This is a genomic window from Janthinobacterium sp. Mn2066 (assembly GCF_049319705.1).
Classification (GTDB): Bacteria; Pseudomonadota; Gammaproteobacteria; order Burkholderiales; family Burkholderiaceae_D; genus Janthinobacterium.
Map to the genome: position 1 here is coordinate 1 of NZ_JBMOUF010000006.1, position 444,402 is coordinate 444,402.

A 444,402-nucleotide genomic window follows, 5' to 3' on the forward strand; every position below is an offset into this window, starting at 1 on the left:
TGCATGTGTAAGGCATGCCGCCAGCGTTCAATCTGAGCCAGGATCAAACTCTTCAGTTTAATCTCTGTTACTTTGCCGTTTTACCGGCACCGTTATTGCTAACGGGTCGCTCACTCAAAAAACTGACAGGCCACTACTTTCGTAGCGTCCTATTTCATTATTTCTTGTGAACATTTGATATTTTAAGTATGACGTTACCGAAGTAACGCTGCACTTTCATCAAATATCCACACTTATCGACTGTTAATTGTTAAAGAACTCAATTCGGTTACTGCTTTCGCGCTATCGACAAAGCGTTGTGTTTGTCAGCTGCGAAGAAGGAAGAGTATGAAGCGTTTAGTTCGTTTCGTCAACCTTCTTTTTTCTCCCTCTTGTCTCGCAAACGAGTGCGTTTCATCGGGGAGGCGAATCATATCAAAGACCATCGAAGTTTGGCAAGCGCTTTTCCAGGAAAGCGTGCATGCCTTCTTTCTGGGCCGGCGTACCGAAGGCGGCCTGGAATAAACGGCGCTCATAGGCGACGCCATCGGTCAGGGTGGTTTCGAAAGCACGGTTGACGCAATCCTTGATCATCATCGCCACCGAGACCGGCATGGCGGCGATGGTCCTGGCGGCGGCCAGGGTTTCTTCCAGCAGCTTATCGGCCGGCACCACGCGTGACACCAGGCCGATGCGTTCAGCTTCCGCCGCATCGATGGTGCGCGCCGTCAGCAGCAAATCCATGGCCTTGGCCTTGCCGATCGCGCGCGGCAAGCGCTGGGTGCCGCCCGCGCCTGGCGTGACGCCGACCTTGATTTCAGGCTGGCCGAATTTGGCGCTGTCGGCGGCGATCAGGAAATCGCACATCATGGCCAGTTCGCAGCCGCCACCGAGCGCATAACCGGCGACCGCACCGACCACAGGTTTGCGCACGCGCAGGATATGTTCCCAGTTACGGCTGATATAGCCGCTGGTAAAAGTGTCGGGGTAGGTGTAATCAGCCATGGCGGCGATATCCGCACCCGCAGCAAAGGCTTTTTCGCTACCGGTCAGCACGATGCAGCCGATCTTCTCATCGGCGTCGAATTTGAGTAAAGCATCGCCCAGTTCGTTCATCATGTTTTCGTTCAGCGCATTGAGCGCCTTCGGGCGGTTCAGGCGGATAACGGCGACGCGGTCCTGGATGTCGATGATCAAGTCTTCATATTGCATGGTGTCTCCTCTCGATAGTTGGTGATCAACTGGTGATGTCGATTGTAGCGGCTGCACTGCTTGCGGCACACTGATATTATTGTCTACTCCCCTATCTTATATAGCGTGCCGTATTTACTCTTCCCTGTTCCAGTATTGCGCCCGCCGCCTGCGCGGTGACGGCAGCGCCGCCACCATCAACTTTCGCCGGCTGTGGTTCAGCAATGGGCTTAATTGCTTCGGCGCCCAGATCACCTCGCTGGCCCTGCCCCTGTGCGCGGTGCTGCTCTTGCACGCGACGCCAGAACAGATGGGGCTGCTGGTCGCCCTGCAAGCCTTGCCGTTTGCCCTGTTCGGCTTGCCGGTAGGCGTGTTGCTGGACCGGCGCAGCAAGCACCCGATCATGCTGTTCAGTGAAAGCATGTCGGGCCTGGCGCTGGCCAGCGTGGCGATTGCGTATTGGTGCGGCCTGCTGTCGATGCCCTGGTTATATGTCGTGGGCTTTATGATCGGCACCGGCTTCGTGGTCGGTGGCGGCGCGGAACAAGTCTTCCTGACATTCCTGGTCGGCAGGGAGGGATTGATCGATGCCCAATCGAAATTTGCCGCCACGGAATCGGCCTCGCGCCTGATCGGCCCCGGCCTGGCGGGCGTACTGGTGCAAGTGTTGTCGGCCCCCGCCGCCGTTTTTTGCACGGCCTGCGGCTATTTGATTTCCGTCATGAACTTGCGGGCCATGAGTACGCGCGATCCGCGTCCTGCCCCGTCAAGCAAGCATGCACTGCGCGATATCGCCGATGGCCTGGTATTCGTGTGGCGCCAGCCACTGCTGCGCGCGCTGGCCTGGGGCGCCGGTATCTGGCATTTCCTGTTTTATGCCAGCATGGCGCTGACCATCTTGTTTGCCACCCATAACCTGGGCATGAGTCCTGGCGTACTGGGCATGGCACAGATGCTGGGCGGCGCCGGCATGTTGCTGAGCGCCATCATCGTCAAACCGTTGACACGCCGCTACGGCACCGGCCCCACCATCCTGATCGGCCTGGCCTCGACTTCGCTGTGTTTTGCCCTGACACCGGCCATCCCCGCCGCGCTGTTCGGCAGCGCGCATGCCAGCGCGGCCGCCTATGCCGTGCTGATGTTCTTTTTCGATTGCGGCGTGATGCTGTTCTTCATTCCATATATGGGCTTGCGGCAAAAAGTCACGCCGGACCCCATGCTGGGGCGCATGACCTCGACCATGCGCTTCCTGACGGTAGCCACGGCGCCGCTCGGTGCGCTGGCCGCCGGCTGGATCGCCGAGCACTTCGGCGTGCGCAATGGCATGGCTTGCATCGCCGCCGGCAGTGTCTTACTGACCATCGCCATGACCTGGGGCACGCCGCTGCGTGGCGTACGCACCTGATCCGTAGATCAGGCATACACTGTCATATCGTTAAGTCAAAGCCTGACAGATTTGATGTACATCAATGTTTTGCTTGGGGGAAATCCATAAGCTAACGACATCACTTGAGGAGCATGCCATGTTTAACACCATCTTATTTCCTACCGACGGCTCGCCGCTGTCCGACAAGGCCGCCGAAACGGCGCTGGCCTTCGCGCAATTGAACAAGGCCAAGCTGGTCGCCATCAGTGTAGTCCAGCCTTTCCCGTTTTCGCCGATGGCCGACGGTGGCGTGGTGCTCGATGCGGGGCTATATGAAGAACAGATGCATACGGCTGCGCAACACGCCGTCGACAAGCTGGGCCAGGCAGCGCAGGCGGCCGGCCTCGCCTTCGAAGGCCTGGTGACCATCTCCCCCAGCCCGTACGAAGAAATCGTCAACGCGGCGGCAAACTACCATTGCGACATCATTTTGATGGCCTCGCATGGCCGCAAGGGCTTGAACAAGTTATTCGTGGGCAGCGAAACGCAAAAGGTGCTGGGCCACACCCAGGTGCCCGTGCTGGTCCTGCGCTGACAGGACCAGTCTTGACGCTGGTGCCTTAGCGCGCTGGCACTTGCTTCGGCAACAACACCCACACCTGGCCGCTCTGCTTCATGCGGCCAGCGTTCTCCGCCGCTTCGGCGCCAAAACCAAAGAAATAATCGACACGGATGGGGCCGCGGATGGCGCCGCCCGTATCTTGCGCCATCACCAGGCGTTGCATGGGGATATCGCTATTGGCTTGCGTGGTCGCCAAAAACAACGGCGCGCCCAGCGGCACGAAACGCGAGTCGATGGCGACCGAGCGCTGCGGCGTCAACGGCACGCCCAGCGCGCCCTTCGGCCCCACTTTCGGGTCAGGCAAGCGCTCTTCCTTGAAGAACACATAGCTGGGGTTGGCGTTGAACAGCTCGTCCTTGCGCGTAGGGTGTCCGGCGATCCACGCCTTGATGCCCTGCGCCGACGCCTGGCTCATGGTCAGCTCGCCCTTGTCGACCAGGTAGCGGCCGATCGATTTATACGGATAACCATTCTGGTCGGCATACGCCACGCGCACGGTTTCCTGCGTATCGGTCAGTTGCACGCGGCCGCTGCCCTGCACTTGCAGGAAGAACGCTTCGACTTCGTCATCGACCCACATCAGCTCCTTGCCCACCACCGAGGTGGCACGCTCGATGTCGGCGCGGGTGGCATAAGGCACGACTTTCTTGCCTACCAGCTTGCCCCGCAAACGCATGTTTTTCAATTCCGGATACACGCTGGACAAATCCACCGTCACCAGGTCATCGGGCACCTTGTACAGCGGCGTCTGGTAAGGACCGCCACGCTTGCGCGCGCCATGCAGCAAAGGTTCGTAATAACCGGTAACCAGGCCTGTGCTGGCGCCATCGGGAGCGACGATTTGATTGGGCACAAAGAACGCTTCAAAGAACTGGCGGATGGCCTTGTCGCTATCGGCATTCACCTGGCGCGCGATGGTGCACGACTCTTTCCAGTCGGGCCGCTTGGCCAGCACATTGCACGACGCCATGAACGCTGGCCAGGCGGCGCGCATATCGTCGCGGCCCCAGCCCGGCAAGGCGGAAAAGCTCACGGGGGTAAACGTGGGTGCCTGCGCATCCTTGCCATCCTTGGTCTCGGTGGCTGCCGGCTTGGCCGGCACAGGCTTGCTGACCGGTGGTGTCGGGCCGGTAGCAACATTGGTCGGCGCGGGCGGCGTGGTACAGGCCGACAAGATGAACGCGACGGAAACCAGGGGAACGAGTAGACTGGAACGTGCAAATAAGTTACGTTTAAATAAGCTGCGTGTCAATAACATAGGAGTGCGTATGTGGGTCTTGATGATAGAGGCGCTGGTGGCGTTTTTCCTGCTGGTATTCATAGTCTGGTGGACCATGTATCAGGGCAAGGGCAAAAGCGCAGGGAAACAGCCCGCGCCGCCAGCACAGAAACAGGTCGGCGCGGAAGAACAGCAGACCGACAAGCTGAAATAGCGCGATAGTTTAGTGCAGGGTGCGCGGCAGCGACAACACGAACTCCGGTATAGCCGCTTCGAACTGATGGCCGTCTTCGGCCACGCAGAAATATTCGCCGCGCATGGAACCTTGCGGCGTGGCCAGCACGGTGCCGCTCGTATATTCGAACTGTTCGCCCGGCTGCAGCAGCGGCTGATGGCCGACGGCGCCCAGCCCCCGCACTTCTTCCACCTTGTTATTGGCGTCCGTGATGACCCAGTGGCGCGCAATCAGCTGTGCACCGGCAGTGCCCGTGTTCTTCACATTGATGGTATAGCTGAACACATGGCGGCCCTGCTCCGGCGCCGACTGCTCGGGCAAAAACTGCGTCTTGACCGTTACCGTAAATTCATAAGTCGCCATCATTATCCTTATCTGTTCGTCACTGTTCTGTATTTCAAAAGGGCATGGCAGCGGTGGCAAGCGTAAAATAGCGGCAATCGCAATTTCTACACTCTAGCCCACTCGCCATGACTACATTCCGTATCGCTCCCAGCATCCTGTCCGCCGACTTTGCCCGTTTGGGCGAAGAAGTTCGCAACGTCGTCACCGCTGGCGCCGACATCATCCACTTCGACGTGATGGATAATCACTATGTGCCCAACCTGACGATCGGCCCGCTGGTCTGCGAAGCGATACGCCCGCATGTACAAGTGCCCATCGACGTGCACCTGATGGTCAAGCCAGTCGATCGCATTATCCCGGATTTCGCCAAGGCCGGCGCAAACATCATCACCTTTCACCCGGAAGCATCGGACCACCTGGACCGCTCCTTGCAACTGATACGCGACAATGGCTGCAAATCCGGCCTGGTGTTCAACCCCGGCACGCCGCTGCACTACCTGGAACACGTGATGGACAAGATCGACATGATTTTGATCATGTCCGTCAATCCAGGCTTCGGCGGCCAGTCCTTCATCCCGCATGCGCTGAAAAAAATCGCCGAAGCGCGCCGCATGATCGATGAGTCGGGTCGCGACATCATGCTGGAAGTGGACGGCGGGATCAAGATCGACAATATCGCTGCTGCCGCCGCTGCCGGCGCCGACACCTTTGTTGCCGGCTCGGCCATCTTCGGCAAGCCTGACTACAAGGCCGTGATCGACGCCATGCGGACCGAACTGGCCAAGGTAGCCGCCTGATGAGCGCGGGCACAGTGAAGAGCGGCGTCCTGGCCGGCGTGCGCGCGGCCATCATCGACCTCGATGGCACGATGCTCGACACCGTGCCCGATTTTCATGTCGCCATCAACGGCATGCGCAGCGAGTTTGACCTGGCGCCCATCAGCGAAAACGCCATCAAGAACATGGTGGGCAAGGGCTCGGAAAACCTGATCCGCAGCGTGCTGGCCCTCGATTTCGATACCGACGGCGTGGAACAGCGCTTCGAGCAGGCGATGGATGCCTATCAGCGCCATTACCTGGCCATCAATGGCGACTTCAGCACCTTGTACGCGGATGTGGTCCAGGGCCTGGAAGCGATGAAAGCGGCCGGCCTGCGCCTGGCCTGCGTCACCAACAAGCCGGTCGCCTTCGCCCTGCCCCTGCTGCAGCAGAAAAATCTGGCTGGCTATTTCGAGATTATTTACGGTGGCGATTCGCTGGCGAAGAAAAAACCCGACCCCTTGCCGCTGTTGCAAGTATGTGCGGATTTCGACCTGGCGCCAGCCACAGTGGTAGCCATCGGCGACTCCTCGAATGACGCGCAAGCGGCCCGGGCTGCGGGCTGCCCCGTGTTGACCGTGCCATATGGATACAATCACGGACACTCTATACACGATACCGATTCCGATGGTATAGTAAATACGCTGCTCGAAGCAGCCCATTTCATTCGCATGCAAAATTTGACTTCACACTGATACGCATACTGACTGACCAAACACCATCGTGAACCCGTTTCTCATCAAAAAACACAATGTCACCCAAACCGGCTCGATTGAGGCCTGGCTTTGGCGACGCTGGCAATCCTGGCAGGCTTAAGGCCGAGCCGTGTAACGATTGCTGTCGGCTGCCCGTGCGCATCCGGCAGGTTTTTTGATCAACCTCCGCCAGAGTGCAGTATCGCGTAATTGCATACTTGCGTGCCCTGGCGGCATGGAGAGAAACATGACCGAACTCGAATTCAAATCGCTGGCCCAGCAAGGCTATAACCGTATCCCCCTGGTCTCGGAAGCCTTCGCCGACCTGGAAACCCCGCTCACGCTGTACCTGAAACTGGCGCAAACCCAGCAGGGCGGCAAGAATACCTTCTTGTTGGAATCCGTGGTCGGCGGCGAACGCTTTGGCCGCTATTCCTTCATCGGTTTGCCCGCCACCACCGTGCTGCGCAGCCATGGCAGCCGCACCGAGATCGTCAAGAATGGCGAAGTGATCGAAACTCACGAAGGCAATCCGCTCGATTTCATCGAACAGTACCAGGCTCGCTTCAAGGTCGCACTGCGCCCTGGCATGCCGCGCTTCTGCGGCGGCCTGGCCGGCTACTTCGGTTACGATACGGTGCGCCATATCGAGAAAAAACTGGCTGGCGGTGCGCCGAAAGATGACCTGGGCCTGCCCGACATCCAGTTGATGGTGACGGAAGAACTGGCCGTGATCGACAACCTGTCCGGCAAACTGTATCTGATCGTCTATGCCGACACGACCCAGCCCGAATCGTTCTCGAAAGCGCGGCAACGCCTGAAAGACTTGCGCATGATGCTGCGCCGCGGCCTCGACGCCCCGGTCACCAGCGCCTCGGTGCGCACGGAAACCATCCGCGACTTTCCGAAAGAAGACTACCTGAAGGCCGTCGCCCGCGCCCATGAATACGTGATGGCCGGCGACCTGATGCAGGTGCAGATCGGCCAGCGCATCCGCAAACCGTATGTTGATTCGCCCTTGAGCCTGTACCGCGCCTTGCGCTCGCTCAATCCATCGCCGTATATGTATTTCTATAATTTCGGCGACATGCAGATCATTGGCGCCTCGCCCGAGATTTTGGTGCGTAACGAAACGACAGCGGACGGCGGCAAAAAAGTCACCCTGCGCCCGATCGCCGGCACCCGTCCGCGCGGCGCCACGCCAGAGCGCGACGCAGAACTGTCGGCTGAACTGCTGGCCGATCCGAAAGAAATCGCCGAACACGTGATGCTGATCGACCTGGCCCGCAATGACATCGGCCGCATCGCCGAAACCGGCAGCGTGCAAGTGACCGACCGCATGGTCATCGAAAAATACTCGCATGTGCAACACATCGTCTCGAACGTGGAAGGCACTTTGAAACCCGGCCTGTCCAACCTGGACGTGCTGCGCGCCACCTTCCCCGCCGGCACCCTGACCGGCGCGCCGAAAGTGCGTGCCATGGAGGTGATCGACGAACTGGAAATCAGCAAGCGCGGCATCTATGGCGGCGCCTGCGGCTACCTGTCGTTTGGCGGCGAAATGGATGTGGCGATCGCCATCCGCACGGGTGTCGTCAAGGACGGCATGCTGTACGTGCAGGCTGCGGCCGGCATCGTGGCCGACTCGATCGCCGAAATGGAATGGCAGGAAACCGAAAACAAGGCGCGCGCCGTACTGCGCGCCGCCGAACAAGTACAAGATGGACTGGATGGGGAGCTCTGAGATGCTGCTAATGATCGACAACTACGACTCCTTCACCTACAACATCGTGCAGTATTTCGGCGAACTGGGCGAAGACGTGCGGGTCTACCGCAACGATGAAATCAGCATTGCTGACATCGAAGCGCTGAACCCGGACCGCATCTGCATCTCGCCCGGCCCGAAAGCGCCGGCGCAGGCAGGCATTTCGGTGGCAGTGCTCAAGCACTTCGCCGGCAAGAAGCCGATACTGGGCGTCTGCCTGGGCCACCAGGCCATCGGCGAAGCATTTGGCGGCAAGGTGATCCGCGCCAAGCAAGTCATGCATGGCAAAACTTCAGTCATCGCGCATACGGGCGTGGGTGTTTTCAAAAACCTGCCCAGCCCCTTCACAGTGATCCGCTACCACTCTTTGGCGATCGAACGCGCCTCGCTGCCTTCCTGCCTGGAAGTGACCGCGTGGACGGACGACGGCGAAATCATGGGCGTGCGCCACCGGGAATACGATATCGAGGGTGTGCAGTTTCACCCTGAATCGATCCTGTCGGAGCACGGCCACGCCCTGCTGAAGAATTTTCTCGAGCGCTGATTCCAGAGTGCGCGCCTGACTGCGCGCGCCATCAGCGTCCTCCTGCGCCATCATTGAAGAAGGAAGCATCATGCCGATCACCCCACAAGAAGCCCTGCTGCGCTGTATCGAACACCGTGAAATCTTTCACGACGAAATGCTGTACCTGTTCCGCCAGATCATGTCCGGCGAAATGTCGCCCACCATGATCGCTGCCCTGACCATGGGCCTGCGCGTAAAAAAGGAAACCATCGGCGAAATCGCCGCCGCCGCGCAAGTCATGCGCGAGTTTTCCACCAAGGTGCCGATGGCCGACACCACCCGTTTGCTCGACATCGTCGGCACGGGCGGCGACGGCGCGCACACGTTTAACATTTCCACGGCGTCGATGTTCGTGGCCGCCGCTGCCGGTGCCCGCGTGGCCAAGCATGGCGGGCGCAGCGTATCGTCCTCGTCCGGCAGCGCCGACGTGCTCGACTCGCTGGGCGCCAACATCAACCTGCAGCCCGAACAGATCGCCCAGTCGATCGCGCAAACGGGCATCGGCTTCATGTATGCACCGAATCACCACGCCGCCATGAAACACGCGGCGCCCGTGCGCAAGGAGCTGGGCGTGCGCACCATCTTTAACATCCTGGGGCCACTGACCAATCCGGCCGGCGCGCCGAATATCCTGATGGGCGTGTTCCACGCCGACCTGGTGGGTATCCAGGTACGCGTGCTGCAGCGCCTGGGCGCGCAGCATGCCATCGTGGTGTATGGCCGCGACAATATGGATGAAGTCTCGCTGGGCGCTGGTACCATGGTCGGTGAATTGATCAATGGCGAAATCCGCGAATATGAGATTCACCCGGAAGATTTTGGCTTGTCGATGATCGCCAGCCGCAACCTGAAAGTGGCCGACGCCGCCGAATCGAAGGCAAAAATGCTGGAAGCGCTGCGCGGCGAGCCGGGTGCCGCTTCCGACATCGTGGCCCTGAACGCAGGCACGGCGCTGTACGCGGCCGGCGTGGCCAGCTCGATCGAAGATGGCCTGGCCCGTGCGCGCCTGGCCGTCAGCTCGGGCGCCGCGCTGGCGAAACTCGATCAGTTCGTGCAAGTGACGCAGCAGCTGGGCCGCCCGGCGCAAGCGTAAACTATCCACAACCCTCTCTGGAACAGCGACCATCATGTCCGACATACTCGATAAAATCCTGGCCGTGAAGGCCGACGAAGTCGCCAGGGCGAAGGCTCACCGCAGCCTGGCCAGCCTGCGCGGCGAGGTGGAAAACGACAGCGCCCTGCGCGCCAACCTGCGCGGCTTTGAAGCGAGCCTGCGCCAGCATATCGCCAGCGGCAAACCTGGCATCATCGCCGAAGTCAAAAAAGCCTCGCCATCAAAAGGCGTGATCCGTGCCGATTTTCGCCCGGCGGAGATTGCCGCCAGTTATGCGGCCCACGGCGCGGCCTGTCTGTCCGTGCTGACGGACGAACAATTCTTCCAGGGCTCGGTCGACTACCTGCAACAGGCGCGCGCCGCCTGCGACATTCCTGTGCTGCGCAAGGATTTCATGGTCGATATGTACCAGATCTATGAAGCGCGGGCCATGGGCGCCGACTGCATCCTGCTGATCGTGGCGGCGCTGGACCATGGCTTGATGGCCGAGATGGAAGCCTGCGCCCACGAACTGGGCATGGGCGTGCTGATCGAAAGCCATGATGGCGCAGAACTCGATGCGGCCTTAAAACTCAAGAGCGCGCTGATCGGCATCAACAACCGCAATCTGCGCACCTTTGAAACTTCGCTCGATACCACCATCAATCTGCTGCCGCGCATCCCGCAAGACAGATTGGTGATCACCGAATCGGGCATTGCCGGCAACGCCGACGTGCAGCGCATGCGTGCGGCCGATGTACACAGCTTCCTGGTGGGCGAAGCCTTCATGCGCGCGCCAGATCCCGGCGTGGAACTGGAACGCCTGTTCAGCTGATGCCTATTACGCGGGCAGCCATACCGTTTGCCATCGTAATGGCGCTGGCTGCTTGCCAAAAGGCGCCGGAACCAGCTGCTCCGGCGCCGGCAAGCGCCCCCGCAACACCCTCTCCCCCCGTCGCGGCCCCGGAGCCGGAGCCGCCGGCAGACACCATCGCCGCCTACAAACTGCTGGTGGCGCGGCAAATCGTGGCGGCCAATCCGGACAGCACTTTTGATGGCCCGCTGCCGGCCATGCTGCCGGCCATCGTGGTGCTCGATCTCAGCATCGGCCGCGATGGAACACTGAAAAAAGTGCGCGTGCACCGCTCGCGCGACAGCGAGGCCTCGGCAGTGGCGCTGGCCGCCGTGCACCGCGTGACGGAAGCGTTTCCACCCACGGCGCAACTGATGCGCAAGCGCGACAAGACACTGGATTTTTCCGAAACATTCCTCTTCAACGAGCGTTATCAGTTCCAGCTGCGGACCTTGTCCGGTCCGCAGTAGGGCCGCTGGCGTCAAGCTCGATGCGGTCTCGGCCATTCGCCTTGGCCAGATACAGCGCGGCGTCGGCGCGCGACAGCAACTGCTCCAGCTCTTCTTCCGTCGAGGCCTGGCATGCCACGCCGATACTCACCGTGCAGGGGGGCAGCCCCACATCGGCAGGTTCGCGCAGCAGGCTGCGGATGCGCTCGGCCACGCCCAGCGCATTATGCGGCGACATGTCCGGCATCAGCACGACAAATTCCTCGCCGCCGAAACGGGCCACGCAATCCGATTCGCGCAGGGCGCGGCCGATGATGCCAGCCACGTGCGCCAGCACCTGGTCGCCCACCATATGCCCATAGCGGTCATTGATGGTCTTGAAATAATCGAGATCGATACTGAGCAAGGTAAGCGGCTGGCGGTGGCGCGAAAAATTCGCCTTTTCGCGCGCATAGACGTCGCCGAAACCGCGCCGGTTCAGCACCTGCGTCAGCGGATCATGGGTAGAGCGGCGTTCCAGTATCGCTTGCAGGCGGCGCGTGGCCACTGTCATGAAAGCGACCGTCAGCAGCAAGGCCATGAAATTGGCGACGGCCAGGTAAATGCTGGCCTGGGTACTGGAAGTCATCAGATTGACGCTGGCGCCGTCATTGAGCAGCGCCGATACGCCGCGCGCCAGCACCACGCAAGCCTGCAGCGCCATCAGCGCGCCAAAGAATATGCTGGAAAAATGCCACTCGCCGTGGCGCACCACCAGCTGCACCTGGCGTGCATAGAAAATAAAGACCAGGAATGAGAAGACGGCCACCCGCCGGGGGAAATCGGGATACACTACCAGCCACCAGGCGATGCCGGCCATGCCCAGGCAAACCACCAGCCAGTACAGGCGCAGGCTGGGAGGCTGTCCATAAAATTTCTCGGTGCCCAGCATGGACAAGCCGATACCTGCCATCAGGGCGACATTCATCCCCACCAGCACCAGTGCATCGTGCAGCACGCCGCGCGCGCCAAACACCATCGCGGCCAGCACCAGCAGCAACAAGCCGGCCGACCAGTGGCCGAGGCCATGGACTTCGTGCCGGAAGCTGCGATACACCGAAAACATGACAATACTCATCGCCCCGCACATCAGGGTAGTCATGAACACGATGGTGCGGGGATCGAGGGTTTCCACGGTCAGCCTGGAGAATCAAACATGCTTGCAATTCTAGTGCAGTTATCGCCCACTGGGTCTGCCATCATGGACCAATGAGCCATGTTTATCGCCTGTCACGCTCAGGCATGCCAGGCTTAAGCCACCGCAGGATCGTCTTCGCCCGTCTCGATGCGGTCGCGGCCTGCCTGCTTTGCGCGGTACAGGGCCCGGTCGGAACGCAGCAACATGGCGTCCAATGGCTCGCCGCTGCCATGCTGGCAGGCGATGCCGATACTGACCGTATAGCGCGGCAGGTGCATGGCGCCAGAGGGGCGCGGCTGATGCAGCACTTGCCGGATGCGCTGCGCGATCAGGATGGCGCGTTCCTGGTCCGTATCGGGCAGCAGCACGACGAATTCCTCGCCGCCGAAACGGGCGACAAAATCACCCGCGCGCAATGCTGCCGTAATCACGCCCGCCACGTCGACCAGCACCAGGTCCCCCACGGCATGGCCGTGCGCATCATTGATGGCCTTGAAAAAATCCAGGTCGATGCTCATCACGGCCAGCGGCAAGCCGCTGCGCTGCAGGCGCGCGCTTTCCCTGGCATGCGCGTCGGCGAAGCCGCGCCGGTTCAGCACGGACGTCAGCGGATCAAGATTGGAGCGCTGCTCGAGCAGCAGTTGCAAGCGCCGCGTGGCCACCGTCATGAAACCGACCGGCAGCAGCAGGGTCAAGAAGGCCATTACCGTCAGATACAGCTCGTGATACTGGCCGCCCTGTACCAGGTCTGCACCGGCACCACCCTGCAAGGCGGTGATGCCGCGATGCAATACAGACAATACCTGCAGCAAGCCCAGGGCCGCAAAGAAGCTGGTCGACAGGTGGCGCTCGCCATGGCGCACAATCACCAGCAATTGCGCCAGGTTCAGGGCCAGCACCAGAAAAGACATCAGCGCCACGCGCATGGCGAAGTTTGGCCGCCAATACAGCCAGCACGCCATCACCAGCAAGCCCAGCAGCCAGGCCGCATGAAACAGCCGCCAGCTGGGCCGCACGCCATAGAATTTCTGCGTGCCGATCAAGACCAGTCCCATTCCCCACAGAAACACGGTATTCGCCAGAGGCAGCAGGATTTCCGGCATCACCAGGCCGCGCAGGGCGAACAAGGCACTCGACGCCACCAGGGTCAGCATGCCGCGGCCCCACTCGCGCAAGCCTTGTATATGGGGAGGAAAGCTGCGCTGCGCTGCAAACATGACCACGGACATGGCTACCGTCATCAGGGTCGACATCAAGATGACAGTAGCAGGATCAATTCTCACGGAGGAAACGGTACGGTGGGCGGATAGCCCTGAGGCATGCCAGCAAGCACGGAAAGTTGCGTTGCGGAAATTGTACCGTGAAAAAACAGCGCAGTGCGCCTGACGGGTCAAATTCTCGCCCCGCCAGGCTGGCCGTGTGGCTAAACGGCCGTGCTCTTACTGCGCTGCGCTGGGACGCTTCAGCCCTGCCGCTTTTTTCGGCGCCGGCAATACCGTCATGCTGACACCCGGTACGCGGTCGCCTTGCAGGGTAGCAGTAAATGTCATCAGCTCATCGCGGCGGAAAGCGTGGATGGCCACCTTGGCGCCCACCGCGTAACGGCCCAGCAAGGTATCGAGGTTGGCCGGGCTGCCCGTCACGCGCAAGCCATCGACGGCCACCAGCACGTCGCCCGCCGACAGGCCGGCCAGGTGGGCGGCGCCGCCCTGGTGTACCTGTGCCAGCTTGGCGTCATTGCCATCGCGGCCCAGGTTCGCATCCAGGCTCGCTTTTTCCGTCTTGCGCGCATCGCTGTACTTGACGCCGAACGGCGCCAGCAGACGCGCCAGCGGCACATCGTCGGTGCCGCGGATGTAGCGCTCGAAGAAGGGCTTCATGCGCGTGCCGGAAATCTCGTCGAACAGGGCTTCGACTTCGGCCGGCGTCACGCCGCGCGCCTTGCCTTTATAGAAATCGCGGCCATAACGCTGCCACAGCGCGTGCATCACGTCGTCCAGCGATTTGGCGCCATCGGTCTTGCTGCGCAAGGTCAGGTCGAAAGCCAGCGCGATCAGCGAGCCCTTGGTGTAGTAGCTGACGATGGCGTTCGGCGCGTTTTCGTCCTGGCGATAGTATTTGCCCCAGGCGTCGAAACTGGAATCGGCCACGCTTTGCTTGGTGCGGCCGCTGCCGCGCAAGACGCTGTTCGCAGTTTTAGACAGCAGCTTGAAGTAGGCTGCCTCGTCGATCAGGCCTGCACGCACCAGCATCAGGTCATCGTAGTAGCTGGTGAAGCCTTCGAATAACCACAGCAGCGGCGAATAGCTTTCCGCCTGCAGCTGATATGGCGCAAAGGCGGCCGGCTTGATGCGTTTCACATTCCAGGTATGGAAGTACTCATGGCTGCACAGGCCCAGGAATTTCAGGTAGCCGTCGCCGATCTCGCTGCTGCTCGATGCCGTGGTCGGCAAGTCGGCGCGCGCACAGATCAGCGCCGTCGAGGCGCGGTGTTCCAGGCCCCCATAACCGTCGCCGACAGCCATGGTCATGAACACGTAGCGGTCCATCGGCGCTTTTTTGGTCTTCGGTTCAAAAAAGGCGATCTGCGTTTCGCAGATGGCTTTCAAGTCGCGGCACAGGCGGTCCAGGTCCAGGTTAGGCACCTTGCCCGTGACGACGATATCGTGCGGCACGCCATGCGCCTTGAAAGTGGCCAGCGCGAAGTCGCCCATTTCCACCGGATGATCGATCAATTCATCGTAGTTGGCGGCCTGGTAGCTGCCGAAGCCATAACGCCTGGCCTTCAGTTCCGGCAGGGTGGTGGCCACGCGCCAGGTTTTGCAGGCGGCGTCTTTCGGCTGCACGATATTGACTTCATGCGGCTCGGACTCCTGGCCCAGCACACTGAGGAACACGCTGGTGCCGTTAAAGAAACCGTGGTTCTGGTCCAGGTGGGCGGCGCGCACCGACAAGTCCCAGGCGTAGACATCGTATTCCACCGTCAGCGGCCCCTGGCAAGGCGCCGCTTGCCACGAGTGTTTATCCAGCTTGGTCAGGGCGACCGGCTTGCCTTCGGAGGTGGCGCCGATGCTGACGATATTGCGCGAAAATTCGCGGATCATGTAGCTGCCCGGTATCCAGGCTGGCAGGGAGAACACCTGGCCGATGGCGGCCGGCGACTTGACGGTCAAGCTGACCTTGAACATATGGCCAGCCAGGTCGGCAGCGGCGATGGTGTAGACGATGCCGGCGGCGGGGCTCTTGGCAACTGGTTTGGCCGGGACTTTTTTAACTGCTGTTTTTTTCATGGTTTCCTCGTATCTGGCAAGTCTTCCCGGGAGCGCCACTGCCCCGCATGGATCATCTTCAAGCTACTACTATCGCACAGGATATCGATTGTAGCCGCTCCAGCACCCGCCGAAAAAAAAGCGCGCCTGCTGAGGGCGCGCTGTTTTATGCATCCGGCGATAGGATGGATTATTTAATGGTCGAGAACTTCTGTTCCAGCGCCTTCGTGTCGACGGCGCCCGGAATCCGGCTGCCATCGGCAAAGAAGATGGTCGGCGTGCCCGACACGCGCAGCTGCTGGCCCAGGGCCAGGATTTTCTCGTGCGGATTGGCGCAATTGGCGGCCACGGTGGCCGGCACTTTACCGTTCAGCATCCAGTCATCCCAGGCCTTGTTGCGGTCTGGCGAGCACCAGATATTGCGCGACTTGACGATCGAATCGGGCGACAGGATGTTGTACATGAAGGTGTAGACGGTAACGTTGTCGATTTCCTTCAGGGTAGTCTGGCGGAAGCGCTTGCAGTAGCCGCAGTTCGGATCTTCGAACACGGCGATCACGCGCTTGCCATTGCCCTTGACGACCTTCATCGCCGAATCGAGCGGCAAGTCCGAGAACTTGATGCGGTTCACTTCGTCCAGGCGTTCCTTGGTCAAGTCTTGCGAAGTCTTGGCGTCGAAGACGTGGCCGACGAACAGGTATTGCGCATTCTTGTCGGTGTACAGGATGTCGCCGCCCGTGCGCACTTCGTACAGGCCGCCATACGGCGTTTCCTTGACCGAATCGACCTTGACGCCTTCACCGAGGCGCGGTTCGATGAGCTTCTTGATATTGACCTCGGTCGGCGTTTCCGCGCCGGCGCACGACATCATCAGGCCCGAAGCCACCAGTAATGCGATTCTGCTCATTTTTATCACTATCACTTCTCCACTTGAAACGCCTTGCAGCCTGCCCAGACTAGCGGCGCCGTTACGTCTTTAACAAAACAATCGCCGCAGACCAGCTGCGGCGACCTTGAATTTTCACCAATTATCCAGCACTAACTTAAGATAGACTGATGCAGATTTACTGGCTGCCCAGGGCATGCGAAATCATTTTTCGCTTCAGGCCAGGTAATTTATCCAGCAAGTTTAATCCCAAATTGCGCACCACGCGCAACGGTTCCAGGTCGGCGCCAAACAAACGGGCCAAACCATCGGTGGCCAGCTGCATCAGCAGCACGTCTTCCTTGCGCGCGCGCGCATAGCGGGCCAGCACGCGCTCGTCGCCGATGCCACGATGCGTTTCGCGTTCGGCGATGGTTTTCACCAGTTGCGCCACGTCGGCAAAGCCCAGGTTCATGCCGTGGCCAGCCATCGGATGAACCACATGGGCGGCGTCGCCCACCAGGGCCACGCGCGGCGCCACCATGGCGTGCGGACGCATCAAAGTGAGGGGGAAGGCGCGCACCAGTTCCGGCTGCAGCGGTGTCAACGCGCCCAGCTTGTCATGGCTCCAGGCGGCCAGGCGCGCGGCCAGCTGTTCCGCCGATTCGGACAACAGGGTATCGGCCAGCGCATCGGGCGCCGACCAGACCAGCGAGACGCGCTCGCCCGGCAGCGGCAGCAGCGCGATGATGCCTTCGCTGCCCGTGAACCACTGGTGGGCTGCGCCATGGTGCGGCTTTTCGCAGGCGAAGTTGCTGACCACGCCGCGCTGTCCATAAGAGCGGTAATCGAGGCCGATATCGCACTGGCCGCGTACCCACGATTGCGCGCCATCGGCGCCAACCACCAGTGCGGAAGTGATGGTGTCGCCGCCTTCCAGGTGCACCACGGCGGCATCGGCCGTCCATTCCAGACGGCTGGCACGGCCCTGCACCAGGTTGACGTTTTGCGCAAATTTCAGGGCCGCGTCCAGCGCCTGCCCCAGGTTGCGGTCTTCGACGATCCAGGCCAGCGCACCGACATGGGCGCCGTAGGCGTCAAAACCCAGGCCGCCGGCCTGCGCCCCATCGCCGTTGACCAGCATGGCGTCCACCGGCGCCACCCTATCTGCCGCCAGCGCGCCCCATACCTTCAGGGACGACAGCAACTGGTGCGCCGTGTGATTGAGCGCATACACGCGCACATCCCAGCTGGCCTCGGCTTCACGCTTGCCGTTCGCCGGCGCCGACGCAGGGCTGAGCAGGGTGACGCTTTGCCCGGACTGGGCCAGCGCCAGCGCCGTGGTTTTCGCGATGGCGCCATTGCCAACGATGCAAACGTCGCTGTGGCTATGCATGAAGCGCCGCATGGTGGGGGAAGATGGACTGTTCATGCAGCCATTATAGCGTTTGCTGCCCCTGTTTCAGCATCTGGCCTCGCCAGCAAAACAGGGGCGAATGCGAAGATTTTACTTATTCTTGATCCTGGCGCAGAAAATCCTGCGCCCGCTCCAGTACTTCGTCGCGCCCGGTGCGCAAACCGGCCACGGTAGGTGCGACCACGATATGCGGCTGCACACCCACTCTTTGCAACTGGCGCCCGTCCCCATGGCGCACTTCCAGTCCGGAATAGGACACACGGACATTGCCTGGAAGCACTATGAAGCGCAAATTTCCGTCCGCGCCCGCGCTCGGCGTACCGATGAAGGTGACGGGCGTGACCGCCTCTATCATCAGCGCCGTGTGTTCAGCCTGGCTTTGCGCATATTCGTTGATCAACATGACGACCTTGCCGCGATAGAGCGGCCCTGCAACTGGAAACAAGCGCTCTGTTTGCGCGAACTGCACCCCACTCGCCACCTCCTGCGGCAACGCCAATTGCTGGTAGGTTGTGCTATAGCTGGTGGCATGGCGCAGATTGAGCCGCCCGGCGATAGCACGCCCCGTTCTGTTCGGATAACCACGCATATCGAGTATCAGAGCGCGGCTATTCCTGATGGTCTTGAACATGGCATCGACTTCGCCAGGCATCAGGCGGGCCAGGTCCACGTAGGCGATGCCCTGCTCCACTGCCACCACCGGCCGCTCATGGCGCAGCGGCAGTTCATCTTCCCACGGCGTGGAAGGCACGGTCACATTGCGCTTTGCGCCATCGGCGCCTGCTACCAGCAAATTGACGCTGCTACCCGCAGGCACGATCAGCATCTCATCCATGGCATTGCGCCAGCGCCCCGCCTCGGTCGAGGCGGAAATCATGGCACCCAGACGCGCCAGGCGCACGGCGACGTCCTCGCCATCGATGCTGAGGATCTCGTCACCCGGGTGCAGCAGGCCGGAATGCTCGAGCGAAGACGCGCGTAGTGTAGCGACGACGACATGACCATCTATCCGGGCAAGCCGCACGCCGATAAACGCCGTCAGATCGTTGAAACCCAGCGCCCGGCTATACACTCCCACATGGCTATCGTCGAGGTTTGCTGCCATCGCTTGCAGCGCCAAACCATATTCGCGCGCATCCTGCACGTCTTCCATACGCCGCAAACAGGTGCGCAAGGCGCCATCCCATGACGCATCCATCAAGCGTTTGGCGGGGAAGTATTTATCCATGTTCGCCCACAGCTTGATGGCCGCCAGCAAACGCCATTCGCGCTGCGGAAAAGACATCTCGCGATAGCGCTCATCATCATGCCGCACAGGATACATGGCCACTTGCGAGGCAGCAGACTTGCCAGCTGCCCGCGCCGGAATTGCCAGCTGCGCCAGCTGTGCCAGCGCCGCCGTGACTGCAGCGCTGCCCTGCCCTGTGGCCCGGTCCTCGGGCAAGGTCACATCGGCATGCAGGCTGGCGACACTGCTATCGGGCCAGACCAGCTGGCCGGCCGCAAACTCCACCGGCAAGCCGTTCTTCAGCCACAGCGTCTGCAGCGGGCCCGCGCGGCTATGCCAGCGTCCTTCTTCAGTCACGATGCGCGCGCGCCCTGCTTTTTGCAAGGCCAGCACGATGTCAGGAACCCGCTGCGTATCGTTGACGATCACGACGATAGGCAAGGCGCGTGCACGCGCTGCAGGCAACAATCGCGGTACTTCCATCTGCATGAAGCCAGGCGTAAAACCATCCCATTCTGCAGGATTTTGCTCATGGGGACCGGTGGAAAAGCGGTAACGTTTCGCCGGCGGTAGCAACGGTGCACTGATCAACTGCGACAACACGGCCAGCAACTGCGTGGGCGGCTGCTCCAGTACGGGCGGAGTGTCAACAGGACGCAAATCGAGGATGACCCGTTTGGCGCGGGCTGGCAGCACAAACGGCGCCACACTGGCCTGCATGCCAAAGTGCAGATGCAGCAGTGCGGTGTCCCTGGCCAGCCATTCCAGCACGGGACCATCGGCCGGCCAGCGCACGAACGTGGCATCGTCTTCGGCGATGCGCAAGCTGCTGTCGTGCAGCGGCGCCATCAGGGTCGCGGCGGCACGGCGCAAACTGGCATCGCTGTCGGCACCCTGCAATGCCGGCAAGGCATCGACCAGCGCGCGGTCCCAGTCGATACTGCCATCGGCCAGGGCCGGATGAATGGCGCGCACCTCACTCCACAAACGCGCCAGAGCCAGCACGTCGCCCTCGCCGGCATGCGCTGGCGCGACGCAGACCGGCAACAGCGCCAGCAACACTATCCTTAACAGCTTCAATCCAGACTCCCTGCCAGCGCCATTTTTATAAAAACGTCAGCCATTAAAAAAGCTGGCTTGCGCCAGCTTTCACAGCGTTGATCAACCTCATTGATTGTAATTATCAGGCAATGCTATTCGACAAACAAGTGGTTGCTGCCTCAATCCCAGGCCGGTGCGATGCCATCCGGGTTGGCCAGGCGTTCGCCGCGCTCCAGGGTGGCGATCTGCGCCATCTCTTCCGGCGTCAGGCTGATGCGCGGGAAGTGCAGGTTCGCTTCCAGGTTGGCCCGTTTTGTCGATGAGGGAATCACGGCAAAACCCTGCTGCAGCGACCAGTTCAGGGCCACTTGCGCCGGCGTCACGCCATGCCTGGCGGCGATGTCAGTAATGACCGGGTCGGTGACAACCTTGCCGTAAGCGAGCGGCATATAAGCCGTGATGTGGATGCCCTGGCTGCGCACGAAATCGATCACCTTGCGGTTTTGCAGGAAGGGGTGGATCTCGATCTGCTGGGTGGCAATTTCCGCCGCGCCGACCGTATCGATCGCCTGCTGCAGCTGCGCGTTGGTGAAGTTCGACACGCCGATGGTGCGTGTCAGTCCTTGCGCCTTCGCTTCGGCCAGCGCCGCCATGTACTCGGCAACGGGAATCGCATCGTTCGGCGACGGCCAGTGGATCAGGGTCAGGTCCAGCTGTTCCAGCTGCAGCTTGTGCAGGCTCTCTTTCAGGCTGGGGAGCAGTTTGTCGCGCTGCAGGCTGTCGATCCAGATCTTGGTGGTGACGAACAAGTCCTCGCGCGCCACGCCGCTGGCAGCAATCGCCTGCCCCACTTCGGCTTCATTGCCATAGATTTGCGCCGTATCGATATGGCGGTAGCCCACTTCCAGGCCGGTGGTGACGGAATCGATCACGACCTGGCCTTGCAGGCGGAACGTGCCCAAGCCAATCTCAGGGATAGCAGGGATGGCGGATTGAATGGTGTTCATGCGGTATTCCTCTCGATGGTAAGTCAGACGGGGCGGACATCCAGCTAGGCGCCGCCGATCAGCACACTATGCGCCCGTTCTTTGTTGAGAAAAATACCTGCACGGTCAAATAATATTTGATTCGGGCGCAAGTAAAAACACCGGCAGGATCAGTCTTGAGCACGCCATGCATAGGCTTAAAACAAAAAAATCGCAGTTGACCCTTGTAATCGTCTTTTGGTCTGCTATAATCCGCCACCTTGGCCTGGTAGCTCAGTCGGTAGAGCAGAGGATTGAAAATCCTTGTGTCGGTGGTTCGATTCCGCCCCGGGCCACCAAGAATTCAGTAGCACATATAAAAACGCCAACCTTCGGGTTGGCGTTTTTGTTTTTGCCCAGCCATTTTTGGACAGCCAATCTCATCTTCCCCTCAGCGCCCCAGCGACTTGCTGGCCGCCATCGACACCACCCGGCTGCGCTTGCCTGGCATGCCACGGCTGCCAGAGCGCCATTTCGCCCGGGTTTGCTGGCCAGGTAATGACGCAATACGCTGCGGCGCCTTGAGCGCGCCATCTCCAGAGATGGGCAAGGGTGCCGGCCGGACCTTGAACAGTTCGGCCTGCAGATCGACGCCCGCCTCATGCACGGACGCCAGGTAATTGCCAGGCAGCGCCTGGTGCACGGTGCGTTCGGCCAGCTGATGCACATCGGCTACCTCCTGCCCGATGCCGTCCCTGATACCGTCACCGAGCTTGCGCAGTTCATCGAGCTGCATTTGCTGCGCGACTTCCTGCTGCACGCTGCTGAGGTAGCGCTGGGCGCGTCCCAGCAGCGTGCCCAGCGTGCGCGCGACATGCGGCAACCGTTCCGGGCCCAGCACCACCAGCGCCACCGTGCCGATCACGGCGATTTTGGAAATATCCAAACCTAACATGTTCCCCTCCCCTCTCACTAGATGATGGCGGCATCGCCATGCATCATTGTTTCGGCGTCGCCTGCGTCTCCTGCGTATCGCGCAAGGCCACCGCAGGGGCTTTCTCCGCCTCCGATACCGGCTCCGCTTCCGCTTCCCGTATCCCATCCTTGAAACCCTTGATCGCGCTGCCCAGGTCCGAGCCGAACGAGCCGAGCTTTTTAGTGCCGAAAACCAGCGCCACAATGACCAGGACGATCAGCCAATGCATCGTGCTAAAGCTACCCATGTTATCTCCCTTGCATCCATGAAGTGACCCGCTTGGCAAACATGCACGCCGGGCCATGCGACGATCTTAATGCGCCTGGCCGGCGCCATGTATCAGACATTTTTATGAGTTCCCCAAAGAAATATTGAATATTTGTTTATGCCATCCCGGCCTACGATGCATGCCATGGAACCGCTGCCATACGCCGGTTTCTGCCATGCCATCGCCATCAGGGATTCCCCTGGCAAGCGAGGACTTTCGTCATACCCGCAAGACCATCAAGGAGAAAAAGCATGACTGATATGAAACGTCGCCGTGTACTGGCCGGAGCGGCTGCCGGCGCTGCAGCCATCGGCGCCACCGTGGTCGCCAAGGCCGCAGAATTCGGCAATCCGGACCGTCCTGCGCAAGGCGCGATCAACTCGAGCGCCATCGCCAATGCGGAACCAGGCCCGCAAAACCCGCAACTGCGCGACGTGCTGCCATCGTTTAACAATCCGCCGCCCACCGACGTCGGCGGCATGCCGATTCCCTGGGCGTCGTTCAACCTGGCGCACAAGCGCATCCAGGATGGCGGCTGGGCACGCGAAGTGACCACCAAGGCATTCCCGATTTCGAAGGATATCGCCGGCGTCAACATGCGTCTGGGGCCTGGCGGCGTGCGTGAACTGCATTGGCACCAGCAGGCCGAATGGGCCATGATGGTCAGTGGCGAAGTGCGCATCACCACCATCGACAGCAAGGGCCGCGCCGAGGTGTCGGACGTGCAGGCCGGGGATATCTGGTACTTCCCGCCTGGCTTGCCGCACTCGCTGCAGGGCCTGGGCGCGAATGGCGGCGAATTCGTGCTGGCCTTCGACAATGGCGCGGCGGGCGAATTCAATACGCTGATGGTGTCGGACTGGCTGGCGCATACGCCGCCGGACATCCTGGCGCAAAACTTTGGCGTGCCGGCCGACAAGTTCAAGAATATCCCGCTCGACCAGCTGTGGATTTACCAGGGCGCCAATGCCGGCCCGCTGGCGGCGCAGCAGGCGTACGTCGCCTCGAAGGATGGCCGCCCCGACCATCCTTTCATTTTCCGCATGGGTTCGATGACGCCCACGCTGGCCCAGCCGGGCGGCGAAGTGCGCATCGTCGACAGCAGCAATTTCCCGATTTCCAAGACCGTGGCGGCCGCGATGGTGACCTTGCGCCCGGGCGGCTTGCGCGAAATGCACTGGCATCCGGATGCCGACGAATGGCAGTACTTCATCCAGGGCACCGGCCGCATGACGGTGTTCAACAGCGGTCCGGCGGCGCAAACGGTGGACTTCAGCCCCGGCGACGTCGGTTACGTGGAAAAGAACCTGGGCCACTACATCAAGAACACGGGCAGCACCGACCTGGTGTTCCTGGAACTGTTCAAGTCGGACCACTTCTCGGAAGTGACGCTGTCGCAGTGGCTGGCCAACACGCCGCGCCAGCTGGTGCGCGAGCACCTGCGCGTCGACGACGCCACGCTCGACGTGATCCATAAATTGAAGAACCGCCGCGACGTGATCGCCTGAGCGTAGCAGCACGCATGGCGCGCCGCGTGCAAGCCTGCACTCGGCGCCCTCTTCACGCAACCTACAGACACTGGCAGTAGAAGGAACCCCCACCATGTTTGCAACCATCAAACGCGGCGCCGTCTACGCGCTGTCCGAGAACGCCACCAGCGACACCGTCGCGGTCATGCGCGACGCGCTCGACAACCAGCGCGGCAGCCTGCGCTCCTTGCTGTCGTTTGCCGGTCCGGCGGTCGTGGCCTCGGTCGCTTACATGGACCCCGGCAATTTCGCCACCAATATCCAGGCCGGCTCGACCTACGGCTATGAACTGCTGTGGGTCGTGCTGCTGGCGAGCCTGGTGGCCATGCTGTTCCAGGCCATGTCAGCCAAGCTGGGTATCGTTACCGGCCGCAACCTGGCGGAAATCTGCCGCGACGAGTTTCCCCGCCCGCTGGTGATCATCATGTGGATAGCCTCGGAAATCGCCGCGATTGCCACCGACCTGGCCGAATTCATGGGCGGCGCGATCGGCATTTCGCTGCTGTTCGGCCTGGCGATCGGCTGGGGCCTGCTGCTCACCGGCGTCCTCACCTTCGCCATCCTGTCGCTCGACAAGCAAGGCTTTCGGCCGCTGGAAATCGTGATCGCGGCGCTGGTCGCCGTGATCGGCCTGTGCTACCTGGCCGAGCTGCTGATCGCGCCGCCGGACTGGCACGCCGCCATTTTCCATACCTTCGTGCCGCACCTGCATGACGGCGACGCGCTGATGCTGGCCGTCAGCATCGTCGGCGCCACCATCATGCCGCACTCGATTTACCTGCATTCGGGCCTGACCCAGCACCGCGCAACGGCGCGCAACAACCGGCAGCGCCGCAAGCTGGTGCGGTTTTCGAACCGCGAAGTGGTGATTGCGCTGGGCCTGGCCGCCCTGGTCAATATGGCGATGGTGGCCATGTCCGCCTCGGTATTCAGCAAGCACGCGCCGGGCATCGCCGATATCGCCACGGCCTATCACACGCTGGCGCCGGCGCTCGGCGCGGGCGCGGCCGCCGTGTTTCTCATTTCGCTGCTGGCGTCGGGCATTTCCAGCTCCGTGGTCGGCACCATGGCCGGTCAAAACATCATGCAGGGCTTTGTCGGCTTCAAGATCCCCGTGCTGCTGCGCCGCCTGATCACGATGGTGCCGGCGGTGCTGATCTGCATGATGAGCAATCCGATGAAGGCCATGGTCGACAGCCAGATCATCCTCAGCATCATCCTGCCGATGCCGCTGATCGCACTGGTGGTGCTGTCGTCGCGCCGCTCGGTGATGGGCCATTTCACCGCCTGCCGCAAACTCACCGGCGCGGCGGTGCTCGCGACCGGTGCGATCGTGGCCCTGAACCTGGCGCTGATCTGGCAGGCGCTAGCTGCCTGAAGGCGGCCGCAATCCAATCTCGGGCATCGCATGCATGGCGCCATCGATGCTGATGTGCGCCGCGCTCAGGTCATCATAATCAGGCAGCGCAGTGTCCACGCCCATGGCAATACCGTCGAGACACGAAAAATGCTGCAGCCAGGCGCCGGCCTCGGTCAGCAGGAATTGCCGGAAGTCGCGCGCCGCCGGCGGCAAGGGGCGGTCGGTCCGATGCACCACATTCCAGTGGCGCGTCAAGGGAAAACCCTGCACATCGAGCATCTTGAGCAACCCGGCGCGCACTTCGGGCTGTACCTCCTGCACCGCCAGCAGGCTGATGCCCATGCCGGCAATCACCGATTGCTTGATCGCCTCGGCGCAGCCCAGTTCCATGAAACGGGGCGATGCTTCCTGGCTGCGAAAGGTTTCGTCGGCCACGCCGCGGGTATCGGTGCCGCCTTCGCGCACGATCAGGCATTCGGAGGCAATCCGCGCATATGGAATATTCTGTTCGAAGGCCAGCGGGTGCGAGGCGGAAGACACCAGTACGAAGGGATTGGCGCCGAACGGCCTGGCGACGATGTGGGGCGACTCCGGCGCATGCACCATCACGGCCAGATCGATCTGCTCGTCGCGCAGCATGGCAAGCAGCTGGTCGCGGCTGCGCACCTTCATGTCGAGCTCCACGGTGGACTTGCCCTGCATGAAAGAGTGGATCAGGTGCGGAAAAAAATGGCTGCCCGAGGTGATCATCCCTACCCGCAGCCGCTGGATACCGCCGGTCATCAGCTTGGCTAATGATTGCTCTGCCGCATTCAAATCCGCAAGAATCACCCGGCAATGCTGCAACACCAGGCTGCCGCCCTCGGTCAGCGTGATGCGCTTGCCCTGATGCTGGAACAGCGGCAAGCCAGCCTGCCCTTCCATCTGCTTGATCTGCATCGATACCGCCGGCTGCGTCAGGTGCAGGTCCTCGGCAGCGCGGGAAAAACTCAGGTTGCGCGCCACACTTTCAAAAATCTTAATCTGGCGAATGGTTACGTGTCTCATATGAAGCACTATCTCCCTTGACGAATCCAACAACGTCGACGAAAAGTTGCAGCTCTACAACAGCCCAGCTGAATGGTGGAGGCATGCACTCCACCGTTCCATTCGATAACAATCGTCCTCGGACACACGCCATCACAGGGCTGTCGCCATCGTTTGCCGGCCCTGGCTACCCGGCACCACTTGATCATATACGCATTAGGTAATTCATTCCTGCCACTTATTTTGCGATCAACTATTACATTGAAATAAGAGCATCAAGTGCGGTGACCGCCAGCTCGATGATGGGCGATTGCGCAAAAAATTCCTTGAATATAGTCTTATATGCGCCTATATTTGACGGCAATGGATACCACGACACAAGCGATCGCCGCCGAACCGACCGGCCGCTGCAACAATACGGCCGTGCGCAAGGCGGCGCGCCACCTGACACGCTTTTACGATGCCCACTTGTCGCGCGTGGGCTTGCGCGGCACCCAATATGCGATCCTGAACTTGCTGGCCCAGCATGGCCCCACCACCATGGCCGCGCTGGCGGCGCGCCTGACGATGGACCGCGCCACCATGGGCCACAATCTGCGTCCGCTGGAACGCGATGGCCTGATCACGATCCGCGTAGGCCAGGTAGACCGCCGCGAACGCGAAGTGGGATTGTCTGAACTGGGCGAGCAGCGCGAACGCGAAGGCCGCACCGAATGGAATGCTGCGCAAATCCTGTTTGAAGCAGAATTCGGCGTGGAAGATGCGCTGGCCATGCGCCGCATCATGGGCCGCATCACGCGCCTGGAGATCCCTGAGCTATAAATCAACTCTGCGGCCAACTGCATGGCCTCATCAATACGGGCATATAATCCTATTTTTCAGAAAGACATCATGACGACTTTTTTCAGGCAACTGAGTTGGATCGTTCTTTTCGCGGGCGCGGCCCTGGGCAATGCCTCGGCCGCCACGCCCCCGCTTGACGCCAGCGACGTGCAGGAAATACGCAGCCTGTTCCTGCGCCAGGCGGCGGGCGCCACCGCGCATGATATCGGCGTGATCGACAGCATCTTGGTCCAGGCCGCGCCGGGCCAGCCCGACCCCGTCAGTTTTATTGCCCGCGCCTACCAGTTCTGGGGCCGCGACGCCGTGCTCGAGCATTTTCGCGCCATCTTCAAGGGCACCTGGGTATTCGAACCTCAACCGGACGCCATCCGCATCTTGCCGCTGGGCCCCGATGCCGCGCAAATCTACGCGCCCACCCGCATCACCCTGGGTCCCGCCGGCCAGCCTGCCAGGCAAGAAACTTTTTTGATGTATGAAACGGCCATCCGCACGCCGCAAGGCTGGCGCATTGCCACCATGGTGCCAGTCCCGGCCCAATAAGCTTTTTTTCCTGCAAGGTGCTCCATGAAACGTCGTGATGTGATGAAACGGGCCTCGCTGGCCATGCTGCCTGTGCTGCCTGGCCTGTCCACGGCGGCCGATAAAAACGATACAGATTTGCAATATAAAGTGCTGACCGTCAAACGGCCCGGCCTCAGCCGTGATGTACCGCCAGGCAAAGAGTCACTGAACTGGGTGGCCAATTCCTCGACCCTGATCTATGGCCAGCGCGAAGCGGTGCTGGTCGATACCTTTTTGACGGTGGAACAGACCCAGGGCCTGGCCGACGCGATTGTCGCCAGCGGCAAGACCTTGAACACCATCTATATTACCCACGCCCATGGCGACCATTTCTTTGGCTTGAAAATCCTGCAAGACAGCTTCCCGAATGTGAAAGCGGTGGCCACGCCCGCAGTGGCCGCCAAAATGCTGCAGCAAATCACGCCCGATAAATTGAACAGCCGCTGGCGCAAGCTGTTTCCGAACCAGATACCCGACATCATCACCACGGCGGAAGCCATGCAGGGCAATCAGCTGACGCTCGAAGGCCATCCTTTGATCGTCGTCAATGTCGGCCATACCGATACGGATGACAGCACCTGTTTGCACGTGCCGTCGATCGGCCTAGTGGTGGCGGGCGACGCCGTGTATAACGGCATCCATCCGTTCCTGAATGAATCGAACCGGCAAACCCGGCTCGAATGGCTGGCCGCGCTGGACAAGATCGATGCCTTGCAAGCACGGGCCGTGGTGGCCGGGCACAAAATTCCCGGCAATGATGACAACCCGAAAATTGTCGATGAAACACGGCAATACCTGCGCGACTTCATCCGCCTGAACGACAGTACCCGTACCGCGCGCGAACTGTACGACCAGATGCTGGCCCTGTACCCGGACCGCGCCAACCCCGGCTCGCTGTGGAGCGCCGCCAATACGGCCAAGTCGCAAGCCTAGGCTGGTGCACGGGGGCTAGCCGACCGTTTTCCCATCTGCTATAATCGGCCGCCTTGGCCTGGTAGCTCAGTCGGTAGAGCAGAGGATTGAAAATCCTTGTGTCGGTGGTTCGATTCCGCCCCGGGCCACCACGAATTCAGTTGTACGCATAAAAACGCCACCTTCGGGTGGCGTTTTTGTTTCTGAACCGTTATCCCAAAAACGGTTTCAGCCCCTTGGCCGGCAGCAAGTCCTGCACCGCCTGGGCAAATGCCAGCGGCGCTTCCTGCGGCAGATTGTGGCCCGCGCCCAGCACGATTCTTCAGTGCCAGGCGCCGCAGCGTCAGGCAAAACGATTGCGCAGCGAACCGATGCCGTCGATCACCACCGAGACGCTGTCGCCCGGCTGCAGGAAGCGCGGCGGCACCATGCCGATGCCGACGCCGGCCGGCGTGCCGGTGGAAATCACGTCGCCCGGCTTCAAGGCCATGCCGGCCGAGATCGTGCTGACCAGTTCCGGAATGCTGAACAACAGGTCGGCCGTATGACCGTCCTGGCGCAACTCGCCATTGACCCAGGTCTGCACGCGCAGCTGATCGGCTTGCAGCTCGTCGGCCGTCACGATCCATGGCCCCATCGGGCAAAAGGTATCGAGACCCTTGCCGAGAAACCACTGGCGATGGTTTTTTTGCCGGTCGCGGGCCGTCACGTCATTGATGATGGTGTAGCCCCATACATGCGCCATGGCATGGTCCAGCGCGATATTGCGGCCGGGTTTGCCAATGACGACGGCCAGCTCGCCCTCGTAATCGACTTCCGAGGTGATTCCCGCATGCAGATCGACCACGGCATCAGGCCCGACCACGCTGCTGGCGGGCTTGGTAAATACGGCGGGATAGGCATCGATTTCCGCCCCGGCGACCGCTCCCGCCTCATATCCGCTGCGCGAAAATTCCTGCGCATGGGCACGGTAATTCTTGCCTACGCAAAAGATATTGCGTTCGGGCCGGGGCAGTGGCGCCAGCAGCTGCACGTCGCCAAGAGCAATACCGGCGCCATTGTCGCTGGCCGCGCTGCCATGGGCGGGATAACGGGCGATCACATCGAGCATGTCCCGCGCAGCCAGGGGATGGACGCGTCCGGCGTCCAGGTCAACCACGCCGACCTGCTCGACGCCGGCGTGGATAAAGGTAGCAAATTTCATGGGGATTCCGGCATCGTGCAGGGATTAAACCGGTGCAAATGGCATGTCGCCATTGCCGAACGACCAGTTTTCGCGCTGGACTTCCACCAGGTTGATGATGATGTCTTCCTTGCGCAAGCCGGTCCTGGCATGGATGCCGTCGGCGATGGCGCGGTAAAACGCCTTTTTGACTTCCGTGCTGCGGCCCGCATTCCAGGTAATCTGGATAAAGACGATGTTGTCGCTGTAGCTCACGCCAAGAAATCCTTGCTCGGGGTACACCAGCTCTCCCTTGGCATGGCGGCTGAGGATCTGGAACTTGTCATTCGCCGGCACGTTGGCCACCGTGACCATCGCCTCGTAGACGGTCTCGCTGATGGCGCGCAAGGCTTCGGCTGTGGTGTCCTGGGAAACACTGATTCGGGCTAAAGGCATAAGAAAATCTCCTGATATGGATCAACATCGTGGGGAACCGTCAGCGCCGGAGGTAGCAATCACGCGGCAAGGTTCAATACGATCCATATTAGGTCTATACTATAAATGATACAAACGCATAATTTTCATAACTAATATGAGTAGTCAGCATGCTATTTGAAGACTTGAGGGCCTTTATTGCCGTCATCGACCACAATTCCCTGACCCGCGCCGCTGACGTGCTGTCGCTGACCCAGTCGGCCGTGTCGCGCCGGATACAGCACCTGGAAGAAGTCATGGGCGTGGAATTATTCGATCGCAACAGCAGGCCGCCGCTGCCGACAGCCCTGGCGCACCGGGTCTACGAGCAGGCACTGCCACTGGTGCTGGGGGCAAGACGGCTGCTCGAGATGGCACGCGACGACATGGCGCCCACCGGCACGTTACGGGTAGGCATGACGCAGGCCGTAGGAGAAATGGTGCTGTTCGATGCGGTGCAGCGCCTGCGTGCCAGCTTTCCGGCGCTGGACTTGAAATTGCATACGGAATGGGGCGCAGCGTTGCAGCAACAACTGCTGCACGGAAGCCTGGATGCGGTGGCAATGATGCTGCCCTCCCCCAGTACCTTGCCCGCGCGCATGGATGGGCGCCTGATGGGCACGCTGCCAGTGGTCGTGGTGCAAAGCAGGCAAAAACCCTTGGTGGAGGGCAAGGCCGACATCCTCGCTCTGGCGCAGCAGGAATGGATACTCAACCCGATCGGCTGCGGCTACCGTGCCGCGCTGGAACGGGCCATGGGCGGCGCCGGCCAGGCACTCAAACTGCGGGTCGATACCATCGGCACCGACCTGCAGCTGCAACTGGTTGCCGCTGGCGCAGGACTGGGTCTGGTGCCGCGCAGTATCTTGCAGCGCAGCGCAGTGGCCGGACAGTTGATGGTGGTCGATACACCGGGCTTTTCCATGCAGCTCGATGTCTGGCTGGTGCACGCGCTGCAGATGGGCAACCTGAAGCGCGCGGTGGAGGTGCTCGGCGAGGCGGTGACGGATAGCCTGGCAAGCCAGGCTGCGCCGTCGCCAATGATTTAGCGCAACTGGGCGCCGATCGCCTCGACAAACGGCACCAGGTCGGTCGGTGCGCGCGACGTGATGATCTTGCCATCCACCACCACCGCCTGATCGACAAAGGTCGCGCCGGCGTTGGTCACATCGTTTTTCATGGCCCACCAGGCCGTGGCGCGGCGGCCCTTCAGCAAGCCGGCGTCGGCCAGTATCCAGGGGCCGTGGCAAATCGAGGCAACGATTTTTTGGTTTTCCGCAACCGCGCGCACGAAGGCAAGCACCAGCGGATCGGCGCGCAGGGCATCGGGATTCCAGGCGCCGCCCGGAATAATCACGGCATCGTAGTTTTTTGCATCGGCGTCATCGATTAACTTGTCGAACTGAATCCAGCCAGCCGTCTCGATATAATGAATCGTCAAGATATGCGTTTCCCGGATGGCAGGAATCTGCAAGCCGAACATGGACGGATACGATGGCTTCCTGGGCGAGATCAGGTCGACGCTGGCGCCGCGCGTACGGAAAAAATGCAGCACCGTCGTCAGCTCGATTTCTTCCACGCCATCGGTCGCCACGACGGCAATACGGCGGTTCCTGTAGACGGCGGGATCGGCGGGTGCTTGCGTCCACAGCTCGTAAAGCGCGTGGTTTTCCGGCGCGTTGAACATCTCTGCCGCAGAAATACGGGGGACTGCCGCGGAGGTTTCGGTACTCAGTAATGCACGAAAATCGCTGGAAATGCTGTTCATGGCCTGCTCCTGAAATTAACTTTATCAACGTCAACCGGATGGTGACTTCAGACAACAGGATGAGCGTTTCTTGCAGCCGGAAACAGTAGGCAGCGGTATATGCAGTTTTCATTTTCGATTAAAAGCGGCTGGCGTTGGAACAGCATGGGAATTTTCAACATGGCATTTTTAGCCCCCGTAAGATCAAGGCACAGCATGAAACCCGTCCGATTTGAAGATCTTGAGATTTTTGTGCAGGCAGTCAATGCACGCAGTTTTTCCGGCGCCGCCCGTCTGCTGGGCATTTCACCGGTGGTGGCCAGCAATGCCGTCAAGCGGCTGGAAGACGCCCTCGGTGCGCGCCTGTTCGAGCGCACGACCAGAAGCCTGCGCGTGACGGAAAATGGCGTGAAATACGCGATACACGCCCAGGCGGCGCTGCGTGCGATGAAAGATGGCGAGACAGTGTTGTCTGCATCGACAGCGGCATTCAGCGGCAGCTTGCGCCTGTCCCTGCCTTCCGATCTGGGCCGCAATCATGTGCTGGGCTGGATCGAGCAGCATCTGGCCGGGCATCGCCTGGATATCGACATCACCATCGGCGACACCCTGTCCGACCTGCACGCCCAGCCGGTCGACCTGACGATACGCTATGGCGTGGCCAAGGACAGCAGCCTGATCAGCCTGCCGATTGCTCCCGATAACCGACGAATATTGTGCGCCTCTCCCGCCTACCTGGACAAGCATGGTCCGATTACGCGGCTGGAACAGTTGGCCCAGCATAATTGCCTGAGATTCAAATTGAATGGCCTCGCCCATAGCCGCTGGAACTTTGGCTCCGGGGACGATCGCATTTTCATGGTGGTGGACGGCAACCGCGTCAGCGACGACGCCGAACTGGTGCGGCGCTGGGCGATAGATGGCCTGGGCATCGCCTGTAAATCGGAACTTGATGTCGCCGCCGACGTGCAGGCGGGGCGCCTGATCCGCCTGCTGCCCGAGGTTCCAGGAGAAGCGGCTCCGTTATCGATGTATGTGGTTCACCGCTCCCAGCTCACGCCGGCGGTGCATGCCCTGGCCCGTTACCTGAAAGAATGCTGCCACAGGCATTTATCGGGCCAGACGCCAATATAGAACCGCAAAAGCTGTCTTACCACATCAAATCATCGGGAATCTGGAACGCCGCATATGGATCATCCTCGTCCACTTCAGTGCTGGCCTGTTTGACGCGTACGACGATGGCGGGGTCGCGTTCGGCGATCTTGTCGGCGATGATGCGCGGCACCAGTTCCACGGCGCCGCCCAGGCAGACGATCACCAGGCGGCCGGCCACCAGATGGGCCTGCACGGCGGCGGTGACGTAGATGCGCTCGATCTTGTTATTAAACGTGAAGTTATACGGCACCTCGCCGTTGTTGCCCTTGCTCTGGCGGTTTTTTTGCACCATTTGCGCGATTTGCGCGACGATGGCTTTCTGGTTGGCGGCGGCGTCGCGCTGGGCATTCAGTTCGCGGGCCCGCTCGGCGTTCTTGCGCTGCGTTTCCAGCGCGGCGATGCGCACTTCATCGACGCTTTGCGTGCCGCTCTTGCGCTCATCCTTCTTTTGCTTGCTCTTGTCCTGGTTGGCCAGTTTGACTTTCTTCTTGTCGACCAGGCCGGCCTTTAAAAACTGCTCTTGCAACGAGACCATAACTACTCCGTATAAGGGTGCGCCGGCCAAGGCTGCGGCATCGGCCGGTGGAAAGACGCTAGCATAGCAAAAAACCGTGGCCGGTCCACAGGAATAGCGCCCTGCTCCATGGGCAGACCACCGTTGGCGGCAAGCGACAGATTAGTAACAGAAAGACACAAAATATCCGCGCGCGCGCGACATGAAGTTTGATAAATGTCATATAGTTAGTTACGTATTGCATATAAGTGCTTACGACTAACTCCACTCACCGGTCCCACCGCCGCCATAAAGGATATGCCATGAAACAACTGATCGCCGCCTGCATCGCCGCCATGCTGGCCAGCGCTGCATTTGCCGCAGCCCCGGACGCGGCGCCGGCCGCCAAGACCGCCCAGCAAACCAAGATGACGACCTGTAATGCCGACGCCGCCGGCAAGAAAGGCGATGAACGCAAGGCCTTCATGAAGGAATGCCTGAGCGCCAAACCTGCGCCAGCCGTCGCCATGACGCAGCAAGACAAGATGAAAGCATGCAATGCCGACGCCGCCGGCAAGAAAGGCGATGAGCGCAAGGCCTTCATGAAATCCTGCCTGAGCGCACCCAAGAAATAAATACAGTCAGCCCTCACACCACGCCAGCCACCGAGCTGGCGTTTTTTATTCCTGCACCGCCACTTCTGGTTAACACTGGCCTTTTCAGCGCCAGCCGGGCTTAGCTTTCCGGCATTTCCGCCGCGAAACTCCTACGCTAGAATAGTCCGCTTCTGGCCCTGCCACCTACGCCACCCTCTCCTTTTTAAAGCGATTTTCCATGCGTCTGGCTCTTCCTGCTCGTCCACTGCTGCTGATCCTGCTGGCAGCCTTTCTTCCCGCCGTCCATGCAGCACCGTCCGCTTCTACTTCTGCCTCTGCGCCCACACCGATCACCCTGGATCAGGCGATGGCCAATCCCGACTGGATCGGTACGCCCGTCGAGGCGGCATGGTGGGGCTGGAATAGCCAGATTTACTACAAGCAAAAACGCCTGGGCTCGCCGCTGCGCGACACCGTGCAAATCGCGGGCGCCAACGCCAAGCTCAATAGCGGCAAGAAGGTGGAAGATAGCCAGCTGGCCAATCTGGACGGTCCGCAAATGGTGTACAACCGGGCCGGCACGCGCGCCATCCTGCTGCGCAATGGCGACCTATTTGAACGCGACCTGAAAAGCGGTGCATTGACACAAATCACGCGCGGCGTATTTGGCGTCAGCGACCCGCAATATTCCGCCGATGGCAGCGCCGTGCAATACCGCAGCGGCACCGACTGGTTCAGCTGGAGCCGCGCCGAGCGCCTGAGTGCCCCCGTCGCCTTGCTGCGCGCCGTCAAGGACCCGGACGCCAAGCCGGACGCCGATAGCCAGCGCGATCTGCAACTGCGTTTGATCGTCAACCTGGCGCGCCAGAAGGAAGACCGCGACACCAGCCGCGACCGCCGCCAGGAAGAACGCCGCGCCGACGCCACCCGCGCGCCTGCGCCGATCTACCTGGGCGACAAAGTGACCATTTCCGGCAGCGCTTTATCACCGGACGGCCGCTGGCTGCTGTTCGTCACGCAAGACAAGAGCGCCGACAAGGGCAAGGTCGGCAAACTGGCCCGCTATGTCACGGAAACGGGCTACCCGGAAGTCGACGACGAGCGCACCCGCGTGGGCCGCAACATGCCGATCGCGCAAACCCTGCATCTGGCCGACCTGCGTACCGGCACTGTGCGCGAGATCGCTTTCGACAGCCTGCCCGGCATCGCCACCGATCCGCTGGCCGCTTTGCGCGTAGAACAAAAACTGCCTGCGCTGAAAGGCAACCGCCCGGTCACGGTCGATGCCCAGCGCGACGGCATCGCCTGGACCGACGATGGCAGCAAGGTAGCCGTGCTGGTCCGCGCCATCGACAACAAGGACCGCTGGATCTCTACCGTCGACCTGGCCAATGGCACGCTGGTGCCGGCGCACCGCATCAGCGACGTGGCCTGGGTCAACCGCCGCGCCGACGAATTCGGCTGGCTGCCCGACAATGCCACCCTGTGGTATCTGTCCGAGGAAACCGGCTACGCCCACCTGTACACGAAAACGGGCGCCGCCCCGGCGCGCGCACTGACCCACGGCAACTGGGAAGTGAGCAACGTGGAATGGAGTCGCGATGGCAAGCACGCTTATTTCGTCTGCAACCCGCAAGCGCCCGGCACCTATGAAGTGTGCGCCACCACGGCCAAAGACGGCGGCGAGCGCGAAGTGACGTCATTAAAAGGCGTGGAAAACTTTGGCTTGTCGCCCGACAACAGCAAGCTGCTGGTACGTTATTCGAGCAGCTACGTGCCGCCGCAACTGGCCACCGTATCTGTTACGGGCGGCAAGGCAAATATCCTGACCGACACGCGCAGCGAGGCCTTCAAGGCGCGCAACTGGATCATGCCGCAACTGGTGCAAGTCCCCTCCACGCATGGCGCAGCGCCGATCTGGGCCAAGCTGTATCGCCCGGCCCAGCTGGAAGCCGGCAAGCAATACCCGATCGTGATGTTCGCCCACGGCGCCGGCTACCTGCAAAACGTCACCGAACGCTACCCGGTCTACTTCCGCGAACAGATGTTCCACAACCTGCTGGTGGAACAAGGCTTTATCGTGCTCGACGTCGATTACCGCGCCTCGCTCGGTTATGGCAGCGCCTGGCGCACGGCCATCTACCGCCAGATGGGCCACCCTGAACTGGAAGACTTCGTCGACGGCGCGCACTGGCTGGCAGCGACGCAGCAAGGCGACCTCAAGAACGTGGGCATCTATGGCGGCAGCTATGGCGGCTTCATGAGCCTGATGGCGCTGATGCGCGCACCGGACGTGTTCAAGTCCGGCGCCGCGCTGCGCCCCGTGACCGACTGGACCACCTACAACCACGAATACACGGCCAATATCCTGAACACGCCGGAACTCGACCCGCAAGCGTATAAAACCTCGTCGCCGATCGAATACGCGGACAAGCTGACGGGCAACCTGCTGATCGCGCACGGCATGATCGACGACAACGTGTTTTACCAGGATTCCGTCCGCCTGTCGCAGCGCCTGATCGAGCTGAAGAAGGATAAATGGGAAATGGCCAGCTACCCGATGGAACGCCACGGCTTCGTGCAGCCGGAAGCGTGGTACGACGAATACCGCCGCATTGACGAATTGTTCCAGCGTACCTTGAAGTAATTCTCTCCTAACAACAATGCCCGCCGTGTGCGGGCATTTTCTTGCGCCGCGCAGCATGCAGCGGAGCCATCATGGCGCAGATCCGGCAGCGCAATCAGTTCTCGTCATGCCCAACAGAACAGGCGCAGATCGACAAAGGCGGCTGCGGACCTTTTTTCCCTCCCTGCAACCAGTCGATCTTTGCATGGAGAAAGGCCGTCATGGCTTTCAGCTCTGCTTCCTTGGTTTCCAGGCGTTCAAGCTGCCGCTGCATGATCTCGATGCGGCGGCTTCCATCGATTCCCTTCTCTCTGCGCTCAATGAGCAGCTCCGACACTTCTTTCAAGGTCATGCCCAAGGACTGTGCAACACGGATGATCTCTGCCACCTGCGCATCCGCCAGGGTAAAGACTTGATAAGGGTTACGCCCCCCTTTGTCCGTCCGGGCAGGCGTCAGTAGTCCCAGGCGGACATAAAACCGGACCGTGTCCCGGCTCAATCCCGTTATGTTTGCGAATTCAGAAATTAACATCATCAGACCCTTGACCATGGAGTGCACTCCGCAGTTAGAGTATATCTCATCATTAATTCACCTGGAATTTATCATGTCAAAAGTATCATTTGATTGGAACTCGACAGCGGATGAGGTGCTGGCCGGAATCGACCTCGAAGGCAAGCGCGTGCTGATCACCGGTGTCTCGGCCGGCCTGGGAATCGAGACTGCACGCTCTCTTGTGGCACGGGGCGCCGAAGTCGTCGGTACGGCGCGGGATGTCGCCAAAGCCGAAGCAGCGACTGCCGGAGTGCGTGCGGTGGCCAGCAACGGCCATGGACGATTCGACATCGTTGAGATGGACCTGGCTGCCCTGGCAAGCGTGCGGCGCTGCGCGCATGAACTCATTGCAGCGGGAAAATCTTTCGATCTGGTGATTGCCAATGCAGGTGTCATGGCAACGCCGTTTGGGCGGACGGCGGACGGGTTCGAGATGCAATTCGGCACGAACCACCTTGGGCATTTCGTACTGGTCAACCGGATCGCCACGCTCATGCCGCCGGGTGCCCGACTGGTGGTGCTTGCATCATCGTCGCATCGGCTGGCCGACGTCGATCTGCTGGACCCCAACTTCGAGCAGAAACCCTATTCTGAGAATCTGGCCTACTCACAGTCGAAGACGGCCAATGTGCTGTTCGCCGTCGAATTTGACCGGCGCCACAAGGCCAGAGGCGTGCGTGCTACGGCAGTTCACCCCGGCACCATTCAAACGGAACTGGGGCGTCACGCCGACCCAGTTGCAATGCAAAAGAAAATTGATGCGCTCAATGTCATGCTGGCAGCGGAAGGAAAAACGACCATACGCTGGAAAACTATCCCTCAAGGTGCCGCCACGTCGGTCTGGGCTGGCGTCACCGCATCGGCAGAAGAGGTGGGCGGTCGATATTGCGAGAATTGCCATGTCGTCGAGCCGTCCATGGATGGTGGTTTCGTTAATGGCGCCAGCCCCCATGCATTTGACCCGGAAACGGCACAGGCACTCTGGGCCAGAAGCGAAGAACTAGTGGGCGAAAACTTCTGATTTTATCCGTGATACCAAGGGCGAACCGGTGTTTCTATTGTTGAGAAGCACCGCAACGGGCAGCCGGCCTGTCTAACGATGCGAATCGTGCTTGCCATTTGCATAAGCATGGCACATGATGAGGGCATGAAAACACCTATCTTTCCTGCCCTGCTGCGCGCCGTCTGCGTCGGCGCCTTGCTGCTGGCCACCAGCGCCTGCAACGCCCTCACGCAGGACGCCCCGGACCCTGCCACGCCGGCGCCGCCCCCGGCGGCCCTGCAGCAACAGATCCAGGCGGAAATAGGCAACGCCGCCTGCGATTCCACCGAGCAATGCCAGACCATCGCCATCGGCGCCAAGGCCTGCGGCGGCCCGGAAAGCTACCTGGCCTGGTCCAGCAAGAACAATGACGGCAAGAAACTCAAGGCCCTGGCCTACGCGCAGGCGGAAGCGCAGCGCAGGCAACAGCAAAACGACGGCATGTTGTCGACCTGCTCCATCATCACCGACCCGGGCGCCAGCTGCGTGGCGGGACGCTGCGAAGTGCAAAAGCCAAGCTTGAATCGCGGTTCGGCCTTATAAGCATGCCAAAATAGCATGTTTTAGCTATCTGTTGCATTTGAACACAAGATCCTCTGGTCAGGCCTGCAGTCTTTCTGTTATAATTCGCCGCCTTGGCCTGGTAGCTCAGTCGGTAGAGCAGAGGATTGAAAATCCTTGTGTCGGTGGTTCGATTCCGCCCCGGGCCACCAAGAATTCTGCAGCACATATCAAAACGCCAACCTTCGGGTTGGCGTTTTTGTTTTCGCCCGCCTTTTATTTCCCCTCATCAGCACCTCTCCCGACTTTTTGTCACCCAGCAAGACAACCAATTGTTGCCGTCCATGCAAGGTAGAATGCAGCCGCAGTCTGCAATCTGTACGACCAGCGGCTGGCCACAAGCCGGCCGCTTGCCTTACGTGGCGCAACCATCGCGCGCCATGACACACACTCTTTGCCTGAGGGAATTGAATGCCTCCTGTTACCACTGCTTTGATCACCAATGATGCTGTCGTCCTCGGTTTGCTGGCCATCACCTTGGGCGCCGTCTTCTGGACGTCGTCGAGAACCACCGGTTTCTGGTCCAGGTTTTACACCTATATCCCCTCCCTGCTGATGTGTTATCTGATCCCGGCCCTGTTGAACACGGCCGGCATCATCGATGGCAATGCCTCGGCCCTGTATGGCGTGGCGCGCGATTATCTGCTGCCGAGCGCCCTGGTGCTACTGTGCATCGCCATCGATTTCGGCGCCCTGATGCGTTTGGGCCCCAAGGCCATCATCATGTTCCTGACCGGCACTGTCGGCGTGATGCTGGGCGCCGTCGTCTCGTTCGAAGCCTTGCGCCTGATCCATCCGGAAACCGTGGCCGGCGAAACCTGGCGCGGCATGACCACCGTGGCCGGTTCCTGGATAGGCGGCGGCGCCAACCAGGCGGCAATGAAGGAAGTGTTTGAAGTCGACGCCACCCTGTTTGGCCAGTTCGTCGCCGTCGACGTGCTGGTCGCCAACGTCTGGATGGCCGTGCTGCTGTTTCTGGCCAGCCGGGCCCAGGCCTTCGACCGCTGGACGGGCGCCGACCTGTCGGCCATCAATGCACTGAAGGACCGCATCGAATCGTATAAAGCCCAGCATGCGCGCATTCCTGGCCTGAGCGACGTGATGATGATCCTGGCCGTCGGCCTGGGTGCCACCGGCCTGTCGCACTTTTTGGCAGCCCCGACGGTGGCATGGATCGCTACCTTGCCGGCCGAATGGCGCTTGCAGGATTACAGCCTGACCTCCGGCTTTTTCTGGATCGTGGTACTGGCCACCACCATCGGCCTGCTGCTGAGCTTTACCAGGGCGCGCAGCCTGGAAGGCGCAGGCGCTTCCACCATCGGTTCGGCCATGCTGTATGTGCTGGTCGCCACCATCGGCATGCACATGGATCTCAAGGCGCTGTTCGACAAGCCTTTCCTGTTCCTGCTGGGGCTGATCTGGATTGCCGTGCATGGCGGCCTGATGTTGCTGGTGGCAAAGCTGATACGCGCGCCGCTGTTCTTCATGGCCGTCGGCTCGCAAGCCAATATCGGCGGCGCGGCTTCGGCCCCGGTGGTCGCCAGCGCCTTCCATCCAGCCCTGGCGCCAGTCGGCGTGCTGCTGGCCGTGCTCGGTTATGCGCTGGGTACCTATGGCGCTTACATCACGGGCTTGCTGCTGCGCTCGATGGCAAGTTAATAACGAGCCAGGCGGCGTTGCCGAAGACGCCGCCTATGCGCTTTACCGCACAGAAAGCCCGGCCGCATCGGCCTACCCTGTCCTTATTCAAACAGGGAGACGCTCATGCTGACGATATTTCTGATGGCGGTCGTGCTGATTGTGCTTTGCCTGATTGCACTGTTTACTGTCCCTCCCCTGCGCCGCGCACTGATCACGCCACATATACTCGCGCTGTTCAAGCGCATCCTGCCCAGCATGTCCGCTACCGAACGCGACGCGCTCGAGGCCGGCACCACCTGGTGGGATGCAGACCTGTTTTCCGGCCAGCCGGACTGGCCAAAATTGCTGGCGCACACCGGCCCCAGCCTCACTGCCGAAGAGCGCCACTTCCTCGACCATGATGTCGACCGGCTGTGCGAGCTGGTCAGCGACTGGAATACCCAGCAGGGGCTGGACTTGCCACCCGAAGCCTGGGCCTATATCAAGCAGCAGGGCTTTCTCGGCATGATCATCCCGAAGCAATATGGCGGCAAGCAGTTTTCCGCGTATATGCATTCACAAGTGGTGATGAAACTGTCGACGCGCTGCTCGGCGCTGGCCGTGACGGTGATGGTGCCCAATTCGCTGGGGCCGGCCGAACTGCTGCTGCACTATGGCACCGATGAACAGAAAAACCATTATCTGCCGCGATTGGCGGCCGGCTTGGAAATTCCCTGCTTTGCGCTGACCAGCCCGTATGCGGGTTCCGATGCGGCGGCGATTCCCGATCACGGCGTAGTCTGCATGGGCGAGCATGAAGGACGCGCTACCGTGGGCATCCGCCTGACCTGGAACAAGCGCTACATTACCCTGGCGCCCGTGGCCACCTTGCTGGGACTGGCATTCAATACCAGCGACCCTGACCGCCTGTTGTCCGATGACGCAGCGCCTGGCATCACGTGCGCGCTGATCCCCGCCAATCACAACGGCGTGGTGATCGGCCGCCGCCATCATCCCCTGAACGCCGTGTTCCAGAATGGCCCCACTTCCGGCAAGGATGTGTTTATTCCGATCGACTGGGTGATCGGCGGCAAGGCGCAAGTGGGCAAGGGCTGGCGCATGCTGATGGAATGCCTGGCGGCCGGGCGCGCCATTTCCCTGCCCTCGTCCAGCGTGGGCATGGCCAAGATGGCCGTGCGCGGCACCAGCGCGTATGCGGCAGTGCGGCGCCAGTTCAACATGCCTATCGGCAAGTTCGAAGGGGTGCAGGAAGCAATGGCGCGCATGGGCGCCAATCTGTACCTGATGGATGCGGCGCGCAGGCTGTCGGCGCGGGCCGTCGACCTCGGCGAAAAGCCGGCCGTGATTTCCGCCATCGTCAAATACCACGTCACGGAACGGGGACGCGCACTGGTCAACGACGGCATGGATATATTAGGCGGCAAGGGCATCTGCATCGGTCCCAATAATTTCCTGGCCAATGCTTACCAGCAAATCCCGATCGCCATCACGGTCGAAGGCGCCAACATACTCACCCGCAGCCTGATCATCTTTGGCCAGGGCGCCATCCGCGCCCACCCATATGTGCTCAAGGAAATGGCCGCCGTCCAGGAAACTGACCATCGCAAAGCCATCCTCGACTTCGACCAGGCATTCTTTGGCCATGTCGGCTTTGTGTTTGGCAACATCGCACGGGGACTCTGGTACGGCCTGGGCGGCTGGCGGCTGGCCGCCGTGCCCACTACCGGCGCGGCCGAACTGGCCCCCTACTACCGCGCCATTACCCGCCTGTCGACCGCCTTCGCCGTGATGACCGATATGTCGATGTTCGTGCTCGGCGGCGAACTCAAGCGGCGCGAACGGATTTCCGCCCGCCTCGGTGATGTGCTGTCGCAACTGTACCTGGGCTCGGCCGTGCTGAAACGCTATGAAGATGAGGGACGCCCCCAGGCCGACCTGCCCTATGTGCACTGGGCGCTGCAAGATACGCTGTGCAAGGCGCAACAGGGCTTGAGTGGCGTGCTGGACAATTTCCCCGCGCGGGGACTAGCAGTATTGCTGCGGATCTGGCTGTTTCCTTTCGGCCTTTCGCATCGCCCACCTTCCGATGCACTGGGCAGCGAAGTAACGCAAGCCATGCAAACGCCGGGGACCGACCGCGAACGCCTGCTGGCCGACTGCTACGTGGCCAGTGACGCGCACGATCCGCTGGCCCGTGGCGAAAGGGCGCTGGACTTGCTGGCGCAGGTGGTGGCCATCAAAAAACGCCTGAAGGATACGCCGCAAGGCGCGGCCCTGCGGCACTTGCCGCAAAGCGTGACCGCCATGCAGGAGTGGCTGAGCGCGGCGGCCGCGTCCGGCTCCATCAGCTGCCAGGAGCACAATACCTTGCTGGAATTCACGCGTTTGGTCGACGCGGCGATCCAGGTCGATGATTTTCCACCGCAGCCATCGCAGCAGGTACAGGGCGCCAACCTACTCAAACCTGTTCTTGAGGACCAGCGTCTTGCTGGCGAAAGGCAGGGCGTCGAAGCTTGATCAGGCGGACAGCTCATCGACCAGGAAATCGATAAAACGCCGCACCCGCGGCTCCAGCAGCCGCCGGGTCGGATAGATGGTAACGACTTTCACTTCGTCGAGCGGCAAGTCCGGCAACACTTGCTGCAAGCGCCCCGCCTGCAAGTCGCCGGCGACCAGGAAGTCGGGCAGCAGCGCGATGCCGTCGCCGGCAACGGCCGCATCGCGGATGGCGTCGCCGCTATCGAGGCGCAAACGGCTGCGCCCCGGCAACTTCCCGGCGCTATCGTCGCCGAAGATCCGCCAGGGCTGGCGCCGGTGGCGACTGCTGAAAATCAGGCAGTCGTGCGTGGCCAGCGCATCGCTGTCGAGCGGCAGGCCCCGTTCGGCCAGGTAAGCGGGCGACGCGCACAGCACGGCCTGGTGGCGGGCCAGCACGCGCGACACCAGCCGCGTATCGGGCGGCGCTTCGCCGATGCGTATCGCCAGGTCAAATCCTTCTTCGACGATATCGGCCTGGCGGTCCGTAAAACTGACCTCGGCCTGTAGTTCGGGCCAGGCGGCCAGATAGCGGCGCAGCAGCGGCAGGATCACCAGGCGGCCATAGGCGTCGGGCAAGGTCAGCCGCAGGACGCCGCGCGGCGTGCCCCCTCCCGCCCCCACGGCCACGCTGGACTCGGCTTCATCGACGGCGGAAAGAATCTGCAAACCCCGTTCATAAAACACACGGCCTTCATCGGTCAGGCTCAGGGCACGCGTAGTCCTGTGCAGCAGGCGCACACCCAGCCGTTCTTCCAGCCGGTTCACGGCCTTGCCCGCCGCCGAACGGCTCAAGCCCATGGCTGTGCCACCGGCAATAAAACTGCCTTCATCGACCACGGCCATGAAGACCAGGATCTCGTTCAGGTTCGCGCGCAGCATAGGTTCACTCTTCTTTCTCCAGCGCCAGGCCAGCCACTATAGCAACCCCAATGGGGATGGTTGCTCCCCTCTGTGCCGCCCTCCGTTCGCCGATCATCTGGCTATACTTTTCCCACTTCACCGATCTTCGGCAGAGCACGACAATAAAGGGAAAACAGCATGACACAAACAGCCAGCACCTACAATCACGGCGTTTCCTGGGAAGAACAATTCGGCGTCACCCAGGGTTACAGCATCAACGGCACCATCTATATTTCCGGCCAGTTTTCACATGACATGCAGGGTGCTTTCGTCGGCGAACACGACTTCGATCTGCAGGCCCGCACCACCCTGGAAAACCTCGACCGCGTGCTGGCCGGCTTCAATGTTGGACGTACGCAAATCGCAGAAATGGTGATCTACCTCAGCAACCCATCCGAACATTTCCAGCCCTGCGTGCAACTGTTCAAGCAATACGTGGGCGACCACCGTCCGGCCGCCACCCTGATCGGCGTATCGGGCCTGGCCTTTCCCCACCAATTGATCGAGATACGCGCCGTGGCGCATGCTGGCTAGCAACTAGGCAGGTGCCTGCATCTACCCTTCTTCATCTTGCGCTCTCGCAACATAGAAGATTTCAGGTAAGCAAGAATTTGCTTGATGATTTCCTGTGGCATGGCTATCCATGCCACAGGGCCGCTCAATCAAGGATCTTTTATGCGCCGCCTGTCTCTCTTCGTGATTCTCATCCTGGCTGTTGGCGGCATGGTCGTTGCACATGCAGTACAAGGCTGGACCTTTTCCTACCACCCATTCCAGGGTCGCTACGCGATCTACGGTGGCGGACTTGGCGACCCGCTTGCGCCCTCCAGCAAAGACAAGCGCATCGCCTTCTGGATCGATGGCAAGGTAGCAAGGCAAATGTTTGATGCCATGGGGCCGGACTTGCGTAATGTGTGCGGCGCGGAAGGTGGCCAACGCATCCGGCAACGGGCCCAGCTAAGTTGCTCCTACCATCCCCGCGACGGCTACCGTTGTAACTTTGGTTTTGACCTGGTGACGGGTCTGAGCATTGGAGGCTCCCTATGCTGAGGCGCATGCTCGCGCTGTTTGCAGTAACGGTGTCCATGCTGCTGGCGCAACATGCCTCCGCTGTCTGGCAATACGTCCACAAGGATTTCTCTGGACGCTATGCCATGTACGGCGGCTATCCTGGCGAGACGACGCCCCCGGTTGCAGGCGATACCAAGGCTGCATTCACTCTGACAGGCACGGCGGCGCGGGACATGTTCAACGCCATCGGCCCGGATCTGAAGGACGCTTGTCCAGACTCATCAGTGCGGGTACGCAACCGCGAAACGCTGTCCTGCCCCTATCACCCTGCCGATGGCTATTACTGCGATTTCGGTTTTGATCTGTCAACCGGACTCAGCATAGCCGGATCGACTAGCGCTGCCATTTGCACCGCATCCACAGCATCGAAGGATGGCAGAAAGTAATTGCTGGTCCACCGTATTGCGTCTGCCGACAAGATGGATGCAAGAGTCTGCTTCTCGCCGACACGCCATGCACAACGCCAACCTCCGCTGGCGTTGTGTTTTTTAGTCGTTATTTGCACCAGACCAATCCTGTTTTCCTGCGAAAAATATTCCTGCAGTACTGCACCGCAAAACAGCAGAAAACCGTCTAAACCAAATTTTCGCACCATTTTTGTGCAAAATCTGAGAAGATATATGCTCAAATAACCAATTAACTCCATGGAATTCTGATGAAATACGCCTCTGCTCACGAGTATGTCCAGCATGTCGCCGCGCGCAATCCAGGTCAGCCCGAGTTTCTGCAAGCCGTCACCGAAGTCATGGAGAGCTTGTGGCCATTCCTGGAACGGCATCCGAAATATGCGGAGCACGGTTTGCTGGAACGCCTGGTCGAGCCAGAACGCGTGGTGATGTTCCGCGTGTCGTGGGTGGACGATCATGGCCAGGTGCAAGTCAATCGCGGTTACCGCATCCAGCACAGCATGGCCATCGGGCCGTACAAGGGCGGTATCCGGTTTCACCCGTCCGTGACCCTGTCGGTGCTGAAGTTCCTGGCTTTCGAGCAAACCTTCAAGAATGCGCTGACGACATTACCGATGGGCGGCGGCAAGGGTGGTTCGGACTTCGATCCCAAGGGCAAGAGCCAGGGCGAGGTGATGCGCTTTTGCCAGGCCTTCGTCAGCGAACTGTTCCGCCATGTGGGGGCCGACACGGACGTGCCGGCCGGCGATATCGGCGTGGGCGGGCGCGAAGTGGGCTATATGGCGGGCATGATGAAAAAACTCAGCAACCGCGCCGATTGCGTGTTTACCGGCAAGGGCGCCAGCTTCGGCGGTTCCCTGATGCGGCCGGAAGCGACCGGTTACGGCACCGTCTATTTTGCGCAGGAAATGTTGAAGACGCGGGGCCGCTCGTTCGAAGGCACGCGCGTGTCCATCTCCGGCTCGGGCAACGTGGCGCAATATGCGGTGGAAAAAGCCATGGCCATGGGCGCGCGCGTGGTGACTCTGTCCGACTCCAGCGGCACCATCATCGACGAAGAAGGTTTTACGCCGGAAAAGCTGGCCATTTTGATGGAGATCAAAAATCATCTGTATGGCCGTGTCAGCGATTACGCCGAACGCACCGGCGTGCGCTTCGAAGCCGGTGTCTCGCCATGGCATGTGCCGGTCGATATCGCCCTGCCCTGCGCCACGCAGAATGAATTGACCATCGATGACGCGCGCAGCCTGATCGCCAACGGCGTCGTGTGCGTGGCCGAAGGCGCCAACATGCCCACCACCATCGAAGCGGCCAAGGCCTTCGAGGCAGCCGGCGTGCTGTATGCGCCAGGCAAGGCCAGCAACGCGGGCGGCGTCGCCACTTCGGGCCTGGAAATGAGCCAGAACGCAGCCCGCATCGCCTGGCCCCGCGAAGAAGTCGATGCGCGCCTGCTGCAAATCATGCAGGGCATCCATGCCGCCTGCAAACAATACGGCACGCGCGCCGATGGCACGGTCAGCTATGTCGATGGGGCCAATATTGCGGGCTTCGTCAAAGTAGCCGATGCCATGCTGGCGCAGGGTGTGATTTAACGCAACCAATTAAGCCCAACAATCCCAACGGCAAAGACCGGGGTCGGCCCCTCAGGGTCCGCCCCCAGCCCTTGCGTTTGGGTTTAACTTATCTCAGGCTTCATCAGGCTCTTGCGGCTGATGGTACGGCCCGACACCATGAACTCGCCATTGCCCCGGTAATGCAGGGTTTCGGGCAGCTTGGGCGAGGTGGCCACGTGGGCTTTCACGCATTCGAGGATAAAAAAGCCGCCACGCGGGTTGCCGGCCACCTGCGCCAGCTTGCATTCGAAGTTGGCGTAGCATTCGGCGATCAGCGGTGCGCTGACCTGTTCGGCCGGCTGCGCCGTCAGGCCGAAGGCGGCGAATTTATCCGTGTCTTCCCCGCTGCAATTTCCTATCGCTACCACCTGGTCGACCATGTCCGCCGTCGGCAGGTTGATCACGCACTCCATGCTGCGCTTGATCATTTCATGGCTGTGGTTCGCGTCGGAAATAAAGCAGCCCAGTAACGATGGCGTGAATTCCATCAGCATGTGCCAGCCCATGGTCATGATGTCGCTCTCGCCCTTCCAGCGTGAACTGACCAGCACCACGGGGCCAGGCTCCAGGAAGCGCCGGATATCGGCGACGGGATAATCTTCTTTGTGGTAATTTTTCATGCCGTCTCCGTGGACTCTGTACGCCATAGCATAGACCAATGGCGGCGTGCCGGGCGCGCGGATGGCCTTGACCTGCCGACCGTCCATGTTGCGATTTGTGCAGTTCGTCGCAAATTTCTTCCACGTGAAGAAGTTGCACCCTAGAATACACTTATCAACAACTCAAGGAAACCGCCATGCGCCGTCTAGCCCTGTTTGCCGCCTTGTCCCTTGCTGCCCTCACCCCTGCGCATGCCGCCGAGCAGACGCGCACGGTAGCCGCCTTCAATGCCATCGATATCCGTGGCCCGATCAGCATCGAAGTCGAGTCGGGCAAGGAGCAGAGCCTGATTCTGCGCGGCGACCAGAAATTTCTCAGCGGCGTGATCACGGAAGTGGTCGATGGCGAACTGAAAATTTCGATGAAGGACAAGGACATCAAGAAGACCGATGGCGACCCGCGCGTCATCGTCACCATGCCGGCCTTGCGCAAGCTGATCGCCGAAGGCGCAGGCGAGAAAATCCTGACCCGGCTCAGTGGCCCCAGGGTCGATATCAGCTACAAGGGCGCCGGGCGGCTCTCCGCCGATGGCCAGGTGGACTGGCTGCGCCTGAAGGCGCAAGGCGTGGGCGAAGTCGATACCAAGGCTTTATTGGCGAAAAACGTCGACGTCAATTTCGACGGCATCGGTTCCGTGAAAGTGTATTCCTCGGGCGAATTGAATGCCGTGGTGCGCGGCATGGGCGAGCTGGTGTATTACGGCAAGCCGAAGGTCGTGCATAAATCGGTTTCCGGCATCGGCAGCGTCAACGCTGCCAAATAATATGCCAGATACCGAAGCACTGGTGCTGCGCGAAGACGACGGTGGCCTCGTCACCTTGCGCCTGAACCGCCCTGCGCAGTTCAATGCCCTGTCAACCGCCATGCTGGCGGCGCTGCAGGCCGAACTCGATGCCATCGCGCTGCAAACCCATGTGCGCTGCGTCGTACTGGCCGCAGAGGGCAAGGCTTTTTGCGCCGGCCACGATCTGCGCGAAATGCAAGCCACGCGCCGCCTTGAGCACTATCAAGCCCTGTTTGGACAATGCTCGCGCGTGATGCAATCTATACAGGCGCTGCCCGTGCCCGTGATCGCCAGGGTACACGGCATCGCCACGGCGGCCGGTTGCCAGCTGGTGGCCAGCTGCGACCTGGCGGTGGCGGGCGAGGCGGCCCGCTTTGCCGTGTCCGGCATCAACGTGGGATTATTTTGTGCCACGCCCTCGGTGGCCCTGTCGCGCAATGTATCGCCCAAACGCGCTTTCGAAATGCTGGTGACGGGCCGCTTCATCGACGCCGCCACGGCCGCCGACTGGGGCCTGATCAACAGCGCCGTGGCCGACGCTGCGCTCGACGAGGCAGTCGCGCAACTGGCCGCCAGCATCGCGGAAAAAAGCCCGGCCGCCGTACGCCACGGCAAGGCCATGTTTTACCGCCAGCGGCAAATGGCCCTGGGCGACGCCTACGCCTATGCGGGCGATGTCATGGCGCACAATATGATGGAAGAAGACGCCGATGAAGGCATCAACGCGTTTCTGGAAAAGCGCCCGCCGGCCTGGCGGCAGGGCTGAACACAGCAGCTATCGCACCAGCACCGGCTTGCTATCGCGGGCATTGCGCAGCAAGGGCACGGGATCGGTGGTATCGACCTCGATCACCGTCAGCCCCTGCAGCACGCCCGCCACCTGATACGCCAGCGCGCCCAGGTAGCGCTGGCCCGGCGCCAGGCCGGACCAGGACAGCGCGACGGACGCCGTGCCGCCGATGTAGGCGGTGCCTGGCATCAGCGCCTTGAAATTGCCGCCGCTCAGACCCGGCGCCAGCACCCACGACGACAGGGTGTAGTCGGCGCGGCCGTCCTGCGGCGCGTAGCCGATCACGCAGACGCGGTAGACGCCTGCTGGCGGCAAGCGCAATTCCACTTGCTCGTTCGAGCCTTCATTGCCGCTGCTGCCCACCAGCACGCCGGCGGCGTTGTACACCTCCATGTCGATGTCCGTGTTTGCGCCGCCCGTGGTGTCGTCGTAGGTGGCAAACCGCGCCGCCAGGGTGCCGTCCGGTATCCGCACCTGATGCACGTTCACGCCCACCGCACCGCCCGTGGTGCAGCTGGCGGAAGCCGTATTGTTGTCGGCCTGGCCGATCGAACGCCCCTCGCGGACCGCCGCCAGCAAGCCCGATTTGACGGCGACCAGCTGCCCTGAAAAACCCGTGCCCAGGGTCAGCACCTTGCTGCCCGTGAGCGCTACGCTGGCGACCAGCGGCGAGACAGCCAGCACGCTGGCGCGCGCCGTAAGCGGACTGCGCACGGTATGCACGCCATCGCTCCAGTTCAATGCCCCATACACCCAGGTATCGACCGGCGCCGTGGTGCGCGTCAGCCTGAGCTGAAATTGCGCGCTCTCGCCGGGCGCCAGCGACAAGCTGGCCGGCGTGACTTGCACGCTAAAACCCGGCAAGCTGGCCGAAGCGTTGTAGACGGCGCTGCCAGTACCCACATTGGTCACCGTGCGCTGCAAGCTTAGCGCGCCCAGCACGTCGGCTGCCGTCAGCGACGCCAGGTTCAGGTTGTAGGGTGCGATGAAGCCAGTGGCGCTGCAATCGGCGGAATACGGCGTGCGGATATTCAAGCCGCACAGGAAACGCGCGTAATCGGCCAGCCCCGCGTCATACACCAGACCGGGATCGCTGGCGCCATTGGGCGCGATATGACCTGCGCCCTGCCCCCATGGCAGCTGGCCCGCATTCTTCGCCGTGGCATCCCATGGCAGGCTGCCGTTCAAGCCGTCAGCATAAGTGCCGTACGCGGTCGTCATCAACGCCGACTTGATGGCCGCCGGCGACCAGTCCGGGTGCTGCTGGTGCAGCAGCGCCGCCACGCCAGCCACGTGCGGGCTGGCCATCGAGGTGCCCGTATAAAAATCCCACTCCACCACGGGCGCCACGCCACTGGCCGCCACCGCATCGCGCTGGGCTTGCGTCAGGTCGGCCGACACGGCCGCCAGGATATTCGTGCCGGGCGCCGACATATCGGGCTTGAGGATATTCGGGTTGGCCACGTTCGGCCCACGCGAAGAACTGCCGTTCACAATCGGCGCCAGAACGCTGGTATCGGCAACCGCATGCACTTCGCCCAGGGCAGCCGTCGCCGCAGGCGCCGCGTCCATATAGACCTTCAGGGTCTCGGCCTGGGCCAGCGCCAGCTGCACCGTCGACAAGGCATACGATTGGTTCACGAGATTGGTGGCGCCGCCCGCCACATTGGCGATGACCACGCCGACGGCGCCAGCCGTGTTGGCATTTGCGCTCTTGTTGATCAGAATATTCGCGCCCCGGTCGCAAACCAGCACCTTGCCCGCCACCTTGGCCGGATCGAGATACGCCGGGCTGCCATCGGCTACACCAAAACAGTGTAGCAGCTTGATGTCGGTAGGCAGAACGCCGGGCAAGCCCGCATCGCGCGCGCGTATCAGCGGCGAGAACGGCGTATTCGCATTGCTCGATGCGCCTTCCAGCCGACGGCCATCGCCAAGGATGACGTTGCCCGCATACAGGCGGTTATGGCTGGAATTGGCCATGGTCGCCAGCCAGGGGCTGATATGCGATACGGGCGCCTGCATGTCGGGCGGCAGCGTGGCAGGGCCGGAATTGCCACCCGACGTCGCCACGAACACGCCCGCGCTGGCCGCGCCCAGGAAGGCCTGTTCGGTCGGTTCATCGAAGGCGCCGCCGCCCGCGTTCGGACCGATGGAAAAGTTGATGACGTTGACGCCATCCTTGACGGCCTGGTCGATGGCGGCCACGCTGTCGGCCGTGGCGCAGCCATTGCGGCCCGTCGACGCCGCCGTCCAGCAGACTTTATACACGGCCAGGCGCGCACGCGGCGCCATGCCGGAGACAGCCCCCAGCGACACGCCGTCGATGCCGGCGGCCACGCCATGATTGCCGCCCGCGGTGGACGTCGTATGCGAGCCATGGCCGCCGTGCCCCGTCGCACCGCCCACGGAATCGCGCGGCGAACGGAACTCGGTCCAGTGCAGGGCCGCGCTGGAAGCGCGGTAGTAGCGCGCACCGATCAGCTTGTTGTTGCAGTTGGCCATACTAAAACCTTCGCCCTCCTGGCAGCTACCCTGCCAGTTGCTGGGCGGCGGGCCATACACGAGATGGCTGCCAGCGTGGCTGGGCACGCCATGGTCATCGAGGCGGTCGGCAAAGGAAGGGTTCTCGGGCCAGATGCCCGTATCGACGATGCCGATGATGATGTCGTCGCCCGCATGCGCCGTGCCGCCCAGCTGGTCCCACAAGCCGCCCGGCTGGGTCAAGCCCAGGAAGGTCGGCGTGTAGCTGGTATCGGCCTGCAGGATATGGTCGGCACTGATGCTGGCCACGCCGCCGTTTTTCTTCAGGGCCCGCACTTCATCGTCCGTCAGCAACGCAGAAAAGCCGTTGAAGACCACGTTGTAGCGGTGCGTGATCTGCGCGGCCGGCACGCTGGCGGCCACCAGGGATTGGCGTCGATGCAGATAAGCGATATACACCTGCACATCGGCGGCGCCCACGTCGATGCGCGCACCCGGCGCGGGTTTGGTGGCGGCCAGGCCAGTGAGCTGGCCCGCATAGCTGGCGGCCGGTTTGTCGATCAGTTGCACGATGTAAGAGCGGCGCTCCTGCGCCTGTGCAGGTTGTGCAAGGCTGGCGGCCAGCAGCAAGGCAAGCAGCGAGATAAGGTGGCGTTTCATCTCAGGCTCCTTGCAGGCGGTGCGCCTGGCGGCGGCGCGACAGCATGCCGATGGCGGCCAGGCCGGCCAGCATCAGCATTGAGGTAGACGGTTCCACCACCGCATTGATGCTGATGTTATCGAGGCCGAATTGCGCCTGGTTGAAGGCAGGGAAAAACAGTGAATTGCTGCAGATGCCAAGCGCATTGAAAATGCAGGCATTGAAGGTCAGGCCCAGAAAAACCTGGCTGCCGAAAGCGGCCGGCAGCAAGGCAGGCTGGAAGTGATAATTGCCATCGCTGCCCTGCCCCGCAAAATCCAGCGTAGCCGTCATCATCGCGCCATCGCGCAGCATGCCGCTCAGTTGCAGCTGGCCCCAATGCTGGTCGATGCCGCCCGCGACAGGGGCGATGAAGGAATAATCGAAACCGGCCAGCATGAATCCCCGCGCATGCGACAGCCTGATCCCGCCATCGTTGAGAATCGCCAGGTAATTGCCGCTGGCGCCACTGGGACAGGCGAGGATATCGCAGGAAGAATCCGTGCTGCCATCGAGCAGCGCGCCCACGCCGCTGGACCAGCCATTGGCGGCCGAGGTGGGATCGGCCAAAAAGAGAAACTGGTAGCCCGCGGTCTGCAGCACCTCGCCGCTGCTGTAAATATCGGGCGCGATATCATCGAAATGGATCAGCGCCGCCATGACGGGTGCGGTGCAAAACAAGATGAGGGCGGCGACCAGCCAGCGCCCCAGGTGCGATAAGCGATTCATTCTGCGCCCCCTGAAGATGAGGTGGAATCGATGGCGCGGCAAGCAAGCGCGCCATCACGGGTTACGCAAAACGAATAACATATGCACAACAATTTCTGTTTATTTTTACTCATCCTCCCGGCATTCAGCCTGCTTTTCTCGACGCACCCTGCGCAGGCTCAACGCTGCAGCGGCAGATAACTTTGCTTTAGTTGCCGCAAGACAAAGCTCGATTTGCTGTGGCGGATGCCGGGGATCTTGTACAGGCGCTCGCGCAGCAAACGCTCGTAGTCGCGCGTGTCGCTGACGGCGATGCGCAGGTAATAGTCATAGTCGCCCGACACCAGAAAGGCTTCCAGCACTTCCGGGATCATCGCCAGCGCGTGGCCGAACTCGAACAGGGCCTGGTCCGAATGGTCGTCCAGCGTCACTTGCACGATGACGGTATCGGCCAGCCCCACCTTGGCCGCATTCACGTTCACCGTATAGCCCTCGATCACGCCATCGTCTTCCATGCGCTTGATGCGCGCCCAGCACGGCGATGAGGTCAGTCCCACCTTGGCGCTCAGGTCGTGCAGGCTGATACGGGCATCCTGCTGCAGCGCCGTCAGGATGGCAAGGTCAAATTTATCCAGCTTCATGCTGAGCTTCCTTCACTTTACAGAAAATTTTGCTGAAATACCGATTTTATACGATAAATCCAGCAGCCTTTTCTGGCCAGACAGATAGACAATAAAGGCATGAAACCTGACCACGCCACCCTGCTCGCACCCGCCCCTGACCTCCCCTTGCGCAATGGCGCCAGCGTGCTGATTGATACCCTGCTGTCGCTGGGCGTGGACACCGTGTTCGGCTACCCGGGGGGCGCCGTGCTGCCCCTGTACGATGCACTGCATGCGCAGCCGCGCCTGCGCCACGTGCTGGTGCGCCACGAACAGGCGGCAGTCCACGCGGCCGAAGGTTATGCGCGCAGCACCGGCCGGCCTGGCGTAGTGTTCGTCACTTCCGGCCCCGGCATGAGCAACACCACCACCGGCCTGCTCGACGCGCTGTGCGATTCGATTCCCGTGATCTGCGTCAGCGGCCAGGTGGCCACAACATCCATCGGCACCAGCGCCTTCCAGGAATGCGATGCGCTGGGCATCTCGCGCCCCGTCACCAAATGGAACCGGCAAATCGGCAACGCCGAAGAAGTCGCAACCGTGGTGCAAGCCGCGTTCGCGCAAGCCACGCAAGGCCGGCCCGGTCCCGTGCTGATCGATTTTCCCAAGGACCTGCAACTGGCGCCCGTGCATGGCGCCCCACCTGTGCCAGCAGCGCCAGAGGTCCCACGCCTGCCCGCACAAGCCGATATCGAGCGCGCCGCCCGCCTGATCGCCGGCGCGCGCCAGCCCGTGTTTTATGGCGGCGGCGGCTTGGTCAACTCGGGCGGCCCCGCCAGCGCCCTGTTCCAGGCGCTGGCAGCCATGGCCGGCGCGCCCTGCACCTTGACCTTGCTGGGCCTGGGCGCCTTCCCCGCTTCACACCCGGCCTTCCTGGGCATGCTGGGCATGCACGGCACCCTGGAAGCGAACCTGGCCATGCACCACGCCGACCTGATCGTCTGCGTGGGCGCCCGCTTCGACGACCGGGTCACGGGCAAGCTGGAGGCCTTCAGCCCCCACGCCAAAGTGATCCACGTCGATATCGATCCCGCCTCGATCAATAAAGTCATACGCGCCGAGGTAGCCTTGCGCGGCGATTGCGCCCCCGTGCTGGCGGCGCTGGTGGAGGCGCTGCAAAGCCAGGCCCGCCAGGATTTATCCGCCTGGTGGTCGCGCATCGATGGCTGGCGCGCGCAGAACAGCCTGGCGTTCGACGACACGCCGGACGTGATCGCGCCGCAAGCCCTGATGCAGCGCCTGCAGGCGGCGCTCGATGGTCACGACGCCATCGTCGCCACCGATGTAGGCCAGCACCAGATGTGGGCGGCCCAGCATTTGCGCTTCGAGCGGCCTGGCCGCTGGCTCACTTCGGGCGGCGCGGGCACCATGGGGTATGGCCTGCCGGCCGCCATCGGCGCGCAAGTCGCCCATCCCGATAAAACGGTGGTGTGCATCAGCGGCGATGCCTCGATCCTGATGAATATCCAGGAACTGGCCACCGCCGCGCAGCACCGCTTGCCGGTGAAGGTGGTGTTGTCGAACAATGGCTACATGGGCATGGTGCGCCAGTGGCAGGAACTGCACCACGGCGGGCGCTACAGCCACAGCTACACGGAAGCGCTACCCGATTTCGTGGCCCTGGCGCGCGCCTTCGGCTGGCAGGCGCGCATGGTGGAACAGCGCGCGGACCTCGACGCGGCGCTGGCCGAATGCCTGGCGGCCGACGGCCCGTATTTCCTCGACGTGCGCGTGCATGGCGCAGAAAACTGCTTTCCCATGATGGCGCCCGGCGCGGGACACCATGAGATGTCCCTATCAAAGGGAAAAGTGTACAGCGAACAGTAGGTCGGATTAGCGGGGCAAGGCCGCGCGTAATCCGACCTACGCCCAGATCCTGTAGATCCAGTAGCTTTCATCTTCGCGCATGGCGCGCGTCAGTTCGGTCGGCGTCAGGCCCGTGATTTCACGCGTCTCGCGGCAGAAATGGGCCTGGTCGGCATAACCGCCGCTGGCGGCCACCTCGGACCATGACACTTTGCCCTGCAAGATCGCTTCGCGCTCGTCGAGGAATACCTGTTCTGCGCGGCGCATGCGGCGCAGGGTGCGCATGGGCTGGCCGGCCCAGGCCTTGATGCGGCGCTCGATATTGCGCGCACCGCTGGCCAATCCAGTCGATGCCGCCTGCACGCCCAGGCGGCGCACCCAGTCCTGCATGGCGCCGGCCGAATGATCGCTGCCCTTGCGCGCAAGCTTCCAGCGCGGCACCAGAAAAGCGTCCAATAAGCGGATGCGGGTCTCGTCGTCGGGCGCAGCCAGCACGGCGTCGGACAAGCGCTGCCAGTCTGCGTCAAAGACAGTGTCGAGCGGACGAAACTGGTCCAGCAAGCCATCCATGGACACGCCCGTCAGTGCATGCAGGGCGGCCGGATAAAACATCACGATAAACGAGTGCACGGGACCGGGGTTGTAGCTGACCAGCGGATACGAACGGGGGCCGCCGACCAGCACGGGAAGCATGCGCACATCGGCCAGCGACAGTCCTGGTGCGGCGGCCTCCAGTTCACCCTTGATGGTCCAGACGATGCAGCACATGGGCACGGCGGGAAAGCGGTTCAGGCGCTGCGCGGGCGGCAAGGGCGCGCTGCCCGTGGTGTCGCGCACGACGATGGCGCGCACGCAGGACGCCAGCGCCAGGCGTGGCGCAATCAGGCGCGTAATGGGAGCAGCAAGGGGGGCAGCAAGGGTTCTCGGCGGCGTCGACATGCGGCTCATTCTACAGTGAGTGGCATAATTTGCAACGCGACGGCAATACCGGTGGCGATGTCGTAAACGTTCAATACGCGGCGCGGCCGGGCGCGTACAGTGGTGCCATCCTTAACACGCATCTTCAACATTCAGCAGGAGCACGCCATGCCGCCACTCGATCACACTGCCACGCCATCGAATAGTCGTCCGCTACGCCAGATCCGCCAATTGCCGGGGCCTCGGGCCCTGCCCCTGATCGGTAACAGCCTGCAAGTCAAACTGCCGCGCATCCACCTCGATATGGAAGGCTGGGCACGGCGCTACGGTCCCTTCGTGCGCGCCTGGTTTGGTCCGCAATTGATGCTGGTGGTCTCCGATAGCGAGGCGATTGCCGCCATCCTGCGCGACCGCCCCGATGGTTTTCGGCGGCCACTCAGCAGCGTCATCGTGGCCGAAGAAATGGGTAGCCAGCCCGGCGTGTTCCTGGCCGAAGGCGCCGCCTGGCGCAACCAGCGCCGCATGGTCATGGCCGGCATGGCGCCCGGTGCGATCAAGGCGTATTTCCCCTCGCTGGTGACGGTGGCGCAGCGCCTGCAGCGGCGCTGGGCGGGCGCCGCCGCACGCGGCCAGGCCATCAATCTCGATGACGATTTAAAGCGCTATACGGTCGATATCATCGCCGGCCTGGCCTTCGGCACCAAGGTCAATACCCTGGAAGCGGGCGACGACGTGATCCAGCGCCATCTGGATGCGATTTTGCCGGCCGTGGCGCGGCGCAGCCTGTCGCTTGTTCCCTACTGGCGCTACGTCAAGCTGCCGCGCGACCACCGCCTGGACCGCGACATGGCGGCCCTGAAGCTGGCGATCGCCGATCTGATAGCACAGGCAAGGGCCCGCATGGCGCAAGACCCGTCGCGCCGCGAGCGCCCGCCCAATCTGCTTGAAGCGATGATCGTCGCCGCCGATGAAAAAGACAGCGGCGTCAACGACGGCAATGTGGCGGGCAATGTGCTGACCATCTTGCTGGCAGGTGAAGACACGACGGCCAACACGATTTCATGGATGCTGTATCTGTTGCAGCGCAATCCGCAGGCGCTGGCCAAGGCGCGCGAAGAAGTGCGGCGGCTGGCGCCCGACGTCTCTGCATTCACGATCGAGCAAATGGATAGCCTCGACTATCTGGGCGCCTGCGCCAGCGAAGCGATGCGCTTGAAACCGGTGGCGCCATATATTCCACTCGAAGCGCTGCGCGATACCGTCATCGCCGACATCGCCATCCCGGCCGGCACCATGATCTGCTGCCTGATGCGCCACGATACGGTGTCCGATACGCATTTTGCCGATGCGCAAGCGTTCAAGCCCGAGCGCTGGCTGGCCGAGGGCGAGCAGGAGGTCAACAATAAGCGGGCCGCCATGCCTTTCGGTTCAGGCTTGCGCACCTGCCCCGGCCGTTATCTGGCCTTGCTGGAAATCAAGATCGCCATGGCCATGCTGCTGGGCAGTTTCGATATCGCCGGCATCGATACGCCCGACGGCGGCGAAGCGCAGGAACTGATGGGATTCGTGATGTCGCCGATCGGCCTGTCGATGCGTTTGAACAAGCAGGAGTGATACCATGGAGAAATCACACTTTATGTACTTTCCCCATGCAAATTCACTTTGAATCGCCACAACAAGCCGATGTGCTGGCCCTGATCGCCGAGCTCGACGCCTATCAGCAAAGCCTGTATCCGTCTGACAGCGTGTACTCGCTGGACCTGGCCTCGCTGCCGCCGGACACTTTGCTGTTTGCCGTCGCCCGCGATGATCAAGACGTGGCGCGCGCCTGCGGCGCCATCGTCGTCACGCCCGAATTTGGCGAGGTCAAGCGCATGTATGTGCACCCGGACAGCCGCGGCCTGGGCCTGGCCAAGCGCTTGCTGGCCTTGCTGGAAGCACAGGCGCTGGTGCGTGGCTGCCGCCTGCTGACACTGGAAACGGGCATCCATCAACCGGAAGCCATCGCCCTGTATGCGCGCCACGGCTATCAGCGGCGTGGCCCCTATGGCGACTACCCGGACGATCCATTCAGCGTCTTCATGGAAAAACCGTTGGCGCTGGCGGCATGAGCGCGCCGCTGCTTCCTGACAGCCTGCTCGACATCCGCGCACGCCTGCGCGATTTTGCCGACGAGCGCGACTGGGACCAGTTCCATACGCCGAAAAACCTGGCCATGGCCCTGTCGGTGGAAGTGGCGGAACTGGTGGAACACTACCAGTGGCTGCCGACCGGCGCAGACGCCGAACTGGACGAGGCAAAACGCACGGGCATCCGCCACGAACTGGCCGATGTGCTGATGTACCTGGTGCGCCTGGCCGACAAGAGCGGCGTGGATTTGCACGCGGCCGTGCTGGAAAAGATGGCACTCAATGACCTGAAATACCCGGCGGAACAGGTGCGCGGCGATGCGCGCAAATCGACCGAATACTGAGCTGCCGACATCATTCGTGCGTGAGCCTTAGGCGAAACGGCGTAGCATGGCGCCATGCGTGCCTTTCTTCCACTGCTATTTGGCTTAATGCTCCAGGGCACGATTGCGCTGGCGCAAACCGCATCCGTGCCGCAAGTCAAAGTGGACGCCACGCGCGACCCGGTCGATAAATCCTACCGCAAGATGATGTTGGGCGTGGACCGCTTCGAGCGCGACCATGCACTGGCGCCGCAGGCCAGCCTGCGTTTTCGGCTGCTGCCGCGCCAGCCCGGCGTGGACATGACGGGCGTGCAGCTGCGCATCGCCGGCGACACCGTCAGCGTGCCGCTGCCCCTGGCTGCCGACAACAGTTTTGCCCCCGTGCGCAATCAACAGGCCTTGCGCGAAGACGCCGTGCTGATCGCCAACCGCAAGGCCACCACCATGAGCTGGCGCGCGCAAGTGATCACGCCCGGCTTGCCGCCCGATACGCGGCGCCTGGGCGACTTGCGCCTGGAATGCCGGGCCGGCATGGATTCCGGCCTGATCTCGAATGACCCGCAAATCATCGCCTGGCTGTCCAGCATGCTGTACAGCACCGACAAGGTCTGCAGCCAGCCCGATGGCAACTACCTGTTTTTCACGGACCGGCCCCTGTTCGGCGTTACCCTGGTGCACGGCAACCGCCGGCTCGCGCTACCGTTCAAAATGCTGTACGCGGGTGGAGAACAGACGCCCGCCTCTCTGCCCTATTGCGATTGCCAGGTCTTGCTGGACCGCAGCTATTACGCGCCCCTGTGGGACGCCAGCTGGCCCGACGACACCTTGCTGGAATTGCGCTATATGGACGAGGTGGCGCCATGAAGTGGTTGAGTCTCTTGCTGTTAGTCACGCTGACGGCCTGCTCGGGCACCCGCGCCTTGCAAGCGAGCAAGAGTGTAGCCTATGCCACCCTGGAGCAAACCGTGCAGATCGGCGCCAGCAAGCAGCAAGTGCGCGCGGCGCTGGGCGACAGCACGGCCATCCGTTTCGACAGCGGTGATGAAGTGTGGATGTACACCTACCCGACCGCGTCCGGTGCGCAGGGGGAATATGTGATTTTGTTCGGGGAAGATGGGGTGGTAAAGCAGGTGCGCAGCGGGGAAGTGTATCGAGCGGGGAAATAGCTGTGGGGTCAGACCCGCCGGGTCTGACCCCTGCACTCTACCTCGCCTTGAGCAAAGCCCGCGCCCCCACACCACGTCCCACACCCACGCTCTTGCGCTTGGGTGACGATTTCAATTTAAAAATGCCGATCGACTTGGCCACGCTGTCCGTGCGCTGCGCCAGGTTGGTGGCCGCCGCCGCTGCTTCTTCCACCAGCGCCGCGTTTTGCTGGGTGATGCCATCCATGTGGATCACGGCCTGGTTGACCTGGCCGATGCCCTGGTTCTGCTCACGCGTGGTCGAGGAAATCTCGTCCATGACTTCCGTCACGCGGGCCACGGAAGCGATCACTTCCGTCATCGTGGCGCCCGCATTGCTGGTCAGCTCGGTACCTGCATTGACGGTGGCGATCGAATGGTCGATCAGGTGCTTGACTTCCTTGGCGGCCGTGGCCGAGCGCTGGGCCAGGCTGCGCACTTCGCCCGCCACCACCGCGAAGCCGCGGCCGTGTTCACCGGCGCGCGCCGCTTCGACGGCGGCGTTCAAGGCCAGGATATTGGTCTGGAAAGCAATGCCATCGATCAAGCCGATGATGTCCAGAATCTTGCGCGAGGAACTGCTGATCTCATCCATGGTGGTCACCACTTCCGTCACGATGGTGCCGCCCTTGGCCGCGATGCCCGATGCTTGTTGCGCCAGGTCATTGGCCATGGCCACGTGCTCGGCGCTGTTTTGCACGGTCGAGGTCAGCTGCTCCATGCTGGCCGCCGTCTGTTCCAGGCTGGATGCCTGCGACTCCGTACGGCTGGACAGGTCCATATTGCCGGTGGCAATTTCTGCCGTGGTGATGCGGATATCTTCGAAATTGGCGCGCACGTCGCCGATGATGCTGTGCAAATTGATATTGGTCTGGCGCAAGGCCGCCATTAATTGCCCCATGTCATCCTCGCGCACATGCTCGATGGTGCCCGTCAAGTCGCCACCAGCCATCTTGCGCGCCACCGTGATGGCGTCGTTCAAGGGCGCGGCCAGCGAATTGTGCAGATGCGACCAGAAATACAGGGCCAGCGCCACGCCCACGGCGGCTGCACCGCTGAGCCAGCTACGCGTGGCCGTACTGGTGTCGCCATCGATATTCCATACGGCGCAGCCGAGCACGACCAGGATCAGGCCAAACAGTATGCAGTGCAGGGCGATATCCTGCGGCAAGCTCAGCTTGCGCCATTCCGCCAGCCTGGCGGCCCAGCCCTGGCGCGCGATCCGGCCATTGCGGATCGCCAGATTGGCCGTATTGCCCTCTTTAAATCCTTTGTACAGGGCCGCCGCCTCGTTGATCTGCTCGCGCGTGGGCTTGGTGCGCACCGACATGTAGCCGATCGGACGGCCGTTTTCAATCACCGGCGTGATATTCGCCAGCACCCAGTAGAAATCGCCATTCTTGCAGCGGTTCTTGACCATGCCCGTCCACGGCATGCCATTCTTGATGGTTTGCCACAGGTCGGCAAACGCCTCGACCGGCATATCGGGGTGGCGCAGGATATTTTGTGGCGCCCCCAGTAATTCCATTTCTGAAAAACCGCTGACTTCGATGAAATACTGATTCGCGTAATTGATGTTTCCCTGTAAATCGGTCGTGGAAACAATCGTCATGCCCTCATTTAATATGTATTCATTTTGCGTAATAGGCGTGTTGACCCGCATTGTCGCTCCTCTATTTTTCTCAACTAGCATAACAAAAAGATAAAAACAATATACCACATCAAGCACCTGCCAGATGTGGAGTCAGCGGACATGACGCCTGTCAAACAATATAATAAAAGTCAACCATCCTATCTTTTAATATTTACTTTAATTCAATTTAATTGACTTTATTAAAATGAAAATAAATGACCAGGTTTACGCATGCAGATTAATAAAATATTATTCATCATCCAAGTCACTGTTAAATCAAGGAAAAGCGCAGCATAAAATACCGTGCATGCCGATGCACGCGGAACCGGTGTGCCGCGGCCTTCCGCAATGGTATCGGAAGAGGGAGAAGTGTTTCTTGCGGGAAAATAAATACCTGGCGTGAACACGCCAGGTAGGGAGTTGTCTCGAATCCGAGACACCGGCGCCGGGGAGGCGCCTGTCCGGTGCTTTACTTGAACTTGCGCGGCGCCTTGTGACGCGGTGGCTCAGGCTTGCGCTCCGTGGTGCCGTCATCGAGGCTGATACGCAGCTTCTGGCCCGACACGACGACCGTTTTCAGGTGGTCGAGGATCTCCGGTGGCATGCCTTCCGGCATGTCCAGGATGCTGAAGTTGTCAAAGATATCGATACGGCCGATCAGCTTGGCTTCCAGGTTCGCTTCGTTGGCGATGGCGCCCACGATGTTGCTTGGCGTGACAGCGTGTTGACGGCCCACTTCGATGCGGTACGCCGTCACGCCCGGACGTGCACGTTCCTTCTTCGGCGCCTTGGGTGCCGCGTCAAAACCGGCGTCAAAGCCGGCAGCTGGCGCAGCCTTGGCGGCCTTGCGCGGGTTCGCTGGCGCCAGGTCCGGTGCATCGCCGTCACGGCTGATGCGCAATTGCTGACCTGCAACCCAGACGGATTTCAGCTGGTCCAGCAATTCTTTCGGCATGCTGTCCGGCAAATCGAGGACGCTGTAATCGTCATAGATTTCGATGCGGCCGATGTTTTTCGAATCGATGCCCGCTTCGTTGGCGATGGCGCCCACGATATTGCCAGGCTTCACGCCATGCTGATGGCCCACTTCGATGCGGAACGTTTGCATGCCGGCGTCGGCTGGACGCAAGATGCGTTCCTTTTTCGGGAAGGCCGGGCGTTCGCTGCGTTCGCCACGCTCGAAGCGGTCGTTGCGCTCAAAGCGGTCGCCACGTTCCGGACGGTCATTGCGTTCAAAGCGGTCCTGGCGCACTGGACGGTCATCTTGCCAGGTGCTTTGCTCGCGCTGCTTGTTCTTGTCGAGCAGCAATGGCACATTGCCACGGGCCATCTTCGCCAGGGCGGCGGCGATCTCGATGGCGGGAATGTTTTGCTCGCGCTCGTAGTCTTCGATCAGCGACTGGAATTGTTCCAGCTCACCCAAGGCCAGGGTTTCCGTGATCTGTTCCTTGAACTTGGCGATACGCACGTCATTGACAGCCTGGATGGTGGGCAATTCCAGCATGCCGATCGGCTGGCGCGTGGCGCGTTCTATGGATTTGAGCAAGTTCTTTTCACGCGGGGTGATGAACAGGATCGCTTCGCCGCTGCGGCCGGCGCGGCCGGTGCGGCCGATACGGTGGGTGTAGCTTTCCGGATCGTGCGGCACGTCATAGTTGACCACGTGGCTGATGCGCTCCACGTCCAGGCCACGGGCGGCCACGTCGGTCGCCACCAGGATGTCGATCTTGCCGTCTTTCAACTGCTGGATCGTGCGCTCGCGCTGGGCTTGCTGGATATCGCCATTGATGGCGGCGGCCGAGAAACCGCGCGCCTGCAGCTTGCCGGCCAGCTCTTCCGTACCCAGCTTGGTGCGGGCAAAGATGATCATGCCGTCGAACGCTTCCGCTTCCAGGATGCGGGTCAGTGCGTCGAGCTTGTGCATGCCCGACACCAGCCAGTAGCGCTGGCGGATATTGTCGGCCGTCCCCGTCTTGGCAGCCACGGTGACTTCGGCCGGCTGGTTCAGGTAAGTGGTGGCGATGCGTTTGATGACGGACGGCATGGTAGCCGAGAACAGCGCCGTTTGATGGCCTTCCGGCGTTTCTTGCAAGATGCGTTCGACATCGTCGATAAAGCCCATGCGCAGCATTTCATCGGCTTCGTCCAGCACCAGGGTTTTCAGCTTGGACAGGTCCAGCGACCCTTTGTCCAGGTGATCGATGACGCGGCCTGGGGTACCGACCACGACGTGCACGCCACGGCGCAGCGCCGACAGTTGCGGGCCATAGCTTTGGCCGCCGTAGATCGGCAGCACGTGGAAACCAGGAATGTGGGCGGCGTAGACCTGGAACGCTTCAGCGACCTGGATCGCCAGTTCGCGCGTCGGGGCCAGCACCAGGGCTTGCGGTGAGCTTTGTTTCAGATCGATGCGCGACAGGATAGGCAAGGCGAAGGCGGCGGTTTTACCGGTGCCCGTTTGTGCCTGTCCCAAGACGTCGCGGTTGGCGAGCAATAATGGAATCGTGGCCGCCTGGATAGGCGACGGTGTTTCGTAACCGACATCCTTGAGCGCGCGGACCAGCGGCTCGCTCAGGTTAAGGTCGGAAAATAAGGAAATTGGTGTATCAGACATGAAATCACTCACAAGTTCGCTCGAATCGCCCAATGCGAAAGAGTGTATCCTCTAGTTTACTCTTTACTGGACGATACCGGGTGGATGCCAGCCGGATAACGCCGTTTTTTGCGTCCTAAAACGCAGAAAAATCGGCGATCCGCACGTAATTGGTGCAATTTAGTGTCAACATTGAATCTTTTGCAAGAGATGTGACGCCCCCGCTGGCCTGGACACGACGCCGCTCCAGAGCTGGAAGAAAATCACGCAAGCCCTGCTTCTAGCGATCCTTGCGCGCCATCGCCATGGCTGCCCGCCTGCATTGTGGCCCGGATGGTTGCAGCCGCGCCGCACGCCTCGCGCCGCCGCTTGCGGTAGAGTAAGATTGCCGCTGATGCCAGACCCTGATCCCGGCATCGCCTTCCCGTTTTCACTTTTGGAGTCTTCATGCGTTCTTCCCTTGCCTTCGCTGCCGGCATTGCCTTGCTCAGCAGCCATGCCCATGCCCAGCCCCTGCCCGTCGTCGCCGAAGCGCCGCTGCGCGCCCATTTATCGTTCCTGGCCGACGACTTGCTGGAAGGGCGTGGCACGGGCCAGCGCGGCGGCGACCTGGCCGTGCGCTACCTGGAAACGCAGGCAGCCATCATCGGTTTGCAGCCATTAAAAGATGGCACCTACCGCCAGGGCTTGAAGATCGTCGGCAGCAAGGCCTTGCCTGACAGCACCGTCAGCTTCACGGCCGGCGGCAAGACGTTCTCGCCCGTGGTAGGCAAGGGCATCGTGTATGGCGCCTCGAACGGCCAGGAAAAGGTCGCCTTCGACGCGCCGGTGGTGTTCGTCGGCTACGGCATCCGCGCGCCGGAAGAGCAATGGGATGATTTCAAGGGACTCGACGTCAAGGGCAAGCTGCTGGTGATGATGGTCAACGACCCGCAGCCGACGGCGGCCGAACCAAACCGCTTTGCCGGCAAGTCGCTCACGTATTATGGCCGCTGGGTCTACAAGTACGAGGAAGCGCTGCGCCAGGGCGCCGCCGGCGTGCTGCTGATCCACACCACGGAATCGGCGTCGTACCCATGGAGCGTGCCTGCCAACGGCTTCAGCCATGAACGCTTCAGCCTGGCGGGCGCCGGCAATGCCTTCGAAGGCTGGCTGCAGGAAGACACGGCCCGCGAACTGTTCCAGGCAGCGGGCCAGGACCTGGACGCCCTGCGCGCCAAGGCGGAAACGCGCGACTTCCAGCCGGTGGCCCTGAACGCCACCGTGCAGGTCAAGCTCGACAGCAAGATCCGCAGCATCGAACAATTCAACGTGGCCGGCATCGTGCCGGGCACCGATCCGAAGCTGAAAGACGAAGCGGTGATTTATTCGGCCCACTGGGATCACCTGGGCATCGATGACGGCGGCCAGGCGCGCAGCGACAAGACCGATCATATTTATAACGGCGCGGTCGATAACGCCTCGGGCGCGGCAGCCTTGCTGGCCATGGCGCAAGTGGCCGTGAAGCAACCGGCACGCCGCACGCAGATCTTCCTGTGGCCGGCCGGAGAAGAAACCGGCATGCTGGGCAGCACGGCCTGGGTCCGCTCGCCACTGTGGCCGCTGGACAAGACCGCCGCCGACCTGAACCTGGACAGCATGAACTTCGTTGGCAAGACGCGCGACATCGGCGTGGCGGGCGCCGAGCGCAGCAGCCTGTACGCCAGCGCCGGCAAGGTGGCCAAGCGCATGGGCTTGCGCCTGGCGCCGGCGATTCCCGACCTGTCGGGCGCCTTTTTCCGCGCCGACCATTTCAGTTTTGCCAAGGCTGGCGTGCCCGCCTTCAACGTGGGCTCGGCCGTGTTTTCCGGCGACGGTTCCTTTGATTTCGTGAAAGATCCGCAAGCATCGAGCGCACGCCTGGTGGCCTTCAAGAAGGTGTATCACCAGGTGACCGATGAATACAATCCTGCCTGGGATTTGTCGGGCATGGTGCAGCAGGCGCAATTTACCCTGAACCTCGGTTATGAAGTGGCCAACGACAAGACCATGCCGACCTGGAACAAGGGGGAAGCGTTTGGGAAAGTGAAGCGCTAAAACAAGAAGGGCAGCCCCAAAGGCTGCCCTTGCTTTTAGATGGCCATGATGCGTTTCAGGTCGACGAACGCCGTTTCATACAAATGTTGAAACGCGGCGATCATGACGTCTTCCACGCCTTCGGCCGCGTCAAATTCGCTCGACCATTCAGCCACGCAAGACGTCGCACCCGGTTCGCCGATAACGCGCAGGGTGGAGCGGTAATTCTTGACGGGAATCGGTCCCGAGACGATGGTGTAGCTATAACTCTTGTCTGCTTCGCTGAAACTTTGCAGACGTTCGGCGATGATGGCGCCGTCCGTGGTCTTCAGGCGGCGCACCCGGCCGCCCTGCTCCGCCAAACTGGTCTTGATCGAGCTTGACCATTCAGCCAGCGACTGGAAGCCGCCGATAAAATCCCACACTCTTTCGGCGCTTGCCGCCAATGTCACAGAAACAATTACTTGGGCCATCTTTAATTCAACATCCTAGTCTGGGTTTGCGGGGCGCTTTTACGTAGCGCCGTGCCCGCCTGCCGGAAAAGGCCCGGCACAGGCGCTATTGTAGCGCCCGTGCGGCTTTGCTGCTGAGCAGGCCGTGACGGCCAGCCTGCTTTTCAGCCCGTATTTACAGGTTTTCCGACAGGAAGATCAGCGAATTGCCATGCGCCTGGGTGGCTGCGCGCTGATGGTAGCTGCCGCGGTGGGTGCAGTTGAAACCGTGCTCCGCGCCCGGATAGATATGGATTTCCACCTCTTCACGGTCTTCAAAGCGCTGGGCGATCTGTTGCACGGCTTCTGGCGGAATATGGCTGTCCTGGCCGCCGAAATGCATCAGCAGCGGCACCTTGATCTGGTCTGCCAGGCCCAGCTGGTTCTGGATGCCGCCGCCGTAGTAGGCGATCGCTGCATCGACCAGGCCCGCTGCAGCCGTGCGGTAAGACAAACGGCCGCCGAAGCAATAACCGATCGAGGCGATCTTGCCTTCCACTTCAGGACGCGCGCGCAGGGCGGCGACGGTGGCGGTGATGTCTTCCAGCGCGTGCTCATTGTCGGTCGCCTGCATCAGTTCAACCGCGCGTTTCCAGCCCGCTTCCTCGTAGCCCAGCTCGATGTGCGCGCCTTCGCGCCAGAACAGGTCCGGCACCAGCACCACGTAGCCATCGGCTGCGTACTGGTCAGCCACGGCGCGGATATGCTCGTTGACGCCAAAAATTTCCTGCAACAGGATGATGCCGGGGCCTTTGCCGATATGCGGCACGGCCAGGTAAGCCTGGAAGCTGCCATTCGGGCTGGCGATGTCGATCCACTGCGAAGTTGTGCTCATAGGGTGTCCAATCAGGTGAGGGAAGAATGCATAACGCGGAAAGCATGTTACTGCGTTTTTTCCAAGTCTGCGTCGGCCACGCCTTTACCTTAATGGCTTGTTAATACAGCTCGCGCAGATAGATCACCGGCCCCGATTTGTAGACCCCAAAAACGGCGCGCCCGATGGTGCTGGGCAGATAAGGAAAGCCGCCCACCGACACATCGACGCTGCCCGCCAGTCCAGGCGCCAGCAGCACCAGTTGTCCATTCGGCAGCGGCAAGACGCCCGTGCTGACGGTGTACGTGCCCTGCGCCGCCTTGACCGCGCCATTGCACGCATTGCCACTGGACGCCAAACCTTTGCTGCAATTGGCCAGGATCACTGCCGCCTGGGTAAAACTGCTGACGCTGTCCGAGGTAGTGGTTTTCCAGCCGCCATCCCAGTACTGCACCTGCACCGGCAAGCGTATCGGCAAGCGCTCGGAACCATAGCTGTTGGGCACCATGATGCGGCCCGTCAACACCGTCAGCTTTGCTTCCACACCGCCCCCGCCCGAGGGAAACGCAGGGGCTGAAACCGATGCGGAACTGACCCCCATGCCATTCGGATAGGTGGTGGTGGCGCGAAACAGCACGCCGGTCGGCGGCGCCAGCGCCGTGGCGCCAGCGGGCACGGCATAGGCGCCAGGGAAACGGTAGGCGATGGAAGCAATGCCAACGCCAGCCTTGAAGCTGGCCGGGCTCATCCCCGTCACCACGTTTTGCGCGGCGCTGCCATCGGTCAGCTGGCTGCCACTGGGATTGCTTGGTGGAAAAGCCGTCGTGCCGCTGGCCGCATCATAGCCTTGCAGATTCACCTTGGCGCTCAAGCTGCTGTCGCGTCCATCGTAATTGGCGGTGGTGGCATTGGCGGCATTTTGCGCCGTCACCCGCAAATTGAAGGGTTGGCCGGAATACACAAAACTCGCTGGCGAACCGGCGCAGTTCAAGGACGAGAGGCAAGGCATGGGCGGCGTACCACTCGTTTCCGTGATGAAATGATGGGGAACAAACTGCACGTTGGCGCTATTGCCCGTGGCCGGCAAGACTGCACCCTGGTACGTGGGCAAGCTGGCAGTGAACTGAATGGTGCCCGTTTCCGGCCAGCTCAGGCCGCTAGCCGTCCCTACGCCATTGCCGTTGCCCGCAAAACTCAGATTGCCCACCACTTCAGGATCGTTATTGCCCGAGAAAACCGGCGCCACCAGCAAATGTTTCAGGCTCACCGCCTGCGCGACCGATTCGCGGCCAAAATTGGCCGTCACCTTGCCCTGCGCATTCAGGGCCGACACTCCAATTGCGGTCGCCGGCGACACGGGCGTCACGGCCAGTCCGGAGCGCTGCGGCGTGCTGATGGGGCTAAAGATAAAGCTTTTCGGCGCCACGATCACATTGCCGCTGCCCGTCATCGTCAAGCCACTGTCGCTGCCGCTGGTGGAGGCATAGGTGGCGCTCAGGCCCAGGGTACCCACGTCCGCATACAGCATCGATGGCGTAGCGACGCCATTGGCGTTGAATGCCAGGCTGACCGGCGCACCGGCCCCGCTGCAGGCGCTGCCGGCATTGACGCCGAGCGGTATCAGATTGCCATTCGCATCCCTGATGCGCGCAGGCAAGGTTCCCGAAGACGGGTCGGCATAACTGCACTTCACGGTGATCGTCTTGGTCTGTCCGGCAAACAGGGGCACGCAGGCATTCGGATTCGACGACGACGCCTGCAAGGCGCTGATGCTGATGGCGGCCGTATTGTCATCCTGTTCCGCATAACGGGGCGCGCCGCTGACCTGCAAGGCGCTGCTGACAAATGCCATCTGACAATTCGTCGTACTGTTGTCGACGCTGCTCTTGCACACCAGCGCGCCGGTAGTGGCCGGCGTGCTGCTCAAGCCGATCAAGACATTGCTGGCTGGCGTGGTCTGCGACACGCTGGACGTCGCGATGCCCGTGGCTGGCGTACTGGCATTGATTTGCGCCGTGGCGCCGCCAGGCGTCAGGGTGACTTGCGCGGCGCCCGTGTAGACGGTGCTGCACGCGGCATCGGCGCACGCCGTCACCGTGACGGGGGCCGGCGAGCACGTCAGTGCCGCAGGCGGATGGGTGATCTGGAAGTGGTCGGGGCCAGCCTGGGTGCCGGCGCCGCATTTCGGCCCCAGCGGATCGGTGTAGGCATAACCGCTGTTATTGGTCACGCAACTGCAAGGGTTGGCTGGCGTATAAGCCTTGCAGGTGATGGTTTGCTGTACCCGGCCCTGCCAGCCCAGGGTGATATGGTCGACCAGCGCATTGCCGGTGATATAAGCGTTCGAGTCGTTGAGGGTCACATTGCCGCCCTCCACATTGCCCTTGATGTTGTTGCCAGAAGCAATCGTCAAGGAATTCAAGGCCTTCACATTACCGGTGACGGACAGATTCGATGCCTGCAGGTTGACGGTGGGCGCGGTCAGGTTGCCCTTGACCTGGCTGCCCGAACCGACGATGATCGCCGTGACCGCCGTGATATCGCCCGTGATCTGGCTATTGGCCGCCAGGATGTTGACAGTGTCGCCGCTGATCGGCCCCTTGATGGTGGAGCCGGAAGCGATGCTCACCTGGCCGGTGGCGCTGATGCTGCCCGTCACATTGACATTGTTCGAGCCCATGCTGATGGTCGCTGCAGAAATATTCGCGCTGATGGTCTGCGCCTGCGCCCCCATGCTGAAGGTGTAGCCCGGCGCCGCCAGGCTGCCGCCCGATATCCTCAGGTTATTGGGATTGACATTGCTCATGTCAAAATTGCCCTTCACCGTCAGGGCGGCGCTGCCGTTCATCGTCAAGCCCTGGTTATAGGTGATCGTCAAGGCACTGTTGACGGTGACCGCCGCGCCGCTGGCAATCACGATGGCGTCGGTATCGGCCAGTGATAGCGAGTTACAGGTGTATTGCGAGCCGCTGCGGCTGCAGCCGGCCACATCGGCGCCATTGAAGTTGAGGGTGGCAGCCTGGACCAGGCCAGCCCACAGCATGAAGGACAAGCCGGCAAGAAAAGTGTATATGCGCACGGTATCGGGAAATCTGATGAGTGGGAAGGCAAACTGCCTGTGGATTATTCCATGCTAATCTACGGCATCGCTGTTGTTGCATTATGGCAGTATTTTTTACCCTCGCGCATATCGCATGATCAAGCAAAGCCCTACTGACACGCCATTGCGCACCGTCGACCTCATCGTGTATCCCGGCTTCAAGGCGCTCGAAGCCATCGGCGCCATGAAGGTGTTTGACTACGCCAACACCCATCTACGCCTGCGCCAATTGCCTGGCGGCTACGACGTGCGCATCGTGTCCACCGCCGTTGGGCCGGTCGAGTCCGACACCTTGATGTCATTGCACGCCAGCAAGGCGCTCGACAGTACACGCCTGCCCGACCTGGCCGTGATCGTCGGCTGCCACAACGTGGAAGAGGTGCTGCAAGAGCTGCCCGCCATCGCGGCCTGGGTGGCCGAGGCGGCGCCCCGCATCCCGACCCTGGCCGCCTTGTGCACAGGCTGCTTCTTCCTGGCCGAAGCCGGCATTCTGGACGGCAAGAGCGCCGCCACGCACTGGAGCGCGGTGGACAGCCTGCGCCAGCGCTACCCGCAGGTCAACGTGAATGCCGATGCGATTTTCGTGCGCGAAGGAAACTTATGGACCTCGGCTGGCGTGACGGCCGGCATCGACCTGGCCTTGGCGCTGGTGGAAGACCATTTCAGCCGCGACATCGCGCTGGAAGTGGCGCGCGACCTGGTGGTGTATCTGAAACGGCCCGGCGGCCAGTCGCAGTTTTCCGTGCACCTGGCCAGCCAGATGACGACCCATCCGGGCATGCGCCAGTTGCAAGGCTGGATCATGGAACATTTGGCCCAACCGTTGACGATCCCGCTGCTGGCGGCCAGGCTGGCCATGAGCGAGCGCAATTTTACGCGCGTGTTCCAGCGTGAAACTGGCGCCAGCCCCACGGAATTCATCGACACGGCACGCTTCGAAGTGGCGCGCCGCCTGCTGGAAGACAATGTAAGTTCACTGAAACAGGTGGCCGCACAGGCAGGCTTGCATAGCGAAGAACGCTTGCGCCGCCTGTTCCACAAGAAACTCGGCATTACGCCACGCGATTACCGCGAACGCTTTTCCAGTACCCGGCGCGAATAAGCGCCGTGTTCAGCGCAGTTTTTTTAGCGTAACTTTTTGCTGCGGACCTGGCGCGTCGCCAATTGCCGGCGATGCAAGGCCAGCGGCGTAAACATCAGCGCCGACAGCAGGAAAGTGGCCAGCAGCGCCAGCCAGATGGCCGGGGTCGCCAGGATGGCGGCGCCGCTGAACCAGAAGGCGATCAGGGAACCGGCAGCAGCGGCCGCGAAGATGGGCAGCATGCGGCGCAAGGTGGAAAGATAGGCAGTGGCAAACATCGTAGACTCCTGCGGCAACGTTCACAATATGAAAACAATGCCTTGACAGTAGCAGGGGCGGCCGCCGAAGTACAGCACGCCGCCCCGCATGGCCGCACAAGTGTTGCGCAGCGAGTACAGAGAGTTAGTACAGAGGGAGTTAGTACAGCACCACCGAACGGATAGACTCGCCGCTCTTCATCAGGTCAAACCCTTCATTGATGCGCTCCAGCGGCAAGCGGTGGGTGATCAGGTCATCGATGTTGAGCTTGCCTTCCATATACCAATCGACGATTTTCGGCACGTCCGTGCGTCCCCGTGCGCCGCCAAAGGCCGAACCGTGCCATTCGCGGCCCGTCACCAGCTGGAATGGGCGCGTGGAAATTTCCTGGCCGGCCGCTGCCACGCCAATGATGAACGACTTGCCCCAGCCCTTGTGCGTGCACTCGAGCGCCTGGCGCATCAGGGTCGTGTTGCCCACGCATTCGAACGAGTAATCGGCGCCGCCATCGGTCAGTTGCACGATGGCGTCGACGACATTCTCCACTTCGTTCGGATTAATAAAATGCGTCATGCCGAACTTGCGGGCGATGGCCTGGCGCGCCGGGTTGATGTCGATGCCGATGATCTTGTCGGCTCCCACCATTTTGGCCGCCTGGATCACGTTCAGGCCGATGCCGCCCAGGCCGAACACGGCCACATTGGCGCCCGCCTCGACCTTGGCCGAAAACAGCACGGCGCCCACGCCCGTGGTCACGCCGCAACCGATGTAGCAGACTTTATCGAACGGCGCGTCGGAGCGGATCTTCGCCAGCGCGATTTCCGGCACCACGATGTAATTCGAAAAGGTCGAGGTGCCCATGTAGTGGAACAGCGGCTTGCCGTCCAGCGAAAAGCGGCTGGAGGCATCCGGCATCAAACCGCGGCCTTGCGTGGAGCGGATCGCCTGGCACAAATTGGTTTTTTGCGACAGGCAGAATTTGCACTGGCGGCATTCCGGCGTGTACAGCGGGATGACGTGGTCATCCTTTTTCAGGCTCGTCACGCCCGGCCCCACGTCCACCACCACGCCGGCGCCTTCATGGCCCAGGATGGCAGGAAACAAGCCTTCCGGATCGGCGCCCGACAAGGTGTAGTAATCAGTGTGGCAAATGCCGGTGGCTTTCAGCTCGACCAGCACTTCGCCCGCGCGCGGGCCGGCCAGGTCCACTTCCTCGATGGTCAGGGGCGCGCCCGCCTTCCAGGCCACGGCTGCTTTGGTTTTCATCTACAACTCCTGCTCGGTTTCGAAAGCCGCCATTATCGGCCCCCTGCCCGCCCTGCGCAGGCACCGGCGCGACGATTGTCTGAAAACGCGGCGCAGTTGTCCGATGCTGCGCGAGTTCATTTGCGCTGGCTCAATCCCATCCAGGCAAGCAAGCGCATGCTCAATGCTACTGCGTCCCTGCTGCAGGAGACTGAGATGCGCAAGCAATTTTTCTGGACCTCCCCAAGCTGGCGTCGCCTGCTGCTGGTTTGCTGCCTGGGCTTGCTGGCCGCCTGCGGCGGTAGCCATCACGACCACCATCCAGGCACGACACCCACACCCACGCCACTGGCGCTGGCACTGCAACCGGTTGCCAGCGGACTGAGCTCTCCCATCTTCCTCACGGCGCCGCCCGGCGACAGCCGGCTGTTCATCGTCGAACGTCCGGGCCGCATCCGCATCGTCGCCAACGGCGCCCTGCTGGCTGCGCCCTTCCTCGATATCAGCGGGTTGACCACCAATGATGGCGAGCGGGGGCTGCTGTCGATGGCGTTTCACCCGCAATACGCCAGCAATGGCTATTTCTTCCTCTATTACACGAACCTGGCCGGCGATATCGTCATCGAGCGGCGCCAGGTGTCAGCCGGCAACGCCAATCTGGCCGATCCCCTGTCCGTACTGACCATCCTCACCATCGCCCACCCCACGTTCAGCAACCACTATGGCGGCCAGCTCAGCTTTGGCCCGGACGGCTATCTGTATGCAGGCACGGGCGATGGCGGCAGCGCTGGCGATCCACCTGGGAATGCGCAAAATACGCATGTGCTGCTGGGAAAACTGCTGCGCCTCGATGTCAACGCCAGCAGCGTGGCCCAGCCCTACGCCATTCCAGCTGGCAACCCCTTCGCCGGAGTGGCTGGCCAGCGTGGCGAAATCTGGGCCTACGGCTTGCGCAATCCATGGCGCTACGCCTTCGACGTGCCGGCCCAGCTGCTGTATATCGCCGACGTGGGACAAGCCAGGGTGGAAGAAGTCGATGTCAGCCCGGCCGGGCAATCCGGCAACACCTATGGCTGGAACATCATGGAGGGCAACGTGTGCTACAACAGCAGCAGTTGCAGCCAGGCGGGGCTGGTGTTGCCCGCGATCACCTATGGCCACGACAGCGCGGGCGGCTGCTCGATCACGGGCGGCTACGTGTACCGCGGCACGGCCTTGCCGGAATTGGCGGGGCAATACCTGTATTCCGACTACTGCAGCGGCTGGCTAAAAAGCTTCAGCTACAGCAATGGCACGGCATCGGCTGTCACGGACTGGGGCATCATGAATGTCGGCAACATACTCTCGTTTGGGCAGGATGCGCAGAACGAGCTGTATATGCTGAGTATGCTGAGCGGAACGGGTACCGTGTACCGTATCGTGCGCAAGTGAATGGCGCACGCCAGGGCCAGTTTTTCGACAGGGTGCGGCGAAGCGGCTAAAATTAGCTTTTCCGCCACGCCCTGCGCACCAGCTCAAGAGAACACTATGGCCCGTTTGAAACTTGAATTTCCCGAAGACCAATACTGCTATTCCTCGCAATTGACGGTACGCACGACGGACATCAATGCCGGTAATCATCTCGGCAATGACTCCATGATTTCCATGATTTCCGAAGCCCGTGCGCGCTTCCTGTTCGAATATGGCGTGCGCGATATCGAGGCAGACGGCACCGGCATCATCGTCACCGACCTGGCCACCACCTACCGTGCCGAAGCCCATGCGCGCGACCAGCTGCTGTTCGAAGTGGGTGTCATGGATTTCAATAAATATGGCGGCGACATCACCTTCCGCATCACGCGCCCGCGCGACGCGACCCTGATCGCCATGGCCAAGTCCGGCTTCGTGTTTTTCAACTATAAGCTCAGCCAGGTCGTCCCCATGCCGGAAGATTTCGGTAGCAAGTTTCCGCAAGTGAACTGGGTCGATTGACAGAGCGTGGCAAGCAAGATCTGGCGGCTGAACCAGCGCAGGGCTTACCTCGTGAGCTCCACCTTGACACCGAAGGTGCTGGCGAACCAGTCATCGAGCATCAGTTTTTCATAGCGTAACGCGTCATCATTGGCATAACGGTTGATGCGGCTCAGGTATGACATGTCGGACAGGGCCGCATCGCCGCTGTTGATCACCTTGCCATCTGGCTGCGACAGTACATAATGCAGCCGCATGCGTGGCCAGTCGACACGGCCATTCATGATGCGCAAATCGTTGATGCCGCGCAATCTGGGCTCTTCACGGCCCGCCAGGTCGATATCGGTGACATTGATTTGCAGGTTTTGTCCGGATGGCAGGCTCTGTCCCAGTTTTTCAAAATGGGCCGTCAAGTCTTTCAGTACGGTGTCACGCTTGGTCTGGTCAAAAGGCAAGTCCGTGAAGTCGTCCGGCTTGTCATATTTCACCTGAGTCTCGGCCCAGGCAGCGCTACTGGCCAGCAAGACCATGCCCGCGAACAGGGCGCGCGTCAACTTCTTGTTCATGATGATCCCTTTCAAGGAATGCGGTGGCCTCCAGGCCACGTCCGTTCTTTCAGCTACGCTTTACTATAAACGCATCTCCTGCAGTTTTTTGCAAAATTCATACCTTGTTACGATCTTTTTGCTGAGGCTACATTATCCTGGCATGCGCCTTGTTTTTACAGTTTCATTGGCAATATTGATTAAAACAAAGTATTGTCTTGAAAATATAGTTGCCTAAGCGATAAAATAAATATGCTAGAGATTTAGCATTTTTGATACGATGGCTACATGAAATACGACAATCATTCTTGCTTGTTGTTAATACTTAGCTGTCAGTCTACAATCGACAAAATGCGCCCGAAAAACGCGCAACGCCGGTAGTGGCGCACAGGAATTCCTGGCGCAGGGCGTCTTGCATTGCGTCAGTTATGCCTTTTAGCGGAACTCGCCCTCATGTCATTTTTGTCTTCAGCATCGCCCAAGTTAGCGCCCTGGAAAGTCCTGCTCGTCGATGACGAACCCGATATCCACGACATCACCGAACTGACACTGAGCCGCTTCCGCCTGGAAGGCCGCGCCCTCAGCTTTCTGCACGCCTACAGCGGCGCGGAAGCCAAGCAGGTGCTGGCGCGCGAAGCAGACATTGCGCTGGTGTTTCTCGACGTGGTGATGGAGCGCGAAGACAGCGGCCTGGAAGTGGCGCGCTGGATGCGCGAAGAATTAAATAACCGCTTTACACGCATCGTGCTGCGCACCGGCCAGCCCGGCCAAGCCCCCGAGGAGCGCGTGATCGTCAATTACGACATCAACGACTACAAGGAAAAAACCGAGCTCGACCGCACCAAGCTGTTCACCACCACCTTTGCCGCCCTGCGCGCCTACCGCGACATCATGAAAGTCGAGGAAGCGCGCCTGGCCCAGCTCAATTACCGCGAAGGCCTGGAGCGCGTCATCGCCGCTTCCGCCCATATCTTCAAGCAACGCAACCTGCGCGACTTCGCCAGCGGCCTGCTGCAGCAAGTGGTCGCCCTGTTGCGCCTGGAAACGAGCATGCTGCTGCGCTTGCGCGGCGCCAGTGCGATTACGGGCGAGCAAGACTATGAAATCCTGGCGCAGATCGGCGACACGGACGACGGCATCCTCAGCCCCTCGCTGCTGTCGCAACTGGACGACGCCAAGAGCAACAAGATCTCGCGCCTGCAAGGCGATACCTATGTCGGCTACTTTCCCAACAGCAGCGGCAAGGCCTCCTTGCTGGTATTAAAAGGCGTGGAAGAAATTTCCGAACTCGATGCGCAATTGCTGGAAGTGTTTTGCTCGGGCGTGGCGATTGCCTTCGACAATATCCTGTTGACCCAGGAAATCACCGATACCCAGGCCGAACTGATCCTGCGCCTGGGCGACGTGGTCGAATCGCGTTCCCACGAAGGCGGCAACCATGTGCGCCGCATGGCCGAAGTGTGCCAGTTGCTGGCGCAGGCGTCCGGCATGTCCGACGAAGAAACCATGGTGCTGCGCCACGCGGCGCCCATGCACGACATCGGCAAGATTTCCACGCCCGACGCCGTGCTGTTAAAACCGGGCAAGCTCGACGCGGCCGAATGGGAAATCATGAAGCAGCACCCCACGGTGGGCATGTCCATCCTCGACGGCTCGCAGCGCCCGCTGTTGAAGGCCGCGGCCGTGATCGCCCACCAGCACCATGAAAAATTCGACGGCAGCGGCTACCCGCAAGGGCTGTCTGGCGAGCACATCCACAAATACGCGCGCATCGCCGCCGTCGCCGACGTGTTCGATGCCCTGATGCACAAACGTTGCTACAAGGAAGCCTGGCCCCTGGAAAGAGTCGTCAGCTACCTGCGCGAAGTCAGCGGCAGCCATCTGGACCCGCAATATGTGGAATTGCTGATTGCAAATCTGGATGAGGCGCTGGCGCTGAACCAGCGTTTCCCGGACTAGCCGGGACTGCCCGGATACGTAAGCCAGGCGCAGCACGGGCAATGCAGCCACGGCCGTTTTTGTCACACACATTCAGTAAGTGACTGCGGCTGATCTCGTCACGCACTGCGTGCAAAAGTGGGGGAATCGGTGAAGGTCGGCAATCGGCCAAAAGCAGCCATCGCCACCTACGAAAGCGTTTTGATGAAAAGAATTGTTTTAGTAGTGGTATTGGCAGCGTTGGCATGGAAGGGCTATGAAAAATACAGCTCAAGTGTAAAGATGCCTACTGAACCGATGGCATTAGCTTCTGATGCGCCGCTAGAAACTGTATCGGCACCAAAGATTCTGATGGAAAGTGAGACGTCTTTTGCATGTGACGGCCGTACTTATTGCAGTCAAATGAAGTCATGCGAAGAGGCTACGTATTTTTTGCAGCACTGCCCTAACGTCAAGATGGATGGCAATAATGACGGTATTCCATGTGAGAAGCAATGGTGCAAGTAAATGGCTTTTTGATAGACGGCCTTCGGCCAAGAACGGTCACTCGAAAAATTTCATTACTTAGTAAATGCTGCGATATCTACTTAGACGATTTTCTGCGAAACAGGTCATCCCTGAACCTGCGATCCTTAGGACATCAGACTTTCTTGTTCGCTTGTTTGAGGGCCACGATATCGAATGTACGACCCACAACGATTGGGTTCTTCCAAATTCTGAACTTCCGGCCTTAAGAGCGACGTGGTTTCCCGGTTCATCAAACGGGCGGTTAGATGTACAAGCATTTGTCAGAGAGGGTGTTACGATTGAGGAGTGCTTTGCAGGCATCGGCGAAGACGAAGTTGGTCTAAACGATGCCTTGACGAACTTCACAGTTAACTCCTTTCATGTCCTGCTTGCTGCACTTTGGAATCAGAACGATAAAACCCAAGTAACCACGGAAGATTGGGGTATTGGTGGGAGGCGATATACTGCATTTATAGGAAACTTCGGGACTCGTGGCTCAGAAGGAGTCACAGCGGACATACCGGCTGACTTATTCGCTCAAGTAGAGAACGTCATCAAACTTGATTCTCTGATGGGTGAACTGCACTGGTTTCGATTCTTCTTCTGCAACGTCGCTGGACAACGCACATTTGAAGCATTAAAGGACAATGAAACTTGGGAATCAGGAATCCGCTGTCTTGAGGGCATTCAATGGGCGGACAGTATGGGCTACTACAGCGTGCGATTGTTTGTGGTTCTCCGCTCCAGTTAGCTGATACCCGTTGTCGGGCAACCGGGTTATCCCGTTGCATTTTGAATGGTGAACTTCCGCTAAGGGGCAACTCCCGCCGGGGTGACAATTGGTGAATTTTTCACATGGGCAAGATGCTATCCTGAGTACCGTCGGCCGGGTTCGGCCAACAGCAGACGGTCAACCATTAACATCATCATCTTTTTTTCACGATAAGATACCGCATGAAGCTCATACAGTGGACACTATTCATCGATATGCTGGGATACCGAGATATTAACGGCAGCATAGATTCTGACGCTTCGGCGCAGGAATTCGTAAGTTTCATGGAAGGCAATCAAGCTCTCCTAGAGCTCACCGATGCCCCTCACGTCAAAGAACAGTATCGAAATAATAAAGAATTTAATCTATATGAGCACTATGATATCAATAATTGCTTTGTCTCTGACTCTCTGATTATCACTTATAAGCCAAAAGAAACTTCAGAACCTTATAATGAGAAAAAGCAACTTATGCACTCGGCGAACGCTCTTTTCATTATTGCGATGAGGCTCCAAACCTTTATCTTCAAATGCTATCTTGAAAAGGGACTATTCTTACGCGGCGGAGTTTCGAATAAGTATTGCTACGTGAAGGATAGATTCGCTGTCGGCGAAGGACTGATTGAAGCCTATCAGACTGAGAGCTCAATCGCAAAGTATCCTCGAATCGTCATTCATCCGGCAGTTGAGGAAAATTCTGGACTAATGAAAATGATCGATTTTCTTAGCGATAATATGTATGGTGGAAACAGCATACTGCAACGTGATGATGTAGACGGTCAACTTTTTATCGACCATATTGGATATGCAATTGCTACCGTAAACAAAAGGATACCGATGATCAAGGCCGCTGCGGACCGGAACCTCGACATGTATCTTATCCACCTCGACTCTGTTAAAAATCAAATTCAAAGACACGCAGAGCAGATAGAGAAGAAGCTTTTGGAATTGCATACTCGCATTGAAGCTTCTGGTAACGATCAAGCTAGCCGCAGTGTACTTGAGTCGGTTGTTAAAAAATTTGAATGGCTTAAGAAATACCACAATACGAAAGTACAAGCCAATCCTTGGCTTAAAGGCCGTTTAGTCGCCTAAGAGAAAATGTCTGGTTGTTATCATTATTCTTTGCAGATAATAAATCAATTATCCGGTTCAACTTCCGCTTAGGGGCGACATCAGCCACTCATCAATTAGCCAAGTGCCCCTGACCGATACGCATACCAGCAAAACATGCTTCGGCCCAAGACGTCAAGCTGGGTGCTCCGGGCCAAGCGGGCCTGAAAAATGTCGAGGGCAAGGCGCGGCGACGCAGACAGTACGCATGTACGGCAAGGAAGCCGCAACGCCACCATCGGCATTTTCTCAGGCCCGCGTCTCCGGCCCGCTGTTCAAGTCCCAACCTTTCAAGCACTCTTGGGTTCTAAAGGAAAACGTATCTTGTAGTGCAAGCCCATACCGGGCGCACTGGCCACTTTCACCGTGCCGCCCAGCGGGCCCGTCACCAGGTTATACAGAATATGCGCTCCCAGGCCGCTGCCGCCGGAACCGCGCTTGGTCGTGAAGAAGGGGTCGAACAGCTGGCCCAGGGTGGCGCTATCCATGCCCATTCCATCGTCGCTGTAATCGAGCGCCAGCATCGCGCCCTCGCTCCTGGCGCTGAGCGTGATCTTGCCCGGTTCGCCCTCCGCAAAGCCATGCACCAGCGAATTGACCACCATATTCGTGACGATTTGCGAGACGGCGCCCGGATAGCTGCGCAAGTGCAAATCTGGTGCGCAATCGATCTCCACCTTCACCGGCTTGCCTTTCAGCTTGGGCTGCAGCGACAGCAGCACTTCATCGAGGTATTTGCGCAAGTTAAAACTGCGCAGTTCATCCGACGACTGGTCCACCGCCACCTGCTTGAAGCTGCGCACCAGGGCTGCCGCGCGCTGGGTATTGGTGGTCATGATGCGCAGGGTCTGGTCGATGATGCCAAAAAATTGCTGTAAACCATCTTCATCGAGCTGGCCGGCTGCCAGGTCTTCACGCGTCAGTTTCAGTTCCTGCACCAGATGGCTGGTGGCCGTCACGCAAATGCCCAGCGGCGTATTGATTTCATGCGCGACGCCGGCCACCAGGCGGCCCAGGGACGCGAGTTTTTCCTGGCGCACCAGTTCCGACTGCGCTTCCTTGAGCGCGCTCAAGGCACTGTTCAGGGCCGCATTCTGTTCTTCCAGCGCTTCCTTGGCCTGGCGCATGGCCACGTCGGCTTGCATGCGCGCAATCGCCACCGCCACGTGGCTGGCCATGAAGGCCAGCACATCCAGTTCGGCCTGGCCATACACGACGGAAGCGTCATAACTTTGCACGATGATCACGCCATACGCGCGCTCGCCCAGCAGCATGGGCGCGCCCATCCAGCTGGCGATGCCGACATTGCCCAGCGGTTCGTTCATCTCGCCGCTGGCCACCAGCGCCGCATAACTGTCGGCATCGAGCAAACAGGCTTGCCGGCGCGCCAGGATGTAGGAACTCATGCCGATGCCGTAGTGAAAGCGCTTGACGGGCGCCTGCGCATCTTTTTCATCGACAAAATACGGGATCGTGATGTCCTTGCTGTCCGGGTGATACAGGGCGATCAGGAAGTTTTTCGCCGTCACCAGTTCGCTGATGATGGCGTGCAGGCGTGCATACAGGGTGCCGGCGTCCGACGCTTGCGCCGACAGGTTGGCGATTTCATACAGCGCGTGCTGCAGGTTTTCCGCCCGCCGCCGTTCGGCCACTTCATGCGCCAGCAGGGCCGTGCGCTCCTGCACCGCCTTTTCCAGCCGGTCCATGCTTTGCATGCCTTGCAGCGCGCTCGAGACATGGGTGGCGATCAGCGCAAACAGGGCCTGGTCTTCATCGCTGAAACGGTGTGCGGCGGTATAACTCTGGATCACGATGGCGCCCAGCGCCTGGTGCTGCTGGTCCAGCAGCGGACAGCCTATCCAGTGTTCGGCAGCCGTGCCGCCGCCCCAGGAACCGCCATCGATGGCGCGCATGGCTTCGTCGCCGGCCGACATTACCAGCTGCTTGCGGTTCACGATCACCCAGGCCGTGGGCGACTGCGCGGCGCTGGCCAGGCGCACGCCGGCGTCCGGCGATGGCGCAGCGTCGAATTCATCGACAAAATACGGAAAGCGCACCAGGCCATCATCATGGTCGCTCAGGGCCACATAAAAGTTGGCCGCATACATGATGCGCCCCAGCGCCGCGTGCACCGCTTGCAGGAATTCTGAAATATCGCTGCACGTGCTCGAGCGCTGCCCGATTTCCAGCAAGACGGTTTGAACGGCTTCAAGGCGGCTGAGACGGCTTTCCATGTTTTCCCTTATATTTCTTTTTGTACATATTGCTTTCTGTACACTCCAAGCAATATTAGCAGTTCAGCCCAGGCTTGGCACGGCTAAAAGGCAAGACTTCAGCATCGCTGTGCACGTCCGTATTTGCCAGCCGGGCCAGACAATGGCAGACTAGGCACCCGCTAACGACCAGCCCTGCTCTTTTCTCCATGACCGCACCGCGCCGCTCTTCGCTCCGCCCTTACACCCTCGCCGGCCTGCTGCTGTTTGCCGCCCTGGGCATGCCGCCGCTGTGCGCGGCGCCACCGGCCCGGCCACCTGCGGCAGAGACAGCCGATGGCGGACGCTATTTCGGCCCGCTGGTCGACGGCAAGATGCAAGGCCAGGGCCGGCTGGAATACGCCAGCGGCGCCTACTATGAAGGCGGCTTCGAACGGGGCGTGTTTTCCGGCCAGGGCCATTTGCGGCAAAGTTCGGGGGTGGACTATGTGGGCGCCTTCCGTCAGGGCGCTTTCGATGGCGAGGGCAAGTACAGCTCGCCCAAGGGCGAAGTCTATTCAGGCAGCTTCAGCAAGGGCAGCTTCGAGGGCAACGGCAGCTACGTGGGCGCTGATGGCGGCAGCTTCGTGGGCGCCTTCAAGAACTGGAAACCGCATGGCGCAGGCAAGCTCACCGATACCGATGGCACCGTCTTTGAAGGCCAGTTCGTGCAAGGCCAGCCGCTGGGCAAGGTCACCGTCACCACCAGGGACGGCATCCATTACGAGGGGCCGCTGAAGGACTGGAAATTCGAGGGCGAGGGTGTGCTGCGCACGGCCGATGGCGATGAATACCGGGGCGGCTTCAAGAATGGCGTATTCGACGGCAAGGGCGTGCTGCGCTACGCCACGGCGCAAGCCGATGGCCGCAAGGAAGACAGCGGCAACTGGACCGAAGGCCAGCTGGACGACCCGGCCGGCGACAAGCTCACGCGCGACAATGTGGAACTGGCCCTGTACAGCCAGCGCACCCTGCTGGAACAGGCGCTGGGCAAGCTGGCAGCGCGCGATCCGGCGAAAAAAATCAATCTGTATCTGCTGGGCGTGGCCGGCGACGGATCGCAGGAAGTATTCCATCGCGAAACCAATTACGTGCAGCACCAGTTCGACCGCGATTACGGCACGGCAGGCCGCTCCCTGATGCTGGTCAACAGCCGCAACACGGTGGCCAAACAGCCGATGGCCACCATCACCAGCATCCGCGCCAGCCTGGACGCCATCGCCGGCAAGATGGACAAGAACAACGATATCCTGTTCCTCTTCCTCACCAGCCACGGTTCGCCCGAGCATGAACTGTCGCTGGCGCAAAATGGCATGGACTTGCGCAGCCTGCCCGCGCAAGAGCTGGCCGAGATGCTGAAAAAGACCGGCATCCGCTGGAAAGTGGTGCTGGTGTCGGCCTGCTACGCGGGCGGCTTCATCGATACCCTGAAGGATGACCATACCCTGGTGATCACGGCGGCGCGGCGCGACCGCACCTCGTTCGGCTGCGACGACCAGAACGAATTCACGTATTTCAGCGAAGCCTATTTCAAGGACGCGCTGCCCCATAGCGCCAGCTTTGGCGAAGCGTTCGACAAGGCCAAAGTGCTGGTCAACGCGCGCGAAGAAACGGAATTCCAGGAAAATGGCGTAGTGGCGCCGGAAGACCATTCCGAGCCGCAGATCTACCGGGGCAAGGCGATCGAAGCGCAATTGAAAGCGTGGCGCGCGCAGTTGCGCTAGCGCATTCTTGGGTACAATACGCTCACCGATGAAAAAATTCTTCCTGCTCCTGCTGCTGTTCGTGCTTCCGCTCCAGATGTCCTGGGCAGCGGCGAGCGCCTATTGCCAGCACGAAGAAGGCAAGGCGGCCCAGCACCTGGGCCACCACAATCATCAGCATAAAGCCGGCAGCGACCAGCCGGCGGACAAGCAAGCCTCCGCCGATAAACAAGCCAAGGGCCAGCCGCACAGCGACTGCAATGCCTGCCATGGCATCGGCCACGCCTGGCTGCCCGCCAATGCCAGCATGCCCGTGTTCGACATGGCGTCGAACGCCATCGATAACGCCTCCCTCTTCTACGTCTCGCATATCCCGGACGGCCCGAAGCGGCCCGACTGGTCCCCGCTCGCCTAGACCGGCGGGACGCTTTTCTCTCTGACGACAGCACGCACCGCGCGCATGCAGCGGGCGCGGTTCTGTCCGTCCCGTCGAATTCCTTGCCTGTTTTCTGGAGAATTCGATGTACCGCACTCTTTTTCTATTGCTCGCCAACTTGCTTGGCGGCACGTATGCCTACGCGCAAGAACCCGCAGGACCGCTGACCCTGGCGGCTGCCCAAGCCCTGGCGGTCGGCAACAACCCTACCCTGTCAGCCGCCCGCCATGAACTGGCCGCCCAGGGCGGCGCCCTGCAGCAGGCGCAAGCCTTGCCCAATCCGGAACTGCAAACCCTGGTCGAGGACACCCGCCGCGCCACCCGCAGCACCACCGTGCAGCTGAACCAGTTGATCGAACTGGGCGGCAAGCGCGGCGCCCGCAGCCTGGTGGCGCAGCGGGGGCAAGAGGTGGCCGAGGCGGCGCTGGCGATGCAGCAGGCCGACACGCGCGCGGCCGTCACAAGCGCCTTCATCGACGTGCTGGCAGCACAGGAAAGCTTGCGCCTGGCCGATAGCGCGCAAGCGCTGGCCGCCCGCGCCAGCGATATCACGGCGCGCCGGGTCACGGCTGGCAAAGCCTCTCCTGTCGAAGAAACGCGGGCCCGCGTGGCCGAAGCCAGCGTCCGGCTGGAACTGAACCTGGCCCGTGGCGCGCTGGCCAGCGCCCGCAAGCGCCTGGCCGCCCTGTGGGGCAATCCCGCGCCCCGCTTCAGCGTGGCCGCAGGTACCCTGGACGCGCTGCCGCCCTTGCCACCCGGCAGTGACCTGGCCACGCGCCTGCAGCAGGCACCGGCCCTGCAGCAGGCGCGCAGTACCCTGGCACAGCGCCAGGCCATGCTGGAGGTGGAACAGCGCCGCGCCACGCCCGATATCACCGTCAGCCTGGGCATGAAACGCTCGGAAGAGCTGGGCCGCAACCAGGCCATCATCGGCTTGTCGGTGCCGCTGCCTTTGTTCGACCGCAATGCCGGCAATCAGCTGGAAGCCCTGCGCCGCAGCGACAAGGCCAGCGACGAGCTGGCGGCTACCACGCTGGACCTGCAGACGGCGCTGGCCGATGCGCGCGAACGCTTGAATACGGCCCGGCTCGACGTGGAAAGCTTGCGCCGCGACATTTTACCGGGCGCGCAAAGCGCGTATGACGCGGCAAGCAAGGGGTTTGAATTCGGCAAGTTCGCCTTCCTCGATGTGCTCGACGCCCAACGCACCTTGCTGCAAGCCAAAAACCAGACCCTGCGCGCCCTGACTGAAGCGCAACAGGCCGCCGCCGAAATTGAACGCCTGCTCGGCGCGCCCGCCCCATAAGGAAACATGCCATGAAGATGCAACTCAACAAGAAACAAACCCTCGCCATCGCCGCCATCGCCGCAACCGGCCTCGTGCTGGGAGCCTTGATCCTCGGCACAGGCGGCACACAGCCAGCGCCCGCCAGCAAGCCGCAAGAACAAACGGCAAAGAAAGATGATCACGGCCACGAAGAAGCCGAAGGCAGGCTCGAATTGAATGCAGCGCAGATCCAGGCGGCCGGCGTCACCATCGCCGACGCTGGCCCGGCGCGCATCAAGACCACCGTGTCCTTGCCCGGAGAAATCCGTTTCAATGAAGACCGCACGGCCCACGTCGTGCCGCGCCTGGCGGGCGTGGTGGAAGCCGTGCAGGCCGACCTGGGCCAGTTGGTGAAAAAGGGACAGGTACTGGCCGTGATTGCCAGCACGGAATTGTCCGAGCAGCGCAGCAGCTTGCTGTCGGCGCAGCGGAGATTATCGCTGGCCCGTTCCACCTACGAGCGCGAAGAAAAACTGTGGCACGAAAAAATTTCGGCCGAACAGGATTATCTGCAGGCGCAGCAAGCGTGGCGTGAAGCGGAAATCGCCGTGCAAAATGCCAGCCAGAAACTCAACGCGCTGGGCGCCACGGGTGGCGGCAAGGGACCGCTGAACCGCTACGAAATCCGCGCACCGTTCGATGGCATGGTGCTGGAAAAGCATATTGCGCTGGGCGAAGCGGTGAAGGAAGACGCGAATATCTTCGTCATTTCCGACCTGTCCAGCGTGTGGGCGGAAATCGCCGTGCCGGCCAAGGACCTGGCCACCGTGCGCGTGGGCGGCAAGGCGGAAGTCAAGGCGTCCGCCTTCGACGCCAGCGCCAAAGGCATCATCACTTATGTCGGTGCGCTGATCGGCGAACAGACGCGCACGGCCAAGGCCCGCATCACCCTGTCCAACCCGGACATGGCCTGGCGTCCCGGCCTGTTCGTGACGGTGGCGGTGGTCTCGGGCGAGGCGGATGCGGCCGTCACGGTGCACAGCGACGCGATCCAGAGCGTGGAAGACCAGCCCACGGTATTCGTCAGGATCAAGGAAGGCTTCCAGGCCACCCCCGTAAAACTGGGGCGCAGCGACGGCAGGCTGACGGAAATCACCGAGGGTCTCGCCAGCGGCACGCCGTATGCGGCGCAAGGCAGCTTCGTCCTGAAGTCCGAGCTGGGCAAGGATGCCGCCGGCCATGAACACTGAATCCATGAACACTACATCCAAGGTTGAAACGAGGAAACCATCATGTTTGAACGCTTGATCCGCTTCGCCATCGCCCAGCGCTGGCTGGTGATGCTGGCCGTGGCCGCCATGGCAGGCCTGGGCATCTACAGCTATCAAAAGCTGCCCATCGACGCCGTGCCCGACATCACCAATGTGCAGGTGCAAATCAACACCCAGGCCAGCGGGTATTCACCGCTGGAAACCGAGCAGCGCATCACCTTCCCCATCGAAACGGTCATGGCAGGCTTGCCGAACCTGGAACAGACCCGTTCGCTGTCGCGCTATGGCCTGTCGCAAGTGACGGTGATCTTCAAGGATGGCACGAATATTTATTTCGCGCGCCAGATGATCAATGAGCGCCTGCAGGAAGCCAGGGAAAGCTTGCCCGCCGGCATCACGCCGAAGATGGGCCCCGTCTCCACCGGCCTGGGGGAAATTTACCTGTGGACGGTGGAAACGGAAGCGGGCGCGAAAAAGCCGGACGGCACGCCGTACACGCCGACGGACTTGCGCGAAATCCAGGACTGGATCATCAAGCCGCAATTGCGCAACGTGGCGGGCGTGACGGAAATCAATGCCATCGGTGGGTATGCCAAGCAATACCAGGTGGCGCCCAGCCCGGAAAAACTGGCCGCCTACGGCATCAGCCTGCAAGACGTGGTGACGGCGCTGGAGCGCAACAACAGCAATGTGGGCGCCGGCTATATCGAGCGCCAGGGTGAGCAATTGCTGATCCGCGCACCGGGACAGGTGGCGTCCAAAAGCGATATCGGCAATATCGTGGTGACCAACGTGCAAGGCGTGGTCATCCGCATCCGCGACGTGGCCGAGGTGCTGATCGGGCGCGAACTGCGCACGGGCGCCGCCACGGAAAACGGCCGCGAAGTGGTGCTGGGCACGGTGTTCATGCTGATCGGCGAAAACAGCCGCGCCGTCTCGCAGGCCGTCGATAAAAAGATGCTGGAAATCAACCGCAGCCTGCCTGCGGGCGTGCACGCCGTCACCGTGTATGACCGCACGGTACTGGTCGACAAGGCCATCAATACGGTGAAGAAAAACCTGCTGGAAGGCGCCGTGCTGGTGATCGCCGTGCTGTTCCTGTTCCTGGGCAATATCCGCGCCGCCGTCATCACGGCCATGGTGATTCCGCTGGCCATGCTGTTCACGTTCACAGGCATGGTGCAATACCACGTCAGCGCCAACCTGATGAGTTTGGGCGCGCTGGACTTCGGCATCATCATCGATGGCGCCGTGGTGATCGTGGAAAACTGCGTGCGCCGGCTGGCGCATGCGCAGGAAAAACACGGCCGTCCGCTCATCTTGCAGGAACGCTTTCATGAAGTGTTTGCGGCATCGCAAGAGGCGCGCCGTCCACTGCTGTACGGCCAGCTGATCATCATGGTGGTCTACCTGCCGATCTTCGCGCTAACCGGCGTGGAAGGACGCATGTTTACACCGATGGCCTTGACGGTGGTGATCGCACTGCTGGGCGCCATGTTGCTGTCGATTACCTTTATTCCCGCTGCCGTCGCCTTGTTTATCGGCAAGAAGGTGGCGGAAAAGGAAAATACCCTGATGCGCGCCGCCCGCCGCTGGTATGCACCGGCGCTGGACCAGGTGATGGCCAACACGCCCGTGGTGCTGGTCTTTGCTGCCGTGGCCGTGTTGCTGTCAGGCTTGCTGGTCACGCGCATGGGCAGCGAATTCGTGCCCAGCCTGAACGAGGGCGATATCGCCATCCAGGCACTGCGTATCCCCGGCACCAGCCTCACGCAATCGCTGGCCATGCAGCAGCAGCTGGAAACCAGGCTGATGGCAAACCACCAGGAAATTGCCCGCGTATTTGCCCGCACGGGCACGGCCGAGATCGCCTCCGACCCGATGCCGCCGAATATTTCCGATGGCTACATCATGCTCAAACCGCGCGATCAGTGGCCGCAGCCCAAGAAATCGCGTGAGCAATTGCTGGCGGAAATCGAAGCCACGGCCAACAGCTTGCCAGGCAACAACTATGAGTTTTCGCAGCCGATACAGCTGCGTTTCAATGAACTCATTTCCGGCGTGCGCAGCGACGTGGCCGTGAAACTGTTCGGCGACGACATGGCCGTACTCGATGGCACGGCGGCCAAGATCGCCAGCGTGCTGGGAGGCATTACAGGAGCGGCAGAAGTCAAAGTCGAGCAAACCACGGGCTTGCCCATGCTGACGGTGCAGATCGACCGCGAGCAGACGGCCCGTTACGGGCTCAACATTGCTGACGTGCAATCGGCGATCGCCACCGCCATCGGCGGCCAGGAAGCGGGCACGGTCTTCCAGGGCGACCGCCGTTTCGATATCGTGGTGCGCCTGCCGGAAAACCTGCGCAGCGACCTGGAACAATTGCAGAGATTACCGATCGCCCTGCCCCGTGACGCCGGCACGGAAGGCCGCGCGCGCTTCATTCCGCTGGGCGAAGTGGCCAGCCTGCAGATGGCGCCAGGGCCGAACCAGATCAGCCGCGAAGATGGCAAGCGCCGCATCGTCATCAGCGCCAATGTGCGCGGACGCGATATCGGTTCGTTTGTTGCCGAAGCGGAACAGCAACTGCAGGCCCAGGTGAGCATTCCGGCCGGCTACTGGACCAGCTGGGGTGGCCAGTTCGAGCAATTGCAGTCGGCCACCAAACGGCTGCAACTGGTGGTGCCGGTCGCGCTGGGCCTGGTGTTTGTGTTGCTGTTCGCCATGTTCGGCAATGTCAAGGATGGCTTGCTGGTGTTTAGCGGCATTCCGTTCGCCTTGACGGGCGGCATCATCGCCCTGTGGCTGCGCGATATCCCGCTGTCGATCTCGGCCGCCGTGGGCTTTATTGCGCTGTCGGGCGTGGCCGTGCTCAATGGCCTGGTGATGATTGCCTTTATCCGCCAGTTGCGCGAACAGGGCGTGGGGCTCGATGCGGCCGTGCGCGAAGGCGCGCTGACCCGCTTGCGCCCCGTGCTGATGACGGCGCTGGTAGCTTCGCTGGGCTTCGTGCCGATGGCGATCGCCACCGGCACGGGCGCCGAAGTGCAGCGCCCGCTGGCCACCGTGGTGATCGGCGGCATTCTGTCATCGACCGTGCTGACCCTGCTGGTGCTGCCGCTGCTGTACCGGCTGGTCTATCGCAAGGAAATCTAGTTGGGTTTCCGGTAGCCGCCTTCGATCCAGTTGGCGGCCGCCGTGGCGTTGAACTTGAAGGCGGCCGAGGTGCGGACCTTGGCAATCTGTTCGCCCTCGGCGTCGTAGGCGCTCAGTTCGGCATACGGGTGGTCTTCGTCTGGCACGATGTCGAACATCACCTTGACCTGGCCCTCGTCGGTGGCCACATACAGGCTCTTGTGCAATTGCGCGTGCAACTGCTGTTCATGGCGGCGCAGCACTTCCGAGGCCGTCTTGACCAGCGTATTGAACGCGTTGACATCGAGCGGCTTCGGATTTTTCTTGTCGCGGCCCATGGTCCACGGCCCCACCAGGGCCGGTTCCGGTTCGCCGTCCTTGATCATGGCCACGGCCCAGCCTTCATCTTCTTCATTCTTGATCACCCGGGCCGTCCAGCCATTGCCCACCCACAGGCGCGGCTCCTGGATCGGGGCGTCATGGTCTGGCTCGGAAGCGGGATCGGGGAAGGTGGAAAACTCGGTGCTCATGGCGGTGCTCGTTCGATGGTTGGGGCTAGCATGATAGTCGAAAACGGCCGGGCATGAGGCCCTTCTTGGCGATTCCCCCTTAGACGATCTCGGCAAAAATACAAGTCATCAATTAGTAGACAAATTCTAACAATCGAGCTTTGATATTTCTCAATACAACCTATTATTACATCGCAATATAGTTGTGTTTTTTGAATTCAAATATTGCATTTAATAATGCTTGGTTGCAAGCAACTTTCATCCCCGCGACGCCCCTCGACCCCGTACGCCGCACGGTCTGCATGTCCACCCGCACCAGGCATCTCCCGTAAAAAAGCAGCGTACATATTAACTTGAGGGAATAAAAATGAAACTACTCGCTACCATGGCCTTCGCCACGCTGGCTGTCGCAGGAACGGCCAGTGCCGTCCCCGTCTTTACAGCAGGCGGCACAGCCGTCGCTGGTCAAGGAATGGTGTCGTCCGTTGCGGGCGCCACCACCATCGACTTCAACAGTGGCATCCTGCCCGCCAACTACACGGACGGTTCACTGTTTTCGGGAACCAACGGCAACCATGCCGCGCCTCCCGGCGACACGAGCTTGTATCTGTCGGCCGGTGTTTCTTCCGACCAGCACACACCCGTGACCGCGACCTTCAGCGGCGGCCTCAGCTATTTCGGCTTTTACATGGGATCGCCTGACACTTACAACAGTGTCACCTACACCTTCGCCGATCACAGCACGACCACCTTGACGGGCACGCAACTGGCCACCCTGGCCGGCGATTTGCCCAATGGCAACCAAGGCGTGGGACTGTACATCAATGCCTTTGCCGGTGCAGGATCGAAAATCACCTCGGTCGCCTTTGCATCGGGCCAGAACGCATTCGAGACGGACAATCACGCCTTCATCAGCGCGGTACCGGAACCGGAAACCTATGGCATGCTGCTGGCCGGCCTGGGCTTGATGGGCTTCATGCTGCGCCGCAAGACCTGACATCTGCTGCGGTCATGCGCGAAAAGCCCGCGAAGCGGGCTTTTTTCACGCCTTGCAGCGGAAGCAAACGCTAGCACATGCGCATGGCGGGATGGGCAGGCCAGGTCAGCGGCGGGCCGGGAGGTATCCAGCGCGGATCGATGGCTGGCAGCGGCACGTGGTAATTATAGGGATTGATGATGATCGGCGGAATGGCCGATGGCGCACCGACGGGCTCGGCGAAAGACTGCTGGGCGCTACGTTGGCGCGTGCTTACATGGTCATGAAGGGATAACGATTGATCCCCGGTATCTGCAAACAAAAGCATGTTGCCCTCCTTGCTAGACTGAGGTGTTCAGTATAGGACGGCGCACGTATATTTCAAGAAAAGAAATCTTGTTCGTCAACAGCGTATCCTGCCGCGCCCGCTTTCCATGCCGTCAAAATGACCGTCTGTCGCACGCCGCTGGCAGCCATGGCGAGGGGCGATTACAGTGTGAACATCCTGAGTTCACCAGTACATCACCCCACAGAGGCATATCATGAAAAAATTCCTTACCTTCGTCTTCATCCTGGTCCTCGCCTGCCTGTTTTTCAACAAGATCAGCGGCAGCAACATGACGATGGACTTCAATGGCAATGACGTCGACGGCCCGTTGGAATTTCTGTTCGGCATGATTTTCGCTGGCGGCGGCTTGCTGATCGCCCTGCTCGCCATCATCTGCGCGGCCGTCGTGGTCGGCCTGGTGATGACGGGAGTCGGTGTGCTGATGGTCGCCATCGTGGCTGGCTGCATCGCGCTGGGACTGCTCTTCAGCGCGCCCTTCATGCTGCCGCTGCTGATCCCTGTCGCCATCATCTGGGTCCTGGTCAGCCGCAACCGCAAACAAGGCAATCGCCACTGAGAACTTAGCTATTCATGAACTGGCTCAACACGCCGCCGGCGCCGCCATCGTTCTGCTCTATCCGGTTGCGCCCGCCCCGCTTGGCGCGGTACAGGGCTTCATCGGCCCGCGCCAGGACGGCGTCGCAATCGGCGTCCGTGCCCGCCATGGCCGCCATGCCGATGCTGACGGTACTGTGGATGACCACCCCGCCATCGGTGGTCAAGGCGCTCTCGGCCACCCGGCGGCGCAGGCGTTCGGCAAACACGGCGGCCGCCGCCAGGTCAGTTCCGGGCAGCAAGATAGCAAACTCTTCGCCTCCCACCCTGCCAGGCACATCGACCTTGCGCAGCTCTTGCCACATCAGCGCGCCCAGGTGGCGCAGGACGGCGTCGCCCACCGCGTGACCATGCTCGTCGTTGACCCGTTTGAAATGGTCCAGGTCGAGCATCAATACCGTGGCGCCACTGGCCAGTTCGCGCTGCAGGCGGGCATGTTCATTTTCCAGCGCAGCCATGAAGTGGCGGCGGTTCGGCAAGCCGGTGAGAAAATCGGTGGTCGCCAGTTGCAGCAATTCCGCATTCATCCGTTTGCGCTCGGTAATATCCAGCGACGACACCATCACGAAGTCCAGGCTGTCCGCATGGCCCGGCATCACCAGCAAGCTCAATTCATTTTGCCGCGCGGCGCCGTCGAGACGCACAAAGCTGCCTTCGCATTCAAACAGGTGGGCGCCGCCCACCAGCGCCAGCAAGGCATCGCCAAAACATGGCATGGCATCGTCATCGAAATTCTGCGCCAGGCTCAGGGCGCCGCGCCGCTGGTCGTCCAGGTTGGCGCGCACCTGCGCCAGCGCGGCGCCATTCGCATCGATGATGCGCACCAGGCTTGCCAGGCGCTTCAATTCACCGGGATGGGCTTGCCAATACGCGGTCAGGTCGCCCACACCCGATTGCACCAGGGTATCGAGTGCATCGCGCACGGCCGACCAGTCCTGTTCCCACAAGGCCACTGGCGCATGGTCATACAGGCTGCGGAAACGCGCTTCGCCCGCGCGCAGGGCTTGCGCCACCTGGGCTTGCTCGATCGCCATGCCAGCCAGGTGCGCCGCCTCTTTCATCCGCGCCAGATGGGTGGCGCCGGGCAACATGGGCTGGCGATGGTAGGCCATCAGCACGCCCAGCACCTTGCCGTTACCACCACGCACGGGTTCGGCCCAGCACGACTGCAGGCGGGCGCGCCAGGCCAGTTCCATCGCGCCGGGCGGGCCGCCATCGGCCTGCATATCGCCGACAGCAACGCGCTGGCCGCTGCGCACGGCTTGCGCCGCGATACCGTGCACCCCCTGCAGGGTATCGAGGTCATGGCCGTGGCTGGACAGATTGAAAAAAGCGGGCAGGCTGGGCGCAGCGCCCAGCACCAGGCGGTGACGGCTCTCGTCGAGCAGCAAAATGCTGCACAGCATGGCCGGATGGTCAGCCTGCACGCCCAGCACCACGCTTTCCAGCACCCGTTCCAGCGGCGCGCCCGTGGCCAGCATTTCCAGCGCCTGGCGCCGCGTCGTCTCGCGCCGCTCCATCTGGTGGCGTTCGCTGATATCGCGGAAGGTCCACAGCCGCGCATGGTCATTGCCCAGCTGCATGCTGCGCACATATTGTTCGACCACCCTGCCGTCGCGCAGATACAGCACGTCGCGCCGTTCGCGGTGTCCCTGCGGCGTGTCGGCACGCGCGCCAAGAAAGGCCGCGGCCTGCTCCAGCTGACCTTCCACATGGCGCACCAGCGCCTCGCCGTCCGCCTGCCAGTCGAGCGCATCGGGCACTTGCCATAAATCGCGAAAACGCCGGTTCGACGTAAAAATGTGGCCCGCCAGGTTGTCGACCAGGATGCCGTCGATGGTGGCATCGAGGATGTTGCGCAGCATCGCCTGGCTGCGCTGGGCCGCTTCGGCCATCGCCAGCACGCTGGCCTGGCCCTGCGCCAGCTGCACCGCCATGTCGCTGGCGCGGGCCAGCGCGGCCCTGGCCCGGGCCCGGCTGGCCGCCAGCAGCCAGGTGGACAGCGCCAGCAGCAGGCTGACCACGACACCGGCAGCCGCCACCGCGTGCGGCCGGGCCAGCGCCTCGCCGCCGAAGCCGGGCATGGTCCGCACGCGCAAGGTCCAGGCATGGCCGGCGATGCTGATCAGGCGCGTCGAGACCAGCGTGCCGGACGCCTGCAGCGGCAGCGTGCCCGGCAGGCTGTCGTACATCAATGCGGCCTCGGCCAGCTGCGGGCCATCGTAGATTTCCAGGTCCAGCAGGCGCGACACTTCGCCGCCCACGCCGGCCATCAGATCGTTCATGCGAAATGGCGCAAACACCCAGGCGCGCAGGGCGGCGCGGCGCGGCGGCACGCTGGCAAGCGGCTGGCCATGGGCATACACGGGCAAGACGATCAGGAAACCGGAAACTTCCTTGTTATCGCCATCCTGCACCAGGTGGATCTTGCCCGTCATGGCCGCCAGCCCCGTATCGCGCGCCTGTTCCAGCGCCGCGCGCCGCACCGGCTCGGACAGGATGTCATAGCCGAAGGCCAGCAGATTGCTGTCGCTCAAGGGTTCCAGATAGGTGATGGGCGCATGCGCGGAACGTGCACCGGGTGGATGGATGACATAGTCCGGGTAGCCTTCGGCGCGCATCTGCGCTTCATGCCGGGCACGCGCCACGCCAGGCACCAGCGGCAGATAGCCGATGCCGTGGATGCCAGGAAAGTGCAAGTCCACCTGCTGCTGCGCCAGGTAGGCATGGAATTCATCGCGCGTGACTTCCTGCGAACTGGCGTACAAACCCTGCACCCCGTGCAGCACCTGGATATAGGTTTGCATGCGGCTGATGATATTGCCCGCCAGTTCGCGCACGCGGAAATCGAAATCGGCCTGCACCTGCTGCCGGCTCACTTCGCTGGCATTGCGCCAGGCGCCATACGTGAGCCCCAGGCACAGCATCAGCACCAGCGTCGCCAGCAGGCGCGGCCCCACCCAGTCCGCTACCGGCTTGGAGAACCACGACGAAAACACGCGTGTATGCATGAGGGCCAGGGAAAACGCTACGATAAGGTGGCAAGCGGGGGCTGCAGACGAGGCTGGCAGCGGCTTTCAGCCGCATCGGCAACGACCATCCGTCGCCGATGAAAATGATAGTACGTTACAGCGGGCGGACTGGCAACCGCATAACATGTATCAAAAAGACCACAAAATTATTGAGCCATGCGGACGGGAAGCATGGCGCTGCGGGGAGCAGCGCGCAGGGTGGCTGGCCAGGCAAAGCCCAGCCGTTGCTTGCAGACAGACACTATTTATTTGACAGTCTTGCGCGCCGCATATTGCTGATAACCGTTGGCGCGCAGCGCACAGGCAGGGCAAGTGCCGCAGCCATAACCCCAGTCGTGCAACTCACCCCGCTCGCCCAGGTAGCAGGTGTGGGTGCCGCTGCGGATCAGGTCGACCAGCGGCTGGCCGCCCAGGTCTTCGGCCAGGTCCCAGCTTTGCGCCTTGTCCAGCCACATCAGCGGCGTTTCCAGCTTCAAGCGCGTATCCATGCCCAGGTTCAAGGCCACTTGCAGCGCCTTCATCGTGTCGTCGCGGCAATCCGGGTAACCGGAGAAATCCGTCTCGCACATGCCGCCCACCAGCACCGTCAAGCCGCGGCGATAGGCCACGGTAGCGGCCACCGTCATGAACAGCAAGTTACGGCCAGGTACGAAAGTATTCGGCAAGCCATTGGCCTGCATCACGATTTCCACATTCTGCGTCATGGCCGTATCGGAAATCGCGGAAATCAGCGACAGGTCTATCATGTGGTCTTCGCCGAGGCGGCTGTTCCACTCGGGCGACTGTGCGCGCATCTGCTGCAGCAAGCCGGGACGCACGGTCAGCTCGATCGCATGACGCTGGCCATAGTCAAAGCCGATAGTTTCCACGCGGCTATAGTGTTTCAAGGCCCAGGCCAGGCAGGTGGTGGAATCTTGCCCACCACTAAAGAGCACCAGTGCGGAGTCGGTTGCTAGCATAATTTTTATTCCTTCTGTTTATCTGTTGCAATAGTGCGCAAGGAAACATGTTCCCTCCGCAAAAGATACTTATTCGTCCGCCATCTATTTACCTAATCCGGTAACATGCAGTCAGCATTTACTCATCTGGAGCACCATGTTTTCTGCACGATCACCAGGACATATAGCGGCCGACAAGGCGATACGACCACGAATTTTGGCACAACTGGTGACAAAAGTAATGGGACAACTGACCTTGGCCGTCGCCGGCGGCACTCTCCTGGTGTTTTCAATGGGCTATGCCCGGGCACAGGAAGCGCAGGCTGGCGATGCGCCAACCGAGCAGGGCACGACTGAAGCCACGGCGCCCGCCCTGCAATACGAGGTCAAGGTGAATGCGCCCGGCGACCTCGATGAGTTGCTGGAAAAGAACCTGGAACTCGAACGTTTCCGCGGCAACCCGCGCATGGACCGCGAACAATTGCAGCGCCTGGTGCGTGATGCGCCCGAACAAGTCAAGAACCTGGTGGCCACGGCCGGCTTTTATACGCCCACCGTCAAGGTGCGGGTCGATACCACGGGCAGCAAGCCGGTCGTCATCGTCGATGTGGAACCAGGGCAAGCCGTCACGGTCGACAAGGTCGAGCTGGAATTGCGCGGTTTCGACTCTACCCCGCCACTGGCCGCCAGCGAACCGTACGACAAGGAAGCGCTCAAGCGCAGCTGGTCGCTGAAGACGGGCGACGTGTTCCGCCAGTCGGACTGGGAATCGGCGAAACGTGCTCTGCTGCGCGAAGTGGTGCAGACGCGCTACCCGCGCGCACAGCTGCTCGACACGCAAGCCGTGGTCGATCCGGACACGCACAAGGTGTCGCTGCTGGTGGTGCTCGACAGCGGCCCCGAGCTGCGCTTCGGCGAGCTGCGCATCGAAGGATTGAAACGCTATCCGGAAAACATCATCACCAACCTGAACAAGATTCATGCTGGCGACTATTACAGCGAAACGGCCTTGCAAGCCTACCAGGCCGCCTTGCAGGATACGGGCTACTTTGCCAGCGTGGAAGTGAGCGCCGACATGAGCAGCATTCTCAGCGAACAGATCGAGGCAGGCCAGGCCAGCCAGGATGGGGCAGAGGCGCCCACCGACGCGCCGGCCGCCAAGCCCGTCTATCGGGGACCGGCGCCGCAATTGCCGCTGGTGGTGCGCGTGACGGAAAACAAGCAGCAGAACGTCAGCGCCGGTATCGGTTTCAGTACCAATACGGGTAACCGCGTCCAGCTCAACTATGACAACCTGAACGTCTGGGGCACGCGCTTCAAGAGCGCGATCACCATGGAGACGAAAAAGCAGGCGGCGCACACCAACTTCTATTTGCCCACCACTGCGCGCGGCTATAGCGACAGCGTGGGCGCCTCGTTCGAGCGCAGCGATATTTCCAACGAGATCACGGCCGTATCGGCCATCTCGGCCAAACGCAACTGGGGCGGCACCAACCTGGAACGCAGCCTCACCTTCGAATTCCTCAGGGAAGACAAGACGGTGGTGGGCCTGGAGCAAACGCGCAGCAAGAGCTTGCCGCTGACCTATTCCATCACCAAGCGCGACCTCGACAGCCTGCTGTTTCCCACCCGTGGCTACGTCATCAATGCCCAGGTGGGCGGCGCGCTGTTGCCGGTCCTGACCGACGAGCGCTTCGTGCGCGTGGCCGCCAAGACAGTCTGGTACCGTCCGCTCGGCGAAAAAGGCGAAGTCATCCTGCGCGGCGAAATGGGCGCGCTGGGTTCGAAAGATAAAAAAGGCGTGCCGGCCGTCTACCTGTTCCGTGCCGGCGGCGACCAGTCCGTGCGCGGTTATGCCTACCAGGAACTGGGCGTCAAGGAAGGCGACGCTACCGTGGGCGGGCGCTACATGGCCACCGCCAGTGCCGAATACCAATACTGGTTCATGCCGAAATGGGCGATCGCCACCTTTTATGACGCCGGTAACTCGGCCGATACAGTCAAAGGCGCGCTGACGCCAAAATCCGGTTATGGCCTGGGCGGACGCTACAAGAGCCCTGTCGGCCCCATCAATGTGGACGTGGCGTATGGCCACGCCGTCCACGCTTACCGTTTGCACTTTTCCCTGGGATTCACTTTCTGATGTCTGAAATCACTACCGAGTCTCCCGAGACCACGCCACCCGCCAAGAAACCGCGCCGCTGGCCCCGTTATCTGGCCATCGGCATCGCCAGCCTGGCCGTGCTGCTGGGCGCCGCCTTCTGGTTCCTGGGCCGCGAATCGACCCTGCAACTGCTGGTGCAAAAAGTGGCCAGCGCCAGCGGTGGCGAAATCGAAGTGAGCGGCGTGTCCGGCTCGCTCTACAACCGCATGCACCTGGGCCATGTCAGCTACCGCAGCAAGACGCAGCACATTACGGCCGAGAATATCGACATCAACTGGTCGCCGTTCCAGTATTTCTCGGAAGGCATCGCGATCAGCGAACTGCACGTGGCCAGTTTATCCGTGGAAAGCACGGGACCGTCCGATGAACCGGCCACCATGCCCAGCAGCCTGGCCTCGCCGTTCAAGGTCGGCATCAGCGATGCGCGCCTGGACAAATTGACCCTGGTCAGCGCGGACGGCAACACGGTGCTGGAAAAAATCCATCTCACCTTGTCGGGCGACAAGAATGAATGGCGCTTAAGCGATGCCTCCGTCAGCACGCCATTCGGCCTGGCCAAGGCGGACGCCACCATCGCCGCCACGCAACCCTTCAAACTGAAGGGCATGGCCAGCCTGACCCAGCGCAACCCGGCGGCGGGCGAAAAGCCAGCCGCCGTGGCCCTGCAACTGGGCGGCGACCTGAATTTGCTGAACATCACGGCCAAAGGCAGCGCCGGGCCCGCCACGGCGGATGCGCGCCTGGCCCTGGCGCCGTTCGATCCGGTGATCATCCTGCGTTCGGCCAGCATCCAGGGCCGCAACATCAATCCTGGCCAGTTTGATGCCACCTTGCCACAGGCAGATTTGAGCCTGGCGCTGGACGCCGCCATCGGCGACAAGCAAAGTGTCTCCGGTAAATTGTCGGTACTTAACCACGCCACGCCTGGCCCCATCGACCAGCACAAATTGCCGCTGCGCCAGTTTGACGCGCGCCTGGGCGGCACGCTGACGGCTACCACCCTGGAATCGGCCCTGATCGACCTGGCTGCTGCCGGTAAATTCACGGGTAGCGGCAAGCTGGACCGCGAGGCGGCCGACGGCCCGATCGGCAGCGCGCACCTGTCCTTGCACACGGACAGCATCAATTTGCAACAGGTGTACAGCAGCATCAACAGCACCAAAATCGTGGGCGACATCGTGCTGGACAGCGATGGCAAGACGCAAACCCTGCGCGCCAAACTGGGGGAAGCCAAGCTGCGACTGGACCTGGAGGCGAGCATGGCCGACTCGCTGGTGCAGTTGAGCAAGGCAACCTTGCAAGCGGGCAAGAGCCAAATCAACGCCACGGGCCAGATCAATTTAAAAGATGAACAAGCCTTCAAGGCGGTGGCCAGCGCCAGCCGTTTGAACCCGGCCGACTTCGGCGCCTTCCCCGTGGCCGACCTGAACCTCGATGTGCGGGCCAACGGCCACGTTGCCCCCCAATGGCTGGCCAATGCGGACTTTACCGTGCGCCCCAGCAAGCTGCTGGACCAGCCTCTGTCGGGCAAGGGCAAGCTGACGGCCGATGCGCAACACTTCAGCGGCATCGATGTGGCGCTGGCATTGGGCAAGAACACCCTCGCCGCCAAGGGCAATTTCGGTGGCGCCGGCGAAAAGCTGAACTGGAACGTGGATGCGCGGCAATTGTCCGCCCTGCAAAACGACTTGCTCGGTGCAATCGTTGCCAGCGGCGTCGTGCAAGGCAGCTTGCAGCAGCCGCGTAGCACTTTTGTCGCCGACGCCAAAGGACTGGGCTTGACCAGCGGCAAGCGCCCCGTGGCCGACAGCGTGATCCACGCCAGCGGCGAGGTGGGCTTGACGGGGCCGAAGAAGGAAGCCGAGCTGAAAGTGGCCGGCAGCGTGGAAAAAATCAACCCGGCCGCGTTTGGCGCCCTGCCGGTCGGCAATATCAATGCCAGTTTCGACGGCAGCGGCCGCCTGACCAGCGACTGGCGCGTGGCTTTGAATTTAGCCCTGCGCGACTCCAGCTTGCAAAACGCGCCGCTGGCCGGCTACGCCAGGTTGTCGGCCAATGCAAAACGCCTCGACAGTGTGGACGCGGACTTGCGCCTGGGACCGAACAGCCTGCTGGCCAAGGGCGCGCTGGGCGGCGCCACGGATAAACTGGACTGGAAACTGGACGCGCCGCAATTGTCCACCCTGGGCCCGCGCTTTGCCGGCGTGCTGCGCGCTGCCGGTTCCGTCTCCGGCAAGCTGGACGCACCGGCCGCGCAACTGTCGCTCGATGGCAAGGACTTGACCTTCTTTGGCGACCAGCAATTGAAAACCGTGAAAGGCAGCGCCAGCGTGGGCGCCGGCCAGGGTCCACAAGACGCCATGGTGAGCGACCTGGAAATCACCGGCTACAGCACGCCCAGCTTCAAGCTGGCCGGTGCGCGTTTGAAATCGACGGGCACGCGCGGCAGCCATACCATCAACCTGGCGGCGCGCAACGACGATTTCGACGCCAGCGTGCAAGTTCGCGGCAGCCAGAGCGGCGCCAACTGGACAGGCAGCATCGACAGCCTGCAAAACAAGGGCCGTTATGCGCTGGTCTTGCAGGCGCCCGTGCCAGTCAAGGTGGCCGGCCCGGCCGGCAGCGGCGTGGCCGGGCTGGGCCAGCCGGAACACATTTCTGTCGGCAACACCATCATCAAATTGCCGGCGGGCAGCATCACCATGCAAAACCTGAACAAGGACGGCGCCCGCTGGACCAGTTCGGGCCAGGCGGCCGGCGTGGCGCTGACGTATCTGGCGCAAGTGATTCCGTCATTGCAGGCCAACGCCCGCAGCGACCTGACCCTGGGCGCGCAATGGTCGCTCGACATGCAGGCGGCCATTGCCAATCAGAAAGAACCCAAAGCCCCCTCCTTGGCAGGCATGCTGCATGTCTACCGCGAAAAAGGCGACGTGACGGTGGGCGTGGAGCAGCCGCTGGCACTGGGCTTGCGCACCCTCGATGCGCGGGTCGATATCGCCAACCAGCAACTGCGCCTGCAAGTCAAACTGGACGGTGCGCGCGCGGGCCAGAGCGATATCAATGCCACCGTGCATATGCTGGACGGGCGCATCGGCAACGATAGCGCATTGAACCTGACGGGCACCACCAGCATCGCCTCGCTATCCTGGCTGGCGCCGCTGACGGGCCAGGCAGGACTGGAACTGGGCGGTGGCCTGACGGTGGCCCTGACAGGCAGCGGCACCATCGGCGCGCCGAAATTGAATGGCGATATCAACGGCAGCAAGCTGCTGGTGAGCTGGGCCGACCAGGGCTTGAAGCTGCGCAATGGCGTGCTGCAAGCCAAGCTGGCTGGCGACCAGTTGCAATTGCAGCGCCTGAGCTTTGACGGCGGCGATGGCAAGGTGCAGGCAGACGGCTGGGTGCGCTTTGCGAACGGCGAAGCCAGCCTGGAATTGAAATTGATGGCCGACCGCCTGCAGGCGCTGTCGCGCCCCGACCGCACCCTGGTCCTGTCGGGCAACAGCACCCTGGTGCGCAATGACAAGCATTTCAGTTTCGACGGCAAGTTCAAGGCCAACCGCGCCCTGATTGAGCTGGCGCCGCAAGACACGCCCACGCAAAGCAATGACGTGGTGGTGCTGGGCAAGAAAACCGCGGCCAGCAAGGAAGCACCATCCTTGCCCCTGAATATAGACCTGGAGTTTGATCTGGGCAACGCCTTCCATTTGCGCGGCATGGGACTGGACGCCGACCTGGAAGGCAATATCCGCGCCCGCGTGCTGAACCGCGCCGCGCCACGCGTGACGGGCAGCATCCGGGTCGCCAGCGGCGTATATGCCGCGTACGGCCAGAAACTGTCGATCGACCGGGGCGTGATCAACTTTACGGGCGCCTACGATAATCCAGCCTTGAATATCCTGGCCGTGCGCAAGCGTCCGGAAGGCGATACCTTGTCGGAAACCAATGTGGAAGCCGGCGTGGAAGTGCGCGGCACGGCCCAGGCGCCGACCGCCAAGCTGGTGTCCACGCCGAACGTGTCCGATAGCGACAAGCTGGCCTGGCTGATCCTCGGCCACGGTGCGGAAGCAGCGGCCGGCGATGAAATGGCCCTGCTGACGACGGCTGCCGGCGCCCTGTTCGGCGGCACGGGCGGCGGCTTGCAAGGCAAGCTGGCCAATTCACTGGGCCTCGATGAAGTGGGCCTGTCGCAAGCCCAGGGACTGGAAAGCACCGTGGTCACGGTCGGCAAGCGCTTATCGTCGCGCGCCTACCTGACGTTCGAGCAAGGCACCAGCACGGCCAGCAGCCTGGTCAAGCTGCGCTACAAACTGGACCGCCGCTTCACCCTGCAATTCCAGACCGGCACCAATAATGCGCTGGACGTGTTGTATACGTGGGCGTTTGATTGAGTTAACCAACAACAAAGGGCGCCTCGGCGCCCTTTTCTTTCGCTGCTGCAAACGGGCTTACTCAGCCACGTCCAGCCCGCGTTCGATCATGCCTTCGACATACGCGCGCAGATATTGTTCCAGCGCCGGGCCAGACAGCACGTTGGCGGTCAGCGCGCCGTGCGGCGAGCCTTTCAGCAGACCATCGTGGTACACGCGCGCGATCCAGCCCACGTCTGCTCCGGGCGTGTAATCGATTTCATAGTCAAATGACTCTCCGCTGACTTTGCGCGTATAAACTTCCTTGATAATTGCCATCTAAAACAGCCTTTCTTGACGAGATTAACTGGGGTGCGGATCGGGCACGGGATCATCCTGCGGCACCGGATGCACGGGACCGGGATGGTGCCCGGGCGCCGTATCGGGCGCCCATGCGGGTTCGTGGGCAGGCTGGGGATCATCGGCAGGCGCCGGATCGGGCACGCGGTGGGCATCGCTAGCGATGGCTATCATGGCTGGCCTCCTTGACGACAAAGGAAGACCATACCACGCAACGCCCACCGATTGCCTTTATTTCACTGCTTGCTTGACCTCGGTTTCAAGCGGCTTGGCGTTCTTCACATATTTCTCCAGCCAGTTGTTGCTTTCATACAGCATCTGCATGATCGATTCGCGCGCGCGGTAGGCGTGGCTTTCGTTAGGCAACATCACCAGGCGCGCCGTGCCGCCCAGGCCTTTGACGGCCTGGAACATGCGTTCGCTCTGGATCGGGAAGGTGCCAGGATTGTTGTCCTGCTCGCCATGGATCATCAACAGCGCATCCTTGATCTTGTCGGCATAATTAAACGGCGACATGGCTTGATACACATCCTGCGCCTTCCAGAAGGAACGCTCTTCCGCCTGGAAGCCGAACGGCGTCAGGGTGCGGTTGTAGGCGCCGCTGCGGGCGATACCGGCACGGAACAGACGCGTGTGCGCCAGCAGGTTGCCCGTCATGAAAGCGCCATACGAATGGCCGCCGATGGCAACGCGGTTGCGGTCGGTCACGCCACGCTTGACCACTTCATCGACCGCCGCTTCGGCGTCGGCCACCAGCTGCGTCAGATAGGTATCGTTCGGTTCCTGCTCGCCATTGCCGACGATGGGGAACGATGGATTGTCCAGCACGGCATACCCCATGGACAAAAAGGCGGCCGGGCCCCAGTAGCTGACGGCATTGAATTTATACGGCGAACCCTTGGTCTGGCTGGCGGCGCTGGCCGATTTGAATTCCTGCGGATACGCCCACATCAGAGTCGGCAGCGGGCCGTCGCGCTTCACGTCGTAGTTCGGCGGCAGCATCAACGTCGCCGTCAAGTCCACGCCATCGGCGCGCTTGTAGCGGATCAGCTCTTTCTGCACGTCTTTCAGTTGTGGCAGCGGATGCGGGAAATGCGTCAGTGCCGTCAGTTGGGCCGCGCCCTGCTGCTTCAGGTTGCGCACATAATAGTTCGGCTGTTCGGTCGGCGCTTCACGCGTGGACAGCAAGCGGCTGCCGTCTTCATCGAGCACGGCCACCACGTTTTCATAGTACGGCGCGGCGCTCTGGAACAGGCGTTCCGTTTTCTTGGTGGTCAGGTTGAAACGGTCGATGAAGGGACGCTCGCCCTCCGCCGTGGCGCCCTGGCCGTCGAGCAGGATGGAATTGTCGGCAGAGACCAGCAGGCGCGGCAAGCCGGCAGCGTCAGGGCGCATCACGGGCTGGCCCGGATCGTTGTAGCGGTCTTCCAGCGAGCGCGTGGACAGCAGCTCGGCCGGCGTGGCGGGCTGGTCCGGCGTGATTTTCCACTGCTTCACGATCCGCGTCTTGTACCAGGCTTCCGTCAGCAAGGCCAGGTCGCCCCGGCCCCATGCCACTCCCTGATAACGCGAAGCCAGCTTGGCCAGCACGGCAGGTTTCGCCGTGAACGGCGCCGCCTGCGTGTAGACGATATCGCGGATCTCGGCCGCCTTGGCCGGATCGCCGCCATCCTGCGCTTCGGCCCACACCAGGGTGGCAGGCGCATCGACGCGCCAGCTGACCGAACGCACGCCTGCCGACACGGCGTCATTGCCTGGTGGCAATCCCTCTTCCAGCGGCAGGCTCGCCACCGTATGGGTCACCTTGCCGGAGAGGTCGCGCACTTCGATCTTGTGGCCGAAATCATAGGCTGGCACGATGTAGGAGTACGGGCGCAGGATGCTGGTCGTCAGCAGGTTCTTGCCGTCCGGCGAGCTCGATACGCGCGAGTATGGACCAGGCTGGCCGACCAGGCGCTGCTTGCCCGTCACGTCGAGCAAGGCCAGCTGCACGGTGATGTAGTGTTCAAACAGCTTTGCGTCTTCTTCATTCTTCAGCAGATCGGGGTAAGTACGCAATTGCTTCACGCCGCCGCCCGGGTTGCTGTCCTGCGTGGCAGGACCGGTTGGAATCCCCACCGACTGCGCCACCGCGCCCAGCTTGGCCGGTTTCAGCATCACCAGCAAGGTTTTGCTGTCTGGCATCCAGGAAAAACCACGTCCGTTCACCGCCGACAAGGGCTGGCTGCCCAGCTTGCGCGCCACTTTCGTCTGCACGTCGAGCAGCCACAGTTCCACGCCAGACTCTTTCACGCCCTTGGCCGGGTCGGCATAGGCGACATGCGTAAACGCCAGGTAGTGCTGGTCCGGCGACCAGGCCAGGTCGGCGATGCGCGGTGTTGCCGGCAAACCACTGACCTTGATCTCTTTCTGCGTATCGATGTCGAGCAGGCCCAGGCCCGTGTAGAAGCTGAAACGGCTGGCCGAATAGGTGCGCGGATTGATGCGCAAGCCGGCCAGCTTCAGTTCCGGCTGCGCCACTTCGCTGATGCTCGGCAGCGACGGCGTCGGCAGCACGGCGGCCAGGTTGCGTTTCGGGCTCAGGTTCAGGACCGGTGCGCGCGGCGCATCAACGATGGCTTGCAAGGGCGCTGGCGGCAGTTGGTAGCCGGCATCTTGCGCCATGGCCAGCGAGGACGAGGCAGCCATGAGGCCCACGGTAATCGGCAACAAGGGCAAAGGCAAACGTGTAGACATGGGACTCCAGGAATGGTTGAGTAGTCAGGAATAACGACACTGCACCGCCCCTGGCGGTACTGTGGGACAGAGCATATTGATGACATGGCATGAAAATGTCAATAAGCAACTTTTCCTGCCTGCGCGGCAATGCCGCAGCGGCAGCGATCTGGCTTACAATCGCTGTTTTATCCGCACCCCGAACGCATACATGGAAACCACCACCCTCGCCCTGCTTTGCCTGGCCCCGCTGCTCGTCTGGCGCATCTATTCACGCCTGAAAAAACTGGTGGCGCGCCAGCAATCGCATCTGTGGCGCCATTGGCTGGTGGCAATCGGTTTTCCCGCGCTGATTTTATTTCTGGCGACAACGACGAAATTCGACATCCTGCCCCTGTCCAGCCTGGGTGCGGGCGTACTGGCCGGCGGCTGGCTGGGCGTACTGGGCCTGAAGCTGACGCGCTTCGAACAGGCGGGTAAACATTTCTTTTTCACCCAGCACCGCTACCTGGCGATGGCGATCACCATGCTGTTCGTCGCCCGCCTGCTGTACCGCGGCATGGAAATCTACCTGAACACGCGTTTGCCCGTGCCCGTGCCGCCGCCGCCATTCGGCCAAAGCCCGCTGACCATGGCCGCCTACGGCCTGCTGACCGGCTACTACGCTACGTATGCATGGGGCTTGATACGCTGGAGAAAGCGCAATCAGGCTTTGCCTGAGAGCATGTGAGCGCAAGGGCTACCCATCAGGATGCCCGATACAGCCGGAACTGGTGGGCGGCCGTATAGAACAAGCCCATGGCGATGGGAAGATAGGTGAAATAGAGTCCCACCAGACACAGCACAAATAAAACGATCAAGCTGCACCAGGCCAGACTGCGTTTCAGGGGATGCAATGTCATCGGCATCAATGGAAGTTAAATAATTTGCAATTGTAGATTGAATATATCCACAGAGCAACTTACTACCGCACCGCCCGCCATTACGGCGCTATCGCTGGCGCCACGCCCTGATGCTCGCCCGTGGCCGCCACATTGCCAAAGTACACGTCCAGATCCTGCTGGGGCCGGAAATTGCGCAGCTTGACTTGCAAGGTAGTGGAATTGATCTTGCTAAAGGTGCCGGGGAAGCACAGGCTGACCAGCTCGTCCGGCTTGCCCTTGATCAGGTTCAAGGTAAAGTCTTCGATGCCATTCTTCCAGGTGTTACCGGTCGTCAAAATATACGAAACGGCCACGGCATTGACCACGCCGTTCTCGCCTGCCCTGGCGGACAGGCGCTGCCAGGTTTTCTGGAAAGCCTGGTCGCTGCAGTATTTCTTTTCAAATGCCTCGTCATTGCCCAGGTAAGTGGCAGCGCTACCGGCGGCAACGAACGGCGCATATTGGTGGCGCACGCGCACGACTTTGCCGGCGGGGAATTTCTGCTGCCACAGATAGCTGACTTTCACGGTCCAGGCCGGCACCCATTCCTCGTCGTAGAGCTGGCCCAGCAAGCCTTCCTTGAGCAGGATGGCGCGCTGGGCCTCGCTCAAGGGCGCCACTTGCTGGTCGAACGGCGTGTGCGAGGGGAAATACGCGATCTGCTGGTCCGTCAAACCCAGCTGGCGCAGGCGGGCCGTCACGTCCTTGCCGGCCAGCATGGCAACGAAGGTGGTGTCATACGGCTTGCGCTTGCCATCGACCTCGACGGTGAACTGCTGCGGCTGGCCGTAATACGTGGGCGAGCCGTGGTAGCCGGCCGCGTATTCGGGCAAGGGGAAGAAGATCGTTTCCTCCACATCGCTGTTTGATTCGTTGAGGAATTCGTAATCGACCTTGATCAAGTCGGCGCTCACGCTGAGCACTTCCTTTTTCATGGCCACGGCGTCCGTCTTGCCAAACACGATGCCGCCGGCGCTTTGGGCGGCGATACCGTCGTTGGCCATGGCGGGAACCGCACTGGCGATTGCCAGTGCGGCGGCCAGCGCGCGCCAGCCCGTCAAGCGGCCTTGCCCGCTGCCGGCTCCTGGCGGCGCTGCAAGACGAAAATCGGCTGCGCCCATTGCGTATCCTTTTTCTTCTTGCTGGTGATCAGGGTCAGTTCCGATGGATCATACACATCCGTATTGTGCGTCAACGGCGTCGTCATCAGATACTGCGCTTCCGTATTTTTCAGAAACTCGCCGACCAGCTGGATATTACGGATATCGAGGTGGGCAAACGGTTCATCGATAAACACGAAGCCGCCGGAACCGTCTTCCGACTTCAGCAAACCGATCAGCAGCACCAAGGATTTCATGACTTGCTGGCCGCCCGACGCTTCGCCATCGTTCATGCCGATCACGCCCTTGCCATCGAACTTGAAGCGCACATGCAAGCCAGCCTGCGACAGTTGCACATCGTCGTTTTCCAGGCGCACAGGGTCGGCATGCACTTCGATGCCGGCCAGTTCGCCCAGTTCCTTGATGTTCTTGCTGTAGGTCTTGATGGTGTAGCGCAAGCGTTCCATGTAGGCGCCACGGGCATTGCCGGTCGCTTCGATGGCGCGGTTGTTCTGGTAGCGGCGCTCGTCGGTTTCCGACTGACGGCCATGCAATTGATCGGACAAGCGATGATGCTGGTCGATCACGGTGGCGTCCAGTTCCCAGTCGTCACGCGCCAGGCTGCTTTGCAGGCTGGCCACGCGCAGGTCGACCTGGTGCGAGTTTTGATGCTCGGCCACCAGCGCGGCGCGGCGCGACGGCCGGCGCCAGCTTTTCGGCAAATGGCGCCAGGCGCGGCGCAGGGCCAGCAAGGCGCGCGCATGTTCGGCGCGCTGCTCGATCTGTTTCTTGTAACCCAGGCGCGAACCGGCTTCCGCCTCGGACAAAGCCAGGCGTGCGTTTTGCCACACAGTATCGGCGCGCGTACGCACCACGGTGGCGTTCTTGGTCAGGTTTTGCAGCTCGCCCAGGCGGCTGCCTACTTCCAGGCGCTCTTCTTTCAAGGGCTTGGAATTGCGCACGGCTTCGGCGAATTCTTCCTGACGGGCACTGAGTTCCTTGGCCGCATCGACACCGGCGATACGCGCCTTCAGGGCGCCCACTTCCGAGGCCAGTTTCGAAATCGCCAGGGTCAAAGTATCTTCCTGGCCTTCCAGGCCCGGCAGGGAACGCAGCAGCGCTTCGAGGCGGCCCGTGCGGCCAGCCTGGCCGAACCGATACCGCGAGGCTTCCACGAAGAGCGAGCGGCCACCGCGGCGTTCGCGGTGATACGCCTCGGGCGTGATCCATTCCTCGTGATTGCCCAGTTTAAAACCGGCTTCCACGGAATCGACACGCGCAATACGCGACAATTGTTCGATCAGCCAGCTCGGCACCGGTGCGGAAAACTTCACCACCGCCAACAGACTTTCATCTTTCGCCGTTGGCGCCGTGACCAGCTCGGGCACGATAAAGTGGCGATAGCGTTCTTTTTCCGCCAGGCGATAGGCAGCGGCCGCATCCTTGGCCTTGTCCAGCAAGACGACCGAAGCGTAGCCACCGAGCACGCCTTCGACGGCCCCTTGCCAACGGCTGTCCGTCACTTCGACGATATCGGACAGCATGGCGTGGGCGATGCCCGCGTCACGCAGCGCACGGCGCATGCCGCGTACATTGTCCGGCTCCGGCATGGCCGTCTTGCCTTGCAACGCGGCAATCGTCGCCTGTTCAGCAGCGATACGGGCCGACAAGGCATCGCGCTGCTGGCGTTGGCGCAGCAAGTCGGCTTCTTTCTGTTCCAGCTGGGCCGCCACTTCGGCGATATCGCTGCCGGAGTCCGCCGCCAGCTTTTGCAGGCGTTCCTTTTGTTCCAGCAAGCTGTCCAGCGGTTTCAATTTCGCATTGATCAGGGACAAACGGCTCTGCAGGCCGATCGATTCCTGCTCCAGCAGGGTTTCATTCATTTGCGCATCCGACAGCGCTTTTGCCTGCGCGGCCAGCGCATTGCGCTTTTCCGTCAGTTGCTGGTCGGCCTGCGCCATCGGCTTGCGCGTTTCGCGCAGCTGGCGGCTGGCGGTAGCGGCTTTTTCGCGCGCTTCGTGGTACTGCAGGCTGGGCAGCACTTCTTCGAGCAGGTTGCGGCGTTCCTTGTGCAAGCCTTCCCATTGATGGTAGTTGGCCACGCGCAGGCGCAAGCCTTCCAGATTGGTTTTTGATGCTTCCAGTTCCGTTTCAAAGCGCTTCAGCTCTTCTTCCGTATCGCGCTGATGGCGCTTGGCTTCATCGTAGGCGTCCAGCACTTCCTTGTCGCCAAACACCTGGAACACCAGGTCGAGCAGCTGGCGCGGCGCGTATTCGCACAGCTTGTCCGTCTCGCCCTGCTCCAGCGCCAGCACTTTCGACATGGCCGGCGACAGGCCGGCATTGGCCAGGCGCTTGCGGTAGTTTTCCACGCCCAGCCAGTCGTTGGCGTCGGTGATGTCCTCGATCTGTACATTGCCTGGACGCATCAGGTACTGGCGCTTCCAGTCGCCGCCATTCTTCTGGATCTGGCAGAACAGGGTCACTTCATCGTCGCTGAAGAAGCCGGAGCTGCGGAACGGGCGGTTCGAAAGCTGCTTGCCCATGTTCTTGTTGTCGACCACGGCACGCAGCCAGGCCGTCTGCTGGCCCGAATGGCGCGCATAGTGCTTATACGTGCGGCCCATCGAGCAATCGAGGCCGAACAGGGTGCGCAGCGCGTCGAGCAAGGTGGTCTTGCCCGAACCGTTCTGGCCGGCGATGGTGATGATTTTCGCGTCGAGCGGAATATTCTTGATGCGCTGCCAGTAATCCCAGTGCACCAGTTCAAGTGATTTGATATGAAACATGGGCGCTTTCAGTGAGGGATGTCGGACGAGGTGTCATCGTCGGTATCGTCGGTATCGACGGCAAGGTCGGCGTCCGCGTCGAGCAGCGGATCGCCAACCGCCACCAGGCGGGCCGGTGCGCGTTTGAAGACGTCGGCCAGCGCGCCATTGATGATGCGTTCCTTGAGCACGTCGGTATCCATCATCAGGTCCAGCAGCGGGCCTTCGAGCAGCACGTCGCCGCGCCGTTCGATGAAGCCCAGCTTGGCCAGCGTGCCCAGGTTCATGTCCATGCGCGTCTTCTTGCCCAGCTTGTCGCCGAAGTCCGACAGCAGCGCCTTGTAGGAAATGCCGATCGAAGTGTCTTCCGCGCGCGGCAGCGGCTTTTCGGTGCCGAACATATCGTTCTGGTCATCGTCTGCATGCTGGTGCGTTTCCTGGCGTTCGCGCTTGGGCAGGATGATCTGCGCCCACAGCACCACCAGCAAGGCCACGCCATCGCGGGCCAGGCCAAAGTTATTGTTTTGCCACACATCGCGCGCGCCGAAAATCTTCGGCTCAATCGTGCGCGTCAAGGCCAGCGTCACATGGTCGGCATACACGTTGTCGAGCAGTTTCAAGCCGCAGGCGAGCAGACGCGCATCGACTTCGGCGCGGAACAGTTCGTCGGACAGCACGCGCTTGACCAGCTTTTCGTCGCGGCGCAGGGTTTGATGCGTGAGCAGGCGCGCAATCAGGATTTGGGAATCGTCATTCATCGGCGGTGCCGCTATCTAAATCAAGTGAAACATTCAGTGAAAGCGAGGCGATCGACATGGCTGCCACGTGGGGGTCGGCCAGTTGGACCATCTCGTCGGTCGGTGTAAAGGTGATCGGCAAACGGGCCAGTTCAGCCGTCGCGCCCTGCAGGCTCGCTTCGGACACATCGCCCAGCAGCGGCAGCATCGAGGCGCGGTACGAGGCCACGGCAAAGCTGGCAGGCAGCAGCGAATCCTGCACCGGCACCGACTTCGGTCCCTCTTCGCCGATGCTGGGGAAATTGCCCAGGCTGGCGAAATTGGACAGGCGCTCCAGCAAATCGTCGAGTTCCAGCTGCATGGCCGGGCCATCGCTGATGGTGGTCGGCGCGTCTTCGCCGCTGGGCAAGCCCGTATTGGCCACGCCGGCCGCCCGTTCGGATAACAGTTCCGTTTCGGCCACGTCGATCATTTCGGCCGGCGTCGAGAACAGCGGCACCACCGGCTGGTCGATGGCGCCTTCGGCCAGGCTGGCCAGGTCGTCATGCAACAGCAGCCAGCGCTTGATATCGGTGGTCGACAGGCCCGACTGGCCCAGGTGCACGCGCTGGCGCTCGATCTGGTTCAGGGCGCGCGAGAACATGCCTTGCATATTAAGCAACTTACTTTGCGCGCGGCCGATCGCCTGCGCCGCCTTGTGGGTGGCGCCATCCGCGTTTTCATCCGAGGTAATCGCCAGCAAGATCTCGGACCCTTTCTCGACCCAGTCGCAGGCCATGTTCCACTTCGCCTGCGCCGCGCGCAAGCGGAATTCGGAACCGGAAGCGATGGCGTCGGAAAACTCTTCCGTCAAGTCCACCAGGCGCCCCAGCAAGTGCTGCAATTGCTCTACCGACACGCCGCCCACGGCTTGCGCACCGGCCACCTGCGACAGCAGGAAACCCATTTCCGCTTCGTCTTCCGTCTGGCCCAGGCCCAGCAGGCTGTCGATGGCGGACAAGACATTGCGCGCCATCGGCGTCACGCGGTACACACCCTGCTGCGCATCCCACGCCAGCAACTGGTTCGAGCGCAAGCGCAGCAAGACGGTTTCCAGGCTTTCCGGCAACAGATAAGCGAGTTTCTGGTTGATATCGGCACGCGTGTAGGCGGACGTGGCCACGTCGGCCGCCAGCTCGCGCAACACCAGCAAACGCACCAGCACGCCGTCGAAACCGCCATGGAACAGGGCCGTAAACACTTGCAGCAGCGGCTGCGCCCGTTTCAAATGGAATACTTGCTCGATTTCATCGGCTGAAATATTCGGCTGGAAATGCGCCTGCAAAGAATCGTGATGCTCCTGCTCTGTCTGGTTTGCATCCGCAGCCACGGCTGCACTTGCCATTATATCAATCATTCTATTCCGGATGAGTGTTCTGCGGGCGGCGCAGCGGGCGAAAGCGGCGCTGCGGGGCGGGGGCGTCAGTATATCAGTTCTGACATGCAATTCGACACGTGGGAGGGGGGAGTGCGGCTGTCAGGCGATTGATTAATGAATCAATAAAAACCCACACCAGGAATGAGGGTCCGTTCCTTCGGAATCGTGATACGCCCATTAGGCGTATCACCCCGGCGGGTCTGACCCCACAACGATAGCAAGCACTTACTTTTTAACGATCTTCTGCAAGGTTTGCTCCACGTAATCGCCATCGACGTCGGCAAACGTCACTTTCACGGGATACCATTCCAGCGATGGCGCCAGCCACAGGTCGACCTGCTGGCCCTGCTTGTTCGGCGGTGGCGCCTTGATCAGATGCAAAGCGGCCACGTCGCCCTGGCCCGTGTTCACGCTCTCTTCCTTGATCACCTTGAAAGTCCAGGGCTCGGCATCGCGGCGGCCGGCCACAAAAAATGTCCATTCGGAACCGGGCACGAATTTTTCGGGTGCGGCGCGGGCCACGCTGACCAGTTGCCAGACGGTGCTGTTGCGGTCTTGTTCGCCGCCCTTGAGCGGATAGCTGTCGTCGCCTTCACTAAAGACGATGGTCTTGCTGTCGCGCTTGAAGGTGGTGGTCGCGGCATCCTGGCGGAAACGCTTTTCCACGAATTGCGACGGCGCCAGGCCAAAATCATCGACCGCGCCATCGCTGCGCTGTTCCAGGATCTTGCCGAACAGGGGCACCTTGGTTTCCGCCAGCAGCGAATACTTGCCATCGCCGGCACGCCAGTTGCTGACCGACTCGCCCGCCAGGGCAATGCCGCGCTGCTTGGCCTTGATGGTGTACGTCAGGTCGGCCGATGGCGCCAGCTTGAAGGCGCGCTTGATCACGGGATGGTCGACCGGTGCGTCCGCCATGGCGGGCGCCATGGTCGCGGCCAGCAAGCCTGCTGCCAGCATCTGTTTAAAGGGAGTCAAAGGTTTCATTTATTTTCCTGTTGCATAGTTGTCGAAGGCGCAGCGACGGTAATTTTGGAAACGGTCTGCGTGGTCAGCGCCCCGCTCGCCTCAGTATTGCGTATTTGTACCGGATACCATTGCAAGGACGGCGCCAGCCAGATATCGAGCTGCGACGAATACGAGCCCGGCTTCGGTGGCCGGCTCAGATGCCAGGTCACCAGGCGGCCCATCTTCGTATCGATCTCTTCCTGCCCCACCAGCTTGAAGCGGAACACGGTCGCCTCGGTCTCTTCGCCCACCTGGATATCGATATTGCCCGCCAGCTGGTTCACGTCGCCGCGACCGATGGCGGCCAGCTGGAACGGCACGCTGGCCTTGTCCTGCGCCCCGGGCAACCAGGGCACGGAAGCCGTGCTGGCCGAAAACGTGATGGTTTTCTGCGCCGCATTGAAGTGCGTGGCCGTCTGCGAACGGCCCTTGCGTTTTTCCGTCGCCGTGACAGGCACGATGCCGTTGTCAGCTATGATACCTGTACTGGTCAATACCAGCAGATTGATGCGTGTAATCAATATACTCAAGCCCACTTCCAGCTTCAGCTGGTAGCTGTCTCCCTTATTTTGCCACGACATGGCCGCCACGCCCGTCCATTTGGTGCCATCGGCATCGCGGCGGTCCACCTGCATGTCAAATTCGGCCGACGCGGGCACGTTGACCTTGTAATGCGGTGGCGCAGGGACGGGCGGCGGCGCAGGTTCAGGCGCGGGCGCCGGGACCGGCTCGGGCGCAGTTGCCACGGCCGCTGGCGGCGGCGCAGTGCCGGGAGCCGCGGCCGGCGCCACGGGGCCTTCCGGCACATCGCTGGGCGGCGCCGTCAATTCAGCCGCCACGCTCGATGGCAACGGCGTTTCCAGCGGCGGCGGCGGTGGTGGCGGCCGGGGCCGGGGCTGCGGCCTGAGCTTCGGTGGCGGTGGTGGCGGAACGGGCAACGGTAGCGGCTTGGGTGGCGCGGCGATCAATTCCATGTCCACCACGCGCGTGACATCCTGCGCCGGGCGCGTGCTACCGGCGTGCGAACTGAGCCAGTCGAGCGCCAGCACATGCAGCACGACGATCACCGCGATAAAGACGACGGTGCGGCGGCGCGGCGGCGAAAAGAAGGGGGCGGGCGTCATGGCTGCTAGTGTAACGCCACTTACACTATTTCTGACGAGGAAGACCACGCTACGGATCAGCTTTTATGTAAGAAAATGTTGATGAAAAATGTCTGCAGGATTACGTCAGTTGCAAGCTGATATCTGCTAGGCTAGGGGTATCGACCTACCAGGAGACTTCAGCATGGCTAATCCGCAAATGCCCCAGATGCCCGGCGCAGCAGTTGTGAGCGATACGCTCGACTTCGTCAAAAACCTGTGGGGCAGCATGAGCGTGCCTGGCATGGGGGTGCCGGGCATCACGGCGCCCACCTTGTCGGTGGAAGAACTGGACAAGAAAATCAATGATCTGAAGGCGGTCGAAGCGTGGCTGAATCTGAATACCAGCATGCTGCGCGGCAGTATCCAGGCGCTGGAAGTGCAGCGCGGTACGATTGCCACCTTGAAATCCATGGGCGCCTCGCTAGCGGCAGCCATGAACCAGCCTGAAGCGAACGAAAAATCGCTGTTTGAATCGGCACCCTACGCTTCCGCCTTCTTCCAGCAGCCAGCGCCACCGGCGCCTGCCCCGGCAGCGGTGCCAGAACCAGCGCCGGCGCCACCGCCAGCGGCGCATGCCGAAGCCAGCAACCATGCGGCAGCCCAGCTGGCCAATCCGAATGCTTGGTGGAATTTATTACAGGATCAATTCAAACAGGCGGTGTCGACGGCGATGTCGCCCGAGACGCCCAGCAGCACCGGACAGGCCAAAGCCAAGGGAGCGGCCAGCAAACGGGCCAAGCCTGCCGAATCAGGTACTGGCGCGAACGTAGGGCGAAGCGCAGGAAACAGCACCGTCAAGCCCAAGGCGCCCGCCAAGCGCGCGGCGCCCAAGGCGGCGGGTAAAGCCTGACAAGACCTGACAAAACCGTAGCGAGCCGATGGGAGGCTCGGCGCCCCCGTTGGCCTGAGAAACGGAGCTGTGCGGATGCACGGGCGCCGAGTCAGTGAGCATCGGAGGCCGCAAATCGCGACGCGCAGTAGGTTTTGATCGGCGTTCCAAGCTGCCCGGAAGCAGCAACATGATCAGGCGAGACGGTGAATGCGGATCGCCTCGATCAAGTTATCGGCCTGGCGTTTGACGTCACCGATGGTGATCAGGCCTTCGTCGGCCAGCGCCTTGGCATGCTCGTACGAGGACTGGAATGTTTCCAGCGTGTCGCCCTTGGCGGCTACCGGGCGTACCCAGGCGATGCTGCCGACTTTCATTTTTTTGTAGACTTCATTGACCACATCACGCATATTTTCATCCTTATTGTTATAAAGCAACTCCAGCGCGGGCAAGCCCACGCCGGCCTCTAGTTTATCATCCGACACGGCCACGCACGGCTTTCACTGGTTTTTCCACCACAGGCGCGGCTTTTTCCAGCACCACGGCCTCCCCTTCGGGCGCGGGCGGCGGGGTCAGTTGCAACAGTTGCTCCATCAATTGCGCGAAACGTTGCTGACCTGGTGCAATTTTGTCTACATACAACAACACTTCCATCGCTTCCTCCGCCAGCGCCTGCTGGTAGCCGCGCTGCTGCAAGAAGGACACGATGATTTGCGCCGAATTGAACAGGATGCGCAAATTGTTCGGCAGTTTTTCGCGCGCCGCGCGCATCCATTCGACTGCCTCGTTGAGCTTATCGGTCTTCCACAGCAGCACGCCCTTGTTCATCAGGTCCGACGCTTCCTTGCGCGCAGCGTTGATCAGGCTGGTGCCTTCATCGCCCATCTTCGCCTTGTCGAAGATCTTTTGCACCTCGTCCTGCACCACCTGGTTGTCGTGGTTATTCTTGACCACATACGACAGCAGGCCGGCCGGCGCATCCTTGACGCCGACGGCGAACAGCAGGGTCGCCAGCTCCATGCAAATGCTTTTATCGGGCCGCACGGGGTCCTCGGCCAGCATCGCTTCGAGTTCGTCGCCGCAGGCGCGCGCACGCCGGTAGTCACCGGTTTCGTGATACACCATGCCTTCCGTGATCTTGGAGCGCAAACCGATCTGCTCGGGCGGGAATTCACGCTGCGCCAGCAACAGCCATTGCAGCGCCTCCTTGGCGACGTTTTTCAAGCCGCATACGCGCGCCAGGCCCAGGTAGGCGTCGGGCGTCTTCATGACGGAAAACTCGCCGATGGCCACGCATTTGCGAAAAGCCTTTTCCGCCATCGCCACATTGCCGATCTTCAGCGCAGCCTGGCCCAGGCTGCGCTGACGCGGCACGGAATTGGGCGACAGCCGGGCCGCTTTTTCCAGCACGCCACAGGCTTCCTCGTGCTGCCCCATCAACTGGTAAGCCACCGCCATCTGGTCGTAGGCATCGATGTAATACTTGTTTTCAACGATCACGCCCTGGAAGATCTGCCGCGCCGCCTCGTGTTCGCCGTTATTCATGCGGATCTTGCCCAGGCCTGCCTTGGCCCAGCTGTAATCGCGCTCGGCCAGCACCTTTTCATACACGGCGCGGGCCTTCTCCGGCTCGCCGCTTTTCAGCAGCAAACTGGCTTTCATGCGCAGCAATTCCAGCTCGTGCAGCTTGTTCAATTCGATCTGCGCATCGCACAGCTTGGCCGCCCGCAGATAATCCTTTTCCAGGCAAGCCTGGTCGATTTCGCGGAATACCTGCTTCTTGTGCCACACGCGGTTCAACCGCGTCAGCAGCACGCCTTCCGTGATCGGCTTGATCAGGTAAGCGTCGGGCTGGTGTTCGGCCGCGCCCATCACCGATTCCACGCTTTTTTCGGCCGACACCATCAGCCACACGCTGGACGGCGCCGTCAGGTTGCGCACCCTTGTCTCTTCCAGCACTTGCTGGCCGTTCTTGCCCTCGCCCAGGTTGTAATCGCACAGCACCACGTCGTAACGCGTCTTGGCCAGCAGCTTCATGGCTTCGCCGCCGCTGGCCGCCTGGTCGATATGGCGCGCGCCCAGGTTGCGCAAGGATTCGCGCAGCAGGATGCGGATGCCGATAAAGTCGTCGACCAGCAGATAATGTTTGTCGGCCCAGTCCGTGGAACCTGCCTCGATGGCGCTGCCCTTGTTTTCCGTCGTCATGGTGATAGCTCGCTCAGGGCAAACGCAGGATGAAGCAACCGCCGCCCAGGGCGCCGCCATTGGCCAGCGCAATGCTGCCGCTCTGGCCGCGGTATTTGTGCATCTTCGCCACTTCACTGGAAAAATACAGTCCCAGGCCTGTGCTGTTGGTGGAAAAATCCACGCCCGCCTGCATGCCGTTCATGGCGGCGCTGCCCGCCTCGATCAGGGCCTGCGAATAGCCTTCGCCATTGTCTTCCACGCGCAATTCGAGCACCGCGTCCACTTCGCGCGCGGACAGGCGTATCGTGTCTTTGGTATAGCGGATGGCGTTATTGATGGCATGCGCCAGCACGCCGATCACCAGGTCTTCATCGAGGGTCCAGATCAGGTCAGCCGGAAAATCGGTTTCCAGGCGTATGCCCTTGGAGGCCAGCAGGATTTTTTCCTGGTCCACCACCTGTTCCACCACCTGCCCCACCAGTTGCGGCTGCACGTCGAACGGGTAGCCGGGCTTGCCCACTTCCTTGTACAGGGCCAGCAGCTGGATCAGGTTATCGTTGAGGCGCTTGGTCTGGTACAGCATTTGCGCCATCTGCAGGTAGGCTGGCGCATTCTGCGCCGCATCAGCATCCGCCCTGGCCTGTTCGGCCGCCAGCAGGGATTCCAGCGTGCCACTCAGGACGCTGATCGAATTTTTCATGTCGTGCACGGTCGACGCCAGGAACAGGAAAAGCTCGGGCGAGCTGTGTTGATCTTCCACCGGATATCTCCTTGGGCGCCAGCGGCACCGCGCCGCGGCTCAAATATTGCCTCAAGCAAATTATACCGCCCGTGAGAGCGCATCAGCCAGCATAGCGCAGAAGTCGGCGAGATGGCACAAACACCATAAAAAATGCCGCCCCGCGTACAACACGGGGCGGCATCAAGCTAATGCATGCTGCTACTATCCGCGCCGTGCGCCAGCCAGGCGCCGCACGACCGTGATCAGGCGGTCGATTTCCTCATAGGTGTTATAGAAGGCGAACGAGGGGCGCACGGTCGCTTCCACGCCAAAGCGGCGCAAAATCGGCTGGGCGCAGTGGTGGCCCGAGCGCACGGCGATACCTTCTTCATTGAGCGCGTGGCCCACTTCCGACGGCTCGTAACCTGCCAGTACAAACGAGGCCACGCTGGCCTTGTCCAGCGCCGTGCCGATCAGGCGCACGCCCGGTATCGACTTCAAATGATGGGTGGCATATTCGAGCAAGGCGTGCTCGTAGGCGGCGATGTTTTCCAGGCCGATGCGCTGCACATAATCGATGGCCGCGCCCAGGCCCACGGCGTCGGCGATATTACCCGTACCCGCTTCGAAACGGTTCGGCACGCCCTGGTAGACGGTGCGTTCGAACGTCACGTCGGCGATCATATTGCCGCCGCCCTGCCATGGCGGCAATTGCTCCAGCAAGTCGGCCTTGCCATACACGGCGCCGATGCCCGTCGGACCGAATACCTTATGGCCCGAGAACACATAAAAGTCCGCATCGAGCGCCTGCACATTGACCCGCAGATGCGACACTGCCTGCGCGCCATCGACCACCACGCGCACGCCGGCCGCATGCGCCAGCGCGATGATCTGCGCGATCGGCGTGACGGTGCCCAGCGCATTCGATACCTGCGTCACCGACACCAGCTTGGTGCGGCTATTGAGCAGCTTGCGGAATTCATCGAGGATGATCTGGCCGCTGTCGTCGACGGGAATGACGCGCAGGGTGGCGCCCTTTTCCGCCGCCAGCTGCTGCCACGGCACGATGTTGGCGTGGTGTTCCAGCTGCGAGACGATGATCTCGTCGCCAGCGCCGATATACTTGCGCCCGAAGGTATTGGCGATCAGGTTGATGCCTTCGGTGGCTCCCCGCACGAAGATGATTTCATTGGGCGAGCCAGCCCCCAGGAAATTGGCCACCTTGGCGCGCGCCGCCTCATACGCATCGCTGGCGCGGGCCGCCAGTTCATGCGCGGCGCGGTGGATGTTCGAATTTTCGTGCGCATAAAAATACGCGATGCGGTCGATCACCGATTGCGGCTTGTGCGTGGTGGCGGCATTGTCGAACCAGGCCAGCTGCTTGCCCTTGACCCGTTCCGACAGCACCGGGAAATCGCGCCGCACGGCGTGCACGTCGAAAGACGCCGGCGTCTGGTGATGTGACTGATGTGGTTTGGCTTCCTGCCTTGCCGGCAGCACGGTCTGGAAATAAAACTCGGGCTGGCCACCGGCCGGCGTGACCGGCAACTGGCGCGCAGGTGCGCGTTCAGGCGTGGCAAACAGGCCGCTCAAATCCTCGGCGCCAGCGTTGCCCTGCCCCTGTCTTGCCAGGCCATCGAGATTGCCGTTCGAGGCAGGATAACCATGCGCGCCGCCGACAAAATAATACGGCGAGGGCACACTGATGGCAGAGGCGCGCGGCGTCGGCACGGAGGCCGGCGCAGGCGCTACCGGCACTTCCAGCGGCGGCGTCACGGGCGGCACTTGCGCCGTCGCCACGCCGGGCGCGATGGCCGCAAACGACGGGCCAGGCTGCGGTGGCGGGCGGTTGGCATAGCGGGGGGCAGCATCGAGCACGCTGCCCGAACCGCCCAGGCTGGGCGACTTGTCCACGGCAGTGGGCAAGCCTGGCAGGCGCGCGAAAAACTCGCCTGCCAGGCGGTTCAGGGTCGCTTCGTCGGGCAGCAAGCCTGCCGCCACACCATTACTTGTAGGTGTCTGGGTAGTCATGGTATTTACCGATCTCCACGTCTTCCAGTACGGCCACCGCATCGTCGGTCAGCACGGCCAGCGAGCAATACAGCGAAATCAGGTAGGACGAAATCGCGTGGCGGTTGATGCCCATGAAACGCACGGACAGGCCAGGGCTTTGCTCGCCCGCCAGGCCAGGCTGGAACAGGCCGATCACGCCCTGGCGCTGTTCGCCCACGCGCAGCAGGATGATCTTGGTCTTGCCGTCTTCGATCGGCAGCTTATCGGACGGCACCAGCGGCACGCCGCGCCAGGTCAGGAACTGCGAACCGAACAGGCTGACGGTTGGCGGCGGCACCCCGCGGCGCGTGCATTCACGGCCAAAGGCGGCAATCGCCAGCGGGTGGGCCAGGAAGAAGCCCGGCTCCTTCCATACCTTGGTCAGCAGTTCGTCGAGGTCGTCCGGCGTCGGCGCGCCCGTCAGGGTGAAGATGCGCTGGTCGTCATGCACGCTGGCCAGCAGGCCGTAGTCGGGATTGTTAATCAGTTCGCTTTCCTGGCGCTCCTTGATCGTCTCGATCGTCAGGCGCAGCTGTTCCTTGATCTGGTCGTGCGGGCTGCTGTACAGGTCCGATACACGGGTGTGCACGTCGAGCACGGTGCTGACGGCGTTGAGGAAGTATTCGCGCGGCTGTTCTTCGTAGTCGACGAAGGTTTGCGGCAGTTCCGACTCGTCGCGCTGCGAACAGGCGACGCGCACGTCTTTCGGATTCTTGACACGGTTCAGGCGGTAGATACCCGCTTCCACTGGCAGCCACTGCAGCAGATGCACCAGCCAGCGCGGCGTGATGGTGGATAACTGGGGAACGCTCTTGCTTGCATTGGCCAACTGGCGCGCTGCGTTATCGCCAAGCGCAAATTGACTCTCTGGTGCTTCTGCCATGAATACTCCTAATGAGGAAAAAGAATATGCTTATCTGAAAAACAAATAAAGTATCGACGGCCTCCCCATTTCTCTCAACATGCTATCGCCACCAAGTCTGGCCTTACACCAAACAAAACCTACTGCGCGCCACGATTTGCAGTCTCCGATGCTCACTGCCTCGGCGGCCCCGTGCGACGCACAGCTCCGCTTCTCGACCACAACTCGCTTCCGCTCGCTACGGTTTTGTTAGGTGTCGTTACGTCTCGCATTAATCAACCAGCTCCGGTTCGCAGCGCGCCATCAGGCTGGCCAGGCCGATGCCCAGCGCGCCAGCCAGTTTTTCCACCGTCAGCAGCGATGGCGTGGCCGCGCCCCGTTCGATTTCGCCGATAAAGGAGCGGTTCAAATCGGCTGCTTCGGCCAGCCGCTCCTGCGACCAGCCATGTCCTTCGCGTAACTGGCGCACTGCCAGTCCAAACTGTTTGATCAGCATCGTGTCCTCAAGGTTGGTGGGAATAGGAAGCAAGCACGGCATCGGTTTCGCGCGGTACTTCCTGGTGGTTCTGCGCCTGCGTCACATGGCTGTGCGGCGCCACGTTACGCGTCAGCCAGACATTGCCGCCGATGACGGAACCCTGGCCGATGGTGACCCGGCCCAGGATGGTGGCGCCCGCGTAAATCACCACGTCGTCCTGCACGATGGGGTGGCGCGCCAGGCCTTTTTTCAGCACGCCGTCGCTGCCCGCAGGGAAGCGCTTGGCGCCCAGTGTCACGGCCTGGTAGATGCGTACGCGCTCGCCGATGATGGCCGTCTCGCCGATCACCACGCCGGTGCCGTGATCGATGAAAAAGGACGAACCGATGACGGCGCCCGGATGGATGTCGATGCCGGTCTGCGAATGCGCCACTTCGGCAATGATGCGCGCCACCAGCGGCGCCCCCAGCACGTGCAGGCTGTGCGCCAGGCGGTAATGGATGATGGCCAGGATGCCCGGATAGCACAGCAGCACCTCGTCGACGCTGTGCGCAGCCGGATCGCCATGGAAGGCAGCCTGCACGTCGGTGTCGAGCTGGGCGCGGATGCGCGGCAGGGCACGGGCGAAACGCTGCACGATGGCCAGCGCCTGCTGTTCGATGGGCACCGTCTGCTGCAAGCCATGCTGGCGCGCGTGGTAACTGAGTTCACGCCGCACCTGTTCATGCAGGTTGGTCAGGGTCGTATCGAGCGTATGGCCGACAAAAAAATCTTCGCTTTCCTGCTGCAGGTCGAGCGGCCCCAGGCGCATCGGAAACAGCGCCGCGCACAGGGCGGCGACGATATCGCGCAAGTGCTGGCGCGAAGGGAATTCGCGCGCGCCGCATTCCTGGCTGCTGGTCAAGCCTTCCCGCCAGCGCTCGCGCACCGAGCGCAATTCATCGACAATCTGGCGCAATTCCCACTGTGGTTGGGCAGGGAGAGTAGCAGCAGGGCCCGTAGGCAAGGCACGCTGGTTCATGATAGTCCTGAATGAAGGGGGAAAGAACGGAAGGAGCGATTAATCCTGTAACCAAGGTAAAGCATGCCAGCGCCAGCCGCCGCTGTGGCCACGCTGCTGCTGGTCGTCGAGGTCGCCCTCGAAGCCTTGCGCGATATTGAAGACGTTCGTAAAACCGGCCTTGGCCGCCGCTTCGGCAGCCAGCGCCGAACGCTTGCCGCTGCGGCACAGCAGCAGCACCACGGCGGCCTTGTCGCGCACCTTGGCTTCCAGTTCACGCGTAAAACGGGGATTGCGGTTCATTGACGTGCCGGTGGCCCAGGCCACGTGCAGGGACTCGGGCACATGGCCGACAAAGACGCGCTCTTCATTCGTGCGCACATCGACCAGCAGCGCCTTGTGGGCCTGCACCAGCTGCCACGCATCCTGCGCGCTGACGATGCCGGCATACGGCAGGTTTTGCGCTTGCGCCTGCGCGCGCGCGGCATGGAGCACTGCTTCAAACGCCCCGTCGCCATGGCTGGCGCGGGGATCGAAATTCAATTCTGTTGCTGCCACTGTTACGGCCATGATTCCACCTCTTTACGTCATCAAAAAACCAGCACGAGTCCACTGTAGCGAACTTGCCTTGTTCAGAAAACAAATAAAAAAGAGAATGGAAAGATGAAAAATGTATATGGCTACGCTGCGCCCTTGCGACGCCTGTCACGTAACAAGAATCTGCCTGGATCCACAGCATCGACTAATTGGACCTCAAGCGGCAACGGTTCACCTTCCAGCTGGCAGGCCAGCAATTCGGCCGCCAGCGGCGCCCAGATCAGTCCGCGCGAGGCGTAACCCAGCAAGCCAAACAGGCCGGGCCAGCGGGGCACGTCGCGCAAGCGTTCGCAGCGGCCCGGCACGGCAGGATCGGGCAAAGCGCCTGCCAGCGGCAAGCGGTCCGGCGCCACGCAGCGAAAACCGGTGCGCCCGGCCAGCGGGGCATCGAACGCTGGCACGTTCAGGATATCGGCAACCTTGCCGATATTGTCTTGCTGGCTGGTGGCGCGCAAGGCAGCGTCACCGTCGGCATCGTAGGTGGCGCCCACGCAGACGGTGCCCTGGTACGCCGGCGTCATATAGGCTTCGCGGCACAGCACGAATGGCAGCCCGGGCAAGCTGCCCTGGACCAGGTGCGTGACTTGTCCACGCACGGCATCGAGCGGCAGGCTGGCCGCCTGCGCCAGCTGTACGGCGCCATTGCCCGCCGCGATAATCACGGTCGGCGCCCGGGCAATCAGCGTACCGTCGCCATCGCGCACCAACCATGCATCGTGCTCGCGCTGCAGGCTGACGGCGCTGCTGGAAAAGCGCCGCGTGAGCAGGCTGCCGCAGGCGTCCAGCATGGCTGCGCAGACACTGGACGGGCGCGCCCAGCCACCCTGGGCAAACCACCAGGCGCCGTGCGGCGCCGGGGCGCCCAGCATGCTGGATGCCTCCCCTGCTTCCAGCCAGCGGGCAAATTCGGGCGGCGGCAAGGCGGTGGCAGCGATCTGCCGCTGCACCTGGGCGTGCTCGGCGTCGCGCGCCAGCTGCAGCACGCCGCACTGCGCGCCTTCGAATCCCGTGCCGACTCCTCCCAGGGTTTGCCAGTGGCGCAGCGCATACAGGTAGGCGGCGCGCACCAGGCGCGTGGCGATGTTGTCGTCTTTCGACAACTGCGGCATGAAGATGCCGGCCAGGTTGCCCGACGCTTCGCTGGCCGGCTGACCATGGCGTTCAATCAAGGTCACTTGCCAGCCGCGCGCCGCCAGCCGTTCGCAGGCGGCAGTTCCGGCCAGGCCGGCGCCGATCACGATGGCGCGCCGCTCCGGTGCGACAGCCACTGCCCGCCCTGCCCCGCGCCGCTGGAACACGGCGCGCACGCCGCTAGCGTCAAACACAAAGCCTGCTTTCTGCAAGGCGGCGCGCTGCCCATCATCGAACTGCGCGGCCTGCAGGCGGGCGCCATCGTTCATCAGCCGCGCCAGCACCGTCATGGAAGATGGCACGCTCGCCAGCCAGGCTTCATCGATGCGCGCAGACAGCTGCGCCAGGCCCGCATCCACGCCGCCGATCAGCAGGTCGAGCGTGACCAGGCCATCGGACGACAGCATGCGGTGCAGGCCCGGTACAAACGGCGGCCATTGCATGCGCCACTGCTGCGGCAACTGGTGCGCATCGATGGGTCGGGGCGCCAGCGCAATAAAATGCAAACGCTGTGCGCCATGGCGCAGGCAGGCAGCGTCAAACCGCGCGGCGTCGAAATCCGTGTCGAGCGCGACGATGGTATTGGACGACATCAGGCAGCGGTGCGGCAGAAGCAGGTGGGCGCGTGGTCATTGATCATGCCGATGCCCTGCATGTAGGCGTAGATGATGGTCGAGCCGACGAACTTGAAGCCGCGCTTGGCCAAGTCTTTCGAGAGCCGGTCCGACAAGGCCGTCCTGGCGGGAAATTCACCGGGCTGCCAGCGATTGACGATGGGCTGGCCATCGACATAGCTCCACAAGAAACTATCGAGCGTCAAGCCTTCCGCGCGCAGGCGCAGATACGCTTGCGCATTGGTGATGGCGGCCGCCACTTTCAGGCGGTTGCGCACGATGCCGGGGTCGGCCAGCAATTGCGCCACCTTGTCCGGGCCATAGGCGGCGATCTTTTCCGCGTCCCAGCCATCAAAGGCGGCGCGGTAGGTTTCGCGTTTATTGAGGATGGTTTCCCAGCTCAGGCCCGCCTGCGCGCCTTCCAGGTTCAGCATCTCGAACAAGCGCCGCTCATCGTGGCAGGGCACGCCCCATTCCGTATCGTGGTATTCCACATAGCGGGGATTGGCCGTATTGGCCCAGGAGCAGCGGATGATGGTCATGTTTTTTCCGTAGGTGGACAGGACGCCAGTATAGATTATCGGCCGCGCAGGATGCGTCCCAGCTCGCGCAAGCCATGCCCGATCTCGGCCGGCGGAATGGCCGCAAATCCCAGCAGCAGCCCGGCCGGCGTGGCGCAGGCGGGACCGGCGGCGGGATCGGCGTAATGGCCCAGCGGACGCAGTTCGACGCCGCGTTCCAGGCCTGCGCGCGCCACGTCCTCTTCGGTGTGATGCGGATGGCGAAAGTAGGCGCACAATTCCAGGCCGCTGTCGGCCGGGCCACACGCGATCTGGTCGTCCAGCTCGCGCGCGATGCCGCGCAACAGCAGGTCGCGCCGCTCGGCATTGCTGTCGCGCGTGCGCCGGATATGGCGGCCAAAATGGCCTTCGGCGATAAAGTCCGCCAGCGCCATCTGCGGCACGATGGCCGTGTGGCGGTCGGCCACGGCCTTGGCTTGCACCAGCGCCTCGGCCAGCGCGGGCGGGGCCACCATGTAGCCGAGGCGCAGGCCGGGAAACAGCACTTTCGACAAGGTGCCCACGTACACCACGCAGCCGGCCCGGTCCAGGCTTTGCAAGGACGCCAGCGGCGCGCCCGTGTAGCGGTATTCGCTGTCGTAATCGTCTTCCACCACCCACGCCTTTTGCTGCACGGCCCAGGCCAGCAAGGCCAGGCGGCGCGGCAGACTCATGCTCACTCCCAGCGGCAGCTGGTGCGATGGCGTCACATACACCAGCTTCGCTTGCGGGCAGTGCGCCGCGCCGTAGGCCACGTCCAGCCCCTGCGCATCGACGGGCACGGGAAACACCTGCGCGCCGGACGCGCGCAGCGGACCGCTGGCGCCACGATAACCGGGCGACTCCATCCAGGCGCTGTCGCCGGGCGCCAGCAAGATCGTCGACAGCAAAAACAGCGCCTGCTGCGAGCCCGAAGTGATGACGATCTGCTGCGGCGTGCACTGGACGCCGCGCGACGCTTGCAGGTACACGCACAGCAGCTCGCGTAGCGGCAGATAGCCGGCCGGATCGCCATAGCCGAAATGGTGATCGGGACGGCGCCAGCGGCGCGCTTCCAGCCGGTTCCACACAGCGAAGGGAAAATGGTCGATGCGCGGCATGCCGACGCGGAAAGCCCGCAATGGTCCCCGGTGAAACGCCACCTGGTCCATGGCCGCCACCACGCCCTGCCCCCGTTCGGACAGGGGCCGCAGCAGGCCGGGCGCGGGTCCTGCAGAGGACGCGGACGGCCGTACCTCGCCGCTGACAAAGGTGCCCCTGCCTACCGCGCCATCGAGATACCCTTCGGCTGTCAGCAGCGCGTAGGCATTGAGCACGGTCTGGCGCGATACAGGTATGGGCAGCAACCGGCAAAAGTCGCGCGTGGGCGGCAATTGCATGCCGGGAGCGATGCGGCCATCGAGGATGGCTGCCTTGAGGCTGGCATACAGCTGGCGGAACAATGGCTCGCGCAGCGCGCGGTCCAGGGGCAGCGCGGCGATCATCGGGTGTAAATGGGAGGCTTGCATCGGCAGAATCTCAAATTGGTAGCTTCAAGATAGCATTTATTGGTTATTTTAAATAGCCAAAACAAGGACTAAGATAGGACCTCCCCCTCGTTATCGCACGGAGTGTCCATGCAAGAATTTTTCGCCACCGTCACCTGGCAGCGTGCCGGCCAGGAGTTCGCCAATCAGCGCTATAGCCGTGGCCATGAATGGCAGTTCGATGGCGGCCTGCGCGTGCCGGCCTCGTCGTCGCCCCTGTCGGTGCCGCTGCCGATGTCGGTGGCGGCGAATGTCGACCCGGAAGAAGCGCTGGTGGCGGCCGCCTCGAGCTGCCATATGCTGTTCTTTTTGTCGCTGGCGGCCCAGCGCGGCTACACCATCGACGATTACCGCGACGATGCGATCGGAGAAATGGGCAGGCAGGCGGACGGCCGCACCGGTTTTACGCGCATCGTGCTGCGCCCCCGCATCGCCTTTGCCGGCACGCCGCCCACGGCAGATGCGCTGGCGGCACTGCACCACGACGCGCACACGCGCTGCTACATCGCCAACTCCCTGAAGGCCGAGATCGTCGTCGAGGAGGCCCGCTGAATGTACACGCCCGCCAGCTTCCGCGAAGAGCGCCTCGACGTACTGCATGGGCTGATCACCACGCATCCGCTGGGCGCGCTGGTGCATCAGGATGAGAATGGCTTGACGGCCGACCACCTGCCATTCGAGATCGCCGCGCCCACGCCCGAGGCGCCATGCGGCACCTTGCGCGCCCACGTGGCGCGCGCCAATCCCTTGTGGAAGACAGCGGGCGCGCGGCAGGATAGCCTGGTGATTTTCCAGGGTCCGCACAGCTACATCACACCGGCCTGGTATGCGGAAAAACAGGACAGCGGCAAGGTCGTCCCCACCTACAATTATGCGGTGGTGCATGCGCACGGTCCGCTGCATGTCATCGATGAACGCGACTGGCTGCTGGCCCTGGTGACACGCCTGACGGCCCGGCATGAAGCGCAACAGGCCACGCCGTGGGCAGTGAGCGACGCGCCGGCCGGCTATCTCGACACCCTGCTCAAGGCCATCGTCGGCATCGAAATTCCCCTCACGCGCCTGACGGGAAAGTGGAAGCTGGGACAAAACCGGACGGCAGAAGACCAGTCGCGCATGGCAGATGGGCTAGCCGCCAGCCATATGCCGGGCGCCGCGCAGGCATTGGGCGCGCTGATGGCAAGCAAGGTGGACATCTAAAAAAAGGCCGCTTGCGCGGCCCCAAGGAGGTTACAGGAGACACCACGTCGCCGCGAGGCGGCATGCTCGTTCAGGCCAGATGCCCTTCCGCCACCCAGCCGCGGTTGGCGGCAGGCGCTTTCGGTTTGGGCACGAAACCGCTGCCCTTTTCCGCTTCCAGGATGATGTTGCGCATGCTGTCGCTGGCGGCCGGCCCCGGCGCAAATGCGTAATACTCGTCATTGATGGGCAAGCCCGTGGTGGCGTCGACCAGCACCGGATCGGCGGCCAGGCCCGTATCGCGGCTGGCGATCACCAGGCTGGGGCCTTCGGGGGCGAAGTTTTCATTGCCCCAGGCAATAAAGGCCAGCAGCACCGGCTTGAACGCGCGCCCCGACTTGGTCAGGACGTAATCGTAGCGTGGCGGCTTGGCGCAATACAGGCGGCGCGTCATCAAGCCGCCCTCCACCAGGTCAGCCAGGCGCCGCGTCAGGATGGTGGGCGCAATTTTGAGGCTTTTTTCGAACTCGTCGAAGCGCGTCTTGCCATAAAATGCTTCGCGCAGAATGAGGATGCTCCACCACTCGCCCACCTTGCCCAAGCTGCGTGCGATCGGGCATGGCAAGTTGTTAAAGTTGGTATGTTTCATGATCATCTCCTCGCGTAAATTTCAACACAACAATCAAAAAGTTTTTTACCAGCAACATCCAAACTTCAGTTACTATCAAATAAAGAGTCATCGCTGCGCCATGACGACTGCTTGAAAATACACACAAAATCACACTTTTCTGGCTCCGGTACAATCATGGCTGTTGCAGATACTTCACTTTTACAGACCCCAACCCCGGTGCGAAAGACGGTGCCAGCGAAGCTGTTTCACGCTGCCCACGCCCGTTTTTCACGCGATGCGTACACGATGAATGCTTTAAAGTTTGCTGTTTTACCTGCCCTGCTCGCTCTCTCCGTCTGCCAGACCACCAATGCCGGTACCGCCACAGCGTCGTTCCAGGCCAGCCTGGTGATCCAGGAATCCTGCACCATCGTCTCGCAGCGCAATAGTCCCCAGGTGTTATGCCGCCACAACACGCCTTACCTGATCCACCATCAGCAAGCCACGCCCTCGGGCAGCGGCCTGACTGTCATTACGTTTTAAAAATAAATCGTCGCCGTCACCGTATCCTTGTAGTCGCCGGGGCTGGGCGAGGTCTGCGCCGGCACCAGGCCATAGATGGTCAGCGGCACAATGGCGCCCGTCCCCGTGCCCGTAACCATGCCGGTACCGGCCGAACCATCGCCCCATAAAGTAGCGCCATCGAGCGTCGATGCCAGTCGATAGCCGATGGTTTCCCCCGTGGCCGTCTTTCTCATTTGCCGGTTGGCGACGCTACCCGTCACGGTGCCACCGTTCAAGGCAATCTGATAGGAACTGGCATTGGCGCAGCGCACCGACAAGGTACTCGTGCTGCGCAGGTTGGCAGTCAGCACGGAGGTACTCACGAACGCCATCGGCGTGGCGGTGATGGTGCAATTGTTGATCAGCGTCGCAGTGACGTTAAAACTGGCGCTGCCGGTGCTCACGGGACAACCGATGATACTGAGCAGCCCGCAGGCGGCGGCGGAATAGGTGGCGACCAGGGTGGAGGTATAGACGGTGTCATTATTGTTCCCCACCACGGGCACGGATGGCAGGGTGGTTCCGGCCGGGATCTTCGCGTACACGGTGAACGGCGTGCTGAAGGTACCGATACCCAGCAAGCTGGCAAAGGTCGGGTTGATCGTCGACGGCGCACCGGGCACGCTGGCGCCCCCCCAGATCTTGGGCGTTGCATAACTGCTGTCCACATACAGGTTGTATTCGATCCGGTTGCTGCCATTGCCCAGGTTGCGCGGCAGGGCCGAGGTCGAATTCGTGCCCAGGCCCAGGGAAACGGTCGTCGTCACCGTTGGAATCAGCAATGGTCCCAGATCCAGCAGAAAAAACTGGCAGGTCAGGGTACCCGTCCCCGTCGTCACATAGTCGCTGGTGGAAATCGGACTGATATTACCGAAATCGATATTATTGATGCTGACCGAACAGTTCCATGCGGACGCCGTCGCGCTCCAGCTGCAGCCCAGTACCGTCAGCAACACCATCAGCAGGCGGCGCATCACTGGCCTCCCGCAGGCACCGGCACGCAGCGCAAGGGACCGATCACCGGCAAGCCCGTCGCCGGACGCTGGTAGGCAAAGTGCACCGTGCACAGGCTGTCGCCGTCGCCGATGCGCAAATCGTTCTCGGCCTGCAAGTCATCGACAAAAGTCACGCCGTCAAAACCCATCAGGGTTTTCTTGCCGCTCTGCTGATGCAGCACAGGCAATCCGGTGGCCAGGAAATGGCCGGCGCTGTCTTGCACGATGATGGTGGCGGCGCTGTAGCGCTCGACGGGAAACGACGCCAGCACGCCAGACAGCGACCTGGGCACCACATTGATGTTGGTGACCGGCACGCGTGCATCGACAGCGAGCTTATCCGTGTTGATGCTGATCTGGTTATTGCCATAGGCGTTCAGGTTCGGCACCAGCAGATAACCGCTGCCGCCCGTCACGCCGATCTGCCGGTTTTCACTGAGCACAGGCACGTCCGCCACGCCGCCGGTGGACACCAGCGCAAAGCCACTACCCACCTGGCGCGTCACCGAAACATGGCCATCCATCAGCACCAGTGCGCCAGAGGCGCCCAGCGAACTCACGTTGCCCGCATCGCCGCCTTGCACGCGCGCCGTCAGGCGGCCATCATTGCCCAGGTAATCGACCTGTGCCTGCCGGTAATTAATACCGCCCGTGGCGCCCGACTGCACGGCCCAGCCCACACCGCCGCCAAAGTCTGCCGCACGCTGCGCGCTAATGCTGCGGCTGTTCACGCCGTTCTGCCGGCTGGTATTCGCGTTGATCGAGGTATTGTTGTCAAACGCCATGCTCAGGCCAAAGTAAAAACCCCGCTTCTCGCGTTCGCGCAAGTCCTGGAACAGGCTGGCATTGAGGAACAAGCCGTGAAACAGGGTGGCAGAATAACCGAGCGTGGCGATCTTCGACGCAGGCTGGCCTTCGGTCGTATAGCCGATATAGCTGAGGCTGACACTTTGTCCCGTCAGCACCGGCACGTTCAGCGAAACGCGGTCGGCCGTACGTACGATGGGACTGCCGTCGCGCGACGCCAGGTCGCCGAAGCCGGAGCTGGCGCGCATGGTTTGCGCATCGATGCTGAAGCGCGGGCTCAGGTACTGGTAGCCGGCGCTGAGCTGCAGACCGCTGCTGCTGCCCGTGCTGGCCGACAGGGAACCATTGATGACCCCCTTCTGGCCCATGCGCAGCAAGGCGCCCGCGCCCGCGTGGTACAGGCCGGCCGACAATTCCCCATGGCCTTCGACGGTCAGGTCGTCGCTGACGCCATAGCGCCCGGTGGCGCTGGCCACCGGCTTGCTTTCGTAGCCGAACATGCGCTGTCCATAGTCGCGCCGCAAGACGCCGGTCTCGACCGAATAATCGCTCAAGCCCTTGGCCAGCATGCGCGTGTCCACATACAGGGGCAAGGTGGTCGACACACTGCGCCCCAGCGCATCGTGCGTGATGATGGTGGCCTGGCCGGCGCCATTGATGCCGGTCACCTGATTGAGCACGAAGGGGCCGCTGGGCACATTCGCCGAATATTGCTGCACGCCATTGACATACAGGCTCAGGGACGAAGGCACGAGCGCCGTGCCATCGACCGAGGCGACAGGAAAGGTCAGTAAATCCGGGCGCAGCTGAAAATTCTTGCGCCATTGAAAGCCACCGATGCGCACGGAGCGGCTCCATGTCAGCGACGATGAAATCAGGTCGCCCAGTTGCCACATTTCCAGGGTGTCGGGATTGGCATGGTTCCAGAACGTGTCGAAGCGCATGTACTTTGACGCGCTGCTGCCCAGATTGATCGTCCCGGTATTGCTGAATACGCCGCTGTCATTGAAATAGCGCAAGTCGTTGAAAATGGCCGTGCGGCGGCTCTGGCCCAGTTCGGAATACAGTTCGTAATTGAGCACGGCGCCGGGCGTGACCACCGATGGCGGGATGCGCCCCGTATTGCGTGCATTGACCAGGTTAGGGGCGCGCACCGCATCGCTGACGGTCAGGGACAGGCTCTGGCGAGCGGCATCATATTCATAGCTGAGACCGGGAATCGCGTCGAGTTCCACCTCGGCCTGGCCCGATGCGCTCAAGCGCGCAGCATCCAGCCCCAGTTGACGCAAATCGTCGACATTGCCGCGCAAGCGCTTACCCACTTGGGTAAAGCGCAAGATCAGCCCGGTTGACTCAGCATTCACATTGACCTCCAGATACAGTTCATTCGCTACCGCCGGATCGCTCGGCAGGCTGGCCGGGCCGGGATCGGCCCCCGATACGGCTCCCGATACGGCTCCCGCTACGGCGCCCGATACCGCCGCGTCATCGGCCCTGGCCACCGGTGCTCCCATGAGCAGCAGTGCAGTCCAACAGGCCCGCCATGTCAGTGACCGTTTCATGGTTTAACCCGGTAAAGCCCACTGTGATGGCGCACAGGAACCATGCTCGCCATGACGGCAATGTTAGGGAATCGAATTCTTGGCAATGATCGCCTTTGCATTCACGTTGACCGAAATAGCCAGCACGCCATCGAGTGCGGCATCATTGGCCACCGGCAAGCGCCACTCGCGCATGCGGCCCGCCAGCACATAACCGAACAAGCCTTTGCTGATGAGATAGTCCGTGCCGGCCGCATTCTTGAACGTCATGGCGCCTATCTGCGCATGGAAATTGCCGCTGTTCTTTATGCGCAACATCCATTCGCCATCCTTGCGAAATACTTGCCATTCCAGCACTTCCTTGCCCGCGCCGGCGGCCGGCAGCACGAATACGGGCACCGAATAACGCAAGCGGATATCGACACCGCTGCGCTCAGGATCGACTTCGCGCGCCACCTCGTCGATCAGCACGCGGAAGGTACGCTCCTGGGCCTGGGGTCCGGACGCCTGGCGCACCAGCCGGATGATCTGGCGGCCATTGGGCGCAACCTCGACGATAGGCGGACTGGCGATCAGCTCCTGCGTGGGCGCCAGCACTTCTTCGCCATTGGCCTGCTCCCAGGAAAACACGCGTACCTGGCCATACAGCGGCTTGTCGCCCAGATTCTGCAAGGTAATCCCGGCCGAATTCTGCTCGGCCCGCATACTGATGGTGACAGGGGAAATCTGCAGATTGGCCGCTGCCGCAGGAACGGCGCCGAGCAGATTGAGCATCGGCGCCAGTGCCAGCAGTAGCCAGAAGCTGTTCAATGAGCGGCGTACCGTCATATGCGCCCTGCCTAGAAATACACGGTGGCGGTAATGGTCGACTTATAGGCGTCGGGAGCGGGTGTCGGCTGCGCAGGCACTTGCCCATACACGGTCAGCGGCTGTGCCGAACCCGAGCCGATGCCCCCCAGGGTATTGGTCCCTTGCGTATTTCCCCACAGCGTGGTGCCAGCCGCCTGGAACAGGTTGAACGCCACGGTGCCCGTATTGGAACCGGTGCCACTCATATAGCGCGTGGTACCGGAAGAGCCGGTACCGGTGCCTGCGTTCAGGCCCACGTTATACGGCGTCGTATTGGTGCAGGTCACGTTGACCGTGGTATTGACGTTCACGGCAGTACTCAGTACGCCCTGCACTGAACCAAAGTTCAATGGCGTCGCCGCGATGATGCAGTTGGCCACGATGGTCAGCGTGACATCGAAGTTGGCGGTGGCGCTGCCATTCAGATACGTGGCGGCGTTGACGGGGATGGCCAGCGAAGTAGCGCCGAGGCAAAGACCGGTGGCGATGGCAAGGCGGGAAAATTTTGCGCGTAACATAAAACCTCCTGATGATGAAACATCATGAAATGGCCCTTGTGATCAAGGGCGCCGAGGATAGTCACGGTATTGCCGGCGTTTTCTAGGGCACGCAAACCAGGACAGCATGAATACTTTTCAGTTGGCAGACGAGTTGGGTAGCCAGCATGTTTACATCGAAGGCAAGGCAGATTTTTTTACAATCTACATTGCTCTAAATCAATGTATGGCTCGATTATTAGCTATCTAAAAAAAAGTCGCTTCTGCTGGCGGTGAAACGACTTTTGAAATACGCGAAAACCAGAAAAAAAAATAAAAGCAGGGCATAATAAACCACAGATTGCCTTTTGATTAAGTCAACCACGCCATGCCATTGACCAATGAGACTGTCAAAAAAAACATCTTGATCGTGGATGATTCCGCGTTCGAGCAGCGCATGCTGACCGAGCTTTTAAGCGAGCAGCCGTATCGTTTCAGCGTTGCCTTCAATGGCTACCAGGGCTACCAGCTAGCGCTGGCCACGCATCCCGACCTGATACTGCTCGATGTGCGCATGCCTGAAATGGATGGATATACGGCGTGCCGTCTGCTCAAGGCCAACCCCGAAACGGAACCGATACCGGTGATTTTTCTCAGTGGCGCCGATGCGGCCAAAGAGCGCGTGATGGGACTGCAGGTAGGCGCCGTCGACTATATCGCCAAGCCGTTTACACCAGAGGAACTGGCGGCACGGATTCATATCCACCTGGGGTTGATGCGCAGAAACAACACTCCACCACCTTCGGCGCTGGAACCGTCCGACAGGCAGCAGCATCCTGACCTGGTATTCGTCAACGCCGTCAAACAGCTGATCCTCGACAACCTGGGCGACTTGCCCAACCTGTCGGAAATTGCCCGCAGCGTGGGCACTTACCGTGAAAAGCTGACCTTGATGTTCCGCGAACAGACGGGCATGACGGTATTTGCCTTCATCCGCGAAGCACGCATCGCCCGCGGCGTGGAACTGTTGCAGCAGACCGATATCGACGTGCAGGATATCGCCCTGCTGATCGGCTTCCACAATGCGGGCAATTTCGCCACGGCCTTTCGCGAACGCATGGGCATGACACCCAGCGCCTACCGCCAGCGCCTGCAGGAGCGGCAGGCGTCAGCGTCGCACTGACGCCCTCACGGCCTGCTTAGAACTTGTAGTTCAGCTTGAGCGAGGCAAACCGTCCACGCGGATCGGCTTGCGTAAAGTCAAAGCCGGTGGACGAATAATCCCATGGCGCGCGCTTGTTGGCCAGGTTTTGCACGATGAAGCTGACGCTGGCCGCCGGCGTCACCTGCCAGCTGGTGCTGATATCAAAGGTGCTGAAAGCGGCCACCGATTGACTCAGGTCCGTGCTTTGCTCATAGCTGCCCACATAGGTCCAGGTCAGCGTCGACGACCATTTTCCCTGTGCCCAGGTAGCGGTAGAGACGCCACGCCATTTCGGAATCGAACCAAAGTCATTGGTACCGGCGCCATTGGTCAACGGCGCGCCATCGGACAGCGGTTCAGCAAAGCGCAGCACGCGGCTCAACTGGCCCGCCAGGGTCAGCTTGCCCCAATCGGCGCTGGTGAAACGCTGGCGCAGGTCCAGGTCGATACCCGATACTTCACGCTGTCCCTGATTGCGGTACTGGCGATACAAGGTGGTGATACGGCCAGCGGCGTCGCGCGTGATGTTTTGCGGCCTGATCGCTTCATTGGCCAGCGTGGTGACCGAGCTTTCCGTGCCGATCACGCCATCTTGCTTGATGCGGTAGTAATCGAGGCCGATGCTCGAATCGGCAGTCGGTGAAATGACCAGGCCCAGATTCAGGTTTTTCGAGCGCTCCGGATGCAGATCAGGATTGGCTGCCGTAATCACCGTCACGCCACGCGCCTGGGTCGGCGTCAACGGATCCTTGGCATCGATCACGTTGCCGTAGCTGACCGCCGTGCTGTTGGTAATTTCCGGCAGCGATGGGGCGCGGAAGGCGCGCGACACGGTGCCGCGCAGCAGCAGCCATGGTGCGGCCTGATAGCGGGCGCTGGCTTTCGGCGAAAAGGCATTGCCAAAGTCGCTGTAATGGTCGGCACGGCCTGCCACGTTGACGGACAAATCCTTCACCACCGGCACATTGAATTCGGCGAACAGGGCCGACACGTCGCGCGAGCCATTGATGATGTTGATCGCCGGGCGCAGTTCGGTCCCCGACAGCACCGCGGTCGAAGTTTGCGAATCCATTTTTTCACGGCGCCACTGCGCGCCGGCGCCAAAGCCCACGGCGCCGGCCGGCAATTGCCACAGCTCGCGCGAAGCTGAAAAGTCCAGCGTATCGAGTGTCGAGACGGCCGGGCGCAGGGTCGACAAACGCAGGCTGTTGCGCACTGCCTCGCTGTTTTGCGAGGTATCAAAGAAGTTGTAGCTGCCATTGGCCAGCACCGTCTGGAAGGCATAGCGGTTGACGAAGTTCTGCACCGTTTCTTCCAGCTTGCTGCTGGAATGGCCTACCGAGGCATCCCAGTCCCAACCTGCTTTCGTGCCTTTCAGGCCGGCCAGGGTGCGGTAGAACGTGACCTTGTCCTGCTTCATGCGCGGGCCCAGGTCAAACAGGGTGGCCGTGAATGGCAACGGCGTGCTGCCCGTGTTGTACGGATTACCGACTGGCAGCGCGACGTTGATCGTGTCGAGCGACTGGGTGCCGTTGTTCCAGGCGCGGGTGGCGTTGTTGACCGTCAGCGGCGCACTGAAGGTCTGGTCGGCGCGCGAATAGCTGTACAAGAGATCAACGTAGGCTTGCGTGTCCTCATTCACCTTGACGGTGGCGTGCAAGGACGAATGGATGCGCTGGATGCCAGGGATCAGGGTCTTGTAGGGAGCGGGATTATAAGCCAGCACCTGGCCCGTCTTGCCTGGCGTGATATCGCCGTAATTCACCCACTGCAGGGGGCCGCTGGGGCCGCCCAGCGTCTTGGTCGGATCGCTGCCCGCATAGTTGGTGGGCACCCAGGCCAGGGCGCCGCGCTGCTGGTTGCGGTAATCGGAATCGCGCATCCACGCCACATCGCTTTGCTGCAGCTTGTCGCGCTGCTGTGCATCGACCGAGAAGACCACGCTGTAACCATCATCCTGCAGCTTGCCGAAACCCGTTTGCAGCGCAGCGCTCTTTTCATGCTGGCCCGTGCCTTCGGTCGACCCGCCCGCTTGCGCCGTCAACTCCGTGCCCGTGAATTCCTGGTACAGGATGATGTTGACGACACCGGCCACGGCGTCGGAACCGTAGATGGATGAAGCGCCATCCTTGAGCACTTCGATGCGCTGCACGGCGGCCATCGGCAGGCTGTTCAGGTCGACAAAGGTTTCTTGCAGGTTTTGCGCCGTGGCATAGCTGGCCACGCGTTTGCCATTGACCAGGATCAAGGTATTTTTCTGGCCGATGCCGCGCAGCGACAGGCCAGCCGTGCCGGCTGAAAAACTGCCCGTGAATTGTTCGTTGTAGCTGTTGCCGCTATTGGCGGAAATGGAGCGCAGCACGTCGGCGACGCTGGTCTTGCCGCTGTCTTTCAGGTCCTTGGCAGTGATCACCTGGACGGCGGTGGCGCCCTCTTTTTCACTGACTCGGATACTCGATCCGGTGACATTGACCCTGGCGATGTCATCCTGGGCATGGGCGACAAGGGGAAAGGCGGCGGTGATGGCAAGACTGATGGCGAGTGGTTTAAACATGATTTTTTCCTATTGTGATTGCAGCCTCTGGCATAAAAAGGCCGAGCGCTGGCACGCGGACCAGATCGGATAGACCGGTCAGCGGGGGCAAACAGCGTGGGAGAGTTACGGGATGAAAGAATTACAAATGATGTAGCCGCGCCCGCATGCAGATGCACGCATCAAGCCGGGCGACGGAAAAAAGGGGAAACTCGAAAAGTACAACATAAAAAACACCAGTTAGCAGAGAAATTCCACTATATCGCGGCGTATTTATGATGTGAACGAATTAAAAACTAATTGTATATATGATTTCGTTGGGGGCTATGGTGTGCGATGCTCACACGGCGGCAGGCCCGGCCAGCGCCGCTGCGTGCGCACGCTGGGCCTGCAGGCGCCACCAGTACCACGACACCAGCGCATTGATCCAGTACGCCGCATACAGCACGGCCGTCAGGGTCAGGCCGCGGCTGTAGTACAGCGGCACGGCCACGGAGTTGACCATCAGCCAGAAGACCCAGGTTTCCAGGCGCCGGCTCATCAGCAAGAATTGCGCGATGACGCTGAACACCAGCACGGCCGAATCGATGAACGGGGCATACGCATTCGTGAAGCGATGCAGCAGCAGACCATAGATGACGACGGCGGCCACGCCGGCCGGCACGATCCAGGCCAGGCGACGCCATCCTGCCCGGCTGATCGGCATGGCATGGCCAGCGGCGCCACGCCGCCATTGCAGCCAGCCGATGACGCAGGTAACGATGAAAAACAATTGCAGCAACACGTCGGCGTACAGGTTGACCTGGTAGAACAGTACGGCAAACAGCAGGCAGCCGACGATGCCGATCCACCAGGAATGGATATTATTGCGGCCGGCCAGGATGATGGAGGCAGTCATCAGCACGTTGGCGGCGATCTCGAGCGGGGGAGTCAAGCGGTCTTCCTTTGCGGTGGGGGTGCCGCAACTATAGCCGATTTGAGCCCCCGGCGAGTGGCTGGCGCAGCGCGCTGGAACGCGCGCTGCGGGACAACATCACGGTGCGATGGCGGCGAAGCGGCCTTGCCGGAAATCGTCGAACGCCTGCACGATTTGCTCTTCCGTGTTCATCACGAACGGGCCGTGGCCGACGATGGGTTCGTCGAGCGGCTCGCCACTGAGCAGCAACAGCACGGCATCGTTATTGGCCTCGATGCGGATGCCATCGCCGTCGCGCCCCAGCAGCGCCATCTGCGCTTCGCGCACCACGCTCTCGCCATTCACCAGCACCGTGCCGTGCAGGACGATCAGCGCGCCGCCCCAGCCTGGCGTGAGCGGCAAGTGCGTCACCGAACCTTGTTGCAAGCGCATGTCCCACACCTGCATCGGTGAAAACGTGCTGGCCGGTCCCTGCTGGCCGGCGAACTCCCCGGCGATCACGCGCAGCGAACCGGCGCCGTCCGGCAGCGTCACCGTGGGCATCGTGGCGCTGGCAATCGCCTGGTAGCCGGGCGCCGTCAGCTTGTCCTTGGCCGGCAAATTCACCCACAGCTGCACCATTTCCAGCGTGCCGCCCGATTGCGTGAAGGCGGGCGAGTGGAACTCTTCATGCAGGATGCCCGCGCCGGCCGTCATCCACTGCACGTCGCCGGGGCCGATCACGCCGCCCTGCCCGGTCGAATCGCGGTGCGCCACCTCGCCCTGATACACGATGGTCACCGTTTCAAAACCGCGGTGCGGATGCGAACCCACGCCCGGTGGACGCGTGCCAGGCGCAAATTGCGCGGGGCCGGCATAGTCGAGCAGCAAAAAAGGGCTCAGCTGCTTGCCATGGCCCTGGTACGAAAACATCGAGCGCACGGGAAAACCATCGCCTACCCAGTGCTGGCGCGGTGCGCTGTAAATACCTGTGACGGTGTTCATGACTTTCTCCTCGTGAAGTTGTAACTGCGATGACTACACAATACTCTTGCAACGATGATCGCGGTAGACGGTAAAATTGATCATCAGCGTTCTTTAAATAGAACAATCAAGGAGCAAGCATGCAGGATTTGAACGACTTGTATTACTTTGTGCAGGTGGTCGAGCATGGCGGTTTTGCGCCGGCCGGACGCGCGCTGGGCATGCCGAAATCCAAGCTGAGCCGGCGCATCGCCGTGCTGGAAGAGCGCCTCGGCGTGCGCCTGCTGCAGCGCACGACGCGGCATTTTTCCATCACCGACGTGGGCCAGTCCTACTATGAGCATTGCAAGGCGATGCTGGTGGAAGCGGAGGCGGCGCAAGAGGCGATCGAGCTGACGCGGGCCACGCCGCGCGGCACCGTGCGGGTATCCTGCCCGATCGCCATGCTGCATACCCTGGTCGGCCCCATGCTGGCCGGCTTCATGCGCGCCCATCCGCAAGTGACCTTGGAACTCAATGCCACCAACCGCCGCGTGGACCTGGTGGCCGAAGGCGTCGATGTGGCGATCCGGGTGCGCCCGCCGCCACTGGCCGACAGCGACCTGGTGCTGCGCGTGCTGGCTGAACGCAGCCAGTGCATGGTGGCCAGCCCGCTGCTGTTCGCCGGTGCACCTGCGCCCACCTCACCGGCGGACCTGGCCGACTGGCCCAGCCTGGCCCTGGGCAGGCCGCAGCAACCCCACCAGTGGGATTTGCACGGCCCCGACGGCGCGCGCGCCCAGCTGCGCCATACGCCACGCTTCGTCACGGGCGACATGCTGACTCTGCGCGACGCGGCCGTGGCCGGCGTGGGGCTGGTGCAGCTGCCGACCATGATGATCGTCGACCAGCTGGCCGATGGCAGCCTGTTGCCTTTGACTCCGCAATGGCGGCCGCAGCCTGAAATCATCCACGCCGTCTTTCCCTCGCGGCGCGGCCTGCTGCCGGCCGTGCGCGCGCTGATCGACCACCTGGCGCACGGATTTGCCGCGCTGGACGAGGAATAAGCCCTTAACTGTCCTCTTTCAGGCGCCCTGACAGCAACTGGTGCAAACGCTGCTTGCCGGCCCGGCGCGCCACGCGCGGCGACAGTTCCGACTGGTGCGCGCCAGCGCCGCTGCGCAATTTGGTCGCCGCCACCAGCACATTGCGTGGTTTGACGGCTTTGATCTTGAGTTTCATCTTGCTTCCTTTCAGCCTGTCTTTCAACTTGTGATACCGGGGGCTAAAAAGCAAAAACCCCGGCGAGTTTCCTCACCGGGGTTTGCAAAGAACACCGGCTCGGGATCGGCAAGCTTGCCGATAGCCCCGAGCGCATGCACGGGGCTAGAAAAATTGTGCTGTCAAACTAGCCTGCTGGTACATCGGGTGTCCTTTCATGAAATGGGTTGATCTGTCGTGCGGACAGCCATTCTGCGCCGTCTGCCTGCCTGCGTCAATCTTCCGCGTTGTTATTTTGCCGCTGCCTTTTCCTTGGCGATGCGCTTCTCCAGCCGCGCCTCGAACGTGGCGGCCGCCTTGCGGCACGCTTGCGGGTCGATGAACGGATTCGGTTTGACGCGCCTCAACAATTGCGCCAGCTTCTGGTCGGCGCCCGAATGGTCGGGGTGCGAGGTGATCAGGATATCGCAAGGCAGGCTGGCAAACTTGTTGATGACACGGCGGAAATCCGGCGTCAGGTCGCCGTGGTTCGCGTCGGCCAGGAAGTGGAAGTCGTCGGCCGCCACGGCATTGAGGCTGGCGCCAAACACCACGTTCAGGCAGGTATTCGGATTGCCGGTGCTGCTGCCCACCGCTTCGCACGAGACCCAGGTCCAGGTGGTGCTGCCCGGCGTATGGCCAGGCATGTGGTGCGCCGTGATGGTGGTTGCGCCCAGTTTCACCGTGCCGCCATCGGCGATTTCGCTCACCTTGGCCACCGCCGGCATCGGCTCGATATCGCCCGCCTGCGGATCCTGCTCGAGCACCCGGCCTGCACGCAGCGCCTGCGCGCCCAGGGGGCTGGCGACGACTTGCGCGCCGCTGTCGCGGGCCAGCGCGGCGATGCCGCCGGAATGGTCGAAGTGCGCCTCCGTATTCAAAATGTACTTGATGTCTTCCACGCGAAACCCCAGCTGGCGGATACTCGCTTCGATCATCGCCACCGACTGCGGCAGCGCGCCGTCGATCAGCACCAGGCCGGCGCCGGTATGGATCAGCACCACGCTCAAGCCCCCCACGCCCACGTAGTACGTGTTGCCATAGATGCGCGCCGGCTGCTGCGGGCGGTTCCATTGCGCCTCGTACGGCGAGGCGATGGGCCTGGTCAGCGGATCGGGCGGCGTCAACAGCGTAGCCGGGACGGCGGGAGTGGCGGCATGCGCCGGCGCCAGCGACAAGCCGAACAAGATGGAAAAAAAGAGGGTACGAACTTGCATGGGCTTCCCGTGTGGATGAAAATTCAAACACACAGGGTAGCGTTGTCAGGTCGCCAAGGTCAAGCTTGCTGGCGGGTGGCGGCCAGTACGATTTCGCGGATACAGACGCCCTGCGGCTGCTGGTAGGCGTAGCAGATGGCGGCGGCCACATCGTCGGCCGACAGCACCACGCCGCCCATGCCTTCCTTCCAGGCCTGATAACCGGTCTTGATGCTTTCATCGGTGGTGTGGCCCAGCAGCTCCGTCTCCACCGCGCCCGGCGCAATCGTCACCACGCGCACATTGTGCGCCGACAGTTCTTCGCGCAGGTTTTCCGTCAACCCGTGCACGGCAAATTTGCTGCCCACGTAAGCGACGTGGTTGGGGAAAGTCTTGTGGCCGGCCACGGAACCGACATTGATGATGGTGCCCGTGCGGCGCGCCACCATGCCGGCGCTGACGGCGTGCACGCCGTTGAGCAAGCCTTTCACGTTGACGTCGAACATGCGGTCCCATTGGTCCGGGTCTTGCGTGCTGACGTCGCCCAGCAGCATCACGCCCGCGTTATTGATGATGGCGTCGACCGGGCCGAACTGCGCCTCGGCGCTGGCCACGGCGGCAACGAAGGCGGCGCGGTCGCAGATATCGAGCGCAACGCACAGCGCATTGGGCAGCTTCAGCGCTTGCATGCGGTCCAGGCGGCGGGCCAGCAACAGCAGCGGATGGCCCAGTGCGGACAGTTTCTGTGCCGTCGCCATGCCGATGCCTGAACTGGCGCCGGTGATCACGATCAGGCGCGGAGAGGAAGAGATAGTGCTGGACATGAGGGCTTTCCTTATTAAAAAAAATGATGAATCCTGTAAAAATCCAGTATATTCAGGGGGAGGCACGGTGAAAAATCGTGTTTTCTTTTCACAGCCATCAAAAAAAACTATGGATTCCCGCCAGCTCAACGCCTTCCTGTGCGTCTTTGAAGAACGCAACATCACCGCCGCCGCCCGCCGCCTGTACCTGACGCAGCCCGCCCTGTCGGCCACCATCAAGGCGCTGGAAGATGCGCTGGGCACGCAGCTGTTCCTGCGCCTGCCGCGCGGCGTGGAAGTCACCAGCGATGCGCGCACCCTGTATCCGCAGGCACAGCGCATGCTGGCCGAAGCGCAGGCGCTGACCCAGCAATTTCGCCATCACCGCGACCGGCTGGCCCTGTCCATCGGCATCGCCCACGATATCGCCGACGAAGATATCGCCGCGCTGGCCGCCCGCCTGCAGGCGCTGGAAGCGCGTCTGCTGCTGACCTTGGAGCCGGGCTGCAGCGGCCATGCGCGCCTGGCGCCCGAAGACGACCGCTGCGAAGATGAACTGTTCTTGCCGCTGCGCGAAGAAGCGTATGCGCTGGCCGTGCCGCACACGCATGCCCTGGCGGGCGGCACGCCGCCGCGCGCCGAAGACCTGGCCAGCGCCAGCTGGATCACCTGTCCGGCAGATTATTCGCACCAGCGTTTGCTGCCGCTGTATGGCGCCATGGCCGCCTTCCCCGCCGCGCAGGCCGGCACCTTGCAACTGGCCCTGGGCATGGCGGCGGCTGGCATGGGCCTGGCTATCGCCCCCCGCTCGCTGATCCTGCAGCATCCCGCGCTACGCGCCTGCGCCCTGCCCGGCGGACAACTGACGCGCCGCCTGGGGCTGTGCTATTCCGTGCCGGCGCTGGCCCACCCGGTGCTGGCCCGGCTGGCGCAAGAAGCTGCCGGGGCGAGCGCGCTTGCGCTAGGATAGAGGTCCATCCACTCTTGCGCGCCCTGCCTGCGCCACACCCTACGATGCGCTTGCTGATACTGTCCGACCTGCACCTGGAAGTCTGGCGCGACGCTGCGCCCGCCATCGACCTCGCCATCTGCCGTCCCGACGCCGTCATCCTGGCCGGCGACATCGACACCGGCAGCAACGCCATCGCCTGGGCCGCGCGCACCTTCGGCGCCCTGCCCGTGCTGTACGTGCATGGCAATCACGAAGGTTATGGTCATCAATTGGAACAGATGCACGCTGCCATCCATGAGGCCTGCGCCAGCGCCAATGCGCGTGGCGCGCATATTCGCCTGCTTGATGGCGACGCGGTGGTGCTCGACGGCGTGCGTTTTCTGGGCGCCACGCTGTGGACCGACTTTTTGCTGTTCGGCGCAGAGCGCCATGCGGAAGCGATGGCTGCGGCGCAGGCGTATATGCCCGACTACAAACAGATCAGCACGGGTGGTCCTGAACCTCGTTTGCTGTGCGCCAGCGACACGGCGCAGCTGCATGCGCAGCACAAGGCCTGGCTGGCGCAGCAGCTGGCGCAGCCCTTCGACGGCCAGACCGTGGTGATCACGCACATGGCGCCGTCGATGCTGTCGGTGGCCCCAGAATATGCGGACAACCTCGGTTCGCCCGCCTTTGCCTCCCAGCTCGACGCGCTGGTGGCGCAGGCGGACCTGTGGGTGCACGGCCATATGCACGCCTCGCTCGACTACCGCATCGGCGCTTGCCGGGTCGTCTGCAACCCCTGCGGCTACCAACGGCCCGACGGCACGCCGGAAAACGAGCAATTCAATCCCGGCCTGATCGTCGAACCCGGCGTGCCCGCATCAGGCCAGCAGCTGTAGCAGCGCCTTGGCGGCCGCTTCCGACGAGGCTGGATTCTGCCCCGTGACCAGCAAGCCATCGGTGATGGCGTATGGCTGCCAGTCGCCCAATTTGGAGTAGACGCCGCCGTTTGCCTTGAGCATGTCCTCGACCAGGAAAGGCACGATGGCCGTCAGGCCTACCGCCTCTTCCTCGGTATTGGTAAAACCCGTTACTTTTTTGCCGCGCACCAGCGGCGCGCCATCGGCCGCTTTCACGTGGCGCAGCACGCCCGGTGCATGGCAAACGGCGGCTACCGGCTTGCCGGCGGCGATCAGGGCTTCGATCAGGGCGATCGAGTGGCGGTCTTCCGCCAGGTCCCACAAGGGACCGTGGCCACCCGGATAAAACACGGCGTCGTAGTCTTGCGCCTTGACTTCGGACAGCTTGCCCGTATTGGCCAGCACGGCTTGCGCCGCAGGATCGGCCTTGAAGCGGCGGGTGGCCTCGGTCTGCGAATCGGCTTCATCGCTTTTCGGGTCCAGCGGCGGCTGGCCGCCCAGCGGCGAGACCACCGTCAGCCTGGCGCCCGCTTCCTTGAGCACATAGTAGGGGGCGGCAAATTCTTCCAGCCAGAAGCCGGTCTTGCGGCCGGTGTCACCGAGTTGATCATGCGAGGTCAATACCATCAGGATGTTCATTGTGTGTCCTTTGCGGTGAGGTTCAGAGTGCTGCTTCGAGGATGCGGCGGCTACGCGCGAGATTGATATCGCGGTGTTCGCCCAGGGCGGTCATGCCATGTGCTTCCAGTTGCTTCAATACGGCTTCTACCGCTTCCTGGCCCAACTGGTACGCCGACAGGCGGGTCGGGATGCCCAGGCCTTCAAAAAAGGCGCGGGTATGGGCGATGGCGGCGTCGATGCGTTCTTCGTCGCTACCGCTGCGGATATTCCAGACGCGCTCTCCATACTGTAGCAACTTGCCGCGTTTCTGCTCGCGCTGTACGTCCAGCAGTGCCGGCAGCACCAGCGCCAGGGTACGCGCATGGTCGATGTCGTACAGGGCCGTCAATTCATGGCCGATCATGTGGGTGGCCCAGTCCTGCGGCACGCCGGCGCCGATCAAGCCATTCAAGGCCAGGGTGGCGGTCCACATCAGGTTGGCGCGGGTTTCATAATCGTCAGGCGAGGCGACCGCCTGCGGCGCGATTTCGACCAGGGTTTGCAGCAGGCCTTCGGCAAAGCGGTCCTGCACCCGTGCCTGCACCGGATAGGTCAGATATTGTTCGGTGGTGTGAACGAAGGCATCTACCAGGCCATTGGCGATCTGCCTGGCCGGCAGGGTAAAGGTTTTGCCCGGGTCGAGGATGGAGAATTGCGGATAAACCAGCGGGCTGCGGAAGCTCAATTTGGCTTGCGTGGCTTTTTTGGTGACCACGCCGCCGCTATTCATTTCCGAACCGGTGGCGGGCAGGGTCAGCACCGAGCCAAACGGCAGCGCCTGGGCGATATTGGCGCCGCCGCGTTCCGCGATCTCCCACGCCACGCCATCGTACAGCGCGGCGGCCGCGACGAATTTGGTGCCGTCGATCACCGAACCACCGCCGACGGCCAGCAGGAAGTCCAGCTTTTCACGGCGGACCTGCTCCACGGCGCGCATCAGCGTTTCATAGCTGGGATTAGGCTCGATGCCGCCAAATTCCTGCACGCTGCGCTGGCCCAGGGCAGCCCGCACTTCCGCCAGGGTGCCCGTCTTTTCCGCGCTGGCGCCACCGTACAGTATCAGCACGCGTGCGCTTTCCGGCACCAGGGCAGACAGTTTGGCGATGGTGTCGCTGCCGAAAACGATTTTGGTCGGATTATGAAATTCGAAATTCTTCATGGTCTTGCTCCATATTATTAGACTGGTCGTCTAGTAAATCAGTCAAAAAAAGCGGATGTTGATCATCCGCATGTGTCTGCGTGCCGGCTCAGCGTGCCGCCACGCTATCTGCCGGCAATTGCAGCATGCCCAGGGTCGCCTGCCAGGCCGCCTGCAAGGCGCTGGTGTCGCGCCGCAGCTTGGTCAGCATGGCCGCCCCCAGCCACAGCTGGTACAAGGTCAGCGCCATGTGGGCCGGGTCGGCAACCGCCGGCAAGGAACCGTCTGCCTGCGCCCGCTCGATGCACACGGCCAGCCTGGCGACGATACGGTTGGTGCCGTCCAATAAAGTGACGCGCATGGCTTCCGACATGTCCGCCACTTCACTGCTCAGTTTCACGACCAGGCAGCGGCAGTCACACGCGCTGCCATCCGGCTCGTACGTAGTCCAGCTGGCCCAGTAATCCATCAGCGACTGGGCCGCGCTCTGGCCTGGCTGGCCGAGCACGCTATCCATCTCGGCCAGATAACGGATCACGTAATCGGCCAGCATCGCTTCGCCAAACAATTCCTTGGACTTGAAGTAATGATAAAACGAACCCTTGGGCACATCGGCCGCCGTCAATATCTCGCTCAGGCCCACGCCGGCAAAACCCTTGCGCGTGATGATGGCCTTCCCCGTATCGAGGATATGCTGGCGGATATCGGTGTATTGAGCTTTCATGGAGTGCATTTTAGCACAATTAGACCAGTCGTCTACAATTGAATATCCGGCCTGCGGTAGCGCAGCTGCACCACCCCGCTGGGCAGGCTGCGCGTTTCGGCCAGCTGCCAGCCGCTGCGCGGCAACTCGCCGTCGAACAGGCGCACGCCCTTCCCTAGCACCACGGGCAGCATCGACAGGGTCAGGCTATCGACCACGCCCTCACGCAGCCCCGCACGGATCACGGCGCCGCCATCGAGATACACATGGCGGCAGCCTTCTTCGGCCAGTTGCGCCAGTACCGCCTTCACACTGCCCTCGCGCCGCTGTTCGCCATGGCGCGGTACAAAATCGCGATGGCTGAGCACCACCACCCGCTTGCCCGCATACGGCCACGGTTCAAAACCCAGCACCGCGTCATACGTGGTGCGTCCGATCAGCAAGGTATCGACCTGCTCCATCAGCGCCGTATAGCCGGTCGCTTCCGGCGAGTCGGGCGCCAGTTCGGCCAGCCAGGACAGATCGCCCTCCTCGCCGGCGATGCAGCCATCGATACTGATACCCAGGAAAACGCTGACATATGTTTGCTGCATGTGGCTCCTCACAATTAATTCTACGGTGTAGAATTATGCCCATGAAAATGCATAAATTTCAAGCCGAAGAAAAGCCCGTGCGCCGCGCCGGACGTCCGCGCCGCATCACTCCCGCGCTGGACAGCGACGCCATCCTGCAAACCGCCCTGCAACTGCTGGAAGAGAAAGGCGAAGCCTTTTCCATGCGCGCACTGGCGCACAGCCTGGGCGTCGACGCCATGGCCCTGTATCACTACTACGCAGGAAAAGAGGAATTGCTGCAAGCCCTGATGGTCCGGCACTTCGCCGCACTCGACCCGCAGCTGCCGCCATTTACGGCGCGCCAGAAGCCGCCACGGCGCTTGCTGGCTTTGTGCGCGCTATACCTGGAACTGATCAGCCCCACGCCGTATTTCGTGCGCCTGATGGCGCGTGGACTGGTCAGCCAGTCCGATATCGCCGAACGTTTTACAACCCTGTTCGAGATGGCGCTGGCAGGACTAGCTCTGTCGAACAAAACCCGGCTGCGCGGCCGCGATGCCATCGTCGATTTTTTACACGGTTATGCGCTGGCGGGACGGCCCGCCAGCGCAACGGCATGGCATGCATCGGTGCAGTTGATACTGGCGGGGATGCACATCACACGCTGAACTTCATTGCGCCTGCAATACCTGCAGACGTTCGCTGGCGTGGGCATTGCTACGACTGAGCGCCAGCGAACGGCGGTAGTTGGCGATGGCGCCCGGCTTGTCGCCGGCCTGCTCGAGGATTTCCGCCAGGCTGTCGTAGGCATTCCAGCTGCCAGGATGCAGGCTGGCGTTCAGGCGCAGGATGGCCAGGGCCTGCGGCAACTGCTGCTGGCTGCTCAATTTATAGCCCCAGCTATTGAGCGCCTCTTCACCAGGCAAGGCTGCCGCATCTCGCGCCTTCAATTCTTCCCAAGCCTGCGGTGCCTGCCCGAAGCCGCGCTGCAATAGCATCTGGCGCAAGGGCAGCACTTCCGGCGGCAAGCCAAAACCTGTCGACGGGTGCATCGCAGGCACATAGAAACCGGCGATGTCATCGATGAACAGCTCGGGATTGACGCCCTGCAGGTTGGTCAGCACCACCACCGACAGATCGTCATCGGGATACACGAAAAAGGCCGAACGCATGCCGCCGATGGGGCCGGCCGCGCGGTGCCCGTCGCGCACCGTCACGGGCCAGCCCAGCGCCGAACCATTGAGCAAGTCATTCGGCCCCTGCGTCTTGCCGTCATTGAGCACGTAGGGACTCCACATCGCCTGCAGGCTGGCCTTGTCCTTCAACAGCGTGCCGTTTTGCAGGGCGATCAGCCATTGCGCGATATCGCCGGCATTCGAGACAATCCCGGCGGCAGTCCGAAAGTAATCAGGAAAAGTGACGTAGGCGGTCTGCAGGCGCGTGCCAGTGAGCCACTTGCCGCCCTCGTTGTGCAGATACGTGTACGCGCCCGCCGAGTGGGGAATCACGTCGGCGGAATCGCCGAAACGCGTATGCGTCAGACCGGCAGGCTTGAACTGGTGCTTTTCCACGAAGTGCACGAAACTCTCGCCGCTGAGTTTTTCGATGATCTTGCCGATGAGCACATAACCGGTCTGGTTGTAGCGGTAGCGTTCACCCGGCGCAAATTCGAACGGCAGCGCCTTGACCCGGCGCCAGGACAGTGCTTCATCAGCGCCACCCAGCAGGTTTTCCTGCTCGTCGATGATATTGGGCAAGCCCGACGTATGCGTCATCAACTGGCGTATGGTCAGCGCGCGCCAGGATGGCGGCAAATCGTCCAGGTACAGCGCAATGGGATCGCTCAGTTTGAGCTTGCCCGCTTCCACCAGCTGCATCACGGCCACGCCCGTAAACGCCTTGGTGCAGGAATTGATCGAGAACATGCTCTCGCTGGTGGCCGGCACGCCATTTTCCACGTTGGCGATGCCGGCGGCGGCCAGCTCGACCACCTTGCCATGCTGGATGACGGCCACTTGCAGTGCAGGAATCTGCTGCTGCACCATCTTTTGCCTGAGGAAGGCCATTACGTTCTCGGACTGAGCCTGCACGCCCTGCGCCCACACGGGAAAAGCCAGGCACAGGCCGCTGATCAGCGCTAGTACTTTCATTGTGCATCCATTCCGCTTGACGGGCGCCAGGCACGCGAAAGCGCACCTGAAGCACCTGGTCAATCAGGGTACTGGATTGTGGCAATTAATGAAATGAAATAAGGAAACAAAAAAGCTCTGCCGTACTGCACGCAGCCGGTCAGAGATCGCGTACCAGGATCGATGCATCGATCTGCTCGATCGATGTCACGCCGGTCAAGGTCATGGCCACCTGCATTTCGCGGGCAAAGATGTCGAGCATGTTTTCCACGCCATGCCTGCCTTCGGCCGCCAGCGCATACACGGTCGAGCGCCCCAGCAGCACGGCGCGGGCGCCCAGCGCCAGCATGCGCACCACGTCCAGGCCCGAGCGGATGCCCGAATCGGCCAGCACCGTCAAATCGCTGCCGACCGCCTGGGCGATCGCCGGCAGTGCGCGGGCGGTGGAGGGCACGCCATCGAGCTGGCGTCCGCCATGGTTCGACACCACGATACCGTCGGCGCCGAAACTGACGGCATCCCTGGCGTCCTCCACATCGAGGATGCCCTTGATGATCATCGGCCCTTTCCAGAAGTCGCGTATCCATTCCAGGTCTTTCCAGCTGATCGATGGATCGAAATTATTCGCCAGCCAGCCCACGTAATCTTCCAGGGTGGTGGCCTTGCCCAGGTACTTCGAGATATTGCCCAGGTCGTGAGGACGCCCCAGCAAGCCGACATTGAGCGCCCAATCGGGTTTCGTCATCGCCTGCAGGATGCGGCGCGGCGCCGCGTACGGGCCGGACATGCCGGAATGCGCATCGCGGTAGCGCGACCCCGGCGTCGGCATATCGACCGTGAACACCAGCGTCTTGACGCCCGCCGCCTGCGCCCGCTCCAGCGCATTGCGCATGAAGCCGCGATCCTTCAGCACATACAATTGGAACCAGATGGCCTCGCTGCTGTGCGACGCGACTTCCTCGATCGAACACACCGACACGGTGGACAAACAATACGGCACACCCTTGCCGGCAGCCGCCTGCGCCGCCTGGACTTCGCCGCGGCGCGCATACATGCCCGTCAAGCCGACCGGGCTCAAAATCACCGGCATGGCCAGCTGCTGGCCAAACAGTTCCGTCTTCAGGCTCAGCTTGCCGACGTTTTTCAAGATCCGCTGGCGCAGGCTGACCGTGGCCAGGTCGGCGCTATTGGCGGCCAGGGTATGTTCGGCGTTGGCGCCGCCGTCGATGTAATCGAACAAGAAGCGTGGCAGCTTGCGGCGGGCAGCTTCGCGGTAATCGGAGGCGGAAGAGATGATCATGGCATTTCCCGGAGACTGAGTTTGGATATGCACAGCATAGGGTTGCCTTTGCTATGATGCAAACAACTTATTTTTCTTCACTTCAGTCGAAAATGGAATAGTCATGAATCTACGCACACTGCGGGCCTTTGTCGAAGTGGTGCGCCAGGGCGGCTTTTCGCAAGCGGCCGAGACGGTGTCGCTGACCCAGTCCGCCATCAGCAAGGCCGTCAGGACGCTGGAAGACGAGCTGGGCCTGCCCTTGATCAACCGCCTGGGCCACCGCATCGAATTGACACCCGCCGGTGAAATAGCCTACCGCCGCGCGCAAGCCATGCTGGCCGAGCGCCAGGATTTATTGGCCGAACTCGACGAACTGAAGGGATTGCAAAAAGGCGTGCTCAGGATCGGCATTCCGCCGGTCGGCAGCGGCGTGGTGTTCGCCGCCATGTTCGCCACTTACCGCAGCCGTTATCCTGGGATCGAAATCGCGTTGCTGGAACACGGCGGCCAAAAGCTTAACGAATGCCTGCACAACGGCGAGATCGACGTGGCGGCCATCCTGGCGCCCGTGCATGCCGACTTTGATTTCCAGGAAGTGCGGGTGGAACCGCTGGTGGCCCTGATGTCGGCCAGCCATCCGCTGGCCGGCAGCGACCGCGTGGATTTTACCCAGCTGGCCAGCACGCCCTTCATCCTGTTCGAAGGCGGCTTTGCGCTGAACCGCATCATCCTCGACGCCTGCGAGCGCAAGGGCGTACAACCGAAGATCACCGCCCGCAGCGCGCAGATCGACTTCATCGTCGACCTGGTGGCGGCAGGCCTGGGCGTGGCCTTCTTCCCCCGCATGCTGGCCGAAAAACACCGCCACGCGGGCATCTGGCAAGCAGCGCTAGCTGAGCCAGGCACCGACTGGCACATGACGCTGGCCTGGCGCCGGCAAGCGTATCTGCCGCCGGCGGCGCGGGCCTGGCTGGAGTTGGCGAAAGGAATGCAGCTTTAAAACTCTGTCGTAACTACTCAGGCAAACTTCGAAAAGTCCGGCTTGCGCTTTTCAAAGAAGGCCGTAAACGCTTCCTTCGCTTCCGGTGCGCCCAGCATGGCACTGAATTGCTGGTTTTCTTCGGCGATGGCGGCCTTCATCGGCTCCAGGCGGTTTTGCTTCATCAGGCGCTTGGTGGCGCGGATCGAGGCGGCGGGCAGCGCCACCAGCTTGGCGGCCTGGCCGCGGGCGAACGGAATCAACTCTTCCGGTGGCAAGACCCTCGAGATCAAGCCCATTTGCAGCGCTTCCTGGGCCGGGAACGCTTCGCCCAGCATCAGTTTTTCAGCGGCGCGCGGGTAGCCGGCGATTTGCGCCAGCAGCAGGCTCGAGGCGAATTCCGGGCACAGGCCCAGTTGCGCGAACGGCATCGAGAATTTGGCGTTGTCGGCCGCGTAGATCAGGTCGCAGTGCATCAGCAAGGTGGTGCCGATACCGATCGCCGGACCGGCCACGGCGGCCACCACCGGCTTGCTGCTGCCGTACAGGGCGCGCATGAACTGGAATACGGGGCGCTGTTCGTCGAGCGCGCCATCTGCCGGGCGCGCCGTTTTCATGAAGTCGTCGAGGTCATTGCCAGCCGTGAAAATCTCGGGTTTCCCCGTGATCAAAATAGCGCGTACGGCGTCGTCCGTTTCAGCGGCCACCAGCGCATCGGCCAGGGTCTGGTACATCGCGCCCGTGATGGCGTTCTTGCGTTCCAGGCGGTTAAATTCCAGCGTGAGGATGCCCTCGCTCTTGCTGCACAAAATATCCATATCGTCTCCAAAAATAAAGGGCGCCGAGGAAGATCCTGAAGCGCCCTTGGCTTTCATTTTTATCGCTGAACGTTATACGCGTTCAAAAATCCCGGCCGCGCCCATGCCGGCACCCACGCACATCGTGACCATGCCGTACTTCTGCTTGGTGCGTTGCAGGGCGTGGATCACGGTGGCGGCGCGGATCGCACCGGTCGCGCCCAGCGGATGGCCCAGCGCAATCGCACCGCCCATCGGGTTCACTTTCGCAGGGTCCAGGCCCAGGTCGCCGATCACGGCCAGCGCTTGTGCGGCGAACGCTTCGTTCAGCTCGATCCAGTCCAGCTGGTCTTGCGTGATGCCGGCGGCGGCGCAAGCGGCAGGAATGGCGAACTTCGGACCGATGCCCATGATTTCTGGCGGCACGCCGCGCACGGCGAACGACGAGAATTTCGCCAGAGGGGTCAGGTTGTGTTCGCGCAGGATTTTTTCGCTGACGATCAGCAGTGCACCAGCGCCATCCGACATCTGCGAGCTGTTCGCAGCCGTCACCGTACCCTTGGCGGCAAATACCGGTTTCAGTTTGGACAGCGACTCCAGGGTCGAATCGGCGCGCGCGCCTTCGTCGGTATCGACCGTGCGGCGTTTAACGTCGACCTGGCCGGTGGCCAGGTTAGGCGTGCGGGTGATGATTTCGACGGGCGTGGTTTCCGCCTTGAAGAAACCGGCTTGCTGCGCGGCGATGGCGCGGCGGTGCGATTCGACCGAGAACGCGTCCTGCTGTTCGCGCGACACTTTCCATTGCTGCGCCACTTTTTCAGCCGTCAGGCCCATGCCGTAAGCCATGCCGATGTTTTCATCGCTGAACATGTCCAGGTTCATCGATGGATGGTGGCCCATCATCGGCACCATGGACATCGATTCGATACCGCCGGCGATCATCACGTCGGCTTCGCCCACGCGGATGCGGTCGGCCGCCATGGCAATCGCCGTGATGCCCGATGCGCAGTAGCGGTTGACGGTCACGCCGCCCACGGTTTTCGGCAAGCCGGCCAGCAGCACCGAGTTGCGGGCGATATTAAAACCTTGTTCCGCTTCCGGGAAAGAGCAGCCGATGATGGCGTCGGTGATCAGCGCAGGGTCCAGGCCTGGCGCTTGCGCCAATGCCGATTGCAGCACCTTGACCAGCAGATCGTCCGGGCGGGTGTTCTTGAACATGCCGCGCGGCGCCTTGCCGATTGGCGTGCGGGTTGCGGAGACGATGTATGCGTCTTGAAGTTGTTTGCTCATTATGTTCTTTCGATTAGTTGCGCACTGGCTTGCCGGTCTGCATCATGCCCATGATGCGTTCCTGGGTTTTTGGATGGTTCAGCAATTCGAGGAATGCCTTGCGTTCCATATCCAGCAACCACTGCTCGCTGACAAAACTGCCCTGGTCCACGTCGCCGCCCGAAACGATTTCAGCGATCATTTCGCCCAGTTTGAAATCGTGCGCCGAGATGAAACCGCCGTCGCGCATATTGACCAGTTGCGCCTTGATGGTGCCCCAGCCATAACGCCCCGTGACCTGGATCAGCGATGGCAGTTGCGGACGGAAGCCGGCGTCGAACAGTGCGCGCGCTTCCACCTTGGCCACGTGCAGCAGCTCGTAGGCGTTGAACACGATCACGTCGTCTTCCTTCAGGTAGCCCATCTTCTTCGCTTCCAGCGCCGATTTCGACACATTGGCGGTGGCTGCGTTGGTGAAGCCGACTTTCAGGAATTGCAGAATGTCGTTGCCCTTGGCTTCCTTGTAGGCGCGCTGCGCTGCTTCTTTCAAGCCGCCACCCGCAGGAATCAGGCCCACGCCCACTTCCACCAGGCCGATATAGGACTCGATCGAGGCCACGCGTTTCGACGCGTGCAGCGCCAGCTCGCAGCCGCCGCCCAGCGCCAGGCCCGCTACTGCGGCAACCACTGGCACGTTCGCGTATTTCAGCGACATAAAGGTTTTTTGCAGTTCGGCGATGATAGGGTCGACTGCTTTCACGCCGCCTTGCATGAACGCTGGCAGTGCCGATTGCAAGTCTGCGCCGGCCGAGAAGGCGCCGCCTTCGGCTGCATCAGCGTGCCAGATCACCAGGCCCTTGAAGTTTTTCTCGGCTTCCGCCAGCGCCAGCTTCAGGCCATTGATGACGCCTTCACCGATCACATGCATCTTGGTCTTGAACGAGATGATCAACACATCGTCGCCCGTATGCCAGACGCGCACGGAGTCATCTTCAAACACGGTGGTGCCAGCGGTCTTGCCATCGATGGCGCCGCTACCCAGTACCGGGGCGCGGAATGGCTGGCGGTCATACACGGACAGGGTCGAACGTGGCACGAAGCTGTTCGAAATCGCCGAGTACGAACCTTCCGGCGTATGCACGCCGCCTTTTTCAGCCACGGCGCCTTCGAAGACCCAGGCTGGCAGCGGTGCATTGCACAGCGCCTGGCCGGCGTCGATATCTTCCTTGACCCAGTTGGCCACTTGCAGCCAGTTCGATGCCTGCCACGTTTCAAACGGGCCCACGTTCCAGCCGAAGCCCCAGCGCATGGCGAAGTCGATATCGCGCGCATTGTCGGCCACGGTGTCCAGATGGATGGCGATGTAATGGAAAGCGTCGCGGAAGATCGCCCACAGGAACTGGCCTTGTGGATTGGTCGATTCGCGCAGCGCCTTCATCTTCTTGACCGGGTCCTTTTCTTTCAGGATGCGGGCGATGATGTCGGCAGCCTTGCCGCCGCCGGTCACATATTCACCGGTGGCGAAGTCCAGGCGTTGAATCTCTTTACCGACTTTTTTGTAGAAACCGGCGCCGCTCTTCTGGCCCAGCGTACCTTTTTCTACCAAGGACGCCAGTACGGCCGGGGTCTTGTAGACGCCGAAGAATGGATCATCCGCCAGGTTGTCCTGCATGGTCTTGATCACATGGCCCATGGTGTCCAGGCCAACCACGTCTGCGGTGCGGAAGGTGCCGGACTTGGCGCGGCCCAGCTTGACGCCGGTCAGGTCATCGACCACGTCTACCGACAGGCCGAACTTTTCTGCTTCATGCATGGTTGCCAGCATGCCGAAGATACCGACGCGGTTGGCGATGAAGTTAGGCGTATCCTTGGCGCGCACGACGCCCTTGCCCAGGGTGGTGGTCAAAAAGGCTTCGAGCTGGTCGAGGATTTCCGGCTTGGTCGAGGTGGTCGGAATCAGTTCCACCAGGTGCATATAGCGCGGCGGATTGAAGAAGTGCACGCCGCAGAAATGCGCTTTCAGGGTGGCGTCGAAGCCGTCAGCCAGCTTGTTGATCGACAGGCCAGACGTGTTCGAGGCGAAGATCGCGTTCGGTGCGATATGCGGTGCGACCTTTTGATACAGGTCGTGTTTCCAGTCCATGCGCTCGGCGATGGCTTCGATGATCAGGTCGCAACCTGCCAGCAGGTCCAGGTTGTCTTCGTAGTTGGCGACCTGGATCAGCGATGCATCATCCTTGTTGCCCAGTGGCGCAGGCGACAGCTTTTTCAGGTTCTCGATGGCGCGCAGCACGATGCCATTTTTTGGGCCTTCCTTGGCTGGCAGGTCGAACAGCACGACCGGCACTTTCGCGTTGATGCAATGGGCGGCGATCTGCGCGCCCATCACGCCGGCGCCGAGGACGGCTACTTTTTTAACGATGAAATTGGTCATATTTTCCTCAAGTCTTAGAACAGGTCTGCGTCGAGTGCCATCAGGTTGGCCGAACCGGAACGCGCCTGACGGATCAGGGTTGCCGTCTCAGGCTGCAGGCGGGCGAAATAGAAACGTGCGGTCGCCAGTTTGGCGGTGTAGAACTTGTCGCCGCTGGCTTCTTTTTCGAGAGCGATCTTGGCCATCTGCGCGAACAGGTAGCTGTAGATCATGTGACCGACGACGCGCAGGTAAGGCACGCAGGCCGCGCCCACTTCGTCCGGATTCTGGAAGGCTTTCATGCCGATTTCCATGGTCAGCTTGGTGACTTTGTCGCCCAGGTCGCCCAGTGGCGTGACGAATTCGCTCATCGCTTCATCGGTGCCGTTGTCTTCGACGAAGGCCTTGATCTTTTCGCCGAACTTGCGCAGCTTGGCGCCGTTGTCGCCGAGGATCTTGCGGCCCAGCAGGTCCAGCGACTGGATGGTGTTGGTGCCTTCGTAGATCATGTTGATGCGCGCGTCGCGCACATACTGTTCCATGCCCCACTCGGCGATGTAGCCGTGGCCGCCGAACACTTGCATCGCATCCGAGGTGGCGATCCAGGCGTTGTCGGTAATGAAGGCCTTGATGACTGGGGTCAGCAGCGCTACTTCATCGGCCGCTTCCTTGCGCACGTCGGCGTCAGGGTGGTGCAGCTCGCGGTCGATCTGCAGCGCCACGTAAGAAGTGAAAGCGCGCGCGCCTTCGGCATAGGCTTTACCGGTCAACAGCATGCGGCGCACGTCCGGGTGCACGATGATGCGGTCGGCTGGCAGTTCAGGATTCTTGACGCCGGACAGCGAACGCATTTGCGTGCGGTCCTTGGCGTAGATCAGCGCGTTCTGATAAGCGATTTCCGTCAGGCCCAGCGACTGCATGCCCACGCCCAGGCGGGCCGCGTTCATGAACACGAACATGGCGTTGAGACCCTTGTTCGGCTGGCCGATGATCCAGCCTTTCGCGCCGTCCAGGTTCATCTGGCAAGTCGAGTTACCGTGGATGCCCATTTTTTCTTCGATCGCGCCGCAAGTGATCGGGTTGCGTGCACCGACGCTGCCGTCTGCGTTCGGCAGGAATTTCGGCACTAGGAACAGGGAGATGCCTTTCGAGCCTTCCGGTGCATCCGGCACGCGGGCCAGCACCAGGTGCAAGATGTTTTCCGACATATCGTGTTCGCCGGCCGAGATGAAGATCTTGTTGCCGGTGATGGTCCAGGAACCGTCTGCTTCAGGCAGCGCTTTCGAGCGCAGCAGGCCCAGGTCGGTGCCGCAGTGCGGTTCGGTCAGGCACATGGTGCCGGTCCATTCGCCCGATACCAGTTTCGGCAGATAGGTCGATTTCTGTTCCGGCGTGCCGTGCTCTTTCAGGCACTCGTAAGCGCCGTGCGACAGGCCAGGGTACATGGACCAGGCCTGGTTCGACGAATTCAGCATTTCATAAAACGAGTTGTTCAACACCACTGGCAAGCCCTGGCCGCCATATTCCGGATCGCAAGCCAGCGCCGCCCAGCCGCCTTCGACGTACTGTTTGTAGGCTTCTTTAAAGCCTTTAGGCGTGGTCACGGTTTTCGTGACAGGATCATGGTGGCAGCCTTCGCGGTCGCCGGAGTGGTTCAGCGGGAACAATACTTCAGAAGTAAATTTACCGCCCTCTTCCAGAACCTGGTTGATGATGTCGGCGTCGACGTCACCGTAATGCGGCATTTGCTTCAATTCTTCTTCCACTTGCAGGAACTCGTGCAGGACGAATTGCATATCCCGGATTGGCGCGACGTATTGACCCATAATTTTCTCCTGAAGACGTTTAGCTAAAGTGTTGTACTTGTGAACTGCTTGTTCTGTTACGGCTATTCTTGATTGACGGCTGCCGGATTCTGGTAAGAATCGAGCAGGCGGACAAAGCCCGCTTGCGCCCGTTCTATGCTGCCTGGCACGCGCAGGAAACGCGCATCGTGGTGCAGCGCCAGGATCAGACCATACATTTCATAGACCAATTGCGGCGCATCGGTGCCAGGTTTCAAATCACCGGTGGTGATCGATTGCTGTACGCAGCGCAGCAAGGCGCCCTGCCAGGCTTGCACCATGGCCACCAGGGCTTCACGGATCGGACCCGGACGGTCGTCATACTCGACGGCGCCGCTGATATAGATGCAGCCGGAAGCGATTTCCACGCTGACCCGCTTGACCCAGCGCGCAAACATCGATTGCAGGCGCTGGATGCCGCGTGGTTCTTTCATGCTGGGGAAAAAGACTTCTTGCTCGAAACGGTGGTGGTAAAGCTTCAACACCTCCATCTGCAAGTCTTCGCGCGAGCCGAAGTGGGCAAATACGCCCGACTTGCTCATGTTCATTTTGTCTGCGAGCAGGCCGATGGTCAGGCCTTCCAGGCCGTCGCGGCTGGACAGGTCCAGCGCCACGTCCAGGATGGCTGCACGGGTCAGTTCGCCTTTGCGCATGAATTTGACTGAGGTATTCAAAAGTACCGTTCCATGTTGATGTTGCCGATCTGGCGGAACTTGCATGGAGAGCAAAAAAAAGCACGCCATGAAAAAATCCGAACGCTCGTACTATTATCCAGTACAACATAAAAGTCAAACGGGAACTTTAGAGTCGCTCTTCTATTGGTGCGGCGCAGCATTGCGGGCAGGTGTATTCCTGCCCCACAAGGCCTGGTCATGGCGATCTCAGGAGAGGTCGCCCGCCTTGCTCAGTTGACGACGGTCGCGCTTGGTCGGCCGCCCTTTGATGGTCTCGCCCGGTTCACGGAAGAGTTTTCTTTCTTCGGCAATATGCTCGCGGCGCGCGATGCTGGCCGGCGTTTCTGCATACAGCAAGCGCGCCACGGGGGCCGCGCCGCGCTTGTCGGACAAGCCCAGCACGACCACTTCCCAGATCTCCGCGCCATTGTCGATCGACAATTCATCACCCACCTTCAAACCGCGCGCCGGCTTGACCCGCTCGCCAGCCACTTTTACTTTACCGTTATCGACGGCGTCGCTGGCCAGGGTGCGCGTCTTGAAAAAGCGCGCCGCCCACAGCCATTTATCGATACGAAGACTAGTCAAATCGTTCATGCATACTTCCCTACTGAAAAAATGCGCATCACCAGCCGGTAGGCAAAAAAAGCCACTTCGTAACCAAGACGGCGAAAACGGCCGATGTGCTTGAAATCATCCTGGTGTATCACCGTACCGTCGGCGATCCCCTGTTCTATATGCTTGCGCAGGCTTTGCGCGAAGGCCACGTCCTTGATCACCACATTGGCTTCCTGGTTCAGAAACAGGCTGAGCGCATCGATATTGCTGGACCCCACTGTCGCCCAGTCATCATCGACTACCGCCACCTTGGCGTGCAACTGGGTCTTGCGGTATTCGACGATTTTCACGCCAGCGGCCAATAGTTTCGGATAAAACGAGTGCGCCACGGCATCTTGCATGCGGAACTCGCCCACGCCGATCAAGAGCACCACGTCCACGCCCCGATGGGCCGCCTGGGCCAGCGCCCGGCGTAATTTTTGTCCTGGTGCAAAATAAGGATTGGCCAGCAGCACGCTCTTGCGCGCCTGGCCCAGCGCCTGCAAATACGCACGCTGTATGGTGCGCCGGTTGCGCAAGTTGTCGCGCACCACGAAGCCCGCCACTACCGGATGCCTGGACAACTCCTTGCTGACCCGCCGCATCTTGCTGTACAGCTTGATACGGCGCACCAGGTTCATCTTGCCCAGCCGCGCCCACTGCGCATGCGCTTCTTCGTGAATGGCGGCCACCAGCGGGCCCTTGACCTGCACGGCGAAATCCCAACGGGGCGCCGCCAGGCTGATGCTGTGGTCGTAGTCGCAAAACATGTCGTCATTGATATTGATGCCGCCCACCAGCGCGATCTCGCCATCGGCCACGCAGATTTTGCGGTGCGTGCGCGTGATACCGCGCCGGAACCAGGCGTTGAAGATACGGTGGTGCACGCCCGCCGCTTCCAGCTCGGCATGCATGGCGTTGACCCGGCGATTGCCGGTACCGAACCAGTCGGTAATCATGCATACCAGCACGCCGCGCGCGGCCGCCCGCTTCAGGGCGTCCAGCACCAAAGCACCGGTTTCATCGTCGGCAAAGATATAGGTTTCGAAATAGACTTCGGCATGCGCGCCATCAATGGCGGCTATCAGCGCGGGAAAATAATCGGCGCCGCAATGCAGGAGGGTAATGTCGTTATGGGCAGTGAAATTGACTGATCGCATGCGGGCAGTCTACGCCAGTTTCAGTACGGAGACGATGGGCGCGTGGTCCGACAGCTTGGCCCACAAAGTGCCGTGCATCACTTGCGCGCCCTCCACCTGGAAACCGCGCACATAGATGCGGTCCAGGCGGAACCAGGGCAAGGCGGCGGGAAAGGTGCGCGCCGGCACCGGCGCTTTCGCCTGGCGCCGCGCCAGGGTGCGCACCAGGTCGCCCAGGGCCGAGTTCGACGCCCGCTGGTCGAATACTTCCACCACACCCAGCGCATTGCGCAGCTTGTCGCTGAGCGTATTGCGCCAATCGTTGAAGTCGCCAGCGATAATGACCGGTTCGCCATTCGGCGCCGAGGCCAGCACGGCTTCGATCAAGGCCTGCGTCTGCCGCCCCCGCCCTGCCTCGAACAAGCCCAGGTGCACCACATAACAGTGCACATCGGCTTTCGGCGTATTCAGCACGCAATGCAAGATGCCGCGCTGCTCATAGGCATGGTCGGAGACATCGTGGTTGGTTTGCGAGGCGATGGGATATTTGCTGAGCAAGGCATTGCCGTGGTGACCATGGTCATACACGGCATTCATGCCATACGCCGTATGGTGTTCCGGACCAGCAAAGAATTCATGCTGCGACGCTTCGGGCCAATGCTTGTGGCCATGTTCTTCGGCGCCAAAGCGGGCCGCCTTGTGGTCATGCTTGCCCTGCACTTCTTGCAGGAAGACCACATCGGCATCGAACAGGGTGATGGCCTGCTTCAAGGCATGCACCCTGGGCAGCCCCCGCACGGAAGAGACACCCTTGTGGATGTTATAAGTTGCTACGCGGATTTTCATGCACCGATTCTACTCCCAGACGCGGGCGTCACGGCGCCATGCTAGGTGCGCGTGCGCACCTACGCGGGCAAAAAACTGGCGTTTTACGCCATGATGCGCGCCAATCCTGCCGAGACGCTGATGCACAGGGCCGCGATGCCGCCCGCCCACACCACCTTGACCAGCAAGGGCGCGCCGCGCCAGGCCACCGTGCGCTTGCCTGGCACAAATGCGCCCGGATGCAGCAGCCAGCCAATCGCCATCAGCGGCAAGCCGATCGAGGGCGTGCGGCCCGGCGTGGCAAAGGCAAACAGGGCCAGGATCAGGCACAGGCAAAAAATGATGCCGAGGGTACCGCCCAGCTTTTGCTGGGGGGTCAATTTAATCCAGTTCAACATGGGATACTTTCTTGAAAATTCAGGGATGGCGTGCCGCCAGGCCAGTGATGGCCGGCAATTGCAACACGGCTTCCGCATTGGACGAGGAAAAACACCGGTCGGCCGCCGCCAGGTAAGGCAGCCACGCATATTGCAAGTGTTCGCGGGGACTCAGGGTGATCACCGTATCGCGCGGCACTTGCACGCTGAACACGTGTTCCGTGTTGCGCGTCACGCCCGGTGCATAACGGTGGCGCCAGATCGGGTAGATTTCGTACACATTCGACAGTTGCCAGTCGCGCAGCACGATGGTGTGACCATCGGCAACGATGCCGGTTTCTTCGAACAGTTCGCGCGCAGCCGTCTGCAGCAGCGGCTCGTCGAGGGCGTCGACGGAACCGGTCACCGATTGCCAAAAGCCGGGCTGGCCCGCGCGCTCGATCAGCAACACCTCGAGCTCGCTCGTATGGATGACCACCAGCACGGAAACGGGAATTTTATGGCTCATATCAAGAATGAAAAAGGCGCCTCTTCAGCGCCTTTTTTTATAGCTTAAACTAAACCTTAGCCTGCTACTTTAGGCTCGGCGCCGCGCAAACGGATGTGCAGTTCGCGCAGTTGCTTCTCGTCCACTTCCGACGGCGCTTGTGTCAGCAGACACTGGGCGCGCTGGGTTTTCGGGAAAGCGATCACGTCGCGGATCGATTCGGAACCGGTCATCATGGTCACGATACGGTCCAGGCCGAATGCCAGGCCGCCATGCGGTGGCGCGCCGTATTGCAGGGCGTCGAGCAGGAAGCCGAACTTCAGCTGGGCTTCTTCGGCATCGATCTTCAGTGCACGGAAAACCTTGCTTTGCACTTCTTCGCGGTGGATACGGATCGAACCGCCGCCCAGTTCCCAGCCGTTCAAGACCATGTCGTAGGCCTTGGCGATGCAGGCGCCTGGATTGCTTTCCAGCATGTCTTCATGGCCGTCTTTTGGCGCCGTGAATGGATGGTGGGTCGCGGTCCAGCGGTCCGACTCTTCGTCGTAGTCGAACATCGGGAAGTCGACCACCCACAATGGTTTCCACACGTCGTCGAACAGGCCCGATTTCTTGCCGAATTCGCTGTGGCCGATTTTCACGCGCAGTGCGCCGATGGCGTCGTTGACGACCTTGGCCTTGTCCGCGCCGAAGAAGATCAGGTCGCCGTCTTCTGCACCGGTTTGCTCCAGGATCGTGGCCAGCACGTCGGCAGGCAGGAACTTGACGATCGGCGATTGCAAGCCTTCAGGACCCTTGGCTTTTTCATTGACCTTGATGTAAGCCAGGCCCTTGGCGCCGTAGATGGCAACGAACTGGGTGTAGGCGTCGATTTCCGAACGCGCCATGCTGCCGCCTTGCGGTACGCGCAGGGCCACCACGCGGCCGTTCGGCAGGTTGGCAGCGGCGTTGAAGACCTTGAATTCGACCGACTTCATGACTTCGGTCAAGTCGGTAAAGGCCAGCTTGACGCGCATGTCTGGCTTGTCGGAACCATACAAGCCCATGGCGGTGGCGAAATCCATCACCGGGAATGGGTTCGGCAGCTCGATGCCCAGGGTGTTCTTGAAGACGACGCGTATCATGTCTTCGAACAGGTCGCGGATTTCCTGTTCCGTCAGGAACGAGGTTTCGCAGTCGATCTGGGTGAATTCCGGCTGACGGTCAGCGCGCAAGTCTTCGTCGCGGAAGCACTTGGTGATTTGGTAGTAACGGTCGAAGTTAGCAACCATTAACAGTTGCTTGAACAACTGTGGCGATTGCGGCAAGGCGAAGAAGTTACCAGCGTTGACACGCGATGGCACCAGGTAATCGCGCGCACCTTCTGGCGTCGATTTGGTCAGCATCGGCGTTTCGATGTCGATGAAGCCCAGCGCGTCCAGGTACTTGCGCACTTCCATCGTCACTTTATAGCGCAGGCGCAGGTTGTTTTGCATTTGCGGGCGGCGCAGGTCCAGCACGCGGTGCGTCAAACGCGTGGTTTCCGACAGGTTGTCGTCGTCCAGTTGGAATGGCACAGGCACGGAGGCGTTCAACACTTCCAGCTCGGAGCACACCACTTCGATCTTGCCCGATTTCAGGTTGTTGTTGATGGTGCCGTCGATACGTGCCGTCACCACGCCGGTCACGCGCAGGCAGAATTCATTGCGCACTGCTTCGGCGACCTTGAACATTTCCGCTTGTTCAGGATTGCAGACGATCTGCACCAGGCCTTCACGGTCGCGCAAGTCGATGAAAATCAGGCTGCCGTGGTCGCGGCGGCGATGCACCCAGCCGCACAGGCTGACGGTTTGACCAAGCATGGCTTCGGTGACGAGGCCGCAGTATTGAGTACGCATAGACATAAGATTCTCAGTTCAGGTTAATGAATGTTCGTTCCGGCCACGTCCCCCATGGGACGCCTGCCTTTATTCTTTGGCTGCCGGCGCCGTGACAGCGGCAGCAACAACTTCCGCAGGCGCCACCACGCCCATCGAGACGATGTACTTGAGCGCAGCATCCACGCTCATGTCAAGTTCGACCACATCGCTGCGCTTCATCATCAGGAAGAAGCCCGACGTCGGATTCGGCGTCGTCGGCACATACACGCTGACATAGTCGCCCACCAGGTGGTTCGCCGCATCGCCGCCCGGCACGCCGGTGAGGAAAGCGATGGTCCAGGAATTCTGGTGCGGATACGGCACCAGCACTGCCTTACGGAAAGCATTGCCCGACGAGGAAAACAAGGTATCCGACACTTGCTTGACGCTCGAATACAGGGAGTTGACGATAGGAATGCGCTGCAGCAGCTTTTCCCAGAGTCTCACCACGTAATTGCCGACCAGGTTATTCGTCAGCAAGCCCGTCAAAAACACGATCACTATCGTCAGTATCGTGCCCAGGCCGGGAATGTCAAAGCCGAACAGCTGTTTCGGGCGATACTGTTCCGGCACCAGCAATAGCGACTGGTCCAGGGTGCCCACCACCAGATTCAATACCCACAGGGTAATGGCCAGTGGCACCAGGATCAGCAAGCCGGTAATAAAATATTTACGCATCGGTCTCTCGGTAATGGAAGTCTGCCACGGCGGCCAGGCCCGCTCCGCCTTGTTTCAGTCTGCCTTGGAGGCTGCAGCCGGGGCCGCTGGGGCAGCCGCAGGCGCGCTCTCTGCCGCAGGCGTCGCCGCTGGCTTGGCCGCATCGGCCGGGCCCGTCGGAATAGCCGTCGTGGGCGCCGTGCCGCCACGGAAATCGGTTGCGTACCAGCCGGTACCCTTCAATTGGAAACCGGCGGCGGTCAATTGTTTCTTGAAGCTGGGTTTGCCGCAAGACAGGCAGACCGTCAACACAGGATCGGAGATCTTTTGCAAGACATCCTTGGCAAAACCACATTCTTCACAGCGGTAAGCGTAAATCGGCATCACAACTCCGCAAAAATCATCAAAAACCCTGAATTATAAAGCTTTTCCGTTGCCCTCAACGGAAATTGCCCCGCCCGCCATCAGCCAGCCCGGCGCGACCAGGCCATCCAGCGTTCCTTGCCAGCAAACACGGCGATGGAATCTTCAACGGCCTCATCAAGCAGGCAATCGAAGTACGGCGACAGCAGCTCTTGCAATTGCTCACGAGAAATGCCAAATGGCGGACCCTTGGCATTGTCATCAAAGAAAAAGTAACCGGCCAGCATGGCGCCCGGCGCCAGCAGCTGCGCCCAGCGGGCGGCTACCTGCGGCCACATGGCGCGTGGCATGGCGCACAGAAACGCCCGCTCATAGATCAGGTCCAGCGGCGCAGTAGGCTGCCAGGCAAAGAAATCGGCTTCCACCACCTGCCCTGCCCGTTCGGCCCCCACCACGGTCCGGGCAGTCGCCACGGCCGCCGGTGAAAAATCGATGGCCGTAGCGTCCCAGCCAGAGTCAAACATGAAAGCCAGCTCATGGGCCGAACCGCAGCCGGGTATCAAACAGCGCAACGGTGCCGCTTGATCTTGCACAAACCGGCGCAGCCGCGCCGGCACGCCACCGTGGTCCCACGGCGTGAATTGCTTGTCGAACCGCTCATCCCAAAAGGCGGGCGAGCGTGGATCGCGCGTTTGAAAGTCAGCCATCACTTCGCTCCTGGAGTGCTTAAAACGGCAACTGGTGCCAGCGCATGAAGACCTGGAAACCCAAGGCGCCCAAGGCAAAGGCACCGACGAAGTAGACGATAAAGCTCAGCAATCGATTCGTCTGCTGCTGTTCTGCCAGCAAGGTTTTCATCAGTTCCACCTCGTTTTCACGCGGTTCGCCATGCACCGTCAAGGCTTGATGCAGCAAGCGCGGCAGTTGCGGGAAGATATGCGCATAGCGTGGCGCCTCGGCGCGCAGCTTGTCGATAAAACCTTGCGGGCCCACTTGCTGGCTCATCCATTTTTCCAGGTAAGGCTTGGCCGTTTGCCACAAGTCCAGGTCCGGGTCCAGCTGGCGGCCCAGGCCTTCGATATTGAGCAGGGTCTTTTGCAGCAGCACCAGTTGCGGCTGTACTTCCACATTGAAACGGCGCGAAGTCTGGAACAGCCGCAGCAGCACCTGGCCGAACGAAATATCTTTCAGCGGGCGGTCAAAGATCGGTTCGCAGCAGGCGCGCACGGCCGCTTCCAGTTCATCGACGCGGGTTTCCTTGGGCGCCCAGCCCGATTCGATATGCGCTTCGGCCACGCGCTTGTAGTCGCGGCGGAAGAAGGCCAGGAAGTTTTGCGACAGATAATCCTTGTCGTAATCGTTCAGGGTGCCGACGATGCCAAAGTCCAACGCGATATAGCGGCCGAACGACTCGGGTGCGATGGAGACGAGAATATTGCCTGGATGCATGTCCGCATGGAAAAAACCATCACGGAACACTTGTGTGAAGAAAATCTCCACGCCATCGCTGGAGAGTTTACGCAAGTCCACGCCGGCGGCCGCCAGGCGGTCGATCTGCGACACGGGGATGCCATACATGCGTTCCATCACGATCACGCTGCTGGAGCAATAATCCCAGTGCATTTCCGGCACCAGCAATAAATTCGAATTGGCAAAGTTACGGCGCAGCTGGCTGGCGTTGGCGGCCTCGCGCATCAGGTCCAGCTCGTCATGCAGATACTTGTCGAACTCGCCCACCACTTCTTTCGGCTTCAGCCGCTTGCTGTCAGCCCACAAGCGGCTGGTCCAGTCGGCCGCGATATGCATCAGGGCCACGTCTTCGTCGATCAGCTTTTTCATGCCCGGACGCAAGACTTTGACGGCCACTTCCTTGCCGTTCTTCAATGTGGCGAAATGCACCTGGGCAATCGAGGCAGAGGCCACCGGTTCGCGCTCAAAGCGGGCGAACAACTCGTCCGGATGGGCGCCCAGCGACTTGGTGATTTGCGCGATGGCCAGGTCGGAATCGAACGGCGGCACCCGGTCTTGCAGGCGCGCCAGCTCGTCGGCGATATCGGGCGGCATCAGGTCGCGCCGGGTCGACAGCACCTGGCCAAACTTGACGAAAATCGGGCCCAGCTCTTCCAGCGCCAGCCGCAGCCGCAAGCCGCGCGGCGAGGACAGGTCGCGCCAGAAAATCAAGGTATCGATCAGCTTGGCAGTACGGGGAACTTTCAGGCCGGAAATGGCGATTTCATCGAGACCGTACTTGATGGAAACCCGAATAATTTTGAACAGGCGCAGGAATTTCAAGATCATGTAGACACATCCGGTGTAGGTTGCGGCGGCAGCGCCTTTTCCAGCCTGGCGATACGCTTGGCCAGGCGTTCGACGTCATCGCGCATGCGCGTCACGCCGGCCGAGTAGTCGTGCAAGGTGGTGGGACGGATCAGCATCGGCTGTTCGTCCAGGAAATATTCGGCCACATTCTCGGCCAGCTTCTGATGTCCCGCGCGGACGGCGGCAACAGCCGACTTTGCACCGGCCACCAGGCGCGTGGCAAAGATGGGGCCCAGCACTTTTTCCAGGTCGTGCTCGGCTTCCCAGCGCAAACCCTTGCTCAATTGCGAAATCGCATTGGCAAACTCGGCATCGCCTTCGATCTTCACATAGGAAAATGCGCGCTCGCGGTTTTGCGCAATCAGCGGCAAGTCCGACAGTTTGACGCGGATGGTGACATTGGCCGGCACATCGCCAGCGGCCGACGTCAGCATGCCGGCGCTGTCGACTTGCAGGCGCAAGGCCACGGCGCCCGTATCGATGCAGGCGATCTTGCCGGCGTGCACAGCCAACTGCTGGCGCGCCCATGGCTCTTGCGCCAGCAGATGATTGATGGCGGCGACGGCAGGCGCCATCAGCAGGGATTGGTCTGGAATCGGAGAAATCATTACCTTGCGCCTAGTGGCGCCCTAAAAAAGAAAAAACCGCCCGTTAATCATACGGGCGGTTTCGATCTTACCAGTTCAGCAGGAAATATCCCTCAAGCAGCATGAATTCATTCTGTGCTTAAGCTGCCGCTCAGGAAAAAATTACCATTAATTCAATTGCTGTATGCCTGCCAGGACCCAGCCGCCATTGCCATTGAGCGGTTTGGACATATTCCACACTTCCGCGAACGGCTCGGCCGCCGCGTTCGGCGCCGAACGGATCAGGCCGGTGAACTTCACGCTGGCCAGGTAATCATTGGCACCCGTTTCAATACCCAGCAATTCGCCATCGATGGTGACCACGTCGGTGAAGTCCGCCTGGCCGCCACGTTCCTGGATTTGCATGCGCAGTTCGGCATACACTTCCGGCGAAGTGAATTCACGGATATCGTTGACGTCCGACTTGTCCCAGGCCGCTTGCAGGCGAATAAAATTGCTTTTCGCATGGCGCAGGAAATTATCCTTGTCAAAATCGGCTGGTACACCCCATGGCGCGGCAGCGGCAGGCGCCGGCTTGTCCAGGCCTACGCCGGACGAGACCGGTTGCAGCGGCGGCAGTGGTGGAATGCGCGAACCGATGTCCGGCACATTGCCGGCCGGTGCAGGCGCGTTGTTGAAATTACCACCAAAATTGGCAAACGGATTGTTGCCGCCATTGTTGGCATTCGCCGTACCACCGTCGCGCTTGCTGCGCACCATGCGGTAGATGAAGAAAATCACGCCAGCGATCAAGGCCACCATCAGCAAGGAGCTGATCATGCTGGCCAAAGCACCGCCCAGGCCAAAATGCGACAGCAGCGCGCCCAGGCCCAGGCCCAGCAAGGCGCCGCCCAGGATGCCTTTCCAGCGGCTAGGCGGTTTCGCTGCAGCAGCCGGAGCAGGCGCTGGCGTCGGTTGGGCTTGACGTGGCGCCTGGCTAGGCGCAGGCGCCGGTGCCGGAGCGGGCGCCTGACGACCTACGTTTTGCGACTGGCGGCCAATGGAGCGGCCACCTCCCATGGGACGCGCCAGGGCTTCGCCCAGCATCGATACCGTGGTCGCGGCCAACATCATGCCAACCAAAAATTTCTTCATCTTCATTCCATCTCCTAAAGTGCCGGCACCACTACATCTTGATGCCGGTATGCAAAGCGGCAATACCTGCCGTCAAATTGTAATATTGCACACGCTCCAGGCCCGCCGTTTCCATCATGGTCTTCAGGGTTTCCTGGTCAGGGTGCATGCGGATCGATTCGGCCAGATAACGATAGCTTTCCGCGTCACCCGCGATTTTCTGTCCGAACCACGGCAGTACCGAGAACGAATACAGATCGTAGGGTTTTTGCAGCGGCGCCGCCACCTTGGAAAATTCCAGGACCAGCAGCTTGCCGCCCGGTTTCAGCACGCGGCGCATTTCTGCCAGCGCCACATCCTTGTGCGTCATATTACGCAAGCCGAAAGCCACGCTGACACGGTCAAAATAGTTGTCAGGAAAAGGTAGCTTTTCAGCATCGCAGAGCAGAGTTGGGGTCAATAAGCCACGATTCAAGAGGCGATCGCGGCCAACGCGCAACATCGACTCATTAATATCGGTCAACCACACTTCACCGGTAGGACCAGCCTGCTTGGCAAAGGCCTTCGACAAGTCGCCCGTGCCGCCAGCGATATCGAGCACCTTGAAGCCGGGGCGCACGCCCGCGTTGGCGATCGTAAACGTCTTCCACAGACGGTGCAGCCCGCCCGACATCAAGTCATTCATCACATCATATTTGGCAGCGACGGAATGGAACACCTTGGCGACTTCGCGCACTTTGTCGTCTTCTGCAACTGTTTTATATCCGAAATGGGTGGTATTGGTCATGGTAGGCAGCCTGTTTGAACTAAGTGCATTATACAAGCGCACGCCCATTTTCCCCTGCTTGCCATAGGGACAAAAAAACGGACAAAAAAAACGGGCTGCCCCGGAGCGGTTTCAACCGTCCGGGGCAGCCCGTCTTTGCAATGAAAAAGCTTAGTGTTTGTGACCGCAGCTGGGACCATGCACATGGCCGGAAGATTGCTTGATCGTCATGTCGGCCAGCGCATCGCGGCCGCTGTCACCGGGATAACCGGCTGCAGCCAAGCGATCCAGATAGTCTTGCCACAGCTTGGCCTGCTCCACGCCCAGCTTGTACAAATAGCTCCAGGTGTACAAACCCGTGTTGTGGCCATCGCTGAAGGTCGGTTGCAAAGCGTAGTTGCCGACCGGCTCCAGATTCGTCAAGCCCACCAGGCGCTTGCCCGTTTGCAGCACTTCCTGGCCCTTGCCATGGCCTTGCACTTCGGCCGACGGCGAATACACGCGCAGGTATTCAAATGGCAAGGCAAAGTTGCTGCCGTCATCGAAAGCAATGTCGAGCACGCGTGACTGGTTGTGGACGGTAATGCCGGTCGGCTGCGGTGTTGCTATTTGGTTCATGAGTAACTCTATGCAGATAAGCGTTGAATAATGGCGGTGCGCAATGCCGGCAGCAAGGCGCGGCGCGCGGCCAGCACGGCGGCCGGCGTTTCGCGCTGCACGACAGCCCAGCTGGGATGGGGAAAATGCGCGTCGTCACGGTAGCGGGGAATCACATGCCAGTGCACATGCGGCGTCATGTTGCCGAAACTGGCCACATTGACCTTTTCCGGCTGCATCACTTCGCGCACGGCCAGCTCGACTTGCCAGACGACTTCCATCACGTAATTACGCTCGCCTGGGGTCAGGTCCGTCATTTCCTTGACGTGCTTGTTCCAGATCACGCGGCAAAAGCCGGGATAGGCGGCGTCATCGACGGCCACCACGGCCAGCCGGTCGCTGCGCCACAGCAAGCTTTCCAGGCCTTGCTTTTGCGCAAAGCCATCAAGCAGATTGCACAGATCGCAACTGACCGTACTCACACCAGCACCCGCTCGATACCGCCATCGTTGGCGCGTTTCACATAGTCTGGCATCCAGTTTTCTCCCAGCAAATGTTTGGCGATCTCGACGACGATGTAGTCGGCGGTCGTGCCCGAATCGTCATTGTAGCGCGACAAGCCTTGCAGGCACGATGGGCAGCTGGTGAGGATTTTCACGTCGCCCGTAAAACCGTCGCCACGCAGCTTGTCGGCGCCCTTGACCATTTCTTCTTCCTTGCGGAAACGCACTTGCGTGGAAATGTCCGGGCGCGTCACGGCCAGCGAACCCGATTCACCGCAGCAACGGTCATTCTTTTCGATCTTCACGTTGTCCACCGTGCTGATCAGGGAATTGATGGTTTTGCCCGACTCTTGCAGCTTCATCGGATTGTGGCAAGGCTCGTGGTACATATAGCGCGTGCCGTTCACGCCTTCCAGCTTGACCTGTTTTTCCAGCAGGTATTCATGGATATCCATGATGCGGCAGCCAGGGAAAATCTTTTCAAACTGGTACGTTGCCAGCTGGTCATAACAGGTGCCGCACGACACCAGCACCGTCTTGATGTCCAGATAGTTGAGCGTGTTGGCCATGCGATGGAACAGCACGCGGTTGTCCGTCATCATCTTTTCAGCCTTGTCGAACTCGCCGGCACCGCGTTGCGGATAACCGCAGCACAGGTAGCCAGGCGGCAAGACGGTCTGCACGCCCACTTCCCACAGCATCGCCTGCGTGGCCAGGCCTACTTGCGAGAACAAGCGCTCCGAACCGCAGCCAGGGAAATAAAACACGGCTTCCGTATCGGCCGTGGTGGTCTTCGGATTGCGGATGATCGGGATCACCTTGTCATCTTCGATGTCGAGCAAGGCGCGTGCCGATTTCTTCGGCAAGTTGCCTGGCATCTTTTTATTGATGAAGTGAATCACCTGCGCTTTCACCGGTGGCTTGCCCGTCGATGGCGGCGGCGCCTTGGTCTGCTTCTTGGCAAATTTCTTCAGCAAATCGTGCCCCAGGCGCTGCGCCTTGTAACCCCAGCCGATCATGACCTTGCGCGTGGCGTTGATCGTCACGGGATCGGTAGCGTTGAGGAACATCATGGTCGCTTTGGTGCCCGGATTAAAGCTTTTCTTGTCCATCTTGCGCAGCAGGTTGCGCATATTCATCGAAACGTCACCGAAATCGATATTCACGGGGCAAGGCGTGACGCATTTATGGCAGACCGTGCAGTGGTCGGCCACGTCTTCGAACTCTTCCCAATGCTTGATGGAAATACCGCGCCGCGTCTGTTCTTCATACAAAAACGCTTCGATCAGCGAGGAAGTGGCGAGGATCTTGTCGCGCGGCGAGTACAGCAAGTTGGCGCGCGGCACGTGGGTCGAGCACACGGGTTTGCACTTGCCGCAGCGCAAGCAATCCTTGACGCTGTCGGCAATCGCGCCGATATCGCTTTGCTGCATGATCAGGGATTCATGGCCCATCAGGCCGAACGATGGCGTGTAGGCATTGCGCAAGTCGGCGCCCATGCCCGGCAAGTTCAGCAGCTTGCCCTTGTTGAAGCGGCCTTCCGGATCGATGCGCAGCTTGTAGCTGCGGAAGTCGCCGATCTCTTCTTCCGTCAAAAATTCCAGCTTGGTAATGCCGATACCGTGTTCGCCGGAAATCACGCCATTCAGCGAACGGGCCAGCACCATGATGCGGCCCACGGCTTCGTGGGCGTCTTGCAGCATTTCGTAATTGTCCGAGTTGACGGGCAAGTTGGTGTGCACGTTGCCATCGCCCGCATGCATGTGCAGCGCCACGAACACGCGCGAACGCAAGATGCGCGCGTGAATCGCCGTCGCCTCATCCAGAATTAATTTGAAAGCGGCGCCATTGAAAATCTGGCGCAGCTGGGCGCGGATTTCCTGTTTCCAGCTAATGCGCACGGTGCGGTCTTGCACTACATCAAACAAGGTCGCTTCAGGCTGCGTCTGCAGGCGCGCCTCGAACACGGGCAGCAAACGCTCCAGGCCCAGTTCGGCCAGTTCGCCCTGCACCTCGGCCAGCGGCCGGTCCAGCTGGCCCAGCAGATAGGTCCAGCGTGCCGTGACTTGCGCCAGCAACTGCTGCGCCTGCTCGGCGCGGTCACCCAGCATTTCAGCATCATCGACGCGGTCGTCCGAGGCGTCGTCGCTCTTACCGATTGGCAAATTGCCCTTGCCAAAGAATGTACTCAGGGCATCGGCCAATTGCAGCTTGTTCTTGATCGACAGTTCGATATTGATGCGTTCGATGCCATCCGTGTATTCGCCCATGCGATTGAGCGGGATCACCACGTCTTCATTGATCTTGAACGCGTTGGTGTGCTTGGCGATCGCGGCCGTGCGGGCGCGGTCCAGCCAGAATTTCTTGCGCGCTTCCGGGCTGACGGCAACAAAGCCCTCGCCCACGCGCGTGTTGGCGATACGCACCACTTCCGACGCCGCTTGCGCGACGGCATTTTCATCATCGCCGACGATATCGCCAAACAGGGCCATCTTCGGCAACACGCCCCGTTTCGACTTGGTGGCGTAGCCGACGGCGCGCAGGTAGCGCTCGTCCAGATGCTCCAGGCCCGCCAGACGCAGGGTCGTGTATTGCTCGCCCTTGGCCGGCAAGCCGTCCAGGTAATCCTTGATTTCCACGATCGACGGAATCGCATCGCGCGCCTGGCCAAAAAATTCCAGGCAGACGGTACGGGTAAATTTCGGCATCTTGTGCAGGATCCAGCGCGCCGACGTGATGAGACCGTCGCAACCTTCTTTCTGGATACCCGGCAAGCCGGCCAGGAATTTGTCGGTCACGTCCTTGCCCAGGCCCTCTTTACGGAATTTGCGGCCAGGAATTTCCAGAATTTCCATCTTGAACGGGGCATTCGGCTTCGTCGCGTCGCGCGTGCTCGGGTGACGCCATTCCAGCTGGAAACGTGCCAGCGCAATATCGTGGATCTTGCCCAGGTTGTGATCGAGGCGCGTGACGTCGAGCCAGTCGCCATTCGGGTCGACCATGCGCCACGAGGCCAGGTTGTCCAGCGCCGTGCCCCACAGCACGGCTTTCTTGCCGCCCGCATTCATGGCGACGTTGCCACCGATACACGAAGCATGGGCCGATGTCGGATCGACGGCAAACACGAAACCAGCTTTTTCCGCCGCTTCCGACACCTTGTTGGTAATCACGCCGGCGCCCGAATTGATCGTCGCGTATTCATGCGTCAAGCCTGGCAAGACTTGCATTTCCACCGCGCCCAGGGTGATCAGTTTTTCCGTGTTGATGACGGCCGACATCGGCGTCAGGGGAATCGCGCCGCCCGTATAACCGGTGCCGCCGCCGCGCGGGATAATGGTCAGCCCCAGCTCGATGCAGCCTTTGACCAGGCCGGCCATTTCCTCTTCCGTGTCGGGCGTCAGCACGACGAACGGATATTCGACGCGCCAGTCGGTGGCGTCCGTCACGTGGGCCACGCGGGTCATGCCGTCAAAGCGGATATTGTGTTTTTCCGTGTAACGGCCCAGCACCTTGACCGTGCGCTTGCGCAAGTCATAGGTCTTGCGGAACTCGTCGCCAAAGTCGGCCACGGCCTTGCCCGCCGCTTTCAGCAGGGATTCGACATTGGCGCTGCGCTGCTGGGTGTCTGCAGACGTATCAGCGGCAGCATCGGCCGCGCTATCGACCGTCAGGCGGCGCTTGTCGACTTCCGTCAAGCGGTGGTGCAAGGCATCGATCAAGCCCTGGCGGCGCTTGGGATTGTCGAGCAAGTCATCCTGCAGGTAGGGATTGCGGCGCACCACCCAGATATCGCCCAGCACTTCGTACAGCATGCGCGCCGAACGGCCCGTCTGGCGCACGCCGCGCAGCTCATCGAGCAGACGCCAGGAGTCCTCTCCCAACAGCCGGATGACGATCTCACGATCGGAAAACGACGTGTAGTTATACGGGATTTCGCGCAGTCGGCTGGCTGCTGGACCATTCGGTGTTTCTGCCAATAAAGCTTGAATTTGTGCGGGAGCGTTCATGGAATTGGTGGCGTGTAGACAGTACCCTAAAGACCCATTCTAGCTTATTGCGCCGCACCATGCCCTAACAGCCTTAGCCCGCCCAAGGTTTATGCAGGACGTGGCAAGCCATAGCAAATATGGTCAAGCAGATTTTTGCATGAATAAAAAATGATCCATGCGTCATTTTTCAAAGAAAAATGCCAAGAATCTGTTCCTGCCACAAATTATCAAACTGTTAAAAATGGACCGGAATGGCGTTGCATTTGATCCCGTTCAAGACAGCAAAGTACCGATCCAATGCCACGTCCCATCAGGTACATACAGCAGCAAGATCGTCATGGTCAGGTAGCGCGCGCACTTGCCGATGGCCATATAGGCAACGCAAGGCCAGAACGGGAGTTTCAGCCAGCCGGCCAGCGTACACAGGGGATCGCCGATGCCAGGCAGCCAGGCCAGCAGCATGGTTTTGGCGCCATAGCGGGCCAGCCAGCCGAACCAGCGCGTTTCGCGCTCCTTGGCAAACGCCTGCTTGGCGCGGTAGCCCATCCAGTAGTCGACCATGCCGCCCAGGGTATTGCCCACCGTGGCCACCACGATGACGGCGCCGAACAGCGAGGGATTGGCCTTGATCACGGCAAACACGGCCGGCTCTGAGCCGAGCGGCAACAAGGTGGCGGAGATAAAGCTGATCAGAAAGACCGATGTCAGCCCGACCTCCGGCGCTGCAATCAGGTGCAGCAGCCAGGCGATTGCAGATTCGATCATTGAACACTACTCGGTGCTGTAAAGCTCTCCATTATAATGAAGCGCAGGCTGTACCGGGCATCAACCGTGCGCAGCCACAAAGGCTTACCGGCCTGCCGCTCCAACGCGTAATATCTGCTACGTCAATTCATCGCGTAGTATTGTTGCCTGGCTTACCCGCTACGGCAAGACCGCTATCGACGTATACGTCCCAGTAAGTTCCTGGCCCAGAATCACTCGCTTGCAGACTATGAACATCGACTACCTCAAGAAAATCCTGACCGCCCGCGTCTATGACGTCGCCACCGAAACGCCGCTGGAACTGGCCCCTGCCCTGTCGCAGCGCCTGGGCAACCAGATTTATTTCAAGCGCGAGGACATGCAAAGCGTGTTCAGCTTCAAGATACGCGGCGCCTACAACAAGATGGCCAAGCTCAGCGATGCGGAACGCAAACGGGGCGTCATTTGCGCTTCGGCCGGCAACCACGCCCAGGGCGTGGCCCTGTCGGCGGCGCGCATGGGCTGCCGCGCCGTCATCGTCATGCCGACCACCACGCCGATGGTCAAAGTCGAGGCGGTCAAGCAACGCGGCGGCACGCAGGTGGAAGTGGTGCTGCACGGCGAGTCTTACACGGATGCGTTCAACCATGCCAAGACGCTGGAGCAGGAACAGAAACTGACCTTTGTGCACCCGTTCGACGATCCCGACGTGATCGCCGGCCAGGGCACCATCGGCATGGAAATCCTGCGCCAGCACGCCGGCCCCATCCATGCAATTTTTGCACCCATCGGCGGCGGCGGCCTGATCGCCGGCATCGCTGCCTACGTGAAACAGATTCGTCCGGACATCAAGATCATCGGCGTGCAAAGCGTCGATTCGAACGCCATGGCGCGCTCGCTCAAGGCCGGTGAGCGCGTCACCCTGAACGACGTGGGCTTGTTTGCCGATGGCACGGCCGTGCGCCTGGCCGGCGAAGAAACCTTCCGCCTGGTGCAAGCCTATGTCGATGAAATCATCACCGTCGATACGGACGCCATCTGCGCCGCCATCAAGGATGTGTTTACGGATACGCGCAGCATCCTGGAACCGTCGGGCGCGCTGGCCATTGCCGGCGCCAAGGCCTATGTGGAACGGGCCAGCCTGTCGCGCCATCCGGTCAACAATGAAACCCTGGTGACGATTGCCAGCGGCGCCAACATGAACTTCGACCGTTTGCGCTTCGTGGCCGAGCGGGCGGAGCTCGGTGAATTCCGCGAAGCCGTGTTTGCCGTCACCATGCGCGAGCAGCGCGGCAGCTTCAAGCGCTTCTGTTCGCTGGTGGGGGCGCGCAACGTGACGGAATTTAATTACCGCATCAGCGATGAAAAACACGCCCATGTGTTTGTCGGCATCCAGATCGCCAACCGCGACGAGTCGGCCCAGGTGGCACGCCTCTTTGAAGAACACGAATTCAAGACCCTGGACCTGACGCACGACGAACTGGCCAAGACCCATTTGCGCCATTTGGTCGGCGGCAAGAGCCAGCTGGCGCAGGATGAATTGCTGTACCGCTTCGAGTTTCCCGAGCGTCCGGGCGCGCTGATGCGCTTCCTCGACAGCATGGCGCCAAACTGGAACATTTCACTGTGCCATTACCGCAGCCAGGGTGGCGACGTGGGCCGCATCCTGATCGGCTTGCAGGTGCCGCCCGAGGAAATGCCGGAATTCGCCCGTTTCCTCGATACGCTCGGTTATCGTTACTGGGATGAGACCAGCAATCCGGTGTACAAGCTGTTCCTTGGCTAAATCTGTTGAGCCAGGCCAATCGGCCTGGCTCCAGTTCTTGCCATACCGGTAAATAGGCTACCATGCGTGCTTGATTGAACTACGCGACACGACCATGACCACCACCAACGACCTTGCCGGCCTGTCTCCACTGGGCAAAAACTCCGCTTACCGCACCGATTACGCGCCGGAATTGCTGTTTCCGATTCCGCGCCAGGGCAAGCGCGATGAACTGGCGCTGCACGGCACCCTGCCCTTCTTCGGCCTCGATATCTGGAATGCCTACGAATTGTCGTGGCTCAACCTGCGCGGCAAGCCACAAGTGGCGATCGCCAAGGTCAGCGCCCCGGCCGACTCGCCCAACATCATCGAATCGAAATCGTTCAAGCTGTACCTGAACTCGTTCAACCAGACCAGGCTGGCCAGCGCCGATGCGCTGCGCGCCTTGCTGGTACAGGATTTATCGCAAGGTTTTGGCGCGCCGGTGCAGGTGGAACTGACCTTGCAGGAAGATTTCGGCAAGCTGAAGATGGGCGAATTCGATGGCGTGCTGCTGGACCGCCTCGATATCGAGATCACGCAATACACGCCCTCGCCCCTGCTGCTGAAAGCGGCCAGGGACGAAGCGCCGGTGGAAGAAGTGCTGGTGTCGCATTTGCTCAAGTCGAATTGCCTGGTGACGGGACAGCCGGACTGGGGCAGCGTGCAGATCGAATACGCAGGACCGCAAATCGACCAGGAAAGCCTGTTGCGCTACCTGATCGGTTTCCGTGAACATAATGAATTCCACGAGCAATGCGTGGAGCGCATCTTTGTCGATATCCTGCGCCAGTGCGCACCGCAAAAACTGTCCGTCTACGCGCGCTACACACGCCGCGGCGGACTCGATATCAACCCGTGGCGCAGCAACTTCAGCACGGGCAAGATGCCGGGTAATTTGCGGAATGCCCGTCAATGAGGCACGTCAATAAAAGGGCGATAAAGGCCGTGTAAAGGATAAAACGATGCCGACAGGAATGTCGGCTGTGTTTTAATACAACGTAGTTGCAACACCACGCAATACGAAAAAAGCACGGAAAAATCGGAAAATTGTCTTTCTGCGACGGAAAAACCGGAAAGACATTCGTTTTCAATCGAGAAATAGCTAATTCATCTCGATGTTACCTTTTAATTAATGACAGTATGGCGCGTACACGAGCGCCCACTGCGCCCCAAGCGGGCGTATACTGTCGAGAATTGGCGTTACAGGCCACGAAAACAGGCCTATAATTCGGCTCGCAAGCCCTCTGCGCATTGCACCATTTCACTGAGTGTCATGACTAATCTTAGCAAAATACTATCCCTCGAAAATGTCCTTCTGGATCTGGAAGTCTCCAGCAAAAAGCGCGCTTTCGAGCAAGCCGGCCTGATCTTCGAAAACAATTACGGCATCGCCCGCTCCACCGTCTCGGACAACCTGTTTGCCCGCGAACGGCTGGGCTCGACGGGTCTGGGCCATGGCGTGGCCGTGCCGCATGGCCGGGTCAAGGGCAGCAAGACCCTGAAAGCGCCGCTGGGCGCCTTCGTGCGCCTGGCCGAACCGATTCCGTTCGAGTCGCCGGATGGCAAGCCCGTCAATCTGTTGTTTTTCCTGCTGATTCCAGATCATGTAACGCAGCAACATCTGGAAATCCTGTCGGAAATTGCTGAAATGTTTTCCGACGACGCCTTCCGTACGGCCCTGGCCACCGATCCCGATCCGAAATCGGTACATCAGCGCATCATCAATTGGCAACCCAGCTTGCAGGCGGCGGGTTAAACTTCAGGTATTCCTCCACTCCTGAAGAAGACCGCCATGTTGCAAACGCCGCTGACGATACAACGCCTGTACGACGATAATCGTGAAAGCCTGCAACTGGGCTGGTTCGCCGGCTTCCCTGGCGGCGAACGCCTGATCTCCGGCGATGTCTCTTCCGCGGCCGACCAGGTCGGCCACTTGAACCTGATCCACCCGGGCCGCATCCAGGTGTTCGGCCACCAGGAAATCAATTATTACCAGCGCCTCAAGGTCAATACACGCACCCACGTGATCGGTGAACTGATCGCTGGCGGCCCGCCGGCGCTGATCATCGCGCAAGGCCTCGAAACACCGCCCGACATCCTCGCCATTTGCGACGAGCAAAATATCCCCTTGTTTTCGACCCCGCTGCCGGCCGCGCAAGTGATCGACTTCCTGCGCGTCTACCTGTCGAAAAAGCTGGCGCAGCGCATCATCATGCATGGCGTCTTCATGGACGTGCTGGGCGTGGGCGTGCTGATCACGGGCGACTCGGGCCTGGGCAAGAGCGAACTGGGCCTGGAGCTGATCTCGCGCAGCCACGGCCTGGTGGCCGACGACGCCGTCGAATTCTCGCGCATCGCGCCGAACATGATCGAAGGACGCTGCCCGCCGCTGCTGCAAAACCTGCTGGAGGTGCGGGGCCTGGGCTTGCTCGACATCAAGGCCATCTTTGGCGAAACGGCCGTGCGCCGCAAGATGCGCTTGAAACTGATCGTGCACCTGGTGCGCCGCAATGCGCTGGAAGAAGAAGTCGAACGCCTGCCCTTCCTGTTCCCCACCGAAGACGTGCTGGGCCTGCCCATCCGCAAGGTCGTGATCCCCGTCGCCGCCGGCCGCAACATCGCCGTGCTGCTGGAAGCGGCCGTGCGCAACACCATCCTGCAACTGCGGGGGATTGATACCTTGCAGGAATTTATGGAGCGGCAGAGATTAGCAATGAGCGGGGATTAAATACTGGGGTCTGTTCTTTTAGAATCGAAATGTGTCCCATTGGGACACATTTCCCCGGCGGGTCAGACCCCAAATTGAGTCGCTGGCCAGCTTGCCCTCAACCATAAGATCTGATGCAAACAATGCCGTACTCAAGTTGCAATAATTTGTAAAGATAGTGGCAGCAAGGGCATGGAAGCGATCTTTATTGTATGATCGGCCCTATGCATATCGTCCTTATCACCGGAATATCCGGCTCCGGTAAATCTGTCGCACTCAATGTGCTGGAAGATGCCGGCTATTATTGCGTCGACAACCTGCCGCCCGCCCTGCTGCCCAGCCTGGTACAAACCCTGCTCGATGAAGGCACGCCGCAACTGGCCGTGGCCGTCGATGCGCGCAGCGCCGAATCGCTGGTCAGCCTGCCGCATAATGTGGCCCTGCTGCGCGACCAGGGACATGATGTCAAGGTCATGTTCCTGACGGCCACCACGCATGCCCTGGTGGCGCGCTTTTCTGAAACGCGGCGCAGCCATCCGCTGTCGCACGAATTGCGCCCCAACCAGAATCCGGCCAGCCGCCGCACCTTGATCGAATGCATTTCGGAAGAGCGCGAACGCCTGTCGGCCATCGAACAGCTCGGTCACCTGATCGATACGTCCGAATTGAGCGCGAACAAGCTGCGCGCCTGGATCAAGGATATCGTCGCTTCCGAACGCGCGCCGCTGACCCTGTTTTTCGAATCGTTTGCCTTCAAGCTGGGCGTGCCGCTCGACGCCGATTTCGTCTTCGACGTGCGGGCCTTGCCCAATCCCTATTATGACCTGAGCCTGCGCCCGCTCGATGGCCGCGATGGACCCGTGATCGCCTTCCTCGACGCCCAGCCCAGCGCGATTGAATTGCTGGGCGACATACGCGCCTTTATCGAAAAGTGGTTGCCGTCCTTCAAGTCCGACAACCGCAGCTACCTGACCGTGGCCCTCGGTTGCACAGGGGGACAACACCGTTCCGTCTACATGGCAGAGCGTCTGGCGCAGTATTTCAGTGCGAGTGAACGGGTGGTATTGCGTCATCGGGAACGCACCTGAGAAATAAATAAACGCAAAAAACAGGCGCAAAAAAGGGCGCATATGCGCCCTTAGTTTTGATCACAACGGTGGGAAGCGGCTGGCCTTACACGGCGATAGCGGCTTCTTCTGTGTTGTCTGGCAGATGCTTGATCGCCTCTTTACCGTGCCCTTGCACTTTGGTTTTGTATTTCATCACCTGCCGGTCCAGCTTGTCGATCAGGGTATCGATGGCGGCGTACAGGTCTTGCGCCAGGCTTTCCACATACACGGTCTTGCCGCTCAGACGCAAATTGACTTCGGCCTTTTGACGTTTTGCTTTCTCTTTGAGGTTGTCGACGGTCAGAATCACGGCAATATCGATAACTTGATCGAAATGACGTTTCACACGCTCCAGTTTCGTTTGTACGTATTCACGGATGGCTGGTGTCACTTCAAGATGATGTCCGCTGATGGTGAGATTCATACACACTCCTAAAGATGATCAGGTTCGTGCGGAGTCCATCGTATCCGACCCGTAGAGGAACCGAAAAAACTACAAAGACTTACGCAGGCTCACTGGCGGAATTTTCAACGCTTCCCGGTATTTGGCAACAGTACGTCGCGCAATCACCATGCCCTGTTCCCCCAGCATGTCCGCAATCTTACTGTCGGATAAAGGATTTTTTGTGTCTTCTGCTCCTGTCAGTTGCACGATCAGTGCCCGTATCGCCGTTGACGATGCCTCGCCCCCCGCTTCGGTGGCGACATGGCTACCAAAAAAATATTTCAACTCAAACATGCCATGCGGGGTCAGCATGTACTTTTGGGTTGTTACCCGCGAGATAGTACTCTCGTGTAAACCCAGTGTATCAGCTATTTCGCGGAGCACAAGGGGGCGCATGGCGACGGCGCCGTGCGAGAAAAAATTCTTTTGTCGTTCTACTATCGCTTGCGCCACGCGCAGTATCGTATCGAAACGCTGGCGCATATTCTTGATCAGCCACTTGGCTTCCTGCAACTGTACGCCCATCGCGCCCTCGCCCTTGCCCTGCTTGAGCAGGTTCGCATACATGGCGTTGACCCGCAGGCGCGGCATGACATCGTTGTTCAAAGTCACTTGCCAGCCATTGCGGCCGCGCTTGACCACCACGTCCGGCACCACATAATCAGACACGTCGGAGGCAAACACGGCGCCCGGATGCGGGTTGCACTGGCGAATCACTGCTTGTGCTTCACGCAAGTCTTCCTCGTCGCAATTGAGGGCTTTTTTCAGTTTGTTGAAGTCGCGCTGGGCAAACCAGGCCAGGTGTTTTTCGACGATGGCCAAGGCCATGCGTCTTGTTACCAGGGCAATATTTGGCAGGCGGCGGATTTGCAGGGCCAGGCATTCGGCGGCATTGCGCGCCCCCACGCCCGGCGGATCGAAACTTTGCAGCAGCACCAGGGCCGTGCGCAGCTCATCGGCGTCGATGTCGAGCTCTTCCGGCAGGCGCGCCAGGATATCGTCGAGCGACTCGTCCAGGTAGCCATTGTCGTCGAGCGCGTCGATGATCAGCTCAACCAGCGCGCGGTCGCGCAATTCCAGCACCGTCACGCGCATCTGTTCCATCAGGTGCTCGCGCAAGGTGCAGTGATGGGCTTCGAGTTGCGGACGCGCATCGTCGTCCTCGGGCGCCCTGCCCCGGCTCGCTTCGCTCCAGTCACTGTCGCCCGTGTCCGGCGCCGCCGTGGCTTCGCCCGCATCGCCCTCATAGCCATCGGCCTCGGCCGGCGCTGCCGGTGTTTCCTGGCTCGGTGGCTGGGGCGGCGCTTCGGCCGGCGCGGCGGTGGAGCTCAAGGCGCCGTCGGACAGCAGGCGCAGCGAACGATCGAGCGGATCGTCGAGACGCTCAAGCAGCGGGTTATCCGTCAGCAGTTGTTCCAGCTCTTGGTGCAATTCCAGTGTGGACAGTTGCAACAGGCGTATCGATTGTTGCAACTGCGGCGTCAATGCCAAGTGCTGCGAAGTGCGCAGCTGCAATGATTGTTTCATTGGCTCACATACGGAAGTGTTCGCCCAGATAGACCCGGCGTACCGACTCGTTGGCGATGATGTCATCGGGACGTCCCGACGCCAGCACCGAACCCTGGTTGATGATGTAGGCGCGGTCGCAAATACCCAGCGTTTCGCGCACATTATGATCGGTGATCAGCACGCCGATATTGCGCTCCTTCAAGAAACGCACGATGCGCTGGATCTCGATCACGGCGATCGGGTCGACGCCGGCAAACGGTTCGTCGAGCAGCACGAAGCGGGGATCGGTGGCCAGCGCGCGGGCAATTTCCACCCGGCGGCGCTCGCCACCGGATAGTGACAGGGCCGGGTTTTCGCGCAGCTTTTCAATCTGCAAGTCGGCCAGCAAGGTATTCAGGCGTTCTTCGATTTCCGCCTTTTTCAAGGGACGGCCTTCGACGGTCTGGATTTCCAGCACGGCGCGGATATTGTCTTCCACCGTCAGCTTGCGGAACACCGACGCTTCCTGCGGCAGATACGACAAGCCCATCTGCGCGCGGCGATGAATCGGCAGGCTGGAAATGTCCACGCCGCTGATATCGATGGTGCCGCCGTCCGACGGCACCAGGCCGACGATCATATAGAACGAGGTGGTCTTGCCGGCGCCGTTGGGGCCCAGCAAGCCGACCACTTCGCCGCATTCGACTTGCAGCGAGACATCATGCACGACCTGGCGCTTGCCATAGGTTTTTTGCAGCCCTTTCACGATCAGGGTGCTGCCGCAGCGTATATTTTCCATTATTTCTTTCCTGGCGCAGGCGTGGCCGGGGCCGATGCCGCCGGCGTAGACGCAGCAGGCGCCTTGTTTTTCGGCTGGATCACCATGCGCACGCTACCGCCGCCCGGCGTGTTATTGCCACTCTCCGTATTTTCCATCTGGAATTCTTCTTTGCGGCTGTCATAAGAAATGAAGGCGCCGTTGACGACGTCGGTCGGCTTCGTGCCTTCCAGGCGCGTCAGCTTGGCTTTCGAGAACAGCTTCACCACTTCCGTCTTGTTATTGTATTCCACGCGTTCGGCCTCGCCCTCCACCCACAAATCGCCTTCGCCATCGCGCTTCTGGCGGAAGGTGGCCAGCTTGCCCGCTTCCGCCCAGAAAATGATGAATTGGTAGCCCTGCGCATCTTCCGTGATCTGGGCGCGGCCTGCTTTCATGGTCAGGGTGCCCTTGACCAGCACCACATTGCCCGTCAGGGTGCGCACCTGCTTGACATCATCCACGTGGCCACGCTCGGCGGTGATCACGGCTTCCTTTTCGGAATCGGCCTTTTCGGCACGCGCCGCACCGATCAGACCCAGCGAACATACGGTCGACAACAAGGTCAACAGCAAGATTTTTTTCATTTTATGATTTCCTTATTTGCATACTGTCATTTTGCTGCCGCGCCCTTGCGCGGCGCTGGCGGATAGACGATGCGCAGGTTCTGCTCCACGTCCACCACGCCGGTCGCGTTATTGGCCTTCATGCCCACGCCCGTGACATGTGAAGTTCCCAGCAGCATATCGACCGGCACGGCCGTTTCCATCCGTTCCTCATCGGGAAAGACCGTCAAGGCCTCGGTCTTGAGCGTCATGTTCTGCACCTTGGGACTGGCCACCCGGTCGATCACCACATTGCGGTACAACTGCAGCCGCGTATTGCCTTGGTCGATATGGGCCAGTTCGGCATTCATATTCAGCGGCGGCAGGTCCGGGCTGATCTTGCGCACGAAAGGATGGTCGATATCGGACGAATCATCGGCCGGGTAATGCGTGAGCTTGGTACCCGATACGATATAGCTGGGTTTCCCCTGCAAATCCATGCGTACCACGCTGAAATTGGTGACGAAATAGTCGGGCTCATTCACCTGCTTGCTGGCATTGATTTCCTGGCTATTCCGGTTCATCAACTCCAGCAGCCAAAAGCTGCCGAGCGCAAACACGACCGCGCCCAGCACGGTCCACGTCATGCGCCAGCGATGGGCGCCTCCCGACTTGCTCATAGTAAGACACTTTCCATGATGATGCTGCTTGCCAAGGCCTTACTCCAGGAACGGCGCCATGACGCGCTCGTAGTTACCCTGGGCACGCAGCAGGAATTCGCAAATTTCGCGCACCGCCCCCTTGCCGCCGCCGGCCTGCGTCAGGTGATGCGACAGCGCCTGCGCTTCCGGGCGCCCGTTCGGCACGCTGACGGCAAAGCCGACGCGCTTGAGCAGCGGCGCATCGACCACATCATCGCCGATATAGCCGCACTGCTCTTCCGTCAAGCCCGTCAGCGCCAGCAATTCGCGGAACGGCGTCAGCTTGTCGTGGCCGCCCTGGTGCACGTGGGTAAAACCCAGGTCTTGCGCGCGGCGCGCCGTGATCGCCGAGCGGCGCGCACTGATGATGGCTGTCTGCACGCCCGACTCCTGCAGCAGCTTGATGCCCAGGCCATCGTGCACATTGAACGTCTTCATCATTTCGCCGTCCGGACCAAAATGCAGGCTACCGTCGGTGAGCACGCCATCGACGTCAAAAATCATCAGTTTGACCCTGGCGGCCCGCGCCAGGTTGTCTGCCACGCTATCCATCAGATCACCTTCGCTTGCGTCAAGTCATGAATATGCAGGGCGCCGACCAGCTTGCCGTCGGCATCGACCACCAGCATCTGGTTGATGCGGTACTGTTCCATCACGGCAACAGCATCGACCGCCAGGCGCTCGGGCGCGATGCTGCGCGGCTGCGCATGCATCACGTCGCGGATGGCGACTTGCGTGAAATCCTGCACGCGTTCAAACATGCGGCGCAAATCGCCATCGGTAAACACGCCGACCGGACGGTTGTCGCCATCGACGATGGCCGTCATGCCCATGCCCTTTTTCGTCATTTCTTCCAGCGCCTGCAGCAGCGATGCCTCCACCGCCACCTTGGGCACCTGCTCGCCGCTGCGCATCACGTCGTGCACGTGCGTGAGCAAACGACGGCCCAGGGCGCCGCCCGGATGCGAACGGGCAAAATCTTCTTCCTTGAAACCGCGCAAATCGAGCAAGGCGACGGCAATCGCATCGCCCAGGGCCAGGGTCACGGTGGTGCTGGCCGTCGGCGCCAGGTTCAGCGGGCAAGCTTCTTTTTCCACCGAAATATCGAGATGCACGTCGGCCAGCTGGGCCAGGCTGGACTGCGGTTTGCCCGTCATGGCGATCAGTACGCCGCCCATGCGCTTGACGACCGGCATGATGGCCATCAGTTCGGCCGATTCGCCGGAATACGAAATCGCGATAAACGCGTCTTCCGAAGTGACCATGCCCAGGTCGCCATGGGCCGCTTCGGCCGGATGCACGAACATGGCCGGCGTGCCGGTCGAGGCCAGGGTGGCGGCAATCTTGCGCGCAATATGGCCCGATTTGCCGATGCCGGAGACGACCACGCGGCCTTTGCATTCCAGCAACAGCGCCACGGCGCGGCCCACGCTATCGTCCGTGGCCAGCCGCGCATCGAGCGCAACGATGGCGTCGGACTCGATCTGCAGGGTCGTGCGCGCCAAGGCCACGGCGCGCTCGGTTGTGGCTTTCATGTCAATTCGATCAAAAGCTTTCAGCATTGTTTTTTCATGGGTTACACTCATGCGCAAAGTATAAACGAATTAGGAAAGCAAAAAACTTGCCAGTCGTAACAAACAACGATTTCCACTGACCATCCAGGGCAACCCCATGTTTTCCTCGCTAGAATTGACCCTGATGCTACTTGGCAGCGCCGTACTGGGCGTGGTCGCTTTCAGAATGTTGCATTTGCCGCCCATGCTGGGCTACCTGGCCGTCGGCATCGTCATCGGCCCCCATGCGCTGGGCCTGGCGGCCGAAAACGAAGCCAGCCATACTTTGGCCGAATTCGGCGTCGTCTTCCTGATGTTTTCCATCGGGCTTGAATTCTCTCTCCCCAAGTTTCTCGCCATGCGGCGCATCGTGTTTGGCCTGGGAATGGCGCAGGTGGTCACTACCATCGTCGCCACCGTCATCTTTGGCTGGATCGTGGAACGCACCCTGTCGGCCTACATCCAGATCAGCTGGCAAGCGGCGTTTGCCCTGGGCGGTGCGCTGGCCATGTCATCGACCGCCATCGTCTCGAAGATGCTGACGGAGCGGCTGGAACTGGAAAGCGAACACGGGCGCAAGATCATCGGCATCCTGCTGTTCCAGGACCTGGCCGTGGTGCCGCTGCTGATCCTGATTCCCGCCCTGACCCGCGACTCCGAAACCCTGGCCGAAACCCTGCTGTGGGCGGGCGGCAAGGCCCTGATCGTGCTGATCATGCTGCTGTTCATTGGCCAGAAGCTGGTGCGCGGCTGGCTGACCATCGTTGCCAAGCGCCGCTCGCAAGAGTTGTTCATGCTCAACCTGCTGTTGATCACCCTGGGCGCGGCCTGGATCACGGAGCGGGCTGGCCTGTCCTTGGCCCTGGGCGCCTTTGTGGCCGGCATGTTGATTTCCGAGACAGAATTCAAGCATCAGGTGGAAGAAGACATCAAGCCGTTCCGCGATGTGCTGCTGGGCCTGTTCTTCATTACCGTCGGCATGCTGCTCAATATCCGCGTGGTGATCGACAATTGGGCGCTGGTCTTGCTGCTGCTATGCGTGCCCGTAATGCTGAAGTTTGCCCTGATCACGGGCCTGGCCAGGCTGTTCGGCTCGTCGACCGGTGTGTCGATGCGCACGGGCCTGGCACTGGCCCAGGCCGGCGAATTCGGCTTCGTGCTGCTGAACCTGGCAGGCGGCATCAAGCTGATGGACCCGTTCGTGGTGCAGGTGGTGCTGGCGGCAATGGTGCTGTCGATGCTGGTGGCGCCATTGATTATCGCCAAGTCGGACGCGATCGTCATGAAACTGGCCGCCAACGACTGGATGATGCAATCGCTGGCCTTGACCAAGATCGCCACGCGCACGATGGCCGCGCAACAGCACGTGCTGATCGCCGGTTTCGGGCGCAGCGGGCAAAGCCTTGCCACCTTGCTGACGGAAGAACACATCGAATACCACGCGCTGGACCTGGACCCGGAACGGGTGCAGGAAGCGCAACTGGCCGGCGCCCACGTCTCGTATGGCGATGCGGGCAGGCGCGAAAGCCTGGTGGCCGCCGGTATTTACCGCGCCAGCGCCGTCGTGATTACCTATGCCAACACGCCGGCCGCCTTGAAACTGTTGCACCTGCTCAACGACATGGCGCCCACCGTGCCCGTCATCGTGCGCAGTTATGACGATAGCGACCTCGACCAGCTACGCGATGCGGGCGCGGCCGAAGTGGTGCCGGAATTGATGGAAGGCAGCCTGATGCTGGCCTCGCATGCGCTGATCATGATGGGCGTGCCGCTGCGGCGCGTGGTGCACCGCGTGCAGGCGGCGCGCGAAGAGCGTTATGCCTCGCTGCGCGGCTATTTCCATGGCGCCAGCGATACGGGTGACGATGCCGATCTGGAACGTTTGCATACGGTAACAGTCAACGATGGCGCCCAGTGCGTGGGATTGCCGCTCAGCACGGTGGATGTGGCCAGCTGCGGCGCTTTTGTTACCGCCATCCGCCGCGGACGGGAACGGCTCGATATCACGCCCGAAACGCAGCTGGCGATTGGCGACGTGGTGGTACTGCGCGGCAGCGCCGATGCAGTGGCGAAGGCGGAAAACCTGTTATTACGTTGACACCATCATGAGATCGGCGCCTGCCAGCTGACCACCTGGTTGCGTCCGTTGGCCTTGGCCTGGTACAGGGCCAGGTCGGCGTTGGCCACCAGTTGCTGGGCAACCGTTTCCATCGGCTGCAGGATCGCTTCCCCATCGAGGCTGGCCACGCCGATCGACACGCTGACCCAGGTTTGCGTGCTGCCAGGCAAGTCGAACATGGTGTCGGCAATGCTGGCGCGGATGCGTTCAGCCACGAAGGTAGCGCTGTCGAGATCGGCATCGATCAGCAGCACGACGAATTCCTCGCCGCCAAAACGCCCCAGCGCATCGGAGCGGCGCAATTCGTGGCGGATGCGCGCGGCAACTTCGCGCAACACTTCATCGCCGCCCTGGTGGCCATGCGTGTCATTGACCAGCTTGAAATGGTCGATATCGATGTACATGCAGGAAATGCAATAGTTCTGCCGGCGCGCGCGCGCGATCTCTTCCAGCAGGCGCCGGTCGATATAGCGGCGGTTGTAGACGCCCGTCAGCGAGTCGGTCAAGCCGATGTATTTCAGCATTTCATTGCTGATCACGTTTTCCAGGCAGATGGCGATAATCGAGGCCATGTGCTTGATGAAATCCGTCCCCAGCGCGGGCGTAAAGCGCGTCACGTCGCTGCTGGCCAGGTTCAGGCTGCCGATCAGGCGCTTGTTGCGCAGCAAGGGCACCAGCGCCACGCTACGCAAGGCAAGGTCGGCGCCGGGAAAGCGCTGGCCATGCAGCGCAGCATCGAAGGCCACCAGCAAGGGCAGCGGCGGCAAGGCCGGCTCGCCTTCCGGCACGGGCGCGGGCGGTGCAAAACCCAGTTCCGCCGCCGCATGCACAAACTGCAGTTGCGGAAAGATGCTGAAATCGACGCCCAGCTTTTCCATCACCAGCAAGATATCGTCTTCCTCGTCAAGCAGGCTCAAGGTGACGCCATCGAGGTCGGAAATCACGGGCAAGGTGCGGAAGATCGTGCCGATCAGTTCGGGAAAGGTGGACGCACTGACAATTTCCAGGTCAAACGCCTGGTGCCGGCACATGATGTCATGGTTGCGCTCGACCTGTTCCAGCAAAAACGCCATGCGTGCACGTAAGGTCTGGTTCTCGGCTTCCAGGCTGGCAAGTCGTTGCTGCGTAGCCTCATCCTCAGGCTGGCCTGGCACTGGCGATATCGGTTGATTCATCTCAAAAACCTCAAACCCTTCTGTGCAGGCGCGGCACTTAAAATGCCAGTTCGAAACCGACTTCCTGGCCCACGACGATGCGCTCATCGCCCCCCTCCGTGACGATGGCGTTCATGCCGAAGCAGATTGCGCCATCGAGCTCAGGCTTGGCACGATAGCCTTGCATCACATCGAGCGGATCGGGGCCGGGCACGCCCGTGGCCTGGTCGACCGAGGGGATCGGGCAGCGCGAGCACGGCTTGACGGGTTTCAGTACGGTGGCGCCAAATTGCAGGAAATCCGCATAGTCTTCCTCGAAGGCGCCGATATCGCCGATCACCAGGTTCGGCCGGAAGCGGTCCATCGGCAGCGGTGCACGGCCGGCGGCGCGCAATTTTTCATTGACGTCGTCGAGCGAGGCGGCGCCCGCGATCAGCACCGGGTAGCCATCGGCAAACATGGTCGAAGCGGCAACGCCGGCGGTCCACTTGGTGCTGGTGGCGCGCACCACATCCGGGTGAAAGCGCACCAGCCGGCACGGCACGCCGATGGCGTTGGAAAACCAGGTGGCCGTCACTTCATCGCAATCATAGGCGCGCAAGGTATCGTCCCAGACTTGCACTTCCAGGGTGGGCGCCAGTTGCGGGTGGGGCAAGCCCAGTTCCACTTCCAGGCGCAGCATGCCCGGCGCGCGCAGTTCCAGGGTGGTGGCCTTGATGCGCGGCACGATCAGCGCCATGCGCGGATGTTCGCGCTGGGTCAGGAAACGCCCGTGCGCATCGACCACCATCCATTCGCGGTCATACACGTGCTCGCTCATCAGGCCCGAACGCGTCAGGACCGCCTCGCGCAAGGAAATACCAGCGCAGGACTTGATCGGATAGAGGGTGATGTCGGACAGGAAGGCCATGTGACACGGGGCAGTGCCGCAGCGTCTGCCAATGAATTGTTCAAGGGCGAAGTATGGCAGCAAAGCGGGCCAGCGTAAATCTGCCTGATGAGGCAGACGGGCGCTGGCCTGGCAAATACGTCAATATGTGTAGAAAATACGCTGGATCTCTTGCGTACTGTTGGTTTTCGTCAAAGCCAGCATCAGCAGGATGCGGGCTTTTTGCGGGTTCAGGGTATCGGACACCACACTATCGAGTTCGTCGTCATTGGCTTCGCCATTGCGCGCCACGATGCCTTGTCCCACGCGACTGGCGCGCACGATCAGCACGCCCTTCTGACGCGCTTCGATCAAGGCTGGCTTGATTTGCGCCGCCACGCTGCCATCGCCCACGCCCGCGTGGATGATGCCCTTGGCGCCGGCAGCGATGAAGGCGTCGATGGCCACGCGGTTCATATTGGCATAACCGTACACGATGTCCACTTGCGGCAGGGAATCGAGCTTGCTGATATCGAATTCGCTGTCCGCCGTATGCTTGCGCGTGGACTGGCGATAAAAGAACGGTTTGCTGCCCTGGATATAGCCCAGCATGCCCAGCTCGGTCGACTTGAAGGTATCGGTGGTCGAGGTATTCGTTTTCGTCACTTCGCGCGCTGCATTGATCTGGTCATTCAAGGCCACCAGCACGCCCTTGCCCACGGCTTCCTTGCTGCCCGCCAACAACACGGCGTTGTACAGATTGATCGGACCGTCAGCCGAAATGGCTGTCGATGGACGCATGGCGCCCACGACCACTACCGGTTTGTTGCTTTTCACCGTCAGGTCCAGGAAATACGCGGTTTCTTCGATGGTGTCGGTGCCGTGCGTGACGACCACGCCATCGACGTCCGGCGAGGCCAGCAGCACGTTGATACGCTTGGCCAGGGTCAGCCAGTGTTCATTGCCCATGCTTTCGCTGGCGATCTGGAATACTTGCTCGCCTTTTACATTAGCAACTTTCTTCAATTCCGGCACGGCCGCGATCAGGCGGTCGACGCCCACGGTAGCCGAGGTGTAGCCCACCGTGGTAGTGCTGTCGGCGCCGCTACCGGCGATGGTGCCGCCTGTGGCCAGGATCACCACATTGGGCAATCTGGCGGCGACTGCTTCGGCGCGCGCAGGCGCCGTGGCGACAAAACTCATCACTAAGGTGGCCAGCATCAGCTGTGCGCACGATTGGAATTTGCGTAAAAACATGGTGCTCCTGTTCGTGGATATGGCAAAGATAACAAAGTCGTGCGCAAATTATATGTCATCCATGGCAAGGGAAATCCTAATCTGCCCCCTACAGTGCAAACCCGGCTGCTATACCCCGCGCACGGGTCCCGGATATTGCGCAACCAAGGCATCGGCCGTTAGCAAGGTGATGCCCTCAACTGTCGCCTGTGCAACAAGCATGCGGTCAAATGGGTCTTTATGGATAGATGGCAAGCCCTCAATGGCGACGGCGTGTTCGCTGATGACGGGCAACTCGTTGTAGCCGTTGTCCAGTAGACCCCGGCGTAAAACCCGGGTGTCGACTTGAAAATCAGAACGGCCTAAACCGCGCTTGATCGAGATTTCCCACAGGCTGGCAGCGCTGAAAAACAGCTCATTGTCCGGCCCCTCAATCAAAGCGCGAGCAACAGTGCTCAAACGTCCCGGATCACCCGCCGCCCACAACAGCAGATGCGTATCGAGCAACAGCTTCACGCGTCACCGCCGAACAAGGATGCAATCTCTGCACTTCCCATCGTGTCGAAATCGTCTGGCACACTGATCTGGCCAGCCAGGAAACCCAGCCGTTTCGCCTGGCCAGCCTCCGGTGCATCGAGTGCCATGACCTTGACCAGCGGCCGGCCAGCCTTCGCGATAATAAAGGACTCGCCTTTTGCAGCCTGCTCGATGAGCCGCGATAAATGCGTTTTGGCTTCGTGTATGTTGACAGTCAACATTTTTGAACCTCACTAAACTAAGTTCACTTAGTCTATTCGTATTGACCTGGCAACGCAAGTACCTTCAAGCCGGGCTTAACAAGTCCTGAGCCTGGCAAAGCGGTACATTTAAAAACGAAAAAGCCGCGAATTTCGCGGCTTTGGCTTTTACTAGGGGAAACTTACACGTTAAACAAGAAGTTCAACACATCGCCATCCTTGACGATGTATTCCTTGCCTTCAGCGCGCATCTTGCCCACTTCCTTGGCGCCGGCTTCGCCTTTGAAGGCGATGTAGTCGTCATAGGCGATGGTTTGGGCGCGGGTGAAGCCGCGTTCGAAGTCGGTGTGGATCACGCCGGCTGCTTGTGGGGCGGTGGCGCCCACAGGCACGGTCCAGGCGCGTACTTCCTTCACGCCAGCGGTGAAGTAGGTTTGCAGGCCCAGCAGTTTGTAGCCGATAAGTAAGCAAAGTAGAACTTAATTTACTGGTTGCACAGAATTTGCAAGCCTTTTTTCCTGCCCGAATAGCGTGGTATAGAAACGTTGCTCAACTCCGTAAAGAAGAAGTTTCAGTTCATCGTCCGTGGAAATCTCAAATTTTTGGGTCGCCTGATCAAATTTTAGTTTCTGCTTACAGTAGTCACCAATATAAGCAAGGATATCTACTTTATCCTGCGCTGACATTTTTTCTAGAGAGTCCATCGCCAGAGCAATACGCTTCCGATTTGGCTTTGAAACTTTACTCACATCGTAATTATCTTTCAGTTCGATAAACTCTATCTGCAAGAAGGCTTCTGTTTCCTGTTGTGTAGCTTCCCTATATAAAACATCAATTCCATTAAAAATTCCAGAAATAGCTGCCAAATTACGAAAAACCAAGACATCTGCAACTTTAAAATAAATGGCATCGGGCTGTTCATTTATCACTAGACGATTACTACTTTCCTCTATTTCTGCCGAATCGCCAAACGCCAGAATCTTTTTTTTTGATAAAAAGCGATGAAGTTATTTTCTGAAAATAAAAATCATCTCCTTGAATAGAGAAAATATACGCAATACTACTAAACTGATCTTTTTTAAGATCATCGTAGTCTTTTGAGTCGAAGTCTTCTTTTAGAAAATTGATACTACAATAGGGCTGTTGGCTAAAATTTTCCACCTTGAACCACGAATCATCATCCAAGTTATGATCAGCAGAATAAGGAACGCAAGCAGCTAAGGCAACGTTAGTATTCTCATACAAAGTATGATCTGAAATCAACTTAAAGAAAGGTTTTTTGATAAGTCTTTTTACCTTAGCTAGCACATGATCCATTCCCTACCCTCTTTCAATAAACGTGTAGTTATTAATTCTAAAAACGGTCGAAATGACCACTTCATCCGGTTTTTTATATTTTTGACGACTAATCAGAAAAATTGCCGTACCATTTCTTGTTTTTACATTATAAAATTCATAATTGAAAATCAAAAAAAGTGGGTTGAAATACAATGCCTGCGATAGGAATGTAAAAACAAAAAGTATAGCGTAGACAAATACCAAAGTTTCCCAACTATTAATGCTTAGTGCAACAAAAAAGTAGCCTAGGTAGCTGGGTAAGAAACTGTTATTTGCATGCTCTATACTGACAACCTCGCCTTCTTTGAACCCGTCCTTACCAAGCCATGAACTTAGTAGAAGGCTTAAGCCTGTGGAAAGCAATGGAATCAGTAAATATAGAAAATAAGACACCGTATTCGGCAATTTACTAAACCACCCTGAACAACTCGTATTAACCAGAAGTTCTCCAAGCGTGGAGCTTTGTTGGACTAAGAAGATGATGACCAGTAAAGATGTGGCATTAAAGGTTAACAACAACCTGAACGCAATATTAATCATATGACGGTATCCTGTCTTCTTGAAGCATAGGGAGAAGCCAATCTTGGATATTAATTGACTACCAATCCTCATGACTCGCTCAAAAAAAATTAAATTTCTTTACATTGAGATAATATCATATTTTTATAATATCACCATCCTAAGTTAAGAAAACAGCAGAGAAGGAAATCATCCCTAACAATCAAGATAAAAATCATGACTTCTAATTTTCTATCCCAAAAAAATTCTTAAGTATTTTTTGTATCAAACAGATGAGTAGCCGCTGTACTAAATTATGCGCTTCAACGAATCTAATGTTCTTCACGCGCACAAAAAAACCCGCCGTAGCGGGTTCTTCTTAAAGCAGGAAAATCCCCGCAATCAAACTTACATCAGACGTTGAACAAGAAATTCAGCACATCACCATCCTTGACGATGTATTCCTTGCCTTCGGCGCGCATCTTGCCCACTTCCTTGGCGCCGGCTTCGCCCTTGTAGGCGATGTAGTCGTCATAGGCGATGGTTTGGGCGCGGATGAAGCCGCGTTCGAAGTCGGTGTGGATCACGCCGGCTGCTTGTGGGGCGGTGGCGCCGACCGGTACGGTCCAGGCGCGCACTTCTTTCACACCAGCCGTGAAGTAGGTTTGCAGGCCCAGCAGTTTATAGCCGGCACGAATCAGACGGTCCAGGCCTGGCTCTTCCATGCCCATGTCGGCCAGGAAAGCTTCCTTGTCGGCATCGTCCAGGTCGGCGATTTCCGCTTCCAGCGCCGCGCAGATGGCGACGATCGGGGCGTTTTGCGATTTCGCGTATTCGGTCAGCTGGTCCAGCAGCGGGTTGTTGGTGAAACCCGTGTCCGATACGTTGGCCACGAACATGGCTGGCTTGGCCGTGATCAGGCACAAAGGCTTGATCAATTCCATTTCGTCGGCGTCCAGGCCCATCGCGCGCACTGGCTTGGCGTCGTTCAGGTAAGGCATCATGCGTTCCATGATGGCAACCAGCTTGGCGGCGTCCTTGTCGCCCGAACGGGCTTTCTTGTTTTCGCGGTGGATGGCTTTTTCCACGGTGCCCATGTCGGCCAGCGCCAGTTCGGTCTGGATGACTTCGATGTCGTCGAGCGGGCTGATCTTGCCGGCCACGTGAATGACATTGTCATCTTCGAAGCAGCGCACCACGTTGACGATGGCGTCCGTTTCGCGGATATGCGACAGGAACTGGTTGCCCAGGCCCTCGCCTTTCGACGCGCCCGCGACCAGGCCGGCGATGTCGACGAACTCGACGATGGCATTGACCATGCGTTCCGGCTTGACGATCTCGGCCAGTGCGGCCATGCGTGGATCCGGCACTTCAACCACGCCGACGTTCGGCTCGATGGTGCAGAACGGATAGTTTTCAGCCGGGATGCCGGCTTTCGTCAGTGCATTGAACAGGGTGGACTTGCCGACGTTCGGCAAGCCGACGATACCGCATTGGAGACTCATGAAAAACCTTTAATAATCAAAGCACATGGCGCCGTTGATCGGCGTGCTTGCCGTGCTGTTAGGGAAAACGGAGCGTACGCGCATCGTTTTCCGGGAATAGTGCATGTGCTGCGTGGTGCGCCGCATATCAGGCGTCCATTGTACCCTTGCTATGCGCGCGACAAAAGCCTGATGATGGGCAAATGGCGCCAACACAGGCGCATCTTGCTGGTATCAGCCCGGTATCAGGCCGTATGCAGCTTCATCGTCGCCGCTTCGAACTTGCCTTCGACGATCTGCGGCAATACTTGCAGCGACTTCTCGATGGCCTGGTCAATCAGGTCCTGGTCTTCGCGGCGCGGACGGTGCAGCACGAAATCGGCCACTTGCTGCTGCAGGCTCAGGCTGCGCGGATGGCCGATACCCAGGCGCAAGCGCCAGTAATCCTGCGTTCCCAGCGCGGCCGTGATGTCTTTCAAGCCATTATGGCCGCCGGCGGAACCGCCCTTTTTCAGGCGTGCAATACCGGGCATCAAGTCCAGTTCATCATGCACCACCAGCACTTCATCGGCGGCGATCTTGAAGAAGCGCGCCAGCGCGCCCACCGACTGGCCCGAACGGTTCATGAAAGTCAGCGGTTCGAGCAGCCAGACTTCGTTGCCGGCGATGGAAGTCTTGGCCAGCATGGCGTTGTAGCGCGAATCGCGCTGCAAACGGGTGCCGGGCAAGCTGTTGGCCAGGTTGTCCACCAGCCAGAAGCCGGCGTTATGGCGGGTTTGTTCGTATTCGGGGCCGGGATTACCGAGACCGACGATCAGGCGTATGGGCATGATGTTGTCTGCAATGAAAAATTATCGATGAAAACATTATCGGTGATAACAGGCAGAAAAAAACCCGTCCGGCGTGAACCTGACGGGTTTTTCCCTTGCCACTGCCGCATTGCTGCGGCGGCAATATTACTTCTTGTCGGCTTCAGCAGCAGCTTCGGCTTCAGCAGCAACGTGGCCAGCTGGTACCGATGCGGTAGCGATGGTCAGGTTGTTGCCGTGGGTAACAGCAGTCACGCCAGCTGGCAGGACCAGGTCGCCGATGTGCAGCGAGTGACCAACGTCGATGTTCGACAGGTCAACGGTGATGAATTCTGGCAGTTGGCCTGGCAGGCAAGCTACTTCGATTTCGTTGGCAACGTGGCTGATGGTTGCGCCGTGCAGTTTGACTGCTGGGGAAACGTCAGCGTTTGCGAAGTGCAGAGCAACTTTCACGTGGATAGGTTGCGATGCGTCAACGCGTTGGAAGTCAGCGTGCAGAACCAGTTGTTTGTATGCGTGGACTTGGAAGTCGCGCAGCAGAACTTGTTGCGAAACGCCGTCGATTTCCAGATCCAGGATCGACGAGTGGAACGCTTCTTTTTTCAACGCGTGGTACAGGGCGTTGTGGTCCAGCGATACCAGTACTGGGGCTTCAGCGCCGCCGTAAACGATACCAGGGGTTTGGCCGGAAGTGCGCAGGCGGCGGCTCGCTCCGGAACCTTGCAATTCGCGTTTGAATGCGATAACTTTCATGTGAAACTCCAAAAAGAACAAGACTTGCGTCTTGTGTTATGAAGACTCCCGCGACCAGGAATCTTCGAAAATGGGCGCGGATGCGCCCCGAAAACTAAAACACTGCGGCGCAACAGGCAAAAAGCCGGTCGCGCCGCAGGTGACGTTTGTTACGGTCTATCGTATCAGTCGATAAACAGGGAGATTACGGAATCGCCCTTGATGATGCGTTTGAAGGTCTCGGCCAGCAGCGGCGCGCACGTCAATTGACGGATCTTGCCGCAGGCCAGGGCCGCTTCGGACAGCGGGATCGTATCGGTGACGACCAGTTCATCGAGTGGCGACGCGATAATACGGTCGATCGCCGGGCCCGACAGCACTGGGTGGGTGCAATACGCCACCACCGTCTTGGCGCCGCGCTCCTTGAGCACTTCGGCCGCCTTGGTCAAGGTGCCTGCGGTATCGACCATGTCATCCATGATCACGCAGTTGCGGCCTTCGACTTCACCGATGATGTTCATGACTTCCGACACGTTCGCTTTTGGACGACGCTTGTCGATGATGGCCAGGTCGCAGCCCAGGCGTTTTGCCAGGGCGCGCGCACGTACCACACCGCCGACGTCCGGCGACACGACCAGCAGATCCTGGTAGTTTTTCTTTTGCAAGTCGCCCAGCAAGATAGGCGATGCATAGATGTTGTCGACTGGAATATCGAAGAAACCTTGAATCTGGTCAGCGTGCAAATCCATGATCAGGACGCGCTCGACACCGGCTTCTTCCAGCATGTTCGCCACCACCTTGGCCGAGATCGCAACACGCGCGGAGCGTGGACGGCGGTCTTGGCGGGCATAGCCGAAGTAAGGAATGGCGGCGGTAATGCGGCCAGCCGAAGCACGTTTCAAAGCATCAACCATCAGCATGATTTCCATCAAGCTGTCATTGGTTGGAGCACAGGTGGATTGCAAAACAAAAACATCCTTGCCGCGCACGTTTTCGTTAATCTCGACCATTACTTCGCCGTCGGAGAATTTCGAAACGTTTGCCTTACCGAGAGGGATGCCGAGATTTTTTGCGACCCCCTCTGCTAACGCTGGATTCGCGTTGCCGGTAAAAACCATCAGGTTTTCGTAAGCCATGGGAGTCCCAAGAGGTGATAGAGTAGTCTTGAAAGCACTAACCGGGCAGTAGCCCGGTCAGTCTGTGTTTAGCATGGGCCGCGTAGCGGATCATGTTTTTGCTTCCCGTACTGGACGCCAACTTCGCATCGACAGACTACGGTGAAACGGGTGGCAGGGGAAGAAGGATTCGAACCTTCGCATGCTGGAATCAAAATCCAGTGCCTTAACCAGCTTGGCGATTCCCCTACGCAACTGACTGCTTGCTGTCATGTTGGCCGGTATTATACCGACTATTTTGAAGCTAAGCAAAATCTTTTTTTACTACTTACAACACGGTGAGCATCGGGTGGCGGCTCAGCGCTTTTGCTTTCCAGGCGATCCAGATATCGGGCACATTGCTGAGCACTGCATCTGCTTCTTCACTACTGGAAAACGCGCCAAACACACAAGCACCGGAACCAGTCATCCTGGCCTCTCCGTAAGCACTCAGCCATTCTACCGCATCTGCTACCGGCTTGAAAAGACTGCTTGCTACTTGCTGTAAATCGTTTTTACCAAACCCGCTCACGCTGTTACTTTTTGTGAGGTGCCTGGAAAAGTCCGCTATTGTGACGGGTTCGCTATCCCTCGTCAAGCCTTCTGCAGAAAAAATTGCAGCAGTGGGAACTTGCACGCCCGGCTCGATCACCACATACCAGCAATCGGGCGTCGCCACGGGCTGCAGGGCTTCCCCCACGCCTTCGGCAAAAGCGTTCTCGCCAAAGATGAAAAACGGGATATCGGCCCCCAGCGGCAGGCCCAGCGCCATCAGCTCTTCGCGCGTCAAACCGGCCTGCCACAGACGGTTCAGCGCCATCAGGGCCGTGGCCGCATCGGAGGAACCGCCGCCGAGGCCGCCGCCCATGGGCAGGACCTTGTCGATGGCGATATCGACGCCGCGCGGCAAGGCGCCCGTACGGCGCAACACTTCGGCTTGCAGCAGCCTGGCGGCGCGGATGATCAGGTCCTGCTCTTCGGGCACGCCAGGCAGGATGGTGCTGCGGCGGATCAGCTGATCGTCGCGCAGGGCAAAGTGCAGGGTGTCGCCATGGTCGACCAGCTGGAACACCGTTTGCAGCAAATGGTAGCCATCGGCGCGGCGGCCGTTGATGTGCAGAAAGAGGTTCAGCTTGGCGGGCGCAGGGCAATTATTCAGGGAAGTCAGTGTCATTGTGCTGGAGACGATGGAGCGGGATCGAGCACGATGCGCAGCGACACGGCGTCGGCCTGGGCGCTGGTAGTGCGTTCGGCATCGATACGCCGCGGTTGGGGCGAGGTATTTCCGCCCGTATTTTGCCCGACATCTTGCCACGACACATAACGCAAACGCCAGCCGTCTTTCGTCGTCACGCTGTTATTCCGGGGCGAAGCGGCGAAACGCTTGCCATCGGCGCCATCCGCATAGCCCTGCAGCCAGTCGCGCAAACCCGACACAGGCAAGGACCAGCCCAGCAGCCGCGCGCTGAGGGTATCGATATCGGGCGCACGGCGCGGCGCCTTGTCGCTTTGCGTGAGCACCGCTTCCTGCGGCGTGACGGCGATCGTGGCCAGGGTGCTGCCCACCGGCGTATACAGGGTCACGTCCGTGCGCTGCGCCGTTTGCTGCCAGTTGAAATTGACCGTGGCCGATTCAGGCTGGTCATTCTTTTGATACGTCACGTTCAGCCGGCCCGTCAGTTCCACCTGCTCGCGGTACGGCGCCACCGTCTGGGCCGATGGCGGCGCGCTGGACGAAAATGGGGATGGCAAGGTGGAACAGGCCGAGAGGGCCAGGCAGACGATGGTCAGGGGGAGGAGGTGTTTGGGCATAGAGGACCAATCAACGTGACAAAACCCAAGAGCGAAATCTGGGGTCAGACCCGGCGGGACTCGGCGTCCCCGTCTGACCCCGGCAGTATGCCGTTGGGTTTCAAAAACTACAAACTGACATTCAAGCGCGCCAGCGTGCTTTTCAGGGCTTCGTTTTTCGGATCCTTGCCCTGTGCATCGCGCCACAGCTTCTGGGCTTCCGCTTGCTCGCCTTTTTGCCACAGCACTTCACCAAGGTGGACGGCGATTTCAGGATCGGCACGCAAGGCGTAGGCGCGGCGCAGCGCCTCTTCGGCGGCGGGCAGATTGCCCATGCGGAACTGCACCCAGCCCATGCTATCCATGATGAAAGGATCATCGGGCGCCATCTGCAAGGCTTTTTCGATCAGGGCATACGCTTCCGGCAGGCGCACGCCGCGCTCCGCAAACGAGTAACCGAGCGCGTTATAAGCATGCTGGTTGTCTGGCGCCAGCGCGATCACGCGGCGCAGGCTCGCTTCCATCACATCGGTATGATCGAGACGCTCGGCCAGCAAGGCATAGTCGTACAGCAGCTCCGGATTGTCGGGGAAACGCGTCACGGCACTGCCCAGTACCGTAAAAGCACTTTGCGTGTAGCCGGCGTCGCGCAGCAGCTGCGCATCGACCAGCAGCACCTGCCCCTGGCTGGCGGGATCATCGACTGCAATTTCCGTCAGCGCCTTGCGGGCCGCATCGAGGTCGCCATTGCGGGCGATCAGCTGCGCGCGGCGCAAACGGGCGTCGAAGTAGCCGGGAGAATCGCGGTTGTCTACCTTGTCCAGCCAGGCGATGGCGCCCGCCGTATCGCCACGCGTCTCGGCGATCTGCGACAGGATCATCAGGGCCTTCGATGGATCACGCGTATCGTCAGGCGATTTATCGAGCACGGCCAGGAAGCGCTTGAAATACTGCTCGGCGCCCTTGGTGTCGTCCAGCTGCAAGGTAATGATGCCCAGCGCATACAGGGCGGCCGCGTTGTCAGGCTGGGTTTTCAGCAGCAGCAGGAATTGATCGCGCCCTGCCGGCAGCTGTTTTTGCTCGACCAGCAGGCGTGCGTAGGCAGAGCGCACGTCGATGCTGTTCGGATTCTTGTCCAGAAAGGCAGCCAGTACCTTGCTGGCAGCGTCAGTATCGCCGCTCACCTGCGCCAGGGTCAGCGCCGCCAGGTCGGAGGCGGGCTTCATCTGCAAGGCCTTGCTGGCTTCGTCGATGGCGCGCGGACGCTCGCCTATCATCAGGGCGCCCTGCGCACGCACCAGATGTGCCTCGAACATCTCCAGATACGGTTCGGTCAGGCGCGACATCATCGAATACGCATACAGCTTGTCATTTGCGCGTGCCAGGATTTGCTGCATCTGGAACAGCGCCACGCCACGCGAACCCGGTGGCGCACTTGCCAGGCGCTGGGCGAAGATCGGTTCGGCTTCTTCGATACGGTCCGTCAGTACCACAAAACCGAGGAAGAATTGCGTCGCCTCGTCGGAATCAGGCGCCAGTTCGCGCCACAGACGGATCGCCGCCAGCGCTTCATTGCCCTGCTTTGCCGCCAGCGCCATTTCGGAAGCACGCCGCGCCAGGCGCGGATCGCGCGTCTGCTGCGCCGCCACCATCATGGTCACATACGGCCCCTGCCACTGGCCATTCTTGAATTCCAGCTCCGCCTTGGTCAGCTTGTACAGCAAGTCGCTACTCAGATTGACATTCGGTAGCGCTGCGCCCGTGGCAGCATCCGGCGCCGCTGCAGGCGCACCTGTAGCAGTACCTGCCGGGGCATCGGCAGGCGCGGTTGGTGTCTGCGCCATGGCATGCGTGGCCATCAGGGCGGACAAGGTTACAATGGCGAAAGCGTTTTTCAAAGGCTGATCCTGGCTAAACGGCAAAGTTTGATTCTACGCCCAACGCGTAGATCGCGTACTTCACGTATGTAACGAAATATATACGAGAATAAGCGAGTTAACGATACGCGATATCGCCATCACGGGCCGCAGCCGGCGATATGCCCGCAACCCTGCTGTTTTCATTGTCGAGTCCTATGCCAGAATTGCCAGAAGTCGAAGTCACACGGCGCGGTGTCGCGCCCCATATCGAAGGGCGCACCGTGCGCTCCGTCGTGCTGCGCCGCGATGGCCTGCGCTGGCCCTTCCCCCCTGCTCTGGGCGAACAATTGTCGGGCCAGACCATCGGCCTGACGGGACGGCGCGGCAAATACCTGCTGATCCACTTCCAGCACGGTAGTCTGATCATCCACCTGGGCATGTCGGGTCACCTGCGCGTGCTGCCGCCAGAAACCGAAGCGCAAAAACACGACCATATCGACCTGGTGGTGGAAGACGCCGACGGCAGCAGCCAGGTGCTGCGCATGACGGATCCGCGCCGCTTTGGCGCCGTGCTGTGGCATGACCAGGCCGACGGCCCGCTCGATGGCCACGCGCTGCTGCGCGGCCTGGGCGTGGAACCGCTGGAAGGCGGCTTTACGGGGCAGCTGCTGTTCGAGAAAACGCGCAACCGCAATACCAACATCAAGCAGGTGCTGCTGGCGGGCGACATCGTGGTCGGGGTAGGCAATATCTATTGTTCCGAAAGCCTGTTCCGCGCGGGGATCAACCCGAAGACGCCGGCCAGGCGCATCGGCCTGGCGCGCTATGAAAAACTGGCGCAGGCGATCCGCGACGTGCTGGCCGAAGCCATCGTCCAGGGCGGCAGCACCTTGCGCGACTTCATCGGCGTCAATGGCCAGTCCGGCTATTTCCAGCAAACGTATTTCACGTACAACCGCACAGGCAAGCCATGCCGCGTGTGCGGCGCGCCGATACGCCAGATCGTGCAGGGCCAGCGCTCGACGTTTTATTGTGTGAACTGTCAAAAGTAGCGCTCAAGAGTAGCTCATTCGCAAAGGGATCCAGATGGTCAGGGACTTGGAACAATACAGCGCATGGCGCCAGGATGTACTGGCCGCCCTGCAGGCTTACCAGCAGGCCGCCCACGGCGCCGGTCTGGTCGACGGCGCCTCGGCGCTGCGCCTGGCGCGCTGCCTGTCACGCCTGCGTGACGACCGTTTGTCCGTGGCCTTCGTGGCGGAATTCTCGCGTGGGAAATCCGAACTGATCAACGCGATTTTCTTTGCCGATTATGGCCAGCGCATCCTGCCCTCGGGCGCCGGACGCACCACCATGTGCCCCACCGAACTGCTGTACCACGCGGCATGGCCGCCCTGCATCCGCTTGCTGCCGATCGAGACGCGCGCGCACAATCTGTCGACCAGCGACTACCGCAACATGGAGTCGGCATGGACGGTGCTGCCCTTGAATATCGAGGCGGGCGGCGACATGCAGGAAGCCATCCGCCAGGTCAGCCTGACGCGCCGCGTGAGCGTGGCAGACGCGGCCCGCTATGGCCTGTATGACGCCGATGATGCCGACGCGCCAGCCATCGTCGGCGAAGACGGCCTGGTGGAAATCTCCATGTGGCGCCACGCCATCATCAACTTCCCCCATCCACTGCTGAAACAGGGCCTGGTCATCCTCGACACGCCCGGCCTGAACGCCATCGGCACGGAGCCGGAACTGACCCTGAACCTGATTCCGAATGCGCACGCGGTGCTGTTCATCCTGGCGGCCGACACGGGCGTGACGCGCAGCGATATCGAGGTCTGGCGCAACCATATCGGCGCGGGACCAGGGCGGCTGGTGGTGCTCAACAAAATCGACAGCATGTGGGATGAATTGCGCGGCGACGCGCAAGTGAGCGAGGCGATCGCACGCCAGCAGGCCAGCGTGGCGCAGCTGCTGGTCCTGGACCCCGGCCAGGTGTTCCCCGTCTCGGCGCAAAAGGCCCTGGTGGGCAAGATCAACCATGATGCGGCGCTGCTGGAAAAAAGCCGTTTGCAGGGGCTGGAAACGGCGCTGTTCGACGAGCTGATTCCGGCCCGCAAGCAGATCATCGGGCGCCAGCTGGTGTTCGACCTGGACGCCATCGTCGCGGCGCAGCAGACGCAGACCACGGCGCGCGCGCGCGGCATCGCCGAGCAGCTGCACGAGCTGCACAGCCTGCGCGGCAAGAACCAGGGCGTGATCGCCCACATGATGCGCCGCATCGATATCGAGAAAAAGGAATTCGACAGCAGCCTGTTCAAGCTGCAGGCGACGCGCTCCGTGTTTACGCGCCTGTCGACGGAGCTGTACACCAGCCTGGGCATGGAAATCGTGCGCGACGATATCGACGCCGTGCGCGCCGCCATGCAGCGCAGCCGCTTTTTTACCGGGCTGCGCGACGCCATGCGCCAGTATTTCGAGCGCATCGGCCAGAACCTGGACCGCTCTGAACGCAAGACCGCCGAGATCACCGAAATGATGGGCGTGATGTACCGCAAATTCGCCGCCGAACACGGCCTGGCGCTGGCCATGCCGATGCCGTTCTCGCTCGAACCTTATCGCCAGGAGATCGATGCGATCGAAGCCATCTACCACAAGCAGTTCGGTACGGCGACCCTGCTCACCACCAGCCGCGTGGTGCTGATGGAGAAATTCTTCGACACCATCGCCTCGCGCGTGCGCCGCAGTTTTGCGCAAGCCAATGACGACGCCAGCGCCTGGCTGAAGGTCATCATGGCGCCGCTCGAAGCACAGATCGTCGAATACAAGGAACAACTGAAACTGCGCTTCGCCTCGATCCAGCGCATCCACGATGCGACGGGCAGCCTGGAACAGAAAATCGCCGCCTTCGATGCCAACCTGGCCGCGCTGGAACGCGACAAGGCGCAACTGGCACAGCTGGCTGACACGCTACGCGCAGCCATCGCTGCATAAACCAAGACATGGAAAGAATACCTCTGCATGAAACGCTTGCTGCATCCGCTCTCGCCCGCACCGGGCACGGCGTCGCTTGAAAACTATAGTGACCCCAGCTTTTCCGCTACCGTCATCGCCTGGCAAAAACAGCATGGCCGCCACGCGCTGCCATGGCAAAACACGCGCGACGCCTACCTGATCTGGCTATCCGAAATCATGCTGCAGCAAACGCAGGTGACGGCGGTGCTCGGCTACTACGCGCGCTTCCTGGAGCGTTTCCCTACCCTGCGCGACCTGGCGGCGGCCCCCGTCGAAGACGTGATGGCGCAATGGAGCGGCCTTGGCTACTACACGCGGGCGCGCAACCTGCACAAATGCGCGCAGCGCGTGGTGGCCGAATACGATGGCGTGTTCCCCAGCGATCCGCTGCTATTGGCTGACCTGCCCGGCATCGGCCGCTCGACGGCTGCCGCGATTTCCGCTTTTTCCAGCGGCACCCGGGCCGCCATCATGGATGGCAACGTCAAGCGCGTGTTTGCGCGCACCTTCGGCATCGACGCCTATCCCGGTGAAAAAAAGGTGGAAGAAGCGATGTGGCGGCGTGCCGAAGCACTGCTGCCGGAAACCGGCATCGAAGCGTATACGCAGGGCTTGATGGATTTCGGCGCCACCCTGTGCACGCGCAGCAGTCCCGATTGCGGCCGCTGCCCCTTGCAGCCGCGCTGCGTGGCCTACGCCAGCAACCGGGTCAAGGACCTGCCCGTGCGCAAGCCCAAAAAGACCAGCCCGGAAAAACACGCCGTCATGCTGGTGGTGATCGATAAGGGACAAGTGCTGCTGGAACAGCGCCCCGCGACCGGCATCTGGGGTGGCCTGCTGTCCTTGCCCGAACTCGACGGCCACGTGCTGCGCGATGGCGCCTTGCCGACGGTCGACGATGAACAATTGGCGCGCGCCGTGCTGCCGTTTGGCGAGATCGAATCGCGCGAAACGCTGCTGCCCATCGTGCATGTGTTCACCCACTACAAGCTGCACATCATTCCCTGTCGGATCACCCTGGCGCGGCGCCTGGCGCTGGCCGGGGAAGCCACCCACGTCTGGTATGACGGTGAAAAAATAGCCGATGCGCCGCTGCCCGCCCCCATCAAGAAACTGCTGCTCGATCTGTTCGGCGATGCGCAGGCGGCGCAACGCAGCATGTTCTAGTGCGGCTGCGGCGGCTTTTCTTCCTGCCCGCCTTTGCGCTGGCGGCGTCGTTCGCCAGCGCGGCCAACCTGCCCCAGATCCGCATCGGCGTGCTGGCCTACAAGGGCGCAGACGCCGTGCGGCAAGACTGGTCGTATGTCACGCGCCACCTGCAGGCCAGCATACCCGGCGTACGCTTCGTGCTGGCCGATTATGACCAGGCCGGCTTGACGCGGGCCGTGCATGCTCAGGCCATCGATTTCGCCATCACCAGCAGCGGCCACTACGTAGCGCTTGAGCACAGCGATGGCGCCAGCCGCATCGCCACGCTGGAGTCGCCATGGACAGATTCGCCGCGGCGCGGCATCGGTTCGGCCATCATCGTGCGCCAGTCGGCGCCATTGCACGACCTGGCCGACCTGAAAGGTAAAAACGTGATGGCGGTGGCGCCCGATGCATTTGGCGGCTACCAGATCGCCGCGCGCGAACTGAAGGAAGCGGGTTTAGCTCCCGCACATGATTTCGCCAGCCTGCGCTATAGCGGCTTCCCCTCGCAGCAGATCATCGCGGCAGTCCGTTCAGGCGCTGCCGACGCCGGCATCGTGCGTACCTGTCTGCTGGAACAGATGGTGGCGCAAGGCCAGGTAGCGCCGGGTGAACTGCGCGTGATCACCACGCGCCCGATAACCGGCTTTCGCTGCGCCACGTCGTCGCGCCTGTACCCGGACTGGCCCTTCGTCACCCTGCGCCAGACGCCAGCGGCACTGGCGAAACAGGTGGCGCTAGCCTTGCTGGCCATGCCGCGCACTGAACAAGGCTACAGCTGGACCGTGCCCAGCGATTACCAGAGCGTCGATGAACTGTTCCACGAATTGCGCATCGGCCCCTATGCCTATCTGGACAAGCTGACGTTTGATGCTGCGCTGGAACGCTACTGGGGCTGGATGCTGCTGATGCTGGCCCTGCTGGTGGCCTGGGCCATCCACACGGTGCGCGTGGAATACCTGGTCAGCCGGCGCACGCAGCAATTGCGCGCACTGCAGGAACAGGCGCGCCAGCAGCAAGCCAGGCAAGACCACACGGCGCGCCTGGCCATCCTGGGCGAGATGGCCAGCGCCATCGCGCACGAATTGAACCAGCCGCTGGCCGCCATCGGCAATTTTGCGCGCGGCATGGTGCGCCGTATTGAAGCGGGCCGGCTCGACGCAGCGCCACTGTTCGAGGGCGCGCAGGAAATCGCCACGCAAAGCGAACGCGCGGGCGCCATCATCCGGCACATCCGGGCGATGGCGCAGAAGCGCACCGCGCATAGCACGGTGTTCGCTTTATCGGACGCCATGGAGCAGGCCGTGGCCCTGTTCCGCGCGGCCCATCCGCATGCACAGATCGTCGCCGAAATGCACAGCCAGGCGCAGGTGCTGGCCGACCCGCAACAAGTGCAGCAAGTACTGCTCAACCTGCTCAAGAATGCACTCGATGCGCAAGTCGAAAGCGGCAATGCCGACCATCCTGTCAGCGTCGTGCTGCAGCACGACGATGGCGCTTGCAGCGTGACCGTGCGCGATGCCGGCTGCGGCCTGGCCGAAGCAGACTTTGCCCACCTGTTTGTACCCTTTTTTACCACCAAGGCTGAAGGCCTGGGCCTGGGCATGTCGCTCAGTAAAAGCATCATCGAATCGTTCGGCGGCACCCTGTCTGCCCAGGCGAACGATGGTGCGCCCGGCCTGACGGTCTGCTTCCGGCTGCCTGCAGCGCCCCATATGGAGACTACCGATGATCAATGAAAACGACGCCGTGATTTTTATCGTCGATGACGATGATGCGATGCGCCGTTCGCTGGCCTACCTGTTCGATTCAGCGGGCTGGAAAGTATCAGCCTTTGCCTCGGCGCGCGATTTTTTGGATAGCTACGACGGCCATGTACCGGGCTGTTTGCTGCTCGACGTGCGCATGCCCTTGATGAGCGGCTTGGAACTGCAGCAGCGGCTCAATAGCAGCGTCAGCACGTCGCTGCCCATCATTTTCCTCAGCGGCCACGGCGACCTGGCCATGGCCGTGCAAACCATGAAGGCAGGCGCCTGCGACTTCCTGGAAAAGCCGTGCAAGGATCAAGTCTTGCTGGACGCCGTCACGCGCGCCGTAGCGCGCAGCGTGGAAGACAGCCGGAGCGCCAGACAGTCGAATGCAGCGCTATCGGCGCTGTCCGCCCTGACGGCGCGCGAACGCGAAGTGGCGCTATTGATGGCGGAAGGCAAAGCGTCGAAGATCATCGCCCGTGAACTGGGCATCAGCGAAAAAACCGTGCAGGTGCACCGCCATAATACGATGGCCAAACTGGGCCTGCATTCGGCGACGGAAGTGACGCGCCTGCTGATGGCCAGCGGCGCCTTGTAACAGGCTACAGCTCGTCGAGCGAATACAGGCGGCGGTGTTCGCGGATCGCATAGCGGTCCGTCATGCCGGCGATATAGTCGGCGATCTTGCGCGCCTGTTTGCTGGCACCGCCGTCTTTCAGTTGATAATCGGGCGGCAGCAGCGCGGGATCTGCCATGAAAACGTCATACAGTTCGCGCACGATGCGGCTGGCTTTGACGCGCATGCGGTTGACCTGGTAATGGCGGTACAGGTTAGCCCGTAAAAAGCGTTTCAGCTCGGTGGCGTCGCGGCGCATGGCGTCGGAAAAACGGATCAATGGCGGGCTGGTACGCACTTCATTGACGTCACGCGGCGCCGCATCGGCGATCAGCTGGGTCGAGGTGACGATCAGGTCGTCGGCCAGTGCCGTGATCAGGCGGCGCAGGGTTTCATAGATGGCGCGCCGGCCTGACAAGCCAGGGAAAGCCGTCTGCACATCACGCCAGAGGCGGCCGAAAAACTCGACTTCTTCCAGCTGGGCGATGGTGATCAGGCCCGAACGCAGGCCATCGTCGATATCGTGGCTGTTGTAGGCGATTTCATCGGCCAGGTTGGTCAGCTGCGCTTCCAGGGTCGGCTGGGTGCGGTCGATAAAGCGCTGGGCGACGGGACCCAGTTCACGCGCATGGGCCAGCGAGCAGTGTTTTAATATCCCCTCGCGCGTCTCGAACATCAGGTTCAAGCCGTCGAAGGCGCCGTAATGCTCTTCCAGCGTATCGACCACGCGCAGGCTTTGCAGGTTGTGCTCGAAGCCGCCATGGTCTTTCATGCATTCGTTGAGCACGTCCTGGCCCACATGGCCGAAAGGCGTGTGGCCCAGGTCATGCGCCAGCGCGATGGCTTCCACCAGGTCTTCGTTCAGGCGCAGGTTGCGCGCGATCGAGCGGCCGATCTGCGCCACTTCCAGGCTGTGCGTCAAGCGCGTGCGGAACAGGTCGCCTTCGTGGTTGAGAAAAACCTGGGTCTTGTATTCCAGGCGGCGAAAGGCCGAGGAATGGATGATGCGGTCGCGGTCGCGCTGGAACTGGCTGCGCGAGGCGTGCGGCGCCTCGGCAAAACGACGTCCCTGCCCCTGTGCCGAATGGGCCGCATAAGGAGCGAGGAAGTCTTCCGGCAGCATTTACGCGACTCCGGCGGCCAGCGTGGCCAGTACCAGTTCATGCGGCGCCGACGTAATCTGCGGGCTGCCCAGCGGTTTCAACAAGATGAACTTGATGGCGCCGCCTTCGTTCTTCTTGTCCACTTCCATCAGTTCCAGCCAGCGCTCCACGCCCAGGTCCGGCGCCTTGACCGGCAGGCCGGCGGCAGCGACCAGATTGCGCACGCGGTCCACGGCCGCCTGGTCGATATACCCCATGCGGCACGACAGGTCGGCCGCCATCACCATGCCGCAGCCGACGGCTTCGCCGTGCAGCCAGTGGCCATAGCCCAGGCCCGCCTCGATGGCGTGGCCGAAAGTGTGGCCGAAATTGAGGATGGCGCGCAGGCCGCCTTCGCGTTCATCCTGGCGCACCACGTCGGCCTTGATTTCGCACGAGCGGGCAATCGCGTACGCCAGCGCGCCCTTGTCGCGCGCCATCAGCTTGGCGATATTGGCTTCGATCCAGTCGAAGAAGGCGCTGTCGATGATGGCGCCATGCTTGATCACTTCGGCCAGGCCGGCCGACAATTCGCGCGCCGGCAGGGTTTCCAGGGTCGAGGTGTCGGCGATCACGGCGCGCGGCTGATAAAACGCGCCAATCATGTTCTTGCCCAGCGGGTGGTTGATGCCCGTCTTGCCGCCGACGGAGGAATCGACCTGCGCCAGCAAGGTGGTCGGCACTTGCACGAAGCCGATGCCGCGCATGTAGCTGGCCGCCGCATAGCCGGTCAGGTCGCCGATCACGCCGCCGCCCAGCGCCACCAGGGTCGTCTTGCGGTCGCATTTATGGGCCAGCAGCGCATCGAAGATCTGCATCAGGCTGGCCCAGTTTTTATATTCTTCACCGTCCGGCAGGACGATGCTGATCACTTCGCGGCCGTCGCCGGCCAGCGCTTTTTCCAGGCGCTCCAGGTACAGCGGGGCGACTGTGGTATTGGTGACAATGGCCACCTTGTGGCCGTTGATATGGCGCACGAGCGCATCGGCGTCGGCCAGCAGGCCGGGACCGATAGCGATCGGATAACTGCGTTCGTCGAGATCTACGCTCAACAACATTTTGGATTGCTCGTTCATCGAAGGCTCTGCATGAATGACACAGTTGGGCGATGCCTCGCACTCGAGGCTGGCCAGCTGCATCAGGATAGTCTGGACCATCGATTGTACGTTAGGACGGCCCGTATCGATCACGATGTCAGCCACTTCCATGTAAAACGGCTCGCGTTCGGCCGTCAATTCTTCCAGCTTCCTGCGCGGGTCCGCCGTCTGCAACAGGGGGCGGTTCTTGTCATGGCTGGTACGCGCCAGGATGTTGCTGACGCTGGCGCGCAGGTACACCACCGTGCCCCGCTCCTTCAAAAAGGCGCGGCTCTCGGCGTTGAGGATGGCGCCGCCGCCAGTGGCCATGACGATGCCCTCCTGCCCGCTCAGGTCGCGGATCACCTCCGCTTCGCGGCGGCGAAAGCAGGGTTCGCCCTCGATTTCGAAGATCCACGGTATCGAGGCCCCCGTACGGGCCTCGATCTCATGGTCGGAATCGACAAAGCGCAAGCCCAGCTTGCGGGCCAGGATGCGCCCGATCGTGGTCTTGCCTGCGCCCATGAGGCCTACTAAAAACAGATTTTGCATTTGCTGCGAAAGTTAATTTGGATTGCGACAATCAGTGGCTTGCCCGTAGGGACTCACAACGCCAGGCGGTGAAACTGCCTGGTTGTTGTAGTCCGAAGCGAGCCCCGGAAGCAAAGTGTAACCGACATAAGTGGCCTCCGTCCCGGAACTATTGCCCCGAATCGTCAATTCCACGTCCAGCCAGTTGGCCCTGTCGCGCGGATAAGTCATGGTCACGACCGCCGTTCCCGTGCTGTCCGTCTTGCCGCCCGTCGTCAAATTGAGCGGAATGCCAGGGTCGAGACGGCCATTCTGGTTCGTATCGTTATTCGGATTGAATATGCCGCTACGGTCTTTGTCTTCATTCTCGCATGCCAGCGATGCGGCCACCACCCACGACAAGGCAGCCTGCGAATACTGCAAATAGCCCTTGTAATAATGGCGGGGCCAGGCGGCAGCCGTAACGATCACGTCAGGCACGGGATTGCCTGCGGCATCCGTCACGAACACGGTATACGTCTTGCGGTAGGTGCTGCTGTCCGAGCCATCGAGCGTATTGCCGCTGCCGGCGCTGATAAACAGGGCTTTTTTCGTTACCGTCAGTTTGACCGAGGCGGCGTTGTTCGATACTCCTTGCAACTGCGCATTGACCACCACGCCATCGACGCCGGTCGCCGCCTGGCCCGCGATATAACTGACCGTGGCCACGCCATCGCTATCGGTGGACACCACGGATGGCGAACTCAGGGAACCATTGCTGGGATCGCTCTGGAGCGAGAAAGCCACCTGGGCATTCTTGACCAGGTTGTTTTGCGCCGTGCCATCCCGCACGATGGCGCGCAGCGCACTACGCTGCGCGGTGCTGCCGGCGGTATTCACGCCGATCACCGCCGGATCCGCTTGCACGGAGATGGTCGCCTGCGCCGTCAACGGTGCGATAAACTCCACATCCGACTGTGCCGAAACGCCGCTACCGTCGTATTTTGCCGTGAGCGACGTCACGCCGGCGCCACTGGCCTGCACGTAGGCGATGGCATTGCCGCCAACCAGCGCCAGCGGCGACTGCAATGGCGTAACACAGTTGGCATCCTGATAAATAGCGCCACGCGAAGTACTGATACGCACATTGCCTGCTTGCGGCACGCCAGCAACGTCGCTATGCACGCTCACCGCATAGCAGGTATTGGTCGACAGGGTGGTCAATACGGCATTCGCGCCAGAAACCGCGTTAATCGTGAAATTCGATGCATTGATGGTGATTGGCAACAACACGCTATCACCCTGTGCCTTGACGCTGATGCTATCGCTGCTACCCGACTGGGCGTTATAGCTCAATACCAATTGACCGTTATTATCGGTCAGCGCAGGGCTGCCACCGCCGCCCTTGACCGTCAGGGGATTGACCTGGCTGCTGAAGGCCACCGATTTCCCCACCAGCGGATTGCCGCTCGAATCGACCAGCTTGACCACCATATCGCTGGTCGTCCGCAGGTTCAGCGTCGAAAAGGCGCTCAGGCTAAGCTTGGTCCCGCTCACGCCGATATCCATGCTGGCGGTTTGCCCGCCCACGCTGGCGGTCACCCGGATCGTGCGCAAACTGGCGTCGCCGCCCGTGCCCAGACTTACGGTCGCTTGCCCTTGGGCATTGGTATTGACCGTCGTCGCCCCCAGCGCACCCGAATTGGCACTGAAAGTCACGCTGGTATTCGGTACTACGGCGTTATTGGCATCCTTGACAAAGGCAATCACATTCACCGACGTGCCACCCGACGAGGCCAGCGTACCGCCGGAAGAGGTCAGCAACAGGCTGGCAATGGAAGAAGTAACAGGCACCACTTTCACTACCACCGGCGCAGAGTTGACACCATTGCTGCTGGCCGTGATCGTGATGTCGCGCAAGCTCGCATCGCCTTTGACGCTGAGTTTTTCCGTCACGCTGCCATTGGCGTCCGTCACGCGGCTGGTATTGCTGATCGTCCCCGAACTGGCCGTAAACGATACCGTCTGCCCTGCCATGGCATTGTTGCCGGCATTTTTCACAATCACCGTCAACAACACTTCCGTGCCATCCGCGCCCGATGCCACGATGCTTGGCGCGCTGGCAACCAGTGCCACACTGGCAACACCGGCATTGGCGCCATCCTTGCTGCCCAGGGTCGGATCACCGCCGCCACCACCGCAGGCGGCCAGCAAAGTGCTCAAGGCCAACAGGGCCAGCCAATGTATTACCTGATTCCAGTATCTATTCCGCATGATCACCATCAGTCCGCTTTCATTTGAATTGTTACGTATTGCTTATTAACTAAACGCAAAGACGAAACATTAACGCTTTGGTGGCCGATCTGCTACTATTTTCGGCGTAATAAACACCATCAGCTCGGTTTTTTCTTGACTACGGCCCGTACTGCGAAAAAAAACACCGAGTAGCGGGATATCGCCCAGCAACGGCACCTTGGTCTCCGTACCCCGTTCGGACTGCTGATAAATACCGCCCAGCACCACCGTGCCGCCATCCTCGACCATCACCTGCGTCTTCACGTGCTTGGTGTCGATGGCAAAGCCGGAACGCGTTTCCTGGCCCACGCTATCCTTGTTGACATCCACTTCCAGCACCACATTGCCATCCGGCGTGATGTGGGGCGTGACTTCCAGGCGCAGATTGGCCTTGCGGAACGTGATCGAGGTGGCGCCGCTGCTGGTGGCCACCTGATACGGCAATTCGATGCCCTGTTCGATCAGTGCCTGTACCTTGTCGGCCGTCACCACGCGGGGACTGGAAATGATCTTGCCCTTGCCATCGGCTTCCAGCGCCGACAATTCCAGGTTCAGGAAACGGTTGGCGCCGGCTGAAAACAGGCTCAGGGCAAAACTGGCGGCCGGCAAGCCGTTGATGCTGGCCGCCGGCAAGTTGACGAATTGCGTGTTCGGCACAAAAGCCCCGGTGCCGGCCACGGTTTGCCCGGTCGCCTCGCCCACGCCCACGTAATTGCCGCCCACTGCCACGCGGCGTCCGTTGGAACCGATAGGAAAACCGGCTTGCCCGCCCTGCGCCAGGCCCTGGTCGAGAAAACCCAGCCGCGCCCCCAGGTTGCGGCTGAAACTGTCGCTGGCCTCGACGATGCGCGCCTCGATCAGCACTTGCCGCGTCGGGATATCCGTCTTGCTGATCAAGAGGCGGATCTGCTCCAGCCGCGCCGGCACGTCGGTGACGAATAACTGGTTGGTGCGCGGCTCGATCAGCACGCTGCCGCGACGCGACAAGATCCGGCTGCGCCCCTCGCCCGCATCGAGGTTGAACACGCTGCGGAACGCTTCGGCCTTCTGGTAGTTGAGCTGGAAGATGGCCGAGGCCAGCGGTTCCAGTTCCGCGATCTGCGCGCGCTGTTCCAGTTCCAGCTTTTCGCGCGCCAGGATTTCCTCGCGCGGCGCGATCCACAGCACATTGCCGTTGCGCCGCAAGTCCAGGCCCTTCGCTTGCAGCACCAGATCGAGCGCCTGGTCCCAGGGAAGATTGCGCAAACGCATGGTGATATTGCCGCCCACGCTATCGCTGGCGACGATGTTTTGCCCGGACACATCAGCCAGCACATGCAGGGCCGACCTGACGGCGATATTCTGGAAATCGACGGAAATGTTTTCGCCCGCATACAATCGCGGCGCCGTCACATGCACCACGTCTTCTTGCGCAGCGGGAACTACACCATGCAGCGCCAGCAACAACATGATCAGGCAACGCGGCCTCATGGCTGCGCCTCGACAATGACAGGCTTAAGCACCTTGCCGGTTTGCACATCGATACCGCCGCGCCGCTCGCGCCAGGCGCCATTCGCTTCCTGCAGCACTTCCCGATAGCGCAGGCCCTGCTCGCTGATCGCCGTCACCAGGCCATGGTCCTGCCCCAGGTGCTGTCCCATGGCGACCACGTGCACGCGCCCGCCAGCTTGTATCAGCGCGCTCAGCCGGCCTGCATGTTGCACGCTGCCCACCATCGCCATCTCGGACAAGGCCACGCTTTCCAGCGGTTCGCGCGCACGCTTCAAGTCGGGCGCGGCAACGGCGTTCTGGGTTGCCGCCACCGCCAGCACGGCGGCGCCGAAGGGATCGGGCAAGCCGGCAGCGTCGTAATCTGATCCAGCAAATGGCACCACGACGCGCCGCACTGGCAGCGGCTGCATCTTCACCGGAGGCAATTTAGCCTGCACCGCCAGCTCGGCCGCATCGGGCAAGCGATACGCGTGCAGCACGGCGTCCAGGGTCAAGACACCGTCATTGCCGGCAACCAGGGCCAGCTCGTGCACCGTGACGATGCGGGGCAAGCGCGCCAGGTCCGCCGCGAAGGCACCGATGGCGTGGTAGCCGCCCCGCACTTGCACGGTGATCGGCAAGGCCACGTAATGGGCTGGCTGCGTTGCCGGCAGCGCCGGGCCCGGCTTGAACAGGGTAAAGTGCAAACCCCGGTCCAGGCCTGCCTGATTGATACTCGATAGCAAGTCGGCCATCTCTTGCTGGCGCGGCAGTTGCCGTTCCAGGCTGGCCAGCGCAGCGCCGGCCTGCCGCTGCTGTTCACGCAGAACGGGCACGCGGTCCGCCTTGGCCCTGGACAGGCGATATGCCGCGCGCAAGCGCGCTTCTTCCTCCTGCGCCGCCTGCAAGCTCGCCCCCAGGCCGGCCAGCCAGGCCACGTAGACGGCAGCAGCCATCAGGGCGCCCAACAAACCGGCACAGAGCAGGCGGTTAGTCAGCGGCCAGCTAGCCGCTTCTTTCAGGCTCAACATATCGCCTCTCCTGTGAGTGCTACGGGCTGGCCAGTTTCAATTGCACCGTCAATTCCACGGCGCCCTCGCCCATGCCGTGCTTCGCATGGGCCGGTGCGCGCACTTCCAGCAACTCGGGGGCGGACAGCGGCGCCGCCTGTCCCAGCGCCAGCAGCAGGGCCGAGACTTTTTCCTGCGAGACAGCTTGCCCCTGCAAGCGCAAACGGCTTCCATCCTGATGCAGGCTGTGCAGGACCACTCCCTCGGGCAGCACGCGCGCCAGCATGGCGAGCATGGCGACCCAGAGATGGCGTTCTGCCTGCAGCTGCGTTATCGTCGCCTGGCGCGCCGCCAGCGCTGCCGTTTCATGCAATACAACTTGCCCGGTAGCGATGACCTTGTCCGATTGCTGCATGGCCTGCCGCCACCCTTCCTGGCGCTGAGCCACCCGCTCCAGGCTGGACTGCATCACCACGCCCGCACCCGTCGCCAGCAGCAGGCCCAGCAACGCACCGCCACCCAGCAGGCGCACATACGCCTGCTCGCGCCGCTTGCGTGCCGCAGCCCGGTGCGGCAAGAGATTGATGTATCCGGCTTGCGTTACCGCCTTCATCCTGCATACCTGTGCATGGCCAGGCCCCAGGCCAGCTGATAGGCGGCGCCATCGGGCAAGCCTCGCCATCCCCCTTGCAGCTCGGCCGCCTGCAACGCCAGCGCTTCACTATCCATCACGACGGCATGCAGCCCTGCCGCTGCCACGGCGTCGAGGCGGCGCTGCACGCCGGCCCGCCGCGCGATCACCAGCAGCACGTCGATTTCATCGCTACCGGCCGGCCCCAGTATGCAAAAGTCCAGGCTGGCGTCTTCGAGGGCAAACGGCATGTATTGCGCCGCTTCCAGTTCCACCAGGATTTCCAGCTGCTCGTCCGGCAAGCCGGCCGGCAGGCGTATCGCCTGTGTGATCAAGGTGGCGTCCGGCATTGCCAAGGCCACCCGCGCGCAGGCGCTGCCGCTGCTGGACCAGGCCTGGCGCACGGCGTCCGCCATGCCATCGACGTCTTCCACGCTGCCCTCATACATCACGCCCGGCGCGACTGGCGCACTGCCGCGATGGGGGCAAGTCCACAAGCCGCGCCGCCGCTTCAGCTCCACCACGCGCACGGCTTGCTGGCCCATGTCCATGCCCAGCAAGCCGCCGCCCATGCAAGCACGCATGGTGCGCCATAGCCGTCCGTAATTACTGCTTTCTGGAATGATTTTCATAGGAAAGATCGTCCTGCGATGGCCACCGATGTCAGAAATCCTAGCCTGTGCCAGCGGGTGCGGGCGGCCTATCTGGCTCAGCCGTGATCTGGCGCAGATGAATTGTTACCAAATCCTTGTTGCCAGCTCGCGCAGACCAGCTTATATAGAGTAACGACAACATTGCACGCACTCTGCCACGCGCCCAAGGTGCGCCGTAGCCCCGGCTGGCTCGCTTATAATTGGCCCGCATAAATTGGCTGGCAACATCAAACGAAAGACAGGACACGCATGACATCTTCTAGCTCCGCTGGTAACGCTGGCGCAAAGCCGCCTCCAAAGGGCAGCAAAACCAAACGCTTTTTCCTGATGGCACTATTCTCCGTGCTGGGCCTCGGGGTGGTCGGCGTTTTGCTGGTGGTGTTTGGCCTGGCGATGGCGTATCCGAACTTGCCGGCGCTCGATACCCTGACCGATTACCGGCCAAAGATGCCGCTGCGCATCTTCACGTCCGATGGCGTGCTGATCGGGGAGTTTGGCGAGGAGCGCCGCAATATGGTGCACATCAAGAATGTTCCGGATGTCATGAAGAAAGCCGTGCTGGCCATCGAGGATGACCGTTTTTATGAACATGGCGGCGTCGATTACCTGGGCATTACCCGCGCGGCCCTGCACAACCTGACGGGCGGCGCCAAGCAAGGCGCCTCGACCATCACACAGCAGGTGGCGCGCAATTTCTTCCTGTCCAGCGAACAGACCTTGAAGCGCAAGGCGTATGAAGTCTTGCTGGCATGGAAGATCGAGCAAAACCTCAGCAAGGACCAGATCCTGGAGGTGTATATGAACCAGATTTATCTGGGCCAGCGCGCCTATGGCTTTGCTTCGGCCGCACAGATTTATTTCGGCAAGGATATCAAGGACATCACCGTGGCCGAAGCGGCCATGCTGGCCGGCTTGCCGAAAGCGCCGTCGGCCTACAATCCGGTGGTCAACCCGAAACGCGCACGGATGCGCCAGCAATACATTCTGCAACGCATGGCCCAGTTGGGCTACATCACGCCGGCCCAGTACGAAGAAGCCAAACACGAGGAATTGAAGGTCAAGACGGACAGCAGCTCGTTTGGCGTGCACGCCGAATATGTGTCGGAAATGGCGCGCCAGCTGGTCTACGAGCAATTCAAGGAAGACACGTACACGCGCGGCCTGAACGTCTACACCACCATCACCAAGGCCGACCAGGATGCCGCTTATTTATCCTTGCGCAAGGGCGTGATGGATTACGAAAAGCGCCATGGCTACCGCGGCCCGGAATCGTATATCGAGATTCCAAAAACCAAGGCGGAAGCGGACGATGCGATTGAAACGGAACTGGCCGATCACCCGGACAGCGACGACATCATCGCCGCCATGGTGCTGCAGGCCTCGCCCAAGTCGATCCAGGCCGTCACCTCGGCCGGCGAAGAGATCAGCATCACCGGCCCGGGCCTGACCTTCGGCGCCGCCTGGCTGTCGGACAAGGCCGCGCCGAACCGCCGCATCAAGCGCGGCGCCGTGATCCGCGTCTCGCAGGAAGGCAGCAGCTGGGTCCTGACGCAAATGCCCGAAGTGCAATCGGCATTCATTTCGGCCAGCACCAGCGACGGCGCCATCCGCGCCATGGTGGGCGGCTTCGATTACAACCGCAACAAGTTCAACCACGTGACGCAGGCCTGGCGCCAGCCCGGCTCGTCCTTCAAGCCCTTCATCTATTCCGCTTCGCTGGAACGCGGTTTGTCGCCATCGACCATCATCAACGATGCGCCGATCTCGTTTGACGCGGGTCAAACGGGTGGCCAGGCATGGGAACCGAAGAACTATGACAGCAAATACGAAGGTCCGATGACCATGCGCAAGGGCTTGATGAAATCGAAGAACATGATTTCCATCCGCATCCTGCACAAGATCGGCGCCAAATATGGCCAGGAATACGCCACCCGCTTCGGCTTTGATGCAGACAAGAATCCCCCTTATCTGACCCTGGCCCTGGGCGCCGGCAACGTGACGCCGCTGCAAATGGCCGGCGCCTATGCCGTGTTCGCCAATGGCGGCTACAAGATCAACCCGTACCTGATCGCCAAGGTGACCGATAGCGATGGCAAGATCCTGTCGCAGGCCAACCCGGACAAGGCTGGCGATGAAGCCCACCGCGTGATCGACGAACGCAATGCCTTCCTGATGAACAGCATGCTCAACGACGTGGTGCGCCACGGCACCGCCGTCAAGGCAATGGCCCTGAAACGCCCTGACCTGGCCGGCAAGACGGGGACCACCAACGATTCCATCGATGCCTGGTTCGCCGGTTATCAAGCCAAGCTGGTGGGCATCGCCTGGATAGGCTATGACCAGCCACGCAACCTGGGCAACCGCGAAACGGGCGGCGGCCTGGCCCTGCCGATCTGGGTCAACTACATGGCCACGGCGCTGAAGAATATTCCGATTGAAGAGCGCGCCGTGCCCGATGGGCTGATCCTGGTGGGCGACGAATATTACTATGCGGAAAATCCGCCGGGTACCGGCGTGGGCAGCCTGGAAGGCGCGGCGCGCGGCACGCCGGAAGAAGAAAAAGCCAAGGAGGCCGTGAAGAACGAGCTCTTCTAAGCAAAAAAGGCAGACTGCACAGTCTGCCTTTTTTTATGGTCGCAGCTGAAACTTACTTCAGCACCACCGTCGTACCCGCCTGCTCGCTGGCCATGATGGATAAGGCGGCGAACAGTTCGCTATCGTCGCGCGTATTGCGCCATTCGTCGCCGACGCGTTTGTAATGGAAACCGCCGGAACGGGCGGCGATCCACATTTCGCGCATGGGCGCCTGGCTGTTGACGATGATTTTCGTGCCGTTATCGATGAATTCGATTTCCAGCACATTGCCGCTGCGGCTGCATTCGACGTCGAGCACGTCCTCATCGTTCAGCCGGTCCAGCGCCGCCTCGATGTCCGTCAGGGTGGCTTCGGCCAGGGCCAGGAATTCCGATTCGCTCATGCTACACTCCAAAGATCTTAATCAAACCGTGATTCTAATCGTGAAGTCATCCTCAGCGTTTTATATCGGCACCGCCATTGTGGTTACTAGCTTCCTGGCAGGCTGCGGCCAGCCGGGCCCTTTGTATCTGCCCAAGCCACCGGCCGCCAAGCCGGCAGCGTCCAAGAACCCGGTCCAGCCGGCCGCCGTACCGCCGCCACCGGAAATCGTACCGCAATCTTAAAGCGAACGCGCCGGGCCGGCATGGCTTGCCGCCCTGGCGCTTTTTGCACGCTTGCTCCAGGCGTAATACACACGAATTAACAGCAGTAACAAGACGATGGCGCCGAACAGCGTCGGTTGGGCGAAATTGTGTTTTCCTGCCTTCATCCACCAGAAGTGCAGAATGCCCAGCGGCGCGATCACATAAATTACCCGATGCAGCCACTGCCAGCGCTTGCCGCCCAGGCGCTTGACCATGCCGTTCGTGCTGGTCAGGGCCAGCGGTATCAGCAAGACAAAGGCGATAAACCCCACCGTGATGAAGGGCCGCTTGAGCACATCGGCCCACATTTCCTGGACGTCAAAGAAATGATCGAACCATAAAAAGGTCATGAAGTGCAGGAAGGCATAGAAGAACGCGAACAGGCCCAGCATGCGGCGCAGCTTGATCAGCCAGTTCCACTGCGTGATGCGCCGCAAGGGCGTAACAAACAGGCCGATGCACAGCAGATACAGGGTCCAGTCGCCGGTGCCGCGCGTAATGAATTCCAGCGGTTCGACCAGCTGGCCCGAATATGTCAGCCAGACCATGCGGACAAACGGCAGCAGCGCCAGCACGAAGATCAGGCCTTTCAGCCAGCTCAGCTGTTTGGGCGTAGGGTTAAGGTTGAAACTGAGGACCATCGGCTTCCTTAAAAGAATTTCTTCAGATCCATGCCCGCATACAGCGGCGCGACCTCGTTATAGCCGTTGAACATCAGGGTCTTGCGCTTGCGGGCGAAGAAACCGTCTTCGCCAATGCGCCGTTCGCTCGCTTGCGACCAGCGCGGGTGATCGACATCCGGGTTCACATTCGAATAAAAGCCGTATTCGGACGGCGCCGTCAGGTTCCAGGCCGTGCGCGGCTGGTCCTTGACGAAGCGGATCTTCACGATGGATTTGGCCGACTTGAAACCATATTTCCACGGCAATACCATGCGCACGGGCGCGCCATTCTGGTTCGGCAAGGTTTCGCCATACATACCCAGGGTCAACAGCGCCAGCGGGTGGTTGGCCTCGTCGATGCGCAAACCTTCCACATACGGCCATTGCAGCACGCGGCTGCCCACGCCCGGCATCTGTTTCTTGTCGGCCAGGCTGATGAATTCCACATACTTGGCGTTGCCGGTCGGTTCGACTTTCTTGATGATTTCCGAGAAGGAATAACCGATCCACGGTATCACCATCGACCAGCCTTCCACGCAGCGCAAGCGATACACGCGCTCTTCCAGCGGCGCCAGTTTCAGCAGCGCGTCGAGGTCCAGCGTCATCGGCTTTTTCACTTCGCCTTCGATACTGACCGTCCACGGACGCGTGCGCAACGTGCCCGCATTTTGCGCCGGCTCGCTTTTATCGGTGCCGAATTCGTAGAAATTATTGTAAGTCGTGGCGTCCTTGTAGGCGGTCTGCTTGTCCTGCACCGAATACGCGGGATTGAGCCTGGCGGCCAGCTTGGGATTGCTGCCTTGCGCGTGGGCGTCGCGGCTCAGCATCTCCAGCAGCGCAGCGCTGGAGATGGAACCGAGCGCGGCTTGTTTGATAAAACTACGGCGCGCTTCAAACACGGCGCGCGGCGTAATTTCGGAAGAAAACGGCAAATTAATGCCATTGGGACTGCGTTTGATCAACATGGCAACTCCGGAAAAAGTGCAGGTTTCCTGGTCAAAGACCGATGAGACCACCTTACACTAATTCCGGAATGCCGTTTATAAAGCTTCCGTGATACTTCTTACAGCTTGCCGTAAGAGTGTAGACCGGACAGGAACATATTGACGCCCAGGAAAGCAAACGTCGTCACCAGCAAGCCCACCAGCGCCCACCAGGCAGCGACGCGGCCGCGCAAGCCCGTCACCAGACGCATATGCAGCCAGGCCGCGTAATTGAGCCAGACGATCAGCGCCCACGTTTCTTTCGGATCCCACGACCAGTAGCCGCCCCACGCTTCCGCCGCCCACAGCGCGCCCAGGATGGTCGCCACCGTGAAGAAAGCAAAACCGATGGAAATGGCCTTGTACATGACGTCGTCCAGCACTTCCAGCGACGGCAAACGGTCGACCAGGTAGCCACTCGACTTCAGCAGGTAGGCCGATGCCACCATGGCCGACAGCGAGAAGGTGCCGTAGCCGATGAAGTTGGCTGGTACGTGGATTTTCATCCACCAGCTTTGCAGGGCCGGCACCAGCGGCTGGATATCGGCTGCGTCGCGCGTGACCGTGTACCACAGCAAGAATACGACGGCGGCCGAGATCACCAGCATGACGAAAGCGCCCAGCTGGCGGGTCGCGTAATGCTGCTCGTAATACAAGTAGAACATGGCCGTGATCAAAGAGAACAGGATGAACACTTCATACAGGTTCGAGACGGGAATATGGCCCACGTCGGCACCGATCAGATAAGACTCATACCAGCGCACCAGCATGCCCGTCAGGCCCAACACCACGCCAGCCCAGCACAGCACGGAACCGATGGAGGAACCGAAGTCCGTGCGCGTAATCAGGCTGATCCAGTAAAACAGGGTAGCCAGCACGAACAAGGTGCCCATCCACAAGATGGCTGATTGGCTGGACAACATGTATTTCAGAAAGAATTTCTGGTTTGCCATCTCGAGCTGGCCACCGTACAGCGAGATGGCGAACAGCGACAGCACGGCGGCGACAGGAATCAGCCAGCGCACGGGTTTCCAGTACCAGCCCAGCCAGGCAAAAGTGGGCGCGGCCGCCAGCAGGATGGCTTTTTCATAGATATCCATGAATTCGCCATAGCGCCCCAGGCCAAACAGGGCCGCGGCCAGCAAGCCGGCGCCGTAGATCCAGTCCACCAGGCTCAAGCTCTTGAAGAAACCCGGCTCCTGGGTATATATTTGCTTATCTGCCAATTCCATCATTTCTCTCCATATCAGGCAACATCAGGCAAAGTTGCCTGTCGGCAATTATCTCTGTGCGCAGCTTACGCTGATTGTGGCAGTTTGCGCTTTAATATCTCAAATTCTTTTTCAAAATCGAGCGTCTTGCGTTGCGTGCTCATGGCCATCACCGCCTCGCTGCCGCCCCTGGCCTCGCCCTCACCGGCCACATCGCGTATCCAGACCCACAAGCGGCGCTCGCGGATATAGAACATCGAGAACACGCCGATCACCAGGAACAGGCAACCGAGGTAGACCACGCCTTTGCCCGGTGAGCGCGTTACCTGCAGCACCGATGCCTTGATTTCCGTGAAGTCTTCCAGTTGCAGATACACGGGCGCGCCATAAAAGAAGCTGTCCGACAGGGCATTCGTGGCCAGTTGCAAGAAGCGGCCATGGGCTTCGTCAGCCTCGACACTCTTCAAGCCATCCTTGACGCGCGCCACCTGCCACAAGTCCCACAGGCTGCCATTGAGAATCTTCATGAAGATATCGGCGGCCTTTTCCTGCTCGGCGGGCGGCACTTTTTCCAGGAAATGCGAGATGGCCAGGAAACCGCCTTCTTTGCCATTGCCGGCAAAGATGGTCAGGCTCTTGGCGGCCGATTCCTGCAACTGGACACGCAAGGCTGCCGCGTCCGCCTGCGGCATGGCCCGTTGCGCATATTGTCCAGCCGCCTGCTCGCGCAGCGCCGGATCTTGCAATGCGGCACGCAAGCGCATCCATTCCGTCACGCCATGATTGTCATCGGCGGGAATGCGCAGGTAGCTGAATGGATCGCCAGGATTGACGCGCATGCCGGCCAAAAAGACGGTGGCGCCGTCGACCGTGACGGGCTGCATGTAGTTCTGGTACTCGCGCGCCTGGCCGGTCTTGTCGCGCAGAATGTATTGCACGCTGGGCCCCACATTCTTCAAGTCCTTGTTCTCCGCATTCTTGGCGGCCGAACCCAGGCGCTTGTCCAGGCCGACGGCAAATTTCTCGTTGAAACTTTCCGACTTGTTGACCGCGCGCACATCCTGGCCGGCGCTGAGGTTTTCCACGTTGAACGGACGGAAACCAGTCCACTCCACCGTATAGGCACTGTCGTCACCGCCCGTCAGCGGCGTCTTGCCGCCCACCGTGCCATTGATGTCGAAACGCTGGTCGGCCTTGCCCGTCATGGGAAAGCCTGTCAGCTTGAGCTTGCTGCCGCCATCTTCAAAGCTGGACTGGTACAACGCCAGGCCCTTGTAGATCAGCGGCTCATTGACCTTGATGGTGCCAGGAAAACTCTTGCCCGTTTCATGGTCCGTGATCACCACATCGCTGGCAAACAGCTTGGGCATGCCGGTGCTGTAAAAATCGATATGGAATTTCTTCAGCAAAATGGTAATCGGCAAATCCTGGATCAGCACACCATCGGCCTGGGGAATGATGGCGGTGGTGCTCGAGGCGCCTTCCGGTATCATGGTATTGCCACGGAAGGTAGGATTCGACAGGCTCAGGCGGTGCTCGGCCGGAATCTCGGCAATCACGCCATCGCCGGCAAACGGCGTTTTGCCAAAGACCCATTGCTGCACCCGGATCGGCATTTCCGAATCGAGCAAGCCACCCACGCAAATGACGACAATGGCGCCGTGCGCAAAGATATAACCCCACTTGTTGGCGCCGCCCCGCTTGGCGGCCACCAGGGTGGCATCGCCTTTTTGCACCAGCTTGGTCTGGTAACCGGCATCCTTCAGGCGCTGCGCCGTCTGCTGCGCCAACGCGGCGCGCGTCAACGGCGCTTGCCATTCAGCCTTATGGTGAAAATTGCGCAGCGATTGTTCGCGCACGTTTTCACGCCAGCTGCGCATATCCTTGAGCATCTTGGGCCCGTTACGTACGATGCACAGCGAGGTGGAGGCGACCAGGAAACCCATGATCACCAGAAACCACCAGGCTGAATACACCGAATACAGGCTCAGCTTGTCGAAGACGGCAAACCAGAACGGACCGAACTGGTTGACATAATTGGGCATCGGCTCGTTCTGCTTGAGCACGGTGCCGATCACGGAGGCCACGGCGATCAGGGTCAGCAGGCTGATGGCAAAGCGCATCGACGAGACCAGCTCGACGAATTCGGCAAAACTGCGGCGCTGGGTTTTTAATTCGATGCCGGTGGTGCTGGTGCTCATACGTTGATACTCATACTGAATCTGCAATCTTCATGAAAGGGGAGCGCAAGCGGGCAGCATACTCCTGTTTGAGGCCGGATTATAAAAAAGGGCAGCCCGCGGACAGGCTACCCTTTCGTATTATCCACACATAAGTGCATGGCAATCAATACTATGAAATTATTTCAAGCCGGCAATATAATCGGCCACGGCGGCGATCTCGTCGTCAGACATGCGGCTGGCGATGGTATGCATCGGTGCGCTGTTCTTGCGGGCGTCCGCTTTCGTGCTGCGGAACTGGGTCAGCTGGGCAATCGTATAGTCCTGATGCTGACCGGCAATGCGCGGGTACTGCACGGGGATGCCATTGCCCGTCGCGCCATGACAGCTGGCACAGGCGGCGATTTGCTTGCCAGCGATGCCACCACGGTAAATCTTCTTGCCCAGGTCGATCGTATCCTTGTTCTTGGCGGCGCCTGGCTTGGCCACTTGCGCAGCCAGATAGGCGGCGATATTTTTCTTGTCCGCGTCGCTGAGCATCTTGGCATAGGTCGACATCACGGCCTGGTTGCGCTCTGGCGTCGTGAAATCGACCAGTTGCTTGTATAGATAGCTTTCATGCTGGCCAGCCAGATTGGGATTGGCCACGATGGTGGAATTGCCGGCAACGCCATGGCAAGACACACAGGCAGGCAAGCCGCGCGCGGCATCGCCATCGCTGTACAGGGTGGAACCTTTGCCCGCATCGGCTTTGACGGCGGCGGCCTTGGCGGCGGCAGGAGGATAGGCAGGTTTCGTTTCTTCGACCGCGGAAGCAGTTGCCGATACAGCCAGCAAAGCAAGCAGCATGGATTTGACAAACGGTGAAAACGCACGATTCATTCAAGCACCCTGGGACAGTGAGAAATTAGTGGTGGACCTTGCCGCGCTCCTGGGATTTTTGCTTTATTTTCAGGGCCGCAAGCCGCATCGCTGCTACGCCGGCAACAATAAGCAACCCCTTATTGTACAATAGCTTCTTGGCGTTATCGTTCCCTTATCGCTCCATTTTGTTGCTTTACTAATCCCATGTCAAAACTCTGGCAAGCCCGCTTCTTTACGACCGTCAACCAACTGCGTGACCTGCCCGATACCACGGTGCCGGAAATCGCTTTTGCCGGCCGCTCCAATGCCGGTAAATCGACCGCCATCAACATTTTATGTAATCAGAAAGGCTTGGCGTTCGCCTCCAAGACCCCTGGCCGTACCCAGCACATCAATTACTTCTCCATCGGCGGCGCCCACGTGGGCCAGCACCGCAAGGACGCCACCATCGTCGAGGAGATCGAATGCCTGCTGGTCGACTTGCCCGGTTACGGCTATGCGGAAGTGTCGGGCTCGGCCAAGCTGCACTGGCAACGCTTGCTGGGCGACTATGTGCAGCGCCGCGAGCAATTGGCGGGCTTGATCCTGATCATGGATTCGCGCCGTCCGTTCACCGACCTGGACATCCAGATGCTGGAATGGTTCGCGCCGACCGGCAAGCCGATCCACTGCATTTTGACCAAGGTCGATAAGCTGAATCGCAACGAATCAGTCAATGCATTGCGCCAGGCCAAGGCTAAGCTCGACAGCTACGTGGATGAGGACGGCATCGGCTTCCCCTTCACCGTGCAGTTGTTTTCGGCCTTGAAACGCGTCGGCATCGACGAAGCCAATGACAAGATCATGGAACTGGCCGGCATCAGCGAAGACGGCGCAGCCCAGATGGTCGAACTGATCAAGATGGAAGACGACGTGGAACCGGAGTCGGACAAACCGGCCTGATCATCCTGATGGATCAGCGCAGCATGAAAAAAGCGGCCAGATGGCCGCTTTTTTATTGATGACTATGGATTAACGGCGACTGATTAACGCCGCCGTGGCGCGGGATTCTTTTCTGAAAAGAATTCCTGGCGCAGGAACGCCGTCAGTTCGGCCGTGTCTTCCACCCTGGCGCTGAGGTTCACATTGCGTCCCAGGCGACGTGACTCCCAGACGAAATCGCCCGGTTTTTCGGCACGGATCAACTGGATCATCTTCTTGATGATGGCCGATTCGATATCCGGTTCGTTGCCGATGTCTACTCTTTCCTGCTTCAGCCAGTTGCGCTTGAAGTTGCCATTCCAGCCACGGAACTTGACTTCGGCACTGAACGACGTCTGGTTGACGATGGAGAACACGCCACCCGAATCTTCGCTGTCGCTGCCCGCATTGCGGCCTTGCGCTCCAGCAATATTCGCCTTGGCGACACGGATCGCGCGGTCGTTATCGCTTTCCTCGGCCGGCGGCGCCGGCTGCTGTGCCTGGCGCTGCTGGCGGCGCTGCTCGATCATGGTGGCCATGTCTTCCGCCGGTGGCGGCGGCAACGGCACTTTCGACACCACCGGTGGTGTAAAGGTTTCCAGCTTCGGCTTGGTGCTCGGCGTATTTTTTGTCACCACCGGCTTGCTCGGCGTCGGCGGCGGTTTCACCTTGGCCACCTTGGTGTCCTTCGGTTTCGGCGTCGGCTTGGGCTCGGGCTTCGATGGCGGCGTATTTTTCAGCGGCGCGATATACACCATCGCGCTTTCCTTCTTCGGCGTCAGGATTTTTTCGATCTTGTCGCTATGGAACACGGCATACAAGGCCACCAGCACGTGCAGCAACACGGTCACGCCCAGAATGATCTTGCGATTCTTGTTCGTCTCGGATCCGTAGGCGGCTGGCGGCTGTATCAATTGACCACAGGTGGGGCAATAGTCTGAATTGGCAGCCATCGGGTGGGTCGTGTCATGCAAAATGAATCGCGCTTTCTTTGTAGCAGTAATTTTAGCGGATAGCCAGTGTGCCAGGGTCGCTGGTATTTCAAAACAATGACAAGCCTTTGCAATCCGAAGCGTACAGGATCACGGGACTCCTTGCAGCAGTAGCAGATTACAGCAGCTGCCCCTTGACGGTTGTTACCGTATGTATCATTGCTACCGGCAAAAATGGCGCCCCGTTCATGAAGAAAGGGGCGCCAGCCGCGCCGCGACCAGGCTTAAGCCTGGCTGTCGAGCGCCAGCAATTGTTCATCCGTCAATGGTCCCGTACCGCTGTATTTATCGAGGAACAAATAAATCACGGGGGTAATGAACAAGGTAATCACTTGCGAAAACAGCAAGCCTCCCACCACCGCCAGGCCCAGCGGCTGGCGCAGTTCCGCGCCCGCACCCAGTCCCAGCGCGATCGGCAAGGCGCCCATCAGGGCGGCAGCCGAAGTCATCATGATCGGACGGAAACGCAGGATACACGCCTGGCGGATGGCTTCTGCCGGACGCATGCCTTCGTTGCGCTGCGCATGCAGGGCAAAGTCGATCATCATGATGGCGTTCTTCTTGACGATACCGATCAGCATCAAGATGCCGATGATGGCGATCATGGTCAGGTCCATGCCGAACAGGCGCAGGGTCAGCAGCGCGCCCACGGCGGCCGATGGCAGGCCGGCCAGGATGGTCAGCGGGTGAATATAGCTTTCATACAAGACGCCCAGCAGCACATAGATCACGGCCAGCGCCGCAATGATCAGGATAATCTGGCTCGCTTGCGAATCCTGGAATACGGCAGCATCGCCGCCGTAGCGCGTGATGATGGTCGGCGGCAAGCTCATTTCCTTGCCCAGCACATCGATCTTGCCGGTAGCGATACCCAGCGGCACGTCCGGCGCCAGGTTGAAGGCGATCGTCACGGCCTGCAGCTGCCCCTGGTGATTGACGGCCGTGGGGCCGATGGTGCGTTCCACATGGGCAATCGAGGACAGTTTCACCAGTTCGCCCGACTTGCTGCGCACGGAGACGCGCGTCAAGGCATCGTCGTACTGGCGGTCCGGCGTGGCCGCTTCCAGGATCACGTAATAGCTGGCGGCCGAGGAATAGATGGTCGACACTTGCCGTTCGCCAAAGGCGCTGTACAGGGCCGTGCGGATATCAGACATTTGCACGCCCAGCATATTGGCCTTGTCGCGGTCGATTTTCAAGGAAGCCTGCAGCCCCTTGATCTGCGAATCGCTGGTGACGTCGCGGAAGGCCGGATCGGCGCGCATGCCGGCAATAAATTTCTCGGCCCAGTCATTGAGCGCATCGGGGCTGACGCTTTGCAAGGTGTATTGATAACGGCTTTTACTCTGGCGCCCGCCCAGCTGCAAGTTTTGCACGGGACGGAAATACACGGCCATGCCGGGCACGGTACTGCTCGCGCGGCGCAGGTTTTCCAGCACCACCGGCATTTTCGGCCGTTCGCTGCGCGGTTTCAAGACCATGAACATGCGGCCCGTATTGCCGCCGCCCACAAACGAGGTCACGTCCTGCACGCTGGGATCGGCCTTGAGCACGGCGGCCACCCGGCCTTGCAGGGCTTGCAGCGCCTCCGATGAAATATCTTCCGAGGCTTCCGTATTGACCTGGATCTGGCCCAGGTCTTCTTCCGGGAAGAAACCTTTCGGGATGGTGGCGTACAACACCACCGTCAGGGCAAACGTGCCCACGGCAATCAACAGCACCACGTTGCGGTGGCCCAGCGCCAGGTCGAGCAGCCGCACATAGCCATTGCGCAAGCGCGTAAAGCCCGCCTCGAAGTGGCGGCCGATAAACGTCATTTCGCCATGGCCCGCTTCGTCGCCGTGGTGTTCGCGCGAATCGGCCGGCAAGAAGCGGCTGGCCAGCATCGGCACCAGGGTCAGCGAGACGATGGCCGAGACCAGGATCGACAGCGAAACGACGACGGCGAATTCATGGAACAGTAAACCAATCACGCCCGGCATGAAGAAGATCGGAATGAACACGGCCACCAGCGAGACGGAAATCGAAATGATGGTAAAACCCATTTCCTTCGCGCCCACCAGCGCCGCCTGGATCGGCTTCTTGCCCATCTCGATATGGCGCACGATGTTTTCCAGCACCACGATGGCGTCATCGACCACCAGGCCCACGGCCAGGGTGATGCCCAGCAGGGACACGTTATCGAGGCTATAACCGAGCCAGTACAGCAGGGCCAGCGCGCCCAGCAGCGAGATCGGCATGGTGACGGCGGGAATGAAGGTGGCGGCGACACGGTGCAGGAACAGGAAAATCACCAGCACCACCAGGATCACCGTCAGCGCCAGGGTCAGGTTGACGTCGTGGATCGCTTCGCGGATCGACAAGGAGCGGTCGTTAACCAGGCTGATCTGTATCGATTGCGGCAATTGCGCCTTGAAACCAGGCAAGAGTTTGCGCACGCCATCGACCACCTGCACCGTATTGGCGTCCGGTTGGCGCTGCACCATCAGGCTGATCGAGCGCTCGCCGTTAAAACTGCCGGCCGCCTTGATCGATTGAAAACTGTCTTCCACCTCGGCCACCTCTTTCAGGCGCACGGGCTGGCCATTACGGGTGGCAACAATCAGTTCGGCAAAATCGGCCGCCTTCATCATTTGCGGATTGCCCTGGATGGTCAAAGTCTGGCTGGGTCCATCCAAAATGCCCAGCGGCGAATTCGTGTTGGCGGTACGCAAGGCTGCCGCCAGCTCGTCCATCGTCAGGTTACGCGCGTTCATCATGTCGGAACGGGCGCGCACGCGCACGGCAAAGCGCTTCTGGCCATTCACGCTGACCTGGGCTACGCCAGGCAGGGTAGACAGGCTGGGCGCGATCAGGTTTTCCGCGTAATCGTTGAGATCGGACAAGTTCAGCGATGGCGAGGTCATCTGGATGAACAGCACCGGCGCATCGGCCGGATTGACCTTGCGGTAAGACGGCAAGTCCGTCATTTCCGTGGGCAACTGGCGCTGCGCGCGCAGCAAGGCCGCCTGCACGTCGACCGCTGCTTCATTGACGTTGATGCTGGGGTCGAATTCCAGGGTCAGCGAGGTATTGCCCAGGGTACTGGTGGACGTGATCAGGCTCAGGCCGGCGATCGTGGAAAACTGCTTTTCCAGCGGCAAGGCCACCGACGAGGCCATCGTGTCGGGACTGGCGCCGGCCAGGTCGGCGCTGACGTTGATGACGGGCGTGTTATAGCTCGGCAACGCCGCCACTGGAATCTTGCCATAGGCCAGCACGCCTGCCAGGATGACCGTCAGGGACAGCAGCACCACCATGACGGGGCGGCGAATGCTCAGTTCGGATAAATTCATGCTGCTTTGCCCGACACTGTGCTGGCCACCGGTTCAGCGCCGGCCCCTGCCTTGTGTTGTTCGGCCAGCCGCAGCTTGCTGCCCGGACGCAAGTTTTGCTTGCCATCGACGACCACCTTTTCATCGCCGGTCAAGCCGGTGACGACAGCGTTCAAGCCAAATGCATACACGCGGGTGATCGTGCGCATCTTGGCCGTGTTGTCTGCTTCCATCGAATATACAAAAGTGCCGGCGGTGGTGGTGATGATGGCGTTTTGCGGTATCACCAGCGCATCTTTCAAGGTATGCACGGTCAGCTGCGTATTGACGTACTGGCCTGGCCACAAGTCGGTGCCGCCATTATTGAAACGGGCCTTGACCTTGATCACGCCGGTAGCAGGATCAACGGCATTGTCGATAAAGCTGAGCTTGCCCTGGAGCTGTTTGCCGCCCGCATCCGACAATAGCGCGGCAACGGGCACGTCGCCCGCCTTTTGCGCCGCCAGCAAGCCCGACAGGCTGCTTTCCGGCAAGGTAAACGATACGTCGATCGGGTCGAGCTGGGTAATGCTGGTCAAGGACATGGTCGGCTGCACCAGGCTGCCCGGATACACGCCGATGCCGCCCACGCGGCCCGCTTGCGGGGCGCGCAGCACGGTGTAGCTGGAATCGACCTGGGCCGCGCGCAGGGCGGCCTGGTCCGCTGCCAGCAAGGCGCGTGCCGCATCGAGCTGGCTTTGCAGGGTATCGACGGCGCCCTGGGCGATGAAATTCTTGCTCAGCAAGTCTTGGCTGCGCTTGAGCTGGCGTTCGAAGTCCAGCACCGAAGCGCGGTCGCGCAACACTTGCGCCTGGGCCTTCTCGACATTTGCGTGTTCGCTGCGGGCGTCCAGCGTAAACATCAGCTCGCCCTGCTTGACGAACTGGCCTTCGCGGATATGCACCTTGGTGATGGTGCTGGTGGTTTGCGGATGCAGTTCGACGCTGCTGATCGGCATCACGCTGCCATTGGCTTGCAACACCATCGGCACGTCCTGGCGCAATGGCTTCACCACGCTGACCGTGGTCGGCGCCTGCCCTGCCTTGCCGCCCTGGCCGCCAGGCGCTGCGCCAGACTGATGATTGAAATACCAGATGCCGCCACCGATACACAGGGCCGCACCCACCAGGATTACCAGGCTAGTTTTTTTCATTATTCCGTCACGCTGTCGCGACGCGGGGCCGCAGATTGAATTAATTGCCACGTGGCATTAAGCGCAATATTGTCGCATGAAAAGCATCACTTTCCTGCGTAATATTGCGGCACAATCAGCGTGACTTCCAATCCGCCATCGACATGGTTGGACAACAAAACGGTGGCGCCGTGCTGCTCGGCGATGTTGCGGGCGATCGTCAAGCCCAGCCCGGTACCGCCCGACTCACGCGAGCGCGAGGTTTCGATGCGGTAAAACGGTTCAAATACCTTGGCCAGCTGGTCCGGTGCAATGCCGGGCCCGCCGTCACGGATACGGATGCGTGCCGCGCCCGTGATGCGCTCGACCGTGACCTGCGCATACTGGCCATATTTGACGGCATTGTCGATCAGGTTCACCAGGCAGCGGCGCATGGCAATCGGCCGCCCCATCAGGGCCATGCCAGCATGGCCGGCCAGGGTCACCTTCTGGCCTGCATCGGTGGCATCCGAACACACGCTGTCGAGCAGGGAATCGAGATCGAGCGCCTGCATCGCTTCCGTACTGTCCATCGAGCGGGCCAGGTCCAGCCCTTCCTTGACCATGCTTTGCATGGCCGACAAGTCGCCCACCAGGCGGTCATACAGTTCCGAATCGGCCACTTTTTCCAGGCGCAAGCGCAGGCGCGTAAGCGGCGTCTGCAAGTCATGCGTGATGGCGGCCAGCATTTGCGTGCGCTGGAAAATGTGCTGGCGGATGCGCGCCTGCATGGCGTTGAAGGCGGCGCTGGCCTGGCGGATCTCGCTGGCGCCCGACAGGGCCAGCGGCGGATGGTTGATGTCATTACCCAGGTCTTTCGCCGCCTGCGCCAGCTGCTTGAGCGGGCGCATGGTCATGCGCGTGACCAGATAGGCGAGGATGGCGATGCTGATCAGGAATGGCAGCAAGGTGACCCAGTCGCTGTGCTCGCCAAATGGTGGCTGCTGGCGCGGCGGCAAGACCAGCAGGCGCAGCACATGGCCGTCCTGCATGCGCACATCGAGGTTTTCACAGGTGCCACCCCATTGCTTGGGCGCAAACAAACCCGCTGGCTTGCGCGGCCTGGCGCAGGCTGCCGGGCGCTCGGCCAATGGGGTAACTTTAAACGCCTCGCCCAGCTTGGCTTGCAGGGCGGTGGAAAATTCCGTGGCCTGGCCCGGCGGCTGTTCTGCCTCGGGACGCAGTTCCAGGCGCACGCTGCCCTTGTTGGCGACTTTCAGATAGGCGGCGCGCGACGCCAGCGGCACCACGTCGGCCGCCATCACTAGCTGCTCAGCCCGTTCAACGGCATGGAAATCGCGGTATTGCTCCAGCGCCCGCTGGCGTTCGCCCACGGCCAGCCACTGTGTCAGCGCGGCCGAAGCGACCACACCGAACAGCAGCACCATGAATACACGTCCTGTCATCGAGCCAAAGAAGGCCCTCATGCGTGGGGCTCCACATTCACCTGGCCTGCCAGGACATACCCACCATTGCGGACGGTTTTGATAATTTGCGGCAAGCGCGCATCCTCGCCCAGTTTTTGGCGCAGGCGGCTGATCTGGATATCGATCGAGCGGTCGAACGGGTCGGCATCGCGCCCTTGCGTCAGGTTCAGCAGCTGATCGCGGTTCAGCACGCGGTTGGGATGCTCGAGGAATACCCGCAGCAAACGGAATTCAGCGCCCGACAGCATGATCACCAGGCCGCTGGGATTGAGCAGATGGCGCGCCGTCAAGTCCAGGGTCCAGCCCGAGAAACGGATCTGCTGTGCCTTGTCCGACGGGGCATTCGATGGCATGGCGTGGCTGCGGCGCAATACGCTGCGTATGCGGGCCAGCAATTCACGCGGCTCGAACGGCTTCGGCAAATAATCGTCGGCACCCATTTCCAGGCCCAGGATACGGTCCAGCGGCTCGTTGCGCGCCGTCAACATAATCACGGGCACGGCCGATTGCGCGCGCAGCTTGCGGCACAGGGTCAGGCCATCGTCGCCGGGCAAGTTCAAATCGAGCACGATCAGGTCCGGACGTGTTTCATCGAGAACTTTCCACATGGCAGTGCCATCGGCCGCGCCCAGGGTGCGATAGGCGTTCGTTTCCAGATAATCGGCCAGCAAGGTCCGAATGTCGCGGTCGTCGTCGACGATAAGAATTGTAGAAGTGGGTTCCATGTAACGAATTATCCCCACTTCAGCCCCCTCTGCACAGTGCATTTGTATCGTCTTGTATATAGAAGACCCGACGAAACATATAGATACAAACTGTCGGGGACTGGACACTTCATTGAAACATGCACCATTCAACATGGATTCATGTGCACTGACATGTACATCTTCTCAATTATAAAGGAATCAAGATGAACACCTCATTTAATAGCCTAAGCAAAAAATTGATCATCGCCATGAGCGTGCTCGGCATGGGTGCCGCATCGCTGACCGTCCACGCCCAGGAAGCAGCCGCCGGCGCACCTGCCGCCAGCGCCAATGTTGCAGGCCAGCATGGCGGGCACCGCGGTGGCAATCCTGCCGAACGCATGGCCAAATACCAGGCACGCCTGCATGACAAACTGAAACTGACCGCCGCGCAAGAACCGGCCTGGGCCACTTTCACGGCGGCCAATGCGCCGAAAGCGCCAAGCGGCGACTGGAAAGCCAAGCGTGAAGCGTTTGCCAAGCTGTCGGCACCTGAACGCCTGGAGCAATGGATCGCCCTGTCGAAAGAGCGCATTGCCAACCAGGAAAACCGTCTGGCCTCGCTGAAAACGTTCTACGCAGTCCTGACGCCGGAACAGCAAAAAGTGTTTGATGACAGTGTTCCAGGCGGCAAACATGCTGGCTGGCACGGCCATCGCCGTGGCGGCATGCAGCATCCAGCCGGCTAATCGGTCAGCTGCACAGTAAAAGAAAAGGCCTGTCATGCAGGCCTTTTCTTATTTTCAGCGAGAGTGGATGCTTACACTCAGTTCAGCTTGGACAGGGAAGCGAGGAAAGTGTCGGCGTTCTGGAAGCCGATCACGCGCGAGTGCGCAATCTCTTGTCCCTGCGGATTAAACATGATGATGCCCGGCGGGCCAAACAGCTGGAAGCGTTTCAGCATGGCTTTGTCGTCCGCATCGTTGGCCGTCACGTCGACTTGCAGCAAGACCGATTGCGCCATCTTGTCGCGCACGGCAGGTGCCGTAAAGGTCAGCTTTTCCATTTCCTTGCAGGACACACACCAGTCCGCATAAAAGTCCAGCAAGGCCGTCTTGCCATTCAATTGGGCCAGCGCGGCGTCGAGCTGCGCCACGGTCTTGATGCGCACGAAGGTTTGTTCATGGGCCGCCTGGCCACCGCCCAGGTGCGACAGTGGCGACAGCGGGTCGCGCCCGCCGCTGGCCACGCCCACCAGCTGCAAGGCGCCCAGCACGGTAATGGCCAGTGCGATCGCCTTGCCGACCCAGGCGTTTTTGCCGGTGCTCTGGCCGGTCAGCACATACATGCCGTAGCCGATGAACAGTACCGTCCAGCCCAGCATCTGCACTGCGCCCGGCAGGACAGGCGACACCAGCCACCAGGCCACGCCCAGCAGCAGCACGCCAAAGAAGCGTTTGACGGCATCCATCCAGGCGCCGGCGCGCGGCAGCAAGGTACCGGCCGACACGCCGACCAGGATCAATGGCACGCTCATGCCGACCGCCATCGCAAACAGGGCGCTGCCGCCGATGACGACATCGCGCGTCTGGCTGATGTACAACAAGGCGCCGGCCAGCGGTGCTGCCACGCAAGGTCCCACGATCAGCGCGGAAATGGCGCCCATCACGAACACGCCGGCCAGGCGGCCCGAGGATTGATTATTCGATACGGAAGTGAGCTTGCCTTGCAGGAATGCCGGTACTTGCAATTCATAGAAACCGAACATGGACAGCGACAGGCCCGCCATCAGCAAGGCAAAGCAACCGAGCACCCACGGGTTTTGCAGCTTGGCCGCCAGGCCTTCGCCGGCCAGGCCCGCCGCCACGCCCAGCGCCGTATAGACGATCGCCATGCCCAGCGCATAGGTCAGCGACAGCAGCAAGCCGCGCGTGCGGCTGACCTTGGCGCCATCGCCGACGATGATCGACGACAGGATCGGCACCATCGGCAACACGCACGGCGTAAATGCCAGGCCCAGGCCCAGCAGCATGAACAGGGGTACGATCACCAGCAGCTTGCCGCCTTTCAGGGCCGATTCGATCTTGCCCATCTCGCCAGCCGGCGCGGCAGCGGTACTGACTACCGCAGCGGACGGCGCGGCGTCCGGCGTGCTGGTGATGTCGGCTTGTGGAATGCTCAGCACGGATACGCCAGGCGAGGCTTGCGCCTGCGGACCATTCACGGCGGCCGTATCGACCGCCGGTGCGGCTGGCAAGGCAAATTTCGAGGCTACGGCGCCAGGCGCCACGCTTTGGCCGCCACCACTACCCACCAACTGGGCTTGCGCATCCTGCGGCGCATAACACAGCCCCTTGTCGGAACAGCCCTGGCCCGTGACTTTCAGGGTGAACGCGCCTGCCGCCTCGACGGGAATGGTAATGGTCACGCTGTGGCGATAGGTTTCCACTTTTTTCTGGAACGTCTCGTCGAATTTGACCTTGCCGGCCGGATACACCGGCGCACCCAGCTTGCCATTCACGGCCTGGAACTTGAAATGCTCGCGGTACATATAGTAGCCATCGGCAATCTCATACGTCACGGCAATGGTAGACGGATCTTGCATGCGCGCCGAAAACTTGAAGGCCAGTTCGGGATCAAGGAATTCGTCATCGGCGGCATGCGCGGCGCCGGCGCCAAAGATCAGCATGGCCAGGACCAGGCTGGCGCTCAGCCAGGCCATCATCAGTTGCAGGAGTGAGGAAGCGCGCGCGGCGGCGTGGCGGGGGAAACGGGACATGGACTACCTTTTATCTACCATTTGACAGGAGACGCGCGGAACAAGAGTACAAGGCGGAGGTCGTACGAGGGGCCGGCGCGAAAGGAGAATAGTACACTGCAGCAAGGATGAGTGCAGTAGAAAACAAAAAAGCCAGGCTAGGCCTGGCTTTCAATACTGCAGTTGTTGCTCAGCGATTACTCGCCAGCGACTTCAACAGCTTCGGTCGTGTCTGGACGATCCATCAGCTCAACAAAAGCCATAGGAGCGTTGTCGCCGACGCGGAAACCCATTTTCAGGATACGTACATAACCACCGTTACGGTTGGCAAAACGTGGGCCCAGTTCAGCGAACAGTTTGACGACGATTTCGCGGTCGCGCAGCCGGCTGAATGCCAGACGTTTGTTTGCCAGGGTGTCGGTTTTGCCCAGGGTCAGAATTGGCTCAACAACGCGGCGCAGTTCTTTCGCTTTTGGCAGGGTGGTTTTGATCGCTTCGTGACGCAGCAGCGATACTGTCATGTTGCGCAGCATTGCCAGACGGTGGGACGAGGTACGATTCAGTTTACGGAGGCCGTGACCATGACGCATGATAAATCCTTTCGGTGAGAGTTTTAATCCAGTTCTTCGATCGGCTGAAACAGACTGTCGTCTTCATCAGCCGCGGACCGGTTGGGTACTTCAAAAATAAAAGCCTGGGACACCTGTCCCAGGCAGTTTGCTACAACTACGTATTACTTTTCCAGGCCGGCAGGCGGCCAGTTTTCCAGCTTCATGCCCAAGGTCAAGCCGCGCGATGCCAGCACTTCCTTGATTTCGTTCAGGGACTTGCGGCCCAGATTTGGCGTTTTCAGCAGTTCGTTTTCCGAACGTTGGATCAGGTCGCCGATGTAGTAGATGTTTTCCGCTTTCAGGCAGTTTGCCGAACGCACGGTCAACTCCAGGTCATCGACTGGACGCAACAGGATAGGATCGACCAGCGGAGCGCGCGATGGCGCTTCGGCGGCCGCTTCCGTGCCTTCCAGGGCAGCGAACACATTCAACTGGTCGACCAGCACGCGGGCCGATTGACGGATCGCTTCTTCCGGCGAGATCACGCCGTTGGTTTCGATGTTGATGATCAGCTTGTCCAGGTCGGTACGCTGTTCAACGCGCGCCGATTCAACGAAGTACGATACACGGCGCACTGGCGAGAACGATGCGTCCAGGATAATGCGGCCGATGGTTTTATTCGTGTCTTCCGACAGGCGACGCACGTTACCAGGAACGTAGCCGCGGCCTTTTTCAACCTTGATCTGCATGTCCAGCTTGCCACCAGCGGTCAGGTGGGCGATCACGTGGTCAGGGTTGATCAGTTCGACGTCATGCGGCAGGTCGATGTCGGAGGCCAGGATGGCGCCTTCGCCTTCTTTTTTCAGTGTCAGCGTTACGGAATCGCGGTTGTGGACTTTGAAAACCACACCCTTCAAGTTCAGCAACAGATCGACGACGTCTTCTTGCACGCCATCGAGGGAAGAATATTCGTGTACGACGCCAGCGATCGTCACTTCGGTCGGCGCGTAGCCCACCATCGACGACAGCAAGACGCGGCGCAACGCGTTACCCAATGTATGGCCATAGCCGCGTTCGAACGGCTCCATCACTACTTTAGCGTGGCCGGCGCCCAGCGCCTCTACATCGATAATACGTGGCTTCAACAAACTGTTTTGCATGAAATGTCCTTTTCAATACCCTCGGCTCATTACACCGATAAGGCTGATGGCATTAGTAAAACGCCCACTCGACTGAGTGGGCGGGAGTCTTGCTAACTACTATTAACGCGAGTACAGCTCGACGATCAGCGATTCGTTGACGTCGTTAGCGATTTCGTTACGCTCTGGCAGGGACTTGAAGGTACCTTCCATTTTCTTGGCATCAACCGAAACCCAGCTAGGCATACCAACTTGTTCAGCCAGCGACAGTGCTTCAACGATACGCACTTGCTTTTTCGATTTTTCACGAACAGCAACAACGTCGCCTACTTTGACCGAGTACGAAGCGATGTTCACAACGATACCGTTCACGGTGAACGCTTTGTGGCTGACCAGTTGACGCGCTTCAGCGCGGGTCGAGCCAAAGCCCATGCGGTAGCAAACGTTGTCCAGACGCGTTTCCAGCAACTTCAACAGCGTTTCGCCGGTGTTGCCTTTACGACGGTCTGCTTCAGCGAAGTAGCGGCGGAATTGACGTTCCAGCACGCCGTACATGCGTTTTACTTTTTGCTTTTCGCGCAGTTGGTTACCGTAGTCCGAGGTGCGGGCGCCGGATTTAACACCGTGTTGGCCTGGCTTGACGTCCAGTTTGCACTTGCTATCCAGCGAGCGGCGGGCGCTCTTCAGGAACAGGTCTGTACCTTCACGGCGGGAAAGTTTTGCTTTAGGTCCGATATAACGTGCCACGATACTTCCTTTTTAAATGATAACGCCCCAGCCACATGCATGATCAAACACACTGATGCGGTTAGGCGCTAGTCTGATTTGGTTTCAATCAGACGGTGGCTGAAAACGAAAAACCCGTCAAACAGGATTTGACAGGCAAGAACAGCCGGGCAGTATAACCGTTTCCGGCTCCCTGCTCCAGCGTTTTCACACAACTGTACTGAGTTACTGCAAACAGCAAAGCAGCTGGCGCCGAGGCGCCCTCTGCAACACTGTCTTAGATACGACGACGTTTCGGTGGACGGCAACCGTTGTGCGGTACCGGCGTCACGTCCTGGATCTCGGTGATCTTGATGCCCAGGTTGTTCAGCGCGCGAACGGCGGATTCACGACCAGGACCTGGGCCCTTGATACGCACTTCCAGGTTCTTTACGCCACACTCAACAGCAACTTTACCAGCGGCTTCTGCGGCGACCTGCGCTGCAAATGGGGTCGATTTACGCGAACCCTTGAAGCCTGCACCGCCCGAAGTAGCCCACGACAAGGCATTGCCTTGACGATCGGTGATGGTAATGATGGTGTTATTGAACGATGCGTGGACATGTGCGATGCCTTCAGCGACGTTCTTTTTAACTTTTTTACGCACGCGTGCTGATGCGGCGTTATTTTGCGACTTAGCCATAATTATTCCCTAGCGGATTATTTTTTCAGCGATTGAGCGGCTTTACGCGGTCCCTTGCGGGTACGTGCGTTCGTACGCGTACGCTGGCCACGGCAAGGCAGACCCTTGCGATGACGCATGCCGCGGTAGCAACCCAGATCCATCAAACGCTTGATGTTCATCGAGAGTTCACGACGCAGATCGCCTTCAACGATGAATTTACCTACTTCATCGCGCAGCTTTTCCAGTTCGCTGTCGTCCAGATCTTTGATCTTTTTGTTGGTTGCTACACCGGTCGATGCACAGATTTTCTCTGCGCGTGGACGGCCCACACCGTAGATGGCTGTCAAGCCGATAACGGTATGCTGATGATTTGGGATATTAACCCCTGCAATACGTGCCATTTGTTATTCCTCGATTAACCTTGACGCTGCTTGTGACGTGGTTCTACGCAGATAACGCGAACTACGCCTTTGCGCTTGATGACTTTGCAGTTGCGGCAGATCCGCTTGACTGATGCGAGAACTTTCATTTTAGGGCTCTTTCTTTCGCTTCTTTGGTTTGATTCAGTGTGTTACTTGGTACGGAACACAATGCGGGCTCGGCTCAGGTCGTACGGCGTCAACTCCACCGTCACCTTGTCTCCAGGGAGAATGCGAATATAATTCATCCGCATTTTACCTGAAATATGCCCGAGCACCACGTGTCCGTTCTCCAGCTTCACTCGAAATGTTGCATTTGGGAGATTCTCAAGAATCTCGCCTTGCATCTGTATGACGTCGTCTTTTGCCATTCGGTGTGTTTACCGCGCTTAACGCGTCGGAATTCCGCCCTTGAAATTTGCTTTGCGCAGCAGCGAATCATATTGCTGCGACATCACGTAGTTCTGTACTTGCGCCATGAAATCCATGGTGACAACTACAATAATCAATAAAGAAGTACCGCCGAAATAGAATGGTACTTTCCACTGGGCTTGCATAAATTCCGGCAATAAACATACCAGGGTGATGTAGACTGCGCCGGCAAGTGTCAAGCGTGTCAGGATCTTGTCGATGTAACGGGCTGTCTGCTCGCCTGGACGAATCCCGGGAATGAACGCACCGCTTTTCTTCAAGTTATCCGCTGTTTCCTTGCTGTTAAATACCAGTGCGGTATAGAAGAAGCAGAAAAACACGATCGCCACTGCGTACAACAGCGCATGGATAGGCTCACCAGGCCCCATCGATGCTGCCAAATCTTTCAAGAACCGCACCGCAGGGTTAGCGTTATCGGCGCCCTTTGAAAACCAGTCCACGATAGTGGCTGGGAACAAGATGATCGAAGAAGCAAAGATCGGCGGGATCACGCCGGCCATGTTCAGCTTCAACGGCAAATGGCTGGTTTGACCGCCATAAATCTTGTTGCCTACCTGGCGCTTCGCATAATTGACCAAGATCTTGCGCTGACCGCGTTCGACAAATACGACGAAGAACGTTACCAGTGCCACCAGGATCACGATGAAGATCGCGCCCAAGCTGCCGATCGAACCATTCGACACCAGGCTGAACAAACCGCCCAATGCGGAAGGCAGACCTGCTGCAATCCCGGCAAAAATGATGATCGAGATGCCATTACCCAAGCCACGCTCGGTAATCTGCTCACCCAACCACATCAAGAACATTGTTCCGGTCAACAAAGTGACGACCGTTACGAAGCGGAATGCAAGACCAGGCTCCAATACCAGACCAGCTTGCGACTCCAGTGCGACTGCAATGCCCAACGCTTGAAACAGGGCCAGGGCCACCGTGAAATACCGGGTGTACTGGGTGATCTTGCGACGGCCTGCTTCGCCTTCTTTTTTCAACGCTTCCATCTGCGGTGACACGATCGACAGCAACTGCATGATGATCGAGGCCGAGATATAAGGCATGATACCTAACGCAAACACTGTAAAACGAGACAAGGCACCGCCCGAGAACATGTTGAACATGCCCAGGACGCCGCCTTCGTGCTCCTTGAACAGCGCGGCTAATTGTGTCGGATCAATCCCGGGAACCGGGACATGAGCTCCGATACGGTAAACCACCAATGCGCCAAGCAAAAACCAGAGCCGTCCCCAAGGGAAACCGGCCGCTGCACTTTTAGCAAGTTGTGGATTAGTCGCCAATTTTCGCTCCGATCAAGCTGTTAGCGGTCAACTCAGGCTACTGAGCCGCCGGCTGCTTCGATGGCTGCTTTCGCGCCAGCGGACACTTTCAAGCCCTTCAAATTCACCGCTTTGGTGATTTCGCCGGACAAGATCACGCGCACGTCACGGGCCAACACGCCCAGAACGCCAGCTTGCTTCAAGACCAGAATGTCGACTTCGCCAACAGCCAGGTTGTTCAGATCGGACAAACGCACTTCAGCTTTGAAGGTGGCGTTCAGCGATTTGAAACCACGCTTAGGCAGACGGCGTTGCAGAGGCATTTGACCGCCTTCGAAACCGACTTTATGAAAGCCGCCCGAACGCGATTTCTGACCTTTGTGACCGCGACCCGAGGTTTTACCCAGGCCGGAGCCGATACCGCGACCGACGCGACGCTTGTAGTGCTTAGCGCCTTCGGCTGGTGCAATAGTATTCAATTCCATGATTTGCTCCGTTCGTGTAAGCCCGAAGGCTTACCCGACAACTTTAACGAGATACGATACTTTATTGATCATGCCGCGTACGGATGGGGTGTCTTGCAATTCGGAAACCGAATTCACACGACGCAGACCCAGACCGCGCACGGTAGCGCGATGCGATTCGCGCGTACCGATCAAGCCCTTGACCAATTGCACTTTGACTGTGTTTGTCATTTTGTCCACCTTAAGCCAGAATGTCTTCAACCGACTTGCCGCGTTTGGCAGCGATATCGGAAGCAGTACTCATTTTCGACAGGCCGTCCAGCGTAGCGCGCACCAGGTTGTATGGGTTGTTCGAACCGGTGGATTTCGCCACCACGTCCGTCACGCCCATCACTTCGAAGATAGCGCGCATTGCGCCACCAGCGATCACGCCGGTACCAGGCTTGGCGGGGTTCATCAGAACCTTCGACGCGCCATGACGACCAACGACCGTGTGATGCAGAGTACCGTTTTTGAGCGGCACTTTGATCAGGTTGCGACGTGCTTCTTCCATTGCTTTTTGCACGCCAACTGGCACTTCTTTCGACTTGCCCTTGCCCATGCCGACGCGGCCATCGCCATCACCAACTACGGTCAGCGCGGCGAAACCCATGATACGACCACCCTTGACCACTTTGGTCACGCGGTTGATCGCGATCATTTTTTCGCGCATGCCATCATCCGGCTTGTCGCTTTGCATTTTTGCTTGCATTTTTGCCATGATTGATCCTTAGAACTTCAGACCGGCTTCGCGTGCGGCTTCTGCCAACGCTTTCACACGGCCGTGGTAACGGAAACCGGAGCGGTCAAACGCAACTTCGGTAATTCCTGCTTTCAATGCTTTCTCAGCAACGCGCTTGCCGATCAAGGCTGCAGCAGCGGCATTGCCGCCTTTGCCGGATTGGCCTGCCAGTTCAGCGCGTACTTCAGCTTCAGCAGTCGATGCCGAAACCAGGACTTTAGCGTCCGGGCTGATCAGGTTGGCGTAAATGTGCAGGTTGGTGCGGTGCACCGACAAGCGATTTACTTTCAATTCCGCGATCTTGATGCGGGTTTGGCGTCCGCGGCGAAGCCGTGATTCTTTCTTATCCATCGTCAGCCCCTAATTACTTCTTCTTGGTTTCTTTAAGCTTAACCACTTCGTCCGCATAGCGAACGCCCTTGCCTTTATAAGGCTCAGGAGCGCGGTAAGCACGAACTTCAGCAGCTACCTGGCCAACCTGTTGACGATCGATACCTTTGATCAGGATCTCAGTCGGGGTTGGCGTTGCGCAGGTAACGCCGGCTGGCATGTCGTGCACTACAGGGTGCGAGAAACCCAGGGACAGATTCAGCTTGTCGCCTTGAGCTTGCGCCTTGTAACCCACGCCTACCAGGTTCAGCTTTTTCTCGAAACCCTTGGTGACGCCAACAACCATGTTGTTGACCAGAGCGCGCAGCGTGCCGGACATGGCATTGGCTTCGCGGCTGTCGTTCGCCACGTCGAAACTCAGGGTTCCTGCATTGTTTTCTACTTTGACCTGACCGGTAAGGGCCTGGGAAAGCACGCCCAGCGGGCCTTTTACGGTGATCGCTTGTGCGGAGATGGCGACTTCGGCGCCAGCTGGCACTACGATAGGCATTTTAGCTACTCGAGACATGTGTAACTCCTTAAGCCACGTAGCAAATAACTTCGCCGCCGACACCGGTAGCGCGTGCTTTGCGGTCAGTCATGACGCCTTGCGGAGTCGACACGATCGCCACACCCAAGCCATTCATCACAGTAGGGATCTCGTCTTTACCCTTGTAGACGCGCAGACCCGGACGGGACACGCGCTCCAAGCGCTCAATAACGGGACGGCCAACATAATACTTCAAACCGATCTTCAGTTCCGCCTTGCCACCAGCTTCGGCAACAGCGAAATCTTCAATGTAACCCTCGTCCTTCAGGACGTTGGCAATCGCAATTTTGACTTTCGACGATGGCATGGCCACGGTCGTTTTTTGCACGCCTTGTGCGTTGCGAATGCGGGTCAGCATATCGGCGATAGGATCGCTCATACTCATTGCATATTCTCCTATTACCAGCTTGCTTTTGTCATACCCGGAATTTCACCACGCATGGCGAATTCACGGAGCTTGATACGACCCAGACCGAATTTACGGAATGTGCCGCGCGGACGACCGGTGATTGCGCAACGGTTGCGTTGACGCGTCGGATTCGAGTTACGTGGCAGCGCTTGCAATTTCAGGCGCGCTTCGTAACGCTCTTCTTCCGATTTCGACTGGTCATCAACGATGGCCTTCAGCGCAGCGCGTTTGACGGCGAATTTCGCAGCCAGGTCTACACGCTTTTGCTCACGGTTAATCAGTGCCAATTTTGCCATGATCTCAGTTTCTGAACGGGAATTTAAAGGCGGCGAGGAGCGCTTTCGCTTCATCGTCGGTCTTAGCGGTTGTCGTGATGCTGATATTCATACCGCGCAACGCGTCAATCTTGTCGTACTCGATCTCAGGGAAAATGATCTGTTCCTTGACACCGATGTTGTAGTTGCCACGGCCATCGAATGCACGACCATTTACACCACGGAAATCGCGTACACGTGGCAGGGCCACGGTGATGAAGCGATCCAGGAACTCGTACATGCGAGCGCCGCGCAGGGTAACCATCGTACCGATTGGGTAGCCTTCACGGATTTTGAAGCCCGCGATCGCTTTACGCGACTTGGTGGTCACTGGCTTCTGGCCGGCGATCTTGGTCAAGTCAGCAACAGCGTGCTCGAGTACTTTTTTATCCGCGATTGCCTCACCAACACCCATGTTCAGGGTGATCTTGGTCAGGCGTGGAACTTCCATCGACGACTTGTAGCCAAATTTGGCTGTCAGGTCGGCGACGACTTTTTCTTTATAGAATTCTTGGAGACGTGCCATGATTTCTTAAGCCTTCACTACTTCGCCGGAGGATTTAAAGACGCGGACTTTTTTGCCATCCACTTCTTTGAAACCCACGCGATCTGCCTTGCCAGTCGCTGCATTGAACAATGCAACGTTGGACACGTGAATTGGCATGGTCTTATCGACGATACCACCAGTTACGCCAGTCATCGGGTTAGGCTTAGTCGCTTTTTTAGCGATGTTAATGCCGTCAACCACGATATGTTCAGCATCGATACGTTGCTGTACCACACCACGTTTGCCCTTGTCTTTCCCGGTCAGAACGATGACTTCGTCGTTTTTACGAATCTTATCCATTACGACTCCTTACAGGACTTCCGGTGCCAGGGACACGATTTTCATGAACTTCTCAGTGCGCAGTTCGCGCGTGACAGGTCCAAAAATACGGGTACCGATCGGTTCCAGCTTGGCGTTCAACAGAACGGCGGCATTGCCGTCGAACTTCACCAGGGAACCGTCTTGGCGGCGAACACCTTTAGCGGTGCGCACAACCACGGCGTTATAAATTTCACCTTTTTTGACACGACCACGTGGCGCAGCAACCTTAACGGTTACCTTGATCACATCGCCAATGCCAGCATAACGGCGCTTGGAGCCGCCCAATACCTTGATGCACATTACTTCTTTGGCACCGGTATTGTCAGCCACTTCGAGCCGGCTTTCAGTTTGAATCATAGTATTCTCTTTCCCAACTTAAGCCGAAGAATCCACACAATGTAGACCCGCGGTCAGTCTTGGTCCCGCCAGAGCCGCCCTGCTGGGCTTCACTGTTTGGGTGCATGACCTTCATACATCAACTGACCGCGAATGCTACTGTCTGTGGCCAGACACTTTGCGGCGTTACATGAACGAAGCCCGCAAGTATTACATACAATTTGCGGGCCTGCAAGTACTAATTAAAACCCACCGCCGAAGCGGTGGTTTTTATTTAAACGATGGGTGCGGCTTGAACCACACGGGTCACCGTCCATGCCTTCGTTTTGGAGATCGGACGACCTTCCTGGATCTCTACCGTATCACCGGCTTTGACCTGGTTGGTCTCGTCATGCGCGTGATACTTGTTCGAACGCATGATGATCTTGCCATACAAAGGATGTTTCACGTGGCGCTCGATCAGAACGGTAACGGTCTTGTCCATCTTGTCGGATACCACTTTACCGATCAGCGTGCGCTTGAGCGACTGTTTCACTGGTTCGTTCATTTGGCTTCCTTCAGATTCATTACCGTCTTCACACGCGCGATATCGCGGCGTACCTTCTTGAGCTGCGAAGTGTTGCTCAGCTGTTGCGTAGCGATTTGCATACGCAGGCCGAACTGTGCCTTCAACAGATCATTCAGCTCTTTTTGCAGAGCCGGCTGGTCCTTGCCGCGGAGTTCAGATGCTTTCATATACAACTCCAATTATTGGCCGACTTGACGTACGACAAAAGTCGTAGCCAGTGGCAGTTTAGCGGCGGCAAGACGGAAAGCTTCCCGTGCCAGCGCTTCATCAACGCCATCCATTTCGTACAGTACTTTACCTGGCTGGATTTCAGCCACGTAGTACTCAGGATTACCTTTACCGTTACCCATACGGACTTCAGCCGGTTTGTTCGAAATCGGTTTGTCCGGGAAGATACGGATCCAGATACGGCCACCGCGCTTGATGTGACGGGTCATTGCACGACGCGCCGCTTCAATTTGACGCGCAGTGATACGACCGCGCGCAACTGCCTTCAGACCGAATTCGCCAAACGACACGGCGGTGCCGCGGCTGTGCGAAATACCGGTATTACGGCCTTTCTGCTCTTTACGATACTTTCTGCGTGCTGGTTGCAGCATGATTATTCTCCTGCTTTCTCAGCTGGTGCAGCGGCGGCCGGTTTAGCGGCGCGCACACGAGCAGCACCTGGTGCTGTGGATGGTTTCGCACCCGCTGGACGTGGGCGGCCGGCTGGCTTGCCATCGTCACGGCGTGGACCGCGGCTTTTCTTCTCGTCAGCTGGAGTATCGATTACTGGTGCGTCGCCGTTAGGAGCGCGGTCGCCTTTGTAAACCCATACCTTGACGCCGATGATGCCGTAGGTGGTCGATGCTTCGCTGGTACCGTAGTCGATATCGGCGCGCAGGGTATGCAGAGGCACGCGGCCTTCGCGGTACCACTCTTTACGAGCGATTTCGATACCGTTCAGACGGCCGGACGACATGATCTTGATACCGAGGGCACCCAGGCGCATTGCGTTTTGCATTGCGCGCTTCATGGCGCGGCGGAACATGATCCGTTTTTCCAGCTGCTGCGAGATCGAATCGGCGATCAGTTGCGAATCGATTTCCGGCTTGCGGATTTCTTCGATATTCACGTGTACTGGCACGCCCATGATCTTGGTCAAAGCGGACTTCAGTACTTCGATGTCTTCGCCTTTTTTACCAATGACCACGCCTGGACGCGAGCTGTAGATCGTGAAGCGCGCGTTCTTTGCTGGACGCTCGATAACGATGCGGCCAACCGAAGCGTTCTTCAGTTTCTTTTTCAGGTAAGCACGTGCTTTCAAGTCTTCGTTCAGCATGGCAGCGAAATTGCCGTTGCCTGCATACCAGCGCGAAGCCCAGTTACGGGTGACCGCCAGACGGAAACCGGTTGGATGAATTTTCTGACCCATCGTGGCTCCTTAGTTACCGACAGTCACGTAAACGTGACAGGATTGTTTCGAAATACGGTCGCCACGGCCTTTTGCACGCGCGGTGAAGCGCTTCAGGACCGGACCCTTTTCGACGTAGATCGTTTTCACGAACAATTCGTCGATGTCGGCGCCATCGTTGTGCTCAGCATTCGCAATTGCGGATTCCAGAACACGCTTGATGATCGCAGCACCTTTTTTCGGGCTGAATTGCAAGATGTTGAGTGCAGCGTCAACTTTCTTGCCACGGATCAGGTCCGCAACCAGGCGGCCCTTTTGGTCCGACAGGCGCACACCTTTGAGGATAGCTTTAGTTTCCATTATTTCTTAGCCTTTTTGTCAGCTGCATGGCCCTTGAACGTACGGGTCAGTGCGAATTCGCCGAGCTTGTGACCAACCATGTTTTCGGAAACATAAACTGGCACGTGCAGCTTGCCGTTATGTACCGCGATCGTCAGGCCGATGAAGTCAGGCATGATTGTCGAACGACGCGACCAGGTTTTGATTGGCTTTTTGTCTTTGGCAGCTTGCGCAGCTTCAACTTTTTTCACCAGGTGGGCGTCACAGAACGGCCCTTTTTTCAATGAACGTGTCATGTGCTACCCCTTATTTCTTGCCGCGGCGCGAGACGATCATGGAAGTAGTACGCTTGTTGCTGCGTGTCTTCTTACCTTTAGTCTGTTGGCCCCAAGGCGAAACTGGATGACGACCAGCTGCTGTTTTACCTTCACCACCACCGTGCGGGTGATCGACCGGGTTCATGACCACACCGCGAACGGTAGGACGAACACCGCGCCAGCGCATCGCACCAGCTTTACCGATTTTACGCAGGCTGTGCTCGGCATTGCCGACTTCACCCACGGTTGCACGGCACTCGATGTGCACGCGACGTACTTCACCCGAGCGCAGACGCACTTGAGCGTAGGTACCTTCACGGGCCATCAGCACAACGCCAGCGCCGGCGGTACGGGCCATTTGGGCACCTTTACCTGGCAGCATCTCGACGCAATGCATCACGGTGCCGACTGGGATGTTGCGGATTGGCAAGCAGTTACCCGATTTGATCGGTGCTTCCGAACCGTTCATCACGCTGTCGCCAACGGACATGCCTTTGGTCGCGATGATGTAATGACGTTCGCCGTCGGCGTAGCACAGCAGAGCGATATTCGCGGTGCGGTTTGGATCGTATTCGATACGTTCCACTTTCGCTGGAATACCATCTTTGGTGCGCTTGAAGTCGATCAAGCGGTAGTGTTGCTTGTGACCACCACCGATATGACGGGTGGTGATGTGACCGTTGTTGTTACGACCAGCGGTCTTGGATTTCTTTTCAACCAGGGCAGCAAATGGACGACCTTTGTACAGGTCGGCATTCACCACCTTTACCATGCCGCGACGGCCTGGCGAGGTTGGTTTCATCTTAACGAGTGCCATTATGCAGCCTCCTCGGAGAAGTTGATTTCCTGGCCAGGTTTCAGGCACACGAAAGCACGCTTGGTATGGTTACGACGACCGTTGAACTTGCCGGTGCGTTTCTGCTTACCTTCGCGGTTTGCAGTTTGCACGGACAGAACTTCAACTTTGAACAGCAGTTCAACTGCTGCCTTGATCTCAGGCTTGGTTGCATCCGGCAATACGCGGAATACAATTTGCTCGTTCTTTTCCGCGACCATGGTGGCCTTTTCGGAAATGACCGGCGCCAACAGCACCTTCATCAAGCGTTCTTCGCTATGTTTCAAAATCGCGCTCATGCCAGCATCTCCTCAATCTTAGCCAGTGCAGCTTTGGTGACCAAGATCTTCTTGTAGAACACCAGGGACATCGGGTCTGCATGACGTGGCTCAACAACGAGTACGTTCGGCAGGTTGCGCGATGCCAGTTCCAGGTTTTCGTTCAGAACGTCGGTGATGATCAGAACCGAATCAAAGCCCAGGCCGTTCAATTTTTGCGACAACAGCTTGGTTTTTGGCGCGTCGATCGTCAGATCGTCGATGACGATCAGGCGCTCTTCGCGAGCCAGCTGCGACAGGATCGAGCAGATACCTGCGCGATACATTTTTTTGTTCACTTTGTGGGTGAAGTTTTCGTCAGGCGAGTTCGGGAAAATCCGACCACCGCCGCGCCACAGTGGCGACGACGACATACCAGCACGAGCGCGGCCGGTACCTTTTTGGCGCCATGGCTTTTTGGTCGTGTGGTGAACTTCTTCACGGTCTTTTTGCTTGCGGTTACCGCTACGTGCATTCGCTTGATAAGCGATCACGACTTGGTGGATCAGCGCTTCATTGTAATCACGGCCGAAAACAGTATCAGCAGCGACGACGTTGGAGCCGGCTTGACCTTGCGCATTCAGAAGCTTGAGTTCCATCGTTTAAGCTCCCTTCTTGGCTTTGGTTTTGATGGCTGGCGAGACAACTACCTGGCCATTTTTCGCGCCTGGAATCGCGCCTTTGACCAGCAACAGCTGACGGTCGGCATCGATACGGGCGATCACGAGGTTCTGGATCGTACGGTTAACGTCACCCAGATGACCGGTCATGCGCTTACCAGGGAAAACGCGACCTGGATCTTGCGCCATACCGATGGAACCTGGAACGTTATGCGAACGCGAGTTACCGTGCGTTTGACGGCCGGAAGCGAAGTGGTAACGTTTGATAACGCCTGCATAGCCTTTACCGATGGTAACGCCTTGCACGTCGATCTTTTGACCGACTTCGAACAGGGAAGCGGCAACAACATCGCCAGCTTTCAGTTCAGCGGCTTTAGCAGCGTCAACGCGGAACTCTTTCAACAGAGTACCGGCTTCAACACCAGCTTTAGCGTGATGACCAGCAACAGCTTTGGTCACGCGGGAAGCGCGACGTTGACCGAATGCGACCTGAACAGCGGAGTAGCCATCTGTTTCAGGGGTTTTGATTTGCGCAACACGGTTGTTCGATACGTCCAGCACGGTGACAGGAATCGAATCCCCTTCATCCGTGAAAATGCGCATCATACCAACCTTGCGACCGAGAAGGCCTAGGCTCATTTTTTCTCCATTCCCACCTGCGATTGGGCGGGGCTTGTTTAACTACAAAGTAACGTAGGACTCAAAAAAGACGAATCCATACCGAAGCCGGCTAGTATATAGCACAAAAACCCTTGACGCAACAAGTTAACACGGGGTATGTCAAAGTGTTGTTCGACGCTCTTGCGGGAGTTGTGTAAGGCGGCTAAAAATCATGCCAAACAGCAGGGAAATGGCGGCAGAAGCCGATTTTATGCGGGCTGGCGGCTTAGCGGAAATGCAGTGCAGCAGTAAAACAAACGGGGCACGCGCCTACGCACCTGCCCCGCTTTTATGCCAGGAGCGGCTTATTTTTGGCAGTTGGCCAGGCAATGGTCGTACATGTCCGAGCAGATAGGACTACCACCCAGGCTGGCCTGGCAGCGCGCCACTTTCTGGCCGCACTCCATATAGCACTGCGACACATCGCCGGCCGCAAACGCATAGGACGCGCTCAGGCCGAGGGCAAACAGGAAGGCACCGGCTTTCTTGATCATGACTCATCTCCTTTTTATATGGATGGAAGAACAGGCAAGGCTGCGGCGCCACCCTCGCCACAACTCCAGGCAAGCCCTCAACAGCTCGCCATTAAGAGAAAGACAATGCCAATAGAATACCGTAAACAATACCAACTCAACACCACTTTTCTTAAAAAACAAATAAGTTTATGCGCTCAGTGAATTTTTACTGCCCCCGCTGCCAGGCGCCTGCCGCAGGATGCTGTCCATGGCAGGACATTGTTTTCCCAACTCGGCAAGCCATGCAGGGCGCCGCACAGCAACGGCTATCGTCATGCCAGTCATGCGCAGGGTAATTGTGGCGCCGGCGCGACGCAGGATCGCGCAGATGCGGGCCGCCAGCTGGCGCGCCGAAAACAGCCTGATGACGTCATCGCCGGCACCGATTTCTACTCCATGCTGCGGTCGCGCTCCCCCATCGCTGCGGGCCGGTGCGCAGATCAGCGGCACAAATGGCGGATACCCATGCAGCGGATGGACACCGTCAATCAGAGGCGCGCCGCACGCGCCGCGAAACATGCCGCAGGCGTGTAAATACTGATAGGATATTTCACAATAGCATTACTTCAACGAGTCACGTTTGCCCCCACTGCAAATACGAGGAGATCATGAAGAAACATACTATCAGCCTGCTATGCGCCGCCGCCCTGCTCAGTGCCTGCAGCACGCCGGCGTCGCTACTCACCGCCTCCAACGAACAGCACGATGCCTGCAATAACGCCGAACTGAAGGGGCAACTGGCCGAGGCCGATCTCGCCTGCACCCAGGCGCTGCGCACGGCAGAACAAGCGAATGCCTCGCCTGAACTGCTGTCGCAGCGCCAGTACAACCTGGGTCGGATCAAACGGCTGGAAGGCAAGAATGACGAAGCCGAGCAGCTCTACCGCCAGGCACTGGCCACCGAAGAAGCGGCCCAGCCGCGCAGCGACGCCCGCATCGGCCGGCGCCTGGTGGAACTGGCGTCAACGCTGGCAGCGCAAGGCAAATGGCAGGAGGGCAGCGATTATCTGCAGCGCGTGCTGCCTCTGCTGCCGAACCTGTCGCCTCCTTCGCGCACGTACTCCGCCAACGTATTGCAGCAGTACGCACGGCAATTGCAAGGAGGGCCGCAAGCAGCGCTGGGCAAACGCTTTGAGGTGGTGGCGGCCAGCCTGAAATAGCGCCATGGCGCCATCGTCACAACGAAAAAAAAACCAGGCGCAAGGCCTGGTTTTTGAGACGCCCGGCAAGCGCCGGACGTTCACTGATCAGTTGAAGACGATCAGAAGAAGGTGTAAGCAGCCGATACGCCGATACGACGGAACTGTGGCTGGTAGCCATCACGCCAGTTGATCGGTGCATCTTTCGCGAACAGGTTGTCGATGTACAGGCTCAGACGGGTGTTCTTGATCGCGGTGTACGCCAGGTTGTAATCAACCGTCGTGTTGCTGCCAACACGCGAGCAAGCTGCCATGTTTTCGGCCGAAACCTTGTTCGTCACACAGTAAGTCGGCGACGATGGGCTGTTGTTGCTATAGCCGCTCTTGTAGTTCACCGTCACACCGTTGTCGAAGGCGCCGGACTTCAGGCTGCCGCGCAGCTTGATGCTCATACGCGGACCCAGGTCATAGGTACCGGAGATATTGCTATCGTAGGCATTGTCAGCAACGCTGTACTCCTGATATTTCCACAGGTAAGTACCTTCCAGGTTCAGACGAACTTGACCGACCGGGGTGTTGAAACGGCCCGAACCATCAAAGTCGAAACCCGAAGCACGGGTGCGGCCGCTGTTGACGTATGGGTTGTACAACAGGCCCAGTTTGCCAACGCCACCGAAGTTGGTGGTATTACCTGGAGCATACTTGTTGACCAATGCCAGGAATTGCGCATCGGCAGCCGAGTTATCAACGCGAATCAGCTGGCCAGCTGGCAGCGAGTCTTCGCCTTTCAATACGTCGGCAACCGAACGGATACCGATTTCATCCTTGCGCTCGATGTGGAAGTAGTCCAGTGCCACGGTCCAGTTCTTGACCGGCTCAAACACGAAACCAGCGGTGATCGAACGCGAAGTTTCCGGTTTCAGGTCCTTGTTGGCCGATACAAAGCTAGCCAGGCCAGCCAGGCAGTCAGCGTTCTGGAAGCTGTTACCCTGAGCTTTGTCGGTGCTGGTGGCAGCCGCATTGTTCTGGATCAGCTTGTTCAAGGTGCTGGCGGTCGAGCAACGGCGTGGATCGCTGACGTTGGTAGCGAACGAGCTACGGCCCAGGCCGTTACCGGTTTCAACGATGTTTGGCGCACGGAAGCCACCCGATACGGTAGCGCGCAACAACAGGGTATCGGTCGCATTGATACGCAGGCCGAGCTTCGGCGAGAAATGCACGTCGCTGTTGGTGGATTTGTCGGCACGCACGGCAGCGCTCAACTCAACGCGCTTGATGACCGGGATGGTAGCTTCGGTAAACAGTGCGTAGTGATCCATCTTGTCGTCGACTTGCAAGCCAGCAATGCCGACCAGCTCGCCGCGCAGCACGTTGTCCGAACTGGCCATCTTGTATTTTTCACGACGGATGTCGGTACCGAATGCAACGCTCAGCGGACCGGCAGGCAATTGCATCACTTCACCGGAGATGGTCGCATTGGCAAACGAGATCTTCGATTCGCCTTCGGTGGTACGGATCGGGAACATCGAATCCAGCAGCGCTGGATCGTTTTGCTGGCCAAACTTGTAGGTACCGTTGACGATGGCGTTGGTGTAGCCGGCAGCGCTCACTGCACGGGTCGCCTTGGTCGCTTTCGAGTTCATGTAACCGAACGACGATTTCCAGTCAAAGCCCTTGACGTCACCAGCCAGGGTCAGCATGAAGCGCGACTGATCCGATTCGGTGCGGTTGAAGTTGAAGCCGTTGCCGGTGTCCATCATGCGTGCGCGGTATTCCACCGGCACATTGTATGGATTGCTCGGGTGGCCAACTGGCAGTTTTGGATAGAAGAACGGACCAACTACCTTGCCATCGACTGCGTTGTACCAGGTGCTCGACGAAGTAGTGGCGCTACCGTTGCTGACGTTGAAAGGAGCGACGATATATTGATTGCTGGCGCCGGCGCTGGTGATTTCAAAGTTGGCATCGATATCCTTGCCGATTTTGAAATGCGTGTTGCTGGCGATGTTGTAACGCTTGGCATCGGTGGTCAAGCCGGTGTACGGCAGGATGTCCATCTTGCACAGCTTGTCAACCGGATCGATACTGCCGGCAGGGCAGCCAGGCGCGGCAACGATATTCGTGCTGCTCAGGTAATAGTTACCGGTAGGCGAGAACGAGCTCTTGGCGTCCCAGGTCGAACGGCCCGGGGTTTGACGGTGCCAGTCAGGATAGCGGTTGCGCAGGTCGCCGACCGAATAGCCATCGCTTTGGTAGACTTCATACGAAACGTAGGTGTTGAAGCCGTCGCGGTCGATATCGCCGACGCCGAAGATACCGGACGCACTGCGGTTACGCTGGTCGCTGAAGTTTTCGGATTCCTTGTAGTTGGCGGTAACTTTCGCGCCCTGGAAATCCTTCATCAAAATGATGTTGATCACGCCGGCGATGGCGTCGGAACCGTAGATCGCCGAAGCGCCGTCTTTCAGGATCTCGATGCGCTCGATAGCGGCAGCAGGAATCGCATCCAGGTTGGTGAAGTTTTGTTGTGCGCCATCGGCCAGGCCGTATTGCGCAATGCGCTGGCCGTTAACCAGCACCAGGGTGGCAACCTTGCCCAGGCCGCGCAAGCCCACGCCCGAGGAACCCGTCGCGAAGCTGCCGGAGCTGCTGGTCGCCGAGTTGATGTCGGTGCTGACGGCGGACGATGCATTCAGGATGCCCAGTGCCGTGGTTTGGCCGGTACGGTCGATGTCTGCACGGGTCATCACTTGTACCGCACCGGCGGCTTCTGCCTGGGTGCGTTTGATGCTACTACCGGTGACTTCGACGCGTTGCAATTTCTCTTCAGGCTGTGCTGCCTGTTGTGCCAGTACATTTTGCGAGAATGCCAGCGTCAGCGCGATGGCAATGGTGCTTCTCTTCAAACCCGGTGTCTGGCTGTTGATTGTTTTTTTATTCAAAACGACTACTCCCAAGATTTTTCTATTGTATGAGACGTCACGTCGGAGTGATCGTCTTTGTAAGACACTCACACTTTGTAACGTGTTTTACAAATTTCTCACATCATTGATGATTAGAAAAGTAGAAAAACGGTCATTGCCATTTTTAATTCGTTTTAAACACAAATGTGTTGTTTAATGGAATCAGTTTAAACAATTTACGCCTTAGAAAGCGTCGTCTGATCGCCTCCTGAGCACAGAAAAGTGCGTCGACGAATACAGAGCCATCGCACCATGGCGGCGCGGCTGAAAACGCACTTGGGCGTCGTGTCGTGAGGCTGGGAGCCGCACAAAAAAATAGGGCCAGATATGCACGCGCTTGCGGACAGGTCCGGCCCTATTATCCGCTGGCGAGAGGGGCAATCCCCGCGCGCCAGCGTGAAACAATTATTGCAGTTTGATTTCTACATCAACACCAGCTGGCAGGTCCAGCTTCATCAGCGCGTCAACGGTTTTGTCCGTTGGGTCAACAATGTCCATCAGGCGTTGGTGCGTACGGATCTCGAACTGATCGCGCGAAGTTTTGTTGACGTGCGGGGAACGCAGCACGTCGAAACGCTGAATACGGGTAGGCAGTGGTACTGGGCCTTTGACGACAGCGCCGGTGCGCTTCGCGGTTTCAACGATTTCCAGAGCGGACTGGTCGATCAGTTTGTAATCGAAAGCCTTCAGGCGGATACGGATTTTTTGGTTTGGTGTCGACATGGTATTTCCTTAAAAGAACGAACCGCGCGGTCTGCACGGCAATGAGGTAACACGGGAATTTCTGACGCAACAACCGTCAGGGTCGACATGATAGCACCAAAATGCTTGCCAACCCCGGCAGTCGAAAAAAAAGAGGGGCGCCGGGCGACGACGCTTCCTCTTTTATGCAGGCTTAAGAATTAAGCCAGGATTTTTGCAACAACACCAGCGCCGACGGTACGGCCGCCTTCGCGGATAGCGAAGCGCAGACCTTCTTCCATCGCGATCGGGTTGATCAGCTTGACGGTGATCGACACGTTATCGCCTGGCATCACCATTTCTTTGTCTGCTGGCAACTCGATCGAACCGGTTACGTCCGTGGTACGGAAGTAGAACTGTGGACGATAGTTGTTGAAGAATGGCGTGTGACGGCCGCCTTCGTCTTTCGACAGAACATAGATCTCGCCGGTGAAGTGCGCGTGCGGCTTGATCGAGCCTGGTTTTGCCAGAACTTGACCACGTTGCACGTCTTCACGCTTGGTGCCGCGCAGCAGCAGACCAACGTTGTCGCCTGCTTGACCTTGGTCCAGCAGTTTGCGGAACATTTCCACGCCGGTGCAAGTCGTTTTGACGGTATCGGTGATACCAACGATTTCGATCTCTTCGCCGACCTTGATGATGCCGCGCTCGATACGACCGGTCACAACGGTACCGCGACCCGAGATCGAGAACACGTCTTCCACTGGCATCAGGAACGCACCGTCAACTGCGCGCTCTGGGGTTGGGATGTAAGCATCCAGGGCATCGGCCAGACGCAGCACTGCGTCCACGCCCATTTCGCCTTCTTGACCTTCCAGCGCCATACGGGCCGAACCTTTGATGATAGGCAGATCGTCGCCTGGGAAGTCGTATTTCGACAACAGCTCGCGCACTTCCATTTCAACCAGTTCCAGCAGTTCTGCGTCGTCGACCAGGTCGCACTTGTTCAGGAACACGATGATGTATGGAACGCCAACTTGGCGGGCCAGCAGGATGTGCTCGCGGGTTTGTGGCATTGGGCCGTCTGCTGCGGAGCAAACCAGGATCGCGCCGTCCATTTGTGCTGCGCCGGTGATCATGTTCTTGATGTAGTCGGCGTGGCCTGGGCAGTCAACGTGAGCGTAGTGGCGGGTAGCCGTTTCGTACTCAACGTGCGCGGTGTTAATCGTAATACCGCGTGCTTTTTCTTCTGGAGCTGCATCGATCTGGTCGTATGCTTTAGCTTCGCCGCCGAATTTTTTCGACAGTACCGTTGCGATTGCAGCGGTCAGGGTGGTTTTACCGTGGTCGACGTGGCCGATGGTGCCGACGTTGACGTGCGGCTTGGTCCGTTCGAATTTACCTTTTGCCATTTTATTCTTCCTTAGAACAATGATTTAAATGTAGGGACCGGAATTCTCGTGAAATCCGGCCCGGAACTTCTATTACTTAGCTTTCGAGCTTACGATTGCTTCAGTCACATGCTTAGGTGCTTCAGCATAGTGTTTGAATTCCATCGAGTAAGTCGCACGGCCTTGCGTTGCGGAACGCAGCGAGGTCGAGTAGCCGAACATTTCCGACAGAGGTACTTCGGCCTTGATGATCTTGCCGCCACCGCCAGCAATCTCATCCATACCTTGCACCATGCCGCGACGCGACGACAGGTCGCCCATCACGGTACCGGCGTAATCTTCTGGCGTTTCCACTTCCACCGACATCATCGGCTCCAGGATAACTGGAGCTGCTTTGCGGCAACCATCTTTGAATGCCATCGAAGCGGCCATGCGGAATGCATTTTCGTTCGAATCGACATCATGGTAGGAACCGAAGAACAGCGTAACTTTAACGTCAACAACTGGATAGCCAGCCATCACGCCCGAGTTCAGCGTTTCGCGCACGCCTTTTTCAACTGCAGGGATGAATTCGCGAGGAACGGTACCGCCCTTGATCGCGTCAACGAATTCAAAGCCCTTGCCTGGTTCTTGCGGTTCGATCTTCAGAACCACGTGACCGTATTGACCACGACCACCCGATTGCTTGACGAATTTGCCTTCCGACTCTTCGCAAGTTTTGCGGATCGTTTCGCGGTAAGCCACTTGTGGCTTGCCGACGGTCGCTTCAACGTTGAATTCACGTTTCATGCGGTCAACGATAATTTCCAAATGCAGCTCGCCCATACCACCGATGATGGTCTGGCCCGATTCTTCATCGGTTTTTACGCGGAACGAAGGATCTTCCTGTGCCAGGCGGTTCAGCGCCAGGCCCATTTTTTCCTGGTCAGCCTTGGTCTTAGGCTCAACCGCCTGCGAGATCACTGGCTCAGGGAAAATCATTTTTTCCAGGGTGATGATCGACGAAGGGTCGCACAGGGTTTCGCCCGTGGTTGCTTCTTTCAGACCCACTGCAGCGGCGATATCGCCGGCGCGCACTTCCTTGATTTCTTCGCGTTGGTTCGCGTGCATCTGCAGAATACGACCCAGACGTTCCTTCTTGCCCTTGATCGGGTTGAAGACGGTATCGCCCGAATTGATCATGCCCGAGTAGACGCGGAAGAAGATCAGCTGGCCCACGAATGGGTCGGTCATGATCTTGAACGCCAGCGCGGCGAATTTTTCATCGTCCGACGCTTTACGCGACGTCGGCTGGTCATCTTCATCCACGCCTTCAACTGGCTTGATGTCGACTGGCGATGGCAGGTACTCGATCACGCCGTCCAACATGGCTTGTACGCCCTTGTTTTTGAACGCGGTGCCGCACATCATCGGCACGATTTCCGATGCCAGGGTACGCGTGCGCAGAGCAGCCTTGATTTCAGCTTCCGTCAGGTCGCCTTCTTCCAGGTACTTGTTCATCAGCTCTTCCGATGCTTCAGCAGCGGCTTCGACCATCTTCTCGCGCCACTCAGCGGCTTGATCAGCCAGCTCAGCAGGGATATCGCGGTAGTCGAACTTCATGCCTTGCGAAGCGTCGTCCCAATAGATGGCTTTCATCTTGACCAGATCGACCACGCCCTGGAAGCTGTCTTCAGCGCCGATAGGGATTTGCAGAGGAATCGGGTTCGCTTTCAGACGCGCACGCATCTGATCGTACACTTTGAAGAAGTTGGCGCCGGTACGGTCCATCTTGTTCACGAAGGCCAGACGTGGCACTTTGTACTTGTTAGCCTGACGCCATACCGTTTCCGATTGTGGCTGCACACCGCCGACTGCACAGTAAACCATGCAGGCGCCATCCAGCACGCGCATCGAGCGCTCAACTTCAATGGTGAAGTCTACGTGGCCCGGGGTGTCGATGATGTTGATGTGATGCTCAGGGAAGTTGTTAGCCATGCCCTTCCAGAAGCAAGTGGTCGCTGCGGACGTAATCGTGATACCGCGCTCTTGCTCTTGCTCCATCCAGTCCATGGTGGCGGCGCCATCATGCACTTCACCGATTTTGTGGCTTTTACCTGTGTAGAACAGGACGCGTTCGGTGGTGGTCGTCTTACCTGCATCAATGTGAGCGGAGATACCGATATTGCGGTAGCGCTCAATGGGGGTCTTGCGGGCCATAATTAATCCTAAATGAATGGACAAAACCGAGCAGCATTTTTTTGCAAAAATGAGCCCGGCCTCGAACAACAGATACTTGACAGCCGCCTTGCGGAAGCTGGCTTTTTATTAGAAGCGGAAATGCGAGAACGCTTTGTTCGCTTCAGCCATGCGATGGACTTCGTCGCGTTTTTTCATCGCGCCGCCGCGGCTTTCAGCCGCTTCCATCAGCTCACCGCCGAGGCGTTGTGGCATCGATTTTTCGCTGCGCTTGTTAGCAGCTTCACGCAACCAACGCATGGACAGAGCCATACGACGGACTGGGCGAACTTCGACCGGCACCTGGTAGTTTGCACCACCAACGCGACGGGATTTCACCTCAACCAACGGCTTTGCGTTGTTGATTGCGGTAACGAAAACTTCGAGTGGATCTTTGCCGGTTTTAGCAGCGATGTGCTCGAAAGCACCGTAGATGATGTTTTCTGCAACCGATTTTTTACCGGACAGCATCAGTACGTTTACAAATTTAGCGACATCAGTGTTGCCGAATTTTGGATCTGGCAAAATTTCGCGTTTGGGTACTTCACGACGACGTGGCATATCAATTCCTTTCAATCTTCAGTTGAGCGCGCGTTCTTCGCACACTCGCGGACGACCATCATAGTCCTCCACTTACTCGACCAGATGCGGTCGACTACATTCACTTAGTTAGCTGCCACTGAGCGAAACTTGGGTTTGCTACTAACAACTATTACTTCTTGCCGGCCTTAGCACGTTTCGTACCGTACTTCGAACGCGCTTGTTTACGGTCTTTCACGCCTTGGGTATCCAGAGCACCGCGAACCATGTGGTAACGCACACCTGGCAAGTCTTTTACACGACCGCCGCGCAGCAGAACAACGCTATGCTCTTGCAGGTTATGGCCTTCACCGCCGATGTACGAAATCACTTCGAAACCGTTGGTCAGACGCACTTTAGCGACTTTACGCAGAGCCGAGTTAGGCTTCTTTGGAGTCGTGGTGTACACACGGGTGCAAACGCCACGTTTTTGCGGGCTGTTTTCCAGCGCCGGCGATTTGCTTTTCACGGTCAGAGCGACGCGTGGATTGCGAATCAATTGATTGATGGTTGGCATCGTTATAAATCCAACAAAAAACTACGATTAATAACCCGGACAAGATGTCCGGCGACTAAAACCTCGTCCCGCTTCCGTACTGCCCTGCCTAGCTTCACCCGGCGCCCGCAGCCACTCGGTAAGGAGCGGCCATGACATCACCAGATAACACGTAAACGATGAGCAGAATAAAATCGAGAACTCGCTAGTTTAGACCTTGTACTACAGGGGGTCAATCAGTTTACGGCTTTTTGCTATAAAAAAAGGCAAAAAGGCGTGCGATTTGTGGTATTTTCATCAATAACTGATGGCCGTTCAAGCAGGCAAAAATAATCTTTCTTGCATTCTTTCCTTCTAGGAATGTCACTGTGGCAATGCACCGCCCTGCCGCTTGCGTGGCCAAGCAGGGACTTCCTGATATGTGACCGCAAGATGACAAAAGGGCTGATAATAGCGGACATTTTTCGCCGCACTTTGTCCCCATCGCCCCCAGTCCTGACCCTATGCGCACATTGTTTCGCCCCGCCAACCGCCTTGCCACGCTATTTCTGCTGCTGAGCTACCTCCTGCTGACGGCCGTGCCCTTTATTCCGGTACTGCTGGGGCATCCCCCCGAACATCCGTGGCAGATGCTCAGTTTTGAATTGCTGGCCTGGCTGGCCGTATGGGGCATTTTCAAGCGTCCCGCGTATTTCCACTGGCTGCTGGTGCCAGCCTTTCTGGCCGTGCCGACGGAAGTCTACCTGTTCATCTTTTATGGCCAGGGCATTTCCACGCATCACCTGGGCATCATCATGGAAACCAGCCCGATGGAGGCGATGGAATTCCTGGGCCAGAAAGTCTGGCTGATGGGCGCCATCATGCTGGCGGTGATCGCCTGGTGCGCGCTGGGCTGGTGGGCCGCCACGCGCACGCGCGAACTCGACTGGACCGGCAAGACGCGCCCCGCCGCGCTGGGACTCTTGCTGCTGCTGGGCGGCTTCTGGTTGTACGGCCACGAATTCGGCTACGCCGCCAAGGTGCGCCACCATGCGCCGCACGCTTCGGCATCAGCCAGCGCCGACAGCGACCAGGCAGACGAGGAAGAGAATGCCGAAGACGCCAGCATCGCCGGCGCCGATACAACGGGTCTGGCTTGGCCCAGCCTGCCCCACTGGGCGCAGCTGCCGTATGACATCGGCATGGTCAATAATTCCTGGCCCTTCGGCCTGCTGGGACGCGGCTACGATTTTTACAAGGAACGCCGCTACCTGGCCGAACTGGGCAAGAAAAGCAGCAGCTTCCGCTTCGGCGCCCGGCAGCAAGATCCGGACACGCAACCTGAAGTAGTGGTGATGGTGATCGGCGAGTCGTCGCGCTACGACCGCTGGAGCCTGAATGGCTACACGCGCGACACCAATCCGCTGCTGAAACAGGAAAGCAACCTGGTGCCGCTGGCCGACGTCATCACGTCCGTCTCGGCCACCCGCCTGTCGGTGCCCGTGATCGTATCGCGCAAGCCGGCCAGACAAAGCCTGAAGGACGGCTTCTCGGAAAAGTCGTTTATTACCGCCTACAAGGAAGCGGGCTTTAAAACCTACTGGCTGTCGAACCAGATCTCGTTCGGCAAGTTCGACACGCCCGTCTCCGTGTTTGCCAAGGAAGCCGACGTGGTGCAGTTCCTGAACCTGGGCGGTTTCACGAATACCTCGAACTTCGACCAGATCCTGTTCGACCCGCTCAAAAATGCGCTGGCCGACCCGGCGCCGAAAAAACTCATCGTGCTCCATACCCTGGGCAGCCACTGGAACTACAGCGAGCGCTATCCGAAATCATTCGACAAATGGCAGCCTTCGCTGTTCGGCGTGGACAAGCCCGTCTACACGGATACGGCCATCAAGCCGCAGCTGAACAACAGCTATGACAGCTCGATCCTGTACACGGACTGGTTTTTATCGAACGTGATCGGCATCCTCAAGGACGGCGGCGAGCGCACGGCCCTGCGCAGTTCCCTCGTCTACGTGGCCGACCATGGCCAGACCCTGTACGACGGCACCTGCCGCCTGGCCTTCCACGGCCATAACACGCAATATGAATTCCACGTGCCGTCCTTCGTCTGGTACTCGCCGCAATTCCAGATCCGCTATCCGGACAAGGTGGCGCAGCTGCACCTGCACCAGAAAGCGCGGCTGTCGACGGAAAACATGTTCCACACCCTGCTCGACATGGGCGACATCCACTTCCCCGGCGAACAGCCCGAGTGGAGCTTCGTCAATCCCCGCTTCAAGCAGCACAAGCGCTATGTCGACAGCTACGGCTGGACCAACTACGACAATTCCACCCTGCGCGGCGATTGCCATGAAGTGATCGACCGGGGCACGCCGGAAAAACAGGACAAGTAGGCGCCCGCGCTAGATCTGCCGCTCCTGCAGCAGGCGGCGGGCCACCGCCAGCGGACGGTAATCGGTCCAGGCGTCGAGATCGATATCGGCGTCGAGAAAGCCGTGCAGCAGCAAAAAGTCCGCCTGCTGGCGCAACCATGCCAGCCGCTGCGGCGACAGGTCCGGATGCAAGGCTTGATGAAAGCCGTTGCGGTAGGCTTGCGTCACCGCTAAAGCACTGCCGCGCGTCTCATCCTGCAGCACCCGCTGCACGCCGTCCAGGTTGCAGGCAGCCCAGTCGGCCGCGCGCAAGCTCTGCGCCAGGAAGCGCGCCACCACCTCCAGCTGATCATCGAGCAGGCTGCGATGCACCGTGATCGGACGCGGCGTGCCATTGTTGACGCGGTAGCGCTGCGGCAAGGCGTCGATATCGATACCTACTTCCAGGCCCAGGCGCTGCGCCGCATCGAACGCCGCCGCCCCTTTCACATACACGGCATCGACCCGGCCGGCGGCCAGGTGTTCGAGTCCCGCCCACAAGCCCTGCAAGCCACTCGCTCCGCGCTCGCGCTGCAGCGCGGCCTCCACTTCGACAAAACGCACATCGTCGAGCGACAGGCCGGCCGAGGCGAGCACGCCCTTCACGCCATGCAAGCTCATGCCGCGCGCGATGCTGCTGCCGCGCACATGCGCCGCAATCGGGTGCGCAATATAGGCGGGCAAGGCCACGCGCAAGCCCTTTAACTGATGCGGCGCGCGCAAGCCGCTGCCGGCGCGCACGATGATGGCCTGCCCTTCGTCGATCCAGGTCAGGCCGATCAGGCGGGTATCGGCGCCCTGTGCGCGCGCCGCCAGCGCCAGCATATTGCCGCCTTCGCGTATCAGTTGCGGCAGTGCGTGGTCGTAATGATGGCGCGCCAGGGCGCTGCCGGCCGGCTGCTCCTGCAAGGTGGCCAGCGCGATGCCGTCCGGCGCGAATTCCTCATCGAGCCAGCCCAGCTTGTAGGCCAGGCCGGTGGCCGTCGGCACCGGGCAACGGGTAAACCACAGCTGTTTCAGCGCTGCCGGCGTGGCGGCGGCCAGGGTCAGGTCCGTCATGCCGTCCCCCTATGCTGCGCGCGCATGCAGGCGCGCACTGGCCTGTTCATACGGCCCCGCGGCTATCCAGTCGCGCACGTCAAAAGTTGCGGGAATGAAGCCCCAGCGGTGCAGGAAATTGGTGAAATCCTGCAGCGCCGCCACGTTGCCTTCGCTGAAATGGGTTTGCAGGCGCAAATGGGCATCCTCGCCATAGGCGCGGCGCACCCAGAAATCATTGCTGTTCGTTTCACGGGCCAGGAACTGGCGCGCTTCAAGCGGATGTCCATGCGCCCACTGCTCGGCGCGCAGGGTCGTCTCCAGCAACAGCACGGCCGCATCGCCATGCTGGTCGAGCAGGTGCTGGTCCACCGTCAGCGTACGGGGCGTGCCGTTATTCGAGCGCACCAGCGGTTCCGGATGCGAACCGGTGTCGATCACTACCTGCAAGCCGAAATGGTGGACCAGCTGGGCCGCATGCGCGCCCTTGAGGAAAATCGCATCGACTTCGCCACGCAGCAGTCCCACCAGCTCGGCATTGCGCGAACCGCCGCTGGTGCTCAGGTCAGCCCTGCCATCGATACGCTGCACCGGCTCGTCGCTGGGACGGCGTTCGATAATGAAATCGACCAGTTCCACATCCGCCACTTCGAGGCCTTCGAGGCGCAGCGCGTTTTCCAGCGCGCGGATGGCCTGCGCCCGCGCAAAGTCGATCTGCACGTTGCGCCACAGCGGCAAGCCGAACTTGCGCCCCTTCAAATCGCGCACCGTGTTGATGCCGGAACCGGGCAAGGTCAATATCAGCTGGATCTCATCGGCCCAGGACAGCCCGACCACGCGCGTCTGCCGCCCGCTGGCGCGGGCCCAGATGGCCGGGATATTGCCGCCGTGGCGCACCGAATTTTGCAGGGTATGGTCGAAATGCGATTCGCGCACGGCCACGTCGCTGGACTCCTGCAGCGACTTGATGCTGGTGTGCTGGCGCGCGAACGCTTCTTCAAGCCAGCCGCGCTGCAGCGCGATCCCCAGGCTGGTCGGAACCGGGCAGCGGGTGTACCACAAGGTTTCTAATGCTTTGCTCATCGTGCTCTCCTGGAAGTGGGCGGATGGCCGGCGGCCATCCTGCTACCGTGTTTTGCAAACTCCATGCCATGCTGATGGCCCGCTTTGGACGCTGTTCCTGCCCCTTTTTAGTCTTAGGCTGCTGCCGCAGCAACAGCCGGGCTGCAGGCTGCTGGCACAGCAGCGGCATGGTTGCGATACAAATCGGCATACAGGCCGTCCTGCGCCAGCAAGGCATCGTGACTGCCCAGTTCGGCCACCACGCCGTGGCGTATCACGGCGATGCGGTCGGCGTCGCGTATCGTGGCCAGGCGGTGGGCGATGATGATGGAGGTGCGCCCTGCGCACAGGCGGCGCAGGGCCCGGCTGATGCGCCGTTCGCTGTGCATGTCCACCGCAGACGTGGCTTCGTCCAGCACCAGCACGGCAGGATCGGCCAGGTAGGCGCGCACCAGGCACACCAGCTGACGCTGGCCATGGCTCAGCTGACGCCCCTGTGCCCCCACCTCGGTGTGGTAGCCGCGCGGCAGGCGCTCCAGCACTTCGTCGGCGCCCAGGGCGCGGGCGGCGGCGATCAATCCATCATCGCTGGCGCCGGGCGCCGCCAGACGCAGGTTGTCCAGGATGGAACCGGAAAACAGCACGTTGTCTTGCAAGACCACCCCGACATGGCGCCGCAGATTGTGCTGCGCATAGTCGCGCACATCGCGGCCATCGAGGGCGATGCGGCCCTGCTGCACGTCGTAGAAGCGCGTCAGCAATTGCACCAGGGTGCTCTTGCCATGGCCGGTCGGGCCCACGATGGCCAGCGTCTCGCCAGCGCGGATGGACAAGTCCAGCCCCCGTATGACCGGTTCGGCCGCCTGGGCGCCGTAGGCAAAGCGCACTTGCTCGAAATCGACCTGGCCCCGCACGGACACCGGCGACACGGCCAGCGGCCGGTCGACGATGCCGGGCGCGGTATCGAGCAGCAGGAAAATGCGGTCGGCCGAGGCCATGCCCGCCGCATGGCGCTCGAACAGGTCGCCCAATTCCTGCAGCGGCCCCAGGAACAGCATCACGTAAAACAGGCTTTCGATGATCTGGCCGGCGCTGATCTGCCCCTGCGCCAGGCCATCCGCACCGACCAGCAACAGCAGCGCCATGGCCAGGTTCGACAGCAAGCCCGTATACGGCGCAAACCAGCCGGCCGTGACGCCGCCGCGCAGCATGGCCGCGCTGAACTGGCGCAGCAAACCCTGGTAGCGCAGCAGGTTGGCCGCCTGCCGGCCGCTTTGCTGCAGCAGCTGCACGCCCGTCACCGTTTCCACCAGGTGGGCCGTATAGCCGCTGCGGTGCTCGGCCACCGTGGCCCAGTTGCTGCGCGTGAGTCGCCGGAACAGCCAGGTGCCGGCGGCCAGCGGCGCGATCACCGCCGCCAGGCTGTAGAACAGCGGCGGCGCGATACGCCACAGCAGCACCCCGGCCAGCAGGCAGCGCAGCAGGGCCGACAACAGTTCGGGCGGTCCCTGTATCAAGAGCGGCTCCAGGCCGTCGATATCGCGGTCGAGGCGGGAAATGATGCGGCCTGCCCTGGCGCGGTCGAAATAGGACACGCTCAGTTGCTGTACATGCGCAAACGCGCGCACGCGCAAATCGTTCAACACGCCGATCGCGGCGCTGCCAGCCAGGTACTGCGCCGCGCCGGCCAGCGCAAAGCGCGCCAGCCAGGTGGCCGCCAGTCCCGCGCCCAGCCACCACAATAAGGGCCAGTCCAGGCGCCAGCCGCCGTCCTCGCGCAGCAGGCCATGGTCGACCAGCTCGCGCACGAACCAGGGCCGCACAAAGATCGACGCCACCAGTAAAATCTCCAGCAGCACCACGGCAGCGATGCGTCCGCGCACGGGCCGCAGCAGTGGCAGCAAGCGCCCCAATGCGGCGCGGCGCAGCGACTGGCCGGCCAGCGCCTCCTCGGTTGCCAGGTCGCTGGCAGACGCCGCCAGATCAGTCATGCGCGCCCTCCCCGTCCATGCCCAGCAGCTCGCGGTAGGCTGGCTGGGAGCGTGCCAGTTCAGCATGCGTGCCGCTGGCAACAATGCGCCCGCCGTCGAGCAACAGCACCCGGTCGGCGTGCAGGACGGTCGATAGTTTGCTGGCGATCAGCAATACCGTCTGGCGCGACGCCGTGGCGCGCAACGCGGCCAGTACGCGGCGCTCGGTCACGGCGTCGAGCGCGCTGGTGGCGTCATCGAGCACCAGCAGATCGGGCGCCGCCAGCAAGGCGCGCGCCAGGCACAGGCGTTGCCGCTGTCCACCGGACAGGGTCGTGCCACGCTCGCCCAGCCGCGTGTGCAGCCCCTGTTCCAGGCCGGCCACGATATCGTCTGCGCTGGCCAGCGCCAGTGCGCGCTGCAAGTCTGCATCGCTGGCGTGCGGCGCGGCCAAGCGGAGGTTCGCCGCCACCGTATCGGAAAAAAGAAAACTCTCTTGCGGCACCACGTGCACGCGCCGGCGCAACGCCGTCAACTCCAGGCTGGCCGCATCCTTCCAGCCGGCCACGTCGGAACCCAGTTCGACCGCGCCGCCATCGGGCTGCAGCAAGCGTGGCAGCAGATGCGCCAGCATGCTCTTGCCCGCCCCGGTGGCGCCGACCAGCGCCACCACTTCACCGGGCGCCACCGTCAAGCTGCAGCCGCCCAGTATCTGCTTGCCGCCGCCCGGTGCGCTCAGCGTCACGCGCGTGAAACGGCAGCCCAGGGGACCGGACGGCAACTGGCCGCTGCCGCCATCGAGCACCAGCGGCGTATCGAGCAAATCCCAGATGCGGCCCGCCGAAGAGCGCGCATCGGACCAGGCTTGCATGGCGCGGCCCACGCCTTCAAGGCGGAAGACCAGCATGGTGGCCAGCAGCAGCGATGCCGTCAGCTGGCCCAGGTCCAGCTGGCCGCGCGCCACCAGCACGGCGCCATACAGCATGATCCACACGTGGCCCATGGCCACGATGGCCTGCGGCAGCGGCACGCGCGAACTGGCATACGCCAGCGCCGTACGGGCCTGGCGGGCAAAGACTGCCACCTCGCGCGCAAAGCGCTCGCTGCGCTGCTGCTCCAGCACGAATGATTTGATCACCCGCACGCCCGTCACGCCTTCGGAGAGGTCCTGGTTGACGCGGTCGTAGGCGGCGCCGGTGGCGCGGTCCAGCATCACCAGATGGCCGGCCTGGTGCAACAGCAAGGCCAGCGCCACTGCACTGAGCAGCAAGGGCACCAGCCCCAGCGCCGGGTGATACCAGCACAGCAGGCCCAGCACGGCCACCAGCACCAGCACGGTATCGACCCCCTGGCGCCAGAAGGTGATCATCGCGTCGCGCACCTTGTCGGCGTCGCGCGTGGTGCGGCTGACCAGTTCCCCCATGCCATGGCGCCAGTGGTAGACCAGCTGCAGTTGCTGGATATGGCTGAAGATGCGTGCGCGCAGCTGCGTCAGCAAGCGCTGGTTGCATTGCTGCGACGCCAGCGCCACGGCGTACAGCAGCACCGCGCGCAGCAGCGCGATGGCGCCCAGCAGCGCCAGCCAGCGCAGCGCCGGTGCATGGTCCAGTGTGCCGTCGGCCAGCCGCAGCACGGCCAGTCCCTGCGTGACATCGTGCACGGCCAGGCCCAGCAGCCATTGCTGGCAAGCCAGGCCCGCATTCACCAGCACGAACAGCAGCAAGGTCACTCCCACCAGCACCGGCATGCTGCGGTAAATGGCCAGGCAGCGCAGCAGCGGAGAGCGCGCAATGGTCGATGCGGTGGAGGCGCTCACGGTGTCTCCGTCACGCCCAGCGTGCGCAGCAGCCGCACGCGCAAGCGGTCAAACTGGTCGGCGCCGCGCTGGCGCGGATGATCGAGTCCGATGCGCTCATCGAGCACGGTACGCCCGCCGCTCAGCACCAGCACGCGATCGGCCAGCTGGATCGCCTCGTCGACATCGTGCGTCACCAGCAGCACGGCCGGCTGGTGACGCCGGCACAGCTGCGCCACCAGCGCCTGCATCTTGATGCGCGTCAGCGCATCGAGCGCAGCAAACGGTTCATCGAGCATCAGCAGCTGCGGCGCGCGCAGCAGCGCACGCGCCAGCGCCACGCGCTGCGCTTCGCCGCCGGATAAAGTGGCCGGCCAGGCGTCGGCATGGCTGGCCAGGCCCACTTCGTCGAGCGCGGCCAGGGCCGCCTGGCGCTGGCTGCGCCGGTCCAGCCCCAGCAGCACATTGTCGAGCACCCGCTTCGATGGCACCAGGCGCGGCTCCTGGAACACCACGGTGCGCCGCTCAGCCACCAGTACGCTGCCGCTGTCGACGTCGTCCAGGCCCGCGAGCATGCGCAGCAAGGTGGTCTTGCCACTGCCGCTCTTGCCCAGCAGGGCGATGAATTCCCCCTGGCCGATGGACAAATCAACCCCATCGAGTACCGCCTTGCCGTCGAAGACCTTGCGCACACCCGTGACGCGCGCCGCCAGCGCCGCTTGCGCGGGCGCCACGCCGGCATCGGTGGCCAATCTGAGCTTGCTTGTTGCCGCCATATCGTTTCCGTTCAAAAGTTCCATTACAGCGCCAGACTGCACGCCGCCTATTTGCGTGCCTGCGTGCGCCATGGCATCAGCACGCGTTCGAGCACGCGCACCACCAGATCCGTCGCCAGGCCAAACAGGGCATAGATCACCACGCACACGATCAGGATCTCGGTCTTGAAATACTCCTGCGCCTGCAGCATCAGAAAGCCGATGCCCTGCGTGGTATTGATCACTTCGACGCCGATCAGGGCCAGCAGCGCCATGGTGGTCGACAGGCGCAGGCCCACCATCAGCGAAGGCAGGGCCGCAGGAAAATAGATCTCGACGATCAAACGCCAGCGCGTCAGGCCGAAGATGCGCGCCGCCTCGATAATCTTGGGATCGACATTGCGCACGCCGCCATAGGCATTCAGGTACATGGGTTTGGCGGCGCCGGCGGCAATCAATAAAATCTTCGACGATTCGCCGATGCCGAACCAGACGATCAATAGCGGTATCAGCGCCAGGAAAGGCACGGCCCGTATCATCTGCATGGTGGGATCGACCAGTTCTTCGACCAGGCGCGACAGGCCTGCCAGGATACCCAGGGCCAATCCGAAACCGCCGCCCAGCAGCAAGCCCAGGCCAGCCCGCGTCAGCGACAGCGACAGGTGGTGCCATAGCACGCCCGAACGGGCCAGCGACCACGCGCTGTCAAACACGGCCCAGGGCGACGCCAGCACATTGGCCGGCAGCGCGCCACTGGCCGACGCCAGCGCCCAGGCCAGCAGGATCAGCACCGGCACCGACAGGCGCAGCAAGATACTGCTGCGTGGCGAGCGTGGCCGCGCACGCAACGGCGTCGGCGGCGCCAGCAGTGTATTGCCACTGGCATGCTTGAGTGCGGCCGTCATGGCCGCACCACCCAGTCATCGACCGAAAACGACGCCTGGGCCACCTGCTGGGCGACACGGAAGGCCAGCAGCTTTTTCAGCGCTTCGACACCGGCCTGCGAAATCGGCTGGTCGTCAAAGGCGATGCTGGTGGTGGCGCGCACCACCTCGAGCGGATATCCGGTACTGTCGGCGCTCCAGCGGTAATACGCCTCCGGATCCTGGCGGATGGCGTCGATGCCAGCCTTCAGGCCGCGCCAGAAAGCAGGCGCGAAACGGGGATGCGCCGCCAAAAAATCTGCGCGCGCGGAAATCACGCTCACCGTGCGGCCCGTGGATGGCACCGTGCCCAGCTTGCCGATCAGGGTCAGGCCGTGGCGGTCTATCCACAGCTTGGCCACGGCGGCCGACGTTACATAGGCGTCGAGCTGATTATTCTGCAGCGCCGGCAGCGCCGCCGACGAGGGCAGCTGCGTGTATGCCACGTCCTGCAAGCCCAGTCCCTGCGCGGCGGTCTGGAAACCATAATCGAAGGTGGAGCCGAACAGCAGGCCGACACGCTTGCCGCCCAGCGCTTCCAGCGTGGCCGGGCCGCCCTTGCGCCCCACCACCCAGAAACCCGATTCCGTGTCATTCGGCGGCGTGACATACAGGGCGCGCTGCTGCTCGCCGCGTGCACGCGACAGCACGGCCGGCGAATCGCCGGTGCTGGCCAATTCCGCCTGGCCGCTCATCATGCCCAGCAAGGCGGCGGCCGTGCGCGGAAAACCCAGCACGCCGTCAAAACGGAAGCCGTCGCGCGCCAGCTCACGCTGGAATACGCCCAGGTGGATCGCATAACCGAGCGGACCGCCCGTCTGCAACTGCTTGCTGATCTGTTCGGGATTGCCCAGCGCCGCGGCGGCGATGCGAAAGCCCACGGCCGGCGCGGCACGGGATGCTGGCGCAGCGGAAGGCCGCAAGGCCAGCCATAGCGCACCGCCCAGCAGCACGGCGCCCAGCAAGGCAATGCCCGCCCGGCGGCGCAGTTTGAAGGTATCGCTCATGATGCTTCCTTAAAAACGGTAGGTGGCCGACAGACCGAAGGTACGCGGCGCGCCATACGAATACAGGCCCGTGATCAGCGCCGTGTTGCGGTAGATCTTGTCGGTGGCGTTGAGCACGTACAGGCGCACTTCATACTGCTGGCGCGGCGCCACGTAGCCCAGCGACAGGTTGCCCAGCCAATACGCCTTTTCAATCAGGAAGGGGCTGGTCTGGTCGACGGCATTGAAATACGCCTTGCTGCGGTAGCCCCAGTCCGTATTGAAGACCAGCGCGCCAGTGCTGGCGAGCCGGTACTTGTATTCGGCCTGCACGTTACCGACCACGCGCGGCACGCGGTTGAACCAGTTGCCGGCCGAGTTATGCGTCAGCGTGTCCTGGAAATCCGTGAATTCCGTGTGGTTCAGGCCCACGTTGACGCCCAGCCGCAAGTCTTTCACGGGCACCAGCGCCACCTCGATATCGAGGCCCTTGACGTCGCCACCGCGCGCATTGATGAACGTCAGCACCTGCTGGCTGGGATTGAGCGGATTGAGCGTGGTGGCCTTTTGCTGGATATTCGTGTAATCGTAGTAAAAGCCGGCCACGTTCACCTGCAGGCGGCGCTGCCACCATTCGCTCTTGAGCCCCAGCTCATACGATTTCAGGTATTCCGGCTGTATCGTCGTGACCTGGCTTTGCGTGGTCGCGCCTGCGTTGAAGCTGCCGCCGTTAAAGCCTTTCGAGTAGCGGAAATACGTACGCACATCGTCGCTGACCTGGTAGGACGGCGTGATGTCATAGGTAAACGCCGACCAGGTCTTCGAGGTATCCTGGAGCGCCGCCGTGGTCAGGTTCGCGTTCAGGCTGGACGGCAGCCACCACTGGGCCACGTTGTTATAGGTGACGCCGTTGGGCGCCGTGCGGTAGTTGTAGTCAATATCCTTTTTCTCACTCGTTTCGCGCACGCCCAGCGCCACGTCGAAGCGCTCATTGAAGCGGTAGTCGGCGTTGCCGAACAGGGCGTAGCTGGTCGACTTGAGCGTATAGTCGGTGGTGTTGTAGCTGCGTGTCTTGCTGGCGCCCGTCGCCGTCAGCGAGCCCGGCAGCACGCCCGTCTGCGAACTGAAATCGAGCTTGCCGTCAAACAGATAGGCTCCCGCCAGCCACGACAGCGCTCCCGTCTTCGGCGAGGCCAGGCGCAATTCCTGGCTCAGCTGGTCAACCGAAAACACGGTACGGTTGCGGCTCGATTCATAGGTGACGGAATCGGCGCTGGTTTGTGCACGGTCGAACTTTTCATAACCCGTGATCGAGATCAGCGACAGCCCGCCCGGCAGTTCCTTGTTCAGTGTCAGGGTCGCGCCCTTCTGCTTGAGTTTATCGGTCGGCTCCACCAGCGAAGGAATGTCGAAACGCGTCTGGCTGGGGACGGCCGTGGTACCACTGATCAGCACGGGGCCCTTGAAGTCGCGGTAATGAACATTGAGCAGGGCGTCAAAGGTGTTGGAAAACTTCGCCAGCAACTGCGTGCGCAGGCCCAGGTCGCGCCATTTTTCCGTGCCCGGCACAAAGCTGTTTTGCGCATAGCGGTCCGACTGTTCACGGTGCAGCGAAATGCGCCCTGCCAGCACGTCCTCCTTCAGTGCGCCGCCCACCGCACCTTCGAGCATGGTGCTGCCCTTGTTGCCGATACTGGCCTTGACATAGCCGTCATCGCTGAAGGTGGGTTTGCGCGAAATGAAGTTGATCGCACCACCCGTGGTGTTCTTGCCCCACAGCGTGCCTTGCGGCCCGCGCAGCACTTCGACCCGTTCCAGGTCGAACAGGGGAAATCCCACCGTGGACGCATTCCAGATATACACGTCATCGAGGTAGGTGCCGATCGGATTGGTGTTCCACACGGAGGCGTCGGACAAGCCGATACCGCGGATATAGAATTTCGGGCGGCCATGGCCGTCGGTGGTATCGGCCGTCATGTTCGGCACGAAACGGATGATGTCGCCCGCATTGCGCACTTCGCTGTTTTCCACCGTGTCGCCACCGATGACGGTCACCGCCGAGGCGATCGACTGCACATTGTCGCGGCGCTTTTCGGACGTCACCAGCACGCGCTGCAAGACTGCACCGTCCTCGTCGCCGGCCGCCGCAATCGGTGCGGTAGTCGCCGTAACGCCTTCCAGGGGGACTTCGCCGGCGGCCCAGGCGGGCGCGCCAAATGCACTGGCCAGCGCCAGTACCATGCAGCGCCGTGCGCCGCGTCGTGCTGCTTGATGATGTGCCACCCTGCCTGATGCTGCTTTCATTGCCACTCCCTGTGCGCCTGCGCGTTGAATTGAAAAGAAGTCTCCATGCCAGCGTCGCTACGCCATGCATGCGTGTCGCGCCATTCTTGGGAGTCTTTTTGCAGGAAGCATGCCAAGCACCAGGCAGACCATGGACTGCGATGCAAGTGATTGATTTAAAAGGAAATGGTGAATTGAAACGAGTGCTGCGCGGGGATCAGAAAATCAGCAGATTGCTGCGGCAGCAGCACACCAGCAGCAGTGCAAGCCGTCAAGCTGCCTCAACTCGTACCGGCAACCGTGGTCTTGATGATGCCCAGGTCGGCCAGGCGGGCGCGCACGATGTTGCGGCTCAGGTTGAGCAGGCGCGCCGTCTGCAGCTGGTTGCGGTCGCTGTATTCATAGGCACTGGCAAACACTTCGCCTTCGATGGCTTGCCACAGGTCGGGATGGTGCTGGTCGAACAGGCGCAACAAGGCCGCGCGCAAGGCTTGTTCGGGCGTCGTGGCCGGCGCGAGGGGAGCGGCGGCGGCGGAAGCCGGTGCGCCGCCGGACGACAGCTCGCCCAAGGTCGAGAAATGCAGGTCGGCCGCCGTGAGCTTGCCGCCACGGCTGATCAATAGGGCGTGATGGATCACGTTTTCCAGTTCGCGGATATTGCCAGGCCAGGAATAGCGCTTCAGGTGCAGCAGCGCATCAGCCTCCAGCAACGGCGCGGTGATGCGCAGGCGCTTGCTATACAGTTCGATGAAATGGCGCGTCAATGGCGCGATGTCGTCGGGCCGCTCGCGCAGCGGCAACAGCGCCAGCTTGGCCACATTCAGGCGGTAATACAGGTCTTCGCGGAAGTGCCCGGCGCGCACGGCCGCTTCCAGCCGGACGTTGGTGGCGGCCACCAGGCGCACATCGATTTTCACGGGTTTGCGCGAGCCGACGCGCACCACTTCACGCTCCTGCACCACGCGCAGCAGCTTGACCTGGGCGGCCGGTGGCAGGTCGCCCACTTCGTCGAGAAACAGGGTGCCGCCATTGGCTGCCTCGAACCAGCCGGCACGGCTTTCCAGCGCGCCGGTAAACGCACCGCGCTCGTGGCCGAACAGTTCGCTCTCGATCAGGGTGTCGGAAAAGGCGCCGCAATTGACGGCAATAAAGGGACGTTGACCACGCTCGGAGAGGCTGTGCACCAGGCGCGCGATCAGCTCTTTGCCGGTGCCGCTTTCACCTGTCACCAGCACGGTCGCATCGCTGGGGGCGATCAGCCGTATGCGTTCGAGCAGCACCTTCGATGCCGCATCTTCAAATGCAAGCGCCTTGGCACGGATCGAGATCGCGTGATCGGCGGGGTTGGGCAGGCTGAGCACCTCCATGACAAACTTTCATTGCGACTGTAATCTGATCAAGTTAGCATGCTGCGCACGGCCATGGAAGCAACGGTTTTGCATATGAATATCGGAAAAATGAGGGACACCGCCATGCTGCTGCCGTGCGGGCAAAACACTGCTGATCGCCTGCTGCTGGTGCAGCAATCGGCGTGTCCGGGTGGCGGAAAACCACGCTGTCGGCGGTGGCATGGCTCTTGCTGATAGTTGTCGCGTCAAAAACACTATCGCGTCCATCCTCCATGACCCAAGCCCATCCTCAATTCTGGTATGAACGCTCACCAGTGCCTACGCCGCTCAGCATCGCCGTGCATCTCGGCTGGCTTAACGGCGAACCGTCCGCGGACGGCGTGGCGATCCGCTCGCTGCGCACGCGCCAGCCGATCGGCAATGCGGCGCAGCAGCTGGAATACATGCTCACCAATACCTTCCGCCAGGGCAGCAGCGCGCCAGCCCTGTGGGCGCGTGCACGCGGCGCCGATACGCGGGTGATCGGCCTGACCTGGACCGATGAAGCGCAGCAGATCATCGCGCTGCCGCAGTCCGGCATCCACAGCACCGGCGACTTGCGCGGGCGACGCATCGCCATTCCCCGCTGCGATACCGACCAGATCGACATGTTCCGCGCCACCGCCCTGCGCGGCGTACTCAATGCACTGAGCCTGGAAGGCCTGGCTGGCAGCGACGTTACCCTGGTCGAAGTGGAGCGCGATCCGCGCCGCCTGTACCTGGCCGAGGCCCACGCCCTGCTGGCGGGACAGGTGGACGCCATTTACGTGCGCGGTGCGCCGGGGCTGGACATTGCGCTGATGCTCAACGCGCTGGTGGTGACCGATATCGGCTTTCATCCCGATCCCATGATCCGCAATAACAATGGCACGCCGCGTCCCCTGACGGTCAGCGGCGCGACCTTGCGCGAGTTTCCCGATATTGTCAGCGGCTTTTTGCAGCTGGTGGTCGACGGCGGCGACTGGGCGGCGTCGCATCCGCTCGAAACGATCAGCTATGTCGCCGACGAAACGGGATCGCCACCGCACATGGTACGCGCCGCCTACGGCCCCCAATTACACCGCAATCTGCGCGTCGACCTGGCGCCAGAATCGCTGAGCGCGCTGGGATCCTTCAAGGATTTCCTGCTGGCGCACGGCTTCCTGGAAAGCGATTTCGACATCGGTGACTGGGTCGATCACCGCCCGCTGGAGCAGCTGCGAAAAAAACCTGGCGCGGCTTAAAGCGATTTTGGCGCCAGCACGCCCGCACAATCGACGGGCTGCGCCATGTGCGTGCTGAGCCAATCGAACACCCTGCCCGCCTTGCCTTCGATACTGGCGCCAAAGCCGCGCTGCGCCAGCAGCGAGATGCCATTGGTGAGCAGCAGCACGCCGGGCGCCAGCTGCAATACACCCTGCTCGTCGCGGCTCACGCACCACGGCGCCAGGCAGTCTTCCAGCAGCGGCGCCAGCACCAGGTTATGCGACGAGACGATCACCAGGTGGCGTTCGGCCAGGCCATGCAGCACGGCCGCAGCAGCAGACACCGATTCCAGGTGATTGGTGCCACGGAAAATCTCGTCGATCAGGAACAAGGCGGGCGCGCCACTGTCGGCCAGCGCCAGCAATTCCTGGGCGCGCCGCAACTCGGCCAGGTACAGGCTTTCACCGCCATCGAGCGAATCTTCATTCTGCATGCTTGAATACAGGGGAATCAGGGGCACCGTAGCCGCCTGGGCATGGCAAAAGCCGAAGGCGCGCGCGCAGATCAGATTGAGGCCCACGCCACGCAGCAAGGTGCTCTTGCCGATCGCGTTCTGGCCCGAGATAAACGCGCCCCGGCCATCGAGCTGCAGGGACAGCGGCACGGCGCCGTCCAGTAGCGGATGCACCATGGCGTCGAACGACAACTGGCGCGCGGGGGCCGCTTGCGCCCAGCAAAATTGAGGGCGGTGGCGCAGATGGCGGACCAGCGCCAGGTCCGCTTCCAGGTCCGCCAGCAACAGAAAACTCTCGCGCAGGAACGTCCGTTCGCGCCGCACTACCTTCAGGCTGTGAAAATAGCGCCGCACGTTGCCGAGCATCAGCCAGTCTTCATATTCAGCCAGCAGCGGCATGAGTTTGAGCCAGCGCAGCGGCGTCAGATCACGGCTGATCACGCCCGATAGCCGCTGGCCTTCGCGCATCGCTTGCGTAAACGGCGTATCGAGTCCGCCCAGGCGGCCATGTACCAGCAGCAGCATCTGCAAGCTATGCACGCTGCGCTGCCACAGCTTGCAACGCTCATAAAAATGCACTTGCAGCGCAATCAGCACGCCCCACACCAGCAGCACTGCCATCCACGCCAGCGGTGCAAACAGGCAGGCTGCCAGCAGCGACACAAGCAGCAGCAATACCGGCAGCGCCAGCCAGCGCGACCACCAGGCTGGCGCGGGCAAGAGCGGACCAAACAGCGGCGTGCTCACTTCCATGTCGGCCGTGCGCAACGGGCGCATGGCGTGCTCCAGCTGTTGCTGCTGCGCCGGCGCCGCCAGCAAGGCATCCACCCGCTCGCGCGACGCCGCATCCGCGACGCCGCTGGCCAGGCGCTGATGCAGGCGCTGCCGACCGAAGATGCTGGTCTGCTGCGCCAGTTGCGCCGCATAGGAATCGAGCAGCATCTCGTCCCAGGTCTGGCCGTCGATCTGCACTGGCCCGCCCACGAACTGCTGCAGTTTTTCGACATCGCTATGGGCAAACGGATAATCGAGTTCGTCCGGTTCAGGCAAGCTGGCAAACTGGCGCAGCCAGGTCGCCATACGGGCAGCAAAAGGACGCGGCTGAACGGGACCATTCTGGATCAGGGTAAACATCATGCTCCACAAAGTGAGGGCAGCATGGCGCGGCGCGCCATTACTGCAGCATGCACATCAGGGCGATTGACAGAATATCAAGTCCCCATGCCTGCCCCCATGCCCCCTTCATACCTGGGCGACGCCACCGTCGACAAAGATCTCGCTCCCCGTCATGAAACTGCTGTCGTCGGAAGCCAGGAACGCCACGACTGCCGCCACCTCGGCGTCGCGTCCCGTACGGGCGAGCGGCGTGATACTCGCGGCGTGGTCGAAGAAGCCATCGAGCTGCTCTTGCGTAGCGCCCGTCTTTTCGTGCCCAGGCGTTTCGATCACACCGGGGCTGACGGCATTGATGCGGATATGGCGCCCCTTCAGGTCCGACGCCCATGTGCGCGCAAACGAACGCACGGCCGCCTTCGTCGCGCTATAGACACTCCAGTTGCCAAAGCCCTTGCTGGCGACAATCGACGCGCTCAGGATGATGGAGCCACCGGCAGGCATCAGCGGCAAGGCCTTTTGCACCGTCCAGATCACGCCCTTGATATTGGTGCTTAACAGTCCGTCGATGTGCGCTTCGCTCAAGTCGCCGAGCGGGGCGAACGCGGCATAGCCGGCATTGGCGAAGACGATATCGACACGCCCATGCTGCTCGCGCACCCGCGCATACAGCGCGTCGACCTGTACGGGATCGGCCACGTCGCCCTGCACCGGCGTGGCCTGCGCACCGAGCACCGCTGCAGCAGCCTGCAATGCATCGAGGCTGCGCCCGGTGATGTAGACGTGTGCGCCTTGCGCGACCAGCGCCCTGGCCGTGGCGAAACCGATACCCGAGCTGCCGCCGGTAACGACCGCAATTTTTCCAATGAGTTTCATCTGCATTCCTTCAGCACAGGTTCAGGAGGTGGCGACCAGCACCAGCTTCTGGTTGACGAACTCCTTGATGCCCAGTTCGGACAATTCGCGGCCATAGCCGGAACGCTTCACACCGCCAAACGGCAGTTCGGGCGCCGTGCTTGAAAAGGTATTGATCCAGACGGCGCCCGTCTCGATGCGGGAGGCCAGTGTCCTGGCCCGCGCGATATCGCGTGAAAAGATCACGCCCGACAAGCCATAGTGCGAATCGTTGGCCAGCTCGACGATCTCGTCATCCGTGTTGACGACGTAGACCTGTGCGACGGGGCCGAAAAATTCCTCGAAATAAGCGGGATTGTCGCGCTGTACATTCGTCAGTATGGTCGGCTCGAAAAAATTGCCAGGCCGGTCGATGGCATTTCCGCCATGGTGCAGCGTGGCGCCGTGGCTGACCGCCGCCCTGACCTGGCTGGCCAGGCTGTCGCGCGCGGCGGTGGACGAAAGCGGGCCGAGGGTGGTCGTCTCGTCCAGCGGGTCGCCTATCCTGACCGCCTTGAACGCCGCGGTGAACTTGTCGAGGAAGGTATCGGCCACTTCGGCGCGTACCACGAACCGCTTCGCGCCTATGCACTCCTGTCCGCCGACGTGCAGGCGCGAGAACGTGCCGGCCTCGACCGCCTTGTCGATGTCGCTATCCTCGAGCACCACGAACACGTCGTTGCCGCCCATCTCCAGGGTCGACTTCTTCAGGTACTTGCCGGCCTGGGCCGCCAGCGCGCTGCCAGCGCCTTCCGAACCCGTCATGGCGACGCCTTGCACGCGCTGGTCCGCAATCAGCTTGCCAACCTGGTCGGCCGTGATGAACAGATTGGTCCAGGCGCCTTGCGGGGCGCCCGCCTCGGTCACGAGCTGCTCGAAGACGCTGGCGCAATGCGGCACGATGCTGGCGTGCTTGGCGACGACCGGATTGCCTGCCGCCAGATTCGGCGCCAGTACGCGCATCAATTGGTAAAACGGGAAATTCCACGGTTCGACTGCGAGCAGCACGCCGATGGCATGGTGTTCGATCCAGGCTTCGCCCTGCCCCGTGGGCAGGCTGACCGGCGCCAGGAAGCGCTCCGCATGCTCGGCATAGTAGCGGGCGATCTGCGCGACGACCTGGATTTCTCCGCGGCTTTCGCCGATCAGCTTGCCCATTTCCAGGGTGATGATACGGGCCAGTTCCTCGACGCGCGATTCGAGCAGGTCCGCCAGCTTGTGCAGCACCCGCAGGCGGGGTGCGATCGCGCCTTGCGACCAGGGCGATTGGTACAGCCGGTGGGCGGCCGACAGCGCCGCTTCGACTTGTTCATCCGTATGGCCGGGCCAGGTCTTGACCAGTACATTCGTGGTGGGATTAATGGTTTGGTATGCCATGAGAAACTCCGTTCTGGATAAGGTGCCTCCCTGGCGCGCCACGCTGATTGCGCCCCCGAAGGAGGTGAGGAAGGCCGCCGCGGCAGCCCTGTTGAAATCATCTTAGGTCTGCATGGAGGCGGCAGCAACGCCATATCCGCAAGGTTTCCGGACATCGCGCCTGAAACACCGCCATCGGCCTTGAAAAATACTTGCATATGCACTTAAATAGAGATCACTTGCTTCAACCACCCAGGAGATTCTCATGCCTTACCTGCAGCTGGACGTCAACGACAGCTACCCCGTCGAACTCAAACAGGCCCTCGCCAAGAAAATGGCGCTCACCTATGCCGAGCTGATGACGGTCGATATCCGCCGCATCAGCATCGCCATCCGTGAAGTCGGTCAAGGTGGCGTATGGCGAACGGTGGATGGGGAGCCAGTGCCCGTCTCGGTCCTGATGTGCGATATACGCCAGGGACGGCCGGCGGAACTGCGCATGCAGGTGGCCAAGGCGCTATGCGCCGACTGCATCGCCATACTGGGCCTGCGCGAAGACCGGCTGAACGTCGAATTCACGCAGCACTCGGGAGACGAGATGTATCACCCGACCTTGGGCGGCTTCAGCCCCGAATGGTCCGCGGGAGAGGCATAGACCGGCGATGAAGCACAAAGAGACAGCAGCGATCCGGAAGGACGCCAGGGATACGCTGGTGTGCAACGGCGCCGCGCTACGCAAGGCCAGCCGCCGCGTGACCCAGCTCTACGACGGCCTGCTTGCGCCATGCGGGCTGACCATCTCGCAGCGCTCGGTGCTGGTGCACGTGCAGCGCGCCGGGTCGCCGACCATGTCGGCGCTGGCCCGTGCCATGGTGCTGGACCGCTCGGCGCTGCTGCGCAACCTGAAACCGCTGGAGCGCGAAGGCTATCTGGTGCAGGCCAGGGATGAACACGATGGCCGCAGCCGGCGCGTCAGCCTCACGCCATCGGGCAAGGCAAAGCTCAGGCAGGCAAACCTGTTATGGCGCAAGGCCCAGACACGCTTTGAAAAAGCCTATGGGCCGGAACGCTCGGCAGCGCTGCGCCTTGCGCTGGCCGATATCTTTTCGGACCAGTTCGCCGTAGCCTTCCTGCAAGCCTAGGCAAGTTCGGCTTACAGGGCCAGCACCGCGCCTGCCGAAGTTCTTTGTATCGCCTGCGGCGGTTGTCCAAAGGCGCGCAGGAAGGCCTGCCGCATGCGCTCCCGGTCGCCGAACCCGGTCTCGCGCGCGATCACTTCGATCGGATGGCGGGTGGTCTCCATCATCAGCCGCGCCGCTTCCACGCGCAGGCGTTCCACCGCCTTGGCCGGCGACTGGCCTGTCTCTTCGCGGAACACCCGGCTAAATTGCCGCGGACTGAGACGCGCGGCCTGCGCCAGCACCTCCACCGACAGCTCGCTGGCCAGGTGCTCCCTTGCGTGCGTCAGCGCCATCTGCACGCGGTCCGATTTTGCATCGAGCTCCAGCAAGGCCGAGAACTGCGACTGGCCGCCGCCACGGCGCTGGTGCACCACCAGCTTGCGCGCCACCATGCGGGCGGTCTCCAGGCCGAAATCCTTTTCGACGATGGCCAGTGCAAGGTCGACGCCTGCGGTCATGCCGGCCGACGTCCAGATTTGCCCATCGACCACAAAGATGCGGTCTTCGTCGAGCAGCACGCCGGGATACTGCTGCTTGAAGGCCTGGGCATGGAACCAGTGCGTGGTCGCATGCTTGCCGTCGAGTAGTCCGGCCGCGGCCAGCACCACGGCGCCGGTACAAATGGCGGCCACGCGCCGGCTCTGGCCGGGCGCCTGGCGCAGATAGTCCAGCAGGCTGTCCGGCGGCAGCTGGCAGTCATTGTCGCCCGCCACGATCAGGGTGTCGTAGGCGAAGTCCCCGAGCCGCTCCGTATTGACGGAAAAATGCTGCGACGTCATCACGGGACCACCTTCCTCGGAGACCAGGCGAAATACATAGGCCTGCTCGCCACGAAAACGATTCGTGTACTCAAACACGCTGGCAACGGCCAGGCCCATGGCCTGGAAATTGGCATAAACAAGGAGTCCGACGGTGTGCATGTGCGCCCCATTCCAGCTAGTCATAATTCATTGAATGTAGCACAAAACAGCCATCGCACCAGGCCAGCGACAATGCACGCAGCCGCCATGCTGCATGACCTGAATCATTGCATCTACGTCATTTGAGAACGCCGTCTTTCAGCCCAGAATGCACACTTACCCCCGACATCCCGTCGCGTGAACATTTCGAAAGTGACACTATCATGACTTCCCCTCTACCCTCCCCGAAAGGCACTGCCCTCATCACTGGCGCCTCGGCCGGCATCGGCGCCGTGTATGCCGACCGCCTGGCCAGGCGCGGCCATGACCTGATCCTGGTGGCCCGCAACGCCGAGCGCCTGCAGGCGCTGGCCACGCGCCTGAGCGCGGAAACCGGCCGCTCGGTGCAGACCATCGCAGCAGACCTCAACGACAAGGCAGGACTGGCGCAGATCGAGAACGTGCTGCGCGAGGATACAAGCATCACCATGCTGGTCAACAACGCGGGCGTCGGTTCGGTCGCCTCGGTGCTCAACGCGGATGTCGACGAGATGGAAGCGATGATCTTCCTGAACATCACCGCACTGACGCGCCTGACCTATGCCGTGGCGCCGGTATTTGCCGGCAAGGCCTCGGGCACCATCATCAATATCAGTTCGGCCGTCGGCATCGCCGTCGAGATGCTGAACGGCGTCTATAGCGCGTCGAAGTCGTATGTGCTGAGCTTTGGCCATACGCTGCAGCGCGACCTGGCTGCCCAGGGCGTGCGCATTCAAACCGTGCTGCCGGCGGCGACAGCCACCGAGTTCTGGGACGTGGCCGGCTATGCCAAGCAAAAAGAAGCCCCCAGCACCATGACGGCCGGCGACCTGGTCGACGCAGCGCTGGCCGGCCTGGACCAGGGCGAGCTGGTGACCATCCCCACCCTGCACGATGCCGACGGCTGGACACGCTGGGAAACGGATCGCCGCGCCCTGGCGCCGCAGTTCGCCAACGCCAAGCCCGCCCCCCGCTATGCCCTCGCGGCCAACAAGGATTAATTTCCCCCTGACAGGAGCAACCTCATGCATGTCCTTAAAATCAGTGCCGCCCTGCTGGCAATGGCCACCAGCTTCGCGCTGCCCCCTTCCGCTGCCGCCCAATCGCGTGGGAAAGTACTGGTCGTCATGTCGAGCGCCCACCAACTGGCGCTACGCGACGGCAAGCAATACGCGACCGGCTACTACCTCAACGAATTCGTGGTGCCTTACCGTAAGCTGGTCGAAGCCGGCTACGAGCCGGTGATCGCCAACCCGAACGGCGACATGCCCGTCATGGACGTCAATTCGAATAACAGGCTGTTTTTCGGCGGCGATGAGGCAGCGCGTGCCGAAGCGGCGAAATACGTACAAACGATCGCCCAATTGCAGCATCCGAAAACGCTGGCGTCCGTCGTTGCCGAGGGGAGCGAAGGCTATGCGGGCCTGTTCATTCCGGGTGGCCATGCCCCCATGGCTGACCTGCTGAAGGACCGCAACCTGGGCAAGATCCTCGCCAGCTTCCATGCCGCGGGCCGTCCCACCGGCATCATCTGCCATGCTCCGGTGGTGCTGCTGTCCACCCTGCATGACCCTGACGCCTTCCTCGCGTCGATGCGGGCGAACGACGGCAAGGCCAATGCGCTGGCGGCAGGCTGGCCATACGCCGGTTATCGCCTGACGGTGTTTTCCACGGGTGAAGAACAGCAGCTCGAAGGTCCGTCCGGTCTGGGCGGCAACGTGGAGTTCTATCCGGTCAACGTCCTGGCCGAAGCGGGCGCCCACGTGGACACGGTGGCAAACTGGCACAGCAACGTCATCGTCGATCGCGAACTGATCACCGGCCAGCAACCGATGTCTGCGCCAGAATTCGGCGACGTGCTGGTCAGGCAACTCAATGCGCGGCGTCACTGAACTGCCGCGCTGTCCGCCCGGCGCCCATGCGCCGGGCGGACAGGCGGACAGGGCCGGACACGCGCGGACACCTGGACATCAAATGTTTTTACTTTAAAATCAATGACATAAAACTGGCACGGATCGTGCATAGGTCAGGACATCTTTCACGAAATGTCCACCATGATCCGCGATACCTCTGCCCAAGACGCCGTCGTCGCCGCTCCCGCCGGCCAACGCAACAAGAAACGCGCCCTGCTCGCCATCGGTGCGGCCCTCCTCATTGCCGCCGCCATCGCCGCCATCAGCGGCTGGCGCAACAGCGAACATTCCGTTAACGCCAGCCGCCTGCGCATTGCCGAAGTCACGCGCGGCACCCTGATCCGCGACGCCGCCGTCAATGGCCGCGTGGTCGCCTCGATCAGCCCCACCCTGTATTCGACCACGGTCGCCACCGTCACCTTGAAAGCGAAAGCGGGCGACACGGTGAAAAAAGGCGATATCCTGGCCGTACTGGAATCGCCCGACCTGTCGGACGCGCTCAAGCGCGAACAGTCCAGCGTGCAGCAGCTGGAAGCGGAAGTGGCGCGCCAGGAAATCCTGGCGCGCAAACAGAAACTGGTGGCGCGCCGCGATGCCGACACGGCCGAGATCGACCGCCTGTCCGCGCAGCGCACGATGGAACGCTATGAAAGCGTGGCCCAGGTCGGCATCATCGCCAAGATCGATTACCAGAAGGCCAAGGATGCACTGAACTCGGCCGAGATCCGCAGCAAGCAGGCGGCGGCAGCGGCCGGCCTGGAAAGCGAGGACGTGGCCCTGGCCCTGAAAACCAAGATCAATGAACTGGACCGCCAGCGCCTGAGCCGCGACAACGCCCAGCGCAGGGTTGACGAGCTGACCGTGCGCGCGCCCGTGAATGGCTTTATCGGCACCCTGTCGGTGGCCAACCGCAGCGTGGTGCAAGCCAATACGGCGTTGATGACCCTGGTTGACCTGTCGCAGCTGGAAGTGGAGCTGGAAGTACCGGAAACCTATGTCGCCGACATCGGCCTGGGCATGAGCGCAGAAATCGAAGTGGGCGCCGTCAAGGCCACCGGCAAGCTGTCGGCGCTGTCGCCCGAAGTGGTCAAGAACCAGGTGCTGGCGCGCGTGCGCTTCAATGGCGAACAGCCGCCCGGCCTGCGCCAGAACCAGCGCGCCACGGCGCGCCTGCTGATCGATGAAAAACCGAATGTGCTGATGCTGGCGCGCGGCCCGTTCGTCGAGTCCGAAGGCGGCCGTTTTGCCTATGTGGTGCGCGATGGCGTGGCCATCCGCACACCGATCAAGATGGGCGCCACCAGCGTCTCGGCGGTTGAAATCCTCGGTGGCCTGAAACAGGGCGACAAGGTCGTCATCGCCGGCACCGAAACGTTCGAGAACGCGGAACGCGTCTCCATCAATCAATAATCCCCATTCATTCCTACGCATACAAGAGGCCCGCCATGCTGCGCATGCAAAATCTGAGCAAAGTCTACCGCACCCACATGATCGAAACGCACGCGCTGCGCGGTTTCGAAATCCACGTCAAGCAAGGCGAATTCGTCACCGTCACGGGGCCATCCGGTTCCGGCAAGACCAGTTTCCTGAATATCGCCGGCCTGCTGGAAGAATTCACCGATGGCGATTACATCCTCGACGGCGTCAACGTGAAAGGCATGAACGACAATGCCCGTTCGCGCCTGCGCAATGAAAAACTGGGCTTCATCTTCCAGGGCTTCAACCTGATTCCCGATCTGTCCCTGTTCGACAATGTCGACGTGCCGCTGCGCTACCGGGGCTTCAACAGCGCCGAACGGCGCGAACGCATCGAAGACGCACTGGCCAAGGTGGGCCTGGCCTCGCGCATGAAGCATTATCCGGCCGAACTGTCGGGCGGACAGCAGCAGCGCGTGGCGATCGCCCGTGCGCTGGCCGGCTCGCCCAAGCTGCTGCTGGCCGATGAACCGACCGGTAACCTCGATACGCAAATGGCGCGCGGCGTGATGGAACTGCTGGAAGAAATCAATGCGCAGGGCACCACCATCCTGATGGTCACCCATGATCCGGAACTGGCGCTGCGCAGCCCGCGCAACGTGCATATCATCGATGGCCAGGTGTCCGACCTGGTGCACAAGGGACCATCGCTGGTGGCAGGACAACACAAGGCTGGCAGCAATGCCGCCACCGCCTGAGGATAGCCCATGTTGCGTTATTACTTCATGCTGGGCTTGCGCAGCCTGCGCCGCAATCCGGCCCTGACAGCACTGATGGTGCTGACCCTGGCCATCGGTGTAGCTGCCAGCGTTTCCACCCTCACCATCCTGCACGTCATGTCTAGCAACCCTCTGCCGGACAAGAATGGACGCATGTTTGTGCCGCTGGTTGATAACGGCCCGCTCTCTGGCTATACGCCAGGCGACAAAACCCGTGACAACCAGCTCAGCTACCGCGATGCTGTCAACTTCCAGAACAGCAAAATGGGCGAACGGCGCAGCGCCATGTACGGCGTGGGTGGCACGATCGAACCGCAAAACAAGGATCTGGGGCCATTCGGTTCGCAAGGCCTTGCCGCTTATCGCGACTTTTTCCCCATGTTCGAGACGCCCTTCCTGTATGGCCAGCCATGGAGTGAGGCCGACGACACCGCCGGCGCCGACGTGATCGTCCTGTCGCGCAAGCTGGCGCAAAAACTGTATGGCGACGCCAATCCCGTCGGCCAGCGCATGTCGCTGATGGGCGGCCAGTTCCAGATTACGGGCGTGCTTGATACCTGGGAGCCCGTGCCGCGTATCCACCGCATCGTCGGCAGCAGCGCCTTCGGCAGCGAAGATAGTTACTTCATTCCCTTTACCAGCGCGATTCGGCACCAGCAAGGCGTAGACGGCAACATGAGCTGCTCTGGCAATCGCGAACCGGGCTTTCAGGGCACGCTCGATTCGGAATGCACCTGGCTACAATTCTGGTTCGAAATGGCCAGCGATGGCCAGCGCGGTGAACTGCAAAACTACCTTGACAGCTACGCACAGGAACAGCGCAAGCTGGGACGTTTGAAACGCAATGCACCCAACCAGCTGTTCAGCATCAGCGAATGGATGGAACACCTGCGCGTGGTCGGCAACGACAACAAGCTGTCAGCCTGGCTGGCCTTCGGCTTCCTGGCTCTGTGCCTGGTCAATACCATCGGCCTGCTGCTGGCAAAATTCTCGGTACGCGCCTCCGAAGTGGGCATACGCCGTGCGCTGGGCGCCTCGCGTGCCGACATCTTCCGCCAGTTCCTGATCGAGACCACCGTCATCGGCCTGGTCGGCGGCGTGCTGGGTCTGCTGCTGGCCTTTGGTGCGCTGGCCTTGATCGGCATGCAATCGAAACAACTGACCGTCGCCGCCCATATGGACTGGATAATGCTGACGATGACCTTTGTCATCTCGGTCGCCGCCGCCATCCTGGCCGGCCTGCTGCCGACCTGGCGCGCCTGCCAGGTGACGCCAGCCATTCAGCTCAAGTCGCAGTAAATCAGTTCACCGCATACGAATAGAAATAGGACCATCATGGAAATCCGACCCATCCTGTCTGCGCTAATGCGCAGCAAAACCGGCGCCATCCTGGTTGCCGTGCAGGTAGCGCTAAGCCTGGCCATCCTGGCCAACGCCCTGCATATCGTCAACGTGCGCCAGGAAGTGGCGGCCCGGCCCAGCGGCGTGGTGGCCGAAGGTGAAGTCTTTCACCTGTTGGCACGTACCTTGCGTACGCCAGAGCACAATGAGGAAATCGCGCTGCAAAAACGCCTGGCTGCCGCCGTGCGTGCAGTGCCCGGCGTAGTCTCCGTGGCGCAGGTCAGTCAGGTACCGCTGTCGCGCTCGGGCAGCACCAGCGGCTTTTCCGAGAACCGCACGCAGAAAAACAGTTCCGCCAATGCCGCCGTCTACGCCTCGCCTGATTCCCTGATCAAGACCTGGGGCCTGCAATTGATCGAAGGGCGCGATTTCAATCCTGCCGAAATCGTCGATATCGACCAGAACGTCACGGACGAATTTCCGTCTCAAATTATCATCACGCAAGCCCTGGCCAACAAGATCAAGCCAGCCGGCGGCAGCGCGCTGGGCATGCCGCTGTTCCTGGGAACGGGAGAAAGTGCGCAACAGTTGCAGGTCGTGGGCGTCATCAATCAGTTGCAGACCCAGGGCGCAGAACTTGGTGAACGCGGCGAATTCTCGGTCATCTATCCGGTTCGCCTGTCCGGCGACGGCAACACTTTGCTGACCATCCGTACCGAGCCGAGCCAGCGCGAGCGTGTGATGAAAGAAGCAGAGCAGGCCGTGCGCGCCGCCACGTCGGACAAGCTGGTTGTACGCATACGCACCCTCGATACGGATCGCGATACACGCTACCGTGCCGACCGCGCCCTGTCCTGGATGCTGATCACGGTCTCGGCGCTGCTGTTGCTGATCACAGCCAGCGGTATTGTCGGCATCGCCAGCCTGTGGGTCACGCAGCGGCGCAAACAGATCGGCGTACGGCGTGCCCTCGGGGCGCGCCGCATCGATATCCTGCGCTACTTCCTGACGGAGAATTTCATGATCACCAGCCTGGGCGTGGCCGCTGGCGTACTGCTGGCACTGGCGCTGAACCAGCTGCTGGTGAGCCAACTGGAGATGGCCCGCCTGCCGCTGCCGTATCTGCTCGGCGGCGCACTGGTGTTCTGGCTACTGGGCTTGGGCGCCGTGTATGGTCCTGCCTGGCGCGCGGCCAGCATTTCGCCGGCGACCGCCACGCGCAGCACATGAGCATTGACATCGGCATTTACATCTTTCGTGACAATGCTATGCTGCGCGCATGCCTACCGTACTGATTATTGACGACAATGCCGCCGTGGCCATCGCGCTCGACGTGCTGTTCTCGCTGCATGAGATCGACTCCCTGCGCGCCGCTTCGCCCGAAGAAGGCCTGGCGCTGCTGCAGGGCCACGCGATCGACCTGGTGATCCAGGACATGAACTTCACGGCCGACACCACCTCGGGCGAAGAAGGCGTGGCGCTGTTTCACGCGATCCGCGCACGCCATCCGGACCTGCCCGTCATCCTGTTGACCGCCTGGACCCAGCTCGACGCCGCCGTCGACCTGATCAAGTCCGGCGCGGCCGATTACCTGGCCAAGCCATGGGATGACCGGCGCCTGATCGCCTCGGTGCAAAACCTGCTGGAACTGGGCCAGGCGAATCAGGCGCTGCGCAGCCGCCTGGTGCAGGAGCAGCGCCAGCGGCACACGCTGGAAGCGTCCTTCGATTTGTGCGGGATGGTATGGCAGGACCCGGCCACCGAACGCGTGGTGCACCTGGCCTGCCAGGTGGCGCGCGCCGACGTGTCCGTGCTGATCAGCGGTCCGAATGGCAGCGGCAAGGAACGTATCGCCGCCATCGTGCAAGCCAATTCGGCAGTCCGCGACGGCCCTTTCGTGGTGCTCAATTGCGGCGCCGTGCCGGTCGACCTGATCGAGGCGGAACTGTTTGGCGCCGAAGCGGGCGCCTACACGGGATCGACCCGCGCGCGCGACGGCAAATTCGACGCGGCCGACGGCGGCACCCTGTTTCTCGACGAGATAGGCAATTTGCCGCTGGCCGGGCAAATGAAACTGTTGCGGGTGCTGGAGACGGGCCGCTTCGAGCGGCTCGGTTCCAACCGCGAACGGCATGTGAAAGTGCGCGTGATCAGCGCCAGCAATGCGGATTTGCCAGCCATGATACGCGCCGGCACCTTCCGCGAAGATCTGTTCTACCGCCTGAATGTGATTGAACTGCGCCTGCCGCCGCTGGTCGAGCGTCCGGCCGACATCCTGGTGCTGGCGCGGCATTTCCTGGGGACCGGCAAGAGCCTGGACGCGCAGGCGCAGGCGAGCCTGATGGCCTACGGCTGGCCAGGCAATGTGCGCGAATTGAAAAACGTCATGCAGCGCGCCAGCCTGCTGACGCCTGGCCCGTTGATCCACGCCGAAGAACTGGGCTTGCCTTTGCTGCGCGCCAAGGCCGACGGCGACGCAGCGGTCGCTGAACCTGACCGCGCCAGCGTCATCGCAGCGCTGGAGCGCGCCCAGGGCGTGGTAACCCAGGCGGCGCAGGAACTGGGCCTGTCGCGCCAGGCGCTGTACCGGCGCATGGAGCGCCTGGGCATCGATCGCGCCTGATGACCATGCCCAAGCCACCGCCGCCCCTGCGCCTGTCCTTGCTGACGCGCTGGACGGCGCTGATCGCTACCCTGATGGTGCTCGGCATGGGCATCGCCCTGCTGCTGTCGCATTTTTTCCCCGGCCAGCCATGGCTGGTGATGGGCCTGTCCCTGCTGTGCGTGGTGCCGATCGCCATCATCACCATCCGCGTCCAGCTGCAAGCGATGCTGTCGCTGTTTCGCGCCTTGAGCGGCACGGTCGCCAGCTACCAGGACGGCGACTTCGCCTTCAGCCTGCGCTGGCCGCAAAACGATGAACTGGCCGACCTGGTCGACGCCCATAACACGCTGGGCGACGTGCTGCGCAAGCAGCGCCTGGACCTGGTGCAGCGCGAACTGCTGCTCGACACCATGGTCCAAAATACGCCGGTCGCCATGCTGCTGGTGGCAGAAGGCAGCGCCATCGTGTATGCCAACCTGGCTGCGCGCCAGTTGCTGCACCAGGGCCGCCGCCTGGAGGGGCAGCGGCTGGCAGACATCGTGCAGCAATCCTCGCCGGCGCTGGCCGATGCACTGGCGCGCGGCCACGACGGCCTGTTTGCCAGCGGTGAAGGGGAAGAGGAAGAGGTGTATCACCTGGCGCGGCGCCGCTTCAGCCTGAATGGCCGCAAGCACGAACTGCTGCTGCTGCGCCAGCTGACGCATGAACTGCGCCGCCAGGAAGTGCAAACCTGGAAAAAAGTCATCCGTGTGATCAGCCATGAATTGAACAATTCGCTGGCGCCGCTGGCTTCGCTGGCCCATTCCGGCGCTGAGCTGGTACGGCGTGGCCAGACCGAACGGTTGCCGCAAATCCTGGCCACGATCGAAGAGCGCACGCGGCACCTGGAAAGCTTCATCCTTGGCTACGCCAGCTTTGCCAAGCTGCCCACGCCGCGCCTGGGCAGCTGCGACTGGCCAGCGTTTCTCGATACGCTGGCCTCGCAGATTCCATTCACGCTCGATGGCCAGCCGCCCGCGCAGCCAGCCATTTTCGATGCGGCGCAGATGCAGCAAGCGCTGCTCAACCTGCTCAAGAACGCGCGCGAATCGGGTTCCCGGCCACAGTACATCAGCCTGCACGTCAGCCAGGCCCTGGGGCAGTTGCGCATCGAAGTGCGCGACCGTGGCCCCGGCATGAGTGCCGCCGTGCTGGAAAACGCGCTGGTGCCCTTTTACTCCACAAAACGCAGCGGCACCGGCCTGGGCCTGGCGCTGGCGCGCGAAATCGCCGAAGCCCATGGCGGCCGCATCACCCTGTCCAACCGCGACGGCGGCGGCCTGGCCGTGGCCATGATCCTGCCTGTAGGCGAAGGAAACAATTAGCGATTTGATTGCTTTTAAAATATTTATTTGTATTAAAAATACATCATTTGAATTCCTGTCGGAAATAATCTGCGAAGCTCCGCCCCGTAGTTAGCAATAAGCTATTTACTCATCTGTTTCGATTTATAAATACATTATTGACAATAAAAAGTCTTGCCGATAAGGTAATCGCAGGCGTGCTTCCAGCTGAACTCGCCACTTATCGAAACTATCTTTGCGGGGCAAACATGAAACTACAATCACTGATACTGGCAGCCGTGCTTGCCGTGTCGGCTGGCGGCGTGTATGCCGCCGACAACAAGACTGTCGACGTCACGCTGGCGGGCAGCGCACCCCAGTGGACTGCCCATTTTGGCGCAGACCATGTCGCCGACAGTTTTATCGACACCTTTACCTTTGGCCCGGCGACCGGCGACTTTCTCGTCAATGGCGGCTTCGTCAATGTCAGCGTGAACCGCAACCAATTCATCGAATTCCTGTCGGCGACCCTGAATGGGGTGGCGCTGCAGCTGTATACCACCAATGGCGGCGGCACGACTTTTTCCGGCGCCGCGTCGATCGGCGACCTGGCCACGACCGCACCGCTGGTGCTGACCATTACCGGCATCTCGCGCGGGATTGCCAGCTATGGCGGCAACTTCAACATCGTGGCCGTGCCGGAACCGGCAACCTACGGCATGCTGTTGGCCGGGCTGGGCCTGATCGGCTATGCGGTGCGCCGGCGCCGCAGCTGAGGCCTACCGAGGAAAAGACGCTGCGGCGTCTTTTTTTTGCGGGCTGCTACACTGGCGCCATGCATACCGACTTCACCAACAACAGCAATACCGCTTTCAGCCATCCGGACCACCCGCCCGCCACCATCACCGAACACCGCGGCATCCGCTACCTGCACCTGGGAACCAAGTGGGTGCAGGGCGCCATGCGCATCGACAAACCCGACGCCATCGAGCTCGAATACGTGCAGATGATGATGATGTGGATGCTGTTCAAGACGCAGCCCAAACGCATCGTGCAGCTGGGCCTGGGCAGCGCCGCGCTGACCAAGTTCAGCTACCGCCGCTTTCCTGATGCCAGCGTGGCAGTGGCCGAACTCAATCCCAACATCATCGCCATCTGCGGCGCCCAGTTCGCGCTGCCGCCGAATGACGCGCGCCTCGACGTGCGTGAAATGAATGCGCTCGACTTCGTGCTCGACACAGGCAATCACGGCACGGTCGATGTGCTGCAAGTGGATTTGTACGATGAGGAAGCACGCGGCCCCGTGCTCGACACGCCCGAGTTTTATCAGGCCTGCTTCGACTGCCTGACTGACGACGGCATCATGACCACCAATGTGTTTGGCGACTTCGATCGCTACGACAAGAATCTGCAGGCGATGGAGCTGGTATTCGACGCCGTCGTCTGGGTGCCTGAACTGCAGGATGAAAACATCGTCGTGCTGGCCTTCAAGAAATCGCCCTCGCTCGATTTCAGCGAGCTGTACGAACGCGCCGCGGCCATCAAGAAACAGTACAACCTGCCCGCCAAGAACTGGGTCAACGGCTTGAAGCAGTGGATGCTGGATCAGCAGTAAATCAAGGCCCCCAGCTGGCGTGCCAGTCCGTCCATGTTCTCGGCCGGTACCTGCGAATAGCCAAGCAGAAAACCGTTCCAGCCGGGACGTTCTGCCGTGGCGTGGGCGCCCAGCGCGAGCGCCACGATGCCGGCCCGCGCGGCGCGCCGGCTCAGCGCAAGGTCATCGCATGCGGGGTCGTCAAAGCGCAGCGCCAGGTGCATGCCAGCCGCGCCGCCATGCACGCTGGCGCCTGCACATGCATGGCACAGCAACGCCTCTGACAAGGCATCGCGGCGCTGCTGATATAAGCGGCGCATGCGCCGCACATGGCGCGCAAACAGGCCGCTGCGCAGGAAGTCGGCCAGCGCCAGCTGCTCTGCTGCGCGACCGCGCACGGCGCACTGCGCCTGCATCTGTGCAAACACCGTGGCCAGCATCGCCGGCACCACGATGAAGGCGATCCGCAGCGCGGGGAACATGGTCTTGCTGAAGGTGCCCAGATACACCACCGGCGCATCGTTCACCAGGCCCTGCATGGCTGCCAACGGTGGCCCGCCATGGCGAAATTCGCTGTCGTAATCATCTTCCAGGATCAGCGCGCCGGCCGCGCGCGCGCGTTCGAGCAGGACCATGCGGCGCGCCGGACTCAGTACGCTGCCGGTCGGATATTGATGCGAGGGCGTGGTGTAGATCAGGCGCGGCGGCGTAGCGATCCAGTCATTGTCGCTGGACGCCATGCCATCGGCGTCGACCGGGATGCCGACCACGTCCAGGCCAGCCGCGCGCCCTGCCGCCAGCGCGCCGCCATAACCGGGATGCTCGATCCACAAGGTGTCGCCCTGGTCGGCAAACGCGCGCAGACACACTTCCAGGCTGCTCTGCGTGCCATCCGTGATGAACACCTGGCCCGCATCGCAGACCACGCCGCGGGCGGCGCGCAAATGCTCGGCAATCGCCACGCGCAGCTGCGGTTCGCCGGCCGGGTCGCCATAATTGAGCTGGCGCGGCGAGATGGCGCGCCAGGCCCGGTCCAGCATGCGCCGCCATTGCATCAAAGGGAAGGCGTCGAGCGCCGGCACGCCCGGTGCAAACGCGCCCATCACGTCGGCCGGAAACACCACCGATGCATTACTATCCTGCCCGGCCACCCCGCGCAAATGCGTGGCGCGGCGCGACAGGCCTCCTTGCAAACTGCTTCCCGCGGATGAAACAGCCACGCCGGCGCTGCCAGCGACGACCGTGCCGCTCCGGCCTGCCACCACAAACCCTTCGCTGGCCAACTGTTCATAGGCATACAGCACCGTATTGCGCGCCAGGCCCAGTTCCTGTGCCAGCACGCGCGTGGCCGCCAGGCGCATGCCGGGCGACAGCTGGCCCGTGCGGATGGCCGTGCGCAGGCATTCGTGCAACAGGCGCTGGCGCGGCCAGCCCCGCTCGCGGTGCCCACGCTGGAAGGTAGCGAACAGCAGGCTGTAGTCCATGGCACTTCCCTCTGCATCGTGGCTCTAAATTATTACCTGGTTCTGGATCTTTTTTCAGAACCAGCCAGCGATTATAGTGCGCGCTCTGCCATTCAACCACAGGACTGCCGCCATGACCGACCACACTATCGCCCCCTCTCCTCCCAGTCTGCGCACCCGCGTGCGCCGCGTGGCCGAACTGGCCCGCTACGACCAGGCCATCCTGCACGCCATCCTCGACGATGCCTACCTGTGCCATATCGCCTTTCACGATAGCCTCGGCAGCCATTGCATACCGACCGCCTGCTGGCGCATCGGCGGGCATCTGTACATCCATGGCTCAAACGGCAGCCGCATGCTCAAGCGCCTGCTGGACGGTGGCGACGCCTGCGTGACGGTCACCCATCTCGACGGCCTGGTGCTGGCCCGCTCCGCCTTCAACCACACCATGAATTACCGTTCGGCGATGATCTATGGCCAATTTGAAAAAATCGATGACATCGCCCTGCAGCATGCAGCCATGGAAGCGCTGATGGACAAGCTGGCGCCGGGCCGCCAGGCGCAGGTGCGTGGCGGCAGCGACAAGGAATATGCCGCCACCACGGTGCTGCGCATCGCCCTCGATGAATGCGCCGTCAAGCAGCGCAGCGGCGGCCCGCAAGATGACGAGGCGGACCTGGCGCAGATGGTATGGGTGGGACAGCTGCCCTTCACGCACGGCCGTGGCCAGCCCATCGCCGATGTGCCGTGCGCCAGCGAGGCGCCCGCCTATGTCACGGCGTGGCCAACACAATCCGCTTGACCCGCACGCGTGCTTGCCTGATGATCAGGATTGATGGCGATAGCCGCCAACCGATTCCCCAACATATGGAGCACACGATGAGCAAGCGAGTATCCCTGGCCGTGGTAGTGGCCGCCATGCTGGCCTGCGGCAGCGGCGCTGCAGTGGCTGCCGATAGCGGCGACGCAGCCCTGAAGGCGGCGATTGCCGGCAGCACGCGCACGCCGGCCAATGCAGCACGCGATGGCGCCCGCCACCCTTACGAGACGCTGGCCTTCTTCGGCATCAAGCCGACCATGACGGTGGTGGAACTGGCGCCAGGCGGCGGCTGGTACACGGAAATCCTGGGCCCGTATCTGCACGACCATGGCAAGCTGATCGCCGCTGGCAGCGACCCGCAGTCGGCCAGCGAAGGCGCGCGCAAAAGCGCGGCCCGTTTCCAGCAAAAGCTCGATGCCAATCCGGCCGCCTACGGCAAGGTGGAAATCGGCGCCTTCGCTCCGCCCACCACCTACCGCATCGCCCCCAAGGGCACGGCCGACATGGTGCTCACCTTCCGCAATATCCATAACTGGATACCGATCGGCGAAGACGGGATGAAAACGCTGTTCAAGGAAGTCTACGACAGCCTGAAACCGGGCGGCGTGTTCGGCGTCGTCGAGCACCGCCTGCCCGCCAGCAAGGTACAGGATGCGCAGGCCAGCACCGGCTACATGCATGAAGCGTATGTGATACGCCTGGTCGAAAGCGCGGGCTTCAAGCTGGCCGCCAAGTCGGAAATCAACGCCAATCCCAAGGACAATGCCGAGCACCAGGGCGGCGTCTGGGCACTGCCGCCCACCTATGCCAACAACGACACCGACCGCGCCAAATACACTGCCATCGGCGAGAGCGACCGCATGACCCTGAAGTTCGTCAAACCGTAATGCCTGAACGGCGGCACGCCGATATGGCGTGCCGCCGTCCTTCTGCCCAAGCGGCTGTCTTACACGAAAATGCCGTACACGCCACAAAAGCGCGATACCACCCAGCATTGGTCCATATTATCGTCCACCGTGCATGCGATTGATGCCTTCATGCATTCAAGACGCGTCGGCTGCGCATACGCAGTACCCAGGGCGCCTGCCAGGCCGACTGCGGTAGCGAACAACAAGAACGCCTTTTTCATATTCAGCATATCGATTCCAATCCCGAAGAGTTCAGTTCTTATAAAAACCAGGGCTAGCTGTCCTGGCTGCCTTATACGTGGATGCCATACACGCCGCACAGGCGCTTCACCAGTGCGCAGCCATTCTGATCGCCTTCATTAAGACAGGCATCGCGGGCTTCTTCACACGTTTCGCGCGTCGGCAGGGCATAGGCGGTGGAACTGAGGGCGCCAGCAAAACCGACGGCGGCGCAAAAGACAAAGACGGCTTTCTTTACATTGATCATTTTTATTCCATTCCCAAAGTGTTGAGTCGTTATAAAAACCATTGAAAGACGGACAAACCAGCCACCAGAAATCGTCTATCGATAGACGTTCGGCGCATGGAAATAGTAGCACCAAGGAAAGTTATTAAATACGCAAACAGGAAAACAAGATAATGTTTATTTGTTAAATATTTTCATGAAATAAAAAATGGCTTATCGCCCAGTCAACGCGCATTTAGATGGCGAGGGACGAAAAAAAACCGCAGGCCAGGCTGCGGTTCTTGTATGCATCGTGTATCGCCCTGCTTATTTCTTCGCTTCCCTGGCTTTTACCGGCACCAGGTTCAAATCCTGGAAGTCATAGCTGAAATCCGTCTCGGCCGAGACAGGCGCCATCTTCACGCGGTCGATGCTGCCATCCGGGTTCAGCGAGAACGTCACATAGGCGTCGGCGTTGAAGTTGCGCTCTTTCCAGCGCACGATGAAGGTATCGTGCTGGAAGTGTTCCAGCTCGCCCGTCAGGTCCGGCGTGCGCGTGAAGCTGAGGATCTGCTTCTTGCCTTCATGCCTGATCACGACCTTGCCATACCAGGCGTCTTCGTATTCGCCGTCATAGGACGCCAGCGGCAGTGAAGGCTGCGATTTTGCGGCGCGCGCGCTCGAAGCATTGCCGACCTTCTTGACTTCGGCTTCGTGCTGGTCCTGCTCCACCTTGGCCACCAGCTTGATCCAGTCGGACGGCGCCGCATTCAGGTAATGGTCGAGGATGCGCCATTGCAGCGCCGTCATCGAACCGCCATTCTCGGCATTGGTCAGGATCGCCACGCCCAGTTTCGCTTCCGGCACCATCACCACGCGCGAATAAAAGCCTTGCAGTGCGCCGCCATGCATGGCCACTTTCATGCCCTTGTAGTCGCGCAGTTGGAAGCCCAGGCCATACGCGCTGAAGTTCGGCTTGGTCGCGGCCAGCGCCGGTTTCGGCTCGCTGATTTTCACCGGCGTTTGCTCGGACCACATTTCGCGGCCCTGCTTTTCACTGAACAGGCGCGCTTCCTTGCCATCCTTGTCTTTCACGCCGGCGATCTTGCCGCCATCGAGCAGCACCATCATCCACTTGGCGATATCTTCCGCATTCGTGTTGATGCCGACGGCGCCCACGGCGTTCGGTACCGGCATCGATTTGACGGCGGCGATCTTGCCATTGATCTTGCTGTGCGCGTTGGCGACGTCGGGATTGCCCGCGTTTTCCGCCAGGCTGGTGGTAGTACCGGTCATGCCCAGCGGCGCGAGGATGCGTTCATGCACGGCCTCGCCCCAGGTCTTGCCCGTCTTTTCAGCGATGATCTTGCCGGCGACGATGTACAGCAGATTGTCGTAGGCATAGCTGCTGCGGAAACTCGTGGCCGGGCGGATGTAGCGCAGCTTTTCGATGATTTCATCGGTGCTGAAGGTGGTGGTCGGCCACCACAGCAAGTCGCCGGCGCCCAGGCCCAGGCCGCTGCGGTGCGTCAGCAGGTCGCGGATGGTCATGGCGCCCGTGACGTAGGAATCGTACATCTGGAAACCGGGCAAATGCTTGGTCACCGGATCGTCCCAGGCCAGCTTGCCTTCGTCGACCAGCATCGACAGCGCAGCGGCCGTAAAGCCCTTCGAGTTGGACGCCACTTCGAACAAGGTCCTGGCGTCGACCGGTGCCGGATCGCCCAGCTTGCGCACGCCAAAACCCTTGGCCGTAATAACCTTGCCATCCTTGACGATGGCGATCGCGATGCCGGGCACATCGAAAGTTTTCAGGGCGCTGTTGACATCCTGGTCCAGGTCGAAGGCAGGTACTGCCGCTGCTGTACCAGCGACGGCAGGCACGGTATCGGCGGCCATGGCCGGCAGGGTGACGCTGGAAAACGCCAACACGATGGCGGCGCTAATACCTTGTAGTTTATGCATATTCTTCATCAGTTCAATCTCCTGGAATCGATCAACGTGCTTGCGCGGCCATCAGTTTGTCGACGCTTTCCTGCGTCACAGGATGATAGCGTTCACGCGCCTTGGCGTACACCTGCCTGGCCCACGCATCGCCTTGCGGCGTCTTCATCAGCGCGCCATACAGGGGCACGACGAACTTCTGGCGGCCCACGCTCAGCAGGAATGCCTGCAGCGGCTCGTGCACGTCATAGCCGGCGTTCACGGACGCCAGGTAGAAGCGGTACGCCACTTCATTGTTGCCGCTCTTGCCCACGCCATACACCTGGTCCAGTTCGCGCATCTGCGCAGCGCTGGCCTTGCCGTTGATATCGTTCAGGAAGTGCATCGATTCGAGGGCTACCCACTTGTCCATGCCCAGTTCTTTGGTCGGCAGTTCACCTTTCAGCCAGGCGTCACGGTGCTGGTCCAGCAGGGTCAAACGCGGCGAGACCACATGCTGCGCGCTGGCCGGAATGCCGGTGCCATACAGCCAGTCGTTCAATTCGGCTTCCGGCATCACGCCCGGATGCTGCGCCAGCAGATTCTTGCGCAGGTAATCGACAAACTGGTCGGTCGTCACGCTCTGGAAAGCATGCTGGTCGAACCAGCCGCGCAGGAAGGTATCGAACACGGCGCGGCCGGCGCGGTGCTCCATGGTGGCCAGGAACCAGGCGCCCTTCGGATAAATGATGCCGTCATCGGTATAGGTTTCCGATGGATTGGCGTCCGCATCGCGCGAGACCAGCGCTGTTTTGGCGGCCGGCAGTTCGCGGATTTCGGCGGCCAGTTCTTCCTGGTCCACCTGCACGCCCATCTGCGCCACTTCGCTGCCGTACAGCTGCTCGACGATGCGCGTGGTGACGTAGGTGGTGAAGCCTTCGTTGAGCCACATATGCTTCCACGAAGCGTTGGTGACCAGGTTGCCCGACCACGAGTGGGCCAGTTCATGCGCGATCAGATCGACCAGGCTGCGGTCGCCCGCGATCATGGTTGGCGTGAGGAAGGTCAGGCGCGGGTTTTCCATGCCGCCGTAAGGGAACGATGGCGGCAGCACGATCATGTCGTAACGGCCCCAGCGATACGGACCATACAGCGACTCGGCCGCCTTGATCATTTTTTCCGTATCGGCCAGCTCGTATTCGGCCGCCTTGATGCGCGGCGGTTCCGCATACACGGCCGAACGGGGCCCCAGCTTGCGTACGTCCAGTTCGCCGATGGCGATCGCCAGCAGATACGAAGGAATCGGCTGCGGCATCCTGAACTTCCAGCCCCCCTTGCCGGTCGCCTTTTCATCATTCTCGGCGCTCATCACGACGCGCATGCCCGCTGGCGCATCGATGCGCGCGCTGTAGGTGAAGCGCACGGCTGGCGTATCTTGCGACGGCACCCACGAACGGGCGTTGATGCTTTGCGACTGGCTGAACATGAAAGGCAGCTTGCCCGACATGGTTTGCTGCGGCGTGAGCCACTGCAGCGCGATGGCGCCTGGCGCCGTGTGGTAATACACGCGCACTTTTTCAGGCTGGCCGGTAGTGGTGATGCGCAGCGCCTGGCCCTTTTCCGGGTCAAGCTTATCCAATTGATACGGCGCCATCTGCCAAACACCGCGCTTGTCCTGCACCTGCACCTTGGCGATCGCCAGGTCGCGCGTATCGAGCACCAGGGTAGTGGCTGCCGGATCGATCCACTTCAGCGACAGTTCGGCATAGCCGGACAGGGTCTTTTGCTTGAAGTCGGCTTTCAGGTCCAGTTGCAGGTCGCGCGTGCGTACCTGGTCGTAGCGCGCATAGCTGAGAGGATCGGCGTGCGCGGCCAGGGTCGCCTGGCACAGTAGCGCACAGCCCAGCGCGCGCAGGAAGGTCAAAGTTTGCATGGTCGTCTTTTGAATGATTGCGAAAGCACCGGCAAGTGTACGCCGGGCGTCGCGCAGAATAGCACTTCCGGCGCGACGCTGGCGGAAAAATCCACGTCCCGGGATTTTTGGAGGGCTGGTGCGCGTGATTGCATAAATATATAAAATATTGTATATTGCAACCATGGACGGCGCCAAACCAGTGGTGTTCAGAGGCAGCTCGCTTGCGGATCTGCGCGGCTTTCCACAGCCCGCGAAAAATGAAGCAGGCTACCAGCTACATCAAATCCAGCATGGGCAAGATGCGGATGACTGGAAACCCATGAAAACGATAGGCCCTGGCGCCAATGAAATTCGTATTCGCGATAGCTCTGGTGCCTTCCGCGTCATCTATGTGGCTAAATTTATGGATGTAATCTATGTCCTGCATTGTTTCCAGAAAAAATCTCAGCGAACCAGCCAGATGGATATTCATCTGGCTCAATCACGCTACAAGGACTTATTAAAAGAACTCAAAATGAAGGAGCTCAACGTATGAGCCAAGAAAAATTCTCCAGCATCTGGGACGCTATCGCCGACACGCCAGATGCCAGCGCCAATCTGCATGTGCGTGCCGAACTGATGATGGCGCTGAAAAACCATCTCACCCGCAGCGGTTTGACCCAAATAGAGGCTGCCAAGGTTTTCGGTGTGACCCAGCCGCGCATCTCCGATCTCTTGCGCGGCAAGATCAACCTTTTCTCCATCGATACCCTCGTCAATATGGCGGCGGCAGCGGGCATGCGGGTAGCCTTGCAACTGGAGCTGGCAGCGTAAGCATCTCACCGCCTATTTGGCCTCCACGCCCTTCAACGGCGTATTGAAATCCTTCATCAGATTATTCTTGTCGCGGTCCTGCTTGAACAGTTCCAGGCGCGATGGCGTCACTTTGCGCGGCCAGGCATTGTTGCTGGTGTCGATGTCGGCCGTTTCCCAGTACGGGTCCTGCACCAGCCCCACCATGGGTTCATCGGTGATAATCACCTTGCTGATCTTTTTCGGGCTATAGCGCCACACTTCGGCCGGTACGCGCTCGACGATCTTCTTGCCGCTGGCCAGTGTGATTTCCAGGATCAGCGGCATCACCAGCCCGCCCAGGTTGGAAAAATCGACCAGGTAGAGATGCTTGCCCTGGGCGCGCTGCTCCAGCAGCTGGCGCTCCCACGGTTCCAGTCCCTCACGCTCTTCCAGATAAGCGTTGCGGTCCTTGTTGGTGACGGTATAGTCGTCGTGCTCGTTATAGAAATCCTTGAGTGCCGGGTCGCTATCGACTTTCTTCGGCAGCAGCTTGTTGCGCTGGCTGGATATCGAGATGGGCTGGGCAGCCTTCTGCGCTTTTTTCCACGCCTTTTCGATCTCGGGATCCTTCGTGCTGACGCCATATTCGCTGATGCCATCGATGCTGATATCGACCGCGTCGGTCGTATAAAACCAGCCGCGCCAGAACCAGTCCAGGTCGGTGCCGGACGCATCCTTCATGGTGCGGAAAAAGTCGGCGGGTGTCGGCCGCTTGAACTTCCAGCGGCGCGCATATTCCTTGAAGGCGAAGTCGAACAGCTCGCGTCCCAGGATGGTTTCGCGCAGGATATTGAGGGCGGTAGCCGGCTTGTCGTAGGCATTCTGCGGCAGCAGCAATACCGACTCGGGATTGGTCATGATCGGCACCTGATTCTGGCTGCGCATAGTGTCGACGATCTTGCGCGGTTCGCCATTCCAGGACGGGTAATCCTCTTCCCAGGCCTGCTCGGCCAGGTACTGCAAAAACGAGTTGATACCCTCGTCCATCCAGGCCCACTGGCGTTCATCGGAATTGACCACCATGGGGAAATAATTATGGCCCACCTCATGGATGATCACGCTGATCAAGTCATATTTCGCCGTCTTCGAATACGTGACGGCGCCCGTCTTCTTGTCTTTCACGGGACGCCCGCCATTGAACGAAATCATCGGATACTCCATGCCGCCCACCGCGCCGTTGACGGAAATCGCGTTCGGATAGGGATAATCAAAACTGTACTTGTTGTACTGCTCGATGGCGTGCACCACCGCGCGCGTGCTGTATTGCTGCCACAAGGGATTGCCCTCTTTCGGATAAAACGACATGGCCATCACGCGCTTGCCGCCGCTGTCGAGTCCCTGCGCATCCCAGATGAATTTACGGCTGGACGCCCACGCCACGTCGCGCACATTGACCGCCTTGAAGTGCCAGGTTTTGGTATCCGTGCTGCGCCTTCTTTCAGCCGCCAGCGCTTCTTCCGGCGTAATCACCAGCAGCGGCGTCGCGCTGTTTTTCGCTTTTGCCAGGCGTTCGCGCTGCACTGCGCTCAGCACCGTGGACGCGTTCTGCAACTCGCCCGTGGCAGCCACCACATGGTCGGCGGGCACTGTCAGGTACAGTTCGTAGTCGCCAAATTCCAGCGCAAATTCACCGGTGCCCAGGTACTGCTTGTTTTGCCAGCCCACCGCGTCATAGTAGGCAGCCATGCGGGGGAACCACTGTGCGATCTGGAAAATCGTATTGTCTTCCTCCGGGAAGTGCTCGTAGCCGGAACGCTCGACCAGCACCTTCTGGTCATTGATGTTGTAGGACCAGGCGATAGTAAAACTGATACTCTGGCCAGGCGCCAGCGCCACCGGCAAATCGATGCGCAGCATGGTCTGGTTGATGACGTAAGGCAGGGGCTTGCCGGCATCCGACGTCACGGCGCTCAAGTTAAAGCCGCCATCGAATGCGCGGCCCGCGTGGATCGCCCGTAAATCCTCGAACTTCAGCGCTTCATCCTCATTGCCACTCAACCAGGCCTGGCGCGACGGCGCGCTCAGGACACGGCGCTGGTCGGCATCCTTGCGTATGCCATTCTGGTCCAGCTGCAGCCACAGGTAATTCAGGCTGTCGGGCGAGCGATTGTGATAGGTGATCTTTTCGCTGGCCGTGATGGCGCGGCGCTTTTCATCGAGCGTTGCGTGGATCACATAGTCGGCACGCTGCTGCCAGTAGGCGTGACCGGGCGCACCGGACGCCGTGCGATAGGTGTTCGGCGTGGGCAGGATTTCTTCCAGCTGGCGAAACATGTCGTCGAACGGCGGGGCGCCGGCACACAGGCCGGGCAAAGCGGTCAACCACAGCAGACAAGGGAGCAGAGCGCGCAAGTTAAAAGACACCGGAGAACGCATGGACAGTCCATAGGATAGTTGAAAAAACAAGATCCATTTTAAGTCCAGCCTGTTTTCAAAACGATCATTTTCTGTGTTGTCGGCAGCTGACAACAGGCGCTTGCCGCACTGGCGCGAAAGCGGCCATCGGCGTATGATTCGCCTCGAACATTGGGGAGTAGTCGTCTTGCGGTCCTGCCGCGGGAACCTGTATCAACATAATTGGCCCGCAGGCCATGGTGCAGGTGGTTGAAAAACTTGACGAGACCATTGATCCAGGGCGGCCGCATGGGCCGGAGTCGCCCGTGGATCATTGGTTAATTCGTCCGGCCCACGTACCTCTTGCAATCTCATGGAAGCATTCCTCATCTCCACCGGCATCGTCGGTCTCGCTGAAATCGGCGACAAAACCCAACTCCTGGCCTTCCTGCTGGCCGCCAAATTCCGCAAACCCCTGCCTATCGTGCTGGCGATACTGGCCGCCACCATCGTCAACCATGCCTTTGCCGCCGCCGTCGGCGCCTGGATCACCAGCATGCTGGGGCCCGATGTGCTGCGCTGGGTGCTGGGCGTCTCCTTCCTCGTGATGGCGGCCTGGACCCTGATCCCGGACAAGATCGATGAAGACGACACCAAGCTGGCCAAATATGGCGTGTTCCTGACCACCCTGATCGCCTTCTTCATGGCGGAAATGGGCGACAAGACGCAAGTGGCGACGGTTGCCCTGGCAGCCCGCTACCACGACGTCTATTCCGTCGTGCTGGGCACCACCGTCGGCATGATGCTGGCCAATGTACCGGCCGTCTACCTGGGCGACAGGATCGCCAACAAGGTCTCGCTGCCGCTGGTGCACGGCATCGCGGCCATCGTCTTCGCCATCCTGGGCGTGGCGACCTTGCTGGGTGCAGGCAAGCTGCTGGGTTTTTAGATCCTTAACAGCACGCTGTATTCCCGCCCCTCGTCAAGCAGGGGGATGCTGTCGCCGTCCACTGCCACGCCATCGAGCGACAGGCCGGTTTGCTGGCCCTGGGCTTTTTCGATGGTGATGGCATAACTGCTGGCGCCGTAGCGGTAATGCAGCTTGTAGCGATCCCAGCCGGCTGGCATGCATGGCCTGATGTGCAATTGATTACCTTCGCGCGTCAGGCCCAATAACGACTCGACGATCAGCCGGTACAGCCAGCCCGACGACCCCGTGTACCAGCTCCAGCCACCGCGCCCCACGTGGGGCGCCACGGCGTACACGTCGGCCGTCACCACATACGGTTCGACCTTGTAGCGCGCCGTCGCCTTTGCGTCGGCGCCGTGGCGCACCGGATTGATCATGCGCAGCAGCTCCCACGCCTTCTCTCCTTCGCCCAGCCGGGCAAAGGCCATCGCCGTCCAGATGGCGGCGTGCGTGTACTGACCGCCATTTTCGCGCACGCCGGGCACGTAGCCACGGATGTAACCCGGGTTGAGGGCGGATTTATCGAACGGCGGATCAAGCAATTGAATCACACCCGAATCGCGGCGTACCAGGCGTGCATCGACCTGGCGCATGGCGCCAGCCACGCGTTCCTTGTTGGCTGCACCTGACAACACGCCCCAGCTTTGCGAGATGGAATCGATCTGGCATTCTTCATTCTCGTGCGATCCCAGCGGCGTGCCATCATCGAAATAAGCGCGCCGGTACCATTCGCCGTCCCAGGCGTTGGCTTCGACATTGGCCGCCAGTTTCACCGCCTCATCTCGACAGAACTGGGCAAACGTTGCGTCGCCGCGCAGCACGGCCACTTCGGCAAAACGCTGCAGCACTTCATACAGGAAGAAGGCCAGCCACACGCTTTCACCCTTGCCGTGTTCGCCCACCTTATCCATGCCGTCATTCCAGTCGCAAGAGCCCATCAGCGGCAAACCGTGCACGCCCATGCGCAAGCCGTGGCGTATGGCCCGCACGCAGTGTTCGTACAGGTCGGCCGATTCGCCCGAACGCACCGGCAGGTCGTAGTACGAATCTTCTTCCGGCTTGACGGCGCGCCCCTCGATAAACGGCGCTACTTCAGACAAGACATTCAGGTCGCCGGTAGCGATCACATAGCGGCAGGTCGCCAGCGGCAGCCACAGGTAATCGTCCGAGCAATGCGTGCGCACGCCCCGGTCCGCTGGCGGATGCCACCAGTGCTGCACGTCGCCTTCCACGAACTGGTGGGCAGCGCACAGCAGCAGATGGCCACGCAGCAGTTGCGGGGCAGTGTGCACCATCGCCATCGCATCCTGCAACTGGTCGCGGAAACCATAGGCGCCGCCGGACTGGTAGTAGCCGCTGCGCGCCCACAGCCGGCAGGCGATGGTCTGGTACATCAGCCAGCCATTGGCGATCACGTCCAGCGATGGCTCCGGCGTTTCGATGCGCACGGCGCCCAAGGTGGTGTCCCAGTAGGCGCGTACTTTTTCCAGCGTGCTGCGGGCCGTCTCCTTGCCGACATAACGCTGCACCATGGTGCTGGCATCGGCATTGCGGCGCCCGCCCACGCCGAGGATAAAGACGATTTCGCGCTCCTGGCCCGGTTGCAGTTCAAATGGCACCTGGATCGCCGCGCACGGGTCCAGGCCCGTGCCCGCCTTGCCGGATAAACGCACCCGGCGCAAGGCGGCTGGCTGCGCCATGCTGCCATTGCGGCCGATGAATTCATTGCGGTCGCAGGTGATGGAGCGGATGCTGGCGTCGGTGTTGAAAAAGCCGACACGGCCCGAAAACTCCGTGTTGTAGTTATTGCGCGCAAACAGGGCGCCGCTGACGGTGTCGACCTCGGTCACCGCGTGCATGCTGGACTTGGGACGCAAATCGGCCAGCACCCATTCCACATACCCCGTGACGGACAAACGGCGCGGCACGCCGCTGTCATTGCGCACCTTGATCACCGAATATTTGATGGCGGCGTCCAGCGCCACATAGGTGGTCAGCTCGGTGGTGACGCCCCCTTCGCTGTGCTCGAACACGCTGTAGCCGAAGCCGTGGCGCGTCACGTAATCGCCGCTGCCCCGTGCCGGCAGGGCCGCTGGCGACCAGAAATGCCCGCTCTGCTCATCGCGCACATAAAACGCTTCGCCCGACAGATCCGACACCGGGTCGTTATGCCATGGCGTGAGGCGAAATTCATGCGCATTTTCGCTCCAGGTATACGCCTGGCCGCTCTCGGACACCACCGTGCCGAATTGGGCGTTGGCCAGCACATTCGACCACGGCGCCGGGGTCTGCTGCGTATCGCTGGTGGTGATCACATATTCGCGGCCATCGGGGGTAAAACCACCGAGGCCGTTTTCCAGGATCAGTTCGCGCTCTGCCGCGCGGTGCGGCAGCGACGGCTGTTCGCGGCTGGTGTCCTGCATCAAAGGCGGCATGCGCAGCACGGGGCTGGCAGGCCGCTTGACCTGCTCGGCCAGGGTGCCGCGCGTATCGCTGATGATGGCGCGCGCCACCGATTGCAGCAGGATGCGGTCTTCATTGGCGATCTGTTCGGCCAGGCGCACGAAAATGCCACCCGGCCGGTCGACCGCCTGCGCATCGATGCCGGAAGCAATCAGGCCCATGATCTGGTCGTGCAGCAGCTGGCGGTAGCCCGACTGGTCTTCGTACCAGATCACCAGGTCCACCACCAGACCTTTCAGCCGCCAATACGCGTGCGCCTGCACCATCTGGCGCGCCAGTTCGATATTGGCCGGATCGCGTATCTGCAGCAGCACGATGGGCAAGTCGCCCGAAATCGCATACGCCCACAGTCCGGACTGGCCGCGCTGGTTCTTGATCAGGACACTCGCTTCGGCGCGCAGCGCGGCATTCGGATAAATCACCGCATTGGCCAGGCGCGCATACAGCTGCGCGTCGCCTTCGCTGGCATTGAGCTGGCGCAGCACCACCTGGCTATGCGTCCACGCCAGTTCGAACACGCGGTCGGCCAGATGGCGGTCCTGGTATTTGTCGATCAGGTGCAGCGCCGCATCGCGCTGCTCGGCCATGCCGGTCACGCTATCGACGGTGATGGCCTGGTCCGGCTCCAGGGTGATCACATAGCGGATCGCCACGATGGGATCGAGCACGGAACCCTGGCCACCGCTCAAGGGGCCGCTTTCCTGCAGCGCCAGCGGCAGTTGCGCCGTGTTGCCACGGCCGATGAAGCGTGCACGGTCCGTCTCGAACGACACTCCATAACGGTCAGCGTCATGCACCGTCATCACATGCAGCAGCCACGGCATCTGCTCGTCTTTCGAGCGGGGACGGCGCGTGCATAAAATGGCATTTTCCTGCGGCAGGATTTCCGTCTGCACGAACAGCTTGCTAAAGGCGGGATGGGCGGCATCGGCCGGCGCCGGCGCCATCACCACTTCGGCATAACTGGTGATTTCTATGTGCCGCTGGCGGTTCGAATTATTGCTGATGCGCGTGCGGCGGATTTCGATATCGTCCTCGGGCGAGACGACGATTTCCGTGTACAGGTCCAGGCCATGGTCGGAGCGGCGGAACTCGGCGCGCCCTTCCGAAAAAATCACTTCGTATTTTTTCGGATCGACCAGGGTCGGCTGGTACGTGGTCGACCAGACGGCGTCGTCGTCGAGGTCGCGCAGGTAGCAGAAATTGCCCCAGTGATCGCGCGTGCTGTCTTCGCGCCAGCGCGTCACGGACAAGTCTTTCCAGCGGCTGTAGCTGCCGCCCGCATTGCTGACCATCACGTGATAGCGGCCATTCGACAGCAGCTGCGTTTCGGGTACGGCGCTGTTGGCTTGCGTGAGGATACGCATCGGCATGGTCTGCTCGGCCGCGCCACTGCGCAGCACGGCCAGTTCAGCCGTGTTCGAATAAAAGGCGCCCGCCTGCGGCGTGCGTTCCTGCAGCACCAGCAAGGCCGATTGCAGCAGCGGATCGGACTCGAAACGGCGCTGCATCGGGCGGTCGTGCAGCAGGTAGCTGAGGGCCAGGAAACCCATGCCCTGGTGGTGCACCATGAACGAGCGGATCACGGCGCTGCCCTGCCCGCGCGGCAAACGCGCCGTGGTGAAATCGACGGCCTCGAAGAAACCATAACGGCCCATATAGCCGGCCGCCTGCATGCGCTGCAGGTTCAGGCACGACGCTTCCGGCTGCACCATCAAGCCCATCATCGAGGCATACGGCGCGATCACCAGGTCGTCGGCCAGGCCCCGCTTCAAGCCCAGGCCCGGCACGCCAAAGGCACGGTACTGGTAATTGAGGCTGGCGTCGACCGTGTTGTAGCCGGACTCGGAAACGCCCCACGGCACGTCGCGCTGGCGGCCATAATCGATCTGCGCCTCGATCACGGAGTGATAGGTCTGGTCGAGCAGGGTATTCGGGTAGTTCGGCATCACCAGCAGCGGCATCAGATACTCGAACATCGAGCCGCTCCACGACAGCAGCACCGGCTGGCCAGCCACCATGCACAGTTGCCGGCCCAGCGCAAACCAGTGCTCTTGCGGCAACTGGCCCTGGGCGATGGCGATGAAACTGGCCAGGCGCACTTCAGACGCCAGCAAGTCGTAATAACTGGGGTCGAGACGCCGCTCGCTGACGTTGTAGCCAATCGAGAGCAGCTTGGTCGACGGGTTGTACAGGAAGGCGTATTCGATCTGCGCAAAGTCGCGCGCCTGGCTTGCCGCCTGGGCGATGTCGCGCAACTGGCGGTTCGCCTGTTCGCGCCCCTGCGCCAGCAAGGCTGCCAGTTCCTGCGGCGTGCCGTCGGGCGCTTCCATGTTCGCCAGTTCGCGCAGGGTGGGCACGCGCTCAAAGGCCGCGTCCAGTCCCGATTGCGCGGACCACGGCGCCAGCAACAGCAGTTCGGCCAGGGCGGTGCGGCACTGGCGCGCCAGCGCGCCCGACCACATCGCCGACTCGCCGTCGGTATCGCCATCCGGCAGCGCCTGCGACAGCAGCGTTTCCGCCGCCTCGCTGGCCCGCTGCAGATAGGCATGCCACGCCGGCAGGGTGTCCGGTGCAGCGTTTTTTTGCAGCAGGACCAGTGCATCGCGTATCACGGGCACTGCGCGGCCGTGGCCCTCGGCGATCAGGGATTGCTGCAGCACTTGCGCGGTGGTGGCGATACCGTGGACCAGTTGTGCGCCGAAGATGGGCGCGTCATACAGTTCCACCAGCCCCGGCTGCAAGGTCATCAGGTGGCCGGACAGGTTGCCGCTGTCCACCGTCGAGATATACATGGGCTGCAGCGCTTTCATCGTCTGCGTGTCGTACCAGTTATAGAAATGGCCCTGGTAGCGTTCCAGCTCGCCCATGCTGCGCAAGGTGGCGCGGCTGCGCTCGACCAGCTGGCCCATGGTCAGATAGCCGAAATCGTAGGCGCTCAGGTTGGCCAGCAAGGCCAGGCCGATATTGGTCGGCGAGGTGCGGTGGGCCACCACCTGGGTCGGATGCTCCTGCATGTTATCGGGCGGCAGCCAGTGGTCGTCGGGGCCGACAAAGGTCTCGAAATACGCCCAGGTCTTGCGCGCCACGCCATGCAAAAAGACGCCCTGCTCGGCCGACAGGCGCGCCACGGCGCGCTCGATGGGACGGCTGATCCACCAGGCGATGGCCGGCGCGGCTAGCCACAGCAGCAGGATCACAAAGGCGGCCGGCAAGGCTTGCGGACGCCAGTACAGCAAGCCACCGGTGGCCAGCAGCGCCAGCACGGGCGAGCACCACATGGCTTGCCAGCTATCGCTTTGCCGGCCGGTGGACGTATGCAGATTCGAGGCACGCCAGTCGAGCAGATGCTTGTGCGACACGCCCAGGCGCCACAGCGTGCGGACAATCGCATCGAGGCTGACATAGGCTTCGTAGGGCAGGAACACCAGGGTCAGCATGGCGTGTGAAAACTGCACGCTAGCGCGCCGCTCAAACGCGGCCAGATGCTGGCGCCATAAGGTGTCGCGCGGCTTGCGCAGCAAATCGTAGAGCGCCGACACCACCGGCGGCAGGAAGATGATGGCCAGCACGGCCACGCTCCAGAACGCCACTTGCGGCATCACCGCCCAGACCAGCAGCAAGGACAAGGTCGTGGCGGGCGCCACCACGCTGCGGCGCAGGTTATCGAACAGCTTCCAGCGCGACAGCATCGACAGGGGATTGCGTTCGCGCTTGCCGGCACGGCCAGGCACGCGGCCCAGCAGCCAGCCGATCAATTGCCAGTCGCCGCGTATCCAGCGCTGGCGGCGGCTCACGTCGGCGTCATAGCGGGCCGGATATTCTTCGTACAGTTGCGAGTCGCTGAGCAGGCCTGCGCGCAGATAACAGCCTTCCAGCAAATCGTGGCTGAGGATTTTATTGTCGGGCAGGCGCTGGCCCAGCACGCGCTCGAACATGTCGAGATCGTAGATGCCCTTGCCGATGAACGAGCCTTCATAAAACACATCCTGGTACAGGTCGGACACCGTGCGCGTGTACGGGTCGATACCCGGTTCGCCGCCGCACAGCAGTTCGTAGCGCGAAGCGTTTGCGCTGGGCAGCGCTACGGCCACGCGCGGCTGCAGGATACCGTAGCCAGCCACCACGCGGGTGCCGGCCGCATCGAGCACTGGCCGGTTCAGCGGGTGCATCATGGTGGCGATCAGCTGGCGCGCCGCGTCGCGCGGCAGCTGCGTATCGGTGTCCAGCGTGATCACGTATTTGATGGTGCGCAGGCCGCGCAATTCGCCTTCCACCAGGCTGAATTTATCGCGTCCTTCACCGCGTAAAAAGGCGTTCAGGTCCGACAGCTTGCCCCGTTTGCGCTCCTGCCCCATCCACGCATTTTGCTGCGAGTTCCACAGGCGGGGCCGGTGCAGCAGCAGGAAAGGGCCCACCTGGCCCAGGTCTGCACGCTCGGCCGGATCGCCGTTTTCCTTGTACGGCTGGCCTTCCACGCGGTATTTGTCATTCAGGCTGCGGATGATTTCCTGCGCCTGCTGCAGCAAGGCCGCATCGCCAGGCAAAGTCTGCGTGGGCGCATCGACAAAATCCGTCAGCAGGCAGAAACGCAGGTTAGGGTCGCGGTTGGCCAGGTAGCGCACTTCCAGCGCTTCGCATAGCTGCGCCACATTCTCGGCGCTGTACAACAGCGTCGGCACGACCACGATGCCGCGCGCATCGGACGGCAAGCCGCCCGTGTAATCCATGCGCGGCAAGGGGTGCGGCGACGTCAGCAAGGTCGCCACCCAGTTCACCACCGCCACGGCCAGCTGGCTGCTGCCCAGCACGCACAAGACGCCCACCAGCGCCAGCAGCCAGCCATGCACGCCGTTGCGGGCAGCATGGTCGAGCAAGAGTGCAGTGGCGGCCAGGGTCACGAAAGCGATCGAGCCCAGGTAGACGGCCAGCGGCGCCGCACGCGCCGTATGCTGCAGCGCCTCGATGAAAGGCAGTTTGGCGCCGGCCTGTTTTTCCAGTATCAAGACACCCTTGTCGACCAGGTAAAAGCCGATATGGGCGCGGCGGACATCGTTGCCGTTGCCATGCGTGTGCGCCAGCTGCACCGCCATTTCCGCCACTTCCACTTCGCTGCGCTCACTGCGCTTGGCGATACGCTCGATGGCGTGCCGGTAACTGTCGCGCGTGGCGAAATCCATCGCGCCATAGGTGCCGGCCGGGTCCAGGCGCAAGGTTTGCTCGACCACGCTCATGGTCTCGACGAATTCCTGCCAATCCATGGTGCCCAGGAAGCGCAGGCTGACGATACTGTTCGAGATCGAGACCTGGTCCGCCGCCTGCTGTCCGATCTCGGCCTGGATCTGCTGCTCTATCGTCAGCCCCGATTCGGCCAGGCGGTGCGTCAGCCACGACAGGGCCAGGGTCAGCGACGCGCTTTGCCCTTGCAGGCGGCGCGCCAGTTCGGCCACGAAGGCGCTGGTGATGGGCGGATTCGAGCGCGCCATGTCGGCCACCAGCAGGATCAGGCCACTGGGATTGCGCTCGGCGATCTCCGTCATCTGGTCGGCCCAGGTATTGGCCAGGTCGCGCTGCATGCGGTCGTCGGCTACGCGCGCGGCCACGCGGCGCAGGTTTTCAATCAGCGCCAGGCGCAGCATGATGGGCACGGCCCACAGTTCGCCCAGGGTCAGGGTCGCCACATCTTGATACGCCTCGACGAAATGGCACAGGTTTTCCAGGTCCACATGGCCATCGCCATGCGAAATGATTTCCAGCGCAATCTTGTAGACGCGGGGACAACCGACATCGAGGCCCGACGTCAGGCGTGGCAATTCCTTGCTGTAATTTTTCGGCAGATGGCGGCGCGTGGTGCGGATCTGCTCTTCGATCAGGTAAAAATTATCGAGCAGCCATTCCGAGGCGGGCGTAACCTGGCGCCCGCTTTTCACGGTGGCAGTCAACTCATTGACGGTGGCCGTGATCAGGGCCGCGTTATCGGCCAGGCGCGCCAGCAAGCGGTCTCGGCCATGGCGCCTGCCCACCGCATGGCCGATGGCCACGTTCTTGCCATGGGCCGCCATTTGCATGGCGCTGAACAATTCCGAACGCAGCGGCAAGTCGTCGTCGCGCGCGGTGTCGAACATGAAGGAGGAAGGGGATGGGTCTTGAAAAACGTCTTTGAGACGGGACAGTTTTTCCTTGACGGCGGCGGTGTACTCTTTCAACTTGGGCCTCGCTCGGTGCGCGCATAACATGATGAGCCGCAAGCAACGGTGCGCCACCGTCGTGTCTGAGGTGGAAAACGTAGCGCCGTGGCGTGGCGGTCTATCTCGGGGTTAGGGAGATTTTCTGAACTTCATCGTAGGGGTGCGTGCCGCGCAAGACCGTGCGCTAGCGTACAAAGCCCGCGCATTATCGCTCTGTCGTGGAGGAAATTCGGCGGGGAGAATACGGAAAGATTCTTTGAGGAAATTAACGCCCTGTAGCACAGCATGGCAGCCATGCAACAGGGTGTCAGACTCAGGTGAAAGCAAACTGCCTCAGGCAGCGATCGCCAGGGTCTCGCGCATCGCGGCGGCCATGGCCAGGCCGCCGTTCAGTTGCCATGCGGCACTGTGGCCCAGGCTGCGCAGGCAGGCGCTGGCGCGCGCGCTGCGATTGCCGCTGCGGCAAAAAAACACCAGCGGCCGCTGTGGTTGCTCCAGCCAGGCGCCGACCTGTTCCGCCAGGCGGCTCAGCGGTACGCTGTGCACGGCCAGGCCCTCGAACACATCGTCCACGCAAGCGGCCTGCTCATGGCCTTCGCGCACGTCCACCAGGATCGCATCGCGGTGCTGCTGCAGGAAGGCGGAGAGATCCTTGGCATCGAGCTGCAAGGGAGCCGACGCTGGCTGGCTCAGCACGGCACGCAGGGTGCTGCACAGCTGATCGCCGCGGGCGGAACACAGCACGGTGTCGGGCGTGAGCATGCCCTGGTCCAGCAAGCTGACAAGTGAAGCAGCCCCCAGCGTACCGGTAAAGGCAAACTCCAGACCCAGCACATACACGTCCTGCCCTTCGCAATCGACACGGTGCAAGCGCTGCTGCCCCAGCATCAGTGCATCGTCTGCAGCGATATCGCCGACCTGTTCCAGCCCCAGCGCTTGCAGCAGGGCCTGGCGCGCCGCGCCCTGGTCGGCCGGCACAGACGTGTACACGATGGCGCGCACGCTGTAGCCCTGGCAGCGCAGCAAGGCGGCCAGGCGCGGCACCAGCGCGGCCAGCGGGTCGATGATCACGCAGGTGGCGCTGGCAGCGTCGCTGATCAGCCAGGTGCTGGCGCCGTCAAACGTCAATTGCAGCACGCCGTCGTGCGGTACCGGCGATGAGGCGGACGGCAGCAGGCAATTGCTGCGCAGCGCCTCGCCGCAGCGCTCGATACGGGCGCACGCTTCCGTGATTGTTTGCGCATCGATCAAGGGACCGAAGGACATGCGGATAGCCGAGCTGGCGCGCCATTGCGGCACGTTCATGGCTTCCAGCACATAACTGGGGAGAGCCTTGGCGGCCGAACAGGCACTGCCGGAGCTGACGCGCACGCGGGCCGCATCGAACAGGTCCAGCAATTCTTTCGACGACAGGCCGGGTACGCTGAAGTTGAGCGTGGTCGGCAGCGACAAGGCCAGCGGCATATTGAAGACGATGCCGGGGAAAGCCCGTTCCAGGCTGGCTACCAGGCGCTCGCGGAAGATGGACAGTTCGGCATGGCCACGGAAGGTCTTGCCGTCGTCGAGCGCGGCCAGCACGGCGCCCAGGGCGGCGATGCCAGTCATGTTTTCCGTGCCCGAACGCAAACCGGCTTCCTGGCCACCGCCCATCAGCAAGGGCGTGAATGGTGCACCGTTGCGCACATACAGCATGCCGATGCCCTTCGGTGCATACAGTTTGTGGCCGGAAAACGGCGCGTAATCGATGCGCGTGGCGGCCAGGTTCAGCTTGAGCTTGCCCAGCGCCTGCACGCAATCGACCATCCAGTAGGCATCGGCGCCGTGCTGCTGCAGCAATTGCGCAATCGCCGTCAGGTCGCTGATGACACCGGTTTCATTGTTGGCCGCCATGGTGCACAGCATGGCCGTGTCGCCGATGAGCTCGCCCAACACCTGCAGATCATGGCGGCCCTGCGCATCGACGGGCAGCTTGCGCAATTCCAGGTTCAGTCCCAGCAAACGGTTCCAGTGCGCCAGGGCTTCCGGCACGGCCTTGTGTTCGGTCGCACCATACAACAGCAGGCTGCCGATGTGCTTGCCTGCAGCGCGGCGTTCGCGCAGCGCGCACAGCGCCGACAGCACGGCCGTCTGGATGCCCTCGGTGGCGCCGCTGTTGAACATCAGCCTGCCGTCACCCGTGCCCAGCAGGTGGCTGGCGCGGCGGCGCACGCCATCGAGCAGCGCTTTCGCCTGCAGTCCCGTAGCATGTGTGCTGCTGGGGTTGCCGTAGCCTTGCTCCATCGCCTGTTTTGCGGCGGCGACGGCGGCGGGCAGCACGCTGGTGGTGGCGTTGCTGTCGAGGTAGATTTCAGTGTGCATGGTGGTATCAGAAAATTGCTGGCGAATAGACAGCTTAACGAATTCGCTCCGTCAATATATACCAAAAATTCCTGCGTATGCCATCACATAAAGCATATTCATTTTATTTTAAGTCATTACACAGCATAAGATCACTATCCGTCGTCGATGAACTAATTTCCTATGGCTAACTTATTGTATAGTTGCCTTTTCGTTCATCCCGCCTCGATGCCGTTTGCGCCATGCCAGACCACCTGCTGCTGATCGAAGACGACTTGCCGCTCGCTGCGCTGACGGCGGAATTCCTGCGCGCCGAAGGCTTGCGCGTCAGCGTAGTCCATCGTGGCGACGAAGCGGTCGCGGCGATCGAACAGCAGCAACCGGCGCTGGTGATCCTCGACGTGATGCTGCCGGGCCTGGACGGTTTCAGCGTCTGCCGCCAGATCCGCGCCGCGTATCCCGGCCTGATCCTGATGCTGACCGCACTCGATGAAAACCATGAACAATTGACCGGCTTCGACGCCGGCGCCGACGATTTTGTCGTCAAGCCAGTCGATCCGCTGGTCTTGCTGGCACGCATACGGGCCATGCTGCGGCGCCATCCCGGGCAGGCGCGGCGCCTGGATTTCGGCCGTTTCAGCCTTGACCTACACGGCCAGCAAGCCACGCTCGATGGCGCCCGCCTGCATTTTTCCACCGCCGAATTCGAGTTGCTGGCCATCTTTGCACGCCACGCCGGGCTGCCGCTGGGACGCGAAGTGCTGCTGCAACAGCTGCGCGGCCTGGCCTATGACGGCAGCAACCGCTCGGTCGACATGCGGGTATCGCGCTTGCGCAAGAAACTGGGCGCACTCGATTGTCCCGTAACGATACAGACCGTCATGGCGCAAGGCTATCTGTTCAGCGACACCAGCGGGACACCGCATGCGGATTAAGCGTCCAGGTCTCGCAGGCGGCCTGGCCCTGCTGGCAGGCGTCGGCTGGGGCGCACTGACCGTCTGGCTGCTCTTTTTATCGGCCAAGAGCGCCGTCGGCGTCAGCGAATACAGCTTCCGCCGCCTGATGAGCGGTCCCGGTTATTTGCTGGTCGGGCAATTGCGCGGCCTGTCGGGCGAGGTGCGCGCACAGCGCCTGCAGGAATTGCAGCGGCGCTTCCAGTTCCCGCTCACCTTGGTGCCGCGCAACAGCGTTGAACTGGCGCCGGAAGCGGGCGTGATGCTCGACAATGAACACGCGGTATTGGGCGTCAGCGAAGAAATCGCGTATTACGCGCTGGACCGCGACACCTTGATCCAGTTCGGCCCGATGTGGGGCGCGGCGGCCATGGAAGACGTGCTGAACCTGCGCATCTACTGGCTGACGGCCGCCTCCGCCGCGCTGCCCTTGCCGCTGCTGTTGCTGGCGGCCTGGCAGCGCCGGCGCAAGCGCGCCGCCACCATGGCGGCACTCAGCATGTCACTGTCGCAACTGGCGCGTACGCCCGCACTGATCCTGCCCACTGGCAGTGGCGAATGGGCGCCGTTGCTGGCCGCGCTGCAACAACATGCACACAACATTGCCGCGATGGGCGAACGCCACAAGGAAGTGTCGCAAGCCGTGTCGCACGAATTGCGCACGCCGCTGGCGCGCATGCGTTTTGCGCTGGCCCTGCTGGAACGCGGCGCGGACGAAGACACCCGGCAACGCCTGCAGCAGCGCCTGCTGAAAGACATCGCCGAACTGGAATCGCTGGTGCGCGCCAGCCTGGCCTTCGCCCGCCTGGCCGACGCGCCGGCGGCACTGGCGCGCGAACCGGTACTGCTGCGCAGCTGGCTGCAGGAAGAACTCGATGCGCTGGAACTGGCCGGGCAACCGGCCGAACTGGTCATCGATACCACCGCGCGCGAACTGCGCGGCGACCGTGCACTGCTGCATTTGATCGTGCGCAATCTGCTGGTCAACGCCTGCACCTATGGCCATGGCCGGCTGCGGCTCAGCGCGGCCAACCATGGCAGTGCTCACATCGTGCTGCATGTCGATGACGATGGTCCCGGCGTGGCGCTGGAAGACCGCGACCGCATCTTCGAGCCTTTCGTGCGCCTCATGCCGCACGATGCCGAGCACACGGGCCATGGCCTGGGCCTGGCGCTGGCCAGGCGCGCCGCCCACTGGCAGCAGGGCGATATCCAGGTGACGCGCAGCCCGCTGGGCGGCGCGCGCTTCAGCCTGGTCTTGCCGCTGCGGCTGGACTGAGGCCAGCGCGTCCGTTACATCCTGTGACAGCCGGCCCGGCCGGGCACTTTTACACTGTGGCAACTAATTGCATGCGCCGCGCCGTACTGCGTGCGCATTCCCTTGCCTTGCCCACCTTACCGGAGAAATGACCATGCCTGCAATGACGCACCGTACCCTCGCCTTCGCCATCATGACCAGCATGCTTGCCGCCTGTGGCGGCGGCGACTATCAAAGCGGGCAAGCGCCGGTGAATGCCGCCGAAGTCGTGACGTCGCTGGCGCCGCAACCGTACACGGCCGGCACCATCCGCCCGAACCACGTCACCCAGGCGCAGCTGGACCAGCAGCGCCTGGCCTTTTACCAGCAATGGAAAAGCAAATATATCGCCCAGGAATGCGGCGCCGGCCGGTATTTCGTCAAGGTCAATGCGGATGGCAAGTTTTCCGGCGGCGGCACGCAGAATGGCACGCTGACGATTTCGGAAGCGCATGGCTACGGCATGCTGATCAGCGTGCTGATGGCCGATGAAGACCCGGGCGCCAAGACCGTGTTCGACGGCATGGTGGCGTATTTCCGCGATCACCAGGCCAGCTCGGGACCGGGCTTGATGGCGTGGAACCAGATCACCGGCTGCGGCAATTCCAGCGACGGCAGCAGCAGCGCCACCGATGGCGACCTCGACATCGCCTACGCGCTGCTGCTGGCGCACCGCCAGTGGGGCAGCACGGGCGCAATCAATTACCGCCAGGAAGCACAAACCGTGCTGAACGCCATCATGGCGCGCGAAGTCCACCCATCGGGCAAGCACTTGCTGCTGGGCGACTGGACCGGCACCACCGGCAAATACGGTTATGCCACCCGCACCTCGGACTTCACCCTGTCGCACCTGGCCGCCTTCGCCGCCAGCACCGGCGACGCACGCTGGAGCGCCGTGCGCGACCGCAGCTACGCCATCATCGACACCTTGCGCACCAGCTACAGCCCGCAAACCGCACTGGTGCCGGATTTTGTCGTGAACCTGAATATTGCAGCCAAGCCCGCTGCCAGCAACTTCCTGGAAGGCACGACCGATGGCCAGTACTCGTGGAACGCCTCGCGATACCCATGGCGCGTGGCGCTCGATTACCTGGTCTACGGCGACCAGCGCGCCTTCAATGCATTGACGCCCTTCAATGCCTGGGCGCGTACGCAAACGGGCAACAACCCGGCCAAGTTCGCCAGCGGCTACAAGCTGAACGGCACGCCGATCAAGGCCAACGACACCAATGAGCTGGCCTTCGTCTCGGCGCTGGGCGTGGCGGCCATGATCGCACCGGAAAACCAGGCCTGGCTGAACGCCATCTGGACCAATGTACAAGGGCGTACCCTGCAGCAGGAAGATTATTACGGCAACAGCCTGAAGATGCTGACGATGATCGGCATGACGGGACGCTGGGCCAAGCCACAATAAAGCCGCAGTAAAAGCTGGTCGTACTCTGCTAAGATCCAGGATAAATATTCTGGATCCTGGCGATAAACGACATGAACTCTCTCGACAAATTCGATTGCGCGATACTGGCTGCACTGCAGAGCGACGGCACCCTGTCGATCGCGGCCCTCAGCGACAAGATAGGCTTGTCCAGCACGCCATGCTGGAAGCGGGTCAAGCGGCTGGAAGAAGAGGGGTATATCGAGAGCCGGGTGGCGATCGTCAACCGGCAAAAAGTGGGCTTGCCGGTGACGGTGTTCGTCAGCGTGCGCACGGGCCAGCATGATGAAAAATGGCTGCGCCGTTTTGCCGCCGCCGTCATCGTCTTGCCCGAAGTACAGGAATTTCACCGCATGAGCGGCGATATCGACTATCTGCTGAAAGTCGTCACCACCGATATCAAGGGCTATGACACTTTCTACAAAAAACTGATCAAGGCAGTGCAGCTGACGGGCGTGTCATCTGCTTTTTCCATGGAGCAAATCAAGTTCACCACGGAATTGCCGCTGGAATTGATTGCCCATGGCTTGCCTGCCTGACAGTTTTACAAGGTTGGCGACTTGACCGTCGCCGCGTGCGTAAAGAAGTCAAAAATACCGCTCTCGCTCATGCGGCGCGCATTGGCCAGTTCACCGCCCTTGGTGGCGTACAGCACCTGGTTATTCTCGCTCGACACCAGCACGGCGGCAGGAATCCCCTTCTTGATCGGGTTGCCATAGGCGTTGGCCACGTCCAGGTTATGGTCGAAATTGCCCACGTCAACCTTGACGACGCGGAATTCCTTTTGCATCAGTTCCGCGTTCTTGCCTTGCTTCAATGCCTTGTCGAGCGCGCGGCAATCTTCGCACCAGTTGGCGCCAAAGATCAGCAGTACGGGCACGTGGGCCGCCTTGGCGTCGGCCAGCGCGCGGGCCACGTCGGCCTTGGCGTCGGCCGCCGTGTTGTACGGCAAGTGCTGCGCGGCGCCTGGCTCCGCCGGGGCAGGTGCGGCGGCGACGGCGGTGATGGCGGCGCCGGCAAACAGTGCACTGGCAAGCAAGGCGGAAAGGGTGGACTTGGCGGCGATACGCATATTGAATCTCCAGAGTAGGCATGAGGCAAGCTGATCCGAGCTCAGCATGCATGACTGACTAGAATATTCCTGCTCGAAAGAAATATCTACAATTAATTCACACTGTGCTTATACGAAAAACGCATAAGGCGGCCGGCAAGCCTGGCGTGTGCATGGGATAATGGACCATCAACTCCGACAATCAGACTGAGCAGCGCGATGTCCACGCGCCCTTTCCCATGAAATCTTCTTTCCTGGCACGCTGGCTGCCACAACCAAATAACGGCAGCCGCCGCGAACAATTGCGCGCCTGCGCGGGCGCCATCTGCGGCTTGCTGCTGACGGGCCTGGCTTGCCACTTCCTGCTGGCGCCCGATAGCGCCAGTATTTACCTGATCGCGCCCATGGGCGCTTCGGCCGTGCTGCTGTTTTGCCTGCCAGCCAGCCCCTTGGCCCAGCCGTGGTCCGTGGTGGGCGGCAATGTCGTCTCGGGCCTGGTGGGCGTGGCCTGCGTAAAATGGCTGGGGCCGACGGTCGGCGTGGCGGCGCTGGCCGCCTGCCTGGCGATTGCCGCCATGTTCGCGCTGCGCTGTCTGCATCCGCCGGGCGGCGCCGTGGCCCTGACCACCGTGGTGGGCGGCGCCAGCGTGCATGCGGCCGGTTTTGAATTCGTCTTCGTTACCGTACTGTGCAATTCCGCCATGCTGGTCGCCTGCGCGGTGCTGTACAACAACCTGACGGGGCGGCGCTATCCGCACAGCCAGCAACTGGTGCAGCCACATCCGCATGCCACGGCCGACACGCCGCCCAGCACGCGGCTGGGTTTTTCGCCGGACGACCTGGATGCCGTATTGCGCCAGCACAAGCAAGTGCTCGACATCAGCCGCGATGATTTGCAGGCCATCTTTTTGCAAACGGAAATGCGCGCCTACCAGCGCCGCTTCGGCGTCGTCACCTGCGCCGACATCATGTCGAAAGACGTGCTCAGCGTGGAATTCGGCACCAGCCTGGCGGAAGCCTGGCAACTGATGCGCCAGCACGCGGTGGGCGCCCTGCCCGTGCTGAACCGGGCCCGCCGCGTGATCGGCATCATCACGCAGACCGATTTCCTGCGCCAGCAGACCATGGACGATTACCACGGTCTGCGCCACCACTTGCGCCTGCTGCTGCAGCGCAGCGGATTGAGCCATGGCGACAAGCCGGAAGTGGTGGGCCAGCTGATGACGGCGTCGCCGCACACGGCCCGGCTGGCCACGCCCATCATCGATGTGCTGCCCCTGATGGCCGACGCCGGCTACCACCATATTCCCATCCTCGATGAGGAAGCGCGCCTGGCCGGCATCATCAGCCAGTCCGACCTGATGGCGGCCCTGTACGAAAGCCGCTTTGCCGAGCTGGCGGCATGACCGCGTTTCAAGCCTATCTGCATGTCGCCAACGCCGCCCCGCAGGGTCCGCTGACGGCGCATTTTTTCGGCCAGCAATTGTCGATCGCCGATCACGCCACCGCCAGCGTCGATGCGGCACAACTGCATGTCAGCGTGGGCGGCATGGATCAGCCGCAACTATTCCTCAATTGGCTTGATGACGAGGGCCGGCAAATGGCATTGCAGGCGGCCACGCCGGACGATGTCGCCATCTTGCTGGTCAGCGCACCCGCCGCACTGCAGCCCGCCTTGCACAAGCTGTGGCGCGAACGCCAGCGCAACCGGCGGCAAGTTTCCAGCTGGCTGGCCGGCGTCACGGGCGCGGCTGTCGTGGCGGCGGCCCTGCTGTGGTGGCAGGGCAACAATACCATCGCCTGGCTGGCCGGCCACATTCCCCTGTCGGCGGAAAAGCAATTGGGCGACCTGGCCCTGGCGCAAGTGCGCAGCCAGGGCGGCCTGCTGGAACAGGGGCCCGCACAGCAAACCGTGCAAGAGATCGGCCAGCGCCTGACCACGGGTTCGCGCTATCGCTACCGCTGGCTGGTGAAACAGGATGAGAGCGTCAACGCGTTCGCCATGCCGGGCGGCATTATCGTCGTGCATACGGGCTTGCTGCGCCAGGCGGCCGACCCCGGCGAACTGGCCGGCGTGCTGGCGCATGAAGTGCAGCATGTGGAACAGCGCCATTCCTTGCGGCAAATGATCAGCAGCCTGGGCTGGGGCGCGCTGGTAGGCGTGACAATCGGCGACATCAGCGCCGTGGCCGCCATGGTGGTTCACCAGGCCGGCACCCTGTATTTCAGCCGTGACATGGAAGAAGAGGCCGACCGGCTCGGTCTGCACGCCTTGCAACGGGCAAACATTCGCCCCGATGGCATGCTGACATTCTTCCAGAAACTGGGCAGCGACAAAGCCGCGCCTGGCTGGCTGTCATCGCATCCGCAAACAACAGTACGCGCACAGGGCATCGCACAGTTGATCGCCGCCAACCCTTGCCCCGGCTGTGTGCCCTTGCACAGCGAACATTGGCCAGCGATGCAAGCAAGCTTGCCGGCTGCAGCCAAATAGCCACGCTCCCTCTCGGTTTTTATGCAAACGGGCTGGGCGATGGCGTATGCTTGCGGGTCGACTGTCAGCCGCTGCGCTTATCGGCTGGTCGCCTTGAACGTCTCCCTGATTCCCCTTGCAAAGGACATAACGAATGAAGCATCGTTTTACCGCCGGCACCCTCGGCACCCTGGCCACCGCCCTGTTGTTTGCCTATGCGCCGTTGGCGCAAGCGGCGGAGTCCACCACAAAGGCAGCCGCGCCGGCGCCCGCCGTCAGCGCGCCGCAAGCCAGGCAGCAGCTGCAAGTATTGGCCGACCAGTATTACGATGCCCTCGCCCGTTTCGATCCCGTCAATGCCACGGAAAGTGGCGACAACCGTTTTGACGACCAGCTCGGCTCTTCCATCGTGCCCGCAGCGCGCGCGAAACAGTTTGTGCTGTATCACCAGTTCCAGAAGCGCTTGCGGACCATCGCCCGCCCGCAGCTGTCGCAGCATGACCAGATCAATTACGATATCCTCGACTATGAACTGGCCTCGGCCCTGAGCTTCGAGCGTTTCCCCGAACACCTGCTGCCGCTGAACCAGATGGATAGCATGCCCGTCACTTTGGCCAACTATGCGGGTGGCGAAGGCTCGCAGCCGCTGACGACCGTCAAGCAATACAACGCCTATCTGAGCCGTTTGGGCCAGTTGCCGGGCTGGATAGACCAGGCCATCGCCAATATGCGCGTCGGCATGCAAAAAGGTATCGTCTTGCCGCGCGCACTGACGGAATCGGCCTTGCCGCAATTCAAGAAACTGGTCAGCGACACGCCGCAGGCCAGCGTGTACTACACGCCGATCAAGAACTTGCCGGCCAGTTTTTCGGCTGCCGACAAGGAACGCCTGACGCAAACCTACACAGTGATCATCCAGGCCAAGCTGATGCCGGCCCTGCAGCGCCTGGCCACCTTCATGGAAAAAGAGTACTTGCCGGCCAGCCGCAGCAGCAGTGGCTGGAGCGCCCTGCCCGATGGCGCCGCCTGGTACCAGGCGCGCGTGGCCAGCGGCACCACCACCGACATGACGCCGGAGCAGATCCACGCCATCGGCCTGAAGGAAGTGGCCCGCATCCAGGAACAATTTGCCATCGTGGGACCGAAAATGGGTTACACGGGGCCAGCCTCCGGCTTGCCGACCTGGGTGGCGGCGCAAGCCAAATACCATCCGTTCAAGACGGACCAGGAAGTGCTCGATGTCTACCGCAAGCTGAACGTAGTGCTCGACAGCAAACTGCCCGCGCTGTTCACCCTGGTGCCGAAAGCGCCGCTGGACTTGCGCCTGGAGCCTGAACTGAGCCGCGACACGGCTGCCGACCACTACACGGCGCCGGCTGCCGACGGTTCGCGTCCCGGCGTGTTCTGGTCGGTCGTGACCGACCCGAAAGAGTATGGCAGCACGGGCATGACGACCCTCTTCCTGCACGAAGGCAAGCCAGGCCACCATTTCCACCTGGCGCTGGTGCAGGAAATGGACTTGCCGAACTTCCGCCGCTTTGGCGGCAACAATGCCTTTACGGAAGGCTGGGCCCTGTATGCGGAAACCCTGGGCAAGGAAATGGGCTTGTATGACGATCCGGCGCAATATTTCGGCCACCTGAATGACGAAATGCTGCGCGCCGTGCGCCTGGTGGTCGACACGGGCTTGCACAGCAAGGGCTGGACGCGCGAACAAACCATCCAGTACATGCGCGACACCCTGGGCTACGACGCCGTGGCAAAGAGCGAAACGGAACGCTATATGGCCTGGCCAGGCCAGGCGCTGGGCTACAAGATCGGCGCACTGAAAATCCTGGAACTGCGCCAGCGCGCGCAGCAGGCGCTGGGCGACAAGTTCAGCTTGCCGAAATTCCATGAAGTGGTGCTCAGCGACGGCACCTTGCCGTTGAAATTGCTGGAAGCCAAGGTAGATCGCTGGATCGCGCAGCAGAAACAAAGCTAGGCGCATCGGGCATGGGATAAAACGGCAGCGCCAGTCGGGGCTGCCGTTTTTTTCGCCGCTACACCAGCAGCGCCGCGCTCATCGAACGCACTTCCTCGGCCGATTCGGCCAGGATGCTTTGCAAGGTCTCGTTATCGATAATGAAATCGATGACGGAGTCCGACGGCGTGAGCATTTCCACGAAAGTCTGTTGCAGCGGCGATGGCACGGGTGCCAGTTGCTTGGCCAATAACAAGGTATCGAGCAGGGAATCGGGGGGTATCGCCAGCAAGCCATCGCGCAAGCCTTCGATCGCTTCGGAGACCGCTTGTGGAATCAGCAGCTTCTTCATGACTTCGCGCGAAATGATTTCTTCGGCCGACTCCATCCAGTGTTCCGCATCGTCTTCCAGCAAACCGGGAAATTCGTCGGCGCGCGACAGCAGGTAAAAGCCGCCCACTTCATGCACGATGCCGGCAAACAGGGCCGTATCGGGGTCGATATTGGTCACGCGCCGCGCCAGCACATGGGCCAGCGCCGCCACGTGCGCCGTATGTTCCCACAACTGCTCGGCCTTCAAGCGCAGCTGGGGATCGATGATCTTGCTGCCGAACTGGCGCACCACCATGGCCGCCACCAGCGCATACAGGTTGCGGTAACCCATGCGCATGACGGCCGCGCGCACGCTGGTCACGGGCGCCGCCGCGCCACGGCTGTACACGGCCGAGTTTGCCAAGGCCACCGTGCGCGCCGCCAGCAACGGCTCGGCCAACACCAGCTTGATGGCCAGGTCGATATGGCAGTCCGGTTCGGACAAGGCCAGTTGCAATTTCAAGGCGGCATTAACGCTGGTAGGGAAAGTCAATTCCCCGCGTACCGCCTGGGAAACGATCAAGCCGAATGCCTGTAATTTATTCATCATACGCTCACTCCGCCTCTGTTTTTATTCTCATTACTTATTCTCATCACTTATTTTAAAATTCAGTAATCAGTCATGACCTTATAACAGAAACATGTATATCCGGCCGGACTCAAGAATAAACATCCTGTATTTCCAATGCCGCCAATATCGCAGCATCGCCGATCACAAATAATTTCGGCTGCTGTAATACTTGCAGCAGAAATGGCTGGCCTTCGCGCAAGCGGCGCCGATAATCGGCCAAGGTATATAAGTTGGGATTGATTTTACGGCGCAAGGTTCGTTCGGCAGGCGCCAATCGCGTCAGGATATCGCCATAATTGGCCTCTTCCCCCACCAGCAGCAACTCGACCGGATCACCCGGCACATCCTGCCCCCTGGCTGTTACGCCATACACAAAAGCCAGTTGCAGTTGGGGCGATAAGGGAGCCAGGCTGGTGCTCAGCACGCCAACCAGGCCAAACGTCTTTTGCACCAGGCCGCTCAATTCCGGATACACCAGGTTTTCCTTGTTCGGCCAGAAGCGCCGCACATTGCCGATACGCTCGGAAGTGATCAGCCCGGAATCATGCAGGCGCCGCAATTCACGCTGGGCCGAGGCGCTGCCCAGGCCTGTCAGGCGCATGATTTCATTCAGGTGGAAACCTTCGTTCACGCGCACAAACAGCAGTCCCAACAGCTTCTGCTGGGCCGGGGTGAACAGGGCATGGGCTATCATGCGCCAAATCTTAGCATGAATAAACTGACAATTGGCATGCCTGGGGCGCAGGTGCAACAATGCTGCTTACCCTGAATGCCCTGGGTTTCAAGCCATGTGGATTTTCTGTTGCAGCCCCAACAGAATTAAATCGATCCCCGCATCAAAACGCGTATCGAGGTCGGGATCAAAAATGGAAGCCATCGAAGCAAATACATGGGGATAACGGCCATTTGCCATGGCAATAAAATCACCCCGCCGGTCTTCCATTGCATCGGTGGAGGAATTGCCGGGTCCGGTGCCTTGCGCTTCCATGACAAAACCCATCACATAATAAAGCAAAGTAAATGTGCTCCAACTGGCCAGTTTCTCCGATGCGCCGCTGATCCGCATGGGCTTGATTAATGCCTCGGCCACGCGAAATACATTATCGGAAATCACATAGGTGCCGCCAAAAACGCGCACCCCATCGCGCCGCGCAGAGAGCGCCTGGCGTAATTGCGCCGCCACCTGGCGTACCTGCCCATCGCACGGGGCATCGAGGTCGACCGTGCGGGCCACGCCTTCGATCATCATATCGGCCATGCCATCGAGCAAGGCCTGCTTGTTGGCAAAATGCCAGTACAGCGAAGCGGCCTTGATCCCCATGGCCTCGGCCAGGCGGCGCATGGTCAAGCCTTCGATACCCACTTCATCGAGCAAGTCGAGCGCCCTGGCGACGACGGTGTCACGTTGAATTTTCATTTTGTGTGCATTCTTCTTGAAACTCTAACGACGTTAGTTTACCATTTTGCGTAGACTAACAACGTTAGATTGATGCCATGCAAAAGACAGAACTTGAAGTGATCATCGTGGGCGCCGGTCCGGCAGGACTGACCCTCGCGTGCGAATTACGCCTGGCCGGCATCCGCGTGGCGGTGCTGGAACGCCGCCAGGAAGCGACCGTGCATTCACGCGCGCTGACCATCCATGGCCGCACCCTGGAAATGCTGGGGCTGCGCGGCCTGGACCAGCGCTTGATCGCCCTGGGAAAAACCCTCCCCACCGGCCATTTCGCCGGGCTCGATACACGGCTGGATTTTTCCGGCTTCGATACACCGCATCCCTACACCTTGTTCCTGCCGCAAAGCACCACGGAACGTTTGCTGGAAGAGCAGCTGTTACAAGACGACCTGGCTGTCTGGCGCGGTGCGCTGGTCGAGCAAACCCGGCAGGATGAGCATGGCGTCACGGTGGCCGGCACGCACGATGGCGCACCTTTCACGCTGCGGGCCCGCTACCTGGTGGGCGCCGATGGCGGCCGCAGCCTGGTGCGCCAGCAGGCCGGCATCGCCTTCGAAGGCCTGGCCGCCAGTTGCAGCATGATCATGGGCGACGTGCTGTTGCGGCATCCGCCGGCATCGCCCATGCTGGCGATGACGAACGCGGCGGGTAGCCTGATGATGGTGCCGCTCGGCAATGGCCGCTACCGCGTGATCGTCATGAATGCGCAGCGCCCGCACGTCGCGGTGAGCGAAGCGGCGACCCTGGAAGAGTTGTCACAAGTGAGCACGGCCATCGCGGGACACGACTTTGGCCTGCACGATCCCGTCTGGCTATCGCGTTTTGGCGACGAAACGCGGCTGGCGCAGCGCTACCGCCAGGGCCGCATCTTCCTCGCCGGCGACGCCGCCCACATCCACATGCCGACCGGTGGCCAGGGCATGAATGTGGGCATGCAGGATGCGATGAATCTGGGCTGGAAGCTGGCGGGCGTGATCAAGGGCCAGGCGCCGGACAGCTTGCTCGACAGCTATCATGCGGAGCGCCACCCGGTCGGCCTGGCGCTGCAACACAATACCCTGGCGCAAACGGCCCTGCTGACACGCTTTGATGCACACATGCTGGCCCTGCGCGACACCGTCAGCGACATGCTGGCCCAGCCGGAACTGAACCGCAAGATGGCCAGCGACCTGTCCGGCTTCGGCTTGCGTTATGCGGCGCCGCTGGCGACGTCCGGTCCGTTCGGCAACGCTGGCTGGACAGGCCGGCGCATCCCCGACTGGCTGTTGCGCCTGCACGATGGCACGGCCGTCGGCATCCATGAATTACTGCACGCGGGCAAATGGCTGCACCTGTCCTTCGACGGTGCGCCCGGCACGCTGCCCTATGCTTTCGATAACTCCTGGCTGACCTCGCTGCAAGTCAAACAGGCCGGCCCATCGCTGGCCGGCCTGAAAAGCTTGCTGATACGGCCCGATGGCTATGCCGATAATGCGGCGTGATCAGCGATAGGCTCAAGCCACCTGATAGCGGGCAGCAGGCTTGGTATGGGACAGGTTCGGCCCCAGCGCCAGGCGCGCTGTTTCAAAACGGTCCCAGTCGGCCGCGTCAGGCAGCGATGGCACGGTCACCACTTCACCCTGGTCGAAACCGGCCAGCGCCGCATCGACGAGGTTGTCCGGCGTCATGACGATGGCGGCTGGCAAATGGGAGATCGGCACGCCGGCGCGGTCCCAGAATGGCGTGGCAATGGCGCCCGGCAAGACGGCCTGCACGCGGATGCCCTTGTCTTTCAGCTCGTGGTGCAGCGATTGCGTCAGCGCCAGGACATAGGCCTTGCTGCCGCCATACGTGCCATTCAACAGCTCGGGCGCCACGGCGGCGATCGACGAGATATTGATGATGGCGCCATGGCCGCGCGCCACCATGCCCGGCGCCACGGCGTGCGTCAGCCGCGTCAGCGACAACACGTTCAGTTGCAGCATATTGTCGAGGTCATCGGCCGATGAATCGATCAGGCTCGCCGTGGCGCCCACGCCTGCATTGTTGACCAGCAAGGTGATGCTGGCGTCATTGCGCAAGCGCTGCTCCAGCGCGCGCACCTCGTCGGCCTTGCCCAGGTCGGCTGTTACGGTAGCAACCGCACGGCCCGTTTCGCGGGCCAGCCTGGTTGCCAGCGCATCGAGCTTGTCCGCGCTGCGGGCAACCAATAATAAATCGTAGCCGCGGCGCGCCAGGCGCTCGGCGTAAATGGCGCCGATGCCGGTCGATGCGCCCGTGATCACTGCAGTACCTGTCTTGTTCAAGGTCGTCATGATAAATCCTCTTTAGGTTGGGCATGCTTCCCGGCGCGTCGCGCCCGGCTTGGCATGCATTGACAGGACCAGTGTAGAGGGTTAACCTTTAACCCGAATGACATAGAAACCTCAATTTGGGCCATCATGCAAAAGACTATCGCCTTCGTCGTGTTTCCCGGCTTCCAGATCGTCGACCTGGCCGCCATCACCGTTTTTGAATTGGCCAATAACTTGCCCGGCGGGCCGCGCTACGCCATCCAGATGCTGTCCGAACATGGCGGTCTGGTGGCCAGTTCCTCGCTGGCCAAGGTCGATACCTTGCCATTTTCACGGCATGACTACGATACCGTGCTGGTCGGCGGCGCCACTTCGGCCATCGTCGCCACGGCGCCTTTCCTCGACTTCCTGCGCCAGGCGGGCGCGGCCTCGCGGCGCATGGCCAGCATCTGCACCGGCGCGCTGCTGCTGGCCGAGGCCGGTTTATTCGATGGCCGCCGCGTCACCACGCACTGGTGCCAGGCGCGGCAATTGCAGCGCCAGTTTCCCAAGACCAAGGTGGAAGAAGACCGCATCTTTATCAATGATGGCAAATTCTGGAGTTCGGCCGGCATGACGGCTTGCATCGACCTGGCCCTGGCCCTGCTGGAAGCGGACGCTGGTGTCGAGATCGCCCGCACGGTGGCGCGCCAGATGGTGGTGTATCACCGGCGCAGCGGCGGGCAATCGCAGTTTTCCGCGCTGCTGGAACTGGAGCCGAAGTCAGACCGCATCCAGAGCGCCCTCAGCTACGCCAAAGCCAACCTGCGCAAACCGCTGAGCGTGGATGAACTGGCCGACGCGGCGCACTTGAGCCGGCGCCAGTTCAGCCGCAGTTTTCGCCTCGAAACAGGCCATTCGCCCGCGAAAGCCGTGGAAACCTTGCGGGTCGAAGCGGCGCGCACGATGCTGGAACAAGGCAATCATGCGATCGACGTGGTGGCCCGCGAAAACGGTTTCGATGATCCGGAACGCATGCGCCGCGCCTTTATCCGCGCCTATGGCATGCCGCCGCAGGCGATCAAGCGCGGCTTGCGGCAGGCAAACCCGGCATAGTTCAAGAGCCGATTGCCGCCGGCATTTCCTCGGCCAGGCAATCGAGCAAGGCGCGCACCGAAGGCAGCAAGCCCTGGCGAAACGGAAACACGGCGTACAGATACGAATCGGTGGCGCGCCATGCGGGCAGCACGCGCCGCAAGCGGCCACTGCGCTCGTCTTCGCGGCACACATAGGCAGGCAAGGCCACCAAACCTAATCCGGCACATGCGGCATGCTTGAGGGCAACCATATCGTTGCTGGCAAACCGCGCCTGCACCGGCACGGACAGCGCTGGTTCATTATCACTATGCAATTGCCAGTGCTGCTGCGTTTCGCGTCCGAAGATCAGGGTCTCATGGCTGGACAACTCTTGCGGCAACAGCGGTTCGCCGCAGCGTTGCAGGTAGTCCGGCGATGCATACAGGCACCAGGAAACAGCGCTCAGCCGGCGCTGCACCAGCGAAGAATCGGGTAGTGGACTCGAGTGACCCCGGATCGCCAGGTCATAACCCGTATCGATCAAGTCGGTCATCAGATCGCTGGCATGTTGCACTACCGTGATGCCAGGAAAGCGGCGCATGAACGCGGGCAGGATATCGCGCAAGGCAAATTGCGCCACCGTCACGGAAGTGCTGATGCGGATCATCCCGGCCGGCTCGCTCAGGCGGCGGCGCGCGATATTTTCAGTGAGCTCCGCTTCATGCAGCAAAACTTGCGCCTGTGCATAAAATTCGCTGCCCACATCGGTCAGGCCAAACTTGCGCGTGCTGCGGTTCAACAGGCGCAGATTCAAGTCGTTTTCCAGCAACTGGACGCGGGCGCTGAGCGTGGACTTGGCCACATGCAACACCCGCCCGGCCGCCGTAAAGCCGCCATGGTTGACCACTTGCACGAAGTAAAAGACGTCATTCAGATTGAGCATGGAGCGATCTTCCCACATTTCCGAACAATCTGTCCGTGCCGGACCGTCTTCCCCCACCCTGGCAGCCTGACTACACTGCATCCATCATTGATCAGGAGGCCATCAGCATGAGCTTACGTTTTTCCCATATCGTCACGGCCAGGCCCATGCCGGTCGGCACCGGCTGCACCATCGCGCAATTTCGCCATGACGCCTTTCATGGCGCGGCCATGTCGCCCTTCGTGATGGTCGACCATTTTCATATGTGGCAACCGACTTTCGACGTGCACCCGCATGCAGGGTTTTCGGCCGTCACCTTGATGTTTGAAGATAGCCGGGGCGAAATGCTCAGCCGCGATTCGCTGGGCCACCGCAACCAGTTCGGCGCCGGCGACCTGCACTGGACCCTGGCTGGCAGCGGCATCCTGCATACGCAGTTGCCGGTTGGCGAACAAGCGCATATCCACGCCCTGCAGATTTTCGTCAACCTGCCAGCCTACCTGAAAAACCTGGCGCCCGACTCGTTTTGCGTGCCGGGCAAGCAGATGCCCATCATCGGCAAGGCCGGTGTCCGCGTGCGCGTGGTGGCGGGCCAGGTCGGTCCGCTGGTCTCCCCCGCCAGCACGCCCACGCCCGTCTTGATGCTCGACATCAAGCTGCAAGGCATTGCCGAACCCTACGCGGTGGACTTGCCTGCCGGCTGGAACGCCTGGCTGCATGTGGTCAGCGGCCAGCTCGATATCGACGCGGGCATCAGCGTGCAGACCGGCCAGGCCATCTGCGCCAGCGCAGCAGAAGCCGGCCAGCTCAGCTTGAGCACCACGGCAGAAGTCCATTGCGTGCTGCTGGCAGGGCCCCATATCGACGAAGCCGTGGTCACGCACGGCCCCTTTGTCTTCGAAAGCAAGGCCTCGCTGCAGCAGGCGCTGGAGCGCTTGCAAGCTGGTCATTTTGGGGAAGTTCCGGCTTAACACTATTTCTATCGGGCATAAAAAAACGGCACCGGGATTTCTCCACGGTGCCGTTTTTGTTAGCAAGAAGCCAGATTACGCTTCGTCGCCCTGGTGTTGCTGGATTTCGATGTCTTGCAGTGCTTCGGCAGCTTCGCCAGCCAGCGAGGCTTTTTCGGCCAGCAGCAGCGCTTGACGTTCTTCCACTTCCCACGCTTCTTTTTCCTTGCGTGCGCGGTGGAAGGCCAGGCCCGTACCGCCAGGAATCAGGCGGCCGACGATGACGTTCTCTTTCAGGCCGCGCAGACCATCGCGCTTGCCCATGATCGCCGCTTCGGTCAGCACGCGGGTGGTTTCCTGGAACGATGCGGCCGAGATGAACGAATCGGTCGACAACGATGCCTTGGTAATACCCAGCAAGACGTTCTCGTAGGTCGCAGGAATCTTGTTCTCCGACAATACGCGATCGTTCTCGTCCAGCAGTTCCGAACGCTCTACCTGCTCGCCAACGATGTAGTTGGTGTCGCCGGCATTGACGATCTGTACACGGCGCAGCATCTGACGCACGATTACTTCGATGTGCTTGTCATTGATCTTCACGCCTTGCAGACGGTACACGTCCTGGACTTCGTCAACGATGTAGCGTGCCAGTGCTTCGATACCCAGCAGACGCAGGATGTCTTGCGGATCGGCCGGGCCGTCCACGATCATCTCGCCCTTGTTCACGACTTGGCCGTCATGCACCAGCACTTGTTTGTCCTTGGTGATCAAGAACTCATGCTTGTTGCCGTCCATGTCTGTGATTTCCAGACGTTGCTTGCCTTTGGTTTCTTTACCGAACGCAACCGTACCCGTGACTTCCGCCAGCATACCGGCGTCTTTCGGCGAGCGCGCTTCGAACAGCTCGGCAACGCGTGGCAGACCACCGGTAATATCGCGCGTTTTTTGCGATTCGGTAGGAATACGTGCCAGCACTTCACCAACCGATACCTGTTGACCGTCTTTCACCATGATCAGCGCGCCGACCTGGAAGCCGATCGCCACCGAGTGTTCGGTGCCGGCGATCTTGACTTCTTCGTTGGCGTCGTTGATCAGCTTGACTTGCGGACGCAACGTTTTGGTCAGCGAACCGCGACGTTTTGCATCGATCGCCACCAGGGTGGACAGACCGGTCACTTCGTCGACCTGACGGGCCACGGTGACGCCTTCTTCGACGTTCTCGAAACGCACTTGACCGGCGTATTCGGTAATGATCGGACGGGTCAGCGGATCCCACGTTGCCAGTGCCGTACCGGCCTTGATGACCATGCCGTCCTTGACGATCAGGGTCGCACCGTACGGTACTTTATGACGCTCGCGCTCACGGCCATGGTCGTCGGTAATCAGCACTTCGCCGGAACGGGAAATGACGATTTGCGCGCCCTTGCCGTTCGTCACGTAACGCATGGTTGCCGTGAAGCGGATGGTGCCGTTCGATTTGGCTTCAACCGACGATGCCACTGCTGCACGCGATGCCGCACCACCAATGTGGAAGGTACGCATGGTCAGCTGGGTACCAGGCTCACCAATCGACTGCGCTGCCACCACACCGACTGCTTCACCGGCGTTGACCAGCAAGCCACGGCCCAGGTCGCGGCCATAGCACTTGGCGCACAGGCCGAAGCGCGTGTCGCAAGTCAGTGGCGTACGTACCTTGACTTCATCGATGGACAGACGCTCGATCTCTTCGACCATGTCTTCGTCCATCAGGGTGCCGGCGTCATACAGGGTTTCCTGGGTTTCAGGATTGACGACGTCATGCACCACCACGCGGCCGAGGATACGGTCGCGCAACGGTTCGATGACTTCACCACCTTCAACCAGGGCCTTCATGACGGTACCGTTGGTGGTGCCGCAATCGTCCTCGATGACCACCAGATCTTGCGTAACGTCAACCAGACGACGCGTCAGGTAACCGGAGTTAGCCGTTTTCAGCGCCGTATCGGCCAGACCTTTACGTGCACCGTGGGTCGAAATGAAGTACTGTAAAACGTTCAGACCTTCGCGGAAGTTCGCGGTAATCGGCGTTTCGATAATCGAGCCATCCGGTTTGGCCATCAGACCACGCATACCGGCCAACTGGCGAATCTGGGCTGCGGAACCGCGCGCGCCGGAGTCGGCCATCATGTAAATGGCGTTGAACGATTCTTGCGTCGACTTGGTGCCATCGCGCTTGACGACGTCTTCGACTTTCAGCTGGTCCATCATGGCCTTGCCGACTTCGTCCGAGGTTTTGCCCCAGATGTCGACGACCTTGTTGTAACGCTCGCCGGCGGTCACCAGACCCGAAGCGTATTGCTGTTCGATCTGTTTGACTTCCGATTCGGCCGTCGCGATCAGGGTCACTTTTTGAGGTGGTACCAGCATGTCGTCGACGCAGATCGAAATACCTGCGCGCGTCGCCAGGCGGAAGCCCGATTGCATCAGTTTGTCTGCGAACACAACAGTTGCGCGCAGGCCGCACTTGCGGAACGACGTGTTGATCAGTTTGGAAATTTCTTTCTTTTTCAGCGCGCGGTTCAGTACGGAGAACGGCAAGCCTTTAGGCAGAATTTCCGACAGGATCGCACGGCCGACCGTGGTTTCGTAGCGGGTGATGGTTTTTTCGAATTCGCCGGTTTCAGCGTTTTTCGGGTATTCGGTGATACGCACGGTCACGCGGGTCGTCAGTTCGACTTCCTTGTTATCGTAGGCGCGGATCACTTCGGAGACGTCAGGGAACAACATCCCTTCGTTCTTCGCATTGATTGCTTCGCGGGTCGCGTAGTACAGACCCAGCACGATATCCTGCGATGGCACGATCGACGGCTCGCCGTTCGATGGGAACAGGATGTTGTTCGATGCCAGCATCAGGGTACGTGCTTCCATCTGTGCTTCGATCGACAGAGGAACGTGGACCGCCATTTGGTCACCGTCAAAGTCGGCGTTGAATGCCGCGCAGACGAGTGGGTGCAACTGGATGGCCTTGCCTTCAATCAGCACTGGCTCGAACGCCTGGATACCCAGACGGTGCAAGGTTGGTGCGCGGTTCAACATGATCGGATGTTCACGGATCACGTCTTCCAGGATGTCCCAGACGACCGGCTCCTGGATCTCGACCAGCTTCTTGGCGGCCTTGATCGTGGTAGCCAGACCCATCAGTTCCAGTTTATTGAAAATGAATGGTTTGAACAGTTCCAGCGCCATCAGTTTCGGTAAGCCGCACTGATGCAGTTTCAATTGCGGGCCCACCACGATCACCGAACGACCGGAGTAATCGACGCGTTTGCCCAGCAAGTTTTGACGGAAACGGCCGCCTTTACCCTTGATCATCTCTGCCAGCGACTTCAGCGGACGCTTGTTGGCGCCGGTCATCGCTTTACCGCGACGGCCGTTGTCCAGCAGCGAATCGACTGCTTCTTGCAGCATGCGCTTTTCGTTGCGCGTGATGATCTCTGGAGCGCGCAGCTCCATCAGGCGTTTCAGACGGTTGTTACGGTTGATGACGCGGCGATACAGATCGTTCAGATCCGAGGTCGCGAAACGGCCACCATCCAGCGGTACCAGCGGACGCAGTTCCGGCGGCAGCACTGGCAGCACTTCCATGATCATCCAGTCAGGCTTGATGCCCGAACGCTGGAACGCTTCCAGCACTTTCAGGCGCTTGGCGTATTTCTTGATCTTGGCTTCGGATTTCGATTCCTTCAGTTCCACGCGCAGGGTTTCGGCATCGCGGTGGATGTCGATCGAGCGCAGCAGTTCACGGATACCTTCGGCGCCCATGAAAGCGGTGAAGTCGTCGCCGTACTCTTCGTACTTGGCGGCGTAGTCGTCTTCCGACATGATCTGGCACTTCTTCAGCGGGGTCATGCCTGGATCGGTCACGACGTATGCTTCAAAGTACAGCACGCGTTCGATGTCCCGCAGGGTCATGTCCAGCACCATGCCCAGGCGCGATGGCAGGGATTTCAGGAACCAGATGTGCGCGGTTGGCGAGGCCAGTTCGATGTGGCCCATGCGCTCGCGGCGCACTTTCGCCAAAGTGACTTCAACGCCGCACTTTTCGCAGATCACGCCGCGGTGTTTCAAACGCTTGTATTTACCGCACAGGCATTCGTAGTCCTTGATCGGGCCAAAGATCTTGGCGCAGAACAGGCCATCGCGCTCAGGCTTGAAGGTACGATAGTTGATGGTTTCCGGCTTCTTGACTTCGCCGTAGGACCACGAACGGATTTTCTCAGGCGAAGCGAGACCGATCTTGATTGCATCGAAGGTCTCGTTAGTCTGTACTTGCTTGAATAGATCGAGCAGTGCTTTCATGTATCACTCCAGAGGTGATTAAATTTCTATATTCCTGAGACTACATTGCCCGGCGCAGTTTCCTGTGCCGGGCCTTGTGTTTCCCAAACCAAATGACACTTATTTAGTCAATAAGCTGTCTTTTAGTTGCGTTCGAGGTCGATATCGATACCCAGCGAACGGATTTCCTTGACCAGCACGTTGAACGACTCAGGCATGCCGGCGTCGATCACGTGGTCGCCTTTGACCAGGTTTTCGTACACTTTGGTACGGCCATTCACGTCATCGGACTTGACGGTCAACATCTCTTGCAAGACATACGACGCGCCGTACGCTTCCAGTGCCCACACTTCCATCTCACCGAAGCGCTGACCACCGAACTGGGCTTTACCACCCAGCGGCTGTTGCGTGACCAGCGAGTAAGGACCGGTCGAACGGGCATGCATCTTGTCATCGACCAAGTGATGCAGTTTCAGCATGTGCATCACGCCGACAGTGACCTTGCGCTCGAACGCTTCACCGGTGCGACCGTCATACATGGTCACCTGGTTTTTCGAAGCGGTCATGCCCAGGTTCTTGGCGATGTCGTCCGGATACGCCAGGTCCAGCATGCGGCGGATTTCGGATTCATTGGCGCCGTCAAACACTGGCGTGGCGAATGGAACACCTTTTTTCAGGTTTTCCGCCAGCTTCATGATCTCTTCGTCGTCGAAGTTATCCAGCTCTTCGGCGCGGCCGTTGTCGTTGTAGATCGTGGTCAAATACTTGCGCACTTGCTCGACCTTGGTTTGCGCCTTCAGCATTTCGCCGATGCGGATACCCAGACCCTTGGCAGCCCAGCCCAAGTGCGTCTCGAGGATCTGACCAACGTTCATCCGCGAAGGAACGCCCAGTGGGTTCAGCACCACGTCCGCTGGCGTGCCGTCGGCCATGTATGGCATATCTTCCACAGGAACAATACGGGAAACCACACCCTTGTTACCGTGGCGACCTGCCATCTTGTCGCCCGACTGCAGGCGGCGTTTCACGGCCAGGTACACCTTGACCATTTTTTGCACGCCTGGTTGCAGCTCATCGCCTTGCGTCAGCTTCTTGCGCTTCTCTTCGAAGGCCAGATCGAACTGGTGACGCTTCTCGTTGATCGATTCCTTGATCGCTTCCAGCGCTACCGCGGCATCGTCGTCCGCAGGGCGGATGTCGAACCAGTGGTATTTGTCCAGGTCAGCCAGGTATTCCTTGGTGATCTTGGCGCCTTTGGCCAGCTTTTTAGGGCCGCCGTTAACGACTTTGCCGATCAGCATTTTTTCCAGACGCTGGAAGGCATCGCCTTCCACGATACGCATCTGGTCGTTCAAGTCCAGACGGAAACGTTTCAGTTCGTCATCGATAATTTGCTGAGCACGTTTGTCGCGCACGATGCCTTCACGGGTGAAGACTTGTACGTCGATCACGGTACCGATCATGCCCGAAGGCACGCGCAGCGAGGTGTCTTTCACGTCCGAAGCTTTTTCGCCGAAAATCGCGCGCAGCAGCTTCTCTTCCGGGGTCAGCTGGGTTTCGCCCTTCGGCGTCACTTTACCAACCAGGGTGTCGCCAGCCTGCACTTCAGCGCCGATATAGACGATACCGGACTCATCCAGACGTGCCAGCTGGTTTTCAGCCAGGTTCGAGATGTCGCGGGTGATTTCTTCCGCGCCCAGTTTGGTATCGCGTGCAACAACCGACAACTCTTCGATGTGAATCGAGGTGTAGCGGTCATCCTTGACGACGTTTTCCGAGATCAGGATCGAATCCTCGAAGTTCAGACCATTCCATGGCATGAACGCCACGGTCATGTTCTGGCCCAGCGCCAATTCACCCAGGTCGGTCGATGCGCCGTCGGCGATCACGTCGCGCTTGGCAACACGGTCGCCCACTTGCACGATAGGACGCTGGTTGATGTTGGTGTTCTGGTTCGAACGGGTGTACTTGATCAGGTTATAGATGTCGACGCCCACTTCACCAGCTTGCGCTTCGTCATCGTTCACGCGAATCACCACACGGCCTGCATCGATGTAATCAACGATACCGCCACGCAGTGCTTGTACGGTGGTGCCCGAGTCGACCGCAACAGTGCGTTCGATACCGGTACCGACCAGCGCTTTTTCAGGACGCAAGCAAGGCACTGCCTGGCGTTGCATGTTGGCGCCCATCAATGCACGGTTCGCATCATCGTGTTCGAGGAAGGGAATCAGCGAGGCAGCGACGGAAACGATCTGGCCCGGCGCCACGTCCATGTACTGGATGCGCTCTGGGGATACCAGGATGGTTTCGCCGGCTTCACGGGCCGATACCAGTTCATCGGACAACATGCCTGCATCGTTGATGGTCGCATTCGCCTGGGCGATGATGTAGCGGCCTTCTTCGATAGCGGACAGGTAGTCGATCTGGTCGGTGATCTTGGAGCCTTCCACCTTGCGGTATGGGGTTTCCAGGAAGCCGTATTCATTCAGGCGGGCGTACAACGCCAGCGAGTTGATCAGACCAATGTTCGGACCTTCCGGTGTCTCGATCGGGCAGACGCGGCCGTAGTGGGTCGGATGCACGTCGCGCACTTCAAAGCCGGCGCGTTCGCGTGTCAGACCGCCGGGTCCCAGCGCCGATACGCGGCGCTTGTGGGTAATTTCCGACAGAGGGTTGGTTTGGTCCATGAACTGCGACAGCTGGGACGAACCGAAGAACTCGCGGATGGCTGCCGAAATCGGCTTCGAGTTGATCAGGTCATGCGGCATCAGGTTGTCGGCTTCGGCCTGGCCCAGACGCTCCTTGACTGCGCGCTCAACGCGTACCAGACCGGCACGGAATTGGTTCTCTGCCAGTTCGCCCACGCAACGTACGCGACGGTTACCCAGGTGATCGATATCGTCGACTTCGCCGCGGCCATTGCGCAGTTCCACCAGGATCTTGATCACGGCCAGCACGTCTTCGTTCGACAGGGTCATGGCGCCGGTCAGTTCATCACGGCCGATGCGGCGGTTGAACTTCATGCGGCCCACGGCCGACAGGTCGTAGCGGTCCGAGTTGTAGAACAGGCCATTGAACAGCGCTTCAACGGAGTCTTCCGTTGGCGGTTCGCCTGGACGCATCATGCGGTAGATCGCCACTTTCGCTGCCATCTGGTCAGCGGTGTCGTCGATACGCAGGGTTTGCGAGATGTACGCGCCCTGATCCAGGTCGTTGGTGTACAAGGTCTGGATTTCGGTCACGTTGGCTTCGCGCAGACGGCCCAGCAGGTCTTCGGTCAGCTCATCGTTGGCGTTTGCCACGACTTCACCGGTGTCGCCATCGACGATATTCTTCGCCAATACGCGGCCCAGCAGGTAGTCTTCAGGTACGGAAATGTGCTTGATGCCAGCCGATTCGATATCACGCACGTGTTTTGCGTTGATACGCTTGTCTTTCAGCACCAGGGTCTTGCCCGACTTGTCGACGATGTCGAAACGCGCAACTTCACCGCGCAGACGCTCGGCAACGAATTCCATTTCCGCGCCTTCGGAGCGCAGGTTGAAATTGTCGAAGACAAAGAAATTGGCCAGGATTTGCTCATGCGACATGCCGATTGCTTTGAGCAAAATCGTCACTGGCATCTTGCGGCGGCGGTCGACGCGGAAGAACAGGATGTCTTTCGGGTCGAACTCGAAGTCCAGCCACGAACCGCGGTAAGGAATGATACGTGCCGAGAACAGCAGTTTACCGGACGAGTGAGTCTTGCCGCGGTCGTGCTCGAAGAACACGCCAGGCGAACGGTGCAACTGGGAAACGATCACACGCTCAGTGCCGTTGATCACGAAGGAACCGGTGGTCGTCATGAGCGGCAATTCGCCCATGTAGACTTCCTGTTCTTTCATTTCCTTGACGACTGGCTTGGTTGGCGATTCCTTGTCCAGGATCACCAGGCGCACTTTCGCGCGCAGCGGCGACGCGAACGTCAGGCCACGTTGTTGGCATTCTTTGACGTCAAAGGCAGGATCGCCCAGGACGTACGACAAGAATTCGAGACGCGCAAAACCATTGTGCGAAACGATAGGGAAAATCGAAGTGAAGGCCGACTGCAGGCCATCGTTCTTGCGGCCGGACGGTGCTATGTCCTCTTGCAAGAAGCTATGATAAGACTCGAGCTGGGTCGCCAGCAGGAACGGAACGTGGTGAACGTTGGCGCGCTTCGCGAATGATTTGCGAATGCGTTTCTTCTCAGTAAATGAGTAGTGCATGGACACTCCGTGAGTGACAGAAAGGATAGAAAATTCAGGTTTTGCAAGTGTTCATTTGCAACGCTGCGTGTGACACAGACGAAACCTCAAGGCTCTGCTTTCCGGCTTGAATCGAACAAAACTGCGACAGATATTGCTACAAATACGCTACAAATACGATACAGACGACAAAGGAGCCAAAGTCGGATTTCCCCCCTTGCAAGGGGAAATCTCAGACTTTGGCTCGGGCGCTAACTGACGCCAGTACAGATATTACTTGATCGAAGCGGTTGCGCCGGCTTCTACCAGTTTCTTCTGTGCTGCTTCAGCGTCGGCTTTCGAAACGCCTTCTTTCACAGTTTTTGGTGCGCCATCGACCAGGTCTTTAGCTTCTTTCAAGCCCAGGCCGGTGATTTCGCGAACTGCTTTAATGACGCCAACTTTGTTTGCGCCGAAGGTGTCCAGAACAACGTTGAACTCGGTTTGCTCTTCAACAGCTGCACCAGCTGCTGCGCCGCCGGCTGCTGGAGCAGCCATAGCTGCTGCCGACACGCCGAATTTTTCTTCGAAAGCTTTTACCAGGTCGTTCAGGTCCATTACGGACATGGCGCTAACTGCTTCCAGGATATCGTCTTTGCTAATTGCCATTTTGAAACTCCTAAATTTATTACGTTAGTTACATCAGATTGGTACTGAGAGAAAAAAGCGCGCGCGATTAAGCGGCTGCTGGGGCTTCTTCCACTGCTGCTTCTGCAGGAGCGGCGCCTTCGCCTTTTTTCGCTGCCAGAGCAGCCAGACCACGTGCAAAGCCCGACACCGGAGCCAGCATGACGCCCAACAGCTGCGAAATGAGGACTTCACGGGAAGGAATACTCGCCAGTGCTACGACAGCCGCTTTATCAAGCGATTTGCCGGCGTAGTTACCTGCGGTGATTACCAGTTTGTCGTTGGTTTTAGCGAAGTCAGCGATGACTTTAGCTGCGGCAACGGCATCGGCCGAGATCGAGTAGATCAACGGACCGGTCATGGAATCGGCCAGGCTGGCGAATTGGGTGCCTTCGACGGAGCGACGAGCCAATGTGTTTTTCAACACACGCAGGTACACGCCTTGGGCACGTGCTTTAGCACGCAGTTGCGTCAAGTGACCAACCTGGATGCCACGATATTCGGCCACGACGATCGTTTGCGCAGTTGCTACTTGTGCGGAAACTTCGGCGACGACGGCCTTTTTGTCATTCAGATTGAGACTCACGGTCAACCTCCTTAAATGATGTTCGACACTCTTTACCGAGTGGTAAAGCGTCTTGCATCGGTTCGAACACGGCGTCCGAAGTCAAGAAGTACTAAACTGAGCGGATGGATTCACGCAGCATGAGGACTACAAAACTTGTTCGGGTACACCATCTGCGTTGGGCACTTCCCGTTGCCGGGAAGCCTATTAACCTTCTGTACTTGCTGTCCCAGTCGGCCCAACGGTCTTTGATTGTCTGCCTGCACGGCAAAAACACCACACAGACAGCCCAAAGATGCGCCTGCAGCGCCCGAAGGCGCCACAGGACTTGATTCTTTACTTAAGCTGCCAGGCTAGCCTGGTCGATACGGACGCCAGCGCCCATGGTCGACGACAGCGAGACTTTGCGCAGGTACACGCCTTTGCTCGATGCTGGTTTAGCTTTGTTCAGCGCGTCGATCAGTGCGACCAGATTCGATTTCAGATCTGCGTCAGCGAACGATTTACGGCCGATGGTAGCGTGGATGATACCGGATTTGTCGGTACGGTACTGAACTTGACCGGCTTTCGCGTTTTTCACGGCGGTAGCGACGTCAGGAGTAACAGTGCCCACTTTCGGGTTAGGCATCAGGCCGCGTGGGCCCAGGATCTGACCCAGGGTACCAACGATACGCATGGTGTCTGGCGAAGCGATCACGATATCGAAAGGCATGTCGCCGGCTTTGATTTGCTCAGCCAGGTCTTCCATACCAACGATGTCGGCGCCAGCTGCTTTGGCAGCTTCCGCTTTGTCGCCCGACGCGAATACAGCCACGCGTACGGTTTTGCCGGTGCCAGCTGGCAACACGACGGAGCCGCGTACCACTTGGTCGGATTTCTTCGGATCAACACCCAGTTGTACCGATACGTCGATCGATTCGTTGAACTTGGCCGTTGCGCACTCTTTGATCAGAGCAACAGCGTTGTCGAAGCCGTACGCTTTGGTGCGGTCAACTTTGGCTTTGAAAGCCTTGATACGTTTGGATAACTTAGCCATTATACAACACCTTCCACCGTGATACCGATCGAACGTGCGGAACCAGCGATGGTGCGTACAGCAGCATCCATGTCGGCAGCGGTCAGATCAGGGGTTTTCAATTTAGCGATTTCTTCAGCTTGTGCGCGGGTCAGCGTACCGACTTTGTCGGTATGTGGCTTCGGCGAACCTTTGGTGATCGCAGCAGCTTTTTTGATCAGGTAGGTTGCTGGAGGCGTCTTCATCACGAAGGTGAAGGACTTGTCAGCAAATGCGGTGATCACGACTGGAATCGGCATGCCTGGCTCCAGACCTTGGGTCTGCGCGTTGAACGCCTTGCAGAATTCCATGATGTTCAGACCGCGTTGACCCAGAGCTGGACCGATTGGTGGGGATGGGTTTGCTTTACCAGCTGGCACTTGCAGCTTGATAAAACCAATGATTTTCTTTGCCATGATGGCTCCTATCTTGGATTGAGTAGTAGCGCCCCGCCGATACTACCCTGGCGGGGCTCCTCTGACCGGATTTTGCTGAATTGCCGCAACGCTCCTGGTGGCGTTTGATACTGATTTAAACTTTTTCGACCTGGCCGAATTCGAGTTCTACCGGGGTAGCGCGACCGAAGATGGTAACCGAAACGCGTACTTTGGATTTCTCGTAGTTGACTTCTTCGACATTGCCGTTGAAATCGGTGAACGGACCATCCTTGATACGTACTTGCTCGCCCACTTCGTACAAGGTCTTTGGACGGGGCTTTTCAACACCTTCCTGCATCTGGCGCATGATGGCATCGATTTCGCGCGCAGAGATCGGCGTCGGCTTGTTCGATTTGCCACCGATAAAGCCGGTAACCTTGCTGGTGTTCTTGACCAAGTGCCAGCTCTCGTCCGTCATTTCCATTTCAACCAGCACATAGCCAGGATAGAAACGACGTTCGGTGACCGACTTGACACCATTCTTGACTTCAACCACTTCTTCGATCGGCACCAGGATCTGGCCGAACTGGTCTTGCATGCCCGCGCGTTCGATACGCTCGGTCAGGGCGCGCATGACGCTTTTTTCCATGCCGGAATAAGCGTGCACGACATACCAGCGCTTGCTGCTTACCGGTACGCTCAGCGCTGCGCCAGATTCCGTTGCCGGCGTATCGCCCGACACGGATTCGCCCGTCGCTTCATCATGCACATTTTCGCTCATTATTTTTTCCAACCAAGAATTACGTCATACAACAGAAACTCAAGCAATTTATCCGTGCCCCACAGGAAAATCGCCATGACCAGCACAAAAGCAAACACGATCGCCGTGATCTGCGTGGCTTCTTTGCGGGTAGGCCAAACGACTTTCTTGGTTTCGCGCACTGATTCTTTGGCGAAATTCAGGAATTCACGGCCGGTCGTCGAGATCCACAAGAACGCAACAGCAATAAGCAAACCAGCCACAAGCGCGCCTGCGCGCACCAGAGCTGGTTGGCCTGCCAGGTAATAAAACCCGACTACTCCTGCAATCGCCGCCACTATTGCCAGCGCGACTTTTATCTTGTCACTCGACGTGCTAACGGTTTGCACGGATTGATTTGACATTTTTCTACTTTCGGTGCCCTGCACCTTGACGGTGGCAGGGACGGAGGGCATCGAACCCCCAACCTTCGGTTTTGGAGACCGACGCTCTGCCAATTGAGCTACGTCCCTACGTAAAACTTTAGTGGAGCGCTATTCTACCACCCAAGACGCCTCGGGTGGAAGCATAACATTTCCTTATGCGAGGATTTTTGCAACCACGCCGGCGCCGACGGTACGACCGCCTTCACGGATAGCGAAGCGCAGACCTTCTTCCATCGCGATCGGGTTGATCAGCTTGACGGTGATCGACACGTTATCGCCTGGCATCACCATTTCTTTGTCTGCTGGCAACTCGATCGAACCGGTTACGTCCGTGGTACGGAAGTAGAACTGTGGACGATAGTTGTTGAAGAATGGCGTGTGACGGCCGCCTTCGTCCTTCGACAGAACATAGATCTCGCCGGTGAAGTGCGCGTGCGGCTTGATCGAGCCTGGTTTTGCCAGAACTTGACCACGTTGCACGTCTTCACGCTTGGTGCCGCGCAGCAGCAGACCAACGTTGTCGCCTGCTTGACCTTGGTCCAGCAGTTTGCGGAACATTTCCACGCCGGTGCAAGTCGTTTTGACGGTATCGGTGATACCAACGATTTCGATCTCTTCGCCGACCTTGATGATGCCGCGCTCGATACGACCGGTCACAACGGTACCGCGACCCGAGATCGAGAACACGTCTTCTACTGGCATCAGGAACGCACCGTCAACTGCACGCTCTGGGGTTGGGATGTAAGCATCCAGGGCATCGGCCAGACGCAGCACTGCGTCCACGCCCATTTCGCCTTCTTGGCCTTCCAGCGCCATACGGGCCGAACCTTTGATGATAGGCAGATCGTCACCTGGGAAGTCGTATTTCGACAACAGCTCGCGCACTTCCATTTCAACCAGTTCCAGCAGTTCTGCGTCGTCGACCAGGTCGCACTTGTTCAGGAACACGATGATGTATGGAACGCCAACTTGGCGGGCCAGCAGGATGTGCTCGCGGGTTTGCGGCATTGGGCCGTCTGCTGCGGAGCAAACCAGGATCGCGCCGTCCATTTGTGCTGCGCCGGTGATCATGTTCTTGATGTAGTCGGCGTGGCCTGGGCAGTCAACGTGAGCGTAGTGGCGGGTAGCCGTTTCGTACTCAACGTGCGCGGTGTTAATCGTAATACCGCGTGCTTTTTCTTCTGGAGCTGCATCGATCTGGTCGTATGCTTTAGCTTCGCCGCCGAATTTCTTCGACAGCACCGTTGCGATTGCAGCGGTCAGGGTGGTTTTACCGTGGTCGACGTGGCCGATGGTGCCGACGTTGACGTGCGGCTTGGTCCGTTCGAATTTACCTTTTGCCATTTTGAACTCCTAATGATTTGATTAGATTGCTCAGGCACACGCCCGACGGTCTGGTTGAATTTGCTTCTGTTTATTACTTGCTGCGAACTTGCTGCGAATTCTGGTGCCCTTGACGTGGATTGAACACGTGGCCTCTCCCTTACCAAGGGAGTGCTCTACCACTGAGCTACAAGGGCTGTAATTTGTTGCATGCGATGCATCAAGCATCTGAACGGGGACTGGAGCGGGTGAAGGGAATCGAACCCTCGTCGTAAGCTTGGAAGGCTTCTGCTCTACCATTGAGCTACACCCGCGAGGTATCGTTCACTTCATCTTCACTTACTACGACCCAGTTTTCCGTTCAAAAACCTGAAAACTTGGTGGAGGGGGCTGGATTCGAACCAGCGTACTCGAAAGAACAGATTTACAGTCTGTCGCCTTTAACCACTCGGCCACCCCTCCGCGGGAACCGCAGAGTATGAAGCATCTACTCACAACTGTCAACCTTATTTGCTACTGCTCGACTACCGCATTTGCTTATAAAGAAGAAGTTGGCTGCTTCGGGGCGTGATTATAAGCTTCCGATTTGAGAATGTGCAAGGGTTCCGAGAAAATAATCACAAATTTTTTCATCCCCTGCCCGCAAGCCGCATTTTTCCGTCCATCACTACTTATTTCCCCTGGTTACAGGGCGTCAGGCGGATGCATCCAGGCCAGGCCACGGGGCTTGTACTTGCGCAATATCTGCTGATGCAAGCCCGACAGCACCGGCAATTTCGGGTTGCGCGGGTCCAGCCGACGCACGCCGGCAATAAAGCTCAGCGCCTGCTGGCCCAGGCGTTCATCCCAGCCGTCATGCTCCAGGCATTTCAGGACCGCCACGGCCGCGTTGAACACCACTTGCGGATTGTCGGGCAAGCGCGTGACGGCTTCGCGCATCAGTTCAACGGCGCCACGGAAATCGCCCTCGCCTGCCTTGGCGGCGCCGGCGGCCACCATCTCGGCCACTTCCTGGCGGCTTTGCCGCGCCAGCGCCTTGGCCAGCTCTTCGCGCCCGCTTTGCTCGAACACGGCCATCGCCTGCGTCATGGCGGCGCTGTCGGGGGCATTGCGCATGACTTCGCGCATCACTTCGGCGGCGCCCTCTTCGCGGCCATGCGCCAGGCACAGGCGCGCCAGTGCCGTTTTAACGGCGTTCGAGCCGCCCACGCTGTGCCGGTTGGCGTGCAGGGCTGCTTCCAGCGATTCCTCCATGCGCTGCTGATTACCCGTATGGGCATGCAGCATGACACTGCACAGCGCGCTGCATAATTCCACGTTCTTTTGGCCGCCCATGGTTTTGTCGAGCTCGCGGATCACGGCGCCCGCCTGCAGCGGGTCGCCCTTGCGCACCAGGGTCTGCACCAGGCGCACCTGGTCTTCCGGATCGCGGAACTCGGAATACTTGGCCTTGGCGACCACCAGCTTCTGGGCTTTTTCCGCCACCTCCATATCATCGGCCGCCACGGCTGCCTCGGCCAGCCGGCGCAAACGGCGCACCGCATGCGGCGACAGCGCCACCGCGTCGCTCAGTGCCTGCTGCGCTTCCTGGTGACGGCCCTGGGCCTGATGCGTGCGGGCCAGCCAGTCATAGGCATCGAGAAAGCGCTTATTGTTTTCCAGCAAGCCTTCCAGCATGGTTTGCGCGGCCGCATACTCGCCGCGCTGGAACAGGGTCTTGGCCTGGCCAAGGCGGGCCCAGCCGATCGCCTTGCTTTCATACAGGGCGGCATAAATCGGTTCCGCCTCGGCCGCCTCGCCCAGCAGCAAATGCAATTCGGCGCGCAAACGCAGGAAATCGGTCGCGTAGCGCGGATATAACGTGGCGCCTTCGCTGCAGGCGGCAATCGCCGCGCGTTCGTTGCCCACGTCGATCAACTGGTACACGGGCACGAAGGCGTTGCGCTTGTCGAGCGCGCGGCCGATGCGCTCGAGCATGCGGTCAGCCGTGAAGGGTTTCAGGATGTAATCAGTGGGCAAGAGTTCCACCGCGCTGACCACCTTGGCAAAGCTGCCTTCGCCGGTCACCATGAAAAACATGGTGGAGGCGTGGATCAATTTGTGGTGGCGCAAGTCTTCCAGCATCTGCTGGCCATCCTGCCCGCCCTCGAGCGTGTATTCGCACAGGATCAAATCATAGGATTTATTGCCCAGCATGCGGATCGCCTGGCCGGAACTGGCCGCATCGTCGATCTTCGCCAGGCCGCACAGGTTGAGCATATTGTGCAGGCTCGAACGCATGCCCGGATGCGGTTCGATAATCAGCGCCGTAAGGCCGTGCAGTTCTTTCATGTCGGTATCCGAAAACTCAGCGGCGCGCCAGACTGGTGCGTGGCGCCAGACCACCTGAGGCTGCCGAGTATATGACGGCGCCGCGCGCAAGGGAATGGCGCGGCGCAGAAAGCCGCTGCGTCAGGGACCGGTGCGCCCAGGATGCCACAGTGCCGGTTCGTCCGCGATCAGTTCCAGCAGCGCCGCCACCACTTCCGGATCGAATTGCTTGCCGCTGCGCTCTTCTATATAAGCACGCACCTGCGGATACGGCCACGGCTCCTTGTATGGCCGCTCGTGCAGCAGCGCATCAAACACGTCGACCACGGCCACGATGCGCGCGGCCAGCGGAATGGCGCGTCCCTTCAGGCCTTGCGGATAACCGGCGCCATCGAAGTGTTCGTGGTGGCTGCCGGCAATCTGCGCGCCATAGGTCAGGTAGCTGACGCCGTCGACCATGTTCGCCGCCCGTTCGAGGATGGTGCGCCCGACGCCGGCGTGCAGCTGCATCTGCACCCTTTCCTCGTCCGTATGGCGGCCCGGCTTCAGCAGCACCGCGTCCGGCGTGGCCACCTTGCCCACGTCGTGCAGGATGCTGGCCAGGCCGATCATGTCGATCAGCTGCGCCGTCAGTTCATCGGGATAGGCGCCACGCTGCTGCATGCGGCGGGCGATCGCGTCGGACAGTTGCTGCACCCGCCGCACATGGCCGCCCGTGTCGCTGTCGCGAAACTCGGCCAGGTCGGCCAGCGCCACCACGGTCGCTTCCTGCGCCTTGCGCAACTGGCCAAACATATACAGGTTGTCGAAGGCGGCGGCGATGCGCTGGCAAAACACTTCCAGCAGATCGCGCTGGATTTGCGCCAGCGGCCACGGCGGCGTGACGGAGATGGCCAGCTCGCGATTGCTTTCCGTATGGATGAACAGCACATTGGCCGGATGCTCGAACTGGCTACGCTTTTCCGCGAAGGCCTTGTCGATGGTGGGCGTGAGCGCATGGCCGAGCGGCATGTTTTCCGCGTCGGCCAGGGCGGCATAGGAGCCGGTGGCGGCCACCACCTGGGGCCGCCCGGAGCCGCCCTGCATCAAGCACAGCACGCCGTCGGCGCCCACGTCGAGGATGGCGCTGACCTGGTTCAGCACGCCGGAGGCAAATTCGCGCAGCGAGTGGATCTGGTACAAATTGGTGGCGCCCGCCAGGATCTTGCCCAGGCCGATGCGGCTGCGTTCGAGCATCATCAGGCTTTCATAGGCGCGCAGGGCCGAAATCACGGTGGTAAACAGCTTTTGCGTGGTCAGTTCGGTCTTGGCCTTGTAATCATTGATGTCGTATTCGATGATCACGCGCTGCTCGGGCGCCTGGCCCGGCTGGCCGGTGCGCAGCACCACGCGCACGATGGGATTGTTCAGCTCGGCACGGATGCGCCTGGCCAGTATCAGGCCGGCGTCATCCGTTTCCATCACCACGTCCAGCAGCACCAGCGCGATGTCGGGCGTATTGCGCAGGATGTCGTAGGCTTCCTGGCCGCTGTAGGCGGAAAACAGTTCCAGCTCGCGGCCCTTGAAGCTGACGTTGCGCAGCGCCAGCCGCGTGACGGCATGGACATCGACATCATCATCGACGATCAGCACGCGCCACAGGCGCTGGTCAGGCGCCGTCAGCCCGGTGGGAGCGGCCGCTGGTTCATCCTCCTCGAGCAGCCAGTTATCATCTGCATCTGTATCGGCATTGCGGTCAGTCATGGATACTCCTGATGGATGGCTACGATGGTGGATGCCTGTCAAGGATAATCAGATTAGATGCTGCTTACAACAGGATTCTGTACACCGTCCGGTACCGCAGGCAAGGCGGGCGGCGGGCTCAGGACACCCCCGACCGGCTTGGCGGCGCAGCCATCGGCGCCCGGCGCCAGCGACTGGTAGCGCACTTCATATTTGCCTGCGCTCAATTGTTCCACGTTCAGCTTGTCGTGCGCCAGGATATACAGATAGCGCACATTCGAGCGCCGCTCCAGGTCGTACAGCTTGACGAAGACGGGCGCCGCATTCTCGCTATTGTCGAGCATCAATTCCAGCTCGCTGCCCTTGTTACTGACAGGGAATCCGTCCACATAACCGGACTGGCGCGGCCACGGTTCGCCATTCGGCGCCACCAGGGCCTGCGCTTGCGCCTGGTTTATGCCATCGCAAGCGGCATGGCTCGCGCTCAGGCTCAGCTGCGACACGGCCAGCACCTTGATCTCGGGCGCCTTGATCTGCACGGGGTCCGGTGCGGACGGCTTGCTCACCGCCCAGCCATCGACGGCCGCCGCTTCTGTTTTCGGCGCCGGCGGCAAGGCGCGCCCGGTGTCGGCAGCTTTGACGCCATCGCGGGCCAGGCCATTCCAGGCCGAGGCCAGCGCGACGGGGACGGCAGGCGAGTGATCGAGCATCAGCATGGCGCCCAGCCAGCCCAGCAGCAGACAGCCACTCAGGCTCAGCCACCAGCGCCAGTTGCGCCAGGTGGTCCGGCCCCGGCGCCGTGGTCCGCCTTGCGGCGACGGTACATCCTGCGCCCAGCTTTGTGGCTGTGACGCGGACTGGCCCTTGGGCCGGCCATCCCTGTGCTTGCCTTCCTCGTGCTGGGTGCTTTCCAGCCAGGCGATTTCCCACTCCTCGGCGGCGATCCACTCATCGTGCTCGCGGCGGCGCTGCGGGTCGGACAAGATGCCATAGGCGCTATTGAGAATCGCCATGATGCGGGCGGCCTTCTCGTCGCCGGGATTCTTGTCGGGATGGTATTTCTGGCTGAGGGCCTTGTACGCCGCACGTATGACTTCCTGCGGCGCCAGGCGCGCCACTTTCAGGTTGTCATAGTGTGTATGTATCTTTCCCATCGTTTTATCTTGAAATCGGTGCGCGGCGACGGGTGCTGATGCATGGAAACCGTGCTGTATCAAGCATCATATACGAAATGACAAGACAATAACCGCCTGGGCCCGCGAAAATGCAGGACCGGGCTGGACCGCGCCCGGCGCTCCTGACGCGCTTACCCTCCCCTTACAAGCGATGCGAGCGGTCACCCGACAACAAGCTATCCGGCAATGCCACCTGGTGGCCCACCACCAGTACCTTGAACAGTTCGCCCATCTCGGCAGGCGACAGCAGTTTTTGCACGGCGCTGGCCTGCGGCAGATACGTCTGGACCTTGAGCGGATCGCTGCGCAGCAGCAAGTCACCGATGCCCGCCCCTAGCAAAAAGGCTGCCTGGCTCATATAGCTGAGCACATCGAGGCCCGCTTCCTGCGCCGCCACGGCCATGGCCGTGAAGTCGACGTGGGCCGTAATGTCTTGCAAGCCGGGCAGATAAAACGGTTCCGCGTGGGCATGGTGGCGGTAATGGCACATCAGGGTGCCGGTGGCGCGCTGTACAAAATAATATTCGTGCGCCGGGAAACCATAGTCGAACAGCACCGCCGCACCGCCCTTGCCACTGGTCAGCATGCGCGCCAGCGAACGCATGAAGCCACAGGCCACGCCGTGGATTTCGCTGACATAGCCGACCGGCAAGTCGTCCGCCTCGGGCACCTGGGCGGCGATCTGCGCCGCCACTTCGCCGCTGGCGGGGCGCTCGATCCAGACGAACTTGCCATCGGCAATGCCGACGTCAAGCTCGCACCAGCCGGCGGGCGTCTTGCTGATCAGGTTGACGGGCATGGCGTCCAGCACTTCATTGCCAAACACGGCGCCTTCGAACGATTCCGGGAAACCATCGAGCCACACCACTTGCGGAAACGCCGCCAGCGCCAGCTCCTGGCGCGCGCGCAGTTCGCCGGACAGTTCGACGATCGCATATTGCTCAATTGAAATGCCGGCACTGGCCGCCTCCGTCAGGATATCGAAGGCCAGCTTGCCCGTGCCGGCGCCGAATTCGAGGATGCGCGGGGCCGTTTGCGCCATAATAGCGGCTGCTACATGGGCCAGGCTGGCGCCGAACAGGGGCGAGATTTCCGGCGCGGTTGTAAAATCGCCATCCTTGCCCAGCTTCGCGGCGCCGCCGCTGTAATAGCCGAGGTCAGGCGCATACAGCGCCAGCTCCATGAAGCGGACAAAGGGAATGGCGCCGTCATTGCGCGCGATTTCAGCGGCAATCAGGTGCTGCAAGGCATGGGACGCGGCCAGCGCGTCGCTATCGGGTTCGGGTAGGGACATTCCGGCATTGTAGCGAATCGGCGGCGCTTGCCGCCAGTCATGGCCCGTACACCTCACTCTCAACTATTAGCAAAGACATGAATCAAGCAAGCACAACGCCCTTAGCCAGCCCCCCGCGGGTCGCCCTCGTCACGGGCGCGGCGCGCCGCATCGGCCGCGCCATCGCGCTGGGCCTGGCGCGCGACGGCTGGGATATTGCCGTGCATTACCGCGCATCACGCGACGAAGCGCTCGCGCTGGTGGCGGAAATTACCGCGCTGGGCCGGCGCGCCCACGCCTTCCCGTGCGACCTGGCGCAGGAAAGCGCCGTACGCCAGCTGCTGCCCCAGGTGCAAGCCGCACTGGGCGCCGTGACTTGCGTGGTCAATAACGCATCGTTGTTTGAATACGACAACGCCGCCGATTTCTCGGTGGCCGCGCTGGACGCCCATATGCACGCCAACCTGGCGGCGCCCGTGCTGCTGGCGCAAGCCTTATATCAGGCCACGCCAGAAGGCGAACAAGCGGTTGTCATCAACTTGCTGGACCAAAAACTGTACAATCTCAATCCTGATTTTTTGTCCTACACATTATCCAAGGCGGCGCTCCTGTCGGCGACCACCATGCTGGCCCAGGCACTGGCGCCCAAGGTGCGCGTGGTCGGCATCGCGCCCGGTATCACCATGGTGTCCGGCGAGCAGACAGAAGCGAACTTTGCCACGGCGCACGAAAATACGCCGCTGGGCCGTTCCAGCACGCCGCAAGATGTTGCCGACAGCGTCTGTTATGTGGCTGGCGCGCGCGCACTGACGGGCACCACCTTGCTGGTCGATGGCGGCCAGCACTTGATCGGCCTGCCGCGCGACGTGATGTTCCTGGCCAAATAAGAGTCAATAAAAAAGCGATCTACCGAATATCCGTAAAAAATTAGCATTCCAGCATTCCCTAAAAGGTAAAACTATGTCGTCCGCCCTGTCTCACCCCCGCTTGGCCGATTGCCGCCGGCTATTCCTGCGCAATTACGAAGTCCTCATCAATATCGGTGTCTACGACTTCGAAAAAAAGGGCGAGCAGCGCGTCCTCATCAACGTCGACCTGTACATTCCCCTGGCCCTGTCGACGCCAAAAGATGACCAGCTGGAAGAAGTGGTCGACTATGACTTCATGCGCGAGACCATCGCCAGGCGCATGGCGCAAGGCCATGTGCAACTGCAGGAAAGCCTGGTCGACGATGTGCTGGCCGCCATGCTGGCCCACCCGCAGGTGCGCGCCGCGCGCGTCTCGTCGATGAAACCGGATGTGTATCCCGACTGCGAAGGCGTCGGCGTGGAAGTATTCCAGATCAAGGATGATGTATGAACGATATGAACACCGTGCTTGATAAAGCAGAGACCGCCGTCGCCATCCCGGCGAACCCGGAAGCACAGCAAGCGGCTAAAAAGAAGGCTGACAAGATCGCGCTGGAAAACAACAAGCTGCACAAGCGCTTGTGCCGCCTGGTGGGCCAGGCCATCGGCGACTTCAATATGATCGAAGAAGGCGACAAGGTGATGGTGTGCTTGTCGGGCGGCAAGGATAGCTACGCCCTGCTGGACATCCTGATGACCTTGCGCGAGCGCGCGCCGATCCATTTCGATATCGTCGCCGTCAACCTGGACCAGAAGCAGCCGAATTTCCCGCCGGAAATCCTGCCTGCCTACCTGACGGAACTGGGCGTGGCTTTCCACATCGAAAACCAGGATACCTACAGCATCGTCAAGCGCCTGATCCCGGAAGGCAAGACCACCTGCTCGCTGTGCTCGCGCCTGCGCCGTGGCATCCTGTACCGCGTGGCCGATGAACTGGGCGCCACCAAGATCGCCCTGGGCCATCACCGCGATGACATCCTGGAAACTTTCTTCCTGAATATGTTCTTCGGCGGAAAACTGAAAGGCATGCCAGCCAAGCTGGTCTCGGACGATGGCAAGCACGTCGTCATCCGCCCGCTGGCCTATGTGAAGGAGTCGGACACCCAGCGTTATGCCGAAGTAAAAGGTTTCCCCATCATTCCATGCGATCTGTGCGGTTCGCAGGAAAACCTGCAGCGCAAGCAGATCAAGGCCATGATGCGCGACTGGGACAAGAAATTCCCTGGCCGCGTGGAAAGCATTTTCTCGTCGCTGGCCAATGTGGCGCCATCGCACCTGATGGACCCGAATCTGTATGGCTTCAAGGATTTGAAGGCCGATGGCGTGGCCAATCCCATGGGCGATATCGCCTTCGATGAAGAACCTTGCGCGACACCGTCGCCGTTCGGCACGACGATTAGCTTGCAAGCAATAACGGACTGATAACGGACGACTCGGCCCGTTCCTCCTCTCTGTTGTTTCGCCGCCACCTCCCCGGTGGCGGCGTCATTTCCACACCACATTTCCCCGCGTTTGATGTACCGTAAGTAGCTCTGCCGGTGCAGCCTGCCGCACGCATCCCTGCCCCGCGGACCGCTAATACTCTTCCGACAACCTGACTGGAACATCCATGACGTCATCCGCACTCAAGCGCCCCTTGTTTACCATGCTGGCCCTCAGCCTGGCCATCTCCTCGGCCTTTGCCGCCGCGCCGGCACCCACCGCCGCTCCCGCAGCGATAGAGCAGCCAGCCGACCGCTGGGACTTGAGCGAACTGTATAAAAGCCAGGCCGATTTCGACGCCGACGCCACCAAACTGTCGGCGCAGCTCAAGCAACTGGCAGCGTACAAGGGACAGCTGGGCGCCTCATCGGCCCGCCTGAAAAGCGCGCTCGACCTGTATGCGGATGCGCGCAAACGCATCAACACCTTGAATGTGTACGCCTCGCAATACTATGACCAGGATACGGGCGATAATACGGGCAACCAGCTGAACCAGCGCGCCGCCCTGATGGGCAATGACTTTGGCCAGGCCACCGCCTTCATACAGCCGGAAATCCTCGCCGTCGGCGCCAGGCGCATCCAGGCCATGCTGGCCCAGGACAAGGGTTTGCAGCTGTACCGCTTCCAGCTGGACAACATCTTGCGCAATGCACCGCATACGCTGGACGCTGCCGGCGAACAGCTGATTTCGCAATTTGGCCTGGCGACGGGTTCGGCCGGTTCCATCTACCAGACCCTGTCCAGCTCGGAAATCCCGTGGCCGACCGTGACCTTGTCGGACGGCACCCAGGTCAAGCTGGACCAGGCCGCCTACACGCAATACCGCGAACAGGGCAACCGCGCGGACCGCAAGCTGGTATTCGACGCGTTCTGGGGCAAGTGGAAGGAATTCGAGCGCACCTTCGGCGAAACCCTGTACGGCCAGCTGAAAAGCGACGCCGCCTATGCCAAGGTCCACCATTATCCCGACTCGCAAACGGCGGCGCTCGATGGCGACCATTTGCCGCCGGCCGTCTACCAGACCCTGATCGCGCAGACCAATGCCAACCTGCCGACCCTGCACCGCTACCTGAAGCTGCGCGCGCGCATGCTGGGCATCAAGGACCTGGCTTATTACGACCTGTATCCACCGCTGCTGCATAGCGACCAGACTTTCCCGCTGGCCGATGGCAAGAAGATGATGCTGGACGCCGTCGCGCCGCTGGGACCGGATTATGTGAAAACCCTGAGTGCCGCCGTCAATGCGCGCTGGATGGATGCCTATCCGCGTCCGCGCAAGACTTCGGGCGCGCACATGATCGGCGAAGCGTATGACGTGCACCCGTATGTGCTGCTCAATTACACGGGCAACTATGAATCGGCCACCACCCTGGCCCACGAATGGGGCCACGCCATGCACTCGGTGCTGGCCAACAAGGCGCAACCAGCCCTCTACGCGTCGTACAGCACCTTTGTCGCGGAAATCGCCTCGACCACCAATGAAGCGCTGCTGCTGGACGAGCGCCTGAAACAAGCCAAGAATGACGACGAGCGCCTGCTGTACCTGGGCGCGGCGCTGGAAGGCTTGCGCGGCACTTACTTCCGCCAGGCCATGCTGGCCGAATTCGAAGCGGCCATCCACGCCAAGGTGGACAAGGGCGAAGCGCTGACGGGCGAGGAAATCTCCAGCATCTATGGCGGCATCCTCAAGCGCTACCACGGCGAAGCGCAGGGCGTGATGAAGGTCGATCCGCTGTACACGGTGGAATGGGCCTATATTCCGCACTTCTACAACGCCTTCTATGTGTTCCAGTACGCCACCTCGATCGCGGCGGCGCAGGAATTCTCGCAACGCATCCTGGCCAAGGAACCGGGCGCGCTGGCCGCTTACCTGAAGATGCTCAGCTCGGGCGGCTCGGCCTACCCGTATGACCTGGTGAAAGCAGCCGGCGTCGACCTGGCCTCGCCGAAACCGTACCAGGCACTGGCGGCGCGCATGAACAGCATCATGGACCAGATCGAAGCGATTGAAAGCAAGCGGGGGAAATAAGTCCCCCCTGTAGCCCCAACAGCAAGGGCTGGGGTCAGACCCGAGGGTCTGACCCCGCCGCTTCCTCGGCCGCATACGCGGCCGCATCGCCTTCGAACATGTCTTCCAGTTCTTCGCGTGCCTGGCGCGCGATTGACAGGACTTTTTGCTGGTCCTGGAAGTGCGGCGCTACTTCCAGCAGGGTTTTCAGGTTGTGGGTGCGGAAGATGGCGGCCGCGCGGCGCGCCCGCTCGGCCGGATAGCCCACCTGCAGCAAGGTCTGCTCGCCCAGCAGCAGCGCCGCTTCAAACGTTTCGCGTTCGATCAGGGTCACGCCGCGCTTCATCAACTCATAGTAATGCGTGACGTTGCGCGCCCGCGCCAGTATCGTCAGCTGCGGCAGGCGCAGCCGCACCGCGTCGACCAGCGCCAGGCTGTCCTCCACATTATCGATCGCGATCACCAGCGCTTTCGCTTTTTCAATGCCGGCCGCCACCAGCAAGTCCACCCGCGTGGCGTCGCCATAAAACACCTTGAAGCCGAACTTGCGCAGCAGCTCGATCTGGTCCGGATCGTGGTCGAGCACCGTCACGCCGATCTTGTTGGCCGCCAGCAAACGGCCGATGATCTGGCCGAAGCGGCCGAAACCGGCGATGACGATGGGATTGTCCTGCGCCTCGATATGGTCGTCGGGACGGCGCTTCTTCTCGCCCTGGAAACGCGGTGCGATGAATTGATCGTGCAACAGCAGCAGCAAGGGCGTGGCCACCATCGACAGGGTGACCACCACCACCAGCACGGCGCCCGTCTCGGGCGTGAACACATGCGCGGCCACCGCCGTGGCGAACACCACGAAGGCGAATTCGCCGCCCTGCGACAGCAGCAGCGCAAAAAACAACTGCTGGCCACGGGGAATCTCGAACAGCTTGGACAAGCCATACAGCAAGGCGATCTTGATGGCCAGCAGGCCCGCCACCAGCGCCAGGATCAGCAGCGGCTGCGCGCGCAGCACGCCAAAATCGACGGACATGCCGACCGCGATGAAAAACAGGCCAAGCAGCAGCCCCTTGAACGGTTCCAGGTCGCTGATCAGCTCATGCCGGTATTCGGAATCGGCCAGCAGCACCCCCGCCACAAACGTCCCCAGCGCCATCGACAGGCCCACCGACTCCATCAGCACGCAGATGGCGATCACCAGCAGCAGCGCAAAGGCCGTGAAGATTTCGCGCAATTCGGTCCTGGCGATAAAGCGCAGGATGGGGTTCACAAAACAGCGCCCGCCGATCACCAGCGCCGCCAGCACGCCGGCCAGCTTGGCTACGCGCAGCCAGCCCGGTTCGCCCGCGTGCGTCACCAGGCCGCCCAGCAGCGGCACCAGCGCGATCATGGGAATCGCCGCCACATCCTGGAACAGCAAGATGGAAAAGCCGGCGGAACCGGCCGGGGTGGACATCAGCTTGCGCTCGCCCAGGGTGGCCAGCACGATGGCCGTCGACGACAGCGACAAGCCCAGCGCACCGACCAGCGCCGTGCGCCAGTCCACGCCGAAGGCCATGGCCACCGCGCACAAGCCCGCACTGACCAGCGCCACCTGCGCGCCGCCCCAGCCAAAGATGGGCCGGCGCAGCAGCCACAGGCGCCTCGGTTCCAGTTCCAGGCCGATTAAAAACAGCAGCAGCACCACGCCGAATTCGGAAAAGTCGAGGATCACTTCGACATTGCTGATCAAGCCCAGGCCCCACGGCCCGATGATCACGCCGGCCACCAGGTAGCCCAGTACGGCGCCCATGCCCAGGCGCTTGGCCAGCGGCACCATGACGATGGCGGCCACCAGGTAAAACAAGAGATTGATTAAAAAGCCGTGGTGTTCCATGGGAGTAATCCGGGAAAATATATGTAAAACGTCATCATGCCTGAAGTCGCGGGGACGCACAGGATTTGCAGAATCAGGCAATCTTCGCACAGCATTGGTCTACCGCCAGCCAGGCGTACAGGTGCAAGATGGCATCCTGAATTCACCTTTAGCGGAGCTACCATGAAGACCATCGACCAGATCTATATCAACGGCCAGTTCGTCACGCCGCACGGCACCCAGCAGCTGGAATTGATCAATCCCAGCACTGGGCAAGCAGCCAGCCGCGTGGTGCTGGGCGACGCCACCGACGTCGATGCGGCCGTCGCCGCCGCCAAGGCAGCCTACCCGGCTTATTCACGCAGCAGCAAGCAGGAACGCATGATCATGCTGCAGCGCCTGCACGAAGCGGTGGCTGCCCGCAGTGAAGAACTGGTGCAGGTGATGGTGGCAGAATATGGCGGCACCCTGGCATTTTGCCGCGCCAGCGTGCAGCGCGCGGCCAGCAGCTTCCTGCAAACCAGCAAGCTACTGGACACTTTTGATTTCGTGCGCACGGCCGGTTCGGCGCGCGTCGTGCTCGAACCGCTGGGCGTGGTCGGCATCATCACGCCGTGGAACTCCAGCTACGGCTTTATCTGCAGCAAACTGGCCACCGCGCTGGCCGCCGGCAGCACGGCCGTCATCAAGCCCAGCGAATTGAGCGCGGCCCAGACCCAGATCCTCACCGAATGCCTGCATGCGGCGCAGCTGCCGCCCGGCCTGTTCAACATCGTCAACGGCAGCGGCCAGATCGTCGGCAACGCCATCACGGCGCATCCGGACATCGCCAAGATTTCGTTTACGGGCTCGACCGCCGTCGGCAAACACATCGCCCGTGGTGCCGTCGACACCCTCAAACGCGTCACGCTGGAACTGGGCGGCAAATCGCCGAACGTGCTGCTGGACGATGCCGACCTCGATCTGGCCATTCCCACCGCCGTCGCCGCCTTCACCTTCAACAGCGGCCAGGCTTGCCTGGCGGGCACGCGCCTGATCGTACCGGCCAGCCGCCTGGAAGAAATCAAGCAGCGCATCAAGCTGGCCGTCGATGCCTTGCAGGTGGGCGACCCGGCCAACCCGGACACGCAGATCGGGCCGCTGGTCAATGCCGCCCAGTATGCACGGGTGCAGCGCTATATCGCGCTGGGCACAGAAGAAGGCGCGACCTTGCTGACAGGCGGCGCCGGCCAGCCAGCAGGGCTGGAACATGGTTATTTTGTGAGGCCGACCGTGTTCGTGGATGTGCGCAACGACATGGCCATCGCACGCGAAGAGATCTTTGGCCCGGTGCTGTCCATCATCGCCTACGACAGCGAAGAGGAAGCCATCGCGATTGCCAACGACACGGTGTATGGCTTGCAAGCCTACGTCAGTTCAGGCGACCCTGCGCGCGCCAACCGGGTAGCGGCACAACTGGTGGCCGGCCGCGTCTTCATCAACGGCCTATACGACGAACCGCTGGCGCCCTTCGGCGGCTTCAAGCAATCGGGCATCGGCCGCGAATTCGGCACCTATGGACTGGAAGCTTACCTTGAGCCGAAGGCCATGATGGGCTACTCTGCTAGCCATGAAATCGATTGATCCCACCCCCGCTGCCACCACGCTGGCACTGCTGCGTGCGGAAGCGCTCGCGCTGTTTCAGGATACGCCCCTGGGGCAGCGCGACTTGCCGACGGCGCTGCCTTACCTGTCGTTCATCCGCTTTACGCAAACGACGGCACTCCATCGCGGCATGCTGGAGCCGTCGATGTGCCTGGTGCTGCAAGGGGAAAAGACGATCCTGATCGGCAAGGAGATCACCAATTACGGCGCCGGCAGCTATGTGGTGTCGGCGATCGACTTGCCCGTCTCGGGCCAGGTGTCATTAGCCACGCCGGAACAGCCATATATCGGCCTGCGCATCGCGCTCGACGCGCGCGAACTGGCGGCGCTGGTGATCGACATGCAGCTGGCCGTGCCCGGCACCCGGCGCAAGCAGCCTGCCGCAGCCTATGTCGAAGAAGCCGATGCGGAATTGCGGGAGGCGTTTTTGCGGCTGCTGCGCATGCTGAAAAAGCCGCAGGACCTGGCAGCCATCGGCCCGTTGCTCAAGCAGGAAATCCTGTACCGCCTGCTGACGGCGCGCGGCGGCGAAGCGCTGTATGACAGTGTGACGGCGCACGCGCAGGAAAAAGGCGTGAGCGAAGCCATGCTGTGGATCAAGCACCATTACGACCAGCCCCTGAAAATCGAGCAGCTGGCCAAATCGGTCAGCATGAGCGTGTCGAGCCTGCACCACCGCTTCAAGGCGCTGACCGTGATGAGCCCCCTGCAATATCAAAAGCAGATCCGCCTGCTCGAAGCGCGTAAACTCCTGTTGACCGGCAAGCTGGAAGCGGCCACCGTGGCTTACCAGGTCGGCTATGAAAGCCCGTCCCAGTTCAGCCGCGAATACCGGCGCCTGTTCGGCGCCCCGCCGCTACAGGATATGCAGTACCTGAAGCATCACGAACCGGTCTTGTAGAAACGATCCCAGCCAGAGACGACAAGTTCTCTGACTGGCAACGACGCTGACTCGCTCCACGCAGCTATGCCATTTCCATCTGGCTTGCGCTAGCGCAAATCGCCTCCGGACCAAGCGGCAAGAATCGTCATGGCACCAGAACGATGGCAAAACCAGGCGATAGCTTCCGATTACGCAAATACCGGAGTCCAGCTCATGCAGATAAATCCCGTCAACCGCAGTACGCCAGCAGAGCAGTCATCCAGCTCCGACTTTGATGGTCCGTCAAGGGTGGAAGCCATCGAAGCAGCCGGGTCGGACACATCCGTGACCGAGATGTCGTCCCCACGCCAGGGCCTGAACTGCTGGCTTTGTTACACAAAGCGCATGCACTGGGTGCACAAAATTCCTCGCCTGGGCGTCATCTCAGCACCAGCATGATTTTATTTGCACTCGCCAGTAGCGATATTGCACCTCTGCAAACCCATTCGGCCGAAACGCTATGCTTTGCCAAGACGCTGAAAAGACTGGCAGAAAACCGCTTCGAAGAAACCTGGAATAGCTACTTCAACTTCCCGCCATCAGCTATGGCCTCGACAGAAAATGTCAGCGGTGACGATACGCCCCCAATGTCAAGCAATGCTGCCATCTGGCTGCAAAACGCAAGCCAGGCAGCACGGATGGCAAATCATCGACAGATCGAAGTTGGCGATCTGATCAGCGCGCTATGGGGCTTGAAGCATGGAAGATGGTTGTCCAGGCTAAAAACCATGGCAGTTGACATCCATGCGCTGCAAAGTTACTACGAGCAAGACCTGCTTTCGCTGCACATCCCGGAGGTGCCGCTACGGAACCTGCAGCAGAACAATATCCGCCAGTACCTGCAACACGACAGAGCTTCACATCTCGATCAATTAGGCTTCAAGCAATATGCCATTTCCATCGCTGCATTTCTGACCAGCAGCGATACGCATGGTCCTATCAGCATCAGTATCCAGGCACCATGGGGAGTAGGCAAGTCCTCGCTGATGCGCCAGATTCAATATGAACTGGATCCACCTGCGCAACAGACGTCCATACTGGAAGACATTCGCACGCTTGACGTGGTGAAATTTCTTGATCGCCAGATACCTCTCACGCAACAAAGCAGCAGCGGTCCAGACAAACGCTGGACCGTCTGGTTCAATGCCTGGAAATATGGAAGCTCCGAAGAAGTCTGGGCCGGTCTCGTCGATGCTATCGTCAGTCAGGTCAGCGAACGTCTGGGCCGCGTCCAGCGCGAACTTTTCCTGTTGCGCCTGAACCTTTCCCGCATTGATGATGGCCTGGTGCGTCAGAAAATTTACCAGCGCGTGGCAGCACTCTGGTGGGTGACGATACGCCGCTGGGTGTTGACCGCCATGGCACTGATACTCAGCTTTGGCAGTATCACAGTGCTCACCCATGCTGTTCCTGATCTCAAACATCTCAGCCTGGCCGCCATGTTCGGTGCCGCCGGTACGCAAATCGCCCTCGCAGCCTATGCGGTATGGACTTTTTTTCAATCCAGGAAGAAAGTAGCGGATGAACCTGCCAAATTCAGTCTGGCCGAATATGTCCGCGTACCGGACTATGCCAAGTCAGTGGGCGTCATGCATCAGATACATCAGGATTTGCGGCGCGTACTCGACATCTTGCCGAAGCGCATGATGCAAGATGGCAGCGGCGCCAGCGTCACCGAACCACTCGTCATCTTCATCGATGACCTCGATCGTTGCACCCCCAATAAAATTGCCAGTGTCGTTGAAGGACTCAATGCCTTCCTCGCGGGAGACCAGTCCGAATTTCTGTTTGTCATCGGCATGGATCCGCAGGTAGTGGCTGCGGCTCTTGAGCATGCGCACAAAGACGTCAAAAGCCACTTGCCCTCCTACGAGCAGGTGGTGCCGCTCGGATGGCGTTTCATGGACAAGTTCATCCAACTGGGATTTACCATTCCGCCCGTTCACACTACAGAAAACGATATCTTTATCGATTTCCTGATTGGTCCCGAGACATCAGAAACGCAAAATACGCCAGCCACATCTGAACACTCCGCACCGCTATCCGATGCTGGTGCATCGGCGGCAGCCCAGGTAGAGCGTAGCGTCGCAGATAAGCAGGAAAACGCCAGGGTATTGGAACGGCAACAACGTCAAGAAAGTATGGCATTGCGCAGTGATGGCAAGGACGTGCAAACAATCATGCGCGGGATTTGCAAGGAGTACAACTGTAGCCCACGTGAAATCAAGCGCACCCTGAACTTTGTACGCTTTCTGCTCCTGCTGCGCATTTCGCGCACCACGCATCACTTGCCCATCCCGACCTTATTACAGTACCAGCGTTGGAGCGTGCTATGCATGCGCTGGCCTGACCTGGCGCTATGGCTACAGTGGGGGAGTACCCTTCCGCTGCAAACCAGTATGCCTCCCATTTTCGGCAGCGTAGCGGCGCAGCGGCTTTACTGGCTTGAGCAATGCAGCGCAGACACTCAAAGCAACGTCGACGAATGGGGTAAAACCGCCGCGGATAAACTTGGTTTGCCAGTAGGAAAAGTCAGCTGGCTGAACAACTCCGAAGTCCATCTCTTCTTTGTCCAGGAAACCAGGCAGCCAGCTGAACATCGGATTTCCGCTGGCGCCGCCATCGGTTTTTATTAGCCTTAAGCGAGCGCGGCAATAGAAAGCACCGCGCCCTCTATCACGCTAGAGTGGCGCCACGTCCGTGCGCAGCACCGGATACAGGTTCAGGCGCTCGTCCCAGGAACTGTGGCGGCGGGCGAAGAATTCCAGGCGGGCGCGCGGATTGGCGGCGAAGGCCGGGTCGCTGGCCAGCTTGGCCTGGAAGGTGGCCGCCAGTGCGGGATCGGCCGCCATCTGCGCACGCGCCACGTCTTCGGCGACGTAATCTTCCATGTATTCCTTGCGCTCGAAGGCCGTATTGAAACTGCCCCAGGCCAGCAGCGAATCGGGTGCACGGGGCTCGAGCAGCGCCATCACCAGGCGCGCCTTCGGCTGGGCGATGGGCACATACAAGGCGCCTGCGCCGATCTCGCGCGCTTCTTGTTGCCATTCGCCCTCGACGCTGGCCGTCTGGCGGCTCTCGAACGACTGCGCGCCGAATTTCACCTGCGTGGCGCGGAAGGTTTGCACCGGCTGCTTGCCGAAGCCCGTTTTCAGCACGTGATACGCCACGCCATGCTGGCGCAGTTTTTCCGCCACCATCTGCGCTTGTGCAGCGGGCACCAGGTAGCCAGCCTTGGGCGCCTCGGCCTGCAGCTTGGGCACGATCTCGTCGCGCAGCGGCACCGTCCACAGCTGCGGCGTCTTTTCATCGTAGCGCGTCATCAGGGCGCCCGACACCTCGGACAGGGTGCGCGTGTAGGCATAACCGCGAAACGTGATCTGGTGGCTTTTTTCAGTGGTGGTGTAGCTGAGGGGAACCGTGGCGCCGGCCAGTGCAGCCGAGCGGGCGTCGGCTTGCTGCGCGATGCTGCGCCACTGCGCGCCATGCTGGGCCATTTGCGACAGCAGCGAAACGATGGTGTTGCGGGTGATGCGCACGCGGGTCGGATAATCCTTCCACGAGTGGGTTTCCACCAGCATGCCGAAGCGGTTGCGCAGCAAGAAGTAGCCATGCGAAAAGCGCGGATTCGGGGTCGAATCGACAAAGCCCGATTGCGGATTGTCTTCTTCGGCAAACGACATATAAAACGGTTTCGGGTCCGAACCCTGTTTCGCCAGGTCGGCCAGCACATTGTCGCGCAAGGCCGTGCCGGCCACGCGCAAGTCGGCGTCGCCCGCATGCACGGGTTCGACCTGGATCGAGATATCGGGTTCGAACTGCGCGCCATCGGTCACATGCAAGTCGACATAGGCCAGCGGGTCCCATTGATTGACGAGCGCCAGCATATGCTGCATCTCGGGCGCGTCGGCCTTCATGTAGTCACGGTTCAGATTGAAATTTTGCGCCGTGCTGCGCCAGCCCATTTCCACCGGCCCGCGCTGGTTCGGGCGATTCCACTGGCCGAAGCGCTCATGGCCATCGATATTAAACACGGGCACGAACAGCAATACCTGCTTGTCGAGCGCACCGGGCGCCACTTTCCCTTCCAGTACTTCGCGCAGCGCCAGGAAACCGGCATCCTTGCCATCGATTTCGCCGGAATGGATACCGCCCTGCACCAGCAGCACCGGCAGCTTGCGGCGCGTCGCCTCGGCAGCTGTCAGGGCGCCCGTGTTGCTGACGGCCAGCGCCAGCATGGGACGGTTTTCCGGCGTGCGGCCAAATTCAAAGCAGCGTACCTGCTTCGGATACGCTTGCTGGAAGGCGCTGCACAGCTTGACCACTTCATCGTAACGCCCGGTTTTCAGGAACCCGGAACGTTCGGAAATGGTGGTCAGCGTATCGGGTGCGGCATGGGCCAGCGGAACGGCCAGCATGGCCAGTAACAGGGCGGAACGTAACATGGGCGGAACTCCAGATCGATGGCAAACAAGGTAGCCGGAAATTATAGACCGCTTTGCCACGCCAGGCGGCATGCTGCGGTCTATTTACTCAACTATGAAAATAAGGCCGCTCCGAGGCAAACAACATACGCCGGCTGGCAATACGCCATGCCGGCGGCGCCTTGTCGCCCAACAGGATGATGCCGGCGCTATACACATACATGCGCACGGCCAGCGGTACGGCAGACAGGCTGGCTTCGGCAGTGGCCGGATTGGCGCCACGCCGCAGCTGCTCCAGAAACGCCATGACCTTCGGCTGATAAATGCCTAGCATGACTTTGCCCGTGTCCATATAGGGCGCCGTATCGGCACCTGTTTTCATGGCCAGCGCCAGGCTGACCAAATGCGTCCCCGGATCGCTGCCCTGATCTTGCGGCAATGCCAGCGCGCGGCGTATGACATCGCTGCTGGCGCCATCCGACCCTGCCAGCATGCGCAACAAATGCGCCGACTGCCAATCGTGGCCCAGGGTCCGCTTGTCGGCAGCGTCCAGATCACCACGCGCCATCAGGCTGTAGCCTGGCAACGGCGACTCGCTATCGGCCTGCCAGGCTTCCCCTGCATCCATGCCCGTCAAGCGCATCATTTTCGCGTCTTCCGGACTGCGTTCCAGCATCAACATAGTGTTCAGGCGCGGTGAAACCTCCCTCAAGGCAGCCAGATCGATGCTTTGACCAGTATAGCGCTGCAGGCGTGCCAGCAACACTGCAGCCTCTTCTGCCTTGGGCGGCAGTTTTTTCACCACCAGTTGCAGCTCTGGAATCGCCGCCACCAAATCACCGCTATCGAGCCGGGTATAGGCTGCAACATAAGCCAGCCATGGATTATCCGGCCAGGTACGGCTTGCCGCGAGGAATTGGCGCGACAGCTCCGGGCTGGCTTGCGAACAGCGCAAGGCGATGTATTGCAAGTCGCCGTTATCCGGTTCGCGCGCCGCGCTGGCCTGGTATGGCGCGCACACGGCAGCGCTGCGTTCGGGGCCGGCCAGATCCTGTTGAATACGCAGCAAGACCACATCGCGTGGGCTTGCCTTCAGCCGCTGCGCCAGTATGCCTGCATGCGCTGTATCCCTGGCGGCCAGTTCCAGCCAGTCGGCGGTATGCGGCTGCAGCGTATCGTCCCAGCGCGCATGCCAGCCGATGACGCGCGTGCGTTCAGCAGCATCAGTGAGCAAAGCCAGTTGCTGTTCCGGTTCCAGCTCGCCCAGACCAGCGAGCACGCTGCGGGTATTGCTGCTATTGCCGGAGACTTTGTCGGGCGGCCGGCTGAACAGGATATCGGCATTGGTCGATGACCAGCGCGGCGCACCCAGTATCCGTGGCGGCACCTGGGCCGCGCTGCCATAGCTGGCGGTCGACTCGACCAGCACCGCCGCGCCGCCCACATTGTAGACAGCGCCTGAAAAGCTACCCACCTCTTCGGTGTCGAATTCTTCCAGCAATTGTCCCTGTTCGTTACGGCTGACGATATGGTGACGGCGCTGCGGTGCGACATCGCGTACCAGCGAACTGTAAGGCTGCAACGTAAAGGTAGCGCCATCGAGCTTGACCTCGACCGGCAAACCCAGGCCATTGTAGATCGCCAGCCGGCTCTCACCGCTCAGGCTACCGACGCACAGCACTGCCAGCACGATGCCACCGGCCAGGGCCAGCCGCGCGGCGCCAGGCAAGAAACCATCGGCGCGCTGAAAACGGGCCCACCAGCCCGGCCGCAACTGCAAAGGACGTTCGGCGCCATACGGAAAGCGCACATAATCGCTCGCGACGGACGATGGCGCCAGCGCCGCCGGCATTGGCTCGGTCGGCTCGGTCGGCTCCGGCGTGCCGGCATGCAGCGCCAGCAAGGCTTCGACTGCCAGCAGCCGTTCCAGCGCCACCATGCGCAGCGCAGACAGATGGCCGCACACGTGCGCGGTCCACTGGTCGATATTCGCGACCCAGTAATTGATGTTTTCAAAAGCGCCCGGGCCTGGCTGGCCGGGGCGCTTTTCAGGATGGCTGGCATGGCTTTATGGTCCATGCCATGACATCACACTGGCGTCAGAAGCGGTGGTTCAGTTCCAGCCAGATCTGGCGGCCCAGCGGGCTGTAGTTGCCGATTGGATAGTTAGGCCAGCCATCGCTGGTGTCGCGCTTGATCGTGTCGAGCACATTGTTGACGATGAACGAGACCGTCGTTTGCTGTGACAACTTGTAGACCGTGCTGAAGTTGGCGATGCCGGTCGGTGTCAGGTACGCGGTCTGGGCAGCGTTAGGCACCTTGCCGTAACGCGTCACGGTCAAGGTATTGGACCAGTCGCCACGGCTCCAGTTCAGGCTGGCGATCAGCTTGTCCGGCCAGTCGGTATTGTCCAGCGAGGTCAGGTCGTTCTTTTCCGTGTCAGCCTCGAATTGCTTCGATTTCTTGCTCAAGACCTTGGAGTAATTCGCGCTCAGCGAGAAGTTGCCGTAATCAGCGGTGCGGATCTGATACTTGCCGCTCAGGTCGATACCACTGCTACGCTCCATCGCCGCATTGATCGGCATCACATAAATGGTCTTGATTTCACCAGGACGGTTCACGGCATTGGACGCAAAACGTTCGACGCGGCTCAGTGCGTCGACGCAAGTCGGCGAGCTGATGTCGAGTTTGCCGAGGCGGCAGCTGGCTTCATCGCGCAAGATCTGGTCATCGCTCAGGTTGACGACCATGTCGTCGATCTTGATGTTCCAGTAATCGACCGATACGTCAAAATTGCTGCTCGGCGACCATACCACGCCCAGGCCGAAGGATTTGCCTTTTTCCGATTTCAAGTCCTTGCTGCCGGTCTGCACATAATCAGCGCCCGGCGATACATTGGCGTACTCGCAATTGGAGACGTCCTCGCCGGCTTTCCCGCAGCGGTAGTAATCGGTGGTGCTTGGGAAATAACCGGTGCCGCGCGACTGGTAAATATAGTTCATGTCGGGCGCGCGGAAGCTGGTGGAGTAGTTGCCACGCACCAGCAGCGTTTTGGTCGGGCGCAGTTCCAGCCCGCCGCTATAGGTGAATTTGCCATCGCTGCGGCCGGCAAAACTGTAGCGGTCATAACGGCCCGCCAGGGTACCCGTCAGCATCTGGGTCAGCGGCAAGTTAAATTCTGCACCCAAGGCATAACGGTCGCGCGTACCGGCCGTCGTCTGGGCCGTCGGCGCCAGGTTGAAATAACCCTGGTTGATGCGGTCGTCCGGGTTATTGCTGAAACCCTGCTTGCCCCATTCGGCGATGGTCGCCACCTTGGCGGTACCGCCTGGCAATTCGAACAAATCGCCATTGGTGGCCAGGCTCAGGGTATTGGTCCAGGATTTATCCTTGCCGTTGACGGTGCCGGTGATGCTGTTGAAGTCTTCCGGCGTCAAACGGCGCGACAAACGCGATGGGTCCGGTGCATAGATAGGCGTACCGTCGGACTCGACGCCCAGTTTCGGTCCCAGGAAGAAGGAATCGATATTGGCCAGCGGACGCTGGGTATGGCTGTCGCTCTGGTACAGCGAGGCGCTGTAACCCGCTTCGTAACTCCAGGTCGTGCCGGGAATGCGGCCCTTGGCGCCCAGGGAAATGGAGGTGGAGAAATCGTTCCATTTACGGTTGTAACGGCCAACGCCGCCGATCTCTTCCGGCGAAATGAAACGGGTCCAGCTCTCGTAGTGACCCGTATTCTGGTTCAGGAAATAGCTGTTATTGAACGTGGAAGAAGTCCACGATGGGCCACGGGTATTGTTGGCGGTGGCGTTATTGCCGATCAAAAAGTCGGCGAACAGGGTCTGTTCCGGCGTCAGCTCGTAATTCAGGCTGCCGAAGACATTCTGGCTTTCATTCTTGGTCTGGGTGGTCCAAAAGGTAGGACGGGCTTTCTGGCTGGCGCAATAACTGCCGCTACCGCCCGTGTACTTGGTCACGCTATGCTCGAACAGGTCGCCAAAGTTGTTGCAGGTATCGCCCAGGTCGATATATTTACCGGTAGTGAGGTCTTTGCGGCCCGCGATCACCGTTGGTGTACCAGTGCGGCTGGACATGAAATCGCGGTCGCGGCTCCAGATCGCATCGCGCTGGCTCAATTCGGCGCTGAACAGGGTAGTCAGCTTGTCGTAAGTGCCGCCGCCCGTCAGTTGCACGCGCTGGTTGCCACCGCCACCGCGGGTGGTGTCGCCCGCCTTGACGTTGATGGTCACGCCGTCGGCCTGTTTCTTGAGGATTACGTTGACCACGCCGGCAATCGCGTCGGAACCATAAATGGCCGAGGCGCCACCGGTCAGGATTTCAACCCGGTCGACGATGCTCGATGGAATATTGGCCAGGTTGGTGAAATTGACCGCGCCGTCATACGCGACCGGGAAATCGGCCATGCGGCGGCCGTTCAGCAGGATCAGCGTGTGGTTAGGGCCCAGGCCGCGCAAGCTGATGGCGTTGGCCGATGGCGTAAAGGTATTGCCGTAATCGGCGCCCTGCGTCACGCCGCTGTTTTGCGTCTGGTTATTGAGCGCATCAAACACATTGCTATACCCTTGGCGGGTAATCTCGTCGCCCGTGATCACGGTCACGGCGGACGGCCCTTCCAGGCCGGCGCGCGGGATGCGCGAACCGGTCACGACCACGGCCTGAGGCGCGGCTGCGGAAGCATTGTCGGCGCTAGACGACTGCGCGTGGACCTGCCACGCGGCGCCGCTGAGGGCGGCCAGGATCATCATGCTCAGTGGTTTTAATTTGTATGCTGTTGACATCTTTTGCACTTCTCAATGTGGCAGAAGAGGCGAAAGGTATCAAAGTGATAGTCAGTCCAGAACGAATGCTTTCATTCTTGCTTATATCGTTATTGTTATATCGAAATTTTTTTAATGTATAAGTTGATAATTGACATAAAAAAAAGGCGCCGGGATTGCTCCCGGCGCCAGCTCGCCACACGGCGGTGTTTTCCGCCTTAGCGCACCGAAATCTCGCGATATTGCGGACGCAGCAAACGCATGGCCGTGGCGCCCGAGTCGACCGACTGGCTCAGCAACTGTGCCTTGCCTGTAGGCAAACTGCAGCTCTTGTTGTTGCGGTATTGCAACGCCAGCGCCAGCATGCCTTCAGCGGGATCACCCAATGCGTGCTGGTAATCATCGCTGGCAGCGCAGGTCGGCGCCATGCCGTCGGCAAAGTCGCCAAAGCCCTTGGCATTGACACCCTTGAAGTTGACGGCGAAATAGGTGGTGCCGCAATTGGGCTGTGGATAGAAGCCATACGGTTTGCCGCAGGTCGTGCCGCCGATCAGGTTCACTTCCACATCCACGCCACGCAAGCCGTTGATGATCGCCTCGCTGGCCGAGCAGGTATTGGCCGTGGTCAGTACGGTGACCTTTTTCAAGCCCAGATAAGGCAAGGCCAGGTTTTTCTGCACGGGATTCGGTGCGGCAAAGCCGATGCTGCGCGCGTGGAAAGGCACGGGCGCTTCCGGTTTCGTCTTGTCGTTATACACGATCTGTTCAAACGTCTTGCCCGACGTTTGCTGCGGACCGGCAATCATGTACGCCATTTCGCTGGCCACATCGAGCAAGCCGCCACCGTTATAGCGCACGTCGAGCACCAGGTCGCTGACGCCGGCCGTCTGGAACGATTGCATCGTCTCGATCAACTGCCGCTCGGAGACATAGTTATGCGTGTTGAAGGTCAGATAACCCACCTTGCCGGTCGGCGTATTGATGACTTTTGCGTTTTGCACGGCCGTGGTATTGATGTCGCCGGCGGTCATGGTGGCGATGACCTGGGTGCCGTTACGGCTGAAGACCAGGGTGTGGCTGACTTTCTTGTCGGGGAATATGCCCGCGTTCAATACATCCACGCTGGCCGAGTCGCCCGCATAGACGAAATCGACTCCATCGACGCGCTGCAGCACATCGCCGCGCTGCAGACCGGCCAACGCCGCAGGAGAACCAGGCTCGACCATGGCAATCACCGCATTGCGTGGCGGACGCAGGCTGTTGTTGGCCATCAGGAAACCATAACCGAATTCGACGCCGCTCTGCGATGCTTCCCACTCGGCCGTCGAGTAAGTAAAGTGGAACTGGTCTTTCGGCTTGCCGGAAGGCGTGGTGGCATACGTTTTCAGCACGTCGAAATAGGCTGGGGCCGTGCTGTAGTTTTGCGCCAGATAGGTATTCGGTACTTCGTTGTACCAGAGATAAGCTTCATCGATCCAGCTGCGTACCCAGTCCTGCTCGTTGCGCAAGGTGCCAGGCTTGTCGCTGCTGTTACCGGCACGCGGTTTTTCGCAACGGTTGGCCAGGGTGGCGGAAGGCGCAAAGACAGTCGCGCCGCCATTACCACCATTACCGGTCCCGGTACCGCTGCCATTACCGGCGGTATTGGTCGCGGGTGCGGAACTACCGCCACCACCGCAGGCGGCCAGCGCCAACAAGCTAGCCAGACTCAAACATTGCAACACTTTCATCCCAACACCTTTCCACGGAGAAACAATAATTATAGTGGGGTTGGGAATAATATGTTAGTAAATTTAATACTTCAAAGGGCAAGAGAGTGAAATGGCAGGCGCCATGCTGTCCAGGCGTAAAAATGGCGCCCGCAGGCGCCATCTTGAACTGTCAACTTGATAGCCGGATCAAGCCACGGGCGCTGCCACGGCAGGCGCAGGCACGACCGTCGATGGCACGGCGGGCGGAGCATTGAAAGCGATGATCAAACTGGCTTCCTTCTCCTTGGCCGCCGTCAAATGGCGCTCTTTCACGTGGCCGTAACCGCGGATATCTTCCGGGATGCTGGCAATCGCCACGGCTTGCGCCAGCTTGGCTGTCGTCAGCTTCGGCAGCAGCGCGCCTACCGTCTGGCGGTATTCGGCGATCAGCGCGCGCTCCATCTTGCGCTCGGCCGTGTAGCCGAACACGTCGAGCGCACCGCCACGCAAGCCCTTGAACCTGGCCAGCACACCGAAGGCCTTCATCATCCACGGGCCGAACTCCTTCTTGACCAGGTGGCCCTGGGCATCCGTCTTGGCGAACAGCGGCGGCGCCAGGTGGAATTTCAGCTTCACGTCGCCTTCGAACATGGCGTCGATCTTCGCCTTGAACGCCCCATCCGTGTACAGGCGCGCCACTTCATACTCGTCCTTGTACGCCATCAGCTTGTAGAAGTAGCGGGCCACGGCTTCCGTCAGGCGCAGATGCGGGCCATTCAGGGCGCTTTCGGCCGCACGCACCTGGCCGACGAAATCCAGGTACTGCTGCGCATAGGCGCGGTCCTGGTAAGCCGTCAGCAACTCGACGCGTTTCTCGATGATGTCATCCAGCGTTTCAATGCGCTTGAACTCGACCACCTTGGCTGGCGTCGTCATGCGCACCAGGCTGGCCGCGTCATGCGCGCCGGCGCGGCCCCAGTTGAAGGCGGCCTTGTTGAACGCCACCGAGACGTTGTTCAAGTCGATCGCTTTCATGATGGACGCTTCGCTCAAAGGCACTTTGCCCTTTTGCCAGGCGTAGCCGAGCATGAACATATTGGTGGCGATCGAATCGCCCATCAGCGCCGTGGCGATCTGGCCCGCGTCGATGAAGTCCACATGGTCGCTGCCACAGGCCTTTTCAATTTCCAGGCGCGCACCGGCGCCGGGGAATTGCCAGTCCGGGTTTTTCACGAAGGCCGCCGTCGACGAACTGGTCGAGTTGATCATGGCCCAGCTGCGGCCCTCGCCCATGCGCGACAGCGCGTCGCGGCTGGCCGTGACGATCAGGTCGCAGCCGATCACCAGATCGGCCGCGCCGGTGCCGACGCGGGTCGAGTGGATGTCTTCCTGGCGATCCGCCAGGCGTACGTGCGACATCACGGGACCGCCTTTTTGCGCCAGGCCGCTCATGTCCAGCACGGAACAGCCCTTGCCTTCCACGTGCGCCGCCATCGCCAGGATCTGGCCGACCGTCACCACGCCGGTGCCGCCGATACCCGTCACCAGGATGCCGAACGGTTCCGCAGTCGATGGAATCTGCGGCGTCGGCAAGGCCGGCACGGCAGGTCCGCCTTTATCGGCGGCAGCTGCTTTCTTCGGCTTTTTCAGGCCGCCGCCTTCCACCGTCACGAAGCTTGGGCAGAAACCCGTGGTGCACGAAAAATCCTTGTTGCAGGACGACTGGTTGATCTGGCGCTTGCGGCCCAGGTCCGTTTCCAGCGGTTCTACCGACAGGCAGTTCGATTGCACGGAACAGTCGCCGCAGCCTTCGCAGACGGCTTCGTTGATCACGGCGCGCTTGGCCGGGTCCGGGTATTCATTGCGTTTGCGGCGGCGGCGTTTTTCCGAGGCACAGGTCTGGTCGTAGATCATGGCCGACACACCGGGCATGTCGCGCAGTTCGCGCTGCACGTCCATCAGTTCCGAACGGTGGCGCACGGTCACGCCAGGCGCCCAGGCGTAATCGGACGGATATTTTTCAGGTTCATCGGTGACGACGATGATCGGGCTCACGCCTTCGGCGGCGATCTGGCGCGAAATGATGGCTGGCGACAGCGGACCGTCGAATTCCTGGCCGCCCGTCATGGCCACCGCATCGTTGAACAGGATCTTGTAGGTGATGTTGACCTTGGCCGACACCGCGGCGCGGATCGCCAGGATACCCGAATGGAAATACGTGCCGTCACCGAGATTGGTGAACACGTGTTTTTCATTCGTGAACGGCGCCTGCCCCACCCAGGTCACGCCTTCGGCGCCCATGTGGGTAAACGTCGAGGTTTCGCGGTCCATCCACAGCACCATGTAGTGGCAGCCGATACCGGCCAGCGCGCGCGAGCCTTCCGGCACCTTGGTCGAGCTGTTGTGCGGGCAGCCGGAGCAGAAGAACGGCGTGCGGTCTTTTTGCGGATCGGGTTTCACGCTGATCGCCTTGAGCACGTTTTCCTTCGCTTCCAGGTAAGCGATGCGTTCCTTGACGCGCTGCTCGACCGGGTGGCCGGCGTAGTAGCGCGAAATGCGGCTGGCAATGGCGCGGGCGATCATGGCCGGGTTCAGTTCATAGGTGGCCGGCAGCAGCCAGTCGCCGTGACCGGTGCCCTTCTGGTTGCTCCATTCGCCCGTGTCGTCGAACTTGCCGACCACGCGCGGACGCTCGCCATCCTTCAGGTTGTACAGTTCTTCCTTCAGCGCGTATTCGAGGATTTGCCGCTTTTCTTCGACCACCAGGATTTCGTCCAGGCCCTTGGCGAATTCATGCACGCCATCCGCTTCCAGCGGCCAGGTCATGCCGATCTTGTACAGGCGGATGCCGATGTCAGACGCAGTCTGTTCATCGATGCCAAGGTCGGCCAGCGCCTGGCGCGTATCGAGGTACGATTTACCGGCCGTGATGATGCCGATGCGCGCTTTCGGGCTGTCCCAGATGATTTTATTGAGCTTGTTGGCGCGCGCATAGGCCAGCGCGGCATACCATTTATAGCTGTTCATCCGCACTTCCTGCTCCAGCACCGTGTCTGGCCAGCGGATATTCAAGCCACCCTGCGGCATTTCGAAGTCGGTCGGCAAGGTGATTTGCACGCGGTCCGGATCGAAATCGACGGCGGCGCCCGACTCGATGATGTCGGTCACGCATTTCATCGAGACCCACAAGCCCGTGTAGCGGCTCATGGCCCAGGCGTGCAGACCGTAATCGATGTATTCCTGTACCGACGAAGGGTACAGCACGGGGATGCCGCAGGCATTCAGGATATGGTCGGACTGGTGCGCCGTCGAGGAAGACTTGGCCGCATGGTCGTCGCCGGCCAGCACCAGCACGCCGCCATGCTTGGCGGAACCGGCGTTATTGGCGTGCTTGAACACATCGCCGCAGCGGTCCACGCCCGGGCCCTTGCCGTACCACATGCCGAACACGCCATCGTATTTGGCGTCTTCAAACAGATTCGTTTGCTGCGTGCCCCAGACGGCCGTGGCGGCCAGGTCTTCGTTCAGGCCAGGGTGGAATTTGACGTGGTGTTCGTCCAGGTATTTTTTCGCTTTCACGGCCGTCATGTCGACGGACGTCACGGGCGAACCACGGTAGCCGGTGATGTAGCCGGCCGTGTTCAAGCCCGCTTTCAAGTCGCGTTCGCGCTGCATCATGGGCAGGCGGATCAGCGCCTGGGTACCCGTCATGAAGGCGCGGCCGCGCTCCAGCGTGTATTTGTCGTTCAGTGAAATATCAGCTGCGTGCGTGCCTGGCTCTAGTTCCGAGCCTTTCAGGGGTGCGTTCATTATGTGTCTCCATTATTCTCTGTACTACGCCGTGCCAAGTCGCTTGAACTCACACGTACCAGCCTTGCCTTGTGGGCAGGCCGGTGCGGAAAAATGACTGATAGTCATAGACTAGCACAGGAATGCGCACAGTTCTTTGCTGCACTGCACTCCCGGCGGGCGCTCTTTTACTACTTATTGTTACATCAAACGAAAGCCGGGGTCAGACCCGCCGGGTCTGACCCCAGTTTTAAGCTTCAGTTTTATCTTGCAGCACGCCACGCTTGATCTGGTCCAGTTCGATCGATTCGAATAGCGCGCGGAAGTTGCCTTCGCCGAAGCCCTGGTCGCCCTTGCGCTGGATGATCTCGAAGAAGATCGGGCCGATGACCGTCTGCGTGAAGATTTGCAGCAGCAGTTCGCGCTCGTTTTCCGTGCTGTGGCCATCGATCAGGATGCGCAGACGGCGCAATTCTTCCAGCTGCTCGCCGTGGTTCGGCAGGCGGCGGTTGACCAGTTCGTAATACGTCTCGATGGTGTCCTGGAAATCGATGCCCGTATCGCGCATGCCTTGCACCGACGCGTAGATATTGTCGGTACCCAGCGCGATATGCTGGATGCCTTCGCCGTGGTAAGCGTCCAGGTACTCGGCGATCTGCGACTTGTCATCCGACGATTCATTGATCGGGATGCGGATCTTGCCGCAGGGCGAAGTCATGGCCTTCGATTTGAGGCCCGTCAACTTGCCTTCGATGTCGAAATAGCGCACTTCGCGGAAATTGAACAGGCTTTCGTAAAAGCTGGCCCACTCCTTCATGCGGCCCCGGTGCACATTGTGCGTCAGGTGGTCGATATAGGTCAGGCCATGGCCGACCGGATTGGCCACGGCGCCGGGAATCGCGACGAAGTCCACGTCATAGATGCTGATGTCGCCGATGCCGCCGGGCGCTGCGGCGCCTTCCTTGTCCGCACCCTTGCCGCGCCAGCGGTCGACGAAGTACAGCAGCGAATCGCCCACGCCCTTGATGGCCGGGATATTGAGCTCCATCGGCCCGGTTTTATTGTCGAAACCCCAGGCGCCCAGTTCCAGCGCGCGGCGGTACACGAAGGCGGCGTCATCGACGCGGATGGCGATGGCGCACACGGACGGGCCGTGGTGACGGGCAAAACGCTGCGCGAACGAATCTTGTTCGGCATTGATGATGAAATTGATGTCGCCTTGACGATACAGGGTGACATCTTTGTGGCGGTGGCGGGCGATGGCGGTAAAACCCATGTTTTCGAACAGCTTGCCCAATGCTTTTGGGTCTGGCGCTGCATATTCTACAAACTCGAAACCATCGGTACCCATCGGGTTATCCCAGGGCTGAAATTGCATGATGTCTCCTCCAAGAAGTAGCGCACAGTATAGGCGCGGTCTTCGGGCATTAAATGCCAAAGATCTCCCGATGAACCGTGATTTGCGCAATAATATTGCGTGAAAGTCGAACCACCGGAGGAAGCATGAGCAAAATTACGCTGGATAAAACGGACCGCAAGATCCTCTCTGTCTTGCAGGCCGACGGCCGCCTGTCTAACCAGGACGTGGCCGAGCAGGTCAGCCTGTCGCCATCGCCATGCTTGCGCCGGGTAAAACGCCTGGAAGAGGCCGGCGTGATCCGCCAGTACGTGGCCCTGCTGGACCCGGAAAAGATCGGCCTGGGCTTGCTGGCCTATGTCAACGTGCGGCTGGAAAAGCATAGCGACGCTACTGCCCACAGCACGGCGCGGGTACTGGCGCCCAACCTGGTGACGAATACCTCGCCCCGCGCCGACTTCGCTGTTGCTGTCGCGCAATGGCCGGAAGTGGTGGCCTGCTATGCGATGACGGGCGAAATGGATTATCTGCTGCGCGTGCACGTGGAAGACATGGAGCATTTTTCGCGCTTCATGATGGCGACTTTGCTGCGCCACCCGGCCGTGCTGGACGTGAAATCGAGCTTTGCCTTGCAGCGCATCAAGGATACGACCGCCCTGCCCTTACTGTAATCTTATTGCGGCGGCGCCGCTTTCTTGCGGCCCGGCAAGCGCTCGAACAGTTTATAGGCGGCCCGCGCGTTCGCCTTGAAGGTGTAGTCGAACATGGCGAACTGTTCCTGCACGGCTTCCTGCAGCATGCTCGATGGATTCGGCGGCAATACTTTAAGGTAGGCATCGGCTTCGCCATAGTCGCGCTGGATTTCCATGCCCGCTTTCTTGGCGATGTGCATCATCGTCTTGTTGCTCGACAAGCAATGCATATACAGGGTATCGACATCGTTGTTACGGCAGTGTATCGCCGCCCGCTGGAACAGCTTCGAGCCCACGCCCATGCCACGCATGGATTTCGAGACAGACACGCCAAACTCCGCCACTTGCTCCTTGGTCGTCACCACCTGTCTGGATGGCGCCTGCTCCTTGGGCGCAAACGCCAGATGGCCCACGCCTACCAGTTTGAAGCTGCTGCTGTACACGCCAAAAATCATGTCGCGCGAGAAATTCATCTTCTGTACGTACTGGGCGACGAGTTCGTCGGGCAAGGCGCTGCCAAACCGCAGTAAGCGGTCACTCTTCTCCAGAGACAAGAAATGCTTCATCATGCGCCGCCGGTCGCGCTCATGCAACTGCTTGACCAGCACGCTCGGACGCACGCTGCCAGCGCCAGTGTTACTGAGCCAGCGCCGGAACGGGTTTTGAAATAATTTGGGTAAGCTCACGTCAACTCCTGGGGGCGGTGTCGCGGCACAGAATGTTATTAAATAGCATTATTGTGCAGTGCAACATCCGGCCATTGTAGCGTATTCCCGAAGTTCAGGCTGACGGGCCATCGGCCCGGTCCAGGCGGGTCTTGACGGCCTGCACGCGCGCCGCATGGATGACGGCCGGGATGGTTTTGGGATCGGTACAGCCCTGCGCCAGCGCACCCGCATTGACGGCACGCGCCGCATCGAGTCCATCCTGCAACAAGGCAGCTTGCGGAAAATCATTACCAGCCACGCATTGCAGCGCCTGCAGCATCTGGCTAAAACGCTGCGGCTTGCGAAAACCGTCGCAGCGCTCGAACAGGCTGACCAGGGTTTCCGCCGACGATTGCAGCGCAAGCGCAACCTTGTCCGCCTCGCGCGCCACCATCACGGCCAGTTCGCGGCAGTCATTGGGCACGCGCAGGCGCAGACTCAATTGATCGATCAGTTTTACGTCCACTTGCCGCATCAGCACGGCTAAGCGCACGGGCAACTCAAGGCCACGCACGGCGGCCTCGTCGATCACTTGCAGCAAGCGGGCGTCGATGGGCAGTTCCGGCAGGATGCGGGCCAGTGCGCCGCACTCTTGCAGCACCTTCAACATGCGCGAGGGATGGGCTTCCAGCAATCCTTTCGCCACTTCCTGCCACACGCGCTCGGCCACCAGGGCGTCGACTTCGCCAGCGTCGACCATGCTGCGCATCAGGGCCAGCGTGGCGGGCGCGACAGTAAACCCATCAAAACGGGCGGCAAAGCGGGCCAGGCGCAAGATGCGCACGGGGTCTTCTGCAAATGCCTCGGACACGTGACGAAATACCTTGTTCTCGATATCGGCCACGCCGCCAAACGGGTCGCTCAGGCTGCCGTCATCGGCCTGGGCGATGGCGTTGATGGTCAGGTCGCGCCGCACCAGGTCTTCTTCCAGGGTCACATCGGGCGCCGTATGGAACACAAAGCCCCGGTAGCCGGGGGCCGTCTTGCGCTCGGTGCGGGCCAGCGCGTATTCTTCCTGCGTCTTCGGGTGCAGGAACACAGGAAAATCCTTGCCGACCGGACGAAACCCCTTGCGCAGCATCTCGTCGGGCGTGGCGCCCACCACTACATAATCGCGGTCCTTGATGGGCAAGCCCAGCAGTTGGTCGCGCACCGCGCCACCGACCGTGTAAATCTTCATCATATGTCTTCTTTAATCGGGTAAGGCGGCGTCGTGCCTGGGCGCCGTTTCCGTCTCCGCCAGCGCTTCGGCTATCCAGCGGGCCACGGCCGGGTGCGCCTTCACGCGCTCGCAATACGCATTCAGGGCCGGCGCCAGGGTCACGCCATAGGTATGAAAACGCATGACGACGGGCGCAAAATAGGCGTCGGCAATGGAAAAGTCGCCAAACAGGAACTGGTGGTGGCCAAAGCGCGACAGGCACTCTTCCCATATTTCACTGATGCGCCCGATGTCGGCCTGCGCTGCAGCCGTGCGGCCACGGCCCGGCAAGCTGGCCTTGATATGCATCGACATATCGCGCCGCAAACCGGCAAAGCCCGAATGCATTTCGGCGCACATGCTGCGCGCCATGGCGCGCGCGGCCACGTCTTGCGGCCACAAATGTTTATCGGGAAACTGCTCGGCCAGGTATTCGCAGATGGCCAGGCTGTCCCAGATGGTCATTTCACCGGCCAGCAGCACGGGTACCCGGCCGCAGGCAGAGTATTCGGCAATTTTATTGACCGTGTCGCGCTGGTCGAGCAAGACCCGTACTTCCTGGAACGGGATACCGAACGCCGTCATGGCCACCCACGGGCGCATCGACCAGGATGAATAATTCTTGTTGCCGATGATCAGGGTCAGGCCTGGCTCGCGCGCAGCGGCCAGGGCTTGCGTCAGGCTGGGGTCGAGAATGGTCGTTTGCATGGATCAGCTATCTTAGTTGGATGCCGGCAAGTCGGCGGAAATGGCGCTATTTTTCGGTCCCACGGTGCCCAGGCGCGATTTCAGCGATTGCGGGCTCTTCTCGAACAGGGCGGCGTAATAGGTGGCGTTGGACATCACGTTTTTCACGTAGCCACGGGTTTCCGAATACGGGATGGTTTCGGCAAAGACGGCGCCTTCCAGCGGCCCCGTCATGGTGGCGCGCCAGATGCGCAGCCGGCCCGGTCCAGCGTTGTAGGCGGCGCTGGCCAGCACTTGCGAACCGTCCAGGCCGCCCAGCACCATGTTCAGGTAATTGGTGCCCAGCATGACGTTGGTGCGCACATCGCTCAAGGTTTCCACCACGAAATCGGTCAGGCCGATCTTCTTGGCCACGTAGCGGGCCGTCGATGGCATCACCTGCATCAGGCCGGAAGCGCCCACATGCGATTGCGCATCCATGATGAAACGCGATTCCTGGCGGATCAAGCCATACACCCAGGCCTTATCGAGCCCCAGTAACTGCGTGGCCGGATGCATCACATCGTCGTGCGGAGTCGGGTAACGCTGCGTGTAATCGATTTCCAGGCGCGTGCGGTCCGAGGTATTGACCATGCGGTCGAGGATATTGTTTTGGCGCGCAAACTCGGCCGCCGCCAGATACTGGCGCTCCGTCATGCCGCGCAATTCCCAGTTCCACTCGCGCGTGCCCTCGAAACGCAAGCGCATATTGAAAAATTTCAAGGCCCGCTGCAAGCCGGGATTGGCGGCCATGGCGGCAATCTCTGCCGGGCTGACCGGTTTGCCCGGCGGCGGCAGGATCAAATGGTTGCCCAGTTCTTCGTTGGACAGCAGGCCGTAGAAATTCGACTGGTCGGCAATCGTGCGATACAGCGCGTCAGCCTGGGCGTTCGGCCGGCCCGGCGTTTCCGCCTGCAGCGAGCGCGCCAGCCAATACACCCAGGTCGGGTCGTCGCGCAGGGCCTGCGGCATGGACTGGATGGTTGACTTCACCAGCGGCCAATTGCCTTCGCGCAAGGCAATGCGCGCCTTCCACTGGATCTGTTCCGAGCTCAACGGTGCACCCGCTGCTTTTTGCCAGTAATCGGACGCTTCCGGCGCCAGCGCATACGACGCTTGCAGGGCCAGGCTGGCCCAGCCGATGGCGCGCTCTGGCGGCGTCAGTTTGGCGCTGGCTTTTTCCAGCGCCACCACGCCCAGTTTCAGGGTACTCCTGGCCATGCGGCCCACGGCCACCAGGTACATCTCATGGTCGGCGCGGCTCAGACCCGGTCCCTTGGCCAGCACCAGCGCCGGCAAATCGATCGCCTGCGCCATTTTTGCGTCCGACGCGCCCAGCAAGAGCGCGATGCGGCGCGCCGGGCCGGTGGCATTGGTCTGGCCTGCCAGGCGAATCTGCGCCCATAAATCATTGCTGTCGAACTGGCCGCTTTGCGCCAGCGCGCCGATCAGGCTGCCGCAGGCTTCGCCATAACCGGGCGGCGACAGCAGCAGCTTGCGCGCATCGGCCGCCACGTTCTGGCCCTTGGCCACTTTCGACATCAGCGCATAGCATTTGAGCTGGGTGTCGTCATCGAGCACGAATTGCGGATATTGCTCGTCAAACACGACCCAGTCGCGCTTGCGGCCCAGTTCCAGCAGCCAGTCGTTGCGGAAACGGTCGGCGATGGCGCTGCCCTGGTAGCGGTTCAGATAATCGCGGAACTGCGCTTCAGTGAGCTGCTTGATGCGCGGTTTCAGCCGATAATAGTCGACATACGATGGAATCTGGTAATTTGTCAGGCGGTCGGCATAAAAATCCGCCTTTTCGATGTCGTCCTTGCGCGCGGCGTCGCGCAGCAGCAAGAAGGCATCGTCATCGCTGCGCGTATCGGCGGCAAGCGCTGGAGCGGCAGCAGGAGCTGGGTTGGCAACAACCTGGGCCATGACGGCCAGGGGTGACATGGCCGACGCCGCACACAGCATCGTACCGGCAATCCATTTTAATGGCGAAATCAATGTACGACTCTCAATTCTAACGTGATGGCGATATGAACAGCGACCCTAGAATAACATGCGATCCGGCTACACGGCCACCCATCGCACCAGAGGAAAAAGCCCATTTGCGCAAGAAGCTGCTGAGCGCGCGGCGCGCCTTGCCGGAAGCCACGCGCACGCAGTGGGATGCCGCCATCGCCGAGCGCCTGCTGGACTGGTGCGCGCAAGAAAACATCAAGGAACTGGGCGTGTACTGGCCGCTGCATGGCGAGCCCGATCTGCACGCTGCCTATGCGCAGCTGGCCGCGCGCGGCGTAGCCTTGGTGTTGCCGGTGGTGCTGGAAAAACATGCGCCGCTGGCGTTTTCCGCCTGGACGCCGGGCGAGAGCATGGTCAAGGATGACATGGGCGTGGCCGTGCCCGGCCAGTTGCGCTTGCGCCCGGCGCCTGCCGCGCTGCTGGTGCCTTGCCTGGGTTTCAATCCGCAACGTTACCGCCTGGGTTATGGCGGCGGCTACTACGACCGTACCCTGGCGCAAGCGCCGCGTCCGCGCACGGTCGGCATCGCGTATGCGTGCCTGGCAGCCGAGTTTGCCTGCGGCCCATACGACATCGCCCTCGATCACATGATGACCGAGGGCGATATCCTGTAATGCAGCTAGCGCAGGATTATTTGACCAGGCGCTGCCAGAGAGCCGTGGTGGCGGCTGCCTGGTTCAGACTATAGAAATGCAAGCCAGGCGCGCCACCTTCGAGCAGGCGTTCGCACAAGGATGTCACCACATCGAGGCCGAAAGCCTTGATGGAAGCGCTGTCATCGCCGAAGCTGGCCAGTTTCAGGCGCACCCAGCGTGGAATTTCCGCGCCGCACATCTCTGAAAAGCGCAACAACTGCGTGTAATTCGTGATCGGCATGATGCCGGCCACGATAGGCACGTTGATGCCCACCTTCTGCGTTTGCTCGATAAACTGGAAATACGCATCGGCATTGTAGAAGTACTGGGTGATGACGGAGTCGGCGCCGGCTTGCACCTTGCGGAGCAACGCCAACAAGTCGTCTTGCGGCGAACGGGCTTGCGGATGCATTTCCGGATAGCCGGCCACTTCGATATGGAAATGGTCGCCCGTCTCGGCGCGGATGAATTCCACCAGCTCATTGGCGTAACGGAACTCGCCCGCCCCGCCGTAACCACTGGGCAAGTCGCCGCGCAAGGCCACGATACGCTGCACGCCGGCATCCTTGAAGTCAGCCAATACCTGGCGGATCGACTCGCGCGTGCCGCCCACGCACGACAGATGGGGCGCGGCTTCTTCGCCGGCCGCCAAAATATCGCGCACGGTATCGAGCGTGCCCTGCTGGGTGCTACCCCCCGCACCAAAGGTCACCGAATAATACTTCGGATGCAGTTCGGACAATTTTGCCCGCGTGGCGCGCAGCTTTTCCGTCCCTTCCGGGGTTTTCGGCGGGAAAAACTCAATACTGAAGTTATGCTCTGCCATCGGTTTTACTCAAAAGTAAGGTCGACAAGGCCCAGGAAATGACGCTGTACAACAAAGCGCCGCCCACGGCCGCCCAGAAACTGGTGACATGGAAACCATCGATGACCTGCGCCACCAGCCAGAACAGGAAACCATTGACGATCAGGATGAACAGGCCCAGCGACAACACGGTCACCGGCAAGGTCAGCAGGATCAACAATGGACGTATCAGGGCGTTGACCAGGCCCAGCAAGGCGGCAGCCAGCAGCGCGGTCCAGCCACTGCTCATGGACACCGAATGCATCAGGTAAGGAACGGCAAACAGGGCTGCCGCGTTGATCAACCAGGTCAGTAGCAAGCGCATTTCTTTAGCCTGTCAAAAAATGATAGAAGGCAGCACAGTGACAGCTGCCCTTGGGCGACATACCGATCAGCCTTGTTGCCTCGCGAACCGTAGCGAGCGGATGCGCGGCGTGGCCGAGAAGCGCAGCTGTGCTATAGCACAGTGAGCATCGCCGGCCGCGCCCCGCACCGCGCAGTAGGTTCCCGAGGCAACCATCTTAATAACGGTAGTGGTCTGGCTTGTATGGACCTTCCTGGCGCACGCCGATGTAAGCGGCTTGCTCTTCGGTCAGTTCCGTCAGCTGCGCATTCAACTTTTTGAGTTGCAGGCGAGCGACTTTTTCATCGAGGTGCTTAGGCAAAGTGTACACGCCGACCGGGTAGTTGGCCGTGTTGGCGTACAGTTCGATCTGGGCGATGGTCTGGTTGGCGAACGAGGAGCTCATCACGTACGATGGGTGACCGGTACCGCAACCGAGGTTGACCAGGCGGCCTTCGGCCAGCAGGATGATGCGGCGGCCCGACGGGAAGATGATGTGGTCGACTTGCGGCTTGATGTTTTCCCACTCGTATTGTTTCAACGAAGCGACGTCGATTTCATTGTCAAAGTGACCAATGTTACAAACGATGGCCTGGTCTTTCATGCGCGTCAGGTGATCGTGCGTCAGGATATGGTAGTTGCCGGTGCAGGTCACGAAGATGTCGCCGTGTTCGCAGGCGTAATCCATGGTCACCACGCGATAGCCTTCCATCGCCGCCTGCAGTGCGCAGATCGGATCGACTTCCGTCACCCACACTTGCGCCGACAGGGCGCGCATGGCTTGCGCCGAGCCCTTGCCGACATCACCGTAACCGGCGATCACGGCCACTTTACCGGCGATCATGACGTCGGTCGCGCGCTTGATGCCGTCCACCAGGGACTCGCGGCAGCCGTACAGGTTGTCGAACTTCGATTTCGTGACGGAATCGTTCACGTTGATTGCCGGGAAGGCCAGCTTGCCTTCTTTATGCATCTGGTACAAACGGTGCACGCCGGTGGTGGTTTCTTCGGTCACGCCGAGGATTTCCGGCAGACGCTTGGAGTACCAGGTCGGATCGACCAGCAAGTGTTTCTTGATCGAGTTGAACAGGCAGATTTCTTCTTCCGACGAGGGGTTGGCCAGCACCGACAGGTCGGTCTCGGCACGCACGCCCAGGTGCAGCAGCAAGGTTGCATCGCCGCCATCGTCGAGGATCATGTTCGAGTAGACCGCCTTGCCGTCCGCATCCGGCCATTCAAAGATGCGGTGCGTGTATTCCCAGTAGTCGTCCAGGGTTTCGCCCTTGACGGCGAATACCGGCGTGCCGGCGGCAGCGATGGCGGCAGCAGCATGGTCTTGCGTGGAGTAAATATTGCACGACGCCCAGCGCACTTGCGCGCCCAGTGCTTCCAGCGTCTGGATCAGCACGGCGGTCTGGATGGTCATGTGGATGGAACCGGTGATGCGCGCGCCTTTCAATGGCTGCGCAGCGGCGAATTCTTCGCGGATGGCCATCAGGCCAGGCATTTCCGTTTCAGCGATCTTGATTTCCTTGTCGCCCCAGGCGGCCAAGGTGATATCGGCGATGGTGTAGTCGTGTTGCGATTTGAGTACGGCGTTCATCACGCCCTCCTTTCAGTGTGAAAAAGGTACGTGAGCGCGGTTGCAGGATATTCCGAGCCTGGCGAATTTCTTCGTCGCAACGCTCCTCGGACCCGATATCTTACCATTGGCGCACTCTGTTCGCCAACCGATTCGGCATCGGCAAGCAAATGTAAGCGTTTGTAATGGTCGTCAACGCATCCGTCCGCCACCGCGTTTTTTGCTCAGTGACACGGGAATCATCCCAGCACAAACAACCAAACAACCACTTGAGGATTGCATCATGAAAAAAGTTATCGCTACCCTGATCGCCGGCCTGTTCGCTTCCGCTGCATTCGCTCAAGCCCCAGCGCCAGCCGCATCGGCTCCTGCCGCTTCCGCTCCGGTCGCCATGAAAGCGGCTGTCAAGCCAGCAGCCGAAGCCAAGGCAGCTACCGACACCAAGGCAGAAGCCAAAGTGACCAAAACCAAGCATCACGCTGCGAAAAAAGCCAAGGCCAAAACCGAGGCAGCAAAAACGGAAGCCGCACCAGCAGCAGCTCCTGCCGCCAAGTAAGCGTTAGACGCCACAGCAAAAAAGACAGGTTCGCCTGTCTTTTTTGTTATACAGATATAAAAAGCAGGCGTAGCAAAAACGAAAAAAGCGCCCACGGCCTGACAGCCGGGGCGCTTTTTTTGCAACCGTCGGGTTACTTCAGGCCGGCAGCGTCACGCAGCAGGGCGACCTTGTCGGTGCGCTCCCAGGTGAATTCCGGCTCTTCGCGGCCGAAATGGCCGTAGGCGGCGCTCTTCTGGTAGATCGGGCGCAGCAGGTCCAGCATTTGCACGATGCCTTTTGGACGCAGGTCAAAGTGCGCCAGCACCAGCTTGGCGATTTCCGCGTCAGGAATCACGCCCGTGCCTTCCGTGTAGACGGTGATGTTGATCGGCTTGGCCACGCCGATGGCGTAGCTGACCTGCACCTGGCATTGACACGCCAGACCGGCGGCGACGATGTTTTTCGCCACGTAGCGGGCCGCGTACGCTGCCGAACGGTCGACTTTCGACGGGTCCTTGCCCGAGAACGCGCCGCCGCCGTGCGGCGCTGCGCCACCGTAGGTATCGACGATGATCTTGCGGCCGGTCAAGCCGCAATCGCCTTGCGGGCCACCGATCACGAAACGGCCGGTCGGGTTGACCAGGAATTTGGTGTCGTTCAGCCATTCGCGCGGCAGGATAGGCTTGATGATTTCTTCGATCACCGCTTCTTCAATTTGCGAGTGCGAGATTTCCGGCGCATGCTGGGTCGACAGCACCACCGTATGCACGCCAACCGGGCGGCCATCGACGTAGCGCAGGGTCACTTGCGATTTGGCGTCCGGACGCAGCCATGGCAGACGGCCATCCTTGCGCAGTTGCGACTGGCGCTCGACCAGGCGGTGCGCGTAGTGGATGGCGGCAGGCATCAGCTCGGCCGTTTCATCGCAGGCGTAGCCAAACATCAGGCCCTGGTCACCAGCGCCTTGATCCAGATCAATACCAGCACCTTCATCGACGCCTTGCGCGATATCGGGCGATTGCTTGTCATAAGCCACCAGCACGGCGCAACCTTTATAGTCAATGCCGTATTCCGTATTGTCGTAACCGATGCGTTTGATGGTTTCGCGCGCAACTTGAATATAATCCACGTTGGCGTGGGTAGTAATCTCGCCAGCCAATACCACCAGACCGGTGTTGCACAGGGTTTCGGCAGCCACGCGGGCGGTCGGGTCCTGGGTCAGGATGGCGTCAAGGATGGCGTCGGAAATTTGATCGGCAACCTTGTCGGGATGGCCTTCCGAAACGGATTCGGAAGTAAAGAGATAGTCGTTTGACATTGCAAGCTCCTGATTACGATATGAATGTTCTGTCGCAGTAAAAAGGATTTGCCTGCGACGCTTTAGCGATATTTATATTCCGCTTCGCAAGTTGTCTATTAACTCGGCGGTACTGCATACGTGGTATTTTACGCTTCTTAAAAAATTTTGGCACGGCAACACGCCAACCGTAGAAAACAGATTATTCATGTTAGTCCCCATTTTCCGCTTTTTATCCCTCTTTCCCCTGCCTGTTTTGCATGCGCTGGGCAGTGTGCTTGGTTGGCTAATTTACGCCATTTCTCCCTCTTATCGACGCCGCATGCGCGAAAACATGCACGGCGCCGGCTTTTCGCAACACTTGCACACAGCCGTATCCGAAGCGGGCAAAAGCGTGCTGGAACTTCCCTTCATCTGGTGCGCGCCCGCCGAACGCGTGGCGCGCCACGCCACCGTGGAAAACTGGGAACTGGTCGAACGCGCGCTGGCGCATGGCCGCGGCATCGTGTTCCTGACGCCGCACCTGGGCTGTTTTGAAATCGTCGCGCAGCAAATCGCCCTGCGCACGGCGCTGACCGTGATGTACCGCCCGCCGAAACGGGCCGCGTTGAAACCGCTGATCGAGGGTGCCCGCGCGCGCGAAAACCTGATGCTGGCGCCGGCCAATATGTCGGGCGTGCGCATTTTCGCCAAGTGCCTGAAGAAAGGCCAGCCGATCGGCTTGCTGCCAGATCAGGTGCCGCAAGAGGGCGAAGGCGTGTGGGCCGATTTCTTCGGCCGCCCCGCCTATACCATGACCTTGCCGGCCAAACTGGCGCAGATGGGCGGCGCCGAAGTCATCATCACCTATGCCGAACGCCTGCCGGGCGGACGCGGCTACCGCGTGCATTTCGTGCCCTTCACCGAGTCGCTCGACTGCCCTGCCCCGCAACAGGCACGCACCATCAACGCGGCCATGGAACAATTGATCGCGCGCAGCCCCGCCCAATATCTGTGGAGCTACAACCGTTATAAAGTGCCGCGCGGTGCGCCGCCGCCAAGCGCTGCCGGCAGCGATGCAGGAGCGCAGGCATGAGGTTGCTGCTTGCACTGATGTGGCTGCTGCACTGGCTGCCGCTGCCCATCCTGGGCCGCTTTGGCGTCGCCGTCGGCAGTTTGCTGTTTATCGCCATGCCCAGCCGGCGCAAGATCGCGCTGACCAATTTACGCCTGTGCATGCCGGAATTATCGGAGCAGGAAAGAGTGGCCCTGGCGCGCCAGCATTTCCAGGCCTATTCGCGCAGCGTGTGGGAACGCGCCATCCTGTGGTGGGCTTCGGAAAAGCGCCTGAACCGCCTGATCAGGAAAGTACCGGCGTTTCCGGGGCAACTGATCGCCTCCAAGCCGACCATTTTGCTGTGCCCGCACTTCGTCTGTCTCGATGTAGCCGGCGCCGCCACGGCGATGGAAATTTCCGCCTCGTCAATGTATGCGCAGCAAAAAAACGCCGTGTTCGACAAGGCCTTGCGCGACGGCCGCTCGCGCTTCAAGCCGTCCAAGCTGTTTACGCGCCAGGATGGCATCAAGCCCATCTTGCGCGCCCTGCGCGACAACTTGCCCTATTTCATGCTGCCGGACATGGATTTCGGCGAAAAAGACGCGGAATTCGTGCCCTTCTTTGGCGTGCCGGCAGCCACCCTGACGGCCACGGCACGCCTGGCGCTGGCCGCCCGGGCCCAGGTGATCCCCGTGATCGCCACTTTCCTGCCCGACTACCAGGGCTGGAAAGTGACGTATTATCCACCGTGGGATGACTACCCGGGCGAAGACATCACGGCTGCCACGCGCCGCATGAACGCCTTCATCGAAGAGCGCGTGCGCGAGACGCCGGCCGAATACTTCTGGACCCATAAACGCTTCAAGACGCGCCCCGAAGGCGAGGCTTCGTTCTACGACAACCAGTAATATCGATCTGATCGCCCTACCATGAAACTCCAGTTCACCAAGATGCACGGCGCCGGCAATGACTTCATCGTCATCGACGCCATCAACCAGCAGGTCGATTTCACGCCAGCCCAGTGGCAAAGCCTGGCCGATCGCCGTTTCGGCATCGGCGCCGACCAGATCCTGGTGGTGGAAAAAGCCCGCCTGCCCGGCTGCGACTTCCGCTACCGCATCTATAACAATGACGGCGGCGAAGTCGAACAATGCGGCAATGGCGCGCGCGCCTTCGTCAAGTTCGTCAGCGAAAAAGGCTTGTCTGGCAAGTCCAGCATCAGCGTGGAAACCATGGCCGGCGTGATCACGCCACGGCTGGAACTGGACGGCAGCATCACGGTCGACATGGGCGCGCCCGTGCTGGAACCCGCCCTGGTGCCGTTCGATGCAAGCGGCCTCGACGGGGTAGCCGAAGGCGACGACACCTTGTGGCCGCTGGACCTGGCCCTGCCCGGGCCTGCTGCCCAAGTGCTGGTGTCGGTCGTGTCGATGGGCAACCCACATGCGGTGCAGGTGGTCGATGATGTCGATGGGCTAGACCTGGAAAGCTCGGGCCCGCTGATCGAACACCACCGGCGCTTTCCGCGCCGGGTCAACGCCGGCTACATGCAGATCGTCGACCGCCAGCACGTGAAACTGCGCGTGTATGAACGGGGCGCCGGCGAAACCTTAGCTTGCGGCACGGGCGCCTGCGCCGCCGCCGTGGCCGGCATCCGCCGCGGCCTGCTCGATTCCCCGGTACGCATCAGCGCGCGCGGCGGCGAACTGTCGATCGCCTGGCAAGGCGAAGGCCAGCCCGTGCTGATGACAGGCCCGGCAGTCACTGTCTTCGAAGGCACGATCGAGCTGTAAAACCACAGGAATCAAGCCGCCAGGAACTCCGGTTCCGGCGGCAGCTGCGACTCCGCCAGATAACATTTCAAGCGATACAGGCGCTGGCGATAATTGCCTTCCGGCCCCTCCACACTGCAATCGACCAGCTCGAACAGGCGCAGCACACGGTCGAGCACGTGGCGCTCCTGCGCCGTGCGGACCAGTACCAGCCGCCGTTTGCCACGCCCGTGGGTGGCGCTGATATCGATCAACAAACAATGTCCGTGGTCAGCCGCATGGATATCGAGCAATAACGCTTCCGCCCGCGACAGATGAAAGCAGCGCGCCAGTTCCAGCCGCGCCGCCAGCAGGGGCTGGCTTTGCTGCAATTGACGCTGCTGCGACCCGCCATCGGCCACGCTGCCCTGGCCCCATTCGCCAACGTCGACGCAAGGGGCGATCTTGGCCAGCGCCGCTCCCGCTTCAAGGCAGCCCTGCGCTTGCGCCTGCAGCAGCCAGTAGGCGGCGCGCACATCGCTATTGCATCCTTCGCGCCGGTTACGCCAGGCATGCATGCCGCATTCGAGCTGGGCCGGTGCATGTCCCAGGTCGGCGGCACGCTCCAGGCAGGATTGCGCTTCGATCACATTGCGCTGCGAAAACTCAGGTTTGATATAGATGCGCGACAGCACGAACCAGGCGTCGGCCAGGCCCTGCTCGCCCGCCTGCGTCAGCCAGCGCACGGCGCGCTTGAAATTGGCCGCGCCACTGCGCGTGGCGAGGCGCCGGCCCTGCGCATCCATGCGCGCATAGCCCAGTCCCAATTCCAGCTGCGCCGTGCGGTCGCCGCCATGGGCCGCCAGCTCGCAGCATTGCCAGCTTTCCGGCGCGTCCGTCAGGGCCAGCGCCTGGGCGCAGCGCGATAGCAGCAGCACTTGCTGCCTTTCCATTGGCGGGCGGCCAACGCCCTGCGCACCCTGGCGCCGCAGCAGTTCCCGCGCCAGCGGCAAGGCCCGCAATACATACGCGCTTTGGTCGCCGCTGCACCACGCCTGTTCCAGCCAGGCATACAGCGGTGCGCCATGGATACCGTCCGGTTCGCAGACATTGCCGTCCGTGAGACCCAGGCCATCCTGGCGGGACAACAGCCATTGCGCTTCGGGCAAGCCGGCACGCACCGCCGCCTCCAACCCCAGCCTGGCCTTGGCCCGCAAGATGCCGCAATCAACACTGGCGTTACCCAATACCAGCTGGGCCAGCACCAGGCCCGCTTGCGCCAGCCCGGCGTCGAACGCCTGTTGATAATAGGGAATCAGCGTCCTGGCCGACGGCAGCGCCACCTCGAACGGCACGTGGGTGCCGATCAGCAGGCAAGCTTCTTCGCTCTGCTCCTGCGCCGCCCGCGCCAGCCAGTGCAAGGCGGTGGGCACGCTGCGCGGTACGCCCTGGCCAAACAGATACACCCTGCCCAATGCCAGCTGGCAGCGCACATCACCCGCCCTGGCCCCTTTGATCAAGCCTAGTATTTCGCGATTTGCCATCGATTCTCGATATTGAGTCAATGATTCTAATAATGTGCTGTCTCCGGGTCTGCCCATGCCTGCCATCCAAAAAGCGATGTCATATTGATCAGCCTGTCTCACAGTGTAACGTCCTGATCCCGCGAAATCGTGAAAAACGGGTAAAAAACTTGATTTAGCGCAACATTTTCTGCATCGCCCACCCCCTAGCTGCTATCATTTTACCAATAGCGAAATAGCTAACGACAGCGGAAACACGCTGAAACCGTCATCCTGTGCAGCGTTACAAAAATACAACAGCCGATGATCTTTATGGTGCTTTTCACCAATCTTTTCACGCCTATTTGACCAATCCCATGTGGCTGGCGTGCTGAACACTTAAGGTGGATTCATCGGAATGCAGTATTTGCCGCGTTTCAATCTGCTCGGGACTCTGACGGAAATCACTTTTATATAGGGAATAAGACATGAAAAAATCACTCGTTGCCATCGCCATCTTCGGCGCATTCGCCGGTGCCGCACATGCACAGTCGTCCGTCCAGATCTACGGCACGATCGATGCCGGCATCGCCAAGGCCACCGGCACCACGGCCCAGGTCACCAAGCGCGACAACAACAAACTGGGTTTCAAGGGGTCGGAAGACCTGGGTGGTGGCCTGAAAGCAATTTTCCAATTGGAAATCCGTTACGAATCCGATACCGGCACCATTGAAAACACCTCGGGTGTCAATTCCCGTCCCTTCTTCCAGGGACAAAGCCGCGTCGGCCTGCAGGGCGACTTCGGTACCTTGCGCCTGGGCCGTGGCCTGACCGCCTTCCAGGAAACCAGCACCTACTTTGAACCATGGTCGGGCATGCCTACCGTTGTCGGCTTCCAGACCGACCTGCAGGTGGCCGGCTACACCAGCGATCCGCTGAGCCCACCGGGCAACTCGCGCAACCGCTTCTCGAACGCCGTGTTCTATAACTCGCCCGTCATCGAAGGCTTCCAGTTCAACGCTACCGTGGCCTCCAAGGAAGCGCTCGGCAATATCGCCGTACCGTTTGCAGCGCCATCGGCAACGAATCCTAGCGGCAACTACGCGCTGGCAGCCAACACGCAGGCAGGTTCGAACCCGTACTCGGTCTCGGTGACCTACACCAACCCGCTGTTTGCGTTGATGGGCGCCTATGAGCGCAATGCCGTGCAAGCGAAACTGTGGTCGGTCGGTGGTTCCGTCAATCCCGCCTCGGGACTGAAACTGATGGCCTCGTACCAGCATCAGAACGATGAAAACTTCAAGATCATCAACACCAACACCAAGGCCTGGCTGGTCGGCGCCAACTACGATGTCGGCCCAGGCAAGATTCGCGCTGGCTACGGTCAAAAAACGCCGGATGGCGTCACCAAGACCAAGCAGGCATCGCTGGGCTACGATTACAACCTGTCGAAACGCACCTATCTGTACGCAGACATTTCGAACAAAAAGATCGTCAGCTCGAACAACTATATCGGCGTCGGCCTGCACCACAACTTCTGATGCCGCCATCGGCGCCCACAGCGGGCGCCTTGGCAGCGCAGGACACACAGCGGCATGGGTGACCATGCCGCTTTTTTCATGGCAACAAGGAACAACGCCAACTTTGCCTCGTCCGCAGCCCACTCTCGGTTAGAATCAGGCGTTCATCTTCTTCCTCCTGACACTAACCATGACTGCCACACTCGATTCAAGCACCGTCGCCCAGTATCTGAGCGAGCATCCGGACTTCTTCGCAGAACACACCAGCCTGCTCGGTGAAGTTAAGCTCAGCAGTCCGCTGACGGGACGTACCATCTCGCTGCAGGAGCGGCAGATGGAAGTGATGCGCGACAAGTACAAGGCGCTGGAACTGCGCATGTCCAAACTGAGCCGCGTCGCCGAAGAAAATGGCGCGATTGCCAACAAATTCCACGGCTGGAACCAGGCCATGCTGCAGGTGCGCGACGATGCCGCCATGCCGCGCGTGCTGGTCGATGCGCTGCAAAGCAATTTCGGCGTACCCCATGTCAGCCTGCGCCTGTGGCAACTGGCGCCCGAATACGCGGACGCCTGGTACAGCCAGGACATCACGGCCGATGTGCGCATGTTCGCCAACGGCTTGCAAACCCCGTACTGCGGCAGCAACCACGATTTTGAAGCCGTGCAATGGCTGCAGGCAGACAAGGTGGAGTCGACCGTCATGATCGCCCTGCGCACGCCGGGCACGGGCGACACCTTCGGCTTGCTGGTGCTCGGCTCGCCCGACAGCGAGCGCTTCACGTCCAGCATGGGCACCGATTTCCTGGTGCATATCGGCGCCACCGCCAGCGCCGCACTGCATGCGCTGGTGGCAAGCAAGCTGCACTGATATGCTGGCCGCGCGCAGCAAGGCGGACTGGCTGGAGGCCTACCTGGCCCAGCTGTCCACGCAGCGCAAGCTGTCGCCGCATACGGTGGACGCCTATGCACGCGACCTGCGTGAGCTGCTGACGCTCAGCGGAGAGATCGCCTGGACCGCGCTGGCCCATAATGAAGTGCGCCGCTACACGGCCAAGCTGCACGCGGGCGGGCTGGACCCGCGTTCGATCGCCCGCAAACTGTCGTCGTGGCGCGGTTTCTTTGCCTGGCTCAGCGGCGAAACGGTGCTCGACGCCAATCCCGTCGAAGGCATCCGCGCACCCAAGCGGGCCAAGACCCTGCCCAAGGCCCTGTCGGTCGATGACGCCGTGCGCCTGGTCGCGCCCGCCACTCACCCGCAAGGCACGCCGGAGCCGGAACAGCTGTGCAACCGCGCCATGTTCGAACTGCTGTATTCGAGCGGGCTGCGGGTGTCCGAGCTGACCAGCCTCGATACGCACTATTGCAAGGCGGAAAACGGTTTGCCCGCCTCGCTGGGCTGGATCGACATGGCCAGTTTTGAAGTGATCGTCACCGGCAAGGGCAGCAAGATGCGCAAGGTGCCCGTTGGCAAGGCCGCCCTGGTCGCCCTGTCCAGCTGGCTGGCCGTGCGCCCGCCCGCCAAGGACGGCAGCGCCGCCCTGTTTTTAAGCACGCGCGGCACGCGCATTTCGCCACGCGTAGTGCAACTGCGCCTGAAAGCGCACGCGCTGAACTCGGATATCCCCGCCAATGTGCATCCGCACGTGCTGCGCCACTCGTTCGCCTCGCACGTGCTGCAATCGTCGGGCGACCTGCGCGCCGTGCAGGAAATGCTGGGCCACGCCAGCATCACCTCGACCCAGGTCTACACGGCGCTCGATTTCCAGCACCTGGCCCAGGTGTATGACCAGGCCCACCCACGGGCCAAGCTCAAGTAAGCAAACCTGCGGCCTGATCCATATCAAGCCGATAGCCGCTGTTTGCAAGCATTTGCAAAATTCCGGCATAATCGTCCGGATTCGCCGGCTTGCGCGGCGGCACCACCGACACACAGCATAGGCATTCTTCATGGCACTGATACCAACCACCATCCTCACCGGCTTCCTGGGCGCCGGCAAAACCACCCTGCTCAACCGCATACTGCAGGAAGACCATGGCATGCGCATCGCCGTGATCGAAAATGAGTTTGGCCAGGAAAATATCGACAATGAAATCCTGGTGCAGGACAGCAGCGAGCAAATCATCGAGATGAATAACGGCTGCATCTGCTGCACCGTGCGCGGCGACCTGATCGTGGCCCTGACGGCGCTGGCGCAAAAGCGCGACGCCGGCTTGCTGGCATTTGACCGCATCGTCATCGAAACCACGGGCCTGGCCAATCCCGGCCCCGTGGCGCAGACCTTCTTTGTCGATGAAGAGGTGGGCAGCCATTACATGCTGGACGCCATCATCACCGTGGTCGATGCACGCCATGCCATGAAGCAACTTGATGAATACGAGGAAGCGCAGCGGCAAGTGGGCTTTGCCGACAAGCTGCTGCTGTCGAAAACCGACCTCGTCAGCGAAGACGACGTAGCCGCATTGACCCGCCGCCTGAAGCGCATCAACCCGCGCGCGCCGATCGGCAAAGTGGATTTCGGCCGTGCACCGCTCGCCGAAGTACTCGATATCCGCGGTTTCAACCTGAATGAAAAGCTGGAACTGGACCCGGATTTCCTGGCCACCGAGAGCGCCCATGTCCACGATCACGACCATAAGCATGACCATGCGCACGGCCACGAGCACAGCGACGCCTGCGCCAGCGACTGCGGGCATGATCACCATGCTCACCATGATCACCACCACGCCCAGCACAGCGACGATATCGCCGCCTTTGTTTTCAAGAGCACGCAACCGTTCGACAGCGCCAAGCTCGACGAGTTCCTTGGCGGCCTGGTGCAGGTGTATGGCCCGCGCATGCTGCGCTACAAAGGGGTACTGCTGATGCAGGGCGCCGAGCGCAAGGTAGTGTTCCAGGGCGTGCACCAGTTGATGGGCAGCGACCTGGGCGCCAAATGGGGCGAAGATGAAGTGCGGGGCAGCAAAATGGTATTTATTGGCAAAAATCTACCAAAAGACATTTTTATTCGCGGACTCGAACAATGTTTGGTATAAACTAGCCGGGTTTTGCAAAAGGCCCGTTGCAAACAGGAAAGGGAAAGAAACCACGCTTTCCCGCTGTCTGACGACGATTTTGCTGGAACTTGCCAAAACTTGCTGGAATAAACCAACAAGTGGCCGTATCTGATCTGCCAGTCAACAAATCGGGATGGCAATATAAAGCAAAGCATGCCAAAATCAGCGACGAAAACGGCCCTTGTCGTTAACCTGTCATGAAATGCTGGCAAACTGCCGCTGGCCACATGCCAGGCATGAAATCGATCCACCCCACTACGCAGGTCGACGCACGCAACAGCGAGACTGGCATATAGCGGTAAAAAGTTATCAACATGGCAAATGCAGCCGGACAGCAGTCTGCCGGCAAGCCAAGGTCGCAAGCAGTACAGCCGGACAGCAATGCCAAGCGGAACCTGTACAGTTGCTCGGCATCGCCGCAGTAACTGATCAATTTGAAAACTCTGTCGTATCGAAGGTAAGCGAAGTTATGACCAAAACTAATAAATCGACCCCGGCCGCCAACCAAGAGATCCCTCTCATCAGCGAAGAGCAAATTCGCGCCATGAGCGAGGACGACTACATGAATGCGGCCCAGCTGGCATTCTTCAAGGCGCGCCTGCAGCAGCTCGAAAAAGACTTGCTGAAAAACGCAGGCGAAACCACCGAACATTTGCGCGAAACGGTGCTGGTGCCCGATCCGGCCGACCGCGCCACGATCGAGGAAGAGCATGCGCTGGAATTGCGCACGCGCGACCGCGAACGCAAACTGCTGAAAAAAGTACAACAGTCGATCGCCAGCATCGATGCCGGCGATTACGGCTGGTGCGAAGAAACGGGCGAGCCTATCGGCATCCCCCGCCTGATCGCCCGTCCGACCGCCACCCTGTCGCTGGAAGCCCAGCAACGGCGCGAACTGAAGCAAAAACTGTACGGCGACTGATCGCCGGGCCCTGTGGCCACGCCATCCAAAAGCATGCAAATGTCCTTGCATGCTTTTTTTTCGCCCAGGCCCGGCTACACTGGAAGCAGCACATCTCTCCTGAATCTGGCTTGCAATTGCCTTTTCCATCCCCATTTTTGAACAATCGGTGCGCAATCGCACGGCTTTGCACGAACTTTTGAGGTCAATATGGAACAATTTCACGGCACCACCATCCTCTGCGTACGGCGCGGCAAGCAAGTCGCCCTGGGCGGCGACGGCCAGGTAACACTCGGCAACATCGTCATGAAGGGCACGGCCCGCAAGGTACGCAAGCTGTATCAGGGTAAAGTCCTGGTCGGTTTCGCCGGCGGCACGGCCGACGCCTTCACCCTGCTCGACCGCTTTGAAGGCAAGCTGGAAAAACACCAGGGCAACCTGCTGCGCGCCTCGGTGGAGCTGGCCAAGGACTGGCGCACCGACCGCGTGCTGCGCCGCCTGGAAGCGATGCTGCTGGTGGCCGACAGCGAATCGACCCTGGTCATCACCGGTAACGGCGACGTGCTGGAGCCGGAAGACGGCATCGGCGCGATCGGTTCGGGCGGCACCTACGCCCAGTCGGCCGCCAAGGCGCTGCAGGAAAATACGGACTTGTCGCCGGCCGAAGTGGTCAAGAAATCGCTGACCATCGCCGCCGAACTGTGCATTTATACCAACATGTCGCACATCATCGAAACGTTAGATTAAGTACGAAAGCCGAGCAGAATATGATCATGAACATGACCCCGTTGGAAATCGTCGCCGAACTCGACAAGCATGTGGTGGGACAGGGCAAGGCCAAGCGCGCCGTGGCGATCGCCTTGCGCAACCGCTGGCGCCGCCAGCAGGTGGCCGAGCCGCTGCGCCATGAAATCACGCCAAAAAACATCCTGATGATCGGCCCGACGGGCGTCGGCAAGACTGAAATCGCGCGCCGCCTGGCCAAGCTGGCCGACGCGCCCTTCATCAAGATCGAAGCCACCAAGTTCACGGAAGTGGGCTATGTGGGCCGCGACGTGGACACCATCATCCGCGACCTGATCGACATCGGCATCAAGCAGACGCGCGCCTCGGAAATGAAGAAAGTGCGCGTGCGCGCCGAAGACGCAGCGGAAGACCGCATCATCGATATCCTGGTGCCGCCGGCACGCGACTTCGGTTTTACGCCGAATACGGCGGCCGCCGTGGACACGGGCAGCGGCGACAGCACGCGCCAGACCTTCCGCAAGCGTTTGCGCCAGGGTGAGCTGGACGACAAGGAAATCGAGATCGAACTGGCCGAAGCGGGCCCGCAGATGGAAATCATGGCGCCGCCTGGCATGGAAGAAATGACGGAGCAGATCAAGTCCATGTTTTCGGGCGCCGGCCAGGCGCGCAAGAAGGCGCGCAAGGTCAAGATCAAGGAGGCGCTGAAACTGCTGGTCGAGGAAGAAGCGGCCAAGCTGGTCAACGAAGATGAGCTGAAACAGAAGGCGATCCAGAACGTGGAGCAGAACGGCATCGTCTTCCTGGACGAGATCGACAAGATCGCCTCGCGCTCGGAATCGGGCGGCGCCGACATCTCGCGCGCCGGCGTGCAGCGCGACCTGCTGCCGCTGGTCGAAGGCACCACGGTGAACACCAAGTACGGCATGATCCGCACCGACCACATCCTGTTCATCGCCTCGGGCGCCTTCCACCTGTCGAAACCGTCGGACCTGATCCCGGAATTGCAGGGCCGCTTCCCGATCCGCGTGGAACTGGAATCGCTGTCGATCGCCGATTTCGAGCGTATTCTCACCAGTACCGACGCCTGCCTGACGATGCAGTACGAAGCCTTGCTGGCGACGGAAAACCTGAAGCTGCAATTTGCGCCGGAAGGCATCACGCGCCTGGCGGAAATCGCCTACTCGGTCAACGAGCGCACGGAAAACATCGGCGCGCGCCGCCTGCATACGGTGATGGAAAAGCTGCTGGAAGAAGTATCGTTCACGGCCAGCGAAGGCAGCAGCACCAGCGAAAACCTGCTGGTGATCGACGCCGCCTACGTGAATCAACGCCTGGAAGCGCTGTCGGTCAATGAAGACCTGTCGCGCTATGTGCTGTAACTGCGCGCTGTAATCACGGCAGAGGAGGACACGGTGGCAAACAAGGCCCTGGCGACGCGGCAGAAAATGCAGTTCCGCGTCGAACCGTCGCAAAAGCCACGCAACCCGGTGGCCGCCGCCGCCAAGCAGCGCGCGGCCGGGGCGCATGTGAAAACCGTGTCCGGCCAGCGCCAGCAAGAAAAACGCTTGCTGGCAAAATTGCTGCTGAAAGTGGCAAGCGACACCTAGGCCGCCAGCAAGCGCCCTGTGCCAGGGCGCCCGCTATCAGGCCATCGTTGCCCGGCGCGCCAGCTTAGAAGCGGTAAGACGCGCCCAGCGAAAACATGTCCGCCTTGGTTTTCTGGCTGCCGCTGTACTTCACGGGCAGACGGTCCCAATCGAGATGCAGCGACCAGTTCTTGTTCAGCGCGTACGCCGCGCCGAGACCGTACATCACCCCCGCCTTGCTTTCCTTGTCCGAACCGCCGCTCAGGTAATCGACTTTCGCCTTCGTGTAAGCCAGGCCAGCGCGTCCGCTCACGGAAAACGCATCGAAATGGTAAGCGAGCACGCCTTGCACGCCGGCGCCGTTGAACTTGCCGCGTCCCGCTACTTTTCCTGCCGCCGTGTCGAAGCCGGAGGTGACGCTGCCGCTGGTGTACCCCACCAGCTCAATCGCAGGCACGGCAACGCCCCCCTGAAAGGGCAGTGCGTCGAAACTGTAACCCACGTAGGCCTTGGCGCTACGCTTGCTGTTCTTGTCGCAATTTTGCTGGCCCGATGCGCAATCGAGCCCGGTGCTGCTACGGAAGCCGTAGCTGGCGCCCGCATAGACGGGACCTGGATTGGCGCCAGCGCTGGCATTGGCGTCTGCCGCCGAAGCGTGAAAAGGAGTGAAAGCGGCAAGCGCCAGCATCGCCGCTGGAATGATGTGTTGTGGTGACATGAATAACCTCTACAAGTGATGGGACTTCCTGGTGCTGGCGCGCTGTGCGGGCCAACGGATACAGTGTCTGCTGTTTTTCCAAAAAGTACTATCTGCTTGTGCAAAGTTCTTTTAGAGGCTACATTTAGTACCGTAATCTGCTCCCGGATTTGCAAGAAAGACATCCATGAAAGAAGTCCCATGAGTTCACCCGAACTGGTTTTACGCGTGCTGCGCACCCAGCTGCGCGCCGCCGGCATCACCTACAAGATGCTGGCCGAACGCATCGATATGAGCGAGTCGAGCGTCAAGCGCATGTTCGGCCAGAACGACATGTCGCTCTCGCGCCTGGCCCTGATCTGCAAGGCGGCCGGCATCGCCATGGAAGATGTGCTGCGCGGCGCGGCCGACATCACGCCGCATGCCGACACGCTCACCCTGGTGCAGGAAAAATCCTTGATCGCGCACCCGCGCCTGCTGCTGGTGGCGATCTGCTGCCTGGGCCACTGGAACCTGGAACAAGTGGTGGAAACCTATGCGCTGAGCGAAGCCGAATGCATCGGCTATCTGGCTGAACTGGACCGCCTGGGCCTGATCGAACTCAAGCCGCTGAACCGCTACAGCCTGCGCGTCTCGAACGCCTTTCACTGGCTGGCCGACGGTCCCGTGCAGCAGTACTTCCGCGAGCATGTGGTGGCCGATTATTTCAGCGGCCATTTCGATGGCGCCGGTGAAACGCTGATGTGCATCCCCGCCCGCCTGTGCCTGCCCAGCGCCCAGGAAATGGTGCAAAAGATCCGCCAGCTGGCCGAAGAACTGGCGCGGCTGCACCAGAGCGACCGGCGTCTGGCGCCGGCCGAGCGCGATGGCTTTACCTTGCTGCTGGGTTTCCGCTCATGGGAATTTGCCGCCTTCACGGCCCTGCGCCGCAGCGCGCCGGCAGGCACGCCGGCCACGCTGCCTTACCAGACGGGGCCCAGGAAGAGGTAGATGGTGCCCGAATTGCCCTTGCTGGAACCGGTAGCCAGATAGGCGGGGCCAAAGCGCGTGTCGACGGCCACGAACACGCTGGACGCCTGGGTAAATACGCTGCGCCGCAGCGGTTCGCTCTGGTCGAAGCCACCGCCCATCTCCAGCGAAAAACCGGCCCGCACGGCGCCGCCAAACGTGGTGGGCAAGGAGCCGATGCGGCGCGCCATGACAAAGCGGGCCAGCGCAATGCTGCGTCCCGTGACCGAGTCGGATGGCGTGCCGGACAGGCGCAGGAAGCCGCCCAGGCTGAGCGGCGCCTCGCCGCGCTGCGCACGCGCCCATTCCCCGTACACATGGCCCGCCCAGTTGCCGCTGCCCAGCGCCTTCATGGCCGAGATCGATGACTGCCCCAGCGCCTTTTCGGAAGAACCCGTGGTGGACGACTGCGTCCAGGTAGCGTCAATCACCATGCCGCGCGTGGGGAATCCCGGCTCATCGAGCGTATCGGCACGGAATTTGACGAACTTGGTGGTGCCCAGTGCGCGTGACTCCGGCACGCCCAGGTTGGCCGGAATCGATATATTGCCCCTGCTCTCGCTGCGCGCAACGCCCACCTGCAAATCGCCCCAGTAGCCGAACTGGCGGCCCAGCGCCAGATAACCGCCCTGGCCATTGTAGGACATGCGGGCAGTGCGGCGGCCCTTGTCGAACACGTCGAGCGACGAAGAGTTGTACTGGATCGTCGGCGCCAGATACCAGGGGCTGCCCGCGCCCAGCGGCTGGAAATACTGTATCGAGAAGCTGCGGTCGGTGCCGATCTGCACCAGGCTGCGCAACTCGCCGCCCCAGTCGTTCAGGTTCGAACGCACGTGCATCAGCTTGATCGCAAAGCTGTTCTTGTCATTGAAATCGCTGCCCAGTTCCAGGCCCACGCGCAGCCGGTTGCTGGCCCACGGCGCTTCCGTCGCCTTTAACGTCACGGCGCGCTGCTCGCCCGCATCGACCACTTCCGATTCCACGCGCGCCACGTCGCCGCGGCCATACAGCTTGCTGGCCGCCTTGAGCACATCTTCCTGGCTCACCAGTTGTCCTTCGGCCAGCCCCGATTGCGCCTCGAGGATGCGCGGATTGATCTGCCCTTCGCTCTCCACCGTCAAGCGCGTCAGCGGCAGCGCCACGTCCAGCAGCGCTGGCGCAGCCAGGCGCAGTTGCTCCCGGGCCGCATACTGTTCCGGCGGCAGCGCCAGCGGCGCCAGGCGCGCGGCCAGCGCCTGCGCCGCCTGCTCGCCGGCGCGCATGGCGCGCGCGTAATTCTGGAAATCGAGAAAACTCACGCCAGCCAGGTCCGGCGCCACCAGGATATCCTGCGGATGCAGTTCCTTGATCGAGCGCTGCACATTCTGCTCCGTGAGGATTTGCAGCATCTGCTGCGCCACGCCGATGGCGCTGCCCAGTTCTTTTTCCGGCGCCAGCGGCGTGCCCACGTTGACGGCGATGATGATATCGGCGCCCATGGCGCGCGCCATGTCGACCGGCAGATTGCGCACCAGGCCACCATCGACCACCAGGCGGTTGTTCACCCGTACCGGCGCAAACACGCCCGGCACGGCCAGCGACGCGCGCATCGACAGGAATAACGGCGTGTCGACCAGTTCCACCAGTTCGCCGTTGACCAGGTCCGACGCCACCGAGCGGAAAGGCAGCGGCAACTGGCTGGCAGGCCGGTCGCGCATGCCAGCGGGCAGCAGGCGGTTCAAGGCCATCTCCAGCGCCGCATTGCTGGCGGCGGCCGGCGGCGTGGAAATGCCATTGCGGCTGACGCCGAACTCGATGCGCGACGGCAGCAGCAAGTCTTCTTCGCGGCGGCGGAAAGTCAGGTCGTCACGCGCCGGCCGGTCCGCCAGCACGCGGTCCCAGTTGGTTTCACGCGCCATCTTTTCCAGGTCCGCCACGGAAGCGCCAGCGGCATACGCGCCGCCCACCACGCCGCCCATGCTGGTGCCGACCACCATGTCGATCGGAACATGCAATTCCTGCAATACTTTTAACACACCGATATGCGCGAAGCCGCGCGCGCCGCCGCCAGACAGGACCAGCGCGATGCGGGGACGGGCCGGCGCAGCAGCAGGGGCAGCGGCATCCGTCAAGTCAGGCGGTGCCGCCGCCTGGGTGGCAGGTGTAGCAAGCGGTTCGGCGGCAAGGACTGGCAAGGCGCACAGCGTCGCCACGCAGCCCACCAGCAGGGCGCGGATCAAGAACATAGGAACTCCTGTGACGACGGCTGAACGGCAGCCGCCGGTGTGATGCATCGCTGCGATCGTCAATTCGTCGGTGGCGTGGCCGGCTGCGGTTGCGATACGACGCCCCCTGCCGCCGGCATCAGCACGCCACCGGGGCGCTGCTGCGCCTCGGCCGGCATCGGCGGCGGCACCAGGCTGGGCGCCGGCGGCTGCGGCTGTGGCGCGGGGCCCACGGCGCCCGGCAGCGACAGCGCCTTGTCGTCGGCAACCAGCTCCAGGCGTTTGCTCACGCCGCCATCAAGCAGCACCACATAGCGCGGCTGCACTTCCTTGACCGTCACGCCAGGCGCCACTTCGGCGCCGGCCGGCAAGGCTACCGACGGCTTGCCATCGGTAGCGATGATGGCCACGCTGCCGCGGCCATTGCCGGCCGCGACCACGCCGCGCAACTGATAATTGCTGACGCTGGCCACGCTGACCTGGCCGCCGAACAGCGACGCGCCGGCTTCCACTCTGGCGTCCTGCACCACCGGCACGGCCGGCGGATTGATCGGCCGCTGTGGCGCCTTGAACAGCTGCATGGCCCAGTAGGCGAGCGACACGGACAGCGCCACGACGGCGACCAGACTTGTTAATTGAGGCAAACGCTTCATGGCTTCCTTGAATTCTTGTTAGCGTACCAGCTGGTTGATCTCGATAATCGGCATCAGCACGGCCAGCACGATCAGCAGCACCACCACGCCCATCGCCAGGATCAGCGCCGGTTCCAGCAGACCCGCGATGGTCAGCGTACGGCGCTCCAGGTCCTGCTCCTGGGCGCTGGCGGCGCGGTCGAGCATGGCCGGCAGTTCGCCGGTGATTTCGCCGGCGCGTATCATGTGGATCAACATGGGCGGGAAATGCTTTTGCGCCGACAGCGCCCGCGCCAGGCTGACGCCTTCGCGCACGGCGCCGCTGGCCTCTTCCACCAGTTCCTGCATCGCCACATTGGTCAGCGTATCGCGGCTGGTGTCGAGCGCGCGCAGGATCGGCACGCCGGAACCCGTCGTAATGGCCAGCGTGCTGGCGAAACGGGCCGTGTTCAGGCTGCGCTCGAACTTGCCGTACAAAGGCGCCGTCAGCAGCCAGGTATGCCAGCGCCGCTTCAACGCCGGCTGCTGCAGCGCGCGCCGCCAGGTGACCCAGGCGCCGATCAGGGCAATCGCCACGATGATGCCGTAATGGCGCACGAAGTCGGACAGCGCCAGCATGATCACGGTCAGCACCGGCAGCTTTTGCTTGGTATTGGCGAACACGGAAACGATCTGCGGCACCACGTAGGTGAGCAGGAAGATCACGATGGAGAACGCCACCACCGTCACGATGGCCGGATACGTAAACGCCAGCTTGACCTTCTGCACCAGCGCATTGCGCCGCTCGATGTAATCGGCCAGGCGCGACAGCACGCGCGACAGGTGGCCGATCTGCTCGCCCGACGCCACCAGCGCGCGGTAGATCTCGGCAAAGTCGCGCGGGTGGCGCGCCAGCACGTCGGAAAACGCGGCGCCACCGATCACTTCGGAACGGATCGAAGCGATCAGGTCGCGCAGGTACGGGCGCTCGGCCTGTTCCAGCAAGGCGGAAAACGCCTGTTCCAGCGGCAGGCCCGCTTCCAGCAGGCTGGCCAGCTGGCGCGTAAACAGCGCCAGCTCGGTGCTGGTCAGGCGTTCGCCGAAACCGCGCCGCCGGGTTACGCCAGCGGCATCGACCTGGGCAGCGATCAGGTCGACGGCCAGTGGCACCAGGCCTTGCAGGCGCAGCTCGGCGCGCGCGGAGCGGGGACTGTCGGCATTGAGCACGCCCTTGCGGGTGGCGCCTTGCGCATCGACGGCTTCATAACGGAATGCGGGCATGGTGGCGGGCCTAGTCTTTGGTCACGCGCAGCAGTTCGGCTTGTGTCGTCGTGCCATCGCGCAGCCAGCGTTCGCCGTCCTCGCGCATGCCCGTCATGCCGTCCTGCAGGGCCACGGTGCGCACTTCCGCCTCCGAGGCGCGGTTGTGGATCTGCGCGCGGATCTGTTCGGTCGTGCGCAGCAATTCATACACGCCGACCCGGCCCTGGTAGCCCGTGTGGCCGCACTGTTCGCAGCCGACCGCCTGCCAATATGTGCCATCAAAGGTTTTACAGGAGCCGCACAGCTTGCGCACCAGGCGCTGCGCCAGCACGCCCAGCAGGGACGACGACAGCAGGAACGGCTCGATGCCCATGTCCAGCAGACGCGTCACGGCTGCCGAAGCATCGTTGGTATGCAGGGTTGCCAGCACCAGATGGCCCGTCAGCGACGCCTGCACGGCGATCTGCGCCGTTTCCAGGTCGCGGATCTCGCCGATCATGATCACGTCCGGGTCTTGCCGCAGGATTGCCCGCAGCGCTTTCGCAAACGTCATGTCGATGCGCGCATTGACCTGCGTCTGGCCCACGCCGGCCAGGTCGTACTCGATCGGGTCTTCCACCGTCAGGATATTGGTGGTGGTGGCGTTCAGCATCGACAGGGCGGCGTACAGCGTGGTGGTCTTGCCCGAACCGGTCGGCCCGGTCACCAGCACGATGCCGTGCGGCTGCGTGATCAAGCCGTCGAACTGTTTCAGCATGGGTGCGCTCATGCCCAGGTGCTGCAGGTCGAGGCGGCCCGCTTCCTTGTCCAGCAGACGCAGCACGGCCCGCTCGCCATGGCCGGTCGGCAGGGTCGAGACGCGCACGTCGACCGGCTTGCCGCCCACGCGCAGGGTGATGCGGCCGTCCTGCGGCAAGCGCTTCTCAGCGATGTCGAGCTGCGCCATGATCTTGATACGCGAAATGAGCGAACCGTGGATCGCCTTGCGCGGGCGCACCACGTCGCGCAGGCTGCCATCGATGCGGAAGCGCACGACCGAGGTCTGCTCGAACGGCTCGATATGGATATCGGAGGCGCCTTCGCGCAGCGCCTGCGTCAACAGCGCATTGATCATGCGGATCACGGGCGCGTCGTCCGACGATTCGAGCAAATCCTCGATCGCCGGTACATCCTGCAACAGCTTGGTCAGGTCCAGGTCGGCGTCGAATTCATCGGCCATCTGCGACGCATCGCCGCCGCCGCCCGCGTAGGCGCTGGCAATGGCCGCATCGAGATCGCCGCGCGGCAGGACCGTCAGCTGGATCTGGCCGAAACGGCGCGACACTTCGGCGATCGCGGCCGGCGCGGTGGCGGCGGCCACCAGCACTTCGACCGCATCGCCCTCCTGCGCGCCGGGGCGGGCCAGCAAGCCGAAGTCGCGGGCGTAGGCGTAAGGTAAAAGATTACTCATGACGGCGATCAGTTCTGCGGTTGCGGCTGCAACTGCGGTTCAGCGGCTGGCGTGACCGCATTGCCCGGCGCACCGAGTGGCGCCGGCGCCGGCGGTATCGGGCGCGTAATCATGCCGCCACCGATCGGCTGGCCATTCTGCAAAGCCGGCATCACCGGTGTGCCCAGGTCTTTCAGCATCAGGTTGCCCGTGGCCGGCACGGCCGCTTCCTCGGCCGCGCGCATGTAGTCGTAGCGGTCGGCCGCCAGGCTGCCGCTTTGCTCCTTGCTGCGCACGATGATGGGGCGCAGGAAAATCATCAGGTTGGTTTTGGTGCGCGAACGCGTCTGGTAGCGGAACAGATTGCCCAGCACCGGAATATCGCCCAGGCCGCGCACTTTCTCGGCATTGTCGCTGGTGCTGTCTTCGATCAGGCCGCCCAGTACGATGATCTGGCCATCGTCGGCCAGCACATTGTTCTCGATCACGCGGTTGTTGATGGTGATGCCGCTCACGGCCGACGCCGTCGATTTGTCCACGCTGGAAGTCTCGTGGTAGATGCTCATCTTGATGGTGCCGCCTTCGGAAATCTGCGGACGCACCTTCAGGGTCAGGCCCACGTCCTTGCGGTCGATGGTCTGGAACGGGTTCGAGTTGGTGCCCGCCGTGCTGGTGTACTGGCCCGTCAGGATAGGCACGTTCTGGCCCACCTTGATGGTCGCCAGTTCATTGTCCAGCGTGATCAGGTTAGGCGTCGACAGGATGTTGGCGTTGCCATCCGATTCCAGCGCATGGGCGATGGCGCCCAGGCCCAGTGCGCCATTGATCTGCTTGAAAATGCCCACGTTCAGGCCGTCCGTCGGCAGCACGGCGCCCTTGCCGGTGGCGATGGCGCCGATATTGTTGCTGGTGCCGCCGGCGAACGATTGCAGCACGCCCACGCGGTAATTGCTGTTGCTGTTGCCGGACAGGCCGGCCCACTGCACGCCGAATTCGGACGCCTTGTCCGACGTCACCTCGACGATCAGCGCTTCGATGTAGACCTGGGCGCGGCGCACGTCGAGCTGGTCGATCACGGCGCGCAGGTTGCGGTAGACGGCTTCGTTGCAGGTCAGGATCAGGGTATTGGTCGAGGCGTCGGCCTGGATGAAACCGGCCGCGCCGCCCGATGACAGCTGCTGCGGCCCGTTGTTCAGCGAAGCGCCGCCCGAGGTGCCGTTTTGCGTATTGCCGCCCAGGCCAGTGCTGTTGATGCCGCCGCTGTTGCTGTTGCTGTTGCTGTTGCTGTTGAGGCCCTGGCTGTTGAGCCCCTGGTTATTCAGGTTGCCGGCATTGTTTTGCTGGCCGCCGGCGGCCGTGCCGTCGGACGTCACCACCGAGCGCAGGGTTTGCGCCAGCTTGGTGGCGTCGGCATTCTTCAGGTACACCACGTGCACGTTGCCCAGCTGCGTGGTGGGCTGGTCGAGTTTCGAGATCAGCGACTTGGCCAGGTTGGCGCGCGCCACCGATGGCGCGCGCAGCACCAGCGAGTTGGTGCGCGGATCGGCCAGTACCGACACCTTGCCCGCATCGGCGCCGGCCGCCGTGCCGCCGCTGCCTTCCATCAGTTTGTTGACCATCGAGGCCAGGTCGGAGGCGATCGCATAGCGCACGGGGATCACGTCCAGGTCGGTCGAGGCCGGCACGTCGAGCGCGGCGATGATCTTCGCCAGGCGCTTGAGGTTATCGGCGTAATCGGTGATCACCAGCGAGTTGTTGCCGGGGTTGGCGTTGATGGTGTTATTCGGAGAAATCAGCGGGCGCAGCACGGCCAGCAGGTTGGCCGACGATTCATAGCTGAGGTAAAACACCTGGGTGGCGATCTGGTCGCCCTTGACCTGGCTGGCGCCGCCGCCTACCTGGGTCGGCACCGATTGCAGCTTGGCGTCCGCTTCCGGCACCACCTTGGCGTAGCCGTCGCCCGAGACCACGGCATAGCCTTGCAGGCGCAGCGCGGAAGCGAGCAGGCCGAACGCCTGGGTCTTGCTGATCGATTTTTCCGACACCAGCGTGATCGTGCCCTTGACGCGGGGATCGATGACGAAATTGATGTTGGTGTAATGTCCCACCGCCTTGATCACCGATTCGATATCGGCGCCGACGAAATTGAGCGCGGCTTCATCGCCGGGTGCAGACCAGGCAGGCGCCGGCATGCCCGCCACCGAACAGCACAAGAGAGCGGCGGCGGAAAGGCGGCGCAACGAAAAGGAGGATTTGTTTGGGCTCACGGATGGTTTTTTCATTGTCTAAACTCTAAGGCGATGATGTTTTTTTCGCTATTGCTACGGCGCTGTCCCAGCAAATTCAACAAACTCGCCAAGGTCTCTTCATATCCTGCTGCGGCCTGGGCCTGGCCGGAAAACTGCATGCGCCCCTGATTCAGGCTGCCGCTGCCATCGAGCAGCAGCGGTCCCTTGATGGAACGCAGGGTCAATGACGCCTGCTGCCCCTGCCAATCGAAATCGAGTTCATAACTGCCCAGCGGGCGCAGCGACGACAGGCGCGAGGCCATGTCCGTCATCTGCAAGGTGGTGCGCCCGACCGCCGAAAACTGCCGGTTTTCCAGCGCCAGCTGCAAGGTGGTCCACGACAAGCGCATGCTGCCCGTCGGCGCCACCGTATTCAATGGCGCGCCCAGGCCACCCAGGCCGTCGGCTGGCAGCAGCAGGGACGCCGGGCTCACTTGCCAGTGCGACCAGCCGCCGCGCAGATTCACGGTTTGCGACAAGGCTTGCGGGTTTTGCAATTCCACGTCCGCCGCTCCCCACAGCACCGACGGCGAGATGCGCCAGCTGAAGCGTCCCGGCAGCAGCGGCGTCACGGCGCCATTCGCGCTGGCCGCCCCGCCGATAAACGCCGAGCCGCGCCACAGGGTACCCTGCGCATCGCCCAGGGTCAATCGCCCCCCGGTCTGCTGCTCGACGATGCCGGCCACCCAGCCAGCCGGAAAAAATACCAGCAGGGTCGCCGTCACGCTGACGATGATGGCCAGCAGCCATCCGAGCAGGCGCTTCATCGCGTCGCGCCCGGGCTCTGGTGCAAGGTCAGGCTGGCGTCCACCTGGCCGGCCTTGGTCTGCGCCGTGATCTTCGCTTCCTGCACCGCGACGCGGCCCTCACGGCGCAAGCTGTCGAGCCACAGCATGACATTCGAAAACGGCACGTCATTGAGCTGCACCCTGGCGTATTCTCCCGTCATCGACAGCGATTGCGGCGTCAGCCCCCTGGCCTTCAGGGACGCATTGAGGCTATCGCGGCTCATCGGCGCCACCTGCAGCGGCGTCTGGCGCGCCAGCTCGCCCGCTTCCAGCGCCAGCGCCTGCAGCTGGGCCGCATTCTGGCGCAGCTGGGGCAGTTTTTCTTGCAAGGCAAGCCGGCCGCTCCAGGCCGGATCGAAAAAGACCGCATACACCAGCGCCAGGCCGGCGACGATGCCGCCGATGGTCAGCAGCTTGCGTTCCTGCGCCGTGCGCTCGCTCCAGAAGACTTGCAGCGCCTGCTGGCGGCTGGCCAGGGCCAGCCGTCCCTTGTTGACTACGGCGTTCATGTTTTCGCTCCCGTGGCCAGGGTGATTTTCCACACGCCCGGCTCCGTTTCATTCAAGGACAGCTTGCGCGCAGCCAGGCCATCGCGCACCTGCGCCTGGGCGCTGGCGTCCACCATATCGGGTTTCAGCCTGACGATCAGGCTGCGCTCGCGGTATTCCAGCGACGCCACCACGCCACGGCCGGCCAGGCCGCCCAGCGCCTCGCCCAAAGCCGCGCTCAGGCTGGTGAAATCGTCCATGCTGGCTTGTCCGCTCTGCAGCTTGGCGGCGGCGATATTACGCTGCATCTGCTCCGCTTCCATGCCATACACCGGCGCTTCATTCGGATACGCGGCCTTGAAAGTCTGCTGCATCGAGGTGTTCACGGTCGCTGCCTCGCGTTTCAGGCGCGACCATTCGATATTCAAGCCCACCAGGTTGACGATCACGGCCAGCGCCGCCAGGCGCAATGGCCAGCGCCAGCGCCGCCAGTCGCGCGCTGCGCCGCCATGCGACCCCAGCGCCGGCGCCAGGTCCAGGCCCGCCGCTTGCGCACCGGCGATCCAGTGCGCCCAATGCTCGGCTTCCACCGTCACGCCAGCCATGCCGGCGGCCAGCGCCTGGTAGTGCGCCACGTCGGCCGGGGCCACATACACGCTCAGGGGGGCATCGCCGGCAAACGCACGCGTGGTCGCCAAGGCCTGCTGCGGCTGGGCCGGCAGGATCAGGCCCACGCCCTCCTGCGGCGCCTGGCGCAACACCAGTTCCAGGCCCTGTCCGCCCGCCTGCAGGGCCGCCGTCACGCCACCGGCTTGCAAGGGCAGGCATAGCTGCGATGGCAGCACGGCGATCTTGCGCGCGCCCTGCGCCAGCAAGGCTTTCACCAGCACGTCGATCCAGGCCCGCTGCACCACGGCCACCGTGCGCAGGCCGGCCGCATCGCTGCTGCCGGCGGCCAGCACGCAGTCTTGCGCATCGCCGAGGATGTGTTCTTCCACCAGGCCGGGCAAGGCCGCGCGCAGGCGGGCGCCCGCCAGCGGCGGGGTTTTCAGGCGCAGCAGGGTCACGTCGGCCGCTGCCAGCAACAGCACTACCTGCTTCGCGCCGGCGATCAGCGGCCCCAGGTTGCCCAGTGGCGCACTGCCCTGCTGCAGCAGGGCGCCGCCGTCGCCGGCCAGCACGAAGGGGCAGGCCGCCGCACTGTCAGTGGACGCTTTGGCCGGGTGCCGGATATACAGAGTTCTCAAAGTGACTCGCTTTCAGGTTTTAATTTTCCCGCAACCAGACCAGGCTGGTAGTGCGCTGCGGATTGGGCTGGCGCCACACCAGTGCTTGCGCATCGAGCGCCGCGCGGTCCAGGCGCACCCGGATGACGGCGAGGAAATAGTCGCTTTTTACATCGATAGGCACGCCGTCAATCCGGCTGGCATGGGTATTATTCGTGAAATTACCTTCATCGACAAACTTTTTACGCGGATTGCTCAAGGTCACGGCGCTGGCCTCGGAAACCGACAGCGTCGTCACGGCCGACAGCACTTCAGCCGGGGCGGTATTCACATTCACGGCGCTGGGGCTCGTGGTCGGCAGCACGATGACGAAGTCGCGCAGCTTCTCGATCACTTGCGGCGTGTAGCCGGGCACGGACAATAAATCCTCGATCTGCGTGAACGCCACCGGCGCGCTGTCGCCGCCCGAGCTGGGGGGCGTGTTTGTACCACCATTCGTGCCGCCATTGCTGCCGCCATTCGGCGTGGCCGATCTCGGCCGCGCGCGCACCACCGCATCGGCGGTCGCCTGCGCCAGGCCGCTGTCGAGCTGCAGGTTGGCCAGCAAACGCTGATATGCCTTCACCTGCGGCGCATTGACGCTGCCCATGACATTGGCCAGGTTGCTGATGTTGAAACGCGCCTGCGCATCGAAGGCGCGGCCCGACACGGTGGCGTCGAATTTCTCCGTGTCGACCTTTTCGCGGTCCACATAATCGTCCAGCCGCGCTTCCTCGATCGGCGTGGCCCAGATGCCGTCGGCGGCCGTCAGCGAGGGATTGTCCTGGCGCAGCCAGAAGCGGGCAAAGTCGACCATGCCGCGCATGGCCCATTGCGTCTGCAGCCGCAGCCGCTGGTTTTCCATCGAGCGCACTTGCACCTGCTGCTGCCAGAACAGGCTGGCGACCACCGTGATGGCCAGCGCCGTCAGCAGCAAGGCCATGATGACGGCCACGCCGCGCTGGCGCGCTGGAATGCGAAATGGCTTCATCCCGGGTTTCATCCTGGTCCCAGTAAGAATACTTTGGACAGGCCCGCCTCCTGGCCCGGCATCTGCAAGGTCACTTCCAGGCCCGGCACCTGCGTGGAGATGGCGGCGCCCGCCGTCAGCACGTTCCAGGCGCCATTGCTGAAGCCGCGCATGACCATGCTCTCGACGCCGCGCATCAGCGGCACGTCGGCCGTGCTGGTGTTGGTATCGTCGCGCGCCGCCTGCCACAGGGTGTCGAGCACGGCCAGGTCGCGCGTGCCGTTCGATTCGCGCCGCGTCAGCACGCCGTCGCGCAGGCGGTAGGTGATCACCTGCAGCTGCTGCGGTTCCTGCTCCGAGGCAGCCAGGCGCACCAGGGTCAGGCGGCCGTCTTCTGCCGACAGGTTGGTGCGGCCATTGAGCAAATTATTATTCGGGCCGGCGCCGGCCAGGTGGTCGCAATCGCTCTGCATCTGGGCAAACGCCAGCTGCATGCCACGCGCCTGTTCCAGCTGGCTGGTCAGCACTTCGCGCGAACGCACGATGCTGTCCAGGCCACGCCAGCCCAGCACGGCGACCATGGCCAGGATACCGATCGCCACCAGCAGCTCGATCAGCGTAAAACCCGCGGCAGGGGATATGCGGCGCGCCATCAGTCGTTAAACGATAGCAGGACCAGGCGCACGATGCGCCGGGCCGGGTATTGCGCGTCGTAGACGTTGACGCGCACCTGGCGGATACGGGGATTCGGGGTGGCCACCACTTCTTCTTCGCAAATCAGTTTCAGGTCGCCCTGCGGACAATCTTCCGTGCGCGTGCCGGTCTGCGGGAAGGTCTTCGCCAGGCGCAGGCGCACCAGGTGATTTTCCGCCGACCAGGTGGCCATCATGGCGCTGCGCAAGCCATCGCTGTTCTGCGTCAGGCTGCCGACGGCGCGCAAGGACGCGCCCAGCGCCGTGCCGACGATGACCAGCGCCACCAGCACTTCCAGCAGGGTGAAGCCGGACTGCCGTCCTGCACGTTGAAAAGGAAAGGACATCATTGTTCGACCGTGAAATGACCGATGCCGTCGGCGCGGATGGCGACGCTGCGCTCGCCGCTGGCCAGGGTCAGCACGAAGGGCTTGTCGACCGGTTCGCGGCCGAAGATGATGCGCAGCGGCTGAGCCACGCTATTCGACGGCTGCACGCTGAGCAGCATCGGCGTATTGGAAAAGCTGCGTTCGCGCAGCAAATCGTCCTGTGTCACGGGTTGCCACAGTTTTTCATTCAGGACCAGGAAGCGGTACTGGTTTTCATCAGCCTCGAACGCCACCTGCCGGCTGCGCACGATGGCTTCATCGCGCGCCAGCTGCAGCAGCAGGGCGATGCGTTCGGCTTCCTTTTGCAAGGCTTGCTGGCCATTCGGCATGGCGTTCAGCGACACCAGGCCCAGGGTGACGCCGATGATGACCATCACCACCAGCAGCTCGATCAGGGTAAAGCCGCCGCTACGCCGCCGGCGATACGCGCCCTGCCTGGTCATGGTGCACATGCAGGAAGCTTACAGTTCCCACGAGCCGATATCGGCGTCGTCACCGGTACCGCCAGGCTGGCCATCGGCGCCCAGCGAAATGATGTCGACTTCGCCTTTCAAACCAGGCGACAGGTACTGATACGGATTACCCCATGGGTCTTTCGGCATCTTTTCCAGGTAACCGCCTACTTTCCAGCCATTCGCGGCCGGGCCGGTGGTCGGTTTTTCCACCAGCGCGCGCAAGCCCTGTTCGGTGGTCGGGTAGCGCTGGTTATCGAGACGGTACAATTTGAGCGCCTGCATGATGGTGGCCATGTCGACTTTCGCCGCCGCCACCTTCGATTCACCGGTACGGGCGATCAGTTTCGGCACCACCAGCGAAGCGAGGATACCCATGATCACTACCACGACCATGATTTCGATCAGTGTGAAGCCACGCGCAAGGCGCTGGCGTATCGGACGGTTTGCTGCGTTTTGCATAAGAAGAGAAAAGTAGGTCAGTGGAGTGCAGAGTATAAAGCCGAAATATGACAAAGCCTGTCATATGGGTAAAATTTTCTGTGATAACTGCCAGCCCGACCAGACCACTTGCCGCTATTCGTCGCCAGATGCACCGCAAACCGGGCAGCCAGGGTCGCGCGCCACGCGCATGCTGCTCCACTCCATGCGCAAGCCGTCGAGCAGCAGCAGCCGGCCCGCCAGCGACTCGCCCACGCCCATGATGAGCTTGAGGGCTTCCGCCGCCTGCATCGCGCCCACCACCCCCACCAGCGGCGCAAACACGCCCATCGTCGAGCAGGCCTCATCCGTGAAGACCTGGTCTTGCGGAAACAGGCAGCAATAACAGGGCTGCGTGCCCGTGCGCGGGTCGAACACGCTGACCTGGCCATCGAAGCGGATCACGGCGCCCGACACCAGCGGCACCTGATGGAGCACGCAGACGCGGTTGACGGCATGGCGCGTGGCAAAGTTATCGCTACAGTCCAGCACTACCGTGGCCGGCAAGACCAATTCCGCCAGGCGTACCTCGTCGACGCGCTCCTGCAAGGCCGTGATCACGATTTCGGGGTTGATATTGCGCAAGGTTTCGCTTGCCGACAGCACTTTGGGCTGGCCCACGCGCGCCGTCGTGTGGGCGATCTGGCGCTGCAGATTGGTCAGGTCGACCGTATCGTCGTCGACCAGCGTCAGCTTGCCGACGCCGGCAGAGGCCAGGTACATGGCGGCAGGCGAGCCCAGGCCGCCCGCGCCGAGCACCAGCACATGCGCGTCCAGCAAGGCTTGCTGGCCTTCGATACCGATCTCATCCAGGAGAATGTGGCGCGAATAGCGCAGCAGCTGGGCGTCATTCATGGCCGCAACTTACGGTTTTTGCAGCGGGATCTTTTTATCGTCCGCCTTAGTGTCAACCTTCGTGTCAGCCTGGATCTCCGGCTTGTCAGCGGCTTTCACTTCCGCCTTGGCCAGTTGCACCGGCAAGCCCTGGAAGTGGTTCAGCGCCTGTTGCAGCTGGAAATCGTCCTTGGCGCCATACTCGAGCGGCTTGCGCTTTTTCGCCGAAGCGAGCAGACGCTGCTCTTCCGCCAGCTGCTCCTGCTCGCTGCCCAGGGTCGGGCCGGCCGCTTCCGGCTTGCCATCATCGCTGGCCAGGTGCTTGTCGAGGTCGGCTTCACGCACGCGCAAGCCGTTCCAGCCATCGCCATCGGCCGTTTCATCGACCAGCATGTCGGGCACGATGCCGCGCGCCTGGATGGCGCGGCCTTTCGGCGTGTAATAACGGGCGGTCGTCAGCTTGACGGCCGTGTCGGCGGTCAGCTGGCGCAGGGTTTGTACGGAACCCTTGCCGAACGTCTGCGTGCCGATCACGGTGGCGCGCTTGTAATCCTGCAAGGCGCCGGCCACGATTTCCGAGGCCGAGGCCGAACCGGCATTGACCAGCACCACCAGCGGCACGGTTTTCAGCGCGGCCGGCAGCTTCACCAGCGGATCGGCCTTGCTGTCCGGCGCCGCATAGAATTCGCGCCGGCCATAAAACACTTGCTGCGACTCGGGCAACTGGCCCTTGGTCGAGACGATCACGGAATTACCGGGCAAGAACGCGGTGGCCACGCCGATGGCGCCCGGCACCACGCCGCCCGGATCGTTGCGCAAGTCCAGCACCAGGCCCTTGAGCTTGGGGTCTTGCGCATACAGGGCATTGATTTTCTTGACCATGTCGGCCACGGTCGGTTCCTGGAACTGGGCGATGCGCAGCCAGGCATAACCGGGCGCGATCATCTTGGCCTTCACGCTTTGCACGCGGATTTCTTCGCGCACGATGGGGAAGACCAGCGGTTTGGTTTCGCCCTTGCGCGAAATCGTCAGCGCCAGCTTGCTGTGCGGCTGGCCGCGCATCTTCTTGATCACCTCGTCGAGCTGCAAGCCTTTCAGCGGCACATTGTCGAGACGGGTAATCAGGTCGCCCGCCAGGATGCCGGCCTTGGCGGCGGGGCTGTCCTCGATCGGCGAGACGACTTTGACATAGCCATCTTCCATGCTCACTTCGATGCCGATGCCGACAAACTTGCCTTCCACGCTTTCGCGCATTTCCTTGAAGGCATTCTTGTCGAGATAGACAGAATGCGGGTCCAGCGACGACACCATGCCGGAAATGGCTTCCGTCAACAGCTTCTTGTCGTCAACCTTTTCCACGTAATCGGTCTTGATGAGACCAAAGACATCGGACAGCTGGCGCAACTCGTCGAGCGGCAGCGGCGAAGTGGCCACCTTTTGCGCAATGGCCGGGAACTGCATCGTTGCGCCGATACCGGCCAATACGCCCAAACCGATCAGGCCGATACTTTTTACTTTGATGCCCATGTCTTCTTCGCAATCTACAAATACGATGCCGTCACAATCCTGCAACGATGGCAGGAATTTAAAATGTCACCTCAGAACTTCACCCAGCCAGCGGGGTCAAAGGCGCGGCCCTGATGACGCAGTTCAAAGTATAGCCCCGATTCCTCATTGCCGCCGCTGTTGCCAGCGGTAGAGATGGTGTCGCCCGCCTTGACGGTTTCCCCGGCGCGTTTCAGCAAGGATTGGTTATTGCCATAAATACTCATGTACTGGCCGCCGTGATCGACAATGATCAAATTGCCGAAACCGCGCAGCCAATCGGAAAACACCACCCGGCCGGCCGCAATGGCGTGCACTTCCGTTCCCTCGCTGGCGCGGATGAATACGCCCTTCCAGCTGGGGCCATCGCCGCGCTTGCTGCCGAAACGCACTTCCACCTTGCCCGACAGGGGCGCACGCAACTGCCCCTTGAGGCTGACGAAAGCGCCATCGGGCGCGGCCGGTCCCAGGCTGGGGCGCGGCGGCGCCGGCTCGGGCTTCGGCTCCGGCTTGGGTTCGACCTTGGCCACTGGCGGCGGCTCGTCGTTATCGATCGGATCGAGCTTGACGGCCGGTGCCGGGGCCGGGGTTTGCGGCTTGATCTTGCCGCTCTTGTTTTGCTGCTCTTTGGCAATACGCTCGCGTTCGGCCTGGGCCTTGGCCTGGGCCTCCGCCTTGGCGCGCGCGGCGGCCAGGCGCTGGCGTTTTTCCTCGGCAGCCTTGGCGTCCGCTGCCGCCTTGGCGGCGGCGCGCTGGGCCGCCAGCAATTCCTGGCGCTTCTTCTCGGCCGCTTCCGCTGCCGCTTGCTCGGCGATCATCTTGCCCAGTTTATCGACCAGATTGCCCATGCGCTGTTCATCGCGCTCCACATTGCCCGCTTCCTTGCGCTGCGCCACCAGGCGCTGCGACAGACTGGCCAGCAGGGCGGCGCGGCGCGCTTTTTCCTTGACCAGCAAGGCTTTTTGATCGCGCTCTTCCTGGGCGATCTCTTCCAGCTCATCCTTGGCGTTCTGTACTTCCGCCTGGTTTTTTTCTACCGCCGCCAGGTTGGCGCGCAACGATTCGAGCAGCCGCGCCTGTGCCTGCGACATATAGGCCATCAGCTGCAGATCGCGGTTGATGCGGTTCGGGTTGTCACCCGACAAGAGCAGCTTGATGCGGTCTTCGTTGCCAGCGACATATTGTTCGCGCAGCAATTCGGACAATTGCCCCTTTTGCTGGCTGACCGTGGCCGCCAATTGCTCGCGCTCACGCCCCAGCGCCGTCAGCTTGACGCCCGTCTCAGTTTGCTCCTGCGCCAGGTCGCGCAAGGAGCGGTTGGCGTTGGAAATGGCTTCTTCCGACTCGGCCAGGGTATCGGCCGCATCGTCCTTGGCGCTTTCCGTGACGCTGATGTCGCGCTTGAGCGCCGTCAGCTTTTGCTGCAATCCGGCGCGCTGGGCTTCCGCGGCCGCCTTCTGCTTGCTGCGTTCGGTGGGTTTGGCGCCATGCGCGGCGCCGCTGGCCAACAGCAGCGCCAGGCACAACATGGCGCCGGCGCGCCAGGCCGGCAGGAGTGGTTCAGCAGAGGGGGCGATGGCTGTGCCGCGGAAGAAATACAACAAAGTTACTTGGCCTTCCCTTGGTTCGCCACGGCAGCCTGGGCCGCCGCAATCGCTGCCGGGTCGCCCAGGTAGTAATGACGGATCGGTTTCAGGTCGGCGTCCAGCTCATACACCAGTGGCTGGCCGTTGGGAATGTTCAGGCCGACGATATCGTCGTCGCTGATGCCGTCGAGCATCTTGATCAGGGCGCGCAAGCTGTTGCCGTGGGCCGAGATAATGATTTTCTTGCCGGCACGAATCGCCGGGGCAATCTCCTCATCCCAGGCCGGCATCACGCGCGCCACGGTGTCTTTCAGGCATTCGGTCAGCGGGATCGAGGCTTTCGGCAAGCCGGCGTAGCGCGGATCGTTGAACGAAGCGCGGTCGTCACCCTCTTCCAGGGCCGGTGGCGGCGTGTCGTAGCTGCGGCGCCATACCAGCACTTGCTCGTCGCCATATTTGGCCGCCGTCTCGCCCTTGTCCAGGCCTTGCAGGGCGCCGTAGTGGCGCTCGTTCAGACGCCAGTCATGCTTGATCGGCAGATACATCATGTCCATCGCGTCCAGCGACAGCCACAGGGTACGGATCGCGCGCTTCAAGACCGAAGTGTAGGCCACGTCGAACGTGAAACCGGCTTCCTTGAGGATCTGGCCGGCGGCCCTGGCTTCGTTGACGCCCTTTTCCGTCAGGTCGACATCGGTCCAGCCAGTGAAGCGGTTATCGAGGTTCCAGGTGGACTCGCCGTGACGCATGAAAACGATTTTATACATAGTTCTATCTTCTCAAGGGGTTCAAATCAAAAAAGCAAAACGTAAAAAGACCTCGTCCAGCTTCTATTTTATAATGCGCGGATTGACTTAAACCATTGGACCCTACGTGAAATTCTTTATCGACCACATTTTTCTGTTTGCCATCGTCATCATTTCCGGCGGCGCCCTCCTCTGGCCACTGCTGTCCTTGCGCGGCAAGCGTGCCACAGTCCTGGAAGTCACACAACTGATCAATCGCGGCAAAACCGTCATCGTTGACGTGCGTACGCCGGAAGAATTCGCCAAGGGCCACTTGCCTGACGCAAAAAATATTGCCTTGCCAGAACTGGCAAAACGCCTGGGCGAGCTGGAAAAATTCAAAACGCGCCCCATTGTAGTGGTTTGCCAGAAAGGATCGCGCTCGGCAACGGCCGTCGGCCTGCTGAGCAAAGCCGGTTTCGCCGAAGCAACCAGCCTGGAAGGCGGCATCGACGAGTGGAACAAGCAAGGCTTGCCACTGAAAACATTGTCCTTGGCCAAATAAGTTTATTGAAGGAAAACATCATGACTGTCCCAGTAATTGTGTATAGCACCGCCGTGTGCCCGTATTGCGTGCGCGCCGAGCGCCTGCTGGAAGCCAAGGGCGTGAGCGTGCAAAAAATCCGCGTCGACCTGGACCCGGAAGAGCGCATCAAGATGATGGAACGCACCGGTCGCCGTACCGTGCCGCAAATCTATGTGGGCGACACCCACGTGGGCGGTTTCGACGATTTGTATGCGCTCGATCAAGCCGGCAAGCTGGACCCCTTGTTAAATGGCACGGCAGCCTGATATAAAGCCGGTTAGCGAAATTGGTTTTAGGTAGTATTGTTTTGATACAATTGCCTCGCACCTGATCAGGCCGCGCCCAACCGGCGCGGTTTGTTTGCCGCAAACACTATATTTGAACGGTATGCCGTTCTTGTCCATTACAACGAAAGCGTTCCATGTCTGACGAAAATCTGCAACCAGTCTTCCAAATCCAACGCGTCTACCTGAAAGACATGTCGCTGGAACAACCAAATTCCCCAGCTATTTTCCTGGAACAAGAAGCGCCAGCAATCGAAGTCGCGCTGGACGTGGGCGCTGCGCCTTTGGCCGACGGCATCTTTGAAGCCACCGTAACCATCACCGTGACCGCCAAAGTCGGCGACAAAGTGGCTTTCCTGGTTGAAGGCAAACAAGCTGGTATCTTCGAAGCACGCAACATTCCTGCCGATCAACTCGATCCGCTGCTGGGAATCGGCTGCCCGAACATCATCTACCCATACCTGCGCGCCAACATCGCCGACGTGATCACCCGTGCCGGCTTCCCGCCTGTGCACCTGGCCGAGATCAACTTCGAAGTGTTCTACCAACAACGCCTGCAAGCTATTGCTGACGCTGCCGCAGCTGCACCAGCCGCCAGCGAAACGCACTAATAGTTGCAAGCAAGACCCCGCCGGCCCGCTCTGGGCCAGCATGACACGGCGGCTGGACCGCCGTGTTTCGTTAAGGCTCAAAAAATATCATGTTGAAAACTCCGGTCACTAGCAAATTCCGTTGGATCGCAGGCGCCGTGCTGATGCTGGCGACAGCGGCCAGCCATGCCGTCGATTTCAAATCGGTGGGCGCCGCCCCGGTCATCCTGTACGACGCACCGTCCGTCAAAGGCGGCAAGCTGTATGTGGCGCCGCGCGGCATGCCGCTCGAAGTCGTCCTCAGCTATGGCGAATGGGTCAAGGTCCGCGACGCCAGCGGCGAAATGGCCTGGACCGAAGCGAAGGGCCTGAGCCCGAAACGCAATGTCGTGGCGCGTACCGCCAACCTGAAAGTGCGGGCCAGCCCCGACGACAATGCCTCGCCCGTGCTGCTGGTCGACAAGGGCGTCTTGCTCGAATTGAGCGAACAGCCCACTTCCGGCTGGGTCAAGGTGCGCCACAAGGATGGCCAGACCGGCTACGTCAAGACCAGCGAAGTCTGGGGCCTGTAAGCGCTGCTGGCGCCGCCGGCGCTGATCCCGGCGCCGCCTTCCATCCCCCTGCCCGACTGAGGTTGCATGCAAGTTTCTCCTGACAACATTTCCGATACCACCGCCACTGGCCAGCGCCGCAAGATTACCGTGCTGGGCGCCGGCGCCTGGGGCACCGCCGTGGCCATGGCGCTGGCGGCCCGCCACGACGTACTGCTGTGGGGCCGCAACGGCGCCGCCATGGCGGCGATGGCGACCAGCGGTGAAAACAGCTATCTGCCCGGCTTTGCCTTGCCACCGCAGATGCTCATTTCCGGCGATTTCGATGCCGCCGTGGCGCATGCCGGCGGCGAGCAGGCGCTGCTGATCGCCGCCTGCCCCGTGGCCGGTTTGCGCCCGCTGTTGCAGCAACTGAAACACAAGCAGATTCCCAACCTGGTCTGGCTCTGCAAAGGTTTTGAAGATGGCAGCGGCATGCTGCCGCACCAGATCGTGCAGCAGGAACTGGGCGACCAGGTAGCGGGCGGCGCCCTGTCCGGCCCCTCGTTTGCACAGGAAGTGGCGCGCGGCTTGCCGTGCGCACTGACGATCGCATCCAATAATGCCGAACTGCGCAGCAAGGTGGTGTCAGCCTTGCATGGCGGCACCATCCGCGTGTATGCCAGTGAAGATCTGGTGGGCGTGGAAGTGGGCGGCGCCGTGAAAAATATCCTGGCGATTGCCACCGGCGTGGCCGATGGCCTGGGCCTGGGCTTGAATGCCCGCGCCGCGCTGATCACGCGTGGCCTGGCGGAAATCACGCGCCTGGGCACGGCCCTGGGCGGCCAGACAGAAACTTTCATGGGGCTGACCGGCATCGGCGACCTGCTGCTGACCTGCACCGGCGATTTGTCGCGCAACCGCCGCGTGGGCCTGGCCCTGGCGCAAGGCAAGCCACTGGCGACCATCGTGGCCGAACTGGGCCATGTGGCCGAAGGCGTGCCCTGCGCGCGTGCCGTACGCGCACTGGCGCACACCATGCAGGTCGACATGCCGATCACCAATGCGGTGGCCGGCGTACTGTTCGATGGGGATTTGCCGCAAGATATGGTGCAGCGCCTGCTGGCCCGCGACCCGCGCGACGAAGCGAAATAAGCATCCGAAGATGCAGGCGGGCTTAGCGGCCCGCCTTGGCCATCAAGATAGTTAATAGCAATAAACTGTCGGCCCGCGCTTCCACCGCATGGGCCTGGCCGCCGTGCAGATACAGCATCTGCCCCGGCCCCAGTACTTGCTGGCCGCCATGGGCCTCCACCACCACCTGCCCTTGCAGGCATAGCACGGTGATTTCACCGAGTACATGATGTTCGGGCATGATCTTGCCCTTGGGCATGCACAACCGGATCAATTCCAGCTCGTCCGTCTTGGCCAACGCGATGGCGGAAAACTGCGACAAATCGCCGCCATGTCCCCGCTGCACGTCGATCACTTCTCCTGATGCTGCATGGGGCAAGGCCATGGTTTCCTCCTATGCTGACACTTAAACCGCCTCTTCGTCCGGCTCTTTCGCGCCGCGCATCCATTCCACCAGCGGGAACGCATCCTTCAAGCCTTCGGCCAGGATAGGCAGCAGTTTTTCCGGTGCATTCAAGGGCAGCGGTACTTCGGTCCAGACAAAAAAGCTTTTCAGCTTGATGAACTCGATATGCTCGGCGTCAGCGTCAAACCCCTTCGGCGGACGCTGCAGCTTGCCTTCATTCTGGATCGTGTCGTAACGCGCCTTCAAGCGCTTATTCTTGAGCACTTTGGAAAAACCTGGCGCGTCGTTGACCATGTGTTCGCGCAGCGCCTTCAGCCGGCCCGGCGGCGGCATGTATTCGCCGGCGCCGAACAGCAGGTTGCCCTGGCCATCGATCTGCAGATAGTACGTCGGGCCGCCAGCCTTGCTGGGGCGGCGCATGTCGTTCGGCGCAATCGCCGCCGAGAAACGCGTTTTATACGGACTCTTGTCGTGCGCAAAACGCACGTCGCGGTTGATGCGGAACATGGCTTTCTTCGGGTTGCAATACTTCACGGCAGGGTCAAACTTGCCCAGCTCGCCGATCAATGACGTTACCAGCGCCAGGAATTCTTCGCGCAAGATGTCGTAGCGCGGCTTGTTCATCACAAACCAGGGACGATTATTGTTCTCGCTCAGTTCACGTAAAAATTGGGTCAAATCACGCACATGCATGTGTCAGGTTCCGATACACAACTATTTGGACGGGTCTTTCGGGATGGGCCGCTTGCCCACCACCACATCAAGCACCGCTTCACGGCTCTTGCGCAGCACCGTCATTTTAGCTTTTTCACCGGGCGGCAGTTGGGCGATCAAGTTCAGCATTTCCGTCGTGTCGCCCACGTTCTTGCCTTCGACCTTGAGCAGGATATCGCCCGGCTTGATGCCCGCCTTGTCGGCCGGCCCATTGCGCACCACGCCGGCAATGATGGCGCCGCTGCTGCGCTGCAAGCCGAAGCTGTCGGACAGTTCTTTCGTGATGTCCTGCATTTCCACGCCGATCCAGCCGCGCACCACGTGGCCGTTCTTGATGATCGCTTCCATCACCGTCTTGGCGGTGGAAACGGGAATCGCAAAGCCGATGCCGACCGAGCCGCCGCTTTGCGAATAGATGGCCGTATTGATGCCGATCAAATTGCCGCGCGTATCGACCAGCGCGCCGCCCGAGTTGCCGAAGTTGATCGCCGCGTCGGTCTGGATGAAATTTTCAAAGCTGTTGATGTGCAGATTGTTGCGACCCAGCGCAGAGATGATGCCCATGGTCACCGTCTGGCCCACGCCGAACGGGTTGCCGATGGCCAGCACCACGTCGCCCACGCGCGCCTGTTCCGACTGGCCCAGCACGATCACGGGCAATTTGTCGAGGCTGATACGGATGATGGCCAGGTCCGTTTCCGGGTCCAGGCCGACCACCTTGGCGGGCGCCTTGCGGCCATCGGCCAGCACCACTTCGATCTCATCGGCGCCTTCAACCACGTGGTTATTCGTCAGGATATAGCCTTCGTGGCTGACGATCACGCCGGAACCCAGGCTGTTTTGCAGGTCGTCGTCGCCGCCATCGTCGTCATTGCCGGGCGTGCGGTCGCCAAAGAAGCGCTTGAAGAAGGGGTCGCGCGCCAGCGGATGGGCGCTACGCTTGGGTGCTTGCGTGGTGAGGATGTTGACGACGGCGGGCATGGCCCGCGCCGCCGCGTCGCGGTAGGAACCGGGCGCCAGGCTGCTGGACGCCGTTTCCACCACCGGCACCGGCGTCGCTTGCGAGCCCAGCTGCTGTACCCGGCTGGCCGGGCGCAGCGCGCCATACACAAAGTACAGCGCCAACGCGATCGTCACGGTTTGCGCAAACAATAACCAAAATCGTCGCATGGAGCTTTACCCTGTTCAGCCAGCCGGTCTGTGCCGGGACGGCTTATTGTGCCAGATCGTTGTTTTTCTGTGCGCCCTTCTGCAGGGAATCGCGGATTTCGCGCAGCAGCACAATGTCTTCCGGCGTGACGGGTTCGGGCGCCGGCGCGGCAGGAGCGCTGCGGCGGGCCTTGTTCATCAGGCGCACCATCTGGAAGATGATGAAGGCGAGAATGATGAAGTTGAGCAAAATGGTGATGAAATTACCGTACGCTAAAACAGCGCCCGCTTTTTTTGCTTCCACCAGGGTCATGGTGGTGGCCTGGCCATTCAGGGGCAGGTAATAATTGGCGAAATCGAGGCCGCCGAAAATACGGCCGATCGGTGGCATGATCACGTCTTGCACCAGCGAATCGACAATCTTGCCGAAGGCGCCGCCGATAATGACACCAACTGCCAGGTCGACGACATTGCCCTTCATTGCAAATTCTTTGAATTCTTGCATCATTGCCATGAATTATTCTCCTTCGGGTAGATATAAAAAACATGCCGATCATACTATTGATTCCCATCGTCACCAACTTGCGGTTGTGTGCGCGAGCAATTGCGACATGCTGCAGTGCGCATAGTTCAAAAGAACTAGCCACTGCCTGCAAAAGTATATAAATTATGGTACAGGCAACGTTTATCTTTAATTCGTTGTTTGCTTCACTTATAATTTGCGGTTGCCAGAGGCGGCTTTTTCACTTCAGGCTAATCAACAAAAAACCGGCACGGGCTGCGATATTGCCCGAAGTTCCGCAGAGATGTTGCCACTTTACCGGACAAAGAGACGGCCTGGGGCAAGCGATGGGAAAGCGCTTCGGCAGCGTACTTTTCGCGGGTGCCACTCATAATAAAGATTCGCATTTTGAATGATTGGGGTTTGCATGAGTAACGAAAAGCAGGTCGATTCAGGCCGTCGCGGCTTGCTCGTCGCCACGTGCGCGGCGGGCAGTGTCGTTGGTTTGGCCACCGCAGGAGCCTTGGTAAGCACCTTCCAGCCGTCGGAGCGCGCGAAAGCGGCCGGCGCGCCGGTCGAAGTAGACATCAGCACCTTGCAACCAGGCGAAATGCGCACCGCCGAATGGCGCGGCAAGCCCGTCTGGATCCTGAAGCGCACGCCGGAGATGCTCGCTTCCCTCAAAAAAACCGACAACGAAGTCGCCGACGCCAAATCCGAACGCAACCCCGACGAGTTCACGCCGCCCTATTGCGTCAACGAATGGCGCTCGATCAAACCTGAAATCCTGGTCGCCGTCGGTATCTGTACCCACCTCGGCTGCTCGCCATCGGCCAGGTTCACGCCCGGTCCGCAACCATCGTTGCCGAATGACTGGGAAGGCGGCTTCCTCTGTCCTTGCCATGGTTCCACCTTCGACCTGGCCGGCCGCGTGTTCAAGAACAAGCCCGCCCCGGACAACCTGCAAGTGCCGCGTCATATGTATCTGAGCGACACCAAATTGCTGATAGGTAAAGACGAGAAAGGCGAGGCTTGATCATGGCAGCTTTTAAGGAAACCAAACTCCCTCCCGACGCCCCCGCAGCGCAAAAAGCACTAGGCTGGGTCGACGACCGCTTTCCCCTCTCCAAGCTGTGGAATGATCAATGGGGCAAATACTACGCCCCGAAAAACTTCAATTTCTGGTACATCTTCGGTTCGCTGGCCATGCTGGTGCTGGTCTTGCAGATCGTCACCGGCATCTTTCTGACCATGCATTACAAGCCCGATGCGGCGCTGGCCTTCAATTCCGTCGAGTACATCATGCGCGAAGTGCCGTGGGGCTGGCTGGTGCGCTATATGCACTCGACCGGCGCCTCGGCCTTTTTCATTATTGTCTACCTGCACATGACGCGCGGCCTGCTGTACGGCTCGTACCGCAAGCCCCGCGAACTGATCTGGCTGTTCGGTTTCGCCATCTTCCTGTGCCTGATGGCCGAAGCGTTCTTCGGCTATCTGCTGCCATGGGGCCAGATGTCGTACTGGGGCGCACAGGTGATCGTCAACCTGTTTGGCGCGATTCCCCTGATCGGCCCGGACCTGTCCTTGTGGATACGCGGCGACTATGTGGTCTCCGACGCGACCCTGAACCGCTTCTTTGCCTTCCACGTGATTGCCATTCCCCTGGTGCTGCTGGGCCTGGTCGCTGCCCACCTGATCGCCCTGCACGAAGTCGGTTCGAGCAACCCGGACGGGATCGAAGTGAAAGAAAACCTGGGCGCCGATGGCCACCCGCTCGACTCGATCCCGTCGCACCCTTACTACACCGTGCATGATTTGTTCGGCGTCTCGATCTTCCTGGTCCTGTTCAGCGCGGTAGTCTTCTTTGCGCCGGAAATGGGCGGTTATTTCCTGGAATACAACAACTTCCTGCCCAGCGATTCGCTGAAGACGCCAACCCACATCGCCCCCACCTGGTATTTCACGCCGTTTTACTCGGTGCTGCGCGCCACCACGGCTGAATTCATGTACGTGTGCATGGCTGCCGTGGCCGCCTACGTGGTCTTCATCTGGCTCAAGTCGCGTTTGTCGACCACCGTCAAATCCATCATCGCCGTGATTGCCTTGCTGGCCATTATCGGCATGCTGCCGCAGATCCTGGACGCAAAATTCTGGGGCGTGGTGTTCTTTGGCAGTTCGGTGGTGATCCTGGCCTTCCTGCCATGGCTGGACCATTCGCCGGTGAAATCGATCCGCTACCGTCCGGACTGGCACAAATTGGTGTACGCCCTGTTCGGCCTGTCGTTCCTGACCCTGGGCTACCTGGGCACCCAGGAGCCGACCGGGACCAAGACCCTGATTTCGCAAGGATGCACCCTGATTTACTTCAGTTTTTTCCTGCTGATGCCATGGTGGAGTGCAATGGGCAAGTTCAAGACCGTGCCGTCGCGTGTGACATTTCACCCGCACTAAGCCGATCCCACGCCACGCTCAAAGGACCTCACATGAAGATTGCAAAAAAACTGCTCGCCATCCTGGCCTTCGTGCCTGCCATGGCACTCGCCAGCGAAGCCAGCTACCCGCTCGACAAGGCGCCCGACCGTTCGACCAATCTGGCAGCACTGCAGCACGGCGCCAAATTGTTCGTCAATTATTGCCTGAATTGCCATTCTGCCGTCTCGATGCGCTACAACCGCCTGAAAGACCTGGGCCTGACGGAAGACCAGATCAAGAACAATTTATTGTTTACCGGTGATAAAGTAGGCGACCTGATGACAACCAGCCTGGCGCCCAAGGATGCCAAGGCCTTTTTCGGCGTGGTACCGCCCGATTTGTCGGTAATTTCACGCGCAAAATCATCTTCCGGTGGCACAGGCGGCGACTACCTGTATACTTACCTGCGTACGTTCTATAAAGACGACACTCGTCCGACCGGCTGGAATAACATGGTCGTGCCGAATGTTGCCATGCCGCATGTGTTATGGGAGTTGCAAGGTATCCAGACTGCCAAGTTTGATGAAGAGGCTGATCCGCATGAAGCGGGCAAGACAATTCGCAAATTTGTCCGCTTCGAGCCAGTCAAGCCAGGCACGTTGAACAAGATCGAGTATGACACTGCGGTGGCCGACCTGGTCGGCTACATGGAGTGGATGGCCGAACCGGCACAGCAAACGCGCAAACGCCTGGGCGTGTGGGTCTTGCTGTTCCTGTCGGTTTTTGCTCTGCTGGCATGGCGCCTTAACGCGTCGTTCTGGAAGGAAGTCAAATAAGTGAGGCGCCGGCCGGAAGCCGGTCGGCGCCTGTTTCTGCGTTGTCCGCACGAGTGGACAAGCGACCTGGGGTGAGCCGTTCGCGGCTTCACCCCCTTTGTTTCTAAGGAACTATAAAAAATGATGGTTCTCTATTCGGGTACAACCTGCCCATTTTCGCAACGCTGCCGCCTGGTCCTGTTTGAAAAAGGCATGGACTTCGAAGTGCGCGACGTCGACCTGTTCAACAAACCGGAAGACATTTCGACCATGAACCCGTACGGCCAGGTCCCTATCCTGGTCGAACGCGAATTGATCTTGTATGAATCGAACATCATCAACGAGTACATCGATGAGCGCTTCCCGCATCCGCAACTGATGCCGGCCGATCCGCTGATGCGTGCCCGCGCGCGCCTGATGCTGTTCAACTTCGAAAAAGAACTGTTCGTGCACGTGCACGTGCTGGAAAGCGAACGCGCCAAGAGCAACGACAAGAGCCACGACAAGGCGCGCGCGGAAATCCGCGACCGCCTGACGACCCTGGCGCCGCTGTTCCTGAAGAACAAGTACATGCTGGGCGACGAATTCTCGATGCTCGACGTGGCTGTGGCGCCGCTGCTGTGGCGCCTGGACCACTACGGCATCGAACTGTCGAAAACGGCTGCACCGCTGATGAAATACGCCGAGCGCATCTTCTCGCGCCCAGCGTATATCGAAGCGCTGACCCCCTCGGAAAAGGTCATGCGCCGCTAAAAGATATGCCCGGCAAGCCATGCTTGCCGGTGTATCTTGCGGCAATAGCTTTTGCGCTAGTTGCTCTGTCTCATTGAAGTACCGGTGCGCCCGCCTCATGCCTGATGGGGGCGCTCCCGCCTCACCGTACCTATCATGTCTGAAATTTCAACCAAACCTTATATGCTGCGCGCCATCTATGAGTGGTGCACCGACAGCGGCTACACGCCCTATCTCGCGGTCAAAGTCGATTCGCGCACCACGGTACCGATGGAATACGTGAAAAAAGGCGAGATCGTGCTCAACATCAGCTTCGGCGCCACCAGCGGCCTGAAGATGGACAACGATGCGATCCGCTTCCACGCCCGCTTTGGCGGCGTTTCGCGCGAAATCTATGTGCCGGTCGACAACGTGATGGCCATCTACGCCAACGAAAACGGCCAGGGCATGGCCTTCGAGCCCGTGCTGGGCAACGACGACCCGGACGCCAGCCCCACCAACAGCCCCGCTTCCGCCGACGCCCCACCACCGCCGCCAGCCCCCGTGGCCAGCGTGCCGACCCTGTCGTCGGTGCCGACCAGCTCGCCTGAACAACGCGATGCCAGCACGCCAGGCGATGACGAACCACCAAAAAAAGGCGGCCGCCCGACCCTGACACGCATTAAATAGCGTATAATTCGCAACGCGCAGTTTTTGCCGACTTAGCTCATTTGGTAGAGCAGTTGATTTGTAATCATCAGGTGGCCAGTTCGAAACCGGCAGTCGGCACCAGAATTTTAGTAGGAATATCAAAGGGTTACATGCTTCGGCTTGTGACCCTTTTTTGCTATTGGTTTCGAGAATGATTATTTGTACCCCATTTGTACCCCAAGTCGATCAACAACAATAAACGCAAGTCTTCCTTCGCGACTAGGGTTTGAATCCGGTGCTACTCTACAAATGTTGCAAACTGAGCCGGGGCTAAGGCCGCCGCATTTAACTTTAAATATCATCAGTAGCGAAGGTAGATTGTTACCCCATACATCTGTTGACGAATGCGTTGGCCTTTGGTAGCATTTCTTTGCGACTGCGGATTGGATTCCGGCCGAGTTTCGCAAACTTGGAGTTGTGGGTTCGAATCCCACCAGTATTCTTAAGGCCTCACCTCAGTGTGAGGCCTTTTCATTTCTAAACGCGTAATGGTGCTGCGCACTACAAGCTACGGGCTGCTCGCAAACAGCAACTGACGCTAACCACTAAAGCGGACAGTCAAACATACCGGCCACCAGTTATATCAAACTGGTTTGGCTGGTCATGAGTAACCGAAATAAGCACTAAACCCATAAACGGCTCTCGCCATGCACTACTTAACCTAGTGGACGCGCCGTGTTCGTTTGCTCGCAGAATTGACCCATTCTGATTGCCCCACCTTCCACTGCCTGGCAAATGCAGCCACGCGGTCATATGACCCTTCATAGCCCAGCCCCTTAAGTTCTAAGTGGAGCTGCTTCAGATTGCGACGTTGCTTTCGGGGCTTGCCTGCCTCGGCCTTGAGCCAGGCCGACAGCTGCACAGAATATTTGTCTAAGAGACTTGATGATCGCCGCTCCGCATAGGAGGGCTCGGTGATTTCCGACCGCAAGTATCGCCGGACGGTATTGCGGGAGATACCCAGTCGCCTGGCGATCTCTCGAAGAGGAACCTGGTCACGAAGGTGCCAGCGTCGAATTATGCCTAATAAAGCCACGTCGATCACTCCGATCTCCTGTCGAAAGGACAGGAAGGATTGTGCTATGAACGTGGGTCAGATTCCGTTGCAAATTCGTGGGGAAGGTGGGTCAAATTTCAATGCAACTTAACACGGTGGCCGGCATGACAGCGGCAGCAGCGATACTGCTCCCCTCTTCGAGCGACCAGTCGAGCAGGACCGACAAGGGAAAGCGCAGCGTATCGCCAAATGCGGTCAGGCTGTACTCGACCCGTGGCGGCACTTCGGGATAGATGTTGCGATCGACCAGCCCGTGGGCCTCCAGCTGGCGCAGCGTCTGCGCCAGCATTTTGGGCGAGATGTCGGGCAGGCTGCGCTGCAATTGGCTGTAGCGCCTGGTGCCCTGCATCAGCACCATCAGGCACAGCATCGACCATTTGTCGGAAAACAGCTTGCACCCCCTGAAAACGGGGCAATCCTCATTGAACAGCGGCTTGGTGCGTATCCGCTGCATTGCCGCGTCCGTAATGGCCGTCCTGGCCTTGCGCACGATTTCTTCGGTTTCCATTCTCACTCCTTACTTTCTTTTTGGTAAGTACTTTCCTAAAAAGTGCTTACTTCCCAAAGGATAGTATCAGCTTTAGACTTGCCTCATCTACTGATGCGAGAGGAAACGATGTACACCACACACAAAAATGATGCCTCGGCTGCAACACTGATGGCATGCCACCTGCAGCTGATCGGCACCGACCTGTCGGCCTGGCTGGCCCTGCTGGCACACGATGCGGCAATCGAATTTCCTTATGCCGCGTCGCTTGGCTTGCCTGTGCGCATCGCAGGGCGGCAGGCGATTGCAGCTTACATGCAGTCGATCAGCGGCAGTCTGCAAGCGTTTGAGTTTTCGCAGGTCGAGATCACGGCCAGCGCCGATGGCCGCCAGGCCTGGGCCAGCTTTCACGGTGAAGCAAAAACCAGGAGCGGACGCGCCTATTCGCAAGACTATGCAGCGTTGATGGAGGTGCGTGACGGCAAGATCAGGCGCTACCGCGAATTCTGGAACCCCTGCCACGTCGCCTGGGCCCTGGAAATGCCACTCGTTATCGAAAAAGACACCGGGAGCCGGGCATGAAAGTCGTCATCGCAGGGGCCAGCGGCAACATCGGCTACCGGGTTGCCGAGCAGCTTTTACATGCCGGGGAGAGGCCAGTCTTGCTAGCGCGTAACGCCGCCAAGGTGGCCAGTCTGCTTGCGCGCGGCGCGGTACTGGTCGAAGGCGGCTCGGACGATACCGCCAGCGTGATGCAGGCCACGCAGAATGCCGACGCCTTACTATGGCTGACACCGCCTGCGCTTGCCGCAGACAGCCTGCAGCAATGGTACGCGCGCACTGCGCGCATCGCCTGCGACGCTATCGCGGCAAACGGCGTTGCCAGGGTCGTCCACATCTCATCGATAGGTGCTGGCGCGAGGCCCAACCTGGGAACGGTCAGCTACAGCGCAGAGGTGGAAAACGCGTTCGCCGCGACCAGGGTCCATCTCGTCAATCTGCGGCCCGGCTACTTCATGCAGAACCTGGCGGCACATTACGCCAGCATGCGAGACGAAGCCGTCATCCGCATGAGCTTTGCGCCCGATCACGATATGCCCTGGATCAGCACCGACGATATCGGCGACGTGGCGGCACGTTACCTGCTCGATACGACATGGGCGGGACAGTGGGCGCGCAACCTGATGGGTCCGGAGAATCTGAGCTTGCAACAGGTCGCGGCGATTGCCTCGGAAATTCTCGGCAGGCAGGTGCGCTATGAACAGGCCTCGCTCGCACAGCTTGACCGCGCCTTCGCACACATGGGCGCCAATGCACAGGTGCGCACCGAGTTGGCCGAGCTGATGACGGCGCTGGGCGATCCTGACGGCATCTATGCCACTGCGCGCACACCGGACGCCTGTACCCCGACTTCGATGCAAGCTTTCCTCCGCGCTGGACTGAATAACCTGGCCTGAATCGATGGCAAAAGACATGGCATGTCAGACGGCACGGCACAACGGCCGCCGGACATGTTCACGATGCCCCCGCCATCGCTGGCCTCAAGCCAGGCGCGTCATTTCGCCGCAGCTGCCGCCGCCTTGCCCTGCTTGCGCAGATAAAGCATCTGGGCGCTCAAGCCGAGCACCAGCAACGCCAGCAGGCCTGCCTGGCATCCCAGCAACAGCGGCGATGTCAGATCGGTGACAAACGGATGCCCGTCCGGCACGCGGCGCAGGGTTTCCGTCACGGTCGGCACCATCAGCAGGAACGCCGTGATCGTCAGGAAGATGGTTTCCAGGTAGTGTGCTGCGCGTCCCAGGACTGGCAGCCGCCCGACGCCATAACCAGCCAGCAGGAACGCCAGGGTGGCCAGCGCAATGCCATAGCTGACCGGCTGGTGCGCCACCAGGAATACGGTAACGGCCCCCACCAGCATCGAAACAAAATACACGGTCCCTGGCGTGGAGCGCGGCGTAATGCGTCCGTGGCGCGCAAACATGTACACCGCCAACGGAATCGCCGGCAAGCTGCCCAGCGTATGAATCCAGCCCAAATGAGAAATGCCAAACATGGTGTGTTCCTTTATGCAGAAAGTAAGTGCCAAGCAAGAGGAATCCCGCTCCCGAGGGAGGATGATTCCTGAAATATACCTATTAGTAGGTAGGTTTTTAGGGCAAACTTGAAGCGTGGATGATTGCTCCCCCAGCCTCAAGCCACGAAACGCGCCAGCATCGGATTGACGATCAGGCCAAACATGGCGGCGTCTTCGCAGGCGCGGGCCGACAGCATGGCGCCATGCACCGTCGCCATGAATATTTCCGCCTCCACCTGCGGCGCCCCGTGCAGGCGAATGGTGCCCTGTAGTTTGCCGCGCTCCAGCACAGAGGCCAGCCAGGCCGACAACATCCTGAAGTGCGTCTTGACCTCCAGCGCGATTTCTGCGGGCAGTATCGGCATTTCCGCTGCCAGCATGGCGCACACGCAGAACGAGGAAGCGGGATCGGCGATGCACTGTTCCCAGTACCCTACGTAGGCGCGCAGCTGCGCCATCGGATCAGCAATGCTGCGTTCGAGATGTTCAATCCCGGCCCTGGCTGCCTCGCGATATTGCTGCACCAGCGACTGCACCAGCATGGCCTTGCTGGCAAAATGATGGTGGATGCTGGCATTGCGAATACCAATGACTTTCGCTATGTCAGCATAGCTGAAGCCGTTATAACCGCCCGCAATCACCAGCGTTTGCGCGCACTGCAGGATTCTTTCAGAAGTATTGAGCGGACTGTTCATTTTCAGGACTCTACCTTCTAGTAGGTAGCTAGTCAAGCCCTGAATAAATGGCGGTCCTGACCCGCATGTCAAATCACCATGCCACCCGACACCTCGATGCGCTGGGCGGTGACCCAGCGGTTGTCGTCGGACAGCAGCGCAGCAATCATCGGGCCGATGTCGTCTGGCTGGCCGACACGGCCCAGGGCAGTCATGCCGGCGACGCGCTGGTGCAGCTCGGGATTGTCGCGCACCATGCCGCCGCTGAAATCGGTGGCGATGGCGCCGGGAGCAACCGTGTTGACGGCAATGCCGCGCGCGCCCAGTTCCTTGGCCTGGTAGCGCGTGAGGATTTCAACCGCGCCCTTCATCGCCGCGTATGCCACGCTGCCCGGTATGACGATGCGCGTCAGGCCGCTGGAAATATTGACGATGCGCCCACCGTCCTTGAGCAATGGCAGCAATTTTTGCGTGAGGAAAAATACACCCTTGAAATGCACCTGGTACAAGCTGTCGAGGTCATCTTCGGTAACGTGCTCGAAGGCCTGGTGGTGTGAGGTGCCGGCATTGTTGACCAGATAATCAAATTGCCGGGCGCCCAGCTGCGCCAGCGCCTGTTCCACGCGCTGCACAAAGCCGCCAAACGCCCCCGTGTCGGCGACATCCAGCTGCAGCGCAATGGCGCGGCTGCCATGGTCGCCGACAGCCGACATCACCTCATCCGCTTCGGCGCGGTTATTGCGATAAGTAAAGATAATATCGACACCGCGCGCGGCGAGCTGCAGCACGGTATTGCGGCCCAGGCCACGGTTGCCCCCCGTAATGATGGCGATGCGGCGTTGCGGCTGGACATTGTTTTCGATAGACATGGCAAACTCCGGTCAGGTTGTAGTATCTGCATGATACTGTCGCCACCTTGCCGCTTGAATGCCGAAACTTTGCCGATTCCTGCCTATTCCTGCTTTCCATCCTATAATCCTGCCATATACCAACAACCCCTGGCACGCCATGTCCACCACCTTGCTGGAAGCCGTCCGGCGCTATACCGATGCCCAGCCCGGCGACAGCCCCTTCGTCACCGCGATCAAGGGATTTTTCATCCTGCGCTCGGCGCATGCCAAGCCGCCTGCCCACCTGCTCTTCAAGCCTGCGCTGTGCATTGTCGTGCAGGGGGCGAAGTGGGCGCTGTTCGGCGACCGGCATGTCGATTATGGCCCTGGCCAGGCATTGCTGGTCAGCGTAGAAATGCCGGCCCTCGGTCGAGTCGTGCAAGCCAGTGCGGATGCGCCCTACCTGGGCCTGATCATCGAATTCGACCTGGCCGTCATGCGCGCCGTGCTGGAACAGATGGATGCGCCACCGCAGGCAGGCGGCCAGGTGACGGGCGGCGTGGTGCTTACCGAGTTCGACGGTCCGCTGGCCGATTGCGCGCTGCGCATGGTGCGCCTGCTTGATACACCGCAAGCGATCAGCATGCTGTATCCGGCCATCATGCGCGAAATCTGTTACTGGCTGCTCAGCGGTCCACACGGCAACACGGTGGCCAGCATGGCGCTCGGCAACAACCATGCGCAACACATCGTCAGCGCAATCCACGCCTTGCGCGACCGCTATGCGGAAACGGTCAGCATCAATGCACTGGCGTCGATTGCGCAGCTGAGTCCCTCGGCGTTTCACCGGCAATTCAAGCTGCTGACGTCGATGACGCCGCTGCAATACCAGAAGCAGCTGCGTTTGCTGGAAGCGCGCCGCCTGATGCTCAGCGAAGCGGCCAATGTCGAAACGGCGGCCTTCCGCGTCGGCTATGAAAGCGCGTCGCAGTTCAGCCGCGAATATGCGCGCCTGTTCGGCGCGCCGCCACGGCGCGATATTGCCGCCCTGCCGGCCGGCGCAGCCTCACTTCAAGGGCTTTTATAACCATCCGTCAAGGTCTTCAGGAACGCCACCACGTCGGCGATTTCCTTCTCGTTCAAGGCGGGCGCCTGGCCCGGCTTGCGGTCGAACGGGGCTTCGACGTTGACGTTCGCTTCCATGCCGGGCGGCATGTCGTCGTACTTGTGCACGCTGCCGTCGGGGTTCTTCGGATACCATTTTTGCGGCGCCGTGTCGCGCTGCACGTAGAAGCGCAGCACCTGTTCCAGGCTGGTGAAGCTGCCATTGTGGAAGAAGACCTTGCGCAGCGCGACGTTGCGCAGCGAGGGGGTCTTGAAGCTGCCGCAGTATTCCTTGTGGTCCTTCAGGTCGGTGCGGTCCGGGCCGCACAGGCCCAGGTCGAAATACGCGGGGTCGGCGTTGACGGGCAGCTTGCGGTTGCGCGGCACGCCGATATTGATCAGGCCATAATCCGTAAATTGCGGGAAGCCGCCGCCTGCGGCCGGCTGGCTGATGTGGCAGGAGGCGCAATTGCCCTTGTTTTCATCGTTGAACAGGGCCAGGCCGCGCAATTCCTGCGGGTTCAGCTGCACCTGCTTGCGCAGGTAGGCGTCGTATTTGCTGGTGTAGGGATAAAAATCGGCCGGACTTTCCTGGAATACTTCCAGCGACATCAGGGCCCAGCGCAAGGCCTGTTCCGGCTGCGCAAAAATATCCTCGCCATAGGTTTTGCGGAACTGCGCCGCCAGCGGTCCGTGCTGCAATTTGGCGATCACGGACGCCGTATCCGGGTTGCCCATTTCGCGTGCCGACAGCAAGGGGCCCAGCGCCTGTTCATGGCCCGATTGGGAGCGGCCATCCCAGTTGCGCCCGCCGGTCGGCCCCGCATCGACGCTGTCGTCGCCGTCATCATCGTGGAAATGTTCGGTGAACGAGGGCGCGTTCTGGATATAGCGCAAGGATGGCACGGCGCGCGTGCCGGCATCTTTCAATTCGGGGCCGCCCAGCTGCACCGCCAGCGAATTGGGCGGGCCATAGGCGTGCTCGGGACTGTGGCAGCTGGCGCACGACATCTTGCCCGACACCGACAGGCTGGGCTCGAAAAACATGGCGCGTCCCATGGCCGTCATTTCCGGCACCGAGGGCTGGCGTTTCAAGCTCGGTGCGTAGGCGGCCGTCAGGTAAGCGGGGGCCGAGGCAGCGGCGGCGGCGCTTTTGGGCGCTTCTTTCTGCGGCTGGCAGGCGCACAGCAAGCCGGCACAGAGCAAACCCAGCAGGGGTGGCAACAATTTCATGAACGGGAATCGGCGGATAACACAGCCGCAGGATGGAGTTGGGCCTGCAGCCTAGCGGGCGAATATGACAGGCATGTGACATGGCGACGCCAAGCCGGATAAATGCAAAAACCAAGGGTTATTTCACAACGCGAACATTACTGAATGTAACGTCGTATACATTTCATCAAGTTGAAATATTTGCTCAATAGCATGCCAATCTTTCCACCCCTAAGGCATGAAAAACATGAATTCGCACGCAAGATTCGCTTTACGCCCCTTGCCATTATTGATCTCGCTGGGACTGAGCGCTGGACTGGTGGCCTGCGGCAGCAGCGATAGCCCGGTCACGACCAAAGGCCAGGTGATCGGCAGCTATTACGAAAACGCCGTGGTGTGCATGGAAAGCGCCACCACCAAGCTGACCTGCGACAGCAACGCGCTGCCAGCCAGGACCGCTGCCGACGGCAGCTTCACCATCAATGGCCAGGGTCCGGTGCTGGCCGTGGTCGGCACCGACGCGATTCGCCACGACGTGCTGGGCGACGCCGGCACCAAGGTCACGCAAAAGCTGATCCTGCGCGCCCCGGCCGGCCATGGCGCCTTTGTCAGCGCCCTGTCGACCGAACTGACGCAAGTCATGGAGAGCAATGGCGGCGATTTCGCCGGTGCCAGCAGCAAGCTGGCGGCGCGCATCGGCGTGTCCGAAGCGGCCCTGGCTTCCGACTTCAACAAGGCGACGGGCAATGACCTGACCAAGCTGAAGGCGGAAAACGCCAGCGTGACTTCCGTCATCGCCACCGCCAGCGCCGCTGCGGCGCCGGCCGACGTCCTGGCTGGGCTCAATAGCGGCCTGGCGCTGAACAATATCCAGACCATCGTCGTGATCTACGCGGAAAACCGCGGCTTCGACAACCTGTACGGCCTGTTCCCCGGCGCCAACGGCGTACCGGGCGTCAACCCGACGTCGACGTCCGCCTACATCCCGCAAAAAGATGTCGACGGCAGCGTCCTGCCCGTGCTGCCACCCACCTGGGGCGGCATGACCGCCGCCGGCCAAAGCACCGTCATCACCCAGGCGCAATCGGCCAACCTGCCGAACAAACCTTTCCAGATCGACGACGCCAACAGCCCGATCAACATGCCGCAATCGGTCATCACGCGCGACCTGGTGCACCGTTTCTATAACAACCAGATGCAGATCAATGGCGGCGCCAACGACAAGTTCGCGGCCTACTCGGACGCCGGCGGCCTGACCATGGGCTACTACGACGGCAGCAAGATGCAGCTGTGGAATATCGCCAAGCAATATGCACTGGCCGACAACCTGTTCATCGGCGCCTTCGGCGGTTCTTTCCTGACCCACCAGTACCTGATCTGCGCCTGCGCGCCGACCTATCCGAACGCCGACACCTCGGTGGCCAAGAATTCGATCTCGAAGATCGACGTCGACGCCAACGGCAGCTTCGTGCGCCTGACGCCAGCAGCCACCACGCCAAGCTCGGTCCTGAATGGTGCGCCTGTGTACGCCAACGACAGCACCTTGACGCCAGCCGACAGCAGCGGCATGTTCTACGCCGTCAACACCATGCAGCCAGCGTTCCAGCCGAGCAGCAACGCCCCGGCCGCCGGCGACAGCACCAAGCTGTATGCCGACACCAGCAAGGCGACCACCTTGCCGCAACAGACGCAGACCAATATCGGCGACTTGCTGTCGGCCAAGAACATCGACTGGGCCTGGTATGCCGGCGCATGGAAGGACACCACCGCACTGGCCACGGCCAGCGCGCGCAACAACAACTTCCCTAGCCCGCCGAACTTCCAGTTCCATCACCAGCCGTTCAACTATTTCGCCAGCATGGACCCGGTCAAGGCGCCTGCCTACCGCGCCGCCCACTTGCGCGATTTCGACAGCCAGTTCATGAGCGACGCCGCTGCCGGCAAACTGCCTGCCGTGACGTTCTACAAGCCACAGGGTAACTTGAACCAGCACTCCGGCTACGCCAGCGTGGCCGATGGCGATGCGCATATCGCCAGCGTGATCGCCCAGCTGAAACAAAGCCCGCAATGGAAAAACATGCTGGTGATCGTCACCTACGATGAAAACGGCGGCTACTACGACCACGTGGCGCCACCGAAGGGCGACCGCTGGGGTCCGGGCACGCGCGTGCCGGCCATCCTGGTATCGCCATACGTGAAAAAAGGCCTGGTTGACCATACGCAATATGACTCGGCCTCGATCCTGCGCGCCATCACCCACCGCTTCTCGCTGCCGGTACTGAACGGCCTGACGGTGCGCGACAAGGCATTGGTCGCCAACGGCGGCAAGCCGATGGGCGACTTCAGCGCAGCACTGGCGCTGCTGCCGCAAGAGTAACGTCAGCATGCAAGCCGGCGCCGCTTGAAACGGGGCCAGCGCCCCCTCCCCCCCCCCCTCGCCCCCCCGGACCGCGGCACGGCGGGTGATTTTTTTTTGTGTTGGTGGTAAA

General features: G+C 60.8%; 399 protein-coding genes, 9 tRNA genes, 3 pseudogenes and 2 riboswitches. Of the genes and pseudogenes, 150 read left to right on the forward strand and 261 right to left on the reverse strand.

Annotated elements, in window-relative coordinates:
- Positions 1-414: 414 nt before the first annotated feature.
- Positions 415-1,191: an enoyl-CoA hydratase gene (locus tag ACL9RI_RS12520; RefSeq protein WP_183737167.1), complete on the reverse strand. Its 777-nt coding sequence runs from the start codon at positions 1,189-1,191 to the stop codon at positions 415-417.
- Positions 1,192-1,270: 79 nt separating this feature from the next.
- On the opposite strand from ACL9RI_RS12520, the gene ACL9RI_RS12525 reads away from it, so the two are divergent.
- Positions 1,271-2,575, forward strand: coding sequence for an MFS transporter (locus tag ACL9RI_RS12525; protein WP_422726904.1), 1,305 nt, complete (start codon positions 1,271-1,273; stop codon positions 2,573-2,575).
- A 118-nt stretch (positions 2,576-2,693) separates the two neighbouring features.
- A complete protein-coding gene (locus tag ACL9RI_RS12530; RefSeq protein ID WP_422726905.1) occupies positions 2,694-3,131 on the forward strand; it encodes a universal stress protein in 438 nt (145 codons plus the stop codon).
- 25 nt (positions 3,132-3,156) lie between these two features.
- Here ACL9RI_RS12530 and ACL9RI_RS12535 read toward each other — a convergent pair whose 3' ends face one another.
- Entirely contained in the window at positions 3,157-4,332 is a 1,176-nt protein-coding gene (locus tag ACL9RI_RS12535; protein WP_422726906.1) for a murein transglycosylase A, read from the reverse strand.
- A 94-nt stretch (positions 4,333-4,426) separates the two neighbouring features.
- Here ACL9RI_RS12535 and ACL9RI_RS12540 point away from each other — a divergent pair, with 94 nt between their 5' ends.
- Positions 4,427-4,591, forward strand: a complete 165-nt coding sequence (locus ACL9RI_RS12540; RefSeq protein ID WP_422726907.1) for a hypothetical protein — start codon at positions 4,427-4,429, stop codon at positions 4,589-4,591.
- 9 nt (positions 4,592-4,600) lie between these two features.
- On the opposite strand, the gene apaG is transcribed toward ACL9RI_RS12540, so the two are convergent.
- Complete coding sequence (gene apaG / locus ACL9RI_RS12545; protein ID WP_422726908.1) at positions 4,601-4,975, reverse strand: Co2+/Mg2+ efflux protein ApaG; 375 nt, start codon at positions 4,973-4,975, stop codon at positions 4,601-4,603.
- A 107-nt stretch (positions 4,976-5,082) separates the two neighbouring features.
- On the opposite strand from apaG, the gene rpe reads away from it, so the two are divergent.
- The 7 genes from rpe (at position 5,083) to ACL9RI_RS12580 (ending at position 11,216) form a co-directional block, all read left to right on the forward strand.
- Positions 5,083-5,754: a ribulose-phosphate 3-epimerase gene (gene rpe, locus ACL9RI_RS12550; RefSeq protein WP_422726909.1), complete on the forward strand. Its 672-nt coding sequence runs from the start codon at positions 5,083-5,085 to the stop codon at positions 5,752-5,754.
- Positions 5,754-6,470, forward strand: coding sequence for a phosphoglycolate phosphatase (locus ACL9RI_RS12555; RefSeq protein WP_422726910.1), 717 nt, complete (start codon positions 5,754-5,756; stop codon positions 6,468-6,470). The genes rpe and ACL9RI_RS12555 overlap by 1 nt, the downstream gene beginning before the upstream one ends.
- 247 nt (positions 6,471-6,717) lie before the next feature.
- Positions 6,718-8,214, forward strand: coding sequence for an anthranilate synthase component I (gene trpE, locus ACL9RI_RS12560; RefSeq protein WP_422726911.1), 1,497 nt, complete (start codon positions 6,718-6,720; stop codon positions 8,212-8,214).
- Between the two features lies 1 nt (position 8,215).
- Complete coding sequence (locus ACL9RI_RS12565) at positions 8,216-8,779, forward strand: aminodeoxychorismate/anthranilate synthase component II (RefSeq protein WP_422726912.1); 564 nt, start codon at positions 8,216-8,218, stop codon at positions 8,777-8,779.
- Positions 8,780-8,849: 70 nt separating this feature from the next.
- On the forward strand, positions 8,850-9,893 hold the full coding sequence (gene trpD / locus ACL9RI_RS12570) for an anthranilate phosphoribosyltransferase (RefSeq protein WP_422726913.1): 1,044 nt from the start codon (positions 8,850-8,852) through the stop codon (positions 9,891-9,893).
- Positions 9,894-9,927: 34 nt separating this feature from the next.
- Positions 9,928-10,728, forward strand: coding sequence for an indole-3-glycerol phosphate synthase TrpC (gene trpC / locus ACL9RI_RS12575; protein ID WP_422726914.1), 801 nt, complete (start codon positions 9,928-9,930; stop codon positions 10,726-10,728).
- Positions 10,728-11,216 carry a hypothetical protein gene (locus tag ACL9RI_RS12580; RefSeq protein WP_422726915.1) on the forward strand — a complete coding sequence of 163 codons (489 nt, stop codon included), beginning with the start codon at positions 10,728-10,730 and terminating at the stop codon, positions 11,214-11,216. Before trpC ends, ACL9RI_RS12580 begins: the two co-directional genes overlap by 1 nt.
- Here the strand turns inward: ACL9RI_RS12580 and ACL9RI_RS12585 are convergent.
- From ACL9RI_RS12585 to dkgB, 7 genes are all read right to left on the reverse strand, one after another.
- Entirely contained in the window at positions 11,167-12,369 is a 1,203-nt protein-coding gene (locus ACL9RI_RS12585; RefSeq protein ID WP_422726916.1) for a GGDEF domain-containing protein, read from the reverse strand. The two genes, ACL9RI_RS12580 and ACL9RI_RS12585, sit on opposite strands and share 50 nt — an antisense overlap.
- A gap of 116 nt (positions 12,370-12,485) precedes the next feature.
- Entirely contained in the window at positions 12,486-13,655 is a 1,170-nt protein-coding gene (locus ACL9RI_RS12590) for a GGDEF domain-containing protein (protein ID WP_422726917.1), read from the reverse strand.
- 156 nt (positions 13,656-13,811) lie between these two features.
- Entirely contained in the window at positions 13,812-15,662 is a 1,851-nt protein-coding gene (locus ACL9RI_RS12595; RefSeq protein WP_422726918.1) for a M61 family metallopeptidase, read from the reverse strand.
- 169 nt (positions 15,663-15,831) lie between these two features.
- Complete coding sequence (locus tag ACL9RI_RS12600) at positions 15,832-16,548, reverse strand: DsbC family protein (RefSeq protein ID WP_422726919.1); 717 nt, start codon at positions 16,546-16,548, stop codon at positions 15,832-15,834.
- A gap of 157 nt (positions 16,549-16,705) precedes the next feature.
- Complete coding sequence (locus ACL9RI_RS12605) at positions 16,706-17,938, reverse strand: UbiH/UbiF family hydroxylase (protein ID WP_422726920.1); 1,233 nt, start codon at positions 17,936-17,938, stop codon at positions 16,706-16,708.
- Between the two features lie 79 nt (positions 17,939-18,017).
- Positions 18,018-20,231 carry a S41 family peptidase gene (locus ACL9RI_RS12610; RefSeq protein WP_422726921.1) on the reverse strand — a complete coding sequence of 738 codons (2,214 nt, stop codon included), beginning with the start codon at positions 20,229-20,231 and terminating at the stop codon, positions 18,018-18,020.
- A gap of 140 nt (positions 20,232-20,371) precedes the next feature.
- Positions 20,372-21,199 (reverse strand): 2,5-didehydrogluconate reductase DkgB, encoded by an 828-nt coding sequence (gene dkgB, locus ACL9RI_RS12615; RefSeq protein WP_422726922.1) that lies wholly within the window; start codon positions 21,197-21,199, stop codon positions 20,372-20,374.
- Positions 21,200-21,440: 241 nt separating this feature from the next.
- Between dkgB and ACL9RI_RS12620 the strand changes: the two genes are divergently transcribed.
- A tRNA-Phe gene (locus ACL9RI_RS12620) sits at positions 21,441-21,516 on the forward strand.
- 92 nt (positions 21,517-21,608) lie between these two features.
- On the opposite strand, the gene ACL9RI_RS12625 is transcribed toward ACL9RI_RS12620, so the two are convergent.
- Positions 21,609-22,112: a Sec-independent protein translocase subunit TatA/TatB gene (locus tag ACL9RI_RS12625; RefSeq protein WP_422726923.1), complete on the reverse strand. Its 504-nt coding sequence runs from the start codon at positions 22,110-22,112 to the stop codon at positions 21,609-21,611.
- A 43-nt stretch (positions 22,113-22,155) separates the two neighbouring features.
- On the reverse strand, positions 22,156-22,380 hold the full coding sequence (tatA, locus tag ACL9RI_RS12630; RefSeq protein WP_422726924.1) for a Sec-independent protein translocase subunit TatA: 225 nt from the start codon (positions 22,378-22,380) through the stop codon (positions 22,156-22,158).
- Between the two features lie 272 nt (positions 22,381-22,652).
- Between tatA and ACL9RI_RS12635 the strand changes: the two genes are divergently transcribed.
- Both ACL9RI_RS12635 and ACL9RI_RS12640 read left to right on the forward strand, forming a co-directional pair.
- Positions 22,653-23,909 carry a cupin domain-containing protein gene (locus ACL9RI_RS12635; protein WP_422726925.1) on the forward strand — a complete coding sequence of 419 codons (1,257 nt, stop codon included), beginning with the start codon at positions 22,653-22,655 and terminating at the stop codon, positions 23,907-23,909.
- Positions 23,910-24,003: 94 nt separating this feature from the next.
- Positions 24,004-25,308, forward strand: coding sequence for an Nramp family divalent metal transporter (locus ACL9RI_RS12640; RefSeq protein WP_422726926.1), 1,305 nt, complete (start codon positions 24,004-24,006; stop codon positions 25,306-25,308).
- Here ACL9RI_RS12640 and ACL9RI_RS12645 read toward each other — a convergent pair.
- The gene (locus ACL9RI_RS12645) at positions 25,297-26,337 is read right to left on the reverse strand and encodes a LysR substrate-binding domain-containing protein (protein ID WP_422726927.1); all 1,041 of its coding nucleotides are present in this window, start codon (positions 26,335-26,337) and stop codon (positions 25,297-25,299) included. The two genes, ACL9RI_RS12640 and ACL9RI_RS12645, sit on opposite strands and share 12 nt — an antisense overlap.
- Positions 26,338-26,679: 342 nt before the next feature.
- Here ACL9RI_RS12645 and ACL9RI_RS12650 point away from each other — a divergent pair, with 342 nt between their 5' ends.
- From ACL9RI_RS12650 to ACL9RI_RS12665, 4 genes are all read left to right on the forward strand, one after another.
- Complete coding sequence (locus tag ACL9RI_RS12650) at positions 26,680-27,138, forward strand: MarR family winged helix-turn-helix transcriptional regulator (protein ID WP_422726928.1); 459 nt, start codon at positions 26,680-26,682, stop codon at positions 27,136-27,138.
- Positions 27,139-27,207: 69 nt separating this feature from the next.
- Positions 27,208-27,699, forward strand: a complete 492-nt coding sequence (locus tag ACL9RI_RS12655) for a nuclear transport factor 2 family protein (protein WP_422726929.1) — start codon at positions 27,208-27,210, stop codon at positions 27,697-27,699.
- Between the two features lie 24 nt (positions 27,700-27,723).
- Entirely contained in the window at positions 27,724-28,653 is a 930-nt protein-coding gene (locus tag ACL9RI_RS12660) for an MBL fold metallo-hydrolase (RefSeq protein WP_422726930.1), read from the forward strand.
- Between the two features lie 55 nt (positions 28,654-28,708).
- Positions 28,709-28,784: transfer RNA gene (locus tag ACL9RI_RS12665), tRNA-Phe, on the forward strand.
- A gap of 191 nt (positions 28,785-28,975) precedes the next feature.
- Here ACL9RI_RS12665 and ACL9RI_RS12670 read toward each other — a convergent pair.
- Together ACL9RI_RS12670 and ACL9RI_RS12675 are read right to left on the reverse strand one after the other, a co-directional pair.
- Positions 28,976-29,836, reverse strand: coding sequence for a fumarylacetoacetate hydrolase family protein (locus ACL9RI_RS12670; RefSeq protein ID WP_422726931.1), 861 nt, complete (start codon positions 29,834-29,836; stop codon positions 28,976-28,978).
- 24 nt (positions 29,837-29,860) lie between these two features.
- Positions 29,861-30,250 carry a tautomerase family protein gene (locus ACL9RI_RS12675; RefSeq protein WP_422726932.1) on the reverse strand — a complete coding sequence of 130 codons (390 nt, stop codon included), beginning with the start codon at positions 30,248-30,250 and terminating at the stop codon, positions 29,861-29,863.
- Between the two features lie 149 nt (positions 30,251-30,399).
- Here ACL9RI_RS12675 and ACL9RI_RS12680 point away from each other — a divergent pair, with 149 nt between their 5' ends.
- Complete coding sequence (locus ACL9RI_RS12680) at positions 30,400-31,317, forward strand: LysR family transcriptional regulator (RefSeq protein ID WP_422726933.1); 918 nt, start codon at positions 30,400-30,402, stop codon at positions 31,315-31,317.
- Here the strand turns inward: ACL9RI_RS12680 and ACL9RI_RS12685 are convergent.
- Positions 31,314-32,036, reverse strand: coding sequence for a DJ-1/PfpI/YhbO family deglycase/protease (locus tag ACL9RI_RS12685; protein ID WP_422726934.1), 723 nt, complete (start codon positions 32,034-32,036; stop codon positions 31,314-31,316). The two genes, ACL9RI_RS12680 and ACL9RI_RS12685, sit on opposite strands and share 4 nt — an antisense overlap.
- Before the next feature lie 195 nt (positions 32,037-32,231).
- On the opposite strand from ACL9RI_RS12685, the gene ACL9RI_RS12690 reads away from it, so the two are divergent.
- Positions 32,232-33,149 (forward strand): LysR family transcriptional regulator, encoded by a 918-nt coding sequence (locus ACL9RI_RS12690; RefSeq protein WP_422726935.1) that lies wholly within the window; start codon positions 32,232-32,234, stop codon positions 33,147-33,149.
- A 16-nt stretch (positions 33,150-33,165) separates the two neighbouring features.
- On the opposite strand, the gene ACL9RI_RS12695 is transcribed toward ACL9RI_RS12690, so the two are convergent.
- On the reverse strand, positions 33,166-33,705 hold the full coding sequence (locus tag ACL9RI_RS12695) for a DUF2058 domain-containing protein (RefSeq protein WP_422726936.1): 540 nt from the start codon (positions 33,703-33,705) through the stop codon (positions 33,166-33,168).
- Positions 33,706-33,986: 281 nt separating this feature from the next.
- Between ACL9RI_RS12695 and ACL9RI_RS12700 the strand changes: the two genes are divergently transcribed.
- Together ACL9RI_RS12700 and ACL9RI_RS12705 are read left to right on the forward strand one after the other, a co-directional pair.
- Positions 33,987-34,298: a PsiF family protein gene (locus ACL9RI_RS12700; RefSeq protein WP_422726937.1), complete on the forward strand. Its 312-nt coding sequence runs from the start codon at positions 33,987-33,989 to the stop codon at positions 34,296-34,298.
- A 199-nt stretch (positions 34,299-34,497) separates the two neighbouring features.
- Complete coding sequence (locus tag ACL9RI_RS12705) at positions 34,498-36,906, forward strand: prolyl oligopeptidase family serine peptidase (protein ID WP_422726938.1); 2,409 nt, start codon at positions 34,498-34,500, stop codon at positions 36,904-36,906.
- Between the two features lie 94 nt (positions 36,907-37,000).
- Here the strand turns inward: ACL9RI_RS12705 and ACL9RI_RS12710 are convergent, their stop codons facing one another.
- Positions 37,001-37,435, reverse strand: coding sequence for a MerR family transcriptional regulator (locus ACL9RI_RS12710; RefSeq protein ID WP_422726939.1), 435 nt, complete (start codon positions 37,433-37,435; stop codon positions 37,001-37,003).
- A gap of 55 nt (positions 37,436-37,490) precedes the next feature.
- Here ACL9RI_RS12710 and ACL9RI_RS12715 point away from each other — a divergent pair, with 55 nt between their 5' ends.
- From ACL9RI_RS12715 to ACL9RI_RS12735, 5 genes are all read left to right on the forward strand, one after another.
- Positions 37,491-38,459: an SDR family NAD(P)-dependent oxidoreductase gene (locus ACL9RI_RS12715; protein ID WP_422726940.1), complete on the forward strand. Its 969-nt coding sequence runs from the start codon at positions 37,491-37,493 to the stop codon at positions 38,457-38,459.
- A gap of 126 nt (positions 38,460-38,585) precedes the next feature.
- Positions 38,586-39,023 (forward strand): hypothetical protein, encoded by a 438-nt coding sequence (locus tag ACL9RI_RS12720; protein WP_422726941.1) that lies wholly within the window; start codon positions 38,586-38,588, stop codon positions 39,021-39,023.
- 94 nt (positions 39,024-39,117) lie between these two features.
- Positions 39,118-39,193: transfer RNA gene (locus ACL9RI_RS12725), tRNA-Phe, on the forward strand.
- Positions 39,194-39,452: 259 nt separating this feature from the next.
- On the forward strand, positions 39,453-40,700 hold the full coding sequence (locus ACL9RI_RS12730; protein WP_422726942.1) for a DUF819 domain-containing protein: 1,248 nt from the start codon (positions 39,453-39,455) through the stop codon (positions 40,698-40,700).
- Positions 40,701-40,805: 105 nt separating this feature from the next.
- Positions 40,806-43,199 carry an acyl-CoA dehydrogenase gene (locus ACL9RI_RS12735; protein ID WP_422726943.1) on the forward strand — a complete coding sequence of 798 codons (2,394 nt, stop codon included), beginning with the start codon at positions 40,806-40,808 and terminating at the stop codon, positions 43,197-43,199.
- Here ACL9RI_RS12735 and ACL9RI_RS12740 read toward each other — a convergent pair whose 3' ends face one another.
- Positions 43,200-44,099 carry a LysR family transcriptional regulator gene (locus ACL9RI_RS12740; protein WP_422726944.1) on the reverse strand — a complete coding sequence of 300 codons (900 nt, stop codon included), beginning with the start codon at positions 44,097-44,099 and terminating at the stop codon, positions 43,200-43,202.
- A gap of 159 nt (positions 44,100-44,258) precedes the next feature.
- On the opposite strand from ACL9RI_RS12740, the gene ACL9RI_RS12745 reads away from it, so the two are divergent.
- From ACL9RI_RS12745 to gdhA, 4 genes are all read left to right on the forward strand, one after another.
- Entirely contained in the window at positions 44,259-44,654 is a 396-nt protein-coding gene (locus ACL9RI_RS12745) for a RidA family protein (RefSeq protein ID WP_422726945.1), read from the forward strand.
- Between the two features lie 81 nt (positions 44,655-44,735).
- The gene (locus ACL9RI_RS12750) at positions 44,736-45,170 is read left to right on the forward strand and encodes a hypothetical protein (protein ID WP_422726946.1); all 435 of its coding nucleotides are present in this window, start codon (positions 44,736-44,738) and stop codon (positions 45,168-45,170) included.
- Complete coding sequence (locus tag ACL9RI_RS12755) at positions 45,164-45,577, forward strand: hypothetical protein (protein WP_422726947.1); 414 nt, start codon at positions 45,164-45,166, stop codon at positions 45,575-45,577. Before ACL9RI_RS12750 ends, ACL9RI_RS12755 begins: the two co-directional genes overlap by 7 nt.
- Before the next feature lie 269 nt (positions 45,578-45,846).
- On the forward strand, positions 45,847-47,190 hold the full coding sequence (gene gdhA / locus ACL9RI_RS12760) for an NADP-specific glutamate dehydrogenase (protein ID WP_422726948.1): 1,344 nt from the start codon (positions 45,847-45,849) through the stop codon (positions 47,188-47,190).
- A gap of 83 nt (positions 47,191-47,273) precedes the next feature.
- Here gdhA and ACL9RI_RS12765 read toward each other — a convergent pair whose 3' ends face one another.
- Positions 47,274-47,831, reverse strand: a complete 558-nt coding sequence (locus ACL9RI_RS12765; protein WP_422726949.1) for a flavin reductase family protein — start codon at positions 47,829-47,831, stop codon at positions 47,274-47,276.
- Positions 47,832-48,007: 176 nt separating this feature from the next.
- Between ACL9RI_RS12765 and ACL9RI_RS12770 the strand changes: the two genes are divergently transcribed.
- Entirely contained in the window at positions 48,008-48,634 is a 627-nt protein-coding gene (locus ACL9RI_RS12770) for a head GIN domain-containing protein (protein ID WP_422726950.1), read from the forward strand.
- 1 nt (position 48,635) lies between these two features.
- Positions 48,636-49,421, forward strand: coding sequence for an enoyl-CoA hydratase (locus ACL9RI_RS12775; RefSeq protein WP_422726951.1), 786 nt, complete (start codon positions 48,636-48,638; stop codon positions 49,419-49,421).
- A gap of 9 nt (positions 49,422-49,430) precedes the next feature.
- Here ACL9RI_RS12775 and ACL9RI_RS12780 read toward each other — a convergent pair whose 3' ends face one another.
- The 3 genes from ACL9RI_RS12780 to ACL9RI_RS12790 form a co-directional block, all read right to left on the reverse strand.
- Positions 49,431-52,589 carry a S8 family peptidase gene (locus tag ACL9RI_RS12780; protein ID WP_422726952.1) on the reverse strand — a complete coding sequence of 1,053 codons (3,159 nt, stop codon included), beginning with the start codon at positions 52,587-52,589 and terminating at the stop codon, positions 49,431-49,433.
- 1 nt (position 52,590) lies between these two features.
- Entirely contained in the window at positions 52,591-53,337 is a 747-nt protein-coding gene (locus ACL9RI_RS12785; RefSeq protein WP_422726953.1) for an NF038120 family PEP-CTERM protein, read from the reverse strand.
- A 158-nt stretch (positions 53,338-53,495) separates the two neighbouring features.
- Positions 53,496-53,957 carry an Lrp/AsnC family transcriptional regulator gene (locus ACL9RI_RS12790; protein WP_070217690.1) on the reverse strand — a complete coding sequence of 154 codons (462 nt, stop codon included), beginning with the start codon at positions 53,955-53,957 and terminating at the stop codon, positions 53,496-53,498.
- Positions 53,958-54,056: 99 nt separating this feature from the next.
- On the opposite strand from ACL9RI_RS12790, the gene ilvB reads away from it, so the two are divergent.
- Positions 54,057-55,805 (forward strand): biosynthetic-type acetolactate synthase large subunit, encoded by a 1,749-nt coding sequence (ilvB, locus tag ACL9RI_RS12795; protein WP_422726954.1) that lies wholly within the window; start codon positions 54,057-54,059, stop codon positions 55,803-55,805.
- Between the two features lie 36 nt (positions 55,806-55,841).
- Here ilvB and ACL9RI_RS12800 read toward each other — a convergent pair whose 3' ends face one another.
- A complete protein-coding gene (locus tag ACL9RI_RS12800) occupies positions 55,842-56,723 on the reverse strand; it encodes a helix-turn-helix domain-containing protein (protein WP_422726955.1) in 882 nt (293 codons plus the stop codon).
- Between the two features lie 147 nt (positions 56,724-56,870).
- On the opposite strand from ACL9RI_RS12800, the gene ACL9RI_RS12805 reads away from it, so the two are divergent.
- The 5 genes from ACL9RI_RS12805 to bamE are packed head-to-tail and all read left to right on the forward strand — an operon-like array spanning position 56,871 to position 60,320.
- The gene (locus ACL9RI_RS12805) at positions 56,871-58,316 is read left to right on the forward strand and encodes a cytochrome P450 (RefSeq protein ID WP_422726956.1); all 1,446 of its coding nucleotides are present in this window, start codon (positions 56,871-56,873) and stop codon (positions 58,314-58,316) included.
- 35 nt (positions 58,317-58,351) lie between these two features.
- Positions 58,352-58,813, forward strand: coding sequence for a GNAT family N-acetyltransferase (locus ACL9RI_RS12810; RefSeq protein ID WP_422726957.1), 462 nt, complete (start codon positions 58,352-58,354; stop codon positions 58,811-58,813).
- A complete protein-coding gene (locus tag ACL9RI_RS12815; protein ID WP_422726958.1) occupies positions 58,810-59,175 on the forward strand; it encodes a nucleotide pyrophosphohydrolase in 366 nt (121 codons plus the stop codon). The genes ACL9RI_RS12810 and ACL9RI_RS12815 overlap by 4 nt, the downstream gene beginning before the upstream one ends.
- A 54-nt stretch (positions 59,176-59,229) precedes the next feature.
- On the forward strand, positions 59,230-60,018 hold the full coding sequence (locus ACL9RI_RS12820) for a hypothetical protein (protein WP_422726959.1): 789 nt from the start codon (positions 59,230-59,232) through the stop codon (positions 60,016-60,018).
- On the forward strand, positions 60,015-60,320 hold the full coding sequence (gene bamE, locus ACL9RI_RS12825; RefSeq protein ID WP_422726960.1) for an outer membrane protein assembly factor BamE domain-containing protein: 306 nt from the start codon (positions 60,015-60,017) through the stop codon (positions 60,318-60,320). The genes ACL9RI_RS12820 and bamE overlap by 4 nt, the downstream gene beginning before the upstream one ends.
- A gap of 37 nt (positions 60,321-60,357) precedes the next feature.
- On the opposite strand, the gene ACL9RI_RS12830 is transcribed toward bamE, so the two are convergent.
- Both ACL9RI_RS12830 and ACL9RI_RS12835 read right to left on the reverse strand, forming a co-directional pair.
- On the reverse strand, positions 60,358-62,001 hold the full coding sequence (locus ACL9RI_RS12830) for a methyl-accepting chemotaxis protein (protein WP_422726961.1): 1,644 nt from the start codon (positions 61,999-62,001) through the stop codon (positions 60,358-60,360).
- A gap of 439 nt (positions 62,002-62,440) precedes the next feature.
- Positions 62,441-64,585: a DEAD/DEAH box helicase gene (locus tag ACL9RI_RS12835; RefSeq protein ID WP_422726962.1), complete on the reverse strand. Its 2,145-nt coding sequence runs from the start codon at positions 64,583-64,585 to the stop codon at positions 62,441-62,443.
- A 426-nt stretch (positions 64,586-65,011) separates the two neighbouring features.
- Between ACL9RI_RS12835 and ACL9RI_RS12840 the strand changes: the two genes are divergently transcribed.
- Positions 65,012-66,640 (forward strand): M28 family peptidase, encoded by a 1,629-nt coding sequence (locus ACL9RI_RS12840; RefSeq protein WP_422726963.1) that lies wholly within the window; start codon positions 65,012-65,014, stop codon positions 66,638-66,640.
- A gap of 35 nt (positions 66,641-66,675) precedes the next feature.
- Here ACL9RI_RS12840 and ACL9RI_RS12845 read toward each other — a convergent pair whose 3' ends face one another.
- The 3 genes from ACL9RI_RS12845 to ACL9RI_RS12855 form a co-directional block, all read right to left on the reverse strand.
- Entirely contained in the window at positions 66,676-67,092 is a 417-nt protein-coding gene (locus ACL9RI_RS12845; protein ID WP_422726964.1) for an SRPBCC family protein, read from the reverse strand.
- A gap of 154 nt (positions 67,093-67,246) precedes the next feature.
- Positions 67,247-67,945, reverse strand: a complete 699-nt coding sequence (locus ACL9RI_RS12850; RefSeq protein ID WP_422726965.1) for a dienelactone hydrolase family protein — start codon at positions 67,943-67,945, stop codon at positions 67,247-67,249.
- A 100-nt stretch (positions 67,946-68,045) separates the two neighbouring features.
- On the reverse strand, positions 68,046-71,003 hold the full coding sequence (locus tag ACL9RI_RS12855) for a DUF6701 domain-containing protein (protein ID WP_422726966.1): 2,958 nt from the start codon (positions 71,001-71,003) through the stop codon (positions 68,046-68,048).
- A 115-nt stretch (positions 71,004-71,118) separates the two neighbouring features.
- Here ACL9RI_RS12855 and ACL9RI_RS12860 point away from each other — a divergent pair, with 115 nt between their 5' ends.
- A complete protein-coding gene (locus ACL9RI_RS12860) occupies positions 71,119-72,126 on the forward strand; it encodes a GlxA family transcriptional regulator (RefSeq protein WP_422726967.1) in 1,008 nt (335 codons plus the stop codon).
- A gap of 23 nt (positions 72,127-72,149) precedes the next feature.
- Here ACL9RI_RS12860 and ACL9RI_RS12865 read toward each other — a convergent pair whose 3' ends face one another.
- Together ACL9RI_RS12865 and ACL9RI_RS12870 are read right to left on the reverse strand one after the other, a co-directional pair.
- On the reverse strand, positions 72,150-72,383 hold the full coding sequence (locus ACL9RI_RS12865) for a hypothetical protein (RefSeq protein WP_422726968.1): 234 nt from the start codon (positions 72,381-72,383) through the stop codon (positions 72,150-72,152).
- Positions 72,384-72,522: 139 nt separating this feature from the next.
- Complete coding sequence (locus ACL9RI_RS12870) at positions 72,523-73,629, reverse strand: S-(hydroxymethyl)glutathione dehydrogenase/class III alcohol dehydrogenase (RefSeq protein ID WP_422726969.1); 1,107 nt, start codon at positions 73,627-73,629, stop codon at positions 72,523-72,525.
- A gap of 195 nt (positions 73,630-73,824) precedes the next feature.
- Here ACL9RI_RS12870 and ACL9RI_RS12875 point away from each other — a divergent pair, with 195 nt between their 5' ends.
- Together ACL9RI_RS12875 and ACL9RI_RS12880 are read left to right on the forward strand one after the other, a co-directional pair.
- On the forward strand, positions 73,825-75,039 hold the full coding sequence (locus tag ACL9RI_RS12875; protein WP_422726970.1) for a PQQ-dependent sugar dehydrogenase: 1,215 nt from the start codon (positions 73,825-73,827) through the stop codon (positions 75,037-75,039).
- Positions 75,040-75,135: 96 nt separating this feature from the next.
- Complete coding sequence (locus ACL9RI_RS12880) at positions 75,136-75,579, forward strand: thioesterase family protein (protein ID WP_422726971.1); 444 nt, start codon at positions 75,136-75,138, stop codon at positions 75,577-75,579.
- A 44-nt stretch (positions 75,580-75,623) separates the two neighbouring features.
- On the opposite strand, the gene ACL9RI_RS12885 is transcribed toward ACL9RI_RS12880, so the two are convergent.
- Positions 75,624-76,124 carry a DUF3016 domain-containing protein gene (locus ACL9RI_RS12885; protein ID WP_422726972.1) on the reverse strand — a complete coding sequence of 167 codons (501 nt, stop codon included), beginning with the start codon at positions 76,122-76,124 and terminating at the stop codon, positions 75,624-75,626.
- A 432-nt stretch (positions 76,125-76,556) separates the two neighbouring features.
- On the opposite strand from ACL9RI_RS12885, the gene ACL9RI_RS12890 reads away from it, so the two are divergent.
- From ACL9RI_RS12890 to ACL9RI_RS12905, 4 genes are all read left to right on the forward strand, one after another.
- Entirely contained in the window at positions 76,557-78,062 is a 1,506-nt protein-coding gene (locus tag ACL9RI_RS12890; protein ID WP_422726973.1) for a DUF3369 domain-containing protein, read from the forward strand.
- A gap of 129 nt (positions 78,063-78,191) precedes the next feature.
- Positions 78,192-78,548 carry an excalibur calcium-binding domain-containing protein gene (locus ACL9RI_RS12895; RefSeq protein WP_422726974.1) on the forward strand — a complete coding sequence of 119 codons (357 nt, stop codon included), beginning with the start codon at positions 78,192-78,194 and terminating at the stop codon, positions 78,546-78,548.
- A 151-nt stretch (positions 78,549-78,699) separates the two neighbouring features.
- Positions 78,700-79,299: a DUF6348 family protein gene (locus tag ACL9RI_RS12900; protein WP_422726975.1), complete on the forward strand. Its 600-nt coding sequence runs from the start codon at positions 78,700-78,702 to the stop codon at positions 79,297-79,299.
- Between the two features lie 203 nt (positions 79,300-79,502).
- Entirely contained in the window at positions 79,503-80,414 is a 912-nt protein-coding gene (locus ACL9RI_RS12905; RefSeq protein ID WP_422726976.1) for a hypothetical protein, read from the forward strand.
- A 308-nt stretch (positions 80,415-80,722) separates the two neighbouring features.
- On the opposite strand, the gene ACL9RI_RS12910 is transcribed toward ACL9RI_RS12905, so the two are convergent.
- On the reverse strand, positions 80,723-82,666 hold the full coding sequence (locus ACL9RI_RS12910) for a GAF domain-containing sensor histidine kinase (protein ID WP_422726977.1): 1,944 nt from the start codon (positions 82,664-82,666) through the stop codon (positions 80,723-80,725).
- A gap of 188 nt (positions 82,667-82,854) precedes the next feature.
- Here ACL9RI_RS12910 and ACL9RI_RS12915 point away from each other — a divergent pair, with 188 nt between their 5' ends.
- From ACL9RI_RS12915 to ACL9RI_RS12935, 5 genes are all read left to right on the forward strand, one after another.
- Complete coding sequence (locus tag ACL9RI_RS12915) at positions 82,855-84,408, forward strand: C13 family peptidase (RefSeq protein WP_422726978.1); 1,554 nt, start codon at positions 82,855-82,857, stop codon at positions 84,406-84,408.
- A 28-nt stretch (positions 84,409-84,436) separates the two neighbouring features.
- Positions 84,437-84,802 carry a cation efflux protein, CzcI family gene (gene czcI, locus ACL9RI_RS12920; RefSeq protein WP_422726979.1) on the forward strand — a complete coding sequence of 122 codons (366 nt, stop codon included), beginning with the start codon at positions 84,437-84,439 and terminating at the stop codon, positions 84,800-84,802.
- A 106-nt stretch (positions 84,803-84,908) separates the two neighbouring features.
- Positions 84,909-86,129, forward strand: coding sequence for a TolC family protein (locus ACL9RI_RS12925; RefSeq protein WP_422726980.1), 1,221 nt, complete (start codon positions 84,909-84,911; stop codon positions 86,127-86,129).
- Positions 86,130-86,140: 11 nt separating this feature from the next.
- Positions 86,141-87,340: an efflux RND transporter periplasmic adaptor subunit gene (locus ACL9RI_RS12930; RefSeq protein WP_422726981.1), complete on the forward strand. Its 1,200-nt coding sequence runs from the start codon at positions 86,141-86,143 to the stop codon at positions 87,338-87,340.
- Positions 87,341-87,382: 42 nt separating this feature from the next.
- A complete protein-coding gene (locus ACL9RI_RS12935; RefSeq protein WP_422726982.1) occupies positions 87,383-90,514 on the forward strand; it encodes a CusA/CzcA family heavy metal efflux RND transporter in 3,132 nt (1,043 codons plus the stop codon).
- Here ACL9RI_RS12935 and ACL9RI_RS12940 read toward each other — a convergent pair.
- Entirely contained in the window at positions 90,511-91,023 is a 513-nt protein-coding gene (locus ACL9RI_RS12940) for a hypothetical protein (protein WP_422726983.1), read from the reverse strand. The genes ACL9RI_RS12935 and ACL9RI_RS12940 overlap by 4 nt on opposite strands.
- Before the next feature lie 346 nt (positions 91,024-91,369).
- Between ACL9RI_RS12940 and ACL9RI_RS12945 the strand changes: the two genes are divergently transcribed.
- Positions 91,370-91,999 carry a PEP-CTERM sorting domain-containing protein gene (locus ACL9RI_RS12945; RefSeq protein WP_422726984.1) on the forward strand — a complete coding sequence of 210 codons (630 nt, stop codon included), beginning with the start codon at positions 91,370-91,372 and terminating at the stop codon, positions 91,997-91,999.
- A gap of 70 nt (positions 92,000-92,069) precedes the next feature.
- Here the strand turns inward: ACL9RI_RS12945 and ACL9RI_RS12950 are convergent, their stop codons facing one another.
- Positions 92,070-92,306, reverse strand: a complete 237-nt coding sequence (locus ACL9RI_RS12950; protein WP_422726985.1) for a hypothetical protein — start codon at positions 92,304-92,306, stop codon at positions 92,070-92,072.
- A gap of 214 nt (positions 92,307-92,520) precedes the next feature.
- Between ACL9RI_RS12950 and ACL9RI_RS12955 the strand changes: the two genes are divergently transcribed.
- Positions 92,521-92,883: a hypothetical protein gene (locus ACL9RI_RS12955; RefSeq protein WP_422726986.1), complete on the forward strand. Its 363-nt coding sequence runs from the start codon at positions 92,521-92,523 to the stop codon at positions 92,881-92,883.
- 4 nt (positions 92,884-92,887) lie between these two features.
- On the opposite strand, the gene ACL9RI_RS12960 is transcribed toward ACL9RI_RS12955, so the two are convergent.
- Together ACL9RI_RS12960 and queC are read right to left on the reverse strand one after the other, a co-directional pair.
- Positions 92,888-95,932, reverse strand: a complete 3,045-nt coding sequence (locus tag ACL9RI_RS12960; protein ID WP_422726987.1) for a sensor domain-containing diguanylate cyclase — start codon at positions 95,930-95,932, stop codon at positions 92,888-92,890.
- A gap of 266 nt (positions 95,933-96,198) precedes the next feature.
- Entirely contained in the window at positions 96,199-96,912 is a 714-nt protein-coding gene (gene queC / locus ACL9RI_RS12965; protein ID WP_422726988.1) for a 7-cyano-7-deazaguanine synthase QueC, read from the reverse strand.
- A gap of 208 nt (positions 96,913-97,120) precedes the next feature.
- Here queC and ACL9RI_RS12970 point away from each other — a divergent pair, with 208 nt between their 5' ends.
- The gene (locus ACL9RI_RS12970) at positions 97,121-99,034 is read left to right on the forward strand and encodes an autotransporter assembly complex protein TamA (RefSeq protein ID WP_422726989.1); all 1,914 of its coding nucleotides are present in this window, start codon (positions 97,121-97,123) and stop codon (positions 99,032-99,034) included.
- A complete protein-coding gene (locus tag ACL9RI_RS12975; RefSeq protein ID WP_422726990.1) occupies positions 99,034-103,449 on the forward strand; it encodes a translocation/assembly module TamB domain-containing protein in 4,416 nt (1,471 codons plus the stop codon). Before ACL9RI_RS12970 ends, ACL9RI_RS12975 begins: the two co-directional genes overlap by 1 nt.
- Before the next feature lie 57 nt (positions 103,450-103,506).
- Here ACL9RI_RS12975 and ACL9RI_RS12980 read toward each other — a convergent pair whose 3' ends face one another.
- The 3 genes from ACL9RI_RS12980 to ACL9RI_RS12990 are packed head-to-tail and all read right to left on the reverse strand — an operon-like array spanning position 103,507 to position 106,503.
- Positions 103,507-103,746 (reverse strand): hypothetical protein, encoded by a 240-nt coding sequence (locus tag ACL9RI_RS12980; protein ID WP_422726991.1) that lies wholly within the window; start codon positions 103,744-103,746, stop codon positions 103,507-103,509.
- A 24-nt stretch (positions 103,747-103,770) separates the two neighbouring features.
- Positions 103,771-103,941: a hypothetical protein gene (locus ACL9RI_RS12985; protein ID WP_422726992.1), complete on the reverse strand. Its 171-nt coding sequence runs from the start codon at positions 103,939-103,941 to the stop codon at positions 103,771-103,773.
- 57 nt (positions 103,942-103,998) lie between these two features.
- Positions 103,999-106,503, reverse strand: coding sequence for a prolyl oligopeptidase family serine peptidase (locus tag ACL9RI_RS12990; protein WP_422726993.1), 2,505 nt, complete (start codon positions 106,501-106,503; stop codon positions 103,999-104,001).
- 190 nt (positions 106,504-106,693) lie between these two features.
- Between ACL9RI_RS12990 and ACL9RI_RS12995 the strand changes: the two genes are divergently transcribed.
- Positions 106,694-107,212 (forward strand): hypothetical protein, encoded by a 519-nt coding sequence (locus ACL9RI_RS12995; RefSeq protein WP_422726994.1) that lies wholly within the window; start codon positions 106,694-106,696, stop codon positions 107,210-107,212.
- Between the two features lie 252 nt (positions 107,213-107,464).
- Here ACL9RI_RS12995 and ACL9RI_RS13000 read toward each other — a convergent pair whose 3' ends face one another.
- The 6 genes from ACL9RI_RS13000 to ACL9RI_RS13025 form a co-directional block, all read right to left on the reverse strand.
- Entirely contained in the window at positions 107,465-108,526 is a 1,062-nt protein-coding gene (locus tag ACL9RI_RS13000) for a DUF4424 family protein (RefSeq protein ID WP_422726995.1), read from the reverse strand.
- Positions 108,463-111,294, reverse strand: coding sequence for an ATP-binding protein (locus ACL9RI_RS13005; protein WP_422726996.1), 2,832 nt, complete (start codon positions 111,292-111,294; stop codon positions 108,463-108,465). Before ACL9RI_RS13005 ends, ACL9RI_RS13000 begins: the two co-directional genes overlap by 64 nt.
- Before the next feature lie 8 nt (positions 111,295-111,302).
- A complete protein-coding gene (locus ACL9RI_RS13010; protein ID WP_422726997.1) occupies positions 111,303-112,031 on the reverse strand; it encodes a hypothetical protein in 729 nt (242 codons plus the stop codon).
- Entirely contained in the window at positions 112,024-113,394 is a 1,371-nt protein-coding gene (locus ACL9RI_RS13015; RefSeq protein ID WP_422726998.1) for a hypothetical protein, read from the reverse strand. The genes ACL9RI_RS13010 and ACL9RI_RS13015 overlap by 8 nt, the downstream gene beginning before the upstream one ends.
- 258 nt (positions 113,395-113,652) lie before the next feature.
- Entirely contained in the window at positions 113,653-114,414 is a 762-nt protein-coding gene (locus tag ACL9RI_RS13020; protein ID WP_422726999.1) for a DUF3108 domain-containing protein, read from the reverse strand.
- The gene (locus tag ACL9RI_RS13025) at positions 114,411-115,559 is read right to left on the reverse strand and encodes a DUF3108 domain-containing protein (protein ID WP_422727000.1); all 1,149 of its coding nucleotides are present in this window, start codon (positions 115,557-115,559) and stop codon (positions 114,411-114,413) included. The genes ACL9RI_RS13020 and ACL9RI_RS13025 overlap by 4 nt, the downstream gene beginning before the upstream one ends.
- Positions 115,560-115,722: 163 nt before the next feature.
- On the opposite strand from ACL9RI_RS13025, the gene ACL9RI_RS13030 reads away from it, so the two are divergent.
- Positions 115,723-116,430 carry a PhaM family polyhydroxyalkanoate granule multifunctional regulatory protein gene (locus tag ACL9RI_RS13030; RefSeq protein WP_422727001.1) on the forward strand — a complete coding sequence of 236 codons (708 nt, stop codon included), beginning with the start codon at positions 115,723-115,725 and terminating at the stop codon, positions 116,428-116,430.
- A gap of 173 nt (positions 116,431-116,603) precedes the next feature.
- Here the strand turns inward: ACL9RI_RS13030 and ACL9RI_RS13035 are convergent, their stop codons facing one another.
- The 11 genes from ACL9RI_RS13035 to ACL9RI_RS13085 all read right to left on the reverse strand — a co-directional run bounded on the left by ACL9RI_RS13035 (position 116,604) and on the right by ACL9RI_RS13085 (position 128,119).
- Entirely contained in the window at positions 116,604-116,819 is a 216-nt protein-coding gene (locus tag ACL9RI_RS13035; protein WP_422727002.1) for a hypothetical protein, read from the reverse strand.
- 64 nt (positions 116,820-116,883) lie between these two features.
- A complete protein-coding gene (locus tag ACL9RI_RS13040) occupies positions 116,884-118,614 on the reverse strand; it encodes a response regulator (RefSeq protein WP_422727003.1) in 1,731 nt (576 codons plus the stop codon).
- Between the two features lie 13 nt (positions 118,615-118,627).
- Entirely contained in the window at positions 118,628-119,356 is a 729-nt protein-coding gene (locus tag ACL9RI_RS13045; RefSeq protein WP_422727004.1) for a sensor histidine kinase, read from the reverse strand.
- A gap of 183 nt (positions 119,357-119,539) precedes the next feature.
- The gene (locus ACL9RI_RS13050; RefSeq protein ID WP_422727005.1) at positions 119,540-121,348 is read right to left on the reverse strand and encodes a family 2A encapsulin nanocompartment cargo protein cysteine desulfurase; all 1,809 of its coding nucleotides are present in this window, start codon (positions 121,346-121,348) and stop codon (positions 119,540-119,542) included.
- Positions 121,323-122,252, reverse strand: a complete 930-nt coding sequence (locus ACL9RI_RS13055) for a family 2A encapsulin nanocompartment shell protein (protein ID WP_183680586.1) — start codon at positions 122,250-122,252, stop codon at positions 121,323-121,325. Before ACL9RI_RS13055 ends, ACL9RI_RS13050 begins: the two co-directional genes overlap by 26 nt.
- 250 nt (positions 122,253-122,502) lie before the next feature.
- Positions 122,503-122,727 (reverse strand): helix-turn-helix domain-containing protein, encoded by a 225-nt coding sequence (locus tag ACL9RI_RS13060; RefSeq protein WP_422727006.1) that lies wholly within the window; start codon positions 122,725-122,727, stop codon positions 122,503-122,505.
- Positions 122,728-122,734: 7 nt separating this feature from the next.
- Positions 122,735-123,730: a serine O-acetyltransferase EpsC gene (gene epsC, locus ACL9RI_RS13065; RefSeq protein WP_422727007.1), complete on the reverse strand. Its 996-nt coding sequence runs from the start codon at positions 123,728-123,730 to the stop codon at positions 122,735-122,737.
- A 39-nt stretch (positions 123,731-123,769) separates the two neighbouring features.
- On the reverse strand, positions 123,770-124,279 hold the full coding sequence (locus tag ACL9RI_RS13070) for a rhodanese-like domain-containing protein (protein ID WP_422727008.1): 510 nt from the start codon (positions 124,277-124,279) through the stop codon (positions 123,770-123,772).
- 110 nt (positions 124,280-124,389) lie between these two features.
- A complete protein-coding gene (gene mnmC, locus ACL9RI_RS13075; protein WP_422727009.1) occupies positions 124,390-126,030 on the reverse strand; it encodes an FAD-dependent 5-carboxymethylaminomethyl-2-thiouridine(34) oxidoreductase MnmC in 1,641 nt (546 codons plus the stop codon).
- Positions 126,030-126,593 (reverse strand): DNA-3-methyladenine glycosylase I, encoded by a 564-nt coding sequence (locus ACL9RI_RS13080; RefSeq protein WP_422727010.1) that lies wholly within the window; start codon positions 126,591-126,593, stop codon positions 126,030-126,032. The genes mnmC and ACL9RI_RS13080 overlap by 1 nt, the downstream gene beginning before the upstream one ends.
- Positions 126,594-126,628: 35 nt before the next feature.
- Positions 126,629-128,119 carry a PLP-dependent aminotransferase family protein gene (locus ACL9RI_RS13085; protein WP_422727011.1) on the reverse strand — a complete coding sequence of 497 codons (1,491 nt, stop codon included), beginning with the start codon at positions 128,117-128,119 and terminating at the stop codon, positions 126,629-126,631.
- Positions 128,120-128,227: 108 nt separating this feature from the next.
- Between ACL9RI_RS13085 and ACL9RI_RS13090 the strand changes: the two genes are divergently transcribed.
- Positions 128,228-128,689 (forward strand): OsmC family protein, encoded by a 462-nt coding sequence (locus tag ACL9RI_RS13090; RefSeq protein WP_422727012.1) that lies wholly within the window; start codon positions 128,228-128,230, stop codon positions 128,687-128,689.
- The gene (locus ACL9RI_RS13095; protein WP_422727013.1) at positions 128,690-129,337 is read left to right on the forward strand and encodes an FMN-binding negative transcriptional regulator; all 648 of its coding nucleotides are present in this window, start codon (positions 128,690-128,692) and stop codon (positions 129,335-129,337) included.
- Between the two features lie 70 nt (positions 129,338-129,407).
- On the opposite strand, the gene ACL9RI_RS13100 is transcribed toward ACL9RI_RS13095, so the two are convergent.
- Complete coding sequence (locus tag ACL9RI_RS13100; RefSeq protein ID WP_183680605.1) at positions 129,408-129,965, reverse strand: winged helix-turn-helix transcriptional regulator; 558 nt, start codon at positions 129,963-129,965, stop codon at positions 129,408-129,410.
- A 267-nt stretch (positions 129,966-130,232) separates the two neighbouring features.
- On the opposite strand from ACL9RI_RS13100, the gene ACL9RI_RS13105 reads away from it, so the two are divergent.
- Positions 130,233-130,469, forward strand: coding sequence for a hypothetical protein (locus ACL9RI_RS13105; protein ID WP_422727014.1), 237 nt, complete (start codon positions 130,233-130,235; stop codon positions 130,467-130,469).
- Here the strand turns inward: ACL9RI_RS13105 and ACL9RI_RS13110 are convergent.
- The 4 genes from ACL9RI_RS13110 to ACL9RI_RS13125 all read right to left on the reverse strand — a co-directional run bounded on the left by ACL9RI_RS13110 (position 130,466) and on the right by ACL9RI_RS13125 (position 135,200).
- A complete protein-coding gene (locus ACL9RI_RS13110; RefSeq protein ID WP_422727015.1) occupies positions 130,466-131,464 on the reverse strand; it encodes a Csu type fimbrial protein in 999 nt (332 codons plus the stop codon). The two genes, ACL9RI_RS13105 and ACL9RI_RS13110, sit on opposite strands and share 4 nt — an antisense overlap.
- Positions 131,464-133,806, reverse strand: coding sequence for a fimbria/pilus outer membrane usher protein (locus tag ACL9RI_RS13115; RefSeq protein WP_422727016.1), 2,343 nt, complete (start codon positions 133,804-133,806; stop codon positions 131,464-131,466). The genes ACL9RI_RS13110 and ACL9RI_RS13115 overlap by 1 nt, the downstream gene beginning before the upstream one ends.
- Positions 133,807-133,917: 111 nt before the next feature.
- Positions 133,918-134,661 (reverse strand): fimbrial biogenesis chaperone, encoded by a 744-nt coding sequence (locus ACL9RI_RS13120; protein ID WP_422727017.1) that lies wholly within the window; start codon positions 134,659-134,661, stop codon positions 133,918-133,920.
- An 11-nt stretch (positions 134,662-134,672) separates the two neighbouring features.
- Entirely contained in the window at positions 134,673-135,200 is a 528-nt protein-coding gene (locus ACL9RI_RS13125) for a Csu type fimbrial protein (RefSeq protein WP_422727018.1), read from the reverse strand.
- A 346-nt stretch (positions 135,201-135,546) separates the two neighbouring features.
- On the opposite strand from ACL9RI_RS13125, the gene ACL9RI_RS13130 reads away from it, so the two are divergent.
- Positions 135,547-136,341 carry a response regulator gene (locus tag ACL9RI_RS13130; RefSeq protein WP_422727019.1) on the forward strand — a complete coding sequence of 265 codons (795 nt, stop codon included), beginning with the start codon at positions 135,547-135,549 and terminating at the stop codon, positions 136,339-136,341.
- Positions 136,342-136,357: 16 nt separating this feature from the next.
- Here ACL9RI_RS13130 and ACL9RI_RS13135 read toward each other — a convergent pair whose 3' ends face one another.
- From ACL9RI_RS13135 to ACL9RI_RS13145, 3 genes are all read right to left on the reverse strand, one after another.
- Positions 136,358-138,916 carry a TonB-dependent receptor gene (locus tag ACL9RI_RS13135; protein ID WP_422727020.1) on the reverse strand — a complete coding sequence of 853 codons (2,559 nt, stop codon included), beginning with the start codon at positions 138,914-138,916 and terminating at the stop codon, positions 136,358-136,360.
- Between the two features lie 319 nt (positions 138,917-139,235).
- A complete protein-coding gene (pnuC, locus tag ACL9RI_RS13140) occupies positions 139,236-139,829 on the reverse strand; it encodes a nicotinamide riboside transporter PnuC (RefSeq protein WP_422727021.1) in 594 nt (197 codons plus the stop codon).
- A gap of 99 nt (positions 139,830-139,928) precedes the next feature.
- Positions 139,929-140,795, reverse strand: coding sequence for a pirin family protein (locus tag ACL9RI_RS13145; RefSeq protein WP_422727022.1), 867 nt, complete (start codon positions 140,793-140,795; stop codon positions 139,929-139,931).
- Positions 140,796-140,914: 119 nt separating this feature from the next.
- Between ACL9RI_RS13145 and ACL9RI_RS13150 the strand changes: the two genes are divergently transcribed.
- Positions 140,915-141,820 carry a LysR family transcriptional regulator gene (locus ACL9RI_RS13150; RefSeq protein WP_422727023.1) on the forward strand — a complete coding sequence of 302 codons (906 nt, stop codon included), beginning with the start codon at positions 140,915-140,917 and terminating at the stop codon, positions 141,818-141,820.
- 4 nt (positions 141,821-141,824) lie between these two features.
- Here the strand turns inward: ACL9RI_RS13150 and ACL9RI_RS13155 are convergent, their stop codons facing one another.
- The 3 genes from ACL9RI_RS13155 to ACL9RI_RS13165 form a co-directional block, all read right to left on the reverse strand.
- Positions 141,825-141,995 (reverse strand): hypothetical protein, encoded by a 171-nt coding sequence (locus ACL9RI_RS13155; protein WP_422727024.1) that lies wholly within the window; start codon positions 141,993-141,995, stop codon positions 141,825-141,827.
- 269 nt (positions 141,996-142,264) lie between these two features.
- Complete coding sequence (bla, locus tag ACL9RI_RS13160) at positions 142,265-143,230, reverse strand: subclass B3 metallo-beta-lactamase (protein ID WP_422727025.1); 966 nt, start codon at positions 143,228-143,230, stop codon at positions 142,265-142,267.
- Positions 143,231-143,289: 59 nt separating this feature from the next.
- Positions 143,290-144,033, reverse strand: coding sequence for an SDR family oxidoreductase (locus ACL9RI_RS13165; protein ID WP_422727026.1), 744 nt, complete (start codon positions 144,031-144,033; stop codon positions 143,290-143,292).
- 109 nt (positions 144,034-144,142) lie between these two features.
- Here ACL9RI_RS13165 and ACL9RI_RS13170 point away from each other — a divergent pair, with 109 nt between their 5' ends.
- Both ACL9RI_RS13170 and ACL9RI_RS13175 read left to right on the forward strand, forming a co-directional pair.
- The gene (locus ACL9RI_RS13170) at positions 144,143-144,982 is read left to right on the forward strand and encodes a LysR family transcriptional regulator (protein WP_422727027.1); all 840 of its coding nucleotides are present in this window, start codon (positions 144,143-144,145) and stop codon (positions 144,980-144,982) included.
- 44 nt (positions 144,983-145,026) lie between these two features.
- Positions 145,027-145,845, forward strand: a complete 819-nt coding sequence (locus ACL9RI_RS13175) for a metallophosphoesterase family protein (RefSeq protein WP_422727028.1) — start codon at positions 145,027-145,029, stop codon at positions 145,843-145,845.
- On the opposite strand, the gene ACL9RI_RS13180 is transcribed toward ACL9RI_RS13175, so the two are convergent.
- The 4 genes from ACL9RI_RS13180 to ACL9RI_RS13195 all read right to left on the reverse strand — a co-directional run bounded on the left by ACL9RI_RS13180 (position 145,828) and on the right by ACL9RI_RS13195 (position 148,960).
- Entirely contained in the window at positions 145,828-146,505 is a 678-nt protein-coding gene (locus ACL9RI_RS13180; RefSeq protein WP_422727029.1) for a type 1 glutamine amidotransferase domain-containing protein, read from the reverse strand. The two genes, ACL9RI_RS13175 and ACL9RI_RS13180, sit on opposite strands and share 18 nt — an antisense overlap.
- 22 nt (positions 146,506-146,527) lie before the next feature.
- Positions 146,528-147,685 (reverse strand): iron-containing alcohol dehydrogenase, encoded by a 1,158-nt coding sequence (locus ACL9RI_RS13185; RefSeq protein ID WP_422727030.1) that lies wholly within the window; start codon positions 147,683-147,685, stop codon positions 146,528-146,530.
- 88 nt (positions 147,686-147,773) lie between these two features.
- The gene (locus tag ACL9RI_RS13190; protein WP_422727031.1) at positions 147,774-148,388 is read right to left on the reverse strand and encodes a TetR/AcrR family transcriptional regulator; all 615 of its coding nucleotides are present in this window, start codon (positions 148,386-148,388) and stop codon (positions 147,774-147,776) included.
- Between the two features lie 32 nt (positions 148,389-148,420).
- A complete protein-coding gene (locus tag ACL9RI_RS13195) occupies positions 148,421-148,960 on the reverse strand; it encodes a dihydrofolate reductase family protein (protein WP_422727032.1) in 540 nt (179 codons plus the stop codon).
- Between the two features lie 41 nt (positions 148,961-149,001).
- Between ACL9RI_RS13195 and ACL9RI_RS13200 the strand changes: the two genes are divergently transcribed.
- Positions 149,002-149,589, forward strand: a complete 588-nt coding sequence (locus tag ACL9RI_RS13200) for a TetR/AcrR family transcriptional regulator (protein ID WP_422727033.1) — start codon at positions 149,002-149,004, stop codon at positions 149,587-149,589.
- A gap of 3 nt (positions 149,590-149,592) precedes the next feature.
- Here ACL9RI_RS13200 and ACL9RI_RS13205 read toward each other — a convergent pair whose 3' ends face one another.
- Positions 149,593-151,071: a serine hydrolase gene (locus tag ACL9RI_RS13205; RefSeq protein ID WP_422727034.1), complete on the reverse strand. Its 1,479-nt coding sequence runs from the start codon at positions 151,069-151,071 to the stop codon at positions 149,593-149,595.
- A 139-nt stretch (positions 151,072-151,210) separates the two neighbouring features.
- On the reverse strand, positions 151,211-152,350 hold the full coding sequence (gene lldD / locus ACL9RI_RS13210) for an FMN-dependent L-lactate dehydrogenase LldD (RefSeq protein ID WP_422727035.1): 1,140 nt from the start codon (positions 152,348-152,350) through the stop codon (positions 151,211-151,213).
- A 103-nt stretch (positions 152,351-152,453) separates the two neighbouring features.
- Between lldD and ACL9RI_RS13215 the strand changes: the two genes are divergently transcribed.
- Complete coding sequence (locus tag ACL9RI_RS13215; RefSeq protein ID WP_422727036.1) at positions 152,454-153,332, forward strand: LysR family transcriptional regulator; 879 nt, start codon at positions 152,454-152,456, stop codon at positions 153,330-153,332.
- A 17-nt stretch (positions 153,333-153,349) separates the two neighbouring features.
- Here the strand turns inward: ACL9RI_RS13215 and ACL9RI_RS13220 are convergent, their stop codons facing one another.
- From ACL9RI_RS13220 to ACL9RI_RS13325, 22 genes are all read right to left on the reverse strand, one after another.
- Positions 153,350-154,129 (reverse strand): enoyl-CoA hydratase, encoded by a 780-nt coding sequence (locus ACL9RI_RS13220; RefSeq protein WP_422727037.1) that lies wholly within the window; start codon positions 154,127-154,129, stop codon positions 153,350-153,352.
- 72 nt (positions 154,130-154,201) lie between these two features.
- Positions 154,202-155,398, reverse strand: a complete 1,197-nt coding sequence (locus tag ACL9RI_RS13225; protein WP_422727038.1) for an acetyl-CoA C-acyltransferase — start codon at positions 155,396-155,398, stop codon at positions 154,202-154,204.
- Between the two features lie 13 nt (positions 155,399-155,411).
- On the reverse strand, positions 155,412-157,811 hold the full coding sequence (locus ACL9RI_RS13230; RefSeq protein WP_422727039.1) for a 3-hydroxyacyl-CoA dehydrogenase/enoyl-CoA hydratase family protein: 2,400 nt from the start codon (positions 157,809-157,811) through the stop codon (positions 155,412-155,414).
- Positions 157,812-157,825: 14 nt separating this feature from the next.
- Positions 157,826-159,616, reverse strand: coding sequence for an acyl-CoA dehydrogenase C-terminal domain-containing protein (locus ACL9RI_RS13235; RefSeq protein WP_422727040.1), 1,791 nt, complete (start codon positions 159,614-159,616; stop codon positions 157,826-157,828).
- A gap of 62 nt (positions 159,617-159,678) precedes the next feature.
- Positions 159,679-160,287, reverse strand: coding sequence for a TetR/AcrR family transcriptional regulator (locus tag ACL9RI_RS13240; RefSeq protein ID WP_422727238.1), 609 nt, complete (start codon positions 160,285-160,287; stop codon positions 159,679-159,681).
- A gap of 228 nt (positions 160,288-160,515) precedes the next feature.
- Positions 160,516-160,905, reverse strand: coding sequence for an RNA-binding S4 domain-containing protein (locus ACL9RI_RS13245; protein ID WP_422727041.1), 390 nt, complete (start codon positions 160,903-160,905; stop codon positions 160,516-160,518).
- A complete protein-coding gene (gene clsB, locus ACL9RI_RS13250; RefSeq protein ID WP_422727042.1) occupies positions 160,902-162,065 on the reverse strand; it encodes a cardiolipin synthase ClsB in 1,164 nt (387 codons plus the stop codon). The genes ACL9RI_RS13245 and clsB overlap by 4 nt, the downstream gene beginning before the upstream one ends.
- A gap of 9 nt (positions 162,066-162,074) precedes the next feature.
- A complete protein-coding gene (locus ACL9RI_RS13255; protein WP_183680666.1) occupies positions 162,075-162,890 on the reverse strand; it encodes an endonuclease/exonuclease/phosphatase family protein in 816 nt (271 codons plus the stop codon).
- Positions 162,891-162,973: 83 nt separating this feature from the next.
- Positions 162,974-163,267 carry a hypothetical protein gene (locus ACL9RI_RS13260; protein WP_422727043.1) on the reverse strand — a complete coding sequence of 98 codons (294 nt, stop codon included), beginning with the start codon at positions 163,265-163,267 and terminating at the stop codon, positions 162,974-162,976.
- 19 nt (positions 163,268-163,286) lie between these two features.
- A complete protein-coding gene (gene nudB, locus ACL9RI_RS13265) occupies positions 163,287-163,754 on the reverse strand; it encodes a dihydroneopterin triphosphate diphosphatase (RefSeq protein WP_422727044.1) in 468 nt (155 codons plus the stop codon).
- 56 nt (positions 163,755-163,810) lie between these two features.
- Positions 163,811-165,616 (reverse strand): aspartate--tRNA ligase, encoded by a 1,806-nt coding sequence (gene aspS, locus ACL9RI_RS13270; RefSeq protein WP_422727045.1) that lies wholly within the window; start codon positions 165,614-165,616, stop codon positions 163,811-163,813.
- A gap of 63 nt (positions 165,617-165,679) precedes the next feature.
- Positions 165,680-166,309 (reverse strand): DUF502 domain-containing protein, encoded by a 630-nt coding sequence (locus ACL9RI_RS13275; RefSeq protein WP_422727046.1) that lies wholly within the window; start codon positions 166,307-166,309, stop codon positions 165,680-165,682.
- Between the two features lie 54 nt (positions 166,310-166,363).
- Positions 166,364-166,672 carry an FmdB family zinc ribbon protein gene (locus tag ACL9RI_RS13280; protein WP_422727047.1) on the reverse strand — a complete coding sequence of 103 codons (309 nt, stop codon included), beginning with the start codon at positions 166,670-166,672 and terminating at the stop codon, positions 166,364-166,366.
- Positions 166,673-166,752: 80 nt separating this feature from the next.
- Complete coding sequence (locus ACL9RI_RS13285) at positions 166,753-167,358, reverse strand: methyltransferase (protein WP_422727048.1); 606 nt, start codon at positions 167,356-167,358, stop codon at positions 166,753-166,755.
- A gap of 19 nt (positions 167,359-167,377) precedes the next feature.
- Positions 167,378-168,949 (reverse strand): ubiquinone biosynthesis regulatory protein kinase UbiB, encoded by a 1,572-nt coding sequence (gene ubiB / locus ACL9RI_RS13290; RefSeq protein ID WP_183680680.1) that lies wholly within the window; start codon positions 168,947-168,949, stop codon positions 167,378-167,380.
- Positions 168,946-169,578, reverse strand: a complete 633-nt coding sequence (locus ACL9RI_RS13295; RefSeq protein ID WP_422727049.1) for a ubiquinone biosynthesis accessory factor UbiJ — start codon at positions 169,576-169,578, stop codon at positions 168,946-168,948. Before ACL9RI_RS13295 ends, ubiB begins: the two co-directional genes overlap by 4 nt.
- Positions 169,579-169,725: 147 nt before the next feature.
- On the reverse strand, positions 169,726-170,697 hold the full coding sequence (locus tag ACL9RI_RS13300) for a Tim44 domain-containing protein (protein WP_422727050.1): 972 nt from the start codon (positions 170,695-170,697) through the stop codon (positions 169,726-169,728).
- 25 nt (positions 170,698-170,722) lie between these two features.
- Positions 170,723-171,457, reverse strand: a complete 735-nt coding sequence (gene ubiE, locus ACL9RI_RS13305; RefSeq protein WP_034753359.1) for a bifunctional demethylmenaquinone methyltransferase/2-methoxy-6-polyprenyl-1,4-benzoquinol methylase UbiE — start codon at positions 171,455-171,457, stop codon at positions 170,723-170,725.
- Between the two features lie 150 nt (positions 171,458-171,607).
- Complete coding sequence (locus ACL9RI_RS13310; RefSeq protein ID WP_422727051.1) at positions 171,608-172,054, reverse strand: gamma-butyrobetaine hydroxylase-like domain-containing protein; 447 nt, start codon at positions 172,052-172,054, stop codon at positions 171,608-171,610.
- 8 nt (positions 172,055-172,062) lie between these two features.
- Positions 172,063-172,515, reverse strand: coding sequence for an HIT family protein (locus ACL9RI_RS13315; protein ID WP_422727052.1), 453 nt, complete (start codon positions 172,513-172,515; stop codon positions 172,063-172,065).
- Positions 172,512-176,543 carry a DUF3683 domain-containing protein gene (locus ACL9RI_RS13320; protein ID WP_422727053.1) on the reverse strand — a complete coding sequence of 1,344 codons (4,032 nt, stop codon included), beginning with the start codon at positions 176,541-176,543 and terminating at the stop codon, positions 172,512-172,514. The genes ACL9RI_RS13315 and ACL9RI_RS13320 overlap by 4 nt, the downstream gene beginning before the upstream one ends.
- A 255-nt stretch (positions 176,544-176,798) precedes the next feature.
- Positions 176,799-177,290: a YqaA family protein gene (locus ACL9RI_RS13325; RefSeq protein WP_422727054.1), complete on the reverse strand. Its 492-nt coding sequence runs from the start codon at positions 177,288-177,290 to the stop codon at positions 176,799-176,801.
- Positions 177,291-177,519: 229 nt separating this feature from the next.
- On the opposite strand from ACL9RI_RS13325, the gene ilvA reads away from it, so the two are divergent.
- The 5 genes from ilvA to rapZ all read left to right on the forward strand — a co-directional run bounded on the left by ilvA (position 177,520) and on the right by rapZ (position 182,871).
- The gene (gene ilvA / locus ACL9RI_RS13330) at positions 177,520-179,055 is read left to right on the forward strand and encodes a threonine ammonia-lyase, biosynthetic (RefSeq protein ID WP_422727055.1); all 1,536 of its coding nucleotides are present in this window, start codon (positions 177,520-177,522) and stop codon (positions 179,053-179,055) included.
- Positions 179,056-179,149: 94 nt separating this feature from the next.
- The gene (gene queF / locus ACL9RI_RS13335) at positions 179,150-179,992 is read left to right on the forward strand and encodes an NADPH-dependent 7-cyano-7-deazaguanine reductase QueF (RefSeq protein WP_422727056.1); all 843 of its coding nucleotides are present in this window, start codon (positions 179,150-179,152) and stop codon (positions 179,990-179,992) included.
- Positions 179,993-180,349: 357 nt separating this feature from the next.
- Positions 180,350-180,832, forward strand: a complete 483-nt coding sequence (locus ACL9RI_RS13340; protein ID WP_422727057.1) for a PTS sugar transporter subunit IIA — start codon at positions 180,350-180,352, stop codon at positions 180,830-180,832.
- Between the two features lie 36 nt (positions 180,833-180,868).
- Positions 180,869-181,804, forward strand: coding sequence for an HPr(Ser) kinase/phosphatase (gene hprK, locus ACL9RI_RS13345; protein WP_183680697.1), 936 nt, complete (start codon positions 180,869-180,871; stop codon positions 181,802-181,804).
- A gap of 203 nt (positions 181,805-182,007) precedes the next feature.
- Complete coding sequence (gene rapZ, locus ACL9RI_RS13350) at positions 182,008-182,871, forward strand: RNase adapter RapZ (protein WP_422727058.1); 864 nt, start codon at positions 182,008-182,010, stop codon at positions 182,869-182,871.
- Between the two features lie 85 nt (positions 182,872-182,956).
- On the opposite strand, the gene hpf is transcribed toward rapZ, so the two are convergent.
- From hpf to ACL9RI_RS13385, 7 genes are all read right to left on the reverse strand, one after another.
- Positions 182,957-183,316: a ribosome hibernation-promoting factor, HPF/YfiA family gene (gene hpf, locus ACL9RI_RS13355; RefSeq protein WP_183737033.1), complete on the reverse strand. Its 360-nt coding sequence runs from the start codon at positions 183,314-183,316 to the stop codon at positions 182,957-182,959.
- Between the two features lie 69 nt (positions 183,317-183,385).
- Positions 183,386-184,864 carry an RNA polymerase factor sigma-54 gene (locus tag ACL9RI_RS13360; protein ID WP_422727059.1) on the reverse strand — a complete coding sequence of 493 codons (1,479 nt, stop codon included), beginning with the start codon at positions 184,862-184,864 and terminating at the stop codon, positions 183,386-183,388.
- A gap of 4 nt (positions 184,865-184,868) precedes the next feature.
- Positions 184,869-185,624, reverse strand: a complete 756-nt coding sequence (gene lptB / locus ACL9RI_RS13365) for an LPS export ABC transporter ATP-binding protein (protein ID WP_422727060.1) — start codon at positions 185,622-185,624, stop codon at positions 184,869-184,871.
- On the reverse strand, positions 185,624-186,229 hold the full coding sequence (gene lptA, locus ACL9RI_RS13370; RefSeq protein WP_422727061.1) for a lipopolysaccharide transport periplasmic protein LptA: 606 nt from the start codon (positions 186,227-186,229) through the stop codon (positions 185,624-185,626). The genes lptB and lptA overlap by 1 nt, the downstream gene beginning before the upstream one ends.
- Positions 186,230-186,255: 26 nt before the next feature.
- Entirely contained in the window at positions 186,256-186,867 is a 612-nt protein-coding gene (gene lptC, locus ACL9RI_RS13375; RefSeq protein ID WP_422727062.1) for an LPS export ABC transporter periplasmic protein LptC, read from the reverse strand.
- Between the two features lie 39 nt (positions 186,868-186,906).
- Complete coding sequence (locus ACL9RI_RS13380; RefSeq protein WP_422727063.1) at positions 186,907-187,440, reverse strand: KdsC family phosphatase; 534 nt, start codon at positions 187,438-187,440, stop codon at positions 186,907-186,909.
- Positions 187,440-188,450 (reverse strand): KpsF/GutQ family sugar-phosphate isomerase, encoded by a 1,011-nt coding sequence (locus tag ACL9RI_RS13385; RefSeq protein WP_422727064.1) that lies wholly within the window; start codon positions 188,448-188,450, stop codon positions 187,440-187,442. The genes ACL9RI_RS13380 and ACL9RI_RS13385 overlap by 1 nt, the downstream gene beginning before the upstream one ends.
- Positions 188,451-188,559: 109 nt before the next feature.
- Here ACL9RI_RS13385 and ACL9RI_RS13390 point away from each other — a divergent pair, with 109 nt between their 5' ends.
- The gene (locus tag ACL9RI_RS13390) at positions 188,560-190,539 is read left to right on the forward strand and encodes a cation:proton antiporter (protein WP_422727065.1); all 1,980 of its coding nucleotides are present in this window, start codon (positions 188,560-188,562) and stop codon (positions 190,537-190,539) included.
- A gap of 5 nt (positions 190,540-190,544) precedes the next feature.
- Here the strand turns inward: ACL9RI_RS13390 and ACL9RI_RS13395 are convergent, their stop codons facing one another.
- The 17 genes and pseudogenes from ACL9RI_RS13395 to ACL9RI_RS13475 form a co-directional block, all read right to left on the reverse strand.
- Complete coding sequence (locus ACL9RI_RS13395) at positions 190,545-191,735, reverse strand: DUF484 family protein (protein WP_422727066.1); 1,191 nt, start codon at positions 191,733-191,735, stop codon at positions 190,545-190,547.
- A gap of 37 nt (positions 191,736-191,772) precedes the next feature.
- Positions 191,773-192,624: an MOSC domain-containing protein gene (locus ACL9RI_RS13400; protein ID WP_422727067.1), complete on the reverse strand. Its 852-nt coding sequence runs from the start codon at positions 192,622-192,624 to the stop codon at positions 191,773-191,775.
- A gap of 120 nt (positions 192,625-192,744) precedes the next feature.
- On the reverse strand, positions 192,745-193,839 hold the full coding sequence (locus ACL9RI_RS13405; RefSeq protein WP_422727068.1) for a type II asparaginase: 1,095 nt from the start codon (positions 193,837-193,839) through the stop codon (positions 192,745-192,747).
- 108 nt (positions 193,840-193,947) lie between these two features.
- Positions 193,948-194,334, reverse strand: coding sequence for a type II toxin-antitoxin system VapC family toxin (locus ACL9RI_RS13410; RefSeq protein ID WP_422727069.1), 387 nt, complete (start codon positions 194,332-194,334; stop codon positions 193,948-193,950).
- Positions 194,331-194,576 carry a type II toxin-antitoxin system Phd/YefM family antitoxin gene (locus tag ACL9RI_RS13415; protein WP_422727070.1) on the reverse strand — a complete coding sequence of 82 codons (246 nt, stop codon included), beginning with the start codon at positions 194,574-194,576 and terminating at the stop codon, positions 194,331-194,333. Before ACL9RI_RS13415 ends, ACL9RI_RS13410 begins: the two co-directional genes overlap by 4 nt.
- Before the next feature lie 161 nt (positions 194,577-194,737).
- Positions 194,738-195,010: pseudogene (locus ACL9RI_RS13420) on the reverse strand (DUF933 domain-containing protein); the annotation flags it as partial.
- Positions 195,011-195,034: 24 nt separating this feature from the next.
- Complete coding sequence (locus tag ACL9RI_RS13425) at positions 195,035-195,484, reverse strand: hypothetical protein (RefSeq protein WP_422727071.1); 450 nt, start codon at positions 195,482-195,484, stop codon at positions 195,035-195,037.
- A 10-nt stretch (positions 195,485-195,494) separates the two neighbouring features.
- The gene (locus ACL9RI_RS13430) at positions 195,495-195,872 is read right to left on the reverse strand and encodes a hypothetical protein (protein WP_422727072.1); all 378 of its coding nucleotides are present in this window, start codon (positions 195,870-195,872) and stop codon (positions 195,495-195,497) included.
- A 3-nt stretch (positions 195,873-195,875) separates the two neighbouring features.
- The gene (locus ACL9RI_RS13435) at positions 195,876-196,433 is read right to left on the reverse strand and encodes a hypothetical protein (RefSeq protein ID WP_422727073.1); all 558 of its coding nucleotides are present in this window, start codon (positions 196,431-196,433) and stop codon (positions 195,876-195,878) included.
- 371 nt (positions 196,434-196,804) lie between these two features.
- On the reverse strand, positions 196,805-197,896 hold the full coding sequence (gene ychF, locus ACL9RI_RS13440) for a redox-regulated ATPase YchF (RefSeq protein ID WP_422727074.1): 1,092 nt from the start codon (positions 197,894-197,896) through the stop codon (positions 196,805-196,807).
- A 224-nt stretch (positions 197,897-198,120) separates the two neighbouring features.
- Positions 198,121-198,705 (reverse strand): aminoacyl-tRNA hydrolase, encoded by a 585-nt coding sequence (pth, locus tag ACL9RI_RS13445; protein ID WP_422727075.1) that lies wholly within the window; start codon positions 198,703-198,705, stop codon positions 198,121-198,123.
- Positions 198,706-198,831: 126 nt separating this feature from the next.
- Complete coding sequence (locus ACL9RI_RS13450; RefSeq protein ID WP_422727076.1) at positions 198,832-199,437, reverse strand: 50S ribosomal protein L25/general stress protein Ctc; 606 nt, start codon at positions 199,435-199,437, stop codon at positions 198,832-198,834.
- A 164-nt stretch (positions 199,438-199,601) separates the two neighbouring features.
- On the reverse strand, positions 199,602-200,552 hold the full coding sequence (locus tag ACL9RI_RS13455) for a ribose-phosphate pyrophosphokinase (RefSeq protein WP_183680727.1): 951 nt from the start codon (positions 200,550-200,552) through the stop codon (positions 199,602-199,604).
- A 151-nt stretch (positions 200,553-200,703) separates the two neighbouring features.
- A tRNA-Gln gene (locus ACL9RI_RS13460) sits at positions 200,704-200,780 on the reverse strand.
- A 79-nt stretch (positions 200,781-200,859) separates the two neighbouring features.
- Positions 200,860-201,744 carry a 4-(cytidine 5'-diphospho)-2-C-methyl-D-erythritol kinase gene (gene ispE, locus ACL9RI_RS13465; RefSeq protein WP_422727077.1) on the reverse strand — a complete coding sequence of 295 codons (885 nt, stop codon included), beginning with the start codon at positions 201,742-201,744 and terminating at the stop codon, positions 200,860-200,862.
- Positions 201,741-202,382 (reverse strand): lipoprotein insertase outer membrane protein LolB, encoded by a 642-nt coding sequence (locus ACL9RI_RS13470; RefSeq protein WP_422727078.1) that lies wholly within the window; start codon positions 202,380-202,382, stop codon positions 201,741-201,743. The genes ispE and ACL9RI_RS13470 overlap by 4 nt, the downstream gene beginning before the upstream one ends.
- Before the next feature lie 107 nt (positions 202,383-202,489).
- Entirely contained in the window at positions 202,490-204,259 is a 1,770-nt protein-coding gene (locus tag ACL9RI_RS13475; protein ID WP_422727079.1) for a tetratricopeptide repeat protein, read from the reverse strand.
- A gap of 176 nt (positions 204,260-204,435) precedes the next feature.
- Between ACL9RI_RS13475 and mutM the strand changes: the two genes are divergently transcribed.
- From mutM to ACL9RI_RS13500, 5 genes are read left to right on the forward strand one after another with little or no spacing between them, the layout of a single operon-like run.
- Positions 204,436-205,272 carry a bifunctional DNA-formamidopyrimidine glycosylase/DNA-(apurinic or apyrimidinic site) lyase gene (gene mutM / locus ACL9RI_RS13480; RefSeq protein ID WP_422727080.1) on the forward strand — a complete coding sequence of 279 codons (837 nt, stop codon included), beginning with the start codon at positions 204,436-204,438 and terminating at the stop codon, positions 205,270-205,272.
- A gap of 34 nt (positions 205,273-205,306) precedes the next feature.
- The gene (locus tag ACL9RI_RS13485; protein WP_422727081.1) at positions 205,307-207,208 is read left to right on the forward strand and encodes a dynamin family protein; all 1,902 of its coding nucleotides are present in this window, start codon (positions 205,307-205,309) and stop codon (positions 207,206-207,208) included.
- A gap of 27 nt (positions 207,209-207,235) precedes the next feature.
- The gene (gene mutY, locus ACL9RI_RS13490; protein ID WP_422727082.1) at positions 207,236-208,396 is read left to right on the forward strand and encodes an A/G-specific adenine glycosylase; all 1,161 of its coding nucleotides are present in this window, start codon (positions 207,236-207,238) and stop codon (positions 208,394-208,396) included.
- Positions 208,396-210,159 carry a sensor histidine kinase gene (locus tag ACL9RI_RS13495; protein WP_422727083.1) on the forward strand — a complete coding sequence of 588 codons (1,764 nt, stop codon included), beginning with the start codon at positions 208,396-208,398 and terminating at the stop codon, positions 210,157-210,159. Before mutY ends, ACL9RI_RS13495 begins: the two co-directional genes overlap by 1 nt.
- Positions 210,149-210,769, forward strand: a complete 621-nt coding sequence (locus ACL9RI_RS13500) for a response regulator transcription factor (protein ID WP_422727084.1) — start codon at positions 210,149-210,151, stop codon at positions 210,767-210,769. The genes ACL9RI_RS13495 and ACL9RI_RS13500 overlap by 11 nt, the downstream gene beginning before the upstream one ends.
- A 4-nt stretch (positions 210,770-210,773) precedes the next feature.
- Here the strand turns inward: ACL9RI_RS13500 and ACL9RI_RS13505 are convergent, their stop codons facing one another.
- From ACL9RI_RS13505 to pilM, 7 genes and pseudogenes are all read right to left on the reverse strand, one after another.
- Complete coding sequence (locus ACL9RI_RS13505) at positions 210,774-211,910, reverse strand: deoxyguanosinetriphosphate triphosphohydrolase (RefSeq protein WP_422727085.1); 1,137 nt, start codon at positions 211,908-211,910, stop codon at positions 210,774-210,776.
- Entirely contained in the window at positions 211,911-213,530 is a 1,620-nt protein-coding gene (gene aroKB, locus ACL9RI_RS13510) for a bifunctional shikimate kinase/3-dehydroquinate synthase AroKB (RefSeq protein ID WP_422727086.1), read from the reverse strand.
- Between the two features lie 39 nt (positions 213,531-213,569).
- A complete protein-coding gene (locus ACL9RI_RS13515) occupies positions 213,570-215,744 on the reverse strand; it encodes an Ig-like domain-containing protein (RefSeq protein ID WP_422727087.1) in 2,175 nt (724 codons plus the stop codon).
- A 114-nt stretch (positions 215,745-215,858) separates the two neighbouring features.
- Positions 215,859-217,184 (reverse strand): annotated as a pseudogene (locus ACL9RI_RS13520) (type IV pilus secretin PilQ); the annotation flags it as partial.
- A 92-nt stretch (positions 217,185-217,276) separates the two neighbouring features.
- Positions 217,277-218,311: a pilus assembly protein PilP gene (locus tag ACL9RI_RS13525; RefSeq protein WP_422727088.1), complete on the reverse strand. Its 1,035-nt coding sequence runs from the start codon at positions 218,309-218,311 to the stop codon at positions 217,277-217,279.
- Positions 218,312-218,330: 19 nt separating this feature from the next.
- A complete protein-coding gene (locus ACL9RI_RS13530) occupies positions 218,331-218,903 on the reverse strand; it encodes a PilN domain-containing protein (RefSeq protein WP_422727089.1) in 573 nt (190 codons plus the stop codon).
- Positions 218,900-219,553 carry a pilus assembly protein PilM gene (gene pilM, locus ACL9RI_RS13535; RefSeq protein ID WP_422727090.1) on the reverse strand — a complete coding sequence of 218 codons (654 nt, stop codon included), beginning with the start codon at positions 219,551-219,553 and terminating at the stop codon, positions 218,900-218,902. Before pilM ends, ACL9RI_RS13530 begins: the two co-directional genes overlap by 4 nt.
- 270 nt (positions 219,554-219,823) lie before the next feature.
- Between pilM and ACL9RI_RS13540 the strand changes: the two genes are divergently transcribed.
- On the forward strand, positions 219,824-222,169 hold the full coding sequence (locus ACL9RI_RS13540; RefSeq protein ID WP_422727091.1) for a penicillin-binding protein 1A: 2,346 nt from the start codon (positions 219,824-219,826) through the stop codon (positions 222,167-222,169).
- A 52-nt stretch (positions 222,170-222,221) separates the two neighbouring features.
- Here ACL9RI_RS13540 and cyaY read toward each other — a convergent pair whose 3' ends face one another.
- Positions 222,222-222,551 carry an iron donor protein CyaY gene (cyaY, locus tag ACL9RI_RS13545; RefSeq protein ID WP_422727092.1) on the reverse strand — a complete coding sequence of 110 codons (330 nt, stop codon included), beginning with the start codon at positions 222,549-222,551 and terminating at the stop codon, positions 222,222-222,224.
- 40 nt (positions 222,552-222,591) lie between these two features.
- Between cyaY and lptM the strand changes: the two genes are divergently transcribed.
- Positions 222,592-222,774 (forward strand): LPS translocon maturation chaperone LptM, encoded by a 183-nt coding sequence (lptM, locus tag ACL9RI_RS13550; RefSeq protein WP_183737004.1) that lies wholly within the window; start codon positions 222,592-222,594, stop codon positions 222,772-222,774.
- Here the strand turns inward: lptM and ACL9RI_RS13555 are convergent.
- From ACL9RI_RS13555 to ACL9RI_RS13575, 5 genes are all read right to left on the reverse strand, one after another.
- A complete protein-coding gene (locus tag ACL9RI_RS13555; protein ID WP_422727093.1) occupies positions 222,771-223,436 on the reverse strand; it encodes a sulfite oxidase heme-binding subunit YedZ in 666 nt (221 codons plus the stop codon). The two genes, lptM and ACL9RI_RS13555, sit on opposite strands and share 4 nt — an antisense overlap.
- An 8-nt stretch (positions 223,437-223,444) precedes the next feature.
- Positions 223,445-224,422 (reverse strand): protein-methionine-sulfoxide reductase catalytic subunit MsrP, encoded by a 978-nt coding sequence (msrP, locus tag ACL9RI_RS13560; RefSeq protein WP_422727094.1) that lies wholly within the window; start codon positions 224,420-224,422, stop codon positions 223,445-223,447.
- 98 nt (positions 224,423-224,520) lie between these two features.
- Positions 224,521-225,672 (reverse strand): c-type cytochrome biogenesis protein CcsB, encoded by a 1,152-nt coding sequence (ccsB, locus tag ACL9RI_RS13565; RefSeq protein ID WP_422727095.1) that lies wholly within the window; start codon positions 225,670-225,672, stop codon positions 224,521-224,523.
- Between the two features lie 65 nt (positions 225,673-225,737).
- Positions 225,738-227,852 (reverse strand): cytochrome c biogenesis protein ResB, encoded by a 2,115-nt coding sequence (locus ACL9RI_RS13570; protein WP_422727096.1) that lies wholly within the window; start codon positions 227,850-227,852, stop codon positions 225,738-225,740.
- Between the two features lie 159 nt (positions 227,853-228,011).
- Positions 228,012-228,713 (reverse strand): c-type cytochrome, encoded by a 702-nt coding sequence (locus tag ACL9RI_RS13575; protein ID WP_422727097.1) that lies wholly within the window; start codon positions 228,711-228,713, stop codon positions 228,012-228,014.
- Here ACL9RI_RS13575 and ACL9RI_RS13580 point away from each other — a divergent pair.
- Positions 228,679-228,846, forward strand: coding sequence for a hypothetical protein (locus ACL9RI_RS13580; protein WP_221302570.1), 168 nt, complete (start codon positions 228,679-228,681; stop codon positions 228,844-228,846). The two genes, ACL9RI_RS13575 and ACL9RI_RS13580, sit on opposite strands and share 35 nt — an antisense overlap.
- Positions 228,847-228,899: 53 nt before the next feature.
- Positions 228,900-229,637 (forward strand): ribosome biogenesis GTP-binding protein YihA/YsxC, encoded by a 738-nt coding sequence (yihA, locus tag ACL9RI_RS13585; RefSeq protein ID WP_422727098.1) that lies wholly within the window; start codon positions 228,900-228,902, stop codon positions 229,635-229,637.
- 83 nt (positions 229,638-229,720) lie between these two features.
- Here the strand turns inward: yihA and ACL9RI_RS13590 are convergent, their stop codons facing one another.
- The 5 genes from ACL9RI_RS13590 to ACL9RI_RS13610 all read right to left on the reverse strand — a co-directional run bounded on the left by ACL9RI_RS13590 (position 229,721) and on the right by ACL9RI_RS13610 (position 237,324).
- Positions 229,721-230,608, reverse strand: coding sequence for a hypothetical protein (locus ACL9RI_RS13590; RefSeq protein ID WP_422727099.1), 888 nt, complete (start codon positions 230,606-230,608; stop codon positions 229,721-229,723).
- 263 nt (positions 230,609-230,871) lie between these two features.
- Complete coding sequence (locus ACL9RI_RS13595) at positions 230,872-233,982, reverse strand: efflux RND transporter permease subunit (protein WP_422727100.1); 3,111 nt, start codon at positions 233,980-233,982, stop codon at positions 230,872-230,874.
- Positions 233,979-235,154: an efflux RND transporter periplasmic adaptor subunit gene (locus ACL9RI_RS13600; RefSeq protein ID WP_422727101.1), complete on the reverse strand. Its 1,176-nt coding sequence runs from the start codon at positions 235,152-235,154 to the stop codon at positions 233,979-233,981. Before ACL9RI_RS13600 ends, ACL9RI_RS13595 begins: the two co-directional genes overlap by 4 nt.
- A gap of 86 nt (positions 235,155-235,240) precedes the next feature.
- A complete protein-coding gene (locus ACL9RI_RS13605; RefSeq protein WP_422727102.1) occupies positions 235,241-236,599 on the reverse strand; it encodes an ATP-binding protein in 1,359 nt (452 codons plus the stop codon).
- Positions 236,596-237,324: a response regulator gene (locus tag ACL9RI_RS13610; protein ID WP_183736994.1), complete on the reverse strand. Its 729-nt coding sequence runs from the start codon at positions 237,322-237,324 to the stop codon at positions 236,596-236,598. The genes ACL9RI_RS13605 and ACL9RI_RS13610 overlap by 4 nt, the downstream gene beginning before the upstream one ends.
- Positions 237,325-237,509: 185 nt before the next feature.
- Between ACL9RI_RS13610 and ACL9RI_RS13615 the strand changes: the two genes are divergently transcribed.
- Positions 237,510-238,034: a Spy/CpxP family protein refolding chaperone gene (locus ACL9RI_RS13615; protein ID WP_422727103.1), complete on the forward strand. Its 525-nt coding sequence runs from the start codon at positions 237,510-237,512 to the stop codon at positions 238,032-238,034.
- Between the two features lie 77 nt (positions 238,035-238,111).
- On the opposite strand, the gene dsbD is transcribed toward ACL9RI_RS13615, so the two are convergent.
- From dsbD to ACL9RI_RS13765, 30 genes are all read right to left on the reverse strand, one after another.
- A complete protein-coding gene (dsbD, locus tag ACL9RI_RS13620) occupies positions 238,112-240,064 on the reverse strand; it encodes a protein-disulfide reductase DsbD (RefSeq protein ID WP_422727104.1) in 1,953 nt (650 codons plus the stop codon).
- A 176-nt stretch (positions 240,065-240,240) separates the two neighbouring features.
- On the reverse strand, positions 240,241-240,633 hold the full coding sequence (gene rplQ / locus ACL9RI_RS13625) for a 50S ribosomal protein L17 (protein WP_422727105.1): 393 nt from the start codon (positions 240,631-240,633) through the stop codon (positions 240,241-240,243).
- Positions 240,634-240,776: 143 nt separating this feature from the next.
- Positions 240,777-241,754 (reverse strand): DNA-directed RNA polymerase subunit alpha, encoded by a 978-nt coding sequence (locus ACL9RI_RS13630; protein WP_008444343.1) that lies wholly within the window; start codon positions 241,752-241,754, stop codon positions 240,777-240,779.
- A gap of 102 nt (positions 241,755-241,856) precedes the next feature.
- Positions 241,857-242,480: a 30S ribosomal protein S4 gene (gene rpsD, locus ACL9RI_RS13635; protein ID WP_183680784.1), complete on the reverse strand. Its 624-nt coding sequence runs from the start codon at positions 242,478-242,480 to the stop codon at positions 241,857-241,859.
- A gap of 256 nt (positions 242,481-242,736) precedes the next feature.
- Positions 242,737-243,141, reverse strand: a complete 405-nt coding sequence (gene rpsK / locus ACL9RI_RS13640) for a 30S ribosomal protein S11 (protein WP_010394475.1) — start codon at positions 243,139-243,141, stop codon at positions 242,737-242,739.
- 17 nt (positions 243,142-243,158) lie between these two features.
- The gene (gene rpsM, locus ACL9RI_RS13645) at positions 243,159-243,524 is read right to left on the reverse strand and encodes a 30S ribosomal protein S13 (protein ID WP_046681666.1); all 366 of its coding nucleotides are present in this window, start codon (positions 243,522-243,524) and stop codon (positions 243,159-243,161) included.
- A gap of 14 nt (positions 243,525-243,538) precedes the next feature.
- Positions 243,539-243,652 (reverse strand): 50S ribosomal protein L36, encoded by a 114-nt coding sequence (rpmJ, locus tag ACL9RI_RS13650; protein ID WP_119811791.1) that lies wholly within the window; start codon positions 243,650-243,652, stop codon positions 243,539-243,541.
- A 42-nt stretch (positions 243,653-243,694) separates the two neighbouring features.
- The gene (gene infA / locus ACL9RI_RS13655) at positions 243,695-243,913 is read right to left on the reverse strand and encodes a translation initiation factor IF-1 (RefSeq protein ID WP_005663428.1); all 219 of its coding nucleotides are present in this window, start codon (positions 243,911-243,913) and stop codon (positions 243,695-243,697) included.
- 18 nt (positions 243,914-243,931) lie between these two features.
- On the reverse strand, positions 243,932-245,266 hold the full coding sequence (secY, locus tag ACL9RI_RS13660; RefSeq protein ID WP_422727106.1) for a preprotein translocase subunit SecY: 1,335 nt from the start codon (positions 245,264-245,266) through the stop codon (positions 243,932-243,934).
- Positions 245,267-245,298: 32 nt separating this feature from the next.
- Positions 245,299-245,730: a 50S ribosomal protein L15 gene (rplO, locus tag ACL9RI_RS13665; RefSeq protein ID WP_183680786.1), complete on the reverse strand. Its 432-nt coding sequence runs from the start codon at positions 245,728-245,730 to the stop codon at positions 245,299-245,301.
- A gap of 30 nt (positions 245,731-245,760) precedes the next feature.
- Positions 245,761-245,940, reverse strand: coding sequence for a 50S ribosomal protein L30 (gene rpmD, locus ACL9RI_RS13670; protein WP_010394435.1), 180 nt, complete (start codon positions 245,938-245,940; stop codon positions 245,761-245,763).
- A 10-nt stretch (positions 245,941-245,950) separates the two neighbouring features.
- Positions 245,951-246,469 (reverse strand): 30S ribosomal protein S5, encoded by a 519-nt coding sequence (gene rpsE / locus ACL9RI_RS13675; protein ID WP_010394433.1) that lies wholly within the window; start codon positions 246,467-246,469, stop codon positions 245,951-245,953.
- A gap of 9 nt (positions 246,470-246,478) precedes the next feature.
- Positions 246,479-246,841 (reverse strand): 50S ribosomal protein L18, encoded by a 363-nt coding sequence (gene rplR / locus ACL9RI_RS13680; RefSeq protein ID WP_010394431.1) that lies wholly within the window; start codon positions 246,839-246,841, stop codon positions 246,479-246,481.
- Between the two features lie 13 nt (positions 246,842-246,854).
- Positions 246,855-247,388 carry a 50S ribosomal protein L6 gene (rplF, locus tag ACL9RI_RS13685; RefSeq protein WP_034778281.1) on the reverse strand — a complete coding sequence of 178 codons (534 nt, stop codon included), beginning with the start codon at positions 247,386-247,388 and terminating at the stop codon, positions 246,855-246,857.
- A gap of 10 nt (positions 247,389-247,398) precedes the next feature.
- Positions 247,399-247,794, reverse strand: coding sequence for a 30S ribosomal protein S8 (rpsH, locus tag ACL9RI_RS13690; RefSeq protein WP_008444325.1), 396 nt, complete (start codon positions 247,792-247,794; stop codon positions 247,399-247,401).
- Positions 247,795-247,808: 14 nt separating this feature from the next.
- Positions 247,809-248,114, reverse strand: coding sequence for a 30S ribosomal protein S14 (gene rpsN / locus ACL9RI_RS13695; RefSeq protein ID WP_038497021.1), 306 nt, complete (start codon positions 248,112-248,114; stop codon positions 247,809-247,811).
- A 4-nt stretch (positions 248,115-248,118) separates the two neighbouring features.
- Complete coding sequence (gene rplE, locus ACL9RI_RS13700; RefSeq protein ID WP_183680788.1) at positions 248,119-248,658, reverse strand: 50S ribosomal protein L5; 540 nt, start codon at positions 248,656-248,658, stop codon at positions 248,119-248,121.
- Positions 248,659-248,664: 6 nt separating this feature from the next.
- Entirely contained in the window at positions 248,665-248,979 is a 315-nt protein-coding gene (gene rplX / locus ACL9RI_RS13705; RefSeq protein ID WP_010394419.1) for a 50S ribosomal protein L24, read from the reverse strand.
- 9 nt (positions 248,980-248,988) lie between these two features.
- A complete protein-coding gene (gene rplN, locus ACL9RI_RS13710; RefSeq protein ID WP_008444317.1) occupies positions 248,989-249,357 on the reverse strand; it encodes a 50S ribosomal protein L14 in 369 nt (122 codons plus the stop codon).
- A gap of 253 nt (positions 249,358-249,610) precedes the next feature.
- Positions 249,611-249,883 (reverse strand): 30S ribosomal protein S17, encoded by a 273-nt coding sequence (gene rpsQ, locus ACL9RI_RS13715; RefSeq protein WP_065310148.1) that lies wholly within the window; start codon positions 249,881-249,883, stop codon positions 249,611-249,613.
- Positions 249,880-250,071, reverse strand: a complete 192-nt coding sequence (gene rpmC / locus ACL9RI_RS13720) for a 50S ribosomal protein L29 (protein ID WP_010394412.1) — start codon at positions 250,069-250,071, stop codon at positions 249,880-249,882. The genes rpsQ and rpmC overlap by 4 nt, the downstream gene beginning before the upstream one ends.
- A gap of 12 nt (positions 250,072-250,083) precedes the next feature.
- A complete protein-coding gene (gene rplP / locus ACL9RI_RS13725; RefSeq protein WP_038497037.1) occupies positions 250,084-250,503 on the reverse strand; it encodes a 50S ribosomal protein L16 in 420 nt (139 codons plus the stop codon).
- 2 nt (positions 250,504-250,505) lie between these two features.
- The gene (rpsC, locus tag ACL9RI_RS13730) at positions 250,506-251,321 is read right to left on the reverse strand and encodes a 30S ribosomal protein S3 (RefSeq protein WP_183680789.1); all 816 of its coding nucleotides are present in this window, start codon (positions 251,319-251,321) and stop codon (positions 250,506-250,508) included.
- A 9-nt stretch (positions 251,322-251,330) separates the two neighbouring features.
- Positions 251,331-251,663 (reverse strand): 50S ribosomal protein L22, encoded by a 333-nt coding sequence (rplV, locus tag ACL9RI_RS13735; protein ID WP_170840583.1) that lies wholly within the window; start codon positions 251,661-251,663, stop codon positions 251,331-251,333.
- Complete coding sequence (gene rpsS / locus ACL9RI_RS13740) at positions 251,660-251,935, reverse strand: 30S ribosomal protein S19 (protein WP_008444295.1); 276 nt, start codon at positions 251,933-251,935, stop codon at positions 251,660-251,662. Before rpsS ends, rplV begins: the two co-directional genes overlap by 4 nt.
- A 10-nt stretch (positions 251,936-251,945) precedes the next feature.
- Entirely contained in the window at positions 251,946-252,773 is an 828-nt protein-coding gene (rplB, locus tag ACL9RI_RS13745) for a 50S ribosomal protein L2 (protein WP_219118954.1), read from the reverse strand.
- Positions 252,773-253,090 (reverse strand): 50S ribosomal protein L23, encoded by a 318-nt coding sequence (gene rplW, locus ACL9RI_RS13750; protein ID WP_010394398.1) that lies wholly within the window; start codon positions 253,088-253,090, stop codon positions 252,773-252,775. Before rplW ends, rplB begins: the two co-directional genes overlap by 1 nt.
- Positions 253,087-253,707 (reverse strand): 50S ribosomal protein L4, encoded by a 621-nt coding sequence (gene rplD, locus ACL9RI_RS13755; RefSeq protein ID WP_183680791.1) that lies wholly within the window; start codon positions 253,705-253,707, stop codon positions 253,087-253,089. Before rplD ends, rplW begins: the two co-directional genes overlap by 4 nt.
- 3 nt (positions 253,708-253,710) lie before the next feature.
- Positions 253,711-254,367 carry a 50S ribosomal protein L3 gene (gene rplC / locus ACL9RI_RS13760; RefSeq protein ID WP_076565200.1) on the reverse strand — a complete coding sequence of 219 codons (657 nt, stop codon included), beginning with the start codon at positions 254,365-254,367 and terminating at the stop codon, positions 253,711-253,713.
- A gap of 326 nt (positions 254,368-254,693) precedes the next feature.
- Positions 254,694-254,882 (reverse strand): hypothetical protein, encoded by a 189-nt coding sequence (locus ACL9RI_RS13765; protein ID WP_422727107.1) that lies wholly within the window; start codon positions 254,880-254,882, stop codon positions 254,694-254,696.
- Between the two features lie 240 nt (positions 254,883-255,122).
- Here ACL9RI_RS13765 and ACL9RI_RS13770 point away from each other — a divergent pair, with 240 nt between their 5' ends.
- Positions 255,123-255,437 carry a hypothetical protein gene (locus ACL9RI_RS13770; protein WP_422727108.1) on the forward strand — a complete coding sequence of 105 codons (315 nt, stop codon included), beginning with the start codon at positions 255,123-255,125 and terminating at the stop codon, positions 255,435-255,437.
- A gap of 74 nt (positions 255,438-255,511) precedes the next feature.
- A complete protein-coding gene (locus ACL9RI_RS13775) occupies positions 255,512-256,063 on the forward strand; it encodes a hypothetical protein (protein ID WP_422727109.1) in 552 nt (183 codons plus the stop codon).
- A 101-nt stretch (positions 256,064-256,164) separates the two neighbouring features.
- Here the strand turns inward: ACL9RI_RS13775 and ACL9RI_RS13780 are convergent, their stop codons facing one another.
- From ACL9RI_RS13780 to rpsL, 6 genes are all read right to left on the reverse strand, one after another.
- Complete coding sequence (locus tag ACL9RI_RS13780) at positions 256,165-258,948, reverse strand: TonB-dependent receptor plug domain-containing protein (RefSeq protein WP_422727110.1); 2,784 nt, start codon at positions 258,946-258,948, stop codon at positions 256,165-256,167.
- Between the two features lie 462 nt (positions 258,949-259,410).
- On the reverse strand, positions 259,411-259,728 hold the full coding sequence (gene rpsJ / locus ACL9RI_RS13785) for a 30S ribosomal protein S10 (protein WP_038497056.1): 318 nt from the start codon (positions 259,726-259,728) through the stop codon (positions 259,411-259,413).
- A 179-nt stretch (positions 259,729-259,907) separates the two neighbouring features.
- A complete protein-coding gene (tuf, locus tag ACL9RI_RS13790) occupies positions 259,908-261,098 on the reverse strand; it encodes an elongation factor Tu (protein ID WP_422727111.1) in 1,191 nt (396 codons plus the stop codon).
- A 72-nt stretch (positions 261,099-261,170) separates the two neighbouring features.
- Positions 261,171-263,276 (reverse strand): elongation factor G, encoded by a 2,106-nt coding sequence (gene fusA, locus ACL9RI_RS13795; protein WP_422727112.1) that lies wholly within the window; start codon positions 263,274-263,276, stop codon positions 261,171-261,173.
- Positions 263,277-263,384: 108 nt separating this feature from the next.
- Positions 263,385-263,855: a 30S ribosomal protein S7 gene (rpsG, locus tag ACL9RI_RS13800; protein ID WP_152248496.1), complete on the reverse strand. Its 471-nt coding sequence runs from the start codon at positions 263,853-263,855 to the stop codon at positions 263,385-263,387.
- Positions 263,856-264,006: 151 nt separating this feature from the next.
- On the reverse strand, positions 264,007-264,390 hold the full coding sequence (gene rpsL / locus ACL9RI_RS13805; RefSeq protein WP_025603541.1) for a 30S ribosomal protein S12: 384 nt from the start codon (positions 264,388-264,390) through the stop codon (positions 264,007-264,009).
- 482 nt (positions 264,391-264,872) lie between these two features.
- On the opposite strand from rpsL, the gene ACL9RI_RS13810 reads away from it, so the two are divergent.
- Positions 264,873-266,750: a phosphoethanolamine transferase gene (locus tag ACL9RI_RS13810; protein ID WP_422727113.1), complete on the forward strand. Its 1,878-nt coding sequence runs from the start codon at positions 264,873-264,875 to the stop codon at positions 266,748-266,750.
- A 9-nt stretch (positions 266,751-266,759) separates the two neighbouring features.
- On the opposite strand, the gene ACL9RI_RS13815 is transcribed toward ACL9RI_RS13810, so the two are convergent.
- The 9 genes from ACL9RI_RS13815 to ACL9RI_RS13855 all read right to left on the reverse strand — a co-directional run bounded on the left by ACL9RI_RS13815 (position 266,760) and on the right by ACL9RI_RS13855 (position 278,947).
- The gene (locus tag ACL9RI_RS13815; protein WP_422727114.1) at positions 266,760-267,827 is read right to left on the reverse strand and encodes an ABC transporter substrate-binding protein; all 1,068 of its coding nucleotides are present in this window, start codon (positions 267,825-267,827) and stop codon (positions 266,760-266,762) included.
- A 9-nt stretch (positions 267,828-267,836) separates the two neighbouring features.
- Complete coding sequence (locus ACL9RI_RS13820) at positions 267,837-268,889, reverse strand: ABC transporter substrate-binding protein (RefSeq protein ID WP_422727115.1); 1,053 nt, start codon at positions 268,887-268,889, stop codon at positions 267,837-267,839.
- Positions 268,890-269,002: 113 nt separating this feature from the next.
- A complete protein-coding gene (locus ACL9RI_RS13825) occupies positions 269,003-270,859 on the reverse strand; it encodes an ABC transporter ATP-binding protein (protein WP_422727116.1) in 1,857 nt (618 codons plus the stop codon).
- Entirely contained in the window at positions 270,852-272,654 is a 1,803-nt protein-coding gene (locus ACL9RI_RS13830; protein WP_422727117.1) for an ABC transporter ATP-binding protein, read from the reverse strand. The genes ACL9RI_RS13825 and ACL9RI_RS13830 overlap by 8 nt, the downstream gene beginning before the upstream one ends.
- Positions 272,651-273,409, reverse strand: coding sequence for an ABC transporter ATP-binding protein (locus tag ACL9RI_RS13835; RefSeq protein WP_422727118.1), 759 nt, complete (start codon positions 273,407-273,409; stop codon positions 272,651-272,653). Before ACL9RI_RS13835 ends, ACL9RI_RS13830 begins: the two co-directional genes overlap by 4 nt.
- A gap of 47 nt (positions 273,410-273,456) precedes the next feature.
- Positions 273,457-274,293, reverse strand: a complete 837-nt coding sequence (locus ACL9RI_RS13840) for an ABC transporter permease (protein WP_422727119.1) — start codon at positions 274,291-274,293, stop codon at positions 273,457-273,459.
- Positions 274,290-275,318 carry an ABC transporter substrate-binding protein gene (locus ACL9RI_RS13845; RefSeq protein ID WP_422727120.1) on the reverse strand — a complete coding sequence of 343 codons (1,029 nt, stop codon included), beginning with the start codon at positions 275,316-275,318 and terminating at the stop codon, positions 274,290-274,292. Before ACL9RI_RS13845 ends, ACL9RI_RS13840 begins: the two co-directional genes overlap by 4 nt.
- Before the next feature lie 9 nt (positions 275,319-275,327).
- The gene (locus tag ACL9RI_RS13850; protein WP_422727121.1) at positions 275,328-277,601 is read right to left on the reverse strand and encodes a TonB-dependent receptor; all 2,274 of its coding nucleotides are present in this window, start codon (positions 277,599-277,601) and stop codon (positions 275,328-275,330) included.
- A 260-nt stretch (positions 277,602-277,861) separates the two neighbouring features.
- Complete coding sequence (locus tag ACL9RI_RS13855; RefSeq protein ID WP_422727122.1) at positions 277,862-278,947, reverse strand: sigma-54 interaction domain-containing protein; 1,086 nt, start codon at positions 278,945-278,947, stop codon at positions 277,862-277,864.
- 254 nt (positions 278,948-279,201) lie between these two features.
- Here ACL9RI_RS13855 and ACL9RI_RS13860 point away from each other — a divergent pair, with 254 nt between their 5' ends.
- Positions 279,202-280,191, forward strand: coding sequence for an ABC transporter substrate-binding protein (locus ACL9RI_RS13860; RefSeq protein WP_422727123.1), 990 nt, complete (start codon positions 279,202-279,204; stop codon positions 280,189-280,191).
- Here ACL9RI_RS13860 and ACL9RI_RS13865 read toward each other — a convergent pair.
- The 3 genes from ACL9RI_RS13865 to ACL9RI_RS13875 all read right to left on the reverse strand — a co-directional run bounded on the left by ACL9RI_RS13865 (position 280,188) and on the right by ACL9RI_RS13875 (position 284,051).
- Positions 280,188-281,801, reverse strand: coding sequence for a MutS-related protein (locus tag ACL9RI_RS13865; protein WP_422727124.1), 1,614 nt, complete (start codon positions 281,799-281,801; stop codon positions 280,188-280,190). The genes ACL9RI_RS13860 and ACL9RI_RS13865 overlap by 4 nt on opposite strands.
- A 108-nt stretch (positions 281,802-281,909) precedes the next feature.
- Positions 281,910-282,662, reverse strand: a complete 753-nt coding sequence (locus tag ACL9RI_RS13870; protein WP_422727125.1) for an SDR family NAD(P)-dependent oxidoreductase — start codon at positions 282,660-282,662, stop codon at positions 281,910-281,912.
- Between the two features lie 15 nt (positions 282,663-282,677).
- On the reverse strand, positions 282,678-284,051 hold the full coding sequence (locus ACL9RI_RS13875) for an NAD-dependent succinate-semialdehyde dehydrogenase (protein WP_422727126.1): 1,374 nt from the start codon (positions 284,049-284,051) through the stop codon (positions 282,678-282,680).
- Between the two features lie 244 nt (positions 284,052-284,295).
- On the opposite strand from ACL9RI_RS13875, the gene ACL9RI_RS13880 reads away from it, so the two are divergent.
- Both ACL9RI_RS13880 and ACL9RI_RS13885 read left to right on the forward strand, forming a co-directional pair.
- On the forward strand, positions 284,296-284,685 hold the full coding sequence (locus ACL9RI_RS13880) for a tautomerase family protein (RefSeq protein WP_422727127.1): 390 nt from the start codon (positions 284,296-284,298) through the stop codon (positions 284,683-284,685).
- Between the two features lie 7 nt (positions 284,686-284,692).
- Positions 284,693-285,172 carry a MarR family winged helix-turn-helix transcriptional regulator gene (locus tag ACL9RI_RS13885; protein WP_422727128.1) on the forward strand — a complete coding sequence of 160 codons (480 nt, stop codon included), beginning with the start codon at positions 284,693-284,695 and terminating at the stop codon, positions 285,170-285,172.
- An 11-nt stretch (positions 285,173-285,183) separates the two neighbouring features.
- Here the strand turns inward: ACL9RI_RS13885 and ACL9RI_RS13890 are convergent, their stop codons facing one another.
- Entirely contained in the window at positions 285,184-286,131 is a 948-nt protein-coding gene (locus ACL9RI_RS13890; protein ID WP_422727129.1) for a GlxA family transcriptional regulator, read from the reverse strand.
- Between the two features lie 203 nt (positions 286,132-286,334).
- Between ACL9RI_RS13890 and ACL9RI_RS13895 the strand changes: the two genes are divergently transcribed.
- From ACL9RI_RS13895 to ACL9RI_RS13940, 10 genes are all read left to right on the forward strand, one after another.
- Entirely contained in the window at positions 286,335-287,150 is an 816-nt protein-coding gene (locus ACL9RI_RS13895) for an SDR family NAD(P)-dependent oxidoreductase (RefSeq protein WP_422727130.1), read from the forward strand.
- A gap of 24 nt (positions 287,151-287,174) precedes the next feature.
- The gene (locus ACL9RI_RS13900; RefSeq protein WP_422727131.1) at positions 287,175-288,041 is read left to right on the forward strand and encodes a type 1 glutamine amidotransferase domain-containing protein; all 867 of its coding nucleotides are present in this window, start codon (positions 287,175-287,177) and stop codon (positions 288,039-288,041) included.
- Between the two features lie 162 nt (positions 288,042-288,203).
- Positions 288,204-289,472, forward strand: a complete 1,269-nt coding sequence (locus ACL9RI_RS13905) for an efflux RND transporter periplasmic adaptor subunit (RefSeq protein WP_422727239.1) — start codon at positions 288,204-288,206, stop codon at positions 289,470-289,472.
- A 35-nt stretch (positions 289,473-289,507) separates the two neighbouring features.
- The gene (locus tag ACL9RI_RS13910) at positions 289,508-290,236 is read left to right on the forward strand and encodes an ABC transporter ATP-binding protein (protein WP_422727132.1); all 729 of its coding nucleotides are present in this window, start codon (positions 289,508-289,510) and stop codon (positions 290,234-290,236) included.
- 9 nt (positions 290,237-290,245) lie between these two features.
- A complete protein-coding gene (locus ACL9RI_RS13915) occupies positions 290,246-291,556 on the forward strand; it encodes an ABC transporter permease (RefSeq protein WP_422727133.1) in 1,311 nt (436 codons plus the stop codon).
- Positions 291,557-291,592: 36 nt separating this feature from the next.
- On the forward strand, positions 291,593-292,828 hold the full coding sequence (locus ACL9RI_RS13920; RefSeq protein ID WP_422727134.1) for an ABC transporter permease: 1,236 nt from the start codon (positions 291,593-291,595) through the stop codon (positions 292,826-292,828).
- Between the two features lie 49 nt (positions 292,829-292,877).
- Positions 292,878-294,221 (forward strand): sigma-54-dependent transcriptional regulator, encoded by a 1,344-nt coding sequence (locus tag ACL9RI_RS13925; protein ID WP_422727135.1) that lies wholly within the window; start codon positions 292,878-292,880, stop codon positions 294,219-294,221.
- A gap of 5 nt (positions 294,222-294,226) precedes the next feature.
- Positions 294,227-295,567, forward strand: a complete 1,341-nt coding sequence (locus ACL9RI_RS13930) for a sensor histidine kinase (RefSeq protein WP_422727136.1) — start codon at positions 294,227-294,229, stop codon at positions 295,565-295,567.
- 227 nt (positions 295,568-295,794) lie between these two features.
- Positions 295,795-296,301, forward strand: coding sequence for an FxDxF family PEP-CTERM protein (locus ACL9RI_RS13935; RefSeq protein ID WP_422727137.1), 507 nt, complete (start codon positions 295,795-295,797; stop codon positions 296,299-296,301).
- 59 nt (positions 296,302-296,360) lie between these two features.
- Positions 296,361-297,140 (forward strand): spermidine synthase, encoded by a 780-nt coding sequence (locus tag ACL9RI_RS13940; protein ID WP_422727138.1) that lies wholly within the window; start codon positions 296,361-296,363, stop codon positions 297,138-297,140.
- Here the strand turns inward: ACL9RI_RS13940 and ACL9RI_RS13945 are convergent.
- Positions 297,131-298,603: a PLP-dependent aminotransferase family protein gene (locus tag ACL9RI_RS13945; protein WP_422727139.1), complete on the reverse strand. Its 1,473-nt coding sequence runs from the start codon at positions 298,601-298,603 to the stop codon at positions 297,131-297,133. The two genes, ACL9RI_RS13940 and ACL9RI_RS13945, sit on opposite strands and share 10 nt — an antisense overlap.
- 112 nt (positions 298,604-298,715) lie before the next feature.
- On the opposite strand from ACL9RI_RS13945, the gene ACL9RI_RS13950 reads away from it, so the two are divergent.
- Positions 298,716-299,384 carry a pyridoxamine 5'-phosphate oxidase family protein gene (locus ACL9RI_RS13950; RefSeq protein WP_422727140.1) on the forward strand — a complete coding sequence of 223 codons (669 nt, stop codon included), beginning with the start codon at positions 298,716-298,718 and terminating at the stop codon, positions 299,382-299,384.
- A 77-nt stretch (positions 299,385-299,461) separates the two neighbouring features.
- Positions 299,462-300,289, forward strand: a complete 828-nt coding sequence (locus ACL9RI_RS13955) for a class I SAM-dependent methyltransferase (protein ID WP_422727141.1) — start codon at positions 299,462-299,464, stop codon at positions 300,287-300,289.
- Between the two features lie 313 nt (positions 300,290-300,602).
- Here ACL9RI_RS13955 and ACL9RI_RS13960 read toward each other — a convergent pair whose 3' ends face one another.
- The 3 genes from ACL9RI_RS13960 to ACL9RI_RS13970 all read right to left on the reverse strand — a co-directional run bounded on the left by ACL9RI_RS13960 (position 300,603) and on the right by ACL9RI_RS13970 (position 304,611).
- Positions 300,603-300,797, reverse strand: coding sequence for a hypothetical protein (locus ACL9RI_RS13960; RefSeq protein ID WP_422727142.1), 195 nt, complete (start codon positions 300,795-300,797; stop codon positions 300,603-300,605).
- A 285-nt stretch (positions 300,798-301,082) separates the two neighbouring features.
- Positions 301,083-302,729 carry a serine hydrolase gene (locus ACL9RI_RS13965; protein WP_422727143.1) on the reverse strand — a complete coding sequence of 549 codons (1,647 nt, stop codon included), beginning with the start codon at positions 302,727-302,729 and terminating at the stop codon, positions 301,083-301,085.
- 22 nt (positions 302,730-302,751) lie between these two features.
- On the reverse strand, positions 302,752-304,611 hold the full coding sequence (locus ACL9RI_RS13970; RefSeq protein WP_422727144.1) for a M1 family metallopeptidase: 1,860 nt from the start codon (positions 304,609-304,611) through the stop codon (positions 302,752-302,754).
- Between the two features lie 163 nt (positions 304,612-304,774).
- Here ACL9RI_RS13970 and ACL9RI_RS13975 point away from each other — a divergent pair, with 163 nt between their 5' ends.
- Both ACL9RI_RS13975 and ACL9RI_RS13980 read left to right on the forward strand, forming a co-directional pair.
- Positions 304,775-305,128 (forward strand): type II toxin-antitoxin system RelE/ParE family toxin, encoded by a 354-nt coding sequence (locus ACL9RI_RS13975; RefSeq protein WP_422727145.1) that lies wholly within the window; start codon positions 304,775-304,777, stop codon positions 305,126-305,128.
- Positions 305,125-305,406 carry a helix-turn-helix domain-containing protein gene (locus tag ACL9RI_RS13980; RefSeq protein WP_422727146.1) on the forward strand — a complete coding sequence of 94 codons (282 nt, stop codon included), beginning with the start codon at positions 305,125-305,127 and terminating at the stop codon, positions 305,404-305,406. Before ACL9RI_RS13975 ends, ACL9RI_RS13980 begins: the two co-directional genes overlap by 4 nt.
- Before the next feature lie 12 nt (positions 305,407-305,418).
- Here the strand turns inward: ACL9RI_RS13980 and ACL9RI_RS13985 are convergent, their stop codons facing one another.
- Positions 305,419-307,701, reverse strand: coding sequence for a M1 family metallopeptidase (locus ACL9RI_RS13985; protein ID WP_422727240.1), 2,283 nt, complete (start codon positions 307,699-307,701; stop codon positions 305,419-305,421).
- A 242-nt stretch (positions 307,702-307,943) separates the two neighbouring features.
- Positions 307,944-308,126: riboswitch (yybP-ykoY riboswitch) on the forward strand.
- A gap of 8 nt (positions 308,127-308,134) precedes the next feature.
- Between ACL9RI_RS13985 and ACL9RI_RS13990 the strand changes: the two genes are divergently transcribed.
- Complete coding sequence (locus ACL9RI_RS13990; RefSeq protein WP_422727147.1) at positions 308,135-308,710, forward strand: TMEM165/GDT1 family protein; 576 nt, start codon at positions 308,135-308,137, stop codon at positions 308,708-308,710.
- Here ACL9RI_RS13990 and ACL9RI_RS13995 read toward each other — a convergent pair.
- A complete protein-coding gene (locus ACL9RI_RS13995) occupies positions 308,707-317,319 on the reverse strand; it encodes a GH36-type glycosyl hydrolase domain-containing protein (RefSeq protein ID WP_422727241.1) in 8,613 nt (2,870 codons plus the stop codon). The two genes, ACL9RI_RS13990 and ACL9RI_RS13995, sit on opposite strands and share 4 nt — an antisense overlap.
- A 396-nt stretch (positions 317,320-317,715) precedes the next feature.
- Complete coding sequence (locus ACL9RI_RS14000; RefSeq protein ID WP_422727148.1) at positions 317,716-319,740, reverse strand: aminotransferase class V-fold PLP-dependent enzyme; 2,025 nt, start codon at positions 319,738-319,740, stop codon at positions 317,716-317,718.
- A gap of 221 nt (positions 319,741-319,961) precedes the next feature.
- Here ACL9RI_RS14000 and ACL9RI_RS14005 point away from each other — a divergent pair, with 221 nt between their 5' ends.
- The 4 genes from ACL9RI_RS14005 (at position 319,962) to ACL9RI_RS14020 (ending at position 323,940) form a co-directional block, all read left to right on the forward strand.
- Positions 319,962-320,654 carry a response regulator gene (locus ACL9RI_RS14005; protein WP_422727149.1) on the forward strand — a complete coding sequence of 231 codons (693 nt, stop codon included), beginning with the start codon at positions 319,962-319,964 and terminating at the stop codon, positions 320,652-320,654.
- Positions 320,644-321,951 (forward strand): ATP-binding protein, encoded by a 1,308-nt coding sequence (locus ACL9RI_RS14010; RefSeq protein ID WP_422727150.1) that lies wholly within the window; start codon positions 320,644-320,646, stop codon positions 321,949-321,951. Before ACL9RI_RS14005 ends, ACL9RI_RS14010 begins: the two co-directional genes overlap by 11 nt.
- 133 nt (positions 321,952-322,084) lie before the next feature.
- The gene (locus ACL9RI_RS14015) at positions 322,085-323,383 is read left to right on the forward strand and encodes a glycosyl hydrolase family 8 (RefSeq protein WP_422727151.1); all 1,299 of its coding nucleotides are present in this window, start codon (positions 322,085-322,087) and stop codon (positions 323,381-323,383) included.
- Positions 323,384-323,454: 71 nt separating this feature from the next.
- Positions 323,455-323,940 carry an Lrp/AsnC family transcriptional regulator gene (locus ACL9RI_RS14020; protein ID WP_422727152.1) on the forward strand — a complete coding sequence of 162 codons (486 nt, stop codon included), beginning with the start codon at positions 323,455-323,457 and terminating at the stop codon, positions 323,938-323,940.
- Between the two features lie 5 nt (positions 323,941-323,945).
- Here the strand turns inward: ACL9RI_RS14020 and ACL9RI_RS14025 are convergent, their stop codons facing one another.
- Positions 323,946-324,473 (reverse strand): thioredoxin family protein, encoded by a 528-nt coding sequence (locus tag ACL9RI_RS14025; RefSeq protein WP_422727153.1) that lies wholly within the window; start codon positions 324,471-324,473, stop codon positions 323,946-323,948.
- 218 nt (positions 324,474-324,691) lie between these two features.
- Between ACL9RI_RS14025 and ACL9RI_RS14030 the strand changes: the two genes are divergently transcribed.
- The 3 genes from ACL9RI_RS14030 (at position 324,692) to ACL9RI_RS14040 (ending at position 328,909) form a co-directional block, all read left to right on the forward strand.
- Positions 324,692-325,858, forward strand: coding sequence for an HPP family protein (locus tag ACL9RI_RS14030; RefSeq protein ID WP_422727154.1), 1,167 nt, complete (start codon positions 324,692-324,694; stop codon positions 325,856-325,858).
- The gene (locus tag ACL9RI_RS14035) at positions 325,855-326,946 is read left to right on the forward strand and encodes a M48 family metallopeptidase (RefSeq protein ID WP_422727155.1); all 1,092 of its coding nucleotides are present in this window, start codon (positions 325,855-325,857) and stop codon (positions 326,944-326,946) included. Before ACL9RI_RS14030 ends, ACL9RI_RS14035 begins: the two co-directional genes overlap by 4 nt.
- Positions 326,947-327,079: 133 nt before the next feature.
- Positions 327,080-328,909, forward strand: a complete 1,830-nt coding sequence (locus ACL9RI_RS14040) for a DUF885 domain-containing protein (protein WP_422727156.1) — start codon at positions 327,080-327,082, stop codon at positions 328,907-328,909.
- 58 nt (positions 328,910-328,967) lie between these two features.
- Here ACL9RI_RS14040 and ACL9RI_RS14045 read toward each other — a convergent pair whose 3' ends face one another.
- From ACL9RI_RS14045 to ACL9RI_RS14055, 3 genes are all read right to left on the reverse strand, one after another.
- Positions 328,968-329,807 (reverse strand): HDOD domain-containing protein, encoded by an 840-nt coding sequence (locus tag ACL9RI_RS14045; RefSeq protein WP_422727242.1) that lies wholly within the window; start codon positions 329,805-329,807, stop codon positions 328,968-328,970.
- 112 nt (positions 329,808-329,919) lie between these two features.
- A complete protein-coding gene (locus tag ACL9RI_RS14050; protein WP_422727157.1) occupies positions 329,920-330,525 on the reverse strand; it encodes an ArsR family transcriptional regulator in 606 nt (201 codons plus the stop codon).
- A gap of 87 nt (positions 330,526-330,612) precedes the next feature.
- Positions 330,613-331,248 carry a TetR/AcrR family transcriptional regulator C-terminal domain-containing protein gene (locus ACL9RI_RS14055; protein WP_422727158.1) on the reverse strand — a complete coding sequence of 212 codons (636 nt, stop codon included), beginning with the start codon at positions 331,246-331,248 and terminating at the stop codon, positions 330,613-330,615.
- A gap of 77 nt (positions 331,249-331,325) precedes the next feature.
- Here ACL9RI_RS14055 and ACL9RI_RS14060 point away from each other — a divergent pair, with 77 nt between their 5' ends.
- Complete coding sequence (locus ACL9RI_RS14060; protein WP_422727159.1) at positions 331,326-332,768, forward strand: FAD-dependent oxidoreductase; 1,443 nt, start codon at positions 331,326-331,328, stop codon at positions 332,766-332,768.
- Between the two features lie 12 nt (positions 332,769-332,780).
- Here the strand turns inward: ACL9RI_RS14060 and ACL9RI_RS14065 are convergent, their stop codons facing one another.
- On the reverse strand, positions 332,781-333,581 hold the full coding sequence (locus tag ACL9RI_RS14065; RefSeq protein ID WP_422727160.1) for an SDR family NAD(P)-dependent oxidoreductase: 801 nt from the start codon (positions 333,579-333,581) through the stop codon (positions 332,781-332,783).
- 126 nt (positions 333,582-333,707) lie between these two features.
- Here ACL9RI_RS14065 and ACL9RI_RS14070 point away from each other — a divergent pair, with 126 nt between their 5' ends.
- Positions 333,708-334,655 carry a GlxA family transcriptional regulator gene (locus tag ACL9RI_RS14070; protein ID WP_422727161.1) on the forward strand — a complete coding sequence of 316 codons (948 nt, stop codon included), beginning with the start codon at positions 333,708-333,710 and terminating at the stop codon, positions 334,653-334,655.
- Between the two features lies 1 nt (position 334,656).
- On the opposite strand, the gene ACL9RI_RS14075 is transcribed toward ACL9RI_RS14070, so the two are convergent.
- Entirely contained in the window at positions 334,657-335,559 is a 903-nt protein-coding gene (locus ACL9RI_RS14075) for a LysR substrate-binding domain-containing protein (RefSeq protein WP_422727162.1), read from the reverse strand.
- Between the two features lie 107 nt (positions 335,560-335,666).
- Here ACL9RI_RS14075 and ACL9RI_RS14080 point away from each other — a divergent pair, with 107 nt between their 5' ends.
- Positions 335,667-336,509 carry a pirin family protein gene (locus ACL9RI_RS14080; RefSeq protein ID WP_422727163.1) on the forward strand — a complete coding sequence of 281 codons (843 nt, stop codon included), beginning with the start codon at positions 335,667-335,669 and terminating at the stop codon, positions 336,507-336,509.
- Between the two features lie 75 nt (positions 336,510-336,584).
- On the opposite strand, the gene rpoC is transcribed toward ACL9RI_RS14080, so the two are convergent.
- The 17 genes from rpoC to ACL9RI_RS14165 form a co-directional block, all read right to left on the reverse strand.
- Entirely contained in the window at positions 336,585-340,826 is a 4,242-nt protein-coding gene (rpoC, locus tag ACL9RI_RS14085) for a DNA-directed RNA polymerase subunit beta' (RefSeq protein WP_422727164.1), read from the reverse strand.
- Between the two features lie 122 nt (positions 340,827-340,948).
- Positions 340,949-345,055, reverse strand: a complete 4,107-nt coding sequence (gene rpoB, locus ACL9RI_RS14090) for a DNA-directed RNA polymerase subunit beta (RefSeq protein ID WP_422727165.1) — start codon at positions 345,053-345,055, stop codon at positions 340,949-340,951.
- 252 nt (positions 345,056-345,307) lie between these two features.
- Positions 345,308-345,682 carry a 50S ribosomal protein L7/L12 gene (gene rplL / locus ACL9RI_RS14095; RefSeq protein WP_076565137.1) on the reverse strand — a complete coding sequence of 125 codons (375 nt, stop codon included), beginning with the start codon at positions 345,680-345,682 and terminating at the stop codon, positions 345,308-345,310.
- Positions 345,683-345,749: 67 nt separating this feature from the next.
- Complete coding sequence (rplJ, locus tag ACL9RI_RS14100) at positions 345,750-346,286, reverse strand: 50S ribosomal protein L10 (protein WP_422727166.1); 537 nt, start codon at positions 346,284-346,286, stop codon at positions 345,750-345,752.
- A 319-nt stretch (positions 346,287-346,605) separates the two neighbouring features.
- Entirely contained in the window at positions 346,606-347,301 is a 696-nt protein-coding gene (gene rplA / locus ACL9RI_RS14105; protein WP_183682984.1) for a 50S ribosomal protein L1, read from the reverse strand.
- A complete protein-coding gene (gene rplK / locus ACL9RI_RS14110) occupies positions 347,301-347,735 on the reverse strand; it encodes a 50S ribosomal protein L11 (protein ID WP_034753131.1) in 435 nt (144 codons plus the stop codon). The genes rplA and rplK overlap by 1 nt, the downstream gene beginning before the upstream one ends.
- A gap of 115 nt (positions 347,736-347,850) precedes the next feature.
- A complete protein-coding gene (gene nusG, locus ACL9RI_RS14115; RefSeq protein ID WP_422727167.1) occupies positions 347,851-348,477 on the reverse strand; it encodes a transcription termination/antitermination protein NusG in 627 nt (208 codons plus the stop codon).
- On the reverse strand, positions 348,477-348,860 hold the full coding sequence (gene secE / locus ACL9RI_RS14120) for a preprotein translocase subunit SecE (RefSeq protein WP_422727243.1): 384 nt from the start codon (positions 348,858-348,860) through the stop codon (positions 348,477-348,479). The genes nusG and secE overlap by 1 nt, the downstream gene beginning before the upstream one ends.
- Positions 348,861-348,892: 32 nt before the next feature.
- Positions 348,893-348,968: transfer RNA gene (locus tag ACL9RI_RS14125), tRNA-Trp, on the reverse strand.
- A 66-nt stretch (positions 348,969-349,034) separates the two neighbouring features.
- A complete protein-coding gene (tuf, locus tag ACL9RI_RS14130; protein WP_422727111.1) occupies positions 349,035-350,225 on the reverse strand; it encodes an elongation factor Tu in 1,191 nt (396 codons plus the stop codon).
- Positions 350,226-350,326: 101 nt separating this feature from the next.
- Positions 350,327-350,401 (reverse strand) — tRNA-Thr (locus tag ACL9RI_RS14135).
- A gap of 43 nt (positions 350,402-350,444) precedes the next feature.
- A tRNA-Gly gene (locus ACL9RI_RS14140) sits at positions 350,445-350,518 on the reverse strand.
- Positions 350,519-350,582: 64 nt separating this feature from the next.
- A tRNA-Tyr gene (locus ACL9RI_RS14145) sits at positions 350,583-350,666 on the reverse strand.
- A 222-nt stretch (positions 350,667-350,888) separates the two neighbouring features.
- Positions 350,889-352,535, reverse strand: a complete 1,647-nt coding sequence (locus ACL9RI_RS14150) for a response regulator (protein WP_422727168.1) — start codon at positions 352,533-352,535, stop codon at positions 350,889-350,891.
- Between the two features lie 120 nt (positions 352,536-352,655).
- Entirely contained in the window at positions 352,656-354,257 is a 1,602-nt protein-coding gene (locus tag ACL9RI_RS14155) for a DUF3369 domain-containing protein (RefSeq protein WP_422727169.1), read from the reverse strand.
- A gap of 53 nt (positions 354,258-354,310) precedes the next feature.
- Positions 354,311-355,390 carry a J domain-containing protein gene (locus ACL9RI_RS14160; protein ID WP_422727170.1) on the reverse strand — a complete coding sequence of 360 codons (1,080 nt, stop codon included), beginning with the start codon at positions 355,388-355,390 and terminating at the stop codon, positions 354,311-354,313.
- A gap of 163 nt (positions 355,391-355,553) precedes the next feature.
- A complete protein-coding gene (locus ACL9RI_RS14165) occupies positions 355,554-356,705 on the reverse strand; it encodes a class I SAM-dependent methyltransferase (RefSeq protein ID WP_183679855.1) in 1,152 nt (383 codons plus the stop codon).
- A 77-nt stretch (positions 356,706-356,782) separates the two neighbouring features.
- Between ACL9RI_RS14165 and ACL9RI_RS14170 the strand changes: the two genes are divergently transcribed.
- The 4 genes from ACL9RI_RS14170 to pepF all read left to right on the forward strand — a co-directional run bounded on the left by ACL9RI_RS14170 (position 356,783) and on the right by pepF (position 361,103).
- Positions 356,783-357,571, forward strand: coding sequence for an SDR family oxidoreductase (locus ACL9RI_RS14170; protein WP_183679853.1), 789 nt, complete (start codon positions 356,783-356,785; stop codon positions 357,569-357,571).
- A 73-nt stretch (positions 357,572-357,644) separates the two neighbouring features.
- The gene (locus ACL9RI_RS14175; RefSeq protein ID WP_183679851.1) at positions 357,645-358,043 is read left to right on the forward strand and encodes a dihydroneopterin aldolase; all 399 of its coding nucleotides are present in this window, start codon (positions 357,645-357,647) and stop codon (positions 358,041-358,043) included.
- Positions 358,044-358,048: 5 nt separating this feature from the next.
- A complete protein-coding gene (gene ttcA, locus ACL9RI_RS14180) occupies positions 358,049-359,014 on the forward strand; it encodes a tRNA 2-thiocytidine(32) synthetase TtcA (RefSeq protein ID WP_422727244.1) in 966 nt (321 codons plus the stop codon).
- A gap of 187 nt (positions 359,015-359,201) precedes the next feature.
- The gene (gene pepF, locus ACL9RI_RS14185; RefSeq protein ID WP_422727171.1) at positions 359,202-361,103 is read left to right on the forward strand and encodes an oligoendopeptidase F; all 1,902 of its coding nucleotides are present in this window, start codon (positions 359,202-359,204) and stop codon (positions 361,101-361,103) included.
- A 34-nt stretch (positions 361,104-361,137) separates the two neighbouring features.
- Here pepF and kefC read toward each other — a convergent pair whose 3' ends face one another.
- Complete coding sequence (kefC, locus tag ACL9RI_RS14190; RefSeq protein WP_422727172.1) at positions 361,138-362,955, reverse strand: glutathione-regulated potassium-efflux system protein KefC; 1,818 nt, start codon at positions 362,953-362,955, stop codon at positions 361,138-361,140.
- Positions 362,956-363,117: 162 nt separating this feature from the next.
- On the opposite strand from kefC, the gene ACL9RI_RS14195 reads away from it, so the two are divergent.
- The 3 genes from ACL9RI_RS14195 to ACL9RI_RS14205 all read left to right on the forward strand — a co-directional run bounded on the left by ACL9RI_RS14195 (position 363,118) and on the right by ACL9RI_RS14205 (position 368,136).
- A complete protein-coding gene (locus ACL9RI_RS14195; RefSeq protein ID WP_422727173.1) occupies positions 363,118-364,557 on the forward strand; it encodes an aldehyde dehydrogenase family protein in 1,440 nt (479 codons plus the stop codon).
- Complete coding sequence (locus ACL9RI_RS14200; protein WP_422727174.1) at positions 364,544-365,479, forward strand: AraC family transcriptional regulator; 936 nt, start codon at positions 364,544-364,546, stop codon at positions 365,477-365,479. The genes ACL9RI_RS14195 and ACL9RI_RS14200 overlap by 14 nt, the downstream gene beginning before the upstream one ends.
- A gap of 416 nt (positions 365,480-365,895) precedes the next feature.
- On the forward strand, positions 365,896-368,136 hold the full coding sequence (locus ACL9RI_RS14205) for a KAP family P-loop NTPase fold protein (RefSeq protein WP_422727175.1): 2,241 nt from the start codon (positions 365,896-365,898) through the stop codon (positions 368,134-368,136).
- Between the two features lie 45 nt (positions 368,137-368,181).
- Here ACL9RI_RS14205 and ACL9RI_RS14210 read toward each other — a convergent pair whose 3' ends face one another.
- The 6 genes from ACL9RI_RS14210 to hppD form a co-directional block, all read right to left on the reverse strand.
- On the reverse strand, positions 368,182-369,945 hold the full coding sequence (locus ACL9RI_RS14210) for a M14 family metallopeptidase (RefSeq protein WP_422727176.1): 1,764 nt from the start codon (positions 369,943-369,945) through the stop codon (positions 368,182-368,184).
- A gap of 88 nt (positions 369,946-370,033) precedes the next feature.
- Positions 370,034-371,890, reverse strand: a complete 1,857-nt coding sequence (locus tag ACL9RI_RS14215) for a hypothetical protein (RefSeq protein WP_422727177.1) — start codon at positions 371,888-371,890, stop codon at positions 370,034-370,036.
- Positions 371,891-372,023: 133 nt separating this feature from the next.
- Positions 372,024-374,723 carry a TonB-dependent receptor plug domain-containing protein gene (locus ACL9RI_RS14220; protein WP_422727178.1) on the reverse strand — a complete coding sequence of 900 codons (2,700 nt, stop codon included), beginning with the start codon at positions 374,721-374,723 and terminating at the stop codon, positions 372,024-372,026.
- A gap of 197 nt (positions 374,724-374,920) precedes the next feature.
- On the reverse strand, positions 374,921-376,432 hold the full coding sequence (locus ACL9RI_RS14225; RefSeq protein ID WP_422727179.1) for a S41 family peptidase: 1,512 nt from the start codon (positions 376,430-376,432) through the stop codon (positions 374,921-374,923).
- A gap of 168 nt (positions 376,433-376,600) precedes the next feature.
- Positions 376,601-380,203 carry an indolepyruvate ferredoxin oxidoreductase family protein gene (locus ACL9RI_RS14230; protein ID WP_422727180.1) on the reverse strand — a complete coding sequence of 1,201 codons (3,603 nt, stop codon included), beginning with the start codon at positions 380,201-380,203 and terminating at the stop codon, positions 376,601-376,603.
- Positions 380,204-380,432: 229 nt separating this feature from the next.
- Positions 380,433-381,560 carry a 4-hydroxyphenylpyruvate dioxygenase gene (gene hppD, locus ACL9RI_RS14235; RefSeq protein WP_422727181.1) on the reverse strand — a complete coding sequence of 376 codons (1,128 nt, stop codon included), beginning with the start codon at positions 381,558-381,560 and terminating at the stop codon, positions 380,433-380,435.
- A gap of 125 nt (positions 381,561-381,685) precedes the next feature.
- On the opposite strand from hppD, the gene ACL9RI_RS14240 reads away from it, so the two are divergent.
- Entirely contained in the window at positions 381,686-382,210 is a 525-nt protein-coding gene (locus tag ACL9RI_RS14240) for an Lrp/AsnC family transcriptional regulator (protein ID WP_034783525.1), read from the forward strand.
- Positions 382,211-382,212: 2 nt separating this feature from the next.
- On the opposite strand, the gene ACL9RI_RS14245 is transcribed toward ACL9RI_RS14240, so the two are convergent.
- From ACL9RI_RS14245 to ACL9RI_RS14260, 4 genes are all read right to left on the reverse strand, one after another.
- Positions 382,213-382,917, reverse strand: coding sequence for a GNAT family N-acetyltransferase (locus ACL9RI_RS14245; protein WP_422727182.1), 705 nt, complete (start codon positions 382,915-382,917; stop codon positions 382,213-382,215).
- A gap of 94 nt (positions 382,918-383,011) precedes the next feature.
- Positions 383,012-384,118 (reverse strand): multifunctional CCA tRNA nucleotidyl transferase/2'3'-cyclic phosphodiesterase/2'nucleotidase/phosphatase, encoded by a 1,107-nt coding sequence (locus tag ACL9RI_RS14250; RefSeq protein WP_422727245.1) that lies wholly within the window; start codon positions 384,116-384,118, stop codon positions 383,012-383,014.
- Positions 384,119-384,130: 12 nt separating this feature from the next.
- Positions 384,131-384,847 (reverse strand): glutathione S-transferase family protein, encoded by a 717-nt coding sequence (locus ACL9RI_RS14255; RefSeq protein ID WP_422727183.1) that lies wholly within the window; start codon positions 384,845-384,847, stop codon positions 384,131-384,133.
- A gap of 12 nt (positions 384,848-384,859) precedes the next feature.
- Positions 384,860-386,809, reverse strand: a complete 1,950-nt coding sequence (locus ACL9RI_RS14260) for a transglycosylase SLT domain-containing protein (RefSeq protein ID WP_422727184.1) — start codon at positions 386,807-386,809, stop codon at positions 384,860-384,862.
- A gap of 158 nt (positions 386,810-386,967) precedes the next feature.
- Between ACL9RI_RS14260 and ACL9RI_RS14265 the strand changes: the two genes are divergently transcribed.
- Entirely contained in the window at positions 386,968-387,495 is a 528-nt protein-coding gene (locus ACL9RI_RS14265) for a 5-formyltetrahydrofolate cyclo-ligase (RefSeq protein WP_422727185.1), read from the forward strand.
- Between the two features lie 16 nt (positions 387,496-387,511).
- Here ACL9RI_RS14265 and metF read toward each other — a convergent pair whose 3' ends face one another.
- The 3 genes from metF to ahcY all read right to left on the reverse strand — a co-directional run bounded on the left by metF (position 387,512) and on the right by ahcY (position 390,306).
- Entirely contained in the window at positions 387,512-388,342 is an 831-nt protein-coding gene (gene metF, locus ACL9RI_RS14270; protein WP_422727186.1) for a methylenetetrahydrofolate reductase [NAD(P)H], read from the reverse strand.
- Entirely contained in the window at positions 388,329-388,685 is a 357-nt protein-coding gene (locus ACL9RI_RS14275) for a phage holin family protein (RefSeq protein ID WP_422727187.1), read from the reverse strand. Before ACL9RI_RS14275 ends, metF begins: the two co-directional genes overlap by 14 nt.
- A 196-nt stretch (positions 388,686-388,881) precedes the next feature.
- A complete protein-coding gene (gene ahcY / locus ACL9RI_RS14280) occupies positions 388,882-390,306 on the reverse strand; it encodes an adenosylhomocysteinase (protein WP_422727188.1) in 1,425 nt (474 codons plus the stop codon).
- Between the two features lie 25 nt (positions 390,307-390,331).
- A riboswitch (S-adenosyl-L-homocysteine riboswitch) is annotated at positions 390,332-390,400 on the reverse strand.
- Positions 390,401-390,568: 168 nt separating this feature from the next.
- Between ahcY and ACL9RI_RS14285 the strand changes: the two genes are divergently transcribed.
- The gene (locus ACL9RI_RS14285) at positions 390,569-390,841 is read left to right on the forward strand and encodes a hypothetical protein (protein ID WP_422727189.1); all 273 of its coding nucleotides are present in this window, start codon (positions 390,569-390,571) and stop codon (positions 390,839-390,841) included.
- Positions 390,842-390,974: 133 nt separating this feature from the next.
- Here the strand turns inward: ACL9RI_RS14285 and metK are convergent, their stop codons facing one another.
- A complete protein-coding gene (metK, locus tag ACL9RI_RS14290; protein WP_422727190.1) occupies positions 390,975-392,141 on the reverse strand; it encodes a methionine adenosyltransferase in 1,167 nt (388 codons plus the stop codon).
- A gap of 187 nt (positions 392,142-392,328) precedes the next feature.
- On the opposite strand from metK, the gene ACL9RI_RS14295 reads away from it, so the two are divergent.
- Genes ACL9RI_RS14295 through dapF form a run of 3 tightly spaced genes read left to right on the forward strand, consistent with a single transcriptional unit; the run spans position 392,329 to position 394,949 of the window.
- Complete coding sequence (locus ACL9RI_RS14295) at positions 392,329-393,195, forward strand: lysophospholipid acyltransferase family protein (RefSeq protein ID WP_422727191.1); 867 nt, start codon at positions 392,329-392,331, stop codon at positions 393,193-393,195.
- Positions 393,192-394,064: a lipid A biosynthesis acyltransferase gene (locus ACL9RI_RS14300; RefSeq protein ID WP_422727192.1), complete on the forward strand. Its 873-nt coding sequence runs from the start codon at positions 393,192-393,194 to the stop codon at positions 394,062-394,064. The genes ACL9RI_RS14295 and ACL9RI_RS14300 overlap by 4 nt, the downstream gene beginning before the upstream one ends.
- A 21-nt stretch (positions 394,065-394,085) precedes the next feature.
- Complete coding sequence (dapF, locus tag ACL9RI_RS14305; RefSeq protein ID WP_422727193.1) at positions 394,086-394,949, forward strand: diaminopimelate epimerase; 864 nt, start codon at positions 394,086-394,088, stop codon at positions 394,947-394,949.
- An 11-nt stretch (positions 394,950-394,960) separates the two neighbouring features.
- Here the strand turns inward: dapF and ACL9RI_RS14310 are convergent, their stop codons facing one another.
- Entirely contained in the window at positions 394,961-396,451 is a 1,491-nt protein-coding gene (locus tag ACL9RI_RS14310; RefSeq protein WP_422727194.1) for a hypothetical protein, read from the reverse strand.
- Between the two features lie 446 nt (positions 396,452-396,897).
- On the opposite strand from ACL9RI_RS14310, the gene ACL9RI_RS14315 reads away from it, so the two are divergent.
- The 8 genes from ACL9RI_RS14315 (at position 396,898) to ACL9RI_RS14350 (ending at position 404,238) form a co-directional block, all read left to right on the forward strand.
- Positions 396,898-397,950, forward strand: coding sequence for a porin (locus ACL9RI_RS14315; protein ID WP_422727195.1), 1,053 nt, complete (start codon positions 396,898-396,900; stop codon positions 397,948-397,950).
- A 169-nt stretch (positions 397,951-398,119) separates the two neighbouring features.
- On the forward strand, positions 398,120-398,797 hold the full coding sequence (locus ACL9RI_RS14320) for a DUF484 family protein (RefSeq protein ID WP_422727196.1): 678 nt from the start codon (positions 398,120-398,122) through the stop codon (positions 398,795-398,797).
- A 1-nt stretch (position 398,798) separates the two neighbouring features.
- Entirely contained in the window at positions 398,799-399,746 is a 948-nt protein-coding gene (locus ACL9RI_RS14325; RefSeq protein ID WP_422727197.1) for a tyrosine recombinase XerC, read from the forward strand.
- A gap of 130 nt (positions 399,747-399,876) precedes the next feature.
- Entirely contained in the window at positions 399,877-400,962 is a 1,086-nt protein-coding gene (locus ACL9RI_RS14330) for a CobW family GTP-binding protein (protein ID WP_422727198.1), read from the forward strand.
- Between the two features lie 490 nt (positions 400,963-401,452).
- Positions 401,453-401,905 (forward strand): RNA polymerase-binding protein DksA, encoded by a 453-nt coding sequence (dksA, locus tag ACL9RI_RS14335; protein WP_183679798.1) that lies wholly within the window; start codon positions 401,453-401,455, stop codon positions 401,903-401,905.
- A gap of 189 nt (positions 401,906-402,094) precedes the next feature.
- Positions 402,095-402,631 (forward strand): ATP-dependent protease subunit HslV, encoded by a 537-nt coding sequence (gene hslV, locus ACL9RI_RS14340; RefSeq protein WP_010394217.1) that lies wholly within the window; start codon positions 402,095-402,097, stop codon positions 402,629-402,631.
- A gap of 26 nt (positions 402,632-402,657) precedes the next feature.
- On the forward strand, positions 402,658-404,010 hold the full coding sequence (hslU, locus tag ACL9RI_RS14345; protein WP_422727199.1) for an ATP-dependent protease ATPase subunit HslU: 1,353 nt from the start codon (positions 402,658-402,660) through the stop codon (positions 404,008-404,010).
- Between the two features lie 33 nt (positions 404,011-404,043).
- On the forward strand, positions 404,044-404,238 hold the full coding sequence (locus ACL9RI_RS14350) for a hypothetical protein (protein WP_422727200.1): 195 nt from the start codon (positions 404,044-404,046) through the stop codon (positions 404,236-404,238).
- Positions 404,239-404,302: 64 nt separating this feature from the next.
- On the opposite strand, the gene ACL9RI_RS14355 is transcribed toward ACL9RI_RS14350, so the two are convergent.
- Positions 404,303-404,935 (reverse strand): outer membrane protein, encoded by a 633-nt coding sequence (locus tag ACL9RI_RS14355; protein ID WP_422727201.1) that lies wholly within the window; start codon positions 404,933-404,935, stop codon positions 404,303-404,305.
- Between the two features lie 180 nt (positions 404,936-405,115).
- On the opposite strand from ACL9RI_RS14355, the gene ACL9RI_RS14360 reads away from it, so the two are divergent.
- On the forward strand, positions 405,116-405,904 hold the full coding sequence (locus tag ACL9RI_RS14360; protein WP_422727202.1) for a helix-turn-helix domain-containing protein: 789 nt from the start codon (positions 405,116-405,118) through the stop codon (positions 405,902-405,904).
- Here the strand turns inward: ACL9RI_RS14360 and ACL9RI_RS14365 are convergent.
- The 17 genes from ACL9RI_RS14365 to gpmA form a co-directional block, all read right to left on the reverse strand.
- The gene (locus ACL9RI_RS14365) at positions 405,877-408,147 is read right to left on the reverse strand and encodes a patatin-like phospholipase family protein (protein WP_422727203.1); all 2,271 of its coding nucleotides are present in this window, start codon (positions 408,145-408,147) and stop codon (positions 405,877-405,879) included. The genes ACL9RI_RS14360 and ACL9RI_RS14365 overlap by 28 nt on opposite strands.
- Positions 408,148-408,206: 59 nt before the next feature.
- Positions 408,207-408,779 carry a type II secretion system protein N gene (locus ACL9RI_RS14370; RefSeq protein ID WP_422727204.1) on the reverse strand — a complete coding sequence of 191 codons (573 nt, stop codon included), beginning with the start codon at positions 408,777-408,779 and terminating at the stop codon, positions 408,207-408,209.
- Between the two features lie 18 nt (positions 408,780-408,797).
- Positions 408,798-410,018 carry a type II secretion system inner membrane protein GspF gene (gene gspF, locus ACL9RI_RS14375; protein WP_422727205.1) on the reverse strand — a complete coding sequence of 407 codons (1,221 nt, stop codon included), beginning with the start codon at positions 410,016-410,018 and terminating at the stop codon, positions 408,798-408,800.
- 10 nt (positions 410,019-410,028) lie between these two features.
- Positions 410,029-411,450 (reverse strand): type II secretion system ATPase GspE, encoded by a 1,422-nt coding sequence (gspE, locus tag ACL9RI_RS14380; RefSeq protein WP_422727206.1) that lies wholly within the window; start codon positions 411,448-411,450, stop codon positions 410,029-410,031.
- Between the two features lie 8 nt (positions 411,451-411,458).
- Positions 411,459-413,711, reverse strand: coding sequence for a type II secretion system secretin GspD (gene gspD / locus ACL9RI_RS14385; RefSeq protein ID WP_422727207.1), 2,253 nt, complete (start codon positions 413,709-413,711; stop codon positions 411,459-411,461).
- A complete protein-coding gene (locus ACL9RI_RS14390; RefSeq protein WP_422727208.1) occupies positions 413,708-414,484 on the reverse strand; it encodes a type II secretion system protein N in 777 nt (258 codons plus the stop codon). The genes gspD and ACL9RI_RS14390 overlap by 4 nt, the downstream gene beginning before the upstream one ends.
- Positions 414,481-415,014: a type II secretion system protein GspM gene (gene gspM / locus ACL9RI_RS14395; RefSeq protein ID WP_422727209.1), complete on the reverse strand. Its 534-nt coding sequence runs from the start codon at positions 415,012-415,014 to the stop codon at positions 414,481-414,483. Before gspM ends, ACL9RI_RS14390 begins: the two co-directional genes overlap by 4 nt.
- Positions 415,011-416,240, reverse strand: a complete 1,230-nt coding sequence (gene gspL / locus ACL9RI_RS14400) for a type II secretion system protein GspL (protein WP_422727210.1) — start codon at positions 416,238-416,240, stop codon at positions 415,011-415,013. Before gspL ends, gspM begins: the two co-directional genes overlap by 4 nt.
- A 19-nt stretch (positions 416,241-416,259) precedes the next feature.
- Positions 416,260-417,249 (reverse strand): type II secretion system minor pseudopilin GspK, encoded by a 990-nt coding sequence (gene gspK, locus ACL9RI_RS14405; RefSeq protein ID WP_422727211.1) that lies wholly within the window; start codon positions 417,247-417,249, stop codon positions 416,260-416,262.
- 8 nt (positions 417,250-417,257) lie between these two features.
- Positions 417,258-417,881, reverse strand: coding sequence for a prepilin-type N-terminal cleavage/methylation domain-containing protein (locus ACL9RI_RS14410; protein ID WP_422727212.1), 624 nt, complete (start codon positions 417,879-417,881; stop codon positions 417,258-417,260).
- Complete coding sequence (gene gspI / locus ACL9RI_RS14415) at positions 417,881-418,267, reverse strand: type II secretion system minor pseudopilin GspI (RefSeq protein ID WP_422727213.1); 387 nt, start codon at positions 418,265-418,267, stop codon at positions 417,881-417,883. Before gspI ends, ACL9RI_RS14410 begins: the two co-directional genes overlap by 1 nt.
- Positions 418,267-418,761 (reverse strand): GspH/FimT family pseudopilin, encoded by a 495-nt coding sequence (locus tag ACL9RI_RS14420; protein ID WP_422727214.1) that lies wholly within the window; start codon positions 418,759-418,761, stop codon positions 418,267-418,269. Before ACL9RI_RS14420 ends, gspI begins: the two co-directional genes overlap by 1 nt.
- Before the next feature lie 9 nt (positions 418,762-418,770).
- Entirely contained in the window at positions 418,771-419,223 is a 453-nt protein-coding gene (gene gspG, locus ACL9RI_RS14425; protein ID WP_422727215.1) for a type II secretion system major pseudopilin GspG, read from the reverse strand.
- Between the two features lie 114 nt (positions 419,224-419,337).
- Positions 419,338-420,096 (reverse strand): HesA/MoeB/ThiF family protein, encoded by a 759-nt coding sequence (locus tag ACL9RI_RS14430; protein ID WP_422727216.1) that lies wholly within the window; start codon positions 420,094-420,096, stop codon positions 419,338-419,340.
- Positions 420,097-420,105: 9 nt separating this feature from the next.
- On the reverse strand, positions 420,106-421,602 hold the full coding sequence (locus tag ACL9RI_RS14435) for a S41 family peptidase (protein ID WP_422727217.1): 1,497 nt from the start codon (positions 421,600-421,602) through the stop codon (positions 420,106-420,108).
- Positions 421,603-421,673: 71 nt separating this feature from the next.
- Positions 421,674-423,149, reverse strand: coding sequence for a murein hydrolase activator EnvC family protein (locus ACL9RI_RS14440; protein WP_422727246.1), 1,476 nt, complete (start codon positions 423,147-423,149; stop codon positions 421,674-421,676).
- A 77-nt stretch (positions 423,150-423,226) separates the two neighbouring features.
- A complete protein-coding gene (gpmA, locus tag ACL9RI_RS14445; protein ID WP_422727218.1) occupies positions 423,227-423,973 on the reverse strand; it encodes a 2,3-diphosphoglycerate-dependent phosphoglycerate mutase in 747 nt (248 codons plus the stop codon).
- A 106-nt stretch (positions 423,974-424,079) separates the two neighbouring features.
- On the opposite strand from gpmA, the gene ACL9RI_RS14450 reads away from it, so the two are divergent.
- From ACL9RI_RS14450 to ACL9RI_RS14470, 5 genes are all read left to right on the forward strand, one after another.
- On the forward strand, positions 424,080-424,496 hold the full coding sequence (locus ACL9RI_RS14450) for a rhodanese-like domain-containing protein (RefSeq protein ID WP_422727219.1): 417 nt from the start codon (positions 424,080-424,082) through the stop codon (positions 424,494-424,496).
- A gap of 20 nt (positions 424,497-424,516) precedes the next feature.
- Positions 424,517-424,783 (forward strand): glutaredoxin 3, encoded by a 267-nt coding sequence (grxC, locus tag ACL9RI_RS14455; RefSeq protein WP_422727220.1) that lies wholly within the window; start codon positions 424,517-424,519, stop codon positions 424,781-424,783.
- A 155-nt stretch (positions 424,784-424,938) separates the two neighbouring features.
- Complete coding sequence (gene secB, locus ACL9RI_RS14460) at positions 424,939-425,412, forward strand: protein-export chaperone SecB (protein WP_010394167.1); 474 nt, start codon at positions 424,939-424,941, stop codon at positions 425,410-425,412.
- Positions 425,413-425,501: 89 nt separating this feature from the next.
- Positions 425,502-425,963 (forward strand): SH3 domain-containing protein, encoded by a 462-nt coding sequence (locus tag ACL9RI_RS14465; protein WP_422727221.1) that lies wholly within the window; start codon positions 425,502-425,504, stop codon positions 425,961-425,963.
- Positions 425,964-426,029: 66 nt separating this feature from the next.
- Entirely contained in the window at positions 426,030-427,076 is a 1,047-nt protein-coding gene (locus ACL9RI_RS14470) for an NAD(P)H-dependent glycerol-3-phosphate dehydrogenase (RefSeq protein ID WP_422727222.1), read from the forward strand.
- 22 nt (positions 427,077-427,098) lie between these two features.
- Here the strand turns inward: ACL9RI_RS14470 and ACL9RI_RS14475 are convergent, their stop codons facing one another.
- Genes ACL9RI_RS14475 through mscL form a run of 4 tightly spaced genes read right to left on the reverse strand, consistent with a single transcriptional unit; the run spans position 427,099 to position 429,838 of the window.
- On the reverse strand, positions 427,099-427,440 hold the full coding sequence (locus ACL9RI_RS14475) for a cupin domain-containing protein (protein WP_422727223.1): 342 nt from the start codon (positions 427,438-427,440) through the stop codon (positions 427,099-427,101).
- 21 nt (positions 427,441-427,461) lie between these two features.
- Positions 427,462-428,154 (reverse strand): DUF2461 domain-containing protein, encoded by a 693-nt coding sequence (locus ACL9RI_RS14480; RefSeq protein WP_300759858.1) that lies wholly within the window; start codon positions 428,152-428,154, stop codon positions 427,462-427,464.
- 21 nt (positions 428,155-428,175) lie between these two features.
- Positions 428,176-429,345 carry a Do family serine endopeptidase gene (locus ACL9RI_RS14485; protein WP_422727224.1) on the reverse strand — a complete coding sequence of 390 codons (1,170 nt, stop codon included), beginning with the start codon at positions 429,343-429,345 and terminating at the stop codon, positions 428,176-428,178.
- A gap of 43 nt (positions 429,346-429,388) precedes the next feature.
- Entirely contained in the window at positions 429,389-429,838 is a 450-nt protein-coding gene (gene mscL / locus ACL9RI_RS14490) for a large conductance mechanosensitive channel protein MscL (protein ID WP_422727225.1), read from the reverse strand.
- A 415-nt stretch (positions 429,839-430,253) separates the two neighbouring features.
- On the opposite strand from mscL, the gene petA reads away from it, so the two are divergent.
- The 6 genes from petA to ACL9RI_RS14520 all read left to right on the forward strand — a co-directional run bounded on the left by petA (position 430,254) and on the right by ACL9RI_RS14520 (position 434,556).
- Complete coding sequence (gene petA / locus ACL9RI_RS14495) at positions 430,254-430,862, forward strand: ubiquinol-cytochrome c reductase iron-sulfur subunit (RefSeq protein ID WP_183736838.1); 609 nt, start codon at positions 430,254-430,256, stop codon at positions 430,860-430,862.
- A gap of 2 nt (positions 430,863-430,864) precedes the next feature.
- Entirely contained in the window at positions 430,865-432,277 is a 1,413-nt protein-coding gene (locus ACL9RI_RS14500) for a cytochrome b (protein ID WP_422727226.1), read from the forward strand.
- Positions 432,278-432,309: 32 nt separating this feature from the next.
- Positions 432,310-433,074, forward strand: coding sequence for a cytochrome c1 (locus ACL9RI_RS14505; protein ID WP_422727227.1), 765 nt, complete (start codon positions 432,310-432,312; stop codon positions 433,072-433,074).
- 120 nt (positions 433,075-433,194) lie between these two features.
- Positions 433,195-433,806 carry a glutathione S-transferase N-terminal domain-containing protein gene (locus ACL9RI_RS14510; protein WP_008443913.1) on the forward strand — a complete coding sequence of 204 codons (612 nt, stop codon included), beginning with the start codon at positions 433,195-433,197 and terminating at the stop codon, positions 433,804-433,806.
- A 135-nt stretch (positions 433,807-433,941) separates the two neighbouring features.
- The gene (locus ACL9RI_RS14515) at positions 433,942-434,454 is read left to right on the forward strand and encodes a ClpXP protease specificity-enhancing factor (protein ID WP_422727228.1); all 513 of its coding nucleotides are present in this window, start codon (positions 433,942-433,944) and stop codon (positions 434,452-434,454) included.
- 26 nt (positions 434,455-434,480) lie between these two features.
- Positions 434,481-434,556 (forward strand) — tRNA-Thr (locus tag ACL9RI_RS14520).
- A gap of 637 nt (positions 434,557-435,193) precedes the next feature.
- Here ACL9RI_RS14520 and ACL9RI_RS14525 read toward each other — a convergent pair.
- A pseudogene (locus tag ACL9RI_RS14525) lies at positions 435,194-435,520 on the reverse strand (helix-turn-helix domain-containing protein); the annotation flags it as partial.
- Between the two features lie 82 nt (positions 435,521-435,602).
- Positions 435,603-436,040 carry a winged helix-turn-helix transcriptional regulator gene (locus ACL9RI_RS14530; protein ID WP_422727229.1) on the reverse strand — a complete coding sequence of 146 codons (438 nt, stop codon included), beginning with the start codon at positions 436,038-436,040 and terminating at the stop codon, positions 435,603-435,605.
- Positions 436,041-436,148: 108 nt separating this feature from the next.
- On the opposite strand from ACL9RI_RS14530, the gene ACL9RI_RS14535 reads away from it, so the two are divergent.
- Positions 436,149-436,601, forward strand: a complete 453-nt coding sequence (locus ACL9RI_RS14535; protein ID WP_422727230.1) for a nuclear transport factor 2 family protein — start codon at positions 436,149-436,151, stop codon at positions 436,599-436,601.
- Entirely contained in the window at positions 436,598-437,476 is an 879-nt protein-coding gene (locus ACL9RI_RS14540) for an NmrA family NAD(P)-binding protein (protein ID WP_422727231.1), read from the forward strand. The genes ACL9RI_RS14535 and ACL9RI_RS14540 overlap by 4 nt, the downstream gene beginning before the upstream one ends.
- Positions 437,477-437,574: 98 nt before the next feature.
- On the opposite strand, the gene ACL9RI_RS14545 is transcribed toward ACL9RI_RS14540, so the two are convergent.
- The 3 genes from ACL9RI_RS14545 to ACL9RI_RS14555 all read right to left on the reverse strand — a co-directional run bounded on the left by ACL9RI_RS14545 (position 437,575) and on the right by ACL9RI_RS14555 (position 439,636).
- Entirely contained in the window at positions 437,575-438,072 is a 498-nt protein-coding gene (locus ACL9RI_RS14545; protein ID WP_422727232.1) for a hypothetical protein, read from the reverse strand.
- Between the two features lie 137 nt (positions 438,073-438,209).
- On the reverse strand, positions 438,210-438,788 hold the full coding sequence (locus ACL9RI_RS14550) for a TetR/AcrR family transcriptional regulator (RefSeq protein WP_422727233.1): 579 nt from the start codon (positions 438,786-438,788) through the stop codon (positions 438,210-438,212).
- A gap of 68 nt (positions 438,789-438,856) precedes the next feature.
- Positions 438,857-439,636, reverse strand: coding sequence for an SDR family NAD(P)-dependent oxidoreductase (locus tag ACL9RI_RS14555; RefSeq protein ID WP_422727234.1), 780 nt, complete (start codon positions 439,634-439,636; stop codon positions 438,857-438,859).
- A gap of 139 nt (positions 439,637-439,775) precedes the next feature.
- Here ACL9RI_RS14555 and ACL9RI_RS14560 point away from each other — a divergent pair, with 139 nt between their 5' ends.
- Positions 439,776-440,684: an AraC family transcriptional regulator N-terminal domain-containing protein gene (locus ACL9RI_RS14560; protein ID WP_422727235.1), complete on the forward strand. Its 909-nt coding sequence runs from the start codon at positions 439,776-439,778 to the stop codon at positions 440,682-440,684.
- On the opposite strand, the gene ACL9RI_RS14565 is transcribed toward ACL9RI_RS14560, so the two are convergent.
- Positions 440,669-441,934 (reverse strand): cytochrome-c peroxidase, encoded by a 1,266-nt coding sequence (locus tag ACL9RI_RS14565; protein WP_422727236.1) that lies wholly within the window; start codon positions 441,932-441,934, stop codon positions 440,669-440,671. The two genes, ACL9RI_RS14560 and ACL9RI_RS14565, sit on opposite strands and share 16 nt — an antisense overlap.
- Positions 441,935-442,160: 226 nt before the next feature.
- On the opposite strand from ACL9RI_RS14565, the gene acpA reads away from it, so the two are divergent.
- Complete coding sequence (gene acpA / locus ACL9RI_RS14570) at positions 442,161-444,290, forward strand: acid phosphatase (RefSeq protein ID WP_422727237.1); 2,130 nt, start codon at positions 442,161-442,163, stop codon at positions 444,288-444,290.
- Positions 444,291-444,402 lie beyond the last annotated feature (112 nt).

What these genes read in the sequence shown, in the direction of transcription:
- ACL9RI_RS12520 (WP_183737167.1), bottom strand. Translation starts at nt 1,191, where the DNA reads ATGCAATATGAAGACTTGATCATCGACATCCAGGACCGCGTCGCCGTT.
- ACL9RI_RS12530 (WP_422726905.1), top strand. Translation starts at nt 2,694, where the DNA reads ATGTTTAACACCATCTTATTTCCTACCGACGGCTCGCCGCTGTCCGAC.
- ACL9RI_RS12540 (WP_422726907.1), top strand. Translation starts at nt 4,427, where the DNA reads ATGTGGGTCTTGATGATAGAGGCGCTGGTGGCGTTTTTCCTGCTGGTA.
- apaG (WP_422726908.1), bottom strand. Translation starts at nt 4,975, where the DNA reads ATGGCGACTTATGAATTTACGGTAACGGTCAAGACGCAGTTTTTGCCC.
- rpe (WP_422726909.1), top strand. Translation starts at nt 5,083, where the DNA reads ATGACTACATTCCGTATCGCTCCCAGCATCCTGTCCGCCGACTTTGCC.
- ACL9RI_RS12555 (WP_422726910.1), top strand. Translation starts at nt 5,754, where the DNA reads ATGAGCGCGGGCACAGTGAAGAGCGGCGTCCTGGCCGGCGTGCGCGCG.
- trpE (WP_422726911.1), top strand. Translation starts at nt 6,718, where the DNA reads ATGACCGAACTCGAATTCAAATCGCTGGCCCAGCAAGGCTATAACCGT.
- ACL9RI_RS12565 (WP_422726912.1), top strand. Translation starts at nt 8,216, where the DNA reads ATGCTGCTAATGATCGACAACTACGACTCCTTCACCTACAACATCGTG.
- trpD (WP_422726913.1), top strand. Translation starts at nt 8,850, where the DNA reads ATGCCGATCACCCCACAAGAAGCCCTGCTGCGCTGTATCGAACACCGT.
- trpC (WP_422726914.1), top strand. Translation starts at nt 9,928, where the DNA reads ATGTCCGACATACTCGATAAAATCCTGGCCGTGAAGGCCGACGAAGTC.
- ACL9RI_RS12580 (WP_422726915.1), top strand. Translation starts at nt 10,728, where the DNA reads ATGCCTATTACGCGGGCAGCCATACCGTTTGCCATCGTAATGGCGCTG.
- ACL9RI_RS12595 (WP_422726918.1), bottom strand. Translation starts at nt 15,662, where the DNA reads ATGAAAAAAACAGCAGTTAAAAAAGTCCCGGCCAAACCAGTTGCCAAG.
- ACL9RI_RS12600 (WP_422726919.1), bottom strand. Translation starts at nt 16,548, where the DNA reads ATGAGCAGAATCGCATTACTGGTGGCTTCGGGCCTGATGATGTCGTGC.
- ACL9RI_RS12605 (WP_422726920.1), bottom strand. Translation starts at nt 17,938, where the DNA reads ATGAACAGTCCATCTTCCCCCACCATGCGGCGCTTCATGCATAGCCAC.
- dkgB (WP_422726922.1), bottom strand. Translation starts at nt 21,199, where the DNA reads ATGAACACCATTCAATCCGCCATCCCTGCTATCCCTGAGATTGGCTTG.
- ACL9RI_RS12625 (WP_422726923.1), bottom strand. Translation starts at nt 22,112, where the DNA reads ATGTTAGGTTTGGATATTTCCAAAATCGCCGTGATCGGCACGGTGGCG.
- tatA (WP_422726924.1), bottom strand. Translation starts at nt 22,380, where the DNA reads ATGGGTAGCTTTAGCACGATGCATTGGCTGATCGTCCTGGTCATTGTG.
- ACL9RI_RS12635 (WP_422726925.1), top strand. Translation starts at nt 22,653, where the DNA reads ATGACTGATATGAAACGTCGCCGTGTACTGGCCGGAGCGGCTGCCGGC.
- ACL9RI_RS12640 (WP_422726926.1), top strand. Translation starts at nt 24,004, where the DNA reads ATGTTTGCAACCATCAAACGCGGCGCCGTCTACGCGCTGTCCGAGAAC.
- ACL9RI_RS12645 (WP_422726927.1), bottom strand. Translation starts at nt 26,337, where the DNA reads ATGAGACACGTAACCATTCGCCAGATTAAGATTTTTGAAAGTGTGGCG.
- ACL9RI_RS12650 (WP_422726928.1), top strand. Translation starts at nt 26,680, where the DNA reads ATGGATACCACGACACAAGCGATCGCCGCCGAACCGACCGGCCGCTGC.
- ACL9RI_RS12655 (WP_422726929.1), top strand. Translation starts at nt 27,208, where the DNA reads ATGACGACTTTTTTCAGGCAACTGAGTTGGATCGTTCTTTTCGCGGGC.
- ACL9RI_RS12660 (WP_422726930.1), top strand. Translation starts at nt 27,724, where the DNA reads ATGAAACGTCGTGATGTGATGAAACGGGCCTCGCTGGCCATGCTGCCT.
- ACL9RI_RS12670 (WP_422726931.1), bottom strand. Translation starts at nt 29,836, where the DNA reads ATGAAATTTGCTACCTTTATCCACGCCGGCGTCGAGCAGGTCGGCGTG.
- ACL9RI_RS12675 (WP_422726932.1), bottom strand. Translation starts at nt 30,250, where the DNA reads ATGCCTTTAGCCCGAATCAGTGTTTCCCAGGACACCACAGCCGAAGCC.
- ACL9RI_RS12680 (WP_422726933.1), top strand. Translation starts at nt 30,400, where the DNA reads ATGCTATTTGAAGACTTGAGGGCCTTTATTGCCGTCATCGACCACAAT.
- ACL9RI_RS12685 (WP_422726934.1), bottom strand. Translation starts at nt 32,036, where the DNA reads ATGAACAGCATTTCCAGCGATTTTCGTGCATTACTGAGTACCGAAACC.
- ACL9RI_RS12690 (WP_422726935.1), top strand. Translation starts at nt 32,232, where the DNA reads ATGAAACCCGTCCGATTTGAAGATCTTGAGATTTTTGTGCAGGCAGTC.
- ACL9RI_RS12695 (WP_422726936.1), bottom strand. Translation starts at nt 33,705, where the DNA reads ATGGTCTCGTTGCAAGAGCAGTTTTTAAAGGCCGGCCTGGTCGACAAG.
- ACL9RI_RS12700 (WP_422726937.1), top strand. Translation starts at nt 33,987, where the DNA reads ATGAAACAACTGATCGCCGCCTGCATCGCCGCCATGCTGGCCAGCGCT.
- ACL9RI_RS12705 (WP_422726938.1), top strand. Translation starts at nt 34,498, where the DNA reads ATGCGTCTGGCTCTTCCTGCTCGTCCACTGCTGCTGATCCTGCTGGCA.
- ACL9RI_RS12710 (WP_422726939.1), bottom strand. Translation starts at nt 37,435, where the DNA reads ATGGTCAAGGGTCTGATGATGTTAATTTCTGAATTCGCAAACATAACG.
- ACL9RI_RS12715 (WP_422726940.1), top strand. Translation starts at nt 37,491, where the DNA reads ATGTCAAAAGTATCATTTGATTGGAACTCGACAGCGGATGAGGTGCTG.
- ACL9RI_RS12720 (WP_422726941.1), top strand. Translation starts at nt 38,586, where the DNA reads ATGAAAACACCTATCTTTCCTGCCCTGCTGCGCGCCGTCTGCGTCGGC.
- ACL9RI_RS12730 (WP_422726942.1), top strand. Translation starts at nt 39,453, where the DNA reads ATGCCTCCTGTTACCACTGCTTTGATCACCAATGATGCTGTCGTCCTC.
- ACL9RI_RS12735 (WP_422726943.1), top strand. Translation starts at nt 40,806, where the DNA reads ATGCTGACGATATTTCTGATGGCGGTCGTGCTGATTGTGCTTTGCCTG.
- ACL9RI_RS12740 (WP_422726944.1), bottom strand. Translation starts at nt 44,099, where the DNA reads ATGCTGCGCGCGAACCTGAACGAGATCCTGGTCTTCATGGCCGTGGTC.
- ACL9RI_RS12745 (WP_422726945.1), top strand. Translation starts at nt 44,259, where the DNA reads ATGACACAAACAGCCAGCACCTACAATCACGGCGTTTCCTGGGAAGAA.
- ACL9RI_RS12755 (WP_422726947.1), top strand. Translation starts at nt 45,164, where the DNA reads ATGCTGAGGCGCATGCTCGCGCTGTTTGCAGTAACGGTGTCCATGCTG.
- gdhA (WP_422726948.1), top strand. Translation starts at nt 45,847, where the DNA reads ATGAAATACGCCTCTGCTCACGAGTATGTCCAGCATGTCGCCGCGCGC.
- ACL9RI_RS12765 (WP_422726949.1), bottom strand. Translation starts at nt 47,831, where the DNA reads ATGAAAAATTACCACAAAGAAGATTATCCCGTCGCCGATATCCGGCGC.
- ACL9RI_RS12770 (WP_422726950.1), top strand. Translation starts at nt 48,008, where the DNA reads ATGCGCCGTCTAGCCCTGTTTGCCGCCTTGTCCCTTGCTGCCCTCACC.
- ACL9RI_RS12775 (WP_422726951.1), top strand. Translation starts at nt 48,636, where the DNA reads ATGCCAGATACCGAAGCACTGGTGCTGCGCGAAGACGACGGTGGCCTC.
- ACL9RI_RS12780 (WP_422726952.1), bottom strand. Translation starts at nt 52,589, where the DNA reads ATGAAACGCCACCTTATCTCGCTGCTTGCCTTGCTGCTGGCCGCCAGC.
- ACL9RI_RS12785 (WP_422726953.1), bottom strand. Translation starts at nt 53,337, where the DNA reads ATGAATCGCTTATCGCACCTGGGGCGCTGGCTGGTCGCCGCCCTCATC.
- ACL9RI_RS12790 (WP_070217690.1), bottom strand. Translation starts at nt 53,957, where the DNA reads ATGAAGCTGGATAAATTTGACCTTGCCATCCTGACGGCGCTGCAGCAG.
- ilvB (WP_422726954.1), top strand. Translation starts at nt 54,057, where the DNA reads ATGAAACCTGACCACGCCACCCTGCTCGCACCCGCCCCTGACCTCCCC.
- ACL9RI_RS12800 (WP_422726955.1), bottom strand. Translation starts at nt 56,723, where the DNA reads ATGTCGACGCCGCCGAGAACCCTTGCTGCCCCCCTTGCTGCTCCCATT.
- ACL9RI_RS12805 (WP_422726956.1), top strand. Translation starts at nt 56,871, where the DNA reads ATGCCGCCACTCGATCACACTGCCACGCCATCGAATAGTCGTCCGCTA.
- ACL9RI_RS12810 (WP_422726957.1), top strand. Translation starts at nt 58,352, where the DNA reads ATGCAAATTCACTTTGAATCGCCACAACAAGCCGATGTGCTGGCCCTG.
- ACL9RI_RS12815 (WP_422726958.1), top strand. Translation starts at nt 58,810, where the DNA reads ATGAGCGCGCCGCTGCTTCCTGACAGCCTGCTCGACATCCGCGCACGC.
- ACL9RI_RS12820 (WP_422726959.1), top strand. Translation starts at nt 59,230, where the DNA reads ATGCGTGCCTTTCTTCCACTGCTATTTGGCTTAATGCTCCAGGGCACG.
- bamE (WP_422726960.1), top strand. Translation starts at nt 60,015, where the DNA reads ATGAAGTGGTTGAGTCTCTTGCTGTTAGTCACGCTGACGGCCTGCTCG.
- ACL9RI_RS12830 (WP_422726961.1), bottom strand. Translation starts at nt 62,001, where the DNA reads ATGCGGGTCAACACGCCTATTACGCAAAATGAATACATATTAAATGAG.
- ACL9RI_RS12835 (WP_422726962.1), bottom strand. Translation starts at nt 64,585, where the DNA reads ATGTCTGATACACCAATTTCCTTATTTTCCGACCTTAACCTGAGCGAG.
- ACL9RI_RS12840 (WP_422726963.1), top strand. Translation starts at nt 65,012, where the DNA reads ATGCGTTCTTCCCTTGCCTTCGCTGCCGGCATTGCCTTGCTCAGCAGC.
- ACL9RI_RS12845 (WP_422726964.1), bottom strand. Translation starts at nt 67,092, where the DNA reads ATGGCCCAAGTAATTGTTTCTGTGACATTGGCGGCAAGCGCCGAAAGA.
- ACL9RI_RS12850 (WP_422726965.1), bottom strand. Translation starts at nt 67,945, where the DNA reads ATGAGCACAACTTCGCAGTGGATCGACATCGCCAGCCCGAATGGCAGC.
- ACL9RI_RS12860 (WP_422726967.1), top strand. Translation starts at nt 71,119, where the DNA reads ATGATCAAGCAAAGCCCTACTGACACGCCATTGCGCACCGTCGACCTC.
- ACL9RI_RS12865 (WP_422726968.1), bottom strand. Translation starts at nt 72,383, where the DNA reads ATGTTTGCCACTGCCTATCTTTCCACCTTGCGCCGCATGCTGCCCATC.
- ACL9RI_RS12870 (WP_422726969.1), bottom strand. Translation starts at nt 73,629, where the DNA reads ATGAAAACCAAAGCAGCCGTGGCCTGGAAGGCGGGCGCGCCCCTGACC.
- ACL9RI_RS12875 (WP_422726970.1), top strand. Translation starts at nt 73,825, where the DNA reads ATGCGCAAGCAATTTTTCTGGACCTCCCCAAGCTGGCGTCGCCTGCTG.
- ACL9RI_RS12880 (WP_422726971.1), top strand. Translation starts at nt 75,136, where the DNA reads ATGGCCCGTTTGAAACTTGAATTTCCCGAAGACCAATACTGCTATTCC.
- ACL9RI_RS12885 (WP_422726972.1), bottom strand. Translation starts at nt 76,124, where the DNA reads ATGAACAAGAAGTTGACGCGCGCCCTGTTCGCGGGCATGGTCTTGCTG.
- ACL9RI_RS12890 (WP_422726973.1), top strand. Translation starts at nt 76,557, where the DNA reads ATGTCATTTTTGTCTTCAGCATCGCCCAAGTTAGCGCCCTGGAAAGTC.
- ACL9RI_RS12905 (WP_422726976.1), top strand. Translation starts at nt 79,503, where the DNA reads ATGAAGCTCATACAGTGGACACTATTCATCGATATGCTGGGATACCGA.
- ACL9RI_RS12910 (WP_422726977.1), bottom strand. Translation starts at nt 82,666, where the DNA reads ATGGAAAGCCGTCTCAGCCGCCTTGAAGCCGTTCAAACCGTCTTGCTG.
- ACL9RI_RS12915 (WP_422726978.1), top strand. Translation starts at nt 82,855, where the DNA reads ATGACCGCACCGCGCCGCTCTTCGCTCCGCCCTTACACCCTCGCCGGC.
- czcI (WP_422726979.1), top strand. Translation starts at nt 84,437, where the DNA reads ATGAAAAAATTCTTCCTGCTCCTGCTGCTGTTCGTGCTTCCGCTCCAG.
- ACL9RI_RS12925 (WP_422726980.1), top strand. Translation starts at nt 84,909, where the DNA reads ATGTACCGCACTCTTTTTCTATTGCTCGCCAACTTGCTTGGCGGCACG.
- ACL9RI_RS12930 (WP_422726981.1), top strand. Translation starts at nt 86,141, where the DNA reads ATGAAGATGCAACTCAACAAGAAACAAACCCTCGCCATCGCCGCCATC.
- ACL9RI_RS12935 (WP_422726982.1), top strand. Translation starts at nt 87,383, where the DNA reads ATGTTTGAACGCTTGATCCGCTTCGCCATCGCCCAGCGCTGGCTGGTG.
- ACL9RI_RS12940 (WP_422726983.1), bottom strand. Translation starts at nt 91,023, where the DNA reads ATGAGCACCGAGTTTTCCACCTTCCCCGATCCCGCTTCCGAGCCAGAC.
- ACL9RI_RS12945 (WP_422726984.1), top strand. Translation starts at nt 91,370, where the DNA reads ATGAAACTACTCGCTACCATGGCCTTCGCCACGCTGGCTGTCGCAGGA.
- ACL9RI_RS12950 (WP_422726985.1), bottom strand. Translation starts at nt 92,306, where the DNA reads ATGCTTTTGTTTGCAGATACCGGGGATCAATCGTTATCCCTTCATGAC.
- ACL9RI_RS12955 (WP_422726986.1), top strand. Translation starts at nt 92,521, where the DNA reads ATGAAAAAATTCCTTACCTTCGTCTTCATCCTGGTCCTCGCCTGCCTG.
- ACL9RI_RS12960 (WP_422726987.1), bottom strand. Translation starts at nt 95,932, where the DNA reads ATGCATACACGCGTGTTTTCGTCGTGGTTCTCCAAGCCGGTAGCGGAC.
- queC (WP_422726988.1), bottom strand. Translation starts at nt 96,912, where the DNA reads ATGCTAGCAACCGACTCCGCACTGGTGCTCTTTAGTGGTGGGCAAGAT.
- ACL9RI_RS12975 (WP_422726990.1), top strand. Translation starts at nt 99,034, where the DNA reads ATGTCTGAAATCACTACCGAGTCTCCCGAGACCACGCCACCCGCCAAG.
- ACL9RI_RS12980 (WP_422726991.1), bottom strand. Translation starts at nt 103,746, where the DNA reads ATGGCAATTATCAAGGAAGTTTATACGCGCAAAGTCAGCGGAGAGTCA.
- ACL9RI_RS12985 (WP_422726992.1), bottom strand. Translation starts at nt 103,941, where the DNA reads ATGATAGCCATCGCTAGCGATGCCCACCGCGTGCCCGATCCGGCGCCT.
- ACL9RI_RS12990 (WP_422726993.1), bottom strand. Translation starts at nt 106,503, where the DNA reads ATGTCTACACGTTTGCCTTTGCCCTTGTTGCCGATTACCGTGGGCCTC.
- ACL9RI_RS12995 (WP_422726994.1), top strand. Translation starts at nt 106,694, where the DNA reads ATGGAAACCACCACCCTCGCCCTGCTTTGCCTGGCCCCGCTGCTCGTC.
- ACL9RI_RS13000 (WP_422726995.1), bottom strand. Translation starts at nt 108,526, where the DNA reads ATGGGCGCAGCCGATTTTCGTCTTGCAGCGCCGCCAGGAGCCGGCAGC.
- ACL9RI_RS13005 (WP_422726996.1), bottom strand. Translation starts at nt 111,294, where the DNA reads ATGTTTCATATCAAATCACTTGAACTGGTGCACTGGGATTACTGGCAG.
- ACL9RI_RS13010 (WP_422726997.1), bottom strand. Translation starts at nt 112,031, where the DNA reads ATGAATGACGATTCCCAAATCCTGATTGCGCGCCTGCTCACGCATCAA.
- ACL9RI_RS13015 (WP_422726998.1), bottom strand. Translation starts at nt 113,394, where the DNA reads ATGGCAAGTGCAGCCGTGGCTGCGGATGCAAACCAGACAGAGCAGGAG.
- ACL9RI_RS13020 (WP_422726999.1), bottom strand. Translation starts at nt 114,414, where the DNA reads ATGAAACCTTTGACTCCCTTTAAACAGATGCTGGCAGCAGGCTTGCTG.
- ACL9RI_RS13025 (WP_422727000.1), bottom strand. Translation starts at nt 115,559, where the DNA reads ATGACGCCCGCCCCCTTCTTTTCGCCGCCGCGCCGCCGCACCGTCGTC.
- ACL9RI_RS13030 (WP_422727001.1), top strand. Translation starts at nt 115,723, where the DNA reads ATGGCTAATCCGCAAATGCCCCAGATGCCCGGCGCAGCAGTTGTGAGC.
- ACL9RI_RS13035 (WP_422727002.1), bottom strand. Translation starts at nt 116,819, where the DNA reads ATGCGTGATGTGGTCAATGAAGTCTACAAAAAAATGAAAGTCGGCAGC.
- ACL9RI_RS13040 (WP_422727003.1), bottom strand. Translation starts at nt 118,614, where the DNA reads ATGACGACGGAAAACAAGGGCAGCGCCATCGAGGCAGGTTCCACGGAC.
- ACL9RI_RS13050 (WP_422727005.1), bottom strand. Translation starts at nt 121,348, where the DNA reads ATGACTACCCAGACACCTACAAGTAATGGTGTGGCGGCAGGCTTGCTG.
- ACL9RI_RS13055 (WP_183680586.1), bottom strand. Translation starts at nt 122,252, where the DNA reads ATGGCAGAAGCACCAGAGAGTCAATTTGCGCTTGGCGATAACGCAGCG.
- ACL9RI_RS13060 (WP_422727006.1), bottom strand. Translation starts at nt 122,727, where the DNA reads ATGCTGATCAAACAGTTTGGACTGGCAGTGCGCCAGTTACGCGAAGGA.
- epsC (WP_422727007.1), bottom strand. Translation starts at nt 123,730, where the DNA reads ATGAACCAGCGTGCCTTGCCTACGGGCCCTGCTGCTACTCTCCCTGCC.
- ACL9RI_RS13070 (WP_422727008.1), bottom strand. Translation starts at nt 124,279, where the DNA reads ATGGCCGTAACAGTGGCAGCAACAGAATTGAATTTCGATCCCCGCGCC.
- mnmC (WP_422727009.1), bottom strand. Translation starts at nt 126,030, where the DNA reads ATGTCGTCCAATACCATCGTCGCGCTCGACACGGATTTCGACGCCGCG.
- ACL9RI_RS13080 (WP_422727010.1), bottom strand. Translation starts at nt 126,593, where the DNA reads ATGACCATCATCCGCTGCTCCTGGGCCAATACGGCCAATCCCCGCTAT.
- ACL9RI_RS13085 (WP_422727011.1), bottom strand. Translation starts at nt 128,119, where the DNA reads ATGCAAGCCTCCCATTTACACCCGATGATCGCCGCGCTGCCCCTGGAC.
- ACL9RI_RS13090 (WP_422727012.1), top strand. Translation starts at nt 128,228, where the DNA reads ATGCAAGAATTTTTCGCCACCGTCACCTGGCAGCGTGCCGGCCAGGAG.
- ACL9RI_RS13095 (WP_422727013.1), top strand. Translation starts at nt 128,690, where the DNA reads ATGTACACGCCCGCCAGCTTCCGCGAAGAGCGCCTCGACGTACTGCAT.
- ACL9RI_RS13100 (WP_183680605.1), bottom strand. Translation starts at nt 129,965, where the DNA reads ATGAAACATACCAACTTTAACAACTTGCCATGCCCGATCGCACGCAGC.
- ACL9RI_RS13105 (WP_422727014.1), top strand. Translation starts at nt 130,233, where the DNA reads ATGAATGCTTTAAAGTTTGCTGTTTTACCTGCCCTGCTCGCTCTCTCC.
- ACL9RI_RS13110 (WP_422727015.1), bottom strand. Translation starts at nt 131,464, where the DNA reads ATGCGCCGCCTGCTGATGGTGTTGCTGACGGTACTGGGCTGCAGCTGG.
- ACL9RI_RS13115 (WP_422727016.1), bottom strand. Translation starts at nt 133,806, where the DNA reads ATGGGAGCACCGGTGGCCAGGGCCGATGACGCGGCGGTATCGGGCGCC.
- ACL9RI_RS13120 (WP_422727017.1), bottom strand. Translation starts at nt 134,661, where the DNA reads ATGACGGTACGCCGCTCATTGAACAGCTTCTGGCTACTGCTGGCACTG.
- ACL9RI_RS13125 (WP_422727018.1), bottom strand. Translation starts at nt 135,200, where the DNA reads ATGTTACGCGCAAAATTTTCCCGCCTTGCCATCGCCACCGGTCTTTGC.
- ACL9RI_RS13130 (WP_422727019.1), top strand. Translation starts at nt 135,547, where the DNA reads ATGCCATTGACCAATGAGACTGTCAAAAAAAACATCTTGATCGTGGAT.
- ACL9RI_RS13135 (WP_422727020.1), bottom strand. Translation starts at nt 138,916, where the DNA reads ATGTTTAAACCACTCGCCATCAGTCTTGCCATCACCGCCGCCTTTCCC.
- ACL9RI_RS13145 (WP_422727022.1), bottom strand. Translation starts at nt 140,795, where the DNA reads ATGAACACCGTCACAGGTATTTACAGCGCACCGCGCCAGCACTGGGTA.
- ACL9RI_RS13150 (WP_422727023.1), top strand. Translation starts at nt 140,915, where the DNA reads ATGCAGGATTTGAACGACTTGTATTACTTTGTGCAGGTGGTCGAGCAT.
- ACL9RI_RS13155 (WP_422727024.1), bottom strand. Translation starts at nt 141,995, where the DNA reads ATGAAACTCAAGATCAAAGCCGTCAAACCACGCAATGTGCTGGTGGCG.
- bla (WP_422727025.1), bottom strand. Translation starts at nt 143,230, where the DNA reads ATGCAAGTTCGTACCCTCTTTTTTTCCATCTTGTTCGGCTTGTCGCTG.
- ACL9RI_RS13165 (WP_422727026.1), bottom strand. Translation starts at nt 144,033, where the DNA reads ATGTCCAGCACTATCTCTTCCTCTCCGCGCCTGATCGTGATCACCGGC.
- ACL9RI_RS13170 (WP_422727027.1), top strand. Translation starts at nt 144,143, where the DNA reads ATGGATTCCCGCCAGCTCAACGCCTTCCTGTGCGTCTTTGAAGAACGC.
- ACL9RI_RS13175 (WP_422727028.1), top strand. Translation starts at nt 145,027, where the DNA reads ATGCGCTTGCTGATACTGTCCGACCTGCACCTGGAAGTCTGGCGCGAC.
- ACL9RI_RS13180 (WP_422727029.1), bottom strand. Translation starts at nt 146,505, where the DNA reads ATGAACATCCTGATGGTATTGACCTCGCATGATCAACTCGGTGACACC.
- ACL9RI_RS13185 (WP_422727030.1), bottom strand. Translation starts at nt 147,685, where the DNA reads ATGAAGAATTTCGAATTTCATAATCCGACCAAAATCGTTTTCGGCAGC.
- ACL9RI_RS13190 (WP_422727031.1), bottom strand. Translation starts at nt 148,388, where the DNA reads ATGAAAGCTCAATACACCGATATCCGCCAGCATATCCTCGATACGGGG.
- ACL9RI_RS13195 (WP_422727032.1), bottom strand. Translation starts at nt 148,960, where the DNA reads ATGCAGCAAACATATGTCAGCGTTTTCCTGGGTATCAGTATCGATGGC.
- ACL9RI_RS13200 (WP_422727033.1), top strand. Translation starts at nt 149,002, where the DNA reads ATGAAAATGCATAAATTTCAAGCCGAAGAAAAGCCCGTGCGCCGCGCC.
- ACL9RI_RS13205 (WP_422727034.1), bottom strand. Translation starts at nt 151,071, where the DNA reads ATGAAAGTACTAGCGCTGATCAGCGGCCTGTGCCTGGCTTTTCCCGTG.
- lldD (WP_422727035.1), bottom strand. Translation starts at nt 152,350, where the DNA reads ATGATCATCTCTTCCGCCTCCGATTACCGCGAAGCTGCCCGCCGCAAG.
- ACL9RI_RS13215 (WP_422727036.1), top strand. Translation starts at nt 152,454, where the DNA reads ATGAATCTACGCACACTGCGGGCCTTTGTCGAAGTGGTGCGCCAGGGC.
- ACL9RI_RS13220 (WP_422727037.1), bottom strand. Translation starts at nt 154,129, where the DNA reads ATGGATATTTTGTGCAGCAAGAGCGAGGGCATCCTCACGCTGGAATTT.
- ACL9RI_RS13225 (WP_422727038.1), bottom strand. Translation starts at nt 155,398, where the DNA reads ATGAGCAAACAACTTCAAGACGCATACATCGTCTCCGCAACCCGCACG.
- ACL9RI_RS13230 (WP_422727039.1), bottom strand. Translation starts at nt 157,811, where the DNA reads ATGACCAATTTCATCGTTAAAAAAGTAGCCGTCCTCGGCGCCGGCGTG.
- ACL9RI_RS13235 (WP_422727040.1), bottom strand. Translation starts at nt 159,616, where the DNA reads ATGGGTCAATACGTCGCGCCAATCCGGGATATGCAATTCGTCCTGCAC.
- ACL9RI_RS13240 (WP_422727238.1), bottom strand. Translation starts at nt 160,287, where the DNA reads ATGCGCAAAGGCGAACTGACCCGTGCAGCCATCCTGGACGTGGCGCTG.
- ACL9RI_RS13245 (WP_422727041.1), bottom strand. Translation starts at nt 160,905, where the DNA reads ATGAACGATTTGACTAGTCTTCGTATCGATAAATGGCTGTGGGCGGCG.
- clsB (WP_422727042.1), bottom strand. Translation starts at nt 162,065, where the DNA reads ATGCGATCAGTCAATTTCACTGCCCATAACGACATTACCCTCCTGCAT.
- ACL9RI_RS13255 (WP_183680666.1), bottom strand. Translation starts at nt 162,890, where the DNA reads ATGAAAATCCGCGTAGCAACTTATAACATCCACAAGGGTGTCTCTTCC.
- ACL9RI_RS13260 (WP_422727043.1), bottom strand. Translation starts at nt 163,267, where the DNA reads ATGTTGAACTGGATTAAATTGACCCCCCAGCAAAAGCTGGGCGGTACC.
- nudB (WP_422727044.1), bottom strand. Translation starts at nt 163,754, where the DNA reads ATGAGCCATAAAATTCCCGTTTCCGTGCTGGTGGTCATCCATACGAGC.
- aspS (WP_422727045.1), bottom strand. Translation starts at nt 165,616, where the DNA reads ATGTCTATGCGTACTCAATACTGCGGCCTCGTCACCGAAGCCATGCTT.
- ACL9RI_RS13275 (WP_422727046.1), bottom strand. Translation starts at nt 166,309, where the DNA reads ATGCGTAAATATTTTATTACCGGCTTGCTGATCCTGGTGCCACTGGCC.
- ACL9RI_RS13280 (WP_422727047.1), bottom strand. Translation starts at nt 166,672, where the DNA reads ATGCCGATTTACGCTTACCGCTGTGAAGAATGTGGTTTTGCCAAGGAT.
- ACL9RI_RS13285 (WP_422727048.1), bottom strand. Translation starts at nt 167,358, where the DNA reads ATGGCTGACTTTCAAACGCGCGATCCACGCTCGCCCGCCTTTTGGGAT.
- ubiB (WP_183680680.1), bottom strand. Translation starts at nt 168,949, where the DNA reads ATGATCTTGAAATTCCTGCGCCTGTTCAAAATTATTCGGGTTTCCATC.
- ACL9RI_RS13295 (WP_422727049.1), bottom strand. Translation starts at nt 169,578, where the DNA reads ATGATTTCTCCGATTCCAGACCAATCCCTGCTGATGGCGCCTGCCGTC.
- ACL9RI_RS13300 (WP_422727050.1), bottom strand. Translation starts at nt 170,697, where the DNA reads ATGAAGATGAAGAAATTTTTGGTTGGCATGATGTTGGCCGCGACCACG.
- ubiE (WP_034753359.1), bottom strand. Translation starts at nt 171,457, where the DNA reads ATGACCAATACCACCCATTTCGGATATAAAACAGTTGCAGAAGACGAC.
- ACL9RI_RS13310 (WP_422727051.1), bottom strand. Translation starts at nt 172,054, where the DNA reads ATGAACCAAATAGCAACACCGCAGCCGACCGGCATTACCGTCCACAAC.
- ACL9RI_RS13320 (WP_422727053.1), bottom strand. Translation starts at nt 176,543, where the DNA reads ATGAACGCTCCCGCACAAATTCAAGCTTTATTGGCAGAAACACCGAAT.
- ACL9RI_RS13325 (WP_422727054.1), bottom strand. Translation starts at nt 177,290, where the DNA reads ATGATCGAATCTGCAATCGCCTGGCTGCTGCACCTGATTGCAGCGCCG.
- ilvA (WP_422727055.1), top strand. Translation starts at nt 177,520, where the DNA reads ATGAACATCGACTACCTCAAGAAAATCCTGACCGCCCGCGTCTATGAC.
- queF (WP_422727056.1), top strand. Translation starts at nt 179,150, where the DNA reads ATGACCACCACCAACGACCTTGCCGGCCTGTCTCCACTGGGCAAAAAC.
- ACL9RI_RS13340 (WP_422727057.1), top strand. Translation starts at nt 180,350, where the DNA reads ATGACTAATCTTAGCAAAATACTATCCCTCGAAAATGTCCTTCTGGAT.
- hprK (WP_183680697.1), top strand. Translation starts at nt 180,869, where the DNA reads ATGTTGCAAACGCCGCTGACGATACAACGCCTGTACGACGATAATCGT.
- rapZ (WP_422727058.1), top strand. Translation starts at nt 182,008, where the DNA reads ATGCATATCGTCCTTATCACCGGAATATCCGGCTCCGGTAAATCTGTC.
- hpf (WP_183737033.1), bottom strand. Translation starts at nt 183,316, where the DNA reads ATGAATCTCACCATCAGCGGACATCATCTTGAAGTGACACCAGCCATC.
- ACL9RI_RS13360 (WP_422727059.1), bottom strand. Translation starts at nt 184,864, where the DNA reads ATGAAACAATCATTGCAGCTGCGCACTTCGCAGCACTTGGCATTGACG.
- lptB (WP_422727060.1), bottom strand. Translation starts at nt 185,624, where the DNA reads ATGGAAAATATACGCTGCGGCAGCACCCTGATCGTGAAAGGGCTGCAA.
- lptA (WP_422727061.1), bottom strand. Translation starts at nt 186,229, where the DNA reads ATGAAAAAAATCTTGCTGTTGACCTTGTTGTCGACCGTATGTTCGCTG.
- lptC (WP_422727062.1), bottom strand. Translation starts at nt 186,867, where the DNA reads ATGAGCAAGTCGGGAGGCGCCCATCGCTGGCGCATGACGTGGACCGTG.
- ACL9RI_RS13380 (WP_422727063.1), bottom strand. Translation starts at nt 187,440, where the DNA reads ATGGATAGCGTGGCAGACAACCTGGCGCGGGCCGCCAGGGTCAAACTG.
- ACL9RI_RS13385 (WP_422727064.1), bottom strand. Translation starts at nt 188,450, where the DNA reads ATGCTGAAAGCTTTTGATCGAATTGACATGAAAGCCACAACCGAGCGC.
- ACL9RI_RS13390 (WP_422727065.1), top strand. Translation starts at nt 188,560, where the DNA reads ATGTTTTCCTCGCTAGAATTGACCCTGATGCTACTTGGCAGCGCCGTA.
- ACL9RI_RS13395 (WP_422727066.1), bottom strand. Translation starts at nt 191,735, where the DNA reads ATGAATCAACCGATATCGCCAGTGCCAGGCCAGCCTGAGGATGAGGCT.
- ACL9RI_RS13400 (WP_422727067.1), bottom strand. Translation starts at nt 192,624, where the DNA reads ATGGCCTTCCTGTCCGACATCACCCTCTATCCGATCAAGTCCTGCGCT.
- ACL9RI_RS13405 (WP_422727068.1), bottom strand. Translation starts at nt 193,839, where the DNA reads ATGTTTTTACGCAAATTCCAATCGTGCGCACAGCTGATGCTGGCCACC.
- ACL9RI_RS13415 (WP_422727070.1), bottom strand. Translation starts at nt 194,576, where the DNA reads ATGTTGACTGTCAACATACACGAAGCCAAAACGCATTTATCGCGGCTC.
- ACL9RI_RS13430 (WP_422727072.1), bottom strand. Translation starts at nt 195,872, where the DNA reads ATGGATCATGTGCTAGCTAAGGTAAAAAGACTTATCAAAAAACCTTTC.
- ACL9RI_RS13435 (WP_422727073.1), bottom strand. Translation starts at nt 196,433, where the DNA reads ATGATTAATATTGCGTTCAGGTTGTTGTTAACCTTTAATGCCACATCT.
- ychF (WP_422727074.1), bottom strand. Translation starts at nt 197,896, where the DNA reads ATGAGTCTCCAATGCGGTATCGTCGGCTTGCCGAACGTCGGCAAGTCC.
- pth (WP_422727075.1), bottom strand. Translation starts at nt 198,705, where the DNA reads ATGCCCATACGCCTGATCGTCGGTCTCGGTAATCCCGGCCCCGAATAC.
- ACL9RI_RS13450 (WP_422727076.1), bottom strand. Translation starts at nt 199,437, where the DNA reads ATGAAAGTTATCGCATTCAAACGCGAATTGCAAGGTTCCGGAGCGAGC.
- ACL9RI_RS13455 (WP_183680727.1), bottom strand. Translation starts at nt 200,552, where the DNA reads ATGGCTTACGAAAACCTGATGGTTTTTACCGGCAACGCGAATCCAGCG.
- ispE (WP_422727077.1), bottom strand. Translation starts at nt 201,744, where the DNA reads ATGACACTGACTTCCCTGAATAATTGCCCTGCGCCCGCCAAGCTGAAC.
- ACL9RI_RS13470 (WP_422727078.1), bottom strand. Translation starts at nt 202,382, where the DNA reads ATGCCCAAACACCTCCTCCCCCTGACCATCGTCTGCCTGGCCCTCTCG.
- mutM (WP_422727080.1), top strand. Translation starts at nt 204,436, where the DNA reads ATGCCAGAATTGCCAGAAGTCGAAGTCACACGGCGCGGTGTCGCGCCC.
- ACL9RI_RS13485 (WP_422727081.1), top strand. Translation starts at nt 205,307, where the DNA reads ATGGTCAGGGACTTGGAACAATACAGCGCATGGCGCCAGGATGTACTG.
- mutY (WP_422727082.1), top strand. Translation starts at nt 207,236, where the DNA reads ATGAAACGCTTGCTGCATCCGCTCTCGCCCGCACCGGGCACGGCGTCG.
- ACL9RI_RS13500 (WP_422727084.1), top strand. Translation starts at nt 210,149, where the DNA reads ATGATCAATGAAAACGACGCCGTGATTTTTATCGTCGATGACGATGAT.
- ACL9RI_RS13505 (WP_422727085.1), bottom strand. Translation starts at nt 211,910, where the DNA reads ATGCTGCCGGAAGACTTCCTCGCTCCTTATGCGGCCCATTCGGCACAG.
- aroKB (WP_422727086.1), bottom strand. Translation starts at nt 213,530, where the DNA reads ATGGGCGCAGGCAAGACCACGATCGGGCGCATCCTGGCCCGCAAGCTG.
- ACL9RI_RS13525 (WP_422727088.1), bottom strand. Translation starts at nt 218,311, where the DNA reads ATGTTGAGCCTGAAAGAAGCGGCTAGCTGGCCGCTGACTAACCGCCTG.
- ACL9RI_RS13530 (WP_422727089.1), bottom strand. Translation starts at nt 218,903, where the DNA reads ATGAAGGCGGTAACGCAAGCCGGATACATCAATCTCTTGCCGCACCGG.
- pilM (WP_422727090.1), bottom strand. Translation starts at nt 219,553, where the DNA reads ATGAAAATCATTCCAGAAAGCAGTAATTACGGACGGCTATGGCGCACC.
- ACL9RI_RS13540 (WP_422727091.1), top strand. Translation starts at nt 219,824, where the DNA reads ATGACATCTTCTAGCTCCGCTGGTAACGCTGGCGCAAAGCCGCCTCCA.
- cyaY (WP_422727092.1), bottom strand. Translation starts at nt 222,551, where the DNA reads ATGAGCGAATCGGAATTCCTGGCCCTGGCCGAAGCCACCCTGACGGAC.
- ACL9RI_RS13555 (WP_422727093.1), bottom strand. Translation starts at nt 223,436, where the DNA reads ATGGTCCTCAGTTTCAACCTTAACCCTACGCCCAAACAGCTGAGCTGG.
- msrP (WP_422727094.1), bottom strand. Translation starts at nt 224,422, where the DNA reads ATGTTGATCAAACGCAGTCCCAATGGCATTAATTTGCCGTTTTCTTCC.
- ccsB (WP_422727095.1), bottom strand. Translation starts at nt 225,672, where the DNA reads ATGGAATTGGCAGATAAGCAAATATATACCCAGGAGCCGGGTTTCTTC.
- ACL9RI_RS13570 (WP_422727096.1), bottom strand. Translation starts at nt 227,852, where the DNA reads ATGAGCACCAGCACCACCGGCATCGAATTAAAAACCCAGCGCCGCAGT.
- ACL9RI_RS13580 (WP_221302570.1), top strand. Translation starts at nt 228,679, where the DNA reads ATGGATTTGACAAACGGTGAAAACGCACGATTCATTCAAGCACCCTGG.
- ACL9RI_RS13575 (WP_422727097.1), bottom strand. Translation starts at nt 228,713, where the DNA reads ATGAATCGTGCGTTTTCACCGTTTGTCAAATCCATGCTGCTTGCTTTG.
- yihA (WP_422727098.1), top strand. Translation starts at nt 228,900, where the DNA reads ATGTCAAAACTCTGGCAAGCCCGCTTCTTTACGACCGTCAACCAACTG.
- ACL9RI_RS13590 (WP_422727099.1), bottom strand. Translation starts at nt 230,608, where the DNA reads ATGGCTGCCAATTCAGACTATTGCCCCACCTGTGGTCAATTGATACAG.
- ACL9RI_RS13595 (WP_422727100.1), bottom strand. Translation starts at nt 233,982, where the DNA reads ATGAATTTATCCGAACTGAGCATTCGCCGCCCCGTCATGGTGGTGCTG.
- ACL9RI_RS13600 (WP_422727101.1), bottom strand. Translation starts at nt 235,154, where the DNA reads ATGAAAAAAACTAGCCTGGTAATCCTGGTGGGTGCGGCCCTGTGTATC.
- ACL9RI_RS13605 (WP_422727102.1), bottom strand. Translation starts at nt 236,599, where the DNA reads ATGAGGGCCTTCTTTGGCTCGATGACAGGACGTGTATTCATGGTGCTG.
- ACL9RI_RS13610 (WP_183736994.1), bottom strand. Translation starts at nt 237,324, where the DNA reads ATGGAACCCACTTCTACAATTCTTATCGTCGACGACGACCGCGACATT.
- ACL9RI_RS13615 (WP_422727103.1), top strand. Translation starts at nt 237,510, where the DNA reads ATGAACACCTCATTTAATAGCCTAAGCAAAAAATTGATCATCGCCATG.
- dsbD (WP_422727104.1), bottom strand. Translation starts at nt 240,064, where the DNA reads ATGTCCCGTTTCCCCCGCCACGCCGCCGCGCGCGCTTCCTCACTCCTG.
- rplQ (WP_422727105.1), bottom strand. Translation starts at nt 240,633, where the DNA reads ATGCGTCATGGTCACGGCCTCCGTAAACTGAATCGTACCTCGTCCCAC.
- ACL9RI_RS13630 (WP_008444343.1), bottom strand. Translation starts at nt 241,754, where the DNA reads ATGCAAAACAGTTTGTTGAAGCCACGTATTATCGATGTAGAGGCGCTG.
- rpsK (WP_010394475.1), bottom strand. Translation starts at nt 243,141, where the DNA reads ATGGCTAAGTCGCAAAATAACGCCGCATCAGCACGCGTGCGTAAAAAA.
- rpsM (WP_046681666.1), bottom strand. Translation starts at nt 243,524, where the DNA reads ATGGCACGTATTGCAGGGGTTAATATCCCAAATCATCAGCATACCGTT.
- rpmJ (WP_119811791.1), bottom strand. Translation starts at nt 243,652, where the DNA reads ATGAAAGTTCTCGCATCAGTCAAGCGGATCTGCCGCAACTGCAAAGTC.
- infA (WP_005663428.1), bottom strand. Translation starts at nt 243,913, where the DNA reads ATGGCAAAAGACGACGTCATACAGATGCAAGGCGAGATTCTTGAGAAT.
- rplO (WP_183680786.1), bottom strand. Translation starts at nt 245,730, where the DNA reads ATGGAATTGAATACTATTGCACCAGCCGAAGGCGCTAAGCACTACAAG.
- rpmD (WP_010394435.1), bottom strand. Translation starts at nt 245,940, where the DNA reads ATGACAAACACAGTCAAAGTGCAATTGGTCAAGGGCTTGATCGGTACG.
- rpsE (WP_010394433.1), bottom strand. Translation starts at nt 246,469, where the DNA reads ATGGCAAAAATGCAAGCAAAAATGCAAAGCGACAAGCCGGATGATGGC.
- rplR (WP_010394431.1), bottom strand. Translation starts at nt 246,841, where the DNA reads ATGGATAAGAAAGAATCACGGCTTCGCCGCGGACGCCAAACCCGCATC.
- rplF (WP_034778281.1), bottom strand. Translation starts at nt 247,388, where the DNA reads ATGTCTCGAGTAGCTAAAATGCCTATCGTAGTGCCAGCTGGCGCCGAA.
- rpsH (WP_008444325.1), bottom strand. Translation starts at nt 247,794, where the DNA reads ATGAGTATGAGCGATCCTATCGCCGATATGCTGACCCGCATTCGCAAC.
- rpsN (WP_038497021.1), bottom strand. Translation starts at nt 248,114, where the DNA reads ATGGCAAAATTGGCACTGATTAACCGTGAGCAAAAGCGTGTAGACCTG.
- rplE (WP_183680788.1), bottom strand. Translation starts at nt 248,658, where the DNA reads ATGGCACGTCTCCAAGAATTCTATAAAGAAAAAGTCGTCGCCGACCTG.
- rplX (WP_010394419.1), bottom strand. Translation starts at nt 248,979, where the DNA reads ATGGATAAGATTCGTAAAAACGACGAAGTCATCGTTCTGACCGGGAAA.
- rplN (WP_008444317.1), bottom strand. Translation starts at nt 249,357, where the DNA reads ATGATTCAAACTGAAAGCCGGCTCGAAGTGGCTGACAATACCGGTGCC.
- rpsQ (WP_065310148.1), bottom strand. Translation starts at nt 249,883, where the DNA reads ATGAACGAACCAGTGAAACAGTCGCTCAAGCGCACGCTGATCGGTAAA.
- rpmC (WP_010394412.1), bottom strand. Translation starts at nt 250,071, where the DNA reads ATGAAAGCATCTGAACTCCGCGGCAAGGACCAGCCGGCTCTGCAAAAA.
- rplP (WP_038497037.1), bottom strand. Translation starts at nt 250,503, where the DNA reads ATGCTGCAACCAGCACGCAGAAAGTATCGTAAAGAGCAGAAAGGCCGT.
- rpsC (WP_183680789.1), bottom strand. Translation starts at nt 251,321, where the DNA reads ATGGGTCAGAAAATTCATCCAACCGGTTTCCGTCTGGCGGTCACCCGT.
- rpsS (WP_008444295.1), bottom strand. Translation starts at nt 251,935, where the DNA reads ATGACACGTTCATTGAAAAAAGGGCCGTTCTGTGACGCCCACCTGGTG.
- rplB (WP_219118954.1), bottom strand. Translation starts at nt 252,773, where the DNA reads ATGGCACTCGTTAAGATGAAACCAACCTCGCCAGGCCGTCGCGGCATG.
- rplW (WP_010394398.1), bottom strand. Translation starts at nt 253,090, where the DNA reads ATGAGCGCGATTTTGAAACATAGCGAAGAACGCTTGATGAAGGTGCTG.
- rplD (WP_183680791.1), bottom strand. Translation starts at nt 253,707, where the DNA reads ATGGAACTCAAGCTTCTGAATGCGCAAGGTCAAGCCGGCTCCAACGTC.
- rplC (WP_076565200.1), bottom strand. Translation starts at nt 254,367, where the DNA reads ATGAGCCTAGGCCTTCTCGGTCGCAAGGTTGGTATGATGCGCATTTTC.
- ACL9RI_RS13765 (WP_422727107.1), bottom strand. Translation starts at nt 254,882, where the DNA reads ATGATCAAGAAAGCCGGTGCCTTCCTGTTTGCCCTCGGCCTGAGCGCG.
- ACL9RI_RS13775 (WP_422727109.1), top strand. Translation starts at nt 255,512, where the DNA reads ATGAAGAAACATACTATCAGCCTGCTATGCGCCGCCGCCCTGCTCAGT.
- rpsJ (WP_038497056.1), bottom strand. Translation starts at nt 259,728, where the DNA reads ATGTCGACACCAAACCAAAAAATCCGTATCCGCCTGAAGGCTTTCGAT.
- tuf (WP_422727111.1), bottom strand. Translation starts at nt 261,098, where the DNA reads ATGGCAAAAGGTAAATTCGAACGGACCAAGCCGCACGTCAACGTCGGC.
- fusA (WP_422727112.1), bottom strand. Translation starts at nt 263,276, where the DNA reads ATGGCCCGCAAGACCCCCATTGAGCGCTACCGCAATATCGGTATCTCC.
- rpsG (WP_152248496.1), bottom strand. Translation starts at nt 263,855, where the DNA reads ATGCCACGTCGTCGTGAAGTACCCAAACGCGAAATTTTGCCAGATCCA.
- rpsL (WP_025603541.1), bottom strand. Translation starts at nt 264,390, where the DNA reads ATGCCAACCATCAATCAATTGATTCGCAATCCACGCGTCGCTCTGACC.
- ACL9RI_RS13810 (WP_422727113.1), top strand. Translation starts at nt 264,873, where the DNA reads ATGCGCACATTGTTTCGCCCCGCCAACCGCCTTGCCACGCTATTTCTG.
- ACL9RI_RS13815 (WP_422727114.1), bottom strand. Translation starts at nt 267,827, where the DNA reads ATGACGGACCTGACCCTGGCCGCCGCCACGCCGGCAGCGCTGAAACAG.
- ACL9RI_RS13820 (WP_422727115.1), bottom strand. Translation starts at nt 268,889, where the DNA reads ATGAGCAAAGCATTAGAAACCTTGTGGTACACCCGCTGCCCGGTTCCG.
- ACL9RI_RS13825 (WP_422727116.1), bottom strand. Translation starts at nt 270,859, where the DNA reads ATGACTGATCTGGCGGCGTCTGCCAGCGACCTGGCAACCGAGGAGGCG.
- ACL9RI_RS13835 (WP_422727118.1), bottom strand. Translation starts at nt 273,409, where the DNA reads ATGGCGGCAACAAGCAAGCTCAGATTGGCCACCGATGCCGGCGTGGCG.
- ACL9RI_RS13840 (WP_422727119.1), bottom strand. Translation starts at nt 274,293, where the DNA reads ATGACGGCCGCACTCAAGCATGCCAGTGGCAATACACTGCTGGCGCCG.
- ACL9RI_RS13845 (WP_422727120.1), bottom strand. Translation starts at nt 275,318, where the DNA reads ATGAGCGATACCTTCAAACTGCGCCGCCGGGCGGGCATTGCCTTGCTG.
- ACL9RI_RS13850 (WP_422727121.1), bottom strand. Translation starts at nt 277,601, where the DNA reads ATGAAAGCAGCATCAGGCAGGGTGGCACATCATCAAGCAGCACGACGC.
- ACL9RI_RS13855 (WP_422727122.1), bottom strand. Translation starts at nt 278,947, where the DNA reads ATGGAGGTGCTCAGCCTGCCCAACCCCGCCGATCACGCGATCTCGATC.
- ACL9RI_RS13860 (WP_422727123.1), top strand. Translation starts at nt 279,202, where the DNA reads ATGACCCAAGCCCATCCTCAATTCTGGTATGAACGCTCACCAGTGCCT.
- ACL9RI_RS13865 (WP_422727124.1), bottom strand. Translation starts at nt 281,801, where the DNA reads ATGTTTACCCTGATCCAGAATGGTCCCGTTCAGCCGCGTCCTTTTGCT.
- ACL9RI_RS13870 (WP_422727125.1), bottom strand. Translation starts at nt 282,662, where the DNA reads ATGCAGATGAAACTCATTGGAAAAATTGCGGTCGTTACCGGCGGCAGC.
- ACL9RI_RS13875 (WP_422727126.1), bottom strand. Translation starts at nt 284,051, where the DNA reads ATGGCATACCAAACCATTAATCCCACCACGAATGTACTGGTCAAGACC.
- ACL9RI_RS13880 (WP_422727127.1), top strand. Translation starts at nt 284,296, where the DNA reads ATGCCTTACCTGCAGCTGGACGTCAACGACAGCTACCCCGTCGAACTC.
- ACL9RI_RS13885 (WP_422727128.1), top strand. Translation starts at nt 284,693, where the DNA reads ATGAAGCACAAAGAGACAGCAGCGATCCGGAAGGACGCCAGGGATACG.
- ACL9RI_RS13890 (WP_422727129.1), bottom strand. Translation starts at nt 286,131, where the DNA reads ATGCACACCGTCGGACTCCTTGTTTATGCCAATTTCCAGGCCATGGGC.
- ACL9RI_RS13895 (WP_422727130.1), top strand. Translation starts at nt 286,335, where the DNA reads ATGACTTCCCCTCTACCCTCCCCGAAAGGCACTGCCCTCATCACTGGC.
- ACL9RI_RS13900 (WP_422727131.1), top strand. Translation starts at nt 287,175, where the DNA reads ATGCATGTCCTTAAAATCAGTGCCGCCCTGCTGGCAATGGCCACCAGC.
- ACL9RI_RS13905 (WP_422727239.1), top strand. Translation starts at nt 288,204, where the DNA reads ATGATCCGCGATACCTCTGCCCAAGACGCCGTCGTCGCCGCTCCCGCC.
- ACL9RI_RS13910 (WP_422727132.1), top strand. Translation starts at nt 289,508, where the DNA reads ATGCTGCGCATGCAAAATCTGAGCAAAGTCTACCGCACCCACATGATC.
- ACL9RI_RS13915 (WP_422727133.1), top strand. Translation starts at nt 290,246, where the DNA reads ATGTTGCGTTATTACTTCATGCTGGGCTTGCGCAGCCTGCGCCGCAAT.
- ACL9RI_RS13920 (WP_422727134.1), top strand. Translation starts at nt 291,593, where the DNA reads ATGGAAATCCGACCCATCCTGTCTGCGCTAATGCGCAGCAAAACCGGC.
- ACL9RI_RS13925 (WP_422727135.1), top strand. Translation starts at nt 292,878, where the DNA reads ATGCCTACCGTACTGATTATTGACGACAATGCCGCCGTGGCCATCGCG.
- ACL9RI_RS13930 (WP_422727136.1), top strand. Translation starts at nt 294,227, where the DNA reads ATGCCCAAGCCACCGCCGCCCCTGCGCCTGTCCTTGCTGACGCGCTGG.
- ACL9RI_RS13935 (WP_422727137.1), top strand. Translation starts at nt 295,795, where the DNA reads ATGAAACTACAATCACTGATACTGGCAGCCGTGCTTGCCGTGTCGGCT.
- ACL9RI_RS13940 (WP_422727138.1), top strand. Translation starts at nt 296,361, where the DNA reads ATGCATACCGACTTCACCAACAACAGCAATACCGCTTTCAGCCATCCG.
- ACL9RI_RS13945 (WP_422727139.1), bottom strand. Translation starts at nt 298,603, where the DNA reads ATGGACTACAGCCTGCTGTTCGCTACCTTCCAGCGTGGGCACCGCGAG.
- ACL9RI_RS13950 (WP_422727140.1), top strand. Translation starts at nt 298,716, where the DNA reads ATGACCGACCACACTATCGCCCCCTCTCCTCCCAGTCTGCGCACCCGC.
- ACL9RI_RS13955 (WP_422727141.1), top strand. Translation starts at nt 299,462, where the DNA reads ATGAGCAAGCGAGTATCCCTGGCCGTGGTAGTGGCCGCCATGCTGGCC.
- ACL9RI_RS13960 (WP_422727142.1), bottom strand. Translation starts at nt 300,797, where the DNA reads ATGATCAATGTAAAGAAAGCCGTCTTTGTCTTTTGCGCCGCCGTCGGT.
- ACL9RI_RS13965 (WP_422727143.1), bottom strand. Translation starts at nt 302,729, where the DNA reads ATGAAGAATATGCATAAACTACAAGGTATTAGCGCCGCCATCGTGTTG.
- ACL9RI_RS13970 (WP_422727144.1), bottom strand. Translation starts at nt 304,611, where the DNA reads ATGCAAACTTTGACCTTCCTGCGCGCGCTGGGCTGTGCGCTACTGTGC.
- ACL9RI_RS13975 (WP_422727145.1), top strand. Translation starts at nt 304,775, where the DNA reads ATGGACGGCGCCAAACCAGTGGTGTTCAGAGGCAGCTCGCTTGCGGAT.
- ACL9RI_RS13980 (WP_422727146.1), top strand. Translation starts at nt 305,125, where the DNA reads ATGAGCCAAGAAAAATTCTCCAGCATCTGGGACGCTATCGCCGACACG.
- ACL9RI_RS13985 (WP_422727240.1), bottom strand. Translation starts at nt 307,701, where the DNA reads ATGTTTCGCCAGCTGGAAGAAATCCTGCCCACGCCGAACACCTATCGC.
- ACL9RI_RS13990 (WP_422727147.1), top strand. Translation starts at nt 308,135, where the DNA reads ATGGAAGCATTCCTCATCTCCACCGGCATCGTCGGTCTCGCTGAAATC.
- ACL9RI_RS13995 (WP_422727241.1), bottom strand. Translation starts at nt 317,319, where the DNA reads ATGTTCGACACCGCGCGCGACGACGACTTGCCGCTGCGTTCGGAATTG.
- ACL9RI_RS14000 (WP_422727148.1), bottom strand. Translation starts at nt 319,740, where the DNA reads ATGCACACTGAAATCTACCTCGACAGCAACGCCACCACCAGCGTGCTG.
- ACL9RI_RS14005 (WP_422727149.1), top strand. Translation starts at nt 319,962, where the DNA reads ATGCCAGACCACCTGCTGCTGATCGAAGACGACTTGCCGCTCGCTGCG.
- ACL9RI_RS14010 (WP_422727150.1), top strand. Translation starts at nt 320,644, where the DNA reads ATGCGGATTAAGCGTCCAGGTCTCGCAGGCGGCCTGGCCCTGCTGGCA.
- ACL9RI_RS14015 (WP_422727151.1), top strand. Translation starts at nt 322,085, where the DNA reads ATGCCTGCAATGACGCACCGTACCCTCGCCTTCGCCATCATGACCAGC.
- ACL9RI_RS14020 (WP_422727152.1), top strand. Translation starts at nt 323,455, where the DNA reads ATGAACTCTCTCGACAAATTCGATTGCGCGATACTGGCTGCACTGCAG.
- ACL9RI_RS14025 (WP_422727153.1), bottom strand. Translation starts at nt 324,473, where the DNA reads ATGCGTATCGCCGCCAAGTCCACCCTTTCCGCCTTGCTTGCCAGTGCA.
- ACL9RI_RS14030 (WP_422727154.1), top strand. Translation starts at nt 324,692, where the DNA reads ATGAAATCTTCTTTCCTGGCACGCTGGCTGCCACAACCAAATAACGGC.
- ACL9RI_RS14035 (WP_422727155.1), top strand. Translation starts at nt 325,855, where the DNA reads ATGACCGCGTTTCAAGCCTATCTGCATGTCGCCAACGCCGCCCCGCAG.
- ACL9RI_RS14040 (WP_422727156.1), top strand. Translation starts at nt 327,080, where the DNA reads ATGAAGCATCGTTTTACCGCCGGCACCCTCGGCACCCTGGCCACCGCC.
- ACL9RI_RS14045 (WP_422727242.1), bottom strand. Translation starts at nt 329,807, where the DNA reads ATGAATAAATTACAGGCATTCGGCTTGATCGTTTCCCAGGCGGTACGC.
- ACL9RI_RS14050 (WP_422727157.1), bottom strand. Translation starts at nt 330,525, where the DNA reads ATGATAGCCCATGCCCTGTTCACCCCGGCCCAGCAGAAGCTGTTGGGA.
- ACL9RI_RS14055 (WP_422727158.1), bottom strand. Translation starts at nt 331,248, where the DNA reads ATGAAAATTCAACGTGACACCGTCGTCGCCAGGGCGCTCGACTTGCTC.
- ACL9RI_RS14060 (WP_422727159.1), top strand. Translation starts at nt 331,326, where the DNA reads ATGCAAAAGACAGAACTTGAAGTGATCATCGTGGGCGCCGGTCCGGCA.
- ACL9RI_RS14065 (WP_422727160.1), bottom strand. Translation starts at nt 333,581, where the DNA reads ATGACGACCTTGAACAAGACAGGTACTGCAGTGATCACGGGCGCATCG.
- ACL9RI_RS14070 (WP_422727161.1), top strand. Translation starts at nt 333,708, where the DNA reads ATGCAAAAGACTATCGCCTTCGTCGTGTTTCCCGGCTTCCAGATCGTC.
- ACL9RI_RS14075 (WP_422727162.1), bottom strand. Translation starts at nt 335,559, where the DNA reads ATGCTCAATCTGAATGACGTCTTTTACTTCGTGCAAGTGGTCAACCAT.
- ACL9RI_RS14080 (WP_422727163.1), top strand. Translation starts at nt 335,667, where the DNA reads ATGAGCTTACGTTTTTCCCATATCGTCACGGCCAGGCCCATGCCGGTC.
- rpoC (WP_422727164.1), bottom strand. Translation starts at nt 340,826, where the DNA reads ATGAAAGCACTGCTCGATCTATTCAAGCAAGTACAGACTAACGAGACC.
- rpoB (WP_422727165.1), bottom strand. Translation starts at nt 345,055, where the DNA reads ATGCACTACTCATTTACTGAGAAGAAACGCATTCGCAAATCATTCGCG.
- rplL (WP_076565137.1), bottom strand. Translation starts at nt 345,682, where the DNA reads ATGGCAATTAGCAAAGACGATATCCTGGAAGCAGTTAGCGCCATGTCC.
- rplA (WP_183682984.1), bottom strand. Translation starts at nt 347,301, where the DNA reads ATGGCTAAGTTATCCAAACGTATCAAGGCTTTCAAAGCCAAAGTTGAC.
- rplK (WP_034753131.1), bottom strand. Translation starts at nt 347,735, where the DNA reads ATGGCAAAGAAAATCATTGGTTTTATCAAGCTGCAAGTGCCAGCTGGT.
- nusG (WP_422727167.1), bottom strand. Translation starts at nt 348,477, where the DNA reads ATGAGCGAAAATGTGCATGATGAAGCGACGGGCGAATCCGTGTCGGGC.
- secE (WP_422727243.1), bottom strand. Translation starts at nt 348,860, where the DNA reads ATGTCAAATCAATCCGTGCAAACCGTTAGCACGTCGAGTGACAAGATA.
- tuf (WP_422727111.1), bottom strand. Translation starts at nt 350,225, where the DNA reads ATGGCAAAAGGTAAATTCGAACGGACCAAGCCGCACGTCAACGTCGGC.
- ACL9RI_RS14150 (WP_422727168.1), bottom strand. Translation starts at nt 352,535, where the DNA reads ATGAAAGAACTGCACGGCCTTACGGCGCTGATTATCGAACCGCATCCG.
- ACL9RI_RS14155 (WP_422727169.1), bottom strand. Translation starts at nt 354,257, where the DNA reads ATGACTGACCGCAATGCCGATACAGATGCAGATGATAACTGGCTGCTC.
- ACL9RI_RS14160 (WP_422727170.1), bottom strand. Translation starts at nt 355,390, where the DNA reads ATGGGAAAGATACATACACACTATGACAACCTGAAAGTGGCGCGCCTG.
- ACL9RI_RS14165 (WP_183679855.1), bottom strand. Translation starts at nt 356,705, where the DNA reads ATGTCCCTACCCGAACCCGATAGCGACGCGCTGGCCGCGTCCCATGCC.
- ACL9RI_RS14170 (WP_183679853.1), top strand. Translation starts at nt 356,783, where the DNA reads ATGAATCAAGCAAGCACAACGCCCTTAGCCAGCCCCCCGCGGGTCGCC.
- ACL9RI_RS14175 (WP_183679851.1), top strand. Translation starts at nt 357,645, where the DNA reads ATGTCGTCCGCCCTGTCTCACCCCCGCTTGGCCGATTGCCGCCGGCTA.
- ttcA (WP_422727244.1), top strand. Translation starts at nt 358,049, where the DNA reads ATGAACACCGTGCTTGATAAAGCAGAGACCGCCGTCGCCATCCCGGCG.
- pepF (WP_422727171.1), top strand. Translation starts at nt 359,202, where the DNA reads ATGACGTCATCCGCACTCAAGCGCCCCTTGTTTACCATGCTGGCCCTC.
- kefC (WP_422727172.1), bottom strand. Translation starts at nt 362,955, where the DNA reads ATGGAACACCACGGCTTTTTAATCAATCTCTTGTTTTACCTGGTGGCC.
- ACL9RI_RS14195 (WP_422727173.1), top strand. Translation starts at nt 363,118, where the DNA reads ATGAAGACCATCGACCAGATCTATATCAACGGCCAGTTCGTCACGCCG.
- ACL9RI_RS14200 (WP_422727174.1), top strand. Translation starts at nt 364,544, where the DNA reads ATGAAATCGATTGATCCCACCCCCGCTGCCACCACGCTGGCACTGCTG.
- ACL9RI_RS14205 (WP_422727175.1), top strand. Translation starts at nt 365,896, where the DNA reads ATGATTTTATTTGCACTCGCCAGTAGCGATATTGCACCTCTGCAAACC.
- ACL9RI_RS14210 (WP_422727176.1), bottom strand. Translation starts at nt 369,945, where the DNA reads ATGTTACGTTCCGCCCTGTTACTGGCCATGCTGGCCGTTCCGCTGGCC.
- ACL9RI_RS14220 (WP_422727178.1), bottom strand. Translation starts at nt 374,723, where the DNA reads ATGTCAACAGCATACAAATTAAAACCACTGAGCATGATGATCCTGGCC.
- ACL9RI_RS14225 (WP_422727179.1), bottom strand. Translation starts at nt 376,432, where the DNA reads ATGAAAGTGTTGCAATGTTTGAGTCTGGCTAGCTTGTTGGCGCTGGCC.
- ACL9RI_RS14230 (WP_422727180.1), bottom strand. Translation starts at nt 380,203, where the DNA reads ATGAACGCACCCCTGAAAGGCTCGGAACTAGAGCCAGGCACGCACGCA.
- hppD (WP_422727181.1), bottom strand. Translation starts at nt 381,560, where the DNA reads ATGCAATTTCAGCCCTGGGATAACCCGATGGGTACCGATGGTTTCGAG.
- ACL9RI_RS14240 (WP_034783525.1), top strand. Translation starts at nt 381,686, where the DNA reads ATGAGCAAAATTACGCTGGATAAAACGGACCGCAAGATCCTCTCTGTC.
- ACL9RI_RS14250 (WP_422727245.1), bottom strand. Translation starts at nt 384,118, where the DNA reads ATGAAGATTTACACGGTCGGTGGCGCGGTGCGCGACCAACTGCTGGGC.
- ACL9RI_RS14255 (WP_422727183.1), bottom strand. Translation starts at nt 384,847, where the DNA reads ATGCAAACGACCATTCTCGACCCCAGCCTGACGCAAGCCCTGGCCGCT.
- ACL9RI_RS14260 (WP_422727184.1), bottom strand. Translation starts at nt 386,809, where the DNA reads ATGTCACCCCTGGCCGTCATGGCCCAGGTTGTTGCCAACCCAGCTCCT.
- metF (WP_422727186.1), bottom strand. Translation starts at nt 388,342, where the DNA reads ATGGCAGAGCATAACTTCAGTATTGAGTTTTTCCCGCCGAAAACCCCG.
- ACL9RI_RS14275 (WP_422727187.1), bottom strand. Translation starts at nt 388,685, where the DNA reads ATGCGCTTGCTACTGACCTGGTTGATCAACGCGGCAGCCCTGTTTGCC.
- ahcY (WP_422727188.1), bottom strand. Translation starts at nt 390,306, where the DNA reads ATGAACGCCGTACTCAAATCGCAACACGACTACACCATCGCCGATATC.
- ACL9RI_RS14285 (WP_422727189.1), top strand. Translation starts at nt 390,569, where the DNA reads ATGAAAAAAGTTATCGCTACCCTGATCGCCGGCCTGTTCGCTTCCGCT.
- metK (WP_422727190.1), bottom strand. Translation starts at nt 392,141, where the DNA reads ATGTCAAACGACTATCTCTTTACTTCCGAATCCGTTTCGGAAGGCCAT.
- ACL9RI_RS14295 (WP_422727191.1), top strand. Translation starts at nt 392,329, where the DNA reads ATGTTAGTCCCCATTTTCCGCTTTTTATCCCTCTTTCCCCTGCCTGTT.
- ACL9RI_RS14300 (WP_422727192.1), top strand. Translation starts at nt 393,192, where the DNA reads ATGAGGTTGCTGCTTGCACTGATGTGGCTGCTGCACTGGCTGCCGCTG.
- dapF (WP_422727193.1), top strand. Translation starts at nt 394,086, where the DNA reads ATGAAACTCCAGTTCACCAAGATGCACGGCGCCGGCAATGACTTCATC.
- ACL9RI_RS14310 (WP_422727194.1), bottom strand. Translation starts at nt 396,451, where the DNA reads ATGGCAAATCGCGAAATACTAGGCTTGATCAAAGGGGCCAGGGCGGGT.
- ACL9RI_RS14315 (WP_422727195.1), top strand. Translation starts at nt 396,898, where the DNA reads ATGAAAAAATCACTCGTTGCCATCGCCATCTTCGGCGCATTCGCCGGT.
- ACL9RI_RS14320 (WP_422727196.1), top strand. Translation starts at nt 398,120, where the DNA reads ATGACTGCCACACTCGATTCAAGCACCGTCGCCCAGTATCTGAGCGAG.
- ACL9RI_RS14325 (WP_422727197.1), top strand. Translation starts at nt 398,799, where the DNA reads ATGCTGGCCGCGCGCAGCAAGGCGGACTGGCTGGAGGCCTACCTGGCC.
- ACL9RI_RS14330 (WP_422727198.1), top strand. Translation starts at nt 399,877, where the DNA reads ATGGCACTGATACCAACCACCATCCTCACCGGCTTCCTGGGCGCCGGC.
- dksA (WP_183679798.1), top strand. Translation starts at nt 401,453, where the DNA reads ATGACCAAAACTAATAAATCGACCCCGGCCGCCAACCAAGAGATCCCT.
- hslV (WP_010394217.1), top strand. Translation starts at nt 402,095, where the DNA reads ATGGAACAATTTCACGGCACCACCATCCTCTGCGTACGGCGCGGCAAG.
- hslU (WP_422727199.1), top strand. Translation starts at nt 402,658, where the DNA reads ATGAACATGACCCCGTTGGAAATCGTCGCCGAACTCGACAAGCATGTG.
- ACL9RI_RS14355 (WP_422727201.1), bottom strand. Translation starts at nt 404,935, where the DNA reads ATGTCACCACAACACATCATTCCAGCGGCGATGCTGGCGCTTGCCGCT.
- ACL9RI_RS14360 (WP_422727202.1), top strand. Translation starts at nt 405,116, where the DNA reads ATGAGTTCACCCGAACTGGTTTTACGCGTGCTGCGCACCCAGCTGCGC.
- ACL9RI_RS14365 (WP_422727203.1), bottom strand. Translation starts at nt 408,147, where the DNA reads ATGTTCTTGATCCGCGCCCTGCTGGTGGGCTGCGTGGCGACGCTGTGC.
- ACL9RI_RS14370 (WP_422727204.1), bottom strand. Translation starts at nt 408,779, where the DNA reads ATGAAGCGTTTGCCTCAATTAACAAGTCTGGTCGCCGTCGTGGCGCTG.
- gspF (WP_422727205.1), bottom strand. Translation starts at nt 410,018, where the DNA reads ATGCCCGCATTCCGTTATGAAGCCGTCGATGCGCAAGGCGCCACCCGC.
- gspE (WP_422727206.1), bottom strand. Translation starts at nt 411,450, where the DNA reads ATGAGTAATCTTTTACCTTACGCCTACGCCCGCGACTTCGGCTTGCTG.
- gspD (WP_422727207.1), bottom strand. Translation starts at nt 413,711, where the DNA reads ATGAAAAAACCATCCGTGAGCCCAAACAAATCCTCCTTTTCGTTGCGC.
- ACL9RI_RS14390 (WP_422727208.1), bottom strand. Translation starts at nt 414,484, where the DNA reads ATGAAGCGCCTGCTCGGATGGCTGCTGGCCATCATCGTCAGCGTGACG.
- gspM (WP_422727209.1), bottom strand. Translation starts at nt 415,014, where the DNA reads ATGAACGCCGTAGTCAACAAGGGACGGCTGGCCCTGGCCAGCCGCCAG.
- gspK (WP_422727211.1), bottom strand. Translation starts at nt 417,249, where the DNA reads ATGAAGCCATTTCGCATTCCAGCGCGCCAGCGCGGCGTGGCCGTCATC.
- ACL9RI_RS14410 (WP_422727212.1), bottom strand. Translation starts at nt 417,881, where the DNA reads ATGGCGCGCCGCATATCCCCTGCCGCGGGTTTTACGCTGATCGAGCTG.
- gspI (WP_422727213.1), bottom strand. Translation starts at nt 418,267, where the DNA reads ATGTCCTTTCCTTTTCAACGTGCAGGACGGCAGTCCGGCTTCACCCTG.
- ACL9RI_RS14420 (WP_422727214.1), bottom strand. Translation starts at nt 418,761, where the DNA reads ATGTGCACCATGACCAGGCAGGGCGCGTATCGCCGGCGGCGTAGCGGC.
- gspG (WP_422727215.1), bottom strand. Translation starts at nt 419,223, where the DNA reads ATGCAAAACGCAGCAAACCGTCCGATACGCCAGCGCCTTGCGCGTGGC.
- ACL9RI_RS14430 (WP_422727216.1), bottom strand. Translation starts at nt 420,096, where the DNA reads ATGAATGACGCCCAGCTGCTGCGCTATTCGCGCCACATTCTCCTGGAT.
- ACL9RI_RS14435 (WP_422727217.1), bottom strand. Translation starts at nt 421,602, where the DNA reads ATGGGCATCAAAGTAAAAAGTATCGGCCTGATCGGTTTGGGCGTATTG.
- ACL9RI_RS14440 (WP_422727246.1), bottom strand. Translation starts at nt 423,149, where the DNA reads ATGTTGTGCCTGGCGCTGCTGTTGGCCAGCGGCGCCGCGCATGGCGCC.
- gpmA (WP_422727218.1), bottom strand. Translation starts at nt 423,973, where the DNA reads ATGTATAAAATCGTTTTCATGCGTCACGGCGAGTCCACCTGGAACCTC.
- grxC (WP_422727220.1), top strand. Translation starts at nt 424,517, where the DNA reads ATGACTGTCCCAGTAATTGTGTATAGCACCGCCGTGTGCCCGTATTGC.
- secB (WP_010394167.1), top strand. Translation starts at nt 424,939, where the DNA reads ATGTCTGACGAAAATCTGCAACCAGTCTTCCAAATCCAACGCGTCTAC.
- ACL9RI_RS14465 (WP_422727221.1), top strand. Translation starts at nt 425,502, where the DNA reads ATGTTGAAAACTCCGGTCACTAGCAAATTCCGTTGGATCGCAGGCGCC.
- ACL9RI_RS14470 (WP_422727222.1), top strand. Translation starts at nt 426,030, where the DNA reads ATGCAAGTTTCTCCTGACAACATTTCCGATACCACCGCCACTGGCCAG.
- ACL9RI_RS14475 (WP_422727223.1), bottom strand. Translation starts at nt 427,440, where the DNA reads ATGGCCTTGCCCCATGCAGCATCAGGAGAAGTGATCGACGTGCAGCGG.
- ACL9RI_RS14480 (WP_300759858.1), bottom strand. Translation starts at nt 428,154, where the DNA reads ATGCATGTGCGTGATTTGACCCAATTTTTACGTGAACTGAGCGAGAAC.
- ACL9RI_RS14485 (WP_422727224.1), bottom strand. Translation starts at nt 429,345, where the DNA reads ATGCGACGATTTTGGTTATTGTTTGCGCAAACCGTGACGATCGCGTTG.
- mscL (WP_422727225.1), bottom strand. Translation starts at nt 429,838, where the DNA reads ATGGCAATGATGCAAGAATTCAAAGAATTTGCAATGAAGGGCAATGTC.
- petA (WP_183736838.1), top strand. Translation starts at nt 430,254, where the DNA reads ATGAGTAACGAAAAGCAGGTCGATTCAGGCCGTCGCGGCTTGCTCGTC.
- ACL9RI_RS14500 (WP_422727226.1), top strand. Translation starts at nt 430,865, where the DNA reads ATGGCAGCTTTTAAGGAAACCAAACTCCCTCCCGACGCCCCCGCAGCG.
- ACL9RI_RS14505 (WP_422727227.1), top strand. Translation starts at nt 432,310, where the DNA reads ATGAAGATTGCAAAAAAACTGCTCGCCATCCTGGCCTTCGTGCCTGCC.
- ACL9RI_RS14510 (WP_008443913.1), top strand. Translation starts at nt 433,195, where the DNA reads ATGATGGTTCTCTATTCGGGTACAACCTGCCCATTTTCGCAACGCTGC.
- ACL9RI_RS14515 (WP_422727228.1), top strand. Translation starts at nt 433,942, where the DNA reads ATGTCTGAAATTTCAACCAAACCTTATATGCTGCGCGCCATCTATGAG.
- ACL9RI_RS14530 (WP_422727229.1), bottom strand. Translation starts at nt 436,040, where the DNA reads ATGGAAACCGAAGAAATCGTGCGCAAGGCCAGGACGGCCATTACGGAC.
- ACL9RI_RS14535 (WP_422727230.1), top strand. Translation starts at nt 436,149, where the DNA reads ATGTACACCACACACAAAAATGATGCCTCGGCTGCAACACTGATGGCA.
- ACL9RI_RS14540 (WP_422727231.1), top strand. Translation starts at nt 436,598, where the DNA reads ATGAAAGTCGTCATCGCAGGGGCCAGCGGCAACATCGGCTACCGGGTT.
- ACL9RI_RS14545 (WP_422727232.1), bottom strand. Translation starts at nt 438,072, where the DNA reads ATGTTTGGCATTTCTCATTTGGGCTGGATTCATACGCTGGGCAGCTTG.
- ACL9RI_RS14550 (WP_422727233.1), bottom strand. Translation starts at nt 438,788, where the DNA reads ATGAACAGTCCGCTCAATACTTCTGAAAGAATCCTGCAGTGCGCGCAA.
- ACL9RI_RS14555 (WP_422727234.1), bottom strand. Translation starts at nt 439,636, where the DNA reads ATGTCTATCGAAAACAATGTCCAGCCGCAACGCCGCATCGCCATCATT.
- ACL9RI_RS14560 (WP_422727235.1), top strand. Translation starts at nt 439,776, where the DNA reads ATGTCCACCACCTTGCTGGAAGCCGTCCGGCGCTATACCGATGCCCAG.
- ACL9RI_RS14565 (WP_422727236.1), bottom strand. Translation starts at nt 441,934, where the DNA reads ATGAAATTGTTGCCACCCCTGCTGGGTTTGCTCTGTGCCGGCTTGCTG.
- acpA (WP_422727237.1), top strand. Translation starts at nt 442,161, where the DNA reads ATGAATTCGCACGCAAGATTCGCTTTACGCCCCTTGCCATTATTGATC.